The sequence below is a fragment of the Streptomyces sp. NPDC051214 genome (assembly GCF_040682375.1).
Lineage (GTDB): Bacteria > Actinomycetota > Actinomycetes > Streptomycetales > Streptomycetaceae > Streptomyces.
On sequence record NZ_JBFBAT010000004.1, the window covers coordinates 1 to 454718 of the forward strand.

A 454718-nucleotide genomic window follows, 5' to 3' on the forward strand; every position below is an offset into this window, starting at 1 on the left:
ATGCCGCCGATGCGGTGTTCGAGACCGGGCGTGCCGGGGATCGCCCAGGGGCGCGCAAGCGTCTCCGGGTCGCGCTTGTAGGGCCAGAAGACCTCCGTACCGTCCTCCAGAACATGGTTCGTCCCGGAGGCGAAAGCGACCCGGAGATCCGGCAGCTGGTCCTGCTCAGGCACTCGCCAGGGCTCGGAACCGTTGGCCAGATAGCCGTCGCTCAGCAAGAACACCGGCGTGCGATAGGTGACCGCGATCCGGGCCGCCTCAAGCGCCGCGTCGAAGCAGTCCGCCGGCGTCTTGGGCGCCACGATCGGCACCGGCGCCTCACCGTTGCGCCCGAACATGGCCTGCAGCAGGTCCGCCTGCTCGGTCTTCGTCGGCAGACCCGTCGAAGGACCACCGCGCTGGATGTCCACGATCAGCAGCGGAAGCTCCAACGACACCGCGAGCCCGATCGTCTCCGACTTCAACGCCACACCGGGCCCCGACGTCGTCGTCACCGCCAGCGAACCGCCGAACGCCGCACCCAGCGCCGCCCCGATCCCCGCGATCTCGTCCTCGGCCTGGAACGTGCGCACACCGAAGTTCTTGTGCTTGCTCAGCTCGTGCAGGATGTCCGAGGCCGGAGTGATCGGATACGAGCCCAGGTAGAGCGGCAGATCCGCTTGCCGGCCCGCCGCGATCAGCCCGTACGACAAGGCCAGATTCCCCGAGATGTTGCGGTAGGACCCAGGCGGAAAGGCGCTGGTCGCCGGAGCGATCTCGTACGAGACCGCGAAGTCCTCAGTCGTCTCGCCGAAGTTCCAACCCGCTCTGAACGCGGCAATGTTGGCCTCGGCGATGTCCGGCTTCTTGGCGAACTTCGTCCGCAGGAACTTCTCCGTGCCCTCCGTCGGCCGGTGATACATCCACGACAGCAGACCCAGCGCGAACATGTTCTTGCTGCGGCCCGCGTCCTTGCGCGAGAGGTCGAACTCCTTGAGCGCCTCGACCGTCAGCGTCGTCAGCGGCACCGGGTGGACGCTATAGCCGTCCAGCGAACCGTCTTCCAGCGGCGAGACCTCGTAGCCGACCTTCTGCATCGCCCGTTTGGAGAACTCGTCCGTGTTGACGATGATCTCCGCGCCGCGCGGCACATCGGCGATGTTCGCCTTCAGTGCCGCCGGATTCATCGCCACCAGGACGTCCGGCGCGTCGCCCGGCGTGAGGATGTCGTGGTCGGCGAAATGCAGCTGGAAGGAGGAGACACCCGGCAGTGTCCCGGCAGGAGCACGGATCTCGGCGGGAAAGTTCGGCAGTGTCGAGAGATCGTTCCCGAAGGACGCCGTCTCCGAAGTGAACCGGTCGCCGGTGAGCTGCATGCCGTCACCCGAGTCACCCGCGAAACGGATGATCACCCGGTCGAGGCGGCGGATCTCGTTCTGCTTCAAGGTAGTCGCCCTTTCCGGAGGCGGTAGCAACGAGCGCTGGAAGGTGCGGAGTTGATGACCGCAGAGAAAAAGTCGGACCGTCCGGCCCGGCCGCTAGGCCGGCTCGCCCGCAGCCCGCCGCACCCCGTCCAGGAGCTCCGCCTGCCGCAGGCACACGGGATCCGGCGTGGACCGCGCGCGTACGCCGTCCACGAAGGCCGCGACCGTGCGGGCGACCTGGTCCGCGGGCGGCAGCTGGATCACTTCGGTCCCGGAGCGGCGCTCGACGCGGATCTCCGGCACGAAGTCCGCGGGCGGCGTGAAGGCACGCTCCACGGTGATGCGGCCCTCGCTCCCCCACAGTTCGTAGGAGGACCGGTAGGCGTGGTCGAGCCCGAAGACCAGCCGGGCGCCGATGCCGCCGGGTGTGCCCAGGAGGGCGTGCCCCGTGGTGTCCACCTCGCGGCCCTGGCCCCGGCCGAGCAGCGCGCCGCGGACTTCGAGGCCGTCGCCCAGGAAGTGCAGGGCGGCCCGGACCGGGTAGACGCCGGTGTCCCAGAGGGCGCCGCCGCCGAGGTCCGCGCGGTGCCTGATGTCGTCGTCCGGCAGGCGCGGGATGGCGAACGCGGCCTGGAAGGACCGCAGTTCACCGATGGCGCCGTCGGCGACGAGCTTGAGCACCGCGTCGTGCAGCGGATGATGGACGAACATCACGTTCTCCATCATGAAGAGCCCCGACTCCCGTGCCAGCGTGACCAGTCGGCGGGAGCTCTCCAGGTCGGTCGTCAACGGCTTCTCGGCGAGTACGTGCTTTCCCGCGCGCAGTGCCGCCTCGGTCCACTCCGCGTGCAGGGCGGCGGGCAGCGGGAGGTAGACCGCGTCGATGTCGTCGCGGTCGAGCAGCCGCTGGTAGCCGTGCACGGGCTCGGCGCCGTAGGTGCCGGCGAGCTCCTCGGCCCTGCCCGCGTCCCGGCTGGCGATCGCGGTGATCCGGATGCCGTCCGTAGCCGCCATGGCGGGCAGCACGCGCCGCCGGGCGATGTCCGCGCAGCCCAGCAGGCCGACTCGTATGCCGCCCTTCTGGCCCATCAGGACCGCCCCGCGAGTGCGTTGAGGCAGAGGAGCAGCGTGCGGGCCTGGACGTTGAGGTAATGGCCGTGCCTGAGCAGGGAGTTGAGCTGGTCGCGGGCGATCCAGCGGTATCCGGGGGGAGCCTCGACGGGCACCGTCTCCTCGTCCGCCTCGACGATGAGGTAGCGGCTCTCGGCGTTGAGGAAGCGGCCGCCCTCCTCCGAGTGCACCGCCTCGTAGCGGATCTGCGAGGGGGTCGCGGCCAGGACCAGGTCGAGGAAGGGCGGGCGGTACTCGCCTTCCAGGTAGGCGTAGTTGTCGGGGGTGTGCATGACGGTGGGCGCGAGTTCCACCGTGTCCAGGAGGCCGCCCTCGACGCGCGCCTCCATCAGGACGTGCGGCACTCCGCCGATGCTGCGCGTCACGAAGGCCGTGACGCCGAGGCCGTGCGGTTCGAACACCGGCTGGGTCCAGCCGGTCACCTCCCGGCTGCCGGCCTCCACGCGCAGGGCCACCACGCTGAAGTGGCGTCCCTCCTCGTGGTCGATGGACATGTCGCCGCGCTTCCAGCCGCTCGCCTCGTCCAGCGGAACGCGTTCCGCGTGGACGTCGTGGCGGGCGCGCTCGGCGGTGAACCAGGACAGGACGTCGGTGTCCGAGTGCAGTGCGCCCTCGTCCTCCTGGGGCAGCGGCGCACAGGCGAGGACGGTCCTGGTGTCCATGTTGATGACGTTGTCGCGGCGCAGGAGTTCACCGATCTGGCCGAGGGTCAGCCAGCAGAAGTCCGGGTCGAGCGGAACGTCGTCGACGGCCTCGACGATCATGTTGCGGTTGCTCTTGCGGAAGAACCACGCGCCGTGCTCGGACTGCAGTGAGTCGGCGATGACCCGGCCGCGGTCGGGCTGCGTGAAGTACTCGATGTACTTCACGTCGGCGCCCTTGTGCACCTTGGTGTAGTTGCTGCGGGTGGCCTGGACGGTCGGCGACAGCTGGAGCAGGTTGCGGTTGCCGGGCTCCATCTTGGCCTGCATCAGGAAGTGCAGGACCCCGTCGAACTCCTTGACGAGCAGGCCGAGGATGCCCACCTCGGGCTGCTTGATGGTGGGCTGGTACCACTCGCGGTGCGGTCCGGTGTCGCGGGTGACGTGCAGGCCCTCGACGGTGAAGAAGCGGCCGCTGCGGTGCACGAGGTTCCCGGTGCCGGCCTCGAACGACCAGCCGTCCAGGCCGCTGAAGGGTATGCGTTCGACCTTGAAGTGGTGCGCGCGGCGCCGCTCGTCCAGCCAGTCGGCGAAGTCGTCGGTGCGCAGCCGCGCACCCTGCTCCGTCGCGGCCGACCGCGCCATGCGGTGGGCGACGGCCGGGTCTTCACGCGACGTCAGCGTGGTCGGCCGGGGGGTCGGCCTGCCGGGTGGGGGGTACATGGGTCTCACTCCTTGCGGATCACGGGCGGAAGGCGCGGGTCAGGACGGGGTGGGGACGGTGGCGCGGTCGACGCCCGCGGAGTCGAGGAAGGCGTCGAGGACCTGCCGGTAGTACGTCGGGGTGAAGCCGAGCCGGGCCGTCTCGGGCACGAGGCGCCGCAGCTTCTCCGTGCAGATGACGTGGTGCGCCCCGGCGTCGCGGTATTCGCGCTCGACGTCGAGGCCGAGCCGCTCCTGGAGGTGGTCGACGATGTGGTCCACCGGTACCGCCTCCCCCGACGCCACGTTGACCGTCTCGCCGCGTACGCCGCGTTCCAGGAGGCAGTCGATGACGGTGACCACGTCCGCGACGTCGATGAGGTCGCGGGTGGCGCCCCGGTGGACGCGGACCGCGCCCTCCAGGACCTGGCGGAGCAGCGAGGGCATCAGCTGGTGCGGCGGCTGTCCTGGCCCCACCAGGTGGCCGAGGCGCAGGATGAGGTAGTCCGCTCCTGAGGCCTTGAGCCGCTGCTCCAGGGCGAACTTGTGGGCCCCGTAGGGGGTGCAGGGCGTGATCGGGCTGTCCTCGCGTCCCGTGCCGCCCCCTTCTCCGTACATCCCCGTGGACGCCGTGGAGAAGAACAGGAGGCGGCGCCCGGTGGTCCGGCACCGTGCGGCGACCTCGTCAAGGAGTGCGGACTCCCGGGCGAAGTCGTCGTCCGAGGTGCCGCCGGCCCAGGAGACACCGGCCGCGAGGACGGCGGTGTCGGTGTGCCGGTCGGCGATGGGCCGGAGGTTCCGGGCGAGAAAACCGTTTCCGACGATTTCCATGGTCATCCACGGGCTCCCACGAATTCCTTGATCGAGGAGACGACGTAGTCGAGCATCTCCTCGGTCAGGCCGGGGTAGACCCCGATCCAGAAGGTCTGCTCGGTGATGATGTCGCTGTTGGTCAGTTCGCCGACGACGCGGTGCGGCTGGCCTATGTAGGCCGGGTGGCGGGTGAGGTTGCCGGCGAAGAGTCGGCGGGTGCCGATCTTGCGGCCCTCCAGGAAGTCCACCAACTCGGCTCGGGTGAACGGCGCTTCGGGTGACACGGTGAGGGCGAAGCCGAACCAGCTCGGGTCGCTGCGCGGGGTGGCCCGCGGAAGCAGCAGGTGCGGGAGGCCGTCGAGGCCGTCGTACAGGTGCTTGAAGTTCTTGCGGCGCGCGGCGCAGAAGTCGTCGAGCTTGGCCAGCTGGGTCAGGCCGAGCGCGGCCTGCAGGTCGGTGGCCTTCAGGTTGTAGCCGACGTGCGAGAAAATGTACTTGTGGTCGTAGCCGGCGGGCAGCGTGCCCATCTGGTACTTGAACCGCTTGAGGCACTTGTTGCTCTCGCCCGGCTCGCACCAGCAGTCACGGCCCCAGTCGCGCAGCGACTCCACGATCCGGGCGAGCGCCAGGTTCGAGGTGAGGACGCAGCCGCCCTCGCCCATCGTCAGGTGGTGCGCGGGGTAGAAGCTGACGGTCGTCATGTCGCTGAAGGTGCCGGTGAGCTGACCGTCGTACGTCGAGCCGACGGCGTCGCAGTTGTCCTCGATGAGGAACAGGTCGTGGTCCTCGGCGAGTTGGGCGATCTCGGCGACCTCGAAGGGGTTGCCGAGGGCGTGCGCGATGATGATGGCGCGGGTCTTGGGGCCGATGGCCTGGGCGACCCGGTCGGCCGTCGTGTTGTACGTGCCGAGCTCGACGTCGACGAAGACCGGTATGAGGCCGTTCTGCAGGATCGGGTTGACGGTGGTGGGGAAGCCCGCGGCGACCGTGATCACCTCGTCGCCGGGGCGCAGCCGCCGGTCCTCCAGGAGGTGTGAGGTGAGGGCCGTGGTGGCGAGCAGGTTGGCCGACGAGCCGGAGTTCGTCAGGTGGGCCTTGCGCCGCTTGAGCTTGCGCGCGAACTGCGACTCGAACTTGCGGGAGCTGCGCCCCGCCGCGATCCGCATGTCCAGGGCGGCCTCGACCAGGGCGAGGCGGTCCTCCTCGTCCAGGACGGCGCCGGACGGCCAGATCTCGGTGGTGCCGGGGACGAAGCCCCTGTCGTCCTGGACGTCCCGGTGATACTTGCGGACTTCGTCCATGACGAGTTCCTTGTGCAGGCTCATGCTGTTGTGCCCTTCCTGAGGTGATGCTCCGTCATGCCCGGTCCGCCGCGATGGCCTTGGAGTGCTGCCACCAGTCGGTGTTCTTGCGGTACCAGTCGACGGTGTCGGCGAGGCCCTGCTCGAAGGAGACGCTCGGCGCGTATCCGAGCTGCTCGGCGATCTTGGTCTCGTCGAGCGAGTAGCGCAGGTCGTGCGCCTTGCGGTCGGGGACGCGGCGCACGCTCGTCCAGTCCCTGCCGGTGAGTTCCAGCAGCCGCTCGGTGATGGCGCGGTTGGTGCGTTCGTTGCCGCCGCCGACGTTGTAGACCTCGCCGGCCTGGCCCTTGTTCAGGACGAGGTCGATCGCGCGGCAGTGGTCGTCGACGTGCAGCCACTCGCGTACGTTGGCGCCCTCTCCGTAGAGCGGCACGGTGAGGCCGGCCAGCAGGTTGGTCACGAAGAGCGGGATGAGCTTCTCGGGGTGCTGGTAGGGCCCGTAGTTGTTGGAGCAGCGCGTGATCGACAGGTCGATCCCGTGGGTGCGCCAGTACGAGCGGGCGACGAGGTCGGACGCGGCCTTGGAGGCGGCGTACGGGGAGTTGGGCGCCAGGGGCCAGGTCTCGGTCCAGGAGCCCTCGTCGATGGAGCCGTAGACCTCGTCGGTGGAGACGTGCACGACGCGCTCGACGCCGCTGGCCAGGACCGCTTCGAGCAGGGACTGGGTGCCGAGCACGTTCGTGCGGACGAATTCCGCGGCCGACTCCAGGGAGCGGTCGACGTGCGACTCGGCCGCGAAGTGCACCACGGCGTCATGACCGGGCAGCAGCTGGCGCAGCAGGTCCCCGTCGAGGATGTCGCCCTGGACGAACGTCAGCCGGGGGTCGTTCGCCGGCAGGCTCTCGCGGTTGCCCGCGTAGGTGAGCTTGTCGACGACGGTGACGTGGGCGCCCTCCCAGCCCGCGTACTGGTCCTGCAGAAGGGTGCGTACATAGTGCGAGCCGATGAATCCGGCGCCGCCTGTGACCAGGATCTTCATGCTGCTGCCACCTCTACGCTGGTGTGGTCACCGACAACGAGCCGGTGCTGGGCCGCCTGTCCGACGGTCGCGGACCTTCCGATCACCGAACCGTGCAGACCACGGACCTCGGTGACCGTCGCGCCGTCGAGGGCGATGGATTCGTCCATGTGGGTGCCGCGCAGGACGCAGTCCTTGCCGATGGACGTGTAGGGGCCGACGCGGCTGTCCTCCACCAGCGTTCCGGCACCGATGATCGCCGGGCCTTCGACGGTGGAGCGGACGATGCGGGCACCGGCCTCCACGATGACCTGGCCGGTGATGACGCTCGTGGCGTCGACCTCGCCCAGGATGTCGGGCTTCACGTCGTCGAGGAGCTTGCGGTTGCACGCCAGTACGTCGTCGACGCGGCCGGTGTCCTTCCAGTAGCCCTCGTACTGGCTGGCGCGCACGTCGGCGCCGTCGGTGAGGAGCCACTGGATGGCGTCGGTGATCTCCAGTTCGCCGCGTGCGCTGGGCTCGATGGAGGCGACGGCCCGGTGGATGGCCGGCGTGAAGAAGTACACGCCGATCAGGGCGAGGTCACTGCGGGGCTCCTTGGGCTTCTCGACCAGGCGGGTCACCCGGCCCTCGGAGTCGAGCTCGGCGACGCCGAACGCGGAGGGGTCGGCCACCTTGTGGACGACCACCTGGGCCGCGGGGCGGTCCGCCGTGAACTGTGCCGCGATCTCCCCCACGCCGTCGGGGAGCATGTTGTCGCCGAGGTACATCACGAAGTCGTCGTCCCCGAGGAAGGGCCGGGCGAGCGAGACGCAGGCGGCGAGTCCGGTGGGGTTCTCCTGCGGGATGTACGTGATCCGGACGCCGAGCGCCGATCCGTCGCCGACGGCCGCCTCGATCTGCTGGGCGCCGCCACCGACGATGACGCCGATCTCGGTGACGCCGAGGTCCCGGATGTTCTCGAGGACGTGCTGGAGAACCGGCTTGTTGGCTATCGGAATGAGCTGTTTGGGCATCGAGTAACTGAACGGGCGCAGGCGGGTGCCCGACCCGCCCGACAACACCAGGGCCTTCATGAAGATGTCCTCCTCATTGCGGCGCCCGCTCGGGGCGGTGGCCGCTTGTGGCTGAATTCCGGCGGAATTCCGATTGAATTCCGCGGTCGCGCCTATACGTAGGACTTGTGGGGTTCATAGGGCATGAGCAGCCCGGCGGCCGCCGCCTGTGCCGCCGTCGGCGCCTTGGCGTCCTTGTCGGAGATGAGCGGCGGCTCCGTGAAGCCCCAGGGCAGGGCGAGTTCGGGGTCGAGCGGATCGATGTCGACCTGGGTGCCCGGCACATGGGCCGTGGAGAGGACGTAACAGATGCAGGCGTCATCGGTGAGGGTGAGGAAGCCGTGGCCGACGCCTTCGGGGACGAAGACCGAGGTGCCCGCGTCGGCGTCCAGTTCGTTGCTCACGTGGCGTCCGTACGTGGGCGACCCGAGGCGCAGGTCGACCAGGATGTCGCGCAGGACGCCCCGGACGCTGGTGACGAACTTCGCCTGGCCCGGCGGGTTGGTGACACTGTGGATGCCCCGCAGCGTGTTGCGCCGGGAGACGGAGTAGTTGATCTGCCGTGGGGTGAAGGGGCGGCCCGCGGCCTTCTCCAGTTCCTCGGTCCGCAGCCCTTCGTAGAACGACCCTCGTTCGTCGCGCAGATGGTTGGGTTCGATGGCGAAGGCGCCGGGGATCTCCAGCTCGGTGATGCGCACGTGTGCTCCAGGTCCTCAGAGGTTCGCCAGGTCGTCGACGACCCCGGCCGGCGTGGGCATCAGCAGCATCTCGGCGCGCAGCCGCCCGGCCGCTTCGGTGTACCGGGGGTCGTCCAGGAGGTCGGTCAGGGCGTCCCGCAGCCGCTTGGGCGCGTCCTGCGTCTCGGCCGTGTCCAGCGCGACGGCGGCGCCCAGGTGCGCCAGGCGGTCGCCGTGACCGAAGTTGTCGGCGATCTGCGGCAGCACCAGCTGCGGAAGTCCCGCGAGGGTGGCCGTCATGGAGGTGCCGGAGCCGCCGTGGTGCACCACTGCGGCGCAGTGGTCGAGAAGCAGCCCGAGCGGAACGGAGCCGACACACCGGATGCGGGCGGGCACCTCGCCGACCAGGCCGCGGAACTCCGCGGGCAGTGTGGCGAGCACCTCGATGTCCGGCATCTCGCCGATGGCCCGCAGCAGCCGGACGACGAACCCGGCGCCGTTGAGCCGCAGCGTGCCGCCCAGCGACAGGCCGACGCGCCGCCGGCCGTCCTGCGGCGCCTCCCACGGGAAGTCCTCGGGAAGCCGCCAGTTGGCGCTGTACGGCACATGCCTGACCGGGAGGCCCGGCTCGGCGCCCGGCTGCTGGAGCGAGGGCGGGCAGGGGTCCAGGATGACGGCCGGGTCGGGCAGCGCGCCGACGCCGAGCTCCTCGCACAGCTCCCGCAGGTTCTCCCTGGCGAGGCCGCGCGCCGCCGACGCCAGGCTGTCGACGCCCCACCTGTGGTGGACGACGGGCACGTCGAGTGCCCGGCCGATGACGAGGGTGCTGTATTCCAGCGGGTCGCCGACGATCAGATCGGGGCGGTAGGCCCGCGCGAAGTCCAGGTGACCCCGGACCACCCGTGCCGCGTGGCCCGACCACGCCTGGGCGTAGCCCTCGATCCGCAGCCGCTCCCGCGGGCGGACCTGCAGCGGGCGCTGCCACGGTTCGAGCCCCCGCAGCAGCACGGCCTCGCCGTCGAACGCGGCTCCGCTCTGCCGGCCGACGAACCCGGAGGCCCGTACGGCGTCGTCGATGTCCGGCTGTCCCGCCACCACCACGTCGTGTCCGGCGCCGCGCAGCGCCCAGGCGAGGGGCGCGAGCGGCGTGAAATGGCTCGCGGAAGGAGTGCTGATGAATAGGACGCGCATTAACTCTTCTCCAGAGTGCGGGACTTCATTGCGAAGCCGCTGTGACCGCGCCGCCGGCGGTTTGAATTCCGGCGTGCGAGGAAAATGCGAGGGCAGCCGATAAGCAGGGCAGCTGATGAAAGACTCTTGGGTGCGCGGCAACCCCGTCAACACACTTCACCTGGAATTGACGCGGACCGGACCGGGCGGTGAGGTTCTGTCATGCGTCGCATTCCGCACGGAAAAACGGGTGCCCGTGAGTGGGGTCAGCGGAACGCGTCCGGCCGCTCCTGGACCCACTGGCGGAAGGTGCGCGCGGGCCGTCCGGTGACGTCCGCCACGACCGTGGAGCCGACCTCGGGCTCCTTCGTCAGCATCGCGAAGTAGTCGAGTGCGCCGTCCGCGTACGAGGGCGGCCAGCCGGTGTCGACCATGGCCCGGCGGGCGTCGTCGTGCTCGATGTCCTGCCAGCCGAGCTCGCGGCCGATGACCTCGCCGATGACGCGGACCTGTCCCTCCTGGGAGAGCTCCTCGGGCCCGGACACCAGGTACTTCTGTCCCGCGTGGCCGTCCTGGGTCAGCGCGGCGGTGCCGACGGCGGCGAGGTCGCCCTCGTGGACGGAGGTGCGGGTCGCGGCGCCGTAGGGGAAGTGGACGACGCCGCCGTCGCGGATCTGGCCGGCGAAGCCGAGGGCGTTGGCGTGGAAGCCGGTGGTGCGCAGGAACGTCCAGTCCAGGCTCGTTTTCTCGACGATCGACTCCAGGTAGGCGTGGCAGTTGTTGTCGACCGGTTCGAGGCCGATGTGCACGCCGACCGAGGAGACGACGGCGATACGGCTCGCGTGTGCCTCGATCTTGCGCAGCACGGCGGGCGCGGTCGTGACGTCGAGGGCGAAGAACGGCCACATCCAGAAGACGCCGTCGACGCCGTCGAGCGCGGCGTCCAGGCTGTCGGGGTCGCCGAGGTCCCCGTAGTGGATCTCGGTGCCCTCGGGGAGGCGGCCGATGTTCGGGTCGTCCTCGAGCACCAGGGCGCGGACGGTGGCGCCGGCCTTCTGCAGCTCGGCGACGGCGTGCGGGCCGACGTTGCCGGTGGCGCACGTGACCAGGATGGTTTCGGGCATGGGTGTGTCCTTCTCGTACGTGGGTGGGGTGTGGTGCGGGCCGACGGAACGCGCCTACTGGGGCGGGTTTCCGTGCTTCCGCGACGGCAGGTCGGCGTGCTTGGCCCGGAGCATCGCCAGGGAGCTCGTGAGCACCCTGCGGGTGTCGCGCGGGTCGATCACGTCGTCGACGAGCCCGCGCTCGGCGGCGTAGTACGGGTGCATCAGCTGCTCCCGGTACTCCTCGATCTTCGTCTGCCGCAGTGCTTCGGGGTCGTCGGCGGCGGCGATGTCCCGGCGGAAGATGACGTTGGCGGCGCCTTCGGCGCCCATCACCGCGATCTCGTTGCTGGGCCAGGCGAGGGCCAGGTCCGCGCCGATGGAGCGGGAGTCCATCACGATGTACGCGCCGCCGTAGGCCTTGCGCAGCACCAGGGAGATGCGCGGCACCGTCGCGTTGCAGTAGGCGTACAGGAGCTTGGCGCCGCGCCGGATGATGCCGTTGTGCTCCTGGTCGACGCCGGGCAGGAAGCCCGGTACGTCCACCAGGGTCACCAGCGGGATGTTGAACGCGTCGCAGAACTGGACGAAGCGGGCGCCCTTCTCCGAGGCCTCGATGTCCAGGACTCCGGCCATGGCCTTGGGATTGTTGGCGACGACACCGACGACCTGGCCGTCCAGGCGGGTCAGCGCGCAGACCAGGTTGGGCGCCCAGGCGGCGTGCACCTCGAAGTACTCGCCGTCGTCGACGATCTCCTCGATGACCTCCCGCACGTCGTACGAGCGTCCCGGCTCGCTCGGCACGATGTCGAGGAGCGCGTCCGTCGGACGGTCGGCCGGGTCGTCGCTGGGCTGCACGGGCGACAGTTCACGGTTGTTGGCGGGCAGCAGGGACAGCAGGTAGCGGACGTCCTCCAGGCAGCTCTCCTCGTCGTCGTACGCGAGGTGTGCGACGCCCGAGGTCCCGGCGTGCACGTCGGCGCCGCCCAGGCCGTTCTGGCTGATCTCCTCGCCGGTCACCGCCCGCACCACGTCCGGTCCGGTGATGAACATCTGCGAGGTCTCGCGCACCATGAACACGAAGTCGGTCAGGGCGGGCGAGTAGGCCGCTCCCCCGGCGCACGGGCCGAGCATCACGGAGATCTGCGGGATGACACCGGAGGCGCGTGTGTTGCGCCGGAAGATGCCTCCGTACCCGGCGAGCGCGGTGACGCCCTCCTGGATGCGGGCCCCCGCGCCGTCGTTGAGCGAGACGAGCGGGGCGCCGGCCGACGCGGCCAGGTCCATCACCTTGTGGATCTTCTCGGCGTGCGCCTCTCCGAGCGCGCCGCCGAAGATGCGGAAGTCGTGGGCGTAGACGAAGACGGTGCGGCCCTGGACGTTGCCCCAGCCGGTGACGACACCGTCGGTGTGGGGCTTCTTGCTCTCCAGGCCGAAGCCGGAGGCCCGGTGTCTGCGCAGGGTCTCGATCTCGTTGAACGAGCCTTTGTCCAGGAGGAGTTCGATGCGCTCGCGGGCGGTGAGTTTCCCCTTGGCGTGCTGTGCCTCGGTGGCTTTCTCGCTCGGCCCCGCGAGTGCTCTCTCCTTCAGCTCGAGCAGTTCTTCCAGCTGTTGCAAGGCAATGCTCCTTCACGATCGGCGTAGAGGTCTCAGTGCGGCGAGCAGCCCGACCGCGCCGGCCCCGGTCACCAGGGCCATGGCCGTGCGGCTGCCGTGCGCCGTCAGGAGCGCGGCGGTCGGCGCGATCACCAGGACGGCGCCGCTCTGCACGGCGGTCTGGTAGGTCGCGACGGCCGGGCCGCGCTCGGCGGGTGCGATGCCCGCGACGGCCTGGGTGTTGAGCGCCGCGAAGGCGCACACGAAGCCGGCCCCCACCAGGAGCAGCGTGGGCAGGACTCCGGTGGCGTACGTCGCGTGCGCGGGGTCCCGCAGGTACAGGACGTATCCGATGAGGGGCGCGGTGGCGCCGATGACGATCAGGCGGGGTGCTCCGAAGCGCTGGACCATGCGCCCCGACGACAGGGCCGTCAGAGCCAGGGGCGCGCTCGCGGGCAGCAGCGCGAGGCCCGTGCGCAGCGGCCCCCAGCCCTGCGCCGCCTGCCACTGGTAGGTGACGACGAACAGCAGCCCGAGGAAGGAGCCGTTGAGGGCGGCGGCGCCCACGGCCGAGCGGAGCAGTGGCCCGTGGCGCAGCAGCGAGGCCCGTACCAGCGGTTGGCGCGCACGCCGTTCGGCGAGGCAGAACGCGGCCAGGAGCGCGAGCGCCGACAGCGCGGCGCCCACGGTCCGTACGTCGGCCCACCCCCGCTGCGTGACGGTGACGACGGTGAGGACGAGGGCGAGCAGCCCTCCGGTCAGGGTGAGCGCCCCCGCCACGTCCAACTGCCGTCTGTCCGCGCCTTGTTCGCGTCCGGTTTCCGCGTCGCCGGGGATGAGTCTCCGGCCCAGGACGAGCAGTGCGAGCACGACCGGAGCGGGGAACATCATGGTCCAGCGCCAGTCCACCTCGGTGAGCAGCCCCGAGAGGATGAGCCCGGCCGTGAAGCCGCACCCGCCGAAGAGGGTGTAGACCGACACGGCCCGGTCCCGGTCCGGCCCCGCCCTGAAGGTGGCGCCGATGATGGCGAGCCCGGTCGGCGCGGTCAGTGCCGCACAGAATCCCTTGACGAAGCGGGTCGCGAGCAGCGTCGCCGGATCCCCCGCGAACCCCGCGACGAGCGAGGCCGCGGCGAAACCGAACAGCGCCCACAGGTAGACGCGCCGCCGCCCGAGCAGGCCCACGACCCGTCCCGCGAACAGCATCAGACCGCCGAAGCCGACGGCGAAGCCGGTCATCGTCCACTGCGCGGCAGCGGGTGTCAGACGCAGGTCCGCGCCGATCGACGGCACGGCCACCACCATCACCGACACCTCCAGGGCGTCGATGAGCATGTTGCCCGCGAGGACGATCAGCAGCCCCCACAGACGCGGGCCCCAGGCCCCGGGGGCCCGGGGCCCGGCCGTGGCCGCGGCGGTCACGTCAGCCAAGGAGGGTGCCGCCGGTGGCGTCCACGAAGGAGCCGGTGATCCAGCGGGCCTCGTCGGAGGCGAGGAAGGCGACGACGTCGGCGATGTCCTCGGGCTCGCCGACCCGGTTGAAGGCGGAGAGGCCCGCCATCTGCTCGACGGCCTCGGGTATGTCGAACACGGGGGTGCCGTTGCGGGTGATGCCGGGCGCCACGCTGTTGATCGTGATGTTGCGCGGGCCCAGGTGCTTGGCGAAGTGCAGGGCCAGCTGCTCCACCGCGCCCTTGGTCATCGCGTAGGCGATCTCGGACGGGTTGGCGCACCGGGTCAGGCCGGAGGAGATGTTGATGATGCGGCCGCCGCTCGGCAGGTTCTTCAGCGCGCGCTGGATGATGAAGAACGGTGCCCGCGCGTTGACCGCGAAGAGCCGGTCGAACGCCTCCGGGGTGGTCTCCTCCGCGGCGACACCGCCCATGACACCGGCGTTGTTGACGAGGATGTCTAGCGTCGTGGATCCCGTGCGCTCCTTGAGGCCGGCCTCCAGGCCCAGGAACAGCTCGTGCACGTCGCCCGGGACGCCGAGTTCGGCGCGGATCGCGAAGGCCCGGCCGCCCTCCTTCTCGATGGTGGCGACGGTCTCCTCGGCGGCCTCCTTGTTGCTGGTGTAGTGGACGGCGACCAGTGCGCCGTCGCGTGCGAGGCGCAGGGCCGTCGCGCGGCCCATGCCACGGCTCGATCCCGTGACCAGGGCGGTCTTTCCTTCAAGCCTGCTCATGCTGTTTCTCCTGTGGTCGGCTGATGTGGCGGCTCGGGTCGTCCCGAACCAGCGCTTCAGAGCGGCGCGCAGACCGTCCCCTTCCGTGCCCGTCCAGGCGACGTGGCCGTCGGGGCGTACGAGGACCAGGCCGGCGTCGTCGAGATCCGTGCCGGACGCTCGGGCCGCCGTGACGGTGACCCGGTCGTGCCAGGGCTCGCTCAACTCCCGTACGGCGGCGTGCTGTTCCGGTTCGTCCCGTAGGTCGATGAGCAGTCCACGGCCGGTGCGCAACAGGGCCGTCGTGGTCACCGGGCCTTCGGGCGTGGTGAGTTCGGTGTGCGGGAGGCGGGCCCCCAGGAGCGGGGACGGCCCTTCGCCGACGTCGTAGCGCACGTCCAGGCCCGAGACCATGCCCGCCAGGTGCTCCCGCGCGGGGCGGCTCGCGACGAGTTCGCCGACCACCGCCCGCACGGGCTCCACCTCGGGGCCGCCGAGCAGCAGCATGGCCTGGGCCTTGATGTTGGTCAGGACCCGCTGCCCGACCGCGTGCCGCTCCTCGTGATAGCTGTCGAGCAGACCGTCCGACGCCTTGCGCGCGACCTGGACGGCCAGCTTCCAGCCGAGGTTGACGGCGTCCTGGAGGCCGAGGTTGAGGGCCTGGCCGCCGATCGGCATCTGCTGGTGCGCCGCGTCACCGGCGAACAGCACCCGTCCCTCGCGGTAGCGGGTGAGCTGGCGGCTCGCGTCCCCGAAGGAGTTGATCCACCGCGGGGTCCCGCCGCTGATGTCCTCCCCGGTGACCCGGCGCCATACCGCGCACAGTTCGTCGAACGACGGCTCGCCGGTGCGCGCGCCGGCCGGGCGGCCGAACTCGTGCACCATGACGCGCGTGACACCGTCGTCCCTGCGCGCCGCGATGGCGAGCCCCTTCTCGAGCCGCTCGAAGCGCCGGTTGGGTACGTCGATTCCGTCGACGTCCGCCCGGATCAGCTCACGCCCGGCGTCCGTACCGGGGAAGTCGGCCCCGGTCAGGCGCCGCACGGCGCTGTTCTCGCCGTCGCAGCCGACGACGCACAGGGCGCGCAGCCGCACGGTGCCCTCGGGCCCCGCCGCCTCGACCTCGACGTGGTCGTCCTCGACGGACAGCGCGCGCACCTCGTGCCCGCGCCGCAGATCCGCGCCGAGGGACAGCGCCCACTCCCGCAGGACCTCTTCGGTGCGGGTCTGCGGAACCTTCCACTGGCCGGGGTAGGGGCTCGGCAGTGTCAGGTCGAGCGGGATGCCGCCGAAGTGGCCGCGGGGCTCGTTCGGCGGCGTCCCGAACTTCTCCAGGAGGCCGCGGCTGTCGAGGATCTCCATGGTCCTGGCGTGCAGGGTGGAGGCCCGCGACTCCGTTGTCGGGGCCTTCCTGCTCTCCAGGACGATGACGTCGGCGCCGCCGAGCCGCAGCTCCCCGGCGAGCATCAGACCCACGGGACCGGCACCCACGACGATGACCTGACTGTCCAGGTGCTGGTCCCGGTGGCGGTCGTGCTGGTGCGACGGCATGGTCAGCGCCTCGACTCCGCGTAGTCCTTGGCATGGCCGAGGGTGGCGCGGCTGTTGGTGCTGAGCGCCGAGTGCACGTACTCCCTGGCGTCGGCGACCGTCGCGTCCGGACCGAGGATCCGGGCGATGTTGTCCGGGTTCAGGACCACCGTGTGCTGGGACGACGCGGCGGCTCCGGTGCCGTTCTCCTCGAACGTCCAGTAGCCGGTGTGCAGCGTCATCAGGGCCGGCAGGGTGACCTGCTTGTAGGCGATCTTGTGGTGCTCGAACGTCACCCGGTACGACTTCGTGGTGTGGGTGGAGCCGTCCTTCGCTTTGGTGTCCATCTCCAGGGTCTGCAGGCCCGGGGTGTCCTCGTCGAGGCGGACCTTGGCCACGTGCGGCAGACGCTCCGCCCACAGGTCGGCCTCGTTGATGAAGCCGTACACGTCCTTGGCCGAGCCCTCGATCTGCACGGTGTCCTCGAAGGAGAACGTCAACTCCTCGGCGGCGTGCGCCCGTTCGACGTTCTCCTTCAAGGCGGCCAGCTCGGAGCGCGAGTTGCGGTCGACCGCCTCGTCGATCCACTTCAGGCCCGCGGGGTCGTCGTCGACCGCGCGGTAGTCGTGCAGAAGGCGTATCCGGGACGAGGTCGCCGAGAGCGCCTCGATGATCCAGGTGCCGCCCATCGAGGCGACGGGGGGCGTGGAGACCGTCTGCCGGAAGGTGATCCGCCGGGTTTCGGGATCGAGGGTGCGGCGCGACGACCAGTTCTTGGCCTCGCCGTTGGCGGTCGCCCAGATTCTGATGAGCTCCTCGTTCCCGCTGCTCTCCACCTGGTCGACGTAGATCGTCGGGGGGAAGATGCGCGGCCAGTTCCGTACCTCCGCGATCAGCCGGTACACGGCATCGGCCGGTGCCTCCACACTGATCTCGTGCTCCACCTCACGCAGGCCGTGCTGCGACATGTTCACGCTCCTTGACTGTTGGTCGGGTCGGTGCCGCTCGCGGCTCAGAAGTTGCCGAGGCCGCCGCAGACGTTGAGGGCCTGCGCGGTGATGGATCCGGCGGTGTCCGACGCGAGGTATCCGACGAGACCGGCGACCTCTTCGGGCGTGGAGTAGCGGCCGAGCGGGATCTTGGACTGGAACTTGGCGAGGATGGCGTCCTCGGAGGTGTCGTAGGCGGCGGCGTACCCCTCGCGCACGCGCTGCGCCATCGGCGTCTCGACGTACCCGGGGCAGACCGCGTTGACGGTGATGCCGGTCGGGGCGAGCTCGTTGCCGAGCGACTTGGTGAAGCCGACGACGCCGTGCTTGGACGCCGAGTAGGGCGCGCCGAGCACCACGCCCTGCTTGCCGGCGGTCGAGGCGATGTTGATGATGCGGCCGCGGTCCTTGTGCCGCATGCCGCCGGTGTTGAGCACCTCGCGGGTCATGCGGAAGACACTGTTGAGGTTGGTGTCGATGACGTCGTGCCACAGCTCGTCGGTGAGGTCGGCGGTCACACCGCCGCCGCTGCGCCCGGCGTTGTTCACCAGGACGTCGACGGTGCCGAAGCGGTCGACCGCCGCCTGCACGAAGGCCTTGACGGCTGCCTCGTCGCGTACGTCGAGGACGGCGCCGTCGGCGTCGAGTCCCTCGTCCTGCAGCTGTTTGACGGTCGCGGCGACGTTCTCGGCGTCACGCGCGCCGATGAAGACCTGGTGTCCCTGGGTGGCGAGGAGCCGGGCGGCGGCGAGGCCGATCCCGCTGGTGGCTCCGGTGATGAGGGCGACGCGCTGGTTGTCCTGTGCCATGGTGTTCGGATCTCCCTTGATGGGTCAGGCGGCGGTGGCCGTGGGGGCGAGCTGCGCGCCGACCGCTTCGATGAACCTGCGGGGGGTGGCGGCGTCGGTGACCATGTCCTCGTCGAGGGTCACGCCGTACTCGCGCTCTATTCGGCTGCTCGTCTCGAGCATCGCGAGCGACTCGTAACCCAGGTCTTCGAACGGGGTGTCGAGGATGTCGCCGTCGAGGTCGACGCCCTCCGCGGCGCCCGCGCCTTCGAGGAGGATGCGCTTGAGGTCTTCGAGGGTGAAGCGATGTGCGGACACGTTGTTCCCTTTCGTGGTGCGGTCAAGTGGGGTGGTGCCGCGGCAGAGGTGGGGTGCCGCGCGCCCCGCCGGCCTCGCGGGGGATGTGGGGGACGGCGGGGCGCTGTCTGTGGGCCGCCTAGTCGGCGGCGCGGACGACCAGGGCGGAGTTGAAGCCGCCCTCGCCGCGGGCCAGGACCAGCGCGGTGCGCACCTCGGCGGGGCGCGGCTGGTTCACGACCAGGTCGAGGCCGTAGGCGGCGTCGGGCGCCACGTTCACGGTGGGCGGGATCAGGCCCTCGTCGATGGCGAGCAGCGCGGCGGCCACGTCCAGCGGGGCCGCGCCCGAGTAGAGCCGTCCCGTCATCGTCTTCGGCGCGGTGACCACGACTTGGCCGCGGCCGAAGACCGCGTTGACGGCCTCCGCCTCGATCCGGTCGAGTTCGGGCACGGCGGCGGCGTCCGCGAAGACGACGTCGACGTCCTCGGGGGCCACGTCGGCGTCCGCGAGTGCGATCTCGATGGCCTTGCGCAGGCCGGGCTCGCGTCCGCTGCCCGGCTTCGGGTCGAAGGTCGAGCCGTACCCCGCGATGGAGCCGTAGATCTTCGCGCCACGCCTACGGGCGGCCTCCTCGTCCTCCACGACGAGGATCGCGCCGCCCTCGCCGGGCACGTGCCCCGCGGCGTCGGCGTCGAACGGCAGGTAGGCGCGGTTGGGCTGGTCCTCGGTGCTGATCCGGCCACCGGCCAGCTGCGCCACCCAGCCCCAGGGGCAGATGGAGGCGTCGATGGAACCGGAGACGATCAGGCTGGTGCCCTTGCGTATCTGGCGGCGCGCCTGGGCGAGCGCGTCGAGGCCGCCCGCCTGGTCGCTGACGACGACCCCGCTCGGGCCCTTCATGCCGTTGCGGATGGAGATCTGGCCGCTGTTGACGGCGTAGAACCAGGCGAAGGACTGGTACGCGGACACGTACTGGCTGCCCTTGCCCCACAGCTTCTCCAGCTCGCCCTGCCCGAACTCGAAGCCGCCCGACGAGCTCGCCGTGATGACGCCCATGTCGTACTCGGACATCTTCTCCGGCTCGACGCCCGCGTCGGCGAGCGCCCAGTCGGTGGCGACGAGCGCGATACGCGTCATCCGGTCGGTCTGCGGCAGGAGCCTGCTGGGCAGTTGGTCCTCGGCGACGAAGCCGGGGACCTCGCCCGCGAGCGTGGCCGGGTAGGGCGTCGGGTCGAAGTGGGTGACGCGCCCGATGCCGCTCTTGCCGCTGCGGGTGGCCGCCCAGTAGTCGTCTGTGCCCAGGCCGTTGGGGGATGCGATGCCCAGGCCCGTGACCACGGCGGAGGCTGTCATGCGCCCTTCCTCTCGGGGTTGGCGAGCACCATGGCGCTCTGGAATCCGCCGAACCCGCTGCCGACGGTCAGGACGGTGTCCGTGCGCTGGTCGCGCGCCGTGATCGGCACGTAGTCGAGGTCGCACTGCGGGTCGGGGGTGTGCAGGTTGGCGGTCGGGGGCACCACGTCGTACTCCATGGCCAGCGCGGACGCGGCGATCTCTATGGAGCCGATCGCGCCCAGCGAGTGGCCCACCATCGACTTGATGGAGCTCACCGGCGTGCGGTACGCGTGGTCGCCGAGGGCCTTCTTGAAGGCCGCGGTCTCGTGCCGGTCGTTCTGCTTGGTGCCGGAGCCGTGCGCGTTGATGTAGTCGATCTGGTCGCCGTTCATCCGCGCCTCGTCGAGCGCGACCCGGATCGCCTCGGCCATCTCCGCGCCGTCGGGCCGCAGACCCGTCATGTGGTACGCGTTGCTGCGCGCCCCGTAGCCCGCGATCTCGGCGTAAATGTGGGCGTGCCTGCGCCGCGCGCTCTCCAGCTCCTCGAGGACGAAGACGGCGGAGCCCTCGCCGAGGACGAAGCCGTTGCGGGTGTTGTCGAAGGGCCGTGACGCCTCCCCGGGTGCGTCGTGGCGCGGGGTGGTGGCCTTGATCGCGTCGAAGCAGGCCAGCGTGATCGGTGAGATCGGCGCGTCGGACGACCCGGCGATCATGACGTCGGTGCTGCCCTCGCGGATGAGTTCCACCGCGTGGCCCACCGAGTCGATGCCGGAGGTGCAGCCCGTGGACACCACGGTGGCGGGGCCCTCGGCGCCGACGGCCCAGGCGACCTCGGCGGCGAACGAGCTGGGCACCAGGAAGTTGTAGAGGTGCGGCACGGCGTACGCGTGGTCGACGAGGTTGAGCCGGCCGCCGTCGCTGACGACGCGGTACTCCTCGTCGAGGCCCGTCGTCGCGCCGACCGCGCTGCCGATGGTCACGCCGACGCGGTGGGGGTCGTGGGCCCCGAGTTCCACGCCGCTGTCGGCGACCGCCTCGCGCGTCGCCACGACGGCGAGCTGCGCGGCCCGGTCCATGCGCCGGATCTCCTGCGGGCTCAGGCCCTGCGCCTCGGCGTCGAAGTCGATCTCGGCGGCGACCCGGGAGCGGAAGGGCTCCGGGTCGAAGAAGGTGATGCCGCGCGTCGCCGTACGGCCCTCGCTGAGCAGACCCCAGAAGTTCTTGGTCCCGATGCCGCCCGGGGCGACGACACCGATCCCCGTGATGACGACCCGGCGACCCGTCACTGGGAGGCCTCCCAGTTGTAGAAGCGCTTGGCCATGGCGTCGGCGGGCGAGCGCCAGGTCGCCGGGTCGTACGCCTCGATGAACGGCTTGAGGTCCTGGCTGATGCCGACGAACCGCGGGTCGGTCTTGGCCTCCTCGATCAGCTCGCCGCCGTTGTCCTGGTCGAAGTCCTGCAGATGGAAGTACAGGCCGCGGTACGAGAACAGCTGGCGTCGGCGGGTGCCCATCCGGTGCGGCATCTCGGTGTCGTCGAACTCGCCGAACAGGCGGGCCACGTCGACCCCGGAACCGGGGTCCATCCGGGCCACGATCAGTGTGCTGTGCATGTCTTCTCTCTCCTCGACCACCGGATCGGTCCGGTCGTCGTGCGTGTGGGGTGGATCTGGTCTGCCGTGACCGGCGGCCGCGCTAGCGGGACGGTCCGAACCAGCGCTCCAGGGACATGGGCAGGTCGTCATGGCTGCCGGGTGCGGCCCAGGCGACGTAGCCGTCGGGGCGGACCAGGACAGCGGTGGTGCCGGCCAGTTGGCTGCTCTCGGCCAGGCCGTGCGGGGCGGCGGTCACCACGTCCACGCGGTCGGCCCAGCCGGCGGCCCTGCGCCGCAGCACGGCGTTGTCGGCCAGGTCGAGCAGGAGGCCGCGCCCGGAGTGCAGCAGTTGGGTGGCCCGGGTCTTGAGGTCGGCGCCCACCAGTTCCAGGTCGGGCATCCGGCGGCCGAGCAGCGGGTGCCGCCCGCCGCCGACGTCGTAGTGGATCTCCAGGCCGCTGACCATGCCGGCGAGGTGGCGGCTGACGTCCTCGTACTGGATGAGCTCGCCCAGGACGTCGCGCAGCGGCTGCACCTCGGAACCGCTGAGGAACAGCAGGCCCTGGGCGCGGGTGTTCATCAGGAGCCGCTGCCCGACGGGGTGCCGCTCGTCGTGGTAGGTGTCGAGCAGCGCTTCGGGCGCCTTGCCCCGCACCACGGCCGCGAGTTTCCAGCCGAGGTTCATGGCGTCCTGGATGCTGGTGTTCATGCCCTGGCCGCCGGCGGGCAGATGGATGTGCGCGGAGTCGCCCGCGAGCAGGATCCGGCCGCGCCGGTACTCGGTGGCCTGCCGGGTGGCGTCGCCGAAGGAACTCACCCAGATCGGCTTGCCGTGCGAGATGTCCTCGCCCGTCACGCGCTTCCAGCCGACGACCACTTCCTCGTACGAGGGAGCGCTGGTGCGCTTCTGCGGCGGGGTGCCGCGCTCGCAGAGGATGAGGCGCGTGACGCCGCCGGGCAGCGGGCCGACCATGACCATGCCGTTCGCGAACGTCTCGCCGATCATGCGGGGTTCGAGACCGAGCCCCTCCACGTCGGCGAGGAACATCTCCATCGTCGACGCGGTGCCGGGGAAGTCGAACCCGCCGGCCTTGCGCACCATGCTGCGGCCGCCGTCACAGCCGACCAAGTAGGCGGCGCGCAGGGTGTATTCGCCGTCGGGGCCGCGCACGCCCACCTCGACGCCGTCGCCGTCGTCCTCGATGGACGTCACTTCGTGGCCGCGTCGCAGATCCGTGCCCAGTTCGTCGACCCAGGCCTCGAGCGCCGCCTCGGTCTGCGACTGGGGCACGGACTTCGCCGCCTGGTGCGCGCCTTCGAGCACCCCGAAGTCCACCGGAAGGCCGCCGAAGTGGCCCACGTTGCTGGTCTCCACGTCGCCGAAGCGGGTGAGCAGACCGCGCTGGTCGAACACCTCCATGGTGCGGGCGGTGAAACCGAGTCCGCGGGACTCGCCGGTCCGCTCCGGCAGGCGCTCCAGGGCGATGACATCGACGCCCGCGAGCCTGAGCTCACCGGCGAGCACAAGCCCGGCCGGCCCCGCCCCCACGACAATCACTGCAGCGTCCATACGCATCTCCTTGGTAATCGCCGAATTCCTGCCCGACAGCTCGACACAGAGCAGCGGAAGCTATTAATAAGCTTCTTCGCCGGTGCTGTCCTTTTCAAGATTTCCCATGTCATACGTTGGTGAAGTTGAGTCATGAATAGGTGCGGGAATCCGCCAGGAACGTGCGGGAGAATGGCCAGGGGAATGTCAGAGGCCGGTCAGAAGGGCAGCTCAGCGACGTTGCGCGGTGTGCACGGCCGTGACATGCGACAAGGCCCGGCCGGCGGCTGCCGATCGGGCCTCGTGGGGGGCGGGTGGGGGTGGGAGGGGTGGGTCAGAGGGTGCGCGCCGCACGGCGGCTGAAGCTCTCGTGCACGTCCTGCTCGAAGTAGTAGGTGCGCCCGACGCGTTGTTCGCGCCGCCACCGCTGCTCGCTGGCGAGCCGGTAGACGGTGCCCTTCGGGGTGCCCCAGAGCCTGCACACGTCCGACGCCGTCAACCAGCGTGCGGTGGGCGGCTGTTCAGCGGCCGCGGCCCTGGGCACCTGGGCGATCGCCCTGCTGAGCTCCGTCCACTGGTGGCGCTCCCACACGTGCTCGGCGTTGCGGTCGCACCGGATTTCGGTGGCCGTGGCCCCGGTGGCCGGGTTGACGGCCGCGGTGAGCTCTCCCCCGCAGCCCTGCGTCGCGCACGGCCCGACGCGGACCGTACGCCGCCGCTCCCCGTGGGCGATCCGGCGGGCCCTGCGGGCGAGCTGGGCCACTTCCCTGGTCGCCTCACCGACGGCGGGGTGCACGGCGAGCCAGTCGACATGCCGCACGAGAAAGAGAGAAAGGGGTTCGACGGAACGCCGGGGCGCGGAAATTCCCCGCCCCTCCGCGACAAGTCCGCACCATGAACTCAAGGTGGTGAGAATAGAGGTCCGCACATCGGCGGCGGCGCCGTTGAAGGGCATTCCGGGCAGAGAACCGCCACTGGTCGGCCGCTCCCCCGGCAATTGCGCAGAGCCGCCGCCCAATACGCTGCCGCAATCCTCATGAAGTCCGGGCAGCCGGCGCAGTTGCACGACGAACCCTTCCCGGCACAGCGGGCAGAGGCGCTGTCCCCGCACGGCGAGGCGGCTGCCCTCGCCGGTTGCCGCGCGGTACTTGCATCCGTCCCCCTGGCACAGGGTGCTCGTGGTCGGGCGGGCGGCTGTCCGATGCGTCACGGGTGTCTCCGAAGGTCTCTCGGTCGAGTCGTCAAGAGCAGTGCGCCGCGCGGGCGCCGATGGGCGCTCACACCTGGCCGAACCGGAATCCGACACCGCGGACGGTGATGATCCAGCCACTGCAGCCCAACTTGTTCCGCAGGCTGCTGACATGGGTGTCGACGGTCCTGCGGGACCACGAGTCACCCCAGACGCGCTGCATGAGCTGCTTGCGCGGGATGACGGTGTCGGGGTGGGAGGCCAGCAGGAAGAGCAGGTCGAACTCCTTGCGCGTCACGTCGATGCGCCGGCCTTCGAGGCTGACCTCGCGGGCCCCCGCGTCGATGCTCAGCGGCCCGCGGGAGATGGACTCGGCGGTGGACGACGGCTGGCGTGTGGTCCGGCGCATGACCGCCTCCATGCGGGCCATCAACTCCCGGAACCCGTACGGCTTCACCAGGTAGTCGTCGGCGCCTGCCTGGAGGCCGAGCACCCGGTCCAGCTCGCTGCCGCGGCCGGTGACAGCGATGATCGGAATGTTGCTGACCCGCCGGATGTCCCGGCAGACCTCGAGCCCGTCCAGGTCGGGCAGTTCGAGGTCCAGGAGCATCAGGTCGGCCGCCTCGTACGCACGCAGCGCCTCCCGCCCCGTCGTGACGTGCTCGACCTCGTGACTGTGCCTGCGCAACCCCCTCACCAGGCTGTTGGCGTCGTCGACGTCGCTCTCGGCCACCAGCACGCGCCAGACGGCGTTCGTGCCGCGAACTTCCCTCCCCGGGACGCCTGTCGGCCTGACCAGCACGGACATTCTCATGTCGCGTGAGGTCGATATATGAGGCTCCAGAAGGTCTGCCGCACTCTGATTCATCGTCTTCCCCCTCGATCGATGCAGCTCAGCTACTACCTCGCGTCAAGACGAGGAGCAATTTACAAACCTCGACGTCGGTTTGTCAAAGAAAAAAGTTTCATTGAGACCGTCGTCGCACCCGAGCCGAACCCGGACATAGGTATGTAGAGGCTGCCGAAACGCCTCCCCACACACCCCTCGCCGTCACGACGCTACGGGAAAAGTTGGCGCCAGCTGTAGAAACAAAACAGACTTGGCGGTTTAAATACAGTTCATGAACCAGCCGCCCCCGCGGGCCCCGCAGCCACCCGGGCCACCCGCCCCCGCCCAAGAACCGTCAGGAATCTCATGACCAAGCAGGAACGGGCCGTTCGTACACGATCCCAGCTGATCTCCGCGGCCGCCCTCGCGTTCCACCAGCACGGCTTCACCCGTACCAGCCTCACCAACATCAGCCATCAAGTAGGCGTCAGCTCAGGGGCGTTGTACTTCCACTTCGACAGCAAGGAAGCGCTGGCCACCGAGGTCGTGAACCAGGCGTCCCGTGCGCTGCAGAGCGCGGCGCGGCAGTCCTACCGCGCCGGCACCTCGTCCCTCCAGTGCCTGATCGACACCTCGCACGCGCTCGCCGAGCTCCTGCGTACCGACACCGTCGTCCGCGCCGGTTTCCGGCTCAACTGCGCGGGCCACGGCGCGAGCCGGACCGATCTGTGCCAGGAGTGGCAGGCCTGCGTGCAGCGGCTCCTCGCCGAGGCGGCCAGGGAGGGCTCGCTGGCGCCCGGCGCCTCACGGCAGAGCATCGTTGCCGCGCTGGTGGCGGCGACGGTCGGTTTCGAGGTACTGAGCCGCGACGACTTCCAGTGGCTGTCACGGCACGCCCTGAGCGGCTTCTGGAGCCTGCAACTCCCGTGCATCGCCGCCCCGGAGGTGCTCGACCGGCTCAGCCCGGCAGGCTCGGACACAGCCGTGCACGGACCGCGCGTGACGCGGCCGGGCAGCGGGCGCTGGACCACCTGAGCCGGCCGCCCCCGGCACAGCGGCCCCGCCGCTCTGCCGGGGGCGGCCTCGCGGACGGCACACGAAGACGGGACGGCACACGAAAACGCGGGCCGAATCGGTACGCCACAAGGGCGCCCGGTCCGACCCGCGCTGAGTCCGCCGCGTACAGCCCGTCTCAGACCGCCGCGCCCACGTCCTCCCGTTCGTCCGTCCGTGCCATCTCCGCCTCGACCTGCTCGCCACGCCCCGGCGACATGTCCAGGGTGGCGAGCACGCCCGGCAGCGCGATGCTGGGCATGATGTGCCGGTACAGGGCCGCGGCCCGGTGGCGCAGCTCCGCCTGCTCACCCGTCGAGCGCGCCATCATGTTGATCCCGGCGTACGCGCCCACGATGATCAGGCCGGACTCGAGCGGATCGACGTGCGGCAGCAACTCGCCGTTGTTCTTGGCCTGCCGGAGCGTGTCCACGTTCAGCTCGGACCAGTTGCGGTACGGACCGCTGCGGTCGAGGCGCGGGCCCGTGTCGTCCAGGGCGAGGCGGACGCTCCCGCGCACGACCGGGTCGTACGTCAGGCGGTGGGCGAACACCATGCCGATGTCGACCACCTCCTGGAGCTTGGACTTGCGGGGGATGACCGGCAGTCCCTCACTCACCTGCGCGGCGAGGACCGCGAGGGCGAGGGCCTCCTTGGACTCGAAGTGGAAGTACAGCGCGCCCTTGGTCACTTCCGCCCGGGTGAGGATGTCCGTGATTTTGGCGGCCTCGTACCCGCACTCCTCGAAGACGCCGGCGGCCGCCTCGAGGATCACGCGGCGGGTCCTGATCCCGCGGTCCTGCTTCGCCATGGCCACTCCACCCATCTGCGCCCATCCGTGCGGGCCCTGTATACCTCCACGTGCCGGTGCACGCTGACGGAGCCATTCTAAACCGCCAGGTCTGTATGTAATCAATACGTCAGTCGCATATGCTTTTGAGATCGTTCACGCAAGAGGGCGTCCCGCGCCACGGACGCCCTGGGCGCCCGGGCGCTCGGACGCCTCTCGACGCCCGGACGCCCCGGCGGGCACCACGCGTCACACGATGGTGAGCCCGCCGTCCACCGGCATGGTCATGCCCGTGACGAACGAGGCGCGGTCACTGAGAAGCCACGCGGCCGCCTCGGCCACTTCCTCGGGCTCGGCGGTGCGCGGCTGCGGGGTCGCCTGGTGCAGCGCCTCCTCGATGCCGGGGTTCGCGGCGAACCACTCCCCCACGACCTCGGTCCGCGTCGTGCCCGGGGCCAGCGCGTTCACCCTGATCCCCTGCGCCGCGTACTCCGCGGCCGCGGCCTTGGTGAGTCCGAGGACCGCGTGCTTCGCTGCCACGTACGGCGCGGCCACCGGGGTGGCGAGCAGGCCGCCCACGCTGCTGGTGTTCACGATCGCGCCGCCCCCGGAAGAGAGCATCGAGGCGATCTCGTCGCGCAGGCAGTTCCACACCCCGCGTACGTTGACGTCCATGATCTGGTCGTAGAGACCGTCATCCATGAGGTGCAGCGGGGTACGCCCGGTGCCCCAGCCGGCGTTGTTGAAGGCGGCGTCCAGCCTTCCGAAGCGGTCCACCGCGTGGGCCACCGCGGCCGCCGTGTCGCCGGGCCGCGTCACGTCCGTCACCACGTACTCGGCTTCGTGCCCCGCCTCGCGCAGGTGGGCCACGAGCTGCTTGAGGCGGTCCTCCCTGCGGGCCGCGAGCACGACCCTGGCGCCCTCGCGGGCGAAGACGCGGGCCGCCGCTTCCCCGATTCCGCTGCTCGCTCCCGTGATCAGCGCCACCCGGCCGTCGAGCAGTGCCCCGTGCCTGTCCATCGACTTCTCCCCCACGACGTTCCTCTCCCCTGTCACGTACTTCTCCCCTGTCACGTCAACCGGTCCATTCTGCACGGTGGTTCAGGCCCACGCGGACCCGGCGGCGGCCTCCGCGTCGACCGTGCGCAGCAGGTCTTCGTCGATCTCCCCGAGTGATCCGACCACGTGCCGCACACCGACCTCGCGCATCAACTCGCCCTGGTGGCCGTGCTCGAAGCCGCTCGGGTGGCCGATGAACGGCACGCCGAGCTCCTTGGCCACCTCGGCGACCCGCGCCACGTCGTCGATGAAGACCGCCTGGGCCGGTTCGACGCCGAAGACATCGCGGACGATCTCCTGGACACCGGGCCTGAAGTCATTGGTGCACACGTAGTGGGGCTCGTCGAAGAGCGGGGCGAGGTCGCCGAGGTGGCGGTCGAAGTGGGTCTTCTCCAGGCCGCCGTAGCAGATGGTCCGCAGGCCCAAGGAACGCAGCCTGTCCAGGAGTTCGGCCGCTCCGTCGAGGACGCGGATCGGGTCCTTCGCGAGGTACTCCTCGCGCTCGGCGAAGTAGAGGTCCCGGATCTCCTCCGCGGTTTCCGTCATGCCCGCCGCCACCCCGAGGGCCTTGCAGGCGGTCAGCTGGGTCTGGGAGAAGATCTCGCGCTCGGTCGCGGCGTCGTAGCTGCCGCCGCGGCTGGTGATGAAGTGGTGGATCACGGGACTGAAGGTGTCGTTGAGGAGCACGCCGTCGATGTTCACGGCGGCGAGCCGTATCTGTTCCAAGTGCTGCACGAGGTCTCCCCGTTGAGTGGCATGAGGCAGGCGTTGGCCCGGCGTTAAAGAGAAGGAAACAAAACCGCGTGGACCGGATGTTCTGCGTCAGGAACATACCGGAAACAGCACGCACACAGAGGCGCGAGAGCAAGATCCCAATGGATGTACGCAACACCGGTCGGGCGGAGTTGACCCCTCATGGCGCCTATGACCTGCGGAAACAGGGGATCGCCAGATGCTGAATCGCTCAACGACCCACAGGGCGCCGAAAAGTTGCTCGCGAATCTTGTTGTAAACCAAACCACGAAGTACGTATCTTTTTCCCAGCCAAGCACGCCTCGGTCTGTCGACATCTCTATGGGGGAACCATGCTGCAGACGCTTGAGTCAACGGAGTCGGTCCGCACCACGGACGCGCACCACTCGGCCGCGAGACGCACGGTGGGGAGCATCGAAACCACGCTGACCAGGACCGTCCCGCGCGAGTTCGTGCACCGGGCCGCGGTGGCCGAGGTATTCCTCACCGGCATACGACAGCTGAGCGACGAGCAGTTCACCGTCACCGCCCAGTGGCCCCGCGGCCACAGCTTCTACGGTTCCGTGCACGGCAGGTACGACCCCCTGCTGATCGCCGAGACCATACGCCAGGTCGGTGCGCTCCTGTCCCACACGGTCTTCGACGTGGCGCTCACCCACAAGTTCCTGCTGTGGGACCTGAATTACACCGCGCTTCCCGAGGGCCTGGTCATGGACTCCGCACCGGCCGACCTCGAACTCTCCGTGACCTGCACCGAGATCCGCCGCCGCGGCAACCGGCTGGCCGGTCTGCGGTACGAGGCCACCATCCGGCACGCCGAGCGCATCATCGCCACGGGCGGGGCCAGCTTCACCACCACCTCACCGGAGGCGTACCGCCGGCTGCGCGCCGCCCGCCTGGAGAGCTCGACCGGGCCCGTGCTCCCGGGCGCCTCCGAGCTGCCTCAACTGGTCGCCCGTACCTCCCCGTTCGACGTCGTCCTCTCCCCCACCGAGCAGACCGGGCGCTGGCAGCTGCGGGTCAACGCGACCCACCCGGTGCTCTTCGACCACTACGTGGACCACGTACCCGGCATGGTCCTCCTGGAGGCGGCCCGCCAGGCGGCGCACGCCATCGGGTCGCAGGACCGCCCGGTCCTCCCCGTCACGCTCGACAGCACCTTCCACCGGTACGCGGAGTTCGACACCCCGTGCTGGGTGGACGCCGAGATCATCGACACCGACGCCACGTCCCCCGACGCCTGCACGGTGCGCATCACCGGCCGCCAGGACGGCGAGACCGTCTTCACCACCACCGTGGGCCTGACGGCGCTGAACCCGACCCCCATGGTGTAGCTCCACCCGCGCATGACCCCCGGCCGGGAGGCCGTTCGGGTGCGGTCGGCAGGGGCCGCCGTACCCGAACAGCCGTATCGCGCTCACCCAGATCACCCCGGTATCCCGGCAAGTTCGGGTCATGTTCACGCACACCTCATTGACGCGTCTCCCCCACCTCCTTAGCTTCATGGCGCACCTGTCGTCACGTCAGCTTCAGCCAAAGGGAGGGGTCTGGTGTGCGCCCACGCAGCTCGCGTACCTCGCGTATCTCACGTATCTGGGGTGCGGCCGCCGTACTCGCGGTGATCAGCGGCGCCCTGCCCGTGGCGACGGCGACGGCGACCGCCGCCCCGCACAGACCCGGGCCGCTCCCCCTGGAGCGGCTCTTCGACAACCGGGCCATCAGCGATGACGCGCGACCCGGTGACGCGGACTTCGACGGCTCGGGCGGTTCGTTCTCGGCGCGGGATCTCGACGCGGCGGGCTGGACCCCGGGCCGTTCGCTCGCCGTGGACGGGGCACGGCTCACCCTGCCCCGCACCGCGGCGGGCGAGAAGGACAACGTCCGTGCCGACGGGCAGTCCGTGCGGGTGCGCGGACGCGGGGACGCCCTGGCCTTCCTCGTCGCGGGCACGGGCGGCGAGGCGAGCGGTACGGGGACGGTGCGCTACCGGGACGGCGGCAAGGGGACGTACCGCCTGACGGCGCCGGACTGGCGCTCGGGGCCGCTCGCCACCAAGGCGGTCGCGCTGCCGCACCTGAACACCCCGGGCGGCCAACTCGCCGAGAAGACACGGCTGTACGTGGTGACCGTGCCGGTGGCGCGCGGACGCGAGGTCGCCTCGGTGACCCTGCCGAAGGACCCGGGCGCCCCGGATCTGCACGTCTTCGCGCTCTCCGTGCGGCAGCCGGCCAAGGGGTGGACCGGCAGCTGGTCGACGTCGACGGCCGGATACACGGCGGTGGGCCCCTGGACCGACCGGACCGTGCGGCTGGTCGTCCACACCAGCACGGGCGGTCCGCGGGTGCGGATCAGGCTCGACAACACCTTCGCCTCCGCCCCGGTGCGGATCGGGAGCGCGACGGTGGCGGTGCAGGAGTCCGGGGCGGGAGCCCGGGGCGAACCGCAGGCGCTCACCTTCCGCGGCAGGACAGGCTCCGAAATCCCGGCGGGAGCACAGGCGTTCAGCGACCCGCTCGACTTCGACGTGCCCGAGGACACCAATCTCCTGGTGAGTTTCCACCTCCCGGAGACGGTGACGACCGCGCCCGTGCACAGCCAGGCCATCCAGCGCTCGTACGTGAGCGGCCCCGGCGACCACGCGGCGGACGGCTCCCCGGCGGCGTACACGTCGACGATCACGACGTGGCCGCTGCTCGCGGGGGTCGACGTGGGCGGCGGTCCCGGGTCGGTGGTGCTGCTCGGCGACTCCATCACGGACGGGGTGAGGTCGACGCAGGACGCGAACCACCGCTGGCCCAACGTCCTTGCCACGCGGCTGCTCCAGCAGGACGAGGTCCCGCGCTTCGGTGTCCTGAACCAGGGGATCTCGGCGAACCGCGTGGTCGCGGACCGCTACCCCGGCGACGGTGTCTCCACCGACACGGGCGGCGTCAGCGCGCTGCACCGCCTGGACCGTGATGTGTTCGCCCAGACGTCGGCCCGTACGGTCGTCGTCTTCGAAGGCGTCAACGACGTGCGGTGGGGTGCGTCGGCGGATCAGGTGATCGCCGGTATGCGGGAGATCTCCGGGCGGGCCCACGCGCGGGGCCTGCGCGTGGTGGCCGCGACCATCGCGCCCTGCCAGGGCGAGTCCCTGTGCACGGCGGCGGCGGACGCCGAGCGGGTGAAGGTCAACGACTACTTGCGCGGCGGCGACGATTTCGACGCCGTCCTCGACTTCGACGCGGTGCTGCGTGATCCGGCGAACCCGGCGCGGATGCTGGCCGCGTACGACAGCGGGGACCATCTTCATCCCGGGGACGCGGGGCTCGCCGCGCTCGCGGAGTCGGTGGATCTGCGGGTGCTCGAGCCGTAGCTCGCACCGGGGGGATCGGAAGCCGGTGACGGCCGGGGAGTCTCCCCGGCCGTCGCACGCTCACACGCTCACACGTCCAGGTCCACCACGACCGGCGCGTGGTCCGACGCGCCCTTGCCCTTGCGCTCCTCGCGGTCCACGTACGCGTCGGAGACGGCCTTGCCGAACGCCTCGTTCCCGTACACCAGGTCGATGCGCATGCCCTTGTTCTTGGGGAAGCCGAGCTGGCGGTAGTCCCAGTACGTGAACGGGTGGTCGTACTTCAGGGGCCGCGGCACGACGTCCGAGAGGCCCGCTTCCCGCAGTGCCGCGAGTGCCGCGCGCTCGGCGGGGGTCACGTGCGTGGCGCCCTCGAACAGGGAGGGGTCCCACACGTCCGCGTCGGTCGGCGCCACATTGAAGTCGCCGAGGACCGCGAAGGGCCGGGCGCCCGCCGCGTCGGCGGCGACCGCGGCCTTCAGCGCCTCGAACCACTGCAGTTTGTACGCGAAGTGCGCGTGGTCCACCTCGCGGCCGTTGGGCACGTACACCGACCAGACGCGGGCAGGACCGCAGGTGGCGGAGATCGCGCGCGGCTCCTGGACCCCGTCGTAGTCGGGGCCGCCGGGCAGGCCCGTCGTCACGTCCTCCAGGCCCACGCGGGAGACCAGCGCGACGCCGTTCCACCGCCCGGTCGCGTTCACCGCCGACTCGTAGCCGAGCTCGCGGAGCTCGGCGGCGGGGAACTGCTCCGCGGTGGTCTTGGTCTCCTGGATGCACAGCACATCCGTACCGCTGCTCTCCAGCCAGGCGAGGAGCCTGGGCAGCCGAGCGGTGATCGAGTTCACGTTCCAGGTGGCAATGCGCATGCTTCCCAACCTACCGAACGCCACTGACAGTGCCGGGCCCGCCGGTCACCCGGTCGCTCTGTCACCCGGTCACAGCTCGGCGGACTCCCCCGGCGTGAGCCGCAGGTGCTCCGCGCCGCCGAGGGACCCGATCTGCGCGTCGTAGATCGGCCGGGCCAGGTCCGTGAGCAGGGCGTCGTGGACGTCGTAGGCGCGCTGCGGCTTGACCTCGCGTACGTAGTCGATGACCTCGGAGATCTTGCTCCAGGGAGCCATCACCGGCAGCATCAGCGTCTCGACCGGCTGCTCGGGGACGGTCAGGGCGTCGCCCGGGTGGAAGACCGAACCGTCCACCAGGTAGCCGACGTTGGTGATCCGCGGGATGTCCGGGTGGATCACGGCGTGCAGCTCGCCGTGCACCTGTACGTCGAATCCGGCGGCCTCGAAGGTGTCGCCGTGCCCGACGGTGTGCACCCGCCCCGGGAAGGCCGCCGAGATCTTCTCGGCGACCGAGCGCAGGGTCCAGATCTCGGCTGCGGGGTTGGCCTCGAGGCCGGCCCGCAGCCGCTCCTCGTTGAAGTGGTCGGGGTGCTCGTGCGTGACCAGGATCGCGTCGGCGCCGAGCGCCGCGTCCTGTTCGCTGAAGCCGCCCGGGTCGATGACCAGACTCCGGCCGTCCCGCTCCAGGCGGACACAGGCGTGCGTCTTCTTCGTGAGCTTGGTGCGCTTCGCGGCAGTCGTCATCACCCCATCCTGCTACGCCTCACTCCTGGGGCGTGGTTTCCTCGCGGATCACGGCCTGGGCGACCTTGAAGGCGGAGTTCGCCGCGGGGACACCGCAGTAGACGGCCGCCTGGAGAAGCACTTCCTTGATCTCCTGCGCGGTGAGGCCGTTGCGCAGGGCGGCGCGGGTGTGGAAGGCCAGCTCGTCCAGGTGGCCGCCCGCGACGAGCGCGGTCAGGGTGACGCAGCTGCGGGAGCGCCGGTCGAGGCCGGGGCGGTTCCAGACCTCGCCCCACGCGTAGCGCGTGATGAGCTCCTGGAAGTCCGTGGAGAAGTCGTCGGCCGCGGCGAGGGCGCGGTCGACGTGCGCGTCACCGAGCACCTCGCGGCGGACCTTGATCCCCGCTTCGTAGAGGTCGGGGCGTCCGTCGTCCACGGCTTCCGGCTGCTCCATGGGCCCGATCTCGGCCACCGGGAAGACGGGCGGCGGCGGGGCGAGCACCGGCTTGACCGGCGTCGCGCTGATCGCCGCGTGCGTCCCGGTGGCGTCGGGCGCGAGCTGCCAGGCGGTGGAGAAGTGGCGTACGAGAAGGTCGGTGACGGCGGCGGGCTGCTCGACGGGGGCGAGGTGCGAGGCTCCCGGCACCACGGCGAGGCGGGAGTCCGGGATGCCGGCGACGAGGGTACGGGCCTCGCCCTGCCCGGTGACCTGGTCCTCGGACCCGACCAGGACGAGGGTGGGCACTCCTATCCGGCCCAGCTCGGCGCGTACGTCGAAGGCGGCGAGGGCCTCGCAGGCGGCGATGTAGCAGCCCGGGTCGGTCGTCCGCACCATCTGTACGGCCCAGTCGGTGATGGCGGGCTGCGCGGCGGCGAAGCCGGGCGTGAACCAGCGCTCGGGGGACGTGCGCGCGATGGGGTCGAGGCCGTTGCTCCGCACGATCACTCCGCGCTGGCGGAACTCGTCGGCGCTGCCGAAGCGGGGCGAGGCGGAGATCAGCGCCAGGGAGGCGACGCGCTGCGGGTGCCGCAGGGCGAGCTCGGCCCCTATCGCGCCGCCGAAGGCGCAGCCGGCGTACCCGAAGCGCTGCACGCCGACCTCGTCGAGCGTGACGAGCAGCCGCTGCACGAGGTCGCCGACGGAGCCGCAGGGGTGCGCGGGGGCGCCCCCGTGTCCGGGCATGTCGAAGCGGAACACACGCCACTGCTTGACCAGCTCGGGCACCTGCCGGTCCCACATGTGCCAGGTGGTGCCGAGCGAGGGTCCGAGGATCAGCACGGGGGCGTCTTCGGGGCCGTCGAAGCGGTACTGGAGGGCAGGGGTAGTCGTCTCGCTCACCGCTCTACGCTAACGGGCGGAGCTGACGCGTGAGTAAGAGGGTGCACAAGCTCTCCCCGGGACAGCTGTCTGCGTCAAGGGATTGCGCGCGACAAATGCGAGCAGATACAAGCAGATGCTCCTGAACTGCCCGTCCCCGAAAGGAACCAGCGATGAGTGAGGCCCCGCCCTACATCGACGCCGATGCGATGGCCCGGTGCGTCCCGATGTCCGCGGCGATCGAGGCGGTGGAAGCCGTGCTCAAGGCGGGCCTTGACCCGGAGGCGGAGCCGCCGCGCGGCGTGGTGGACGTCCCCGGCGGCCAGCTCCTCCTGATGCCGTCCTCCACGCGGGCGTACACCGGGGTGAAGATCGCCACGGTCACCCCGGAGAACACGGCCCGCGCTCTCCCTCGCGTCCAGGGCCTGTACCTCCTCCTGGACGGCACGACCCACACGCCCCTGGCCCTCCTCGACGGCATCGCGCTCACTGCCCTGCGGACCCCCGCGGTGTCGGGAGCGGCGATCAAGCACCTGGCGGTCCCGGATGCCCGCCGCCTCCTGGTCTTCGGCACCGGCCCGCAGGCCTGGGGCCATGTGGAGGCGGTGCGCGCGGTACGCCCGACGCTGACCCACGTGGACGTCGTGGCGCGCACCCCCGAGCGCGTGGCGGCCTTCGTCGACCGATGCCGCGAGGCGGGCCTCTCGGCGGCGCCCGCGACTCCGGCGGACGTCGCGACCGCCGACGTGGTCTGCTGCTGCACGACGTCCCGCGAACCCCTCTTCGACAGCACACTGCTCCCGCCCCACGCGACGGTGGCCGCGGTGGGCTCCCACGAACCGGACGCACGCGAGGTCGACGAGAAACTCCCGGCCCGCGCCCTGGTGGTGGCGGAGTCCCACGAGGTCGCCCTGCGGGAATGCGGCGACATCGTCCTGGCAACGGCCACGGGCGCCTTCGACGTGAAAACCCTGCGCACACTGGGCGAGTTGGTACGGGGCGAGGTACAGATCCCCGCGGAACGCCCGCGCCTGTTCAAGTCCGCGGGGATGGCCTGGGAGGACTTGGGGGTGGCGGCGGCTGTGTATGAGGGGGTCGGGGCCGGCTAAAGGCTCACACCACCCTCACCGCATGCCGCACCACCGCGTCGAACAAGTAGCCCTGTGTGTTGTGCGGCGTCGATGGTGGCTGGGTGTGGGTCGTGGTGTCCGTGGCGCGGGCCAGGAGTGTGGTCGGGCCCGGGGTTTTGGGGTGCCAGGGGGTGGTCCAGCGGGTCCAGGTGGCGCGGTGAGGGGTGTCCTTGAGGTGGGCCTTGTGCCAGGTGCGGCCCTCGTCCGTGCTGATGTCCACGCGGGTGATCGCGCCGTTCGCCGACCATGAGCGGCCGGTGAGGTGGTGGGTCGTGGACGCCGGGAGGCTTGCGTTCCACGGGAGTTCGAAGGCGGACTTCAGGGTTTGGTGGGTGAGCGGGGCGCTGCCCTCCGGGGGGTAGGTCTCGCCGAACAGGCGGTAGAACTGGGTGTTCCAGGGCGAGTAGAGAGGGGTGGCCGAGACCTCGATGTCGCCCACCCATTTGATCGACGCGATGCCCACCCACGCCGGGACCAGGACCCGCACCGGGTAGCCGTGGTCCGCGGGGAGCGGGGCGCCGTTCATCTCGTACGCCAGGATCACGTCGTCCGACGCCTTGGCGAGCGGCAGCGGGCGGCGGACCCGGCCCAGGTTCGTGCCGTCGTCCGTGACGTACTCCGCGTCGAGGCCGCTCGGCATCACGTCCACCGCATGGCGGGAGACACCTGCCCGGCGCAGGACCTCGGAGAGGCGGACGCCGCGCCAGCGCGCGTTGCCGATCGCTCCCAGGGTCCAGGCCGTGCCGGAGGCAGGTTGGCCCTGCTGGGTGGTGAAGAAGCTTCTGCCGTTGCCCGCGCATTCGACGAAGGCGGTGCGGGTCGTCGACGGGAGGCGTTTGAGGTCCGCGAGCGTGAACTCTGTGGTCCTGCCGCCCCGTAGGCCGTCGCCCCAGATCCGCAGGCTCCACGTCTTGGCGTCCAGGCGTGGCGTCGCCGTGTGGTTGCGCACGAAGAAGTGCGATGCGGGGGTGTGGAAGCCCGTGTCGGCCAGCGCCTCGAACTTCGTCTCCGCGTTCGTGCCGCGGATCGTGAAGCGGTCCGCGGGCAGCGGTTTCACGATGCCGGCCGCGACAGCGCCCTCGGCCGCCCGAGCGCGGGGTGCGCCCAGCGCCACCGGCAGCGTCGCCGCGGCCCCCGCCGCCGCGAGCAGCCGCATCATGTCCCTGCGTGCCACCCCGGCCGCGCGCGCCTCCCCCGCGAGCCACTGGGCGCGCCGACGTCTGTCGTACTCCGCCTCGGATGCCCCTTCGGACGTCTCTCTGGAGATCATGGGCGCCATCGTACGAGCCGCCCCTCGGGCAACTCACCGATGAAACACGCCAGTTACGGGGTTGTCGTAGACACTACATAGACCATCGGGTGCTCCGCGTTGACGCGGTTCACCACCACGTCCAGGGTCGGCACCGGGTCCTTCTGCACATGGGTCAGGCCCAGCCAGGGACCCGGGTCGGTGAACTCCCAGCCGACCACGTTGCGGTCGCGCCTGCTGATGGTGATGTCGTTCTTCTCCAGCGCCTTGGTGCTCGTGCCGATCTGCTCGAGGAACTTGTCCAGGCCCTCGTTGCTCGTCAGGAACTGGGCGTACAGGCGGCTGGTGCGCCAGTTGTTCGTCTCGTAGTAGGCGACTTCCCGGGAGTAGTACGGGATCGGCACGTCGTACAGACGGCGCTGCACCTTGGAGGGCCAGCCCGCGGTGAGGCCCGTCGCGGAGTACTTGGCCTCCTTGTCGCGGCCGCTGTTGCGGCTCTGGTTCGCGGAGATCACCAGATAGCCGGCGGGCACACCGATCAGGAGCACGATGATCGTGGCCGTCAGCCAGCGGCGGCGGAGCATGTGGCGGCGGCCCTCGCGGGGGCGGCCACCCTCGTCGGCGGTGTCCGGGGAGTCCGCGGAGTCCGGGGACGAGGGCTGGCGGGGGACGGTCATCTGTTTACTGGGTTCCCTGAGAGGTGCGGTCGTTGGTGCGGCGCGCTTCCACGTACCGCTCGTACCGTTCGTGGCGCTCCACCCGGCGGCGGTTGGCGCGGCGGAAGCGGCGGGCCACCAGACGGGCCAGGTCGGCGGCGCCCACCATGCCCGCCTCGGGGCCCAGCTGGGCGCGGGCGATACGGGCCTCGGGGCGGTAGCCGCGGCCGGTCAGCTGGCGGCGGAAGGCGTCGCGCGCCGGACCGATCAGCAGGTCGTCGGCGGCCGACACGCCGCCGCCGATCACGAAGCAGGACGGGTCGAGCGCCGCCGCGAGGTTCGCGATGCCGACGCCGAGCCACTGGCCGATGTCCTGGAGGAGCTCGACGCACATCGCGTCGCCGTCGCGGGCCAGCTCCGTGATCAGGGGGCCCGTGATGTCGGGGATGTTGCCCTTGACCCGCTCGATGATCCCGTACGCGACCGGGGAGTCGGCGGCGGCGAGCTCGCGCGCCTCCCTGACCAGCGCGTTTCCGGAGCTGTACTGCTCCCAGCAGCCGCGGTTGCCGCACGGGCAGCGGTGGCCGCCGGGAACGACCTGCATATGGCCGAACTCCCCGGCCACGCCGAACTTGCCGCGCTTGACCTGGCCGTCCTCCAGGATCGCGCCGCCGATGCCGGTGCCGAGCGTGATCATGACCAGGTGGTCCTCGCCGCGGGCCGCGCCGAAGCGCCATTCCGCCCAGGCGGCGGTGTTCGCGTCGTTGTCGACGAGCACGGGCACCGCGAGGCGGCCGGAGATGCGGTCACGCAGGGGTTCGTTGCGCCAGGACAGGTGCGGGGCGAACAGGACGCGGTTGCGGTCCGCGTCGACCCAGCCCGCCGCGCCGATGCCCACCGCGTGCACGTCGTGCCGGTCGGAGAGGTCCAGGACCAGCTCGACGATGGTGTCCTCGACGACCTTGGGGCTCTTGGACTTGTCCGGGGTCTCCGTGCGGAGCGTCTCCAGGATGTTGCCGTCGGCGTCGACGACGCCCGCCATCACCTTCGTGCCGCCGATGTCGATGCCGACGGTGGGCACACGGGGCGCCGTCAGATGTGATCGGCGCTCACGCGTGCCCACGGTCCGCAGGACGGTGGCTCGGGCGGAGCCGCGGTGCGCGAGATCGCGGTAGGTGCTCATTGCGGCGATTCTGCCTCACTCTCGCGGGGGCGCGCACGACGGGGATACGGGGCTCGGCCCCGTCAGGGGCGCGGGGAACTGCGCGCTCAGCCCGCGAAAAGCCGCAGTCGCGTCTGCCGGGTGACCGAGCAGACGCGACCGCGGCTCTTCTGTGGTTGCTCGCGCAGTTCCCCGCGCCCCTAAAGGGGCGCTGCTCAGCGCTTCTCCAGTTCGTGGCGGAGGTCGTCCAGTTCGGAGCCGCCCGCCATCTGGCGGGTCAGTTCGTCCAGGGTGACCTCGTCCCGCGCATAGCTGCCGAACATCGTGCCGCGCTTGAGGAGGACGAAGCGGTTGCCGACCAGGTAGGCGTGGTGCGGGTTATGGGTGATCAAGACCACTCCGAGGCCCGCGTCCCGCGCCGCGGCGACGTACTTCAGGACGACGCCCGACTGCTTGACGCCGAGCGCGGCGGTGGGCTCGTCCAGGACGAGGACCTTCGCGCCGAAGTACACCGCGCGCGCGATCGCCACGCACTGGCGCTCACCGCCCGACAGGGTGCCGATGGGCTGATCGACGTCGCGCAGGTCGATGCCCATGCGAAGGAGCTCCGCGCGGGTCGTCTCGCGCATGAGGTCGACGTCGAGGCGCTTGAAGGGGCCCGCGCCCTTCGTCGGCTCGGAGCCGAGGAAGAAGTTGCGCCAGACCGGCATCAGCGGGACCACGGCGAGGTCCTGGTAGACCGTGGCGATGCCGTGGTTCAGGGCGTCGCGCGGCGTGCTGAGCTTCGCGTCCTCGCCCTCGATCCGGAAGGACCCGGCGTCGTGCTGGTGCAGACCCGCGATGATCTTGATGAGGGTCGACTTGCCGGCGCCGTTGTCGCCGAGGACGCAGGAGATCTCGCCCGCGTGGACCTCCAGGGAGACCCCTTCGAGAGCGCGGATGTTGCCGTAGTACTTACTGACGTCGTCGAGCTCGACGAGCGGGGTGCGGCCCGGCTCGGGCTGCGGCACCTCGTCGGTGACGTCGGTCGTGTCGGTGGTCACTTCGTCGCCTCCGCGCGCTTGCGGACCCAGTGGTTGAGCAGGGTCGCCAGGAGCAGCATCACTCCGAGGAAGAACTTGAACCAGTCCGGGTTCCACTCGGCGAACACGATGCCCTTGCTGACCATGCCGAAGATGAGGGCGCCCACGGCCGCGCCGACCGCGGAGCCGTAGCCGCCCGTGATCAGGCAGCCGCCGATGACGGCCGCGATGATGTAGATCAGTTCGTTGCCGACGCCCTCGCCGGACTGGACGACGTCGTACGAGAAGAGCAGGTGCTGGCCCGAGATCCAGGCGCCGAAGGCGACGCCCATGTAGAGGCCGATCTTCGTCGCGGCGACCGGGACGCCGACCGCGCGGGCGGCTTCCTCGCCGCCACCGACCGCGAAGATCCAGTTGCCGACGCGGGTACGGAGCAGGACCCAGGTGGCGACCGCGATCAGGCCGAGCCACCAGAGGATCGTGATCTTGAAGTCGACGCCGCCGATGGTGATCGTCGAGGCGAAGACGTCCTTGGCGGAGGCGAAGCCCTCCATGTCGGCGATCGACTTCGTGGAGACCGTGCCGCTGATCAGCTTGGTGAAGCCGAGGTTCATGCCGGTCAGCATCAGGAACGTGCCGAGCGTGATGATGAAGCTCGGCGGGTCGGTGCGCGTCAGCATCACGCCGTTGAAGACGCCGATCGCGAGGGTGACGAGCAGCGAGACGAACACGCCGACCCAGACGTTCGCCGTCATCTGGTAGCTGAACATCGACGAGATGAGCGCGGAGGTCGTCACCATGACGCCCGCCGACAGGTCGAACTCGCCGCCGATCATCAGGAGCGCCACCGGCACCGCCATGATGCCGAGGGTCGATGCCGCGTACAGCACCGTGGCGAGGCTGGTGGCCTGCAGGAAGCTGTCGGCGGCGACCGAGAAGAAGACGAAGACGGCGATGGCGCCGACGACGGAGCCGAGCTCGGGGCGGCCCATCAGCTTCTTCAGCGGCGAGGCCTTCAGGAGGCGCTCGTCCGTCTTCGTGCCCGGGGAGCCGGGGGAAGAGGCGGGCGCCGGGGCTGTGGCTGTCATCGGGTCCCTCGCTTCGCGTATTCCTCCAGCTTGGCGGCCTGGCCCTTGGTGACGATCTGCGGTCCGGTGAGGACCGGCTTGCCGCCGCCGAGTACGTCGTCGTTGTACTTGTAGAGCCACAGCAGGTCCACGGCCTCGTAGCCCTGGAGGTAGGGCTGCTGGTCGACGGCGAAGCCGAGCGTGCCGTCCTTCAGGCCCGCCGCGACCTTCTCGTTCAGGTCGAAGGTGTCGACCTCGGCCTTGCTGCCCGCGCTGTCGGCGGCCTTGACCGCGGTGTCGGCGAAGGGCGCGCCGAGCGTGACCACCGAGTCGACGGACTTGTCGGACTGGAGCCTGGCCTCGATGGAGGACTGCACGTCGGGCATGTTCGTGCCGGTCACGTACAGGTTCTGCATCGTGCCGTCGAAGGTCTTCTTGGCGCCCTCGCAGCGCTGCTCGTGTCCGACGTTGCCCTGCTCGTGCAGGATGCAGAGCGCCTTCTTCTTGCCGCGCTTGTTGAGCTCCTCGCCGACGGCCTCGCCCGCGATCGTCTCGTCCTGGCCGATGTGCGTGAGCGCGCCGAACTCCTTGGACTCCGCGGAGCCGGAGTTCACGGTGATCACCGGGATGCCGGCCTTCTTCGCGCGGGCCAGGGCGCCCTTCATGGCGTCGGGCTTGGCGAGGCTGACGATGATGCCGTCGACCTTCTTGTCGATGTACGAGTCCACCAGCTGGGCCTGCTGCTGGGCCTCGGCGTTGTGGGAGTACAGGAACTTGATGTTGTCCTTGCGGGCCGCCTCTTCGGCGCCCTCCTGGACGATGTCCCAGAACGTGTCGCCGTCACCCGAGTGGGTCACCATGCCGAACGTCCACTCCGGCGTGCTCACCGCCGCCTTGCCCTGGGCCGACGCCGCCTTGCGCGCGTCCTCGGCCCGCTTGCCACCGGTGCTGCTGCACCCCGCGAGGGATACCCCGAGCACCGCGACCAGCACGGCGCCCACCGCACGTACCCCTGTCTGAACCCTTGCCACGACGCCGTGCCCTTCTAGCTCTGCTCCTCGGTGAGGCCGGTCCGGATCCCCGGCCCCAGCCGCCCAAGTATCGACCACGCGGATCACGCATGTGTTCATCGGGTGCCGCGGGCGGTGTACTTCTCGAGCTTCGGTACGTCCTTCTCGGTGACGATCGCGGGTCCGGTGAGGACGGGCTTGCCGCCGCCCAGGACGTTCGCGTTGGTCTTGTAGAGCCACAGCTCGTCGATGGCGAGGTAGCCCTGGAGGTAGGGCTGCTGGTCGACGGCGAAGCCGACCTCCTTGGCCTTGAGGCGCTTGACGACCTCGGCGTTCAGGTCGAAGGTGGCGACCTCGGCCTTGCTGCCGGAGTCCTCCTTCGCCTTCACCGAGAGGGCGGCGATCGGCGCGCCGAGCGTGACCACCGCGTCGATGTCCTTGGTCGCCTGGAGTTTCGCACTGATGGATGACTGGGCGTTCGGCGCGTTGGTGCCCTCGACGTTCAGGTTCTCGACCGACCCCTTGAGGGTCTTCTTCACGCCCGCGCAGCGCTGCTCCAGGGAGACGTTGCCCTGTTCGTGGATGACGCAGAGCACCTTCTTCTTGCCGCGCTCGGTCAGCTCGTCGCCGACGGCCTCGCCCGCCACGGACTCGTCCTGGCCGATGTGGCTCAGGGCGCCGAAGCCGGCGGAGAACTCGCCGCCGGAGTTGATCGTGACGACCGGTATCCCGGCGGCCTCGGCCTTGCCGAGGACCGCCTTCATCGCCTCGGGCTTGGCGAGGGTCACGACGATGCCGTCGACCTTCTTGTCGATGGCCGACTGGACGAGCTCGGCCTGCCCCTTGGCCTCCTTGTCGTTGGAGTAGAGGAACTCGACGTTGTCCTTGCGGGCCGCCTGCTTGGCGCCGCTCTGCACGATGTCCCAGAAGGTGTCGCCCTCGCCGGAGTGCGTGACCATCGCGATCTTGAGGCGGGGCGTGCCGACGCCTTTGCCGCCTCCGCCGCCGTCACCCGACTTGTCCTCGTCGTCCTTGCCGCCGGAGCCGCTGCACCCGGCCGCGAGCGCGATCACCGCTACGAGAGCTGCTGCCGTGCGCGCTGTACGCATGGTGGGACTACGCATGGTGGGACCACCTCTTCTCCCGGCCGCCCGAGTGCGGCTGGTGGGAGTTCTAGCGGCGGGCGCGCGGCAGCGTCAATGGATTTGTCAGAACATTCTTACGACCGTTGGCCAGTTGGTATCAGGCGGGCCTGGATCAACAGAAGGGGCGGCCCCGTCAGACGGGGCCGCCCCAACAGCGCGGTGTTCGATCCGGAGATCAGTGCTTGCCGATGTCCTTCGTCTTCTCCTTGGCCTGACGGGCGTCGCCCTTCATCTGCTCGGCCCGGCCTTCGGCGGTGAGCCGTTCGTTGCCCACGGCGCGCCCGGCGGCTTTCTTCGCGGCACCGGTGACCTGCTCGGTCTTCGCCTTGGCCTTCTCGTTGGCGGTCATGGCCGCTCACGCTCCTTGGCATCGACTACGTGTGCTGTCACTCCGGTTGACCGCCCAGCCGCCCGGCAAACATGCGCACCGCGAGACTTCTCCCCTTCAAAAATGAGTCGGAAATGCGTGTGTGTGGGTGGCGATCGGTGGGGTACACGGGCCGTCGCCGAAGGAAGTTTCGAACTGAACAAGGAGCGGAACGCATGATCACCGCGGCGCAGGAGCAGACGCAGGAGCCGGTCACCACGGCCGGAGACGACCTCGTTGAACGCGCGTACACGGACCCCTCCTCCATCGCGCCGAGGGACGCGCGGGAGGTCGGCAAGCGTTTCTTCGACCGCCTCACGCAGCTCGAGGAGGGCACGCACGAGTACCAGTACGTGCGCAACGTCCTGATCGAGATGAACCTCTCCCTCGTGCACTACGCGGCCTCCCGGTTCAAGCACCGGGGCCAGCAGGAGATGGAAGACATCATCCAGGTCGGCACCATCGGCCTGATCAAGGCGATCGACCGCTTCGAGCTGACCCGCGAAGTCGAGTTCACCTCCTTCGCCGTCCCTTACATCACCGGTGAGATCAAGCGGTTCTTCCGCGACACCTCCTGGGCCGTGCACGTGCCGCGCCGCCTTCAGGAGGCCCGTCTCGAACTGTCCAAGGCCACCGAGGAGTTGCGCACCCGCCTGGGCCGCCTGCCCACCACGGCCGAGCTGGCGGAACTGATGCAGCTCAAGCCCTCGGAGGTCGCCGAGGCGCAGAAGGCCTCCAACGGCTACAACGCCATCTCCCTGAACGCCGCGGTCAACGGCGCCGACGACGAGTCCGACACGATGCTCGCCGACTTCATCGGGGTCGACGAGCGGTCCTTCGAGCTCGTCGAGAACTTCCACTCCCTCGCCCCGCTGATCGCGGATCTCGACGAGCGGGACCGCACGCTCATCCATCTGCGCTTCGTCGAGGAGCAGACCCAGCAGCAGATCGCCGACGAGCTCGGTTACTCGCAGATGCACGTCTCCCGGCTGATCACCCGCGTCGTGAACAAGCTCCGCGCCGGGCTGATGACCAACGACTGATCCCTCGTCGACCCCTCGTTCCGACCTTCCGGGCAGGTGCGGGTGTAGCGGCGTCCGCCGGGGGCACCAGGTGGACATAAGCCCGTACAGGACACAAACCCGTACAGAATCTACGAGACAGGAGGCACTCCGTTGACTTCCGAGGCCACCCCCAAGTACACCGTCCCTGGCATCACGGTGCGGGAGGCCGGCACGGTCATCGAGCTGCTGCAGCAGCGCCTGCACGCGCTCAACGATCTCCACCTCACGTTGAAGCACGTGCACTGGAACGTGGTCGGCCCGCACTTCATCGCCGTGCACCAGATGCTCGACCCGCAGGTCGACCGGGTCCGTGACCTGGCCGACGACACGGCCGAGCGGCTGGCCGCCCTGGGCGGCATCGCGCATGGCACCCCCGGCGCCCTGGTCAAGGAGCGCACGTGGGAGGACTACAGCGTGGGCCGCGCCGATGCCATCGCCCACCTCGGCGCCCTGGACCTCGTCTACACCGGCGTCATCCAGGACGTGCGCGCGGCCATCAAGAAGGTCGGCGAGATCGACCCGGCCACCGAGGATCTGCTGATCGAGCAGCTGCGGGCCCTCGAGCAGTTCCAGTGGTTCGTCCGGGCCCACCTGGAGACGGCGGGCGGCACGCTCACCACGGCCGGCGCCTCCACCGAGACCGAGGCAGCCGAGAAGTCATCCGGCGCGTGACCTTCCTTGCGGCGGGGCCGCGGTGCACCTGCACCGCGGCCCCGCCGACGTGTGTCCGGCGCCTCATGGGCGTACGAGGAGCTGGAACTCGAAGGAGTAGCGCGAGGCCCGGTAGATGTGCGAGCCGAACTCGACCGCGCGGCCGGTGTCGTCGAAGGTCGTGCGCTGCATCGTGAGCAGCGGGGCCCCCGCGGGTTCGCCGAGCCGTTCGCCCTCGTCGGCGGTGGCGGCGCGGGCCCCCACGGACTGGCGCGCGCTGTGCAGGGTGATGCCCGCCGCCCGCATCAGGCGGTAGAGGCCGGTCGCCTCCAGGTGCGCGGTGTCCAGGGCGAGGAGCCCGGACGGGATGTGGTTGCGCAGGCACGCCATGGGCTCGCCGTGGGCCAGACGCAGCCGCTCGACGAGGTGGACGTCGTCGCCTTCCGCGATGCCGAGCCGCGCCGCGACCTCGGCGGACGCGGGCTCGACGGTGTTGCGCAGGACGCGGGTCTCGGGGCGCTGACCCGCCGCCTCCAGGTCGTCGTAGAGGCTGCTGAGCTCCAGCGGGCGTTTGACCTGGCTGTGCACCACCTGGGTGCCCACGCCCCTGCGGCGGACGAGCAGCCCTTTGTCGACGAGGGACTGGATGGCCTGACGGACGGTCGGCCGGGAGAGCCCGAGGCGTCCGGCCAGTTCTATCTCGTTGCCGAGCAGGGTGCCCGGGGTCAGGGCACCGCGCTCGATCGCCGCCTCCAGCTGCTGGGACAGCTGGAAGTACAGCGGGACCGGGCTGCTGCGGTCGACGCCGAGCTGGAGCGAGACGGTCGGGTCCACGGCTGGTTTGTCGGCAGATTTGGGCACGTGGCGAGCGTAGTCGCAGGGAATGATGACGGGAAGTTCTGAAGTTCTGTTGTCCGGACAAAGGATTGACAGGATCGCGGGGCGTCGCGAGGGTTGGTCCATGCGCATCGGACTGATCGGAACGGGTCGTATCGGCACATTTCACTCTGCGGCTCTGCAGCGGCATCCGGAGGTGGACGCCTTGGTCGTCGCCGACGCCGACGCCGGGCGCGCCGCCGGGCTCGCCGCACGGATCGGCGCGGCCTCCGTGCCCTCGGTGGACGACGTCTTCACGGGCAGCGGCCGGACAGCGGCCGTGGACGCCGTGGTGATCACCGCGGCGACCTCCGCGCACGCCGAGCTGATCGGCAAGGCGGCACGGGCGGGCCTTCCGGTCTTCTGCGAGAAGCCCATCGCCCTCGATCTGCCCGGGACGCTCGCCGCGCTCCGGGAGGTCGAGACCGCGGGCACGGTGCTCCAACTGGGCTTCCAGCGGCGGTTCGACGCGGGGTACGCGGCGGCGCGCGAGGCCGTGCGGTCGGGGCGGCTCGGGCGGCTGCACACCGTCCGGGCGATGACCTCCGATCCGGCGCCGCCGCCGGCCGCGTATCTCCCGCTCTCCGGCGGGCTCTACCGCGACTGCCTGGTCCATGACTTCGACATGCTGCGGTGGGTCACGGGCCGCGAGGTGACGGAGGTGTACGCGACCGGGTCGGACGCCGGCCCCTCCATGTTCCGCGACGCGGGCGATGTCGACACGGCGGCGGCGGTCCTCACCCTGGACGACGGCACGCTCGCCACGGCGACGGCCACGCGGTGCAACGGCGCGGGCTACGACGTACGCATGGAACTGGCCGGTGAGGAGGACCAGATCGCGGTCGGCTTCGACGACCGCACTCCCCTGTCATCCGTGGAACCCTCGGGCCCGCCGCCCCCCGAGAAGCCGTGGCCCGGCTTCCTCGAACGCTTCACGCCCGCCTACGAGGCGGAGCTCGCGGCGTTCGTCGACGTGGTCCGCGGCGAACGGGCCAACCCGTGCGACGGCCGTGAGGCACTGCAGGCCCTTCGCGTGGCCGAGGCGTGCGAACTGTCGCGCAGGGAACGGCGGTCGGTGCGGATGACGGAGATCGACGGGAGCTGATCCCCTGCGGCGGTCCCCGGCCGCACGGCGCTACTCCACCTCGTCGAGCAGCCCCGCGTCATGGGCCAACAGCGCGATCTGCACCCGGTTGTTGAGGTCCAGCTTCGTCAGGATGCGGGAGACGTGGGCCTTGACCGTGGCCACGCTCAGGAAGAGTTCCGTCGCGATGTCCGCGTTGGACGCGCCCCGGCCCACCGCGACCGCGACCTCCCGCTCCCGCTCCCCCAGCAGGGCCAGGCGGGCCAACGCCCGCTCACGGCGGCCCTGTTGGGGGTCCACGCCCGTCACCCGGGTGATCAGCTGCTGCGTCACCGTGGGGGAGAGCACCGGCTCCCCCGCCGCGACCGCCCGTACCGCCGCGACGATCTCGGCGGGCGGGGTGTCCTTGAGGACGAACCCGGCCGCTCCCGCCCGCAGGGCCCGCAGCACCTGTTCATCGGCGTGGAAGGTGGTGAGAACGATGACCTCGGGTGCGTCGGGGCGCTTGCGCAGGGCCTCCGTCGCCGCGAGTCCGTCCATCGTCGGCATGCGGATGTCCATCAGGACGACGTCGGGGCGGAGCTCGCCGACCAGCGGAGCCACCTGGGAGCCGTCCGCGGCCTCGCCGACGATCTCGATGTCGTCCGCGCCGCCCATCATGAAGGACAGACCGGCACGGACCAGCGGGTCGTCGTCGACGAGAAGCACGCGGATCGGGTTCATGGGCCCACAGTAACGAGATCTCCGGGCCGCGATCACGCCCGCCGTACGGGTCGGGCCGGGCCCGGTAGGGGGCCGGAACAGCACCCCCTAGAAGCGCCCGTACGCCTGGAGAGCCGCCGGTGGCCGTGTCTAGGCTGACGGCGGACGCAGGTCGGCTCGGCCGGACGGCCCGAGGCATGGAGGAATGCGCCATGGTCGACAGCAAGCAGCTCTCCGCAGACGTACGGCCTCCGCGGGCCGCGCCGGGCGGCTCCTTCCGGCAGGGCGAGCTCCTGTGCGCACCCCCGGAGAGCGGCGGAGAACGCGCCCCGTGGGACATCGGCGAGGTGCAGCCCGCCGTCGTCGAATGGGACCGCGAGGGCACCATCCGCGGCGAAGTGCTCGACGCGGGCTGCGGCTTCGGCCAGAACGCCGCGTTCCTCGCCTCGCGGGGGCACAGGGTCACCGGCATCGACTCCTCGCCCGAGGCGATCGGCCGGGCGCGGGACCGCGTGCGGGGGCGCGTTCCTGGCGTCACGTTCACCGTGGCCGACCTCACCGGACTCACGGGCCACGACGGCCGGTTCGACACCGTCGTCGACAGCGCCCTGTTCCACTGCCTGGACCACGAGGAACGGCCCCGCTATCTGCGCGCGCTGCACCAAGCCACCGCTCCCGGCGCCCATCTGCACCTGCTGTGCTTCTCGGACGCGCTGCCGCGCGCGAACCCCGGCCTCTTCCGCATCACCGCCACGGAGCTGCGCGGCTCCCTGAGGGCGGAGGGCTGGGAGACCTGCGAGCTGCGCCGGGGCACGCTGCTCGGCTGCGTGCCGTCCGAGGAACTGCGGGAGATCTACCTCAGCCGCTTCAGCCCCGACGGCGGCGCCGACGCCCACGGGTTGGTGCACAGCCCGGCCTGGTGGGCGCGGGCCCGGCGGGTGTGAACGTCAGCTCGGCGGGTGTGAGCGTCAGTCCGGCAGGTGTGAGCGTCAGCCCGCCGCGCCGCACCTCTTCTCGCGCCCGACGGGCGGCGCCGCGTCGAGGACCCAGCGGTCGTCGCTGCGGACGGCGGCCCACGTGGTGCACACCGTGCCCTTGGTCCCGGCGTCGGCGGTGACGGTGACCACCGGGTCGCCGCCGCCCTTGGCCACGGTGGCGCGGATGCGTCGCGGGTCCGCGTCGCCGAGCCGGGCCACGTAGTTCTTGGCGTAGTCGTCGCCCGCGCTGTCGGGGTCGACGAGCCGGCCGAACTCGCCGTCGTCCCGGTCGGTCAGGGCCTGTTGCACGGCGGAGCGCAGGCCGTCCAGCGAGGCTTCCCCCTCCGGCTCCTCGTGCACGATCGAGACGATGACCGTCCCCATCCAGACCGCGAGCAGCGCCGCGCCGACCAGCAGGACCAGGGAGGACGGCCGCTTCAGCCAGGGCTGCCGCTGCTCGGTCATGTACGTCCCATTTCCACACTCAAGAAGGGCATTTGCACCGCGACAGTACCATCGGCGGATTCACGCCTGAGCCCATGGAACAGCGCCTTCCGTCCGGTGGGAGGTAACCGGACGGAAGGCGCCTTCGGCACGCCGGCCGCGGGGGGTACGGCCGGTCAACTGCCCCGCAATTTCTCGATGATGGGCGCGAACGTCTCGATGTAGGGCTGGTGGACCGTGATGTACGAGAAGCCGTACTTCTCGCGGTTGGCCACCAGCTGTTCGGCGATCTCGTCCACGGTGCCGATGAGCAGATACGGCGTCTCCAGGGCGTCCTCGACGCTGATGCCCATGCCGAGCTGCGTCAGCAGCTTCTCCGCCGTGGCCCGCCGGTCGTTGGTCACCTCGACGGCGTGCGCCAGCATGTGCCACTCCAGGTCGGGGAGCCGGTCTCCCGCGTGTTCCCTGACGAAGCGCACCCGGTCGGCGGCCTCGGCCGCCGAGCCGAGGCGGCAGGCTCCCGCGGGCTTGCCCGGCATCTGATGGACACCGGAGATGCTGACGATGTCGGCGTGCTCGGCGGCGATCCGCAGCACCCGGTCGCCGACCCCGCCGATGAGCAGCGGCGGCCCCGTGCGGTTAAATCCGCGCCGCTGCACGGCCCGTGACTCGCCCCGCGCCTCGGGCGGGGCGCCGACCTCCGTGGTGAAGTGCCGTTCCAGCTCGGTGACGGTGGTCTCCAGGCGCTCGGCGCGGACGCCGATCGGGTCCCAGGGGATGCCGGCCTCGTCGAACTGCCAGCGCATGTGACTCGCGCCGAGCCCCACCTCGAGGCGGCCCCCGGTGAGGAGGTCGGTGCTGAGGATCTCGCGGGAGAGCAGCGCCGGATTCCAGAACGAGGTGTTCAGGACCAGCGTGCCGACACGCATCCGTTCGGTGGCGTCCGCCGCGGCGACCAGTGCGGGAAAAGGCGCCAGCATTCCCAGGTGATCGGCCGCCAGAACTACGTCATAGCCGTACTCCTCACTCTCCCGGCACTTCTGGGCGAAGGCTTCTCGGGAATCCGCCTGACAGATGTTGAAGGAAAACCGGAATCCGCGCATGGCGTCGAGGCTGACAGGGCGGAACCACCCTGGCTACCCCAGTCGACGCCCCTTCCGGATAGGGGCATCCCCCTTGTTCAACATAGGGGTTCCGGCCTTTGAGCGGGGTCTCTAGCGTCACTGATCGTCCTGCCTCAATCGACTTGGAGGCTCAACCGATGACAACCCAGCAATTGATCGACATACCCCTGGACGAATTCGATCTGGATATCCGGGTCGACGTCCCGGAAGCCGGAACGGAGGACACCGACCCGATGGCCTGGTGGTGCACCCACCGCTACAGCTGCCGCTGGACCAAGTGCTGCTCCGGTGAGCTCATGCAGAACATGCCCACCGAGTACTGGAACTAGCAGCCGCGCCGGGGGCGACCGCTCGCTCCCGCCGACATGACTCCGCCTGACGGAGGCCGGCGGCTGGGACGTGCCGCGGTCCATCAGTGGCTCGTCCCAGCTCTGGCACCGACCGCACGTGAGGACGCCCATGCCATCGCCGCCGCGCGCACCCGCCCCTACGGACCAGCAGAGCACCGATGTCACCGGCACGCCGCCGGGGGCCTCGTGGCGGCCCGCACTGTCGGGCGCCCTCCAGGAGCGGGCCGTGGCGTGCGCGAGGGCGGTCGGCCTGCGGCTCGCCGACCCGGAGCGGGTGCTCGCCACCGCGGCCGAAGCCGCCCGCGGATCCCACCGGTTCGAGTTCGCGGGGCCCTCCCTGGCCTGCGGTTTCCCGAGCATCGCGCTGACCCTCCTGCACCTCACCCGCGCGCTGCCGGGCGAGGGCTGGGAGCAGCGACTGCACACCGCCCTCGGGCTCTCCGCGCGCTCGACCGCGCGCAGTCCGCTGCACGGCCCGGGGCTGTACGGCGGCACGGGCGGCCTGGCCCTGGTGCTCGCCGGGGCGGCCGAGACGGAACCGCGGTACGCGCCGACGGCGCTCAAGGTGCAGACCGCGCTGCTGCGTCAAGTGGCGTCCGGCCCCTGGCAGTCGAAGCCGCCCGAGGTGCCCGGGACGTACACAACGGATCAGACGTACACGAAGGATCATCTGTACGACGTGGTCACCGGCGCTTCCGGGGTCCTGGGCGCGGTCCTTGCCACCGGTGTCGACAACGCGGCGGGCGAGGAGGCCTCCGGGCTCCTGATCCGCTACCTGAGCGGTGTCGCCGAAGGGGACGGCGGCGGGCGGCTGCTCTCCCCCACGGACTCCGTCGACCCCGCGCTCCTCGAGGAGTGCCCGCAGGGCTACTACGACCTCGGGGCGGCCCACGGCGCCGCCGGGCCGCTGGCCGCTCTCTCGCTCGCCTGCCGTGCGGGCCACCGGGCCCCCGGTCAGCTCCAGGCCGTGCGGGCGCTCTCGGAGTGGGTCGTGGAGCACCGCGTACAGGACCCCTGGGGCGTCAACTGGCCCAACCACGTGGGCCGGCACGATCCGCCGGGGCGGGGCGCGGCCACCGGCCGGCCCCCGTCGCGCGCGGGCTGGTGCTACGGCGCGCCGGGCATCGCGATGGCGCTGTGGCACGCGGGGCACGCCCTGGAGGCGCCGGAGCTGCGGCGGCTCGCGGTGGAGGCCGTGGAGAGTGTGCTGCGCCGGCCGGTGTCCGAGCGGCACATCCCCTCGCCCTCCCTCTGCCATGGCGTGGCGGGCCTTCTGATGGTGTGCCTGCGCCTGGCCCAGGACGATCCCGACTCCCCTCTCCAGGACCACGTTCCCGACCTGACCGAGCAGATCCTCGGCCTCTTCGACCCCGAGGCGCCTCTGTGCTTCCGCGACGAGGAACAGCCCGGCGTGTTCGTCGACGACCCGGGGTTCCTCACCGGCGCGGCAGGCGTGGCGCTCGCCCTGCTCGCCGCGGCCACCCCGGTCGCGCCCTCCTGGGACCGGGCGCTGCTGATGTCGTGACCGAGCGGCGCGGTGGACCCACGTAGACCGAAAGGCAGGAATCACGTACCCATGAGCCGGCACGACAAGGGCACACCTCCTCCCCCGTCCGCCTCCGGGCCCGACACCACCTACGAACCCGCGGGCTTCTTCCTGCTGCGCGCGCCCGCCCTGCCCTTGGGCTCCTTCCACCGGCTCACGGCCCCCGCCGACGACGTACCCGAGGGGCCGCAGGGCGCGGAGCTGGAGTCCGCCCTGCACGCCGCGGGCGACCGGACCAGGGAGCTGCTGCGCAAGTGCGCGGCCGACGCCGAGGTCAGGCAGGCCCTCGCGGTCGCGAGCCCGCCGCTGCTCGCCGCCGTGGACGGTCTTGACGCGGGCGGCACTTCGCAGCGGCGGACCGAGCGCACCTACCGCAGCCTGCTGCGCTATCTGACGCGGATGAGCGCCCGCGCCACTCCCTTCGGCCTCTTCGCGGGCGTCGCCGCCGGGCGGTTCACGGACCCCGTGCCGGAGGGGTCCGGCTCGGGCGGGGACACGCTGCGTCTGGGCCTGCCCGTGACCGGGGCCGTGCGTACGAGGCCCGACATGAACTGGCTGATGGCGCTCGTGGAGGAGGTCGAGCGCGACGCGGACGCGCCGGACCACCTCGGGGTCGTCGCCAACCCCACGGCCCACGTCGCCGGTGACCGTCTGGTGCTGCCGGTCGCCGACATCTACGGCACGCGTGACACCCGCTCCATCACCCTGCGCGCCACCTCGGTCGTCCTGGAGGTGCTGCGCCGGGCCGGACGCCCGCTCCCGTACGCCGATCTGCGTGCCGGCCTGGTCCGTGACCTGCCGCAGGCCAGTGAGCAGCAGATCGACGCGCTGCTGCGGAAGTTGTGGGCCAACCGGTTCCTGATGAGCGACCTGCGGCCCGCGCTGAGCGACTCCCGGGCAGCCGAGACCTTCGCGGCCCGGCTGCCGGACGGGCCCCGCACGGCGCGGCTGCGTGCCGCGCTCGGCACGGCCCTCGACCTCGCGGGGCGCACCCAGGCCGCCGAGCCGGCCGAACGCGAGCGCCTCTTCGCCGAGCTGCACCGCCACCAGACGGACGTCCACGAGTCGAGCGCGCCGCCCTTCCAGGTCGACATGGCCCTGAACACCGTGGGCGAGCGTCTCCCGCGGGGCGTCGGTGACGCCGCGGCGGACGCCGCCGACGTGCTCCTGCGCCTCGGACTCTTCCCCTCCGGCTTCGGCCATCTGCGCGGCTACCACGACGACTTCGCACAGCGCTACGGCGAGGACGCGCAGGTGCCGCTGCTGGAACTCCTCGACGCCGAGTCGGGCCTCGGGCCGCCCGCGACCTACACCGAACCGCTGCCCGACCCGCCCCGCCAGGCGCCGCCCGCGCCCCTGAACCCGCACCGTGACGTCGCCCTGTGCGGCCTGGTGTCCGAGGCGCTGCGCAGCGGCGCGCAGGAGGTCGAGCTCACCGACGACCTCCTGGACACGCTCTCCAACTGGCGGCCGGAGACGGGCCCCCGGGCGCCCGAAGTCCTCGACGTGTACCTGCAGTTGCAGGCAGCCGACGCCGCCGCCCTGGAGGGTGACGACTGGCGGGCGGTGCTGTGTCCGACGCCGCTCGCGGACGGCGGGCGTACGTTCGGCAGGTTCACCGACGTGCTGCCGCCCGAGGTGACCGGGGCGCTGCGGCACTGCGCGCGCCGCGAGGAGGCCGCGCGGCCGGACGCCGTCTTCGCCGAGCTGAGCTATCTGCCGCTGGTGCGGCGGGCCGCCAACGTCGTCGTCCATCCCGGGCTGCGCGACCACGAGATCGTGGTCAACGCCTCCGCCTCCGTCCCCGACGACCGGACGATCTCGCTCTCCGACCTGATGGTGGGCGTGCACGACGGCCACTTCTACGTCTGTTCGCGGCGCCTGGGCAAGGAGGTCGTGGTCGGGCAGAGCCATCTCCTGACCGACCTCCAGGCGCCCAACGTGTGCCGCTTCCTCCTGGAGATCGGCCAGGACCGTCACCCGTTGCTCGCGGCCTTCCACTGGGGCCCGTACAAGAGCGCCCCGTTCCTGCCGCGCCTGGTGCGGGGCAAGGTCGTCATCAGCCCGGCGCAGTGGATCCTGCAGCATGCCTCGGTCGCTCCCACGGGTTCCGGGGACGACGCCACGCGCTGGTACCGGGGCGTCCAGGAGTGGCGTGCGCGCTGGCGGGTGCCGCGCTGGGTCCACCTGGTCGAGTTCGACAACCGGCTGCTGCTCGATCTGCGGCACCCCATGTGCGTGGCCGAACTGCTCACCGCGCTGCGGAAGTCCACGGCCCCCGGCCGCATCGCCGTGCAGGAGGCGCTGCCCGCGCACGACATGCACTGGCTGCGGGACACCGAAGGCAGGACGTACACGTCGGAGGTCGTGGTACCGGTGACGCGGCGCGCACGGGCCGAGCCGCCGCCGAAGCCCGGCGCGGACGAGCCGCTGCCGGTGCGCCTCGCGCGCTACCCGGAGCGTCCGCCGGCCTCCGACGAGCTGCGCGTGCTGCCCGGCGACGGCTGGGTGTACCTCAAGCTCTACACCTCGGCCAAGCGCCAGGACGAGGCCGTCGCGGGCCCGCTCGCGCCGTTCGTGGCATCGCTGCGCGCCGAAGGGCTGCTCGCCGACTGGTTCTTCATGCGCTTCGCCGACCCCGAACCACACCTGCGCATACGGCTGTTGGCCACCGACGTACGGCGAGGCGGCGAGCTCCTGGCGCGGACGGCGGCATGGGCCACCGACGTGGTCCGCTCCGGACTCGCCTGGAAGTTCGGCTTCGACACCTACTTCCCCGAGGTGTGGCGGTACGGCGGCCTCGTGGCCATGACCGCCGTGGAGCGGGCCTTCGGCACCGACAGCGAGGTCGGCCAGGCCGTGCTGGCCGCGCGGCAGGCCGGGGCGCTGCGCCTCGACCCCGCCGTGACGACCGCGTTCTGCCTGGACCGCGTCGCCGAGGCGTGGGGGCTCGGCTTCGGGGAACGGCTCGCCTTCATCCGGGCCCGCTCCGACAAGGACGAGTTCAGCGACGCCTTCAAGCCGCACCGCACCGAACTCTGCGAGCTCCTGCGCCCCTGGCGGCGCCCTGCCGACGACCCGCAGCGCCGCGTCCTGCTCGCCATGACCGAGCCGTACGCACAACTCGGCGACACCGCCCGCGACTTGCGCGAGCTGCAGAGCGAGGGCTCCCTCTGGCAGGACCCCCGGGAGATCCTCGCCAGCCTGGTCCACATGCACGTCAACCGGGTGTGCGGCATCGGCCCGAGCCGCGAGCGGAAGATCTACGCGTTCTGGCGCAAGGCGCTGGACGCACTGGAACAGCGTCCCGACCGCACGGAGGTGACCTCACCATGAACGACAGCGAACTGGCCGACCGGGTACGGGTGTTCCGCGAGGACGGCTATGTGGTCCTGCCCGGAGTCTTCGACAAGGACGAGGTCGCCGCCTTCCGGCGGCTCTACGACGAGGGCGCGGACGACTGGCAGTTCGTGCACGGCCGCGAGGACCCCCCGCTGATCGTCGGCCATCTCGTCGAGCGCAGCCCACGGGTGGCACTGGGCGCGGTCACCCGGCCCGCGCTCCTGGGTCTGGCGGAGGCCGTCCTCGGACCGGCCGTGCAGCTGGACAGCACGGTCCTGTTCAGCGCCGACGCCGAGGAACCGGAGGCGAAGGGACGGCCCGTGCACTGGCACCGGGACCGGTTCGGGTACTTCCCGAACGGCTCGTACATGAAGCCGCTGCTCGTCATCTGCTTCGCGTACCTCCAGGAGATGACCCTCGAGTACGGTCCGCTGCGGGTCATCCCCGGCTCCCACCGCACCCCCGTGAGCATCCCCGAGGACCGCCTGGAGGAGCCGCACGAGGACGAGGTGCTGCTGCACACCACGCCGGGGGACGTCGTCCTCATCCACCACAACCTGCTGCACTCCGGCACGCACAGCGTGAGCCAGGGGCGGCGGCAGTTCCTCGGCATCGGCTACAACACCTCGGCCATGCGCCACGACGAGTCCTACGCCGGACCCAACGTCCGGGCGATCGTCGCGACCGCACGCAAGACACGGGACCGGCGGACGCTGCGCCTCTTCGGCGAGGACGAGATGTTCGACCGGCGCCAGAACGCGGGCTTCACCACCCCCGAGGCGACGGCGTGGGAGGCGTGGCGGTCTGCCGACGAGGAGCACGCGGACGCATGCACCGAAGCACGTGCCCGGGTGGCACAGGCACGAAAGAGGTTCTCGTGATGAAGGAGGTTCCCGACATGACGCACGACCGGCAAGGACCCGACACCCAGCGGTACCTGACGAAGGAACAGATCGACTTCTTCCACACGTTCGGCTATCTCGTCCTGCCGCAGCTGCTCGACGAGGACGAGATGACCCGGCTCGCCGACGAGGTCGAGCGGTGTCACGCCGACGCCTTCGGCTATCTGGCGGGCGCACGGCCCGAGGGCCAGGGCCTGCCCTCGTACCTGCTGCCGATGATGAGCACCGAACGCACCCCGCTCAGCCTCGAACTCATGGAGGACAAGCGGTTCTACGGCGTCGCCAACGATCTGGTCGGTGCCCGCGCGCTGCCCACCTTCGCCGAGAGCATCCTGCTGTTCACGCAGACGCCGCTGCACCGCGACTGCATGCCGGGCATGCACGGGGTCACCTTCGCCGTCTACCTGGAGCCGCTCACCGCCGACACCGGCGCCCTGCGCTTCCTGCCCGGCTCGCACCACGCCGACTTCTCCGCCGCCGCCGACGCGTGGAAGAAGACGTACGGCATCTGGGCGGACGAGTGGGGCGAGAAAGCCGTTCGCAAGCAGGTGTCGGAGCTGCCGCTCGACGTGGCCGAGACCCGGCGCGGCGATGTCATCGTCTTCGACTGGCAGGTGTGGCACGCCAGCATCAACGGCGTCGACCGCCTGCAGTGGTCGGTGAGTTACGCCAACGAGCCGACGACCGAGGAGGAGGAGACGGCGTTCAGCCGCTTCTTCCACAGCGCGGGCTCGGTCGACCCGGACGCCGCCTACGACACGACGGCCTACCCCCGCTACGACGAACGGTGGGTGGAGAAGGCCGTACGGGACCCGAAGATGGCCCCGGTCATCGCGCGGATGCGGGAGCTCGCCATGATCGGCAGCCCCGACGACGAGGTGCACGGGGTCTCCGGCGGCCCCGTGCCGGGGGCGAGCGCCCCGCAGGCCCCCGCGTGAGGCTCCTGGTGCTCGGCGGCACGGGTTTCCTCGGCCGCCACATCGTCGAACGCGCCGTGCTCGGCGGCTGGCACGTCACGACGTTCAACCGGGGCCTGACCGGAGCCGACCACCCGGCGGCCGAGGCCCTGCGCGGCGACCGCGAGACCGAGGGCGGCCTGACCGCGCTCGGCTCCGGCCGCTGGGACGCCGTGATCGACACCAGCGGTCATGTCCCCGCGTCGGTCGCCCGGTCGGCGCGGCTCCTCGCCGACCGGGCGGCCACGTATCTGTACGTCTCGTCGCTCGCCGCGCTGCCCTGGCCCGCGCATCCCGCGTCCGACGAACTGGCGCCGCGCGACTGCCCGTTGGACGCGGGCCTTGAGGACACGGGATACGGGACGCTCAAGGCGGGCTGCGAGCGGGCGGTCCGCGCGGCCTTCGGCGAGCGGGCCCTGATCGTGCGCCCCGGCATCATCACGGGACCGCGCGACGACGCGGGGCCGGTGCGCGGCTGGCTGCTGCGGGCCGCCCGCGGCGGCCGGTTCCTCGCGGGCGGCGACCCCGGCGATCCGGTCCAGCTCCTGGACTGCCGCGACGTGGCGTCCTGGCTGCTCGCCTGCGCGCGCGAAGGCAGGACCGGCAGCCTCAACGCGGCGGGCCCGCTGGGGCGCACGACGCGGGGCGGGCTCATGGACGCCTGCGTCGCCGTCACCGGGGCGGGCGCCGAGCCGGTGTGGGCGGACGACCGCTTCCTGACCGCCTCCGGGGTGCGCCCCTGGCTCGACCTGCCGCTGTGGACGCCGCACGACACCCCGGGCTACGCCCACCTGTGGACGGTCGACGCCTCCGCCGCGTACGCCGCGGGCCTCTCGTGCCGGCCGCTCGGCGAGACGGTCGAGGACACCTGGGCCGAGCTGCGTGACGCACCGGCGGGCGGGGCGGGGAGCGGCGCGGAGAACGGCGGGGAGAGCGGCGCCTTCTCCGCCGAACGCGAGAGAGCACTCATCGACGACTGGCTCGCCCGGCACGCGACGGCCTCGCGGACAGCGCCGTAGACAGCGGGAGTCCCGGACCACGGCAGGAAGGGAGAAGCATGCGGATCAGGCGGATCAGGCCCTCGCGCCGCTCCGACCGGAGCGGGCGGAACGCCGGGCAGCGGGACGCTCCGGACGCCGCGCCCAGCACCCCGGAACTCGCCAAGGAACCCTGGGAGATGAACGAGGCGAACCTCTTCTCCGCGGGGTTCTGGGCCATGGCGAGCGGCCTGCCCGCGCTGATCGGGCACGTCCTGCGGCTCGCCTGGCGGACCAGCCGCTTCGACACGTCGGCGGCCATCGTCCTCAACGCCGTGTCGGGCGGCTTCCTCTCGCTGGGCCTGCTGGCCACCACCTCGGTGATGCAGTCCCTGTTCACCGGGGGCCCCACCCCGGACCGGGTGCGCGACGCGCTTCCCTCCCTGCTGCTCGTGGCGCTCGCCCTCGCGCTGCGGTCCGCCTTCCAGGCCGCGGCGGCGTGGGCGCAGGCGCGCCTCATCCCGCGCATCGAGCGGGCGGTGGAGCTGCGGCTCATCGAACTGACCACGGAGGTGGACCTGGCGTCGTACGACGACGCGCGGTTCCACGACAGCCTCCAGCGGGCCCGCGAGCGCGGCACTGCCAACGCGCCCGTCACCGCCCGCGCCACCCTTGAGGTGTTCAGCAACCTGGTGGGCCTGGCCGCGGTGGCCGTGACGCTGGGTGTGCTGCATCCGGTGCTGCTGCCGCTGCTGCTCGTCACCGCCGCGCCCGACTGGTGGGCGGCGGTGCGCTCGGCGCGGATGCGTTACCGCGCGCTGTGGGACCTGATCGCGAGCCGCCGCCGCAAGTGGATCATGTTCGAGCTGATGACGGACCGCAGGTCGGCCGCCGACGTGCGGTCCTTCACGATGCGGGACTTCCTGTTGCGGCAGTACGACCGGGTGGCCACGGTCGAGCGCGACGTGCAGATCGACCTCGCGCGCAAGGAGACCGGGGTGCGCCTGGCCGGGGACGCCATGAGCGGGGTCGCCACCGGGGCCACCTATGTGGCGCTCGGGCTGCTGCTCGGTGCCGGGGCGATCCCGCTGGAGGTCGCGGGTGCGGCGGTCCTCGCCATCCGCAGCGGCAAGGAGTCCCTGCATCTGCTGGTGCAGGAGATGAACAGGCTTTACACGGAGGGCCTCTACTTCTGCGACTACCTGGACTTCTGCACCGAGGCCGAGCGGGTCCTCACCCTGTCCGAGAAGCGCGCGGCGCCCTCGTCGTTCGAGCGGATCACCGTGCGGGACGTGACGTTCAGCTATCCCGGCGCCTCGTCGCCCGCCCTCTCGCACACGTCCATCGAGATCGCCAGGGGCGAGGTCATCGCCCTCGTGGGGGAGAACGGCTCCGGCAAGACCACGCTGGCCAAGATGCTCGCGGGGCTCTACACACCGGACAGCGGGGCCGTGCTCTGGGACGACACGTCACTCGCCGAAGCCGACCGCTCCCACCTGTGGGAACACATCGCGGTCGTGGCGCAGAACCCCACCAACTGGCCGCTCACGGCCCGCGAGAACATCGCGATGGGCGACGGCGGCGAGGAGCGGCGGATGCGCGACGCGGCGGCCGAGTCGGGCGCCGACCAGTTCATCGACCGGCTCCCGCAGGCCTACGACACGCTCCTGGACAAGCGGTTCGCGAACGGCCGTGAGCTCTCCGGCGGGCAGTGGCAGCGTCTGGCCGCCGCGCGCGGCTTCTACCGCGACGCACGGCTGCTGATCTGTGACGAGCCGAGCGCGGCCCTCGACGCACGGGCCGAGCACGAACTGTTCCGGGCCATCGGCGGCCACGCGGAGGACCGCACGGTCGTCCTGATCACCCACCGCCTGGCCAACGTGCGGTACGCCGACCGGATCTACGTGCTCGCCGACGGCCGGGTGACCGCGAGCGGCACGCACGAGGAACTGATGGCGGCCGAGGGCCTGTACGCGGACCTCTACAACCTCCAGGCCGAGGCCTACCGCACGGACCAGCCGGACGGCCGGCCGAACGGCCACCCGCTCGCCCTGCCGCGCCCCACCACACCCGTCGTCTAGCCACAGGAGACCGATCCCGTCATGACAAGGCCGACAAGCCCGGCCGCCCTGGTGCCCTGGGTCGCCCTCTGGGAGGGCGAGTCCCGGCTGGAACCGGTGCGCGTCGATCCGGTCAGCGGCGCCGTCCGCTACGAGCGCGAGGAGCCCGAGGACCGCGACGAGCACGGCGTCCTGTGGATGCGCCACCTCGGCCCGCGCGGCGAAGGCCGCCCGCTCTTCTCCCGGACGCACGCCCACCGCCAGCGGGAGTGCATGCGCCGCATGCTCTGCCAGGTCTGCGGCGAGCCGATCACACCACGGGACGGCCGCCTGCCCTGGCTGCTGCCCGCGGGCGAGTACGGCAGCCGCCCCAAACGCCTGCACACCACCGGCACACCCCCCACCTGCCGCGACTGCTGGGCGCTCGCCGCCGAGCACTGCCCGCATCTGCGGGACGCGGGCGCCACGGCACTGGAGGCCGGGCAGGTCACACGGTGGGGCGTGGCCGGACTCCACCATCCGCCCGGCGGCGGGGAGCCACGCTGGACGGGGTGCGGTTACGAGGGCACGGCACCGGCGGCCCTCGCCGGGATGCTGGCCGAGACGCAACTGGTCGTCCTGAGCGACCTGCGGGAAGTCCCGCTGACCGGAGAGGACGGTGTGCTGTGAGCAAGGGACCGGAGAACGACCGGACCACGCGAAGCGACCGCAGCGACTGGATACGGCGCTTCAAACCGGCGGAGCAAGCGCCCTGCCGCCTGGTCTGCTTCCCGCACGCGGGCGGCTCGGCCAGCTACTTCCACGGCCTCACGCAACGCCTCGCCCCGGACGTCGACGTCCTGTCGGTGCAGTACCCCGGCCGCCAGGACCGCAGCGCGGAGCCGTCCCAGCAGAGCGTGACCGACCTCGCCGACCAGGCGTACGAAGCCCTGAAGCCCTGGACCGGCAAGCCGTTGGCGCTCTTCGGGCACAGCATGGGCGCGATCGTGGCCTTCGAGGTGGCGCTGCGGCTCGCGGCCGACGGCACCGTCCCGCTGCGGCTCTTCCCCTCGGGGCGCCGGGCCCCCTCGCGCTTCCGCGAGGAGAACGTGCACCTGCGGGACGACGACGCCCTGCTGCGGGAGGTGGCGAGCCTCGCGGGCACCGACAGCGCGCTCCTGGCCGACCCGGACGTGCGCCGGATGATCCTGCCGTCGCTGCGCGCCGACTACCGCGCCATCGAGACCTACCGGCACACCGGCGGCAAGCGCCTGGACTGTCCGGTGCTCGCGCTGGCCGGCGCGGACGACCCGAAGGCACCGCTCGACGACGTACGGGCCTGGGGCGAGCACACCACCCAGGGTTTTGGCCTCGAGGTGTTCCCCGGCGGTCACTTCTATCTCAACGACGAGACGGCGGCCGTGGCCGCCCTGCTGCGCTCACAGCTCGCCGCCGCGGCCGGCGGGTGAGTCCCACGGCAGCCAGGCGTCGACGCAGAAGCCGCCGTCCGCCGCGGTCCCGTGCTCGATGCGGCCGCCCGCGAGCGTGGCCCGTTCCGTGAGGCCGATCAGTCCCTGGCCGGAACCGGGGACCTCCGGCACATCGCCGGGCGGCGGCGGGTTGCGCACCGAGAGGGTGAGGCCCTCTCCGGGGGCGCCGGACACCGCGACGGTCACCTCGGCGCCGGGGGCGTGCTTGCGGGCGTTGGTCAGGCCCTCCTGGGCGATGCGGTAGGCGGTGCGGCCCACGGCGGCGGGCACGGCGGACGGGTCGGTGACGCGGTGGTCGAGTGCGACCTTCATGCCCGCGTCGCGTGACTCGGCGACCAGGGTCTCTAGGGCGGTGAGGGTGGGCTGCGGCCGGCCCGACGCCTCGCCGTCGCTGCCGCCGCGCAGGACGCCGATCACCTCGCGCAGGTCCTGCAGGGCCTCGTGCGAGCTCTCCCGGATGACTCCGGCGGCGCGGACGATCTCCTCGCGTGGTGCGTCCGGGCGGAACTCCAGGGCGCCCGCGTGCACGCTGAGCAGGGTGAGCCGGTGGGCCAGCACGTCGTGCATCTCGCGGGCGATGGACTCGCGGGCGAGGCGCTGGGCCTGTTCGGCGCGGAGTGCCGCCTCGTTCTCGGCGCGGATCGCCCGGTCGCGCAGGCTCAGCAGAAGTTGGCGGCGCGAGCGCACGAACATGCCCCAGCCGATGACGGAGGCGTTGATCAGCATGCCGATGAGGACGGCGGCCAGCCAGGGCAGGTCGGCATCGGGCCGCAACCAGTAGATGAACGGCATCAGGCAGATCGAGACCCCGCCGATCCAGCCGACGTACCGGAAGGGCCGGTGCACCGCGAGGCTGAACAGCGCCACGGCGCCCGCGCCGCCCGCGGTGTCCGAGGCCAGGCTGGCAAGGACCAGGGCGGCGGCGAGGCCGACCGGCCAGCGTCTGCGCAGCCAGACGGCGGCGCAGGCCAGGGCGCCGATCAGCTGGTCGGCGTCGGCCGCACCGGTCGAGACGTTCGGGTTGCTGCTGACCGCGTCCGCGCCCACGAGGCCGATGACGACGGCCACGAAGAAGCAGGCGAAGTCGACCAGCCAGTCGCGCGCGGTCCGCCGGGGCCCGCGCCTGCCCTTGTTCTTGCCCGCCGCGCGGTCCGGGTCGAGCTCGGCGGCGACGGCCGAGGGCAGCGCCCAGGGACGCCTCGCCAAGGAGGCCGAGGGGTCCGACGGAGGCTGGTTGCCGCTCATGGTCGACAAATCTACGCACTGCCGGGGGCGTCAGGTGCCCTCCGGGCGCGATCGGCTACCAAAGTCGCGCAGGCGGAGACTTTGGGAGGGTGCCGGGGGAAGAGTCCTCGCCCCGTGGCCGATGTGCGTGGGGGGCCCACGGGGCGAGGCTCTTCGGCATGAAGCAGGTACTTGAGGTTCTCGGCGTCCTTCTCCTGATCCAGGGCGTGGTCGCCCTGGTGCACGAGCTGACCGGCCGGCTGCGCGGCTGGGGGATCGTGCGGCGGATCGGGTTCCTCGACGGACACGAGATCTACGCGGGCGTCACGCTCATCGTGCTGGCGCTCGCGCTGTTCGCGGTCGCGGAGAGCCGGAAGACCGGGCGGTGAGCACTGTGCCGGTCGGGCGGGCTCAGCAGGAGTGGTCGACCAGGTCGAAGGACGCGTAGTGGTCGGCGGTGTAGTAGTCCTCCTGCTTCTCCTCACCGGTCACGATGCGGCGGGCGCCGCGGTCCGGTGAGCCCGGCGTCTTCACGGTGTACTCGTGGTAGTAGCCGGAGCCCTGGGAGGGCAGGACGCCCTCCCTGTTCTGGAAGACGGTGCCGTCCTGCGGATACGGGTAGGGGCCGCCCGCCTCGATCAGGTCCAGGGTGTCGTGTGCCTGGGCGGGCAGCGCGGAGTAGCAGATGTCGCCGACGGCGGTGAGGGAGTACGCCGTCGAGACGGGGGGGTGGTGGTCGGGGACCGCGCTCGCGGAGGCGGCGACGGGGCCGCCGACGAGCAGGGCGGCGGCGAGGGCGGTGATGCTCACGATTCGTGGGGGGATTCGCATGCGACCAGTGTGACGCGCGTAGAGGTTGCCGTGTCAACGCCAAGTGCGGTGAATTTTCCGGGAGTTAACCGAGCGCCACCGGTTCTTCCTCAGTCCTTCTTCGCGGCGGCGGCTGCCCTCTTCGCGGCGGCGATGCGGTGTTCCGCCATGTACTCCCGCATCCGCAGACTGGTGGACCCGCTGCTGTAGAGCACCGCGCCCACCACCGAGAGCGGCACCGAGAGTCCCAGCCAGCCCAGCATCTCGGGCCACCGGCGCTGCGCGCGGCACTCCTCCCACGTGGAGTCCTGCCAGGTCGGGGCGTCCCCCTCGTAGAAGAGCACCGACTGGCACTTGCGGCTGCTGGACGAGTCGTCGTCCCCGTCGCTGAACGGCACCATCAACTGCCAGGCGAGCACCGCCCAGATGACGCCCGCGGCGAGGAACAGCACCGCGCCCCAGATACGGCGCTTCTCCGCGGCCGCGGTGAAATCCTGCTCGAAGTACTCGTTCATGGGCTCCCCCGTGTGTGATCGACCCCGGAAGGTATCACCGCACCCCGCGGCCCCAGCTGGTCCCCACCAGAACCAGCACACCCCCCACCAGACCCACCACACCCAGCCGCTCCCCGCCCAGCGCGATTCCCGTCGCGGCCGCCCACAACGGCTCCGTGCCGAGCAGCAGGCTCACCCGTGAGGGGGACGTCCTGCGCACCGCCCACATCTGCACGAAGAAGGCGAAGAGCGTGCAGAACACGGAGAGGAAGAGCAGTCCGGCCCACTCGCGCGCGCCGAAGTCCGCGGCCACGGCCCAGGGCGTCGCACCGGTGCCCGCGGCGGCGAGCACCGCGAACACGCCGACGGCGGTGCCCAGTTGGACGGTGGTGAGCGAGAGCGACGCCGAGTCGCCGGCATCGCGGAGCGCCTTGATCCGCGACATCGCGAGGACGTGCACCGTGCGCGCGAGGGCCGCGAGGAAGATCAGGCCGTCGCCCACCGAGGGCCGTGTGAAGCCGCCGCCCTGGGTCAGCAGGACCACGCCGAGCACGGAGAGCCCGGCCGCGGCGAGGAAGGCGCGCGGCGGCCTCCTCCGGGTCACCGCGGCCTCGGCGAGCGGGGTGAAGATCATGGTGAGGCTGATGATGAGGCCCGCGTTGGTCGCCGAGGTGTGGACGACGCCGTACGTCTCCAGGAGGAAGATCCCGCTCAGGACGAGGCCGAGGACTCCCGCCCCGCGCCACTGCGGTGCCGTAAGCGCGCGCAGGCCGCGCCATCCGGCGACCACGAGCGCGGGCAGCACGACGGCGAACCGCAGCACCAGGACGGCGACGACCGTGTGCGTCGTCGTGATGCCCTTCGCCGCGAGATAGCTGGCGCCCCAGACCATGGCCACGAGCAGGACGGGCAGATCGGTGAGCCAGGCGCGGCGCGCGACGGGCGGCGCGGCGGGAACGGTGAGCGTCGACACGGGCACGGTCTCCAACGGGTGCGGCGATGTGGAGACTTCGGCGGCTCTCACGCGGGTCGATCACCGTATCCCCTCGGCCGGAAAGGCGGTGTCCATTTCCCGCCAGCGACGGAGCACGCCGCCCGCTTTCATTGAACCCGCAAGCACTTCTCAGGCATCACGCACCATAACCACGCGAATGAGGTTGACGGACATGTCTTCTCTGACCGGCAAGACCGCTCTTGTCACCGGCGGCAGCCGCGGCATGGGCGCGGCGATCGCGCTGCGGCTCGCCCATGAGGGAGCCGACGTCGCGATCACGTACGTCAAGGGGGAGCCCGCCGCTCTCGACGTCGTCGCCAAGATCGAGTCGACGGGCCGGCGCGGGTTCGCCGTCAAGGCCGACGCGGCGGACCCCGGGGACGCCGCGGGAGCCGTCGAGCGCGCGGCCGACGACCTGGGCCGCCTGGACATCCTGGTGAACAACGCGGGCATCGGGGTGCTCGGCCCCATCGGTGACCTGACGCTCGCCGACGTCGACCGGGTGCTCGACATCAACGTACGCGCGGTCTTCCTGGCCTCGCAGGCGGCGGCCGGCAGGCTGGGCGACGGAGGCCGGATCATCTCCACCGGATCGGCGCTCGTCCGGCACACGGGCGCGGGCGGCAGCACGCTGTACGCGATGAGCAAGGCGGCGCTGATCGGCATGACGAAGCCGTTGGCGCGGGAGCTTGCCGGGCGCGGGATCACCGTGAACGTGATCCACCCGGGTGCGATCGACACGGACATGAACCCGGCGGACGGGCCGTTCGCCGAGCCGCAGAAGGCGGCGGCCGCCCTTGGCCGCTTCGGCTCGGCCGACGAGGTGGCCTCGCTCGTGGCCTATCTCGCCGGTGAGGAAGCCTCGTTCATCACGGGCTCGGAGCTCGTGGTCGACGGCGGGCACGCCGCGTAACCGCGCGCGGGCATGGTGATGGGGCGCACCGGGGCTTTCCACCCGGTGCGCCCCACGTTCTTCAGCGGACCTCAGCGGCTCCGGTTCAGCCGCCGAGCTCCTGGTGCCGCGCGGTCAGACGGCTCTGTCCCGCCTCGGTCAGCGAACCGAAGAGGTGCAGGCGCGAGATGCCGCCGTCCGGGAAGATGTCGATGCGCACGTGCGTGCCGACGACCGGGGCGTCCAGGACGAAGCGGTGGTTGGTGTCGGGCTGTAGGCGGGTGCGGGGCAGCGCCTCGACCCACTCGCCGTCCTCGCCGTCACGGACCGAAAGGGCGGCCCAGCCCGCCGAGTTGCCCTTGAGGTAGGCCGTGTCGATCTCGACCGAGCGGATCTCGGACTGGCCCACCAGCTGGTAGCGGATCCAGTCGTTGCCGTTGTCGCGGCGACGTCGGGTCTCCCAGCCGTCGTCCATCTTGCGGGAGCGGCCCGGCTGGATGGTGTTGGTGGCCGGGGAGTAGAAGCGGTCGGACGCGTCCTCGACCTGGCCGCCGTTCTCCAGGGCCACGACGTCGAACGTGCCGAGCGCCGCGAGCCACTTGGGGTCGGCGACGACCTCGCCGTAGACACGGAGGCGGGCGATGCCGCCGTCCGGGTGCTGGTTGACGCGCAGGTGCGTGAAGCGCTGCTCCAGGTCGACGGCGAAGCCGTTGGCCGCGTGGCCGCCGACTGCCGTGCGAGGCACGAGAGTCGTCCACTTCACGTCGTCCGAGAGGAGTTCCTCGGGCGTCGGCGAACCGTCGACGCTCGTGCCCTCGACGGACACGGCCTGCGGGTAGTTGCCGCGGAAGTGGGCGGTGTCGATGACGATGCCGCGTACGACGCCGGGGGCGCCGAGGCGTACGAGCGCCCAGTCGTGGTCGTCGGCGGTGGGCCACGGGTGCTCGCCGGAGACACCACGGCGGCGGCGGGTCTCCCAGCCGTCCATGACCTTGCCCTTGTGGCCGAAGTGCTCGGGGTCGAACACGGCGGGGTGCGCGAGGAGGAGGTTCTCGCGCATGGCGAAGAACTCGTCGTTGGCGGCGATCACACCGGCGCCGAGCTGCCGATCGGCAAGGTTGGCGTACTGGGTGAAGGGGAAGTCCGCGGTGCGGTAGTCCGCGTAGGGGTCGCCGCCGCCGTAGGGGCTCGCGTCGCCGGTGAAGGTGGGTATCGCCGTCGTCACAGTGATCAGTTCTTCCTTTCCAGAAGTCGGCCTGCGGGTTCGCTGAACTCGCCGCCGTGCAGGATGCGTTCGCCGCGCAGCCAGGTGGACTTCACGACGCCGCTGAGGGTCTTGCCCGCGTAGGCCGTGACTCGGTTCCGGTGCTGCAGCGCCGCGGGGTCCACGGTGAAGGTCTCGTCGGGCGCGAGGACCGCGAAGTCGGCGTCGCGGCCGGCCTCGATGGCGCCCTTCTGGTCGAGTCCGACCAGTTCGGAGGTGCGCGTCGACATCCAGCGCACCACGTCCTCGAGGCCGTGACCGCGCTTGCGGGCCTCGGTCCAGATCGCGGGGAGGCTCAGCTGGAGGCCGGAGATGCCGCCCCACGCGGTCGCGAAGTCGTCGGTCTTGAGGTCGGCGGTGGACGGCGAGTGGTCCGTCACGATGCAGTCGATGGTGCCGTCGGCGAGCGCGTCCCAGAGCAGGTCCTGGTTGGCGGCCTCGCGGATGGGCGGGCAGCACTTGAACTCGCTGGCGCCGTCCGGGACTTCCTCCGCGGTGAGCGTGAGGTAGTGCGGGCAGGTCTCGACGGTGAGCTTGACGCCCTCGCGCTTGGCGGCGGCGATCAAGGGCAGCGCGTCGGAGGACGACAGGTGCAGGACGTGGACGCGGGCGCCGAGCCGCTTGGCGAGCCCGATGAGGCCCTCGATGGCGACGTCCTCGGAGACGCGCGGACGGGTCTGAAGATAGTCCGTGTACTTGGGGCCGCTCTTGTGCGGGGCCGCGTCCAGCTCGTGCGGGTCCTCGGCGTGCACGATGAGCAGGCCGCCGAAACCGGCGATCTCCGCCATGGAGGTGGCGAGACGGTCCTGGTCCAGGTGCGGGAACTCGTCCACGCCGGACGGCGAGAGGAAGCACTTGAAGCCGTAGACGCCGGCGTCGTGCAGGGGCTTGAGGTCGCCGACGTTGTCGGGCAGGGCGCCGCCCCAGAAGCCGACGTCGATGTGCGCCTTGGTGCGGGCCACGTCCTGCTTCGTGCGCAGGTTGTCGACGGTGGTGGTCGGCGGCAGGGAGTTGAGCGGCATGTCGACGAGGGTGGTGATGCCACCGGCGGCCGCGGCACGGGTGGCGGTCCAGAAGCCCTCCCACTCCGTGCGGCCCGGGTCGTTCACATGGACGTGCGTGTCGACGAGGCCGGGCAGCAGGACGTCGTCCCCGAAGTCCTCGACCCTGGCCCCCGCCGGTACGTCGGCGTCGTGTGCGAGTACGGCCGCGATCTTCCCCCCGGAGACCGTGACCGACGCGGCGCGGGTTCCCTGCGGGGTGATCACGCGGGTCGAGCGCAGCACCAGTTCTACGTCCACGTCCTCAACGCCCTCTCTTCGCTGTTGCTTGGGTATCGCTTGCTTGTGTATTCGTTCTTTTCCGCTACACAGACCATTCGTTTCCGCTAAACGGAATTCAACGTTCTGTTGAAAGAGTCTTCACGGCCGACCCCGAACCGTCAAGAGGCCATCCCGAGCACACTGGACGTTTCCACAAAGTGGAATTAGAATTCCACAGGACAGAACGTAGCTACGCACAACCGGGCCGTCGAACGATCACCGGGCGTGACGGCGAAGAAGGGGACAAAGGCTCCCCGACCGGTCCCTCGACGGCCCTGACCGGCGATGACGCAAGGGCCGCAGAGGGACCTCGCGAAGAACCGCCCGGTAGGCTGCAGCCTTGCCCGTCAGCCCCGAAAGGACTGCGCCGTGCCGACGTCAAGCGCCAGCGACGCCTCCACCGAAGTCGCCGCCTCCAAGCCGCCCGCTGCCAGCGGTGGTGTCCAGTCCCTCGAGCGCGCCTTCGACCTCCTCGAACGGATGGCGGACGCAGGCGGCGAGGTCGGCCTGAGCGAACTCTCCGCGAGCAGCGGCCTCCCGCTCCCCACGATCCACCGCCTGATGCGCACCCTGGTCGCCTGCGGCTACGTACGCCAGCAGCCCAACCGCCGCTACTCCCTCGGCCCGCGCCTGATCCGCCTCGGCGAGTCGGCGTCCCGCCTCCTGGGCACCTGGGCGCGCCCCTACCTCGCGCGCTTGGTCGAGGAGACCGGCGAAACCGCGAACATGGCGCTGCTCGACGGCGACGAGATCGTGTACGTCGCCCAGGTGCCGTCCAAGCACTCCATGCGGATGTTCACCGAGGTGGGCCGCCGGGTCCTCCCCCACTCCACGGGCGTCGGCAAGGCCCTCCTCGCCCACACCCCGCCGGACGAGGTCCGCGCGCTCCTGGCCCGTACCGGGATGCCCGCCGCCACGGAGAAGACGATCACCACGCCGGAGGGCTTCCTCGACGCGCTCGAGGTGGTCCGCGGCGCGGGCTACGCGGTCGACGACAACGAACAGGAGATCGGGGTGCGCTGCCTTGCGGTGTCGGTCCCCAACTCCCCCACGGCGGCCGCCATCTCGATCTCCGGCCCGGCGGGCCGCGTGACCGAGGCCGCGGTGGAGAAGATCGTTCCGGTGCTCCAGGAGGTGGCGGTGGAACTGTCCGCCGCGCTGGCCAGCTCGGGCCCGGCGGCGTAACCCCACCGGACGCCCCCGGCCGAAGAGCCCGCACCGAACAGCGCCCGAACAGCCCCCGGACGCTTCCGTGCCGCCCCGCGCGGCGCCCCCCGGCCGGTGACGCCACGTCAGGCATCATGCGGCGCATGAGTGACTCCGAAGCAACCAGCGCCGCCGGCCGAAGCGGCCTCGCGCACCGTCTGGTACCGATGACCGGCCGTGACCCGGAGGAGCACGGCCGGGTCTCCTCACCGCTCGAGCTGCTGTTCGACCTGACCTTCGTGGTCGCCGTCGGCACCGCGGCGTCCCAGTTCGCCGAGATGCTCGCCGAGGGCCATGCCGCTCGGGCGACCCTCGCGTTCCTGCTCGCGATGTTCGCCATCAGCGTCGCCTGGATCAGCTTCAGCTGGTTCGCCTCCGCCTTCGCCACCGACGACTGGCTCTACCGCGCCCTGACGATGCTCCAGATGATCGGCGTCGTCGTGTTCGCGCTCGGCCTCCCGGCGATGTTCCACTCCCTCGACGCGGGCGACCACCTCGAACTGCGGACCATGGTGATCGGCTACGTCGTGATGCGGATCGCGATGGTGGCGCAGTGGTGGCGGGCGAGCCGCGACTCCCCCTCCTTCCACAAGGTCGGGACGGCCAACATCCGCTGGACCCTGATCGCGCAGGCCGGGTGGATCGTCGTCGGCTTCACCGAGCTGCCGCTCGCCGCCGTCCTGGTCGCGTTCGCCGTGCTCGGGGCGCTCGAACTCGCGCTGCCGCTTCTCACCCAGGGCCGCGCGGGAGGCACCCCCTGGCACCCCCACCATGTCGCCGAACGCTACGGCCTGTTCGCCATCATCACCCTCGGCGAAGGCGTCGTCGGCACCATCGCCTCGTCGGGCGAACTCCTGGGCGGCGCGGACGGAACGCGGTGGAGCGTGAACGCCGTGGCCGTCGTCGTCGCCGGAGTGGGTCTGACCTTCGGCATGTGGTGGGTGTACTTCGCGACCCCCTTCGGAGACATCCTCACCCACCGCCGCAACCGCGGTTACCTCTTCGGCTACGGACACATCCCCCTCTACGTCGGCATCGCCGGAGCAGGGGCGGGGCTCCACGTGGCAGGGCTGTACCTGGAACACCACACGAAGATCGGCGAGGCCGCCGTCGTCCTGTCCCTGGCCCTCCCCGTCGGCCTCTACCTGCTGATGGTCTATCTCCTGCACACCCTGCTGTTCTCCTCCGCGGACCGCTTCCACCTGCTGCTCATCGGGCTCACGCTCGCCGTGCTCGCCGTGGCGGTCCTGCTGTCGGCGGCCGGTGTCGCCATCGCGGTGTGCCTGCTCGTCGTCATGCTGGCCCCCTTCGTCACCGTGATCGGCCACGAGACGATCGGCCACCGGCACCAGCGGCGCATGCTGGAGAGCATCGCGGGAGCCTGACTAGCCCGCACCGCCCCGGATCAGCCCGCGCCCCGTCGCCACCGCGACCGCGGCCGTGCGCGAGTCGACGCCCAACTTCGCGTAGATGTGCACCAGATGGGACTTCACGGTGGCCTGGCTCAGGAAGAGCCGCTTGCTGATCTGCAGGTTGGACAGGCCCTCCCGCACCAGCCTGAGCACCTCCAGCTCGCGCCCGGTCAGGGCCTCCCCGGGCGCCCGCATCCGGTCCATGAGGCGGTGGGCGACGGCGGGAGCGAGCGCGGACCGTCCCGCGGCCGCGGTCCGCACCGCCGCGGCCAGCTCCTCCGGCGGCGCGTCCTTCAGGAGGTACCCGGCGGCCCCCGCCTCGACCGCGGCGAGGATGTCGGCGTCCGTGTCGTACGTCGTCAGGATGAGCACCCGGGGCGCGTCCGGCTCGGCGGCGATCGCGGCCGTGGCCTGCGCCCCGTGCATGCCCGCCCCGAACTGAAGGTCCATCAGGACGACGTCGAACCCGCCGGTCGCGGCGAGCGCCACCGCTGCCTCGGCCGTCGCCGTCTCCCCCGCGACGGTGAAGTCGGGCTCGGTGTCGAGCACGGCACGCAGCCCGGCGCGGACGACGGGGTGATCGTCGGCGAGAAGCAGCCGGATGGGCTCCGGCACCCCGGCGCTCACCGCCGGGCCTCCGTAGGAGATTCCCCCGCCGAAACGGCCTCCGTCGGAAGCGGGAGGGTGACCGCGACGGCCGTGCCCTGGCCCGGTGCCGACTCCACGCTCAGCGTCCCGCCGAGGGACCGGGCGCGCGCCCGCATCGCGGGCAGCCCGAAGCCGCCGTCCCCGCGGGGCGCCGACGCCGGGTCGAAGCCGCGGCCGTCGTCCACGACGTCCAGGGACACGGACGTGTCCATGAAGCTCAGGGTGATCTCGGCACGCCCCGCGTCCGCGTGCCGGACGGTGTTCGCCAGGGCCGACTGGGCGGTGCGGAGCAGGGCGACCTCGTACGGGGTGGGCAGCTCGGCGGGTGTGCCGCTCACCGTGAACTGGACGTGCGGGGCGGAGCCGGGCGACGCGGACCCGGAGAGCCGTTCGAGGGCGCCGGCCAGGGAGCCGTGCTCCAGGTCGGGCGGGCTGAGGGCGCGCACGAAGCGCCGCGCCTCCGCGAGGTTGTCCTGCGCGGCGGCGCGGGCCTGCTCGATGTGCGGCGCGGCGGGCGACCCCGCGGGCAGCGCGCGTTGGGCGGCGCGCAGCAGGAGCTGGATGGAGGAGAGGCCCTGCGCGAGCGTGTCGTGGATCTCGCGGGCGAGGCGCTCGCGCTCGGCGAGGGTGCCCGCGGTGCGCTCGGCGGCGGCGAGCTCTGCCCGCGTGGCCACGAGCTCGTCGATCAGCTGCCTGCGCCGTTCGCTCTCCCGGTACAGCGCCTCGTACCCGAGGACGGTGGCGACCGCCATGGCCGCGCCGAGCAGCGGCCCGATGAAGCTGCCGGGCGACAGGGGTGAGCCGTGCGACACGAAGCTGGCGATGGCGGCAGCGGCGGTCAGCGCGACGGCGGGCAGGGCCCAGCGCACGGGCAGCAGGTGCAGTTGCAGGAAGTACAGGGGGAAGGCCGTCCACAGCCCGTCCGGCGACAGGACGAGCAGCGCCGCCCAGCTCAGGCCGAGCGCGCCGAGCCACACCGCTGCCGCCCGCTGCGACCGCGCCACGGCCGGGCTGAGCGTGCCCGCCACGTAGACGCCGCCCACGACGAGTACGGCCGCCACGACGGCCCCGGCGCGCGGCGCGCCGTCGGCCAGGGCCCGCACGGCGGCGAGCGCGAGCAGCCCCGCGAGCAGCGCGTGCAGGCAGAGCCGCAGGACGAGGGCGACGGGGGTGGGCCGGCGAGGGCCCACCAGGGGCTTCGGACCTTCGGAGATGTTCATCGGACCTTCCAGCGTATGCGGAGCCGCTCCGGGGCCCCTCAACCGAAAGGTTGATCGTGGGCTCCCCCCTTCGATTCGGGTGAAGCGTGCTGTGGCGCGATGCCGTGGGCGTGCGCGCGGAAGGAGGGTGGGGGCATGTTCGTCGCATGGAGAGACCTTCGGTTCGCCAAGGGGCGGTTCGCCCTGATGGGAGCCGTCGTCGTACTCATCACTCTGCTCGTGGGGCTCCTTTCCGGGCTCACCGCCGGGCTCGCCAGGGAGAACACCTCCGCGATCACCGGCCTCCCGGCCGACCACCTCGCGTTCGCCGCGCCCCCGGCCGGTCAGTCCGCCTCCTTCACCGGTTCCCAGCTGGAACAGCGCGCCTGGGAGCAGTGGGCGGCGCAGCCAGGCGTACGGTCCGCCGAGCCGATCGGCATCAGCACCCTCAACGCCACCGCGGGTGACCGCTCGGCCGCGGTGTCCGCGTTCGGCGTCGAGCCGGACTCCGGGATCGCGCCGGCGGGCGTCGCGCCGGGCGAGGCGGTGCTCTCGCGCAAGGCCGCGGCGGAGCTCGGGGTCGGCGCCGGGGACACGGTGCGGCTTGGCGGGAGCCGGGTCGAGGAGCGGGTCGCGCGGGTCGCGTCGGACGCCTCGTACAGCCACACGCCCGTCGTGTGGACCGCGCTCGACGACTGGCAGGGGCTCGGTCACCGGGGTACGTCACTGGAGAACCAGGCCACGGTCATCGCGCTGCGAACCGGAGACGGGGTGGACCTCGCGGCCGGGGACAAGGCGGCGGGCACGGAGACGAGGACGCTCGACGGCGCGCTCACCGCGATCGGCTCCTACCAGGCGGAGAACGGTTCGCTGCAGCTCATGCGTGGCTTCCTCTTCGTGATCTCCGCGCTCGTCATAGGAGCGTTCTTCACGGTGTGGACGATTCAACGCGCCGGTGACATCGCGGTGTTGAAGGCGCTGGGCGCGTCGACGCCGTACCTGCTCCGGGACGCCCTCGGACAGGCCGTGCTGATGCTGGCCGCAGGTACGGCGCTCGGGACGGGGATCGCGGCGGTGGTCGGTGCCGCGATCAGTGGCAGGGACGTCCCCTTCGTGCTCGACCCGCCGACCGTGCTGTGGCCCGCCGCCGTGATGATCGCCCTCGGGGCGCTCGGCGCGGGCCTTTCCGTCCGGCGGATCACCGCCGTGGACCCGCTGACCGCGCTGGGGAGTGCCCGATGAGTCTGTTCCTCGAAGACATCACGCTGACGTACCCGGACGGCGAGGGACGCCTCACGGCACTCGACGGCGTGAGCCTGGACGTCCCCGCCGGGACCCTGACGGCGGTCGTCGGCCCGTCGGGCTCCGGAAAGTCCAGCCTGCTCGCGGTGGCGGCGACGCTGGTGACGCCTGACCGGGGCCGGGTGGTGGTGGCCGGCACGGAGACCGGTTCACTGTCGGCGGCGGAACGCGCGGCGCTGCGGCGGCGCAGGATGGGAATCGTCTTCCAGCAACCGAATCTCCTGCCGTCGCTGACGGCGCTGGAGCAGGTGGAACTGATGGCGCGCCTGGACGGACGCGGTCGTGCGGACGGGGCCAGGAAGCGAGCCCGGGAGCTACTGGACACGGTCGGCCTGGGGGGACACACGCATAGGCGCCCACACCAACTCTCGGGCGGCCAACGCCAACGGGTGGGCATCGCCCGAGCCTTGATGAACGAGCCCGCGGCACTCCTGGTCGACGAGCCCACAAGCGCACTGGACCACGAACGGGGCGCCGCGGTACTCGACCTGCTGGGCCGCCTCACACGGGAGTGGAAGACGGCAACGGTCCTGGTCACCCACGACCGGGCCCGCCTGACGGTCGCGGACCGGGTGGTGGAACTGGTGGACGGGAGGGTAGGGATTTCGAGCGCGTCCGGGGTCTAAGGACGGGGGCAGGGGTGTCAGCCCGTCCGGCGTTTGAGGACGAACTCGGCGGAGCCGGTGAAGGTCTGTGCCCCGGCGGGCACGGGCAGGACGGAAACCCTCAGCCCGTCCGGCGTTTGAGGACGAACTCGGCGGAGCCGGTGATAGCCACCGGTCAAGGCCAGGCGGCCTACCTCGCGTCGCCGAAGAGTTCCACCGCTCCCCTGACCGCAGCCAGGCCGGAGGCCAACGCGCTGACCGAGCCGATCGCGCCCGCGACCAGAAGCAGCGAGCGTCGCAGCCTCGGCACCTCCGGGGCGCCGCTCTGCGCCATCTCGGCCAGCGCCGCGAGCTCGTCCTCGGCGATACCCCGGTCCGGGAACTCGGCCGGATGCGCGGCAAGCGCACGGCGCAGTCGCGACACCGCCGTGCGCAACTCCGCGACTCGCGGATCCTCGTCTCTGCCGGTCACTCGCCTCTGCCCCACGCTCCGCAACACAGCGCTCCCCCTCGCACGATGCCGTGCGTACGTACGTACTCGTTCAGATCTTGCCGACCCCGGCCGGCGTTGGTCAGACGCCTGAGGGCCGCGGGCCAGTAAACGCCACGAGAAGCAGGACGCGCCACTTTATGGCCGGAACACGCCACCTCCACCCCCAGGAGGCCCCCCGGCCGCCGGGACCGCGCGGACAGGGTGCGGTATGCAGGAGCCATGACGAATCCGATGATCGCCGGACTTCTCCTCGCCGCGGGCGGCGGGCGACGCCTCGGCGGCCGGCCCAAGGCACTCCTCGACCACCAGGGCCGGCCCCTCGTGGAGCACGCGGTCCGCGTACTGCGCGAGGGCGGCTGCACACGCGTGCACGTGGTGCTCGGCGCGGACGCCGATGTCGTACGGGCGAAGGCCCATCTCCCCGGATGCGTGCTGATCGACAACCCCGACTGGGAGGAGGGGATGGGTTCCTCGCTGCGCGCCGGACTCACCTCCCTCCGCGACGCCGGGAACGCTGCGGCCACCCCGGACGCCGCCCTCGTCTCCCTCGTCGACCAGCCCGGCATCGGCCCCACCGCCGTGGCCCGCGTGCACGCCGCCTACCGCTCCCCCGCCACCCTCGCGGCCGCCGCGTACGACGGCGAGCGCGGGCACCCGGTGCTCTTCGGGGCGGACCACTGGGCCGGCATCGCCGCGAGCGCGACGGGCGACCGCGGGGCGCGCGCCTATCTGAAGGAACACACGCGAGAAATCACACTTGTCGAGTGCGGGGACGTGGCCCAGGCGTACGACATCGACACCCCCGCCGACCTGATCCACCTTGAGTGACCGGCATGGCACCCAGCGACACGTTCTGTCGATGAAGAGAATCTCGACATCAACAGACGATTGAACTTCCACTATGAGGAAACTAGTATCCACTGTTCAGAAGCACCCGTTCCCTCATGTGGGGTCCACGGCCGTATCTCGGCTCCTGTGGCACTGAGTGTCACTGCGAAGGCCCGGCGGCCGCCGCGGCACCACCTGTGAAGCTCGCTGAAGGAAGTGACAGCTCATGTCCGCACCAGCGCAGTCCCCGCTGGCCATCGTCGACGCGGAGCCTCTGCCGCGGCAGGAGGAGGTCCTCACCGACGCGGCCCTCGCCTTTGTGGCCGAGCTGCACCGGCTCTTCACGCCCCGCCGTGACGAGCTCCTCACCCGCCGCTCCGAGCGCCGCGCCGAGATCGCCCGCACCTCCACGCTCGACTTCCTTCCCGAGACCGCCGCGATCCGCGCGGACGACTCCTGGAAGGTGGCCCCGGCCCCCGCCGCCCTGAACGACCGCCGCGTCGAGATCACCGGGCCGACCGACCGCAAGATGACCATCAACGCCCTGAACTCGGGCGCCAAGGTCTGGCTCGCGGACTTCGAGGACGCCTCGGCCCCCACCTGGGAGAACGTGATCCTGGGCCAGCTCAACCTCACCGACGCCTACGAGCGCCGGATCGACTTCACGGACGACCGCAGCGGCAAGTCGTACTCCCTCAAGGACGCCGGCGAGCTCGCCACCGTCGTCATGCGCCCGCGCGGCTGGCACCTGGACGAGCGCCACCTGCAGTTCGAGGGCACCCCGATCCCCGGCGCGCTCGTCGACTTCGGCCTGTACTTCTTCCACAACGCCAAGCGCCTCATCGAGCTCGGCAAGGGCCCGTACTTCTACCTCCCGAAGACGGAGTCGTACCTGGAGGCCCGCCTCTGGAACGACATCTTCGTCTTCGCCCAGGACTACGTCGGCGTCCCGCAGGGCACCGTCCGCGCCACGGTCCTCATCGAGACGATCACGGCCGCGTACGAAATGGAGGAGATCCTCTACGAGCTCCGCGACCACGCGTCGGGCCTGAACGCGGGCCGCTGGGACTACCTCTTCTCCATCGTCAAGAACTTCCGTGACGGCGGCTCGAAGTTCGTCCTGCCGGACCGCAACCTCGTGACGATGACGGCCCCCTTCATGCGGGCGTACACCGAACTCCTCGTCCGCACCTGCCACAAGCGCGGCGCGCACGCGATCGGCGGCATGGCGGCGTTCATCCCGTCCCGCAAGGACGCCGAGGTCAACAAGGTCGCGTTCGAGAAGGTCAAGAACGACAAGGACCGCGAGGCCGGCGACGGCTTCGACGGCTCCTGGGTCGCGCACCCGGACCTGGTCCCGATCGCGATGAAGTCCTTCGACGCGGTCCTGGGCGAGAAGCCCAACCAGAAGGACCGCCTGCGCGAGGACGTCAAGGTCGCCCCCGGTGACCTGATCGCCATCGACTCGCTCGACGCGAAGCCCACGTACGACGGCCTGGTCAACGCCGTCCAGGTCGGCATCCGCTACATCGAGGCGTGGCTGCGCGGCCTCGGCGCCGTCGCCATCTTCAACCTCATGGAGGACGCGGCCACCGCCGAGATCTCGCGCTCGCAGATCTGGCAGTGGATCAACGCGGGCGTCGTCTTCGAGAACGGACAGACCGCGACGGCGGACCTGGCCCGCGAGGTGGCCGCCGCCGAACTGGACGCCATCCGCGCCGAGATCGGCGAGGAGGCCTTCGCGGCCGGCAAGTGGCAGCAGGCCCACGACCTCCTCCTCCAGGTCTCCCTGGACGCGGACTACGCGGACTTCCTGACCCTCCCGGCATACGAGCAGCTGCGCTGACCCGACCGCAGACATCGCAAGGCCCCCGGCACCGCACAGCGCCGGGGGCTTTGCTGTTCAGGGGCGCGGGGAACTGCGCGACCAGCCCCCGACGGCCCGCACGTACTAACCGATGTGCCGCGACCAGTCCTGTTCGGCCGGCGGCTTCCCATGCAGATCGGGCACCCGCTTGAGCCAGGCAGGCCGCCCCCGCTCGGTAGCGGCAGCGCGCCGAGCATCCACGGCGGCAAGCTCCCCCCGACTGGGAAAGTCCACCGGCAGCCAAGCCGCAGAGGCCCTCGCGCGGGTCAGCAGGAAGTCGACGTACGCGTCCCGCACCTCGGCGGGTGACGAGAAGCCGGGCTCATCGGCCAGCCACGCGTCCGGCACGAGCGCGGCCACCTCACGGAGCATCCCCTCGGTGACGAGCGGCGCCAGGGCGGCGTCGGCGGCCCGGGTGTCCGGCCCGTACCCGCCAAGCGCGTGGTGCCGGAAGTCGTACACCTTGTCCGGCGCCGACGCGCCCCAGCGGTGGTGGAAGACCAGGGCCGCGCCGTGGTCGATGAGCCACAGCCTCGGCTGCTGGAGGCCGGACGTGGGCCAGATCATCAGGTTCGAGCTGTGCACCGTGCGGTCGACGTTCGCGGTGAGGGCGTCCAGCCACACCACCTTGCCCGCCTCCAGCGGGTCCACGTCCAAGGCCTCGGGGGTGAAGTCCACGGCGCCCGGCAGGAGGTCCATGCCGAGGTTGAGCCCGGCGCTGGCGTGCAGCAGGTCCTGCACCTCCTGGTGCGGCTCGTCGGCCGCGACCGCCGGGTCGAAGTGGACCAGGACCAGCTCGGGGAAGCGCAGGCCGAGGCGGCGGGCCAGCTCGCCGACGATGATCTCGGCGACCAGCGCCTTGCGGCCCTGCGCCGACCCGGTGAACTTCACGACGTACGTCCCCAGGTCGTCGGTCTCGACGACGCCGGGCACGGAGCCCCCGGCCCGCAGGGGGTTCACATACCGGACAGCAGTCACTTCACGCAGCACACCGGCAACTGTATGCGGGCAGGCGGCCCGACCACGATCCGATTTCGCCGGGTCAGTACGCGCGCAGGGCCTTCCCGAGGACGCCCTCGCCGGACACCTCGATGCGGCCCGCCCGCACCCCCTCGGCGACCGTCAGCGCGCCCCGGCCCACCTCGACGCAGGCCTCCGCGTCCAGGGTGAGGAGCGCGTCGGGGGCTTCGGCGGCGGGCCCGTCGCCGTACGACTCGGCGCCGCCCCCCACCCGTACGTGGAACTCCCCCTCGTCCAGACGGACCTGGACCACCCCCTCCACCCCGAGCCCCGCAAGGACCCGCAGCAGCGGCAGCGCGAACCAGTGGGCGCGGACGGCGTCCGTCGGGGCGCGCTCCTGGAGGGCGGGTGCGCCCCAGGTGGCGAGCGCCTGAAGGACCGGCAGCAACGCGCGGCCCCGCTCGGTCAGTTCATAGACGTACGCGGCCGAGGGCGGCGGAAGGCGGCGGCGCGTCGTCAGGCCCTCGCGCTCCATGTCCTTGAGCCGGGACGCCAGGACGTCCGTGCTCACGCCCGGCAGGTCGGCGTGCAGATCGGTGTAGCGGCGCGGCCCTGCCAGGAGTTCGCGGACGATCAGCAGGGTCCAGCGGTCTCCCACGGCGTCCAGGGCGCGGGCGGCGGCGCAGTACTGGTCATAGCTTCGGCGGGACCTGGCGGCAGGTGGCGTGCGACCCATGCGGCACAGTCTATGCAAGTTGTTGGACTTTCCAAGCTCCAGCTTGGTAAAACCAAGTAACTCACGTCACGGGAGGCACAGCGCATGGAGTTCCGGCAGTCCAGCAAGCTCAGCGAGGTCTGTTACGAGATCCGGGGTCCGGTCATCGAGCACGCCAACGCCCTGGAGGAGGCGGGCCACAGCGTCCTGCGCCTGAACACCGGCAACCCCGCGCTCTTCGGCTTCGAGGCGCCCGAGGAGATCGTCCAGGACATGATCCGGATGCTGCCCCAGGCGCACGGTTACACGGACTCGCGCGGCGTCCTCTCGGCCCGCCGCGCCGTCGCCCAGCGCTACCAGGCGCTCGGCCTCGACGAGGTCTCCGTGGACGACGTCTTCCTCGGCAACGGCGTCTCCGAGCTGGTCACCATGGCCGTACAGGCGCTCCTGGAGGACGGCGACGAAGTCCTCATCCCCGCCCCGGACTTCCCGCTGTGGACCGCCGTGACGACCCTCTCCGGGGGCAAGGCCGTCCACTACACATGTGACGAGTCCGCGGACTGGTATCCCGACCTGGACGACATGGCGTCGAAGATCACCGACCGGACCAAGGCCGTCGTGATCATCAACCCGAACAACCCCACGGGCGCGGTGTACCCGAAGGAGATCCTGGAGGGCATCCTCGACCTCGCGCGCCGCCACGGCCTGATGGTGTTCGCCGACGAGATCTACGACCAGATCCTGTACGACGACGCCGTGCACCACAGCGTCGCCGCGCTCGCCCCCGACCTCGTCGTGCTGACCTTCTGCGGGCTCTCCAAGACCTACCGCGTGGCGGGCTTCCGCTCGGGCTGGCTGGTCGTCACGGGCCCGCAGCAGCACGCGAAGAGCTACCTGGAGGGCCTGACGATGCTCGCCTCCATGCGGCTGTGCCCCAACGCCCCCGCCCAGTACGCCATCCAGGCCGCGCTCGGCGGGCGGCAGTCCATCCGCGAGCTCACCGTCCCGGGCGGCAGGCTGTACGAGCAGCGCGACATGGCGTGGCGGAAGCTGAACGAGATCCCCGGTGTCTCGTGCGTGAAGCCCAAGGGCGCGCTGTACGCCTTCGCGCGCCTCGACCCCAAGGTCCACGCCATCCACGACGACGAGAAGTTCGTCCTCGACCTGCTGCTCCAGGAGAAGATCCAGGTCGTCCAGGGCACGGGCTTCAACTGGCCGCGCCCCGACCACTTCCGTATCCTGACGCTCCCTTACGCTGACGACCTCGACGCGGCGATCAGCCGCATCGGCCGCTTCCTCAGCGGCTACCGCCAGTGATGTGACCGGTGACGCCACCGGACGACGGGGGTCGTGTGTCTCTCTGCTCAGCCTGCCGGGTCCCTTCTCTGACCCAGTTCGCCTCGCCCGATCTCGTCGGGCCCATCGTGTACGACGGGTTCGACCGAGCGGCCGACCCCGCCTGGGCGGAGTCGGGCGCCGGCACCCTCGACGACTACGCGCGCTGGTGCGGCCATCTGTGCGGCCTGACCTGCCTGCGGATGGCGCTCGGCCCGTCCGCGCCCTCGCTCTTCGAGCTGCGGGACGGCGCGCTGAAGTACGGCGCGTACACGCAGGACGCCGACGGCACGATCCGCGGGCTGATCTACGCCCCGTTCGCGGAGTACGTGCGCGACGTGCACGGCGTCAACGCCACGGTCCACCGGCACCTCACGGTGGACGAGATCACCGGCCTGCTCGACGAGGGCCACTCGGTCATGGTCTCGGTGCACTACGAGATCCGCCGCCCGCACCGGCCGTCGCCCGGCCGGGGCGGTCACCTGGTGCTGGTCACGGGGCGTTCCGCGGACGGCGGCCTGCATCTGCACAACCCGTCGGGGATCGACGCCGGGACACGGACGGCGGACCTGTCACTTTCGGACTTCGCACCGTTCTTCGCCGGCCGTGGGGTGTCCCTGCCCTGACAGGGGGTCATTCCTGCTGCCAGGATGGCGCGATGATGCGTGGAGGCAGGGTCGCCGTCGTGGGCGGGAGCATCGCCGGATGCGCCGCCGCACTCGCCGCGTACCGCGGTGGCGCCGCGGAGATCACCGTGTACGAGCGGGCGGCGGAGCGCCTGGCGGACCGCGGGGTCGGGCTCGCGGTGCACAACTCCCGTTACGCGGAGCTGGATTCCGCCGGGTACCTGGACGCGGACATGCCGTGGGTGCAGCTGGAGCGGCGCCGCTGGTATGTGCGGGACGGGTCGGCGGCGGGGCCGCTCGGGCACGAGATCGGGGCGATGCCGTTCGCCTTCCGTACGTACAACTGGGGTCCGCTGTGGCGTGAGTTGCGCGGCCGCGTGCCCGCTTCCGTGACCTTCCGCGCGGGCGTGGCGGTGGACGAGGTGCGACCCGGCGCGGAGGGTGCCGAGGTGGTCGGCGCGGAGGGCACGGAGCGGTTCGACCTCGTGATCGGTGCCGACGGCTATCGCTCCGTGGTCCGTGCGAGGGTGTTCGCCGGCGTACGTCCCGCCTACGCCGGCTACCTCGCCTGGCGCGGCGCCTTCCCGGCCGACCGGCTGCCGGACCCGGAGCTGTGGGCCCAGGAGGACTGCGCGTACGTCGTCTTCCCCGGCGGCCATGTCATCGTCTACCGCATCCCCGACGGGGAGGGCGGCCACCGCGTCAACTGGGTCCTCTACACGACACCGCCCCCGGGCCTCGACCTCGGACTCGGCGTCGACCTGCGGCTCACCGCCCCCACCAGCCTGCCGCCCGGCGGGCTCACGGAGGCGCTCGCCTCGCATCTCACGTACGTGTGCGACGAGTTGCTGCCTCCCTACTGGGGCGACCTCATCCGTACGACCACCCCCGACGAGCTCTTCCTCCAGCCGATGTACGACTACACGGCGCCCCGCTACACCAGGGGCCGCGTGCTCCTGACGGGCGACGCGGCCACCGTCGCCCGGCCGCACACCGGGGCGGGCGCGGTCAAGGCGCTGCAGGACGCGACGGTCCTGGAGTCCGCCTTCGCCACCGCCACGACCTGGGCGGACGCACTCGACACGTACGACACCGACCGCAGCGTCGCCGGTGCGGCGATGGTCGATCTGGGGCGGCGTCTCGGCCGCGCGCTCGTCGAGGAGACACCCGCGTGGCACACGATGGACCAGACGGCCCTGGAGACGTGGTGGAAGCAGGCCGACGGGGGCGGGGCGTTCGGGGGCCGTGAGCTGAGGCGCTGAACCGGGGCCCGCTGCAGCCAGCCGGGGCTCGGGCCGAGGCGGTGAAGGGTCATACCCACCCGCCGGTTTGGGTATGCACGCCAAGATCAATAAGATCCGGCGATGATCACAAGACATCGGTCGGCGGCCGGGGCCCTCGCCCTGCTCGCCGCCTTGACCGCCGGGCTCGGCACGGCGGGCCCCGCCGCCGCCTCCTCCGACGGTGACGACGAACCCGCGCAGCCCTCACCCAAGGTCGAGCTCGTCCTCGACGTCAGCGGCTCGATGCGTGCCCGCGACATCGACGGCAAGTCCCGGATGGCGGCGGCGAAGCAGGCGTTCAACGAGGTGCTCGACGCCACGCCGGACGAAGTGCAGCTCGGCATACGCACGTTGGGCGCCAACTACCACGGCGACGACCGCAAGACGGGGTGCAAGGACACCGAGCTCCTCTACCCGGTGGCGGAGCTGGACCGCGCGGGGCGCACCGACGCGAAGACCGCGGTGGCCACGCTCGCGCCCACCGGCTGGACGCCGATCGGCCCCACGCTCCTGAAGGCCGCCGACGACCTCAAGGACGACAACGAGGAGCGCAGCCGCCGGATCGTCCTCATCTCGGACGGCGAGGACACCTGCCAGCCGCTCGACCCCTGCGAGGTGGCCCGCAAGATCTCCGCCGAGGGCATCCATCTCACCGTCGACACGCTGGGCCTGGTGCCGGACGCCAAGACCCGCGACCAGTTGAGCTGCATCGCGGAGGCCACCGGCGGGACGTACACGTCGGTGCGGCACACCGATGAACTCTCCGGCCGCGTCAAGCAGTTGGTGGACCGCGCCGCGGACCCCGTCGCCACTCCGGTGGCCACCGAGGGCGCCGCGCAGTGCACCGACGCCCCCCAGCTGAAGGCCGGTGTCTACACCGACCGCGAGAAGTTCGGCGAGCACCGCTGGTACCGCGTCGACGTCAGGCCCGGCCAGGAGCTGCGCGCCTCCGTCAGCGTCGGCGCCGACCGCGCGGTGAACAAGGACTACGGGGTGCTGTTGCGGGCCTCGACCGTGCACGGCCGCGAGATCGTGCGGGGTTCCGAGGCGGGTGACGGGCGTACGGACGTGATCTCGACCGGCCTGCGCTATCCGAAGCCGGAGTCGGACGACGACGAGGGCGCGGGTGACGACGACGGCGAGCCCGCCGCCGAGACCGTGTGTCTTCAGGTCAGCAACTCCTACTCGGCGCCCTCCTCCGTGAAGACGACCCCGGGACTGCCCGTGGAGCTCGCCGTCGACCTGGTGGACGCGCCCGACGAGGCCTCGGACGTGGCGTCCTTCGGCCTGGGCAACGGCTGGTGGCTGCTCGGCGTGCTGATCCTCACCGGCTTCGTCGCCGGTCTGGTCTGGGGCTGGCTCTCGCGCTGGCGCTTCGCGGTCTGGAGGACCAACTGATGCGTACGACACGCGTGTTGAGCCGGGCCGGCGTGCTGGCCGGTGCCGCCCTGCTCGCCCTGGCCGGGACGGCGGGCGCGGCGTACGCCGCGGGCCCCGACGACGGGGACGACAAGCCCGCCGCACCCACCGAGGCCGGTACGTCCTTCCGCACGGCGACGCCGATCCAGAGGGACCAGGAGGCGACGGCGGAGGCGTCCACCGGCGACTACCTGTACTGGGCGTTCCCCGCCGACATCGGACAGCGCCCCACCGTGCACGCCACGGTGAAGCTCCCCGATGACGCCGCGAGGCACGGCGACTCCACCTGGCAGGTCGACGTGTACGACGGGCTGCGGCGCCGCCAGGCGTGCCGGTTCGGCGCGCAGACGAAGACGGTCGCGCAGGACGCCGCCACGGTCGAGCTGTCCTGCACGCTGCGCACCGTGCGCGCGTCGGCCGAGCCGTGGGCCAACGACCCGCTGCCCGGCACGTACTACGCGCGCCTGACCGTCACCGGCCTCAAGGCGGACGACCTGGGTCTTCCGATGCGGGCCGCGACGAAGGTGACGTCGAGCGACGCGGGCGGTGCGCAGGCGGTGGACGGCTCGCTGGCGAAGCCCTTGGTGCCGGGCATCGGCACCGACAGGGCGGCGGAGTCCAGTGAGCCGGAGGACGGCTGGGCGTCGGCCTGGTGGTCGTCCCGCTGGCTGTGGACCGCGGGCGGCGGCGTGCTCGGCGCCCTCGCGGGCATCGGGGGCTACTGCCTGACGCGCGGGTCGGGCCGCCCGGCACGCGTACCTGCGGGGATCTAGTCTCGAGGGTGGCCGGACCGGCCCTTCGCCGGTCCTGCCACCCTCGACAGACCCTTCGTAGACCCCCGAAAGACAGGAAGTTCCGCACCATGGGTGACCTGCTCCTCGTCCGGCACGGCGAGACCGAGTGGTCGATGAACGGCCGGCACACCAGCTGGACGGACATCCCGCTCACCGAGAACGGCAGGGACCAGGCGCGGGGGCTTGCACCGCTGGTGGGGCGGTTCCGGATCGGGGCGGCGTTCACGAGCCCCCTGACGCGGGCCAGGGAGACGGCGGAGCTCGCGGGGTTCCCGGACGCCCGGGTGGACCCCGACCTGGGCGAGTGGGACTACGGGGCGTACGAGGGGGTCACGACGGTGGAGATCCACCGCACCCGCCCCGACTGGTATCTGTTCACGGACGGAGTGGCCCCGGGCCCCGCCGAGCACCCCGGTGAGACCCCGGAGCAGATCGGCGAGCGGGCCGACCGGATGCTGGCCAAGGTCGACGCGGCGCTGGCCAACTACGAGAGCAGCGTGGTCCTCTTCGCGCACTCCCACTTCCTGCGCGTGCTGACGGCGCGCCGCCTCGGACTGCCGGTGTCGGGCGGCGCGTTGTTCCAGTTGGCGACGGGGACGGTCTGCCGTCTCAGCACGGAGCACGGCCGCCCAGTGGTGGCGAGCTGGAACATTCGTCCGTAAAACCAGGCACACTCTGTCCCATAAAGCTCTCTCACCACAGCTCTCTCACCACCAAGAAGGATCGCGAATGATCACGCTCAAGAAGGAAGACGGACCTGCGGACCTGGGCGGCGTGACCCGTCTGTCCATAGGTGTGTCGTGGGACCCCACCGTCGGCAGCAGCGGTGGAGTGCTGGGCAAGCTCCGGCAGAAGGCCGGCACCGACCTCGACCTGATCGCCATCGCGATGGCGGGGGCGGACCCGGTGCGGCTCGCCGGTCTCGACTCGCTCGACCCGCTGGGCAACGGCTCGCTGGTGCACAGCGGCGACAACCAGACCGGCAAGGGTGACGGCGACGACGAGACGGTGACCGTCGAGTTCGAGCGCGTGCCGGACAACATCACGTCCATCGTGTTCGTCGCCGCCGCGTACAAGAAGCGCAGCGCCTTCCAGAACGCGCGCAACATCAGCTTCAAGGTGTACGACGCCACGGGCGGCAGCACCCAGCAGGTCGCCGACATCTGGCCGAGCCTGCTCACGAACGACAACGGCTGCGCCGTGGCCAAGGCGGTCCGCGAAGGCGGTGCCTGGAAGCTCCAGGTCATCAACGAGACCGGCAAGATCAAGCAGGGCGACGAGCAGGCCCTGATGCGCTTCGCCATGAGCAAGTAGCACCGGTCCGGGCCGGCCGGTCTCGCCGGCCGGCCCGGTTCGACACGCACCCCGAAGATCATCAAGACTTGCCGCCATGCGATACGGCGTGAATCTCCTCAACTTCGGCTCCGGCACCACCCCCGACTCCCTCGTCCGCCAGGCGACCGACGCCCGTGACCTCGGGTTCGGCCTTGCGATGATCTCCGACCACATCACGGTCACCCCCGACGTGCACGCGGTCTATCCGGCCCCCTTCTACGACCAGTTCGTGCTCGCCGCGCATCTCGCCGGCCGCGTACCGGGGCTGCGGCTCGGCACGACGATCACCGTGATCCCCTACCGCCACCCGCTCCAGACCGCCCGCCTCGCCGCCAACATCGACCAGCTCAACGAAGCGGGCTTCATCCTCGGCGCCGGTGTCGGCTGGTCCCGCGCCGAGTACGAGGCCCTCGGCGTTCCCTTCGAGGAGCGCGGCGCCCTCACCGACGAGTACCTCACCGCGATACGCGCCGCGTGGGCCGAGGAGACGACCTCGTTCGAGGGCCGATACGTCGCCTACGAGGACATCCGCAACGCCCCTGCCCCGGCGACGCACCTGCCCGTCTGGGTCGGCGGCAACTCCCCCGCCGCCCAGCGCCGCGCGGCCCGCCTCGGCGAGGGCTGGCACCCGTTCATGCCGACCCTCGACCTCCTGCGGACGGCGCTGCCCCGCATCGCGGCGGAGGCCGAGGCCGCCGGGCGCCCCACGCCCGACCTCGTGCCCCGCCTCCAGCTCAAGCTCACCGCGCAACCCGACACGGCCGACCGCCCCCTCGGGCACGGCAGCCTTGACCAGCTCCGGGCCGACCTGGAGACGCTGGCCGAGCTCGGCGCCACGGACGTGCTGCTCGACACCTACCCGGGCACGCCCGACGAGCGCGGCAGCGCCGACGACGACCGGCGCACGCTCGAACTCGTCGTCGACAAGGTGGTCGACCCCGCCACGGGAACCCTTCGCTGAGTCGGCAGGCCGCCGACACCCGCTGTCCGGCGGCCGTTGTCAGTGGCGCGAGGCACTATCGGAACCAGGCAGCAGGACCTGGGGAAGAGGTGGACGCATGACGAAGCCGCCGACAGCCGCGCAGCGGCGCATCATCGAGGCCGCCGACCCGGCGACGGGACGGCTGACGGGAAGCGAGGCACAGCTGGCGGGACTCGTGCGCCACCGCCTCGCCTTCCGGCACCCCCGTCCGCCGCACGCCTACTTCCTGACGCCCACGGGCCACCGCCTGCGGGAAGGCGTACAGGCACCCGCAGCCGAGGCCCCCGGCCCTCCCCCGGACGCCCCCGCTCCGTCCGGCCTCTTCGCCGCCCGCACCGGCGCCGAGCCCGCGCCGCCACCCACCGAAAGACCGGCGGCCCGCGCACGCGACGTACGCAGCGCCTGGGAGGGCCTCCTGGAGATGCGTCGCATGACCAACCCGGACAGCGCGCGGGACCGCCCCTGCGCCTGGGAGCGGACGCATCTGGTGCAGGCCGCCGCGCTCGCCCTGGAAGCCGCGGGATGCCGCCCCGGGGCCGGCGGCTATCGGGTGGACGCGACCCCACAGCCCGAGGCCGTCGCCGTCCACGAGGCGTCGCCGGAGGGCCTGCGCACCTGTGCGGGCGTCCTGGAGGCGGCGGGCTGGCAGGTCAGCGAACACGCCGAGCGGGCCGGTGGCACGCGCTATCTCCTCGCCTCGCCCCGAAGAGGCCGGGCATCGAAGTGACCGTGAGAACCGTCGAAGGGAATGTCGTGTCGGAGCCGTTTTCCGTGAGCATCAGCGTCCGTGGGTACGAGACGGACGCGCAGGGCCATCTGAACCAGGCCGTCTTCCTGCAGTACGCCGAGCACGCCCGCTGGTCCGTCCTGCGCGCGGCCGGGATCGAGCAGGCCGATCTGCTCGCCAAGGGGGTGGGCCCCGTCGCCCTGGAGAACACCATCCGCTACTTCAGCGAGCTGCGCGCGGGCGACGAGGTGGAGGTGACCTGCGCGTTCATCTGGGGCGAGCGCAAGACGTTCCGCATCGAGCAGCACGTCCGCAAGGCGGACGGCACCAAGGCCGCCGAGGTGCAGTCCGTCGGCGGCCTGTTGGACCTGAACGAACGGCGGATGGTGGCCGATCCGCGCGAGTACTTCAGGGCGCTGGCGGACGATCCGAGCGTGATCGGCCTCTGAGCGGCGTTCGGCCCCGCGGCCGTCCGAGGCGGGGGTCAGGCCTCCACCAGCCCCCGCTTCTCGTCGTAGTCCGCGCGTGACCGCGCGATCGTCACGCGGTGCCGCTCGGCCCAGCCCGTCAGGGTCAGCAGCGTGCCGTGCAACTCCTGGGCGACCGGAGTCAGTTCATACTCGACCTTCGGCGGGACCGTCGGATGCACCGTGCGTGTGAGCAGGCCGTCGCGCTCCAGATTCCGCAGGGTCAGCGTCAGCATGCGGCGGCTGATGCCCTCGATGCTGCGCTCCAGTTCCGTGAAGCGGATGGGGCCGTGGGCCGCCGCGACCAGGATCGGGATGCTCCATTTCCCCACCACCCTGTCAAGAACTTCGCGCAGCGGGCACGCCTGCGCGTTCACGACCTGCGCCGTAACACCGGTGTTCCCTTGGGACATTGAAGTTCCTCCTTCTCCCGGCCTCCATGGTCACGCACGATGAGCCCCGTTACAAGTCGTGCACCTATGCAGCTCATGGAGGTTTTCCTCATGTCCGAGGCCAGAGTTCAGGAACCATCCACCCCCTCACGTTCCCGCCGGGCGTCGCTCGCCGTGCTGTCCTCGGGCCTCTTGATGACGATCATCGACGGCAACATCGTCACCGTCGCCATGCCGGCCATCCAGAGCGATCTCGGCTTCTCGGCACCGGGCCTGGCCTGGGTGGTGAACGCCTACCTCATCGCCTTCGGCGGCCTGCTGCTGCTCGCCGGACGGCTCGGTGATCTCGTCGGCCGCAAGCGGATGTTCGTCTCGGGGCTCGCCGTGTTCACCGCGGCGTCCGTGCTGTGCGGGGTCGCCACCGACCAGGGCCTGCTCATCGCGGCACGCGCCGTGCAGGGGGTCGGCGGGGCGATGACCTCGGCCGTTGTGCTCGGCATGCTGGTGGCGCTCTTCCCGGAGCCGCGTGAACAGGCCAGGGCCATCGCGGTGTTCAGCGCGGTCGGCGCCGCGGGCGGCGCGCTCGGCACGTTTCTGGGCGGCGCGCTCACCGAGACCCTCACCTGGCACTGGATCTTCCTGATCAACCTGCCGGTCGGGGTCGTCGCACTCGTGGCCGCGGTACGCGTCCTGCCGGCCGACCGCGGCACGGGCCTGGCCGGGGGCGCCGACTACCCGGGCGCGGCGCTCGTCACCGGCGCCCTGATGCTCACCGTCTACACCATCGTCGGCTCCGCGGAGCACGGGACGCCCGCCACGCTCGCGCTCGCCGCCCTCTCCCTCGCCCTGTTCGCCGCGTTCACCGTGCGCCAGCACCACGCGGCCCGCCCCCTGTTGCGCCTGCGTGTCTTCCGCTCCCGCGCCCTGACGGGCGCCAACGCCGTGCAGATCCTGATGATCGCGGGCATGTACGGCTTCCAGTACATCGGCGCGCTCTACTTCCAACGCGTCCTTGGCTACGGGGAGTTGCAGACCGGCTTCGCGTTCCTGCCCGCGCCCGTCGCCATCGGTGTCCTGATGGTGGGCCTGTCCGCCCGGCTGATCGGCCGCTTCGGACCGTACCGCTCGCTGCTCGCCGGGCTCGTCCTCATCACGGCCGGCCTCGCGCTTCTGGGCCGTCTGCCCGCCGAGGGTTCGTACTTGGTCGACGTGCTCCCCGCGATGCTGCTGCTCGGCGCCGGGTTCGCGGCGGCGATGCCCGCCGTGACGGGGCTCGCGATGTCCGGGGCGCGCGAGGAGGACGCGGGTCTTGCCTCCGGGCTCTTCAACACCACGCAGGTGGTGGGCGGTTCACTGGGTCTTGCCGTGCTGACCACACTGGCGGCCGGACGCACGGAGGACCTGCTCGCGGACGGCGGGCAGACCGTGGCGGCCACGGCCGACGGCTACCGCCTCGCCTTCTGGGTGGCCACGGGCATCGCGGCGGCGGGCCTCGCCCTGGCGGCGGCGCTGCTGCGGCCCGGACGCGGGACCACGGCCGCGGTCGGGGCCGTCGGACGCGAGCAGGAGCCGGAACACCGCGAGCCCACGACGGCGTGAACCGTCCGCTGGTTAGACCGATCCAGGTACTTCCCTTGCCTCACGGTCGGCCGGGCCATTACGGTCCGGCAAGCCGTGAAAATCTACGCGCGTCGCACACCGAGCGAGAGGTCCCTGACCATGCGTAAGACCCTTCTGACCGCAATGACCGCACTGGGCGCGGGAGTTGCCATGGTGTTCGGCACCGGCCTGTCCGCGGCGCAGCCGGAGGCCGGCCGGTGGCACCAGATCGGGGACGACGTGAAGTCCGGCATCAGCGGCCTCACCGTCACCTACCGTTCGGGTGATGATCTTCGCGCCCTCGTCGTGCGCGACAACAAGCGGCCCGGCGAGAACCGCATCGCGGAGGTGACCCACCGCGTCGGCCGTCCCGCCGAGGTCGCGGCGATCACCTGGCAGGACGGCATCGAGCCGGTGGACCTGGAGGCGGTCGACGCGGTGCCGGGCACGACCGACGAGTTCGTGGCCGTCGCCAGCCGCGGGATCGCCTACCACGTCAAGCTGACCGACGCCGGGGAGGCCGCGAAGGTCCTCGACATCACGCCGCTGCCCGCGATCGGCGCCGGCGACAACTTCGAGAGCTTCACCCTGACCGAACGGAACGGGAAGATGGCTGCGGTCTGGGCGGACCGTGGCGAGGGCGAGGAGCGCCCCGCGACGCTGTACGCGGCCCCGTTCTCGATCAGCTCCTACGGTGACTCGGAGTTCGGCGAGGTACAGAAGGCGACGCTCCGTGCGCCGTATCCGAAGGGGGACGTGCGCCACGCCTCGGACATCGAGGTGACCAAGTCGGGGCGGCTGCTGGTCAGTTCGGCGTCCGACGCCGGTGACGACGGCCCCTTCGACTCCGCCGTGAGCGACGCGGGCAGCCTTGCCGTCACCTCCGAGGGAGAGGTGAGGCTGTCGGTCTCCGCGTCACCCGAACTCCTGGACACGTTCGAGGGCTACAAGATCGAGGGGCTGCAGTGCGTCCCCGGCTCCGACCTCGCGGCCCTCGGCACGGACGACGAGAACGCGGGCGGCTCCCTCACCACGCGCCGCCTCTGCGACTGACCCCGGCACCGCCCGACCGCGTCTCGCGCCGTACGGGCCGTTCCGGAGCCGTACGCCCCGCACGCCGGTAGAGCCGCCCGACCGCCGCGCACTGCACGGCCATGGACACCGCCATGGCCAGGCAGACACCCGGCAGCCCCAGCCCCACCAGGGCATGGGCGAGGCCCAGTTGCACCACCACCCCGCATCCCGTGATGCGGGCGAGGGCCGGACTCCCGCCGCTGCCCTCGAACACCCCGCCCAGCGCGATGAAGCAGGCCAGCAGCACCAAGTACGGCCCCAGACAACGCAGATAGAGCGCCCCCGCGTCGGCCACCGCGCCCTCGGCCCCGAACGCCCGCATGATCCATGGCCCGGCGGCGAGCAGCAGCAGTGCGGCTCCGATCCCCAACGCCCCAGCGACGAAAACCGCTTGACGCCCGACGGCCCGCCGCTCGTCCCTGCCGGTACCCAGCAGATGGGCGGTGTGAAGGGCCGCGGCCTGGCGCACGGAGTAGAAGGCCATCGTCGCCAGATACATCGCCTTGGTCGCGATGCCGTACGCGGCGACTTCACCGACGCCGATCCTGGCCACGACCGCGGTCAGGGCGAGCGCGCCGGTCATGCGGAGCACGAAGTCGGCGGACATCGGCAGCCCTGTCGCCACCGTGGCGCGCGCGTCGCCGACCAGGCGCCTCACGCGGCGCAGCACGGTCCGCCGATCGCGGCCCGCCTGCGGCTGATCGCACGATCCTCCGCGCATGCGGCGGCGCAGAGCCACGAGGCCGCAGATCAGAGCGGTCGTCCGGCCAATGACCGTGGCGATCGCCGCTCCTCGCACCCCGAGTCCGAGCCCGAGGATGAACAGCGGGTCCAGGACGAGGATCAGGCCGTTGGCCAGCAGGGAGAGGCGCATCGGAGTGCGGGTGTCGCCCGCCCCCTTGAGGATTCCGTCCACGACATGCGTGGCGAAGTAGATGGCCATGCCCGGCAGCGCGATCGCGAAGTAGCCGGTCGTCAGGGCGAGCGCGTTCCCGTCACCGCCGCCGAGGACCAGCCGGGCCAGCGGCTCCCGGCACACGTAGCCGCCGACGGCCACGACCGGTGTGATCAGCGCCCACAGCGCCCAGCCGCCGCGCACCGCGGACCGTATCCCGGCGTGGTCCCGCGCCCCCCTGGCCCGCGCGACCAGGACCGTCGTACCGGACCCGGCCATGAGGATGACGCCGAGCAGCAGGTTCTCGACGTTCGTGGCGACGGCCACCGCGGCGACCGCGGCTCCGCCGAGCCGGGCCACCCAGACCATGTTGATGATCCCGGCCAGGACCCCGGCGAGCAGCTCGAAGTAGACCGGGTACGCGAGGGCGACCAGCCTGCGCCGGTGGTCCATCGGTGGTGATGCCGCGCCTGCCATCCATCCCCCTCTTTCCGCTGTACCTCTAATCGAGGTACAGCGGAAAGAGATAGCATCAACCGTGCGGCTGGACAAGGGCGCACCCGGCGACAGGCACGTACACGGAAAGGGCTCAACTCAATGCTGGAGCTGTCGATCCTGGGGTTTCTCCACGAGGAGGCCCTGAGCGGCTACGACCTCAAGTCCCGCATCCAGGGCCTCAGCGGCCACATCCGCCCGGTGAGCGACGGCGCGCTCTATCCGGCGATCACGCGCCTGGTCAAGGCGGGCCTCGTCGAGCAGCGCACCGAGCCGGGCAAGAGCGCCGCGCCGCGCCGCATCCTCTCCCTCACCGAGGCGGGACGCGGTGAACTCCTCGCCAGGCTCCGCGCCCCCAAGGACGCCGAGATCACCGACGGGCAGCGCTTCTTCACCCTGCTCGCGTTCCTGCGCCACCTCCCGGACCCGGCCGAGCAGGCAGCCGTGCTCCGCCGCCGCCAGGCCTTCCTCGACACACCGGCGAGCTTCTTCTACCGCGACGGAAAGCCGGTGGCGGCGGAGGAGACACCCGACCTCTTCCGTCAGGGCATGCTCCGGATCGCGCGCGCCACCGGCACGGAGGAGAAGAAGTGGCTGACCGAGGCCATCGGCGCCCTGGAGGACGGGCGCCGATGAGGGGGCGTGACGGTCAGGGGCGCTGGGCCGCTATCAGTTCCCGGGCCTCCTCGGGTGTGGCGACCGACGGCGGGGAGCCCTCCAGGGGCTTGCGGGCCGTTTCCTTCATCGCGGCCACCGCGATGATGCCGACCAGGCCCGCGAGCATCGTGTAGAAGGCGGGCATCAGGTCGTTGCCGGTCGCGCCGATCAGCGCCGCGACCACCAGCGGGGTCGTACCGCCGAAGAGCGAGACCGAGATGTTGAAGCCGATGGAGAGGGAGCCGTAGCGCACGTCCGTCGGGAACAGCGCCGGGAGCGAGGAGGACATGGCGCCCAGGTAGCAGACCAGGGCGAGTCCGAGGATGAGCAGGCCCGTGAAGACCGCGACCGTGCCGCCCTGCTTGATGAGGAGGAAGGCCGGCAGGGCGAGGACGAAGAAGCCCACCGAGCCCGCCATCAGGACCGGCTTGCGGCCGATGCGGTCGGAGAGGCGGCCGACGGAGTTGATGAGCGCCATCAGGATCAGCATGACGACCACGATGGACATCAGGCCGCCGGTCTCGCCGAAGCCGAGCTGCGTCAGATACGTCGGCATGTACGACAGCAGCATGTAGTCGGTGATGTTGAACGCGGCCACCAGCGCGATGCAGAGCAGCATCGCCTTCCACTGGCCGAAGAAGGACTCCTTGAGGGACTTCTTCTGGCGCTCGGCGGCCGGCCCGCTCTCCGCCTCCGCCATCTTCTGGAAGGCGGGCGACTCGTCGAGCTTCAGCCGCAGGTAGAGGCCGATGAGCCCGAGCGGTGCCGCCACCAGGAACGGAATGCGCCAGCCCCAGGACTGCATGGTGGCGTCGCTGAGCCCCATGGTCAGGGCGGTCACCAGGACCGCCGCGACCGTGTAGCCGATCAGGGTGCCGAACTCCAGGAAGGAGCCCCAGAATCCGCGCCGCTTGTCCGGCGCGTACTCGGCGATGAAGGTCGCGGCGCCACCGTACTCACCACCCGTGGAGAAGCCCTGCACCATGCGGCAGAGGACGAGCAGGACCGGGGCCCAGACGCCGATGGTGGCGTAGGACGGGATCAGGCCGATCGCCAGGGTCGCCGTCGACATCATGATCATGGTCAGCGCGAGGATCTTCTTGCGGCCCACGCGGTCGCCCAGCGGCCCGAAGACCATGCCGCCGATGGGGCGCACCAGGAAGGCGGCGGCGAACGTGGCCAGCGAGGAGAGGGTCTGCGCGGTGTCGTTGCCGGAGGGGAAGAACTCCTTGCCGATGATCACCGCGAGGTAGGCGTAGACCCCGAAGTCGTACCACTCCATGGCGTTGCCGAGCGCGGTGGCCTTCACCGCCCGCCGCACCTGGGCCTCTTCGGTGACCGTGATGTCCGACTGACGCAGCCGCGGGTTCTTGCGGCGGTGGATCGCGCGGAAGAGCGCGCGGTGCCGGGCCAGGGCCTCCGGAGCGGGGGGTGCCGGTATTTCGGGGGCTTCGGGCGCGCTCACGGTGCAGTCACTCTCTTGTTCGGCAATGGCTGTCATCGGCCGCCTGACCTGGGAGGTCAGGGATCGACGAACGGTCGTCTGCCCAGTCGGGCGTCGATCCACACTGCCCATTTCGAAGAGCGGAAGGTGCCTGCCGTTGGTCCTCGGGGCGCGGGCCCCAAGTCCTGACTCCGCGGGACTTGGGGCCCGGCTCGCTCAGCGCGCGTACAACTGCGACGCCGGCACGACCTGCTGTTCCTGTCCGGGACTGGACCAGAGCAGCTTCATGTGGGCCTCGCCGGTCTGTTCCGCGTACTCGATCCTGATCGCGTGCCGCTTGCCCGCGGTGAGGGCCACCTGCGCCTTGTCGATCTTCGGCTCGTGCGGCGTCCACGCGTCGATGACGAGCTTGCCGTCGACCCACACCCGCGCCATGTCGTCCGAGACGGTCGTCAGCGTGTACGTCTCCGAGCGGCGCGGCACCAGCTTCCCTGTCCAGCGGACGCTGAACTTGTCGGAGGGGATGTTAGCCGCCGGTGAGCCCTCGAACTTCCAGGCGTGGTTGACCGTGCGGTCGGTGCGGGTGATCTTCGGGGTGCCGCTCAGCTCGGCGTTGTCGAAGATCTCCTGCTGCAGGCCCTTGCCCTGGCCGGGGCGGGCGGTCGGGCCCCGGTCCACCTTCAGCTCGATGACCGTGGCGGTGCCGTTGGTCGCGGCGCCGGACGGTTTCAGGTCGAAGCCGTCGCCGGACCTGGTGACCGTCACCTTCTGGTCGCTGCCGAGCACCCGCGCCGACGTGACCTCGAAGTCCGTGCGCGCCTTCAGATGCAGCGCGGCGCCGGACGCGGGCCACTGGGTGACCGCCGCGTACAGCTTGTCGCCCTTGCGGCTGACCGAGCCCCAGGACGGCTCCTCGACGAGCCCGCCGAAGCGTGCGCCGAACACCGCGTTGCCCTGGCCGGCCGTACGCAGCCAGTCGCCCATCTGCTTCAGGCGGTCGACGGAGGGCTGCGGCACGCGGCCGCGGGCGTCGGGGCCCACGTTCAGGAGGTAGTTGCCGCTGCGGGACGTCGTGGAGAGGAGGTTCCTGACCAGGGTCGCCGACGACTTCCAGTCGGTGTCGTAGCGCGCGAAGCCCCAGTGACCGTTGAGGGTCATGCAGGACTCCCAGAGCTGGCCGTCGACCGGGGCGCCTGGGATCTCCTGCTCGGGGGTGCCGTAGTCGCCGTCGACGACGCGGCGCTTGCCGACGCGGTTGTTGATGATCAGGTCGGGGTCGAGGTCACGGAGGTAGGCCTCGAGCCGCTCGCCGTCCTTCGCCGTCCAGGGGTTGTGGGGCTTGTCCGTGTCCCACTCGCCGTCGAACCAGAGCAGGGCGGGGTCATAGGTGTCAACCAGCTCCTTGAGCTGGGCCCGCATCCGCTTCTCGTACCGCGGGAAGGTCGCCGGGTCCGGGAAGTCCGGGTCGTGCCAGTCCCAGATCGAGTAGTAGAAGCCGAACTTGATGCCCGCGTCGTCGGAGGCCTTCTTCAACTCGGCGAGGATGTCGCGGTTCTTGTCGAAGGACGAGTGGTCGCGCAGGCTCCAGTCGTTGACCTTCGTGGGCCACATCGCGTAGCCGTCGTGGTGCTTCGACGTGATGACGATGTAGCGCATTCCGGCGTCCTTGGCCGCCTTGACCACGGCCTTTGCGTCGAAGTCGGCGGGGTCGAACGTCGCGGCCTGCTTCTCGTACTCGGCCTTCGGGATGTCGCACTGGCGCTGGATCCACTCGGCGTCACGGCACACGGAGCCGTCGGCCTTCTTGTACTCGCCCTCCAGGTGGGAGTAGGCGCCGAAGTGGATGAACATCCCGAAGCGGTCCTGCCGCCACCAGTTGGTGCGGTCGGCGGTGAAGGGGTCGTCGGTGGCGTGGTCGGTTCCGGGGCCGGTGGCCGCGGGCCGTTCGGCCGTGGGGGAAGTCGCGGCGGGGGGTTCCGTCGGGGCGGCGACCGCGGAGGGTACGGCGGTCGCGGCGAGGGCCGAGGCGAGGAGCAGGGCGAGCCCGGCGACTCTTCGCCGGGTGCGGCTGAGCTGTGTGCGCATGGGGGCGGCTCCCTGAGGTTGACGGGTCGCTCGGGAACGTAGGGTCGAATACATCGGATGTCAATGCGCCCAACTGACCCTGATGTGGCAGATGTTGGCACGATCACGCGCCATCGCTCCGATGACTGGGTCGGCCGCCCCACGCCACCTCGGCAGCCCCGACCTCCCTGTCGATTTCAAGCGAATTCCGATCAACCCGTGAAAGGAATCTGTGACTCCGATATAACCCGTATCGGCCGCCTTCTTCTATTGACTATTCACCGAAAGAAACTTTGTGCGAGTGGTGTAGCATCGGATCAGGCGGATAATTCGTCGACGATGGAAATCAGCCAAACGGGGGCCATCATGTCATCGATAAAGATCCTGCTTGTCGACAGCGAACAACTCGTGCTCGAAGGCTTCCGAAAGCTTCTCGACGGGTTTACGGAATTCTCTGTCGTGTCCATAGCCCATGACGCGGCCGCCGCCCTGGAGCAGTTACGCAGGCGGCGCCCGCAGATCGTCGTGATGGGACTCGCCGTACCCGGCACGGGCGGGATGAACGCGATCCGGGCCATTCGCCGCGAGTCCGGTCACGTACGCATCGTCATCCTCTCCTCCAACCAGCAGCCGGTCTATATGCGCGAGGCCTTCATGGCCGGGGCCAACGCCTATCTCTCCCGCAGCATCGACGCGGACGAACTGCACCGGACGCTTCTCGCCGTGCACCGCGACGGCGCCGCGTTCAGCGCGGCAACGGCGGGGCCGATCCTGCAGCTCATGGCGGGCCGCCACCGCGGCGACGACGCGGCCCTGTCGACGCTGACGGAGCGCGAGCGGCAGATCCTGTCCATGGTCGCCGACGACCACGAGACCGACTGCATCGCCACGGTTCTCGGCATTCGCCCGAAGACCGTGCGCAACTATCTGAGCCGTATCTACGCCAAATTGGGCACCCCCAACCGTGTCCAGACCGTCCTGTACGCGAAACGCTCCCTGGGAAGCCCCGGAGGACTCGCGACGGACCCGTGACGCACCGAGCGGCCATCTCCCTGACACCGATCCGGAACGCGTCTCAATTGTCCGCGCAATTGGCCCGTTCCATGCGGACGCTGAAATCATGACGGAGTCGATTCCCGCACATCCGCCACCGCCCTGCACCATGCCGCGCCCGCGTCGGCAAGGGCGATCGGGAACGCCATGAAGGTGAAGGAGCCTTTCTGCGGGAGGTCCCGTAAGCGGGCAAGGCCTTCGATCTGGATGAACTCGCGTTTCCTGCCATGGATATGCGTGGGCCAGAGAGCAGCGGGGTTCCTGGTCCCGTAGAAGTTCTCCACCATCGCGCGGGCAGGACCGTCGAAACTCCAGCAGTCCGTGCCGAGCACCTTCACCCCGAGATCAAGGAGCTGGTCGACGGCCTCGGGGGTGATGGCGGTGGACTCCGTGTAGTACGCGGGCGTGCCCAGACGCAGGTCCGAGTCGGTGCGGAAGAGCACCACCGTCCCGGGCCCCACCTCCGAACCGGCGGCGTGCAGCGCCTTCTTGACGCCGTCGGCCGTGACCCGTCCTCCGCACGCCCGTACGTCGAGGACGACGCCGGGCCCGCGGAACCACTCAAGGGGCAGGTCGAGCACCTTCTTCGCGGGCCTGCCCGCGCACTCGGGGCCGTAGTGGAAGGGCGCGTCCACGTGTGTGCCCTGGTGCACGGACATCCGGTAGAACTCGTTGGAGAGGAAGCAGCCGTCGGGCACATCGCGGGCGCGCAGCCTGCGGGCCCCGGTCAGCCAGCGCCAGTAGTTGCGCCGCCGGTCCGCGCGGCTGTCCCCCGGCAGCGCCCTGATCCTGCGCGACAGGTGGCGGATGCCGTCCCGGTGGAGCCACTGCTCGAACTCCACGCCGGGGGCCCGGCGGTCGATGGGGATGCTCAGGTCGACGTACATGGGTCGGACGCCCTCTCTCTGGATGGATACTTCCGGACTCTTCGGCCGCTGCCGCCTTACGCGGCGTAGGTGAGCAGGCCGCGGATCGCGGCCGCCGCCGTCTGGCCGTACGCCTCCCTGACCCGGTTGAGGAGGCGCCGTACGTCCAGCGCGTACTCCTGGGTGCCGGACGCCTCCAGCGCGAACGAGGCCAGCGCGCACCCCAGTTGGGCGGCCCGCTCGACCGGTGCGCCCTGGACGGCCCCGGCGACCAGGCCCGCCCGGAGCGCGGCCCCCGCCCCGCTCGGCTCGGCCACGGTGACCGAGCCGATGCCGGAGACGAGGGACGGCTCCCGGCCGGCTCGCTCGATCCGCACCCCGGCGGCGCCGAGCGTGGTCACCCACGCCCCGACCCGTTCGAGGATGTGCGGACCGCTCCAGCCGGTGCGCTCCCTGAGCCGCGCCGCCTCGCCCTCGTCGGTGACGAGGCAACTCGCGCCCGAGACGCAGTACTTCAGTTCCGTACGGCCCATCCCGCTGATCTGCCACGCGGGGTGGGCCACAAACGGCAGCCCCATCGCACGGCACTCCGCGGTGTGCCGGAGCATCGCCGCCGGATCGCCGGGCTCGACCACCACCAGACCGATTCCGCCCGTGCGTTCCGCGACCCGACACAGCGAGACGGTGGCCGAGTCCCGCATGGCCCCGGGCCGGAAGGTGCTGATCCGCTCCCCCTCCGCGTCGGTCGCGCACACGTACCGGGCGGTGTGCTCGCCCGGCACGACGAGGACGGACTCGGTGTCGACGCCGTGCTGCTTGAGCCACACCTGGTAGTCGGCGAAGTCGGGGCCGACGGCGCCGACCAGGACCGGGTCGAGACCCAGGATGCCGAGACCGAAGGCGACGTCGGCGGCGGCGCCGCCCCGGCGTATCTGGAGCCGCTCGGCGAGGAAGGCCAGCGACGCGACGTGCGGCCGGCGCGACCCCGGCTTTTCCCGGAACTTGCGGGACCCCGGCCCCTCCGGGAAGCAGCCGGGAAAGGTCATGAGGTGGTCCATCGCGATGACCCCCGTGACGGCGATGGGCACGGGTGACTCAGACCCCGGACTCGATCTTCCGCTTGATGCCCGCCTGGTTCTGCCGGGTGTGCAGCTGCATGCGCTCCACGACGGTCGGCAGCGGGACATCAAAGGCGTCGTCGACCTCGAAGTCCTGGACCCAGGTCATCAGGGTGCCCTCGGGCACCTGCCGGTAGCTCCACTTGAGGTGCATGTAGCGGAACGGGAAGAGCGGATCGCGCCGCTCGGCGACCGCCGTCAGCTCGCGGTGGTCCAGGAGCCGCCACGAACTCCACGTCGCCCCTTCGGGGTTGGTCAGCTCGAAGAGGATCTCCGTCCAGCGCCCTTCCCGCTCCTGGGAGACCACCTTGGCGTGCCGGTACTCGTCGAAGAGGTCGGGCCAGCGGCCGATGTCGTTCGTGATGTCGAAGACGTGTGGGGCATCGGCCTCGATGACGACGCTGTTCTCGATCCTGGGCATCGTCTCAGCTCCCCACCGCGGCGACGCCTGCCGACAGCAGGCGCCCCACGCAGTCGACGAGGTCACCGATGGTGCGGAAGCCGCCCTCGGCGTCGGCGTCGATGCTGACGCCGAAGTGCTGCTCGAGGGCGACGACGATCTCGACCAGTTCGGTCGAGTCGATGTCGAGGTCCTCGGCGAGGCGCCGGTCGTCGGTCAGCTCCTCGCCCTCGAAACCGGCACCGTGCAGGACGGTGACCACGTTCTCGCGAATGTCCATGTCCGTTTCCATGTGACTCACTTGCTCCTTCGGAAGAGTTGTCGGTCGGTCGTGGGCTGCCGTCAGTCCGCGACCGCGACCGCGACGGCAATTGCCACGGCCACGCCCGCCTCGTGCGAGATGCTCACGTGCAGCCCGCTGTAGCCGGCGCGCCGGAAGGCCTCGGCGGCCCGGCCCGTCAGCCGAGGTGCCGGTGCGCCCGACGCCTCGCGGCCGATCTCGACGTCCCGCCAGCTGAGCCCTTCGCCGTGCCCGCCGAGCGCCTTGCGCACGGCTTCCTTGGCGGCGATGCGGCCCGCCATGCGGGAGGCCCGGTGGCGGGGCGACGCGCCGTCGCACAGGGCCAGTTCATTGACGGTGAGGAAGCGCTCCGCGAGCCGCTGTCCACGCCGTTCGGTCATGGCGCGCAGGCGCTCGACGTCGACGATGTCGATGCCCACCGCCCGGATTCCGGCCGCCCGGGGCAGAGTGCCCGGCACGGTCAACGCCTCAGCAACAGACATGCGTTGACACCTCCGAGACCACGCGAGACGACCAGCGTGTGCTCGCAGTCGCCGACCGGACGTGCCTGTCCGGCGACCAGGTCGAGTTCGATGCCGGGGGCCGGGTGGTCCAGGTTCACCGTCGGCGGCAGCACCCCGTCGCGCATCGCCCGCAGGGCGAGGGCCGCGTCGGCGGGCGCCGCCGCCCCCAGGAGATGCCCGAAGCCCGACTTGGGCGCGGTCACCGGGAGTTGGCGTGCCACAGCGGGGCCGAACGCCTCGTGCAGCGCGTAGCCCTCCGTCACGTCCTCGAAGGGGATGCCCGAGCCGTGCGCGAAGACCGCCGCGATGTCGTCGCCGGAAATCCCGGCGCGTTCCGTCGCCGTGCGCATGGCGCGGCCGAGCACCTGCCCGGTCGGCTCGACGGTGTAGTACGGCATGTAGCCGTCGGTGCTCACGCCCCAGCCGGCCAGCTCGCCCAGGACGCGTGCCCCGCGCCGCTCGGCGTGCTCGCGGCGCTCCATGACCAGGAACACCGCGCCCTCGCCGAAGACGCTGCCGCCGTGGCCCGCGTCGAACGGCCGGTACAGCTCGTGCGGGGCGAGCGAGCCGCGGGACTTGGCGCCGAGGCCGCTGGTCTCCATGCAGAGCCAGCCGTAGGGCGAGAGGGGCGCCTCCACGCCGCCCGCGAGCACGACGTCCGCGCGGTCACGCAGGAGCGCCTCGGCCCCGCCGATCAGCGCGTACGCACCGCTGGCCCGGTCGGCGACGAACGTGCGCGCCGGGCCCTTGATCCCCTGGTCGATGCAGATGTTGCCCTGCGGCGCCGCCGGGAACCAGGCGGTGGCCTGGTAGGGGCTGACCGCGCGCGGACCGTCGGTCCACAGGTGACGCAGCTCGCGCTCGGCGAACTCCCAGCCGCCCAGGATGTTGCCGACCATGACCCCGGTGCGCTCGGCCGGTGCGTCTTCGCCGACGGTGATCCGGGCGTCCGCGAGGGCCTGGCGCACGGCGTGCACGGACAGGTGCGTGAAGCGGTCGGTGCGCTTGACGAAGCGGGACGGCAGTTCGGCGCCCGCGTCGAAGTCGGACTGGCCCGCCGCCGACGTGGCGTACTCCGAGGCGTCGAAGCGGTCGATGGCGGCGACCCGCGGAACGCCTTCGCGCGCGCTGTCCCAGAGGGGGTCGATGCCGGTGCCCGCGGGCGTGACCGCGCCGATGCCGGTGATGACGACGCTCATCGGTGCGCCCCTTCCCGCACGGCCCGCGTGACGAGCGCGGCGTGCAGCCCCGCGAAACCGCTGGCGCCCTTGAGGATCGCCTCGCCGTGCCACGGGCGGCCCTCGCCCGGGACGTAGTCGAGGTCACAAGTCGGGTCGGGGGTCTCGTAGTTGGCGGTCGGGTGGACGAAGGAGTGCCGGCCCGCGAGGGCGCAGAGCACGATCTCCATGGCGCTCGCGGCGGCCAGGGCGTGGCCGACCATCGACTTCGCCGAGTTCACCGGGATCTGCCGGGCGCGCTCGCCGAGGGCGAGCTTGAGGGCGCTGGTCTCGCAGGTGTCGTTCTGCGGGGTCGAGCTGCCGTGCGAGCTGACGTGGTCGATGTCCTCGGGACGCAGGCCGGCCTCCGCTACGGCCTGTGTCATGGCGCGGGTGAGGTCCTCGCCGTCGGAGAGCAGATCCGTCATGTGCGCGGCGTTCGAGGTGTGCGAGAAGCCGTCGACCGTCAGGTAGGGCGCGGCGCCCCGCCGGTCGGCGTGCTCGCGCGACTCCAGTACGACGATGCCGCAGCCCTCGCCGAGCACGAAGCCGTCGCGCCCCGCGTCGTACGGGCGGGACGCGGCTTCGGGGCGGTCGCCGTGGGCGCGCGAGAGGCAGTTGATGATCTCGAAGGACGCCACCGTCACCGGGGTGATGGGCGCCTCCGTGGCCCCCGCGATCATCACGTCCGCCTCCCCGTGCCGGATCGCCTCATAGGCGTGGCCGATCGCGTCGACGCCGCCGATGCACCCCGTTGACAGGGTCACGCACGGGCCGCGCATGCCGAGCAGCGCCGAGAGGATCGTCCCGGGGGTGTTCGACATGGACGCCAGGTAGAGGTCGCGGCCCGCCTTGGCCGGGTCGACGGGCTTACGGCCCTCGTCGGTGACCCGCAGGAACTCCTCCTCCATCTTCGGGGTGCCGCAGACGGCCGTGGACAGCGAGAGTCCGGCGCGTTCGGGGTCGTACGTCCCCTGGGCGAGGCCGGCGTCCCGTACGGCCTGGTAAGCGGCCGCGACGGCGAACTGCGTGTACCGGTCGAGGCGTTGCACCTCATTCGGGAGTCCCGGTAACTGCTCCTCGAATCCGGGGACCTCGGCGATCGAGTCCGAGACAAAGTCGAAGTCTCCGAAGAGCGCCGAGCTCGTGATGTCGGACAGAGGCTTCGTGACGCTCTTTCCCGCGGAGATGGTTTCCCATAATGCTTCGGTGCCTATCCCGGCCGGGCTGACCACACCCAGGCCGGTGACCACCACTTCTCGCAACTCTTCCTGCACGTGAATCACTGACGCCTTTCTCCTGTCAGAACAGTGATGAGGCCGGGCGTGACGGACTCCTTTGCCGTCACCCCGTATTTCTCCATGACCGCGCGGTACGCGGATTCCTCCTGGACCCCGCCCGCCTCGGTGTTCACCAGGAGGCTGAGCGCGATCATCGGGCGGTGCAGGGCGGGCCGCCCCGGCTCCTGGCGCATGACGTCGACGACCAGGAGGGTGCCGCCGGGCCGCAGCAGCCGTGCGCACTCCTGGACGAGGCGCTCGGTGGCGTCCGGGCCCGCGAAGCGGCTCAGATGGGCGAGCACGACGGTGTCGAAACAACCGGCGGGAAAGGGCGCCTTCGTCATACGACCCGCGGCATCCCCTCCGAAATCGGCGGGGACGAACCGGAACCGCTCCCCCACACCGAACTCCGCGGCCCGCTCACGCGCGGCGCCGAGCAGCTCCGGCACGTCGTGGGCCACGACCCGTGCCTCCGGGTCGGCGGCGGCCAGGGCGATGCCCCACTCGCCGGCGCCCGAAGCAAGGTCCAGTACCTGGCCCGCGTCCCGCAGGCCGAGCTCCCGCGCGGCACGGAACGCCGTGCGCACCCCCACCGGGAAGATCCCGGCGAACATCCCCGGAAACAGCCCCCGTTTCCCGGGCGCGCCCAGCTCCCCGCCGCCGTGCCCGCCTTTCCGCACCAGCTCGGTGAGGCCGCTCCACCGGTCCCACTCGGCGAGTACGTCGGCGAAGTGGCCGCCGAGATAGCCGCGCCCGCCCTCGACGAGATAGGCGCGGGACAGGCCGGTGAGCGTCCAGCTCTCCGCTCCGTCACCGGCCACCAGGCCCAGCTCCTCCAGGGCGGCGAGCAGCCCCCGCAGCGCGGCGGTGTCGCAGCCCAGCTCGGCGGCCAGCCCCCGCGTGGCGCGCGGGCCCCGGGCGAGGCCGGTGAACACCCCCAGGTCCAGGGCCGTGCCGAGCACCCTGGCGCGGGCGAAGCCGAAGTTCAGGGCGAGGAGCGGGCCGGGGTCCGGCGCGTCCTCGTACGGGGCGAGGGCGCCGCTGTGGGCGGCAGCCGTCGGGGCGCTCACCTGCCGCCCTCCACGAGGCTCACGTACTCGGGGTTCTGCGTGTACTCGTACGGGTCCTCGGAGAGGAACACGTTCCGTACCGGGGGCCGCTCGCAGGGGGCGACGACCAGGAACCGGCAGGTCTGGTCCGCTCCCGTGACGAAGCCGTGGGGCTCGCCCCGGGGGATGAAGATGGCATCGCCCGGTCCGACGTCCTCGGTCTTTCCGAGCTCGGGCATGACGAGCCCCATCGACCCTTCGAGCACATAGATCTCGTGCTCCCACTCGTGGAAATGGGGCGGCGTGGAGCCGTTCGGCGCGACCTCGAATTCGGTGAGGACGAAACGGTCGGCGCCGTCCGGTGTATCGATGAGTTTGCGGTGGGTGGTTTCCTTCGCCCCGGGTTCGCGGACTATCTCGGCCTTGACCGCGGTCCTGTGCACACGCTTCATCTGCTGCCTTTCTCCGAAGGGAATGGGCGCCTCGCGATGTCAGCCTCGAGCGGCGCCGATTGCGAACGTAAGTCAGCGGGACCGAGGCCATCTATGGGCATGGACCACCGCCGGCGCCGGGACCTGAAGCCGGGGCACGTGGGGCGAAACGCCCACGAGCCTGGGACGAAGTCCCAAGCGCGTCGCGGGAGTTGCGCGCATCTGGACTTCCGGGGTCGGCCTCATGGACTTCCCGCTACGGCCCCCACGCCAGGACGATTCGGAAACCGAAACACACGGCCGCCCTCGGGCAGTGCCTGACAGACCGGCTCAATGCCGGAGACCGCCTACGGCGCGTGATCCGCCGCCGAGTGCGCGCTGACCTCTTCCGCCCACTGCCGCGCCCAGCCGTCCAGGGGCAGCAAGGCCTGATGGGCCTCGCGCCCCAGGGCGGTCAACGCATATGCGGCATCGGGCAGTTGATGCACGAGCCGGGCTTCGAGCAGCTCGGTCAGACGCTGCCGCAGCACGCTCGACGACATGGCATCGCACTGCTGCCGCAGCGCGCGGAACCCCATCGGCCCGGCCCGCAGCTCCCACACGATCCGCAGGCTCCAGCGCCGCCCGAAGAGGTCGAGCGCGGCCATCAGGGGGCGGCCGGTGGTGGAAGCGGACGTCGGCCGGCCGGGCAGCGGTGCTGTCACCCGCCGACGGTAACACCGCGCTTCGACTTTCGAAGCGGAGACCGTGAGGCCGGCTCACGCGAGGCTCCTGCGCGTCCTTGACCATGCTTCGCGCCCGGTTCATCGTGTGCGCCGTCGACACGCCCCGCCGATGCCGCGCACCGCCGATCCCGGGAGGGTATCCCTACGTCATGCCCCTGGCCCGCCGCACCTTCCTCACCGCCCTCGCCGGAACGACCGGCGCCGCTGTCGCCTGCTCCGGCTCCACCGCCGACGGCGCCCCGCCCTCCGGGTCCCCCGCGGCCAAGGCCGCCCGCCGCCTGCTGCCCGGACACCACAAACAGCTGACGTTCGTGACCGAGGGCCCCGCCGACACCTTCCGCGTATCAGGAGAGGACGGCCGGATCACGGTCACCGGCGCGACCCCCGCAGTCCAACTCAAAGCGCTCCACCACTACCTGAAGCACAGGACCCACGCGAACATCACCTGGGCAGGCACCCAGCTGAACCTGCCCGACCGCCTCCCCGGCCTCGACAAGACCATGACGGGCAGCGCCAACACCCCCCACCGCTTCGTCCTGAACGACACGAACGACGGCTACACGGGGGCATACCACGACTGGTCGTACTGGGAGCGCGAGATCGACGTGCTGGCCCTGCACGGCTACAACGAGGTTCTCGTGTACGTCGGCGCCGACGCGCTCTACCACCGCGTGTTCCAGGAGTTCGGCTACTCCGACAAGGAAATGCGCGAGTGGATCCCGGCCCCGGCCCACCAGCCATGGTGGCTGCTCCAGAACATGTCGTCGTTCCCGCACCCCGTCTCCTCCCAACTCCTCACCCGCCGCGCCACCTTGGGCCGCCGCATCGCCGACCGCCTGCGTGAGCTCGGCATGACCCCGGTGTTCCCCGGCTACTTCGGTACGGTCCCGCCCGGCTTCACCGCCAAGAATCCCGGCGCGCGCACCGTGCCCCAGGGCGACTGGGTCGGCTTCACGCGACCCGACTGGCTCGACCCGCGCACCGAGCACTTCACCCGGGTCGCCGCCGCCTTCTACCGCGCACAGGACGACCTCTTCGGCGCATCGACGATGTACAAGATGGACCTGCTCCACGAGGGCGGAAAGCCGGGCGACGTCCCGGTCCCGGACGCGGCGAAGGCCGTCGAGAAGGCCCTCCAGGCCGCACACCCCGGCGCCACCTGGGTGATTCTCGGCTGGCAGAACAACCCGCCCAAGGCCATCGTCGACGCCGTCGACAAGTCACGCATGCTGGTGGTCGACGGCCTCTCCGACCGCTTCACGAAGATCACCGACCGCGAGTCCGACTGGAACGACACCCCCTACACCTTCGGCTCGATCTGGAACTTCGGCGGCCACACCACACTCGGCGCCAACACCCCAGACTGGGCCGAGCTCTACGAGAAGTGGCGCACCAAAAAGAACAGCACCCTGCGCGGCATCTCCTTGATGCCGGAGGCGGCGGACAACAACCCGGCAGCCTTCGAGCTTTTCTCGGAACTGGCCTGGCGTACGGGCGACTTGTACCTCACCACCTGGTTCGCCGACTGGTCGGTGTCCCGCTACGGCGCCCCCGACCCCCACGCGGCAGCAGCCTGGGACACCCTGCGCCGCACCGCGTACGGCACGACCCGCACCGACGAGTGGGCCGAGGGCGCGGACGGCCTCTTCGGCGCCCGCCCCGCCCTGGACGCGAAGTCAGCGGCGGCCTGGTCACCAAAGGCCATGCGCTACGCCCCAGCAGACTTCGAACCCGCCCTCACCCACCTCCTCGCCGTACGCCGCTCATTGCGCGGCACATCCGCCTACCGCCAGGACCTCCTGGACGTGGCACGCCAGGCGCTCTCCAACCGCAGCCGGGTACTGCTCCCCCAGATCAAGCAGGCGTACGACAAACGCAACGAGCCCCTCTTCAACCAACTGACCCGCACCTGGCTGGACCTGATGACCCTCCTGGACAAACTCACGTCCACGGACTCCCGCCACCTCTTGGGCCGCTGGGTGGCAGACGCCCGCTCATGGGGCGCGGACGCGACAGAGAAAGAACACCTCGCGTACGACCAGCTCTCCCTCCTCACCGTCTGGGGCACGCGGTCCGGGGCGGACGCGGGCCTGCGGGACTACGCCAACCGGGAGTGGGCCGGACTGGTGGGCGGCCTCTACCGCCTGCGCTGGGAGACGTACTTCAAGGAGCTTCGCACAGCACTCACCGAGAACCGCCCGCCCAAGACCATCGACTGGTTCGCCATCGAGGACGCCTGGATCCGCAACCCAGGCCGCCTGGCGACCCGTCCCACGGGCGACACCTACAAAATCGCAGTTCAGGTCCAAGCCCGCCTCACCCAAACCAACTAGTCGAGCACCCCCACCCTCCCCAAGATCCCCAACTCCCCCCTCCTTGACGGGTATACGTCACCTCCGATCTCTGGTAGTAAACCTTCCTAACAGTACGCGGAAGAGCCAAGAACCGTCGGATCGACGAACTCCCCCACCTTGGAGGCCCCGTGCCCACCCCCCACCGCGCCCCTGCGCCCCACACCTCACGCCGCACCCTGCTCGCCGTCCTCGGCGCCTCGCTCGTCGCAGGCCCCGTCATCGCCTCCCACACGGCGGGGGCAACGCCCCCCGCCAAGGCAGGCGGCCTCGACGACCCGGCGAAGAAGGAGATCGCCATGAAGATCGTGTGCAGCGCGGAGAACTCGAGCCTCAACTGGAAGGAGCACTACCGCTACTGCGAGGACATCGGCGACGGCCGCGGCTACACCGCCGGGATCATCGGCTTCTGCTCGGGCACGGGCGACATGCTCGACCTGGTCGAGCTCTACACCCGCCGTAAGCCGGGCAACATCCTCGCCAAGTACCTCCCCGCCCTGCGCGAGGTGGACGGCACCGACTCCCACGAGGGCCTCGACCCCACGTACCAGGGCGACTGGGAACGGGCCGCCGCCGACCCCGAGTTCCAGCGGGCACAGAACGACGAGCGCGACCGCGTCTACTTCAACCCGGCGGTCGGACAGGGCAAGGCGGACGGCATCGGCGTCCTCGGCCAGTTCGCGTACTACGACGCGATCGTCATGCACGGCGACGGCGGCGACAGCACCAGCTTCCGCAACATCCGCAAGCGCGCCCTCCGTTCGGCGAAGCCGCCGGCCCAGGGCGGCGACGAGAGGGCCTACCTCCACGCGTTCCTCGACGCCCGCGTCTGGGCGATGAAGCAAGAAGAGGCACACGAGGACACGAGCCGAGTCGACACGGCACAACGAGTGTTCCTGAACAGGAACAACCTGAACCTGAACACGCCCCTGGAGTGGAAGGTGTACGGAGACCCGTACCGCATCAACTAACCCGCACCCCCCACACATCGGCGCGGGGCGGTCCGACACCCATCGGACCCCCCGCGCCGATGAGAACAGCCCCAATGAAGCAGCGCTTACGGGTTACATGAAGAATTCATCGCTGGTGCTGGAGAGCAGACCCGCCCGATGCTTGCAGAATGATCGGAATGAACGCGGTGCTCGGCGTCGCAGTGGTGTCCCTCGGCATGGTGCTCACCCCCGGCCCCAACATGATGTACCTCGTCTCGCGGAGCATCACCCAGGGCAGACGCGCCGGAGCGATCTCCCTGGCCGGGGTGGCGGTGGGCTTCCTCTTCTACCTGACGGCAGCCAACCTGGGCCTGTCCCTGGTCTTCCTGGCCGTCCCCCAGCTGTACCTGGCTGTCAAACTCGCCGGCGCGGGCTACCTCGCGTGGCTCGCCTGGAAGGCACTCAAGCCGGGCGGCATATCGGTGTTCTCCCACCAGGAGCTGACCCCCGACTCCCCCAGGCGCCTCTTCACCATGGGAGTGCTGACGAACCTCCTGAACCCGAAGGTCGCCATCATGTACGTCTCGCTCATCCCCCAGTTCATCGACCCGACGGCGGGCCACACCCTCCTCCAGGGCTTCGCACTGGGCGGCCTCCAGATCTCCATCAGCCTGATCGTGAACCTGGCCATAGTCATGGCGGCGGGCACCATCGCGGTCTTCCTCTCCCACCGCCCGACCTGGCTCCGAGCCCAGCGCTACGTCATGGGCACGGTCCTGGGCGCCCTCGCCATCAAACTGGCGACGGACAAGGCCCCCGCGACGGCAACGTAACCACCGCCCACACGGTCTTACCGACTTCCCGCTCGTCGACACCCCAGGCGTCCGCCAGCGCGGCGACCAGGAGGAGCCCTCGGCCCGACTCCGCGTCGGTCGGCGCTACTTGCAGTGCGAGCGCGGGGCCACACTCCCCCCGGGTGTCATCGACTTCAACCCGCAAGGCGCTCTCACCAAAAGTCAACCTAAGCTCGAAGTCCCGCCCCGGAACGCGCCCGTGCGTCACCGCATTGGCCGCGAGCTCGGCCATGCGGTCACAGGCCGACTGCGTCGAAGTGGCTCTCGCCTGGCGCAATTCCACGTACAGCAGCGGTGGATCAGGCGACTGCGTAGAAGTCGCCCCCACCCCAACCACCATCCACATCCGCGACTCCAAGAACCCCGAACTCGCCCTCCGCGCCGCCCCCTGGCCCCACTTCCTGACGTACGCAACCCGCCCCTGAATGCCCCCCGCAAGAAAATCCCACCCCCACGCCACAAACAACGACCCCCCACGGAACTTCTTCGCAATCCCCCACCGGCCCACCCCGGAAGAACCAATCCGCACCCGGCACCCAACCCGCACCACCCCTCCACCCGTCCCGAGGAGCCTCACCCCTCGGCCGCCCGGCCCAGGGTTCATGTGCGGTGGAGGGGTGGGTGTCAAGGGTGGAGCGCAGCGGAATCGGCGCAGCCGACGCGTAGCGCAGCGGAGCGCCCTTGACTCCCGGCCCGTAATCGCCACCCTCAGACCAACCGGGCGGCCCCGGCAACTGTCAACGCCGCCAGCAACGCAACGCCCCCGCCAAGGACCATCACCACCCCCACCGACGCCGCGTCCACGACCACCCCTCCCCCCAACGCGCCGAACGCGAACGTCGCCTGGAACGACGACGTGAACAACACCGACGCAGCCTCAGGCGCCCGCGGCGCCGCATTCACGAACCACGTCTGCGAGCAGACCGGCACCGCGCCGTACGCGACACCCCACACCACAAGCAACACGAGCGCACCCCCCGCACCACTCCCACCACCCCCACCAAGCACCGGCAGCAGCAACGTCACCACCCCGATCAACCCAGCAGCCACACCAAACGTCCCGCGAGGCGCCCGCCTCACCCACGCTCCCGCGAGGAAGTTACCGAGGATGCCGGCGACGCCGTAGGCGAGCAGGAAGAGGGTGATTGCTCGTGGGCTCGCGCCGGTCACGTCCTCCAGGAACGGGGTGACGTACGTATACGTACCAAAGTGCGCGGTCACGACGAGAAAGGTCACCGCGATGGCGACCCGTACACGTCCCGACCGCAGCAACGCGCGCAGCACACCAAGCCGGGTGACGCTCTGCGGCGGCAGAGGCGGCAAGGACACCACGAGGGCGGCGAGAACAGCCAACGTCAGCAGACCCATCACCACGAACACAGTGCGCCACCCCACCACCTGACCGAGCAACGTCCCCGCCGGCACTCCGAGCACGGAGCCGAGCGGGACAGCCGCGAAGATCACGGCGGTCGCCCGACCGACCTGCGCCTCGGGGACGAGGCGCGACGCGAGGCTCGCGCCGATGGACCAGAAGGCGCCGATGACGAGTCCGAGGAGTACGCGGGAGACCATCATCAGCCAGTAGCCGGGGGCGATGGCGGCAAGGAAGTTCGCGAGGGCGAGCACCAGCACCAGGGCGCACAGCATGCGACGCCGGTCGACGCGTCGGGTCGTGACCGTCACGACCGGGGCGGCGACGGCGGCGAGGATACCGGGCAGGGTCATCATCAGCCCCGCCGTACCGTCCGAGATCCCGAAGGTCACACCGATGGGGCTGAGCAGCCCGATCGGCAGGATCTCGGTGGTGACGATGACAAAAATCCCCGCCGCCACGGCCAGTACAGCGCCCCACCCCCCTCGCCGCGACCGCCCGGAAGTCCGGGCGGCCGGGGGCGCTGAGGCGGAGACGGAGGCTGGAGCTGCGGCCGCCGAGCCAGACACAGCCGCGAGCGCAGATCCGGCCGTTGAGGCGACCGCAGGCGCGGGGGCGGACCCGGGGGCAGGGGCGGACGCAGGCACGGGGACAGGGCCGGGGGCAGGTGCGGACCCGGGGGCAGGGGCGGACCCAGGCGCAGGACCGGACCCAGACGCGAAGCCGGACCCAGACGCAGGACCGGACCCAGGCGCAGGTGCGGACCCAGGCGCGGCGGCGGTCACAGACCCAGGCGCTGAGCCGGAGGCAAGCGTCGCCGCAGACGCCGACGCCGGCCCACATGTAGACCCAGGCGACACAGGACCAGACGCGCACGCAGGCTCAGACGCGGACCCGGGCGCAGGGACAGACGCAGGCGCGAGGCCGGACCCGGGCGCAGGGACAGACGCAGGCGCGAGGCCGGACGCACACGCACACGCACGCTCAGACGCAGACCCGGGCGCAAGCGCACGCCCATCCTCCGCCGCGCCCGGCGGCTCTGGTGTTGATGTAGGCATGGCTCCGACTCCACCAGGCCCGCCCAACCCCGGTCTGGCACGTATACGCCATCAACGTGCCGTCCCGAGGGTCACGTCGGAATCCCGCGCGGCGCCTCCACCAGCCAGCCACCCACGTCAACCCACCCCCACCGCACCTCAGTGCGTGACCACAGCCTCCGCCTCGGCCGCACTTCCCGCACTCCGCGCGCTCTCCGCACTCCCCGCACCCCCCGACCTCACCGCACCCCCCAAGTGGTTAAACACCAAGTTCAGCGCCACCGCCAACAAGCACCCCGTAGAGATCCCCGACCCCAGCACAATCTGTGCCCATGCCGGGAACGCGTCGTAGAAGCCGTCCGAGAGTGCGGGGGCCAGGCCCGCGCCGAGGGTGACCACCACGATCAGGGCGTTGTCGCCCCTGTGCAGGTCGGCCTGGAGCAGGGTCTGGATGCCGCTGACCGCGATCGACCCGAACAGGAAGAGGCTGACGGCGGCCAGGACCGGCATCGGGACGACCGAGATCAGCGCCGCAGCAGCCGGGCTCAGGCCGATCAGCACCAAAATCCCGCCACTTAGCGCCACTACATACCGACTGCGCACCTTGGAGATGACGACCAGGCCGATGTTCTGGGCGAACGCGCTCGCGTGGAAGGCGTTGAAGAGCGGGCTCAGGGCCGAGCCGAGCGCATCCGCGCGCAACCCGCGCGCGATGGTCTTCTCGTCGACCTCCTTGTCGACGATCTTCCCCAGAGCGATCATGTCGGCCGTCGACTCCGTCAGGATCACCAGCATCACCACGCACATCGAGATGATGGCCGGGATGTTGAACTGCGGTGCGCCGAAGTGGAGCGGCGAGGGGATGCCGACCAGCGCCGCGTCGTCCAGCTTGGAGAAGTCCGCCAGGCCCATCGGGATCGCCAGCAACGTACCGAAGATCATCGCGAAGAGCATGCTGATCTGCTTGAGGAAGCCCCGCGTGAAGCGCTGGAGCAGCAGCATGACCAGGACCGTCGCGCCCGCCAGGCCAACACTCCCCGGCTCCGGCGTACCCGTGGCCGAGGCGTCCACGATCCAGTCGTACGCCACGGGGATCAGCGAGACGCCGATCAAAGTGATGACCGAACCCGTCACCACCGGCGGGAAGAAGCGGACGAGGCGCGAGAAGTACGAACTGACCAGGAAACCGAACAGACTTGAGACGATGATCGCCCCGAAGACGACCGGCATCCCCGCCTCGACGCCGCCCTGGGTCGTGATGATCGTCAGCATCACGCCGACGCCCGCGAACGAGACGCCGTTGACGAACGGCAGGCGGGAGCCGATGAAGTTGCCTATGCCCAGCGTCTGGAGCAGCGTGGCGATGCCCGCCATCAGCAGGCTGCCGCCCATGAGTACCGCCGTGTCCCCCGGCGACATCTTGGCGGCGACGGCCACGACGAGCGGGACCGAGACCGCGCCGGCGTACATGGAGGCGACGTGCTGGAGGCTGGCGACGAGCATCCGGCCCGGCGGCAGGATCTCGTCGACCGGATGAACCTCAACGGGCGGGTCGACTGCCGTGGCTGCCGTGGATTCCGTGGCTGCCGTGGATTCCGTGGACTTCCCGGCAGGGCGGGGCTGAGAACTCATGGTGGCGCTTCTTCCGTGTGCGTGACGCCGGAAGTCGACCCCACCGCGCGGGAGTTCACGAGGCGCGCGGCGGAGCCGACCACTACTCCGACTGGAAAGTAACTTCCGCGATGCGGGCGGCGTCACGCACGTTACGTCAGCTGGCCGCCACGGGGGAAGACCCTTCGCGCACCTCGTGCACCCTCTGCTCAGCGATCTCTCCCCCAGGCTCCATCGGGTTGGTCACGTCGTCGTCCTCGCCCCGCTTGCCGATGTGGTTGAAGACCAGGTTCAGCAGCACCGCCGCGACACAGCCCGTGGAGATACCCGAATCCAGGATGATCTTCGCGGTCTCCGGGAACGCGTGGTAGAACTCCGGCGCCGCGATCGGGATGAGGCCGACGGCCAGCGAGACGGCCACGATCAGGACGTTGTTGTCACGCTCCAGGTTCGCCTTGACCAGCGTCTGGATGCCGCTCGCCGCGACCGAACCGAACAGGACGACACCCGCGCCGCCGAGCACCGGCCGCGGTACGACGGCGATGAGCGAGGCCGCCATCGGGCACAGGCCCATCAGGACCAGGAAGCCGCCGCCCACGGCGACGACGTACCGGCTGCGGATCTTCGTCATCGCGACCAGGCCGATGTTCTGCGCGAACGCGCTGCACATGAAGCCGTTGAAGAGCGGGCTGACCGCCGAACCGAGGCAGTCCGCGCGCAGGCCGGCCGCGATGGTCTTCTCGTCGGCGGGGCGGTCCACGATCTCACCGAGCGCCAGCATGTCGGCGGTCGACTCCGTCATGGAGACCACCATCACCACACACAGGGACACGATCGCCGCCGCCGCGAACTGCGGTGCGCCGAAGTGGAACGGCGTCGGGAAGCCGACGATGTCCGCGTCGCCCACCGGGCTGAAGTCGGTGACGCCGAACGGAATCGCGATGAGCGTGCCGACGACGAGACCGAGAAGCACGGCGATCTGCTTGACGAAGCCGGTGGTGAAGCGGCGAAGCAGCAGCACGATCACGAGCGTGATGCCCGCGAGACCGAGGTTCTTCATCGAGCCGTAGTCGTCGGCCCCTGGGACCGGCCCCTGCGCCCACCCGAACGCGACCGGCATGAGCGAGATGCCGATGAGCGTGATGACCGTGCCGGTCACCACCGGCGGGAAGAAGCGGACGAGCTTGGAGAAGAAGGGCGCCGCGATGAAGCCGAGGACACCGGCGACGATCACCGCGCCGAAGATGATCGGGAGCGCGTCGTCCTTGTTGTCGGTCGATTCGACGACCGCGATCATGGGGGCGACGCCCGCGAAGGTGACGCCGTTGACGAAGGGCAGACGGGCGCCGATCTTCCAGATGCCGAGCGTCTGGAGGAAGGTGGCGAGGCCGGCGGTGAACAGACACGCTCCGGTCAGGAAGGTGAGTTCCTTCGCGGAGAGGCCGATCGCCGCGCCCACGATGAGCGGCGGGGCGACGACGCCCGCGTACATGGCCGCCACGTGCTGGAGGCCGGTCGTCGCCATCTTGAGCGGGGGCAGCTTCTGGTCGACGGGGTGGATCTCTTGCGTCTTTGGTATGGCGCTTTCCCCGTCAACATCGGATGGGTCTGGAGTGGTGCCTGGGGTGGTGCCTGGGGTGGTGCCTTGCTTGGTGAACCTGGGCTGAGTGGCCACTGTGGCTCCTCCGGTTGTTTTCCAGTACGGCGGCTTTGCCGGCACTTTTCGCTTCTGGGAGGTGGTGCGTCGTGCAAGGACTTGCTCGGTATGAAGTTGTGAGTGGTGTGCGCCCAGGTAGTGCTGAGGTAGTGCGGTGAGGTAGTACTGACCGCCCCGGGAACGTGAAGCTTTGGGCCACGTTCCGGGGCGGCACTTGAGCAACCCGCTCGGCTGCTCAAGTCCGGTCAAGGGCCGTCCCCCCTGACCGGAGTTCCAGGTGTCAGCTCCCGGCGGTGATCCGCGCGAGTCGCTGTGCCTCGTCCCGCGCGGAGCGGGCGATGGCGTCCTCGTCGACGTGCAGCAGACGATCGTTCTCGACGATCGGGCGGCCGTTGACGAGGGAGAGCGTGACCGGGGCCGCCGCGCCGAAGACGATGGCGGTCACCGGGTCGGCGATCGAGGAGTGCCCGATGCCGTCGATCTTCCAGAGGACCAGGTCCGCGAGCTTGCCCGGCTCGAGGGACCCGATCTGGCTTGCGCGGCCCAGGACTTGGGCGCCGCCGAAGGTGCCGAGGCGCAGCGCCTGACGCGCGTTCAGGGCGGCTTCGCGGTGCGCGCCGAGGCGGTTGATGAGCAGCGCGTTGCGCAGCTCGGTGTGCAGTTCGCCGGACTCGTTGGACGCGGTACCGTCGACGCCGAGGCCGACCGGGACGCCCGCCTTCAGCATGTCCGGGACGCGGGCGATGCCTGCCGCCAGACGCGCGTTGGAGGACGGGCAGTGCGCGACGCCCGTGCCGGTGCGGGCGAACGCGGCGATGTCGGAGTCGTTCATGTGGACGCAGTGCGCCATCCACACGTCGTCACCGAGCCAGCCGGTCGACTCGAAGTAGTCGGTGGGGCCCTTGCCGAAGAGCTCGTGGCAGAACTTCTCCTCCTCGACCGTCTCGCTGCCGTGGGTGTGCAGCCGTACGCCGAGGCGGCGCGCCAACTCGGCGCCCTGCTGCATGAGTTCGGTGGAGACCGAGAACGGCGAGCAGGGGGCGACGGCGACCTGCGTCATCGCGTCGAAGGAGGCGTCGTGGTGCTTCTTGACGGTCTCCTCGGTCGCGGCGAGCGCGCCATCGAGCGTCTCGACGGCGAAGTCCGGCGGCAGGCCGCCGTCCTTCTCGCTGCGGTCCATGGAGCCGCGGGCGAGGGTGAAGCGGACACCCATGTCGCTCGCGGCGCCGATGATGGCACCGGACAGGTCGCCCGAGTTCTTCGGGAAGACGTAGTGGTGGTCCATCGCGGTGGTGACACCGCCGCGGGCCATCATGCCGAGCGAGCCCTGGGCCGCCGCCGTCACCATCTGCTCGTCGATGCGCGCCCAGGTCGGGTAGAGCGCGACGAGCCAGTTGAAGAGGTTGTGGTCGGTGGCCAGGCCGCGGGTGATCCACTGGTAGAAGTGGTGGTGGGTGTTGACCAGGCCGGGGGTCACCAGGTGGCCGGTGCCGTCCACACGGCGTACGACGTTGGCGAGGCCCTCGGGAGCCTTGCCCGCGCCGATGGACTCGATCTTGTTGCCCGCGACGACGACGTATCCCGATGCGTACTCGGTGTCGTCGGCGTCGACGGTCGCGATGGCACAGTTCTCGATGACGATGCGCTGCAGGTCTGCCGGTGCTGCCATGGTGCTTCTTCCTTCTCTGTGTGTGGCGCTGGGGGTCCCCGCTGCTCCTTGAGAGCTTGGGGGAGGGCACGGCATGACCCTAGGAAGATTTGAGTGCCGCGGCGGCGGGGCCGCGGGTGCCGAGATGGTTGAAGAACAGGTTGAGCAGGACCGCGGCCAGCGCTCCCGCACTGATTCCGGAGCCGAGGACGGTCTGCGCCCAGGCCGGGAATTCGGCGTAGAAGGTGGGCGCGGCGAGCGGGATGATGCCCGCTCCGAGCGCTACGGCCACCAGGATGATGTTGGAGCTGTCGTCGAGACCGGCCTCGGAGAGTGTACGGATGCCGCTCACCGCGATGGAGCCGAAGAGGACGATGCCCGCGCCGCCCAGGACCGGCATGGGGACCACGTTGACGACCGCTCCGAGTACGGGGAAGGCGCCGAGGACGATGAGCGCGCCACCGGCGACGGCGACCACGTAACGGCTGCGGACCCGTGTCAGGGAGACGACGCCGACGTTCTGCGCGAAGGCGGAGGTCGGGAAGCCGCCGAAGACGGGGCCGACGAGCGTCGCGATGCCGTCGGTGCGCAGGCCGCGGGTGATGGTCTTGCCGTTCGTCTCGCGCTCGCAGATCTCGCCGAGGGCGAGCATGCCGGCCGCCGACTCGGTCATCAGGACCAGCATGACGATGCAGAGGGAGAGGATCGCTGCGGGCTGGAAGGTGGGAGCTCCGGCGGCGAAGGGTGTCGGCAGGGCGGCGAGCGGGGCCGTCTGCACGGAGGTGAAGTCGGCCATCCCGAACGGGATCGCGGCGAGCGTTCCGATGAACATGCCTGCCAGCAGGGCGACTTGCTTGAGGAAGCCGCGGCCGAAGCGCTGGAAGAGCAGGATCACGACGAGGGTGAAGGCGGCGAGCGCCAGGTACTTCATGTCGCCGAACGTCGGGTCGGTGTCGTCCCCGCCCTGCGCCCACTTCACGGGCACGGGCATCAGCGTGACGCCGATGAGGGTGATGACGACGCCGGTGACCAGCGGCGGGAAGAAGCGAAGAAGCCTGCCGAAGAACGGGCCGATGGCGAGGCAGAAGATGCCCGCGACCATCACCGCGCCATAGATGGCCGGGAGTTGGGCGCCTTTGGCGTTGGTCTCGGCGATGGCGAGGATGGGTGCGATGCCGGCCGACGAGGCGGCGTTGACGAAGGGGAGCCGGTTGCCGACGAATCCTTTGACGCCGAGCGTCTGGAGGATGGTGGCGAGTCCGGCGATGAGCAGTCCCGCCGCGATGAGCCGGGTCTGGGCCACGGTGTCGAGGCCGCAGGCCTGCCCGATGATCAGCGGCGGAGTGACGACGCCCGCGTACATGGCGGCGATGTGCTGGAGTGCGGCGGGGACCAGCCGCGAGGGGTGGAGCTTCTCGTCCACCGGGTGACAGTCGGGAGTCGAATCCGCTCTTCCGTCGGTCAGCTCCGATGGGGTGGAACACGGGCCTTTCGCCGGCCCCTTTGCAGGCTGTGCCATTGCTGCTGTTCCCTCCGGTGTGGCGCGCCCCCGTCCGCTGCGGACGGACGGGGGCGCGCGTCCCGCGTCAGAGGTTGGTCATGTCGACCGGGATCTTCGGCTGAACCCCGTCCCTGAGAACCGTGGCCTCGATCAGGCCGTAGGGGCGGTCCGCCGCGAAGTAGACCTCGTTGTCGTTCTTCAGCCCGAAGGGCTCGAGGTCCACCAGGAAGTGGTGGTTGTTCGGCAGCGAGAAGCGGATCTCGTCGATCTCGCTCCGGCTGTTGATGACGCGCGAACCCATTTGGTAGAGGGTCTGCTGCAGCGAGAGGGAGTACGTCTCGGCGAAGGCCTGCAGGATGTGCTTCTTGGCCTGCTCGTACGACTTCTCCCAGTTGGGCATCCGGTCCGCGTCGCTGGTCCAGTTGTAACGCCAGGCGGCGGAGACGTCGGTGCACAGGATGCGGTCGTACGCCTCCTTCAGCGTCGTGTACTTGTCCTTGACGTAGCCCCAGAACTCCGAGTTGGTGGAGTTCATGACCGTGAGGTCCTTGAGCCCGGAGATGATCTCCCAGTTCTCGCCGTCGAAGGTGATCTGCGTGGTGCGCAGCTCCTGGCCCTTGCGGGCGAAGGAGTGGTTCACCTCGTCCGAGCCGATGAACTTGGAGTTGTTGTCCGAGGTCGCGATGCGCTCCCAGGAGTACTCCTGGATGCGGATCCGGGCGCGGTGGATCGGCTCCTGCGTCGTCACGAAGTGGCGGGCGAGGTGGATGCCGAACTGCTCGGCGGACTCGATGCCGTGCTCCTTGGCGAACGCGAACACCGTGTTCTTGGTGGTGTCCGTCGGCAGGACGTTGGCGTTCGAGCCGGAGTAGTGGACGTCGTCCATGTCGCCGGAGAGCGCGACCGAGACGTTCAGGTCCTTGATGTGGTGCGTGTCGCCGTCCCGCGTGATCTTGACGACGCGGTTCTCTGCTTTGCCGTACTGGTTCTGGCCGAGAATCGTGGGCATGTCTGCTAGCTCCCTCGGTAAACGGAGTAGCCGAACGGGTTGAGCAGCAGCGGTACGTGGTAGTGCTCGCCCGGCGTGACGGCGAACGTGATCGCCACCTCCGGGAAGAACACGTCGCTCGCACCGCTGTCCCTTACGCGGGGGGCGTCCTGCTGCGCCTCGGCTTGCTTCTTGTCGCTCTGCTGGTTTGTGGAGAAGTACGCCTCGACCTCGAAGTCGAGTCGTACGTGCGTGGTGCCTTCCGGCAGGGCCGGCAGGTCCTTGCAGCGCCCGTCCGCGTCGGTCGCGGAGCCGCCGAGCGCCACCCACTCGGCGTCACGGCCGCTGCGGGCGGTGAGCGAGATGGCGACGCCCTCGGCGGGGCGTCCGACGCTGGTGTCCAGGATGTGCGTGGACACCGAGGCGGTGGTGTCAGTGCTCATCAGTCGTTGTCCTCTTCCACGAGACGGGTCAGCCGGATTCGGTTGATCTTCCCGAGTTCGGTGCGCACGATTTCGCGCTCCTGCTCGGCGGAGTTGCCGATCCGGGTCTTCACCGCATCGCGCATCTGCTCACCGGTCGCGCCGGTGGCGCAGATCAGGAAGACATGGCCGAACTTCTCCTGGTAGGCCAGGTTCAGCTCGAGCATCTCTGCCTTGAGCTCTTCGGAGGCCCCCGCCATACCGCGCTGTTCACGCGACGACGTGGGGTCACCGGGCTTCGGGCGTCCGATCGGCGGGTGCCCGGCCATCGCCTCGGCCAGATCCTCGGCGGTCAGCTCGGCCATGGCGGCGTCGCTGGCGGCGAAGAGGGCTTCGACGGTGGGGAAAGGGCGCTGGGAGAGCAGGGTGCTTCCCCAGGCCGATGAGGCGCAGGCCTCGTGGAGAGCGGCGGTGGCCGCAGTCTCCGGCAAGGCGTTGAACCGGGCAAGGCCCGGCGTCGAGCTCGAAGTCACGGGTGCCTCCGTGGCCGTAAGGCCTTGTGCTGGACGGGCTGCGGATAGCTAACGCCAGCCGAAACACCACGTCAACACTTTGTTGAAAACTTCGGGAAACAAAAACCGCCGTCCGGGTAACGGACGGCGGCCCTGTGGAGCGCTCTGACCTGCAGGGTACGTGAGCTGCGCGAGGTCAGGTGGAACGGTTCAGGTAGTTGTACACGGTGAAGCGCGATACGCCGAGCGCGCCGGCGACCGTCTCCACCCCGTGCCGCACGGCGAAGGCGCCTCGCGCCTCGAGTATCCGTACGACCTCCTGCTTGGCCTTGCGGTCGAGCTCCGACAGGGGCACGCCGCGCTTGCGCTCCAGGGCGAGCAGGATGTGGTCCAGGGAGTCCGCGAGCTGCGGAAGGCGTACGGCGACCACGTCCTCGCCCCGCCAGGCGAGCACGACATCGTCGGTGCCCGCCTCGTCGGGCGGCACCATTTCGCCGCCCATGGCGTCCACGAGCGGCTTCACGGCGGCCACGAAGGGGCCGTGGTCGTCTCTGGCACCGGTCATCCGACGGCCTCCCCCGACTCTCCGAGCACGTTCACCTGGAGGGAGACGCGGGTCGCGCCCGCCTCCAGGGCCTTGCGCAGCAGCGCGTCGACGGCGGTCAGGACCTCGTCCGCACCGCCTTCCGCGGTATTGCCGAAGGGGCCGACGTCCACGGCGTCGAGCTCGGCCCCCTGGATGACGTCACGGGCCACCACCGCATGGGCGGGTGCCTCGTCCAGGTCGAAGGGTTCGGTCGTGAACTCCACTCTCAATCGCACGCGCACAACCTACTGCCGTGTGGTGATTTTCCGGCAGCCCCCTCTTGACAAGGGCGGATCCTCGACGGCAATCTTCCATCAGACAGAAATTAACTTCCGCTATACGGAAGGAGCGCGGAAGCCCCATGGGATACTCCGACCAGCGCTTCAATGTGAACCTGTCGATCCTCTTCACGGAACTCCCGCTCCTGGAGCGCCCCGCGGCCGCCGCCGCGGCGGGCTTCACGGCGGTCGAGCTGTGGTGGCCCTGGGTCGACGCCCCCACCCCCGAGCAGTCCGAGCTCGACGCCCTGCGGGCAGCGATCACGGACGCCGGCGTACAGCTGGTGGGCCTGAACTTCTACGCCGGGCAGCTGCCCGGACCGGACCGCGGCGCCCTGTCGATCCCGGGCGAGGAGAGCGAGAAGTTCCGCGCGAACCTCTCGGTGGCGGCCGACTTCGCCGAGTCCCTCGGCTGCAAGGCGCTCAACGCGCTGTACGGCAACCGGGTGGAGGGCGTGGACCCCGCGGTCCAGGACGAACTCGCCCTGGAGAACCTGGCGTTGGCGGCCCGTGAGGCCGACCGCGTGGGCGCCGTGCTGCTGATCGAGGCCCTGAACAAGCCCGAGTCGCCGCGCTGCCCGATCGTCAGCGCGGACGCGGCGATCGCCGTGGTCGACAAGGTGAACACCCTTACCGGGCTGGGTAACGCGAAGTTCCTCATGGACCTTTACCACCTGTCCATGAACGGCGAGGACCTGCCTGCCGTCATCGATCAGTACGTCGCCCAGACCGCGCACGTGCAGATCGCCGACAATCCTGGCCGCGGGGCCCCGGGCACGGGGGCGCTTCCGCTGGAGGAGCTGCTTGATCAGCTCCGTAAGGCCGGATACGAGGGCTGGGTCGGCCTGGAGTACAAGCCGGGCGATCGGCCCAGCGCCGAGGCTTTCGGCTGGCTGCCCGCCGCGGACTAGGCCGCCGCTTCGCGGCGGATGTCTCCCGCCCACCCACCCGTTACTCCGCAGTTAGTTCAGAAAGGCTCCCTCATGAGCAACCTTCCCAAGATCGCGTGGATCGGACTCGGCATCATGGGGTCCCCCATGTCCGAGAACCTGATCAAGGCTGGTTACTCCGTCACCGGCTTCACCCTTGAGCAGGACAAGCTGGACCGCCTCGCCGCGGCCGGCGGCACCGTCGCCAAGTCCATCGCCGAGGCCGTCAAGGACGCCGACGTCATCGTCACGATGGTGCCCGCGTCCCCGCAGGTCGAGGCCATCGCGTACGGTGCGGACGGCATCCTGGAGAACGCGAGGTCCGGTGCGCTGATCGTCGACATGTCGTCGATCACCCCGCAGACCTCCGTGGACCTGGCCAAGGCCGCCAAGGACAAGGGCATCCGCGTCCTGGACGCCCCCGTCTCGGGTGGCGAGGCCGGCGCCATCGAGGCCGTGCTCTCCATCATGGTCGGCGGCGAGCAGGCCGACTTCGACGAGGCCAAGCCGCTCCTCGACGCCCTCGGCAAGACCATCGTGCTGTGCGGTCCGCACGGCTCGGGTCAGACCGTGAAGGCCGCCAACCAGCTCATCGTCGCCGTGAACATCCAGGCGTGCGCCGAGGCAGTCGTCTTCCTGGAGAAGTCCGGGGTGGACCTGACCGCCGCCCTCGACGTCCTGAACGGGGGGCTTGCGGGCTCGACCGTCCTGACCCGCAAGAAGGACAACTTCCTCAAGCGCGACTTCAAGCCCGGCTTCCGGATCGACCTGCACCACAAGGACATGGGCATCGTCACCGACGCCGCCCGCAATGTCGGTGCCTCGCTCCCCGTCGGCGCCGTGGTGGCCCAGCTCGTCGCCTCGCTGCGCGCGCAGGGTGACGGCGGCCTCGACCACTCCGCGCTGCTTCGCGGCGTGGAGCGCCTCTCGGGCGCCGAGCTCTAAGCCGAGCTCCAAGAAGCCCCCGGCTTCACGAGCTCCCCTCAACTTCCGGGCCGTGGCGGCGCTGACACCTGTCCTGTCGCGCCCAGGCGTCGCCGCGGCCCGGAACCCTCACCTCAACTTCAACAAACTGTTGACGTAGCTGTTCAGGCGTACTTACGCTCACGTCAGCTCACCACCTCAGCAGTTTCAGCAGTCCGTACGGAAGGTCAACTCCGCCACCATGTCGAAGCGTGTGCTCACGACCGAGTCCGGCGCCCCTGTCGCCGACAACCAGAACTCAGCCACCGCCGGCGTCGGTGGCCCGATCCTCCTCCAGGACCAGCACCTCCTCGAGAAGCTCGCCCGCTTCAACCGCGAGCGCATCCCGGAGCGTGTGGTGCACGCGCGTGGATCCGGTGCATACGGCTACTTCGAGGTGACCGACGACGTCACCGCGTACACCTCGGCCGACTTCCTGAACACCGTCGGCAAGCGCACCGAGACCTTCCTGCGCTTCTCCACGGTGGCGGACAGCCTCGGCGGCGCGGACGCGGTCCGCGACCCGCGCGGCTTCGCGCTGAAGTTCTACACCGAGGAGGGGAACTACGACCTCGTCGGCAACAACACCCCGGTGTTCTTCATCAAGGACCCGATCAAGTTCCCCGACTTCATCCACTCCCAGAAGCGCGACCCCTTCACGGGCAAGCAGGAGCCGGACAACGTCTGGGACTTCTGGGCGCACTCCCCCGAGGCGACCCACCAGGTGACGTGGCTGATGGGCGACCGCGGCATCCCCGCGTCGTACCGCCACATGAACGGCTACGGCTCGCACACCTACCAGTGGACGAACGCGGCGGGCGAGGCCTTCTTCGTCAAGTACCACTTCAAGACGAACCAGGGCGTACGCAGCCTCTCCTCGGAGCAGGCCGCCGAGCTCGCGGGCAAGGACGCCAACTCCCACCAGACGGACCTTCTCCAGGCCATCGAGCGTGGCGTGAACCCGTCCTGGACGCTGCACGTGCAGATCATGCCGGCGGCCGAAGCGGCGGACTACCGCTTCAACCCCTTCGACCTGACGAAGGTGTGGCCGCACAGCGACTACCCGCTGCAGCGCGTGGGCCGTCTGGTCCTCGACCGCAACCCCGACAACGTCTTCGCCGAGGTCGAGCAGGCCGCCTTCTCCCCGAACAACTTCGTTCCGGGCATCGGCCCCTCGCCCGACAAGATGCTCCAGGGCCGCCTGTTCGCCTACGCGGACGCGCACCGCTACCGCCTGGGCGTCAACCACACGCTGCTCCCGGTGAACGCCCCCAAGGCGACCACCGCGAACAACTACGGCCGCGACGGTCTGATGGCGGCCAACGCCTACGGCCGCGACCGCAAGAACTACGAGCCCAACTCGTACGACGGCCCGGTCGAGACCGGTCAGCCGCTCTCCGCCCCGCTCGCCGTCAACGGCCACACGGGCACGCACGAGGCGCCGCTGCACACCAAGGACGACCACTTCTTCCAGGCGGGCGAGCTGTACCGCCTGATGTCGGCCGAGGAGCAGGCGCGCCTGGTGGCGAACATCGCGGGCGGCCTCTCGCAGGTCAGCCGTGACGACGTCATCGAGAAGAACCTGGCTCACTTCCACGCCGCCGACGCCGAGTACGGCAAGCGTGTGGAGGAGGCTGTCCGCGCCCTGCGCGAGGACTAAGCCTCACAGAACTCCCGGACTGCGCCGGGGAATTGACGGGAGGTCAGTTTCCCGGTGCTGCGCCCGCGGCATCACGGACCCGGATGAGGGGTGGTCCCGTGGTGCACGGGCCGGACGAGGACCGCGGCGGCTTCGCGAGCCAGTGCGGTGGTGAAGGTCCGGCGGCTCCTTTCTCGACCTGAGGGAAGGGAAGTCCGCCGGTCCATTCGCGGCCGCCGCGGTCCCAGCCGATTCTGGCCCCTGGGCCTTGACCCCTGGGCCCCCTGTGACTCCGTCCGGCGGCGCGTATGCATGTTCCGCCAGTCGCGCGCGGTCGGACGGCTACAACCCCTTTGCCAGAGCGGCGAGTACGGACGGTCCCGTACTCGCCGCTCTTCTTTGTGTGCGGGTGCGTGGGGGCTGGTCGCGCAGTTCCCCGCGCCCCTTACGGGGCGCTTCCGCGCGCCAGCTTCGCGACCACGCGGTCCAGGCGGGACGCGCGGGTGGCGGGGGTCCTTGCCGTCATCAGGCTGTGGAGTACGGCGTACCGCTCCGTCCTGCTCAGTGTTTCGAAGGTCTTGCCGGCCTTCGGGGCGGCCGCCAGCGCCTGCGCCAGGTCGTCCGGGACCGTGGCGTTGCGTTGGGACTCGTAGGCGGCGTCCCAGCGGCCGTCGGCCTTCGCCGCGGCCACCTCCGCGAGGCCCGGCTCGCGCATGCGGCCCTCGGCGGTCAGCTCCGCGACCCGGTCGACGTTCACCTGCGACCACAGGCTGCGCGGGCGGCGGGGGGTGATCTTCTGCAGGTAGTGGACCTCGTCGTACGCCTTGCGATGGCCGGTGATCCAGCCGTAGCAGAGCGCCGCGTCGTTCACCTCCGCCGACGTCACCGAGGCCACTCCCGACCCCTTCTTGGCGAGCCTCACCCAGACACCGGGCGAGCCGGCGTGGTGCTCGTCCAGCCAAGCCGCGAGGCGGGCGGCGTCCACGAATGTCACTACCTGCAAGCCGTCCGGCGATTCCATCCACACACACTAAAGGGGCGGTCCACCCCGCTCGGGTGGACCGCCCCTCAGTGGGCCGTGTGCCGTGCCGTCAGACCTTCAGCGGACGGATGGCGGTGGGCGCGTGGCCCGGCTCGGTGGCGAGCTCCTCGAACTCCTTGACCGCGCTGATGTCGGCCGTGGGGCTCATGGAGATGTTCGTGATGCGCTCCAGGATGGCCTCGACGACGACCGGGACCTGGTGCTCCTGGGCCAGCTTCTTGGCCTGCTCGAAGGCCTGGCCCAGTTCGTTCGGGTCGGTGACGCGGATGGCCTTGCAGCCCAGGCCCTCGGCGACCTTGACGTGGTCGACGCCGTAGACGCCGAGCTCAGGACTGTTCTGGTTCTCGAATTCCAGGTTGACCTGGAAGTTGATGTCCAGGCCGATCTGGGCCTGGCGGATGAGGCCCAGGTAGGCGTTGTTCACCAGGACGTGGACGTACGGGATGCGGTGCTGCGCGCCGACCGCCAGCTCCTCGATCATGAACTGGAAGTCGTAGTCACCGGACAGGGCGACGACCGGCGTGTCGCGGTCCGCGGTGGCGACGCCGAGCGCGGCCGGGATCGTCCAGCCCAGCGGGCCCGCCTGGCCGCAGTTGATCCAGTGGCGCGGCTTGTAGACGTGCAGCATCTGGGCGCCCGCGATCTGCGAGAGGCCGATGGTGGTGACGTAGCGCGTGTCCGGGCCGAAGGCCTTGTTCATCTCCTCGTAGACGCGCTGCGGCTTCATGGGGATGTTGTCGAAGTGCGTGCGGCGCTGGAGGGTCTCCTTGCGCTCCAGGTGGGAGGCGACCCACGCGGAACGGTCCGGGAGCTTGCCCGCGGCCTTGAGCTCCTTGGCGACCTCGACGAAGAGCTCCAGGGCGACCTTGGCGTCGGAGGCGATCCCGTAGTCCGGCGCGAAGATCTTGCCGATCTGGGTCGGCTCGATGTCGACGTGCACGAACTTGCGGCCCTGGGTGTAGACGTCCAGCTTGTAGCCGGTGTGACGGTTGGCCCAGCGGTTGCCGATGCCGAGGACGAAGTCCGACTCCAGGAACGTGGCGTTGCCGTAGCGGTGGCCGGTCTGCTGGCCGACCATGCCCGCGTTCAGGTCGTGGTCGTCGGGGATGGTGCCCCAGCCCATCAGGGTCGGGACGACCGGGGTGTTGGTGATCTCGGCGAACTCGACCAGGAGGTCGGAGGCGTCGGCGTTGATGATGCCGCCGCCGGCGACGATCAGCGGACGCTCGGACTCGACCAGGAAGGTGATCGCCTTCTCGATCTGCGCGCGTGTCGCGGTCGGCTTGTAGACCGGCAGCGGCTCGTACGTGTCGATGTCGAACTCGATCTCGGTCTGCTGGACGTCGATCGGCAGGTCGATGAGGACCGGACCCGGGCGGCCCGAGCGCATCAGGTGGAACGCCTGCTGGAAGATGCCGGGGACCTGCGCGGCCTCCAGGACCGTGACGGCCATCTTGGTGACCGGCTTGGCGATCGTCGCGATGTCGACGGCCTGGAAGTCCTCCTTGTGGAGCAGGTGCGTCGGCGCCTGGCCCGTGATGCAGAGGATCGGGATGGAGTCACCGGTCGCGGAGTACAGACCGGTGATCATGTCGGTGCCCGCGGGGCCCGACGTACCGATGCAGACGCCGATGTTGCCGGGGTTGGCGCGGGTGTAGCCCTCGGCCATGTGCGAGGCGCCCTCGACGTGCCGGGCGAGCGTGTGGTCGATGCCACCGCCCTCCTGGAGCGCCTTGTAGAAGGGGTTGATCGCGGCGCCGGGGACACCGAACGCGTTGGTGACGCCCTCGCGCTTGAGGATCTCAACTGCCGCGCGGACAGCGGTCATACGAGCCATGGGGTTCTCCTGCTTCGACAACAGCTTCGACAGCTGCGCCGACCTTTCGGCCGGCGTGTTCGGCTGGCGGATCCGGCTCCCGTCGCGCCCCGCGGTGAGCTTCTGTTTCCGCATTGTGGAAATTTAGTTCTGCTATATGGAAGCAATGTAGGCGGGTGCGGTGGAGACCGTCAAGAGTTCTCCGGGAACCGGGCTGCCCGGGGGCCGCGTCCCAGTCGTTGAATTCGGCATGAGTTCGGGCCACACCATCGGGGGGTCGACCGTGGCCAGTTCACCGGACGCGTTCCCCGCGGGGCAGGACCCGCCGAGCCACGGCCGCTGGCGGATGGGGGCCCTTCTCGGGCAGGGCGGCCTCGGGCGGGTCTTCCTCGCGCACGACGGAGCGGGACGGGCGGTCGCGCTGCGGGTGGTGCGTGCCTCCCTCGCCCGTGATGAGGAGTTCCGCAGGTGCTTCGGCCGTGAGGTGCGTGCGCTCTCCGCGGTACGGGGGCCCCGGGTCGCCGCGCTCGTCGACGCCGACCCGCAGGCCGAGGTGCCCTGGCTCGCCATGGAGTACGCCGCGGGGCCGACGCTCGCCACGCGGGTACGGGAGCTCGGCGGGCCGCTCGGGGGGCCGCTCCCCGTCCCGGAGCTGCGGACGCTGGCGAACGCCCTCGCCGGGGCGCTCGACGGCATCCACCGGGCGGGGCTCGTGCACGGCGGCCTCCGGCCCTCGAACGTGCTCCTGACCGCCGAGGGCCCCCGCGTCGCCGACTTCGGCCTGGCCGGGTGCGCGGCGCGGGCCGGGTACACGGGAAGGCCGGGGTACGCGGCACCCGAGCTCGTGACGCACGGGGCGCCCCGGCCATCCGCGGACGTCTTCTCGCTCGGCGCGGTCCTCGCCTTCGCGGCGGCGGGGCGCGGGCCCTTCGACACCGGGGGCGATAAGCCGGACCTGGCGGGCGTACCGGAGGAGTTGCTGCCCCTGGTCACCGCCTGCCTCGCCGGGCACCCCACGGCCAGGCCCGCCCCGCGCACCGTCGCCCGCATGGCGGGCCTCCCGCTGTCGGGCAGCCGGCGCCGCGCCCTGACCCTGGCGGGCACGCTGTTCTTGGCCCAACTGGCTGCCGTGGCAAGCCCACTTGGTGGACGATGGACGTCACGAACCGTCGAGCGGTGACGGCGAGCACTGACGTGACGGGTGAGGGTGATGACGAAGAGCGGCGTCCCGGTACGGTGCCCGGTCTGCCGGCGCGATCATGTGTACGCCCCGCCGTCCTACCCCTGCGCGTGCGGCGCCCCGGTGGTGCCGCCGGTGGCGCGTGGCGCGACCGTGCTGCCGGTGACGGACCGGACGTGGGCGGACGAGTGGGTGACCGTGCGGTGCCGGATGTGCGGGCGCCGCGGCCAGTGGCCGCAGCCGGAGCTGGGCTGCGCGTGCGGGGCGGTCCTACGCATCCCGGTGCGATCGGTACAGGCCCCTTCAGGCACCCCACCGACCCCGGCACCGCCCGCTCCCGCACCTCCGGCGCACATCCCGCTCCCCCGGACGGCGCCGACGCCCAGGCCCGCCTTCCAGCCGGTGCCGGTCCGCACGGCACGGGACGCGGTGACGGTGGCGGGGCTGTATCTGCGGTGGCTCGGTTACGCGGAGATCCGAGGAGCGGTGAAGCGGGCGCCCTCCGGGGTACGGGTGTCGGCGCGAGGAGTGATAGCCCTGGTCGAGCCATCCGTGCAGCCGACGTCCCTGCGTGACGTGGAGTGCCTGTGGCTCAGCGCGATGTCGGACTCCGTCACGTGCGTCTGCTTCTCCCTCGCAGGCTACGAGGAAAGGGCCCGAGCACGAGCAGACGCCCTATCGGTTCCGCTATTCGTCATCGACCTCACGGGAACTCCCCAGCCGGTGAACAGCGCGGCGACGGAGTTGATCGCTGCGGGGTGATGGGGCGGGGGGCCGCCGGGTGGCCGGGCAAGACGCTCGTCGGGCCACCGAGCGGGGGGGACCGAGTGGCCGGGCGGAGGCCGTCGGGCGGCAACGGGCGCGTGGCCGCCAGGTGATGTCCACCGGGCGGCCGGGTGGGGCGGCCGTCGGGTGGCTAGTCGGGGCGGCCGTCGGGGGCAACGGGTGCGTGGCCGTCTCGCTGCGAACCGGCGGGCGGTCAGCCGGTGGCAACCGGCGGGTGGTGCTTCGGGAAAAACCGTGGGCGTCGGCCGACAGAGCGGCATACTCGGCGGATGTACATTCGTCCCGTCTCCCCAGCCGAGCTTCCCGTTCTTCAGGGCATTGAGCGTGCCGCGGGGGAACCCTTTCGGGGGCTCGGTATGGGGGCGATCGCTGATGACGAGCCTCCGGGGATCGCGCTTCTGGAGGAGTTTCGGCGGGCAGGGCGGGCGTGGGTGGCCGTTGAGGGGGACGGGAGCCTCGTCGCTTACCTTCTCAGTGAGCCGGTGGACGGTGCGGAGCACATCGAGCAGGTCTCCGTGCACCCGCGAGCCGCGCGTCGCCGCATCGGCGGCGAGCTGATCGAGCACGCCGCCGACCGCGCCCGCGAGGCAGGCAGCGAAGCCCTGACCCTGACCACCTACACGGACGTCCCCTGGAACGCGCCGTACTACGCGCGCATCGGGTTCCGCGTGCTCGCCGACGCCGAACTCACCCCGGGGCTGCGGAAGATCCGAGCCCACGAGGCCGAGCTCGGCCTCGACCGCTGGCCCCGCGTCGCCATGCGGCGCGAGCTCAGCCCGGGTGGGCCTGGGTCCCGTACCGCTCCCTGAGTTCGATCTTGCGCACCTTCCCGGACACCGTCATGGGAAAGCTCTCCAGGATGCGCAGCCCGGCCGGGATCTTGTAGTGCGCCAACTGCCCCGCACAGAAGTCCCGCAGCTCCTCCAGCGTCAGCGGATCGTCGGCGTCCCGCGGGATCACGCAGGCCAGCGGCACCTCTCCGTACCGCTCGTCGGCGACTCCCACCACCTGGACGTCGGCGATCTTCGGGTGGCCGTAGAGGAACTCCTCGATCTCGCGCGGGTAGATGTTCTCGCCACCCCGGATGATCATGTCCTTGATGCGGCCGACGATCTGGACGTACCCGTCCTCCCGCATCACCGCCAGGTCACCGGTGTGCATCCAGCGCCCGGCGTCGATCACCTCCGCCGTCCGCGACGGCTCGTTCCAGTAGCCGAGCATCACGCTGTAGCCACGCGTGCACAACTCGCCGGACTCACCCCGTGGCAGCGTGACCCCGCTGACCGGGTCGACCACCTTCACCTCGATGTGCGGCAGCACGCGCCCCACCGTGCCGGTCCGCCGCTCCAGGTCGTCCGTACGGCGCGTCTGCGTGGAGACCGGGGAGGTCTCCGTCATGCCGTAACAGATGGAGACCTCCTCCATGTGCATCTCGGCGACCACCCGCTTCATCACCTCGACCGGGCAGGGCGAGCCCGCCATGATGCCGGTGCGCAGCGAACTCAGGTCGTACGTCGCGAAGTCGGAGAGATTCAGCTCGGCGATGAACATCGTCGGTACGCCGTACAGCGACGTACACCGCTCACGCTCCACCGCGTGCAGCGTCGCGACGGGGTCGAAGGACGGTGCCGGGATGACGATGCAGGCACCGTGGGAGGTGGCGCCCAGATTTCCCATCACCATGCCGAAGCAGTGGTAGAACGGCACGGGCAGGCAGACCCGGTCCTGCTCCGTGTAGCCGACCGTCCGGCCCACCCAGTAGCCGTTGTTGAGGATGTTGTGGTGGGAGAGCGTCGCCCCCTTGGGGAAGCCGGTGGTGCCCGAGGTGTACTGGATGTTGATGGGGTCGTCGCAGCTCAACTCGGCTTCGCGGGCCGCCAGTTCACTGCCCGTCACCGTCGTCGCCGCGTTCAGCAGCTCGTCCCACGAGCCGTCCTCGATGTAGTGGACGGACCGCAGGTCCGGGCAGGCGGGCCGCACCTGGTCCACCAGCGCCCGGTAGTCGCTCGACTTGTGCGCCTGCGAGGCGACCAGGACCGTGACCCCGGCCTGCTTGAGCACGTACTCCAACTCGTGTGCCCGGTACGCGGGGTTGATGTTCACCATGATCGCGCCGATCCGCGCGGTGGCGTACTGCACGAGCACCCACTCGGCACAGTTCACCGCCCAGATGCCGACGCGATCCCCCTTGGCGACCCCGACGCCCATGAAGCCGCGCGCCAACTGCGCGACGGCGTCCCCGAATTCGGCGTACGTCAAACGCGTCCCCGCCGCCACGTCCACCAGCGCGTCCCGCTCCGGCCAGGCCTCGACGGCCCGGTCGAGGTTCCGCCCGATGGTGTCCCCGAGCAGCGGCGTGGAACTCACCCCGTGCGCATACGAAAGCTCACTCATCAACGCACCCGTCTCCCTCACCGGAAGTCCTCCTCGCGGTACTCGGCGTCGGAGCCCGCGGCCGTCGCCTCGCGCAGCTCGATCCGGCGGATCTTGCCGGAGACGGTCTTGGGAAGCGGCCCGAACTCGATGCGCCGCAGCCGCTTGTAGGGGGCGAGGACGGCGCGGGAGTGCTCGAAGAGGAGTTTCGCCGTGTCCGGCCCGGGTTCGTGTCCGGCGGCGAGGACGACGTACGCCTTCGGCACCGCGAGCCGCACCGCGTCGGGAGCGGGCACCACCGCCGCCTCCGCCACCGCCTCGTGCTCCAGGAGCGCGCTCTCCAGCTCAAACGGGGAGATCTTGTAGTCGGAGGCCTTGAAGACGTCGTCGGAGCGGCCCACGTACGTGATGTAGCCGTCGGCGTCCCGGGTGCCGATGTCACCGGTGCGGTAGTAGCCGCCGGCCATCGACTCCGCGGTGCGCTCCGGGTCGCCGTGGTAGCCGACCATCAGGCCGACCGGGTTCGTGGCGAGGTCGAGGGAGATCTCGCCCTCCGCCGCTCCCGGCGCGCCCGTCACCGGGTCGAGGAGTTCCACCACGAAGCCGGGCGTGGGGCGGCCCATCGAGCCCGGCTTCAGCCTCTGTCCGGGCGAGTTGGCGACCTGTACGGCGGTCTCCGTCTGCCCGAAGCCGTCCCTGATGGTGACGCCCCAGTCGCGCCGCACCTGGTCGATGACCTCGGGGTTGAGCGGTTCACCCGCGGCGACGACCTCGCGCGGCGGTGTCCGCAGCTGGGTCAGGTCGGCCTGGATCAGCATGCGCCACACCGTGGGGGGCGCGCAGAAGCTGGTGACGCCCGCTCGGTCCATCTCGGCCATCAGCCGGCCCGCGTCGAAGCGCGTGTAGTTGTGGATGAAGACCGTCGCCTCCGCGTTCCAGGGCGCGAAGAGGTTCGACCAGGCGTGCTTGGCCCAGCCCGGCGACGAGATGTTCAGGTGCACGTCGCCGGGCTTGAGCCCGATCCAGTACATCGTCGCCAAGTGGCCCACCGGGTACGACACATGGGTGTGCTCGACCAGCTTCGGGCGGGCCGTCGTGCCCGAGGTGAAGTACAGCATCAGAGGGTCGTCGGCGCGGGTGACTCCGTCGGGCTCGAAAACCTCCGGGGCGTCGTCCGCGCCCTCGTACGCGATCCAGCCGGGCACGTCGCCGCCCACCACGACGCGGGTGTAGTCGCCGGGCACGTCGTCGAACTTCGCCGCGTCCTCGGGACGCACGACCACATGCTTGGCCCGCCCTCGGTCGATGCGGTCGCGCAGGTCGACGGGGCCGAGCAGGGGCGTCGCCGGGATGACGACGGCGCGCAGCTTCATCGCGGCGAGGGCGATCTCCCAGAGCTCGACCTGGTTGCCGAGCATCACGACGACGCGGTCACCGGCGCGGACGCCCTGGGCGCGCAGCCAGTTGGCGACCTTGTCGGAGCGTGCGGACAGGTGCGCGAAGGAGAAGCGGGTGGTCGCGCCGTCCTCCTCGACGATGTGGAGAGCGGTCCTGTCGTTGTCCCGGGCGATGACGTCGAACCAGTCGAGCGCCCAGTTGAACCGCTCGGGCCGCGGCCAGGCGAAACCCTCGTACGCGGTCTCGTAGTCCTCCCGGTGCCGCAGCAGGAAGTCCCGGGCCGTGCGGAACTGTTCCGTGCCGGTGGCTCCACCAGCACCGCCGGTGCCCGCCGTGTCCGTCGTCGTCATCGTGCTCTCCTCGTCGCCGGGGTCATTGCCGGACGCTACGTAACATCGTGTAATTCGTGATGCAGGTCTCACCACCCCCGGACGGGGGTGTCCCGGAGCGAAAGGGCTGACGCGTGACGGCTGACGGAGGCGAGGCGGTCGAGATGCGGTCCGCGCTGCTGCGGCTGCGGCGCGGTACGGGGCTGCCGGTGGCCTTCGGCGGCCTGGTCGAGGGGCAGCGCCAGGTGCGGATCGGGGAGCTGACCGGCACCGGCACGCGTGCGCTGTGCGGCCTCGCGGTGTCCTCGGGGAACGGGCTCGGCGGCAAGGCGGTCGCGCTCTCGCGCCCCTGCGCGGTCACGGACTACCACGACTCGCGGCACATCAGCCATGAGTACGACAGTGCCGTGGCCGCGGAGGGGCTGCGCTCGGTGCTCGCAGTGCCGGTGGTGGTGCGGCGCAGGGTGCGGGGCGTGCTGTACGGGGCCCTGCGCTCGGCCCAGCCACTGGGCGACCGGACGCTGTCGGCTGCGGTGGCGGCCGCGCGGGACGTGGAGCAGGCCCTCGTCGTACGGGACGAGGTGCACGCGCTGATCGCGGCGGCGCGGGAGCCGCAGGCGGGCGCCGGGGCCGCCTGGGAGCAGGTCCGCGAGGCGCACGGCGCGCTGCGGGAACTGGCCCCGCGCATCGCCGACGCGGCCCTGCGGGCGGAGATACTGGCGGTGTGCGGCCGGTTGGCCTCGGCCGCGACGGTGCCGCCCGCCCGGGAGCGCGCGGTATGCCTGGCACCGCGCGAGGTGGACGTCCTCGCCTGCGTGGCCGGGGGCGCGACGAACGCGGCGACGGCGGAGCGGCTGGGCCTGCGGCCGGAGACCGTGAAGGGGTATCTGCGCTCCGCCATGCGGAAGTTGGGGGCGCATACGCGGCTGGAGGCGGTGGTGGCGGCGCGGAGGGCGGGGCTGTTGCCGTGAGCGGACCGCGGGGTGTCATCGAGGGCGGATCGCTGCGTGACACCGGGGGGCGGATCGCAGGGTGACGCCGAGGGCGTATTCCACGGCTGTCGGGGTTGAATGGGCCCTGGAGGGGGTGATGGGCATGGTGTCCACGGATCGTTTTCTCGCCTTCGCGGCCATGTCGCTGCTGGTCATCGTGATCCCGGGGCCGAGCGTCCTGTTCGTGATCGGGCGGGCCCTGGCCCACGGCAGGCGCACCGCCATGGCGACGGCGCTCGGCAACCTCCTGGGGTCGTACGCCCTGGTCGTCGCCGTCGCCTTCGGCGTGGGATCGCTCGTCGAGCGGTCGGCCGCGGTGTTCATGGCGGTGAAGCTGGCGGGGGCCGCCTACCTGGTCTTCCTCGGCGTGCAGGCCTTCCGGCACCGCAAGGAGATGCGGGCCGAGTCCATGGGGGCGGCGGCTCCCGGGGAGGCCCGTACGGACGTGCGCACGGTCCTGGACGGCGCACTCGTCGGCGTGACGAACCCCAAGGGCATCGTGTTCTTCGCGGCGGTGCTGCCCCAGTTCGTCGACCACTCGGCGGGGCATCTGCCCGCGCAGATGCTGCTCCTCGGACTTGTCCCGATCGGCATCGGGCTGGTCACGGACACGCTGTGGGGGCTTACGGCGTCCGCGGCCCGCACCTGGTTCGCGCGCTCGGAGCGGCGCCTGTCGATGATCGGCGGGGCCGGTGGGGTCACGATGATCGGGCTCGGGGTGACGGTCGCGGCGACGGGGCGGGCGGACTGAGGAGGGCGGGCGGACTGAGGAGGCCGGGGGACTGAGCCTCTCCCTCCCACCGCTGCCCCTCACCGGTCGATGACCGTCCCGAAGCGGATGTCGTACGTGGTCGGCGTAGCCCCCTGAGGCATCGGCTGATACATCGGCCCGCCCAGCAGCCGCTCGGCCTCTTCGGTCAGTTCGTGCCGCTGCGCCTTGGTCAGGGTGCCGAACGGCTCGACGGTGAGGACGCCGGAGCCCTGCGTCTCCTCTTCAACGCGCCACACACCCGCCAGGAAGCCGTCGGCCAGGAAGACGTTGTACGCGAAGTTGCCCTTCCAGGTGCGGCCCTTGTACTCGGCCGGCACGATCCGGGACCGGTCCGCGTGGGACAGGAGGAGATTGTCGAACTCGGGAAGGAAGCGCACCGGAGCAGGCGTGTCCGCGTCGGGGCGGGACGCGTCCGGGAGGTCGAAGAGTTCGACGCCGTTCTCGTCGCGGAACGTACGCAGTTGGGGCCGCAGCCGCTCGAAGGCCTCCCGCAGCCGCGTAAGACCCGCCCAGCTCTGCATGTCCTTGACCGAGGCAGGCCCGAAGGCGGCGAGGTAACGCAGCACGGTGGCGTCGGGCGTGGGCACCGGCTCGCTCGGGCGGCCGAGCCAGTGCTCGGCGGTGGTGAGCGCGACCTGCCCGCTGCGCCGCCACAGGCCGCGCGGGGTGACCTGGACCAGGGGAAGCGAGCAGCGGGCGGCGACGGCAAGGGACTGCGGGTCGGCGTCGGGCCAGCGGGGCAGCAGGATCTCCCGCAGCTGCTTCATCGTGCGGGGTTCCTCCTCGACGGCGGCGCGGGCGAGCGAGGCGAGCTCCCCCAGGTCGACGCCGGCCAGGCCCTTGCGGAAGGCGTGCAGCTCGCGGTCGCGCGCGCCCTGCACCAGGGGGCGCAGGGTGAGGGCGTCGTCGGCGGTGTGCAGATGGATGGTGGAGCGCATGGTGACGATGCGGACGAGGTCGCGCGAGGCGAGGAGCGCGGACAGGCTCTCGGGGTCGAACCCTTCCAGCCGGGCGGCGAGGGCGAAGTAGGGCGGCTTCACGTTCTGCGCCTGGAGGCCGAGGAGGTGCGTGACGGCGCCCTCGACGGAGAGGTCGGCCGAGCGGCGCAGGAGGAGTTGGCGGTCGAGGGTGGCGCGGTTGAGGGCGCGGGTGCTGAGTACGGGGGCGGGGTGCTTGACGGCGGCTGCCTTCGGCTGGGTACTCGGCGTGTTCGTCATGCTCCGCACGCTAGCGGGGCTTGCGGACATCTTCGGTCCGCAAGCACGCCGGACGAGGAAAGAGGACAGGCTCGCGTCATTTGGGGCGTATATCCTGCTTCGCATACTCTGCTTCGAGGCCACCCACAAGCACGTTCGACATCGGAGGCAGCCAGCATGGCGGAACGCCGGCCCCGGCCCGCACCGATCGCGAAGAGGCACGGCTGGCGCTGGACCGCCCCGGCCAAGGGCTCCTCGGCTGCGGGCAACGGGGACGCCGGAACCCCCGAGGCCGAGCCCGCGCCCCCCTCCCCGCCGGAAACGGCGAGCGTCGTACAGGCCGCGCTCTACCGTGACGGGGTCCGCGTCGCGACGCCCGCAAGCCTCGCCGACACCTTCCGGGAGCTGCGCGAGCAGCAGGACGGCATGGCGTGGATCGGTCTCGCGCGCCCCACGGAGGGCGAACTCCTCTCCCTGGCCGCCGAGTTCGACCTGCACGAGCTCGCCGTCGAGGACGCGATGGAGGCCCACCAGCGGCCGAAGCTTGAGCGCTACGGCGAGACCCTCTTCGTCGTCCTGCGCGCGGCCCGCTACCTGGACGCCCCGGAAGAGGTCGACTTCGGCGAGCTGCACGTGTTCGTGGGCCCGGACTTCGTCATCACGGTGCGCCACGGCGCCGCCCCGGACCTGACCGCCGTACGCCGCCGCATGGAGGAGAGCCCCGACCTTCTCCGGCTCGGCCCCGAGGCGGTCCTGTACGCGATCCTGGACGCGGTGGTCGACGGGTACGCCCCGGTCGTGGCCGGAGTCCAGAACGACATCGACGAGATCGAGACCGAGGTCTTCAGCGGCGACCCGGAGGTCTCGCGCCGCATCTACGAACTCTCCCGCGAGATGGTCGAGTTCCAACGGGCGACCCGCCCCTTGGTGGCCATGCTGCACTCCTTGATGGCGGGCTTCGCGAAGTACCGCACCGACGAGGAACTGCAGCGCTACCTACGCGACGTCGCCGACCACGTCACGCACACCAGCGAACGCGTCGACGGCTTCCGTCAGGCCCTCACCGACATCCTGACGGTCAATTCCACCCTGGTCACCCAGCAGCAGAACGCGGAGATGCGGGCGCTGGCGGAGGCGGGCTTCGAACAGAACGAGGAGATCAAGAAGATCTCCTCATGGGCCGCGATTTTGTTTGCTCCCACACTGGTGGGAACGATCTATGGGATGAACTTCGATGAGATGCCGGAGTTGCACTGGGCGTTCGGCTACCCGTTCGCGATCCTGCTGATGGCGGTGGTGTGCGTGAGCCTCTACTTCATCTTCAAGCGGCGGGATTGGCTGTAGCGGGGAGCCGAGAGACTTGACCAACTTCGCGGACGCGAATGGCTCTGAGTGCTCCGTCGAGCCCCCTGGGGAGAATCTGGGGAGAATCCGCGAGGCCAGGGAGCGGAGTACCCTCCGCGCCACCAGTCATTCCCTATGCATCACCCAGCCAAGTCCTCCCGCTTTCCCCCCGCTAGACGTCACTGAGCGTGCTGGTTGGAACCGATAGGTGTCGCCGCAGTAGGAAGGGCCCCCTGCACCGCACGTACGGCCCGCTACATCGAGATCCACGAGGACGGCACGGTGACCCACGGAGTTGACTGCGCTGCCTACGAGCGGGCGCTCGCCGGTCAGTCACACCTCTTCGCCGTCTGGCCCGGCGACTGGTCGAGCAACCTGCTCGTGATCGACGATCTGGACGGGTACCCCAAAGCCCACACGGACTGACTCGGGCGGGCTGCCACGAAACACCGCGGATGTAGCGGTCGAGGTGAAAGGGGTCGTGGCTCCTTATGACTACGAACCCCCTCGCTGCTCGTCTTCCGGTTCGTCCAACGCATACGGATGGACGTAGCGATCCTCGTTGAACGACTTGAACCAGCTCGCGAGGTCCATGGGAGCGCAATGCCGAGATACGCACCCACCGGGCTCTCGTCGATACCGTCCTCCGAGTCCTCGTACAGCCACTCGTGGTCCATATCCTCGTAGACCAGCTCAGAGAAACACTCCAAGGCACTCGACACCCCGTCGTCGAGCAGCCCGAACATCTCCAACGTCACCTCGGAGGTGGTCAGCAGCAGCCGCAGTGCCAATTCCTCAGCAAATCAGCTCAGTTGCTGGAAACTGCCCTCGCTGAAGCGCGTGGTGAGGGCCATGGCCGTCGCCAGGAACCGGCATGCGAAGCGTGCGTCGTACTGCAAGGCGCAACGCGGAGGCAGATCGTCGAGCAGCCATAGCTACTGATCGCACTCTGCGACGTTCGTTTCTTCCGAGTCCAAGGCGAAGGTGTCCTGGAACAGCTCGTCCAAGAGGACATCGATCGCCCAGACCAACGCTCCCGCCGCCAGCTCCGCATCCGCGAGCGACACCGCATAGGCGGAGGTGTCCGCGTCGTAGCCCTCGTCCTCCTCGTCGACGGCGCCGAACATCCCCGGCTCGAAGGCCCGCAGCCGCACGGCCAGGGCACGCATCCTGCGCTCCGCGATCTTCGCCTCGGCAGCTGCACGCGCCGGGTCGACTGCGGTGTCGGCGCCGGGCTCGGTCAGCTGCGCGCGTCGGGCTTCCACGTCTGCCGGTGATGCGTCCGGGCCGTCAGCGGCGTCCAAGCTCTTCTTCGCGAGGTCGGGGTGGAGTTCGACCTCGCACCGCTCCACTGTCCAGTCGGCGAGGAGCTCCGATCGTTCGAGTACTTCCTCCACCAGCGAGCGGACAGCCTGCTCGGCGAATTCCAGGGCCGGGGCATCCACGAACACCTTCGTAGAGCGCCGCGGGGATAGACCCCCACGAATGTGTCGTCGGCCCATGCCTCCACTCCGTCCGGGCCTTCGAGCGACTCGATCGCGTTGAAGCCTTCCTCCAGGAGGGTCACGGCACCGACCCGGTGGAGCTCGTCCATCTCCGGGGCGCCGCTCGGGATCTTCGTATCCACCGTCACTCCATACGTCACGGCGCCCAGCCTGGCAGGGCTCGACTCAGCCTGCGGCTACAACGCCAATTCACCTTGCCTCAGTTAATTTCGATCGCTTGGGCTCATCATTCCCAGGCTCAGGCCACGAGCTGTCAGTGCCGTGGTCCACCATGGAAGAAGTCCAGCCAAACCGACCCGTGGGGACCTCATGACCAATGACGAGCCGCGTTCCGGGCTCCCCTTCGCATTCCTGCATGTGATCGCCGCGGAGGCCGCCCCTGACTCCCCGCCCATCCGCATGGCGGTAGAAAAGGGGCAGGAGCTGCCAGCAGGCCGTGACCGCGACGACCTCCTGCTGGCTCTGCTGCGTGGCGCCCTCAGCGAATTGGCTCCCGAGTGGATGCTCAAGGCCGCTGCGGACAGCGACTTGCAGAAGGAGAGCTCGCCGTACGGTGGCCCCTCGACGAATCTGACCGCCGCGGCGCTCGGGCACCCCTCCTGCACGGACGCACTCCGGGAGGAGACGCTGAGGCGCTGCTCCGTGTCGCAGCTCGGTGTGCTCGGCCGCGAACGATGTGGCGAGGCGCTGGCTCAGGCCATCGTGGCCGAGCTCCAGAGTCGCGGGCCGCACGGGCAGCCGATGACGCCGGAACTCCTGGAGGAACCCGGTGCCGCGCAGTTGGTCCTTCGCGAGGCCAGTCTGCACGATGCCGTGTTCTTTGCCGCCCTCGGTCTTCTCCCGGCCCCTCCCAGCCACGATGACAGATCCGAAACGGACGATGTCATGGAGTGGTTCGACAAGTACATGGCTGCTCAGAAAGCTTGGGAGACGATGTGGAAACACGTGGTGACACTCCACACTCGTCGGCACGGGCAACTGATCGAGTGGGCAAAGGGTGGCCACGCCGACCCCATCATCCGTAGGCACCTCCTCGGCACCGTCCCTTGGGACGTCGAACCCCTTTTGTTGGAGCGGGTCGCCACCGATCACCTAAAGGCGTTCGCAACCAACGAGCTGGTCACTCGTCTGTGCCGGAAGCTGAGGGATGGTGCGTCCGAGGGGGAAGTGCTCTCTCACCTCGCTGACGAACACGACGACCTGGAGTCCGAGAGCCGCCGTCGCGTCGAGTACTTCCTCACAGACGACTCCGGCAGGCTGCAGAAGGTCGGCCTGCGCTCCGCGGTATCTTGGGCAGAATCGGCAGCGGACGGTCCTTGGCGCTACATCCTCACTCCCTCCGAAGCGAAGACTCGTTACGGTGAACCACAGACCTGGCTTGCGTCAGACGAGTTACTCGCCTCGCTCGGCCAGCGCTTCGCGACCGCAGCAGTCAAGGCCCTGCGGCTCTGGGAGCCCGAGCCGGAACCCAGCCGCCCCGCGCTCCGGGACCTGCGCTGGGTGCACGCCATGCTGCTGCACCTTCCTCACGTATCAGAGGAGGTCAAAGAGCAGGCACGCGCAGTGGTCCGCCACGTCCGTCCGCGTTCCCGCAGCCGATGGGAGTACCACGACTACGCCGAGCAACGTGCCGATGAACAGCTCACCGAGATGCGCGCCGCCATCGAACGGATTCTGGGCGATCTCGCCACGGCAGCATGCAACTCGGCGCTCAGAGACCCTGAGCAGGTCACCGTGGGAGACCTCAGCCGCGCCTCTGAAGAGGTGCTGCTCGACTACCTGACCCGGCATGCCGGCAATGACACCCTCGTCGAGAAAACCCTGCTCTCCTTCGCCTCGCATACGTACAGGCCGAAGCTCTCCTTCTCGGACGTCTTGGCGCGCCATTCCGCACCAGAGGCGGCCCTTCTTCGCATCACCACGGACCTGCGCAGGCATCTCGGAGGAGGACCCAATCTCCGGGAGACATGGGCCCGGCAAGTGCTGTCGTTGAAGGACTGCACACCAGAACTCATACGCGCCCTTCCCGCATGGACTGTCCTCACGGTCGGAAGCGACCGGTACAAGAGTGCCCACAAGGCTGTCGCCACAGTCGTGTTGTCCGCACTCGGCGACAAGGACGAAGCATGGTCACGCTTCGCCAGCAGTCCGGCCTCATACTCCGGTCCGACCGCATGGCTTCGGCTCGGTGACCTCCTCGATGCCTCAGTACACGGCACTAGGTGGCCGAAGCCGCCCAACCCCAAATGAACTGATCATGCCATGCCGCGCAAGCTTCCTCACGCAAGGCAGCGGGTAACCAGGGCGGCAGCCGATCGGGGCAAGGGCATCGAAGGAGTCAGCCGCGTCGGTACATACGGCAGCGACGTCCCATTTCCCAGCGAGATGATCTCTTCGAGTTCCGTGCTCTCGACGCCCAGATCCCGAGGCGCGCGGCCCGACATTGCGCCGGGCGACGAGCAGCAACAGGCATAAGGTACACGTAGCATGAATTTTCATGGACCTCGTGGCACGCGTACGTCGCGCATTGGGCGAACAGGCTATCCACCCAACAGAGTTTGAGCGCTGTGCCTGCGCGCTCCTGCAATCGCAGTACCCGGGTCTATCCGCGGTTGAGGGTGGGCATGATTTCGGCCGCGATGCCGATATCTATTTTCCGTGGGGCTCCCACGACGTGGATGCTCGCGGGCGTCTGCTCGTTACTTCCGGTGATCCGGTGGCGAATCTACGCAGGGGCCTTCGCCGAATGCATGAAGAGAACGTGCAGGCCGATCTGATCGTAATGGCATGCTCACAGCCGGTTGATGCGACGCGGCGCGCGAGTCTGGATCGACTGTGTACAGAACGCGACCTCCCAAAGCCGCACGTCTATGCCCAGGACTGGTTCGCTACCCGCCTCGCCAAAGAGCCGTCGTGGAGGTTCAGCCTCCTCGGTATCAAAGGCGAGCTGGGTGCTCTTCTTGATCGGCCGCTGGATCTGCCGGAGGACCTGGCTGATCGAACCGACTTCCTCGGACGGGAAGCCGATCTGACGACGCTTGCTGAGGCTGTCGCCCAAGGTCATGATGTCGTGCTCGTGGGCGTGCCTGGTGTGGGTAAGACGCGGCTCACCACCGAATTGGAAGGTCAGGTCGCATACCTCGAGCAGGCGCAAGCAGAGCGCATTCTGGATGAGTTGCTGGAAGCGCGGCCCGCTGCCGTCGTCGTGGACGACGCTCACATTCGACTCGATGAGATGCGTGTGCTGCGGCGGGCGCGCCAGAGGGTGGAGCATGCGTTCGCAATCGTCGCGTCCACCTGGCCCGACAGGGCAGACGAGGTAGGCGCAGCCCTTCCCGGACATCTGCGCGTCGACGTTGACCTGTTGGAGCGATCCGACATGAACAGACTGGTCACCTCGCTGGGCGTCACCGGCCACCGAGCCCGGCAGGTGGTTCTCGACCAGGCGGTCGGGCGGCCGGGCTGGGCGCTCACCTTGTGCGAGATGTTCGCCAAGGGCGAGGGCGAACAAGTGGCCAGCGGCGCAGCGCACCTGGAGAACGTGGAACGCCACCTCCGCCGTATCACCGAGTCCGAGACGGCCGTGGATACCTTGGCCTGTGTAGCTGCCCTGGGAGGGGCATCCGCTGAGGCGCTGTACGCGCTCGCGCCGCTCGTCGGAGAGCCGCCGGCCAGAATGTCCAGTCTCATGGAGCGTCTCGCCCGTAATGGCCTGGTTGAGACTGTCAACGGCGTCTGGCGCCTGCAACCAGCGCTACGTGCATCGTTGATCGCAAAGTGGTTCTTCACGCAGCCAGCCTGCAGACCGTGGTCCACTCTCTGGGCCGCCTTCCCAGACCGGCACCGCGACCTCGCCTCCGCCGTGATCGCCGCCGCCCAGGTCTCAGCCTCCCCTGACGCTCGGATGGCCGCCGATGCCTGGGCCCACACGCTGCCCGCACCAACCTATTGGGACACCGGAACCTTCGCTGTAGTGTCCGAATATGCCCGACTGGACCTGAGAGCCGCGCAATTCGCTGTCGCCCAGGCCCGTACAGTCCTCGCCAGCCCGCGCGAGACGGAGCAGTTGTACGGGATCACTGTCGATCCGCAGGGGGACGCTGCTGCCCGTCAACTCGCACAGTCAGCAGCCCAGTATCTGCTGCCCGAAGCAGTAACCGGTCTGCTCGACCTCGCCGTGGGAGACGACCGGCCGCGCCACTCCACCGCAGAGCACCCACTGCGCGTGCTCTGCGACGTGGCCAACGTCATCGACCCAGACTTCGGCACCACATTCGAAATCCGAGCGCTCTTGCTGCGCCCAGTGCTGGAGTGGCTGCGCACTCACCGAGCCGCACCGCACTGGGCCGTGGCAAGCGAGGTGCTGGCGAGCATCTTCGCCGTTGAGACCTCTGGAAACTGGACTGATCCGGGTGATCCGAACACGGTTACCCTCGCCCGAGGCGTCGAAAGCGCCGACAATCTGACGCGCCTCATCTCCTTGTGGAAAGAGGTCGGGCCGACTCTCACGGAATCCGAAGTACAGGATGGCCTGAGTAGTGCCCCGGCTGCGGTCGTTCCACTGTTGGAGCTGGCAGGCTCATGGGCAAGGCTCGGCGAAGGGTTCGTGCCACACAACGGCGAACCGAGCTAGGGGCAAAAACGCCAGGGGGCGGAAGGCGGAGCGCTCATCCTGACCACGCTGTATCCCCTACTCCAGACCCATCCCGGTCTGGCCCTCCGCGCCCGGCGAATGCTCAACGCTGCATACGCCCGCAGCGGCGACTTCAACCGCGGACTACCGGCGCTGGCCGTCGACCCTGACTTGGAGTCTTTCACCGGCTGGAGTCGTTGGGACGACATGGGCCCCCGGGAGGAAGCTGCACAAGGCCGGGCCCTCGCAGTGGAAGCTCTCGCACGGAAGGTCGCAGCACTCGGACCACTCGACGGAACAGCGAGGTTCGAAGAGCTGGTTGAGCAAGCCGAACTTGCGGGGGATCGTGGGGGAGGCATCTGGGTGGCCGACCGAATGGTGCCTCACCTCGCCGATCCCGCTGCTTGGCACGCAGCCGCGACCGCGGCTCGCAGTCCGCTTATGGTGCACGCCGCATTGACCCGATGGCTCACAACCTCCCCCCACACGTTGTCGACGGATGTCCTCACCGCTGCGCTGGATGATCCTCGCTTCAGGATCGGCGTCATCTCGACTGTCCTCGGACGAGGTGACGACGACGAGGCGGCTGAGTTCGTGATCGGGGCGATGCGTTCCGAGGACGCCTGGCTACTCGACTCCCTATTCATCCAGGACGAGCCGAACGCGGTACTGCATCATCTACTGCTTCACCCGGTTCCTGCGATCGCCAGCAGCGCGGCGATCGCCTTCGCCGTCGGCCAACCGCACGGCCCCGCACTGCCAGCAGCCTGGCGCCCTGACTGGCGTGACGCCGTGCAGCATCTGCGTCCCGAGGACCTGTCCCAGCATGACCGCTGGCGCGCCGGTCAGTTGCTCGGCCATCTAGCCGACCACGATCCTGACCTGCTCGAGATCTGGTACACGGAACGGCTCGACGAAATGGCCGACCGTGGCTTCTTCGTCGCGCCTGAGCCCCACGGCTGCGAGCTCCACCTAGAACGCCTTCCACAGGAGCATCGCTACCGACTTACGGTCCGCTGCATCAGCCTTCCGCGCATCGGTCACAGTCCGCTCATCCAACTTATCGGAACAGACCGTGACTTGGCGGAGCGTCTGCTCCGGGACCGCGCTGTCACTCCGGACAACCTCCTCGAAACCCTCGTGGGGCAACGTAACGAGACCTTGGAACGCCTCGGCCCGCTCCTCCTCGGCCACGGGGTAGCTCCCGCTCACATCGCGGCCAACGTCGCCTGGGTCGACTCCTGGTGGGGTGAGGACTCTGCCAGACATCAGCACCTCATCGACTACTTCGTCTCCCTCGCAACCCGGGTCCCTGAACTCGCCTCGGTCGCGACAGCGGGTCTGGCCCAGCAAGAGGAGCAGCTGCGGGAGGCAGAACGCAGGGAGCGCGCTGCGCGAGTACGGGGCCTGTAATCGAGACTGGCAGATGACACAGCAAGAGGCGTGGCACAGCGTGTGCTGTGCCACGCGTCCACTTCCCTCACGCGCTGGCGAGGTTCTCTGGAACATACCGAGGAACCACCCCGAGCAAGGCGTCGACGGCCGCTCGCCCCTTCCCGCCGGCCTCCGGCATGAAGTGGGCGTAGTGGTCGAGGGTGATGGTCGGGCTGGAGTGGCCGAGCCAGCGGGCCAAGGTGACGACGGACTCGCCCGCTTCGAGGATCATCGAGGCGAAGGTGTGCCGGAGCACGTGGAATCCGTCCTTGCGAGACGCCTTCCAGCGCTTGCCCTTCTCCCGCATGGGGATGACCCCTGCCGCAGCAAGAGCGGGCTTCCAGACCTCGTCGTTGAAGATGTTGGCGCGCAGCGCGTTGCCGTACGTCGTCGTCAGGACGAGCGGGAAAGTCTGCTTTTCCCGCTCCGGCTCCGGGCCGCCCCACGGCAACTCGACCTCGGCGGCCGGGTACTGCAGGAAGTGCGCCGCCAGCTCGGCAGCGACGGAGCCGGGCATGTCGACGATGCGCGTCTTCCCGCCCTTGGGCAAAGTGAAGTACAAACGGCCGTTGAGTAGTTGGACCTGTCGGCGTACGCGGATGATCCCGCGCTGGAAGTCGACGTCCTCCGGCGAGAGACCAAAGACCTCTCCCTGCCGCAGCCCACAGCCGAGTGCGACCACGACCGCGATGCGGTAGCGCGTTCTGATCGCGTCCCGCATGCGCTGCGCGGTCTCCAGCGGCCACGCCTCCCGCTGGTCCTCCGGCACCTTGGGCCACCGCACCGACTTGGCACGCATCGGATTGCGTACCAGGCGCTTGTCATCGATGGCTGTCTCGAAGATGTTCGAGAGGGTCGTGAGGATCTGCCTGGCATAGCGCGGTGCGCATTCGGCTTCGAGCGTGGCGATGTAGCTGCGCAGGACGGTCGCGGAGATGTCTCTCAGTCCCACCGTGCCTAGGTACGGAAGGATGTGGAGGCGTACGCGCTCGTCGACGCGCTTGATCGTGCCGGGCGCGCCCCGTACGCCCTCCTTCCAAAAGCGGGTGACGTAGTCCGCTAGCGCGATGGAACCGTCACGCGGGTCGACGAACTCACCGCGCTCGCTGTCGGTTCCAGACCTGCGCAACCACGCCTTGGCGTCCTCCAGCGTGTCGAACGACATGTCCCGGACGCCGGGGATCCCGGAGACGCGGTATCGCGAACCCTTCCCATAGCGGGCAGTGCGCTCCCGCTTGCCGCTGGTGGGGTCCTTCTTCTTGTTGATCCAGCGGTCTTCGATGTAGCCGGCCAAGTATTTCCTTACGTTCGGGGGTGGGAGTGCCGTTGACGCTGAGGCGTCAGGCCGTGGCCGAGTAGCCTGCGCGACGCTGCGGGGCCGCACTCACGGGATCCAGGGCCGGGTTCGAGCGCGAGTCGGCCTGCTCCTGCTCGCGTATCCAGGCATCGAGCGCATCGAGCCGGTACGTCACACGCCCACGGGCACCCATCCGGAAGCTCGGCGGTCCCTGCCGACGGTGCCGCCAGACGTAGAGCGTGCGAGGCGAAAGGCCGAGGTAGGCAGCCGCTTCCCGCACGCCGAGAAATGCGCGGTCGACGGCGGTGGAATGCGAGAGGGCGAAAGAACGAGCGGAGGGAAGCGTGACGATTTCAGGCAAGAGGGATCCTTCAATGTGGAACACAATTAGGTACGGCTTGTCACGGCGACTGAAGCCGTGCGTCGCGACAGACCTTTCCTGAAGGCCCCCTGTTTCCACTCGCCGTAGATCCTGCTGCACGAAGATTCACGGAACGCGTGGAAACGGGGGACTCGCTGGGAGGTTCAATGATGCGGAGAATCGCCGGTTTGGGTAACCGGCGATCGTCGGCTATGTTGCGCCCGCGCTGACCGGCTCCAGGGGCTCGGCGGGACCGCCGAGGAGCGCGCAGGGGGAGACACCGAGGGCGGCGGCGATGGCGACGAGATCGTCGATGTCGCAGCGTCGGACCCTGCGTTCGATGCGAGAGAGCGCGGTGAAGGTCATGCGCCAGCCCTGAGCGGTGACGCGAGTGGCGAGCTGACGCTGGGAGTAGCCACGGGCGGTGCGGGTGCGCACGAGGGCGCGGGCGGCGGCCTGTCCCGCGGGCCCTATTTCAAGAGGATGTGGGGGCATGGTTGTGTTGTAGCTTCCGCTCGCCCCTTTACGGAAGCGCTATTCGTCTGCCGTGAGCGATGCGCCGATCGACGGTGATTTCGACAACCGGGATTCTGGGGCTACGGTATTTGCCCCGCACGGAAGTAGTACAGAGTTTGTGAACCAACTCTGGACTTTCGCGCCGTGGGTGTGGCTGTGTTGTCCACGCCCCCCAGCACAAACCTCCCCCGCTCCCGAATTCCCTGACCCGATTCACGACGAAGGTGGTCGAACGACATCGCCCGAATCCGCACCATCAAGCCCGAGGCGTTCGCGTCCGAGTCCTTGGCATCCGTCTCCCTCTCCGCCGAGCGGACCTTCTTCGGCCTGCTCACCCAGGCCGACGACCACGGCCGGTATCGCGACCAGGCCGCCGTCATAGCCGGCCTGCTGTGGTCCCTGCGCCCCGAGCACGGGCCCATGGGCGTCGAGGACGACCTCAACCAGCTCGACACCGCCGGCCTGATCTGCCGATACGAGGGCGTGGACGGGAAGCGGTACCTGCACGTCGTCACCTTCGCCCAGCACCAGAAGGTCAACCGGCCCAGCGGCGTCCGACATCCCGATTGCCCGCACCACGATCTCGACCTGACGCGTGAGTCCGCACCGCCTACGCGCGGAGCCCTCACCGAGCCCTCCGCGCAGGCTCTCGGAGGAGGTAAGGAAGGCTCCGTGAGCCACGAAGGCGCAGGTCAGAACGGATTCCTTGAGCCCTCACCACGAACGCGGGAGCAAGCGGTGAGCACTCACGGTCCGGATCTAGGACCTAGGAACAGGGATCTAGGATCTACTCCGTTGGGGGGCGCAAGCGCCCACGCACCCGAGACCATCTCGGCCAAGACCCTCATAGGCGAGTACGCCGCCGCCTGCCCCAATCGGCCTCCCAGCAGCTTCCTGGGGCATCTCGGCAAACAGACCGCCCAGTTGCTCGCCGATGGCATCGAGGCGGCGCACGTGCGCGCCGGGCTTGAGCGGCTGCGTGCCAAGGGCCTGCACCCCAGCGTGCTGCCGAGCCTGGTCAACGAGGCCATGAACCCGCCCACGGCGAGCGGCACGTCCGCAGGGCACCGGCCGTGGACCAACCCGATCGACGCGCAGTCCGCGTACGGGGGTGAGCTGTGAGCACGAAGACATCTGCCCGCGAGCCACGCCAACTGGGCGGCGCCGTGGCCAAGCTGGAGGCGATCCTGGCCTCCCGCGACATCGACCTCACCGCCGTGGTCGACGCGACGCCATCGCCGGAACCGGTGACCGCTCTGGAGCTGGCCGCCGCCCGCATCCCGCGACGCTACCGCGACGCCCTGGCCGACCACCCCGACGTATCGCCCTGGGTCGAGGAGATCGCGGCTGCCGGACGACCGGGGCCGGGCGGCGCACCGGGCATCGCCTACGGGCCCTCGCTGCTGATCGCGGGTCCTACCGGCACCGGCAAGACCTATCAGGCGTACGGCGCCATCCGCTCGCTGCTCGGCGCCGGAGTCCGGCTGCGCTGGGAGGCCATCACCACCGCCGAACTGCACGCCACCCTGCGGCCACGCCAGGGCCACGACGGCGAACGCCGCTTCCAGGAACTGGCCCGCAGCCCGCTGCTGCTGCTCGACGACCTCGGCGCCGCCAAGGCATCGGAGTGGACCGAGGAGCTGGCCTACCGGCTCATCGACCACCGGTACGTCCACGAGCTGCCCACCCTCATCACCACCAACGTCCCCATCGCCGACCTGCGGACCGCCGTAGGCGACCGCGTCGCCTCCCGCCTCGCCGAGATGACCCGCCGCGTCATCCTCGACGGCCCCGACCGCAGGCGCGGCACAAGCACCGGCACGCACGGGTATTGACAGGCCCTTGCTCCCTGCGCTGCCTGAGCCGCCTCGTCGACAGCAACCTGGCCACCATGGTCGGCTGCGTCACCGGAGGGCCGAGGGCAGGCAGCAGACCCGCTTCTGCGCCTCCTCCCGCCGCCTGACCACCGTCGGCCTGAGCCCTGACCGGCCCGCGTGGAGCGATCACGCCCGCGTGTACGCCCCTCCGTGCCCCCTCACTCCCACCCCACAAGTCCCACTTCCCCCTGGAGTCCTCCGCCTTGCACTCCCCTACCCCGAGCGCCCGGGCAGCCGTACACGGAAGCCGCAGCGTCCGCGCCGGCATCACCCTGCTCCCGCTCTCCCCCGGCCGCCGAGGACGAGACCCTCGCCAACGTGATGATGCTGGCGATGCTCGCCGAGCACCCAGGCCAGCTGAGGGTCCTCGCGTGAACCGCAAGGGACGCATCACCCTTGTCATCGGCCTGGTGGCCGTCGTCCTCATGGCCTTCCGCGTCTCGTGGAACGCGCTGTCCGACGTGGCCCGCGCCATCGGCGCAGACTCCACCGCCGCTCTGCTCTATCCGATCGTGGTCGACGGGCTGATGGCCCTCGCGCTCATCGCCACGCTCGTGCTGACCGGTCCCGGCCGGAAGTTCGCGCTGCGGGTCCTGGCGGCCTACGCGATCGCCAGCCTCCTGCTGAACTATGTGCACGGCCTCATTCCAGCCCTGCACACCACGTCGATCCAGCAGGGCCGACTGACCGACTGGGACCCCGCGAACTGGGCCCTCGTCCTGCTGGCGACCTCGCTCCCGGTCGGGTCGATCTACTTCGGATCGGATCTCGTGGCGAAGGTGCTGCACCACACCCCCGAGTCGGCCGACCCAGCCGAAACGGCCTCCGCCCAGCCGGTTGGCCAGCAAGCTGACGAGTCGGCTGGTCGGCAAGCCAACGAGCAGGCTGCCCGGTCGGCATCTGACCAGGCTGAATCCACCCCCGAGCAGCTGACTGAGTCGACCCCTCTGAAGGTCGCCGAGGCGCCCGTGACGAGGCCGACCGAGACCGACGAGTCGGCCCCCGCCCCCGCTGCCCGACCGTCCCGGTCGGCTGCTGTAGCGGAGTCGACCGGAGCCATCCCGCGTCGGGCGACCGGTCGGGTCCCCGTCACCAAGTCGACCACCGACCGCACCCGCACCAACGTCGAAGTCCTCGACGAGGCCAGACTCCTGACCGCCGCCTGGAGCGATAACCAGCTGACCGCCGAGCGTCTGCGCAACGAACTACGGATCGGCCAGAAGCGAGCCCGCGTCCTGCGTGACCAGCTGCAGACCGAGCGCACCGGCCGGGCCGAGCCTGTCGCGTACGACGGCTTCGCGGCCAAGCCTCTCGACGGACTCGACGAAGCCGCCTCCCAGCAACAGGGCGAACCCAACGCGCCTGACGACGACGTCTTATTCCCCACGTTCACCTCATCCTCGCGGTCCACCCCGCGCCCCTCGGGATGCAGCGCGGGGAGATAGAAGCCAGACGCAGCGAGATCCTCAACACCATCACCCCGCGGAGATCCGACCCATGCACAACGCGCACCACAAATCCCTTGCGGCTCAGCAACAGACGACCACCACCCCCGTCACACGCGCAGCAAGTTGTCGGGTAAGGAGTCCTTACCCGGCCTCCACCCCACAGGGGGCGGAGGCATCCGGCGCCGAGGCGGCACCGGAGTCGGTCGGCCCAGGGGTGCCGACCGAGACAGGGGGCATCGAGCCGTCGTCGAACGTGCCGCATCAGCTTGCACCGCGTCGCCGTCTGCGTGACAAGCAGCTGCGCGAGCGCCGCGTCCACCCCCGCTACAACGACGACGAGTTCGCCCTTGTCCAGAACGCCGCCGCCCTCAGTCGCATGGCGCTCGGCGGCTACGTGGCCGAGTGCTCGCTCGCCGCCGCCCGCTCCGACGACCCCACCGCAGCCGTCGCGGACTACCGCGCCATGATCAAGGCACTCATGGCCGCCAACGGAAAGCTCGGCCAGATCGGCAACAACCTCAACCAGCTCACCTGGCACCTCCACAAGGACGGCGCCTGGCCCCACCCCGACACCGTCCAACGCCTTCTGGACCGCGTCGAGGCGTCAGTCGCCGAGCTGGACACCGCCATCGCTCAGGTCACTGAGGGGCGGTGAGCGAGTGATACCCAAGATCATCCTCAGCTCGGGCCCGGCTGCCACGCGACGCACGATCGGCTACCTCTTCGGCAAGGGCCGGGCTAACGAACACATCGACCCGCACTTGGTGGCGTCCTGGAACGGCTTCGCCCCCGACCCTGGCCGCAGCCTTCACCGCGATGCGAAGGACGCGATGGCTCAGCTCGTCGCGCAGCTCGACCAGCCCGTGAAGATGCTGGCTGACAAGGCGCCCAAGAACACCGTGTGGCACTGCCCCGTACGCGCCGCACCAGAAGACCCGATCCTCAGCGACGCCCAGTGGGCGGACATCGCCCGCCGAATGGTGGCCGCCGCCGGTATCGCCCCCGACGGTGACGAGGAAGCCTGCCGCTGGGTCGCCGTCCGCCACGCCGACGACCACATCCACATCGCCGCCACCCTCGTACGCCAGGACGGCCGCCGCCCGCAGCGTGGCTACGACCAGCGCGCCGTCCAGCGTGAGGCCCGCCAGATCGAAGTCGACTACGGGCTGCGGCGGTTGAAGCCGGGCGACGGCACCGGCGCCAAGCGCCCCACCAGCAAGGAACACTTCAAGGCCAAGCGCCTTGGCCAGGACGCCGCCACCCGCGATGTCCTGCGCCTGCGAGTCCGGCGCGCCGTCGCCGCCGCGTCCGAGGAGTCCGAGTTCTTCACCCTGCTGGAAGCCACGGGCGTGACCGTGCGCCTCAAGCTCGGCCCTTCCGGCGACGCTCTCGGCTGCAATTTCGCCCTGCCCGGAGACACCAACGACAAGGGCGAGCCAGTGTTCTACGCAGGCTCCACCCTCGCGCCCGACCTGTCCCTGCCCAAGATCCGCAAGACCCTCGCCACCACCAGTCCCGAACCTGTCACCGTCCGGCCGGGTGATCCGTGGCACCAGGCCATCGCCGCCACCGACCGCATCCCCCACCACCTCACCCACAGCGACGACCAGACCGCCCAAGGCCAACTGGTCGCACTCGGTGCGACGCTGGACCTGCTGCCGATCAACGCACCTGCCGCAGTGAAGGCCCAGCTCGAACAGGCCACCGCCGCCTTCGAGCGCGCCACTCGCTCCCGCATCACAGCCGACCTCGACAGCACCCGCGTCCTGCACCGCAGCGTCCGAGCCATCTGGCGCGACCGGCCCTCCGACAGTGACGGAGCCGGAATCGCGATGCTCCTGGACACCGTGCTCACCGCCGTGGCCTTCGCGATGCACTGGCACCGCACCCACCAGCACGCCCAACAGGAAGCGGCAGCCGAACAAGCCTTCATCCATCTACAGATTGCATACGCACGGGTCGCCGAGCCGGTCCTGACCGGCCTCGCACAACGCGCCCCCAGCCGCCAGATGAAGCGCCGCTTCGCCCACCACCTACAGCAGGCGGTGCCGGAGCACGCCGAGCGCGTCCTCAACGACCCCGCCTGGGAAGCACTCACCACCGTGCTCGCCGAAGCGGAGGCAGCCGGGCACAGCGCAACCACCGTCCTCGACCAGGCACTCGGCCAGCGCACCTTGGACGACGCCCACAGCCCCGCCCGCACGTTGACCTGGCGCATCCGCCGCCTCGGCGAACGCCACGCGTCTGGCCCCCGCGCGCAGGCAGCAAGTTTCCGCAGCACCACACAACGCCCCACCGCCTCCGCGCCCGCTTCGACACCTACGCCGGCGCCGCAGCCGCCGCCCGCACGGCGACGCTGATTGCGACAGCGCTCGTGCCAATCCGGCCCCCAACGGGCCGATCCACGCCAGCCTGCTCCCCATGAGCACCGTTCTTCTGGCAAGTTCTGGCAAGTTCCTCGTCCAGAGCCGGAGATGGGGGCAAGCTCCGGCACAGCGATCGTTACCTTCAACGGAGGTGGACATCATGGCCCTGATCAAGCTCGGTAAGGACCCGGAGAGCCCGAGTGGGGGCTCCCCCACGATCTACCTGGACGACGTGAAGAACACCTACCTTGTCCAGGGCGTGACGGTTCTCGACGAGGAGCGCCTCAACGAGATGGACCTTCCGGGTCACGAGTCAGTGGTGGAGATCCCCCGCCGCATGGTGCAGTTCTTCTTGGAGGTGAAGGGTGACGAGGGTCCCGACGTTTGAGGATCTGTTCCGCGACTGCCAGAGGACGGCTGTTCATCTGGAGATGCGCGACGCCTACATGAAGTCGGACCCGGCCTTCATCGACTGGTGTACCGGCAAGTCCCTTGACCCTGCAGAGCGCTGGGCCGATTGGCACACGCTGGTCACGGCGGCGACGTCGCGAGGTGTCGAGGTCCGCCGGGCACGAATCGCCTCCACACCCATCAGCGAGTACATCCGTTTCGAGTACGAGGTCACGGAGGGGCTCAACATCGCTGCCGGAGAGCAGGTGCGATGGCTGTCCCGCCGCGAAGCCACCGACATTGCACTGCCGGGCAACGACTTCTGGCTGTTCGACTCCCAGCTCGTCCTCGTTAACCACTTCGACGGTGAGGGCGAGAACTTGGAGCTGGAGCTCAACGAATCCCCGGAGTTGGCGAAGCTCTGCGAAACGGCCTTCGAGGCCGTCTGGCAGCGCGCGACACCGCATGCCGAGTTCCGGCCGCTCTGACGCAGCGAATAACAGCGTCTCAGCGATATGACCTCGCCATCTTCGAGTGTCCAAGAAGCACGCAGGGCCCTCGGCCAACGCCTGCGCGAGATCCGGAATGACGCCGGACTAACCAAGCGGGCGTTGGCCGCCCTCCTGGGCTGGCACGAGTCAAAGTGCTCACGCTTCGAGAGCGGCACGCGCGCGCCCTCCGAGGCCGACCTCCGAGGCTGGGCTTCAGCCTGCGGTGCTGCGGATACTGCTGAGGATCTCGTCTCCACTGCCCGCGGAATCGACGGCATGTACGTCGATTGGCGCAAGATGGAGCGCTCCGGCCTCAAGCAGGCCCAGGAATCCGTGCTGCCCTTGTGGGAGCGAACCGAGCGCTTCCGGATCTACTCGCACGCGCTGGTCCCGGGCCCCGTACAAACCGCCTCGTACATCAACGCCCTGCTGACTTCCATCCAAAGCCGGCGCGGACTCATCAATGATGTGCCGGCGGCCGTGAAGGTTCGGGTCGACAAGCAGGAGATCGTGTACGGCAGCCACCGATTCGCGATCCTCCTGGAAGAGTCGGCACTCCGGAAGCGCATCGGTGGAACCGAGGTGCTGGCAGGTCAACTCGGCTACCTACTGAGCGCTGCAGCGCTGCCTTCGGTAAGCATCGGCATCATCCCTGAAGACGCCGACCGCTCTGCCCTGTGGCCGTGCGAAGGCTTCTTCCTCTTCGACGACCACACCGTCCAGGTGGAGCTCGTATCGGCCCATCTCACCATTACGCAGAAGCATGAAATCGCTCTGTACGCCCAGACGTTCACCGACCTGGCTGAGCTGGCGGTGTACGGCGTCAAGGCACGCGAGCTGATTACGGCGGCCATCGCATCGCTCAGGTGATTCCCTGGCAAGTTCCGGCACATTCGTAGAGCCCTTGCCATCGCCCTTCCTAGCGTTACTGGCACGGCTGGAATAGGTGCACCGGAGGGCGAAGCGGTGATGACTGTGGCAAACAGAGGCAAGCAACCGACGGCAGCTGACAATGCCGAGGCGGAAGTTCTTCCGGTCGATGTAGAGACGATCTCCGTCAGCACGGACATGGTCCTCGCCATGCAGATGGCCACCTCCACCCGTGAGGACATGGACGGCTCCACGTCGGTGATCCTCGGGCACCTCAACCGACTTCTTGTTGAGGACCTGGGAGCGGCAGAGGACGAGAAGGTACACGATCTGCTCCACCGGGGACGCAAGCTCGTCGACTACACGAATCGCCCGACCGCAGAGACCCCTTCGTTCGACGCCTTCATCTATCTCCGAGACAGCGCCCAGCTCACGCGACGGCTGCTGTGGATCTACACCCAGCACAACAGGCTGGGTGCCCCGTGAGCATCAGAGACGACCAGATCGTGAAGGAGCTCGCGCACTACATCCACGAGCACCCGGCCGAGACGATGGCCCTTATGCCCTTGTACGACGCTGCGCGTGATCACGCACAACGCGGGTCCTGTCTCCACAACCACCGCTGCCCTCTGGTGATGGCGGGGGCGGTCGTCGTGGACGAACTCAACCGCGTGCTGTCCCTGCGGCACGGTGGCGGCTACTCCCTCGCCGAGCTGGCCCCAGAGCCCCAGGACGACTCACTCAGTGGGGCGGCCTTGCGCTTACTGACCGAAGAAGCCGGTATCCGCGACGTCTGGACGGAGCCCGGCAGCGATGGACCTTTCCTGGTCGATGTCGCCAGGGCCCCACGAGAGTACGGCCCTCGCATCAGGGTCGGCTTCCGGTATCTCTTCCGCGCCCACTCGGGGGCCATCTTCCCGACCATGATCGAGACCGGCGCTGCGGCCTGGGTGCCCATAGCCGAGATCGGCATCCCATCGGTGCGCGAGCGTCTCCACGGCCACTTGGCAGGGGCCGCATGAGCCCCCGTAGAGAACAAGTCGTTCACGTAGCCAGCCTTTTGTCACTGGGCGGGGCGCTGCTGCTAGCCATCTGGAGGGGCTGAATGTACGAGCGGCGCCGTACTGACTCGGCTCCCCCACCCGCCCCGCTCGGCACCACTGCCGGCTTGCGATCGCCAAGCGATGTCCACATCGGCGACTTCGTGCACCTCGACGACATGTTCCTGCGGGTCCAGGACATGCGGGCCGCCGGCACCGCAGCGCAGCGGGTTCTGATCTTCGACGGACATCCTCCGTGGGTCATGAGGGAGTCGACGATCACGTATCGGCCCATCGAGCTCGCCTGATTCCGCCAGCCCCTTCATACCAACGCAGAGCCGTCACCTCACCGGAATGAGGAGCTTCGCCATGCGCTTTCGCAAGATCCACGGAGCGGGGAACGACTTCGTCTTCCTCTCCGACCCCGCGCCGGAGAGCGACAACAACTGGGCGAAGGAGGCCGAACAGCTCTGTGCCAGAAGGACCGGCGTGGGTGCTGACGGCCTAGTCATCAGCAGGCTGATCAGCACGGACCCCGCCCTGCTCGACGTCGCGTGCTTCAACGCGGATGGTTCGACCGCGACCATGTGCGGCAACGCCCTGCGCTGTACCGCGTGGCTGGCACGTCAAGATCACGGCCTCACGACAATGGGCCTCCTCATGGCCGGGGTGACGCACCAAGCCGTCGTGAGTGATGACGCCGTGTGGGTCACGGCCGAAGTCGGCGCTGTGCATCCGCGACGTGTTCAGGCCGTCATCAACGGCAGGCCGACTTGGTTCGACAGCGCGCACACCGGCACCGAACACGTCGTCGCGGTCGTGGATGACGTGGACGCCATCGACACCCTCACGGTCGGCCGCCTCATCCGCCACCATGCGGACCTTGCCCCGCTCGGCACGAACGTCAACTTCGTCCAGTCCGCTGGCAGTCAAGAGCTGAGGATCCGCACCTACGAGCGCGGCGTGGAAGCCGAAACGCTGTCCTGCGGCAGTGGAGCGGTCGCTGCAGTCGTCATCGCCACCATGCGCGGGCTGGTCGCTCAGCGCTCCGTCACCGTCCACAACCAGGCCGGGGAGCCACTGACGGTACGCCCGCACGCCAACCGGCCGACGCGTACGCACTGGGTCGGCGGACCCGTCACTCGCACTTTCGAAGGGGTACTCGCATGACGCTCTTCCTCGACACCAGCTCCGGCAAGGCCGTGCAGCAGGCCGTCCAAGCGCTTCGCGACTGGCAGGAGAACCGGCAAGGGCTCGGCGTCGCCCTGGTCTACGGACCGGTCAGCCTTGAGGATCGGCTCTACCACTCGAAGTGTCCCGTGGAACAGCGCTCGGTGACAGCCCTGTCCGGGGCGCTGGAGGAGATCGGCGCCCGATGGAAGGTCCTGGACCCGTGCGAGCCGACGTTCATCCCGCAACTGGCCGGATACGACGTGGCCCTCTCGAACCTCCACGGCCCGTTCGGCGAGGACGGACGCCTGCAAGGGCTCCTGGACTACATCCGCATGCCCTACTGCGGAAGCGGCGTCGCCGCCTCGGCCGTGGCTGCCGACAAGGTTCTCTGCAAGCGGGTGATGGAGAGCCTGGGCGTCCCGACGCCCGGCTGGTGGGTGTGGTCAGGAGGCCCAGCGGGCTGGACCGGGACACCCGTGATGGTCAAGCCGCCCTTCGGCGGCTCCAGCGTGGGCATGAGCCTGGTCCGCGACCAGGCGGCCCTTCCGCTGGCCCTGGCGGACGCTGCCCGCGATGAGGGAGATCCCGTACTGGTCGAGGACTACGTCCCCGGCATCCCTCTCACCGTAGGACTGCTGGAGCTGCCCGGAGGCGCGGTACTCGTCTGCCCACCACTGGCTACCGAAGTCGCTGACGCTGACTTCTACGACGCCGATACGAAGCTCGATGCGGACTCCAGAGGCGCTGTAACGGTCAGGGCCGCCGACCTGAAGCCCGCACTGCTGGCCGAGATCACCGGCTACGCCAAGACAATGTGGGAGGGGATGGCCCTGCGCGGCTCCGCTCGGGTGGACTTCATCCTCACCGAGACAGACCAGGTGCACGCGCTGGAGGTCAACACGACGCCAGGCATGTCGCGTGACAGCAACTTCGCCGTAGGCGGGGCCATGGTCGGGCTCACGCACACAGACATCGTGTTGGCGATGCTCCACGAGGCCCTGACCCGCCCGCCATACGATGTCCCCCTGCCCACTCCCGCATTCGTCAGCTCCACTCCGACACGGGAGGCTGCCGTCTCACTGTAGGAGCACGCCGCTGTGCCACGCGTCCACGACGTCCCCATGTGCCGACAGCTCATCGCTCCCGCCGAATGGGATCTCCACGGAGGGTGGGCACTGGGAGACCGGACCGAGTGGTCCAACCGGGCGTGCGGCCTCGCGTCGCTGAGAATGATCCTTCTCGCCTACGGCCGTGAAGCACCGACAGTCACAGAGCTGCTGAAGCTCGCGGTCAAGCACGAGGTGTTGACCCCACGTGGAGCACTACATGCCGGCATCGCCAACCTGGCAACCGACTTCGGAGTCCCCGCCCGGGCCGAACCAATCGCGGCGGAAAGCCTGGTCGCCCGCCTGGAAGAAGCACCGCTGATCATGTCGGTGACCGAGCAGTTCCCCGACGACGGCCGGGCCGGTGGCCATCTCGTCCTCGCGCGCGGCTACGAGGACGGGGCGGACCCGACCATCTTCATCCGCGACCCCTCCGCGTGGGGACAGAACAACGACAGGGTCCCCCTGAGCCGGGTCGCGCCCTCCTACACAGGCCGAGCCATCACGTTCGCGCCCCTCAATCGCAACGGAGCGTCCTCATGACCGAAGCAGAAGGCGGCCGGAGAATCGCAGTGCTCGGGGAAATGCTGGAACTGGGCGACGAAGCCTTGGAGGCCCACAGGGCAGTAGGACGCATGGCCGGCGAGAACGGCGTCGATCTCGTCGTCGCGGTCGGCGGGGACCTCGCAAAGCAACTCGCTCTCGCTGCGGGCGCAGCAGGCGTGCCAGACGTGGCGATCGTCGCCGACAACGCAACCGCCGCAGCCTACGTCGATTCTCTCCTCCGCCCTGGAGACGTTGTCCTGACGAAGGCATCGCGGGGCGGCATGTTGTGGCAGGTCGCCCAAGCGCTCACCGGGCAGCCCGTCACCGGACTCTGATGAGTTCCCTTCCTGGGAGCCGTTTGCTGTCCTTCGGTGACACGGCCGCCGCGCCCAGGTGCTCGCCTCGCTACGAAGAATGAGGATCCCTGCTGCTACCGGTGGTCTCTGGGCGTGCGCGGCTTGCTCCCGAGCGCGATGAGTGTGGCCAGCCCGGCGAGGAGCGCGAGAAGTCCGAAGAGGTGGGGATACCCACCGAGCGGAGCAGCCAGGGCGGCCCCGGCGAAGGGGGCGAGCGCCGAGGCGGCGGTTGTGGGGGCTGCGAGGACGCCGGAGAGGCGGCCGTAGTGGGTGGTGCCCCAGCGGTCGGTGATAGCGGTGGCCTGGAGGAGAGTGAGGTTGCCGCGGACCATCCCTGCCGTGACCGACAGGGTGACCAACAGTGGGTAGGGGCCGGCGGCTAGGGCGAGTGCGGCCATGGTGAGTCCCGCGAGTGCGATGAGCGCGGCCGTGCGGGCCGTGGGTGTGGTGCGGCGGGCGAGGGCGGCGTACAGGGTGCGGCCGAGGGTTTGTCCGGCGCCGCCGAGGCCGAGGGCCCAGGCTGCTTCGGTGGTGGTGAAGCCGCGTTCGAGCAGCAGGGGCACGAGGGCGATGACGACGGCGGTGGCGCTGAACGCGGACAGTGTCAGGGCGGCGGCCAGCATCCAGAAGGGTCGACTGCGGGCCGCCTGGTCGGCGCTGCCAGCAATATGGTCGGGGGCGGGTAGCGCCTTTGGCCAGGGCGCGTTGAGGGCGAGGGCGTGGGCGGGGATGGTCACGGCGGCGAGGACCAGGGCGAGCACGGCGTACGTCGCCCGCCAGGACATGTGGTCGGCGAGTACCGCGGTGAGGGGGGCGAAGATGGTGGAGGCGAGGCCGCCCGCGAGGGTGACGATAGTGAGGGCGCGGACGTGGCCGGGAGCCCACCAGCGGGTGAGGGCGGCGAAGGCGGGCTGGTAGAAGGTGGCGGCCATGGCGAGTCCGGCGAGCAGCCAACCGGCAGTGAAGACGGGCAGGTTGGGGGCGGCGGCCACGATGAGGATGCTCAGTACGGCAAGGACCGATCCGGCAGTCATCACGGCGCGCGGGCCGCGGTGGTCGAGGATCCTGCCGACGCGTATCCCGGCGAGCGCGGAGACGAGCAGGGCGGCGGAGAAGGCCGCCGTGGTCGCCCCGACGGGCCAGCCGGTGGCGGCGGTGATCTGCGGATTCAGTACAGGGAAGGCGTAGTAGACGACGCCCCAGCTGGTGATCTGCGTGGCGCACAGCGCCGGCAGCGCGGCGCGGGGCCGCGACCGGTCCCCTGTTCCGGTCGCGGCCCCGCGCTGAGGGGTGTTAAGGCTGGTCACGAGCTGCAGCAGCCGCCCGCCGGTGTCTCCTCGGCGATGGTTGCGGCCGGAGCACCGACGCCGAGCTGGACGAGCGCGGGTTCCGGGGCGCAGCAGCCGCCGCCGTCGGCCTGCTCGGCAGCCTCGGGCTGGTCGAAGAGTCCGGCGCCGCCGCACACTCCGGTCTCGGGGAGGGTGAGTTCGACGCGGTCGGCCGCTTCGAGGTCGCCGGCGATGGCTGCGGTGACGGAACGGACCTGTTCGTAGCCGGTCATGGCCAGGAAGGTCGGGGCGCGGCCGTAGGACTTCATGCCGACCAAGTAGATGCCCTGCTCGGGGTGGGACAGTTCGCGGTGGCCGTGCGGGTAGACAGTGCCGCAGGAGTGCTGGTTGGGGTCGATCAGCGGGGCGAGTTCGACGGGGGTCTGGAGGCGCTCGTCGAGGCCCAGGCGCAGTTCGTCCAGGAAGGTGAGGTCGGGGCGGAAGCCGGTGAGGACGATGACCTCGTCGACCGCGTCGAGGCGGCGGCCGTCCTCGCCGATCAGCAGCAGGCTGCCGTCAGTGTCGCGTTCAATGGTCTCGGTGCGAAAGCCGGTGACGGCGTCGGCGTATCCGTTGTCGACGGCGGCCTTGGCCGCGAGGCCCAGCGCCCCGCGAGCGGGGAGCTGGTCGGCTTCGCCGCCGCCGAAGGTGGAACCGGAGATGCCCCGGCGCAGGACCCACAGTGCCTTCGTTCCGGTGCCGTCGTCGGCCTGTGCCAGGTCGGCGAGGTAGGCGAGGGCGGTGAAGGCGGAGGCGCCGGAGCCGATGACAGCGGTGCGCTTGCCCGCGTACCGGGCGCGGACGGCGGGGTCCTTGAGGTCGGGGACGCGGTAGGTGATGCGGTCGCTTGCCGCCTTCTCCCCGAGGGCGGCAAGTCCGCTGCCGCCGGCCGGGCTGGGGGTGGCCCAGGTGCCGGAGGCGTCGATGACCGCACGGGCGAAGACGCGCTCCTCACGGCCGTCGGCGGTGGTGAAGTGCACGACGAAGGGCTGGGCTTCGCGGTCGGCGTCGACGACGCGGTCGCGGCCGGTGCGGGAGACGCCGGTGACGGTGGCACCGAAGCGGACGCGCTCGCCCAGGGCGTCGGCGAGCGGCTGGAGGTACTGCTCGGCCCAGTCGCCGCCGGAGGGGTAGGTGGTGCCGTCCGGCTTCACCCAGCCGGTGGGGGCCAGCAGCTTTTCGGCGGCCGGGTCGACGACCTCGCCCCAGGTGGAGAACAGCCGCACGTGCGACCACTCGCGCACCGCGGCGCCCGCGGACGCCCCGGCCTCCAGGACCAGCGGCGTCATGCCGCGCTCGGCGAGGTGGGCGGCGGCGGCCAGACCGATCGGACCGGCCCCGACGACCACGACGGGCAGCTCGGTGGTGGTGGGCACGTGGTTGATCGGCGCAGTCACGGCGACTCCTTTGTTTCGACGTTCGTCGATGGCTTGTGCGGCCAGCATGGCACCTGATTCGATAAGCGACAACATAGGCGTTCGTCGAAACAAGGGGTTGGGTTCATGGAGTACGTCGATGTCGCGGTCATCGGGGGCGGGCAGTCCGGGCTGGCCGCCGCGCACCTCCTGCGCGAGCGGGGGCTGGCGCCGGTGGTGTTGGAGGCGTCCGGGCAGGCGGCCGGGTCGTGACCCGGCTACTACGACAGCCTCACGCTGTTCTCGCCCGCGGGGTTCAGCGCCCTGCCGGGCCTGGCGTTCGCCGGGGACGGGGACCGCTATCCGCACCGCGATGAGGTCGTGGACTACCTCGCCCGTTACGCGGACCGACTAGATGCGGAGATCCGCACCCATGCCCGCGTCGAGAGCGTGGAGAGCGACGCCGCCGGTTTTATCCTGCACACCGCGGACGGCCGCCGTCTGGGCGCGGCCGGGATCGTCGCGGCGAGCGGCGCCTTCGGCAACCCACTGCTGCCCGACCTGCCCGGCCAGGAGAGCTTCACCGGCGAGGTGCTGCATGTCGCCGACTACCGCAGCCCCCAGCCGTATGCGGGCAAGCGGGTCGTGGTGGCGGGCGGCGGCAACTCCGCCGTCCAGGTCGGTTACGAGCTGGCCGCGGTGGCCGCGGTGACCCTGGCGACCCGCGCCCCCGTCCGCTTCCTGCCGCAGATCCGCGACGGCAAGGACCTGACCCACTGGCTGACGGCCACCGGCTTCGACCACCTGCCGCCGCACTGGCTGATCCACTACGTCGGCGGCACCCTCGTCCTCGACACCGGCGAGTACCAGGACGCTCTGGAGACGGGGAGGCTTCAGCGACGGCCGATGTTCACCGCCCTGGACGGCGATGAGGTCGTATGGAGCGACGGGAGCAGGGAGCAGGCCGACGTGGTGCTGCTCGCCACCGGGTACCGGCCCCACCTCGACTACCTGGCCAAGCTCGGCGCGCTCGACGATCAGGGTGCACCGCTGCACGCCGGGGGCATCTCCGTCACGCATCCCGGGCTGGTCTATCTCGGCCTGGAGTTCCAGCGGTCCTTCGCCTCCAACACGTTGCGCGGCGTCGGCCGGGACGCCGAGTACGTGATCGATCCGCTGGCCGCCCATGTCCGCAAGGCCCCGGCCGCCGCCGGTCTGTAATCACCGACCTTCCAGGGGCGGCGCGCGAGCGCACGGCGCCGCCCCTCCCCCTCTGATTCGACATGTGTCAACATAGACGCATGTCGAACACGAAGGTGCTGCCGCCGCTGGAGCCGGAAACAGTGGCGCCGTGCTGCCCGCCGCTGACCGAGCGGCCGTTCACAGCCGAGGAGGCGGAGCGGACCGCGAAGATGTTCAAGGCGCTCGGCGACCCGGTGCGGCTGCGGCTGTTCTCGGCGGTCGCCTCGCACGAGGGCGGGGAGGCGTGCGTGTGCGACATCTCCGATGTCGGCGTCTCCCAGCCGACCGTCTCCCACCACCTGAAGAAGCTCAAGGAGGCCGGGCTACTCACCTCCGAGCGGCGCGGCACCTGGGTCTACTACAAGGTCGAGCCGTCGGTGGTCGCCGCGATGGGGCAGATACTCAAGACGTTCGACTGAGAGGGGCGCGCTCTCGCCTCTTGCTCCCCGGTTTGTCAGTGACGCCGGGCACCATGGGGCGATGAGCATCGATATCCCCTGGGCGCGCGCCGAGTTGGCCAAGTTCATCGAACTGACGGCGATGTACCGCCCAGCCGATCCGCCGGGCGTACTGAGTGTCAGCAGCCAGCTTTCCAACCGGGGCTCGCCGTCGGAGATCGTGGCCAGCGCGCATGTGGTCGAGCAGATCCTCGACCGTGTCCTCCCGCGCTGGCGCAGCGAGGTGTCCGACAGCCGGAACAAGACCGTCAACCGCTGGTCCCAGCATCGCGAGGCAGCCCAGCGGGCCGACGTGGCCCTGGCGCGGGACGCCGAGATCCGCGCGCGCCTTGGCGACGATGCCCCGCAGTTGAGTGCGGGGCTCATGCACCCCTGGGTGTGGGAAGGCGCTCGCGCACTGTGGCGCAGCGGCCACTTCCGGGAAGCGGTGACAGCGGCGGCCCGAAAAGTCAACGCTGAGGCGCAGAACAAGATTGCACGCCGCGACGTCGGCGAGACGAAGCTCTTCCAGCGTGTGTACTCGCTGGAAGCGCCCAAACCGGACCAGCCCCGGCTGCGGCTGATGCCCGATGACGGAAGCGATACCTATCGCAGCGTTCACCGCGGGGCGATGGCCTTCGCGGAGGGCTGCTACGCCGGGATCCGCAACCCCAACAGCCATGAGGACGGCCTGCCCGAACTGCCGGAGAACGAGGCGCTCGAACAGCTCGCGGCCTTCAGCCTCCTCGCCCGCTGGGTGGACAACGCGACGCTCGTCACCGCCTGACAGCGGACAGCCCGGCCGGTGATCAACGCACGAGTGCGGCGCTCTGTTGTGCCGCTTCCCGTGCGGGATGGCCGACACCGATCAGCGTCGCCGAGGCCGACCCAGTCCAGTCGCCGTAGCCGAGCAGGTGCAGGCGCGGTTCGGCAACAGACCGGGTGCCGAGGGTGGGGATGTGCCCGCGCGGCCCGCGCAGGCCGAGCGGGGCGAGGTGGGAGAGCGCGGGGCGGAAGCCTGTGCACCAGATGACGGCGTGCGCCTCGGCGCGCGTGCCATCGGCCCACTCGACTCCGTCCGGAGTGAGGCGGGTGAACATCGGTTGGGCTTTGAGGAGTCCGGCGTCGCGGGCCGCGCGGACGGGTGGCACGGCCACGATGTCGCCCAGCGAGGCCACGCCACCGGTGTCGGTCTGGCCGCTTTCCAGCGCACGGCGCCTGGCGGTCGCCACGTCGAACAGGGCACGGCCGTCGATGTCGTCGGCCAGGAAACGGGGCGGACGCTGGGTGACCCAGGTCAGTTCAGTGTTGCACGCGAGGTCGGCAGCGATCTGAGCACCGGAATTGCCGCCGCCCACGACCACCACGCGCTGTCCGGCGAAGTGGGCCGGGGAACGGTACTCGACTGTGTGCAGCTGGCGCCCGGCGAAGTCCGCGCGGCCCGGGACGGCGGGCAAGAACGGCCGCCACCACGTGCCCGTCGCGGAGATCACAGCCTGGGCTCGCCACGTACCGCTGTCGGACTCGACCCGCAGGAAGGCCCCGTCCCGGTGCACGCCACGCGCCCGCACCGGGCGCACGACGGGCAGGTGGTACCGCTGCTCGTACGCGGCGAGGTACTCCACCACATGCCCTGCGCCTGGGTAGACCTCACCCACCTGCACCGGCATCGGCCGCCCCGGCAGCGACGAATACGCTGCCGGGGAGAACAGATGGAGCGAGTCCCAGGCGTGCTGCCAAGCGCCGCCTGGCGTGGTCTGGGCGTCGAGGATGACGAAGTCCACGCCTTGGCGGCGCAGGTGGTAACCGGCGGCGAGCCCTGCCTGGCCGCCGCCGATCACCACCACATCGGTCTGCCGGGTCATGCCGACGTGGTGATCGCCGACGGCGCGAACTTCCTGCGCCAGGCCAGCGACACGTACACGAGCGCGATCAGGACCGGTACCTCGATGAGCGGGCCGACCACGCCCGAGAGTGCCTGGCCGGAGGTGACGCCGAAGGTGGCGATGGCGACCGCGATGGCCAGCTCGAAGTTGTTGCCCGCCGCGGTGAACGCGAGGGTCGCGGTGCGGTCGTAGGCGAGGCCGATGGCCTTGCCGAGCAGGAACGTGCCGAAGAACATGATCGCGAAGTAGACCAGCAGCGGCAGCGCGATGCGGACCACGTCCAGCGGCTGCGAGGGGATCGTCTTCCCTTGCAGGGCGAAGAGGATGACGATCGTGAACAGCAGTCCGTAGAGCGCCCACGGGCCGATCTTCGGAAGGAAGTTGGACTCGTACGTCTCGCGGCCGAGCTTCTTCTCGCCGATGCGGCGGGTGAGAAATCCGGCCAGGAGCGGGACGCCCAGGAAGATGACGACGTTCAGCGCGATCTTCCACATGGAGATGTCGAGGTGCTCGCCGTCGCCCAGGCCCAGCCAGCCGGGCAGCAGATCGAGGTAGAGCCAGCCCAGCAGGCCGAAGGCGATGACCTGGAAAACCGAGTTCAGGGCGACCAGCACGGCGGCAGCCTCGCGGTCGCCGCAGGCCAGGTCGTTCCAGATGATGACCATGGCGATGCAGCGGGCGAGGCCGACGATGATCAGGCCCGTGCGGTACTCCGGCAGGTCCGGCAGGAAGATCCAGGCGAGCGCGAACATCACGGCGGGGCCGAGGATCCAGTTGATGACCAGCGACGAGACCATGAGCTTCTTGTCACCGGTGACCGCGTCGAGCTTGTCGTAACGGACCTTGGCCAGCACCGGATACATCATGATCAACAAGCCGACTGCGATCGGCAGGGAGATGCCGCCGATCTCCACCTTGGCCAGGGCGTCGTTCAGGCCCGGGATCAGGCGGCCCAGGCCGAGGCCGAGGGCCATGGCGAGCAGGATCCAGACGGCGAGAAAGCGGTCCAGGGTGGACAACTTCTGGACGACGGAGGAGTCCTCCGTCGTCGTCGCGGGTGCTTCGGTGCGGGTCACGGGCAGGCCCTCTTGTTATCGGCGGCATTGCGTGCACTCTCGGCCAGCTCGGTGAACTGACCGGCGAGCTGAGCGATGACGTCCGGGCGCAGCTTGTAGTAGGTGAAGCGGCCGCACGGCTCGGTCTCCACGACTCCCGCCTCGCGCAGCACTCTCAGATGGTTGGAGAGGTTGGTCTGGCGGGCGCCGGTCTCCTCGACCAGGTGGGTGGTGCACAGCGTCTCGTGGGCGAGCAGGGTCACGATCTGCAGCCTGAGCGGGTCGGCAAGCACCCGGATCAGTTCAGTGTCGACTGACGTCATCATGGGCTGATACTGTCACATCACCCGGAGCTGATACCAGCCCGTACTGACCTATAGGCCCGTCGAAGGGGTCTTCCATGTCCGCCTCTCCCTCGCCTCTGCCCGTTCTGCCTGATGAGCGCCTGGCTGCAGGGGCCGCCTGGCTCGCCACCTGGCATGCCGGCCGCTTCGCCGTAGAGACCGTGCAGGTCCTGATCGCCGACTCCTACCGGCGCCTGGCCGCCACCGCCCGAGTGCGCACCCACCTGGTTGCTGGCCGAACGGCTCGCCGGCGAGCGGCTGGAAGCCCTCGCACACGTCGCGGGAGCCCCGGGCAGCGGGCTGCCGCGGGTGCTGTTCGTGTGCAGCCACAACGCCGGACGCTCACAGATGGCCGCCGCCATGCTCGCCCACCGTGCGGGCGGCCACGTGGTGGTGTTCTCGGCGGGCACCCAGCCCGCCGGTGAGGTGGAGCGCGGCGTCGCCCAGGTCCTGATCGAGGCGGGCGTCGACCTCGCCGAGGCGTACCCGAAGCCGCTGACCGACGAGGTGGTCCAGGCCGCCGACATCGTGATCACCATGGGTTGCGGGGATGCCTGCCCCGTGGTGCCCGGCCGCCGCTATCTCGACTGGCCCGTCCCCGATCCCGACGGCGCCCCGATCGCCGTCGTCCGGCAGATACGCGACGCCATCGACGCACACATCACCGACCTGCTCGCCACCCTGCCGGGCAACTGAATCCCGCATCCTGCACCAGCTGTTGATCCTCTTCGTGAAGGAAGAACGCATGTCCTCCGCTCCGCTCGCCTCCGTGCTGTTCGTCTGTGTCCACAACGCCGGACGCTCGCAGATGGCCGCCGGATTCCTCTCCCACCTCGCGGGCGACCGCGTCGAGGTCCGCTCCGCCGGATCGATCCCCGGCGACCAGGTCAACCCAGCCGCCGTCGAGGCCATGAAGGAAGTCGGCATCGACATCTCCGCCGCCAAGCCCAAGGTCCTGACCACCGAGGCCGTCCAGGCGTCCGACTACGTCATCACCATGGGCTGCGGCGACGCCTGCCCGATCTTCCCCGGCAAGAGGTACCTCGACTGGGCCCTCGAAGACCCGGCCGGCCAGGGAGTCGACGCCGTCCGCCCCATCCGCGACGAGATCAAGACCCGCATCGAGGCCCTCATCGCCGAAATCGACGCCCCGCAGGAGGCGTGAGCGGGATGACCAGCAGAGACGACATACGCGAGGTCATCATCATCGGCTCCGGCCCCGCCGGATACACCGCCGCCCTCTACACCGCCCGCGCCCAGCTGCGCCCGCTGCTGTTCGGCAGCTCCATCTTCGTCGGCGGCTCGCTCACCACCACGACCGAAGTCGAGAACTTCCCCGGCTTCCCGGAGGGCGTCGACGGCCCCGTACTGATGGAGACAATGCGGGCCCAGGCCGAGAAGTTCGGCGCCGAGATGATTGACGACGACATCGTCGAGGTCGACCTCAGCGGCCCGGTGAAGCTGCTCACCGACTCTGCCGGCATCGTCCACCGCGCACGAACGGTGATCATCGCGACCGGCTCCGGCTACCGCAAGCTCGACCTGCCCAAGGAGGAGGAGCTCTCGGGCCGCGGGGTGTCCTGGTGCGCGACCTGTGACGGGTTCTTCTTCAAGGGCCGCGACATCGTCGTGGTCGGCGGCGGCGACACGGCCATGGAAGAGGCCACCTTCCTCACTCGCTTCGCCCGCTCCGTGACCGTCGTCCACCGCCGCTCCACCCTGCGGGCTTCCAAGGTCATGCAGAACCGGGCCTTCGCCGACGACAAGATCTCCTTCGCCTTCGACAGCGAGATCGCCGAGATCAAGGAGACGAACGGCATGCTCACCGGCGTCATCCTGCGCGACGTCATCACTGGCACCACCCGCGACCTCGATGTCACGGGGCTGTTCATCGCGATCGGCCATGACCCGCGCACCGAGCTGTTCAACGGACAGCTCAACCTCGACGCCGAGGGCTACATCACGGTCGCCGCACCGACGACACGTACGAGCTTGTCCGGCGTGTTCGCGGCCGGTGATGTCGTCGACCACACCTACCGGCAGGCGATCACCGCCGCTGGCACCGGCGCAGCCGCAGCCCTGGACGCCGAGCGGTACCTGGCCGCCCAGCAGGCAGTCGACGTCGTGCCGGAATTGGCCATCGCTCTCGCCTGAGCCCCACATCGGCGCGGTCGCCGTCCCTGGCTTCGGACGGGCCGCGCCGTTGTGCCAGGTGATGGATCACTAGTAGTACGCGACGTAGGCGGCTCTCCGGTGACGACTGCGATGCGAGTCACGACTTGGTTGGTTTAGTCCACCACCGCACTGGCTTTATTCACGAGTCGTGAAGTCCGTAGTTCACGAGTCTGGAAGGCACCTGAATCGGGCCGGAGTCGATTTTCATGATGTCGGGAGGCACCCGGGGCGCAGCTCAGTCGTGACGGGCGAGCTTGAAAGCTGAGACGAGCAGAATCACTGCCAGCGCGGGGATGAGCACGAGGTCTGGGAACACTCCCAGGAGCAGTCCGCCCAGCACGGCTCCTGCGACCGAGCCGGCGGCCATGACCGCCGTGAAGCGTAGGTTGGCGCCGAGGACGGCGAAACTGCCGTCACGGCTGTAGCGGGCGAACGCGACCAGCATGGTCGGTAGGGAGACCAGCAGGGAGAGACTTCCGGCGGTCTTGATGTCCTCGCCGAACAGCAACACGATCGTCGGGATCAGCAGCTCACCGCCGGCCACTCCCATGAACGCGGCGACGACTCCGATGCAAAACCCGGCTGCGACTCCGGAGGGGATCTGGGCCCAGAGGGGCAGCGCGAGGGCGTCCAGGGTGGTGGTGTGGGCGGCCACGAGCGCGGCGGCCATAAGGACCATCAGGGCCGCCAGCACCTTGTAGAGGGTGGTGCTGCGCAGGCGGACCGCCCAGGACGCTCCCGCCCAGGCGCCGACGAGGCTGCCGGCCAGCAGGTTGACCACGACGGGCCAGCGGGCGGCGACCTCGGCGGCCGGGACCGCGGCCAGCCGGGCGGGCAGCGCGACCAGGACCACGACCAGGCTCATCGCCTTGTTCAGGATGACGGCCGAGAGCGCGACGAATCCGAAGAGGCCGATCAGCAACGGCAGGCGGAACTCGGCGCCGCCCAGCCCGATCATCCCGCCCAGAACGCCGATAGCCGCTCCCGCACCGAACACCGCAGGCCCCGAGCGCGCCGGCCGGAGGGGGTGGAGGGTCTGGTCCGTGCTCATGACGGGCATCCTCGCTGGCGGCCCGCCTCCGGCGCTACGGCACGCCCCCACCTTCGGGGCATGCCACCAGACGTCCGCAAAGAAGTGCCAGGTCAATGGCCTGATCCGGAATCCAGGTCAGGCCATTGATGCGTCTCCGGTGATCGTTTCTGGTCGGGTCTCCCAGGCAGCGCCCGGACAAGTTCCTCGGCGCGATGCACGGCATGCTTGCACCGGCGAATTGATACCCATCTAGGGCTTGTACCCCCACGTCGTGGACCCATCACCACTGGCCATGTGCGGTTTCAGCCTCCAAACTGGAGGGGGGTGCTGCGCACCCTGGAAAGCCCTATGGCCATGCAGACCAATCGCCCCGACCTCGACGCCGCGCTCGCCCGTATGAGCGGGGAATCCGCTGGCGTACAGGACTCTCTCTCCTCGCTGCCACAGGTGCTGAAGCCGACGGAGCATGTCGACGTACTCGCGACCGGATTGTTCCTCGGGAAGCAAGGGGCACTGGTTCTCACCAATCAGCGGCTGTTCTTCTGGGTCCAGGCATGGGGGCTAGACCGCATGGACGAGTTCCCTCGTGAACAGATCACCGCAGTCAACTGGAGTCGTGGCTGGTCCCGGGGTGTCCTGACCGTGACCACGGGGGTCGGGACCTCGCAAATCAAAGGGATCGACAAACAGGATGGCCAACTGATCGACGAGCGACTCGGGTCATGGGTCCCTCAGCCCGACGGGAGGGTTGCGGGCGGAGACTCGCAGCCGTCGGCACCTTCGGTACCCATGCCCGAGCAATCCAAGGTTGTCGCTGGCGATTCGCTCTCGAATTCTCCGCCCGCCTCTGCGGCCGGAACCGCCTGGGATGCGCCCGACACGCAGTCCACTCGGCCGCGGTCGGGCAGCCGTTTCGGACGGCGTCGCAAGCAGGCGGAGGCGGAAGCCGCTCGGCTCGCTGAAGAGGTACGTGACGCAGAGGCCCGCGTCGCCGAGGAGCAGGCCGCCAACGAGCAGTTGTACAAGCAGCTCGCTGCCCTGGTGAGCGCCGACACCGCTCACCTCGCGCAAGAGGAACAGCGGATCCGTCGGGTGTATGCCCAGCGTGTCGCCGAGGTCGAACGCATCGACTCCGTACTCGACTCCAAGGTGGCGGACGCTGCGGAACGAGCCGAAGCGCTGACGGTCGACGCACAGTGCAAGCTCGCGCAGCTCGAAAACGAGACGCAGCAAGCTGAGCAGAAGTTGCATCAAGCGCGCGCTGAGCTGGTCGCCACTGACGACCTCTTGCTGCTCCAGTCGGCAGGCATTTACGAGTTCCGCCACCCGCTGGCCGATGCGGTCGCGTATAAGACTGAACTCGCCAATCTCAAGGACAGGTACAAGACGCTCGCTCGCAACGGCGGGGCTGTTCGCAAGGCCACACACTGGACCGTCAACGGCTCTCTCTCCGAGGGTCGGAAGATGGTCCGCGACTTTTCGAAGCTGATGCTGCGCGCCTACAACGCGGAGGCGGATGCGGCAGTGCGCGGAATGCGCCCGCACCGGCTGGCCTCACTCGTCGACCGGCTCACGAAATCCCGCGAAACCATCGCTCGTCTCGGCAAGACGATGCAGATCGAGGTCACCCCCGAGTACCACGGCCTGCGGGTACGTGAACTGGAGCTGACCGCAGACTACTTGGCCAAACAGGACGAGGAGAAACAGCGGCGCAGGGAGCTGCGCGAGCAGCAGCGCGAGGAGGAAAAGCTGCGGCGAGAGATCGAGCGCGAGCGCGCCCGACTAGAGAAGGAGCGCCGCCACTATCTGAACGCCATGCAACGCCTCCGGGCGTCGGGGACGGCCAACGCGGCCGCTCTCGCAGAACTGCGCGAGAAGCTGGACGAGATCGATGCCGCCGTCGCGGCGGTCGACTACCGCGAGGCCAATGTCCGTGCCGGATACGTCTATGTGATCTCGAACATCGGCGCCTTCGGCGAGAACATGGTCAAGATCGGCCTAACACGGCGGCTCGACCCCATGGAGCGCGTCAATGAGCTCGGTGATGCGTCCGTTCCGTTCCGCTTCGATGTCCACGCGCTGATATTCAGTGAGGATGCGGTGGGCCTGGAGCGGCAGCTCCACCAGGAGTTCGACGGCCGCAAGGTGAATCGGGTGAACCTGCGACGGGAGTTCTTCCACGTCAGCCCCCACGAGGTCCGCGATGCCCTCGCCCGCTACGCGGGTCAGCACTTGCTGGAGTTCCACGAGGACGCGGATGCACCCGAATGGCGCGCAAGCGGACGTCCTTCCATCACTCCACCCCAGAGCTGAACCAGCACAAGAGGGCCGGCCGCCACGGAGGCAAGTCCGGTGGACCGTCGTCTCTTCCACCGCGTCGTGATGTCGCGCGTAAGTGCTTCTGGCTGGCAGCGAGCGCTCCTGCGATCCGGCACGTCAACTGCCTGGCTGGGGAATCTGCAGGTGGTAGGCCAGTACATGCGTGAGCGGACGGCGCCCCACTGCCTGTTCTCCGACGGATCAGGCAACAACCGATACCTGGCCTGACCAGGTGTCCTCGGACCGAGAAGGGCCGCCCGGACTCGTCCGGACGGCCCTCCAAAACTCTTAATCCGTTGGTTGTGGGTTCGAGTCTTCACGTGCCTCCGAGTAGCGGCCAGCGCCTGGGGCAGCTTCGGTGGACCCGAGCATGGTCCTGTCGCGGGGCTTACCTGCGTCAGGGCGGCCCCAAACCACCGTGGGCTGTTCCGTACACCAGCGGGCCACTCAGGGGAGCCCCAAGCCCCTGCGAGCCACCCTTCCGTGGGACGAGGGCTCACCAAACTCTCCTCGACGCCATACGTTGGCCGCCCAGCCACAGCGAGTTGGGGGCGAACCCGTGAAGTATGTTTTGACGGAACAACAGGTGAGCTTGCTTCGCGAGGTTGCAGCTTCCTCGGGCGCACTGCCCGTCCCGTCGAAGAGCTCGAACACGGCTTGGGCCCTTGAGCAACGCGGCCTGATCAAACGCAGCTGGACCAGCAGGGGCCCGGACGTCGCGATCGTGACCGCAGACGGCCGCTACTACCTCAAGCACGGCAGGCATCCCCAGGAGGTACGGGCCGAGAAGGAACGTCTGAAGGGCGATTCGGGGCAGGCCGCTCTCGCCCCTGTGGGTGGAGCCGATCTCATCACTCGCCTGAGATCAGCTGCCGGGAAGCTCACTGTGAGCGATCCAGGCCCCAAGACGCGAGGACGGTGGAGGGCCGCGTACTTCGACGCCCTCCACCAGGGACACCTGCCCGAAGGACACAAACTGCGCTGGTCGGGCCGGCAACGGGGGGATTGCGTCTTCACTCTCGTCGATGAGGAAGCCGAGAGGGCCGCCCAGCCTCCCCCCGTGCCGTCCATCGACGTCCCTGACACGCTGGACAATCCACACCGTCTCGTCCGTGCTACTCGCAAGGCTCTCGGCCGCTCCCAGACCGTGGTCGATACCCGCGACAAGGCCGACGTGATCCCTCTCCACACATCGCGTGGCCTCGTGGATCGGGCCCTACGCATCATGCACGCCTTGCTGAACGAGGCGGAGAACCGCGGCTACGAGGTAGAGACGCGGAGCGAACTTCAACGCGGCGAGGCCGAGCATGACCTCGTCATCATCATCCGGGGACGCGCCTTCTCGCTCGCCATCACCGAGCAGAAGGCCAAGGTCCCCCATGAACCAACCCCTCATGAGATCCGACAGCAGCAGCGCAATCCTTGGACACGCATCCCCAAGTACGACGAGGAGTTCAACGGCCGCCTTTCCATCGGTGCACCCGTGCGGAACCGTTGGCAGAGCTCCCATGCACATGGCGACGGTGCCCGCTGGACCCTGGAGTCCCGTCTGGGCCACCTATTGCGCGATCTCGAAGACCGGGCAGCGGAAGCAGAACGCCAACAACGCGAGAGGGAACTCCGGGAGGCCGAACAGCGGCGCCAGTGGTACGCGGTGATCGCACAGGCTCGGCGGAATCAAATCAAGAAGCATCGAGCCAAGGCTCTGGTCGAACAGGCACAAGCCTGGCGCCAGGCCATCGAGATCAGGGGCTTGTGCCGGGCTGCGCACTCTCGCACGGACGACCCGATGTCGGCAGCCGAACAGGAATGGCTCGAGTGGGCCGAAGCGTACGCGGCGACACTCGACCCACTCAGCTCCCCGTTCCTCGCCCCACAGGATCCACCCGCCACCCGAGAAGCTCTGCGTGAGTTCCTCGAAGGGGACCTTCACACTCACCCTTGGCCATTCGACGCCCGGGGCAACTGGACGCCCGATACGGACGAGCCGAGCGTCTAGCCGCCCTCACGCCCTCATTGGCGCGGCGCCCTCACCAACACGATGAGTGACGGACCAACCATGTCCGAGCAAACCCTCGGATCGCCCTCCCCGCCGGAACGGCTGGGGAGAATCTGGGGAGAACGAAGCCTCGTTGGGGAGCGCCTGGGGAGAATCGACCGCACAAACCGGCAGCACGACGAAAGAGCCGGAAATGGCCATCGCCCCAGATCAAAGCGGGTCACCAGCAAGTCCGCGCAGGTCAGCGCCCCGCGGGCGACAACTTCAAGAAGATCTCGTCCTGGGCCGCCATCCTCTTCGCCCCGACCCTGGTCGGAACGATCTACGGCATGAACTTCGACGAGATGCCGGAGCTGCACTGGATGTTCGGCTACCCCTTCGCGATCGGCCTGATGGCGATGGTCTGCGTCAGCCTGTACTTCATCTTCAAGCGCCGGGACTGGTTGTAGACGCCCGTCCGCCCAATGGCATGATCGGCCTCGCGACCAGCGCCCTCGATCTGCTCCGCAGCATCGACCACCACAGCATCGACCACATCGGCCAGACAATTGATACCCATACCTTCGCGGACATCCCCGCGAATAAGCCGCAGAACCATCCTGTGGGCCGCCGCGGCCACGGTGGCCCTCGTGTTTCTCGTCGCGTTGGAGATCGCCGCTCGTCGCTACGGCGGTGTGGCGGGGCCGATCACCAATCAGGTGCGGGAGGTGGTCCTTCCGCCGAAGCCTGGGCCGTTGTACGGCGGGCTCGCGTTGATGATGGTGGTGCTCAGTTGGAGACAGCGGTTCGTCGCCGCCGGGTTCGCGGTGGGCGTCGATGTCGTCTTCGTGGCGGTGCGGTGGGCGGTGGACGCCGATGTGCCCGAGGGGCAGTTCTTCGGCAACGGGGCGTTGTGGGCGATGCTGGGCTGCGCGGTCTTCGCGCTCACGCGCCGCACCGGTGAGGAGCGGATTCTGCTGCTCAAGGGCGTCGGGCTCGGGCTGCTGCTCGTGGCCGGGCGCAAGACCGGTGACACCTGGCTGCTCATCACGTCGAAGACCCGCCCGACCGTGCTCGACCCCTATGTGGCGATGGCCGATCACGCGCTCGGCAACCCGTCGTGGCTGGCGGGAAGGCTGCTCGAGGCCTCCGGGCCGGTCAGCACCTATGTGCTCGACCTGGTCTACGCCCAGCTCGCGGTGGCGGCCGTCGCCGTCGCGCTGTACCAGCTGCGCAATGTGGCGGCCGAGCGCGCCTTTCCGCGCCACCACCTCGTGCGCACGTTCCTGCTGATCGGCCTCCTGGGGCCCGCCTTCTACATGATCTTCCCGGTGGTCGGGCCGATCTTCGCCTACGGCCCCGGCACCTCCGGCACCGGCGGCGTCCAGTGGGCCGTGGCCGACCTGTGGCCGCACACCTTGCCGCCGGTCAGCCTCCCGCACCCGGTGACGTACGACGGGATCACCCCGCGCAACTGCATGCCGAGCCTGCACACGGCGTGGGCCACCGCGATCTTCATCCACTCCCGCAAGGGCCCGCGCCTGCTGCGGTACGCGGGAACGTTCTGGCTGGTCTGCACGTTCGGTGCGACGCTGGGCTTCGGCTACCACTACGGCGTGGACCTCGTCGCCGGTGTGGTGTTCGCGCTCACCGTCGAGGCGGGGCTGCGCACGTTCGACCGCGGCTGGCACCGGTCGGGTGTCCAGCTGGTCGCCTACGGCACGGCCGTCTTCGCCGCGCTCCTGGTGTCGTACCGCTGGCTGCCGATGGAGATGGCCGCCCACCCGTGGGTGTTCGGCCCTCTCGTCATCGTGTCGATGCTCTCGGTGATCTACGGCTACGTACGGACCACCGGGGCGTGGGAGCCGAAGCCCGCACCGGCGCTCCGGCCCCCGGACCCGCAGCCCGAGATGGTGTGACTCATACTCATTTCAGGGGGCGGTCCTTTCTTAGGGCCGTGAAGAGCCTCGCCGATTTCTTCGCGTCCCACTTCAGTACGTTGCCCTTGGACGTGGGGACGCCGAAGCCCGACACGGGCACGTTGAGCCGGGTGCCCTGACCGCCCGAGACGCTCTGCACGGCGCGGAACATCTCGCCGAGGTCCTGCAGGCTCATGTCCTTGTCGACGATGAGCGTGTCGAGCCCGGCCCGCATCGCGGGGCCGATCTCCGTCGGGTCGAAGAGCGTGCCGGGCCTGGCGGCCTGGTGGGCGAGGGTCGCCAGGAACTTCTGCTGGTTCTTCGACCGGCCCAGGTCGCCCTCCCTCTCCTGGTGGCGCTGACGGACGAAGGCGAGGGCCTGTTTGCCGTCCAGGGTGTGACAGCCCTTACGCAGGTCGGCGCCCGACTTCTTGTCCTTGATGTCGCGGTCCAGGCACATGCGGACGCCGCCGATGGCGTCGACGATGTTCACGAACCCGGCGAAGCCGATCTCCGCGTAGTGGTCGATGCGCAGCCCGGTGTTGCGCTCGACGGTGTGCACCAGGAGCTCGGGGCCGCCGTAGGCGAAAGCGGCGTTCAGCTTGTCCCCTTCGGGCCGCTTCGTCTTGCCCGTGTTCGTGTCGAGGCGGCCGGGCACGGTGACCCAGGAGTCGCGCGGCAGGCTGACCATGCTGGTTCCGTTGGCGCCGGTGTGCAGCAGCATCATCGAGTCGGTGCGCCGCCCGCCGCCCCCGCCGGCGCGCAGGTCCTGCACGGCGTCCTCCGAGAGCCCGTCGCGACTGTCCGAGCCCACGATGAGGTAGTTGGTGCCCGCGCCGGGTGCCGGGCGGTTCCCGTACGCGCCGAGGTCGACCTCGCGCTGGAGGCTCGTCTCGGCCCAGCCGTACGTGCCGCCCGCCGCGACGAGCGCGCCGGTCAGCACGGCGAGCACCGCCCGCCGCAGTCTCCTGCGCTTCTTCGGCTGCCGGGCGTGAGCGCGTCGCGGTCCGTAGTGCGAGCTGGGGCGCTCGGCGAAACGGAGGGGGTCTGTCATCGTCCGCTCCCTTGCAGGCTCGGCCGCGCCTCTTCCGGCCGCGCTTCGGGCGGCGCTTCCGGCCGCGCTTCCACCAGGTACGGGTCGGCGGTGCCGGTCCGTTTCATGCTGTGCCACTTCAGGCGGGTGCCGAGCAGCGCCGTGGTGACGGAGTGGATGACCACCAGGTACATCAACTGCCGGTACACGAACTGCTGGAGGGGCAGCACCCACAGGACGCGCAGCCGTTCGCGGTCGAGCCGCAGCGCGTACGCGGCGGTCACCACCTGCACGGCGAGGAAGCCGAACCAGACGAGGGCGGCCTCCACGGGGTCGCGGAACAGCGCCCCGAACAGGGCGAACATGTCCACGACCGGCGCACACAGCGGCAGCACGATCTGGAACAGCGTGACGTAGAGCAGCACGCGGCGGCCGAAGCGCCCGGCGGGGCCGACCTCCACCGCGGCGTGCCGGTGCTTCCACATCGCCTGGAGGGTGCCGTAGCACCAGCGGTAGCGCTGGCGCCACAACTGCCGGACGCTGCTGGGCACTTCGGTCCAGGCGACGGCCGACTGCTCGTAGACGACGCGCCAGCCGGCCCGCCAGAGCGCCATCGTCAGGTCGGTGTCCTCGGCCAGGGTCTCGTCGCTGACTCCGCCGACGCCCATCAGCGCGTCCCTGCGGTACGCCCCGATCGCCCCCGGCACCGTCGGCATGCACTCCAGGACCTCGAACATCCGCCGGTCGAGGTTGAAGCCGAGCACGTACTCCAGGTGCTGCCATTTGCCGAGCAGGCGGCGCCTGTTGCCGACCTTGGTGTTGCCGCTGACCGCGCCGACCGCGGGGTGGGCGAGCGGCTGGACGAGTCGGGCGAGGGCCTCGGGCTCGAAGATGGTGTCCGCGTCGACCATCACGACGATGTCGTGCCGGGCGTGCGCGAGGCCGGTGTTGAGGGTGCTCGGCTTGCCGCCGTTGGGCTGCCGGATCACCGTCACCCGTGGGTCGTCGATCTCCTCGGCGATGTCGGCGGTGGCGTCGGTGGAGCCGTCGTCGATCACGATGACCTGGAAGTGCGGGTGCGTGGAGGCGAGCAGCGAGTACACGGTGGAGGCGATGCCGGCCTCCTCGTTGTACGCGGGCACCAGGACCGTCACCGGCTCCCGCACCTCGCGAAGGCGTGGCGCGCCCGGCCGGAACCGGTGCAGCCTGCGCACGTGCAGCCGGGCGAACAGCGCGAACAGGAGCATCCGCAGGACGCCGAGTACGCCCGCGAGGGTCAGCGTCCACACCATCACGGTGAGGAAGGCCTTGCCGAGCCGCTGCGACCAGATCAGGCCCTGGCCCTCGATCTCCTTGGCGACCGGGACGCCTTCGGTGAAGGAGGGCCGGCCGAGGCCGCCGCTGATGGTGGTGAAGGACTTCACCCGGCGGTCCCGCAGCAGCTCCTCGGCCTCGCGGTAGCCGAGGTCGGTCTGGCTGTGCTGCGTCACCAGGCCTTTCCAGGGCTTGCGGTCCTTGCGGTCCGACGCGACGACCAGATAACCCTGTTCGGCCGCGCGCCTCGCGGCCGGCCACTGGGGGCCGCAGAGCGTGTCCGCGGCCGTGGTGTGCGGCAGCCGCAGCAGGGTGGTGTTGACGCCGCCCGCGCCCGCGAGAGCGGTCTGGGTGAGCGACAGTTCGAGGCGGGCGCGCAACGGTGAAGCGACACCGAAGTCGCCCCCGCTGTAGGTGTACGAGCCGACCTCGTGGCCCTCGCGCAGGATGCGCCGCATCAGTTCGGGGTGCCGGGCCGCGTCCTTGCCGTGGACGAAGAAGGTCGCCGGCGCGTGGTGTGCGCGCAGCAGGGCGAGCAGGCGCGGCGTCCACACCGGGTCGGGCCCGCCGTCGAAGGTGAGCGCGACGGTCCCCGGCGGCATGCCCTCGGTGGTGACCCCCCGCGGGCCGAACCGCAGCAGTGGTTTCCCGTCGTCGGCCTCGCGCGGGATCGGCCGGGTGCACGGCGGTTTGGTGCGCGCGGCATCGACCTGGTGCGTCGTCCAGCCCTCGAAGAGGAGGGCGACGGTGACCACCAGGAGGACGAGCAGGAGCACGAGCCAGTGTCCGCGCGGCGGGCGGCGGACATCGGCGGGGCCCCGGCTCACTGCTTCGGGCCTCCGGCCGCCGGGTCGGCTCTGGAGCTGCCCGCGGAGGTGCCCGCAGAGGTCTCCCCAGGGGTTCCCGCGTCCGAGGACGCCGGTGCGTCCGTACTGGGCGGATGCGTGCCGACGGGCTGCCAGAGGCCGCTGATCAGCGTGCCGGCGAACAGCAGATACCCGAGGCAGCCGCAGCCCACGATCAGCCCGACGCCTTGCAGGGTGCGTCTGCGCCACCCGGACCGGTCGATGAACACCGGGAGTTGCGGGGCGGCGGCCGGGGAAAACGGTGCGGCCGTTGGGCGCCGTGCGGCCGGGGCGGCGGCGCCCGGCGGGTACGGCGACACGGACGGCAATCGCCCGTCGTTCGGTGTGCTGGCTATGTGGGGGGTGCCCTGCACTGATGCTCCTGATCTGCGGCCACGCACGCGCGGCTCTTTGTGTGGGGGGTGCGGGCCCGAAGGCCCGCCGTACTGCCCGCGGCTTACCGGGTGGGGCCGGTGTGGCCGTTGGTCTCACGCAGCCCCCGACCCTACTCGGACGGGCGGTGACGGTCACGTGAGAAATGCCATGCCCGGCTCGCGCCCCTCGGGGGTACCGGGGTCCCATGGGCGACATTCTTGTGGGGACGTGCTCGTGGACCGATCCGGCGCTCGTACGCAGCGGGTGGTATCCGAAGGGGCGGCGTGACGCGGAGGGGCGGCTGCGGTACTACGCGGAGCGGTTTCCCGTCGTCGAGGTCGACTCGACGTACTACGCGCTGCCCGGCGAACGCAACAGCCGCCTGTGGGCCGAACGCACGCCGGACACCTTCACGTTCGACGTGAAGGCCTTCTCGCTGCTCACCGGCCACCCCACACGCCCGGCGGCGCTCCCCGGCGACTTGAGGGCGGGAGGGCCGGCCGATGCCCGGGACCCGGACCTGCTCGACGAGGTGTGGAAGCGGTTCGCCGCCGGGATCGAGCCGCTGCGACAGGCGGGCCGACTCGGCAGCGTGCTGTTCCAGTTCCCGCCGTGGCTGCGGCCCGGCGAACGGGCCGCGGAGGTCCTCGCCCTGACCGCACGGCGGACCCAGGGGTGGCCGGTGGCGGTCGAGTTCAGGCACCCCGACTGGTGGCGCGCGGAGCAGGCCGAGGCCACCAGGAGCCTGCTGGCCGGTCATGGCATGGCGGCGGTCGGCGTCGACATGAACCCGGCGCTGCCGTCCTCGCTGCCTCCCGGCGCACCGGTGACCTCGCCCCGGCTGTCCGTCGTACGCTTCCACGGCCGCAGCACGGCGTGGGGGCGGGGCAGCAAGGAGGACCGCTTCCGGTACGCGTACGCCGACGACGAACTCGCCGAGTGGGTACCCCGGTTGCGTACGCTCGCCGAGCGCACCGAGGAGGTCCACGTCCTGTTCAACAACTGCTGCGCGGACGCCGCCGTGCGCGCCGCCGAGGCCATGGCGCGGCTGCTTGGGCCCTCACTCGCCCCGCAGGTCGGACGTACCTGACCCGCCTGCGGCCCGGTCGGGCGCTGCGGCGGCCGTGAGGTGGTCGAAGGTGCAGGTGAGCCGCAGCAGACGGTCGAGGCAGTCGGGGCGGCGGTTGAGCCGCAGGGTGACACCGCGGGCGTCCGTGACGCGCCGGGCCATCAGCAGGGACGCCAGGCCCATGGAGTCGACGAACGTCAACTCCGCCAGCTCCAGGTCGAGTCGGTGCACCGCGCGGCCTCCCGTGCGGGCCAGGTCGAGTTGCTCGGTGACGGCCGCGACGAGGCTGTCGGTCACCCCGTACTCCAGGCTGCCGCCGACGTGGACGGTCACGACGCCCTGCTGGAACTCGGTGCGCAGGTCGAGGCGGGGCACGGGGCGGGACGCGGGGCCTGTCATACGGTTTCTCCCGTCCGGGGGCACGCCTGCCGAGCGCCGAGGGCGTCGCGGGCGGTGTCGAGCACGCGCGTGGCGCGCGGGAAGTCGGCCAGTCTTCGGCCCAGGACGTCCAGGGCGATGAGGAGGCTGCGGGCGGGGACGTGGCGCGCGGTGAGGATGTCCGCCGTCCAGTCGAGGAACCGGGTGAAGAGCCCGTCGTCGTCGAGGTAGAGCGCCGTGGCCAGGTAGTCCACGATGTGCGCGATGTCCTCGGCGGTGTGCTGGCGCTGCTGCGCCGTGTAGTGGGCCATCGGCGGGAAGAGCTCCTCCAGTTCGCGGAGCACCTCCCTGACCAGCTCACCCCGGCTGCGGGCGACCATCGAGTACTCCTGGTCGCTGAGGTGCGGCAGGTCGTCCACGGCCTGATGGAGCATCAGCTTCGGCCGTGCGAGGCCCTGTTCGAGCAGATCGGCGGCGTCCCGCGCGTCGGCCGCCCAGGCGTCGGCGCCGAGGGCCCTGGCATAGCGCCCGTCCGCGCCGAAGGCCGCGCCGCCCACGAGCACCGGGGTCCCGACGGCCTGGCAGGCGGTGAGCGCGGCATGCGCGACCGGAAGGTTCGTCGGGATCGACGAGGAGAGCGCCACCACGTCGGGCACGTGGTGATGCAGGTGCCGCACCAGGTGCGGGGTGGGGGTGTGGGCGCCGAGGAAGTCGACCTGCCAGCCGCGCAGGCGAAGCACCTCGGCGAGCAACCGCGCGGGCAGGGCGTGCCACTCACCGTCCACACAGGCGACGGTGACGCGTCCGCGCCGCCGTGCGGTGTCCGGGAGCGGCAGACCGGCATCCGCCGTGAGCGTGATGACCCGGTCGTTGATGGCCGTCGCGGCGTGCTCCTGGGCCACGCTGATGCGGTTCGCCGCCCATTCGACGCCGACCCGCGCCTGTACGGGGGCGATGAGGTCGAGCAGGACGCTCTCGAAGCCACTGCCCGCCTCGACCGCGGCCCGCACCGTGCGGGTGGCCGCGAGTTCGTCGCCCTCGCGCACGTGGTCCCACAACTGCGCGCGGGCGGATGCGAGCGGATCGGACGACGCGCGCGGATCGGACAGCACGTCCAGATCAGGCCCTTCGGTCAGATCGGAAAGGGGAGCGATCATCCGGTGTACCTGCCTCGGGTGTGTCCGTCCACGGCGCTGAGGTGCTGATGGCGCGGGGCGGCTATCGCGACCACGGCCATGTCGTCGTGCGGCCCTCGGCCCACCCACTGCGAGGCCAGCATCTGCACCCGCTCCACGACGGCTTCGGCGACCATGCCGAAGCACTCCGAGAGCGCCCGCGACAGGCGCTCCTCACCGAACATCTCCGTTCCCAACGGCCCTCCCTTGGCCTCGACGATGCCGTCACTGAACAGGAGACACACCTCCCCCGGCTTGAGCCGGACATGCGCGGTGCTCGACGTGACCTGCGGCAGGGCGCCGATCAGGGTGCCCCGCGTGTCGGCCTCGTCGACGCTGCCGTCCGCGCGGGCGATCAGCGGCGGGGGGTGGCCCGCGCTGGTGACGCGCAGGTCCACGGAGTTTCCGCGGCGGGCCACGGAGGCCAGCGCCAGCGTGGCGAACCGGGTGTGCTCGGCCCGCAGCAGCGATTCGTTGAGGAGGCTGAGCAGCTGCTGGTGGTCGTGCCCCATGGGCCGCAGCGCCTGCACCGTGTTGCGTATCTTGCCGGTGAGGGCCGCCGCTTCCAGGCCCTTGCCGCAGACGTCACCGAGAACCGCGAGCGTCTCGTCCTCCGGGGTCTGTCCGGCGTGTACGTCGTAGAAGTCGCCGCCGATGTGCTCGCCCGCGCCCGCGGCGATGTACCCCCCGGCGAACTCCACGCCGTTCACGGGACGCAGGTCGGGGGGCAGCAGGTCACGCATGAGCGTGCGGGAGATGGCGCTCTGTTCGGCGTAGAGCCGGGCAGCGGAGACCGCCGCGCCGGCGCGCGCGGCGAAGACCCGGGCGAAGACCTCCTCGGCCTCGCTGAACGCGCTGCGCTCGGTGCACCTCAGCAGCATCAGGACGCCCGCCGGAACGCCGTGGCCGGGCAGCGGGGTGATCAGGACCGAGCAGACCGGGCCGGTGAAGTGGGCGGGCACGGCCCACTCCGGAAGCGTCGCGGGGTCGATCCACCGTGAGGGAACCGGCGGGAAGCCCTGCATGGCCTCGCTGAGGCCCGGCACCTCCGCCAGGTCGATCTCCACGGTGGAGTGGGTGACCTCCCCCGCCGGTCCGGTGCTGGTCATGGGGTGCACGTTGCCGCGGCCCGGCGCGATGACCGTCGCCGCGTCGCAGAGATGCCCCGCCGCCATGGTGGCCGTCACCTCCATGCACCGCTCGACGTTGAGGGACGACAGCAGCTGCTGGGAGGCGTCGGCGAGCAGCGCCGTACGTCTTCGTTCGGCGCGCAGGTCGTCCTCCGCCGTGCGCCGGTTGGTGTCCTCCGCCAGCCACCATGCCCAGTGCGTGGCGTCGAGCCGGGCGGGGCGGGCCTCGTAGCTCCGCTCGCCGATCTCGCCGCGTACGACGTCCGGCTCGTCGCCGTCGGCCGCTCGGGGGCCTCGCGCGGTCAGCCGGGTGTGCGCGTCGGCGAGCCATCGCGGTGCGGCCTCACGCAGGGCCGTGCCGTTCGCCGCGGTCGGCAGGAGAAGCCGCACGGCCTCGTTCGTGGCCGCCACCCGGCCCGCGCCGTCGGCGACGACCACGGGGTGTGGTGCGGTGGCCCAAGCGTCGGCCAGGACCGCCGGTGCGATGCGCGTCTTCGTTTCCAGCTGTTCCGGTGCGTTCATGGCGATGGGCACGCGATGCGAACCCCACCTCCCTCCCTGCGGGGATTCCACCCCATCCACGGCGATTTCCGGCACTTGGCCCTTGGGGCGCACGGGTACCACGCGTACGTCCGGCCAAACCGGGAAGTCGCGATCAGTTGGGCCCGTTCAGTTCAGCGGCAGCGTCACGGTGATGTGCTTGCCGCCGCCGCGCTCCAGGACGAGGTCGATCTCCGTGGCCAGTTCGCGGATGAGGGGCCATCCGTATCCGCCCGTTCCGCCCGTCGTCGTACCCGGGCCGGCGGTGTGCCGACGCCGGGGCAGGTCCGTCGAGCGGTCGCCCACGGTCACCCGCAGCACGCCGGCCGCCGTACTCACCTCGAACCGGGTGACGCCGCCGCCGTGCCGCAGCGCGTTGGTGAACAGCTCCGAGACCACGAGGAGGACGTCGTTCAGGACGCGCTCGGTGACCGTGCCCTCGCCTCGGTCCGCGCGGTGCCGCAGGACACACCGCACGTAGCCGCGCGCCGCGGCCGCCGTCGGCGGCACGGACGTGGCGGCGGGCAACGACGGGGCGGCCGGCAGCGGCGCCGGACGCCCGTTCTCGCGGGGCCAGTCGGATGGTGCGTCGGGGCTCACACGCAGGACTCCTTCACCGGGCCGTGGACAGCGCCGTACCGAGGCCTCGGCCGACCCGCGTCGCTCCGAGACGTTCGTCACCTCGAACAACCGGTCTACCACTTGCCGTTAGAGGTCGCACATTCTACGAACACGTACGTGTGCGGCGACACACTCCGTTCACTTCGCGGACCGCCGGGCGACGCACCATCTGGCGGCAAGTCTTCACGGCAAGATCACAGAGTGGATTCGTCATGCGGTACTCATGACAGAAAGGGATCCCTTCATGGCCAAGCCCCGCAGACCCCGCCCCGCCCTCGCTCTCGTCGCCGCCCTCGCCGCGGTGGCGGCGGCCGCGCCCCTGGGCCCCGGCGCCCGCGCGGCCACGGCACTGCCCGCCGTCGAGCCGCGCGCCGAGACCGCCGCCCTGCACGACGACGACGCGGGCGGCAACGCCGACGCCGACGACCCGGCGATCTGGCGCAACCCCGCCGATCCGGGCCGCAGCCTGGTCGTGGCCACCGCCAAGCAGGGCGGGCTGCGCGTGTACGACCTCTCCGCGCGCGAGGTGCAGTCCGTTCCGGCGCCCGCGGCGCCCGGACCCGATGACGCACCCGGCCGCTTCAACAACGTCGACCTGGTGCACGGCATGCGGCTGTCGGCGGGCCGCGCCGACCTGGCCGTGACGAGCGACCGCGGCAGCGACCGGCTGCGCGTCTACCGCATCGACCGCGAACGCCCCGGCGGCCCGCTCACCGACGTCACCGACCCCTCGGCGGCGCCCGTCTTCTCCTCCTCGCAGGAGGAGGTGAACGAGCAGCGCACCGCGTACGGCCTCGCGACCTGGACCGACCCCTCCACGGGCCGCTCGTACGCGCTGGTCAGCCGGCGGGAGCGGACCCGGCTCGCGCTCCTCGAACTGACCCCGAAGAACGACGGCAAGGTCGGCTACCGCAAGGTCCGCACCCTCGACCTGCCCGCCGACTTCCGCCTGCCGAACGGCACTTCATGGGCGCCGTGCGGCGAGCCGGGTGAACTGCCGCAGGTGGAGGGCATGGTCGTCGACCCGGCCGACGGCACGCTCTACGCGGGCCAGGAGGACGTCGGCATCTGGCGGCTGCGCGCCGACCTGACCGGCAAGCCCCGGCTCATCGACAAGGTGCGTGAGTACGGCGTCCCGGCGACGTACGACCCCGCGACCGAGGAGTGCACCGCGGGCGCCGACCCCGGCTACGGCGGCAAGCGGCTCAAGGCCGACGTCGAGGGTCTGACGCTGCTCGACGAAGGCGACGGCGACGGCGACGGCGACGGCTACCTGCTGGCCTCCAGCCAGGGCGACAACACCTTCGCCGCCTACGACCGTGAGGTGTCCGACCGCAACGCGTACGAGGGCGGCTTCCGCGTCACCGCCGCCTCCGCCGCGCTCGACGGCTCCGAGGAATGTGACGGCGCCGCGGTGCTCAACAAGCCGCTCGGCGCCGCGTTCCCGCACGGGCTGCTCGTCGTGCAGGACGGTCATGACGCGCCCGAGGACGCCGAACGGCCCTCCACCGGCTTCAAGTTCGTGGACCTGGGTGACGTGCTCGACGCCGTCGACGACTGACACGGCCGACGAGGCGTGACCGCCAGGCCGGATATCGGTCTGGCGGTCATGTGGCGCCGGGCGTAGAGAGGAAGGTTCACGCCAGGGATCCCAGGGAGGCCGTCGTGGACAGGACCATCGGCAAGGGCACGTTCCGGGACGCGTTCAAGAACCAGGTCATCGCGGTCTCCGCACTGCCCGCGGGCACCGGGCGGCGGCTCGCCGAGCGGGCCAACGCGGCAGCGGGCCCCGCCGACGCCGCGCTGCGGACGAAGGCCGAGTTCAGCGCGTTGTACGACCTGCTGCTCGCCGAGCAGGGCGACCTGGCGGGCGCCTCGGCCGACGGCAGCCTGGTCCTTCTCGACGCGGACGGACAGCTCACCCCGATCGGGCGGATCGTCGACGAGTTCCTCAACGCGGCCGAGAACAAAACGGAGTTCTTCGCTCAGGACATGTATCAGGTCAAGGTCACCGGCTGGCCGCCCGGCGTCCTGACGGCCGACGAGGTGATGGTGGCGCCGCAGGGCGCCCGGCTGACCGTGGCCAGGAGCGACGCCCCGGACGACACGCTGCTCGCGACGCCGGCGTTCTCCCTGGTCAACAGCGGCAACATGACCGCTCGCGCGCCCAAGCGCTCCTGGAAGATCAACTTCGAGGTCGGCGAGAGCGAGGACCGCCTGCACGGCATGGAGCGCGTCAACCTCAAGGCGATGTACAACGACCCGTCGCAGATGCGCGAGGCCGTCGCCTGGCGGCTCCTGGAGCGCGCGGGTATCCCGGCGGCGCAGCACACGTACGCGACGTTCCACCTCAACGACCGCTACATGGGCCTGTACTCGGTCATCGAGCAGGTCGACAAGAAGTTCCTGAAGGACCACTTCGGCAAGAACGCGGAGGGCAACCTCTACAAGGCGTACTGCGGCGACGTCGGCTGCGCGACCCTGGAGCACCGCCCCGGCACGGACGGCACTGACAGCGGCCGGCAGTACTTCACCGCGGGGAGCCTGGAGGACGACCGTACGTACCGTCTGAAGACGAACGAGGACGACCCCTCCACCAACACCTACGACGACCTCGCGGCTCTCGTGCGCACCGTCAACGGCGTCCATCTCGCGGGCGGCGACGACCGGTTCGCCTCCGACGCCTTCCGCGAGGCGGTCGAGCAGATCCTGAACGTGCCGGCGTTCCTGCGCTGGGCGGGTGCCAACGTCCTGCTCGGCAGCTGGGACAACTACTTCGCGACACCGTCGAACTACTACCTCTACAACGCGGGACGGCTCGGCGACCCGACGGGCTTCATGGTCCGCCCGTACTTCACGTTCATCCCCTGGGACTACGACAACAGCTCGGGCATCGACTTCTTCGCCACGCGGTGGCAGTACACGGACCTGCTCGACTGGCCGGCGATGAGCCGCAACTACTGCCGGATCACGCACGCGCCGCACGAGGAGTCACGCATCCCGCTGTTCACCAACCTGCTGCGCCACCACGACTTCTGCCAGTACTACCTCGATCACCTCGAGTACCTCCTGGACACGGAGTTCGGCCCCGAGCAGGTCGCGGCGCTGCTCGGCGCGGAGGGGTCCGGGCGCTCTGACGGTCTGTGGCAGCTCGTCTCGTCCGCCGCGTACGGCGAGTCCACGAGCCCGCACGGACAGCCCTTCACCGGGCGCCAGTTCACCAACGACGAGGTGTACCGCGCCGGATACCGGCAGTGGGAGCTGAGCCGCGGCTCGCAGTTCACGTACGGGATCTTCCACTACACGCGCATGCGCTACGACCACGCACGACAACAGCTCGCCGAGTTGCGCAAGACCTATCCCAACGGCGCCAGCGGGGCGTCGTTCCCCGGCGCGATGGAGGTACTGCCCTCATGACCGCAACGAAGAAGTCGGCCAAGCCCGATCGCTCGCACGAGCTGCGCCTCGTGAAAGAGGCCAAGATCAAGGACCTGATCGGGGACGGCGCGGGCTCCCGCCTGGAGGCCAGCGGTGTCCTCTACCGGGACGGCGCCTTCCTCGTCGTCTGCGACAACCTGCCCTCCCTCATCCGGGTCAGCAGCGAGCTGTCGCCCAAGGCGCCGGAGAACGGCGTGCTCAAGCCCGGCAAGGCGAAGAAGTCCGGCAAGTCCGGGGCGAACGAGGGGTACGAGGATCTCGCCCACGACGAGAAGCGCGACCACTACTTCACGCTGAGCGAGGCCGAGCCGGTCAAGCCCAAGGGCTTCCGCGCCCGGATCCACGAGTTCGACGACAAGCTGCGTCCGTGCGGCTCGACACTGCTCGACTTCGACGTGGCGGACGCGAACAAGGGCATGGAGGGCCTCGAGTGGGTGGAGCGCTCGGGCGCGGCGCACCTCCTGGCGCTGTGCGAGGGCAACCGGTGCGCGGGCGGCAAGAAGGGCAGGACGCCGGGCGGCGGGCGCATCCAGGTCTTCCGGCAGGGCGGCAAGCGCTGGATCCACACGTCCACGATCCGGCTGCCCGGGTCGCTGCCCTTCGAGGACTACAGCAGCGTGTCCGTGCGCGACGGGCGGATCGCCGTCCTGTCGCAGGCGTCGTCGGCGCTGTGGGTGGGCCGCCTCTCCACCAAGAAGTGGGAGGTCGACGAAGGCACCGTCTACCACCTCCCCACCGACGCCAAGGGCCGGACGGTCTACGGCACCGCGGAGGGCGTCTCCTGGGTCTCGGCCGACTACGTGGTGATCGTGTCCGACCGGGCCAAGAAGGGCGCGGCGAACGAGCGTCACCGCGAGAAGGACCAGTCGATCCACCTGTTCCTGATCCCCAACCACCACTCCTGAGCTATTCGGCCGCCCACAGTCCGCGCACATGACCGAGATGGCGGGTCATGACCGCGCGTACGGCGTCCTCGTCGCGGGCGAGCAGCGCGTCGAGGATCTCCAGGTGCTCCTCCGCGGAGGCCTGAAGGCGGCCCGCGTCGACGAGCGCCTGGAGGCCGTACAGGCGGGAACGCTTGCGCAGGTCGCCGACCACCTCGACGAGATGGTCGTTGCCGCAGAGCGCGAGCAGACCGAGGTGGAAGCGGATGTCGGCCTCGACGTACGCGATGAGGTCGCCGTCCGCCGCCGCGGTGACGATCGCCTGCGCGGTGGGGCGCAGAGCCTCGAGGTCGGCCGGGTCCGCCGAGGTGGCGAGTTCGGCCGTGGTGGGGATCTCGATCAGCGCACGGATGTGCTTGTACTCGTCGAGCTGTTTCTCGGAGACCGCGGTGACCCGGAAGCCCTTGTTGGGCACCGTGTCGACGAGGCCCTCCTTGGCGAGGTCGAGCATGGCCTCGCGGACCGGGGTCGCGGAGACACCGAAGCGCACGGCCAGGGTGGGCGCCGAGTAGACCTCGCCCGCGCGCAGCTCCCCCGCGATGAGCGCGGCGCGCAGCGCGTCCGCGACCCGTTCGCGGTAGCTGCTGCGCGTGCCCCCCAGGCTGGGCAGGGCGGCGGGGGCTGCGGACGGGGCGGGGTTGCGCCGGGCGGCCATGGGGAGGTCCCTCCTGGGTGCACTGTCAGGGTGCAATGTCACGTGCTACGAGTGGCCATTATCCCGGTCGGCTAGAGCACGAAGCCCGCGGGGAAGGGGTCGTCCGGGTCGAGGAGGTACTGCGCGGTGCCGGTCACCCAGGCGCGGCCGGTGAAACTGGGCAGGACCGCGGGGATGCCCGCGACCTCGGTGGTCCCCAGGAGCCGCCCGCTGAAGCGCGTGCCGATGAAGGACTCGTTGACGAACTCCGTGTCCAGGGGCAGCTCTCCGCGTGCGTGCAGCTGGGCCATGCGCGCACTGGTCCCGGTGCCGCACGGCGAGCGGTCGAACCAGCCGGGGTGGATGGCCATCGCGTGCCGGGAGTAGCGGGCGGTGGCGCCGGGAGCGTGGAGGTGGACGTGGTGGCAGCCGCGGATGGACGGGTCCTCGGGGTGCACCGGCTCGTCCTCGGCGTTGATCGCCTCCATCAGCGAGAGGCCCGCCGCGAGGATGTCGTCCTTGCGGCCGCGCTCGAAAGGCAGGCCGAACTGGTCCAGGGGCAGGATCGCGTAGAAGTTGCCTCCGTAGGCCAGGTCGTACGTCACCGAACGGCCGTCGGGCAGGGTGATCTTGCGGTCGAGTCCGACGGCGAAGGACGGCACGTTCTGGAGCGTGACGGCCTTCGCCGCGCCGTCCTCGACGGCGACCTCGGCGACGACGAGGCCCGCCGGGGTGTCCAGGCGGATCGTGGTGACCGGCTCGACGACCTCGACCATGCCGGTCTCGACGAGGACGGTGGCGACGCCGATGGTGCCGTGGCCGCACATCGGCAGATAGCCGGAGACCTCGATGTAGATCACGCCGTAGTCGCAGTCGGGCCGGGTGGGCGGCTGGAGGATCGCGCCGCTCATGGCCGCGTGACCGCGCGGTTCGTTCATCAGGAGCTGCTTGATGTCGTCGCGGTGCTCGCGGAAGTGGAGCCTGCGTTCGTTCATCGTCGCGCCGGGTACGGTGCCGATGCCGCCGGTGATCACCCGCGTCGGCATGCCTTCGGTGTGCGAGTCGACCGCGTGCAGGACGAGTTTGCTGCGCATGGCGGAGCCCTTTCGTAGGTGGCCGTGCGGAGGCGTCAGGCGAGCCCGGCGGCGGCCGTCCGTTCGGTGGCGGCGCGCACCGCCTTCTCCTGCTCGGGAAGCAGCGGCACGCGCGGCGGCCGGCAGGGGCCGCCGTGCCGTCCGACGATGTCCATGGACAACTTGATGGCCTGGACGAACTCGGGCCTGGAGTCCCAGCGCAGCAGCGGGTGCAGTTCCCGGTACAGCTCCTTCGCCGTGGTCAGCTCACCGGTCACGGCGGCGCGGTAGAGCTCGACGCAGGCGGCGGGCAGCGCGTTCGGGTAGCCCGCGACCCAGCCCTTGGCGCCGGCGAGGGCGAGTTCGAGCAGGACGTCGTCGGCGCCGATCAACAGGTCGAGTTCCGGGGCGAGTTCGGCGATGCGGTAGGCGCGGCGGACGTCGCCGGAGAACTCCTTGACGGCGTGGATGTACCCCTCGCCGTGCAGCTTGGCGAGTAGTTCGGGCTGCAGGTCGACCTTGGTGTCGATGGGGTTGTTGTACGCGACGACGGGGAGGCCCGCCTTCGCGACCTCCTCGTAGTGGGCGAGCACGGAGCGCTCGTCGGCGCGGTAGGCGTTGGGCGGGAGCAGCATCACCGAGGCGCAGCCCGCGTCCTTGGCCTGCTCGGCCCAGCGGCGGGCCTCGGCGGAGCCGTAGGCGGCGACGCCGGGCATCACGCGGCGCCCGCCGACCGCCGCGACGGCGGTCTGAACGACCTTGGCGCGTTCCTCGGGGGTGAGCACCTGGTACTCGCCGAGCGATCCGTTGGGGACGACGCCGTCGCAGCCGTTCTCGACGAGCCAGGCGCAGTGCTCGGCGTAACTGCCGTGAGCGACGGAGAGGTCGTCGTTCAGGGGCAGGGCGGTGGCGACGAGGACTCCGTGCCAGGGGCGGGGGCTGTCTGCGGACACGTTCATGGGCGAGGGTCCCTTCGTTGCGGTGCGGGGCTTGCTGCTAGGAGGAGGTCTGCTCGTCTTCGTCGGGGGCCTGTGCGAGCACGCCGAGCGGCACCGGTCGGGCGAACGGCCGCCGCGCGGACCGCTCCTCGCAGCCGGCGAGCCCGGCGACGGCCGCCGAGCACATGCGGCCCTGGCACCAGCCCATGCCGGCCCGGGTCAGGAGTTTCACGGTCCGCGCGTCCGTGGCCCCGAGCTCCTCGACGGCCTCGCGGACGGCCGACGCGGGAACCTCCTCGCAGCGGCAGACGAGGGTGTCGTCGCGGAGTTGTTCCGCCCAGTGCGCTGGCGGCTCGTACACGGCCTTGATCGCGGCGGCGAACTCCCGTGCCTTTGTACGTGCCTTGGCTGCGGCGGCCCATGCGCGTGGGTCGATGGCGCTCCCCCGCAGCCGGGCGGCGGCCGAGCGTCCGGCGATGTGTCCTTCGGCGAGGGAGAGGGCCGCGCCGCCGATGCCGGTCGCCTCCCCGGCGGCCCAGACGCCGGGGACATCGGTGCGCTGCTCGGCATCGACGGCGACGTCCACGCCGTCGACACGGCAGCCGAGGCCCTCGGCGAGATCGGTGTGCGGCAGCATGCCGTGGCCGACGGCGAGGGTGTCGCAGGCGATGCGCCGCTCGGTGCCGGGCCGCACCCGGCCCGCGGCGTCGAGCGCGGCGACGGTCACCGCCTCCAGCGCGTTCTTGCCGTGGGCTTCGACGACGGTGTGGCCGGTGGCCAACGGCACTCGGTGGCGCAGGAGTTGGGCGGCGTACTGAGCGCCCTCGGCCAGTTTGTACGGATGGGCGGCGAGGGTGGCGGCGTGCCGCGCGAAGGCCTTGGGTCCCGCGGATTCGACCAGGGCGGCCACCTCGGCGCCGGCTGCCGCGAGGCCGACGGCGACGGGCATCAGCAGCGGACCCGTTCCGGCCACGACGACGGTGCGGCCCGGCAGGACGAGCCCGCCCTTGAGCATGGCCTGCGCGCCACCGGCGGTGAGCACGCCGGGCAGGGTCCAGCCGGGGAACGGCAGGACCTTCTCGTACCCTCCGGTCGCGAGAAGCACGGCGTCGGCGGGCAGGGCTGCGGACTCCTGGTGGTCGGGGCCTAGGAGGGCGTGCACGGTGAAGCGGGGGCCGCCGGGCCCCGCCGCGTCCTCGAAGTCTCCTTCGACGAACCAGACGTGATGTTCCGTCAGGTGTGTGATGCGGCCCGCCGCGATCTGTCGCGCGAGGCCGTCCCGCAGTCGCTCCCACGTACGCCACTGGTGATGCAACGCCTGCGGGCGGCGTGCGCCGAGCGCGGCTGGGGGCTGCCGGTAGAACTGCCCGCCTGCCTGCGGGGCGGAGTCGATCACCGTGACCCGTACGTCCCGTTGCGCGGCGGCCAGCGCTGCGGCGAGGCCTGCGGGGCCGGCGCCGATCACCGCCAGCGTGCGGGGCTTCGCCTCCGGCATCACCGCCGGGCTCCCGGCATCCGCTCCTTGCCGAACAGGCCTCTCCCGCCCACCCACCCGATTACCCCGCAGCGACCAGCGCATCGATGCGCCGCCCTCACGCAACGTCCTCATCTCCGCTCCTGATCACATCTCCGGGCGCCGCCGGTACCAGGCAAGCCCGTTGATTCGGCAGTCCGTTGACCTCCACCAGGCAGTCGAAGCAGACGCCGATCCCGCAGAAGACGCCCCTTGGTTCGCCGCCCCGTCTCGTGGTGCGCCAGGCCGTGATGCCCGCCGACCAGAGCGCCGCGGCCACCGTCTGACCCGGCAGGGCCGGGATCTCCCGGCCGTCGAACGTGACGGTGTGCGGTGGCCCCGGGCGGGCGCGGACCAGGTTCAGCGGGGTGCGTTCGCTCATGGCGCCTCCTCGGGCGGGCGGGCGGCGAAACGGTCGGGGAGGAAGGGGGTCAGGTTCAGGTCCGGTGGCGCGCCACTCAGCACCTGGGCGATCAAGTGGCCCGTACCGGCGGCGAGTCCGATCCCCGCGCCCTCGTGACCGCAGGCGTGGATCAGCCCCGGCGCCCGCGCGTCGGGCCCGATGGCGGGGAGGTGGTCCGGCATGTAGGGGCGGAAGCCGACATACGCGCGCAGGGCCCGGACGTCGGCGAGGAACGGGAAAAGCCGCGTCGCCCCCGCCGCCAGGGCCCGCATGACCGGGAGCGAGAAGCTCCGGTCGAAGCCGACGCGCTCGCGGCTCGCGCCGATCAGGATCGGTCCCGCCGCCGTGCCCTCGACCACCGGCGACGTCTGCAGCGCGGCGGAACCGCTGGCCACGTCCGCCACGTAGTCGGCGGCGTACACCTTGTGCCGGACCATGCGCGGCAGCGGCTCGGTGACCAGGACGAAGCCGCGCCGCGGCAGCACGGGCAGGGCGACTCCGGCGGGGGCGGCGAGCTCGCCGCCCCAGGTGCCCGCCGCGTTCACGACGTACGGGGCGTGGATCTCGCCCCGGTCGGTGCGGACCCCGCGTACCTCGCCACCCGCGGTCCGCAGCACGGCGGTGACCGTCCACCCTGTGCGGAGCTCGGCGCCCAAGCCCCGCGCCAGGCGCACCAGTTGGGCCGCGGCCAGCGTCGGCATCACCTGGGCGTCCTGCGGGTAGTGGATGCCGCCCGCCGTGCCGGGAGCGAGGTGCGGTTCCAGGTCGTGCAGTTCATCGGCCGCGACGGTCCGGGCGTCGACCCCGGCCGCGCGCTGCCCCACGGCGAACTCCCCCAGCGCCGCGAGCCCTTGGCCGGTGGACGCGACGACCACGCCGCCCTTGGCCTCGTACTCGATGCTCGCGCCCACGCCCGGTTCCGCCGCGAGCTCCGTCCACAGGCGCCCTGACAGCAGGGCGAGTTCGAGCTCGGGTCCTGGTTCCTTGTCGGACACGAGGATGTTGCCCTCGCCGGATCCGGTCGTGCCGCCGCCCACCGGGCCGCGGTCCACCAGGACGACGGAGAGTCCGGCGCGCGCCGCGTACAGGGCACAGGCGGCGCCCACCATCCCGGCGCCGACCACTACAACATCGCAGGTCAGCCGCTTTGTCACGCCAGTACTATGTCACATGTTCCCTTACGGGCCAAGGGTCTCTACGCTGGCGGAACCGCCCCAGAGCACTCCGCCACGAGCCCCGGAACGGGGAAGAGAAGGTGACATCGATGGCCAAGAAGAAGGCGTCCCGCGTACGCAAGAACGGCCTGTATCCCGAGATCTCCGAGGAACTCTCCGCCCTGATGCGGACGGGCTGGGCCGACACCGAGCAGCGCGACCTGCGCCCGGCGGAACAGACCCCGCACGCGGCCCGCCGCCGCGCCGCCCTGTCCGCGCTGTTCCCGGGCGAGCGCCTGGTGATCCCCTCCGGGAAGCTCAAGGTCCGCTCGAACGACAGCCATTACCCCTTCCGCCCGTACTCCGCGTACGTCCACATGACCTGCGACCAGGCACGGGACTGCGCCCTGGTCCTCGAACCCCGCGCCGGGGGCGAGGGCCACGACGCGCACCTCTACCAACTCCCCCGCGACAGCAGGGACAGCGACGAGTTCTGGACCGGCATGACGGCCGAGCTCTGGATGGGCCGCAGGCGCAGCCTCGCCGAGTCCGAGCTGCTGCTCGGCCTGCCCTGCCGCGACGTCCGCGACGCACCCGCGGAGCTCGCCGCCCTCGACGTACCGACCCGCATCGTGCGCGGCCACGACCCGGCGCTCGAGGAGGCCCTGACGACCGACGAGGAGCGCGACGCCGAGCTGGAGGAGGCACTCTCGGGCCTGCGCCTGGTCAAGGACGACTGGGAGATCGGCGAGCTGCGCAAGGCGGTGGACTCGACGGTGCGCGGATTCACCGATGTCGTACGGGAGTTGGCGACCGCCGTCGCCACATCGGAGCGCTGGATCGAGGGGACCTTCTTCCGCCGCGCCCGCCTGGAGGGCAATGACATCGGCTACGGCTCGATCTGCGCGGCGGGCGAGCACGCCACGATCATGCACTGGCAGGACAACGACGGCCCGGTGCGCCCCGGCGAACTGCTGCTCCTGGACGCGGGGGTGGAGACCCACACCCTCTACACCGCCGACGTCACCCGTACCCTCCCGGTCGACGGCACCTTCACCCCGCTCCAGCGCAAGATCTACGACGCGGTGTTCGAGGCACAGGAGGCGGGCATCGCCGCCGTGAAGCCGGGCGCCGCCTACCGCGACTTCCATGACGCGGCGCAGCGCCACCTCGCGTACAGGCTCGTGGAGTGGGGCCTGCTCGACGGCGACCCGGAGCGGGTCCTCGCGCTCGGGCTGCAGCGCCGCTTCACCATGGCGGGCACGGGCCACATGCTCGGCCTCGACGTCCATGACTGCGCCCAGGCCCGCACCGAGGAGTACGTCGGCGGAGTACTGGAGGAGGGCATGGTGCTCACCGTCGAACCGGGCCTGTACTTCCAGCCGGACGACCTCACGGTGCCCGAGGAGTACCGGGGCATCGGGGTCCGCATCGAGGACGACATCCTCGTCACGGCCGACGGCAACGAGAACCTGTCGGCCGGTCTGCCGCGTGAGTCCGCCCAGGTCGAAGCCTGGATGGACGGCCTCGTGAGCGGCAGCTGAAGCAGCGCGGCCGGGGCGCGCGGGCTTGCCAGGACCCCTCTATACACACCGTATATACACGCTATGTATAGTGCTCGCATGTCCGCTGCACAGAGCAAGATGAAGAGATCAGCCCCAGGGTTCCGTCGAGCCGCATACATGACGGCCATGACCGCCGCGGTCATGGCCGTCGCCCTGACGGGGTGCACGAAGGTGGACACCACCTCCCCCAGCTCCGTGCGCAAGGACGCGCCTTCGGTGGGCGTGAAGGGCCGGGCGAAGGTCGGGACGGTCGACTGCCGCAGCATCAAGTGCGTGGCCCTCACGTTCGACGCGGGGCCCAGCGAGAACTCGGCGCGGCTGCTCGACATCCTCAAGGAGGAGAAGGTGCCCGCCACCTTCTTCCTGCTCGGCAAGAACCACATAGCCGAGCACCCCGAGCTCGTGAAGCGCATGGACGCCGAGGGGCACGAGGTGGCGAGCCACACCTGGTCGCACAAGATCCTCACCGACATCACGCCGGACGAGGCGCGCGAGGAACTGCGCAAGCCGAACGAGGCGATAGAGAAGCTGATCGGCCACAAGCCGACGCTGATGCGCCCCCCGCAGGGCCGCACCAACCCGGACGTCAACAAGATCTCGCGCGAGGAGGGCCTCTCGGAGGTCCTGTGGAGCGTGACCGCCAAGGACTACACGACCAACGACTCCGCGCTGATCAAGAAGCGCGTCATCGACCAGACCGAGCGGGACGGCATCATCCTGCTGCACGACATCTACAAGGGCACGGTGCCCGCGGTGCCGGGCATCATCGACGAGCTGAAGAAGCGCGGCTACGTCTTCGTGACGGTTCCGCAGCTGCTCGCGCCGGGGAAGGCCGAGCCGGGCAAGGTCTACCGCCCGTAACCTGGCAGGATCGCCGTGTGGCTCTCTTCCGTATCGACCGGGAATCATCCCTGCCCGCCGACGACGTCTGGCGCCGGCTCACCACCTGGGAGCGGCACGCCGACGTGGTCCCGCTGACCCGGGTCGTCGTGCGGACCCCGCCGCCCCACGGGGAAGGAACGGTCTTCGTCGCCCGCAGCGGGCTCGGCCCCGTCGGCTTCGACGACGTGATGGAGGTCGTGACGTGGCGTCCTGCCGAGGCGGGCGGCGGCGTGTGCCGGCTGGAGAAGCGGGGTTCGTTCGTGACGGGGTGGGCGGAGATCGAGGTGTCCCCCCGGGCCGGGGCGGCCGGTTCGACGGTGCTCTGGCGGGAGGAACTGCGCGTGCGCTGGCTGCCCGCGGTCTTCGACAAGGTGCTCGCGGCCGCCGGACGGCGGATGTTCGGGCGGGCGGTGGACGGGCTGCTCTCCGGGCCCCCGCACCGCCCCTTCGCGTGAGGAGCGCGGGACCCGAAGTCCGGCTCAGCCCAGTTCAGTCCCGCGAGGCCCGTACCCGCCCGTGCAGCGTCCGCGCCACCCTCGGGCCCAGCCACCGCTTCATCCGGCGCAGGGGCTCCAACTGCTCGGCGGCGCGGTCGATCCGGTAGTACAGCTGCGGCGGGATGTGCGGCAGCAGCGGTGAGTGGCGCTGGCCGAGGAGCGCGAACATCTGGGCCGGGTCGAGGCCGATGTAGCGCGGCAGGTTCTCGTACCACCGGGCGCTGTAGCGGGCCGCGCTCTGGACGGAGAGAAGGGCCGAGCGCCGCTCCCGTTCGTAGCTCGTGAGGGCGGCGGTGAGGTCGGTGCTCCCCCGCAGCGCGTCCGCCAGGGCGATCGCGTCCTCCAGGGCCAGCGTCGTGCCCGCGCCGATCGAGTAGTGCGTGGTGTGCGCGGCATCCCCGAGCAGGACCACGTTGCCGCGGTGCCACGTCCGGTTGGTCAGCGTACGGAAGGTGAGCCACTGCGCGCTGCCGTCGGACTGCGCCCGGCCGATCAGGCGGTGCCCGTCCAGGGGCCCGGCGAAGAGCCGCTCCAGGAGGGCGAGCCCGTCCGCCTCGCTCGCCTCGTGCAGGCGAAGGCCCCTCCAGGTCTGCGGGGAGCACTCGATGACGCAGGTGCTCTTCTCGTCGCTGAAGCGGTAGCCGTAGCACCAGATCCAGCCGTGCGCGGTCTCCACGAAGGCGAAGGTGAAGGAGTCGAAGACCTTGGTGGTGCCGAGCCAGATGTACTTGTTGCGGCCGAGCGTGACCTCGGCGCCGAAGTGGTCCGTGTGGCGCTCCCGCAGGGCGCTCCTGACGCCGTCGCCCGCGACGACCAGATCGGCGTCGGAGAGTTGGGCCGCGTCGGTGATCTCCCGCTCGAACTCGACCCGTACGCCGAGGGAACGGGCCCTGCTCGTGAGGATGTCGAGGAGCCGGTGGCGCCCGATGCCGTGGCCCTCGTCGCCGTGGTGCACCGTCGTGCGGTCGCCGACGTGGGCGACGCCGTCGCTCCAGCGGACCGAGTGTTCACTGATGGCGCGCGCGGACTCCGGGTCGCCGGCCTGGAGCTTCTCCAGGAGGCCGCCCCAGTAGGTGACCCCCCACCCGTACGTCGAGCCTTCCGGGTTGCGCTCGTGGACGGTGATGTCGTGGGACGGGTCCTGCCGCTTGAGCAGGATCGAGAGGTACAGGGCGGCGGGCCCGCCACCGACGCAGGCGACCTTCACGAATGCTCCTCTTGCGTCACAAAGTGATCAATTCGTGACGCAAGGTAGCAGCAGGGGCAGCTCAGGCCACGGACCCGATGCGCCCGGCGGGCCGCCCCGAGCCGTCGTGGTGGATCGGCGTGTGGGCGCCCGTCAGCGAGACGCCGCTGCCGCCGCGCCGGTTCGCGACGATCTCCGCGGCGATGGAGAGGGCCGTCTCCTCCGGGGTGCGCGCGCCGAGGTCCAGGCCGATGGGCGAGCGCAGCCTGGCCAGTTCCAGCTCGCTGACTCCGACCTCGCGCAGCCGCTTGTTGCGGTCCTCGTGCGTGCGGCGCGATCCCATCGCGCCCACGTAGGCGACCGGGAGGCGCAGGGCCAGTTCGAGCAGCGGCACGTCGAACTTGGCGTCGTGCGTCAGCACGCACAGGACGGTACGGGCGTCGGTTTCCGTGCGCTTCAGGTACTCGTGCGGCCATTCGACGACGATCTCGTCCGCGTCCGGGAACCGTGCCGCCGTGGCGAAGACGGGCCGCGCGTCGCAGACGGTCACGCGGTAGCCGAGGAACGTGCCGATCCTGACGAGCGCGGACGCGAAGTCGATGGCGCCGAACACGATCATGCGGGGCGGCGGGACGCTCGACTCGACGAGCAGGGTGAGCGGCTGTCCGCAGCGGGAGCCGTCCTCGCCGATCTCCACCGTGCCCGTGCGCCCTGCGTCCAGCAGGGCGCGGGCCTCGCCCGCGGCGGTGCGGTCCAGCTCGGGATGTCCGCCGAGCCCGCCCTCATGAGGGGCGTCGGCGTCCGACCGTACGAGAAGAGCGCGGCCCACGAGTTCCGCCGGGCCGGAGGTGATGCGGGCGACGGCCGCGGCCTCGCCCGAAGCGGCGGCCGCGAGCGCGGCCGCGACGACCGGCCGCGCGGAGGAGTCCGCGCGGACCGGGGTGACGAGGATGTCGATGATGCCGCCGCAGGTCAGACCCACGGCGAAGGCGTCCTCGTCGCTGTATCCGAAGCGTTCGACGACGCTTTCGCCGTCCTGAAGGGCCTGTTGGCACAGTTCGTAGACGGCGCCTTCCACACACCCGCCGGAGACGGAGCCGATGGCCGTGCCGTCGGAGTCGACGGCCAGGGCCGCGCCGGGCTGCCGGGGCGCGCTGCCGCCGACCGCCACCACGGTGGCGACGGCGAAGTCGCGTCCCTGCTCGACCCACCGGTTCAGCTCTTCGGCGATGTCCAGCATGTCCGTCTCCTAACGGGTGTGTGAGGGCCTGGAGGGGGCTACTTGACGCCCATCCAGTTCTCGATCGGGTGGAGCGCGAAGAAGGCCAGGAACACGAGGGCGAGCACCCACATGAGCCAGCCGATCTCACGAGCCCTGCCCTGCGCGGCCTTGATCAGGACGTGGGCGATGACACCGGCCGCGATACCCACCGTGATGGAGTACGTGAACGGCATCAGGACCGTGGTCAGGAACACCGGGATGGCGGTGGCCTGGTCGGTCCAGTCGATGTGCCGGGCGTTGCTCAGCATCATCGCGCCGATGACCACCAGGGCGGCGGCCGCGACCTGCGTCGGGATGAGCTGCGCGAGCGGGGTGAAGAAGAGGCACAGCGTGAACGCGAGGCCGGTGACCACGCTCGCGAAGCCGGTGCGCGCCCCGTCGCCGACGCCGGCGGTGGACTCGACGAAGACCGTCTGGCCCGACGCACCGGCGAGACCGCCGACGACGCCACCGGCACCGTCGATCGCCAGTGCCTTGTTCAGGCCCGGCATCTTGCCGTCCTTGTCGGCGAGGTTGGCCTGCTGGCCGATGCCGATGATGGTGCCCATGGCGTCGAAGAAGCCGGCGAGGACCAGGGTGAAGACGATGACACCCACGGTGATGCCGCCGATGTCGCCGATGCCGCTGAAGGACACCTCGCCGAAGAGCCCGAAGTCGGGCGACGAGACGACGGAGCCGTCGATCTCCGGGGCGTTCAGGCCCCAGTCCTTCTCGGTCATGCCCGCGAACTGGTGGACGAGCGCGGCGAAGACGGTGCCGCCGACGATGCCGATGAGGATCACGCCGGGGACCTTGCGGACCTGCAGCAGGAAGATCAGCAGGACGGTGACGGCGAAGCACAGGACGGGCCAGCCGATGAGCTTGTCGTCGATGCCCATCTGGATCGGCTTGGCGCCCATGTCGCCGTGCTTGGACGGCATGGAGGTGACGAAGCCCGCCTGGACCAGGCCGATCAGCGTGACGAACATGCCGATGCCCATGGTGATGGCGTGCTTCAAAGCCAGCGGGATCGCGTCCATGATCAGGGTCCGCAGGCCGGTGAGGACCAGCAGGATGATGATGACGCCGTAGATGATGCACATCGCCATCGCGTTGCCCCAGGTCATCTCCGGGGCGACCTGGAAGGCCATCACGGCGGAGACGCCGAGTCCCGCCGCCAGGGCCAGCGGCACATTGCCGAGGATGCCCATGACGATGGTGGTGGCGGCCGCCGCGAAGACGGTGGCGGTGGTCAGCTGGTCACCGTCGAGGCGGTGTCCCGTGGCGTCGGGAACCGAGAGGATCACCGGGTTGAGCAGGATGATGTAGGCCATCGCCATGAAGGTGGTGATGCCGCCGCGCACCTCCCGGCCGACGGTGGAGCCTCTGTGCGTTATGTGGAAATACCGGTCCAGCCAAGACCTGCCGGCGGGGACGCGTGAGCCGTTGCCCGCGTCCTCAGCGGTGGTCTTCGGCTCCGTTGACTGCTGGGTCATGGTGCCTAACTCCCAAGGTTCAAAGGGGCACCCGCAACAGGCGGTTCACAAGAGGGTTGGGCCTGTGGAGACTGCGGGATTTGGGATGATGCGTTGGGCGCACGACCCGGGGGACGGCCCGAGACGAACTGGGGCTCCGAAGAGCGTGGGTGCTGCGTGGGTGACGCGTGGGTGATACGTGGGTGCTGCTCAGGTACTGCGATGACCGCGAGCGGTGCGGTACTGGGGTTCTCCGGGCGGCGCGAGCGGTAGGAAGTGTGACGTTCCGAGGGAGGCGCGCGCCGCCCGGAGAGATCGTGGGGTCAGGTGCCGGTGAGGTGTTCCGGACGTACCGGCGTCTTGTTCAGCTCCAGACCCGTCGCGTTCCGGATCGCCGCGAGGACGGCCGGCGTCGAGGAGAGGGTCGGGGCCTCGCCCATGCCGCGAAGGCCGTAGGGCGCGTTCGGGTCGGCCAGTTCGAGCACGTCGACCGGGATGGTCGGCGTGTCGAGGATGGTCGGGATGAGGTAGTCCGTGAAGGAGGGGTTGCGCACCTTCGCGGTCTTCGGGTCGACGATGATCTCCTCCATCACCGCGACGCCCAGGCCCTGGGTGGTGCCACCCTGGATCTGGCCGACGACGGAGAGCGGGTTGAGCGCCTTGCCGACGTCCTGGGCGGTGGCGAGCTCGATGACCTTGACCAGGCCGAGCTCGGTGTCCACCTCGACGACCGCGCGGTGCGCGGCGAACGAGTACTGGACATGGCCGTTGCCCTGACCGGTCTTCTTGTCGAAGGCCACGGTCGGACGGTGCCGCCACTCGGCCTCGACCTCGACGCTCTCGCCTTCGAGCAGCTCGGCCAGGTCCGCGAGGGTCTCGCCGCCGTCGGTGACGACCTTGCCGCCCTCCAGGAGGAGTTCGGCGGTGGCCCACGCCGGGTGGTACGAGCCGAACTTGCGGCGGCCGATCTCCAGGACCTTCTCGCGGACGAGCTCGCAGGAGTTCTTGACCGCGCCACCGGTGACGTACGTCTGACGGGACGCGGACGTCGAACCGGCGCTGCCCACCTGGGTGTCGGCGGGGTGGATCGTCACCTGCTGGACGCCGAGCTCGGTGCGGGCGATCTGCGCGTGGACGGTGATGCCGCCCTGGCCGACCTCCGCCATCGCGGTGTGCACGGTCGCGACCGGCTCGCCGTTGATGACCTCCATGCGCACCTTGGCGGTGGAGTAGTCGTCGAAGCCCTCGGAGAAGCCGACGTTCTTGATGCCGACCGCGTAGCCGACGCCACGGACGACGCCTTCGCCGTGCGTGGTGTTGGAGAGGCCGCCGGGCAGCGCGCGGACGTCGGCGCCCTCGCTGGACTCCCACTGGCGCTCGGGCGGCAGCGGGCGGGCCTTGACGCGGCGCAGGATCTCGGCGACCGGGGCCGGCGAGTCGACGGGCTGACCCGTCGGCAGGAGCGTGCCCTGCGACATGGCGTTGAGCTGGCGGAACTCGACCCGGTCCATGCCCACCTTGTCGGCGAGCTTGTCCATCTGGGCCTCGTAGGCGAAGCAGGCCTGGACGGCGCCGAAGCCGCGCATCGCGCCGCACGGCGGGTTGTTGGAGTAGAGGGCGATCGCCTCGATGTCGACGTCGTCGATCACGTACGGACCGACCGACAGGGACGAGGCGTTGCCCACGACCGCCGGGGACGCCGACGCGTAGGCGCCGCCGTCCAGGACGATCCTGCACTTCATGTGCGTGAGCTTGCCGTCCTTGGTGGCGCCGTGTTCGTAGTACAGCTTCGCCGGGTGGCGGTGCACGTGGCCGAAGAAGGACTCGAAGCGGTTGTAGACGATCTTGACCGGCTTGCCGGTGCGCAGCGCCAGGAGGCAGGCGTGGATCTGCATCGAGATGTCCTCGCGGCCGCCGAACGCGCCGCCGACGCCGGAGAGCGTCATGCGCACCTTGTCCTCGGGCAGGCCGAGGACGGGGGCGATCTGTTCGAGGTCCGAGTGCAGCCACTGGGTGGCGACGTACAGGTCGACGCCGCCGTCCTCGGCCGGTACGGCGAGGCCGGACTCCGGGCCGAGGAAGGCCTGGTCCTGCATGCCGAAGGTGTACTCGCCCTTGACGATGAAGTCGGCCTTCTTGGCGGCCTCTTCGGCGTTGCCCCGGATGATCGGCTGGTTGTGCACGATGTTCGGGTGCGGGACGTGCTTGATGTACTCGTCGGTGCGGCCCTCGTGGACGAGGACGGCGTCCGGAGCGGTCGCCGATGCCTCGTCGGTGATGACGGGCAGTTCCTTGTACTCGACCACGATCTTCGCGGCGGCACGGCGTGCGGTCTCCGGGTGGTCGGCGGCCACGAGGGCGACCGGCTCACCGTGGTGACGGACCTTGCCGTGGGCGAGGACCGGGGTGTCCTGGAGCTCCAGGCCGTAGTTCTTCATCTCGGCCGGCAGGTCGTCGTACGTCAGGACGGCGTAGACGCCGGGCGTCTTGAGGGCCTCGACGGTGTCGATCGAGACGATCTCGGCGTGCGCGACGGTGCTGCGGAGCGTCTGGCCCCAGAGCATGTCCTCGTGCCACATGTCCGAGGAGTACGCGAACTCGCCGGTGACCTTGAGGGTGCCGTCCGGGCGGAGCGTGGACTCGCCGATGCCGCCCTTGTTGTGCTTCTGGGTGACTTCGGTGGGCGCGCCCGTGGTGGTCTTCGTTCCAGCCATGATCAGACCGTCTCTTCCTGACGGGCGGCCGCCAGGCGGACCGCGTCCAGGATCTTCTCGTAACCGGTGCAGCGGCAGAGGTTGCCGGAGAGCGCCTCGCGGATGTCGGCGTCCGACGGCGAGGCGTTGCGCTCGAGCAGCTCGTCGGCGGCGACGAGGAGACCGGGGGTGCAGAACCCGCACTGGACGGCGCCGGCGTCGATGAACGCCTGCTGGATCTGGGAGAGTTCACCGCCCTCGCCGGTCTGGCCGTCGGTGCCTTTCGCCTGCCACTGGCGGGCTTCCTGGAGGCTGGTGCCGCCGCAGACGGAGCCGCAGGCGCCGCCCGGGTGGGCGTCGTCGCGGTGCTTGGCGTAGTCCGCGAGGCCCTCGACGGTGACGACCTCGCGGCCCTCGACCTGTCCGGCGGCGACCAGACACGAACACACCGGCACGCCGTCGAGACGGACGGTGCAGGAACCGCACTCGCCCTGCTCGCAGGCGTTCTTGGAGCCCGGGAGCCCCATGCGCTCACGCAGGACGTACAGAAGGGACTCGCCCTCCCACACGTCGTCGGCTTCCTGCTGACGGCCGTTGACCGTGAAGTTCACGCGCATTATGCGACTCCCTCAGTGCTGCGGCCGTTGCCGCGGTACGACTCCCAGGTCCAGCCGAGCGTGCGGCGGGCCATGATGCCGACGGCGTGCCGGCGGTAGTTCGCCGTGCCGCGGACGTCGTCGATCGGGTTGGCGGCACCGGAGGCGAGCTCCGCGAACTGCTTGGCGATCGAGGGGGTGATGATCTTCTTGCTGTCCCAGAAGCCGCCCTCTTCGAGCGCCGCGTTCAGGAATTCCTCGGCCGCCTTCGCCCGGATGGGGGTAGGGGCCGCTGAGCCGATGCCGGTCCGTACGGTCCGGGTCTCGGGGTGCAGGGCGATGCCGAAGGCGCACACGGCGATGACCATCGCGTTGCGGGTGCCGACCTTCGAGTACTGCTGGGGGCCGTCCGCCTTCTTGATGTGGACGGACTTGATCAGCTCGTCCTGGGCGAGGGCGTTGCGCTTCACGCCGGTGTAGAAGTCGTCGATCGGGATGAGGCGCGAGCCGCGTACGGACTCCACCTCGACCTCGCAGTCGGCGGCGAGGAGCGCCGGGTGGGCGTCACCGGCCGGGGACGCCGTGCCGAGGTTGCCGCCGACGCCGCCGCGGTTGCGGATCTGCGGCGATGCGACCGTGTGCGAGGCGAGCGCGAGGCCGGGGAGCTCGGTGCGCAGCTCCTCCATGATCGTGGTGTACGGAACCGAGGCGCCCAGTTGGACCGTCTCCTCGCCGACCGCCCACTCGCGCAGCTCGGCGATGCGGTTGAGGTCAAGCAGGTACTCGGGACGACGGTGGTCGAAGTTGATCTCGACCATCACGTCGGTGCCACCCGCAATCGGCACAGCTGTCGGGTGCTCGGCCTTGGCGGCGAGCGCCTCCTCCCAGCTGGCGGGGCGAAGGAAGTCCATGAGGCTCTCTTCTTCGTATCGTGGGTCGTTCGCTTCAAGGGACTTCGTTCAGGCCACTGGTGCCGTTCGTCCCTCGACTGCTCGTTCATGTGCTGTTAACGCGGAGTGGGGCAAGTACACCGCCCCTGCGTCCGATGGGGTCAGTCACCGAAACCATGAAGGAGTTGGCTGGCCAAGGCGCGCGTCTTGTAGATTCGTATGAAGAACGGGCCTCAGTAACCTCGCGGCTTCCCCCTGGAAACCGGAGGCTCCCCAGGACACGGGGGCTCCGGTCCACACAGAGTCGACAGACACGGACTGTCTGTACATCCCATTCGAGACAAGATCGGCGGCGACCACCATGCGGCTGCGCGCACTCCTTGACACCGACGCGCTGGGCCTGCGGCTGCTCGGCGGTGAGGACGAGCTCGACCGCACCGTGCGCGGTGTGATGACCACCGACCTGCGCGACCCGAGCCGGTATCTCGCGGGCGGCGAGCTGGTCCTGACCGGTCTCGCCTGGCGCCGCGACGCCAAGGACACCGAACCCTTCGTACGGACCCTCGCGAGCGCCGGAGTGGCGGCGCTCGCGGCGGGCGAGGCCGAGCTGGGCGACGTCCCCGACGACCTCGTCGAGGCCTGCGCCCGGCACCGTCTGCCGCTGTTCGCCGTGAACGAGTCGGTCGCCTTCGCGACGATCACCGAGCACGTCGTGCGCCAGGTGTCCGGCGAGCGGGCCGGTGACCTGGCGGCCGTCGTCGACCGGCACCGCCGTCTGATGACCTCGGGTCCCACGGGTGGCGGCCCCGACGTCGTCCTGGACCTGCTGGGCTCCGACCTGGACCTGCGGGCCTGGGTCCTGTCCCCCGCGGGCCGCGCCATCGCGGGGTCGAGCGCCGCGGGCCCCGCCCTGCCGGCGGCCGTGTGCGCGCGTCTGGCGGGCGAACACCTGGCCGCGGCCCGCACGGGACGCCGGGGCCCTCACCGGGTCCAGGTGGACGGCTCGACGTACTCCCTGTTCCCCATCCGGAGCAGTGGGCGCGGTTCGGGTTCGGCGGCCACCGCGGCGAGCACGGCGGCGCTGCGCGACGTACGCGAGACGGTCCTCTCGGACTGGCTCTTGGCCGTCGAGGCGGACGCCGGCGACTGGCCCGAGGAGCGGCTCGACCTGCTGCAGGGCGTCACCCAGCTGATCGCCGTGGAGCGCGACCGGCGCGACGCCGCACGGACCGTACGGCGCAGGCTGGCCCAGGAGGTCCTCGAACTCGTCCAGACGGGCGCGGCCCCCGCGGAGATCGCGGCGCGCCTGCGGGTCGCCGCACCCGTGCTGCTGCCCGGCCTGGGCGCGGCACCGCACTGGCAGGTCGTGGTGGCCCGCGTGGAGTGGGACGGGGGCGAGATCGAGGGCGGCCCGGTGGCCCAGTCCCTCCTGGAGGAAATCCTCGTGGACCCCCTGTCGGCGGGCCCCGAGCCGTCCGACCGCATCGCGGTGGCCCATACGGGTGACGAGGCGATCGCGCTCGTGCCGCTGCCCGCGGTCTCCACGGAGCACGACGGCTCGGAGACGGGCCTGCTTGCCGACTCCCTCCTGGAGTCCGTCCGCGACCCGCTCTCGGCGGGCCTCGACGGCGACGGCCGCCTCACGCTCGGCGTCAGCGCGTCCGTGCACTCGGCCGAGGGCCTGCGCGGCGCCCTGGAGGAGGCCCGGCACGCCCGCAGGGTCGCGGCGGCGCGTCCTGGCCGGGTCTGCGCCGCGGGCCACCAGGAACTGGCCTCGCACGTCCTGCTGCTTCCCTTCGTCCCCGACGACGTGCGCCGCGCGTTCACGGCCCGCCTCCTCGACCCGCTGCGGGACTACGACCGGCGCCACCGGGCGGAGCTCATCCCGACCCTGGAGGCGTTCCTCGACTGCGACGGTTCCTGGACGCGCTGCGCGGCGCGACTGCACCTGCACGTCAACACGTTGCGCTACCGAGTCGGCCGTATCGAGCAGTTGACGAGTCGTGACCTCTCACGCCTCGAGGACAAGCTCGATTTCTTCCTGGCACTGCGCATGAGCTGACACGGGCGACCTGCGGCAAACACCTTTCATGGCCCGCCCTTTGTGAAATCTTTCACCCAGCCCCTTGGCCGGGTGCGCCGATCCATGCTGAGATGCGCCCACTACTCAACAGCTCGATGGCGTGCTCGGGGAGGGCAACGTGGCGCATACCGCCATGTCTGGTTCCGGAACGACTGCAGGGGACGATCCACTCCAGACCGCGGTATGGCGGCTGCGCTCGCGCGGCTGTTGGACCGACGCGGCCGCACTGCTCGCCTCGCGGGAGGGCCCGGGGCCCGCCCTGCAGAGAACCTCGCTCCTGGTGGAGCGGTGCCTGTTCACGGGAGAGGGCTGGGCCGAGGCGGAGGACGGGCTGCGGACCGCCGAGGCGCTGGCCGTGGAGGACGAGGACCGCGGGGCCGCGGCCTGCGAGCGCGGCCAGCTCGCGTACGCCTCCACGGTGCTCGCGGTGCGGGACCGGGCCGACGAGGCGCGTACGGCGCTGGGGCGGGCGGCGGCGCTGCTCGCCCCGAACACTCCGGGGCGTCCCCTGCTCGACTTCCGCCGGGGGCTCATCGCCGAGCACATCTCGGATTCACCCCAGGCGGCGCGGGCCGCCTACCGGCGGGCTCATGCGGGCGCGACGGCGCATGCCGACCCTCTCCTGCTCTCCTTCACGTGGCGCCACCTGGCCGGACTCGCCCTGCGGGAGGGCGAGTTGGCGGAGGCGCGGCACGGGTTCGCGGAGTCGCTGCGGATTCGGGAGGAGCTGGGGTACTTGGTGGGGACGGCGCCTGCGCTGGCGGCGCTGGCCGACACGGAGCCCGAGCCGGAGGCGGGCCGCCTCCGCGCGGAGGCGGCCCGCCTTTTCCGCCTGATGGGCGGGGTGCCGTCGTGGCTGGCCCAGCATTTGTCACCACCTGCGCCGGCGGCGTAGCCCCGCGGCCTAGGCGCACCGTCATCACCGGCTTCGCCGAGTTCGTCCTCAAACGCCGGACGGGCTGAATGATCTCGGCCGGGCTGGATAGATCCAGCCCGGCCGGCGTTTGAGGCCATCTTTTCGGGGGTCCAGGGGGCGAAGCCCCATGGTTTCGGGAAGGGGCGGGGTTGGGGAAAGCCCCGCAGGGAAAGCCCTGACCTCAGCCCCCCGCCCCCGCAAAGTGCTCCCGCACCAGGGTCTGGACAACGGCCAGATCCTGCACAACCAACGCCTCCAGCAGAGCCATGTGCTCAGCCGCATCAGCAACAAGATCCGCACGCCGAGCATGGACGGGCCCACTCACCAGGGGCCACTGCGACCGCCGATGAAGATCATCCGCCACCTGCACCAGCTGCCGATTGCCCGAAAGGGCAAGGACCGCCCCGTGAAAGGCCCGGTCAGCCTCCGCGTACCGGGCAAGATCCCCGCCCGCCGCAGCCACCGCACTCGCCTCCGCGAGGGGCCGCAACTCACACCACCGCGCGGCAGGCACCGTACGGGCGAGCCGCAGCATCACCGGCACCTCGATCAGCGCCCGCACCTCCGCCAGCTCCCCCAACTCCCGCGCGCTCCGCTCGGTGACCCGGAAGCCGCGGTTCGGCACGACCTCCACCGCCCCCTCGATGGCCAACTGCTGCATGGCCTCGCGCACCGGAGTCGCAGACACCCCGAAGCGCTCGCCGAGCACGGGCGCCGAGTACACCTCGCCGGGCGCGAGATCGCCGCCGACGAGCGCGTCCCGCAGGGCGTCGAGGATCTGGCCGCGCACCGAGTTCCGCTGGATGGACTTGCGGGGCGCGGGAACCGGCACCCGTACGGCCGATTTCCCGTGTCCCCCGTGTTCCCCACGTTCCCCGTGCGTGTGCTCACCGCGGGCGGCGGCGGAGGGCGTCGCCGGAGCCGCGTCGCGGGCCGTCGCGGCCCGCACCTGCTCCGGCACACGGGCGGCGAGGCGGTACGCGTCATGCGCTCTGCCCTGCTCCACGAGGTCCACCCCAAAGTCCGCTCGGTCCGAAAGGTACGAGAGGCACCATAGGCGGACAGCCCCGCAGTTGAAACCTCGATCATTCTGGGTAAGGTTAGGCTTACCTGTAATCGATCGTGATTCGGTGGTTCCCGCATGTCCGTTCCCACCTTGGCGAAGCGCGCCACGAGCGCCCTCGCGGACGCCTATGCCCGCCTCACCGAGGTGTTCCCCGGACTGCTCGTGACCGAGCTCGGCGAACGCGAGCAGGCCCCACAGGGCGACGGCTGGGTCACCGCCGCCCGGCTCGCGGAGGGCGGGGCCGACCTCGAGGCGTTCATGGCGTGGGACGAGGCACAGGTCCTGCGGGACTACGGACAGGCGGGGCGCCCGGACGTCATCGCGAGCTTCGCGCTGCACCGCTACGCCTGGCCCGCCACCCTCCTCATCACCATGCCGTGGTTCCTGCACCGCCGTGTGCCGCGCTACCCCGTGGAGAACGTGTCTTTCCAGCGCACCCTCGGCCGCCTCGCCGTACGCAGCGCGGGCTTCGCCTGTCTGCCCGGCGATCCCGCCGCCGGGCTCCCGGGCGCCCGCGTGGTGCCGGACGAGGAGGCCCTGCGCGCGGAGGTGCGGGCCTCCGTCGCCGAGCACCTGGGACCACTCCTTGACGCCTTCGGGCCCCGAATGCGGCGCCGCTCGCGCGCCCTGTGGAGCGTCGCCACGGACGAGATCGTCGAGGGGCTCTGGTACATCGCCCACCTCCTCGGCGAGGAGCAGCGCGCCACGACGGAGCTGGAGCGGCTGCTCCCCGGCGCCACGAAGCCGTACGTGGGCACGGCGGGGTTCCGTGAGCTGCGGGGGCCGAACGGCGAGTCCCTGCCGACGCGGGACCGCGCGAGCTGCTGCATGTTCTACACGCTGCGCCCCGAGGACACCTGCGTGACCTGTCCGCGCACCTGCGACGCGGAGCGCGTCGAGCGCCTCAGCGCCGCCGCGGCAGCCTGACGCGAGCCTCGGTCCGAGCCGAAACCGCGGCCCCTCCCCCTTGAACCACCCTTTCGTGTTCGTTTAATCGAACTCAACTTCCCGTGCCGGGGCCCCAGTTCGAGCAAAACGGCGCGCGCCGCACCCCTTTGCACCCCCCTTGGCGTCTTCTTGCCCAAAAACCCCTCTGGGGGTCATCGGGATTGGGCCACTATGGCGCCCGAACGCCCTACCGCGACGCAAGGGACCCCAGATGAGACTGACCGACATATCGCTGGACTGGCTGCTTCCGGGTGGCGTCCTGCTCCTGGGCATGCTGGTGGCGGTGGCGGTACTCGCACGCGGCAAGCGCGCCGGGCAGAAGGCGGCCGCCGGAGCCTCCGGCGACGACTCTTGGGAACGCAGCGAGGAGCGCCGCAGGCGCAAGGAAGCAATCTATGGATCGGCCTCGTACGTCCTGCTGTTCTGCTGTGCGGCGGTCGCCGCCGCACTCTCCTTCCACGGCCTGGTCGGCTTCGGCCGGCAGAATCTCAACCTCACCGGTGGCTGGGAGTATCTGGTCCCGTTCGGGCTCGACGGCGCGGCGATGTTCTGCTCCGTGCTCGCCGTGCGCGAGGCCAGCCATGGTGACGCGGCGCTCGGCTCGCGACTCCTGGTGTGGACGTTCGCGGGCGCGGCCGCCTGGTTCAACTGGGTGCACGCGCCCAGGGGACTCGGCCACGCGGGCGCCCCGCAGTTCTTCGCCGGGATGTCGCTGTCGGCGGCGGTGCTCTTCGACCGCGCGCTGAAGCAGACCCGCCGCGCGGCGCTGCGCGAACAGGGCCTGGTGCCGCGGCCGTTGCCGCAGATCCGGATCGTACGGTGGCTGCGCGCACCACGGGAGACCTTCGGCGCCTGGTCGCTGATGCTCCTCGAAGGCGTACGCAGTCTCGACGAGGCGGTCGAGGAGGTCCGCGAGGACCGGCGCGAGAAGGAGCGCACCCGGACCCGCAGGCGGGACCGGGAGAAGCTGGAACGTGCGCAGCTCAAGGCGATCAGCAGGGGCCATCGCAGCCTGCCGAGCCGTGGCGGCGGGCGTCAGGTCGATCTGCCGGCGGTCGCGCCGGCGACCGGGTCCGCGCAGGTCGGCGCGGACCCTGCCATAGCGCCGCAGGAACAGGAACAGGAGCAGTTGCCCCTGCGCTCCCGTCCCGCTCTGCAGGCCGTGAAGAACGGCGCTGAACCCGTCACCGTCGACCTCACGGCCGAGGACGACACCCAGGCGCTGCCGCGGCTCGACTCCCTTGAGCGCAAGCTCAAGGATCTGGAGCAGCAGTTCGGCTGATGTCAGCGGCGCAGGAAGGGAGTTGAGCGGCGGCCCGGCTCATGCCGGGCCGCCGTCCAGCTCGAACCACACCACCTTCCCGACCCCGTGGGCCCGCACGCCCCACGCGTCGGCGAGGGACTGCACGAGCATCAGGCCCCGGCCATGCGTGCTGTCGTCGGCATTCGGCACGCAGAGCTTCGGACGGCGTCCCACGAAGTCCCTGACCTCGACGCGCAGCCTTCCGGGCCGCACGGTCGCCGTCAGGATGGCGTCGCGATCGGTGTGCACCAGTGCGTTCGTCACGAGCTCGCTGGTGAGCAGCTCGGCCACCTCGGATCTTCCGGGCCTCCCCCAGGTCCGGAGCAGTTCGCGCAGTGCGCCCCTGACCTCAGGGACCGCCCGCAGGTCGGATCTCCCCAATCTGCGCCGGAGTTGAGCCCTATGGAGCTCCACCGGCTTGTCGTCGATCGGCCCGTCCCTTGCTATCGGCGAAGACGTCCCGAACTGAATGGGACTGCCCCCTCTTGCTTGCCTTGTCATGACCCCCGCCCACAAACGAGTCAATTCCTCCCTGCTCGAACACGCTCACGGAATTCATGCCCCACTCGGTTGGCGGCACTCATGTCCATTCGTCAACCATTGGAGTGGGTGCGCCCGAGCCCGGCGGGGAAGTGAAGCCGTGAACCGTTCCTGCTTGATCCCGTCCGGGCCCGATCGCGCCACATCGGCCCCGCCCGAGTGCTTTGAGGAGCCGCCGTGCACGACGACCGACTGCTGGTGGAGGGACGCCTGGAGCGCGCCCTGCGGCAGTTCATCCGCCCCGCCCAGTACGCGGACCGTGTGCCGCTCGGCCTCTCCGTCTGGCACGCGCCGGGCGAACCCGTCCCCGTCGCCGAGGCTCTCGACGCCACGTACGAGCCGTTCGAGACGGGCACCGCCTGGGGAAAACCCTGGTCAACCAGTTGGTTCCGGCTGCGCGGTCAGGTGCCCGACGACTGGCGCGGGCGCCACGTCGAGGTGGTCGTCGATCCCGGCTTCACGGGTGAGGGCCCCGGCTTCCAGGCGGAGGGCCTGGTGTACGACGCGTCTGGCGTCCCTCTCAAGGGCATTCACCCGCGCAACCGGCACATTCCCGTGGCAGCCTCCGCACAGGGCGGCGAGCAGGTGCACCTCCTCCTGGAGGCGGCGGCCAACCCCGCGATCCTGCACGACTTCGAACCGACACCCCTGGGCGACGTACTGACCGCGGGTGATGGCCTCATCTACCGATTCGCGTCTGCCGACCTCGCCGTACTGGACGAGGACGTCTGGCGGTTGACGCTGGACATCGAGGTCCTCTCCGAGCTGATGTACGAACTGGACGCGGCCCGTCCGCGCCGTCACGAGATCCTGCGCGCCCTGGAGCGGGCGCTCGACGCGCTGGATCTGCACGACGTGTCGGGCACGGCCGCGGCGGCGCGGGCCGAGCTGACGGAGGTCCTCGCGAGCCCCGCCCACGCCAGCGCGCACCGGGTCTCCGCCACCGGGCACGCCCACATCGACTCGGCCTGGCTGTGGCCGCTGCGCGAGACGGTGCGCAAGGCGTCCCGCACCTTTGCCAATGTGACGGCGCTCGCGAAGGACTATCCGGAGCTGGTCTTCGCCTGTTCACAGGCCCAGCAGTACGCCTGGGTCAAGGAGCACCAGCCGCACATCTGGGAGCGCATCAAGAAGGCCGTCGCGGACGGCAACTGGTCCCCGGTGGGCTCCATGTGGGTCGAGTCGGACGCCAACATGCCGGGCGGCGAGGCCCTTGCCCGGCAGATCACGCACGGCATGCGGTTCTTCCGCGAGGAGCTGGGCGTGGAGACGGAGGAGATCTGGCTGCCGGACTCCTTCGGCTACACGGCGGCGTTCCCGCAGCTGGCGAAGCTCGCGGGCGTCCGCTGGTTCCTCACCCAGAAACTGAGCTGGAACCAGTCCAACAAGATGCCGCACCACACCTTCTGGTGGGAGGGCATCGACGGCACCCGCGTCTTCACGCACTTCCCGCCGGTCGACACCTACAACTCGCAGATCCATGGCGCCGAACTCGCGCACGCGGAGAAGAACTTCACCGAGAAGGGGCGTGCCTCCCGCTCTCTTGTCCCGTTCGGCTGGGGTGACGGCGGCGGCGGCCCGACCCGCGAGATGCTGGAGAAGGCACGGCGGCTGCGGTCCCTGGAGGGGTCGCCGCGCGTCGAGATCGAGAAGCCGTCGACGTTCTTCGCCGCCGCCGAGGAGGAGTACGGGGCGGGGGCGCCGGTCTGGTCCGGCGAGCTCTATCTGGAGCTGCACCGCGCCACGTACACCACGCAGGCGGCCACCAAGCGCGGCAACCGGCGCACCGAACACGCCTTGCGCGAGGCGGAGTTGTGGTGCACGGCCGCCGCGGTCCGCGACCCCGCGTATGTCTACCCCTACAGCACCCTCGACCGGCTGTGGAAGACGGTGCTCCTGCACCAGTTCCACGACATCCTGCCGGGTTCGTCGATCGCCTGGGTGCACCGGGAGGCGCGTGACACGTACGCGCGCGTGCTCGCCGAGCTGGACGAGATCACCGCGGCGGCGGTCCGTTCCCTCGGCGCGGGCGGGCCCGTCGCGCTCAACGCGTCGCCGTACGCCCGCAGCGAGGTCGTCAGGGCCGACGATGGCTCCCTCGTGCACGTGAACGTCCCGGCCCTGGGGAGCAAGAGCCTCGAGGAGTCCGCCGCCTACACGCGGGAGACCGGGGCGACCGCGCTGCTCGCCGACGGCGAGATCCAGTTGCTGAACGAGCACCTGCGCGTGGCCATCGACGCGGACGGCCTGCTGACCTCCGTGCACGACATCGACGCGCACCGCGAGGTCCTGTCCCCCGGCTCGCGCGGCAATCTCCTCCAGCTGCATCCCGACCACCCCACGCACTACGACGCGTGGGACCTGGACAAGCACTACCGCAACACGCACACCGACCTCACCGAGGCCGAGTCCGTGGAGCTGGTCGAGGACGGGCCGCTGCGGGTCGCCGTCCGTGTGGTGCGGGCCTTCGGGAAGTCGCGGATCACCCAGGAGATCCGCCTCGCGGCGGGCAGCCGACGCGTCGACGTCGTCACGGACGTCGACTGGCAGGAGTCGGAGAAGGTGCTCAAGGCCGCCTTCCCGCTGGACGTGCACGCCGAACGGTCCGCCGCCGAGATCCAGTTCGGGCACGTGCACCGCTCCACGCACGCCAACACCGGCTGGGACGCGGCCCGTTTCGAGATCTGCGCGCACCGCTGGCTGCGGGTCGCCGAGGACGCGTACGGCGTGGCGGTGCTCAACGACTCGACGTACGGCCATGACGTGACGCGCACCCCGCACGGCGAGGGGCTCGGCACCACCGTGCGGCTCACCCTGCTGCGTGCCCCGCACAGCCCGGACCCGGAGACGGACCTGGGCGTGCACCGCTTCACGTACGCCCTGCTGCCCGGCGCGACGACGGGTGACGCGGTCGCGGAGGGCCTTGCCCTGAACCTGCCGCTGCGGGTGGCCGCCGGGCCCGCCCTGCCCTCCCTCGTCGCCGTCGACAACCCGGCGGTGACCGTGGAGTCGGTGAAGCTCGCGGACGACGGGAGCGGCGATGTCGTGGTACGGCTCTACGAGTCGCGGGGCGGACGCGCGGCGGCCACGCTCACCACGTCGTTCGCGGTGGGCGCGGCCGAGGTGACCGACCTCCTGGAGCGACCGCTCGAACCGGCCCACACCGATGACGCGGGGCTCGTGCTCGCGCTGCGGCCGTTCCAGATCGTCACGCTGCGGCTGCGTCCCGCACGCTGACCGTACGTCAGGGGCGTGGCACGTTCCGCAGGTTGGAGCGTGCCATCTGGACCATGCGGCCGACACCGCCGTCCAGGACGATCTTGCTGGCGGAGAGCGCGAAGCCGGTCACCATCTCGGAGCTGATCTTGGGCGGGATGGAGAGGGCGTTCGGGTCCGTGACGATGTCGACGAGGGCGGGGCCCTTGTGAGCGAAGGCGTCCTTCAGGGCGCCGGCGAGCTGCTTGGGCTTCTCGACGCGTACGCCGTAGGCGCCGGCGGCGCGGGCCACGGCGGCGAAGTCGGGGTTGTGGTTGGCCGTGCCGAACGACGGGAGCCCGGCCACCAGCATCTCCAGCTCGACCATGCCGAGCGACGAGTTGTTGAAGAGGACGATCTTCACCGGCAGGTCGTACTGGACGAGCGTGAGGAAGTCGCCCATCAGCATGGAGAATCCGCCGTCGCCCGACATCGAGATGACCTGCCGCCTGCGATCGGTGAACTGGGCGCCGATCGCCTGCGGCAGGGCGTTGGCCATCGAGCCGTGGCTGAAGGAACCGATGATGCGGCGTCTGCCGTTCGGGGAGAGATAGCGGGCCGCCCAGACGTTGCACATGCCCGTGTCGACGGTGAACACCGCGTCATCGGCGGCGAGTTCGTCGACGACGGACGCGACGTACTCGGGGTGGATCGGGATGTGCTTGTCGACCTTGCGCGTGTAGGCCTTGATGACGCCCTCCAGGGCGTCCGCGTGCTTCTTCAGCATCTTGTCGAGGAACTTGCGGTTGCTCTTGGGCGTGACGCGCGGGGTCAGGCAGCGCAGGGTCTCGCGTACGTCGCCCCAGACGGCGAGGTCCAGCTTGGAGCGGCGGCCGAGCCGCTCGGGGCGCACGTCGACCTGGGCGATCTTCACGTCGTCGGGCAGGAAGGCGTTGTACGGGAAGTCGGTGCCCAGCAGGATGAGCAGGTCGCACTCGTGGGTGGCCTCGTACGCGGCGCCGTAGCCGAGCAGCCCGCTCATGCCCACGTCGTACGGGTTGTCGTACTGGATCCATTCCTTGCCGCGCAGGGCGTGGCCGACCGGCGACTTGATCTTCTCGGCGAACGCCATGACCTCGGCGTGCGCCCCTGCCGTGCCGCTGCCGCAGAAGAGGGTGACCTTGTCCGCCTCGTCGATCATCGCGGCGAGCTTGTCGATCTCCGTGTCGCCGGGGCGCACGGTGGGGCGCGAGGTGACGAGGGCGCTCTCGGCGGACTTGTCCGGGGCGGGCTCGTCGGCGATGTCTCCGGGCAGGGTCACGACACTGACGCCGGACTGCCCGATCGCGTGCTGGATGGCGGTGTGCAGGAGCCGCGGCATCTGCTTCGGGCTGGAGATCATCTCGCTGTAGTGGCTGCAGTCCCGGAAGAGCCGGTCGGGGTGGGTCTCCTGGAAGAACCCGAGGCCGATCTCGCTGGAGGGGATGTGCGAGGCGAGGGCCAGGACGGGCGCCATGGAGCGGTGGGCGTCGTAGAGGCCGTTGATCAGGTGGAGGTTGCCGGGGCCGCAGGAGCCGGCGCAGACGGCGAGCTTCCCGGTGATCTGCGCCTCGGCCCCGGCCGCGAAGGCAGCGGTCTCCTCGTGCCTGACCTGCACCCACTCCATGCCCTTGGTGCGCCTGATCGCGTCCACGACCGGGTTGAGGCTGTCGCCCACGACTCCGTACATCCGGCGCACACCGGCGCGGTGGAGGATGTCGACGAACTGTTCGGCGACGTTCTGCTTGGCCATGGCTTCACGAACCCTTCAGTCCCCTTGACTCTCTTGGGTCCATGAATTCACAGGGCGGGCGCTCACGCCTCCCAAACGGCGGCCGCGGTCCGGTCGTCCGCGTACCCCTTGACCCTCACCTGGATGTCCGTGAGGAAGGTCGCAAGGCCCGGCGGGCCGCCCTTCGCCCACCGCTGGGTGAGGTGGGCGGCCAGCTCGGGTTCGCCGCGCAGGGGCTCGGCGAGGCCGCCGCTGCAGAGCACCAGGGCGTCACCCGGGCGGGCTACGGAGGCCCGGAAGCGGAAGGGTTCGCGGGGTGGCGGCTCGGGCGCGGGCTCGTACGGACTCGGGGGCGTGACGATCCCCATGTCCATGGTGAGCCGGTCGCCGTCGGGGGTTTCCTGCGGCACGGACCCGAACCCGACCACGGGCGGACCCGGATCCAAGGCAGCGTCGCTGACCTGCGGCTCGATGTCCTGCCATGCGCCGTCCCTGAGCCGGAAGAGTCCGCCGCCGCCGACGCCGAAGAAGACGCGGGTGCGGCATTCGGGGTCGGCCGTCAGAAGGAGGCAGCGCAAGGACGCCGCGTACTCCTCGGGCTCGATGCCGAGGTCGGCCGCGTGCGCGCGGAGCTTGCCCAGGCTGCGGTCCGTGAGCCGGTGCAGGCCGCTCTTGAGGTCCCCGCGCCGGGCGGCCCTGATGTCCTCGGACAGCCGCTGATGGCTGCGGCCCACGGCGCGCCCGATCCAGGCGCACGCCTCGGCGGCGGCGCGGTGGGCGCCGGGCGTGGCCCGCGCTCCGGTGGCCATGGCGACCAGGACGAGGGCGCTCTCCCCGGTCCCGAAGCGCGCGGTGAGCAGCGAGTCGCGGCGCGGCTCGCCCCGGTAGCGCGCGGAGTCCCCGCGCACGGAGACGGCCCGCAGGGTGGAGGTGCCGTACCGCGCGCCGTCGAGCACGGTGTCGGCGACGAGATCGCCCAGGTCGTCGGGGTCGGCGACGGGCAGGACGGTGGGCTCGGCGTCGTAGGTGGGCGGCCCGTCGCCGACGTACGGGACGGCGGCCACGGATGCGGGCGCCACGGACGGGGGCCCAGGTACGGGTGGCTGAGGTCGTGGGGCCGCGGACTCCTCGGGCGCGCGGGGCGCGGGGACGGCGGTGGTGCGGCTCGGGTCGTCGGGCGGCTTCGGCGGCCCTGTCAGGAAGGTGACCGGCCCCGCGGGCCCGGTGGGCGGCTCCCAGGGGGCGGCATCGGGGCGGACGCGGGCGGGAGGTTCCCCCGGCGGCGCGGGATCCGGCGGCCGAGGAGACGGGTCCGGGGTGGATTTCGGCGCCTTCCGCCGGTCCCGGAAATCGGGAGGCGGCGGCTCCGGGTCGGGGAAGCGGCCGGGGCGCGGGGGTGCTCCTTCCGCGCCGTCGCCCACCGGGGCGGGATCAGCCGCACCCTCGCCCGCCGACGCGGAGACCGCCGAGGCGAACCTGTCGTCGAGGGTGTCGGCCGCCTCCGCCGGACCCGTGTCATGAGCGGAGTCGTCGTAGAGCTGACCCCACCAGTCGTCCTCCTGGCCGGAGGCTCCGTCGTGCCTCTCCCCCTGCTGGCTCATGCCCCTATTGTCCACCGCAAAGGGCGTACGAAAACGGTGCATCCGGAAATTCCGGCCACCGGAAGAGTGATGAGGGCCGCCGGGCGGGCCCACCCCCCACGGGAGGACCGCCCGGCGGTGTCTGTGTGTTTATCGCACGTCGTAGGCGCGGGCCACTGTCTGAGTGACGGAACTTCCGTTCGTATCCGTCAGTTCGGTCCTGAGCCAGACCTGCTTCCCCGAGGCGCCCGCGTGGTTGACGGTGGCGGTCCACTCGCCACCAGAAGCGGACGTCTTGGCCTTGGTCCAGGTGTTGCCCTCGTCGTACGAGTAGGACAGGGCCGCCGACTTGAGCGCCCCGGGTTCGTAGCCCGAGTGCCCTGTCGCCGTGAGCCCAATCTTCTGGCCGTCCTTTGCCGCCAGTGTCTTCATGCCGTCCTCCGGCAGCCTGTGGCGCGGGAACAGCATCGGGATGCCCTGCGAGTAAACCTTCTCGTCGAGGTGCGAGCGGAACGCCCAGGTGGTCTGCGTCTCCGAGGAGCGGTGCCAGACCTTCGAGCCGATCTTCCGGGTGCTGAGCGTGAGTTCGTACGCGGAGTCCTCGGCCGGGACGGAGAACACACCCGACGGCCATCCGGACTCACCCACGACCTCGCCGTTCCGCTTCAGCTGGACGCTGCCGATGTCACCGAACCCGCCCTGGATCCCCGCGTGTTCACTGTCGGCCCAGAATCCGGGCGCGACACCGATCAGGTTGCCCTGCCGCTCTCCCGCGAGGCCGAGAGCGCCGTCGGCGTCGCGTGGCGCGGCGGGGGCGAGCACGCCCTCGTACCAGCTCTCGCTGCGCCGCTCCCCCTTCTTGTACGTCCGCACCGGGTCGATCATGAACTCGCCGAACGGGAAGCTGCTGGAGACCTGGTGGCCCCAGCCGGTCGTGCCCGCCGAGTGGTATTCGGTGCGCTTGCCGGGGGCAGGGACCGACTCGATGTCGGCGAAGTACACCTCGAGGCCCGAGGGGCGGGCGGCGGACGGCAGGTCCACGTAGTCCGTCGCCGTGCCCATCGCCCGGTAGGTGGCCTCGTTCGCGGCGAGATCCTTGTCGCGTACGCGGTAGGTGCGGTCGTCGCGGATCTGGCCGGTCTCGGGGAAGGCGAGGTTGTAGACGTAGGGGCTCTTGGCCGTGCCCTTCCACTTCAATTCGACCGGGCCGTCGGCGAGTTGGCCGAGCAGTGCGGTCGCCTCGTCCGTCCGGATGCCGAGGACCGGCAGCGGGGAGCCGCTGAGGCCGGCCGAGGGGTACCAGCGGCCCGGTCCCGCGCGGTGGGCGATGACGGCGAGTGCGCCCGCCGCCTTCGCGTTCGTGGCGACGGCGTTCGCGCTGCCGCTGTCCGGGACCTTGACCAGGGCGAGCTTCCCCTTGACTCCGGCGGCCTCCAGCTCCGCTGGCGTACCGGTCCCGGCGTCCACGAGGGCCGCCTTGCCCGTGCCGTCGAGGTTGGCCGAGCCGGTCGACGCGGTCACGGGGTGCAGCGCCTTGCCGCCCACGACGGCGAGTTCGGAGAGCAGGGGCGCGGCGGCGCGCCAGTAGCTGCCGGACTCGAAGGTGCCGTCGGTGGCCTTGCCCTCCACGGACTGGTAGAAGCCCCGGACGGAGCGCGGCCCGGCGGCGGTGCCCGCGTGCAGCCAGTTGTCGGTGCCCCAGGTGCGGGCGAACCCGAGGGTGGCCCCGCGCAACTCGGTTTTCTTGTCCGTCCTGACGGTGAGGCGGTGCGCCTTGCGGGCGTCGAGCGTGATGGTCATGTCCTCCTTCACCTCGACCTGGGGCCGGGCGATGTGCGTGAGCGAGTCGGTCAGGGTGCCGCCGTCCGCGTCCGGGGTGGCGATGAAGCCGGTCAAGAAGTAGGCGCCGGGGCGGACTTGGTACGTCTGGTCGTTGGCGCCCTCGTTGAAGCGCCGCTCGCCGGTGGCGTCGTCGGTGCCGATGAGGTCGACGGACGAGGGACCCGCCGCGGGCTTCCCGTCGCGGCCGACGAGCTTCACGCGGAGGCTGACCGTCTCCGGCTGCACATAGAGGGAGAAGGGCGTGGAGACCGCGACACCGCCGCTCGCCTTCGCCAGGACGCGGCCGGTCACGTCGCCGTACTGGGAGCGCTTGAGGTGCGCGTCGGGGTCGAGCTTCAGCGGGACCTTGACCGTGGCCCCGGCGGCGACCTTCACGGAGCGCGCGCCGAGCTCGGCGATGCCGGACGTCACGGCTGATCCGTCGTTGCCCGTGACGCCCTGCACGGACAGCTTCAACTCCACCGCCTTGTCGGTGGTGTTGGTGTAGGGAACGTCGACCGTCGTACGGTCCGAGTTGTCCTGGGGCCAGCCGAAGCTGCCGCCCTGCACCGCGGGCGAGCCGAGCACCTTCTGGTCGACGGCGGCCTTCACGTCGAGCCGTCCGCCGCCGGTCTCGGTCACGTCGCCGGGGATGCGGCTGTCCGCGGACGACACGAGGGCCGCCTTGATCTGCTGCGCGTTCCAGTCCGGGTGGCGCTGCTTGACCAGGGCCGCGGCGCCCGCGACGTGCGGGGTGGCCATCGACGTGCCGCTCATGGACTGGTAGGCGTAGATGCCCCTGCCGCCTGCCGCGGCCGCGGAGATGTCGACGCCGGGCGCGGCGATCTCGGGCTTGAGGGTGTGCGAGCCGTACGCGGGCCCGCGGCTGGAGAAGGAGGCCGTCGAATCGTCGCGGTCCACGGCGCCGACGGTCAGGACGCTCGGCGCGCAACCGGGCGAGGAGACGGAGTTGAGGCTCGGTCCTGTGTTGCCCGCGGCGAGGACGAAGAGGGTGTCCTCGCTCGACCGCGCGAGCTCTTCCGTGGCGGTGCTCATGGGGTCGGCGCAGTCGGTCCGCGCCGGGTTGCCGAGGCTCATGGAGACCACGTCGGCCTTCTCGTCGACGGCCCACTGCATGCCCGCGATGATCCACGAAGTGGCGCCGGAGCCGCTGTCGTCGAGCACCTTGCCGTGCAGCAGCTCGGTGCCGGGCGCGACCCCCTTCTTCTTGCCGCCGCTCGCCGCGCCGCTGCCGCCGACCGTGGAGGTGGTGTGGGTGCCGTGACCTTGGCGGTCCTCGTTGTCCGGCGATTCGGTGAAGTTCTTGACCGCGCCGATACGGCCCTTCAGGTCGGGGTGCTCCGCGTCGGCACCGGTGTCGAGGACGGCGACCTTGGTGCCCTTGCCGTCGTAGCCCGCAGCCCACGCCTCGGGGGCGTGCACCTGCTTCGTCGACGCGTCGAGCGTGGCCTTGACCTTGGCGTCGAGCCAGAGCTTCTTCAGGTCGGAGGCGGCACGGGACGTGGGTGAGGTGATGTCCGCCCAGAAGTCCGCGGCCTTCTTCTTGTCCGCCTTCATCGCGACCCCGTCGACGGGGTCGAGGACGAGCCCGCGTGCGGCGCCGCGCGGAGTGGCGGGCACCGCGCGCGTGACGTCGACGGACTTGTCGTACACGGCGATCAGCGGGAGCTGCCGGGCGTGCGCGTCGTCGTAGCCCTGGCGGACGAGGCCGGTGACGTTGAAGAGCTCCTCGTCGACCTTGCCCTCGGCGATCGCGTGGACGGCGCCCTCGGGGTAGACGTACAGGTCCTTGCCGGACTGTCTGGTCTGGATGACCGGCACCGTGCCGTCGGCGCCGGGCAGGGCGCTCGCGCCCGCACGGTCCTTGCCGTCGGACGTCGTGCCGGACGTCACGAGGACGCGGTCGCCGGTGACGAGGGTGACGACGGAGCTTCCCTCGCCGCGTGGGGCACTGCCCACCAGCGGACTCGTGTCCGCCGTGGCCGTGCGCGGCTCGGCCACGGACGGGACGGCCGCGGTGACGGCGAGGACGACGGCGGACGCCGCCCCCAAGGCCGTACGCGATATCGGGCGCATCGCTCTCCCCAGGGTTGATGGGCATGCGGAACCACAGCCGAAAAGGGACCAAAGGCCCTAATCGCGGCTGCCGTTGGTGCTGCGGTGGCGTCACCTTGGCAGAGAGGCGGGGGGTGCGGGGATGATGTCCTGGGGCGGGTTTACGCCGTGGCTGTTTCCCGCCAGGGCGCCACCGGAACGATTCCTGGGGAGGGACGGTCGCCGCATGCTGGCTGCGATAGGTCTGGACGAGCTGCACGAATCGGCGTACCGCGCGCTGGTCGCGGTGGGCGCCGCCGACGTGCCCGATCTCGCGCGGCGGCTCTCGCTCGGCGAGCCGGAGACGGTCCGCGCGCTGCGCCGCCTCGAACTGCACGGCCTCGCGGCCCAGGCGTCCGGCAAGGCGGGCCGGTGGGTGGCGGCCCCGCCCGGCGTCGCGCTCGGCGCGCTCCTGACCCAGCAGCGGCACGAGCTGGAGAAGGCGGAGCTCGCGGCGAAGCTGCTCGCCGAGGAGTACCGCGCGCAGGCCGCCGAGCCCACGGTGCACGACCTGGTCGAGGTGGTCACCGGCGCGGGCGCGGTCTCGCAGCGCTTCCTCCAGCTCCAGCTGGGCGCGAGCCACGAGGTGTGCGCCCTGGTCACCGGCAACCCCGTGGCCGTCACCGGCATGGAGAACGACGCGGAGGAGCAGGCCGCGGGACGGGGCGTGACCTACCGCGTGGTGGTCGAGCGCTCCGTCCTCGCCCTGCCCACCGGCCTGATCGAACTGTCGACGGCGATCGGGCGCAACGAACAGGTGCGCGTCGTGGACCGCGTCCCGACGAAGCTGGTGATCGCCGACGGCTCCCTCGCGATGGTGCCGCTGACCTCGCGCAGGGCGGAGCCCGCCGCGCTCGTGGTGCACGCGAGCGGCCTGCTCGAGTCCCTGACGGGCCTCTTCGAGGCGGTGTGGCGGGACGCGCTGCCGCTGCGGCTCGGCGAGGCCGGCGACTCGGTCACCGAGGACGCCCCCGAGGGCCCGGACGGCGCGGATCTGGAGATCCTCTCGCTGCTGCTCGCGGGCCTGACGGACGCGAGCGTCGCCAAGCAGCTCGACCTGGGCCTTCGGACGGTGCAGCGGCGGGTCAAGCGCCTGATGGAGCTGACGGGCGTGACGACGCGGCTGCAGTTGGGCTGGCACGCGTACGAGCGGGGCTGGGTGGCGCGCTAGGACCGGGCTGCGGGGGGCTTGCGCGGGCTGCGGGGGCTTGCGCGACCTGCGGTTTTCTCCCGTTTCCGGCACGCTTGACAGATGGGAGCCTGGGAACTCCTGCTGGTCGGAGTCGTGCTGCTGCTCGGGATCGGCGGAGTGCTTGTGCCCGGCGTGCCGGGACCGTGGCTGGTGTGGGCCGCGGTGCTGTGGTGGGCGCTGAAGAACCCGGAGCCGGTCACCTGGTGGGTCCTGGTCGGCGCGTCCGTCGTGCTCCTCGTCGCGCAGGGCATCCGATGGCTGCTGCCGCCGCGGCGCTTCCGGCAGAGCGGCGCCACGCGCCGGACCGCCCTGTACGCGGGCGCCGGGGCCCTTGTCGGGTTCTGCGTGGTGCCGGTGATCGGATCACTGCCGGGGTTCATCGGGGGGATCTACGTGAGTGAGCGGCTGCGGCTCGGCGGTCATGGCCAGGCGGTGACGGCGACGAGGACGGCCATGCGGGCGGGCGGCTGGAGCGTGCTGACCGAGCTGTTCGCGTGCCTGCTCATCGCGGGGGCGTGGCTGGGGACTGTGATCTGGGGCTGAGCGTGCGGTTACGTTCGTACGGGATGCTCACTGTCGTTCACGTACATGTACATGTACTGCCATCGGATCTATCCCGACGCCTTGATCCGTACGCAGGGGGCGTTCCTGCTCAGCGCCGTGCGCGAGGGCGGGGCGACCCGGTGGGTGCGACTCGTGAGCGAGGCGGGGGCGCCGTGCGTCGTGCGGCACGGGATCGCGGGGACGGTCGAGGGTGCGGGACGGGCGGGGGCGTCCTCTACGGACGAGGAGGTGGGCGACGGCGCCGTCAGGATCGCCCTCCGGCGGGGCGAGTCCGCGCTGATCACCGCCGAGGGAGACCGGCCGGATCTGCGGATCGCTCCAGTCGCACCGAACGAGGAGGCTCCGCGCTGGGGCCTGCCCGCGGCTTAGGCTCGCGCCATGACCGAATTCAGCGAGGCCGAGCGGGCGTACCTCAAGTCGCAACGTCTGGGCCGGATGGCCAGCGTGGACGCGACGGGGCAGCCGCAGGCCAATCCTGTCGGGTTCTTCCCGCAGGACGACGGGACGATCCTGATCGGCGGGTACGCGCTGGGGGCCACCAAGAAGTGGCGCAACCTCCAGAAGAATCCGAAGGTGTCGCTGGTCGTGGACGACGTCGTGAGTGAGCGGCCGTGGAAGGTGCGGGGGGTGGATATCCGGGGTGAGGCGGAACTCCTCACGGGCCCGCATGAGTTGGGCCCTCACTTCAGCGAGGAGCTGATCCGGATCCATCCTCGGCGGATCCATAGCTGGGGGCTGGAGCAGTAGTTCTCCCCAACCCCGCCCCTTCCCGAAAACCGTGCCTGCGCCCCGGACCTACCTGGGGCTCCGCCCCAGACCCCCAAAGATGGCCTCAAACGCCGGCCGGGCTGGTGGTTCCAGCCCGTCCGGCGATTGAGGACGAACTCGGCGGAGCCGGTGATCAACAGCGCCCAAGGCCCCCGCGCCAGAGCGGGTTTTTGGGAAGGGGCGGGGTTGGGGACAAATCCTTATCCCGCCGCCAACACATGCCGCACCCCATACGACCGCCAAGGCCGCCACCCCTCAGCCGCCCCCACCCCCGGCAGCCCCACATCCGGATCACCGAGAGCCCGCATCCGAATCAAGGCAACCACCCCCGCATCCACCCCACCCTCCAAGGCCGCAAGGCCAGCCTCCGCATCCTCGCGGTCCGCCCCCGCATCAAGCCGGACCCGCCCGTCGGCGAGGGCAGTCGCCAGCTCACCCAAGGGCCCCGGCTCGCCGGCAAGCGTGCCAGGCTCCGGGAACACATGGGTCAGCGTCCCGCACGGCGCGTCCAGCGCCTTCCCGTACCGCTCCACCAGAAGCGAGGCGCCCCCGCGCCCCACAAGCGCCCGCACCGCGAACTCGTCGGGATCGGCCGCGCCCGGCGACCGGAGCCCCGGCCGCGCCGCGACCAGCGGGGCGAGGCGGGGATCGGCGCCGAGCCGCTCGTCGACGGCGTACGGATCCGCGTCGAGGTCGAAGAACCGGCGCAACCGCTGCACGGCGGTCGTGAGGTCCCGCAGGTCGGTCAGATGGAGCCGCGCGTCCAGCCACCCGCCGGCCCCGTGGTCGCTCTCCTCGACGGCCACGATCCCCGTGCCGTACGGCAGCCGCAGCGTACGCCGATACGTCCGCCCGCCCGGCGCCCCGCTGACCTCCTCGATTCCGGCGACGGCCTCATCGGCGAGCAGGTCGAAGACGGCGCCCGCCTGATAGGCCCCCCGGTAGGCGAGCCGCAGCGGCACCCCGGCCGCCGGGGTCGCCTGCCCGGCGCCGCCGCCGCGCGGCGCGGCGGCCCGCAGCGCGGTGGGCGTCAGGGCGTACACCGCGCGGATCGTGTCGTTGAACTGCCGGACGCTCGCGAACCCCGCGGCGAACGCGATCTCCGTGATCGGCAGGCCCGTGGTCTGGAGCAACACTCGTGCGGTGTGCGCGCGTTGGGCCCGCGCGAGGGCGACGGGCCCGGCCCCGAGCTCGGCGGTGAGCTGCCGCTGCACCTGCCGGGAGCTGTAGCCGAGCCGCACGGCGAGACCGGAGACGCCCTCGCGGTCGACGACACCGTCACCGATCATGCGCATGGCGCGCCCCACGACGTCCGCGCGGACGTTCCACTCCGCGGACCCCGGCACGGCGTCCGGGCGGCAGCGCCTGCAGGCCCGGAACCCGGAGCCCTGGGCGGCGGCCGCGGTGGTGTAGTAGCGGACGTTCTTGCGCTTCGGGGTGACGGCGGGGCAGCTGGGGCGGCAGTAGATGCCGGTGGTCTCGACGGCGAAGAAGAACTCTCCGTCGAAGCGCGCGTCGCGGCTGCGAACCGCCTCGTACCTGGTCTCCTCATCGATCACGTAGTCCAGTGTGCGGGGTGGCCGGCACTTCGGCTGGCGGAATTCGGACACCACGTTGCGGGGGCGCGGACCCACGCCCCCGCGACGCGGCCGCCCCTAGCGGATACGGCCCCGCTTGGCCTCCATGGCCGCCTTGCCCTCCGCGCCCCGCAGCTTCCACATGCGCCGCATGTCCGCCCGGAGCTTCGCGTCCGTCTTGGCGACGATGCGCTGGTTCTCGCGGATCAGCTTGCGGTAGCTGTCGAGGCGGCGGTCGGGGAGCGTGCCGTCCTCCACGGCCGCGAGCACCGCACAGCCGGGCTCGGCGGTGTGGGCGCAGTCGTGGAAGCGGCAGTCGGCCGCGAGCTCCTCGATCTCGGAGAAGACCTGCCCGACGCCCGACCCGGCATCGAAGAGGCCGACACCCCGCAGGCCCGGCGTGTCGATGAGGACACCGCCCGCCGGGAGCACGAGCAGATTGCGCGTCGTCGTGGTGTGGCGGCCCTTGCCGTCCACGTCACGGGCGGCGTTGACGCGCATGACGTCCTCGCCGATCAGCGCGTTGGCCAGCGTCGACTTGCCCGCTCCGGACTGGCCGAGCAGGACCGACGTACCGCCGGCGACGACGGCGCACAGGATGTCGACGCCTTCCCCGGTGGTGGCGCTGACCGGGAGCACCTGGACGCCGGGGGCCGATGTCTCGACGTCCTCGACGAGGTAGGACAGGCCCGTGGCGTCCGGGACGAGGTCGGCCTTGGTGAGGACGACCAGGGGCTGGGCCCCGGACTCCCAGGCCAGGGCCAGGAACCGTTCGATCCGGCCGAGGTCGAGCTCGACGGCGAGCGACACCGCGATGATCGCGTGGTCGACGTTGGCCGCGAGGATCTGCCCCTCGGACCGCTTGGACGAGGTCGAGCGGACGAAGGCGGTACGGCGCGGCAGCAGCGTCCGTACGTACCGCGGATCGCCGCCGTCGGGGTCGAGGGCGACCCAGTCCCCCGTGCACACGACCTTCATCGGGTCGCGGGGCACGACGAACTCGGTGTCCGCACGCACGGTGCCGTCCGGCGTGACGACGTCGCACTGGCCGCGGTCGACGCGCAGGACACGGCCGGGCAGCAGACCCTGCGCCGCGTACGGGGCGAACTCGGCCTCCCAGTTCTCGTCCCAGCCGTACGGCACGAGCGGGTCAGAGGACGTGAGAGAGGCCTGAGGTGAAGAGGATGAAGCGGAAAAAGAAGAGGAAGACAAGGGGTGACCCTTCACAGGGTGGCCCCGGCGCACGCGCGCACTGACGCGTGGAAGGAAGGAAGGAAGGTCAGCCGGTGGCCACGGAGGTGGAATGGACGGACTTCTCGATGCGGGCAGCGCCCATCTCAACGACAGCCATCGGTCACACCTCCTGGATCACACTCAACCGGCACCGGCGGTCAACGGACCGCCGGACGAACTGGACCAACCCTAGCCCCGGCCTCAGGCGGAGCGCCAACCTTTTTCGCCCCCGGCGGCGACGGGCTGCTGGGCCGCCCCCGCCCCGCTGTCCGCCGTACGGGCCCGGCGCACCGCGGACAGGGGTGTCGGGGCGAGCGTCTTGCGCAGGTTGGTGCGCATCGTCGACGCGGCGTCGAGCACGTAGTTCTGCCGGACCTTCCAGGGGCCCCGGTCGCCCTGTCGGGGGAAGGCGTCGATGGAGCGCTGGACGTATCCCGACGCGAGGTCGAGCAGCGGGCGTTCGGTGAGGGTGCTCGTCGGCCTCGGTTCCACCGCCGCGTAGGCGTGGTCGCGCATGTGGTTGAGCACCTTGCAGACGAGGCGGGACGTGAGGTCGGCGCGCAGCGTCCAGGAGGCGTTGGTGTAGCCGATGCACACGGCGAAGTTCGGGACGCCCGTCATCATCGCGCCGCGCCACACGAACTGCTGGTTCAGCTTGACCAGTTGGCCGTCGACGCGCGGGGAGATGCCGCCGAAGGCGAGCAGTTGGAGTCCGGTGGCGGTCACGACGACGTCGGCCTCCAGGACGCGGCCGGACTTGAGCCGGATGCCCTCGGGGACGAAGCGGTCGATGTGGTCGGTGACGATCTCCGCGTCGCCCGTCTTCAGGGCCTCGAAGAGATCGGCGTCCGGCACCGCGCACAGCCGCTGGTCCCACGGGTCGTACGAGGGCGTGAGGTGGTCGGCGATCAGTCGGTCGTCCTTGACGATGCGCTTGTTGAGGCCGGTGAGCAGGCGTCGCGCGGCCTTCGGGCTGCGGCGGCAGAACTGGTAGAAGCCGATGGTGAAGAGGATGTTCTTCGTGCGCACGACCCGGTGCGCCATGCCCGCGGGCAGGACGGCGCGGATGCCGTCGGCCAGCCTGTCCCGCGAGGGCAGCGAGCCGATCCAGGTGGGGCTGCGCTGCAGCATGGTGACGTGGGCCGCGGTCCGCGCCATCGCGGGGACGAGGGTGACGGCGGTGGCGCCGCTGCCGATGACGACCACGCGCTTGCCCGCGTGGTCCAGGTCCTCGGGCCAGAACTGCGGGTGCACGACCGTGCCGGTGAAGGAGTCGGCTCCCTCGAACTCGGGGGCGTGGCCCTGGTCGTAGTCGTAGTAGCCCGCGCAGGAGTAGAGGAAGTCGCAGGTGATGGTGGTCAGAGTGCGGCTGCCGTCCTCGTCGGTGCGCTCCAGGGTCACCGTCCAGCGGGCCGTCGCCGTCGACCAGTCGGCGCCGACGACCTTGGTCCCGTAGCGGATCTTTCGGTCGATGCCGAACTCCGCGGCCGTCTCCTTGATGTAGCTCAGGATGGACCGGCCGTCGGCGAGCACCTTCGAGTCGCGCCAGGGCTTGAAGGCGTAGCCGAGGGTGAACATGTCGGAGTCCGAGCGCACCCCCGGGTACCGGAACAGGTCCCACGTCCCGCCCATGGACCGCCGCGCCTCGATGATCGCGTACGAGCGCTCCGGGCATTCGGTCTGCAGCCGGTAGGCGGCGCCGACACCGGACAGACCGGCGCCCACGATCACGACGTCGATGTGCTCGACCGGGGCGGCGCTGTCTTCGGCGGCGGTCCTTGAGGTGTGTGCGGAGTACGTCATTCCCTCAGTGTCCGGAAGCACACCCGGCAGGAATTGACCCGGGACGACAGATCTTTGACCCTGGACGACATGTCCGTGATCAGATCGGCGGGGCTCCGGGGTTTCCGCGCCACGGTGGCGGAGCTCGGGGGCGACGCCGAGGCGTACGCCCGGCAGGCCGGCTGTCCCCCGGCGGCGCTGGACGCGGACGACGTCCTGGTGCCCGAGGAGGCGATGGCCACCGTACTCGAGCTGGCGGCGGAGGATCTCGGCTGTCCTGATCTGGGTCTGCGGATCGCGGCCCGGCAGGATCTGGGCATGCTCGGCGCTCTGGCCCTCGCCATTCAGAACTCGGCGACCCTCGGGGACGCGCTGGAGTGCACCACGCGCTATCTGTTCGTGCACGCGCGCTCGCTGAGCCTGAGTCTGGAGCCCGATCCGTACGGAACTCCGGGGGTGGCCGCCCTGCGGTACGGGGTGCGCGAGGGGTTCGAGGCGCCGCCGCAGGGCATCGATCTCTCCCTGGGCTTCATGCACCGGGCGATCGTCTACTTGGTCGGGCCGTACGGCCTCGGCTCGGTCGAACTCCCCCACCCCCTGCTCGCACCGCTCCCGGTGTACGAGGACTTCTTCGGCGTACCGGTGAAGGCGGACCGCCCCGCGGCGCTGCTGCGGGTCCCCCTGAGCCTGGCGGACCGGCCGCTCGGCGGCGGCAACGCGCACTTGCGGCGTCTCGCGCTCGCGTACCTGGACGAGCAACTCCTGAAGGAGGGGGCGGACGTCGTCGGCAGTGTCCGTGCGGTCGTGGCCAGGTCGCTCGGCACCACGCCGCCCGAGATCGGCACGGTGGCCCGCCTGCTCAATGTCCACCCCCGCACACTCCAGCGAAGGCTGCGGGACGAGAACACGACGTTCGCCCGGATCGTCGACGAGGAACGCCGCGGGGCGGCCCACCGCTACCTCACCACCACCGAACTCCCGCTGGGCCAAGTGGCGTTGCTCCTGGGCCTCTCAGAACAGTCGGCCCTGAACCGCTGCTGCAGGCGGTGGTGGGGGGTGACTCCGCGGGAGGTGCGGGAGCACCTCTGGTGAAGCAGACGCATAGGCGCGGCCGTTGCCGACCCCTCATGCTGGCGGGGTGGGACTCAATCCGGCCGAAGCGGCGATCACCGGCATGACCCTGGGCGCCGTGGCGTCCTTCTCCGGCGCCTGGCTCACCCAGCACGCGACGGACAGGCGCGAGCGCGAGAACCGCGTGTGGTCACGGTGCATGGACGTCTACGAAGAGGCCATGATCGCCGTGCACCGGGTCGGCGCCCTGCGCGCGCAGTTGTCAGACACGGGCGAGTGGCCGGACGGCACCGTCGCGGCGGTGAGCGACGTCCATGTCCTCGCGGCCCGCCTGGAGATCTATGCCACGACCCCGGTCCTCGACGCGCACTGGTCCGCCTTCCAGGCGATGCGTGCGTGGATCGGCGCGTGGCACGAGTGGGACAACCAGGAGGGGACCAATCCCCGGGTGAGTCAGACGGACCCGCTGTGGCGCGAATTCACCGCGCGTGTAAAGGAATCAGAGGATTGTGACCATCTGCTCCTGGGCATCCTGCGCGAAGAGGTGCACGGGACGAGGAAACGAAGAGCCTGAGAACGTTTCTTGTGCGGTAACTCCCGGACCGGAACCGTTCGTGGCTACCATTGCATATTCACGGCGCACGAGCAGCACGCCACCGCACAGGGCAGTTGCTCACTCCTGGGATCGGACGGGGGGACGAACCCATGACGCATCACGAGCCACGCCACAAACACTTGATCCAGATATTCCGGAACAACGATCGCATCGGTTCCGGAGTACGCCTCACCAGGCATTTCGCTCTGACGGCCGCGCACTGCCTGGGAGATGACAAAGAAAAGCGCATGCGCCCGGTCCTCCTCCGGCTTCCGGACGGCCGGCGCCTGGACGGCGAGGTCCAGCAATTCGATCTCCTTTCCGACATGGCTCTGGTGAAGATCCTTTTCCAGAAAGGCGAAAAGGTACCGCTCCCCGGAATCCACTTCGATGTCGCGCGCGAAGGAGAAGCGTGGACCGCGGGCCGCAGGCCGTCGAGCAACGGCAGGCTGCGGGGAACCGTGAGCCACGTATCGGTCATCTATCAGAGCACGGGCGAGCAGGCCGTCAACTGCCACCGGCTGCGGCACGACGGCTCCTGTGACGACGTACGGAAGTTCGCCGGCAGCCCCGTCGACCGCGGTACACCCGATCCCGACCGTCCCACGGTCGTCCTCGGGCTGATCGTGGCACGGCCCTCCGCCACGGACGCCGGGGAGGACACGCTGTTCGCCGGCACGATCGACGAGGCGGTGCGCCGGTTCGACACCTTCAAGTTCCGCCCCGAACCACGACAGCCGCTGTCCGACTCCGAGCGCGTCTACGAGGTGCGTCAGGACCACGAGGCGGAAGCACTGGCCCGCAAGGACCGCACGGTGCCGGCCGGACTGGCCGCCGTGACCAGCTATGTGAACCTGCGCTGGCACCGGCCCCGGCCGTGACGAGCATGCCGCACACCAAGGCGGCCCGTCTCCTGGAGGGGACATGACGACGATCGCGAACGTCAGCGAGGCGCTGGCGACTGCGGAGGACGCCCTCGAGGCGCACGGAACGGCCCGGTCCGACCTGAGGGAAGCACTGGCGGGCTACGTGGATCGCCTCACGAACCCAGAAGCGCCCTACGCCCGCCTCCGCCCCCACGCCCGCCAGCACATCAACCTGGCGCAACTGCTCCTCGAACTCGACATGAGGGAACGCTCGCACGCTCTCGCCGCGGTGACCCTGCGCCACATGGAGCTGGCCGAAGCGGACCAGGAGCTGTTCGTGGCGGACACCTGGAACGAACTGGGCGCGCTGCTCGCGGAGCACGACGATCTCGACCGGGCCCGCATGGTCCTGAACTACGCCCTCAACCGCGCCCAGCGCGCCGCCGCCCCCGAACTGGCGCGCATCCTGGCCAATTTGAGCGCGGTGAGCTTACGGGCCGGATATCTGGAGGACGCCAAGGTCTGGGCGCAGAAAGCCGTCACCGTGCTCGGCAGGTACTACGGCGGCGACCCGGAGGCACGGCTGACCGCCGACTGGGTGCGGGTCGAGGTGGCGTCGATCCGGCGGGACACCGCCGAACTCACCCGCGCGCTCGCTGACTTCACCGCATCGGTCGAATGGTTCACGAGTTTCAAGGACGACGACGACCCGAAGGCCGTCGCGGCGTGCTCGGCCCTGGCCCAGGCGAGGTTTCAGGCCGCCAAGGCGGTCCAGGACGAGGCGCGGATCGAGGCGGAGCTCGGCGAGCTGGAGATCGCGCACCTGCGTGCGTCCGCGCTCCTCGGGGCCGATCACCAGGAGACGCTGGTCGCCCAGGCGGCGCTCGCCACCGCGGAGTTCGACGCGGCCGACGGCACGGCGTCCTGTGCGTCGCGCAGGCAGCAGGCCGTGACCCTGCTCGACTCGGCCACCACGAGGGCCGCACGGACCCTGGGCCGCGACCACTCCCAGACGCTCGCCCTGCGCGCGGCGCTCGCGGACATGCGGGGTGCCACGGCGCCGTCGGACGAGCTGGATTATCTCATCGAGCATGTGTACACGCCCCAGGAGAACAACGCGCGCAACAAGGCGAAGGGCGACGCACTGCGCCAGGAGCGCAATGTGATCAGGCTGGTCGCGCACGCGGGGGCGTCGTTCTTCCTGAAGGACCTGAAGCTCTTTCATCCGCAGGTGATCCACGCCCTGAATCAGGGCAGCTACTTCTACGCCATCATCAGCAGCCCGTGGAACAACCTCGCCATCTTCACCAAGCACGACGCGACGGCGGAACGTCCCAACTCCCACAACATCGTCGACATCATCGCCGCCAGCGACTATTACTCCAAGACTTTCCTGCACGTCATAGACGCCTACCGCACGCTGCGCGAGACGTATCACGACCGCATCGAGTTACGGCTCACCCATATCGACATCCCCGGCTCCACCCTGCTCACCACGGACCGCGGCTTCTTCGAGCCCTATATCACCTCCAACCCGGAACGCAGGACCCGCCGCAAACTCAACGTCCTCGAGGTCGAGTTCCACAAGGACAGCAGGTACTACTCCGACAGCCGGGTGGAGTTCGACATCCAGTGGGAACTCGCCAGTACGCTCGACCAGTTCGAGGCGAGCGAGGAACAGCACAAGACGGCGCTACGGGACGCGGTGCGCGCCCAGTCGGACGACCGGTTCAAGGGAGATGGAGAGCCCCGCCCCTGACGCTGCGCAGCACCCCCGCCGATCCCACGAACAGCGCGTCGGGCAGCTCGTCCAGGTGCCAGAACTCCCAGCGCAGGCACCGGTCGGGCTCCAGGACCCGCGGCTCTCCGGCGAAGTCGAGGATCTCCACGCCGACCTGCATGTGGTGATTGGCCGCCGGGTCGGGATCGGTGACGCAGGCGACCCGCGTGCCCATCGCCCGCAGTCCCGTCTCCTCCGCCAGCTCCCGACAGGCGGCGCCGGCCAGGGACTCGCCCACTTCGAGATGCCCGCCGGGCAGGCCCCAGGTGCCGTCGCCGAAGGTGTTGGCCCGCAGCCCGAGCAGCACACGGCCACCCGCGCGGACGATCGCCTGGACCCCTACACGTACCTGTGCCGCCATCGCGGGCTCCTCACGCGTCCGGGTAAGTGCCGGTGAAGTTCTCGATGTTGCGCGTTCCCTCGACCGGCGGGGACAGCTCGCCGTAGCTCTCCGCGAGCCTCTCGAAGAAGTTCCCGATCCTGCGCTCTCCACCCTCGTCGACGACGACGACCTCGCAGTCCGGGTCGATGAAGAAGTAGCTGCCCGTGCGGGTCCGGTTCCGGTAGACCCGTAGCGTGACGTCGCGCTCCTTGGCCGCGATCTCGCAGCGGTGCACGACGTCCTCGAACTCGTCGTCCCCGATGGCGAGCCAATCCCTGTTGTCCGCGCCGTAGTTGGTCTCCGACATCTGGTAGACCTTCCAGACGTCGGGCCTGCAGGCGTCGTCGATGAGGTTCAGCACGTCGGGCGCGCCCCGCACGTTCAGCCGTGTGACGACCGTGCCGAGCTTCACCCGGACGTTCCGGTGGTTCTCCCGCACCTCTTTGAGCAGCGCGAGCATTTTGTCGCGGTGTGGCGCGACGCCGGTGCGCAGTGCCCGGTGCTCGTCCGCGTCGGCGGACTCCAGGGGGAGCGCGATCCAGGAGAGGCTGGGCAGGACGCGTTCCATCGTGCGCATCGGGGCCAGCCCGTTGGTGCTCAGCACGACGCGTGGCGCGCTGCCGTCCTCGCCGGGCTCACGCAAGGCGGCCGCGAGCTCGGGGAGGTAGGAGAGCAAGGTCGGCTCTCCTCCGGAGATGACGACGCCGCGCACGCCCCCGTCCCTCAGCGCTGCCGCGACCTTGAGCGCGACGCCCCGGGACATGGAGGGAACCTCGTGCCTCGGCCCGAAGCAGAAGGGGCAGCTGAGATTGCACCTCCCGATGGGCCGCATGTCGACGAAGGCGGGGATGAGCATGGGGGGACCCTAGCGACAACGGGGGCCCGATCTCGCCGTTTCCCGGGCCGTCGCGCATCGAACTTGTATCGGGACGCTTACGGCCGGGGCACGGCCGGGCGGAGGAGTCGGTTCCGGCCAGATTCGGGCGCCGAACAGGCAGCTATCTGGCTTGTCTTGTCGTGGACCAAATAGATGCCCCAGGCATCCAATGGGAGAGGTAAGAGGAGCCCCTCCGCTTGTGAGGTCAGTCCATGACGGAATCAGTCGCGTCCGAGCCGATCCCCTTCCCCCAGAACCGCACCTGCCCCTACCACCCCCCGGAGTCGTACGCCCCCCTCCGCGACGCCCGGCCGCTCTCCCGTGTCCGCCTCTTCGACGGGCGTTCCGTGTGGGTGGTGACCGGGCAGGCTGCCGCCCGTGACCTGCTCATCGACCCGCGGCTGTCCACCGATCGCGAGAACGAGGCGTTCCCCGCCCCCACCGAGCGCTTCGCGAACGTACGCAACCGCCGTGTCGCCCTGCTCGGCGTCGACGACCCCCTGCACAACACGCAGCGCCGCATGCTCATCCCCAGCTTCTCGGTCAAGCGGATCGCCGCGCTGCGGCCCCGCATCCAGGAGACCGTCGACGGGCTCCTCGACGCCATGGAGGCGCAGGGGTCACCGGCCGAGCTGGTCGGCGCGTTCGCGCTGCCGGTTCCGTCCATGGTGATCTGCGCGCTGCTCGGCGTGCCCTACGCCGACCACGAGTTCTTCGAGGAGCAGTCGCGGCGCCTGCTGCGGGGGCCTCTTGCAGCAGATACCGAGCGTGCTCGGGACGAACTCGACGGCTACTTCTACGCGTTGATCGAACGCAAGCGGCGTGAGCCCGGCGAGGGGCTGCTCGACGAACTCATCCACCGCCAGCTCGCCGAGGGTGCCCTCGACCCCGAGGAGCTCGTCAGCCTGGCGACGATCCTGCTGGTCGCGGGGCACGAGACCACGGCGAACATGATCTCCCTGGGAACCTTCACCCTTCTCCAGCATCCCGAGCAGCTCGCCCAACTGCGCGCCGACGAGGCGCTGATGCCCGCGGCCGTCGAGGAGCTGCTGCGCTTTCTGTCCATCGCGGACGGGCTGCTGCGGGTGGCCAAGGAGGACATTGACGTCGCCGGCGACAGCATCCGCGCGGGCGACGGCGTCATCTTCTCCACCTCTCTCATCAACCGCGACGACGCGGTCCACGCGGCCCCGGAGGAACTGGACTTCCACCGCACCGACCGCCACCACCTCGCCTTCGGCTTCGGCATCCACCAGTGCCTGGGCCAGAACCTCGCCCGCGCCGAGATCGACATCGCCCTGCGGACGCTCTTCGCACGGCTGCCGGGGCTTCGCCTCGCGGTGCCCGCGCGGGAGATCCCGTTCAAGCCCGGCGACACCATTCAGGGGATGCTCGAACTCCCCGTCACCTGGTAGGAGTTGAGATGAGCGTGCGTGTGACGGTGGACACCGAGCGGTGCGTGGGCGCGGGGATGTGCGCGCTCACCGCCCCGAGCGTCTTCACCCAGGACGACGACGGCTTCAGCGAGGTGCTCCCCGGCCGCGAGGACGGCGGCGGCGATCCCCTCGTACGTGAGGCCGCGCGGGCCTGCCCGGTGCGGGCCGTCAGCGTCGAGGACTGACCGCCCGGACCAGGTGGGTGGGCGGGCGATCGTCAGCCGCGCAGCGTCACCGTGAAACTCCGGCCGTACGCGTGGTGGGTGTGCACGTCGATCCGGGTGCCGCCATGGGCCCGGCTCACGCGCACCCCCTCGTCGGCCGTCACCTTTCGCAGGGAATTCCCACGGACCAGCACGCTGATCCTGTCGCGGTCCATCGTCGGATCGGACACCGCCACGGTGGTCGTGCCGCGCCGCTCGCGCTTCACGAGCACCGAGGCGGGGCCGTCGATCCGCAGCCCGGCGACCTCGTGGCGCCCCGCGGTGAAACTGTTCGCGGCGGTCAGGCCGAGACCCGCGTGGCTGACGGCCTGCAGCCGCACCGTGTTCGCGAGGACCTTGAGACGCTGCCCCTGCTGCCCCTGCTGCCCCGACCAGTACGCCCTCAGCCCGGCCTCCCCCGCGTTCGGCACCAGCGCGTACGCCAGCGAGGCGGGCCTGGCGCCGGCCGCTCCGTCCACCGTCACGCCGAGGACCCGGCGCGTCACGGCGGTGTCCGGGTTGGCGGTGCGGACGACCCGGCGGCTCCGGGTGACCTCGTCCAGGGTGACGCGCACCTTCGGGGTGTCGAGGAAGACGTAGCCGACGGAGGTGCGGCGCGTGGCGTTGGCGTACCGGAGCCACCGCAGGTCGCCCGTGCCCGCCCCTGCCCACGCGCGGCCGTCACGCGACTGTCCCGTCACGGAGACCTCGTCGCCCGGCATCGCGGTCCTGGCGTCGATCGTGGTCGTCACGGCCCGCCCCGCGCGATCGCCCACCCCGGCCGCCAGCACCACGATCTCCTCGTCGAGCAGGAACCACGACTTCGTCGCCGTGGCGTTGCGGTACACGACGAAGTCGTCGGGCAGCAACTCCCGGTCCTGGAAAGGGACATCGCTCGACTGGACCGCTCCCGCCACGCCGTACGCCCCGAGGACGGCGCCCCCGGAATACTGGTTGGTGCCGCGCGGGAAGTACACGTACTTGTTCTGCGACTCGGAGGAGGAGGTGAAGTTCAGGGGGTGGCCCGGGTTGTCGTAGTACGGCTTCCCGTAGAGGTCGGGGACGGTGCGCCGCTGCTCGACGGGTGCGGTGACCCCCGCGAGGCCGTACGGGGAGACCGTGGTGAAGTAGTCGACCCCGTACGCCTGCGTCTGGTCCTGCCCGGAGAGGTAGAGGTAGTACGCGCCGTCGCCCTGGAACCACGGCATGAGGTTCTCGCCGCTCATGTACTCGTACTTGCTGATCCGGTCCGAGCTGCGGGCGAGGGCGAAGGCGTAACCCGGCCTGCGGTGGACGTTCTTGTCCATGGCGTTGAAGGCGACGCTGCGGGAGGCGGGGTTGAGGTCCGCGGCGGGCAGCGAGGTGTCGCCGATGATGTCGGTGTAGCGCACGATGCTGACGGGCGAGACGAATCCCGCCGGGTTGAGCGCGGCGCGCGAGGTGGCCCGGATGTGCTTCACATAGCTCTTCAGGGCGGTGGCGTCGGCGTCCGTGGAGAGGGAGGAGAGGTCGACGACGGCCTCCACGACCACCGCGACGTCGACGTAGCCGCCGTCCGGCCGCGACACCGCGCGGCCCTTCACGATCTCCATCATCCAGCCCTCGAAGATGAGCGGCGCGAAGCCGTCGCGCACCCACTTCCGCACGGTCGGCACCAGTTCCTCGCCGTGCGCGAACCCCGTGCCGTCGAGGATCTTGAGGGTCTGCACGACCCGCGTGAGCAGGGCTTTCCCGTACGAGCCCGTGTAGGCGACGGAGGCGTGCTGTATGAACGAACCGTCGGCGTAGTGGCCGTCCGTCACCCCGTGGACGAGGTGGTAGGGGTCGACGGTGACGAAGACCGTCAGCTGGTCGACGAGGGCCTTGCGGATGCGGGCCTCACCGCTCGCGCCCAGGAGCGCGCCCTGCAGGATGCGGTTGGTGGTGATGTCGGCGAGATTGGCACCGGTGTGGAAGCGCGAGTCGAGGTTCACGTCACCGTCGGTGCCGTTGCGCAGGTAGGCGTCCATCGAGGCGACGTAGGTGCCGATGAGCTCGGGCCGGTAGGTCCGCACCTCGTCGACGAGGAGTACGAGGGTTTTGCTGACGTGCTGGGAGATGCCGATCTCCCAGTTGAACCAGTTGCCGTAGTAACCCTTGCTCTGGTCCCCGTAGTGGCGCTCGTGCAGCCACACGAGGCCGTCGATGACGCGGCGCTGCACGGCGGTGCTGCCGTAGAGGTCCGAGGGGGCCGTGGGGTTCGGCGCGCGGGTGGCGAGGGCGATCTCGTACAGACGCCTGTAGGCCGTGTTGAGGTTGGCGTCGTCGGTGCCGAGCGCCAGACCGGCGAAGAGCTCGCCCTCGCCCGCGTCGTCCATCGACTTCAGGTTCGTCCGCGCGGTCCTGTCGATCGCGGCGAGCTTGGCGGCGGTCTCGGGGCGCGCGTTGGATGCGGCGGTCCCCGCGAAGACGTCCACGGTGTTGGCCAGCAGGCGGGCGCTGTCCGCCGCCGCCTCGGCGGCGCTCGCCGGAAGCATGGGGATCACCGCCAGGAGACCGGCGGCCGAGAGGGCGGACAGCAGGCGTCTGCGGGTGATCTCCATGGCGTCCTCCGCCGGTACGTTGGCGTTATGGGGGGATCTGGCGTGCTGGCGGGCGGAGTCAAGCAGATGACCCGACCGGCGACAAGGGTGTTGCCGCTCCGCGCCGCTACGCCGGGTGACCGCTCACCGGATAGGCTCAGTACATGCCGTCCGAGCAGCACGCCCCAGAGGATTTCGCCGTCGTCGCCATCGCGTCGTCGGCCGGTGGCGTCCAGGCTCTGATCAGCCTTCTCGCGGAGTTGGACGCCGGACTGCCGGTGCCGCTGCTCGTCGTCCAGCACCTCGACCCCCGGCACCGGACGGTCCTGCCGGAGGTGCTCGCCCGGCGTACGGAGCTGGCGATCAAGCTGGCCGAGGACAAGGACCGCATCGAGCCCGGGACCGTCTATCTGGCGCCGCCCGGCCGGCACCTGCTGGTGAAGCCCGGCGGCACGATCGCCCTGTCGGACAGCGAGGTCGTGCACTTCGTCCGGCCCTCCGCCGATCTCCTCTTCGAGTCGGTGGCCGAGACCTACGGCCCGCGGGCGATCGCGTGCGTCCTCACCGGCACCGGCGTGGACGGCGCCAGAGGGGTGGCCGCGATCAAGGCCCGCGGCGGCGTCGTGCTGGTCGAGGACCCCAAGACGGCCCAGTTCACGGGCATGCCCACGGCAGCGGTGGAGTCGGGGGCCGCCGACCAGGTACTCCGCCTGGAAGAAATCGCCGCGGTCCTCCGCGGACTCGTCGAGAGCAAGAGGCAGTGATGAACGAGCCGTCCGGTCCCGCAGACGGGACCGAGAAGAGCACCGGGGAAGAGCAGTCGCCGGAGCCCACGACGGAGCAGACGCCCGAGCAGGCACCGGCGAGGAGGACCGGACGCGGGAGCGAGACGGTCGACCAAGGTCTTGAGGAGCTGCTCGGTTTCATCCGCGACGCCCGCGGCTTCGACTTCACCGGCTACAAGCGCTCCACCCTCGGCCGCCGCATCCGCAAGCGCATGAGCGACGTCGGCGCGCAGGGCTACGAGGACTACCGCGATCTCCTGGAGACCGACACCGTCGAGTTCCGCGCCCTGTTCAACACGATCCTGATCAACGTCACCTCGGTGTTCCGCGACCCCGACGCCTGGGACCTCATCCAGCGCGAGGTGCTGCCCCAACTGCTCACGGACGCGGAGCCCGAGAGCGAGATCCGGGTGTGGAGCGCGGGCTGCTCCAGCGGCGAGGAGGCGTACTCGCTGGCGATCATGTTCGCGGAGGCCCTCGGCGTCGACGAGAGCCTGAACCGCGTGAAGATCTACGCGACGGACGTGGACGAGGAGGCGCTGCGCGACGCCCGCGCCGGCCGCTACCCCGCGAAGAACCTCGAGGCGCTCTCCGGTGAGCTGCGCGACAAGTACTTCGAGCGGCACGACACCCACTACGTCTTCCGCCCCGACCTGCGCCGAAGGGTGATCTTCGGGCGGCACGACATCACGCGTGACGCCCCGATCTCCCGTCTCGATCTGCTCGTCTGCCGCAACACGCTGATGTACTTCAACGTCGAGGCGCAGACCCAGATCGTCGACCGCTTCCACTTCGCGCTGCGCGAGGGCGGCTATCTCTTCCTCGGCAAGGCCGAGATGCTCCTGAGCGACAGCGACCGCTTCGAGGCGATCAACATCCGCCAGCGGGTGTTCCGTCGCCAGCCCGGCCACAACATCCCGCCCTACCCCTCCGTCCCCCTGAAGATGAGGCCGAGCGTCGGTGCCGAGGCGCAGGCGCTCACCCGGACACGTCATCTGCGGGACCTGATCCTCGACGCCTCGCAGGGCGCTTCCGTGGCGCTCGACCAGGACGGCCTGGTGGTGATGATCAACAACGAGGCGCGGGCGCAGTTCGGGCTCTCGGTCCACGACGTGGGCCGCCCCTTCCAGGATCTGGAACTCTCCTACCGGCCCACCGAACTGCGCTCACTGATCGACCAGTCCAACTACGAGCGCAGGCCGCTGCGGGTGAACGCCGCCGAGCGGCGCGTGGGCAACGAAGTGCAGTACTTCGACATCGTCGTCCAGCCCATCTCCAGCAGTCACGGCGTGCCGGTCGCCACCAACGTCATGTTCACCGACGTCACGGTGGCCACTCAGCTGAAGGCCGAGGTCAAGCGCGTGCGCGAGGACTTGGAGACGGCCTACGAGGAACTCCAGTCGACGAACGAGGAGTTGGAGACCACCAACGAGGAACTCCAGTCGAGCATCGAGGAGCTGGAGACCACGAACGAAGAGCTCCAGTCCACGAACGAGGAGCTGGAGACCACCAACGAGGAACTCCAGTCGGGCAACGAAGAGCTCGAGACCATGAACGACGAACTGCGGCTGCGTTCCACGGACCTGGACGAGGCCCGTGCCTTCCTCGAAGGCGTGGTGAGCAGTATCGCGGCGGGAGTCGTGGTCCTCTCCGCCGACATGCGCACCCGGAGCTGGAACCGCGGCGCGGTCGAGCTGTGGGGGCTGCGCGCGGACGAGGTGCTCGGCAAGAACTTCTTCTCGCTCGACTTCGGGCTGCCCACCGACAAGCTGCGTGAGCTCATCCCGGAGTGTGTCGCGTCGGGAAAGCGGTCGGGCCCCGTGGTGATTCCCGCCGTGAACCGCATCGGCCGGCACATCGACTGTTCGGTCATCTGCTCACCGTTTGACGCGCACAGCGGAGGCGTCGTCCTTCTGATGGAAGACATCAAGGCGGGACGCGGCAAGTAACCCCTCGAGCCGTATTGTGGTGGACATGAGCGCCATGGAGGGCAGTTCGCGAGAAGCGGGCGACCAGGGCGACATCGCCTGGGGGCGTGCCGTCCGGGCGAGGGAACGCGCGGCCCGGGAATCGGCGAAAGCCGAGCGATACGACCGTCTGTACGCGGAGAACGGCCTCCCGTACAACGCGGAGCTGGCGCAGCGGCACCACGCGGCGGTCGAGAGGCACCTCACCACCGCCCGCCTCCAGGAGAGCTACGCACGCAAGATGTGGGCCTGGGAGGCGAAGCGGCCCTCGCCCCGCCCTCCGCCGCCGGACGAGCACCGCCCCTTGTTCATGGCCGGGGTGGCCGAGGCGTGCGGGACACGCAGTGCGGCGCTCACCCTCGTCGGGGAGGACCTGGGCCAGCTCGCCGTCGCCGCGTCCGACGGTCGCGCGCGCCGTGCCCAGGACCTGGAGTTCGTCCTGAACTCGGGGCCCGGACTCGACGCCGCCGGCAGCCGCCGCACGGTGTTCGCGGCGGGCGATGCCCTTGAGCGGCGCTGGCCGGGGTACGGGTCGGGGCTCGCGGACCTCGGCCTGAGTACGGTCGCCGCACTGCCGCTGAAGGCGTCCGGCAACTGCGTCGGGGCGCTCATCCTCTTCGACCCCGGGTCGTCGCCGGCCCGGTCGGACAGGTTCGACACGGTCGCCCGCGCCCTCCTGAACGGAGTACTGCTCGGCCCCGACGGGGACCTCGACCTGTACGGCGGTGCCGACATCCGGGCGGTGGTCCATCAGGCCGCGGGCGCGCTGGCCGCGCAGGCGGGCAGATCGCTCGGCGATTCCCTCGCGCTCATCAAGGCCCGCGCGTTCGCGTACGGCGAGCCCCCCGAAGCGATCGCCCGGCGATTCCTGTCCGGGACGATGGAGCTCTAGCGGCCCACGGCACCATCCGTGGTCCGGCGGCCGGAGTCCGGAGTCCACAGTCCGGTTGATAGCGTCTCCTCTCCGATCTTGGAAGGGGGGCCATGCCGGGGATGCGTGACGTCCGCAGGCGTACGTGGCTTGTGGTCACCGGGGTGGCCGTCCTGGCTCTGGTCGCGGCAGGCACCGGGATCGCCGTGGCGCGGTCCCAGGAACGCGAAGAGCGTCTGGCGGCCAACCAGGACCAGTTGACCCACGCCTGCGCGGGCCTGCTCCCCGGGGAGCTGCGTTCCTTCGTGCCGGACGACTCGGCGGGCGTACTGGAGGAGTACGGCACGCTCCTCGCACCGAGGCAGCAGAGCCGGGCGCTGCTCGACTGCACGCTCACGTGGGGCGGCGGCGACGAGCGCTGGGAGCCGGACGCGCAGGTGAGGGTGCGGGCCCAGGCGGTGCTCGGCCGGGCCGACGCACCGGGCGGCGGCTTCGAACTGCCGCTGCCCAGCAGTGCGTTGGGCGGGGTGTCGACCGATGACCGGCTGCACGGCAGCCAGGTGTCGGCCACGCTGCTCACGGAGTGTCCCCGAGGGCTGAGCGGCCGGGTCAGGCCGTCGAAGGATCTGCTCGTCGCCGTGGATCTGCCTTCACGCGCCGACGACGAGTACGACGTTCCGGAGGCCGACCGCCTTCTGGCGTCCCGCACGGCGGTCCGGGTCGCGGACTGGGTGAGCCGGGAACAGGGCTGCGGCGGGCGGCCGTTGGCCGAGGCGGAAAAGCCGGAGCGGACCGACTCGCTCTGCGCGTGGCTTTCCCCCGAGGCGCTGGGGTTCGCGGCCGGGCGCTGGACGTTCGACGCGCACGACACCCCGTACAACAAGCGCGCCGGGGCCTGCGGCGGGCGGTGGGACGACACCGCGGGGCAGGCGTCCGAGGCGAGGACCAAGGCCGCGAGCGCGGAGAGCTGGTCCGGCGTCCTCGCGCCCGGCGCGTACGAGAGGTTCGGCGGCAGCGGTCATGTCCCCGGGAGCGCGCAGAGCCGCCACAAGCGGGGCCCCGAGGGGCAGTTGACCTTCGAGCCGTCGGGCGACGATCCGCTGCTCGCGCTCTGGGCGCGGTCGGTGTGCGACGGCGGGCCGACGTTCCACCGCGTCACGGTGACACCCGCGCTCGACTTCCGGCACCAGGACGAGGTCGTCCTGGGCAAGAAGGAGTGGCGGCGGGTCTCGGCGGACGCGCGGGCCGTGCTCGACCGGTATCTGACGGCGGACGACGGCTGGCCGCGACGCGCGCACTGCCGGGACACCGAGATCATGGGAGAGGTGGAGGAGTGGCAGGGCTGACCTGGCGTTCCGGCGTGGGCCGATGGCTCGCCACGGCTGCCGGGGCGGTGCTCGCCCTCGCGCTGGTGGCGGGCGGGTACTTCTGGTTCGGCGGGGGCTATGACCGGTGGGTGGCGCAGCGCCTGGTGGGCGGGGCGTGCGACGGGGTGCTCCCGGCCGCCGAAGTGCGTGACGTCCTGGGCGACGGGCCCTTCAAGGACGAGACGCGCGACCGGGTGGACGGCGGACTCGGTGACGCCTCCTTGCGCGTGGACTGCACGATCGCCCGCGACCCCGAGGGCAGGTCGGCACGCGACGGCTCGGTGACGGTGAACGTGCGGGCGGTGCCGGAGCGGCCCGCCAAGGACGGCCAGGGCCCGGAGGACCGGGGGTGGCGGCGGGACGCCTTCAGCGGTGAGTACGACGGGGCATACCCGGACGTGCGCTTCGAACTGCCGCCGGTGGCGGTCGGGTCCGGCTGGAACGGCGTCTTCACGGCGAGCGGATCGAGCGGATCGAGCGGGTCGAGCGGGTCGAGCGGCGGGGACGTGTCGGCCTCCACCGCGGTCCTCCTCGAATGTGCGCGCGGCCGTGGCGGGCTCCTGGTCACCGTCGACACCGAGGGCGAGGGCGCGACCGTGGACGACCCCGGGCAGCGCACCGCGTACGCCCGGATCGCCACCGCCACGGCGGCGAACGCCTCCGCCCACTGGAACTGTGACGCCGACCTGGGGAAGCCGCCGCGCACGGTGCCGCTGCCGGTGGACACGGACGAGGCCGTGCCGCTCGCCGACGCCGCCGCGTCCTGCCGGGGCGTGCCCGGACGTGGCTCCGAGGTCGCCCGCGCGTGGGAGGGCGGGCGGCGCGGGACGCCGGTCGAGGTGTGCGTGCTGGGTCCCGGCACCGTGACGCGGGGCGGGCTGCCGGTGGCCGCGTCGTCCGAGGACGTGGGCGGGCGCTACCGGCTGACCGCGTTCTACGGCCCGTACGCGCAGGACGAGCGTCACCGCTACCAGGACCACTACGACTACCTGGGCCGGAGCCGCCTGCCCGGCGTGACTCCGGCGGGCCGGCTCCCGGACGGTGGCTACTGGGTGAGCGCGGCATGCGAGAAGGGCGGCGAGCGCGCCCTGTTCACCGTCGAGCCACCCGGGCCCGGCGACTCCTCGTACGAACAGGACGAGACGGGCGGGACTGACGAGACCGGCGGGACGGACGAGAAGGGCGAGAGAGGCGAGAAGGGCGGGCCCGCGCCTGCCGATCGCGCCTACCAGCGCGCCGCGCTCAAGGCGTTCGCGCAGGGCTCGGCGAAGGCGCACGGATGCGGAACGCCCTCCGCCGCGAAGCCCTGACCCGCCCTGGCCCCGACCCGCCTCAGCCCTGCCGCGTCCCGCCGCGCGCGGCGATGTGGGGCGGGACCGCTATGCCCGGCGGGAGCAGCGGATCGGCGACCGGAGTGCCCCAACTGGCCGTCAGGGGAAGGTTTCCGGCCCAGATGCCGAGCTCGGCGTCGGGCCCGTCGCCGTCGTCCGGTGGGCCCGAGCTCGTCTTGACCGACGCCTCCTCCAGGGAGAGGGCGAGCAGCTTCGTGGCGGCGAGTTCCTTGCGGCTGGGGCTGCGGGCGTAGTCCCACTGGCCCGGGGCCGCGTGCTCGGTGAGCAGGCGCAGGCCGGTGAGCTTCTCCTGCGGGTCGGTGACCTCGCGCGGGACGCCGTAGATCATCGCGCTGCGGTAGCTGACGCCGTGCTCGAAGACCGAGCGGGCCAGGATCAGGCCGTCCACGTGGGTGACGGTCACGCAGATCTCGGCGGCCGGGTCGGCGGCCAGGCTGCGGCTCGCGACCGAGCCGTGCAGATACAGCCGGGAGTCGTCGCGTCCGTAGACGGTGGGGACCACCATCGGGTGGCCGTCGACCACGACACCCAGATGACAGACGAACCCGGCGTCGAGTATCGCCTCCAGGTCGGCGCGGTCCAGGCTGCCCTGGTCGCGCAGGCGGTTGTGGCGGGTGCGGTCGGTCTCCGGGAGCGTGGTCACACCTCCGTAAGCTACCGATATCGCGACTGGAATGCCATGCCTCAACGAATAGGGCTGCCTGATCGACATCACACGACGAAATCCGCAAGTCATGCGCCTTTTGTCCAACTCGGTCTCAGAGAATCCAACAACCCCCGCCGCGTGACGGTTGTGACGCCTCGCCTCCCCGCTGTCTGATGGAGGTCATGGAGCTCCCCTACCTTGAGGACGTGTCCCCCGGCACCGGCTGCCTCCCGCCCCGCGCGTGGTATGCGCGGTCGGACGCCATCTCCCTCTCCCTGAACGGCAGTTGGAAGTTCCGGCTCTCCCCGGCCGCCGACACCGCCGACGACTCCTTCGCCTCGGAGGGCCACGACGCCCTGGCCTGGGACACCGTGACGGTGCCGGGCCACTGGGTGCTGCAGGGCCACGGCGCGCCCATCTACACGAACATGGTCTATCCCTTCCCCGTCGACCCGCCCCGCGTGCCCACCGAGAACCCGACCGGCGACCACCTGCGCACCTTCGACCTGCCGGAAGGCTGGCCGGAGACCGGCGACGGCACACTCCGCTTCGACGGCGTCGAGTCCTGCGCCCGCGTCTGGCTGAACGGCACGGAACTCGGCGAGTTCAAGGGCTCCCGGCTCCCCCACGAGTTCTCCGTCGGTCACCTCCTGAAGCCGTCGGGCAACGTTCTGGCGGTCCGCGTCCACCAGTGGTCGTCCGGTTCCTACCTGGAGGACCAGGACCAGTGGTGGCTGCCGGGCATCTTCCGGGACGTGACCCTGCTGCACCGCCCCGAGGGCTGCGCGAGTGACTTCTTCACGCACGCCTCGTACGACCATCGTGCGGGCACGGGCACCCTGCGGGTCGACTCGGACGTCGAGGGGCGGGTCAGCGTGCCCGAGCTGGGGATCGACGTCGCCACGGGCGAGTCCGTGACGGTGGCCGTCGAACCCTGGACCGCCGAGACGCCACGCCTGTACGACGGGGTCCTGGCCACGGCGGGCGAGCGCGTCCCGCTGCGGATCGGCTTCCGCACGGTCGCGGTCGAGAACGGTGTCATCAAGGTCAACGGGCGGCGGATCCTGTTCCGGGGCGTGAACCGGCACGAGTTCCACCCGGACACGGGCCGCGCCCTCGACCTCGCCACGATGCGCACCGACGTGCTCCTGATGAAGCAGCACAACATCAACGCGGTCCGCACCAGCCACTACCCGCCGCACCCCGCCTTCCTCGACCTCTGCGACGAGCTGGGCCTGTGGGTCATCGACGAGTGCGACCTGGAGACCCACGGCTTCACCGAGCAGGGATGGCGCGACAACCCCGTCGACGACGACCGCTGGACTCCTGCCCTCCTGGACCGCGCGGCCCGCATGGTCGAGCGCGACAAGAACCACGCCTCGGTGATCATCTGGTCTCTCGGCAACGAGTGCGGGACGGGCCGCGGCCTGACCGCCATGGCCCGCTGGATCCGCGCGCGCGACGCGGATCGCCTGATCCACTACGAGGGCGACCCGACCTGCGCGGACACCGACATGTACTCGCGCATGTACGCCGAGCATGCCGAGGTCGAGCGGATCGGCCACCGGGCGGACACCGGAGGGCCCGAGGCGCGGCGCCAACTCCCCTTCATCCTCTGCGAGTACGGGCACGCCATGGGCAACGGCCCCGGCGGCCTGAGCGAGTACCAGGAGCTGTTCGACGCGCACGAACGCAATCAGGGCGGCTTCATCTGGGAGTGGATCGACCACGGCCTCAGGCACCCGGAGTTCGGCTTCGCCTACGGCGGTGACTTCGGCGAGGAGCTGCACGACGGGAACTTCGTCTGCGACGGCCTGGTCTTCCCCGACCGGCTGCCCTCGCCCGGACTCGACGCGTACAAGCGGGTCATCCAGCCGGTGCGTTTCGCGTACGACGGCGACGCGGGGACGGTCACGGTGACCAATCTGCACGACTTCGCGGACCTCTCCCATCTCTCCTTCGAGTGGCTGTACATCAGCGACGACGAAGAGGCCCCTTTCGCAGCCGGGGAGCTAGCCGTGCCGCCGGAGCTCGGGCCCGGTGAATCCGTCGAGCTGAAAGTGCCCGGCCCGCCGCCCGCGAGCCGCGACGCCGAGACCTTCCTGCACCTCACGGCCATGGTGGGCGTCGAGACGAACTGGACGAAGCTGGACCACGGCGTCGCGCGGGCCGAGTTCCCGGTCGCGCCACGGCCGGCGGTCCGCCCTGCCACCGGAGAGCGCCCGGTGCGCGACGGCGAGGTCATCACGCTCGGCCCCGGCACCTTCGACGCCCGCACCGGCGAGCTGCTCACCCTGAACGACCTTCCGCTGAGCAGCGCTCCCCGCCTGGACATCTGGCGTGCCCCCACCGACAACGACAACGGGGCGTCCTGGCAGGGCGGGCAGCGCAACGGCCTCGTCTGGCGCGAACTCGGCCTGCACCGGATGCAACACCGCCTGGACGGCGTCGAGTTGACGGACGACACGCTCACCGTCCGCACCCGCGTGGCGCCCGCCGCCCGCGACATCGGCCTGCGCACCGTCTACCGCTGGACGTCCGACGGCGCCCACCTGCGCCTCACGGTGGCCGTGGTGCCCGAGGGCGAGTGGACGGTGCCGCTGCCCCGGCTCGGCATCCGGCTCGGCCTGCCCGCCGCGTACGGCTACGCGCACTGGTTCGGCGGCTCCGGAGAGGCGTATCCGGACACGGCGGCGGCGTCCGACATCGGTCGCCGCTTCGAGCCGGTCGACCGCATGCAGACCCCGTATGTGCGCCCGCAGGAGAACGGCGCCCGCGCGGGCGTCCGCTGGGCCGAGCTGCGGTCGGACTTCGAGGGCGAGGGACTGCGGGTGGTCGGTGAGCCCGCCTTCTGGTTCACGGCGCGCCGTTGGACCAGCGAGCAGCTCGACGCGGCCACGCACCGCACGGATCTCGTCGCCGGCGACACCGTGTGGGTCCACCTCGATCACGGGCAGCGCGGCATCGGCTCGCAGTCGTGCGGTCCCGGGGTGCTGCCGCAGTACGAACTCCACGCCGCCCCGGCGGAGTTCGCGTTCACTTTCTCGCGTCGGGCAGGTACGTCGTAGGAGGCGTAGGACGTCGTAGGACAGTCAGTCGAGAGGTTCCCGGTCTCCCTGGTCGAGCCGGTAGGGCGGGTAGACGTCCGTGAGCAGCAGGCCGTAGACGAGGACGCGCGCGGCCCAGCGGTGCAGGCCGATGTTGAGGTCGTGCATGCCGCGGGGGTAGTGGCCCGTGAAGAGCAGGGTCACGCCCGCGTAGAAGGCGATGAGACCGGTGAGGCCGACGTTGAGACGGACGCCGCCCGTGAACAGGCCGACCACCAGGAGCTGCGGCAGGATGAGCAGCCAGCTCTTGACCAGGACGAGCCCCCTGGAGAGGTGCTCGGGGTAGGCGATGTCCAGGTGGGCCGGGTAGTCGGCGACCTCGCGCAGCGAGAAGGGCGGATAGCGGTCGGTGGCGAGTGAGCCGTACGCGTAGTACTCGACGCGCCAGGTCCAGCGCAGCACACCGGCCGTGTAGTCGAACAGCGCCCGTGGATAGCGGCCGGTGATCAGGACGGCGAAGAACGCGACGAACGTGACGAGGACGAGGCCGAGCCACAGGAAGGCAAGGACGATGTAGTGCGGGACGGCGAGCAGCCACTTCACCAGCCAGAGCCAGCGGGACAGCGCCGGGTCGTACTGCGCCTCCAGGCGGACGGGACCGGCGCGGTGCTTGCCGGGAGCGGTCACCGTGGGCGTGGCGGACATGGCTGACATGGCGGTCAACTCCCCTTGTCGCCGTGCTTGCACTCCTGCCCACATGTACGACCGTGCGCGGGCGGCGGCAAGGAGTGGCACGTCGTCCGTTTTCTTCAAGACGGCGTGAGGGCGGCTGCCTACGCTGCGAGGCATGAACACGAACATCACGCCCCGCTTCGACCTGATCGGCATCGTCGTCGCCGACATGGCCGCCACCCTCGCCTTCTACCGCCGCCTCGGCCTGGAGTTTCCCGCGGGCTCCGAGGAGCAGCCGCACGTCGAGACGGCGCTCCCCGGCGGTCTGCGCCTCGCGTTCGACACCGAGGAGACCATCCGCTCCTTCACCGAGAACTGGGAGCCGCCGCAAAGCTCGGGCCGCATCGGGCTCGCCTTCCACTGCGAGACACCCGAGGGCGTCGACGCGGTGTACGCGGAGTTGGTGAACGCCGGGTACCGCGGCGAGCTCAAGCCGTGGGACGCCTTCTGGGGCCAGCGGTACGCCTGTGTCCTCGACCCGGACGGGAACGGCGTCGACCTGTTCGCGCCGCTTCCTACCTCGCCGGGTCCGGCCGCGGGCTGAGCAGCTCGCTCAGCGGCATGCCCGCCAACTCCTTGACGTCACGCGCCAGATGGGCCTGGTCGGCGAAGCCCGCGACGGCCGCGGTCTCCGCGTACGCCATGCCTCCTCGGGCCAGGGCGAGCGCGCGCTGCAGGCGCAGGACCCGGGCCAGCGTCTTGGGGCCGTAGCCGAACGCGGCGAGCGAACGCCGGTGCAGGAGACGGGCGTTGATGCCCGCCTCCTCGGCGGTGAACGCGATGGACCGGCCCGCGTCCAGGGATGTGACGACGTGCGTGAGCAGTGGGTCCGGCGGCCCCGCCTCGTCCGCCCGCGCCAGGGCGGCGGACTCCAGGACGGCGGCCGGATCGAGGGCCGCGTCCATGCGCTCGGTCAGCCGGCGCGCCTCGGCGGAGGGCCACAGGTCGGCGAGGTCGACGCGCCGGTCACGCAGTTCATGCGCGGGCACGCCGAGGAAGGCGGGGGCGGTGCCGGGGTAGAAGCGGATGCCCACATACCGTGCGGCGCCGTGCGACTCGGGGCGGTACGCGCGGGTGTCGGGGCCCGCGACCAGGAGCCTGCCGCCGGTCCACAGCAGGTCCATGCAGCCGTCGGGCAGGACGGGGTAGACGGGGCCGTTCCTGGCACCCCCGGCACGGGTCCACAGGACCGCGCCGGTGACCCGGGACGGCCGCTCCGCGTACTGCACAGGCGCGAACGACACGCCTCAAGGTTACGCCGCCCGAGGTCACGCGGCCCGTGAGCGGTGCTCCTGCGGGCTGACCCCGTACACCCGCTTGAAGGCGCTGGACAGCGCGAACGCGCTGCCGTACCCGACGCGGCGGGCGATCGCGGCGATCGTCTGCTCGCCGTCCCGCAGCAGGTCGGCGGCGAGCGCGAGCCGCCAGCCCGTCAGGTACGCCATCGGCGGCTCACCCACGAGTTCGGTGAACCGCCGGGCGAGGGCGGCCCGTGAGACGCCCGCCTTCGCGGCGAGTGCGGCGATCGTCCACGGGTGCGCGGGGTCGTCCTGCAGCAGCCGGATCGCCTGCCCGACCACCGGGTCCCCCATCGCCCGGTACCAGGCGGGGGCCTCCGCCTCCGGCCTGGAGAACCAGGCCCGCAGCGTCGCGATCATCAGCAGGTCGAGCAGCCGGTCGAGCACGACGTCCTGACCGGGCTCGTCCTTGGTGATCTCGTCGGCGAGCAGCGGGGTGAGCGGGCAGTCCCACACCTCGATGGGCAGCACAAGGAGCGGGGGCAGCGCGTCGAGGAGCCGCCCGGTGATCTCGCCGCGCGCCTGGTAGGTGCCGATCAGCATCTCGGCGGCGCTGTCGGACGATTGGCCCCAGGTGCGCGGACCGAGGTCGCGGTACTTGTCGGCCGGAGTGTCACCGAGGGGCACGCAGCGTTCGCCGGGCCGGATCTCGACGTGGGGCGCGGCGGCCTGCTCGTCGGCGACGGTGTAGTGGTCGGGGCCGCGGGCGACGGCGACGTCACCGGGACGGATCAGCTGGGGTTCGCCCTCGTCGGGCACGATCCAGGCGGTGCCCCGCACCATGATCATGACGGACAGGGGTGCCTCGTCCGCGATGCGGACGGACCAGGGCGGGTCGAAGCACGCACGGATCATGAAGGCTCCTCGCGCCCGGGGGCCTTCCAGCAAGCCTGCGAGTACGTCCATGCGGGAAGCGTAGACGTACGCGTATGGGGGCGAGTTCCTGGCGGATGGTTCCTTGTGGCGCGCGCCGGTTCACTGAAGGCATGACAGAGACCGAAGAGAACACGCAGCGCATTCAGCACACGCAGAAGATGACGGTGCTGGTCACAGGCGCCACCGGCAGGACAGGGCGGCGGGTCGCCGAGGCCGCGCGGGCCGCGGGTCACACGGTGCGGGCCGCGTCGCGGTCGGGTGCCGTGCGGTTCGACTGGTACGACCCCTCGACGTGGGAGGACGCGCTGCGGGGCGCGGACGCCGCCTATCTCGCCTACATGCCGGACGTCGGCGCGCCCGGCGCGGGCGAGACGGTGGGCGCGCTGGCCCGCCGGGCGGTGGAGCTCGGTGTGCGGCGGCTCGTGCTGCTTTCCGCACGGGGCGAGGACCAGGCGGAGCCGGCCGAGCGGGCGGTGCGGGAGTCCGGGGCCGAGTGGACGGTCGTACGGGCGAGTTGGTTCGCCCAGAACCTCAGCGAGGGGCCGCTGCTCGACGGGATGCGGGCCGGTGAGCTGGTGTTCCCCGCCGACGAGGTGCTCGAACCGTTCATCGACGCGCGGGACATCGCCGATGTGGTGGTGGCGGTGCTGCGCCCTGACTCGGGCTACGCGGGGCGGGTTCTGGAGATCTCGGGGCCGCGGCTCCTCTCCTTCCGCGACGCCGTGGCCGAGGTGGCGGCGGCTGCGGGGCGGGAGATCCGGTATGTCGCCGTCTCGGCGCGGGAGTACGGGGGTGCGCTTGCGGAGTTCGGGGTGCCTGCGGAGGAGACGGCGTTCCTGGTCGAGCTTTTCGAGACGCAGTTGGACGGGCGCAACGCGTATCTCTCCGAGGGGGTGCGGGAGGTTCTGGGGCGGGAGCCGCGTGACTTCGCCGATTTTGCCCGGGAGCAGGCGGAGGCGGGCGTCTGGAAGGGGTGATTTCTCCCCAACCCCGCCCCTTCCCGAAAACTCGCTCGGCGCGAGGGCCTTGTCCTCAAACGCCGGACGGGCTGGAAATCCAGCCCGTCCGGCGTTCAGGACTTCTCCTCGTTCCCGCCGGGCTTCTTCACATGTGTCCGTAGGCGTGAGGAGACGTCGTCCGGGGGCAGGAAGCGGGACCACCGTTCCGGGAACTCCGACGGCATGTCGGGGTCGTCGGGATCCGCCGACGCCTCCCGCGCGGCGGCCGCACGGGCCACCATCTCCACCGCCCGAGCCTCCCGAATCCGATCGTTGGCCGCTCGCGCGGCTGCCGTGGCGACGGAGGGCCACACCCGGTCGATCGCGGCGTTCACCGCCGCTCCCACCAGGACCGCGAACGCCGACACACCGATCCACAGGAGCACCGCCACCGGCGCCGCCAACGAGCCGTAGATCGTGGGCCCTTCGACCGTGCTCGTGAGGTAGATCCGGAGCAGGAAGCTGCCCAGGACCCACATGCCCAGGGCGATCAGCGCGCCCGGCATGTCCTCCACCCAGGGCGAACGCACCGGCACCGAGACGTGGTACAGCGTCGTCAGGAACACCACCGAAAGCAGCGTCACCACCGGCCAGTACAGGATCTGCACCACGGTCGTGGAGCCGGGCACCAGCTTCACCACCGCGTCCGGGCCCGCCACCATCAGCGGCAGGGCCACCGAACCGATCAGCAGCGCCACGATGAACAGGCCGAACGCCAGGAGGCGGGTCTTGACGATGCCGCGCGCGCCGTCCAGGCCGTACATCACCGTGATCGTGTCGATGAAGACGTTCACGGCGCGCGAGCCCGACCACAGGGCGAAGACGAAACCGATGGAGATGACGTCGGGCCTGCCGACCCGCATGACGTCCTCCAGTATCGGCTGCGCGATCTGGCTGACGCCCTTGTCGGAGAGGACCGTGCGGGAGGCCTCGAGGATGTTGTTCTCGACGCTGGCGATCGTGTTCGCGCCGGTCCACCGGTCCACGTACGCGAGCAGCCCGATCAGGCTCAGGAGCAGCGGCGGCACCGAGAGCAGCGTGAAGAAGGCCGCCTCGGCGGCGAGCCCCAGGATGCGGTACTCCACGCACGAGTTGACCGTGTCCTTGAGCAGCAGCCAGGCAGTCCTGCGCTTGGAGACGTTGCTGTAGAGAGCGCGGGCCCGGTTCCAGCGGCCCGACGGCCTCCCGGGTGTTTCATTTGCCTGGTGCACCTCCTTACCGTAGCGGCATGGCAGCCACCACCCACACAGTGACCAACCAGGCTCCGCCCCTGGTGGGATATGACGTCTTTACGTCTGACCGCGCGCTCACGGAAGGGGTCGCACGGCATCTCGACCCCGCGCTCCTCGACACCGCCCGCGAGCAACTCTCCGAACTCGGGCGCACCGCGGGATCGGAGCAGGCGCGCGAATGGGGGTTCCTCGCCAACGAGAATCCGCCCGTTCTGCACACGCATGACCGCTATGGGAATCGCATCGACGAGGTCGCCTTCCACCCCGCGTGGCACCGGCTGCTCGGCAAGGCCGTGTCGTCGGGTCTGACCACCGCCTGGTCCCGGCCGGGCGGGCATCTGCGGCGCGCCGCCGGGTTCCTGGTCTGGTCGCAGGTCGAGGCGGGGCACGGCTGCCCCGTCTCGATGACGCATGCCGCTGTTCCCGCGCTGCGGGCCGATCCCGCGCTCGCCGCCGTATGGGAGCCCCGGCTCACCTCGCTCGTCTACGACGAGGGTCTGCGGCCCGCCTCGCAGAAGGCCGGAGCGCTCTTCGGGATGGGCATGACGGAGAAACAGGGCGGCAGCGACGTACGCGCGAACACGACGCGTGCGCGTGCGCTCGCGGAGGAGGGCGCCTATGAACTCACGGGACACAAGTGGTTCTGTTCCGCGCCCATGTCCGACGGCTTTCTCGTGCTCGGGCAGAAGGACGCCGGGCTCACGTGCTTCCTCGTGCCGCGGGTCCTCGAGGACGGCACGAGGAACGCCTTCGCCATCCAGCGCCTGAAGGACAAACTGGGCAACAAGTCGAACGCGTCGAGCGAGGTCGAGTTCGACGGGACGTGGGCGCGCCGGGTCGGCGAGGAGGGGCGCGGGGTGCGCACCATCATCGAGATGGTGGCGGCCACGCGGCTCGACTGCGTCATCGGCTCCGCGTCGCTCATGCGCCAGGCCGTCGCGCAGGCCGTCCACCACGCCACGTACCGCGAGGCGTTCGGCGGCAAGCTCATCGACAAGCCGCTCATGCGCAACGTCCTCGCGGATCTCGCCCTGGAGTCGGAGGCCGCCACGACCCTCGCGCTGCGCCTGGCGGCCGCGTACGACGACGGGAGCGAGCAGGAACGGGCGTTCCTGCGCATCGCGGTGCCGGCCGCGAAGTACTGGGTGACCAAGCGCTGCACGCCGCTCGTGGTGGAGGCCCTCGAGGTGCTCGGCGGGAACGGGTACGTGGAGGAGTCGGGGATGCCGCGGCTGCTTCGCGAGTCGCCGCTCAACTCCATCTGGGAGGGCTCGGGGAACGTACAGGCGCTCGACGTGCTGCGTGCGCTCCAGCGGGAGCCGCAGGCACTGAACGCCTTCCTCCAGGAGGTGGGCAGCGCGCGCGGCGCCGATCACCGCCTGGACGGCGCGATCAAGGGGCTGCTCACCGAACTGGCCGACCTGGACGGCGTGGAGGCGCGGGCGCGGCGGCTCGTGGAGCGGATGGCTCTGGTGCTGCAGGGTTCGCTGCTCGTGCGGTACGCGCCCCCGGAGGTGGCCGACGCGTTCTGTGCCTCGCGGCTCGGCGGGGACTGGGGCTCGGCGTTCGGGACGCTGCCGCACACCCTGGATCTGGCCGCCGTGGTGGAACGGGCGGCTCCGCGCGACGCCTAGGCGACCGGAGAGTGGCGGGGGTGGTGCTGCGCCGACACGGCACCACCCCCGCTCCCAAGCCCCGTTGAGGAGCGTCAACGCCGCGAACGGCGTTGCACATCAGCTTCGATCTCCGTATGGCCGTTCGCGAGAGTTGCAGACGGTTGCAAGCCGAAAGTTCATTACTGAACCAATACCCTTGCGGACGCCGAGGGGGCACGATGTGTGGATGCCCCCGACGCACTGGCTCTGCTCGGGAAGGACCGGTCATGAACGTGACTGCGACGATCGACCTCGCGAGGATCTCCGCCATGGACTGTGCTCAGGCCGCCCGACTGCTCGCGGGGGTCCGCCAGGCGTCGCTCGCGGGGCAGCGGCCGCGCATGCTGCCGCGTCCCGTGATCGAGGAGTCCTGGGCGCGCATGAAGCTCGTCGGGGTCGACCCCGACCGCGACTTCCGCTCCCGGCTGCTCGGCGTCGAGGAGCTGGAGGAGCGCAGGCGCGCCTCGCCGCTGACGGAGATCATGCCGGTGCTGCGGGCCGCCCTTGTCACGGTCGCGGACGCGGCGCACCACATCATGGTCGTCTGTGACGCGGACGGCCGGGTGCTGTGGCGTGAGGGCAGTTCACCGGTGCTGCGCAAGGCGGACTCGCTCGGCTTCGAACTGGGGGCCGACTGGAACGAGGCCGTCGTCGGCACCAACGGGATAGGGACACCGCTCGTCGTCCGCCGGCCCGTGCAGGTGTTCTCCGCCGAGCACTACGTGGAGACGCATCACGCGTGGACGTGCACGGGCGCGCCCATCACCGACCCGCGTGACGGCCGCCTTCTCGGCGTGGTCGACATCAGCGGTCCGCTGAACACGATGCATCCGGCGACGCTCGCCCTGGTCGACTCGGTGGCCAAGCTCGCCGAGGCGCGGCTGCGGGAGACCCACGTGGCGGCGCTCGACCGGCTGCGCTCGGTGGCGGCGCCGGTCCTGGCCCGCCTTGCCGGGCGCGCCGTGGCGGTGGACCACCACGGGTGGACGGCGGCGGTCACGGGGATGCCGCCCACCGACCGGCTCTCCCTGCCCAAGGTCATGACCGCGGGCCACATATGGCTGCCCTCGCTCGGCACTTGCGCGGTGGAGCCGCTGCCCGGCGGCTGGCTGCTGCGCATCGAGGAGGACCCGCAGCCGCTGGCCGCGACGCGCGTCATCCTGGACGTGCGGGGCCCGCGCCGCTGGTCGGTCACCGTGGAGGGCGGCGGAGCGGGCGGCTGGACGCGTGAACTGAGCCCGCGGCACGCGGAGTTGCTCTACCTCCTCGCCACCCACCGCAAGGGCCGCAGCGCTTCGGGCCTCGCCGAGGACATGTTCGGCGACCCGGCGCGCACGGTCACGGTCCGCGCCGAGATCTCCCGCGTCCGGCGCTACCTGGGCGGACTCCTGGCCCACCGCCCCTACCGCTTCCCGGAGGACGTGGACGTACAGGTGCTCCTCCCCGAACACCCGGCCCACTTGCTGCCCCACTCCACGGCCCCAGCGGTAAGGGAGGCTCGCCGGGCGCCGGAACCTTGAGTGTGCGCCCCACGTTGGCCGCCACCCCACCCCCGTGATTCTCTGACCTGCATGAGCCTCACTGTCACCACGTGGTCGCTGGAGCAGACCGCCCCCACCGACCTGCTGCCCGCCGCCGCGCCCGAGGGCGACGACGTACGGATCGTCCGGGCCGAGATCCCCTCCCCGGAGTTCAGCCGCTTCCTCTACGCCTCCGTCGGCGGCGACATCCGCTGGACGGACCGCCTCTCCCTCTCCTACGCCCAGTGGCAGGAAGAGCTCGGAAAGCCGGGCGTCGAGACCTGGGTGGCGTACGAGAAGGGGACGCCCGCGGGATACGTGGAACTCGCGGCGCGGGAGGAGGGCGTGGTCGAGATCGTCTACTTCGGCCTCATCCCCGCCTTCCGCGGCCGCCGCATCGGCGGCCACCTGCTCTCGCAGGCCGTCCGCCGCGCCTGGGACCTGGCCGAACGCTGGCCCGAGCTCACCCCCACCAAGCGGGTCTGGCTCCACACCTGCTCCAAGGACGGCGAACACGCCATGGACAATTACCTGCGGCGCGGCTTCAAGCTCTTCGACACAAAGGTCGAGCAGGAGCCGGACGTGGCGACACCGGGGCCTTGGCCGGGGGCGTGAGCCTCGGCCGGGCCCCTGGACGCGTGCGCTAGTCGGCCACCACCGTCCCCGCGCGCCGACGCAGGCCGGTGACGACCTCGCGGGCCACGAGACGGGGGATGTCCTTGGCTTTACGGGCGCGGCGATCGAGGGCCCTGCCCCGCCGAACCGCCACGCTGCCGGCTGCGACGATCGCCACCGAGATCACGATCGCGGCGGCGGTGCCCCACCAACTGGACCACGCCGCGTAGGAGTAGACCGCCGTGGCGGGCCCCAGGACGAAGCCGACGGCACGCAGCGCCGAGTCCTGGGCGTCCTCGGGGGCTCCGTAACCAAAGTTGTGGGCAAAGGGAACTGTCGCGCGGAAGAGATGCACCGGATCGGTGCGCGCCTCGCTGTGCCACAGGGCGAACCAACCGACGAGGATCGCGCTCACGGCTGCCCACCCGAGCCAGGCGGGTCCCCACGGATCCACGCCCAGGGCCGCGAGCACCGCGCGGACTGCCGCCACGGCGGAAACAAGGAGGAACAGGCCCAGCACGAACCTGTAATGGCGACTTTCGTCGAAGTCGAACGTGAAGTCTTGACGCGGGTCGGCGCAGGTCTCCCAGACCTGGGGGTGCACGGAACCGTGTCGCCACCGGAGACCCAGCGTGAGCAGGCGCTCTCTGAGCGGGAGCTCGTCCAACAGGCGCAACACTCCTTGTGCCCTGTTCCCCTGGGAGGCCGTGGCCCGACAGCACATGCGATACAGGCCGTCCCGCCCCAGGCCATCGAAGGACCCGGGCCGGGCAACTACGTAGTCGATCAGGCGTCGTCCCAGAACCGCGTACAGGTCGCGAGGCAGTTCCGGCCCGGTCCGCAGATCGACGGCGAAAGCATCGCTGGAGTACCCCAGTGTGATCACCAAGTCCCGGAGATGCTCGGACGCGGAAAGCGTCGGTCCGGCGCCCACTCGGTCGGCCAGAAGGAGCAGGGCGGCCACCAAGCGCCCGTCGAGCCGTGCCTCCGCAGGCAACTCGCCTTCCTGGAAAGCCTGGTGGACCATCGTCGCCACCGTCCCCATCAGTGGGATGACTGGGTCGTGCGCACCCTCCGCGAAGGGGGCCCACGCGCGCTCGAGGCTGCGCAACGCCACCCGGTCGTCGCCCGGCCTCTCCCTCAGCGCCCGCACGACCTCCGGTTCCGCGATCAGCCCCCCGAGCAGGACAGCGCAGGGGCGACGCAGCAACGACACCTTGTAGTGGTCCATGGTCATGATGTCCGCCAACGCCACCGCCGCCCGTCCCGTCCCCACCATTCCGAGCGCGTCGACCGCAGGACCGTTCCCCTTCAGGGCGGCTTCCCGCAGCGCGGGCACCGCGATGTCGCCCATGCTCGCGAGGGCCGCACACGTCGCCGTGCGGCGGTGGGGCAGCCAGACGAGCACGTGAGCCGCGCGGGAGGAGGCCGTCGCGGCGAGGGCCCTGATCGCCGCGCCGTGCACGGCTTCTGGAACGGCCGGGCCATGGGCAAGGGGCACGAGCAGCGAGAACACCATGTCCGACATGGCCGCCGGACCCGTGCCCGCGACCCCCAGCGCCGCCTCCAGAGCCGTGCCCGCCGCGTCGTCGCCGTTGCATGAGCCGAGGCGGTCGCCCGCGTCGAGGACCATCTCCTGGATCAGATCCCCGTCCACACGGCGCGCTTCGGCCAGACACTGGAAGGCGAGCAGCACGTCACGCGCGCGCAGGTCCCTGATCATCGGCGAGCAGTCCCGTCTGGTCACGCCGCACCAGAGACGGACCGTTTCCCGCCAGCGCGCGGGGTCGGCGTCGTAGCGGGCGAGCAGCGCGGTCCAGTCGTCCGCGAGGGCCTCGGCGGCGAGGTACTCCTGGAGGGAGAGGTGGGCGAACTGGTAGTAACGGCCGTTCTCGAGCTTGCTGAGCAGTCCGCTTCGTACGCAGATCTCGTCGATCACGCGCCGGGCCTTGTCCGGCGTCTCGTGCTGCCGCTCCAACGCCCCCGCCACCCACTCCATCAATACGCCGCCCGAGAACTCACGGCCGACTCCCTGCTCGACGCTCCGGCGATCGGCTGAATCGGCCAGGGCGTCCTGGGCCCGGAGTCCGGCGCTGCACAGCACCGCACGCTTCAGTTCGCTGTCGAACTCGCCCTGCCTGCCCCGGTCGTCGACGAAGGCGTCGGACACCTGCTGGTAGAACTCCGCCCGGGTGCGGGGCAGCTCCCTGTCGGTGTCCGGATAGACGTAGCTGTAGAGGTAGGCGATGGCCGTCAGAAGGAGGGGGTTGCGGGCGAGTGACATCAGGCGCGGGACCTCGCCCAGCGCCTTCAGGAGACGGTCGACGGAGTCCGGCGCCGTGCGCTCGGGCCAGCGCCAGCCCCGCAGGAACTGGTGGATGTGGAGGTCGGTGAACTCCTGGATCGCCAGCGAGCGGTCGACCACCTCCTTGAGGTGGTCCCGGTAGGCGGGGTAGACGGCCGTCCGGCAGGTGACGATCATTCCTGCTTTCGGGTACTTCCGCGCCACATCCCTGATCCAGTGCACGAGGTCGCGCCGCTCCGCCGCCGGGACCTCGTCGAGGCCGTCCAGGTAGAAGGTGACGCGACCGGCGAGCAGCTGCCTGAGGATCCACCGCTCGGGTACGTTGCGGCCCGCGGGGCTGGCCAAGTGCTGGGCGAGAAGGGCAATGGGGTCGAGAACACCGGGATCGAGCGCGTCAGGCTTGAGCTCGTGCAGTTCCAAGAGCACGGGGACACGCTCCCGCCGGGCCTCGCGGCGCGGCCCGGCGGCGTGCGCGCCCCGGGACTCGGCCCACGCCAGGACCGCCCGCCGGAGGTACATGCTCTTGCCCGCGCCCGGGTCCCCACAGACGATCACCTTCTTGCCGGCGGCCAGGAGCGCGTCCACCGCCTCCCAGCCCAGAGCCTCCGCGGCGGCCAAGCCTCGCGAGGAGATGCCTTCGGCCGCTCGGAGAGGGACGTATACAGAGGCGACCGAGATCTTCACGTCGGGGCCCGACGGGACGGCGAAGGGGATCGGGACCTCGTGGTGGCGGGTGTGGAGGTCGGCGGCGTAGCGGTCCAGGAACCGTCGCTCGCCCCCGCACACGAACAGGAGCCCGCCGGGCAGCCCCTTCAGCCAGCCCTTGAAGGCATCGTTGGCCACGGCCACAAGGGAGGCGCCGAGCACCGCGAGGCCGGACACCGCCCAAGTGGCCAGCCACCCCCACGCCTGTCCCCACACGAGAGCCCCCTCGGCCCGTATGCCTGGACAGCAGGATAGAGCGATTACCTCCTCAAGTGACCCAGATCACTCCGTCTCATGCAGTGAGACTGTAATGTCCAGATCATGGACAGTGGTGGACTGGGCCGAAAGTCCCGTGACACGCTTCCGTCATGGATCGCACTGGAATTGCCTTGGTGAGTCGGCGTCACGTCGATCTCTGCCGCATGTCCAGCGCCATGTGTCCGGCGAGCTGACAGCACCAGCGCCGACGACTCCCCCTGCTTGACCATCCCCCTGCGCACCGCCGCGCCTCACGCGCGAAGTGTGCAGGTGAGAGCCGCCCTCAGCCCGCCTTGAAGGACGTATAGCCATGGCTGCCACCCCCGAAAAGCCCACGACTGCCGCGCCCCGGCGCAAGGTGAGCCGTCACCGTGGTGAGGGCCAGTGGGCCGTAGGCCACTTCACGCCGCTGAACGGCAACGAACAGTTCAAGAAGGACGACGACGGTCTCAATGTGCGGACACGCATTGAGACGATCTACTCCAAGCGCGGGTTCGACTCGATCGACCCGAACGATCTTCGTGGACGTATGCGCTGGTGGGGGCTCTACACCCAGCGCCGGCAGGGCATCGACGGCGGCAAGACCGCGATCCTGGAGCCGGAGGAGCTGGACGACGAGTACTTCATGCTGCGCGTCCGGATCGACGGCGGGCGGCTGACCACCGAGCAGCTGCGGGTCATCGGCGAGATCTCGCAGGAGTTCGCGCGCGGCACCGCCGACCTCACCGACCGGCAGAACGTGCAGTACCACTGGATCCGCATCGAGGACGTCCCCACCATCTGGGAGCGGCTCGAGGCCGTGGGGCTCTCGACCACCGAGGCCTGCGGTGACACGCCCCGCGTCATCCTCGGTTCGCCCGTAGCCGGTGTCGCCGCGAACGAGATCATCGACGGCTCGCCCGCCATCGACGAAATTCAGCGCCGCTTCATCGGCAGTCCCGAGTTCTCGAACCTGCCCCGTAAGTTCAAGACCGCCATCTCGGGCTCGCCACAGCTCGATGTCGCGCATGAGATCAACGACGTCGCTTTTGTGGGGGTCAATCACCCCGAGCACGGGCCCGGCTTCGACCTCTGGGTCGGCGGCGGGCTCTCCACCAACCCGAAGCTGGGTGTGCGGCTCGGTGCCTGGGTGCCGCTCGACGAGGTGCCGGAGGTGTGGACCGGCGTCATCGGCATCTTCCGCGACTACGGCTACCGGCGGCTGCGCAACCGCGCCCGCTTGAAGTTCCTCGTCGCCGACTGGGGGCCGGAGAAGTTCCGGCAGATCCTGGAGGACGAGTACCTCAAGCGGGAGCTCCTTGACGGGCCCGCGCCCGAGCAGCCCGCCGGGACCTGGCGCGACCACCTCGGCGTGCACCAGCAGAAGGACGGCCGCTTCTACGTCGGCTTCGCCCCCCGCGTCGGCCGCGTGGACGGCACGACGCTCACGAAGATCGCCGATGTCGCCGCGGCCCACGGCTCGGGCCGTCTTCGCACCACCGCCGAGCAGAAGATGATCGTGCTCGACGTCGAAGAGGCTCAGGTCGAGTCGCTCGTGGCGGGGCTCGAAGCCCTTGACCTGCGGGTGACTCCCTCTCCCTTCCGGCGCGGCACCATGGCCTGCACCGGCATCGAGTTCTGCAAGCTGGCGATCGTCGAGACCAAGGCGCGCGGCTCCCAGCTCATCGACGAACTGGAGCGCCGCATCCCGGAGTTCGACCAGCCGATCACCATCAACATCAACGGCTGCCCGAACGCCTGCGCCCGTATCCAGGTCGCCGACATCGGCCTGAAGGGGCAGTTGGTCCTCGACGGCGAGGGCAACCAGGTCGAGGGCTTCCAGGTGCACCTGGGCGGCGCGCTCGGCCTGGAGGCCGGGTTCGGCCGCAAGGTCCGTGGCCTGAAGGTCACTTCGGCCGAGCTGCCCGACTACGTGGAGCGGGTCCTCAAGCGCTTCGAGGCGGAGCGCGCGGACGACGAGCGCTTCGCTACCTGGGTGGCCCGCGCCTCCGAGGAGGCGCTGTCATGAGCGAGCGCGCCGCCCCCTTCCACTGCCCCTACTGCGGTGACGAGGACCTGCGCCCGAACGAGACCGGTCACGGCGCCTGGGAATGCGCCGCGTGCAATCGAGCCTTCCAGTTGAAGTTCCTCGGGCTGCTGGCCCAGGGAGTTCAGCGCGACAACGGTGGAGGGGAAGAGATATGACGACCGCTCAGGAGCAAGGACAGCGTACGGACGACGAGTTGAAGGTTCTCGCCGAGCAGGCCGGGCGGGACCTGGAGGACGCCTCGGCCCTGGAGATCCTCCGGTGGGCCGTGGACACCTTCGGCGAGCGCTTCTGCGTGACCTCTTCCATGGAGGACGCCGTCGTCGCCCACCTCGCGTCCCGGGCCCGCCCCGGCGTGGACGTCGTGTTCCTCGACACCGGCTACCACTTCCCCGAGACCATCGGCACCCGTGACGCCGTCGCCGCCGTGATGGACGTCAACGTCATCACGCTCACGCCGAAGCAGACGGTGGCCGAGCAGGACGCCGAGTTCGGCGCGAGGCTGCACGACCGCGACCCCGACCTGTGCTGCGCCATGCGCAAGGTCAAGCCCCTCGAGGAGGGCCTGACCTCGTACGCCGCGTGGGCGACGGGTCTGCGCCGCGACGAGTCCCCCACCCGGGCCAACACCCCGGTCGTCGGCTGGGACAAGAAGCGCCACAAGGTCAAGGTCTCCCCGATCGCCCGCTGGACGCAGGACGACGTGGACGCGTACATCAACGAACATGGCGTGCTCACCAACCCCCTCCTCATGGACGGCTACGGCTCCGTGGGCTGCGCACCCTGCACCCGCCGCCTCCTGGAGGGCGAGGACGCCCGCGCGGGACGCTGGTCGGGCAACGCCAAGACCGAGTGCGGGATCCACTGATGACAGAGCCGCAGAACGCGACAGAGCCTCGACACGAATCGGAGAAGCGCGTGACCACCGGAGCCACCATCTGGCTCACCGGCCTGCCCAGCGCGGGCAAGACCACCATCGCCTACGAACTCGCGGGCAAGCTGGGCGAGGACGGCCACCGGGTCGAGGTGCTCGACGGCGACGAGATCCGCGAGTTCCTCTCGGCGGGCCTCGGCTTCAGCCGCGAGGACCGGCACACGAACGTGCAGCGCATCGGCTTCGTCGCCGAACTGCTCGCCCGTAACGGCGTGAAGGTCCTGGTACCGGTGATCGCGCCCTTCGCGGACAGCCGTGAGGCGGTGCGCAAGCGCCACCAGACGGGCGGCACGCCCTACCTGGAGGTCCACGTGGCCACCCCGGTCGAGGTCTGCTCCGTACGCGACGTGAAGGGTCTGTACGCCAAGCAGGCGGCCGGCGAGATCTCCGGGCTCACAGGGGTCGACGACCCGTACGAGGCACCCGAGTCACCCGATCTGCGCATCGAGTCCCAGGACCAGACCGTGCAGGAGTCCGCGGCGGCCGTGCGCGCGCTGCTCATCGAAAGGGGTCTGGCATGACCACGACCGTGGCCACAGTGACCGAGGAGACGGACAGCCCGTACGCGCTGTCCCACCTGGACGCCCTTGAGTCCGAGGCGGTGCACATCTTCCGCGAGGTGGCGGGCGAGTTCGAGCGGCCGGTGATCCTCTTCTCCGGCGGCAAGGACTCGATCGTCATGCTGCACCTCACGCTGAAGGCGTTCGCCCCCGCGGCGATCCCCTTCTCGCTCCTGCACGTCGACACCGGGCACAACTTCCCCGAGGTGCTCGAGTACCGCGACCGCGTCGTCGCCGAGCACGGGCTGCGGCTCCATGTCGCCTCCGTGCAGGAGTACATCGACGCGGGCAAGCTGCGCGAGCGCCCCGACGGGACGCGCAACCCGCTGCAGACCGTGCCGCTCACGGAGAAGATCCAGAGCGAGAAGTTCGACGCGGTCTTCGGCGGCGGACGCCGCGACGAGGAGAAGGCCCGCGCCAAGGAGCGGGTGTTCTCGCTGCGGGACGAGTTCTCGCAGTGGGACCCGCGCCGCCAGCGCCCCGAGCTGTGGCAGCTCTACAACGGCCGCCACGCCCCCGGCGAGCACGTCCGCGTGTTCCCGCTGTCCAACTGGACCGAGCTTGACGTGTGGCAGTACATCGCCCGCGAGGGCATCGAGCTGCCGCAGATCTACTTCGCGCACGAGCGGGACGTGTTCCGGCGCTCCGGCATGTGGCTGACCGCCGGCGAGTGGGGCGGCCCCAAGGACGACGAGACGGTCGAGAAGCGGCTCGTCCGCTACCGCACCGTCGGCGACATGTCCTGCACCGGAGCCGTCGACTCCGACGCCACCACCCTTGACGCCGTCATCACCGAGATCGCCGCGTCCCGGCTCACCGAGCGTGGCGCCACCCGCGCCGACGACAAGATGTCCGAGGCCGCGATGGAAGACCGCAAGCGCGAGGGGTACTTCTAAACATGACCAGCACCACCGAACCCGACAAGGCGCAGCCGCTCTCCGCCGAGCAGCTGTCGGCCACCACCCTGCTGCGGTTCGCCACCGCGGGCTCCGTCGACGACGGCAAGTCCACCCTCGTGGGACGTCTTCTGCACGACTCGAAGTCGGTCCTCACCGACCAGCTCGAGGCCGTGGAGCGCGCCTCCGCCAGCCGCGGCGCCGAGGCGCCCGACCTGGCACTGCTCACCGACGGCCTGCGGGCCGAGCGCGAGCAGGGCATCACCATCGATGTCGCCTACCGCTACTTCGCGACCCCGCAGCGCCGGTTCATCCTCGCCGACACCCCCGGGCACGTGCAGTACACCCGCAACATGGTCACCGGCGCCTCGACGGCCGACCTCGCGGTGGTCCTCGTCGACGCCCGCAACGGCGTCATCGAGCAGACCCGCAGGCACGCCGCCGTCGCCGCGCTCCTTCGCGTCCCGCACGTCGTGCTCGCCGTGAACAAGATGGACCTCGTCGACTTCGAGGAGACCGTCTTCGCGAGGATCGCCGAGGAATTCACCGCGTACGCCAGCGAGTTGGGCGTCCCGGAGATCACCGCGATTCCGATCTCGGCGCTGGCTGGCGACAACGTCGTGGAGCCGTCCTCGAACATGGACTGGTACGGCGGCCCCACCGTCCTCGAGCACCTGGAGACCGTCCCGGTCAGCCACGACCTGACCTCCTGCCACGCCCGCCTGCCCGTGCAGTACGTGATCCGCCCGCAGACCGCGGAGCACCCCGACTACCGGGGCTACGCCGGACAGATCGCGGCGGGCACCTTCCGGGTCGGCGAGTCCGTGACCGTGCTCCCCTCGGGCAAGACGTCGAAGATCGCGGGCATCGACCTCCTCGGCACGCCCGTGGACGTCGCGTGGACACCGCAGTCCGTGACGCTGCTCCTGGAGAGCGACATCGACATCGCGCGCGGCGACCTGATCGTGCCGAGCGGCGACCAGCCGGGGACCTCGCAGGACCTCACGGCGACGGTCTGCCACGTCGCGGACACGGCGCTGGCCGTCGGCCAGCGGGTGCTGCTCAAGCACACCACCCGCACGGTCAAGGCGATTGTCAAGGAGATCCCCTCGCGGCTCACCCTGGACGACCTCTCCCAGCACCCGGAGCCGGGGCAGCTGGTCGCCAACGACATCGGCCGCGTCGTGATCCGCACCGCCGAGCCGATCGCCGTCGACTCGTACGCGGCCTCGCGCCGCACCGGTTCGTTCCTCCTGATCGACCCGGCCGACGGCACGACGCTCGCGGCCGGCATGGCGGGCGACGCGTTCGCCGAGACCGTCGAGACGGTCGAAGAGGACAAGAAGGCGGCGGACGACGAGGGCTGGGACTTCTGACCATGGCCACGATCGACTATTTCTCGACCTTCGCGAAGGAGGGCGGCCGCGTCGGCAGCGGCGCCCTCGGCGCGGGGCAGGGCGGGGTCGGGCGATGTGCGTGCTGACGTACGCGCACTGCCTGCGCGCCCACACCCCCCGCGAGCTCGACCTGCGAAGACGAAAACCCGCCGATCTCCCGGCCACGCCATGAAGGCGTAGCGACCGGGCCTACGAGAGGACCACCTCCCGTGTCTGCCAGCTTCCGCACTCCACGCACCACCGGGGGCCGACGTGCCCTGGCCTCCGTCGCCGCCCTGCCCCTGCTCGCCGTGGTGCTCACCTCCTGCGGTTACGGGTCCTCCAAGGACGACAAGGACGACAAGGCCGAGGTGGCCGCGGGTGCGAAGAAGATCGAGGGTCTCGACGAGGTGAAGATCGGGTACTTCCCGAACCTCACGCACGCCACCGCGCTCGTCGGTGACCAAGAGGGCCTGTTCCAGAAGGAACTGGGCGCGACGAAGGCCAAGTACACGCAGTTCAACGCGGGTCCGTCGGAGATCGAGGCGCTGAACTCGAAGTCGATCGACATCGGCTGGATCGGCCCGTCGCCCGCCATCAACGGCTACACCAAGGCCCAGGGCAAGAACCTGCGCATCATCGGCGGCTCGGCGTCCGGTGGCGTGAAGCTGGTGGTCAACCCGGACAAGATCAAGTCCCTGGACGACGTCAAGGGCAAGAAGATCGCGACGCCTCAGCTCGGCAACACCCAGGACGTCGCCTTCCTCAACTGGATCAAGGAAAAGGGCTGGAAGGTCGACGCGGAGAGCGGCAAGGGCGATGTCTCGGTGGTCCGCACCGACAACAAGATCACCCCTGACGCCTACAAGTCCGGCTCCATCGACGGCGCCTGGGTGCCCGAGCCGACCGCGTCGAAGCTGGTCGCCGAGGGCGGCAAGACGATCCTCGACGAGGCCGACCTGTGGCCGGACAAGAAGTTCGTGATCACGAACATCATCGTGTCGCAGGAGTTCCTGAAGGAGCACCCGAAGGTCGTCGAGGCCGTGCTGCGCGGTTCGGTGAAGACCAACCAGTGGATCAAGGACAACCCGGACAAGGCGAAGGCGTCCGCCAACGCGGCCCTCAAGGAGGCCTCCGGCAAGGAGCTGCCCGCCGAGGTCATCGACCCGGCGTGGAAGTCCATCCAGACCACGGACGACCCGCTGGCCTCCACGCTGGACTCCGAAGCCGAGCACGCGGTCAAGGCGGGTCTCCTCGACAAGCCGAACCTCAAGGGCATCTACGACCTGAGGCCGCTGAACAAGGTCCTCAAGGACGAGGGCAAGTCCGCTGTCGACGACGCCGGTCTCGGCGTCAAGTAACCCCGGAATCTCCCCCACTGCTTAAGGCGCGGGGGACCCCCAAGTTCCCAGGAGGTGACGACCATGGCGACCACGACCCTCGCCAAGGCGGCGGACGACATCACGGCCGCCCCGCACGCAGCCCGGATCGAGCATGTCTCGAAGTCCTTCGCCACACCCGCCGGGCAGCAGCTCGTCCTGGACGACATCACCCTCGATGTCGCTCCTGGCGAGTTCGTCACCCTCCTGGGAGCCTCGGGCTGCGGCAAGTCGACGCTGCTCAATCTGGTGGCCGGGCTCGACAAGCCGACGGCGGGCGACATCGCCACCGACGGCCGCCCGGCCCTGATGTTCCAGGAGCACGCGCTGTTCCCGTGGCTGACCGCGGGCAAGAACATCGAGCTCGCCCTCAAGCTGCGCGGCGTCGCGAAGGCCGAGCGGCGCGAGCGGGCCGAGGAGCTCCTCGGCCTCGTACGGCTCCAAGGGGCGTACGGCAAGCGGGTGCACGAGCTGTCGGGCGGCATGCGCCAGCGGGTGGCGCTTGCCCGCGCGCTCGCGCAGGACGCCAAGATCCTGCTGATGGACGAGCCGTTCGCGGCGCTCGACGCGATCACGCGTGACGTCCTGCACGACGAGCTGACCCGCATCTGGCGCGAGACGAACGTCTCCGTCCTCTTCGTCACGCACAACGTGCGCGAGGCCGTGCGCCTCGCCGAGCGCGTCGTGCTCCTCTCGTCGCGTCCCGGCCGGGTGGCGCACGAGTGGCGTGTCGACATCCCCCACCCGCGCCGCATCGAGGACTCCGCCGTGGCGGAACTGTCCGTCGAGATCACCGAACAACTGCGTGGGGAGATCCGCCGACATGGCCAGCACTGACACTCCGGTCGACAAGGCCGAGAGGGACAGCAGTCAGGACCTGGCAGGGCTGGAGGCGGGCCTGGACGCGCTGGACGCGGTCCAGACGCGGCGCGTCCCCTTCCGCCAGACCTTCGTCCAGAAGATCCTGCCGCCGGTCACCGCCATCGTGCTGGTGCTCGTGGTGTGGCAGGTCCTGGTGTGGGCGAAGGTCACCGACTCCTACAAACTGCCCGCGCCCTCCGCCGTCTGGAGCGAGGTCGAGGACGCCTGGCTGCAGGGCACGCTCCTGGAGTACGTCTGGACGTCGGTGTCGCGGGGGCTGCTCGGCTTCCTGATGGCGCTCGCCATCGGTACACCGCTCGGTCTGATCGTGGCCCGGGTGCGGTTCGTCAGGGCCGCGATCGGCCCCATCCTCTCGGGGCTGCAGTCGCTGCCCTCGGTGGCGTGGGTGCCGCCCGCCGTGATCTGGCTGGGTCTCAACGACCAGATGATGTACGCGGTGATCCTGCTCGGCGCGGTCCCCTCGATCGCCAACGGACTGGTCGCGGGCGTCGACCAGGTGCCCCCGCTGTTCCTGCGGGCCGGCCGCACGCTGGGCGCGACGGGGCTGCGTCACACCTGGCACATCGTGATGCCCGCCGCGCTGCCCGGCTATCTGGCGGGCCTGAAGCAGGGCTGGGCGTTCTCCTGGCGCTCGCTGATGGCCGCGGAGATCATCGCGCAATCGCCCGACCTGGGCATGGGGCTCGGTCAGCTCCTGGAGGCGGGCCGCACCAACAGCAGCATGTCGCAGGTGTTCTTCGCGATCCTCCTCATCCTGATCGTCGGCATCGCCATCGACCTGCTGATCTTCAGCCCCCTTGAGCGGCGCGTGCTGCGCAGCCGCGGACTCCTCGTGAGGAGCTGACCCACCATGTACCCCCGTCCCGTCCTGTTCGTCGTCGCCCACGGCAGCCGCGACCCGCGGCATGCCGCGACCGTGCGTGCCCTGGTGCGCCGGGTGCGGGAACAGCGGCCGGGCCTTCGGGTGGAGACCGGCTTCCTGGACTTCAACTCGCCCTCGGTCCCCGAGGTCCTGGAGTCCCTGGACGCCGAGGGCGTACGCGACGTGATCGCTCTCCCCCTGCTCCTGACGCGGGCGTTCCACGCGAAGTCGGACATCCCCGCGGTCCTGAGTCAGGCGCCGCCCCGCCTACGCATCCGGCAGGCGGCGGTGCTCGGCCCCTCTCCGCTGCTCCTGACCGCCCTGGACCAGCGGCTGTACGAGGCGGGTCTCACCCCCGCCGACAAGTCCTCGACCGGGGTCGTGCTGGCCTCGGCGGGGTCCTCCGACCCGGAGGCGATCGCAGTGATCGCTGAAATCGCGCGGGAGTGGCGGCACACCGGTTGGTGCGCCGTGCGGCCTGCGTTCGCCTCCGCATCTCTGCCCCGCACGGAGGACGCCGTGCGGGAGCTGCGCGCCTCCGGGGTGCGCAGGGTGGCGGTGGCTCCCTATGTCATCGCGCCGGGTTTTCTGCCCGACCGCATCGCGCGCGGCGCCGCCGAAGCCGACGTACTGGCCCACGTCCTCGGCCCCTCGGCGGGGTTGGCGCGGCTGCTCGTACGGCGTTACGACGAGGCATGTGCCGAGAACGGTGTGGCCCGGCGGGTGGCGCGGGTTCCCGTGCTGGCCTAGCTTGTGGGTTCATGACCCTCTCCAGATCCCGCACGCTCTGGCTGCGGACCGAGCCCCTGCACGCCGTGATCTACTTCGAGGAGCACTGCCGGGACCTGGGCAGGGCGCTGGGCCTCAAGGGCTTCTGGATGGGCTACTTCGCGGCCCGTACGGCTCCCATGGGCCCGGTCGAGTCGGGTCCTGCGACGGCCGCGCTCGGTGTGTTCGCCCCGGGCATGGTGGAGCGGGCCCTTCCGTCCGCCTGGCAGTACGTGTCGCCCGGCCGGATAGTGGAGGAGCGCGCCGCCTACACCGCGCGGGCCCTGCGCGCGCTGGTCCCCGGCATCGACGACCAGGCCCTCGCGCTCTGTCCGCCGCTCGCCGCGATGGTCGAGGACGCGCCGTCGCTCGCCCGTCCGCTGTTCGCGGCCAACCGTGACGTGAGCGAGCGGACCGATCCGGTGCAGCGGCTGTGGCAACTTGTCACCTGTGTACGGGAGTTCAGGGGCGACGCGCATGTCTCCGCGCTCGCCGACCATGGCCTCGACGCCTGCGAGGCGCTGGTGCTCGCCGCCGCCACGGGCCGCGTGGACCACGCCACCATCCGGCACGACCGGGGGTGGCAGGAGCAGGAGTGGGAGCAGGCGGTGGACCGGCTGCGCGGGCGTGGCCTGGTGGACGGTGACGGGCACATCACCGAACACGGACGGACCGAGCGCGAGTTGATCGAGGACGCCACGGACCGCCTGTCGGCGCGGCTGCTGCGCCCGCTGGCCGCTCGCGACGCGGACACGCTCCTGGCGGCGCTGGAACGGCCGGTGCGGCAGATACTGGCGACGGAGGTCATCCCCTTCCCCAATCCGATCGGACTGCCCCGGCCCACGAGTTAGTCAATCGGGTTGCTGAAGTACCGCTCGTACGCCTACCGTCACGCCGATGACCCCCGAACTCCGCTCCGAGCGCCTGAGTCTGTCCCCCTATGTCGCCGCCGACGAGGAACAGTTCGTCGCGCTCCTTCAGGAGGAGGCCGTAGGCCGTTGGTTCGGGGACGGGATGCAGAGTGTGGAGCAGACCCACGCGCTGTTCCGCCGGATCTTCGGCCTCATATACGCGGAGAACCAGTTCCCGGTGTGGGCGGTGCGGCACGAGGGGCGCTACATCGGCCACGCGGAGATCAAGCCGTCGCCCGAGAGCTGGCTCGACGGGCACGAGATCGTCTACGGCCTCTTCCGGGGCAGTTGGGGCATGGGCCTGGGCACGGAGCTCGCCCGACTGCTCACCGCGTACGGCCACCAGACGCTGGGACTGACCGAGGTGCACGCGACGGTGGACGCGGAGAACATCGCCTCCCTCACCGTCCTCAAGCGCCTGGGCTTCACCCAGGGCCGCTCGGTGGCCGAGGACAACGGCCGCACCACGCTCCTGATGACCTCGGTGCTCAGCTGACCCGCTCCTGCCGCTCCTGCCGCTCCTCCGCGCGAGCCACCAGTTCCAGGAGTTCGGCCACCGGCATCGACCCCGCCGCGCGCCGCTCGCGCGCGAACGCGTTCGCCACCGACCGCAGGGCGTCGTTCACTGGCGTCGGCACTCCGTGCAGACGGCCGAGCAGGGCGATCTCGCCGTTCAGGTAGTCCGCCTCGATGGTGCCGGTGCCCCGGCTCAGGCTCTGCCAGGACGAACCGCCGCCGCGTTCCGAGCCGTCGAAGGGCTCGAAGCGGATGCGGTCGCCGCGGGCCTCCTTCTGCTCCTGCTCGCCGACCGCCTCGATGCCGGCGGCGGCGAGCACCGCCTCGCCCTCCGCGCGGGCCCTGCGGTAGAGCGCGATGGCCTCGTCGCCGGAGAGGACGCCCGTGACCGCCTCGACGGCGTTGGCCAGGTTCGCGAGCAGCTTGCCGTACTTCCAGCGCATCACGTCCGCCACGACGGGCGCGAGCAGCTTCGACTTCTCCAGGTCGGCGGAGATGTGCCGGGCGGTGTCGTCCGTGCCCCGTGGGTAGCGGCCGATGTGCAGCATGCCGGTGTAAGGGGCACCTGCCGCGGAGACCGAGCCCGGCTCGACGTGGGTCGCGGGCAGCCAGACGCACATCCCGTACACCCGCCGGAAGCGGCGCAGCGCGATGCGTTCGCTCTCCACGCCGTTCTGCGCGCAGACCAGCGGAAGGAGCTCGCCCGCCGTCCCGCCGCCCGCCACCGGGCGTGCGCCCCAGGTGTCGAGCGCGGCCGCGCAGTCCTGTGTCTTCACGGCGAGGAACAGCACGTCGTCCGCCCGCAACTCGCCGAGCTCGGTGGGGTCTTGGACGACGGGGAGCCGGTGTGTCAGCTCCCCCTCGGACGTCCTGACCCGCAGGCCGCCCTCGCGCACCGCCTCGTAGTGTGCGCCTCGCGCGACGAGGACCACGTCGTGTCCGCTCTCGGCGAGGCGCCCGCCCACGGTGCCGCCGATCGCCCCTGCCCCGATGATGATGTAGCGCATGGGGCCGAGCCTCGCACATCCCGGCGGAAAGATCAGGCCTGCGGCGGCCTCAGGCTCCGGGCGGCCCTTCCGCGGTGAACGGCGTTCCCTGGTGGAACCAGAGCAGCCACTCGCCTTCGCACCGCCGCCACAGCGAACTGCGGTGCGCCAGGCGGCCGTTGCTGTCGGTGTCGAAGGTGAGGTGCACGAGGTCGTCGGCGAGCTGGGTGCCGCGCATCCGGGAGGTCATGATCGGGCGCCCCGTCCTGTTCGTGCTCTCGGTCAGGGCCTTGATGATCGAGGCGCGGTCCCAGTGCGTGCCGGAGGTGCCGAACTCGGTGAACTCCGGGTGCAGCAGCTGCCCGAGCAGCTCGGGCGATGCGCGCACCTCGGGCGCGAGCAGGCGCAGTTCGGCCTCGATGGCCGCCTCGACGGCGGGCGTGCGGTCAGCCACGGTCCAGCTCTCCTGTCAGCTCCACCAGTCTGGCGACGGTGTTCCAGTTGCGGCTGGTGGCGATGGTGCCCTTGAACAGGGCGGGCCGGAACAGGACCTCGCCGAGCTTGGAGCGGCCGAGGCCGTCCGGTGCGTAGAGGTAGAGCGCGCGGTCGCCGAGCCGGAACTCCTCGGGCAGGAACGCCGCCTGGTCGATCGAGTCGAGCCGGCTCGCGTCGATCTGCTCGGAGAAGTACGTGACGTGCAGCTGCTTGCCTTCCAGTGAGGCGGCGGGGAAGGGGCAGGCGTCGGCGACCGCCTTCAGATAGGCGCCGTCACGCACCAGGACGCTCACCTCGAAGCCGAAGTGCCCCTGGATGGCCTCGGCCACCCGCGCGGCCAGGGCGTCCTCGTCGGTGTCCTCGCTGGTGAAGACCGCGTTGCCGCTCTGCAGATGGGTGCGTACGTCCCCGAACCCGAGACCGGAGAGGAGCGGACGCAACTCCCCCATCGGCACCTTCTTGTTGCCGCCCACATTGATGCCGCGCAGAAGCGCCGCGTATGCCTTGACCGTCATCCGCACACCATAAGACGGCCGTCGCACCCCGTGGGGGTGGGCGCGACGGCCGTCGGTTCTGTGGGTGTTGCCCGACCGGGTGTTACTCGACGACCTTGAGCAGCTTGTTCGGCGTGCCCTCGCTCGGGTTCGAGATCTTGTCCGCGGTCGCGCCGTCGGTCAGCGCCTTGGCGACGGCGTCCGGCTTGGCGTCCGGGTGGGCCGCGACGTAGACGGCGGCGGCGCCCACGACGTGCGGGGTCGCCATCGACGTACCGGAGATCGTGTTGGTGGCGTCGTCGTCGGTGTTCCAGGCGGACGTGATGTCCGAGCCCGGGGCGTAGATGTCCACGACCGAGCCGAAGTTGGAGAAGTCCGACTGCTCGTCGTCCTTGGTGGAGGAGGCGACCGTGATGGCCTCCTTCACGCGGGACGGGGAGCCCTGACCGGCGTCCGACGACTCGTTGCCGGCCGCCACCGCGAAGGTGACGCCGGAGGCGATCGCCTTCTGGACCGCCGCGTCGAGCGCCTCGTCGGCGCCGCCGCCCAGGCTCATGTTGGCGACCGACGGGCCCTGGTGGTTCTTGGTGACCCAGTCGATGCCCGCGACGACCTGCTCGGTGGTGCCGGAGCCCTGGTCGTCCAGGACGCGGACCGCGACGATCTTCGCCTTCTTGGCGACGCCGTGCGCGTCACCGGCGATGGTGCCGGCGACGTGCGTGCCGTGGCCGTTGCCGTCGTCCGCGTTGTCGTCGTTGTCGACGGCGTCGAAGCCGGACGTGGCGCGGCCGCCGAAGTCCTTGTGGCTGACGCGGACGCCGGTGTCGATGACGTACGCCGTGGCGCCCTCACCGGCCGCGTCGGGGTACGTGTACTTCTTGTCGCCCGCGGTGTCCGCCTGGTCGACGCGGTCCAGGCCCCATGACGGCGGGTTGTCCTGGGTGGCGTTGATGGAGAACTTCTTCGACTGGACGACCTTGCCGACGGCCGGGTCGGCGGCCAGGCGCTTGGCCTCGGTCTCGGTCAGGCTCTTCGCGGAGAAGCCGTTGATCGCGGACGAGTAGTTCCGCTTGAGCTCGCCGCCGTACTCCTCGGCCAGGTCCGTCTTGGCGCCCTTGTCGGCCTTCTCGTCGAGCATGACGATGTAGCTGCCGGAGACGGCGCCCTTGGCGTTGGCTCCGTAGACCTTGCCCTCGGCGGGGGTGGACGCACCGGCGAACGAGGTGGCGAAGACGGTGACGCCGACCGCGGTGGCGGCCGTGGCTATCGCCGCGACGAGCTTCACGGAGCGGACACGCTTGTGAGTTGCCATGAAGAGGGGGCTCCTCGTGGTGATGTGGGGGGATGTGGGGGGTTTCAAAACTTCGCTGCAACGGCCCCCGAGATCCGGAAGATCTCCGGGCGTTGGGACGAAACCATGTCTGATTGACGCGCGCAGATCAATACCTACATACACCTGTGACTTGTTCAACAAGGTTCTGTAATAACAAAACGGGCCCCCGTCGGCAGATCGGACACCACGTGGCCGGATCCCTCAAGTCGTCATAGATGTAAGGGGCTTGTGACGGCCGGAGTCCTTCTTGACGAGGAGACCTCCCGGTCCCGAGGGAGGAGATCGCGCCAACCCGGTTCGTCGGCCGGCAGGACGAGCACTCCCCGCCCCCCGCCCTAGCTTCGAGCCATGGCGAATCAGAACACGCGTGTACGGGGGATAGCCGCACGGGCCGGCGGATGGAGCGCCAGGCACCGATGGGCGGCCGTGGGCATCTGGGTGCTCTTCGTCGTCGTGTCCATGGCGCTAGGCTCCGCCGTGGGCCGGACCGACGTCGACCAGAACGATCTCAAGGGCGAGATCAACCAGGCGACACAGATCGTGGACGACGCGGGCATCAGGGAACCGGTCGGCGAGAGCGTCCTGATCCAGACCAGGGACAGCGGCGGCAACGCCCTCGAGGCGACCGACCCGCGCTTCCGCGAGGCCGTCGACGACGTCATGAAGGCGGTCGACGCCACCGGCGAGGTGACGGCGGTGACCTCGCCGTACAAGAGCGGCTCGGTCTCCAAGGACGGCCGGAGCGCGCTCGTGCGCTTCGACATGCGCGGCGACGACGAGACGGCGGGCGACCGCGTCGGGCCGGTCCTTGACGCGGTCGGCAAGGTGGCGGACGCGCATGAGCGCGACGGGCTGCGGATCGAGGAGATCGGCGGCGCGAGCATGCAGAAGACGTTCGACGACGCCTTCGGCGAGGACTTCCAGCAGGCCGAGTACTCGGCGGTGCCCGTCGCCTTCGGCATCCTGCTCATCGCGTTCGGCGCCCTGGTCGCCGCGCTGCTCCCGGTGGCGCTCGCCGTCACCGCGATCATGGCGACGATGGGCCTGATGGCCCTGGTGAGCCAGGTCCAGCCGATGAGCGAGACGGCGAACTCGGTGATGCTCCTGGTGGGCCTCGCCGTCGGCGTCGACTACTGCCTGTTCTATCTGCGGCGCGAACGCGAGGAACGCGCCAAGGGCCATGACGCCCAGACCGCGCTGAACATCGCGGCGGCCACCAGCGGCCGGGCCGTGGTCGTCTCGGGCATCACGGTGTGCGTGGCGATGGCGGGCATGCTGTTCACCGGCATCGGCGAGTTCGAGGCGATGGGTGTCGCCTCGCTGATGGTGGTCGCGGTCGCCATGGTGGGCTCGGTGACGGTCCTGCCGGCGCTGCTCTCGCTCCTGGGCGAGCGGGTGGAGAAGGGCCGGGTGCCGTTCCTGCGGCGCCGGGAGCGGGCGGGCGGTGTGCCGAGCGAGAGCACACTGTGGCGCGCGGTCGTCGGCCGGGTCCTGAGGCGTCCGGTGGTCTCGGTGGTGATCTCGGCGGGCGTCCTCGCCGCTGTCGCGCTGCCCGCGCTCGGCATGAAGACGCAGCAGCTCACCCTCGACCAGGAGTTCGGCGACTCGCTGCCGATCGTGGCGACGTACGAGCGGGTGAACGAGGCGTTCCCGGGCGGTTCGGAACCGGCCGAGGTCGTGGTGAAGGCCGATGACATCGACGCTGCTCCGGTACGGGCGGCGATCGCCGACTTCCGGAAGCAGGCGGTGAGTTCGGGGGCGTCCGGCGGGCCGGTCGAGGTGAAGGTGCACGAGCGGCAGAACGTGGCGTTCCTGACCGTGCCGCTGGTCGGCGGCTCGGACCAGACGAAGGCGGAGAAGAGCCTCGACCTGCTGCGGAACGAGGTGCGGCCCGCGACGCTCGGCGAGGTCGACGGGGTCGAGGCGCCGGTGACCGGGCAGGTGGCGGGCTCGAAGGACTTCAACGACCAGCTCTCCTCGTCGGTCCCGCCGGTCTTCGCGTTCGTGGTGGTCTTCGCCTTCGTGCTGATGCTGCTGTCGTTCCGCTCGCTGACGATCGCGGTCACGTCGATCGTCCTCAACCTGCTGTCGGTGGGGGCGGCCTACGGAATCCTGGTGATGGTCTTCCAGCACGGCTGGGGCGCGTCCCTCGTGGGCGCGGAGGGCGTGGGGGCGATCGTCGCGTGGCTGCCGCTGTTCCTGTTCGTGATCCTGTTCGGCCTCTCGATGGACTACCACGTGTTCGTCGTCTCCCGGATCCGGGAGGCACGGCTTCAGGGGCGTACGACGAAGGACGCGATCAGCCACGGGGTGGTGACCACGGCGGGTGTCGTGACGAGCGCGGCCGTGATCATGGTCGCGGTCTTCGCGATCTTCGGGACGCTGTCCATGCAGTCCATGAAGCAGATGGGCGTCGGCCTCGCGGCGGCGGTCCTGATCGACGCGACGGTCATCCGCGGGGTGCTGCTCCCGGCGGTGATGGCCCTGCTCGGGGAGCGGAACTGGTACCTGCCGCGGTGGCTGCGCCGGATGCCGGACCTGACGCACGACGAGTCCCCCGCGGGGGAGGCGCCGGTCGCTCCGCGAGGGGAGCGGGTGCGGGCGTGACGTACGCCTGAAAACGCCGGCCGGGCTGGAAGCATCCAGCCCGGCCGGATGGTTTCAGCCCGTCCGGCGTTTGAGGACGAACTCGGCGAAGCCGGTGATTTCTAGGCCGCGGCCAGGACCTTGCGCTCCTCGAAGGAGTCGATCGTGCGCGTGAAGTCCCGCGTCGAGAGCAGCAGCTTGTAGATGATCGCCAGCTCGAAGACGAGGAGCAGGGCGCCGGAGACGATCGTGGCCGGCAGCACCACGTCGAACAGCGGGCCGATCATGAAGACGCCCATCTGGAACTCGATGCCGCTCACCAGGTGCGTGCGGATGCGGTGCCGCAGCAGGAAGGAACGCGCCCGCAGATACGCGGGGAACTTGCCGCGGAACTCCTGGTGCAGGTCGATGACCTGCCGCTTGGGCGCGGGCACCGGAGCCTCGGGAGCCTGCTGAATGCCCTGCTCGGACTGCGCCTTCTGCATGTCCTGCTCGATGTCCGCCTCGGGGTTGTCCCGGAGCAGGTCCTCCATGAACGCCAGCTCGGCCTCGTTCTCGGCCCGGCGGGCGGCCCGCATGCGGATCTTGATCTGCTTGCGCATGGTGTGCCGGATCTTGAAGATCTCGAGGCCGTTGATGTAGCGCAGGGTGTCGAGGGCGACCACGGCGACCGCGGCCCAGATGTAGAAGGCGTCCCCGGTGCGGTGGAACTGGCCGCCCATCAGGGCCACCGCGCACGCCATGACGCGGATGCGGTCGAAGACGAAGTCGAGCCACGCGCCGAACACCGAGCCGGTGCCGGTGAGGCGGGCGACCTTGCCGTCCATGCAGTCGAGGATGAAGCTGAAGTGATAGACGATCGCACCGACGACGAGCCACTGCCAGTCACCCATGGCGAAGAACGCGGCCGAGACAAGACCCAGCAGGAACGCGCCCCAGGTGATCTGGTTGGGCGTGATTCTGGTCCGCATCGCCGTCCACCGCACGAGCGGCGTGGCGACCGGATCGACCAGAATCACGGTCCACCACGCGTCGCGCTTCTTCTGGGTGATGCGGCGCACCTCGTCGAGGGGCGGTATGTCTCGTCGCATGTGGGGTCAACTTCCTGGCGTTCGCGGAACGTTCACCTCACGCTAGAAAGGTATTGGTTCAAGGAACAAGAACCTGACTGTGCAACCTTTGGCCGGGGGTAACGGTCAACCTTTCAGGACGAGTCAATACCCATGCCAGAACCACCCTGCGTTACCTGAGCGTTATCGAGCGACAGGTATGTAACAGAAACACCCGTGACGCAACGCGAATGCCTCACGGAGTGTCACACCCCGGCCGCCTTCGCGAGCTCCTCCTCGATCAGGTCCGCCGCCATCTTCGTGCCGCCCTCCCCCGCCATCGAGGCCCGCACCGCGGCGAGGCGGCGCGCCACCTCCGGGTCACCGACCAGGCCGAGCACGGCCTCCCGCAGCGTCCGCGCGTCGGCCTCCTCCATCGGTACGTGCCGGGCCACCCCGAGGCCCTGCAGCATGTCCGCGTTGCCGAACTGGTCGACGGCCTGCGGCACCGCGACCATCGGCGTCCCGGTGGCGAGGCCCTCCTGGCTGCCGCCCGCGCCGGCGTGCGTGATGAAGGCGTCGGCCTGCTCGAGGACCGCGAGCTGCGGCACCCACGGGTGGACCTCCACGTTCGCGGGGATCTTGCCCAGCTCGCCCTCCTCGACGTGCTTGCCGACCTGGAGCACCACATGCCAGCCGGGCAGGTCCCCGAACGCCTCGATGCACGCGCGATAGAAGTCGGGCTGCTTGGTGAAGGACGAGCCGAGTGAGACGAGCAACACCTTCTCCGCGCCGGCGGGACGCTGCCAGTCACCCTGCGCCGAGCGGTCGCCCTGGCAGGCGCCGACGAATGTGTGAATCGTCTCGTCGACGCGGTCGGCGTTCGGCTGCAACGCCTTGGGGATCAGGACGAGCGAGCGCGGCGGGCGCCCGACGAAGGGATCGCAGTGCTGGGTGATCCCGTTCTCCTCCAGCCAGGCGTGGAAGCGCGCGTAGTAGGCCTTGCCGCGCTCGGTCTCCTTCAGCTCCGCGTACATCGGCTCGGCGACCTCCTCCTCGTACCCCTCCCAGGCGACCAGGTTCGGCGAGAGCGAGATCTCGGGGACGCCCCACCGGCGCGCGAGGACGCGTGCGGGGTAGGAGGTGATGTCGTGCAGGACGAGGTCCGGTTCGTCACCTTCGTACGCGGCCGCGAGCTGCGGCAGCGTCTCGATCGCCTCGGTCAGGAACGGCTCGATGTTGTCGATCAGTTCGGTCCCCCAGGCCTCGGGGTCGTCGTCGGGGCCCGGCAGCGTCGTCTCGAAGAGGACGGGCTCGGCGCCTGTCTCGGCGACCTTCTCGGCGAAGAGGTGCGGGATCGCGTACGTGACGCGGTGGCCGCGGGCGACGAGCTCGCGGATCACTTCGAGGCTCGGGTTGACGTGCCCGTGCGCGGCGATCGAGAACATGGCGATGTGGGCACGCTGGCGTGAGGTCATGCGCAGACCCTAAGCGAGACGAGACGTCTCGTGCAACCTCATGGGCCATCCTTTCTCCACGGCTCCCGCGCCCTACTCGACCTCCGGGCCGCCGTCCCGCGACGCGGCGTCGTTGTAGCGCAGCAAGCACTCGGCGAACTTCTCCAGGTCCGGCTCGCTCCACTCGGTGAGCCGCTCGTGGAACGCGACCCGGCGCGCGTCGGTGACCTGCGCGAGCACCTCGATGCCCCGGTCCGTGAGGTGCAGCACATGCACCCGGTGATCGGTCGGGTCGAGCCGCCGCTCCACGAGACCGGCCTTCTCCAGCGCGCCCACCTGCCTGCTGATCGTCGACTTGTCCAGCGTGTAGTGCGCCGCGAGGTCCGTGGCCCGGCATCCGCCCTGGTACTCCAGGTGACTCAGGAGTGTGTACGAGACGAGCGACAGCTCGGGGTGCATTCGCGCGGCGGTGGCGCGGGCGCGGCGGGCGAACGCCGTCATCTCCCGCTGAATGATCTCGATGGACCCGTCCCTGTCGGCCACGATTTCTCCCTCTCCGCGAATGGTTGTACAGTACAACACCGAGATTGAGTGTATAAGCCAACTATCGCGAGAGGTCTTCCGATGACCGCCACCTCGGCGCCCGCCCACAAGGCATCAGCCGGCCCGGCACCCGCCTCCGGACCACTCCGCCACGTCCTGCTGCACCTGGTCACGCCCCTGCTCATGTGCCTCGGCATGGGCCTCGCCTACATGGGCGCGTTCGTCACGCCGGAGCCGCACGACCTGCCGATCGCCGTCGTCGGATCGGGCGAGCAGACGCAGGCCCTCGCGCAGACCGTCAAGGACAAGGCAGGCGACGCCCTCGACGTACGGACCGTGGCCTCCCGCGCGCAGGCGGTCGACGCGCTCAAGTCGATGGACATATCAGGGGCCTACGTCCCCGACGCCAAGAAGCCCGAGGTGATCGTCGCCACCGCGGGCTCCGACATGAGCGCCATGGCGGTCGAGAAGATCTTCACGCCCGTCGCGGCGGAGCGGGGCGTACCGCTGAAGGTCTCCGACGTGGCGCCGACGGTGGACGACGACCCCACGGGGCAGGGCCTGTTCTTCCTCCTGGTCGCGGTGAGCATCGGCTCGTACGCGTCGGTGGCGGCGCTGGGGGCCGCCGGTGCCGGAATGCGGATGCGCGCCCGTGCCGGGCTCGTCGTCGGCGTCTCCTTCGCCGTGAGCCTGATCGGCGCCGCACTCGCCGGTCCCGTCTTCCACCTGGCGCACCACGGCCTGTGGGGCGTGTGGGCCATGGCGTGGCTGTACTCCGCCGGCATCCTCTTCATCGGCCTCGGGCTGCACACGTTCCTGAAGCGCTGGACGACGCTGGCGATGATGGTGCTCTTCGTGATGCTCAACTTCACGTCGTCCGGCGGCCTGTTCAGGCCGGAACTGCAGAACGGCTTCTTCGGCTCCCTGCACGCCTTCTGGAACGGTGCCGGATTCGTCGAGGGCATCCGCAGCCACCTCTACTTCGGCGGGCACGCACTCGGCGGGCACGTGTGGACGCTGGCCGCGTGGCTGCTGCTCGGCCTGGTGATCACCGGCATCGCGGCGCTCTGGGAGCGGCGTGCGCGGCCGGCGGTGGACACGCCCGTGCCCGGCCGCGGGGCCGGGCACGGACAGCGGGAGCAGCAGGAGCAGGAGGAGGAGATGGAGGAGTCGGTGGCCGTCTGACGGCGACGGCCACCGACTCCGCGGCGGCGGCGCGCCTACCGGCGTTCGGAGTACTGCGAAGTCGAGTACTTCGGGGCTGCGTACTGCGGAGCCGAATACTCCGGAGCTGACGCGTACGGCCGGTACGGCTCCGGAGCGGGCATCGGCCCCTCCGGTGCCTGGTGGTGGCCCTGGGATCGGCCCGCCCTGCGCGGCCACCACAGCCCGCGGCCCAGGAGCGCGGCGAGCGCGGGCACCAGGACGAGGGAGAGCACGAGCGAGGACAGGAGAATCCCCAGGCCGGTGGCGAAGCCGATCTCCTGGGTGGCCGGGCTCGCGGCGAGACTCGCGAAGGAACCGGCGAGCACGATGCCAGCCGTGGCGACGGCGGGCGCGGTGTGCCGGACCGCCTCGGCCACCGCGTGCCGCGCCGGGACCGGCTTCTCCATCTCCTCCCTGATCCGGTCGGTGATCAGGATGTTGTAGTCGGTGCCGAGGGCCACGACGAACAGGAAGAGCACCAGGGGCAGCGTGAACGAGACCCCGGGCCGGTCGAGTCCGTGCTGGAAGAGCAGCGTGCTCGCGCCCAGGGTGGCCACGAAGCCGAGCCCCACGGCGATCATCAGCACGACCGGCGCGAGCAGGGAACGAAGGAGCAGGAAGAGGATCACCGCGATCAGCAGGGCGGCCACCGGGAAGACCAGCCGCAGGTCCTTCTCCACGGCCGTCGAGATGTCCGCGAAGACGGCGGCCGTTCCCGTGACGTACGCCTTGGTGCCCTGCGGGGCGGTCCGCGCGGCCGTGTCCCTGAGGGGCCCGGAGACCAGGTCGCGCGCCTTCTGCGTATCGGACTTGACGCTCAGGAACAGGTCGACCCGCGCCGCCGTGCGGTCCTTGCTGAGCACCGGCTTGCCCACCTCGCCGACGCCCTCCGCCTTGGCGAGGGCCCGGGTCATGCCGTCGAGCGCGCCTTCCTCGATGTCACCGCCGTCGGTGCTCTGTACGTAGACGCTGTGCGGATCGGAGACACCCGCGGGCAGGCTCCGGGAGATCTGCTCCGCCGTCCTGACCGCCGCGGTCTCGTGCAGGCCCTGCTGGTCGTAGCTCATCTTCATGCCGACCGCTCCGGCGCCGAGGGCGCCGAGCAGCACCAGGCTGCCCAGTGCGTACCGCACCGGCCGCGCGCTCACCGCGAGCCCCAGGCGTGCGCTGATGCCGCCGGTGCGCTCCTTCTTCCAGGCGCGGGCGGGCCAGAACATGCCGCGGCCGAGCAGGGCGAGGAGGGCGGGCATGAGCGTGAGGCTGGCGAGGAGCATCACCAGCACGGAGATCGCGATGGCCGGGCCGAGGACCCGGAACTGCCCGAAGCTCGCCAGGCCGAGCGTCGCGAACGCCGCCACGATCGTCAGGGCCGCGGACGTGATCGCGCTGCCCACACGCCCTGTCGTCTCGGCGGCGGCGGTACGGGCGTTCTGCTCGGGATGGTTCCGCAGGTGTTCCCTGAACCGGAACATCAGGAAGAGGAAGTAGTCGATGCCGATGCCCAGGAGTACGACACCGATCAGCGAGGGAGTGGACTGGTCGAGGTCGATGCCGAAGAGCTTCGCTGCGCCGACCACCGCTCCCGACGCCACACCGCCGATCAGCGCCACCGCGATCAGCGGCACGAACGCGGCCGCGATGCTGCGGAACACCAGCACGTTCAGAAGGACGATGAGGCCCATCGTCAGGTTGGCGACGACTTTCGCCGTGGGTTCCTCCGCCTCGGTGTCGTCCACCGTGGAGGCTATGCCGCCGGTGAATCCCACCCGCAGGCCGTCGGCGGCGAATGCGTCCTTCGCGCCGTCCCGGAAGTCCTTGTAGACGTCCTGCAGGCCCGGGTCACTCGGATTTCCGGAGAGGGACACCGTCAGGAGCCGGAACGACTTGTCCGGGGCCACGGCTCCCGGCGACACCCGCGGGGTCTGGGAGTGGTCCTTCATGAGCGGTTCGGGCTTCGGCGCGGTGATCCGCTCCCGGCCCAGGCCGGCCGCCGTGGCGGCGATCCGCCGCTGGTCGGACGGCGTCAGCTTCTTGCCGTCGTCCCTGCCGACGAGCACGGTCAGGGCGTTGGGGTCGGGCTGGTGGCCGAACTCGTCCTCCGCGATGCGCAGCGCCACGGCCGAGTCGTACTTCTTGGGCAGGAAATCCCCGGCCTGGGAGTCGGTGACGTCGTACATCATCGTGTTCCCCACGAACGACAGGGCCGCTCCGAGGATGGTCCAGACGACGATCGTCAGCCAGCGGTGCCGGGTGGAGAAGGAGGTCAGCTTGCGGATCATGCCAACAGGTCATCACGCGGCGCCCCTTGAGGTCGTCGGCCGCCGGAAGGGGACGCACCCCCGACCCCGGTCCGGTGCTCCGTCGCGGGCAGTACTCCGGTACTGGGTACGAGAACCGCCTCCACGCCGATCACCGGCGCCGCCGGCCGGGATGTAATGGAGCGGAAAGACGGGCACAGCAGAGCCCCCCGCACCGCTCCACCAGGAGGCGCCCGGATGGGCCGCGACTTCTTCCCTCCCGCCACGCCCACGGGCGGGCCGCGGCCGACCCCGGGTGACATGGCCATCGCCGCCGTCGCGGTGGGACTCGACGTACTGGCCTACCTCGCCCCGGGTGAGGAGGGCCCTGGGGCGCCGGTCACCGTGCTCGGAGTGCTCCTGGTCGTCGTCTCCTTCGTGCCGCTGCTCTTCAGGCGCCGTCACCCCGTGCCGGTGCTCGGCGCGGTCCTCGCCGTACAGCTGGCCGTGAACCTGGGGCTCGCCGTCGACCCGGGCTCCCCGATGTCGAACAGCTACGGAGGCGCCGTCGCGGTGGCGCTCTTCACCGTGGCCCGGTACTGCGGACGGCGGACGGTGCTCCTGAGCATCGTGGCCACCGCTCCCGTGCAGCTCGCGCGGTACCTCAACAACGACGTGCCCTTTCTGGGGGTGGGACTCACCGACGTGGTGGTCACGCCCTGCCTCCTCGTCGCCGTGAGCCTGGCCGTGCGGCAGTGGAAACACCAGCTGGACATCAACCGCAAGCTCCTGGCCGACCGTGCGGTGACCGAGGAACGGCGCCGTATCGCGCGGGAGCTGCACGACATCGTGGCCCACCACATCACCACCATGTACCTGATGTCCGGCGGGGCCAGGTCGACCCTGGACCGCGACCCCGACACGGCCCGCGAGGCGCTGGTGACCCTGGAGGAGTCCGGCCGCACCGCCCTGCAGGAGATGCGGCAGCTCCTCGGGGTGCTGCGCAGCACCGACACCCCGGAGGAGGCGCCGTCGGAGCCCCAGCCCGGGGTGGACGGCATCGAGCGGCTCGTCGCCGATTCGACCGCCGCGGGTCTGCCGGCCGAACTCCACGTCACCGGGCGGCCCGTGGCGCTGCCGATGCCCGTGGGCCTCACCCTGTACCGGATCGTCCAGGAGGCGCTGACCAACGCCCGCAAGCACGCGGGGCCCGCCCGCGCCACGGTGCGGCTCGCCTATCTCCAGGGCCGCGTCACCGTCGAGGTGGCCGACGACGGCGCCGGTGACGGCAGGGCGCCCGGTGGGAAGGGCGAGGGCGGTGGGTACGGTCTGCTGGGCATGCGCGAGCGCGTCGCTCTGCATGACGGCTCCTTGCGGGCCGGTGACCGCGAGGAGGGCGGGTTCGCGGTGATCGCGAGTGTGCCGCTGCCCACCGACACGTACGAGAAGGGCAGGGTCCGATGACATCCCCCGCTGAATCCGAGCCCGGAGCCGGGACCGAGCGCGAGCCCGGGGCCGAGTCCGACGGCATCACCGTGCTCATCGCGGACGATCAGCCGCTGGTGCGCAGGGGCCTGTCGCTGATCCTGCTCTCCGACCCCTCCATCAAGGTCGTCGGTGAAGTGGGTGACGGCGAGCAGGCCATCGCGTCGGCGCTCGAACTGCGCCCCGACGTCGTCCTGATGGACATCCGCATGCCCGTGCTCGACGGCGTCCGGGCCACCGAGCGCCTGAGCGCCGTGCTCCCCGGCTGCCGGGTCCTCGCCCTGAGCACCTTCGACATGGACGAGCACGTGGTCGGTGCTTTGCGGGCCGGGGCCTCGGGGTTCCTGCCCAAGGACGTATCCCCCGAGGAACTGGTGGCCGCGCTGCGCACCGTCCACCGCGGCGAGGCCGTCGTCGCCCCGCGGCTCCTGACCCGGCTGCTCGCCACCTTCGTGACGCCCGCACCGGCCTCGAACCCGCCGTCGGCGGACCTCGCCGGGCTCACCCCGCGCGAGGTCGACGTACTGCGCCTGATCGCCGCGGGACTCGACAACACCGAGATCGCGCAGCGCATGGAGATCGGCGTCCAGACCGTGAAGAACCACGCCACCGGCATCTTCGCCAAGCTGGGCGTCCGCGACCGCGCGCAGGCGGTCATCGCCGCGTACGAGTCGGGGCTCGTGCGGGCGGGGCAAGGCAGAGCAGGGACAGGCGGGGTGGGGCCCGCCTAGCGCTGGTACCTCTTGAGCACCAAATTGCCGTCCTTCACCAGGCGTTTGCGCAGCTCCTCCAGGCCGATCGCCCCGCTGTAGTACTCCTGGAGCGCCGGGGTCGCCACCTTGTCCTTCCACTCCGCGTAGCCACGGACCGACTGGGCCGGGGCCGAGCGGAGGTCCTTCGCCAGGGCCGTGCCCGTCGCCCAGTCGTTCTTCTCGGTGCGCAGGGCCGGGTCCTTCAAGGCCTCCGTGCCGGTGGGAAGCATCCAGTCGCCCTGCGCGAGGCGCACCATGTTCTCGGGCTGGAGGAGGAAGTCGATGAACTCGACCGCCTCCTTCTTGTGCTCGGTGTCCTCGGAGACCGAGAGCGTCTGCGGGCTGACGCCCTGGGCGAGGCCCTCCGCTCCGGCCGGGGCGGGCAGCACCTGCCACTCGAAGCCCTTGGGCGCCTGCTGGACGATCTGCTGGCGGTAGGAGAAGCCGAGCGGCACCATCGCGTACTTGCCGCCGAAGAACCCCGGCAACGTGTCGGAGCCGCCCATGCCGAGAGTGGTGCTCGACGCGCTCTTGTCGATGTTGACCTGGTCGTGGACCGTGCGCGGCATGGTCTCGTCGGCCTTGCCGAAGCGGATGTCGACCTTGCCGTCGTCGCCGCGGTGGAACACCGTGCCGCCGGTGGAGAGCGAGAGGTTGAGCGTCGCGGAGACCGGCTCCTTGAGCGGCCAGGCCACGCCGTACTTGCCCTTGCCGTCGCTCAGGTCCTTGGTGACCGCCCGGAACTCCTCCCAGGACCAGGGCTTCTCGGGGGTCGGGATGCGTACGCCCGACTCCTTCAGCCACTTCGCGTTGGCGATCAGGACGCGGGGTTCCTGGAGGAACGGCACGCCGTACACGCCGTCCCCGAACGTCGTCGTCCGCCAACTCCGCTCCGGGATGTCGGACTTGAGCCGCTCGGGAAGCAACTCGTCGAGGTCCGCGAGATAGCCGCCGTACGCGAAGTCGGCAAGGTCGTCCGACGCGTCGTGGATGATGTCCGGCGCCTCGCCGCCCTCGAAGGAGGTGAGGAGCTGGTCGTGGACGCTGTCCCAACTGCCCTGGACATACTCGACCTTGACGTCGGGGTGGGTGGCGTTCCACTTCTCGACGAGTGCCTTGTTGGCGTCGACGGACTCCTTCTGCCAGGCCAAAGACTGGAACTGGAGGGTGATCTTCCCGTCGTCGTCTCCCGAGTCGCCGCTGCAGCCGGAGAGCAGCAGCGCGAGAACCGCGGTGGCGGCGGTCATGAGCCGTGGTGCTGCCGCGCGCATCAGGCCTTCACCGCCCCGGCCATCATGCCGCCCGTGATCCGCTTCTGGATGATCGCGAAGATGACGAGCGAGGGGATGGTCGCGAGGAACGCCGCCGCGGCGAGCGGCCCGAGGTCCGCGACACCCTCGGAGCCGATGAAGCGGTTGAGGATGACCGGCAAGGTCTGCTTCTCCGGGGTCTTGAGCAGGACGAGCGCGAAGAAGAACTCGTTCCATGCGGTGATGAAGGCGAACATCGCCGTGGCGACGATGCCCGGGGCGAGCAGCGGGGCGACGACCGAGACGAACGTACGCACCTTGCTCGCGCCGTCGACCGCGGCCGCCTCCTCCAGTTCGGTGGGCACGGCCCGGACGTAACCGACGAGCATCCACAGCGCGAAGGGCAGCGACCACACGACGTACACCATGATCAGACCGACCAGCGAGTTGATCAGGTGCAGGTTCTTCAGGATCAGGAACAGCGGGATGATGATCAGGACGAAGGGGAACGCCTGGCTGATCACCACCCAGCCCGTCGCCGCCTTCGAGACGCGATTGCGGTGCCGCGCCATGACGTACGCCATGGGCGTCGCGATGACGACCGCGATCAGGGAGGCGCTGAGCGCCGCGATCAGCGAGTTTCCGGCGGCCCGGAGCAGCGGCTGCTCGTCGAAGGCCTGCCGGAAGTTGTCCAGGGTCGGGTTCTCGGGGATCCAGGTGGGGTTCAGGCTGCCCAGTTCCTGTGCGGGCTTGAAGGCCGTGGAGATCAGCCAGAGGAACGGGAAGGCGAGGAAGACGAGATAGGCGGCGAGCGCCACGTACTGCGCGGTGCGCGTGGACTTCTTCGTGCGCATCATGACTCGTCGGCTCCCTTCAGGCGGCCGACGAGGTAGAAGGCGAGGATCACGGAGATCACCGCGACCATCACGCAGCCCATGGCCGCGGCGTAGCCGAACTGGCCGTAGCGGAAGGCTTCTTCGTAGGCGAAGAGCATGGGCAGGCGGGTGCGGCCGCCGGGGCCGCCCTGGGTGAGGACGTAGACCAGGGCGAAGGAGTTGAAGTTCCAGATGAAGTTGAGCGCGGTGATGGCGAGGGCGATCGGTTTGATCGCGGGCCAGGTGACGGTGCGGAAGCGGCGCCAGGCGCCCGCGCCGTCCATGGCGGCGGCCTCGTGCAGTTCGCGCGGGGTGTTCTGCAGCCCGGCGAGCAGCGCGACGGTGGTCTGCGGCATGCCGGCCCAGATGCCGACGACGATGACGGCGAAAAGCGCGGTGGCCGTCCCGGTCAGCCAGTCCTTGCCCTCCCCCAGGCCGAAGTTGGAGAGCGTCTCGTTCAGCACGCCCGCGTCCGGGTGGTAGACGAGCCGCCACATGATGCCGACGACCACCTCGGGCATCGCCCACGGGATGATCGCGAGCGCCCGCGCGAGCCAGCGCATCCGCAGGGGCTGGTTGAGCAGGAGGGCGAGGCCCAGGGCGAGGAAGAACTGCGGCACGGTGACGCCGAACGCCCAGAGCAGGCCGATGCGGAACGAGTCCCAGAACAGGGTGTCGTGCAGCAGGTCCTGGAAGTTCAGGAGGCCGATCCACTCGGTGGGCTCCGTGCGGCCCGACTGGGAGTCGGTGAACGCGAGCGCGATGCCGTAGAGGAGCGGCCCCACGCTCAGGACGAGGATCGGGATCAGCGCGGGCAGCACCAGGAACCAGGCGCCGTGGTCCGCGCCTCTTCGGGCGGACGCGCCGTTCGCTGACCGCTTTGTCGCGGTCGCCAATGTCACGGAATCGGCTCCTTTGGGCGGCTCATCGGGGTTTGGCCGCCCAGGCGGCCCCCGTCATCGTGCTGATGGGATCTTGATACGTCAAGCAGCTACGCAGGCCTCGCAACCGCTTGGCCTGTACGAATGGGAGACTGTGCCGGGCCGCGTGGCGAACGCGGCGAGCGGTGCGGGAGGCAATGGATGGACGAGGCGCGGGCACGGGACGTACTGGGCGCGGCGGGTCTCGATCGGGACGCGACACTGCTCGCGCTCGGCGAGAACGCGGTGTTCGGCGGTGGCGGGACGGTGGTCAAGGTCGGGCGTGCGGCGCCCGAGCTTCTCGACCGTGCGCGCCGGGAGTTGCGGATCGCACACTGGCTGGAGAAGTCGGGGGTGCCCGCAGTGCGGGCCGCCGAGAGCGAACCCCGGCTGGTGGACGGGCACCCCGTGACGGTGTGGCACCGGCTGCCGGAGGCCGTGCGCCCCGCCGAGCCGCGCGACCTGGCCGCACTCCTCCGGCTCGTGCACGCCCTTCCCCCGCCGGAGTTCGAGCTGCCCCGGCGCGAACTGCTCGGCGGGGTCGAGCGGTGGCTGCGGCTCGCGGGCGAGGCGATCGACGTCGAGGACGCGGACTATCTGCGCGAGCGCAGGGACGGCTTCGAGGCCGCGGCGTCGGCGCTCACCCCCCGGCTCGCTCCCGGCCCCATCCACGGCGACGCGCTGCCCCGGAACGTCCTCGTGGGCGCGGACGGGCCGGTTCTCGTGGATCTCGAGACGTTCTCCTCCGATCTGCGTGAGCACGACCTGGTCGTCATGGCGCTCTCCCGGGACCGCTACGGGCTCCCCGCCGACGCGTACGACGGGTTCGTCGCGGAGTACGGCTGGGACGTGCGGGAGTGGGAGGGGTGCGCGGTGCTCCGTGGCGCCCGGGAGACGGCCAGCTGTGCGTGGGTCGCGCAGCACGCCCCCAGCAATCCGAAGGCCCTGGCAGAGTTCCGCCGCCGGGTCGCGTCGCTGCGTGACGGGGACACGAGTGTGCGGTGGTACCCCTTCTGAGGGTGCGACCTCCGCAAAGAGAAGGCAGCCCCTGAAAGGAGTCAGACGCCGGAGGCGCTGAACTCCTCCTTGAGCGGCCACGTGCCGTCCACCACCGCGTCCGTCTCGCCCTTCTTCCGGAGGAACTTCTGGAAGTCCGCAGCCCACTGCGCGTACCAGTCGATCTGACGGCGGTGCAGCTCCGCCGGGCCGAACGCGGCCAGCTTGGGGTGCCGCTCGGCTATCGCGGTCGCCAGGCGGGCCGCGGCCAGGGCGTCCGACATCGCGTCGTGCGCCGACTCCAGGAGCACGCCGTACTCGGTGCAGACCGCTTCCAGGTTCCGCTTGCCCTTGCGGTAGCGCTCGACCGAGCGGTCGATGGTGTACGGGTCGATGACCGGGGCCGGTTCCGCGCCGCCCAGGCGCTCACGCAGGGACGGCAGGCCGTACCGGTGCAACTCGGCGGAGAGCAGGGTCAGGTCGAAGGTGGCGTTGTAGGCGACGACCGGGACGCCCGCCTGCCAGTACGACACGAGCACCGCCGCTATCGCGTCGGCGACCTCGGAGGCGGGTCTGCCGTGCGTGGCGGCCCGTTCGTTCGAGATGCCGTGCACCGCCACGGCCTCCGCGGGGATCTCGACCCCCGGGTCGGCGAGCCACTCCTTGCGGCCCAGCGTCTCGCCGGCCCTGACCTCGACGACCGCCGCCGTGACGATGCGCGCCTCGCGCGGGTCCGTCCCGGTCGTCTCCAGGTCGAAACCGATCAGCAGCTCCCGGTGCCAGCCCATGGCCGCCCCCTTCTCTGTGGTGCTTTCCCCCATTGACCACCACGATCCCACGCGCCACTGACAATCCGAGGCGCGCGTTCCGCTTGCCCGGGAGACCGCTTGCTCAGGAGACCGGCCGTGAGTCGGCCCAGGCAAGCTCGAACTCCTCCCGGTACGTCTCGAAGAGTCCGCTCTCGTCCGGCTCGTCCGCCTTCACCACCCGGCGGCCGCCGCGCAGCACGAGCACCGGCGCCTCCATGCCGCGGGTCCGGCGCAGGTACGACTGGACGACCGCGATGCCGTCCGCGCCGTCCCCGTCGACCAGATACGCGGTGAAGCGCGGCGTCTCGTCGAAGACCTGGATCTCGAAGGCACCCGGATCACGCAAGCGGGCCCGCACCCGGCGCATGTGCAGGATGTTCATCTCGACGCTGCGGCTCAGCTCGCCCCGTTTCAGGCCCAGTTCACGCTCCCTGCGCTTGACCGCGCTGCTGGCCGGGTTGAGGAAGAGCAGGCGTACCCGGCAGCCGGACTCGGCCAGGCGCACCAGGCGGCGTCCGGAGAAGTTCTGGACCAGGAGGTTCAGGCCGATCCCGATCGCGTCGAGGCGCCGTGCCCCGCCGAAGATGTCCTCGGCCGGGAACTGCCGAAGGAGCCGCACCCGGTCCGAGTGGACGCCCACCACGTCGGCGTACCGGTCGCCGACCAGCGACTCGACGGCGTCGACGGGCAAGCGGCGTGCGGAGGGCGTGTCGGTGCCCGTGCCGAGTATGTCCAGGAGCCGCGCGGACGCGCGCTCCGCCTGGGCGAGCACGGCGGTGGACAGGGCGCGGTTGCGGGAGACGACGTTGCGGGTGACCTCCAGCTCGTCCAGGGCCAGTTCGACGTCCCTGCGGTCGTCGAAGTACGGCTCGAAGCACGGCCAGTGCTGCACCATCAGCTCCCGCAGCTGGGGCAGCGTGAGGAAGCTGAGGACGTTGTCGTCGGCCGGGTCGAGCAAGTACCCCTTGCGGCGGCTCACTTCGCGTACGGCGACGGCCCGCTGGACCCACTCCTGCCCCGCGGGTCCCGCGGCGGCGACCACCCAGTCGTCCGCGTGGACCGGTTCGTAGATGGGACGCAGGACAGCGGCCACGACCGCGCGCAGCCGCTGCTCCACGAGATTCAGCCAGATGTAGGCCCGCCCGGCGCGCTGGGCGCGCGTGCGCACCTCGCGCCAGGCGTCGGCGCCCCAGTCCAGTTCGGGTCCGATCTGAGATCCCATCTCCATCGGCCGCGCCAGGGACACCGCTCCGGGCGGGCCGTCCGCGGAACTCCCCTCGTGACCCTCGTCACCAGGGGGCAGTTCCCGCCCTCCCGAGCTCACCCGACGCACCCCTTCCGCTCCCCCGAGCACTCCCCCGTTCAACGATCAAGGAAGGGTACTCCGGGAGCGGCGGCCGGTGCAGCCGGATGGGGAGGGTGGATTCTCAACCACCCAGCGGAGGCTGGCCGTTCTGGTCGGCGAGGTCCTGCGGAGTGAGCGGGCTCATAGCGGTCACGTCGCGCGCGGCCAGCGAGAAGCCCTGCCAGTGGACCGGCATCGGCTGCTGGTCCTCGTCACGGGCGATGTGGTGGAAGCCGACGTGGACCCAGGTGACCGGGTGTGTCAGGGACTGACCGTTCACCCACTTGTCGACGCTGTCCGGTGTGCCGTTGGCGCACCCCGGGTTGTTGCTCGCGTACTGCTCGCACTTCTTGTACTCGGTGAAGTACACGTCGTGCTTGGTGAAGGGGCGTCCGGCGTGCTTGGTGCTGGCCCCGGGCACGATCTCGTACGAACGGGGGTGGCCGTCCTTGTTCTTGCCCGCCCCGCTGACCACGCGCCACCAGCGCATGTCCTTGCGGTCACCGGCGAGTTCCTTGGTGACCTTGGTGCGGGTGGTCTTCGTGGTGGGGCTGCCCTGGCCGGTGGGCGGGGTGACCTTCGAGTCGTACTGCTCGACCTTGGCCTTCGGGGAGCCGTCCAGGCCGAAGTTGAGCCGCCAGAAGACGTTGTGGGCGTGGCTCTCGGCCTTGGCCTGGTCGCCCTTGCCGATGGGCCAGCCACGGCTGTCGCCGCCGTCGTAGTCGTACGGCGAGAGGCTGCCGGTCGCGCCGACCTGGGAGGTGATGGTGCCGTCCGAGGAGAAGCGCCACTCGGTGATGTACTCGTACCAGGAGGCCTTGTTCACGGTGTAGACGAGCAGGTCCTTGCCCTGGCCCGTGAAGACCTTTCCGGTGCCGCCGGTGCTCTCGTCGTCGTTGAGGCGGTACGCGTGCCCCCGCGCGCGCGTGGTGGCGCACAGGCCCTTCACGTCGCCGCGCTGCGGGACCTTCACGGTCTTGATGGTGCCGCCGGGACACTCGCCGGGGTTCAGGTTCTGCAGGGCCTGGCCGAAGTCGGTGCCGGTGACGTCGTCGTACTCGGCCTCGCCGTCGTCGTAGGGGACGTGGACCTGCGCGAGGCGGGCGCTGGTCAGGACGGGTATGGGCTTCGCCTCGTCCTTGGGCTGGTAGCTGATCTTGTCGAGGATCAGGCCGGAGAGCGTGTTGTAGTGCCAGCACATGCGCCAGGTCGTGCCGCCGTCGACGGTCTGCTCGATCTTGTAGGCGTCACTGCAGTCGGCGGCCGCCGCGGGGGCGCTGGGCGCCTTGGGGGTGGCCGATGCGGGCGAGGCGACGGTGACGGCGCCGCCGATCAGCGCGGAGACCGCGAGGGCCATGCCGGCCCTTTTGCGGGCGCGCGAAAGTCTGTTGACGTGCATTGTGGTGTGAACTCCCTCGTACGAGGAGAAGCAGAAGTGTGGTCTCGTGGGTGTGCGGCCCGGATCAGCCGAGACGGCCCACGGAGCGGGTGCTCAGGTCGACGACGAGGGCCCGGGTGTCGATCCACGGTCCCTTCTTGACCTTGGTGACGACCTGGAGGCACCGGTGCTTGCCGCACTCGGCGAGGCTTGACGGCACGCGCTCGACGGTCTCCTTGCGGAAGATCATGCCGCTCAGCTGAAGCTGCCCGGGGCCGGTCAGCGCCTTGCCCGTGGCGTGCTTGAAGTCCTGCTTCAGGCCCTTGCCGAGCGGATCGGCGATCAGGAGCTGCGCGCCCTCGACGAGCTCTTCCTGGCTGGGCGGCGGCTGGGCGTTGCTCGTGGTGTTCGTGTTCTCCACCTTGCCGGTCTCCACGTTGACCGTCTTGGTGATGACCACGTCCTTCTTGTAGTCGTAGTAGACGACCTCCGCGCGGCGCGGCGCCGCGGCGCCCGCGTCGGTCGGCTCCGGCTCACTGAGGTTGGTCGACAGGAGCTGCGGGCCGCGGTCGCCCTCTACGTCCCTGGCGCTGGAGCGCAGGGCGCCCGACACCGACGCCTTCTCGGCGCGCTCCATCTCCGCGTCGGTCAGCGGGTCGCTGCCTATGCCCTTCTCGCCCTCGTCGGGCGCGGCCTCGACGACGCCGTCCTTCGCGATCGCGTTCTGCTGCGCGTCCGCCGCGTTGGCCCGGCCGCCCCCCGGCTCGCCCGCCCCCGGCAGTGTGACGCCCACCAGCACCGCGGTGGCGGCCACGGCGACCGCCGTGCCCCCCACCACCTTCCCCAGGTGGCGTCTGACTAGCTCTCTCACTTACTCCCCTTTTCCCCCACGAGCCCCAAGAAGGGGCATACCGAGTAGTGGTCGGTCGGTTAGACGGGTTCAACTCCCGCGTGGTTGCCCCACTTTCGGGGAGACTCTGACCAAAGTGACCCCGAGCCGAGGGGGCGGTAGTGGAAGAGTCGTATGCATGCAGGTGTGGCCAGGGCAGGCGTATCCACTCGGTGCCACGTACGACGGCGCCGGAACGAACTTCGCGGTCTTCTCCGAGGCCGCCGACCGCATAGAGCTCTGTTTGTTGCACGACGACGGCTCGGAGACAGCCGTCGAGCTGCGTGAGTCCGACGCGTTCGTGCTGCACGCGTACCTGCCCGGCGTGATGCCGGGCCAGCGGTACGGCTTCCGTGTGCACGGTCCGTACGACCCCGCGCAGGGGCACCGCTGCAACTCGGCGAAGCTGCTGCTCGATCCGTACGCCCGTGCGGTCAGCGGCAAGGTCGACTGGGGCGAGGAGGTGTACGGCTATCGCTTCGGCGCCCCGGACAAGCGCAACGACATGGACTCGGCGCCGCACATGATGACCTCCGTGGTGGTCAATCCGTACTTCGACTGGGGGGACGACCGGCCGCCCCGCACCCCGTACAACGAGACGGTGCTCTACGAAGCCCACGTCAAGGGCCTGACCATGCTCCACCCCGACCTGCCGGAGGAGCTGCGCGGGTCGTACGCGGCGCTCGCGCATCCGGCGGTCATCGATCACCTGGTGCAGCTGGGGGTGACGGCCCTGGAGCTGATGCCGGTCCACCAGTTCGTGAACGACCACCGCCTGGTGGACATGGGCCTGAACAACTACTGGGGCTACAACACGATCGGCTTCTTCGCGCCCCACAACGCGTACGCCTCATGGGGCGACCGGGGTGAGCAGGTCCTGGAGTTCAAGCAGGCCGTGAAGGCGCTGCACGAGGCGGGCATCGAGGTGATCCTCGACGTCGTCTACAACCACACGGCCGAGGGCAACCACCTGGGTCCGACGCTCTCCTACAAGGGCCTGGACAACGCCTCGTACTATCGCCTGACGGACGATCCCCGCTACTACATGGACACCACGGGGACCGGCAACTCGCTCCTGATGCGGTCGCCGCACGTCCTGCAAATGATCATGGATTCGCTGCGGCACTGGGTCACCGACATGCACGTGGACGGCTTCCGCTTCGACCTCGCGGCGACGCTCGCCCGCCAGTTCCACGAGGTGGACCGCCTGTCGTCGTTCTTCGACCTCGTACAGCAGGACCCGGTCGTCAGCCAGGTGAAGCTGATCGCCGAGCCCTGGGACGTCGGCGAGGGCGGCTATCAGGTGGGCAACTTCCCGCCCCTGTGGACCGAGTGGAACGGCATGTACCGCGACACCGTGCGCGACCTGTGGCGGGGCGAACCGCGCACCCTCGCGGAGTTCGCGTCCCGGCTCACCGGCTCGTCCGACCTCTACCAGGACGACGGGCGGCGCCCCTTGGCGTCGATCAACTTCACCACCTGTCACGACGGTTTCACGCTGCACGACCTCGTCTCGTACAACGAGAAGCACAACGACGACAACGGCGAGGACAACCAGGACGGCGAGAGCCACAACCGCTCCTGGAACTGCGGGGCCGAGGGCGAGACCGATGACCCGGACATCCTGGAGCTGCGCGAGCGGCAGATGCGCAACTTCATCGCGACGCTGATGCTCTCGCAGGGCGTCCCGATGCTCAGCCACGGCGACGAGTTCGCCCGGACGCAGGGAGGCAACAACAACGCCTACTGCCAGGACAACGAGATCGCGTGGGTGCGCTGGCCACAGGGCGAGAGCGCCCAGCTGGAGTTCACGCGCGCCATGGCGTGGCTGCGGCGCGACCACCCCGTCTTCCGCAGGAGGCGCTTCTTCCACGGCCGCCCGGTGGAGGGCACGCACGACGAGCTCTCCGACATCGCCTGGTTCACTCCGGAGGGCGAGGAGATGACGCAGGAGGACTGGGACGCGTCGCACGCACGGGCACTGACGGTGTTCCTGAACGGCAACGCGATCTCCGAGCCGGGCACCCGCGGCGAGCGGATCTCCGACGACTCGTTCCTGATGATGTTCAACGCCTCCGCGGAGCCGCTGGACTTCGTGATCCCGGTCAATCACGGCCGTCAGTGGCAGGTGGTGGTGGACACCTCGCGGGCGGAGGGGGTGCCGCCGGACTCGGGAGCGAAGGCGGGGGCCGGCGAACGCCTGACGCTCACCGACCGGAGCCTCACCGTCCTGCGGCGCCCGGCGTGACCTGGGGCCCGCCCTCCGCCGGGGGGCGGGCCACCAGCGCGACGAGGAACGCGACGGCGGCGGCCGCGCTGCCGAGCGCGAACGCCGCCGCGGGGCCGTGGGACTCGGCCAGGCGGCCCGCCACGGCGAGCGTGACCGCCTGGCCGCCGACGAAGGCACTCGCGGCGAACGTCATGCCCTCGGCGAGCCGCCGCGGCGGGCAGGAGCGCTCGGTGAGCGCGAAGCCGGTGATCAGGTTCGGGGCGAAGATGGCGCCGAAGACGGTCACCACGAGGTACAGGCCCGTCATGCTGTCGGTCCACACCAGCGGCAGCGAGAGCAGCGCGGCGGCCGCCGTCGCCACGCGCCAGCGCGCGTACAGGCCGAACCGCTCGGGCAGCGCGGCCATGGAGAGCCCCACGACGGCGCTCATGACGCCCATGGCGGCGTAGACGAGGCCCGCCTGGCCCGGCCGGCCCAACTCCTCGGTGAGGGCCGTGATGCCCGCTCCACAGGCACCGAGCAGCACCCCGACGAAGACGAGCCCGACGCGTACGACGACGACCTGGCGCGGCAGGCGCTCGCGACCGCCACGCGCGCGTGGCGCCCGCCCCGTCACGCGGGTGGTCCGGCCCGTGGGGTGCAGCGCGAAGCCGGAGCCGCAGACGGCGACCAGGAGCGCGGCCGCGCCGAAGGCATACGCAGGGTGGCCCACCACCGCGGCCAGGCCCACGAAGGCGGGGCCGAGCACGAAGGACACCTCGTCCATCGTGCTCTCCAGGGAGAGGACGGTGTTGACCACGCGGTCGTCACCGCCCGCCTCGCGGACCAGCGGGACGGCGCGTGCGCGGGCCAGCGGGCCGATCCCCGGGATGCTCGCGCCGGCGAGCACGGCGAGGGCGACGAGCGCGGGCGTGGGCAGTCCGAGCAGGGCGCCGAGCGTGTAGAGCGCGATGGCCACGGCGTTGAGCAGCGAGAACCCGAGGACGACGGGGCGCTGTCCGCGGCGGTCGGCGAGGCGGCCGACGAGCGGGCCCATGGTCACCTGGCCGAGCGCGAGCGCGCAGGCGACCACGCCGCCCGTGGCGAGCGATCCGCTGGTCTCGGTGACCAGCAGGACACTGCCGAACTGGATCATGGCGACGGGGAGCCTGCCGAGGAACGAGATCACCGGCAGGAGGGCTCCGGTGTGCCCGATCACTTCCCGGTAGGCGGCCAGGAGTCCGGGTGCGCCCCGGTCCTGCCCCACCCCCTCGGGTACGTCTTGCGCGACCTGTGCTTTTGCAGCCATCGTCCGAAGCTAGTCACACCATGACGCCCAGAAGCATGAGTCGATGGCACGAAAGCCCGCCAGGCGGGTACGTACGTTCGCATGACGCCTGAGCGCTCAGAGCCCGCGGTCCCACCGCCGCCCACCGCCACGTACCGGCTGCAGCTGCAGCCGGAGTTCCCGTTCGACGCCGCCGAGGCGGCCGTCCCGTACCTGGCATCGCTGGGGGTGTCGCACCTGCATCTGTCGCCGGTGCTCGAGGCCGTCCCGGGGTCCACGCACGGCTATGACGTCGTGGACCACGCGCGCGTGCGTGACGAGCTGGGCGGCGAGAAAGGGCTGCGGTCCCTCTCGCGCACCGCGCGGGCGCACGGGCTCGGCCTGGTCGTGGACATCGTGCCCAACCACATGGCGGCGGTGCCGCGCCACAACCACGCCCTCTGGGAGGTGCTGCGGGAGGGCCCCGGTTCGCCGTACGCCCGGTGGTTCGACATCGACTGGGACGCGGGCGACGGGCGCGTGCTGCTTCCGGTGCTCGGGCGCGGGGTCGGGGACGAGCTGGCGAGCCTGCGGGTCGACGGCGACGTGCTGCGCTACCACGACCACGCGTTCCCCCTGCGGGAAGGCACCGCCGAGCTGCCGCTGCCCCGGCTCCTGGACGCCCAGTGGTACCGGCTCGCCTGGTGGCGCCTCGCCCGTACGGAACTCAACTACCGGCGCTTCTTCACCATCTCGGACCTCATCGGAGTGCGCGTCGAGGACCCCGACGTGTTCGACGCGACCCACGCGAAGATTCTCGGCCTGCTCCGGGAAGGAGTCGTGGAGGGACTGCGGATCGACCACCCCGACGGGCTCGCGGACCCGGGGGCCTACCTCCAGCGTCTCCAGGAGGCCACGCACGGGCGCTGGACGGTCGTGGAGAAGATCCTCGCCGACGGGGAACAGCTGCCCGCCGCGTGGCCCGTCGCGGGCACCACCGGGTACGACGCGCTGCGCCACCTCGACGGCCTCTTCACGGACCCGGCGGGGGCGGGCGAGCTCCTCGGCCAGTACCGGCGGTTCACGGCCCCCGCGGTGGACCGGGGCGGCGACTGGGACGCGACGGTGCGGCGCGCGGCGTACAAGGTGCTCACCCATGAGCTGGCCGCCGAGACCGACCGCCTCACGCGCGAGGCGACGGCCCTCTGCGCCGCGGACCCCGCCCTGCGCGACCACGCGCCGTGGGCCCTGCGCACCGCGCTCCTGGAGCTGCTCGTACGGCTTCCCGTCTACCGGCCGTACGTCTCCGGGGGCGCCGAACCGGCCTCGGTGCTCACGGTGGGGGCCGCCGAGGAGGCCAAGGCCGCCTTCGCGGTGCGGGAGGAGGCCGAGGCGGTCGATGTCGTGCGGGACCTGGTCCTCGGGCGTCTCGGGTCGGGGCCCGCGGTCGACGGCTTCCGCGCGCGGTTCGCGCAGATCTCGTCGGCGCTGCGGGCCAAGGCGGTCGAGGACACCGCGTTCTACCGCCACGCGCCGCTCCTTTCGGCCGCCGAGGTGGGCGGCTCCCCCGAGCGTCCCGCGGTGTCCCCGGAGGCCTTTCACGCGTACTGCGCGCGCGTGCAGCGCGACTGGCCGTACTCGGGCACGGTGCTCACCACGCACGACACGAAGCGCAGCGCCGACGTACGGGCGGGCATCGCCGTCCTCACGCAGTGCCCCGAGCAGTGGGCCGACCTCCTGGTCGACGTGACCGAGCAGACCGCGCGGATGGGCGGCGCGAGCGCGCCGGACCCCCAACTGGCCTGGGCTGCCTGGCAGACGGCTGTCGGCTTCGGCTTCCCCTACGACGAGCGGCTGCAGAAGGCCCTGCTCAAGCATGTGCGCGAGGCGGGCCTGCACACGAGCTGGACCGAGCCGAACGAGGCGTACGAGAAGGCCGTGACGGCGTTCGTGGAGGCGGGTCCTTGCGGACCGCCTCTCTACACCGTCGCGGAGTTCGCGAACGGGCTGCGGCCCCATGTGCGGGCGAACGTCCTCGGGGCCACGCTGCTCCAGCTGACGATGCCCGGGGTGCCCGACCTCTACCAGGGCACGGAGGGCGAGTACCGGGCCCTGGTGGACCCGGACAACCGGCGGCCCGTGCGGTTCCAGCCGCATGTCCTCGAATACCTGGAGCAGCACCGTGACCGCTGGGACCTCTCCGAGGAGAAGCTGGCCCTTACGGCGACCGCGCTGCGGCTGCGCAGGCGCCGCCCCGAGCTGTTCGGCGGCGCGGCGACGTACGAGCCACTGGCGGCGCGGGGTCCCGGCGCGGCGCACTGCGTGGCGTTCGCGCGCTCCGGAGAGGTGATCGCGGCGGTGAGCCGGCTCTCCTTGCGGCTGGCGGAGGCGGGCGGCTGGCGCTCCACGGAGCTGGAGCTTCCGCAGGGGCGGTGGGCCGATCTGCTCACCCGGGGGCGGGAGTTCACCGGGCACGCGCGCGTGGAGGAGCTTTTCGGTGAGCTGCCGGTGGTGCTGCTGGAGCGGGTCCCCACGGGGCGGGGCTCACGTGAGGGCGCGGAGGAGGGCTCAGCAGGGGCGGACGAGTAACCGGTGCGGGGCCCGAGCCATCAGGCCCTGGGGCGCGGGTCTGGGGCCGGGTGCCCAGCGCAGGCCCGGCATGGCGTCGAGGAGGGCCCGCAGGCCGCATTCGGCGGTGAGAGCGGCCAGCGCGGCGGCCGGGCAGAAGTGCTGTCCCGCGCCGAAGGCCAGGTGGGCCGGGTCCGGGCGGAAGATGTCGTAGCGGTCGGGGTCCGCGAAGCGGAAGGGGTCGCGCCCGGCGGAGCCGACGAGGCAGGCCACCATGGCGCCCGTGGGCAGCGTGGTGCCGCCCACGGGTATCGGCGCGAGCGCGCGGCGCAGCACGACGTGGGCCGGCGGGTCACGGCGCAGGGACTCCGCCCAGGCGCCGGGTATCAGCGCCGGGCGGGCACGTAGGAGGGCCAACTGGGCCGGGTGGTCGAGGAGGTTGGCGAGGAAGGAGGCCAGCGCGAGGCCGGTGGCCTCGCCGCCGCCGGTGAGGAGCGCCCCGGCGAGAGCGGTGACCGTCTCGTCGGAGAGCGCCCGCCCGTCCGCCCGAGGGCCGCACAGCACGGAGAGCAGGTCGCGGCCGGGGTGAGCGCGCCGCCGCGCGACGTGGGGCCGCAGCAGCCCGCCCAGCTCCGGGTGCGGGCCGCCGGTGGGCGCGGGCGCCCCACGGCACCACTCCCGCACCCGTGCGGCGTCCTCCCAGGGCAGCCCGAGCGCGGCGACGGCGGCGGCCGCGGGCAGCCAGGCGCTGAACTCGGCGACGAGGTCGACCTCGCGCCGCCCGGCCACCCGGCGCGCGAGGACGAAGGCGGTGCGTTCGGCGGCGGCCCGCAGCGCGGGCTCCACGAGCCCCCGCCGGACCGGACCCGGCCCGGCCCCCGCCGCACCGAGGCGTACGTCGACGAGCGCGGCCCGCACATCCGCGTACCGGCTGAGCAGCCAGGCCCCGAGCAGCTCGTCGCGGACGAGGGGGTGGCGCTCGCGGAGGAGGCGGTAGTGCGGGTAGGGGTCGCTCACCACGTCGGCGGACAAGAGGCTGGGCAGCGGAGCCGGTGGCGGACAGTGCCCCTGGGGGGCCGAGCTCGACAACACGGCGGACTCCCCGTTCCTCTTGGGCACCCCCGCCGCAAGGGCGTGGTCGGTGGGTTTCAGGGGATCACCGCGAGGCGCCGCACGCAGTGCGCATACACCCATTCGAGTGACGCTGCGGGACAACGCCGACGTGGGCTGACATCCCTTGGGCCGCGCGCTTGACACGTGCCCGACCGCGTGGCGTACTGCGGATTGCGTCAGCGGACAAGACGGGGGTGAGTCAACTGGCGGACCAGCGCTATCCCAATGTGGCCGAACTCGTGCTGTCCGCCCGTGAGTTGGTGGCCCATCGCCCCGAGCTCAGCGCCTTGCGCCAAGTGGGCGCCTCGCGCGCGGGAAGACCGCTGCACCTGCTGTCCGTGGGCCGCTCCCCGCGCGCCGTCCTGGTCGTCGCGGGCGCGCACGCGAACGAACCCACGGGGGGCTCGACGCTGCTGCACCTCGCGGAGTGGGCCCTACGGGACGAGGACCTGCGCACCGACACCTCCTGGCACTTCCTGCTGTGCGCCGACCCGGACGGGGCGAACCTGCACCGCACACCCGCCCCGCGCACCCTGTTCGACTACCACCGGCACTTCTTCCGCCCCGCGGGCCCCGAGCAGCCGGAGTGGTCCCCCTCGGTGCTTCCGCCCGACCGGCTGCCTCCCGAGACCCGCGCCCTGACCGGCGTCATCGACGAACTGCGGCCCTACTTGCAGGTGTCGCTGCACGGCACCGATCTCGGCGGCAGCTGGGTGCAGTTGACGCGGGACATCCCGGGGCTCGCGGAGCCGTTCGCCAAGTCCGCGGCCGAGCTGCACATACCGGTGGAGACGGGGGCCTCGGACGCCGCGGGCTGGCCGGTGTCGGGGCCGGGTGTCCATGTGCTGCCCGGCCCCGGCTCGGCGGCCGCCTACCCGAGCCTCCCCGAGGACGCCCGGCACACCACCTGGCACCACGCCCACCGGTACGGCGGCCTGACCGCCATCGTCGAGGTCCCCATGTGGGCCAGCGACCTCGTGGACGACGCGGCCGCACATCCCTCCCCGGTGCGCGCCCTGCGCGGCTTCTCGCGGCGGCTGCGCCACGACGCGGGGCTGGTCGAGGGCATCCTCCACGAGGCGCTGCCGCGGCTCCCGGAGGCCCAGGGGCCGCTGCTGCGTGCGGCACGCTGGGCGCTCGACCTGGTGCCCGGCCTCGCCGACGACTGGGCCAGGCTGCCGCCCGCGGGGACGTCGATGGCGTACATCGGGAGCGTCGACGCCTTCGGGCGCCGCCTTCCGCTGCGGGCCGCCGCGATGCTGCTGCGGGTCCTCGACACGGCGGGCGACCCGGCGGCGCCCCGCCTGGAGCGGCTCGTCCAGCGGTGGAGCGACGCGTTCGCCGAGCGGTTCGAGGCGCGCTGGGTGCCGCTGGAGGACCAGGTCGAGCACCAGTCACGGACGACGGTCGCGGCCGCGCGCCACGCGCGCGTGAGTGCCGACTAGCCGCACGAAGGGCTTCACGAACCGGAGAGGCGGAAGCCCATCTTCCCGAAGCTGACCTGATCGCCGTCCTGGACGACGGCCGCGCCGATCACCCTGCGGCCGTTCACCGACGTGCCGTTGGTCGACCCGAGGTCGCGCAGCACCCACATGCCGCCCTGCCGGCTCAGCTCGGCGTGCACCCGGGAGACCGTCTCGTGGCTGAGCCTGAGGCCGTTCGCGGGGTCACGGCCGATCCGCAGCGGACAGGGGTTGCCGGGCACCGGCAGAAGCAGCTTCGGGAGCTTCTCCGCCTGCCAGGCCCTGCGCAGCCGCACCGTGAACCCGGAGACCGCGCCCACGGTGCCGAACACCGCCCGCGAGAAACGGCCCTCGGTCCGCAGATCCGCGGTCAGCGCGGCGAGTTCGTCCGGCTGGCGGGCCGCGAGTGCCAGCTCCATGCGCCGCACGAACGTGTCGTGCGACAGCTTGCCGAGGGCAGCGCCCTCCCTGAGCACCTGCAGCGCCCTGTCGCGCTCGGCGTCGGTCAGCCGCGCGGGGTAACTGTGGATCTCAAAGGACGACGTCACCCTGGTGATTGTCGGTCAGCTCGGCCGGGGTGTCCAGAAAACGCGTAACGACCGCGAACCGATCACTTCTGCAGCACGATGGACACGACGGGACGGACGTCACCACGGATGACGTCCGGATCAGGACGGACGGACGACGGCGGATGGCGGACAAGGGGGAACTGTCGGTGGAGTTCGAGGTGTGGGCACCGGAAGCCCAACGCGTCGCACTGCTGTGCGAGGGCGCCACGCGTGCGCTGGAGCGCGCCGAGGGCCGGGCCGGGTGGTGGACGGTGGAGGCGGACGCCGCCGACGGGGCGCGGTACGGCTTCTCGCTCGACGAGGGCCCCGTGCTGCCCGACCCCCGCTCACGGCGCCAGCCGGACGGCCCGGACGGACTCAGCGCCGTCGTGGACCACGACCGGTACGCGTGGCGCGCGCCCTGGGCGGGGCGCGGGGTGCGGGACGCGGTCCTGTACGAGCTGCACGTGGGGACGTACACACCGGACGGCACGCTCGACTCGGCGGCGGGGCGCCTCGGCCACCTCGCGGAGCTCGGCGTCACCCATGTGGAGCTGATGCCGCTCTGCCCGTTCCCCGGGCAGCACGGCTGGGGGTACGAGGGTGTCTCCCTGTGGGCCGTGCACGAGCCGTACGGCGGCCCTGAAGCGCTGAAACGATTTGTCGACGCCGCGCACGCGCACGGCATCGGCGTCGTGCTCGACGTGGTCCACAACCACCTCGGCCCGTCCGGCAACCACCTGCCCGCGTTCGGGCCCTACTTCACCGAGACCCACCAGACCCCCTGGGGCGCGGCGGTCAACCTCGACGCCCCGGGCTCGGACGAGGTGCGCGCGTATCTGATCGGCAGCGCGCTCGCCTGGCTGCGCGACTACCGTCTGGACGGCCTGCGCCTGGACGCGGTGCACGCGCTGCGGGACACGCGCGCGTGCCACTTCCTGGAGGAGCTGTCGGCGGCCGTGGACGAGCTGTCCGAGGAGCTCGGCAGGCCGCTCTCGCTGATCGCCGAGTCCGACCAGGGGGACCCGCGGGTCATCACCCCGCGCGCGCAGGGCGGCATGGGCCTGCACGCGCAGTGGAACGACGACTTCCACCACGCGCTGCACGCCACACTGACCGGGGAAGCACACGGGTACTACGAAGACTTCGCCCGAGCCCCCTTCGCCGCACTCGCCAAGACGCTGATAGGCGGCTTCTTCCACGACGGGACGTACTCGACCTTCCGGGGCCGTCGGCACGGCCGTCCCGTGGACCGCGCCCGCACGCCCGCGTACCGCTTCCTCGGCTACACGCAGACCCACGACCAGATCGGCAATCGCGCGCAAGGAGACCGGCTCTCCGCCACCCTCTCCCCCGGTCTGCTCGCCTGCGCCGCCGCGCTCACCCTCACCGGGCCGTTCACGCCGATGCTCTTCATGGGCGAGGAGTGGGGCGCGGCGACGCCCTGGCAGTTCTTCACCGACCACACCGATCCCGAGCTCGCGGAGGCCGTGCGGCGGGGCAGGCGGCGGGAGTTCGCGGCGCACGGCTGGGCCGAGGGTGACATTCCGGATCCGCAGGACCCGGCCACCAGGGAGCGCTCCTGTCTCGACTGGGCGGAGCCGCTGACCGACCCCCACGCGCGCGTGCTGGCCTGGTACCGCGAGCTGATCGCCCTGCGCCGCGCCCGCGGCGACCTCCTCGACCCCGACCTGGCGGCGCTCCGGGTCGCGTACGACGAGGAGGGGCGCTGGTTCGCGGTCCGGCGCGGCGACCTGCGGATCGCGGTGAACATCGGCAAGGAGCCGGCCGTCATCCCGTTGGAGGGCCGGGGCGCCCGGGTGCTCGCGGCCTGGGAGCCGGTCGCCGCGCCCGGGGCGGACGGGCTGCTGCGACTGCCGGCCGAGTCGTGCGCGGTGCTCGCGACGCCATGAGGCCGATGTGGCTCAGGAGGCGGATGGGGGCGGTCAGTTGACGATCGCGAGCTCGCGCGCCGTGGAGTTGAGGCGCCGTACGCCGTCCTCGGTGACCGTCACTATGTCCTCGATGCGCACTCCGAAGCGGCCCGGCAGATAGATGCCGGGCTCCACGGAGAAGCACATGCCGGGCACGAGCGGCAGTTCCTCGCCCTCGATCATGTAGGGCGGCTCATGGGTGGTGACGCCGATGCCGTGCCCGGTGCGGTGGATGAAGTGCTCGCCGTACCCGGCATCGGTGATCACCGCCCGTGCCGCCCTGTCGACGTCCTGGCAGGCGGCACCGGGCCGTACCGCGCCACAACCGGCCTCCTGCGCCTCCCGCACGATGTCGTGGACCCGCCGCTCCTCGGCGCCGGGCTCGCCCACGTGCACCGTGCGCGAGGTGTCCGAGCCGTAGCCGCCCAGCAGGCCGCCGAAGTCGAGGACGACCATGTCGCCGTCCTCGATGACGCGGGCGCCCGCCTCGTGGTGCGGGTTGGCGCCGTTCGGCCCGGAGCCGACGACGGTGAAGTCGACCTGGGAGTGCCCGAACCGCCGCAGCAGATCGGCCAGGTCGGCGGCTATGTCGGTCTCCTTGCGGCCCGCGAAGGGGACCTTCTTGATCTCCTCGTACGCCGAGTCCGCTGCGGCGCCGGCCGCCGCGAGGCGCTCGAGCTCGGCGGCGTCCTTGACGGCGCGCAGCATGGGGAGCGCTTCGGTCAGGGACACGTAGGACGTGTTCGGCAGCTCCTTCTGGAAGCCCAGGAGATGCATGGCCCAGGAGTTGTCGCTGATCCCGAAGCGGCCGTCGACGTCCAGGAGGGGCGCGGTCGCGGCATAGGGGTCCTTGCCGTCGGTCCAGTCCCGCAGGGAGAGCGCCCGCGCGCCCGCGGCCAGTTCCGCGTCCGGGGCCTCCAGGGTGGGCACCACGAGCACCGGCTCCTGGCCCGCGGCGAGCACCAGGACGGTGAGGCGCTCGGTGGCGGCCGTCGGCGCGTACCCCGTGAGCCAGACCAGGTCGGGGCCCGGCGCGACGAGCAGTCCGGCGAGCCCCGCGTCCGCCGCGGCCGCGGCGGCGCGGTCCATGCGGGCCTTGTAGTCGTCGGCGGTGAAGGGCGCGGGGGTGCCGGTCATGGGGGCCTCCAGGGCTGCTCGCTGCGGCGGGTACGGCGCGGTGCCGGTGCTGCCGATCCTGCCCCTGCCCCCGGGCATGCGCGAGCCGATTACGGCGGCCCCGGTCCCGTCCTCTCCCGTCGGCCCGCGTCACGTCATGTCACGAAGCCCGGCGTCACCGACAGGTACTGCCGCCCGCCGTTCGCGTGCCGGACGGTCACGGTGACGTTCCTTCCCGGGGCAGCGGCGGCGACCGCGGCCGCCAGTGCCTTGGCCGACGCGATGCGGGTCTTGCCGAAGGCGAGCAGTACGTCACCGCGTACGAGCCCCGCGGTGTGGCCGGGACCCGGGCTGTGCACGCCGACGAGCAGGGCCCCGGCGCCCCTGGGGGCGTCGACGGCCTCCACGCCGAGCGTGGGGCGCACGGTCCGCTCCCCGCCCCCGCCCGGCTCCTTCCGCGGCGGCTTCGGCGGGGCGGCGGGCTCGGACGCCCGGCCCGGAGCGGCGGGCGTACCGGCCCCGGCCGGGCCGCCCGGGGCCGCTTGCCCACCGGGGGCCGCCTGTCCGCCCTGCCCCTTGGCGCCGCCCTGGGCGGCCTGCGCCTGCTTCTGCATGTCGGCGAGTTTGCTCATGCCGATGACGGTGGCGCTCACGGTGCCGAGCCCTACCCCCGCCAGCACGAGGACGACCGAGAAGAGCAGCCCGAAGAGCAGGGTGGCAAGCCGCCGCCCGCGCCGCCGCGCGGCATGCGGACGGTGGCCGGACCCGGACCCGGACCTGTGGCCCGTGCCGGGTGTCTGCCCGGCGCGGGCCTTGCGCCCGATGCCCAGCCTTCGTCCGACGCCGAACTTCCGGCCGGCACCGACTCCGCCGCCTCTGCCGCCCCCGCCCCCGCCGCCTCTGCCGAACTTGCCGCCTGTACCGAACTTGCCTGTGCCTGGCTCCTGTCCGGGCATCGGCTTGGGACGCAACGCAGTCTGTTCCATGGCTCGCCTCCGGCCACAGCCCTACCCGGCGTGATGCGGCGCGACGATTCACGAACGAGTGACGTCCAGGTGTGCGCACTTCACGGCCGACGCGGTGGATACCGTGGCCGCATGACGACAGCCGCCGACATCGCGGCCCTCTGGGCCCGGACCACCAGGGTCGAGATCACCGGGACGACGGGCCAGCCGGAGTTGGAGCGCGAGGTGCGCGACCCCGACGAGCTGCGCGAGCTGTCGGGGCTGCTGGCGGTCGACCTCACCGCTGACGCCTTCTGCTGCATGTGCTGGGGCGACCTGCGGTTCACGCTCAGCGATGCCCGCGGCCGGCAGGTCGGCCGGCTGACACTGCACCTGAGCGGGTCGGGCGGTGACCTCGAATGCGGCCAGGACGGCCAGTTCCCGCTGCTGGACGCCGAGGGCCTGCGGGACTGGCTGACCGCCCGGGGCCTCGCTCAGCCCGTGTGACCCCCTTCGCCCCCGGCCCCGCCATGACCGCCGTCATGACCGCCGTGCCCCGCCCCGTGGTCGAACTTCAGGGCCTCCTTCGGCATGACCACGAAGGGGCGCATCATGCCCATGTCCTCGTGTTCCAGGAGGTGGCAGTGGTACATGAAGCGGCCGTACGCGCCGTCGAACTTGCCCATCACCCGCAGCAGTTGGCCGCCGGGGACCAGGAAGACGTCCTTCCAGCCCCGCTCGTTCGGGGCGAGGGGGATCTCCGTCTTCGGGTCGAAGGCGATCGGGGCCAGGGTGCCGCCCACGGTGACGTCGAAGCCTGACACGTCGTACGCGTCGCGGCCCAGGAGCTGGAAGTCGGCCAGGTGGATGTGCATCGGGTGGGTCACCGGTGGGTTCACCGCGAGGTTCAGGAAGCTCCACTGCTCGTGGCTGCCCTCGGCGAGGGTGAAGCCGAGACCGTCGTTGAACGTACGGGCCGTGCGGCGGTAGGTCTTGGTCTTTCCGTCCGCGCCCCGCAGCTGGATGATCCCCTCGGTCGGGACCCGTACGTCGCCCGCGTTCTTGATCTCGGTCATCTCCCAGATCTCCGGGTGTCCGCCGCCGCCCTTCGTGGCGGGCGGTGTCAGGACGATCAGGCGGTGACCGTGGTCGATGTCGTGGCTCAGCGGGCGGAAGGAGCCCGAGAGGACCTCCGGGAGCGAGAAGGGGTCATCGACCTCGGCGTCCCGCACACGGAACTCCATGACCTGCGGATAGCGCACGTCGTTCGCCGGGTCCGGCACTCCGGGTGCCTGGCCGCGGCCCTTGTTCACCAGACGCACCCGCTTGCCCGCCAGCGCACGGAAGTCGATCAGGAGGTCCATGCGCTCGGCCGGGGCGACGGTGAGCGTGGGCAGCGCGTCGTCGAAGTCGACCGGCACCGGGCGCGGCAACAGGCCGCCGTCGCTGCCGATCTGGTGCATGACGCCCCGCACCGGGTTGTTGTCCTCGTCGACGAGGACCAGGTCGTAGATACGGGCGTTCGACGCGTTCACCAGGCGGAAGCGGTGCCAGGCCGCGTCGACGTCCGCGTACGGCCAGATGCGGCCGTTCACCGTGCTGTACGGGCCCGTGAAGGGCAGCGTGACCGGCTTGCCCGTCTCGGGGTTCGCGGCCTGCACGATGACGGTCTTGTGCAGCAGGCGGCCGTTCAGCCGGCCGTCCTCGTCCGTGTCCAGATTCCGGTCGGCGAGCAGCAGCGGGATCTCCCGCTCCCCGCAGGGGAGATGGAGCGCGTCCTCTTCGTCGTCCCGCACCAGATACGTGCCGTACAGCCCCGCCTGCACGTTCCACCGCGTGATGTTCATGGCGTGGTCGTGATACCACCACTGAACCGCCTGGTGGTCGTTCGGGTACTCGGACAGCTGGGCGTCGCCGAACCCCACCGCGTTGTCCGCCCAGCCGTCGTTGCCCCCGCCGGTCTGCGCGCCGTGCAGATGCGTCACCGACCAGGCGGGCAGCGCGGCCACGTCCTTGTTCGGCTCGACGCCCGCGCGTCCGGGCAGGGTGCCGGGGCTCGGGACGGCCCTGGGGACCTCGACGGCGGTGACGGGATACTCGCTGTCCTTCGGGATGCGGTTCGTCCACGCGATCCGGACGCGCCTGCCGCGGCGCACCTCGATCGTCGGGCCCGGCACCCGGCCGTCGTACCCCCACATCAAGGTCGGCGGCAGCTGCGGGTGCAGCCGGATCCAGGCCGGGCGCAGCGCGATCTCGGTCTCCGCGGGCACATCCGTCTCGTCGCGTACCTCGACGGAGTCCGGCCGCAGGACCGGTGGCACCGGCAAAGGCGCGACGAACGGCGTCAGCTCCCCCGGGGCCCGCGTCGCGTCCGTGTCCGTCTCGGCGTGGACCGGAGCGCTTGTCGTCCGGTCCGTGCCGCGCTCGATGATGTCGGTCATGATGAACACCCCCCGTGTTGATCAATGCAAACGCAATGGCCGCTCCGAGGCGGCCGGTTGAGCGGCCCGGTCAGTGGCCGCCCCCCTCACACAAGAAGACTCCCGGGGCCCGGCCCAAGTTCCACGAATCCCCCATTCCGCAGGAAAAGTATCGGAAAGCACATAGGGAATCAGGGAGTCCTGTTGTGGGTCTGGTGTCAGTGAGCGCTGTTACTTTCGGACCATGACCGAACGTGCACTCCGTCTGCTGCGTCAGGACCCACGCCTGGCCGAGCTGGCCGCGTTCCCTTTCGCATTCGACCTGTCCCGCGCGGACCACGTCGAAGAGGTCCGCCTGGCGTCGGGCGGCCCGCTGGAACCGATCGCGGGGGACGATTCCGGGGGCACGTACTTCGTGTGCGGGGACGGCTCCGTGCTGTACGCCGATTCCGAGGGGTCCGCAGGGACCATCGGGGACAGCGTGGACGAAGCCCTGGAGATCCTCGTCGGTCTGCCCGGCTGGCATGACTACGTGGGCCTGTCGCCGACCGACGGCGAGGCGCGGATACTCGCCGAGATCGCCGACACGGAGGGCGACTTCCGCGAGGACTGCGTGCCCGATCTCGACGCGCGCCGCACCGAGCTGCGAGCCGCGCTCGGGCTTCCCGAGCGCTCCCCCTTGCAGCTCGTCGCGCGCCTGCACGCCGCGCTCCTGCGTACCGAGCCGGACCACCTCCTCCTCAACGCCGCCGAGCACCTGGCGTACAGACGCCTCGACCCGCATCCGCGCCCGCCCCTGTGGGAGCTGGTGCTCTCCAGGGGACGCACCGACCTGGCCCTGCTGCGGACGGGCGACCGCACGGTCTGGGACGCCGTGGCGGTGAACCGGGCCCGCAGGGTGGCGGCGCTGCGGGCCGCGCAGTACGACCGGCGGAACACGGACCGCCCCCTACTGCGCCACCTCCTCAAGCATGAGGCGGACGCCCCCATGTCCGACGAACTGCGGCTCGCCGTCGTCCTCGTGGGGCTCTACGGCCTGGCGGAGGACCTGCCGCTGCTGCGCGAGGTCCACGAGACGACGTACGACACATGGTGCGGCCTCGCCGGTCTTCCGCAGGAGGCCGGTCAGGTGCGCGAGTGGGCGCGCTCGTTCGACGACTCCAACTACGGGACGGACCCCGACGACGAGCCGGAGTCCACCTGGCTGGAGCTCGCGCGGGAGCAGGGAATGGTGGAGGCGGCCCGCACCTACCTGATCCGCGAACTGGACGACACCGGTCCCGACCCCGCTCAACTGGCGGTGCTGCGAGATGAGTTGGCCCTCATCGGCGACTACACCCAGGCCATGCGGGCAGCGCGCCTGCACCGCTCGCTGCAGCACACCGACGAGGGCCGATCGTCCGCCGACGCGCACCTCGCCGAACTGGAACGGAAGGCGGTGGAGGCCGCGGCGGCGGAATCGTAGGGGCGCTCGGCTCAGGCGCCGGTTGCGGAATCGCAGAGGCCGCTCGGCTCACGCCGCGGCGGCGGAATCGTAGAGGCCGGCTCGACTCAGGCGCCGGTTGCGGAATCGCAGGGGGGCCACCCGACCCACGCGCCGGCCGCGGAATCGTAGGGGGCCAGCTCGGCCCACACCCCGGCCGCGCAATCCCAGGGGGGCCACCCGACCCACACCCCGGCCCGCCCAGCCCGCGCCGGCGCCACGCGCCCTTGCGGCACCCGGCAGTTGGGGTCAACGTGGTCCCGGGCCGCCACGAACGGCCCCTTCCCCAAGGTGATCGGAGTCGACGTGGCCTCCTCCCCCTTTCCCCTCTCGTCCCCTTCCTCAGGCTCCCCCTTCCAGCTCCCCCACGACCTCCTGGGCGACGGCCCCCACAAGGTGATCGCGGTGCACGGCTGGTTCGCCGACCGGTCGGCGTACGCGCCGGTCCTCGCGGACCTCGACCTCGCCTCGTTCCAGTACGCGGTGGTCGATCTGCGCGGGTACGGGGAGGCGAAGGGCGCGGCAGGCGCGTACACGACCTCCGAGGGGGCCACCGACGTCGTCGACCTCGCGGACCGCCTCGGCTGGGACCGCTTCTCGCTGATCGGCCACTCCATGGGCGGCAGCGTCGCCCAGCGGATCCTCGCGATCGCGCCGCACCGGGTCCGCAGGCTGGTCGGCGTCTCCCCGGTGCCCGCATCAGGACTCGCCCTGCCGCCGGAGCAGTGGGAGCTGTTCGCCGAGGCCGACCGGCTGCCGGGGAACCGCCGCGCGATCATCGACATCACGACCGGTGGCGCCCGGCCCGCGGCCTGGCTCGACCGCATGGTGGAGCGCTCGCTCGACGTCAGCGACGCGAAGGCCTTCCGCGCCTGGCTCGACTCCTGGGCGCGCGAGGACTTCCACGACCGGGTCGAGGGCTCGACCGTCCCGGCGCTCGCGGTGGTGGGGGCGCTCGATCCCGCGCTGGGGGCGGAGCTGATGCGTGCGACCTGGCTGCGCTGGTACGCCCGCGCCGAACTCGCCGAACTGCCTCAGGCGGGCCACTACGCGATGGACGAGACGCCGCTCGCCCTCATCCGCACCGTGGAGGACTTCCTGCGGGCCGACAAGGACGGCGATGAGGAGGACGGCGACGAGGACGGCGGCGCCGAGGGCGACACCGGCCGCCGCTCCTCGTGAGCACCGGACTCTCCGCCGTGCCCGATCCGCCCGACGTACCCGATGTACCCGATGTACCCGACGTGTTCGATCCCAGGCAGTACGCGGCCGGGGTGCCGCACGACCGCTATCGCGTCCTGCGCGACCGCCACCCCGTCGCCTGGCAAGACGAGCCGCAGGTGCTCGGCTGGCCCGCGGGGCCCGGTTTCTGGGCGGTGACCCGGCACGCGGACGTCGTCCGCGTGCTCCGGGACTCCGCCACCTACTCCTCACATCTGGGCGCCACCCAGATCCGTGACCCCGACCCGGACGACCTGCCCTTCATCCGTCGCATGATGCTCAATCAGGACCCTTCCCCAAGCTCTCAACTTCGTTCGAGCAGGGGAGAGGGAGACCCCAATGACCACGGCCGGTTGCGCCGCCTGGTGAGCCGCGCCTTCACGCCCCGGCGTGTGGAACGCTTCGAATCCCTGGCCCGCGACCGGGCCCGCGGCCTGCTGGACGCGGCCGTGACCCGCGCCCGGGACGGCAACAACGGCCACGGCGACGGAGACGGCACCTGCGATCTCGTTGCCGACGTCACCGACGACTACGCGCTGCTCAACCTCTCCGATCTCCTCGGCGTACCGGAGAGCGACCGCGGGCTGCTGCTGCACTGGACGCAGCGCGTGATCGGCTACCAAGACCCGGACGAGGCACACGAGTTGGCCCTCGGCCCGGACGGCAAGCCGCTCAACCCGCGCTCCCCCGCGATGCTGCGCGACATGTTCGCCTATGCGCAGGACCTCGCGGCACACAAGCGGCGCGCGCCCGCCGACGACATCATGACCACGCTCGCGACCGACCCCGAACTCAGCCCCGCCGAGCTGGAGATGTTCTTCTTCCTGCTCACCGTCGCGGGCAACGACACCGTGCGCGGCGCGGCGCCCGGCGGCCTCCTCGCGCTCATGGAGAACCCGCGGGAGTACCGCCGCCTGCGCGAGGGCGCGGTCCCCGTCGCCACGGCGGTGGACGAACTGCTGCGCCGGCACCCTCCCGTGCTCACCTTCCGGCGCACGGCCACCCGGGACACGGTCCTGGCCGGCCGGGCCGTCCGGGCCGGGGACAAGGTGGTCGTCTTCCACGCGTCGGCCAACCACGACGAGCGCGTCTTCACCGACCCGCACCGCCTCGACCTGTCCCGCTCCCCCAACCCCCACGTCTCCTTCGGCGAGGGCCCGCACGTCTGCCTCGGTGCGCATTTCGCGCGCCTCCAACTACGGGTCCTGTACCAAGAGTTCCGCGCCATGGAAGCCGGGCCTTTCGTGTCGGCGGGGCCTCCGCGGCGCCTTGTCTCCAACTTCATCAACGGGTTGAAGTCGCTGCCGGTCCAGGTGCCGGGGGCCCGCTAGCCATCGGATACGGTTCAAGATCTACCGCGAGCCCCACGCGCGTGCCCGCGCGCCACCGACCACGGAGACCCCCGCATGCACGGCGCAGCCGTCCCCGCAGCCGAGGACGAGAACCACGACGACGTCTTCCCGAGTGTCGACGCCCCCGAGGACGGCTCACCCTGGCAGGCCCCCGCCGATCTCGAAGAGCATCTGTATGAACTGTGCGAGGCGGACGACGCGTACACCTACCTGCGGGCGATAGCCGTCACCGGCCTGTACCGCCCGGTCGCGGTGGCCGACATCGAGCCGGGCGCGACCGAACGCCCGGTCCTCACCGTCGACCTCCCCGACGGCCGCCGGATCGCGCAGATGTACACCGCCGGGGTGCTCCCGCGCCCGCACCCCGAGGTGGTGTACGAGTTCGTCACGCTCGGCACGCTCGCGGACCAACTGCCCGACGACATCGACATCTTGGTGGTCAACGCGGCCACGCCCTGCCAGCAGTTCTATCTGACGACCGAGGAAGAGCGGAGCGTCTGGGCGGACCTGCACGCGGACCTCTACGTCGACGGCCGACTGCACGATCGCGTCGAGACCCGCCGCACCGGCGCCCCGGAGTCCCCCGCCCTGCTGCACGGCCTGGCCTGCGGCGCCCACCTCTGCTTCGCCAACGGCGACCCCTGGAACACCCTCGACTGGCACGGCGCCGGCTACCACTCCGAGGTCGAACGCCTCGCGGAGTGGTGGGACGTGCACAGCCGCGAGGACTGGCTCGCCACGCAGGAGCGGCTTCTGCGCCGCGAAGTCAGCCCGTGGTACTGGGACTTCGTGCTCGGCGCCCGCACTTCACTGATCGAGCAGTTCGGGCCGCGCGTCGACCCCGAGCTGTGGCGCGAATGCGTGGAGGTGACGATCCGCAACCGCATGGCCGAGTCCGGCGGCCCCGATTCCCCGCACAAGCCGGGCGACGACCCCGACCTGGACGACTTCGTCGCCGCGCTGCGCGGCCTCGTCGGCAAGGTCGTCCGGTACGAGTCCCGCTTCCGCGCCGACGAGCTCCTGCCGCCGGACGGCCATGTCCGTTCCGTCGCGGCCTGGGACATCGGGCGCGCCTCGAAGATGGCCCGCTGGGGGCGCGGGGCCCGGTACGCGACCCATGCGGAGCTGGTGGCGGCGGTCGAGCGCACGGGCGAGGCGGCCAGGTCGTCGGCGTACGCCTCGTGGGAGGAGTTCTCCGCCGGGTACATCCTGGGCCGCTGTCTGCACTTCGACGAGGAGCAGTTCGGCGACTGGTACACGACCGTGCTCCAAGCCCACCGCGAGCTGGTCTCCGATCCGGACAGCCCTTGGCTGACGGTGCCCTTCAAGTGATCCGGTAGCGGCCCAGGGGCACCGTCGGCCGCTGCGCTCACCTGAGCACCTCGCATCACAATCTGGTCTCGCTGACCCGTCAGGGTCTTGCCACCCGTCCGTGTAATCGATTCCAATCCTCCGTGTAATCGATTCCACGAGGAGGTGGACCGGCGATGGCGAGCATCAAGGACGTCGCGGCCGAGGCAGGCGTATCCGTCGCCACGGTCTCGCGCGTCCTGAACAGTCACCCCTCGGTCAGCCCGGCCGCCCGCGCCCGCGTCATCGCGGCGGTGGAGAGCCTCGGCTACCGTCCGAACGCCGTCGCCCGCTCGCTGCGCACCGACCAGACCCGCACCCTCGGCCTGGTCATCAGCGACGTGCTGAACCCGTACTTCACGGCCCTGGCCCGTTCCGTCGAGGAGGCGGCCCGCGCGCTCGGCTACAGCGTGATCATCGGCAACGCCGACGAGCGGCCCGATCTGCAGGACCACCATGTGCGCACGCTCCTGGACCGCAGGATCGACGGGCTCCTGGTCTCCCCCACCGACGGCGGCTCCCCGCTGATGCTCGACACCGCGCGCTCCAGCACCCCGATGGTCTTCGTGGACCGCTGGATTCCGGGCGTGGACGTCCCCGTCGTCCGCGCCGACGGGCGCGAGGCCGTCCGTGACCTGGTCGCCCATCTGCACGCCGTCGGCCACCGCAGGCTCGCGATCATCGCCGGGCCCGCCGCCACCACCACGGGCAGCGAGCGTGTTCAGGCCTTCCGCGAGGCGCTCGGCGCGTACGGGCTCCCGCTGCCCGAGGACCACATCGGGCAGGGCGACTTCCAGGCCGACAGCGGGCGCCGGGCCACCGAACGGTTCCTGGCGCTGCCGGAGCCGCCCCAGGTCATCTTCGCCGCGGACAACCTGATGGCGCTCGGCGCGCTCGACGCGATCCGTGCCCGCGGCCTTCGCGTGCCGCACGACATCGCGCTCGCCGCCTTCGACGACATCCCGTGGTTCGTGCACACCGATCCGCCGATCACCGCCATCGCGCAGCCGACCGGAGAGCTGGGCCGGGCCGCGGTGCAGGCCCTGGTCGACCGGATCGAGGGCAGGCGCCCGCAGTCCGTGACGCTGCCCGCCCGTCTCGTCGTACGCCGCTCCTGCGGCGCGTCCCCCACCGAGCAGAGGAGCAACACGTGAGCGACACGGACGAGTTGCCGCGCCGCGCGGACAGCGGCCCCGAGGAGTTGCTGCGGATCGAAGGGATGCGCAAGACCTTCCCCGGCGTCGTCGCGCTCGACTCGGTCGACTTCGACCTGCGCCGCGGCGAGGTGCATGTCCTGCTCGGCGAGAACGGCGCGGGCAAGAGCACGCTCATCAAGATGCTCTCCGGCGCCTACCGCCCCGACAGCGGACGCATCCTCGTGGACGGCGAGGAAGCCCGCATCCACGGGGCGCAGGACGCCGAACGGCTCGGGATCGCCACGATCTACCAGGAGTTCAACCTCGTACCCGACCTCACCGTCGCCGAGAACATCTTCCTTGGCCGCCAGCCGCGCCGCTTCGGGATGATCGACCGGAAGGCGATGGAGTCGGCCGCCGAGAAGCTCCTGCAGCGGGTCGGCGTCCAGGTGTCGCCGCGCGCCAAGGTGCGGGAACTGGGCATCGCCCGGCTCCAGATGGTCGAGATCGCCAAGGCGCTCAGCCTGGAGGCCCGCGTCCTGATCATGGACGAGCCGACGGCCGTCCTGACCAGCGAGGAGGTCGACAAACTCTTCGCGATCGTGCGGCAGTTGCGCGCGGACGGCGTCGGCATCGTCTTCATCACCCACCACCTGGAGGAGATCGCGGCGCTCGGCGACCGCGTGACCGTCCTGCGGGACGGCCGCAGCGTCGACCAGGTGCCCGCCTCGACCCCCGAGGACGAGCTGGTGCGCCTGATGGTGGGCCGCAGCATCGAGCAGCAGTATCCGCGCGAACGCCCGGACACCGGGGGCGCGTTGCTCACCGTGCGGGGCCTCACCCGTGACGGCGTCTTCCACGACGTCAGCTTCGAGGTGCGGGCCGGCGAGGTCGTCGGCCTCGCGGGGCTCGTCGGCGCGGGACGGACCGAGGTGGCGCGTGCCGTCTTCGGGGCCGATCCGTACGACGCGGGCTCCGTCGACGTACGCGGTGAACGCCTTCCCCGGCACGACGTGAACGCCGCGATGGGCGCGGGCATCGGCCTCGTGCCGGAGGACCGCAAGGGCCAGGGGCTGCTGCTCGACGCCTCCGTGCAGGAGAACCTCGGTCTGGTGACGCTGCGTTCGGCGACGCGCTCCGGGCTCGTGGACCTCAAGGGCCAGCGCGTCGCGGCGGCCCGGATCGCCGAGCAGCTCGGCGTGCGGATGGCCGGGCTCGGCCAGCACGTACGCACGCTGTCCGGCGGCAACCAGCAGAAGGTCGTCATCGGCAAGTGGCTGCTGGCCGACACGAAGGTCCTGATCCTCGACGAGCCGACGCGCGGCATCGACGTGGGCGCGAAGGTCGAGATCTACCAGCTCATCAACGAACTGACGGCCTCCGGCCACGCGGTCCTGATGATCTCCAGCGATCTGCCCGAGGTCCTCGGCATGAGCGACCGCGTGCTCGTCATGGCGCAGGGCCGCATCGCGGGCGAACTCGCGGCGGACGACGCGACGCAGGACGCGGTGATGGCGCTGGCCGTCAGCAGTACGGCAGTTCAGGCAGACGTAACAACCGAAGGGAAGGCCTCCCGTGGCCACTGAAACGCTGAAGAGCAACGCGGGTGGCGCCACCGGTCTGCGCCGCGTGCTGCTCGACAACGGCGCGCTGAGCGCCCTGGTGGTCCTCCTGGTGGCGATGTCGCTGCTGTCCGGGGACTTCCTCACCACCCAGAACCTGCTCAATGTGGGCGTGCAGGCCGCCGTCACCGCGATCCTCGCGTTCGGTGTCACCTTCGTGATCGTCTCGGCGGGCATCGACTTGTCGGTCGGCTCGGTGGCCGCGCTCTCCGCGACGGTCCTCGCCTGGTCGGCGACGTCCGAGGGCCTGCCGGTCTGGCTCGCGGTCGTTCTCGCCGTCGGCACCGGCATCGCGTGCGGCTTCGTGAACGGCCTGCTCGTCTCGTACGGCAAGCTCCCGCCGTTCATCGCGACGCTGGCGATGCTCTCGGTGGCCCGCGGCCTCTCCCTGGTCATCTCGCAGGGCAGCCCGATCCCGTTCCCGGACTCGGTCTCCAACCTGGGTGACACCATCGGCGGCTGGCTGCCGGTCCCGGTCATCCTGATGATCGCGATGGGTCTGGTCACCGCCCTCATCCTGGGCCGTACGTACATCGGCCGTTCCATGTACGCGATCGGCGGCAACGAAGAGGCCGCGCGCCTCTCCGGTCTGCGCGTCAAGCGGCAGAAACTCGTCATCTACGGCCTGTCCGGTCTCTTCGCCGCCGTCGCGGGCATCGTCCTCGCCTCGCGTCTGGTCTCCGCGCAGCCGCAGGCCGCGCAGGGGTACGAGCTGGACGCGATCGCCGCGGTCGTCATCGGCGGCGCGAGCCTGGCGGGCGGTGTCGGCAAGGCGTCCGGCACCCTGATCGGCGCGCTGATCCTGGCGGTCCTGCGCAACGGCCTCAACCTCCTCTCCGTGTCCGCCTTCTGGCAGCAGGTCGTGATCGGCGTGGTCATCGCCCTCGCGGTCCTCCTGGACACCCTGCGCCGCAAGGCCGGGGCGACCCCGGGCGCGTCCACGGGCGCGGCGGCCGGTGGCGGGAAGAAGGGGCCGCAGATCCTGAAGGTGGGGCTCGCGGCCGTGCTGGTGGCGGCCGTCATCGGCGGGATCTCCTTCTTCAACAAGGACTCCTCCTCCGGCACGACGACCAAGGTCGGCATGTCGCTCTCCACCCTCAACAACCCCTTCTTCGTGCAGATGAAGGAGGGCGCGCAGGCCGAGGCCGAGAAGGCGGGCATCGACCTGACCGTGACCGACGCGCAGAACGACGCCTCGCAGCAGACCAACCAGCTGCAGAACTTCACCGGCGAAGGCATGAAGTCGATCATCGTCAACCCGGTCGACTCGGACGCGGTGGGCCCCGCGGTGCGCGGCGCCAACAAGTCGGACATCCCGGTGATCGCCGCCGACCGCGGCGTGAACAAGGCGAAGGCGGCGACGCTCGTCGCCTCCGACAACGTCGCGGGCGGCAAGCTCGCCGCCAAGACCCTCGCGGAGAAGCTGGGCGGCAAGGGCAAGATCGTCACGCTCCAGGGCGTCGCGGGCACGTCGGCGAGCCGTGAGCGCGGCAAGGGCTTCGCCGAGGGCATCAAGGAGTACCCCGGCATCAAGGTCGTCGCCTCGCAGCCCGCGGACTTCGACCGCACCAAGGGCCTGGACGTCATGACGAACCTCATGCAGTCCAACCCCGGCATCGACGGCGTCTTCGCCGAGAACGACGAGATGGCCCTCGGCGCCGCGAAGGCGCTGGGCGGCAAGGCGGGCAAGTCGGTCTCGGTGGTCGGCTTCGACGGAACTCCCGACGGTCTCAAGGCCGTCGAGGGGGGCACGCTGTACGCGTCCGTGGCGCAGCAGCCGAAGGAGCTGGGCAGGATCGCCGTGCGGAACGCGGTGAAGGCGGTGCGCGGCAAGGACGTCGCGGAGATGGTGAAGGTCCCGGTGAAGGTGGTCACGAAGAAGAACGTGGCCGACTTCTCCTGACCGCGCCCGCCTCCGTGCGCCGCGCCGCGCCCCCGTTGCCGTGACACCGTACGAGCAGGAGTTGGACCCACAGATGCAGCAGACGCACGACCGCGAGCCCGACATCGATGACGCCACGTACGACCTCCTGGTCGTCGGGTCGGCCAACGCCGACCTGATGATCGGCGTCGAGCGCCGCCCCGCCCCCGGCGAGACGGTCCTCGGCTCCGACCTCGCCACGCATCCCGGTGGCAAGGGGGCGAACCAGTCGGTCGCGGCGGCCCGCCTCGGCGCCCGCGCCGTCCTGCTCGCACGGGTCGGCGACGACGCGCACGGCAGGCTGCTGCTCGACTCGCAGCGCGCGGCGGGCGCGGACACGGTCGGCGTCCTGGTCGGCGGGGCGCCCACGGGTGTCGCGCTGATCACCGTCGACCCGTCGGGCGACAACAGCATCGTGGTCTCGCCGGGCGCCAACGCCCGGCTGACGCCCGAGGACATCCGCGCGGCGGGCAGCCTGCTCGCCGCGTCGCGGGTGGTCTCGACGCAGTTGGAGATCCCCGTCGAGTCGGTGACGGAGCTCGTACGCACCTTGCCGAACGCGGCCCGCTTCGTCCTGAACCCCTCGCCACCGGCCCCGCTGCCGGCCGAAGTCCTGGCTGCCTGCGACCCGTTGGTGGTGAACGAGCACGAGGCGCGTTACATCCTGGGCGGGACGTCCTCGGACCTCCCCGAGGACTGGGCGCGCGAGCTCCTCGCCCTCGGCCCGCGCTCGGTGGTGATCACCCTGGGCGCGGACGGAGCCCTGACGGCGGACGGCAGCGGCTCCCCCGTCACGGTGCCGAGCCCGAAGGTGGACGCGGTGGACACGACCGGTGCGGGCGACGCGTTCACGGCGGCCCTGGCCTGGCGCCTCGGCCTGGGCGAGGACCTCCCGACGGCGGCGGCGTACGCGGCGCGGGTGGGGGCGGCTTCGGTCACCCGGCAGGGCGCCCAGGAGTCGTACCCGACGGTGGACGAGGTCGAGGTGCTGCCCGCATGAAGAAGACCGGCATACTCAACCGCCATCTCTGCGGCGCCATAGCCGAGTTGGGCCACGGTGACACGGTCCTGATCTGCGACGCGGGCATGCCGATCCCGCCGGGTCCGCGGGTCGTGGACCTGGCCTTCCGGGCGGGCGTCCCGTCCTTCGCGGAGGTACTGGACGGACTGCTGGCCGAGCTGGTCACGGAGGGCGGAACGGCGGCGACGGAGGTCCAGAAGGCCAACCCGACGACGGCCGAGCTTCTGGCCTCCCGCGTCACGCCCCTCACCCTGATCCCCCACGAGGACCTCAAGCGCCGCACGGCAACGGCCCGCCTGGTGGTACGCACCGGAGAAGCCACGCCCTACGCGAACGTACTGCTGCGGTGCGGGGTGTTCTTCTAGCCCCCTGCCGGCGCCGCCCTAGCCCCGCGTCGCCACAGTCCCGGCCCCCGCCCCGCCGGGAAAGCTCAGCGTCCGGTACACCGTCACCCCGCCCGTCAGCTCCCCGCACGCCTGTGCCGCCGCGCTGACGCGTTGGGTGTACGAGGGGTCGGCGGTGTCGAGGAGGATGCCCAGCGTGGTGCCGCTGTGGGCGACGGCGACGCCCAGGCCTCCGACCTCCCGGCAGATCTCCCGCATCGGCTCCAACGACCACTTGTGGCGCAGGAGTTGGTTCATCTGAGCGCTGCGGGTCGCGACTCTGCCGACCTCCGCCAGGTCGCGGCGCCGGACCGCGCACGCGAGCCGGTCGAGGAGGCGCGCGTACTCGTGCCGGTCGGCCAGGGTGAACGGCTTGGGGATGCGGTTGAAGTCGACGGTGTCGACCGAGCCGCCCTCGTCGATCCCCACCACGGCCATGACCGGCAGCGACCCGAGGATGCCGCGCAGGCGCACGGTCCGGTGGTGGAAGGCGACGATCGCCGGGTAGAGCACGCCGTCCGTGGGCTCGATGTCCGCGAGCAGCCGCTCGATCCGCGCCGGCGGCATCTCGACGCCCAGCGCCTGCCCGACCGCCCGCGCGGTCGCGACCAAGTCCGCCGATGAGCTCGCCAGGCCCTTGCCCTCGGGGATGACGCTGTTGACGCGCAGGGTCCCTCCGCTCGGCGCACCCGTCTGCTGCTCCGCCAACTCCGCGATCGTACGCGCCAGTTGGAGCGCCTTCGTCTTGCCGCCCGGCCGGACCACCACCTCCCCGGAGTCGAGGCCCGGCTCCCGCCGGAACGTGGCCATCGTCCACCGCGCGACGGGCAACGTCACCAGGAAGTCACCGTCCTCCTCCGGCAGCACGCCCTGAAGCAGCTCACCGAAGGTCCCGAAGGCGGTGCCCACCCCGATTCCGGCCGCTCCGCCACCCGCCGCGCGGGGCCTTGGCCCGGCCTCCTGGAACAGCTTCACAGGTCTCCTCCCGACATCCAGACGCCTCCAGCGCCCACAGGCTGCCACAGCCCAATGCGTCTTGACAATCATTTTCATTTAGTGTGATGCTCTCGGCTCGGCGACCGGCCAGGCGACCCGTACAGGCCACCGGCAAAGGAACACAGGGGGCAGACGTGCACGACCACATAGCCGAAGCAGTGAAGAAACCCGATCTCATAGCCCTTGAGCCGGACTTGGTCTGTCTCCGGTTCGAGACGATGAAGATCTATTCGGCTCTGGGAGCAGTCCGTCACCTTCTTGATTCCGGCGCCGTGAAACCCGGCGACACCCTCATCGACAGTTCCAGCGGCATCTACGCGCAGGCCCTCGCACTCGCCTGCCACCGCTACGGAATGAAATGCCACATCGTGGGTTCCACGACCGTGGACCACACGTTGCGCGTCCAGCTGGACATACTCGGCGCCACGCTGGAACAGGTGCGACCCTCGAAGAATCTCCGGCTCGACCAGGAGCTGAGAGTGCGGCGCATAGCCGAGATACTCGAGGCGCATCCCTCGTACCACTGGATGCGGCAATACCACGACAGCATTCATTACCTCGGCTACCGCGACGTGGCCGAAACGATCGACGCCGAGGTGCCCGAAGGGCCGCTCGCCCTGGTGGGTGGGGTCGGCTCGGGAGCCTCCACCGGCGCCATCGCCGGATATCTGCGGGACGCGGGCCGCGATGTCTCACTCGTCGGCGTACAGCCTTTCGGCAGCGTCACCTTCGGTTCGGAGCACGTGGCGGACCCCGACATGATCATCGCCGGGATCGGCAGCGCCATCGCATTCGAGAACGTCCGGCACGAGGCGTACGACCGCGTGCACTGGGTGAATTTCGACTGCGCGGTATCCGGCGCGGTCTCGCTTCTCAGGACCAGCGGAATCTTCGCCGGCCTCTCCACCGGCGCCGCCTATCTGGCCACCCGATGGGAACAGCGCCGCGACGATTCCCGTACGTACGTCTTCATCGCCGCCGACACGGGCCATCGCTATGTCGAGAGCGCCTATGCGCAACACGCGCAGGCGCCGGACTTCGACACCTTGAAGCCGCACGAAATCACCTCGCTCGACGAACTGCGGCACCCCTGGTCGACCACTTCCTGGCCCGACCTCTCCTGACACCCTTCACCGCCGCGCCCACCACCACCTATGAGGAAATTCCCCATGCCACACCCCGATCCGCGCACCCCGCTCAACGTCGCGGAGCTCATCGACGCCGTCCTGGCGGGCGCGTACGGCCCCCACCCCAAGGACCTCTCCGTCACCAGCGCATTCTGGCTCTACAACACCACCCGCCTCGCGGGCAGCGAAGTGACGTACCACAACCACTACTTGCTGCTCCGGGTCGGCACGGCGTTCGGCGCCTGCTCCTTCGAGGCCGGTGAACTCGCCCCGGACTTCTGCGAGAACGCCTCGGGCCACAGCCTCGACAAGCTGCTGCGCGCCGAGTCCACGCCCGTCCGCATCGCCGCGCTCGACGCCTATCTCGCACAGGTCGGCCCGCACCGGGACGCCGCCGACGCCGAGCGGGTCATGCTGCCCACCGGCACCCCGGAGGTCCGCGCGAAGGCCCGCGACGCGGCCATCGCCGGGCTCCTCGACATCGAACCGGGCGCGAAGGTGGCGCTCATCGGCGTGGTCAATCCGCTGGTCGCGGCGATACGTGAGCGGGGCGGCGTCTGCCTGCCCTGCGATCTCAACCTCCGTACGACCCAGTGGGGCGACCGGATCACCGACGACATGACGGAGGTGCTCAAGGAGGCCGACGCCGTGGTCGCCACCGGCATGACGCTGAGCAACGGCACCTTCGACCTGATCCTCGCGCACTGCCGCGAGCACGGGGTGCCGCTGGTGGTGTACGCGCAGAGCGGCAGCGCCGTGGCCCGCGCGTTCCTGCCCGCCGGGGTCACCGGGCTCTCCGCTGAGCCCTTCGCGTTCTCGCAGTTCAGCGCCGACGAGACGCCGCTCTACCGCTACAAGGAGGCGGCGTGAGCGTCGACTCCAGGTCCCCCGCTGCCGCCGATGAGGCCCTGCCCGGCGACCTGCGGATGGCCCGCACCCTGTGGCCCGTCCTGGTCGCGTCCGCGGTCGGCCTGCTGCCGTTCACCGTCTTCAGCACGTATCTGGTGCCGATGGCCGAGGACGCCGACAGCAGTGTCGCCACGCTGGGCGGGCTGCGCGGACTCGGCGGCCTCGCGGCCCTGTTGGTGGGCACCGCGCTCGCCCCGCTCATCGACCGGGTGCGCAAGGAGTGGGCGGCGGCGGGCGGCCTCGCCGCGCTCGGTGTCTCCGCCGCCCTCGGCGCGAGCGGGGACTTCATCCTGCTCGCCGTGTTCTGCCTGCTTGTCGGCGCCAGTACGTCGGTGCTGAACCCGGCGCTCACGGCGGCCGCCGCCGACCGCTTCGGTTCCGGGAAGGCGGCCGGACGCGCCGCGACGCTCGTGACGGCGACCCAGTCGATGACCGCGATGCTGGCGGCTCCGGTCATCGCGCTGCCCGCGCTGTTCTGGGGCTGGCAGGGCGATCTGTTCGCGGTGACAGGGGTGTCGCTGCTGCTCGCCGCGGTCTTCTTCGTGCGGGGCAAGAACAAGCCGGTGGCGGAGAAGGACGCGACGCAACGCCTGGGCTACGTCGCCTCGTTCAAGGCGCTCGGGGCCATCCCCGGCGTCGTACCTCTGCTGCTGATCGCCCTGCTGCGCACCGCCGTCTTCATGGGCTACCTGTCCTACCTGGCGGCCTACTACGACGACCGGTTCCAGCTCGACCCCGCGCTCTTCGCGTTCGTGTGGACGCTCAGCGGCGCGTCGTTCTTCGTCAGCAACCTCCTCACGGGGCGGATCACGAACTCCGAGGAGCTGCGGATCGGCACCGAGCGGATGCTGGCCATCGGCCTGGTCGCCGCGCTCGTCTCGGTCGTGGGCTTCTACTTCACGCACTGGCTGCCGCTCGCCCTCGCCATGACGTCCCTGCACGCCGCCAGCCACGCCGTCGTCGCCGCCTGCGTGGTCAGCCTCCTCGTCCGCCGCTGCGGCACGCAACGCGGCGCGGCCCTGAGCGTGAACGCCGCGGGCATGAGCCTCGGCGTCTTCGTGGGCGCCGGGCTCGGCGGGCTCGGCCTCGGGCTCGCCGGATATCCGGGGATCGCCTTGGCCTTCGGCGCGCTGGTGGTCGTGGCGCTGGTGGCCGCGGGGCTCGTACTGAGGGCCGGGCCGGTGGCGGAGGAGCCCGCCCCCTAGCGCAAGGCCAGCTCCTCTCCACCCACCACTGCTCCGGCGCCCGGCGCCCTCCCACCCACCAGAAAGGCCCGACCGCCATGCCCCCGCCCGCGCTCTCCTCCACGGCAGGCACCGCTACGGCAGGCACCGCCGCGGCAGCCTCTGCCGCGGTGACCGACGCGCCCCCTCCGGATCCCCCGGCGAAAGGTGCGCGGAACCGGCTCGCCTCCCGTACGGGCCTGGCGGCAGCCTGCGCCGTGCTGCTCCTCACCCTTCTCGTCTCCGTCGTCGTGGCCATCGGTCTCGGCTCCGCCGTCGTCTCGCCGGGTGACACCGCCCGGCTGCTGTGGGCGGCGCTGAGCGGCGGAAGCATCGACGCGGGCGAGGTGACGACGTATCAGATCATCTGGCAGATCCGCACACCTCGCGTACTCCTGGCGGCACTTGTGGGTGCCGGGCTCAGCGCGGTCGGCGTCGCCATCCAGGCGCTCGTGCGCAACGCGCTCGCCGATCCGTTCGTCCTGGGCGTCTCCTCGGGCGCCTCGGTCGGCGCGGTCGCCGTCACGGTCACCGGCGGGCTCGCGGCCCTCGGCATCTACGCGGTGTCGGCGGGAGCCTTCATCGGGGCGCTCGTCGCCTCCCTCCTCGTGTACGTCGCCTCGGCGAGTCGCGGTGGCGGGCTCTCGCCGCTGCGGCTCGTCCTGACCGGCGTGGCCATGGCGCTCGGCTTCCAGGCCGTGATGAGCGTGATCATCTACTTCGCGCCGGACAGCGAGGCGACCAGCATGGTCCTCTACTGGACGATGGGCAGCTTCGGCGCCGCGAGCTGGGGGACCCTGCCCGTCGTGGCCGCCTGCGTGCTGGTCGGTCTCGCCGTGCTCCACCGCTTCAGCAGGGCCCTTGACGTCCTGGCGCTCGGCGACGAGACCGCGACGAGCCTGGGCGTCAGCCCTGACCGGCACCGCAAGGGCCTGCTCCTGCTCGCCTCGCTGATCACCGGGGTGATGGTCGCCGTCAGTGGCGCGATCAGTTTCGTCGGCCTGGTGATGCCCCATCTCGTACGCATGGTCGTCGGCGCCACCCACGCGCGGGTGCTCGCCGTCGCACCGCTGGTCGGGGCGGTGTTCATGGTCTGGGTCGACCTGGTGTCACGCACCCTGGTGGCGCCGCGCGAGCTGCCGCTCGGGGTCATCACGGCGCTGGTCGGAGTGCCGGTGTTCGTCGCGCTGATGCGACGCAAGGGCTATATGTTCGGGGGCCGTTGAGATGAACCTCGTACTCGACGGACTGTCCGTGACGATCGACGGCAAGCTGCTCGTCCGGGACCTGTCCCTGGAGGTGGGCAGCGGTCAGATCGTGGGCCTGGTCGGCCCGAACGGCAGCGGCAAGTCCACCGCGCTCAAGTGCGTCTACCGCGCCCTGCGTCCGAGTTCCGGCGTGGTCCGGGTGGGCGAGGACGACCTCTCCCGCCTCTCGCCGCGCCGGAGCGCGCGGGTCGTCGCCGCCATGGCCCAGGACGGCGCGGTGGACCTGGACTTCACGGTGGAGGAGGTCGTCGCCCTGGGCCGCGCGCCCCATCTGCGCGGCAACCAGGCACTCGGCGAGCGCGAACGCGAGCTGTGCGCACGGACGATGGCCCGCCTCGACCTCACCCGCCTCGCCGACCGCGGCGTACTGACCCTGTCGGGCGGTGAGCGTCAACGCGTTCTGCTGGCACGGGCGTTGGTGCAGGAGCCGCGCATCCTGGTCCTCGACGAGCCGACCAACCACCTCGACGTACGCCACCAGATCGAGCTCCTCTCGCTCCTCAAGGGCTCGGGCCTGACCGTCCTCGTGGTCCTGCACGACCTCAACCTCGCGGCGGCCGCGTGCGACCGCATCGGTGTGCTGTCCCAGGGTGCGCTGGTGGCCGCCGGAACGCCGGAGGAGGTGCTCACCACGGGCCTCGTCGATGAGGTGTTCGGCGTGAAGGCCAGCGTGATCAGCCACCCCCTGACCGGCGACCCACAACTTCTCTACGCACTGAGCCCGTCCACTCCCCTTTGAAAGGCACCGCCAGACCATGCCCAGAACACGTACCACCATCGGATCGGCGCTCGCGGCGTCCCTGCTGCTCGGCGCCTGCGGCGCGGAGGTCGACTCGGACTCCAAGGCCGCGGGTGAGACCGAGAAGGTCACCGTCAAGCGGTGCGGTGAGCCGGTCACGTACAAGACTCCGCGGCGTGCGGTGGTCTACGAAGGCGGCAGCGCCGACAAGATGTTCAGCCTCGGCCTGACGAAGCACGTCCACGGCTACGTCATGCCGCCGGCCAACCCGCCGGTGAGCGAGTCCCCTTGGGCGTCGGAGTACGCCAAGGTGAAGATGCTCAGCGACGACCTGCTCAACAAGGAGCTCGTCGTGGAGGCCAAGTCGGACTTCGTCGTCGCGGGCTGGAACTCGGGCTTCAGCGACCAGCGCGGCATCACGCCGAAGATCCTGGACAAGCTCGGCATCCAGAGCTTCATGCACACCGAGAGCTGCTTCAACTACCCCGAGTACCCGGAGAAAGTGACCCCGTTCAAGGCCCTGTACTCGGACCTGGAACGGCTTGGCAAGATCTTCAAGGCCGAGAAGAAGGCGGACGAGGTCGTGGGCGGCCTCAAGAAGCGCGTGGCAGCGGTCGAGTCCAAGGCCCCCAAGGGCGAACGCGTCCCGGTCTTCCTCTACGACTCCGGCACGGACCAGCCCTTCACCGCGGGCAGCCAGGTCCCGCCCAACGACATCATCAAGTCGGCCGGCGCCAGGAACATCTTCGACGGGCTCGACGAGCGCTGGACGCAGGTGAACTGGGAGGCCGTCGCCAAGGCCGAGCCCGAGGTCGTCATCATCTTCGACTACGGCGACATGCCCGCCAAGAAGAAGATCGACTTCCTGAAGAAGTCCCCGCACACCAAGGAACTGCCCGCCGTGAAGAAGAACAACTTCTTCGTCCTCGACTACAACGAGGGCATCAGCGGGCCACGCAACATCGACGGCCTGGAGAAGTTCGGGAAGTACGTGCGGGAACTGGAGCGCTGACACCTCGGCGGTGTCAGCGTGCCGCCCGGTCGAGCGCGCCGGTGAGGCGGCCGAGGAGTCCTTGCAGGGCGCGGGCCTCGTCGACCGTCAGGCCGCTTGCCTCCATGATCCGGCGCGGGACGCACACAGCCTGCTCCCGCAGCTCCGCTCCCGCGTCGGTCAGCTGGACGGTGACGGAGCGCTCATCGGCGGCGCTGCGCTCACGCCGTACGAGCCCCGCGGTCTCCAGGCGCTTGAGGAGCGGCGAGAGCGTGCCGGAGTCGAGGCGCAGCCGCTCGCCGATGGCCTTGACGGGCTGGGGGCCGTGTTCCCAGATCACCAGCATGACCAGGTACTGGGGATACGTGAGGCCCAGGTCCTTGAGGGCGTCGCGGTAGACGCCGCCGAAGGCGCGCGATGCGGCGTGCAGCGAGAAGCAGACCTGGTGATCGAGGCGGAGGAGCTCGGCGCCGTCGGGTACATCGGGCAGCTCGCGTCCGGGCGGGGTCGGTGCGGCAGCGGTCGGCGATGAGGTCATGGCTCCAGGATACCTCCGCACACACGATTCAGTTGTGCGCAACTAAATCGTGTGCAACCATTACGGCAGAGCAAACAAGCCGACCCGATGGAAGAGGCACCCCATGAACGCGCTGTACACCGCCGTCGCCACCGCGAATGGCCGCGAGGGCCGCGCCGTCAGCTCCGACGGCCAGATCGACCTCGCACTCGCCATGCCCCCGGCCCTCGGCGGCAACGGACAGGGCACCAACCCCGAGCAGCTCTTCGCCGCCGGGTACGCGGCCTGTTTCGCCAGCGCGATGGGTGCGGTCGCCCGGGAGATGAAGGTCGACACGAAGGACGTCTCGGTGACCGCCGAGGTCTCCATCGGCAAGGACGACGCGGGCTTCGGGCTCGCGGTCGTGATGCGCGTCGAGCTGCCGGACTCCCTGGCGGGCGAGACCGGGCAGCAGCTGGTCGAGGCCACGCACGCGTACTGCCCGTACTCCAAGGCCACCCGCGGCAACATCGAGGTCGAGCTCGTCATCGAGTAGGCGTTCCAGGGCGGTGCCCGGCGGCAGGTACCGTAGGAGGACCGATCTCATGGGCCTCCTGGTGGGCTGCGTGAACCCCAGGAGGCCCAGCATGACGACGAACCGCGGACGCAAGGACGTGATCCGGAACCGGATGACGTCGACCGGCGAGTCGTACAACGTCGCCGCCCGCAACCTCAAGGCCATGAAGGACATGGGCGCCACCCGCGAGGCCGTCGTCACGCAGCGCTGGCAGCCCGCCGAGACCCTGGACGTGCCGTGCCCCTGCGGCGGCACCTGCGAGCCGGGCGAGAAGTGCGACCGCTGCCACGCCCGCCACCGCCACGTGGCCCGCTACCCCGGCAGCCGCACCGAGGTCGAGACCTGGGCGGACCGCTACGACTGCATGGGCTGCGCGTCCTCGTACACCATCCTCGTCACCCTGCCGGGCCGCCCCTGGGGCATCGCCGAGACGGTGATCCAGGGCGCGGACGCCGAGCCGGTGATCAAGGCCCGCGTGTTCCCGGGCGTGAAGCACCCGCTGCTGCGTCCGGAGACACCGGAAGAGGACTGAGCGGGCAAGCCCGCCACGGAGGGCCCGCACGGTGTCCGATATCCGAAACTGGCTGACCGGCATATGACCGGTTTCCCCTCTTGACGCCGCCCCGTCCCACCTTCAACATCAGGCAACGCACCACGCGCCCCACCTCTGCACCTCTGCTCAGTACAGCTCCAGCGCCCTGCGGCATCCGCGTCGCAGGGCGTCAGTACGTTCCGTCCCCCTCGCTGTTCGGAATTCGGAGCCCCACATGAGAATCTCCAGACCCGCCATACCCCGCACCCTGAGACGGGCCACCGCGGGCATCGCCACGCTCGCCGCCGCCGGACTGCTCGCCACGGCCGCGCCCACGGCGCTCGCGGCGCCCTCCCCGACGCTCGCGGCCCCCGACATCCCGCTCGCCAACGTCAAGGCGCACCTCTCCCAGTTCCAGTCGATCGCCACGGCCAACGGCGGCAACCGCGCCCACGGGCGCCCCGGCTACAAGGCCTCCATCGACTACGCGAAGGCCAAGCTGGACGCGGCCGGATTCACCACCACCGTGCAGCAGTTCACGTCCTCCGGCGCCACCGGCTACAACCTCATCGCGGACTGGCCGGGCGGCGACCCGAACCAGGTCCTGATGGCGGGCGCCCACCTCGACAGCGTCTCCTCGGGCGCCGGCATCAACGACAACGGCTCGGGCTCGGCAGGCGTCCTGGAGACCGCGCTGGCCGTCTCACGCGCGCAGCTGCAGCCGACAAAGCACCTGCGGTTCGCCTGGTGGGGCGCGGAGGAACTGGGCCTGGTCGGCTCCAAGTACTACGTCAACAACCTCCCCGGCACGGAGCGTTCGAAGGTCTCCGGCTACCTGAACTTCGACATGATCGGCTCCCCGAACCCGGGCTACTTCGTCTACGACGACGACCCCACGATCGAGAAGACCTTCAAGGACTTCTACGCGGGCCTGAACGTCCCCACGGAGATAGAGACCGAGGGCGACGGCCGCTCCGACCACGCCAGCTTCAAGAACGTGGGCATCCCGGTCGGCGGCCTCTTCACCGGCGCGAGCCGCACGAAGTCCAGCGCCCAGGCCCAGAAGTGGGGCGGCACGGCGGGCCAGGCCTTCGACCGCTGCTACCACTCGTCGTGCGACACCACGTCAAACATCAACGACACCGCCCTCGACCGCAACAGCGACGCCATCGCCCACGCGATCTGGACGCTCGGCACCGGGACCACCACCCCGCCCGGCGACGCGTACGAGAACACCGCTGACGTCGCCATCCCGGACAACGGCGCGGCCGTGACCTCGACGGTGAACGTGACCGGCCGCACGGGCAACGCCCCCGCCACCCTCAAGGTGGACGTCGACATCCGGCACACCTGGCGCGGCGACGTGGTCCTCGACCTGCTCGCCCCCGACGGCACGGCGTACCGCCTGAAGAACTCCAGCGGCAACGACTCGGCGGACAACGTCATAGCGACGTACACGGTCAACGCGTCGAGCGAACCGGCCAACGGCGCCTGGAAGCTGCGCGCACAGGACGTGGCAGCACAGGACACGGGCTACATCAACAGCTGGAAGCTGACGTTCTGAGACGTTGTGGACGCACACGCGTCGGGGCCCGGCAGCGTTCATCCGCTGCCGGGCCCCGATGACGTGAACCGCCGCTCAGCCCTCCGCAGGCGTCAGCGTCAAGGAGATCGAGTTGATGCAGTACCGCTGGTCCGTCGGCGTCGCGTAGCCCTCGCCCTCGAAGACGTGGCCGAGGTGCGAGCCGCAGCGGGCGCAGCGGACCTCCGTGCGGACCATGCCGTGCGAGGTGTCCTGGAGGAGTTCGACCGCGTCCGTGTCCTTGGGGTCGAAGAAGCTCGGCCAGCCGCAGTGCGACTCGAACTTCTCCTCCGAGGTGAACAGCTCCGCGCCGCAGGCGCGACAGGAGTAGACACCCTTGGTCTTGGTGTCGGTGTACTCACCCACGAACGCGGGCTCGGTGCCCGCCTGGCGCAGCACCGCGTACTCCGAGGGGCTGAGCTCCGCGCGCCACTGCTCGTCCGGCTTCTCGACGTCGTACGACATGAGACTGAACCCCTTACTTCGAAAGCTCTGCCAAGATCTGCGGGCCGAGGTCCGTGACGTCGCCCGCTCCCATGGTGAGAACGAGATCGCCGGGCCTCGTCATTCCCGCGATGACCGCGGCGGCGTCGGCCTTGTCGTGTACGGGCCGTACGTCGGCGCCGGCCTCGATTGCCGCGTCGATGATCAGGGCGCTGGTGATGCCCGGGATCGGGTCCTCGCGCGCGGGGTAGATGTCCAGGACCACGGAGGCGTCCGCGAGGCCCAGGGCCTGGCCCATCTCCTTGCCGAGCTCCTGGGTGCGGGAGAAGAGGTGGGGCTGGAAGAGGACGAGGATGCGCGAGTCGCCCGCGGCGGAGCGCATGGCCTCCAGGTCCGCGGTCATCTCCGTGGGGTGGTGCGCGTACGAGTCGATGACCTGGACGCCGGCGGCCTCGCCCTTGAGCTGGAGACGGCGCTTGACGCCGGTGTACGAGCCGATGGCCGAGGCGAGGTTGTGCGCGGGGATGCCGAAGGCGATGCCCGCGGCCAGGGCGGCCACCGCGTTGTGGGCGTAGTGGCGGCCTGGGACCGAGACCGTGAAGGTCAGGAACTTGCCGTTCAGGACGACTGTGACCTCGCTGGTCAGACCGCGCGGGGTGATCTTGTGGATGCGCAGGTCGGAGCCCTCGGACTCGCCGTAGGTCACCACCTTCAGGTCGCCCGCGTCGCGCACGCGCTTCGTCAGCTCCGCGGCGCCCGACTGGTCCGCCGCGATCACCAGCGTGCCACCGGGGACGATCTTGCCCGCGAAGGTCTCGAAGGACTCGTAGATCTCGTCCATCGAGGCGTAGTTGGCGTGGTGGTCGAGCTCCACGTTCAGGACGATGGCGACCTCGGGCGCGTACTTGTGGAAGCTGCGGTCGCTCTCGTCCGCCTCGGCCACGAAGATGTCGCCGTCGCCGTGCAGCGCGTTCGAGCCCGGCGTGTCCAGGTCGCCGCCGATCGCGTACGACGGGTCGAGGCCCAGGGTGGAGAGGGTGACGGCGAGCATCGACGTCGTCGTGGTCTTGCCGTGCGTGCCGGCCACCGCGATCGGGCGCAGGCCCTCCATGAGCGAGGCGAGCGCGTCCGAGCGGTGGACGACCGGGATGCCGAGCTCCGTGGCGCGGGCCAGCTCGGGGTTGTCGGCGCGGATCGCGGAGGAGACGACGACGCAGGTGGCGTCGGACGCGAGGTGCGCGGCGTCGTGGCCGATGTGGACCGTGGCGCCCAGGGTCCGCAGGGCCTCGGCCGTGGCCGAATCCCGCGCGTCGCTGCCGGCGACCTTGGCCCCGCGCTGGGCCAGGATCTTGGCGATGCCCGACATTCCGGCGCCGCCGATGCCGATGAAGTGCGGTCGGTCCATGGCGGTGGGCAGGCCGGGTGCCATACGTGTGTCTCCCCAAGATCCAAGAGTTACGGCAGATGAGCGGCTGAGCAGGGTACGCGCAGCTGAGCAGGGCCCAGACTATTGCCTCGGGCGGACACCGGGCACACCTGAGCCCCGCCTGCCCTCCCGCCTGTCCCTGCCGGACGCCGCCAGGCTCAGTCCTTCGCGTGCGAGAACAGCTTCAGGACCGGTACGCCCACCTTGTGCCGCGCCCGCGAGGCCCAGTCCCGGTGGAAGAACTCCTCCACGTAGTGCGGGTCGGTCAGGACGATGACCTCGTCCGCGTTCGACTCGTCGACCAGCTGCTTGAGCGCGTCGAGCGGGTGGTCCTCGATCAGCTGTCCCACTGCCTCGCAGCCCGCCGCCCGCAGCGCCGTCAGCGAGACCTCCAGGGCCTTCTGCGCGGGGGCCGTGGCGTCCTGCCCCTCGGGTACCTCGCCTTCCTTCGCCGCCTCGTCGAGCTCCCCCAGGGCCACGTCGTCGATGGCCCGAAGGAGGCGGTCCGCCTGGTCGCCGCGGGGCTGGAGCAGCACGCGGAAGCTGACCGTCTCGTCGCCGTGCAAGGTGGTGACGAACTCCACGTCGGCGGACGTCAGGGCCTTCTCGATCATCAATACGCTTGTGAACACGACAGGCGCCCTTCTCATCCGTGGGCCGCCGAGTGTCTGTCTCGGCGGGCCCCTGCGGAAACCATCCTGCCCCGTGGCCGCACGGGGTCTGCGACTTTTAGTGTGCCCAACGGAAGCGAAACGGAACGGCCGATTCCGCTGATTGTCAGGTTCGACGGTATCGGGTGAAGAGGAACCCGGCCTCCTCCAGTACGGAAGCCAGTACGAATCGATCCGGCACCGCAAGCGCCGACCCCCAGGCGATCCGCTGCGCGTCCCCCGCGGTGAGCATCGGGGACACCGTCAGACAGAGCTCGTCCAGAGCTCCCGCCGCCACGAACTGGCCGAGCAGCCGGGGCCCGCCCTCCGTGAGCAGCCGGGTCAGGCCGCGTCCGGCCAGGGCAGGCGCGACCCGCTCCGGCTCGACCGCGGTGCCCTCCCCCGCGACCACCACCACGGCGCCCGCCTTCTCGGCCGCCGCGACCCGGTCGGCGGGCGCCGCGGCACCGGTCACCACGAGCGTGGGCACCAGCGGCGAGGTGAAAAGCGGAAGGCTGAAATCCAGGTCGAGGCTCGCGCTGACGACGGCGATCGCGGGCGCCACCGACTGTCCGGCCGCCGCCCTGCGCTCCGCGAAGGCCTCACGCGCGCGTGCCGGGCGGTAACCCTCCTGGCGGACCGTTTCGGCACCGACGACCACGACATCGGCGACCGCACGCAGGGTGCCGAAGATCCGCATGTCCGTGTCGTTCGAGATGGGGTGCGAGCGGCCGTCGTGCTGGGCCGCCCCGTCCAGCGTGGACACCATGTTGGCGCGCAGCCAGGAGGTCGCGTCCGGGGGGTAGGCGTACGCGTCGGCCAGCTCCCCCAGCCCCCACTCTCGTACTGATGTTTCGTCTGTCTGGTCGGTCACAGGGAACAGGCGTCGCATGTCCAGCAGTCTTGCACGGCGCTTAGAGTTAGGAACCGTGTCGTCCTCCACCGCCGCCCCCGGGCAGAGCCCCATAGCCGAAGCGGCTCCCCTGTCGCTGTGCGCCCGCGAGCCCCATGTCCCCGCCGACCGCCTGGTCGCCGAGATGGTGCCGCCGCCGCGCTTCGACTCCGTCCGCTTCGATACGTACATCCCGGACCCGAACCAGCCGAGCCAGACCGAGGCCGTGCGGGTCCTGAGCGGCTTCGCGGCCGGGCTCGGCGGGGCGCACGCCTCCGGCGCGGGCAAGAAGCGCTGGTTCGGCCGCGCCAAGCCCGCGGCGCCCACCGGTCCCCGCGGCGTCTACCTGGACGGTGGCTACGGAGTGGGCAAGACCCACCTCCTGGCCTCCCTCTGGCACGCCACACCCGCGGCGCCCGAGCAGAAGGCGTTCGGCACCTTCGTCGAGCTGACGAACCTGGTCGGCGCACTCGGCTTCCAGCAGACCGTGCGCACCCTCAGCGGCCACCGGCTGCTCTGCATCGACGAGTTCGAGCTCGACGACCCGGGCGACACGGTGCTGGTCTCCTCGCTGCTCGCGCGGCTCGTCGACGAGGGCGTGGCGCTCGCCGCCACCTCGAACACGCTGCCGGGCAAGCTCGGCGAGGGAAGGTTCGCGTCCGCCGACTTCCTGCGCGAGATCCAGGGCCTGGCCACCCACTTCAAGTCGCTGCGCATCGACGGCGAGGACTACCGCCACCGTGGCCTCCCGGAAGCTCCCGCTCCGTACTCGGAGGCGCAGGTCACCCAGGCCGCGTACGCCACCGAGGGCGCGAGCCTCGACGACTTCCCGCAGCTGCTGGACCACCTCGCGCGCGTCCACCCCAGCCGGTACGGGGCGCTCACCGACGACCTCCGGGCCGTCTGCCTCACCGATGTGACGCCCGTGCCGGACCAGTCGACCGCCCTGCGCCTGGTCGTGCTCGCCGATCGCCTGTACGACCGCGAGGTCCCGGTGCTCGCCTCGGGGGTGCCCTTCGACCAGCTGTTCAGCGAGGAGATGCTGAACGGCGGCTACCGGAAGAAGTACTTCCGGGCGATCTCCCGGCTCACCGCGCTGGCGCGGGACGCGAAGAGCCTCGTAAAGCCGTAGCGACTCACCGCTACGCGCGTGGTTCCCGCACGCCTAGGCGCGTGGTACACACATCCGGTCATGTTCCTGTCCGCCAGCAGGAGGTCGACCTTTTATGTCCACGACACGACGTCAGGTGCTAGCCCGTACCGGTGCGGTGGGTGCGGGAATCGCCTTCACCGGCGCCCTCACGGAACTTTTCGCGGGGAGCGCCGCCGCGCAGGGCAAGGCGGGGTACGGGCCGCTGGTGCCCGACCCCGCGGGGCTGCTCGATCTGCCGAAAGGTTTCCGCTACAAGGTCCTCTCGCGGGAGGGCGGCGATCTGCCCTCCGGTGAGGGCAAGGTGCCGAGCAACTTCGACGGCATGGACGCGTTCCGCGGCAAGCGCGGGGGCGTGCATCTCGTCCGCAACCACGAGAACCGCCACAACGGAAGAACCCCCGTGCCCACGGTCAAGGGCCTCACCTACGACCCGATGGGCAAGGGCGGCTGTACGGCGCTCGCGCTCGACCGCCACAACAACGTCCTGAGCGAGCGCGTCGCCATCGCCGGCACCGCGGTCAACTGCGCGGGCGGACGCACCCCTTGGGGCACCTGGCTCACCTGCGAGGAGACCGAGGACAAGGCGGGCACGAACGGCTACACCAAGGACCACGGCTTCATCTTCGAGGTCGACCCCGTCGACCCGCACCGCACCGGAGCCGTGCCGCTCACCGCGATGGGCCGCTTCCAGCACGAGGCGATCGCCGTCGATCCGAGGCGGGGCGTGGTCTACGAGACCGAGGACGCCTTCCAGAAGCCCTTCGGCCTCTTCTACCGCTTCCTGCCCAAGAAGCCCGAGGGCGGCCGCGGTTCGCTGCGCGCGGGCGGCAAGCTGCAGGCCATGCGTGTGCCCGGCGTGCCCGATCTGTCGGCGATCCAGGAGACGGGCGCGTCCTTCGACGGCATCGAATGGGTCGACGTACCTGACCCGCTCGCCGTTCAGACCCCCATCCGCCTCCAGGACTTCGGCCCCAAGGGGATCACGCACGCGCAGAAGCTGGAGGGCTGCTACTGGGGCGGCAGCTCCGTCTACTTCGTGTCGTCCTTCGCGCACAGCGCGGAAGGCTCGGCAGCCGACCACTTCGGGCAGATCTGGCGCTACGAACCGTCGAAGCGCCGCCTCACCCTGGTGATCGTCTTCGGCCCGAGCACCGACATCCAGCTCCCCGGCGAGTCCCCCGACAACATCTGCCTCGCGCCCAGCGGCGGCCTGATGGTGGCCGAGGACGGCGGCGGCGCACAGCACGTGTACGGCGTGACGCGCCGGGGCGAGGTCTACGCGATGGCCCGCGGCCGGCAGAACATCGGCACGCCCGAGGAGCCCGAGTGGGGCGAGTTCGCGGGCGTCTCGTTCTCGCCGGACCACGACACGATGTACGTCAACTGCTACACCCCTGGCACGACGTTCGCCATCACGGGGCCGTGGCACCGGACCTGACGGGGCCTTACGGGATCTGACGGGACCTGACGGGGCCTGAGGGGGCCTGAGGGGGTGCGCGGTGGTTTGCCGCCGCGCACCCCTTTCCCGGTGTTCACAGGTCGGCGAGCGCGCTCTCCACCGTGTCGAGCAGCGCCTGCCGGTCGTCCTGGACGCGGGCGAGGACGCGCAGACCGTAGTACGTGCTCTGCACCCGGCGGGCGACGGTCCGCGCGTCGGCCGTCGACCGGAGCTCGCCCGTGCGCCGACCGGTCGCCACGAGGGCACGCAGCTCCTCCTCCACCAGGTCGAAATTGCGCCGCACCGCGTCCTTGACCTCCGGGTCGAGCCCGCCGATCTCGACGGCCGCGTTGATCGCGAAACAGCCGCGTCCGTCCGCCTCGTCGAGATCGGCGTCCAGGGCGTGGACCATCATGTCCCGCAGCCGTTCCTTGGCCGTGCCCTCGCCCCGCAGGATCGCGACCTGCTCGGCGGTGCTGGTCTCGTGGTAGCGCCGCAGCGCGCGCAGATAGAGCTGACGCTTGCCGCCGAAGGTGTTGTAGAGGCTGGAGGGGCCGAGGCCGGTGCTGTCGCAGAGCGCGCGGGTCGATGTGCCCTCGTAACCGTGGCGCCAGAAGGTGTCCATGGCCGCGGTGATGACGCGGTCCTCGTCGAACTCTCGTGGCCTGGCCATGGACCCCACAGTACGCGTTTTGGAATACCCGTACAAAATACCGCGCCCACCGTTCTCGTCACGTGAGGGCGCCGATGCCCTCGATCTCGATCAGCCACTCCGGATCGGCGAGCGCGGCGACCTGGACGAAGGACTCCGCCGGGAACGGCGGGACGTAGAACTGGGCACGGAGAGCCGCGAAGGCGTCCTGGTGGGCGATGTCGGTGACGAAGACCGTGATCTTCACGGCCTTGTCCAGACCGGAACCGGCGTTCGTGAGGACGGTGGCCAGATTGGTCAGCGCCCTGCGGGCCTGGGCCTCGAAATCTCCGGCGCCGACCGTGACGCCGCGCTCGTCGACCGGCGCCTGCCCCGAGGCGAAGACGAGATCGCCCACGCGGATGCCGAGCGATATCCCGGCGGAGGCGTACCAGTCGGGGCCGGCGGTGACGCGAGTGCGGGTGCGGGTGGGGCTGGAGGTCGCGGGGGTGTGCGTCATGGGATCACTCGTCTCTCGCGTCGGATGAATCGTTGCTCGCATCTGACAGCCCGGCTCTCTCATCGGGCTTGCGGCGTGGGGACCCGCGTACGTTCCGTCGGCACCGTCGCGCCGTCTCGCTCCGCCCGTTGCAGCCGCCAGGCCCAGAGCACCGCCAGCGTCCCGGCCGTGGCGAGGGCGGTGCCGACCCAGGCCACGGAGGCGTAGCCGAAGCCGGCGTCGATGGTGAGGCCGCCGAGGAGCGGGGCCAGGGTGTTGCCGACATTGAACGCGGCCGTGTTGGTGGCGCCGACCAGCGTCGGGGCGGCCGGAGCGAGGGTGAACACCCGTGACTGAAGGGCGGGGTTGGTGACGTAGCCGACGAGACCCAGGAGGAACACCAGCACGATCACGACGACCACGGAACCGGCCGTCAGCGCGAGCACCGCGGAGAAGACGGCGAGCGCCCCGAGCCCCAGGCCGAGGGTCCGCAAGGGGTGGTCCTCGGCCGTGCGTCCGCCGATGGCGAGGCCCACCATCCCGCCGACGCCGAACAAGGCGAGGACCGCGGGCACCCACCCCTCGGGCACTCCGCTCACGTCGGTCAGCAGCGGGGCGAGATAGCTGAAGGTGACGATGACCGCCCCGAAGGTGAAGGCCGTGACGGCGTACGAGAGCCAGAGCTGGGGCCGCGCCATGCCGCGCAGCTCCGCCTTCACCGACGTACGCCCGGCCTCGGGCAGGCCACCGGGGACGACGAGCAGCGTGCAGACGAGGCTGACCAGGGTGGCGGCGGCCACCGCCCAGAACGCGGCACGCCAGCTGGAGTACTGGCTCAGCAGGGTGCCGGCCGGCACGCCGACGACCGTGGCCAGCGTCAGACCGCCCGCCAACACGGCGACCGCCCTGCCCTTGGCCGCCGGCGGCACGAGGGCGACCGCGGTGGCCACGGCCACGCCCCAGTACCCCGCGTACGCGAGGGCGCTGGCCACACGCGTGACGAAGAGGACCCCGTAGCCGGGAGCGAGCGCGCCGATCACGTGGGCGACGACGAACGCCGCCTGGAGGGAGACCAGGGCAGTGCGCCGGGGCCAGCTCAGGGTGGCCACGGCGAGCAGCGGTGCGCCGACGACCATGCCGATCGCGAAGGCGGAGATCAGCAGCCCCGCGTCCGGGATCGACACCCCGAGGTCGGCGGCCATGCCCGGCAGGAGGCCCGACAGCATGAACTCCGAGGTCCCTTGGGTGAAGATGCCGAGCCCCACCACGTACACCGCAGGCGGCATTGCTGCTCCTCCTGATCGCGATTCGCGTTTTGGAGCACTCGCTCCACAATCGACGATCAGGACGCTAGCACATTCTGAATCGGTCGCTTCAAAACAGGCGCGGTCCGAGGCCCCGGTCAGGTCAGGTCAGGTCAAATCAGGTCAGGTCAGCGGGAGACGGAGGCGGCACCCCGGTCGCAGCCGCCCGCCTCGGCTGCCTCGCCCGCCCCGTCCGCCTCGCCCGCCGCGCGCTCCGCCGCACTGCGCAGCACGCAGAACTCATTGCCCTCGGGGTCGGTGAAGACCACCCAGCCGGTGCCGTCGGGATTGCGGCGGTCCGAGGCCACCGTCGCGCCCACCGCCAGGAGCCGTTCCACTTCCGCGTCACGGGGGCTGTCGGGCTGGAGGCAGAGGTGGACGCGGTTCTTCTGGGTCTTGGGCTCGTCGACCTGGGCGAAGTAGAGGTGGAGGCCGGTGGGCAGGGCTATGGCCGCCGTCGAATCACCGGGGCGGTCCTCGTCGTCGAGCGGGTGCCCCACCACCTTGCTCCAGAACCGGGCGAGTTCGTACGCGTCGGCGCAGTCGAAGGCGACGTTGAAGAGGGTCGAGCGCATGGGCGACGGGCCTTTCGTCCTTGGTGTGCTGATTGGTTGTGCTGCTTGGTCGTGCTGTTTGGCCGTGCTGCCTCGCTGTGCCGCGGGGCCGTTGCCGGCGGTCGCCCCATGGTCCGCCTACTTGCCGCACATGGGGACGAGCTTCTCCTCCTCCTCGGTGAGATCGGGACCGGGGGTGTTGCTGCTCCCGCCGGTCTCGTTGCTCTCCGCGGCTCGGCGTTCCGCGTCCTTCTTGCAGGCCGACGCCTGCACGGCGAGCTGCTCGATCTTGGCCTTCGCCTTGTCGCGTGTGTCCTCGGCGATGATCGACTCGACCTGCTTGCGGTGGTACGGCGGGAGGTATTTGAGTTCGATCTCGGGGTGGTCGTCCTCCACCTTCGACATGCTCATCCAGCCGAGCTCCTGGGTGACTCCCCTGTAGAGCGCGACGTGCCCGTCGTGGGCGCCTACGTAGTACCGCGTCTGCGCCCACAGGTAGTAGCCGCCGTACAGGCTGCCGATGAGCATGAGGACCAGCGCGACGGCGAGGATCGTTCCGCGGCGGGACTTACGGAGCGGCCTCCTTCGACCGGTGGCGGCGGCAGCGGGGGCGGAGGTGAGCTCGGGCGCCGATGCCGGGCGCGCCGAGTAGCGCGTGGTGGCTGCGCGAGCCTCGGGCCGAGGCGCAGGGGGCGTACCCCCCGCCGTGCCCGAGCCACTGGCGTGAGGACCAGCGACGGAAGGACCAGCGGCGGAAGGACCGCCGGCGAAAGGCATCGCCGCCACGACACGGCTCTCCGGCCTCTGCGGCTCCGGCCGCACCCTTGTCGCAGGTGGCGCGAGGGGCGCGGGTGGCGCGGACTGGGCGGCCGCCGCGAGCAAGTCCAGCGCCTGCGGAACGGTCGGACGGTCGTCCGGCCTCTTCTCGAGCAGCCCCAGGATCAGGGGCGCGAGTCGGCCCGCATACCGCGGCGGAGGGACGAGTTCGTGCGCCACCGCGTACTGCGAGCCGACGACGGTCGCACGGCGGAACGGCGACACGCCTTCCACGGCCTCGTACAGAGTCGTCCCGAGAGAGAACAGATCGCTCGCCGCATCACCCCGGTGCCCGCGAGCACGCTCCGGGGAGAGGTACGCCACCGAGCCGATGACCACTCCGGTGCCGGTCAGTCCCGCGTCGGCCTCGCTGAACGCGATCCCGAAGTCGGTGAGCAGGACCCTGTTGTCCGCGCTCACCATCACGTTGGCCGGTTTGATGTCACGGTGCACGATGCCCACCCGGTGCGCCGCCTCCAGCGCCCTCAGCACGGCCGTGGCCACCACCTCGACGGCATCGACCCCCAATCGCCCCTGACGGAGGCGGTCCTGCAGGGTGCCACCGGTGACGAGCTCCATCACGATCCACGGCACACCGTCCACGATGACGACGTCGTGCACGCTGACGATGTTGGGGTGGTCCCGCAGCCGTGCCGCGTTGCGGGCCTCACGTATGGCGCGCTCCAGGCGGTGCGCCCTGTCCACGGGCGACAGCTCCGACGGCAGGAACAGCTCCTTGACGGCGACGTCGGTCCGGAGCTGCTCGTCATGGGCCTGCCAGACGCGTCCCATGCCGCCCGCCCCCAGAGTCCGGGCGAGCCGATAGCGACCGCCGATCAGCTCCCCGGGCTGCGCCCCATGTGTCACGGCCCTCCTCCGCTCACTGTCTGCGAGGACCCTCAAGCTGCCAGCAGAATAGCGGCGGCATCGCCTGAGGTGGCCGAACTCGCTGACGTGGCAAGGGAATTGACGACCACCGCGCCACGGTGGCAATCACCGGTCTCGGCAGTAACGTCCTTCACCCCCGCGTACGGGAGGCGGGATCGGCGGTTCGGCCGTCCGGGGTGGCGTGCAGCGGCACGGGCCGCACCTCACCATTTCATCCTTTTTATGTCGATACGTTCGCCGGATGATCGTCCCGACACGCACACTGATCCCGCTGAGACCCGCCCCGCGAGGACGGAAGGCGCTGAGGCTCACCGCCGGCTGCGTCCTCAGCGCCCTCGCCCTCACCACGCTCGCAGCCTGCGGCGCCGAGCCCGCGCCGGGCAACCGCGACCGGACCGAACGCCCCAAGGCGAGCGCCTCGCCCCGCCCCGCGACCCTCGCTCCCGGCCCCGCCGGCCTCACCCCCGTCTTCAAGAACGCCCCCCGCACCCCCGCGTCCGGCTCCCCCACCGTCGCCCTGACCTTCGACGCCGACATGACGGCCGATCAGGGGCCACGTGCCGCGGCGGGTGAGCGGTTCGACAATCCGGCGCTGGTGTCGACGCTGCGGCGCCTGAAGGTGCCCGCGACGTTCTTCATGACGGGGCGGTGGGCCGAGGAGTACCCGGCGCAGGCCAAGGACATCGGCCGGGATCCACTCTTCGAGGTCGCCAACCACTCGTACAGCCACCACGCCTTCACCGACCGCTGCTACGGGCTGCCGACCGTGCCCGCCTCCCGCATGCGCGCCGACGTGGAGCGCGCCTTCGCCGCCTTCCGCAAGGCGGGCGTCGAGCATCAGGTGCCGTACTTCCGCTTCCCCGGCGGCTGCTACGACAAGCGGGCGCTGCGGGCGATCGCCCCCGGCGGTGTCACGGCCGTGCAGTGGGACGTGGTGAGCGGCGACGCCTTCGCGACGGACGCCGACGCCGTGGCCCGGCAAGTGCTCGACGGGGTGCGTCCCGGCTCGGTGGTCGTCATGCACTGCACGCGCAGCGCGGCGCCCACGACGGAGCGCGCCCTGCGGACGATCGTCCCGAAGCTGCGCGAGCGCGGTTTCCGGTTCGTGCGGGTGTCGGAGCAGATCAGGGCGGCGGGCGCACGCGGCTAGGGCAGCAGAATCTCAGGGTCCTGGAGTCCCGGGTTCCTCGAACCCAAGGTCCTGGAGTCCCAGGGTCCTGGAGTCCCAGGGTCCTAGGCTGGAGGGCATGGATGACACCGCCGGGCCCGCCGCCACCAGCCACTCCGCCGACCCTGCCGAGCCCGCCGATCCTGCCGAGCCCGCCGACACCGCCGGTCCCTCCGCCGGCCCGTTCGCCGAGTGCGTGCTGTGCCGCGAGCCCACCGAGTATCCGGAGTCGCACAAGGGCGTGACGCTGTGCCCCGTGTGTGAGTGGCACGAGGCACAGCGCACGGCCTGCTCGGGCTGAGCCCCCTATCTCCGGCCTCCGGCATCGGGGCGCACTCAACCCCTCCGAGACGCCAGCCCGCAGGCCGCCCCCAGCGCCACCGCCCCCGCGACCGGTAGCAACGGCACTGGCACCACGCCGTCCCGCGACCCGGAGACGAGCCCGGTCATGACCGCCTTCGCGGGGGAGCCCGTGGTCACCAGGGAGAGCAGCGAGGCGAGCAGCAGCACGTCGCGGTCATCGCGCAAAGCCCCTGACGGGCTCGATCTTCCGCCTGGCAGACTGGACGCGTGAGCAGCGACCAGACCGCCGGGACTTCCCAGCCGCAGGACACCCCAGACCCCCAGGACAGCCCCTTCCGCGTGGAGCAGACGTCACGCGACGAGGCACCGCAGTACGTACTGCCGCTGGTGGCCCGCATCGAGCGCGCCGAGCCTCCGCACCGTATGGACGCCCTGGAGACCGCCGCCCGCGCGGTGCTCGTCATGCTCGGCGACGAGCGGTCCCTCGGCGACGGCGAGTGGGCGCAGGCCATGCGTGACTGGCAGGACGCCAGGATCCGCAAGGTGGTCCGGCGGGCCCGCGGCGCCGAGTGGCGGCGGGCCGAGGCACTGCCCGGCATCACGGTCACGGGCAAGTCGGCGGAGGTCCGCGTGTTTCCCCCGGTGCCGTTGGACGGCTGGCCCAAGGATCTGGCCCGGCTCCAGGTCTCGGGCACGGACCTGGACGACCCGGAGGCGGTGCCGCCCGCGGACGCGACCGCGCCGGTCCTGTGGATGAGCCCCGATGTCGACATGTCGGCGGGCAAGGCGATGGCGCAGGCCGGGCACGGCGCCCAACTCGCCTGGTGGGAGCTGTCGGACGAGGAGCGCGTGGCCTGGCGGGACGCCGGTTATCCGCTTTCCGTGCGCACCCCGGACGCCGCGCGCTGGGGCGAACTCGTGGCGAGCGGCCTGCCGGTGGTGCGGGACGCTGGCTTCACGGAGATCGCCCCCGGCTCCTGCACCGTGGTCGCCGACCACCCCGCCCTGCGCTGAGCCGGGCACGGCGTTGAGGAGATCCACATGGCAGGCGAGGTCGACGTGAGCGCGGACGGAACCGGCGCGAGCTCGGGCGCGGCGAGTGCCAAGCTGGACGGGCGCGTCGAGCGCGGCAACCAGACCCGGCGTCTCGTCCTGCGCCGCACGGTCGACATCGCCTCGGTCGAGGGCCTGGACGCGCTCTCCACCGGCCGTCTCGCCACCGAGCTGAAGCTCAGCAAGAGCGGGGTCTTCGCGCTCTTCGGCTCCAAGGAGGAACTACAGCTCGCGACCGTACGCGCGGCGGGCCGCATCTTCCTGGACGCCGTGGTGGAACCGGCCAGGCAGTCGGCGCCCGGCCTCGACCGCGTACGGCAGCTGTGCGCGCGCTGGCTCGACTACTCGGAACAGCGGGTCTTTCCCGGCGGCTGCTTCTTCTACGGGGTGATCGCCGAGTTCGACGCCCGCGAGGGCGCCGTGCACGACGCGCTGGTCCGCGCCAACCGTGACTGGACCGGCCAGGTGGAGCGCTGCCTCGCCGAGGCGCGCGACACCGGCGAACTGCTCCCGGACACCGATGTCCCCCAGCTCGCCTTCGAGCTCATCGCGCCGATGGAGACGGCGAACGCGCACTCGGTGCTGCACGACGAGCCGGACGCCTACCGCAGGGCGGCCGTCGCCATCACGGCACGGCTGCGTGCGGCGGCGACAGATCCGTCGCGGGTGCCCCAACTTCCCTGATTTTCCCCAACTGCTCTGATTCTCCTCAACTTCCCTGATTTTCGGCGAGGTTCCTGCCAGAGCAACCTCGTCAAACAAGTAGCACGACCGTTCGTTTAGTTTTACGCTCCTTGCATGCCTTCACTGATCCCGCGATCGATCTCCCGCTCACCCTGGCAACCCGGCCCCGAGGCGCCCACCCCTGACCAGGTCCTGGTGAGCCTCACGGAGTTCACCGCCCGCCGTCACTCCCAGATCCTCCCGATCGCCCTGTCGGGGCTGCGGCTGCGCCGGAGTTGGCCTCGTACGCCCGGCGCCGTCGGCATGTGGCTCTGGACCGACCCGTGGCGCAAGCGCTCGGGTTCCGTCTCGGTCTGGACCGACGAACGGTCGCTGTACGCGTTCGTCGGGCGCCCCGACCACGTACGGATCGTCCGCGCGCACCGGGACCGGGGCGAGATGCGCGCCACCGCCTGGGCGCTGGACCGATTCGATCCCGGCGACGTCTGGGCCGCCGCGCACTCCCTGATCACCGGACCGGACCCCATCGGCTCAACTCCGTTGCCACCCCGCGCCGTTCACGCCACGGAAAGTGAGTGACACCCGCATGACGGACCTCATCGCACTCGACCGCACCGCCCTCCAGGAATCCCTGCGCGTCCTGCGCGCGGCCCGCGACACCGACTGGGAGCGCCCCTCCCCCTGCGCCGGCTGGACGCTGCGCGACCTGGTCGCGCACATGGCCGCTCAGCACCACGGGTTCGCGGCGGCGGCTCGCGGGACGGGCGACGACCGTACGTACTGGATCGCGCCGGACCTCGGACGCGACCCGGTCAAGGTGTACGAGGAAGCGGTGCGCCACGTGCTGGCCGCGTTCGCCGAAGAGGGCGCCCTGGAGCGGGGGTTCACGCTTCCCGAGATCGGTGGGACGTTCACCGGACGGATCGCCGTCGGCTTCCATTTCCTGGACCACGTGGTGCACGCCTGGGACGTGGCGACGACCGTCGGCGTCGGCCTCGACCTCCCCGCGCCGGTGGTCGGTGCCGCGCTCGAGATCGCCCGCCGGGTGCCGAAAGATCCCGAACTGCGGGGGCCGGGCGCGGCGTTCGCGCCCGCCCTGCCCACGCCGGAGGACGCATCCCCGCTGGAGGAGATGCTGGCACTCCTGGGGAGGTCGCCCACCTCACACAACGGCCGGGCAAAGCGTTGAACATCACGCACGCATCTTCCGTATCCCCTGGTACCAGGAAGTAGCTTGCCTCACGGCAGGTCGACGGGCAGGTAGACGGGCAGGAAGGCACGGCACATTGCGGCGCATCAACGGCACGGCTCTGATCATCGCGGCACTCGTGGTCACCTTGGGCGCGCTCGCGTTCCCGATGTGGTCCTACGCGGACCGTTCGGGCACGGGGCCCGCCAATCTGGCCGCCGGTTCGGTGGCCACCCAGTGGGGTCCGCTCTCGGCGGCCGACCGGGATCTGCTCGTGAAGGTGCGGCTCGCCGGCCTGTGGGAGCTGCCCGCCGGCCAGCAGGCCGTCGAGCGCGCGCCGACCGAGGCGATCAAGGAAGCCGGTGACCATCTCATCGTCGGCCACACCGATCTCGACAAGCGGGCCCGCGCGGTGGCGGCGCAGCTCGGCGTGGAGCTGCCGAACCAACCCACCGCCCAACAGCAGGGCTGGCTGCAGGAGTTGACCGAGGCCGAAGGGATGGAGTACCAGCGCAAGTTCGCGAATCTGCTGCGGGTCGCGCACGGCAAGGTGTTCAGCGTGATCGCGCAGGTGCGGGACAGCACCCGCAACACGCTCATACGGCAGCTGGCCAGCGACTCGAACCAGACGGTCCTCGACCACATCACGATGCTGGAGGCCACCGGACTCGTGGACTTCGACGACATCGCCAACGGCGGCGCGGCGACCGCGACGGCCAGCCCCAGCGGTCCGCCGCCGCCCTCCGGCGTCCCCCCGGTGCCCCCGCCGGCCGGTCCGACCGGCGATGTGTCCACGACGTCACGGCCCTCGCCCGCGCCGCCCGGCGAGGTCAACACGAACCGGCCGGAACCTCAAATGTAGCTCTGAACGTCCCCCCTCAGGGGTTCGGCCGCTTCGGCCGGGGCCATGACTCCTGCACACGTTCACAAGACACGGGCGCGACGCGGGGTCTTGGCGGAGGAGGGGGATCATGAAACATCTGGGGACCGGAATCGGGTGGCGTCCGGAGATAGCGGACGCCGTGGAGAGGATGCCCGGCATCGACTGGGTCGAGGCCGTCTCGGAGAACCTGTGCCCCGGGCACCTCCCCGATTCCCTCCTGCGCCTGCGGGAACGCGGGGTCACGGTCGTGCCGCACGGCGTCTCGCTCGGCCTCGGCGGCGCCGACCGCCCCGACGAGTCGCGCCTGGCCGCGCTCGCCGAGCGCGCGCAGGTGCTCGGCTCGCCGTTGGTCACCGAGCACATCGCGTTCGTACGCGCCGGGGGGCCGCTGACGGCCTCGCAGCCGCTGGAGGCGGGCCATCTGCTTCCGGTGCCGCGCACGCGTGACGCCCTCGACGTGCTGTGCGAGAACGTGCGCATCGCGCAGGACGCGCTGCCGGTACCGCTCGCCGTGGAGAACATCGCGGCGCTGATCTCCTGGCCCGGCGAGGAGATGACGGAGGGGCAGTTCCTGTACGAGCTCGTCGAGCGCACCGGCGTACGTCTCCTCATCGATGTCGCCAACCTCCACACGAACCACGTCAACCGCGGCGAGGACCCGTCCAAGGCCCTGGACGAACTGCCGGTCGAGGCCATCGCGTACGTCCATGTCGCGGGCGGCTTCGAGCGGGACGGCGTCTGGCACGACAGTCACGCCCACCCGGTGCCCGAGCCGGTCCTGGCGATCCTGTCGGACCTGGCGGCCCGGGTGAGCCCGCCGGGTGTCCTGCTGGAACGGGACGAGAACTTCCCGGCGCCGCAGGAGCTGGAGCGGGAGCTCGACGCGATACGGGAGAGGGTGCGGACGAAGGCGCCCGCGTCCGGCGAGTGCGCTATCGGCACGGCGCGGGATGCCGGTGCGGATGCCGGTGCCGGTGCCGGTGGGCCCGACGCGGCCACGGCGTCCGCAGCCGCCTCCGCGGGCTCCGCCTCCGCCGCCTCCGCCGCCGCCCGTCAGCGGCTCGCCCTCGCGCAGACCGCGCTCCTTTCCGCCCTGGTGGCCAGGACGCCCGCGCCCGAGGGCTTCGACCGGGCCCGGCTGACCGTGCAGAGCCGGGCGTTGACCGGCAAGCGGGCGGACGTCGTGGCGAAGGTGGCGCCCGAGCTGCCGGAGATCCTCGGCGAGCGCTATCGCACGGAGTTCTTCGCGTACGCCCAGTCGCGGCCGATGTCCGGCGGCTACCGGCGTGACGCGCTGGACTTCGCCGAGCGGCTGCTGCTCGCCGGGCTGCCCGAGGACGCGGAGGCACGGGGCAGGCTGACCCGGTGGTGGCTCGACCGGTCCGGGCCCGCGCCGCTGGACGCGCGGCCCGTCACCCGGTGGCTGCGGGCGGCGCGGTTCGCGCTGCGCCGGGGTTAGGGAGGCGACGGCCGTGCAGATCCTGTCCCTCTGTTTCGCCCTGCTGGTCGCGGCCTCCTCGGCCGCTCTGCTCGTCGGCGTCTCCCGCATGCGGCAGGCCGCGCCGCCGCAGTCCGACGCCCGGCACGGCGCGGTGTTCGACCCCTTGGAGGCCGCGTTCCTGGGCGGTGGCCCCGGCAGGGTCGCCGACGCCGTGATCGCTGCGATGCACGAGGACGGGCGCCTGGTGGTCGCGTTCCCCGGCGTCGTCGCGCTCCAGTCCACCGAGGTCCGCAACCCGGTGGAGGGTGCGGTGCTCCAGGCGCACGAGGCCGCGCCGAGCGGCGCCCTGCACTGGCTGCGCATCGGCGTGATGCGCAGCCCCGCCGTGCAGGCGATCGGCGACACGCTGGCCCGGCGGGGGCTGCTGGTGCGCCCCGAGGCCGTCGACCGCCTGCGGCGGCGCAAGCACCGGCACCACGCCCTGGTCTTCGTCGGGTTCTTCCTGGTCATCGGCGTCATCGCCGTCGAGGACGGCGACGGCCCCTCATGGGATCCCGTGAGCGCGTCGACGATCCTGCTGATCGTGGCCTGGTTGCTCGGCGCCCTGGTCAGCCTGCTCGGCGGCCGGGTCACCCGCACGCGGGTGACCGCCACGGGGCGGACCGCCCTCGCGGAGTACCGCGCGGCGGGCGCGCTCGCGCCGGGGGCGGCGTACCGCGTGGCCGTCGAAGGCCTGGTCGGCGTCCTCGACCCCGACCTGCGCGCACAACTCCAGGCCGCGCACCGCGTCCGCCCGGGTCGTACGGCAGCAACCTCCTCGTCGTACGCAAGCTCCGGCTCAAGCACCATCGCGTGGTGCGGGGGCACAGGAAACAACGCGACCTGCGGCGGCACAAGCTGCGGAAGCTCGGGCGGCTGCGGGGGCGGGGGCTCCTCATCCTGCGGCGGCGGAGGGGGAGGCGGCTGCGGGGGCGGCGGAGGGGGCAGCTCGTAGGGCCCTCCTGCCGGGCTTTGGCGGAGAAGGGTCGGCGCGTGGTGCGGGGGCGCGGAGAAGCAACTCGGTACGCGGCGGCGCAAGCTGCCGGGGGGATAGCGGCTCGTCGTCCTGCGGCGGCGGAGAGGGCAGTTCGTAGAGCCCTCCTGCCGGGCTCCCTCCCCGGGGCGGGAGGGGATGTGTGCGCTCGGCAGCGGCGGCGCAAGCTGCGGAAGTTCCGGCGGCGGAGGAAGGGGCACTTCTAGGGCCTTCCTGCCGGTCTTGGCGGAGAAGGGCCGGCGCGCGGTGCGGCGGCACGGGAAGCAACTCGGCATGCGGCGGCGCGAGCTGCGGGGGTAGCGGCCCGTCGTCCTGCGGCGGCGGAGGGGCGGCAGCTGCGGGGGCGGCGGAGAGGGCAGCTTCCAAGGTCCTTCTGGCGGGGCTTCCTCCCCGGGGCGGGAGGGGATATGTGCGCTCGGCGTGCCGCGAGCGCGGGGCCCCCGCACCCCGCAGGCGTGGGCGGTGGCGACCGCGGGCCGGTTCGTGGCCTTCGGCGCGGCCACAGTGCCCGCCCCGCATCCGATGCCCCTTACCCGTACGGCAGTTGACGTACTCCTCGCCGTATGGCGCAGGTCCCTCTCTGTGGCGCACTAACGTGCGGTGCCGCAACAGGAGGCGTCATGCGATCCATCAACGGCACCGGCCTCATCGTCGCGGGGCTCGTCGCGACGCTGGCCGCGCTGCTCTTTCCCGTCTGGTCGTACGAGGACAGGTCGGGCACCGGCCAGGACCTGCTCGACGCGGACACCGTGTCGACGGAGTTCGGCCCGCTCTCCGCGCTCGACCGGGACTTCATCACCAAGGTGCGGCTCGCGGGCCTCTGGGAGCTCCCCGCGGGACAGCAGGCCGAGGCCCGCGGCACCACCAAGGCCGTGCAGACGGCGGGCGAGCACCTCGTCGAGGGCCATACGTTCCTGGACGCGCGCGTACGCGAGGTGGCGACGCAGCTCAACATGGAACTGCCCAACCAGCCGACCGCGCAGCAGCGCGGCTGGCTCGACGAGATGAGCGACGCGAACGGCGGCGCGTACGACGAGAAGTTCGCCAACATCCTGCGCGCCGCCCACGGCAAGGTCTTCTCGGTGGTCGCCGAGGTCCGCGCGACCACCCGCAACTCGCTGGTGCGCGCCCTCGCGGACGACGCGAACACCACGGTCCTCGACCACATCACGGTCCTCGAAGGGACGGGCCTGGTCGACTTCGACGATCTGGCGCGCGACGCGGCATCGGCGGGCCCCGTCCCGGCGACCCGCTCCCCCGCCCCGCCAGGACCGACCGAGTCCCCCGCCCCGGCGACCCCGGTCTCCCCCTCCCCCACCTTCTCGCTCCCCCCACCCGCCTCCCGCCCCAAGCCGAAGGAGGAGGGCAAGGGACCGACGAGAGAGGGCGAGGAGCGCGGCAAGGAACGCGGTAAGGAGAAGTAGCAGCCCCCGCAGCGAAGCGGAACGTTACGTACCCGCTATCCCGCGTCCGCATGCTGAATAACCCATGGCGCCACCCCCGCCCCCTCGCATAGAACACCGGCATGTTCTGGCTTCCGCTCCTTATCGTGGCCTGGGTCGCGACGGGACTGTCGTGCACCCGGCTCTGCCTCACCGCGTACCGCGCCGCCCGGCCCGGCGCGACCCCGGGGCAAGGCCATGAACTGACGCTCTACGAAGCCGCGTTCCTCTCCGGCGGGCCCACCCGCGTCACCGACCTCACCCTGGTGTCGATGGCCCGCGCCCGGCGCCTGCTGCTCGCGCACACCGGCTGGGCGACGGTCGTCGACCCGGTGGGCGGCGACGACATGGAGCGGTCCGTGCTCGGCGCGATAGGGCCGGGCGGGCAGTCACCGATAGCGCCGGTGCGCCGCGCGGCGGCCGGCACCGACGCGATGCGCGCCCTCGCCGACCGCCTCGTCACGGCGGGACTCGCCCTGCCGGAAGGCACCTGGTCGGGGGTCGCGGGAGCGGTCAGGCAGGTGCGGGCGGCCGCGGCCGCGGTGATCGCGCTCGGCGCCGTCGCACTGCTGATGCCGGCCCAGGAATCGCGAGGAGAGGCGCACGTCGCGCTCTGGTTCACGCTCGCCCTGGCCCTGAACGCGGGCTGCCTGGCCGTCGCCCGCTTCGAGATCCACCCCTACCCGCGCTGGGCATCCCCCGCGGGCCAGCTCCTGCTGAGCGCGCTGCCCGCGCGCGGCGGCTCCGACCTCACCGCCGTCGCCGTACGCGGCACCCGCGCCCTGTCCGACCCGGAACTCCGCGCGGCCTTCGCGCACCAGGACACGGCGCATCGGAGTCATTGAGCCCGACACGCCCGACACCGGCGGGGCGGTGCTTTACTTCACCCATTACCAAACGAATCATCCCTTTTGTTCGAGCAACGCACGGCCGAATGAAGGGATGAAGAGCGATGAGAGCAGCAGCCGCCCTCTACGGAACCGCCGGATCCTTGGTCCTGACCGCACTCGTCGCCGCCCCCACGGGAAGCGCGTCCGCGGCCGACACCACCCCGTACCCGGAAACACAGGGCACCCAGATCGCCGCCCAGCGCGCGCAGGCCGCCGGTCTGCGCTTCGCCGCCTGCCCGAAGGCCGAGGGCCTGCCCCCCTCGGTCAAGTGCGCCACGGTCACCGTGCCGCTGGACTACGCGGACCCCAGCGGCAAGCAGATCAGACTGACCGTCAGCCGCACCAAGGCCACGGAACGGGCCGAACCGCGGCGCGGCAAGTCCGTCAAGCGGCAGGGTGCCCTCGTGTTCAACCCGGGCGGCCCCGGCGGCTCCGGCATGTACTTCCCGATGGTCGGCATGCTCCCCGAGTGGAAGCGCATCGCGGCGGCGTACGACCTCGTGGGCTACGCCCCGCGCGGTGTCGGCCGCTCGGCGCCGATCTCCTGCCAGGACCCCAAGGAGTTCGCCAAGGCCCCCACGCAGTCACCGACCCATCCCGACACCGCGTACAAACTGGAGCGCGTCAAGCAGGCGAAGGCGTACGCGGAGGGCTGCGTCAAGCGCTCCGGCAAGGCGGTGCGGCACTACACGAGCCTGAACAACGCCCGTGACCTGGACGTGCTGCGGGCGGCGCTCGGCGAGAAGAAGCTGACCTTCATGGGCGCCTCGTACGGCACCTACTTCGGCGCGGTGTACGCCTCGCTCTTCCCCTCGCACGTGCGCCGCATGGTCTTCGACTCGGCGGTCAACCCCGACCCCGCGCAGATCTGGTACCGCAACAACCTCGACCAGTCCGCGGCCTTCGAGCGCCGCTGGGCCGACTTCCGCGCCTGGGTGGCCAAGCACGACAAGACGTACCACCTGGGCACGACACCCGAAGCGGTGCTGCGCAGCTACGAGAAGGTGCGCGACCAGCTGGCGGCCAAGCCCGCGGGCGGCACGGTCGGCCCCGGCCAGCTGCAGTCGGCCTTCCTCCAGGCCGGGTACTACGACGACTACTGGCCGGCGCGCGCATCGGCGCTCTCGGCGTACGTGAAGGGCCATCCGAAGCAGCTGATCGAGCAGGCCGCGCCCGAGCCGAAGGCGGCCAAGGAGCAGGAGAACGGCAACGCCGTCTACACCGCGGTCGAGTGCAACGACGCGTCCTGGCCGACGGACTTCAAGACCTGGAACCGCGACAACTCGATGCTCGCGCGCGTCGCGCCTTTCGAGACCTGGGACAACGCCTGGATGAACCTGCCGTGCGCCTACTGGCCCGAGACCCGCAGGCAGCCCCTGGACGTCCGCGCCACGGCGGACGAGCTCGCCCCGACGCTGATCCTGGCCGCCGAGCGGGACGCGGCGACCCCGTACGAGGGCGCACTGGAGCTGAACCGCAGACTGGGCGGTTCGGTCCTGGTGACCGAGCGCGACGCCGGCACGCACGGCATCGGCGCCGGGCCCAACAAGTGCGTCAACGGCCACATGGAGGCCTACCTCCTCGAGGGCAGGCTCCCCGTGGGGCGCGCGGCGTGCGCACCGCACAAGGAGCCCCAGCCGCTGTCCGGCGCGCGGGCGGCGGCTCTCCCCGAGAAGCACTGACTACAGGGCGCCGAGACGCTCCAGCGGGAACGGCGGCTGGGCCAGCGGGCGCACCGCGAGCCGGGTGAGCGGCAGGGCGTTGTCGTCGCCCGCCGTGCGGTTGGCGTGCAGGACACCGCAGTGAATGCAGCGATGGACGAGGACCCATTCGCCGTCTCCGCGTACGGAGATGGCGAGGGGTTCCATCCGGGCACCGCAGTCCGCGTCCCGGTCGCCCGGGGTGTCGTCGAGATGACGGCTCCACAGGCAGTTCGGGCAGTGGTTGCGGTGGTCGGTGCCGGGGGCGGTCATCGATACGTCGAGACCGCACTGCAGGCAGCGGAAGGACTGGGCGCGCGCCTCAGTGCGGGCCCGCCGGGAGGTGTTGCGGGACATGGGGTGGATGACTCCAGTGCGTCGCGGAATGGGCTGGCTTCGAGCTGATCCGCGGGGCCCTGGGCATACATTCACCGTTCTCTCTGTCCTTGGCTTCGACCTCTCGATGAAACCCGCACCGGACAGGGCGCGGCAACCGAATTAACGGCGCTCCGAATGAATTAGGCGAGGCCCGCCACGAGGTCCGCCACGGACTTGCGGCGGCCGGTGTAGAACGGCACCTCTTCGCGGACGTGCATGCGGGCCTCGGAGGCGCGCAGGTGCCGCATCAGGTCGACGATGCGGTACAGCTCGTCGGCCTCGAAGGCCAGCATCCACTCGTAGTCGCCGAGGGAGAACGAGGCGACGGTGTTGGCGCGCACGTCGGGGTAGCCGCGGGCCATCATGCCGTGGTCCTTGAGCATGCGGCGACGGTCCTCGTCGGGCAGCAGGTACCAGTCGTAGGAGCGCACGAAGGGGTAGACGCTGATGTAGTTGCGCGGCGTCTCGTCGGCCAGGAAGGCCGGGATGTGCGACTTGTTGAACTCGGCGGGGCGGTGCAGCGCCATGTTCGACCAGACCGGCTCCAGGGCGCGGCCCAGCTTGGTGCGCCGGAAGAGGTTGTAGGCCTCCTGCAGCTCGTCGGAGGTCTCGGCGTGCCACCAGATCATGACGTCGGCGTCGGCGCGCAGGCCCGACACGTCGTACGTGCCGCGGACGGTGATGTCCTTGGCGGCGAGCTGGTCGAACAGCTCCTGGACCTCGTCGGCGTAGCCCGCGCGGTCCTCGGGCAGCAGGTCCTTCAGCTTGAAGACGGACCACAGCGTGTAGCGGATGACCTCGTTGAGGTCCTTGGCCTTCTTGCCCGCGTTCGGGCTCTTGGCGGGGGCGTCGTCACTCATGGCCCTATTCTCCTCCGCCGCCGTGCAGACTCTGCACCGGGTTGGCGGTGAGCTCCTGCACACCGGCCAGGTCGCCGCCCAGCTGGTCGACGGCGGCGTAGGCGCTCGCGATGCACGCGGGGATGCCCACACCGTCGTACGCCGCTCCGCACACCGCGAGGCCGGGCAGCTTGCTCACGTGCTCGCGGACGCGGGCCACGCGCGCGTGGTGGCCGACGGGGTACTGCGGCAGGCCGTCGTGCCAGCGGGTGACGCGGGTGGCGACGGGCTCGGCGTCCAGGCCGGTGGCCGCGCGCAGGTCGTGCCGGGAGAGCTCGATGAGCTCGGAGTCGTCGCGCTTGAGGATCTCCGTCTCGCCGTACCGGCCCACCGAGGTGCGCAGCACAAGGAGGTCGGGGTCCTCGTCGGCGATCCAGCCCCACTTGCGTGACGCGAAGGTGGACGCCTTGATGGTGTGCCCGTCGACGGGCGGCACGAGAAACCCGCTGCCTTCGGGGAGGTCGGTCTCGCTGCGGCGGTAGGCGAGGGTCATCAGGGCCATGGAGGCGTACTCGACACCCGCGAGCTCGGCCGCGGCGGCGGGGGCCTCGGCCTTGAGGAGCCAGGACGCGTCGCGGGCGGGGGTTGCCAGGACTACGGCGTCGGCCTCCAGGAAGTAGTCGTCGACGAATACTTCCCAACCGTCGGGCGTGTGGCGCAGGCCGTGCACATGACTCCTGAGCACGATCTCGCCGCCCCGCGCTCGCACCGAATCCGCGACGGCGAGCGGCAGTTGGCCGACGCCGCCCTCGATGCCCATGAAGACGGGCCCGGTCTGCTGGTTCCGCGCGGCCCTGGCCTGGATGGCGCGCACGCCCTCCGTGAGGGAGTCGTGGGCGCGGGCCGCCTCGAAGAGCTGCGGGACCGCCGAGCGCATCGAGATGCGGTAGGCGTCGCCCGCGTACACCCCGCCGAGCAGCGGTTCCACGAGGCGGTCGACGACCTCGCGGCCGAGGCGGGCGGCCACGTACGCGCCGACCGCGACGTCGTCGCCGACCTCGGTGGGCGGCAGGTCACGGTCCTGCTCGATCCGCCGAAGCCCCTCGTCGGACAGCACTCCGGCCAGCGCCGACGCGTCGCCGGGCACGCCCATGACGTGGCCCTTGGGCATCGGGCGCAGGGCTCCGCGGGTCCAGATCGCCGCGGTCGCCGTGGCGGGCGGCTGGAGCCGGTCGGTCAGGCCCACCTCGCGGGCGAGGGCGACGGCCTCGGGGCGGCGGGCCAGCATCGACTCGGCGCCGAGGTCGACGCGGACGCCCTCGATCTCGCCGGGGAGCAGCTTGCCGCCGAGCCGGTCGGAGGCTTCCAGGACGGTCACGCGGGCGCCGGTGCCGAGCAATCGGTGGGCGGCGGCCAGTCCGGCGATCCCGCCGCCGATGACTACGACATGGCCCGTACGTGTGTCCGTTTCGCGCATGACTCCACTCTACGAGTCGTCCGCCACGCGTCGCGCGAGTCCCGACCGTGACCCCATCGGGACCGGTCGGCAACCATCGTTCTGCCCCTCCCCGGCGTCAAAGGAGCATCAGTCACCACGACACTCGGGGGGTACGTCGAGATGCACGCGTCAAGGGAAACCAGGTCGAGGCACCGCACGGTCCAGGCGCTCTCGGCCCTCCTGCTCGCCGTCGCCCTCGCGCTCACCGGGTGCACCGCGGGCGGCGACTCCAGCGACTCCGGCGGCGACGGCGACAAGGCGGCGGGCGCCGCCCGCGAGGACGCGTACGCGTCGGGCAGTAAGGACGACAAGGGGGTGGGCGGCGGCAGCCAGGCGGACAAGTCCGGCAAGAAGAAGCCGCCCGAGCTCACCGGCACCCACGTCATCCGCACCGCCACCCTGACCGTCCGCGTCAAGGACGTGCCGAAGGCCCTGGACGAGGCCCGCGCCGTGGCCGTCGACGCGGGCGGCGTCGTCGGCGACGAGACCACGGACCGCGACGGGCGCGGCCACGAGCGCTCCCGCGTCGTGCTGCGCGTCCCGCAGGACCGGTACGAGGACGTCCTGACGTCGCTCGAAGGAACCGGCAAGCTGATCGAACGCAAGGCCAAGGCGCAGGACGTGACCGATCAGGTCGTCGACGTCGAGAGCCGGATCAAGTCGCAGCGGGCGAGCGTGGCGCGGGTGCGGGAGCTGATGGACAAGGCGACGAAGCTGAGCGATGTGGTCACCCTGGAAGGGGAGCTGAGCTCCCGTCAGTCGGAGCTTGAGGCGCTGCTCGCCCGGCAGTCCTCGCTCAAGGACCGTACGAGCATGTCCACGATCACGCTGTCGCTCAGCGAGACGGCGGTGAAGAAGGCGGACACGGACGACGACCCCACGTTCGTGGACGCGCTGTCCGGCGGCTGGAGTGCCTTCGTGACGATGCTGCGCTGGGTGGCCGTGGCCCTCGGCGCGATCCTGCCGTTCGTGGCGGTGGCGGCCCTGCTGTTCCTGCTGTGGCAGCGGCTTGTTCGGCCCCGACTGGCGCACCGCCCTGCCGTGAACGCGCAGGGAGACGACGACTGAGCGTGTCGTGCCCCGTAAGGGGCGCGGGGCCGTGACACGTGCGGCTCCGCCGCGCGGGCGCGACCAGCCACAACGGGCCCGCAGGTTTGACACTGCTCTGCCGGCGCAGCGCCTAGCGTGTCCGCATGAGGAGCGCGAAGGAACGACTGGTGATCATCGGGGGCGACGCGGCGGGGATGTCCGCCGCGTCGCAGGCACGCAGGCTCAAGGGCCCTGAGGAGCTGGAGATCGTCGCGTTCGAGCGCGGCCACTTCACCTCGTACTCGGCCTGCGGCATCCCCTACTGGGTCGGCGGCGACGTCCCCTCCCGGGACGAGCTGATCGCGCGTACGCCCGAGGAGCACCGGGCCCGCGACATCGACCTGCGGATGCGTACGGAGGTCATGGAGATCGACGTCGAGGGCGCCCGGGTCCGCACCCGGGACCTGGAGTCCGGCGCGGAGTCCTGGACGGCGTACGACAAGCTCGTGATCGGCACCGGCGCCCGGCCGGTGCGCCCCTCCCTGCCCGGCATCGACGCCCCCGGGGTGCACGGCGTACAGACCCTGGACGACGGCCAGGCGCTCCTGGACACCCTCGCCCGCACGCCGGGCCGCAGGGCGGTCGTCATCGGCGCCGGCTACATCGGCGTGGAGATGGCCGAGGCCCTGATCCAGCGCCGGTACCAGGTCACGGTCGTCAACCGCGGCGCGGAACCGATGTCGACGCTCGACCCGGACATGGGCCGCCTCGTCCATGACGCGATGTCCGGCATGGGCATCGAGATGGTGAACGGCGCCGAGGTCACCAAGATCCTGACCGGTGACGACGGCCGGGTCAGGGCGGTGGCCACCGAGGACGCCGAGTATCCGGCGGACGTGGTGGTGCTCGGCATCGGCGTGCGCCCCGAGACGGAGCTCGCCCGCGCGGCGGGTCTTCCGCTCGGTGAGTACGGCGGGCTGCTCACGGATCTCGCGATGCGGGTGCGGGGCCACGAGAACATCTGGGCGGGCGGCGACTGCGTGGAGGTGCTCGACCTGGTCTCGGGCCACGAGCGCCACATCGCGCTCGGCACGCACGCCAACAAGCACGGCCAGGTCATCGGCTCGAACGTGGGCGGGGGTTACGCGACGTTCCCCGGTGTCGTCGGCACGGCCGTAAGCAAGGTCTGCGACCTGGAGATCGCCCGCACCGGCCTGCGCGAGAAGGAGGCGCGGGCGGCGGGACTGCGGTACGTGACGGTGACCATCGAGTCGACGAGCCGCGCGGGCTACTACCCCGGGGCGGCCGTGATGACCGTGAAGATGCTCGCCGAACGCCTCTCGGGACGGCTGCTCGGCGTCCAGATCGTCGGCCGCGAGGGTGCGGGCAAGCGCGTGGACATCGCCGCCGTGGCCCTGACGGCCCGGATGACGGTGGACCAGATGACGGCGCTCGACCTCGGCTACGCACCGCCGTTCTCCCCCGTGTGGGACCCGGTCCTGGTGGCGGCGCGCAAGGCGGTCGCGGCGGTGCGGGCGGCGGACTGAGCGCGCGAGGGGCGGGTCCGCACCGCGGACACGCCCCCTCCCCCGCTCCTCACCCGTCACATTCAGGCGAGATTTTCAGCCAACTACGAACCGATCCCGAAACGACTGCGAGACGACCGCGAAACGACTTCGTCAGCGTGCGGTCCGCGTGTGGACATGCTCGACGAGCCGCGTCAGGGCGTCGGGGTCCGTGGTCGGCAGGACACCGTGGCCGAGGTTGAAGATGTGCCCCTCGAGGCCCGCGGCGGCGTCCAGGACCTCGTCCGTCTTGGCCTCGATCGCCTCCCGCGTGGAGAAGAGGACCGCCGGGTCGAGGTTGCCCTGAAGGGCCTTGCCGGGACCGACCCGCCGCACGGCCTCGTCCATCGGCACGCGCCAGTCGACGCCCATCACGTCGGCGCCCGCCTCGCCCATCAGACCGAGCAGTTCGCCCGTACCGACACCGAAGTGGATGCGCGGGACGCCGTACGAGGCCACGGCGTCGAAGACCTTCTGCGAGGCGGGCATCACGGAGCGGCGGTAGTCGGCGGGGGCAAGGGCGCCCACCCACGAGTCGAAGAGCTGCACGGCGCTCGCGCCCGCCTCGATCTGCACCTTGAGGAAGGCGCCGGTGATCTCCGCGAGCCGGTCGAGCAGGTCGGCCCACAGCTGCGGGTCGCCGTACATGAGCGCCTTGGTGTTCTCGTGGTTACGGCTCGGACCGCCCTCGACCAGGTAACTCGCGAGAGTGAAAGGCGCTCCGGCGAATCCGATGAGCGGGGTCGACCCCAGCTCGGCCGTCAGCATGCCCATCGCCTCGGTCACGTAACGCACGTCGTCCGGCGTCAGGTCCCGCAGCTGGGCGAGGTCGGCGCGCGAGCGGATGGGGTTCGCGACGACCGGGCCGATGCCCGGCTTGATGTCCAGGTCGATGCCGATGGCCTTGAGGGGGACCACGATGTCGCTGAAGTAGATCGCCGCGTCGACCTTGTGGCGGCGCACCGGCTGCAGCGTGATCTCCGTGACCAGCTCCGGCATCATGCAGGACTCCAGCATGGCCGTGCCCTCGCGCACCTTGCGGTACTCGGGAAGTGAGCGCCCCGCCTGCCGCATGAACCAGACCGGCGTGTGCGGCACGGGCTCACGCCTGCAGGCCTTCATGAAAGCGGAGTCGTACGTCGCTGCGTTCTGCTGGCCCGCGGGGCTCTGACTGTTGTTGGCACTCACGCGGAAAGTCTCGCACGGGCCCGCGCACCCCCCTGCCCCGAGGGACACCCTGCCTTGACCGGGGCCCCTCCGACGGGTGTCTCTCCCTGCGCGAAGCCGCCGTTCCCCTTAATCTTCCCCGCATGGCTGCGGCTCAAGGACAACGGTCGGACGGCGCTGGCGAGATGGAAAGTACGGAGGGGAAGGTGGCGGATTCGGCTCCGTTGCCCTTTCGCGCGGCGGTCGACGCGCTGCGGGGGGCACGGCTTCGGCCCGAGATCGAGATCGACCCGACGCGGCCGCCACAGCGCCTCGCCCCCCACGCGTACGCCCTGGAGGCGGCGGTGGTCGAGGGCGACGAGGATCTGGCGGACGGACGGCTCGTCCTGCTGCACGATCCGGCGGGACATGACGCCTGGCAGGGCACCTTCCGCCTCGTCACGCTCGTCCGCGCGGAGCTGGAACCGGAGATGGCGGCGGATCCGCTGCTCCCCGAGGTCTGCTGGTCCTGGCTGACGGGCGCGCTGCAGGCGCGCGGTCTGGCCTGCGACGAGCCGAGTGGCACCGTCACGCGGGCGGGCTCGCACTACTTCGGCGGGCTCGCCGAGCGGCCGCCCGCGTCGCAGATCGAGATCCGGGCGTCGTGGACGCCGCGCGAGGGGAACGGCGGGGTGCCGGACACGGCGGCGCATCTCGCGGCGTGGTGCGATCTGCTCTGCCAGATCGCGGGACTGCCGCCGGTGAACCAGGGGCACGGCGGCGACGGCTCCGTGGTGTCGCTGCCGCAGCGACGGGGGCCGCAGACGCCGTGACGGGCGCCGGGGTGCGGCCCCGGGCAACACCGAACGGGCTCGAACGGGCCCGAACGGGTACTGGACCGACACGGGACGATCACGCGGATGAGCGATTCTGAACGACTGCGATTCGGGTTGATCTTCGGATGATCGATCGCATGTCCGAATCGCCCGAATTGTTACTCACCAAATCGTGATCATTCTCTAAAGGCGGGCGGGTTTGATGCCGAAGAGGTTGGTGACCTTGAAAGCACGGTTCGTCCCGGCTTCATCCCCGAGCCGGTTCAGTCCCGCACCCCAGGAGGCCTGGTGTCCGTTCTCCTCGAGCAGCCCGCAAGCCTGGTCGCCTACCGCCCGAACAAGCCGACCGCCATGGTCGTCGTGGCCGACCCGCGCGTCCGCTCCACCGTCACCCGCCACCTGTGGGCCCTCGGTGTTCGCGACGTGATCGAGGCCTCGTCGATCGCGGAGGCTCGTCCCCGCATCGGCAACCCCCGTGACATCTGCGTCGCAGACGTCCACCTCCCCGACGGCTCCGGCCTGACGCTCCTATCGGAAACCCGCGCGGCGGGCTGGCCGAACGGCCTCGCCCTCTCCGCCGCCGATGACATCGGTGCCGTACGCAACGCCCTCGCGGGCGGCGTCAAGGGCTACGTCGTCACCGGCACCCGCAACAACGTCGGTCTCCCCACCCGCCCCGGCGCCGCGCCCATCGGCTCGGCCGCCGCCCGAATGCACCGCCGCCCGCCGGGCGCACCCAGCCACCCCGGTGGCTACCGAGAGCTGTCCGGCCGTGAGGTGGAGGTTCTCCGCCTCGTCGCGGAGGGTCAGTCGAACAAGGCCATCGGTGTCTCGATGGGGCTCTCCGCCCTGACCGTGAAGAGCCACCTCGCCCGCATCGCGCGCAAGCTCGGCACGGGTGACCGCGCCGGGATGGTGGCGGTGGCCCTGCGCACCGGAATCATCCACTGACTCATTTACACCCCTCGTGCGCCCGTCGACGGAACGTTCCGTCGACGGGCGCTGTGCATACACAGATACCCTTGACAGGTGACCGACGCCCAAGAGACCGCAGCAGACAGCTCACTGCGAACCACCGGAGGCGGCCCTCCGGACGACGTCGAAACGGCGCCGATCCCTTTGGACGAGCCGCGTGATGGCATCCCCCCGGTGGTCGCCGACGAGACCGCCCTCGCAGAGGTGATCGCCGCGTTCGCGGCAGGCAGTGGCCCCGTGGCCGTGGACGCCGAACGTGCGTCCGGCTATCGGTACGGCCAGCGTGCCTACCTCGTGCAGCTGCGCCGTGAAGGCGCGGGCAGCACCCTGATCGACCCCGTCGCCTGCCCCGACCTCTCGGGGCTCGGCGAGGCGATCTCCGGAGCCGAGTGGGTCCTCCACGCGGCCACGCAGGATCTTCCCTGCCTCCGCGAAATAGGCATGATCCCCACCAGCATCTTCGACACGGAGCTCGCGGGGCGCCTCGCGGGATTCCCCCGGGTCGGCCTCGGCGCGATGGTCGAGGGCGTGCTCGGCTTCGTCCTGGAGAAGGGCCACTCGGCCGTCGACTGGTCGACGCGCCCGCTGCCCGACCCCTGGCTTCGCTACGCGGCGCTCGACGTCGAACTGCTCGTGGACCTGCGCGACGCCCTGGAGAAGGAGCTCGACCGGCAGGGCAAGCTGGAGTGGGCCCGCGAGGAGTTCGACGCGATCTCCTCCGCGCCGCCGGCGCCGCCGCGGGTCGATCCCTGGCGGCGTACGTCGGGCATGCACAAGGTGCGGCGCCGTCGCCAGATGGCGGTCGTACGGGAGCTGTGGACCGCGCGCGACAAGGTGGCCCAGCGGCGTGACGTGTCGCCCGGCAAGGTGCTCAGCGACGGCGCGATCGTGGAGGCGGCGCTGGGGCTTCCGCCCAACGTGCACGCGCTCTCCGGGCTCACCGGCTTCGGGCACCGCATGGGGCGCCGTCAGCTGGAGCAGTGGCAGGCCGCGGTGGACCGGGCCAAGGCCCTGCCCGACTCCGAGCTCCCGCAGCCCGGAGCGGCCGTTTCCGGGCCTCCGCCGCCCCGCTCCTGGGCGGACCGCGACCCGGCCGCCGCGGCCCGCCTCTCGGCGGCGCGGGCGGCTGTCTCCGCCCTGGCGGAGGAGCTGAACATGCCTCAGGAAAACCTGATCACTCCGGACACGGTCCGACGCGTCTGCTGGGAGCCGCCGGCTGAGGTGAACCCGGAGACGGTGTCCGAAGCCCTGGCCGCACATGGAGCACGCCGCTGGCAGATCACACAGGTGACGCCGGCGCTGGTCACGGCGCTCGGTTCGGGGTGAGCCGGGGGGCCGTTGTGGTGGCGGGAACCGCACCGCCCCCCAGCCCGAGTGTGACCTTCGCAACCCCGTAGCAGTCCGCGGCAGCCCTTGGCCGCGTAGTTACCGGCAAGTAGCATGGGGTGCGGAAGCGCGCCGGCCGGCGCACCCGCACCCTGGAGGAGAGCCATCGTGCCTCGTACCGTCAGGGACGTCGTCTTCGTTGATGGCGTCCGCACCCCGTTCGGCAAGGCGGGCCCGAAGGGCATCTACCACGAGACCCGTGCGGATGACCTGATCGTGAAGGCCATCCGGGAGCTCCTTCGCCGTAACCCGGCCCTCGACCCCGCCAAGATCGACGAGGTCGCCATCGCCGCGACCACGCAGATCGGCGACCAGGGTCTGACGCTGGGCCGCACTGCCGGCATCCTGGCGGGCCTGCCCCAGTCCGTGCCGGGTTACTCCATCGACCGCATGTGTGCGGGCGCGCTGACCGCCGTGACGGCGACCGCGGGCTCCATCGCGTTCGGTGCGTACGACGCCGTCATCGCCGGTGGTGTCGAGCACATGGGCCGCCACCCCATGGGTGAGGGCGTCGACCCGAACCCGCGGTTCGTGAGCGAGAAGCTCGTCGACGAGTCCGCCCTCTTCATGGGCATGACCGCCGAGAACCTGCACGACCGGTACCCGACGATCACCAAGCAGCGTGCCGATGAGTACGCCGTGCGCTCGCAGGAGAAGGCCGCCAAGGCGTACGCCAACGGCAAGATCCAGCAGGACCTCGTGCCCGTCTCCGTACGGCGGACCAACGAGGAGGCCGGTGAGACCGGTTGGGGTCTTGCAACCGCTGACGAGCCGATGCGGCCGGGTACGACTCTGGAGAGCCTTGCCGGGCTCAAGACGCCGTTCCGTACGCACGGACGCGTCACCGCCGGTAACGCCGCGGGCCTCAACGACGGCGCCACCGCGTCGATCATCGCCTCCGAGGACTTCGCCCGGGAGAACAACCTCCCGGTCAAGATGCGGCTCGTCTCGTACTCCTTCGCGGGTGTTGAGCCCGAGGTCATGGGCTACGGGCCCATCCCGGCCACCGAGAAGGCTCTTGCCCAGGCCGGGCTCTCCATCTCCGACATCGGTCTCTTCGAGATCAATGAGGCCTTCGCCGTGCAGGTGCTCGCCTTCCTGGAGCACTACGGCATCGCGGACGACGACACCCGCGTGAACCAGTACGGCGGCGCCATCGCGTACGGCCACCCCCTCGCCTCCTCCGGCGTGCGTCTGATGACGCAGCTGGCGCGGCAGTTCGAGGAGCAGCCGGACGTCCGCTACGGCCTGACCACGATGTGCGTCGGCTTCGGCATGGGCGCCACCGTCATCTGGGAGAACCCGAACCACAAGGACGCCGGAGGCGACAAGTGAGCAGCTCCACCAGCTCCACCACGGAGCTTCTGAAGGGCGCGGCCGAGCTGTTCCCCGACGAGGTCGTCACGCAGGCGCACGTTCGCCACCTCGACCTGCCCGCGGGCGCCGGGCGCTTCGCGCTCATCACGCTCGACAACGGCTTCGACCACACCAAGCCGACCACCTTCGGTCCTGGCTCGCTCGCGAACCTGAACGCCGCGATCGACCAGGTCGAGAAGGAGGCGGCCGAGGGCACGATCGTCGGCGTCGGTGTCACCGGCAAGCCGTTCATCTTCGCCGTCGGCGCCGACCTCAAGGGCGTCGAGATCCTCAAGCGCCACGAGGACGCGCTCGCCATCGGCAAGGGCGGTCACGAGGTCTTCAAGCGGCTCTCCGGACTCGCCGTCCCCTCCTTCGCGTACTACAACGGTGCCGCGATGGGCGGTGGCGTCGAGGTCGGTCTGCACTGCTCGTACCGCACCGTCTCCAAGGCGCTCCCCGCCTTCTCGCTGCCCGAGGTCTTCCTCGGTCTCGTACCGGGCTGGGGCGGCTGTGCGCTGCTTCCGAACCTGATCGGTGCGGACAAGGCCGTCTCGGTCATCATCGAGAACTCGCTCAACCAGAACCGTCAGCTCAAGGGCAAGCAGGTCTTCGAGCTCGGCATCGCCGACGCGCTCTTCGAGGGTGCGGACTTCCTTGAGCAGTCGCTGGTCTGGACGGCCTCCGTCCTCAACGGCTCGGTCGAGGTCGTCCGTCCCGAGATCGACCGTGGCGAGGGCTGGGACGCCGCCGTGGCGCGTGGCCGTGGCATCGCGGACTCCAAGGTGCACGGCGCCGCTCCGGCCGCCTACCGCGCCCTGGAGATCATCGAGGCCGCCAAGGACGGCGACCTGCAGAAGGGCTTCGACGCCGAGGACAAGGCGCTCGCCGACCTCATCATGGGCGGCGAACTGCGCAGTGGCATCTACGCGTTCAACCTCGTCCAGAAGCGCGCCAAGCGCCCGGCGGGTGCGCCGGACAAGAACCTGGCGCGTCCGGTCACCAAGGTCGGCGTCGTCGGTGCCGGTCTGATGGCCTCGCAGCTCGCCCTTCTGTTCCTGCGCCGTCTCGAGGTGCCGGTCGTCCTGACCGACATCGACCAGGCGCGCGTCGACAAGGGCGTGGGCTACGTCCACGAGGAGATCGACAAGCTCCTCCTCAAGGGCCGCGTCAACCAGGACAAGGCGAATCGCCTGAAGGGGCTCGTCTCCGGCGTGCTCGACAAGGCCGAGGGCTTCTCCGACGCCGACTTCATCATCGAGGCCGTCTTCGAGGAGATCGGCGTCAAGCAGCAGGTGTTCGCGGAGGTGGAAGCCGTCGCTCCGGCGCACGCCATCCTCGCCACCAACACCTCCTCGCTGTCCGTCTCCGAGATGGCGTCGAAGCTGAAGCACCCCGAGCGGGTCGTCGGCTTCCACTTCTTCAACCCCGTCGCGATCCTCCCGCTCCTGGAGATCGTGCGCGGCGAGCAGACGGACGACGCCTCGCTTGCGACGGCCTTCGGTGTCGCCAAGAAGCTGAAGAAGACCGCGGTCCTGGTGAAGGACGCCCCGGCGTTCGTCGTGAACCGCATCCTCACCCGCTTCATGGGCGAGATCCAGAACGTCATCGACGAGGGCACCCCGGTCGCCGTCGCCGAGAAGGCCGTCGAGCCGCTCGGCCTGCCGATGTCGCCGCTCGTGCTCCTTGAGCTGGTCGGTCCGGCCATCGGTCTGCACGTGTCGGAGACCCTGAACCGCGCCTTCCCGGAGCGCTTCACGGTCTCGCCGAACCTCGCGGCGGTCGTGAAGGCCGGCAAGCGCGGCTTCTACGTCTACGACTCCGGCAAGCCGGAGCTGGACCCCGAGGTCGCCGCTCTCCTCAAGCAGGGCGACACCGTCCTGACCGAGGAGCAGACCCGCGACCGCGTGCTCGACGCCGTGGCGCAGGAGATCGGCCTCATGCTCGACGAGGGTGTCGTCGCCGAGGCGCAGGACATCGACCTGTGCCTGATCACCGGCGCCGGCTGGCCCTTCCACCTGGGCGGCATCACGCCGTACCTGGACCGTGAGGGTGTCAGCGAGCGCGTCACCGGCAAGCGGTTCCTGGCGCCGGGCGTGGCCAGCGTTCCCGCGTAACACCTCCGCATACGGGCGATGCCCGGCCACCCGAAAGGGCGGCCGGGCATCGCCCGTTTCTGCGGTCGTCCGGCTATACGCGCGTCCACGCGCCGAGCGCGAGCCCCGACTCCGCCTTCTGCCGCGCCAGACGCAGCGTGCCGTCGAGGCCGATGGTCGCCATGACCACGCGGCCCTGCGCGTCCAGCGCCAACGCCGGGGAGCCCAGGCAGGGTTCGCCGGTGGCGGCCCACCAGGCGCCCGCCTGCTCGTCCTGGGTGGGGTAGGCCGCGATGACCGGGCGGCCGTCGGCGCCCCGGTGGGCGAGGACCGTGCAGTCGTGGCCCTCTATCGTCGCGCGCAGGGCGGCCGTGGGGCCCGTCTCCGGGGTGCCGCCGAGCGGTCGCGCGTCCTCGTCGTCCGAGCGGTGCGCGAGGACACCCTTGCCGCGGATGTCGGTGGCGTAGTACGTGAGGCGGTCCTGGGCCGTCTCCAGGGCCGTGCCCGAGCCGGGGGCCGGGGGCAGCGGGATGTCGTCGGTGCGCTGGAAATCGGCGCCCTGCTTCTCCTGGGTCCAGTGCAGCGTCTTGTTCTCGGCCGGGCCGAAGACCTCCACGCGGCCGGTGGAGGTGGCGAGCGCCGTGATGCCGTCAAGGACCTCGCGGACCTTGAAGTCCTTCCAGCCCTCCCACTTGCCGCCCTTGCCCTCGCGCCGCAGCCGGACACTGTTCACCGCGTCGCGCACGAAGACGTGGACCGTGCCGGAGGCGTCCACGGCGGCGGTCGGGGCGCCGAGGTGCGGGGCGCGCTCGACCATCTTGGTGTGCGGGTTGCCGAGCGAGCGCCAGTCCATGAGCGGGCGGCCCGACTGGTACTGGACGGCGTGCACGACGTCCACCTCCGTGCCGCCGCCGTCCTTGGGCACCTTGCGCAGGGCGACGAAGTGGACGTACCCGTCGGCGCCCTGGGCCAGGGTCAGGTGCGTCAGGTGCGGTGTCTCGAAGAGGTCGGGGCCCGTCCAGTCGGGGCCGCCGGGGCGGGTCTCCGTCCAGCGCAGCAGGCCGTCCGCCGAGCGGGCGTAGGCGGTGAGCCTGCCGTCCTTGCCGCGCAGCAGCCAGCGGGCGGTCGCGAGGGTGCCGCTCGCCACGTGGACGGCGGCGGAGGCCGTCGGGCGGGAGGCTTCCCGCTCGGGCCTGGGGGCGGACCTCTGCGGCATGACTCGGCGCGGACCTTCCTGTGGGCGTGCGTTTCTCCGGCTCGATCAGTCTACGTTTGCGGTGTGCCAGGGTGGCGCCATGAGAACTCTGCTCGTCGTGGACGCCGCCAACGTCGTCGGCTCGGTGCCCGACGGCTGGTGGCGCGACCGGCACGGGGCCGCCGAGCGGCTGCGGGACCGGCTCGTCGCGTACGCCGACGAGGGCATCGCGGGGCATCCGGGGCCGCTGGACGTCGTGCTCGTCGTCGAGGGCGCCGCCCGGGGTGTCGAGTCCGTCGAGGGCGTACGCGTGGTCCCCGCACCCGGCAGCGGCGACGACCGCATCGTGGAACTGGCCGCCGAGGCCGAGGGCCGCCCGTGCGTGGTGGTCACGGCCGACCGCGAGCTGCGGCGCAGGGTGGGCGCGTACGGGGCACTGTCGGTGGGCCCCCGAACGGTGCGGGACGCGTAAACCACCGCTCCCCCCACCCGCGCCACCGGCTCGTACCCGACGGCGAGGGCACGGCGCAGTGACGGCAGCCGGTCCGGGGTGAACGGTTTGCCTCGGGAGTCGTCGACGATGATCGCCGGTGGGTGCTCGGTCAGTTCGCGGCGGAAGACCTTCCACGAGCCCTCGACCGCGTATCTCTGGCCCACCTGCGGCCCGTTCCTGCCGCCGCTGTAGTTGGTGAGCAGGCCCGCGGTGAGGTAGCGGCTCGCGGGAGGGCGGTCGGCGAGCCAGTACGCCTCCGGGTGTATCCCCCAGAAGAGCACCTTGTCCTGGGGTGACGTCAGCCCCCGGACGGTCTCCGCGAGGCGCGTGGCGTGCGCCAGTTCGGGGCGCGGCGCCAGCATCCCCCAGGTCAGGAAGAGCGCGCACGCCGCCGCCGAGACCGAGAGCGCCGTCCACGTGCGCTCACGGGGCAGGATCTGCAGCGCCGCCGTGCCCAACAGGGCGAGGGGCGGCGTCAGTTGCAGGTAGTAGTGGCCGAAGAAGTGGAAGCCGACGAGGACGGCTCCCGCCGATGAGGCGAGCCAGAGCCACAGCTCCGTCGAGCCGGTGCGGGCGATGCGCAGGACCCGTACGACGGGCGGGATGATCCCGGCGCAGGCCACGGCGAGGATCGCCGCGTTGGTCAACCCGCGTGACAGCACGTGGAGTTCGGAGCCCGTGAAGGAGGCGTACGCGCCCGACCCCGTCACCGTCCAGAACAGGAACCCCGCGGGATCGGTGACCGCGGCCACCGCGAGGACGGGCCCGCACAGCCCGATCCCCAGGCGCAGCACGTCCCTTCGGGCGCCGCCCGCCTGCCACAGCAGCCACACCACCGGCACGAGGACCGCTCCCCCGGTCTGCTTGACCAGGAACGCGCAGGCCACCGCCGCGCCCGCCGCTCCCCAGCGGCGCCGGTCCGCGCACCAGAGGGCGGCCGCGGTGCACGGCAGCATGAAGACCTCGAAGGTGGCCGCCTGGGCGTCCTCGGGGTTCAGGCCGACCGAGACGAGGAGGTAGAGCACGCCCGCCGTACGGCCCGCGCCGTCGCCCCAGCGGCGCCTGGCGACGCAGACGAGGAGGACGGCGGTCAGGAGCTGGGCCGCGACCGCGAGCACTTTCAGCGGAATCAGCGTCGCGTCGCCGAAGAGCGCGAACGCCGCCTCGTACAGCCAGGGGACGAGCGGCGGCTTGCGGTCGACGACGGTTTCGTAGAGCTCTCCCCCGTCGGCCAACATCCTTGCCTGGACGGCGAGATAGCCCTCGTCCGGGCTCCACAGCGGCCACCGGAAGGAGGGCACGCGGGTGACGCAGGCCAGTGCGGCGAGGAGCGGCAGCAGACGCGGCCAGTACGGCGCGGGGGCCTGCTCCGTGCGCGGGCGCGGCAGCCGCGGAGCGTGTACGGAGTGTGGTGACGCGGAGGGCTCGGCGAGCATGAGGTGCACGCTATCCGGCCCCGCAGTTCCCGTCGGATCGGGACATACGGGGCCGGACGATTGGCCGGAAGTCGACCGATGCGATTACTGGACGTCACCGGTCTGCTGCGTGCCCTGCCGGCCGAGCCGGCTGTGCGTGCGCCCGTACACGAAGTACACGACGAAGCCGAGCGCCATCCAGATGCCGAACCGCAGCCAGGTCTCGGCGGGCAGGTTCAGCATCAGCCACACCGAGGCCGCCACCGAGAGGATGGGCACCAGCGGCACCAGCGGGGTGCGGAAGGCGCGAGGCAGGTCGGGGCGGGTGCGGCGCAGGATGATGACGCTCAGGGCGACCACGACGAAGGCGAAGAGGGTGCCGATGTTCACCAGCTCGGCGAGTTCGTCGAGGCTGGTGAAGCCCGCCAGGATCGCGATGAGGACACCGAGCAGGATGGTCGGGCGGTGCGGCGTGCGGTACTTCGGGTGGACGTGCGAGAAGAACCGGGGCAGCAGTCCGTCGCGGCTCATCGCGAAGAAGACGCGGGTCTGGCCGAGCAGCAGGATCATGCAGACGGTGGTGAGGCCGACGGCGGCGCCGAAGCTGATCACACCGCCGTAGAAGGGATGCCCGGTGGCCTTGAACGCGTCGGCGAGCGGGGCGTCCACGGACAGTTCGCTGTAGTGCTGCATGCCCGTGACGACGATCGACACGGCGACGTACAGGACGGTGCAGATGAGGAGCGACCCGAGGATGCCGCGCGGCATGTCCCGCTGGGGCAGCTTGGTCTCCTCGGCCGCGGTCGCCACGATGTCGAAGCCGATGAAGGCGAAGAAGACGATGGAGGCGGCCGTGAAGATGCCGAGGACACCGAAGTTGGTGGGCGCGTAGCCGAACATCAGCTGGATGAGCGGCGAATCGATGCTGTTGCCCGCGGTCACTTCCTGGGCCTTGGGGATGAACGGCTTGTAGTTGTCCGTGTCGATGAAGAAGGCGCCCGCGATGATGACGATCAGGACGACGGCCACCTTGATGGCGACGATGACCGTGGTGACGCGGGCGGAGAGCTTCATCCCGAGGACCAGGACGACCGTCAGGACGAGCACCAGCGCGGTGGCGAGGATGTCGAAGCTGAAGCCATCGGCGGCATCGGGCCCGGAGAGCGCCGCGGGCAGCTCCCAGCCCGCGTTGTCCATCAGCGAGCGCACATAGCCGGACCAGCCGACGGCGACCACCGCGGTGCCGAGCGCGAATTCGAGCACCAGGTCCCAGCCGATGGTCCAGGCGGGCAGCTCACCGAGCGAGGCGTACGAGAAGGTGTACGCCGATCCGGCCACCGGCACGGTGGAGGCGAACTCCGCGTAGCAGAGCGCCGCGAGGGCGCAGACGACACCGGCGACGGCGAAGGCGATCGCGGTGGCGGGCCCCGCGGTCTCCTTGGCCACCGCCCCGGTCAGCACGAAGATGCCGGTGCCGATGACGACGCCGACGCCGAAGACCGTGAGATCGAGGGCGGACAGCGACTTCTTGAGCGCGTGCTCCGGCTCCTCGGTGTCCTTGATGGACTGCTCGATGCTCTTCGTTCTGAAAAGGCTGCTTGCCACGGACGTACCTCCACGCTTGTCGTCCTCGACATGATCGAGAGGGCGAGTACCCCGTTGGCCGTGGCGCGAGCCTATTCACGCGAATGGGCCGGTTCCACCACCCGTACAGGGTGTCGGAACCGGCCCATCGGCGGTGCTCGTTGACGTCAGTCGCGCGCGGGCTCCCCCGCCTCGACGGAGTCCACGGCGGCCGTGCGCTCGTACCGGCCGTCGAGCTTGGCCACCAGACCGGTCACCTGGCGGGAGATGTCCGGGGCCGTCAGGCCGATCTCGGCCAGGATCTCCTTGCGCGATGCGTGGTCCAAGAAGCGCGGCGGGATGCCGAAGTCACGCAGCGGTACGTCGACGCCCGCGTCCCGCAGGGCCTGGGAAACGGCCGAACCGACGCCGCCCGCGCGGGAGTTGTCCTCGACGGTGACGACCACGCGGTGCTGCTCGGCGAGCGGGGCGAGCGCCTCGTCGACGGGCTTGACCCAGCGGGGGTCGACGACCGTCGTCGTGATGCCCTGCTTGTTCAGGAGGTCGGCGATCTCCAGGCACATCGGCGCGAGCGCGCCCACGGAGACGAGCAGCACGTCGGGGCGGTTGGTGCCCGCCTTGCGCAGGACGTCCATGCCGCCGACCTTGCCGACGGCCTTGACCGCCGGGCCGACCGCGCCCTTGGAGTAGCGCACGACGGTCGGGGCGTCGTCGACCTCGACGGCCTCGCGCAGCTGGAGGCGGACCTGGTCGGCGTCGCGCGGGGCGGCGATCCGCAGGGTCGGCACGCACTGCAGGATCGACATGTCCCACATGCCGTTGTGCGAGGCGCCGTCCGTGCCGGTGACGCCCGCGCGGTCCAGGACGAAGGTGACACCGCACTTGTGCAGGGCCACGTCCATCAGGAGCTGGTCGAAGGCGCGGTTGAGGAACGTGGCGTACACCGCGAAGACGGGGTGCAGGCCGCCGGTGGCCAGGCCCGCCGCCGAGGTGGCGGCGTGCTGCTCGGCGATGCCCACGTCGTAGACCCGGTCGGGGAACTCCTCGGCGAACTTCTTCAGGCCCACCGGCTGGAGCATGGCGGCGGTGATCGCGACGATGTCCTCGCGCTCGCGGCCGAGCTTGACCATCTCCTCGCCGAAGACGGACGTCCAGTCCATGCCGGAGGCCGAGATCGGCAGGCCGGTGTCGGGGTGGATGACGCCGACGGCGTGGAAGTGGTCCGCCTCGTCCTCCAGGGCGGGCTTGTAGCCGCGGCCCTTCTCGGTGATGCAGTGCACGATGACCGGGCCGCCGAAGCGCTTGGCGCGCGTCAGGGCGGACTCCAGGGCCTCGATGTCGTGGCCGTCGATCGGGCCGACGTACTTCAGGCCGAGGTCCTCGAACATGCCCTGCGGGGCGATGAAGTCCTTGAGGCCCTTCTTCGCGCCGTGCAGCGTCTCGTACAGGGGCCTGCCGACGACCGGGGTGCGCTCGAGGAAGTCCTTGCCGCGGGCCAGGAAGCGCTCGTAGCCGTCCGTGGTGCGCAGGGTCGCCAGGTGGTCCGCGAGGCCGCCGATGGTCGGGGCGTACGAACGCTCGTTGTCGTTGACGACGATCACCAGGGGGCGGTCCTTGGCGGCGGCGATGTTGTTCAGCGCCTCCCAGGCCATGCCGCCGGTGAGTGCGCCGTCACCGATGACGGCGACGACGTGGTCGTCCTTGCCCTGGACCTCGTTGGCCTTGGCGAGGCCGTCGGCCCAGCCGAGGACCGTCGAGGCGTGCGAGTTCTCGATGATGTCGTGGTCGGACTCGGCGCGCGAGGGGTAGCCGGAGATGCCGCCCTTGGTGCGCAGCTTGCCGAAGTCCTGGCGGCCGGTGAGCAGCTTGTGCACGTAGCTCTGGTGGCCGGTGTCGAAGAGCACCTTGTCCTGCGGGGAGTCGAAGACCCGGTGCATGGCGATCGTGAGCTCGACCACGCCGAGGTTGGGGCCGAGGTGGCCGCCGGTCTTGGACACTGCGTCGACGAGGAAGGCGCGGATCTCGCCGGCCAGCTGGTCCAGCTCCTCCGGGCTGAGCCGGTCCAGATCGCGCGGTCCCCTGATGCGGGTCAGCAGCGGCACCCGTGCCTCCTTGCAGTAGAGCTGTTCAAGCGTTGACCGGATTGTTGCCGGGCCTGTTGAGTCTAATGTTCCGCCGTCGCGGACGGCGTCCGGGCCGTGAGTTCCGCGTCACGCGATCGGCGGTGTCCGACCCCGCACAGAGAGCTGCCCGGCACCGCTTCTTTGCGGTGCCGGGCAGCTCTGCTCTGGGTTCTGGCAGGTCAGGCGCGGCCTGCCGTCTTCTGGGTCTTGCGCGTCACGGAGTCGATCACGACCGTGGCGAGCAGTACGCCACCGGTGATCATGTACTGCACCGGCGTCGCGATGCCTTCGAGCGCCAGGCCGTACTGGATCGAGGTGATGACCATGACACCCAGGAGGGCGTTCCAGGTGCGGCCGCGGCCACCGAAGAGGCTGGTGCCGCCGATGACGGCCGCCGCGATGGCGTTCATCAGGAGGTCACCGGTGCCGGCGCCCTGGTTGGCCGCGGCGATCTTGGAGGCCATGAAGAGGCCGCCTGCCGCCGCGAACGTACCGGCGATGGCGTAGACCGACGTACGGATCAGGGTGACGTTGATGCCCGCGCGGCGGGACGCCTCGACGCTGCCGCCGAGGGCGAAGACCTTGCGGCCGTAGCCGGTGCGGCGGAGCACGAAGTCGGTGCCGACCAGGACCACCAGGAAGATCACCAGGGCGAGGGGCAGGCCCTTGTACTGGTTGAACATGATCGCGGCGGCGAAGGCCACCACGGCCAGGACCACGGTCCGGACGATGATCTCGCTCAGCGGCCTGGACGGGACACCGGCCGCCTCGCGGCGGCGGCTGTCCAGGAAGGAGGAGAGGAAGAAGGCCGCGACCGCGACGATCGCGAGGCCGTAGGCCGCGGCGACGTCCGTGAAGTAGTACGAGGTCAGCTTGGCGATCAGGCCTTCGGAGTCCAGGTTGATCGTGCCGTTGTCACCCAGGATCTGGAGCATGAAGCCTTGCCAGAACAGCAGGCCGGCCAGGGTGACGGCGAACGCCGGAGCGCCGATGCGCGCGAAGAAGAAGCCGTGGATGGTGCCGATCACGGTGCCGGAGAGGACGGCGACGATCAGCGCGATCCACTCGGGCGCACCGTGCGTGACGGCGAGCACGGCGGCGACCGCGCCCGCGACACCGCTGACCGAGCCGACCGACAGGTCGATCTCGCCGAGCAGCAGCACGAAGACGATGCCGACGGCGATCATGCCGGTGCCGACCATGGCGACGGAGATGTTGCTGAGGTTCTCCGCGGTCATGAAGCGCGAGTTCATCGAGGCGAAGATCGCCCAGATGATGATGAGGCCCGCGACGACCGGGATGGAGCCCAGGTCACCGGCGCGCATCTTCCGCTTGAACTCGGTGATGTAGCCCGCGAAGCCCTGCTCGCGGACGAGGAGGCGCGGGTCCACCGCGGTGACGGCGTCGGCGGCGGCCGCCGGGGCGTCGACGGGCGCGTCGCCGGGCGTGGAGGTCTTGTCGATGCTGCTCACTTCTGGGCCTCCCCATTGCGCGCCGCGCGACGGGTCACGGCATTGTCCGTGGCGCCCGTGATGGCGGAGATGATCTCTTCCTGCGAGGTGGACTTCACGTCGAAGACGCCGTTGTTCCGGCCGAGCCGGAGCACCGCCACCTTGTCCGCGACGGCCTTGACGTCCGCCATGTTGTGGCTGATGAGAATGACCGCGTGGCCACGCTCGCGCAGCCGCTCCACCAGGTCGAGGACCTGGGCGGTCTGCTCCACGCCGAGTGCGGCGGTGGGCTCGTCGAGGATGACGAGCTTGGGCTCGCCGAGCATCGAGCGGGCGATCGCCACCGTCTGGCGCTGACCGCCGGAGAGCGAGGCGATCGGGATGCGGACGCTGGGTATGCGGATCGACAGCGTGGTGAGGAGCTCGCGGGCGCGGCGCTCCATCTCGACCTCGTTGAGCACACCGCGCCTGCGCAGCTCACGACCGAGGTAGAGATTGCCGACGACGTCGATGTTGTCGCACAGCGCGAGGTCCTGGTAGACGGTCGCGATGCCCAGGTTCTGGGCGTCGTGCGGCTTGTTGATCGATACGGCCTTGCTCTCCCACTCGATGACGCCGTCATCGATGGGATGCACGCCGGCGATCGTCTTGACCAGCGTGGACTTTCCTGCGCCGTTGTCGCCGACCAGGGCGACCACCTCACCGGCGTGGACCTCAAGCTCGACGTCGGTGAGCGCCTGGACGGCACCGAATCGCTTGGAGACCCCGCGCAACGCCAACACGGGCGTAGCGGACACGTGAACCATCTCCTTCGCCGCCTGACCGGCGGGAGGTTGAACAGAAGAGAACGAGAAGAACGGGAAGAGCGAGAAGAACGAAATGACCGAAAAGACCTGCACGCGTCTGGAGCGCGTTTCTGGCCGGCGCCCCGCCTAGAGCTGCGGGGCTGTTGGAACGGGGCGCCGGACAGGCCTCAATGGTGGTGAAGTCCCGGGAGAAAGCGGGGACTCACCTCGAAGCGGGGACCTACTTCAGGCCGACCTTGGCGCAGTCGGCCTTGTACTTGGCGGTGCAGATCTCGTCGACCGCGTAGATCCCGTCCTTGATGACGGTCTCCTTGATGTTCTTGTCGGTCAGCGAGACGACCGGCACGAGCACCGTGGGAACGTCCTTGGCGGTGGGGCTGTCGACGGTCGTCTTGGCGATCGAGTCGAGCTTCTCGCCCTTGCCGAGCGCGACGGCCATCTCCGCGGCGACCTTGGCCTCCGCCGGGTAGGACTTGTAGACGCTCATGAACTGCTCGCCCGCGACGATGCGCTGCACACCGGCGAGTTCGGCGTCCTGACCGGTGACCGGCGGGAGCTTGCTGATGCCGGCGGCCTTGAGGGCGGTGATGATGCCGCCCGCCATGCCGTCGTTCGCGGAGTAGACGCCGTCGATCTTGCCCTTGCCGAGGGCCGAGATCGCGCCCTCCATGTTGGCGTTGGCGTTCTCCGGCTTCCACTCCTTGGTGTCGTACGACTTGCCGACCTTGACCTTGCCCTTGAGCACCGACTCGGCGCCCTTCTTGAAGAGCTTGGCGTTCGGGTCGGTGATCGCGCCGTTCATCATCACGATCTGGCCGCCCTTGGCCTTGTCCCCGAGGGCCTCGAGGAGGGCCTTGCCCTGGACGCGGCCGACCTCTTCGTTGTCGAAGGAGGTGTACGCGTCGATGGGGCCTTCGGCGAGGCGGTCGTACGCCACGACCGGGATGCCCGCGTCCTTGGCCTTCTTGACCGAACCAGCGATGGCCTTGGAGTCCACCGCGTCCACGATCAGCACGTCCACCTTGTTGGTGATCATGGTGTCGGCCTGCTGGTTCTGTACGGTCGCGTCCTGCTTGGCGTTCGCGTAGGTGACCTTGGCCTTGCCGTCGGTCAGCTCCTTGATGTGCTTCTCGATCAGCGGCTTGTCGAACTTCTCGTAACGCGCGGTCTGGTTCTCCGGCAGGAGCAGACCTATGTTCAGCGCGTCGCCCTTCTTCGAGCCTGAGCCCGCTTCATCCTTGTCACCGCCGGACTCCTTGGCGCTGCCACAGGCAGCAAGGGTGACGGCCATGGTGGTGGCGGCAACGGCAACGGCGGCACGACGCATACGCGTGTTCATTCGGGAACCTCCCTGACGTGGCCGCGTCGTTGCGGCCGAGGTGGCTCGAAGTCAACTCGGCCGCCACACCAGCGTCAAGGAGTAAATCCTTAACGAGATGACAACGGTGCCATGCGTTATCTAAGTGAAGGCAGGTGCGGTGGCGGGCAGAGAGCCGTCCAAAAGGGTCGAATCGCCCATTTCGCTGAGCGCGAGAGCCAGCGCCCCGAGCACCTCCGCGCGGCCGCCCAGGGCCCCGGGAAGGACGGACAGCTGCCGGGCCGCGCTGGGGATCGCGTAGCGCCCCACGGACTCCCTGATGGGCCCCAGGACCAGCTCACCGGCCTCCGCGAGGTCACCGCCGAGGACGACCCTGCTCGGGTTCAGGAGATTGCAGAGGTTCGCCACACCGCTGCCGATGTGGCGGCCCACGTCGGCGATCACCCGACGGCAGCCGGGGTCGCCCTCGCGCGCCAGGGCGACCACGCGCTCCATGGTCAGCTCGGTGCCGTGGCTGGACTGGAGCAGCGGCAGCACATAGCGGGCCGCCGCGAAGGTCTCCAGGCAGCCGCGGTTGCCGCATCGGCAGACCGGACCCGACTCGTCCAGGGTGATGTGCCCGATCTCGCCCGCGGTGCCACCGGGGCCGCGGTAGATCCGTCCGCTGATCACCAGACCGGCGCCGACACCGCTGGCGACCTTGATGTACGCCAGGTCCTTGACCCCGCGGCCGCTGCCCCAGACCAGCTCGCCGAGCGCGCCGAGGTTGGCGTCGTTGTCGACGTGCACCGGGACGCCGAGGCGGTCCTTGAGCTCCTCCGCGGGCTTGGTGCCCGTCCAGCCCGGCAGGATCGACGTCGAGCCGAGCGTCCCGGACTCCACGTCGATGGGCCCCGGCACGCCGAGGCCGATGCCCGCGATCTTCGCGCGGTCCACGCCGGTCACCCCGATCAGCCTGCTGACCAGCTGTTCGGCGCGGTCGAAGCCCTGCGCGGCCGACGCGTCCACGTCCAGCGGCTCGGACTCCTCGGCGAGCACCTGGTGGGCGAGGTTGCCCACCGCCACGCGCAGGTGCGTGTGACCGAAGTCCACGCCGATGACGATGCCCGCGTCGCCGCTGAGCGAGACGCTGCGGGCCCTGCGACCGCCTGCCGAGGTGGGCGTGACCTCGACCGTTCCGCCGTCCTTGAGCTCCCGGACGATGTTGGAGACCGTGGCCGCGGACAGTCCCGTCGTCCTGGCGATCTCCGCCTGAGTGAGCGATCCGGCGAGCCGTACGGCACGTACGACCCGCTCGAGATTGGCCCGGTGCAGCGACGACTGCGACCCCGGAGTCTCCATTGACTCAGCCACCCTTTTCCGTATGACGTAACAGCGACGTCGCTGCCCGTACAAGTTGTGAACTCCAAGCTCTGCTGAACGGGTTGGCGCAGTCAAGTCCTTGACCCAAATCGGCGCTCTTGAACAGCGGGACAGGCCGGGTCCAAGTGGCGAGGATGCACCCCAAACCACCCAGACCCGGCCTGAGAGGGCCGATCCGTTACTTGACCGAGCCCGCGGTGAGACCCGAGACCACGTGCCGTTCGATGAAGGCGAAGAGCACGATGACCGGCACGATCGCCACCACGGACGCCGCGAAGAGGTAGTTCCACTCCACGGTGTAGGCGCCGATGAAGTTGTTGATGCCGACGGTCAGCGGCTGCTTGTCGGGCTCGGTGGTGAGCGTGAGGCCCATCACGAACTCGTTCCACGAGGTGATGAAAGTGAAGATCACCGCGGTCACGACGCCCGGCAGCGCGAGCGGCAGCGTCACCTTCACCATCGCCCCGAAGCGGCTGGTGCCGTCCACCATGGCCGCCTCCTCCAGCTCCTTCGGGATGGAGCCGATGTAGGCGGTCAGGATCCACACCGCGAACGCGAGGTTGAACGCCGCGTTCGTGATGATCAGCGTCCAGACCGAGTTGAGCATGTCCAGCTGGTGGAACTCACGGTAGAGGCCGACCAGGAGGGCGGTGGGCTGGAACATCTGGGTGATCAGGACGAGGAGCAGGAAGGCCTTGCGCCCGCGGTAGCGCATGCGCGCCGTGTAGTACGCGGCGGGCAGCGAGACCAGGAGCACCAGGAGCGTCGCCCCGCCCGCGACGAGCAGGGTCACCTGCAGGTTCTGGCCGAGCTCCGACTCCTTCCAGACCTCGATGAAGTTCGACCACTCCAGGTTCTGCGGCAGATACGTCCGGTCCCGCAGCTCGTCCTTGGGACGCAGCGCGGTGATCACCATCTCCAGATACGGAGCCAGGAAGATCGCCGCGAGCGCCCAGGCGACCACGGTGATGACCAGGGTGCGCGGCCGGAACGTGCGCCTGGCCTTGGGCCGGGGCGCGGGACTCTTCGGGGACCCCGCGCGGGTCTGGGTCGCGGTGGCCATCAGTCCTCCTCGTTCCATCGGCTGACCTTCAGGAAGATCAGCACGAGCACGACGACCATCGCGAAGTTGACCACGGACATGGCGGCGGATTCACCGATGTCGGTCTCCTTCAACTTGTACATGAACACCATGGTCGTGGAGGTGTCATAGCCGGGGCCGCCCTGCGTCATGGCCCAGATGATCGGGAAGGAGTTGAAGACGTTGATGAGGTTGATGACCACGCCCACCAGGAACGCGGGCCGCAGCATCGGCACCGTGATGTGCCGGTAGGTCTGCCAGGGGCTCGCCCCGTCGATCCGCGACGCCTCGTAGACCTCGTGCGGGATGGTCTGCAGACCGGCGAGCAGCGTGTACGTGGTGAAGGGCAGCGACACGAAGATCGCCACGGCCATCATCCAGGGCCAGGCCGTCTCCGGTTTGCCCAGCCAGTCCTTCGACTTGTCGATGAGGCCGAGGTCCAGCATCAGCGTGTTGAGCACGCCCGCCGTCTGGTTGAGCATCCACTTGAAGCCGATGGCGGTCATCAGGACGGATGCCGCCCAGGGTGCGATGAGCGCCCAGCGGGTGACGGTGCGGCCGGGGAACTTCTGGTTGAAGAGCTGGGCGAGGGCCAGCGAGAGCAGCATCGTCACGCTCACGACGACGACGGTCCAGATGACCGTCCAGAGCAGGACCGCCCCGAAGTCGCTCTCCTCGAAGAGCTTCTTGTACTTGTCGGTCCCCGCGCTGCCGCGCACGATGCCGGCGATGGAGATATTGAGGAACGAGGTGCGGATCAGCTCGACGACCGGCCAGATGACCACGGCGAGGATCAGCAGGATGACGGGCGCTATCCAGGGCAGCGGGCCGAGCCGGGCGATGCCGCTGCGGCGGCTCACCGGCCTGGGTGCGCGCCCGCTCCGTCCCCGGCCGGCGTCGGCCGGGGGCGGAGGGGCCTTCAGTGACACAACGACTCCTTGCGTACGGAGCGAACGGGAGCTGTCTGCCTGCTACTTGGCCTCGGCAGCCGCCGCTTCCGCCTTCTTCTGCAGGTCGCCGAGGACCGTCTTCGGGTCGTCGCTCGCGGCCTTGCCGCCGGTCTTCTTCATCTCGGCGGAGATGACGTCCCACGCGGTGTCGCCGAGGGGGTAGAACTTGGCGTTCGGCAGGACCTCGAAGAACGGCTCCAGGTCCTTGTGCTTGCCGTTGGTCTGCATCTCCTTCAGCGCGTCCTGGGTGACGGGCATCAGGTTGTACATCTCGTCGAACTCCAGCATCTTCTTGGAGTACGTGAAGTCCAGGAACTTCTTGACGCCTTCCTTCTCGGCGCCGCCGTCCTTGAACGCCATCATCCAGTCGGCCACGCCGAGGGTGGACTCCAGCGGTGCGTCCTTGCCGGGGATGGGCGCGACGCCGTAGTCGACCTTGCCGTCCTTGGCCATCTGGATCAGGCTCGGGTGGCCGTTGAGCATGCCGACCTTGCCGGCCGCGAAGTCCGCGAAGGCCGTCTTGCGGTCGGTGGAGGCCGGGTTGGAGTAGGTGAGGCCGGGCTTGACGAGGTTCTTCTGCAGCCAGTCGAAGGTCTCGACGTTCTGCGCGCTGTCGAGCGTGTACTTGCCGCTCTCGTCGGTGTAGCCGCCGCCGTTGCCGAGCTCCCACATCATCGTCTCGCCCTGGGTCTCCTCGGGGCCGAGCGGCAGGGCGTACGGGGTCTCGGCGGCCTTGGAGGACTTGATCTTCTTGGCGGCCGCGGCGACCTCGTCCCAGGTCTTGGGCGGCGTCTTGACGCCCGCCTTCTTCAGGACGGCCTTGTTGTAGAACATGACGCGGCTGGAGGAGACCCACGGGATGCCGTACTGCGTGCCCTTGACCTCGCCGGCCTTGGCGAAGGTGGGGATGAGGTTCCCCTGCGTCTTGGGCGAGAGGACCTCGTCGGCCTTGTAGAGCAGGTCGTCGGCGACCTTGTCGGCGTAGCCGCCGGTCTGCAGCAGGTCGGGCTGGTTCCCCGCCTGGATCATGTTCTTGACCTGCTTGTCGATCTCGTTCCAGTTGATGACCTGGACGTCGACCTTGTAGCCCTTGTTCTCCGCCTCGAAGTCCTTCTTCACGCCGTTCCAGTACTTCTTGGAGGCGTTGGAGGCCTTGTCGCCGTAGTCGGCGGCGACAATCTTGATGGTCTTGCCGTCGCCGCTGTCGCTGTCACCGCCGCAGGCGGTGACTCCCATGGCCATCGCGAGCGTTGCCGCACCGGTGGCGATCAATCGATTCCTCATGCTGTTCAACCCTTCGACATCGGTGTCGACTTGAACGCGGGCAAAAGGTTCCCCCCGCGGCGCCGTGGGGCCGACATTACTCACGGCCGGAATTGGCACAACAGGCCTAGACCACTTTCGTGGCCAAGCTGAAATCACCGGCGATCAGGGTCACTTGAGAGCACCCGCGGTGAGCCCGGCCTGCACCTGCCGCTGGAAGACCGCGTACACGACGAGCACCGGAACCATCGCGATCGTCAGGCCCGCGAAGAGCGCTCCCCAGTCGCCCCGGTAGCCCTGCGAGACCGCCAGCGAGGCGAGCCCCTGCGGCAGCACGTACCTGCCCTCCTCCTCGTTGTTGAGCAGCAGGGGAAGCAGGTACTGGTTCCACTGGCCGAGGAAGTTGAAGATGCCGATGCTCACCAGGCCCGGCTTGGCCATCGGCAGCATGATCTGGAAGAACGTGCGGGTGTGCGAGGCCCCGTCGACCATCGCCGCCTCCTGGACGCCGGTCGGCAGCGTGCGGAAGAAGGAGGTGAGGAAGAAGGTGGTGAAGGGCAGCGAGTACGCGATGTAGGCGATCATCAGGCCGGGACGGGTGTCCAGGAGGCCGAAGTTCTCCATGACCGCGAAGAGCGGGACGAGGGCGAGGATGACCGGGAACATCATCCCGCCCGCGAAGAGCATGAAGATCAGCCGGTTGCCCGGGAAGGTGAAGCGGGCGATCACGTACGCCGCCATCGAACCGAGCAACATCGTGCCCGTCAGTGAACCCGCCAGGATGATCAGCGAGTTGAGGGCGTACTGGCCGATGCTGGCCGTCGTCCACGCGTTGGTGAAGTTCTCCCAGTGGAAGGACGTCGGCCAGCCCATCGGGTCGCTGAGGATCTCGACCGAGGGGCGGAACGCGGTGAGGGCGACCCAGACGAGGGGGCCCGCCGCGAGGACCACCCACAGGACGAGGAAGGCGTGCGAGAAGACGTTGAGGGTCGCTCCGCCGGCCGAGTCGCCCTCTTTGCGGGGTACGCCGGCGGCGTCGGTGCGGGGCGCTGTGGTCGTGGTCATGAGGCAGTGGCTCCCGCGGTCTCAGTATTCGATCCGGTCGCGATTCCCGATCCTCATGACGATCAGCGAGAACGCCATGCTGAGGACGAGGAGGACGACGCCGATGGAGGTGGCATAGCCGTACTGGCCGTCCCGGAACCGTTCGTAGAGGAAGACCGGGGTCACCTTCAGGACGTGCTCGGGCACCATGACCAGGACGATCGCGAACGAGTCGAGCGCCTGGATGCCCATGTAGATCCAGCCGGTCCGTACGGTGTCCCAGATCAGCGGGAGCGTCACGCTGAAGAAGGTCCGCCCCCGGCCCGCGCCGTCGAGCAGCGCCGCCTCGTAGATGTCCCTGGGGATCGCGCCCATCGCGGCGGAGAACAGCACCACGTAGAAGCCGACGAAGCTCCAGGAGAGCACGATCATCACCGCGATGAGGGCGAGCGAGCGGTCACCGCCCAGCCAGGCGGGCCCGTCGACGCCCACCTTGTCGAGACCGCCGTTGATCAGACCGCTGTTGGTGTTGAAGACGCGGCCCCAGACGACGGCGATGATCGCGACGGACAGGACCTGCGGGAAGAAGTAGACGATCTTGTAGAACGACGAACCCGCGACCCCCGCGATGGCCTGGCCCTTACGGTGCCGGCCGCCTGAGGTGATCATGTACGCGAAGAACATGCCGAGCACGAGCGTGAGCAGCGGGGCGACGATCGCCAGCGTGACGCTCACCTCCAGGGACTCCCAGAAGCGCTCGTCGTTCCACATCTTCGTGAAGTTGTCGAAGCCGATGAAGTTCGCCACCGGCCCGCCGGACCAGTCGGTGAACGAGTAGTAGATCGCCTGGATGAAGGGCGAGATGACGAACAGGGCGTAGAACGCGAGCGGCAGCGACAGGAAGCCCACGATGAAGCGGTACTTGTCGAGCGTCCGGTAGCGCCGGTCGTAGCGCACGCTCTGCGGGGTGAGGCGGGGTGGCAGCAGCACCGCCAGGAGGAACAACAACCCGTTCGGCGCCTTGGGCTTTCGGTCCGGTGCCTTCTTCGAAGGTGGGGAATCGTCCACCCGGGTGTCAGTCTTCACGCCACTCCGCCCCGCCTCGCTCACGTGCCCGCGTTCTCGGTCGATCCGCTGCTGATCAGGACTTCTTGACCTTGACAACGTCAGGGTCCTTGAGGATCCGGGCCGCGGCCTTCTCCATGATGTCCATGGCCTGCTTGGTGCCGATCTGGCCCAGCATGAACTTGGCGATCATGTTGTTGAAGTCCTCGCGGAACAGCTCGTTGTACCAGTCCATGTGCTTCGCGATGACGACGTTCTTGCCGGCGGCCTTGATCGCCGCCTGCACGCTCGCCACACCGTGCGGCATCTCCTGGCCGTCGATGGCCCCCTTGACCACCGGCAGAGCGGACAGCTCCTTGAAGTTGTTCAGGGCGGCCTGCTTGCTGTACATCGCCCGCAGCCACTCCAGGCCGCCCTGCCGGTTCTGCGCCTTCTCGGGGACGACGTAGAACTCACCGGCCGGCGCGTTGATCGTGCCGAACGGCATCTTGTCGCCCGAGTCCAGGGACGGGCTCGGGCCGAACGACATCCCGAAGTCCTTCGGGGTGGTGTCCTTGGCCTCGTTCTCCACCCAGGACCCGTTGGGCACGAAGACGCACTTGCCCTCCTTGGTCCAGGCGGTCTGCATCTCCGTGTGCGCCTCGGTGCCGTCGAAGCCGGTCAGGACGTACTTCTTGGCGACCAGTTCCTCCCAGGCCTCGAAGACGTCCTTGACCGCGTCGTTCTTCCAGGCGCCCGGCTCGAGGTAGTCCATGGCCGTCGTGATCTCGCGCCCGCCGCGCTGCGCGAACATCGTGTAGATGCTGAAGAACATGTACCGCGGGTGGCCGCCGGGGTAGCTCCAGCCGTGGATGCCCTTGGCCTTGGCCTTCTTACAGACGGCCAGCATCTCGTCCCAGGTCTTGGGGTACTCGGAGTCCAGGCCCTCTTCGAGGAGCTTCTTGGAGTAGAAGGTGCCGTAGACCGTCAGCGAGATGCCGGCCTGGAAGGTGCCAGGACCACCGAAGTTGCCGCTCGCCTCGACCGCCGGTTCGAGGATGTCGCGCACCTTGACGTTCGGGTCGTCCCACGACGGCGCGTCGAGCAGCTCGGTGAGGTCAGCGACCTGCTTGTTGGAGACCAGCTTGCCGGGGTTCATCTGGTCGGCGCCGGAGTTGTTGATGACGTCGGCCGTCGGGTTGCCGCGGACGATCTTCGGCTGTACCTGGGTGGCGATCTTCGTCGTCGACTTCTGTCCGGCGTCCGAGTCCGGGTACCGCTTCTTGTACATGTCGGTCACGAACTGGGCGTACTTGTCGCCGTAACCGCCGTTGAAGACGACCACGGCGAGACCGGCGTCTTCCTTCACGCCGAGCGGGTTCTTCTTGGACTTGTCGCCCTTCTCCGCCTTGTTCTCGTCCCCGCCACCGCTCGCGCAGGAGCTCAGGGCGCCCACGGCCGGCACTGCGAGAAGGCTGGTGGCCGCCGCCCTCTTCATCACGTCACGACGGTTGATGCTGGTGGATCCCATGCTCAAGTCCTCGCCTTCTCCAGGACTCAGGCGGCGTACGGGGCTCCCGACAGCTCGCCAGTGGCGAAGGGCCCGACACCGCGGGTCAGTTGAAGCTTTGGTGGTGCGTTGCGTGCGACAACTACATGGCAAGGGCTCGCACCCGCCACTCAGGGTGCCGATAGGTATAGTCCACTTCTCGGCAGCAGAGCAAGATCGAACGCAGCTTGGGCCAGCAGTCTTTCCCGAGTTGAGACCTCGCGGAGACACGGCCTGGTTCGTTCACGGCGTGAGCAAATCAAGCCGACGGAAACGACCGCGTCCGGGACCCGCCGCCGCTCCCCCGCATTGATCTTCCACGGCACTCACTCGCACCTCATTGGACTTTCTCCCGGGTCCCCTTGGACTTTCCCCTCGGCCCCGTCGCCCCGCCCGGCTCCCCCGACGCCTCCAACAGCCTTGACACCACCCACCACTTGCCGCCCTACTGGACCCTGAGCAGCGACTTGACAACGTTGTCCAACTCGCAGGGAGGGTTCCGGGGATGCCGCACAGATCACGCAGACCTCGCTTCAGACACCATCGTTCGGCCGCGGTCCTCGGAGCGGCCGCGTTCACGCTCGTCGCGACCTCGCAGGGCGCGGCGGTGGCCAAACCGGAGAAACCGCCCAAGGCCGCGCGGGAGTTCGTCTCTTCGTTCGAGGAGGGTGACGCCCAGCCCGACTGGCTGAACACCGTGGACACCGGCCCTGACGGCAAGAAGCGGACCGCCGGCGTCAACGGCGCGTTCAGTGCGGGTATACCCGGAAGTGTGAACGACCACGTCACGGAGGTCCGCGCCAGCGGTGAGAACTCCGGCAGCGGCGAGGTCAAGGAGAACCTGATCGACGGTGAGCCCACCAGCAAGTGGCTCACCTTCGCGGCCACCGGCTGGGTCGAGTTCGACCTGGACGAGCCCGCCAAGGCCGTGACGTACGCGCTGACGTCGGCGAACGACCACGACGAGCGCGACCCCAAGGACTGGACCCTGCAGGGCTCCACGGACGGCAAGGACTGGAAGACCCTCGACACCCGTAAGGGCGAGGCGTTCGACAAGCGTCACCAGACCAAGAAGTACGACTTCGAGAACGGCACGGCGTACGCCCACTACCGCCTGGAGGTCACCGCCAACAACGGCGCGTCCGACGCCCTGCAGCTCTCCGACGTCCAGCTCTCCGTCGGCGGCACCGAGTCGCCCGTCCCCGAGGACATGCTCTCCCTCGTGGACCGCGGCCCCAGCGGTTCCCCCACCGCGAAGTCGGGCGCCGGGTTCACCGGCAAGCGCGCGCTGCGTTACGCGGGCACCCACAAGGTGGACGGCCGCGGCTACTCGTACAACAAGGTCTTCGACGTGAACGTCTCGGTGCGCCGGGACACCGAGCTCTCCTACCGGATCTTCCCGTCCATGGCGGAGGGCGACCTCGACTACGACGCCACGAACGTGTCGGTGGACCTGGCCTTCACCGACGGCACCTATCTGAGTGACCTCAAGGCCGTGGACCAGAACGGTTTCGCGCTCTCCCCGCAGGGCCAGGGTGCCGCGAAGAGCCTCTACGTCAATCAGTGGAACAACGTGGCGTCGCGGATCGGGCAGGTCGCGCGCGGCAAGACCGTCGACCGGGTGCTCGTGGCGTACGACTCGCCCAAGGGCCCGGCGAAGTTCCGTGGCTGGGTGGACGACGTCTCCCTGAAGGAGAAGGCCCCGGCCAAGCCGAAGGCCCACCCCTCGGACTACGCGGACACCACCCGCGGCACGAACTCCAGCGGCGGTTTCTCGCGCGGCAACACCTTCCCCGCGACGGCCGTGCCGCACGGCTTCAACTTCTGGACGCCCGTCACCAACGCGGGGTCCCTGAGCTGGCTCTACGACTACGCGCGCGGCAACAACGCGGACAACCTGCCGACGATCCAGGCGTTCAGCGCGAGCCACGAGCCGAGCCCCTGGATGGGTGACCGGCAGACCTTCCAGATGATGCCGTCGGTCGACAAGGACACCCCGTCCGCGTCCAGGACCAAGCGCGCGCTGCCCTTCAAGCACGAAAAGGAGACGGCACGCCCGCACTACTACGGCGTGACCTTCGAGAACGGTCTGAAGGCCGAGATGGCCCCGACCGATCACGCGGCGATGATGAAGTTCACCTATCCCGGTGACGACGCGAGCGTCATCTTCGACAACGTCTCGGAGAAGGGCGGCCTCACCCTCGACGAGGAGAAGGGCATCGTCAGCGGCTTCTCGGACGTGAAGTCCGGGCTCTCCACCGGCGCCACGCGTCTCTTCGTGTACGGCACCTTCGACGCACCCGTCACCGCGGGCGGCAAGCTCGACGGCGGAGGCGGCGGTGACGTCACCGGCTATCTGCGCTTCAAGGCCGGCAAGGACCGCACGGTCAACCTGCGCCTCGCGACCTCGCTCATCAGCCTCGACCAGGCCAAGGCCAACCTGAACAGCGAGATCCCGTCCGGCATGTCCTTCGAGCGCGTGAAGAACCGCGCGCAGAAGAGCTGGGACGACATCCTCGGCAAGGTGGAGGTCCAGGGCGCGAGCGAGGGCCAGCGGACCAGCCTCTACTCCTCCCTCTACCGCCTCTACCTCTACCCGAACTCGGGCTTCGAGAAGGTCACCACGGCGGACGGCAAGTCGAAGTACCAGTACGCGTCGCCCTTCTCGCCGCAGACGGGTCCCGACACCCCGACGCACACCGGCGCGAAGATCGTCGACGGCAAGCCGTACGTCAACAACGGCTTCTGGGACACGTATCGCACGACCTGGCCCGCCTACTCGCTCCTCACGCCGAAGAAGGCGGGTGAACTGGTCGACGGCTTCGTGCAGCAGTACAAGGACGGCGGCTGGACGTCCCGTTGGTCGTCGCCCGGCTACGCGGACCTGATGACGGGCACCTCGTCGGACGTGGCGTTCGCCGACGCCTACGTCAAGGGCGTGGACTTCGACGCGAAGGACGCGTACGACGCGGCCCTGAAGAACGCGACGGTCGTGCCGCCGAGCAAGGGCGTCGGCCGCAAGGGCATGGAGACATCGCCCTTCCTCGGCTACACCTCCAGCGAGACCCACGAGGGCCTGTCCTGGGCGCTCGAGGGCTACGTCAACGACTACGGCATCTCCCGCATGGGCGAGGCCCTCTACAAGAAGACGGGCGAGAAGCGCTACAAGGAGGAATCGGAGTACTTCCTCAACCGCGCCCGCGACTACGTGCACCTCTTCGACGACAAGGCGGCGGGCGGAGGCACCGCGCCGGGCTTCTTCCAGGGCAAGGACAAGAAGGGTGACTGGCGCGTCCCCTCCGACAAGTTCGACCCGCGCGTGTGGGGTCACGACTACACGGAGACGAACGCCTGGGGCTACGCCTTCACCGCCCCGCAGGACTCGCGCGGCCTCGCCAACCTCTACGGCGGCCGCAAGGGCCTCGGCGACAAGCTCGACACGTACTTCGCCACTCCGGAGACGGGCTCCGCGGAGTTCGCGGGCTCCTACGGAGGCGTCATCCACGAGATGACCGAGGCACGGGACGTACGCATGGGCATGTACGGGCACTCCAACCAGGTCGCCCACCACGCCGCCTACATGTACGACGCGGCCGGTGAGCCGTCCAAGACGCAGGAGAAGGTCCGCGAGGTCCTCTCCCGCCTCTACACCGGCAGCGAGATCGGGCAGGGCTACCACGGCGACGAGGACAACGGCGAGCAGTCGGCCTGGTACCTCTTCTCCTCGCTCGGCTTCTATCCGCTGGTCATGGGCAGCGGCGAGTACGCGATCGGCTCGCCGCAGTTCACCAAGATGACCGTGCACCTGGACAACGGCCGCGACCTGGTCGTCAAGGCGCCCAAGAACAGCGCGAAGAACGTGTACGTCCAGGGCCTGAAGGTCAACGGCAAGAAGTGGACCTCCACGGCGCTCCCCCACAAGGAGATCGCACGCGGCGGCGTCCTGGAGTTCGACATGGGCCCGAAGCCCTCCTCGTGGGGCACGGGCAAGAACGCCCAGCCGACGTCGGTCACGCAGGACGACAAGGTGCCGTCGCCGCGCGGTGACGCCATCAAGGGTGACGGCGCGCTCTTCGACAACTCCTCGGCCACGGACGCGACGTCCGACGCGGCCGTCGACCTCCCGGTCACCAAGGAGACGAAGGCCGTGCAGTACACCCTCACGTCGTCGACCGACAAGACCAAGGCGCCGGACGGCTGGGTCCTTCAGGGCTCCACCGACGGCGAGAAGTGGAAGGAGCTGGACAAGCGCTCCGGCGAGTCCTTCGCCTGGGACCAGCAGACCCGGGTGTTCACGGTCGACGATCCGGGGACGTACGCGCACTACCGGCTCGTGCCGGACGGGTCCGCGACGCTCGCGGAGGTCGAGCTCCTGAGCTGATCCGCTTCGGCGGGATGACCGGGTAGCAGCACTGGGGCGGGAGTGGCGAGGTCACTCCCGCCCCTTTGCTTGTCGGTGAACTCGCACCAGACGGTCTTTCCGGGGTCGCGCTCCATGACTCCCCACTGGTCGGCCAGGGCCGCCACCAGCAGCAGACCGCGCCCCGACTCCGCATCACCGTCGCCACCGGATTCCGGGCGGGGCCATCCGCCGCCGCTGTCGTGCACCTCGACGCGGAGTACGTCGCCTTCGCGCTGGAGGCGGAGCCGGAACCCGCGTCCGGGCGGTACGCCGTGCAGCAGGGCGTTCGTCGCCAACTCGCTGACGCAGAGAGTGATCTCGTCCGCCCTCGCGCGGATTCCCCAGCCGACGAGCGCGGCGCGCGCGAAGGCGCGGGCGGCGGGTACGGACTGGCGTTCGCGCCGGTAGAAGCGTTCTCGGGGGTCCCGCCGGGACGGGAGTGGAGTTTCGTCATTCACGTGACGAGGGTCACACTCCGTGGTCATGATGGTGCAGTACGTGAGGTCGTACGGCTGCGTTGTACGGGTCCCCCGCGTGAACGCACGGACACTAGTGGGGAGTTGGACCACATGAGCAGCCCTAAGCGACGGTCACGGAGGAATGCCTCGGCGATGCGAATGGTGGGTGCGCTGCTCGCCGTCCACCGCGAGGCCGCCGGGTACACACAGAAGTCCCTGGGCGAGCGGTTCGTCGTCGGCGAGGAGCAGATCGCGTCCATCGAGCAAGGGCGGCGGCCGCTGAAGATGGATCTGGCGGTGCAGCTGGATGAACTCCTGGGCACGCACAGGACGTTGGAGACCGCCGTCGACAATATGCCGGAGGTGGATCTGGTTCCTCGGTGGGCGGAGGAGTATCTGGACTGTGAGCGGGAGGCTATTGCGATCTCGTGGTACGAGAGCCTGCTGGTGCCCGGCCTGCTCCAGACGGAGGCGTACGCACGAGCAATCTTCCGCAGTCGCGTCCCGGTGTACGACGAGGACGAGATCGAACAGCTCGTCGCCAAGCGCATCGAGCGGCGGGACATCCTGCATCTCAAGCAGCCGCCGATGATCAGCTTCGTGATCTGGGAGGCCGCACTGCGTGACCAGCTAGGGGGCCACAAGGTCTACGCCGGGCAGGTGCGCCACCTGCGTGAGTACGCAGAACTACCGGGCCTCTGGTTGCAGATCTTGCCGCTGGGTCGCACCTCCCACGCGGGACTTTCGGGCCCGTTCATCCTGCTGGAAACCCCCGAGCATCAGAGACTCGCCTACACCGAGACGGTTCGTGGAAGCCAGCTGATCATCGATGCAAACGAGGTGGCGATCCTCAACCAGAAGTATGCGATGCTGCGAACGCAGGCCCTCAACACCGAGGACACTAAGGGCCTGTTGGACCGAATGCTAGGAGAGCAATGAGCGACAGCACAGCGCTTGAGTGGTTCAAGTCCAGCTATAGCAGCGACGAAGGCGGCGCCTGCCTCGAAGTCGCGTACGCCTGGCGCAAGTCCAGCTACAGCGGCAGCGAAGGCGGCGAGTGCCTCGAAGTCGCCGCCCACCCCACCGCCATCCACATCCGCGACTCCAAGAACCCCGAAGGCCCCCACTTCACCGTGGCCCCGGATGCCTGGACCGCCTTCCTGGCCCTCTCCCGGGACGGGAACGCACGGCGCTGACTCACCGGGCCCCCGTCCCGCCCAGCGCCAGCCGCAGGGGGTCGCGGGTCGCCTCTCCTTCCGCGAAGGCCGCCGCGTAGGCCCGCTCGCCCAGAGCGTCGCGGAGGCGGTGTGCGACCTCGGTGTGTACGTCGTGCAGCGGACGCAGGCCCGCCAGCGCGACGCCCGTCGTCCTCAGAAGCCGGGCCGCCGCCCCCATCAGCCGGGCGGCGCGGCCGTGATCCCCGGTGGCGGCCACCGCCCAGGACATGGCCTCGATGCCCCACACGGTTCCCCAGCGGTCGCCGATGGCCCGCTGCTTGCGCAGCGAGTCACGCAGGAGGCCCGTCGCCCGGTGCGCGTCGCCGTGCCGGAACTCCGCGAGTCCCATGCCCCACAGTCCCCAGGAGTGGGCCCAGCCGGCGCCATGGGCCTCGGCCTCGCTCACGTACTCCCGCCCGGCCGCCAGGGCGGGCTCGCGCTCACCGAGGAAGGCCGTCGCCATGGCCCAGAGCATGGTGGCCATATGGGCGTCGCCCACCTGACCGCGGGACCGGAACCCTTCCCTGGCCTGCGCCAGGAGCGGGACGGACCGTGCGTCCCCGTGGATGAGGAAGGCGAAGACGCCTTCCATGTAGGCGAGCACGCCCCGTGCCGCGTCGTCGGTGCTGTCCGCGCCGAGCCGCGCGGCATCGGCCAGGAAACGCTGGGCGGCCGACTGGTCCCCCTGGCACAGGGCGATCCAGGCGGTGAGCGTCAGGCAGCCGATCCGCAGCGGGGCGGGGGCCTGCGGGGCGAGGTCGAGGGCGCGGGTCAGCCAGTGCCTGCCCTCTCCCAGTGAGCTGCTGAAGAACCAGTACCGCGTACGGGTGAGGCTGGCGGCGATGGCGAGGCCCGCCGTCGCGTCGCCCTTTCCCGTGACGCAGAAGTCCAGCGCCGCCCGGAGGTTCGGCGACTCCAGGCGCAACCGGGACAGCCATGGGACCTCGTCGGGCCCGCACCATCTCGCCGCCGCCCGCGCGGTCATGTCGGTGTAGTACGCGCAGTGGCGGCGGCGCAGCTCGATGTCCCTGCCGAGCTCACGGAGCCTGTCCTGGCCGTACTGGCGCAAGGTCTCCAGCATGCGGTATCTCGCCCGGGGGCCGGTGGTGTCGACGGTGAGCAGCGACTTGTGCGCCAGGGCGGCAAGGACGTCCACGATGTCCTCGCGGGCGGTGTCCTCGCCCGGACACACCGCCTCGGCCGCCGCGAGGTCGAAGCCGCCCGCGAACACCGACACCCCCGCCCACAGGCTCCGTTCCCGTGCGTCGCACAGGTCGTGGCTCCAGTCGACGACGCCACGCAGGGTGCGCTGGTGCCGGGGTCCCGTGGGCGCCCCACTGCCGGAGAGCAGCCGGAACCGGTCGTCCAGGCGCTCCAGGATCTCCTGGGCCGAGAGCGTGCCGAGGCGCACCGCTGCCAGTTCGATCGCCAGGGGGATGCCGTCCAGGCGACGGCACAGGCGGCCCACCGCCTCCTGGTTGCCCGCGGTGATCCGGAAGTGCGGGGCGCAGGCATCGGCACGGTCGGCGAGCAGCCGCACGGCCTCACTGCGCGTCAGCGCCGGTGGCGAGCCACGGCCCTGGGGGACGGCCAGCGGCGGTACGGGCAGCAGATACTCCCCCGCGACCCGCAGTCCCTGGCGGCTCGTGGCCAGGACCCGCAGGCCCGGCGCCGAGCGCAGCAGCGTACCGACGAGGTGTCCTGCCGACTCGGCGACGTGCTCGCAGTTGTCGAGGACCAACAGCAGCCGCCGCTCCCGGAGGTGCTCGACGAGCACCTCCGTGCCGTGCCGCGAGGACTGGTCGGGGATGCCGAGTGCGTCGGCGACCGCACGGTCCAGGAGCCGGGGCTCGGTGAGGGGTGCGAGGTCGGCGAGCCACGCGCCGTGCGGGAACGCCCAGGATGCCTCGGCTGCCGCGCGCAGCGCGAGGCGTGTCTTGCCGACTCCGCCGGGACCGGTGAGCGTGACGAGACGGGCGCTTTCCAGCAGTCTTCGCGTGGTGCGGAGCATGCTCTCGCGGCCGATGAACGTCGTCGTCTCGGCGGGCAGGTTCCCCTTCGCCCGTGGGCCGTCCGGTGCCGCGGGCTCGGTCAGGGTCGGGTCGGCGGTGAGCACCCGCCGATGCAGTTGGGACAGCTCCGCGCCCGGGTCGACGCCCAGTTCGTCGAGGAGGAGCGCGCTGACGGTGCGGTAGCACTCCAGGGCTTCGCCCTGTCGGCCCGAGCGGTAGAGGGCCAGCATGCGTTGGGCCCAGAAGCGCTCCTGCAGCGGGTGGGCGGCGGTGAGTTCACGCAGCCGCGGCAGCACGTCCGCGTGCCGCCCGAGACGGAAATCGGCGTCGGTGCGGAACTCGAGGGCGCCGAGACGTCGTTCGTTGAGCGCGGGCGCGATCTCGCGGCGCAGCCGCTCGGACGGGACGTCCGAGAACGCCTCACCGCGCCAGAGCGCGAGCGCCTCGCCCAGGAGCGCCGAGGCGCGCTCCGCCGCCCGCGCCGCGGCCGCGGACCGGGCCCGGGTGACCAAGGCGTCGAACCGGTGCAGGTCCACGGCCTCTTCGGGCACGTCGATGCGGTAGCCGTCCGCGCAGGTTCGGATCGGTCCGCCGGACGGGCCGCCCAGGGTGCGGCGCAGCCGCAGGACGTAATTCTGCAGGGCGTTGCGGGCGCCGTCCGGGGGGTCGTCCCACAGTCTGTCGATCAAAGTGTCGGTGGTGACGACCTTGTTGGCGTCCACGAGGAGCGCGGCCAGCAGGGCGCGCTGTTTGGCCGCGCGCATCGCCACGGGCCTGCCGTCGTACAGCACTTCGAGCGGCCCCAGAAGCCTGTACTCGAACTCCGCGATCCTCACCCCAGTCACGTTGCGTCATGATTCCAGTGCGTGGAGTGAGTGTCGAGTGACCGTCAAGTGAGCGGCATGACAGGGCCGCCCGAAAGCATCACAGGTGTGCGGACGGCGGTGCGCTTCCCGTGCACCGCGCCGCGGACCAAGAAGGAGTTCCCCGTATGAACAAGCCTCGCCTCACCGGGCTCACGCTCAAGCTCGCGGCCATGGCGGCGGTGACGCTGCCGGTGTTCGCGGTCATGCCGGGAGCGGCGGCGGCGCCGCGGGAACCGGCGGTGACCGTCATGGCCCTCACGTGCAGCACAGACACCGACGGCTACTGGGGTCACGCGCACTGCAAGAACAACACCACCGTCGTGACGGCCTTCCGCGTCAAGGTGGTCTGCGGGGGATGGCCGGACGCCCGCGGTGCCTGGAAGACGCTGAAGCCCGGCGAGTCCGACGTGTCGAGCGCGCGCTGCTTCGGTGGCACGGGCGTCGGCAGTGTCAGCTGGGAGGAAGGGTGATCTCCCGGTAGCGAGAGAGCAGGATCGCGCGGGAGATAGCTCGGAAATAGCTCGACAGCGCGTTGTCGCCGTGCCTAAGATCCACGGCGACATCGCGTGTCGGTCACCGGCTGGGTGAGGCATGGAGGTGTCGGGAGATGCCTTCTGGAGGCATTCCTTGTCGGTAGAGCTGAATCACACGATCATCCACGCCCGGGACAACCGGGAGTCCGCCGAGTTCTTCGCGGACCTGCTGGGCCTTGAGATCACCGCGGAGTGGGGCCCGTTCATCGCGGTGCAACTGAGCAACTCCGTCACCCTGGACTTCGCCACGATCCCCGCGGACAAGATCACCCCGCAGCACTACGCCTTCCTGGTCTCCGAGCCGGAGTTCGAGGCGGCGTACGAGAAGATCAGCGCACGCGGCATCGAGCACTGGGCCGATCCGCAGCAGAAGCTGCCGGGTGAGATCAACACCAATGACGGCGGCCGTGGCGTGTACTTCCTGGACCCCTCGCGGCACGCCATGGAGCTCATCACGGTGCCGTACGGCGGCTTCCCCGCCTGATCGCGGGCGGCCCGCCGCTCATGACGGGCAGCTCTTCTCCTTGTCCCCTCGGTAGGTCCGGTACAGCGGCAGCTTCTTCTTGTCGTCGGAGCGGGCCACCGAGGGGAACTCGATGATCGGGACGGGCTTGCAGACGGCCCACTGATCGTTCTCGCCCGGCCCGGTGAATCCGTAGGTGCCACCGGCCCCGACGAGACAGCCGGTGCAGGTGTCGCCGCTGAGGGTCGACTGGGTGAGCGTGCTGTAGACGTCCTTGGTGGAGGGAAGACGGTGCGCGGGTGTCTTCTTGTCCTCCTCGCTGATCTCGCTGTACGTCCGGTCGACGGCGGACACGAGGAGAGCGAAGCCGTCGTAGTACATGGCCGCGTACCCGTCCTCCAACGCCTTGTCCCCCAGCTTGTGTTCGTTGTCGATCGTGTTGAAGCGCGCCTGGAACGGGGAGAAACCCGAGGGCGCGCCGCCGGGGTCGTCCGCCCAGTCGGGGTCGTAGGCCGAGGCGTCGACGATCGTGGCGTTGGCCCTGCGCAGGCTGCGTTCGATGTCGGCGGAGGTGAGCGTCGGTTCGAGGCCGATGCCGACCTTGAGGATGCGCAGCTTGCCGCTGCGGGTGCAACCGCCTTCGTTGGCTAGGCGGTTGATGAAGGCGGGCAGATCCTGGTCGCGCCCCGCGAAGAAGACGGTGTCCGCCTTGTCGCGGCAGATCCTCGCCACGGCGTCGGCGAACCGCTGCGGGACTCCCTGGTCCTTGCCGGACGAGCCGATGTAGTGGGAGTTGTGGTTCTTCAGGTCGTAGTCCTTGCCGAAGTGCCGCTCGAAGATCTGGCGCAGGTTCTTGGAGTACACGTCGCCCTCGCGGCTGTCCCAGAGCAGCAGGCCCTTCTTCTTCTGCGGGTAGCGGTCGAGGTAGTGGGACAGGGCGGTGACGAACTGCTGGTTGTTGGGCGACGTCTTGAAGAAGTACCTGAAGTTCATGGAGGCGGCGGTGATGACCGGGCCGACCGTGGGGATACCGCGTTTCGTGAGCTCGGCGACCGCCTCGCGGGTCTCCGTCGTGCTGCTCGGTATGCCGGTGACGCCGACCAGCGGGGCTTCGGTGTCCCGCGTCATCTCGGCGAGCCGGTCGACGACGGGCTCCCACTCACTGAGGTGTTTGCCGTCGGGGGCGAAGAGCAGCTGATAGTGCGGCCCGCTGGCACTGTTCGCCTGCAGCTGTGCCGCGTGGGCGCCCGCGAGGGCCCGCCGGATCATGTCGCCGGTCATCGCGCTGGAGGCATCGGAGGTGAAGGGCATCATCAGGGCGATGCGTACGTAGGGAATGCGGGCGCCGTCGCCCGGCGGGTTCTCCCAGTCCTGCTCGACGCGGGCGTTCTCCTCGGCCACGGCCTCGAGGAGGCTCTCGGTCCTGTCGTCGGCGTCGAAGGCCTCGTCGGTGACCCCGATGCACTCCCCGGCGATCTCCTCCAGGCCGTCCCCGCACGGACCGGGACGCGAGCCGGTCCAGGTGACCAGGCCGGCGATCAGGGCGGCGACCACCACCACGGCCACGAGCCATTCGAGGGGGCCCCACTCCTTGGGCGGGTGGTTGAACATCATGACCCCTCACTGGCGGGGACGGGCAGGACCTGCCGTTTGCGGGCGGCCACCGGCCAGTCGCGGGCGGCCCTGCCGAGGGCTGCGTACCAGGTGGGGTGGCGCCGGCAGAGGAACCCGAGTTCGTCGCCCACCGCCTGGCACAGGGTTTCGGCGTCCGGGTCGATCGCCGCGTCGGCGTACGGCTCGGACAGGTACCACAGGGCGTGCAGGAGCCGGTTGATGCTGCGGCCCGCCTCGTCGAGGTGGGTGTAGCGGGCCGCGTGCTCACCGAGGGCGATCTCCACCCGGTGGTCGCTCCAACCGCCTTGATCTTCAGGGGAGTTCGCGTCCGACCCGGGACGTTTGACCGGGGGTGTCGGAGCGGTGGCGCAGTGCCGCAGGCAGAACAGCCAGTGCTGGACGCTCTGCTCCGCCTCCTCCGCGCCGAACTCGTCCGCGAGCATGTCCACGACCTGTGCCGCGTTCCCGGCGGCCAGGCTGTGCCGCAGCGCGTCCGCTTCCCCGGAGTCCTCGGTGTCGGAGCGCTGCACGTGGTGCACATGCAGGAAGCGGTGGATCTCGTACCAGCTGTGCGGGTCGTCGGAGGGGGGCGAGGTGCGGCGCGCCTCGTGGACGAGGAGCGACTGCAGGAGCTTGCTCTCGACCAGCGGTGCGTCGACGGGCACGGACTGCTGCCACTGCCGCTCCACCAGATACTGCGCCGCCGCGTTGGCGGGCAGTTGCTCGGGCCCGTCCAGACGCAGATCCTCGGCGAGTGCCTCCGCGGTCGCGTTGTCCCGCGCCAGGCACAGCACGAGGAGCCGGTCGCGCTGGCGCCGGTCGGGCAGCAGGTCCTCCAGGAGCACCTGGGTGACGGGGCGCCCCTGCGGGGTCGGCAGGTCGAGCAGGTCCTTGGGGGCCACCGCGCGGTTCTGCCTGGCCGCGTGCACCACGGCGTCGCACAGCACGGTGCTGGCCGCCGGGTGCCCTCCGGTCAGCGAGTGCAGCGCGGACGCCAGGTGCGGGTGGAGCAGCCGTACGGACGCACGGTCGAGCATCGACAGGACGTCGTCCCTGCTCAGCGGCGTGAGCGGCACGACGAGCAGTCCGGCGGAGGGATCGTGTCCGGTGCGTTGCCAGATGGTGGCCGCCTGCTTGCGCCGGGCGCCGCCCGCGGCGGGCAGCAGGTCGCTCAGTTCGCGGCGCACCGCCTGCGGTGCTTCCTCGTGCGGCAGATCACCGAGACGGGTGGCGACGACGGTGATCCGGTCGCGGTGGGGCCGCTGCGCGTTGGCCCGGTGCTTGAGGAGCAGGTTCAGGAAGCGCTGCCCGGCGGGGGCGTGCGCCTCGTCGATGAGGATCAGTGGCCAGGGTTCGCGGTTCATGTGCCGCACCAGGCCGTAGGCGGCGGCGACTTCTTCAAGGAAGGCGGCCATCAGGGTCTTCTCGACGGCGCCGCGGTAGTCGCCGCCCGCGTGGAAGCGCCGGCCGATCTCCAGGAGGGCGTCGGTTTTCCCGGTGGCGCCGTCCGGTGGGGTGTGCCGCCGCCCGTACCAGTTCCGGGCGGGTCCGAGCCCCCGCAGGGACTGGAGTTCACGCAGTATCGCCGCGGTGACCGGCAGCGAACCGTCGTCGTCCGCCACCTCCACGCCGACGTCGGCCGCGCTCTTCGCCTCGGCGACGGAGGCCCCGACCCGCTCCGACCACTGCCGCGCCACGTCCCGCTCGCCCCCGGTGATGAGGCCGCAGGCGATCAGGAGCCGGGCGTGGCGGGCGCACACGGCGTCCCGCCCGTCCGCGTCGTCCAGGGACCAGCCGGAGACCGCGAACAGGCCGGGCAACAGGACGGGGAACAGTCCGGTCCCGGGTGCCAGCGCGCACACGATCCGCTCGAGCACCTGGACGAAGTCGGCGGCGGGCGCGGCGGGCACGTCCCCGTCCTGCGCCGGGGCGACGGGCACGGCGGCGGGCGTCCCCGGCACCACGGCCCGCACATGGGCCAGCGGGAGCCGCTTGTGGTAGTTCCGCGCGAGACCGTCGAGGACGGCGCTGCGGCCGAGTCCGTGCTGCCCGGTGAGCAGCACGACGGGCACATCGTCCCCGAACTCCCGTTTCCTGCGCGCCCGTTCGTCGTACGCCAGACCCGTGAGCGACGGGATGAGTGAGCCCACCAGTGGATCGCGACCGTACAGCAGTGGCGTTTGCGGCTTGCCCATCCGACGACTTCCTGCTTCCCCCTGGGAGCCTTCGGCCACCACCGGGGCGAGGCGCGGCGCTCCCCCGGTGACCAGCCGCTGACTGTTGCTCCAACTCCCCTCGGAACAGTGGAACTTACCCCCCTTTCGTTCAGGGCTGCGGGTAAATCTCCAGATCCACCCGGTCCGGAAGATTCACCGCCGCCCGTACCTCACCCGGGTACGCGAGCCTGACCCGCCGCAGCCCGGACAGTCCTGCCAGGTGCGAGAGATCGATGTCGGAGCCCTGGGTGAGATGGATTTCCACAAGTCCCGGCAGCCTCCGGGCGATGCGCCGCAACGACACGGGCGCACCCGGCTTGGCGTACACGTAGAGATGGGTGATCTGCGAGACCTGCGCCCTGGGATCGAAGAGCAGCGTGCTCAGCTGCTCCGGAGAGAGGGTCAGCGTGCGCAGCTCGGGCAGGCGGGCGAGCAGGGCGCCCCAGCCGTCCGGCAGCAGACGCTCGCCCGCTTCGTGGAGGCGCAGCTCCTCCAGTGCCTGGAAGTTGTCGATCTGCGTCAGCTCGACCGTGCCCATCGGCAGCGCGAGGACGCGCAGGTCAGTGAGGCGGGACAGGTCGTCGAGGCCGCGCCAGGGCACCTGCAGCCCCAGGTGCAGGGCGCTGAGCCGCGGGCACTCCGCGAGCTTGGACAGCGGCTCGAACTGCGGGAGGTCCTCGAGGACGAGGGTGTGCAGCTGGGGCAGCCGGGTGAGCGGCGCGGGCTCCCTGAGGTTGCGGCAGCCCTGCAGGGTGAGGCTCTCCAGCGCGGGGAAGTCCGCGAGCAGGCCGGCGTCCTGCAGCTGCAGCGCACCCCGCAGCCGGAGCTCGCGAAGGCGCCGCGGGTCGAGCGCCGCGCGTACGGCCTCAGGGGCGAAGTCGCCGTGGATGCCGACGCGTTCGCAGCCGGGCAGCGTCGCGAGGGCGTCGAGCTCGGCGCTCGAACGGACGGTGACGGGCTGCGAGGGGTCCGCGGTGAGGAGCGGCCGGAGGATCTCGTCGGCGTACACACCGGTCTCGAACCGGTCCCAGTGGCCCAGGAGTTGGGCCCGCACCACGGGCTGGCGGGTGTCGAGGAACTCCCGCAGGCGCGGGATGGCGGCGTCCCCGCCGATCTGGCAGATCGCGTGGACGGTGGCGAGCTCCTCGTCGCCGTCCAGGTCGCGCGCCCTGGGCAGCAGGCCGAGCAGCAGCGGCCCCGTGCGGGCGAGGACCCTGGCCTGGCGCAGGCTGCGCGGCGGGACCATGCGCGCCGCCTCGGTCTCGATGGTCCGCCGCACGTCGGGGTCGAGGCGGGTGGCCTGTTCGAGCGACGCGAGGGCGAGCAGCCGCAGCCTGGCCTGGACCGTCGAGTCCTTCTCGCGGTGGGCGCGGTCGCTGAGCCGGATGAGCAGATCGGCGCGTCCCTTGTGATCGCTGTGCGCGACGGCCATCTGCACCACGTCCTCCCACTCGTCCGCATGGGCGTTCTTCACCAGGATGCCGAAGTCCCGCTCTTCGAGCACCGCCTTGGCCCCGAGATAATCCTGAAAGGTGCGGTGGATGAAGTCGACGGCGCCCGAGGCGGGTTCACGCAGTACGCCGGTGCGCTCGATGAGGTACTGCAGTGCGTCCTCGGGCGCTCCCATCTGCGCCAGGCTCGGCACCTGGGGCTGGAGCCTGCGGACCAGGTCCACGGCGTCCGGGCGCTCGATCTGGGTGCGTTCGTTGCGGATCAGCCAGTACGCGAAGCGCTTGAGGGGTTCGGAGGCGGCCTCCTCGCTGAGCGTGGCGTCCACCTCGCTGATCTTGGGCCGTACGCCGCGTTCCTTGTCGCGCCGTTCGAGCAGCATGGACAGGGCGGCCTTGTAGAGGGCGGCGCGCCCCTCGGGCAGGAAGCCGTGGCGTTCCTCGTGCAGGGCGCACATCAGGCTGCACATGAGCGGGTTGGTGGCGAGCCTGCTCAGTTCGGGCCGGGTGCGCAGGGACTCGATCAGTTTCTCGCCCGCCCCTTCGCGGGCCTTCGTCGCGGTGTGCCACCGCTGGATGAAGCGCCGCAGATCGTCGGGGCGCAGCGCGTTCAGGGTGAACTCGTGGAAGCCCTCGCGCTCCAGCCAGCCGGGGGCGAGCGCGGAGGGACGGGTGGTGGCGAGCCACAGGTTGCCGGAGAAGGCGCCGAGGAGCCGGCGCAGCCAGTCCCGGGTGCGTGCGCGGTCGGCCTTGGGGATCTCGTCGAGGCCGTCGATGAGCAGGAGCCCGCGGCCGTTCTGCAGCACGCGCGCCGTCCAGCCGTCGGGTTCGCTCCCCGCGTGCGGGCAGCCCGTGCGGCGCAGGAAGTCCTCGGGCAGGGGCAGTTCGGTGCCCTCGCGGACCAGGGTGCGCAGCGGCAGGACGAACGGAACGCGGCCGAGGAGCTGTGGCAGATGTCCCGGCACCGTGTCCTGCCGCGCGGTGGTCAGGGCCAGCCACTGGACGAGGGTCGTCTTGCCCGTGCCGGCGACCCCCTGGAGGAGTACGCGGCGGTGCCCGACGAGGACGGACTCGACGCTCTCCTCGAGCACGGCCGCCCTCCCCTCGGTGTCCAGGTCGGGTTCGTCGTCCGCGGCGGCCGTCGCGACCGCCCGCAGGCTCAGATAGGCGCTCTCCAGGGGCCACACCTTGCGGTCGGTCTTGCGCAGGTCGACGCCGTAGAGGGTGAGGTTGCCGTGCTCGTTGATGACGTAGTCGGAGTACTTCTCCTCGAAGCGCGCGTCCGCCGCCGTCCAGTCGTCGCCCGAGACACGGCGCAGGATGACCTCCAACTGCTCGCTCTGCCGCCGCAGTTCGTGGAACTCCTCGAGCTGGGCGCGGGCCGCGAATCCGGGCCGCTGGGTGAAGAACCGCACGAGGTGCACGCAGGCCGTGCGCAGGAGCACGTCGTGGAAGAGCGCCGCGTCGCGGGTGAGCAGCCTGCGCGTCTCGGGCCCGGCCTCGCGGGAAAGGGCGGCGGCCAGACCTTCGGGCCCGAGCTTGAAGACCCCCACGTCGTCCATGTCGAGCTCGCCGAGGGCGAAGAGCGTACGGGTCAGGGCCTGCCCGACGGCGTCGTGCTCGTCGTCCGCGATCGGCCGCTCGTGCGGCCCCGCCGACCGCACCGCGCGGCGCACCAGCTCCTGGGCGAGCCGGTGCATGTCGTCCTTGCTGAGCGAGGGATGGTCCCCGGCGAAGGACAGCAACCCCTTGATGCGTACGGGCCGTTCGGAGTACTCGGCTCCCGGCGCCTTGGGCGGCGGCAGCAACAGCCGCTTCAGCAACGGCACCACGACCGAGGACGCCACCTTGATGCCCACTGCTCCAGCGTCCACAGAATCCCCCGTCGCCGCCGCGCTCCTTGCCCTACAAAGCGTAGGGCCCGCACCCCCCGGAAAGGGGGATGCGGGCCCAACTGACCTACGAAGAGGCCTACTTGCTGCGGTGTTTACTTCCGGATCAGCGAGCGCAGCACGTACTGCATGATGCCGCCGTTGCGGTAGTAGTCCGCCTCACCGGGGGTGTCGATGCGGACGACCGCGTCGAACTCCACGCCCGTGTCGGTGGTGACCTTGACGGTGCGGGGCGTGCGGCCCTCGTTCAGCTCGGTCACGCCGGTGAAGGAGAAGGACTCCTCGCCGGTGAGGCCGAGGGTCGCGGCGGACTGGCCCTCCGGGAACTGGAGCGGCAGGACGCCCATGCCGATGAGGTTCGAGCGGTGGATGCGCTCGTACGACTCGGCGATGACGGCCTTGACGCCGAGGAGCGCGGTGCCCTTGGCGGCCCAGTCGCGGGACGAACCGGAGCCGTACTCCTTGCCCGCGAGGATCGCGAGCGGGGTGCCGGCCGCCTGGTAGTTCTGCGAGGCGTCGTAGATGAAGGAGACGGGGCCGTCCTCCTTCGTGAAGTCACGCGTGAAGCCGCCCTCGGTGCCCGGCGCGATCTGGTTGCGCAGGCGGATGTTGGCGAACGTGCCGCGGATCATGACCTCGTGGTTGCCTCGGCGCGAGCCGTAGGAGTTGAAGTCGCGACGCTCGACGCCGTGCTCCGTGAGGTACTTGCCGGCCGGGGTGTCGGCCTTGATCGCACCGGCCGGGGAGATGTGGTCGGTGGTGACCGAGTCGCCCAGCTTGGCCAGGACGCGGGCGCCCGTGATGTCGGAGACCGGGGTGGTCTCCATCGTCATGCCCTCGAAGTAAGGGGGCTTACGGACGTAGGTCGACTGCGGGTCCCACTCGAAGGTGTTGCCGGTCGGGATGGAGAGGGCCTGCCACTGGGCGTCGCCCGCGAAGACGTCCTGGTAGGACTTGTTGAACATGTCCTCGCCGATGGAGTTGGCGACGACGTCGTTCACCTCGGCCTCGGAGGGCCAGATGTCCTTCAGGTAGACGGGGTTGCCGTCCTGGTCGGCGCCGAGCGCGTCCCGGGTGATGTCCACCTTCATCGAGCCCGCGATGGCGTACGCGACGACCAGCGGCGGGGACGCCAGGTAGTTCATCTTGACGTCGGGGTTGATGCGGCCCTCGAAGTTCCGGTTGCCGGAGAGGACGGACGTCACGGCCAGGTCGGCGTCGTTGACCGCCTTGGAGACCTCCTCGGGCAGCGGGCCCGAGTTGCCGATGCAGGTGGTGCAGCCGTAGCCGACGAGGTTGAAGCCGACCTTGTCGAGGTAGGGGGTGAGCCCCGCCTTGTCGAAGTAGTCGGTGACGACCTTGGAGCCCGGGGCGAGGGTGGTCTTGACCCACGGCTTGCGGGTCAGGCCCTTCTCGACGGCCTTCTTCGCGACGAGCGCGGCGGCGACCATCACGTACGGGTTCGAGGTGTTGGTGCAGGAGGTGATCGCGGCGACGGTGACGGCGCCGTGGTCGATCTCGTAGGTCGAGCCGTCGGGGGCGGTGACCGTGGTCGGCTTCGACGGGACGCCGTTGCTGGTGGCCGGGGCGTCGGACGCCGGGAAGGACTCCTTGCCGGCCTCCTCGTCGTCCGTGACGTAGTTGCGCACGTCCTGGGCGAACTGCTGCGAGGCGTTGGCGAGGACGATGCGGTCCTGCGGACGCTTCGGTCCGGCGATCGACGGGACGACCGTGGAGAGGTCGAGCTCCAGCTTCTCGGAGAAGTCGGGCTCGGCGGCCGGGTCGAGCCAGAGGCCCTGCTCCTTGGCGTACGCCTCGACGAGCGCGACCTGCTGCTCGTCGCGGCCGGTCAGACGCAGGTACTTCAGCGTCTCGTCGTCGATCGGGAAGATCGCGGCGGTGGAGCCGAACTCCGGCGACATGTTGCCGATGGTGGCGCGGTTGGCGAGCGAGGTGGCGGCGACGCCCTCGCCGTAGAACTCGACGAACTTGCCGACGACGCCGTGCTTGCGCAGCATCTCGGTGATCGTGAGGACCAGGTCGGTGGCGGTGGTGCCGGCGGGCAGCTCACCGGTCAGCTTGAAGCCGACGACGCGCGGGATGAGCATGGAGACCGGCTGGCCGAGCATCGCGGCCTCGGCCTCGATGCCGCCGACGCCCCAGCCGAGGACGCCGAGGCCGTTGACCATGGTGGTGTGCGAGTCGGTGCCGACCAGGGTGTCGGGGTAGGCCTGGCCGTTACGGACCATGACCGTGCGGGCCAGCTTCTCGATGTTCACCTGGTGGACGATGCCGGTGCCCGGCGGGACGACCTTGAAGTCGTCGAAGGCGGTCTGGCCCCAGCGCAGGAACTGGTAGCGCTCCTTGTTGCGGCCGTACTCCAGCTCGACGTTCTGGCCGAACGCGTCCGCCGTGCCGAACTTGTCGGCGATGACGGAGTGGTCGATGACCAGCTCGGCCGGGGAGAGCGGGTTGACCTTGTCCGCGTCGCCGCCGAGCTCCTTGACGGCCTCACGCATGGTGGCGAGGTCGACGACGCACGGCACGCCGGTGAAGTCCTGCATGATCACGCGGGCCGGCGTGAACTGGATCTCCTGCGAGGGCTGAGCCTGGGAGTCCCAGCCGCCGATCGCACGGATGTGGTCGGCGGTGATGTTCGCGCCGTCCTCGGTGCGGAGCAGGTTCTCAAGGAGGACCTTCAGGCTATAGGGCAGCCGCGCGGAGCCCTCAACCTTGTCCAGCTTGAAGATCTCGTACGACTCGTCGCCCACGCGCAGCGTGCTGCGGGCGTCGAAGCTGTTCGCCGACACGACAGTCTCCTTCAATTTTGTGCGCGTTTCCGTCACATCCTGCCGCCACGACTCCTCGTCGATCCGCTAAGGTAAGGCTTAGTTAGGTAACCCTTACCGAGTGGCGGCTTCTGGTGCGCCTCGGCAGATATCTCGATGTCGAGATAACTCTAGTACATCACCCTCGCGTACGACGAGGCGCGCCCGCCTGCCCGCCCGCCGAAGGGAGCACGGAGAACTCCAGCGCACGCAGCCGCACCGGATCCGCGACCACCTCGTACGCGGCGATCCGCCCGTCCGCGACCCTGATCAGCAGGGCGAGGACCAGTCGTCCGTACGGGGCCACGACCAGGCCCACCGAGCCGTCGACGAGCGCGGGCTCGGCGAAGCGGGCGCTGCGCCGCAGGAACACCGTCTCCTCGGCCACGGCCCGAGCGCCGCGCAGCACCGCGGCGAGGTCGGCGGTGCGCACCACGTCGGGGGCCAGGACGGTGAGCAGCTCTTCCAGGTCGCCGCTGCGGGCCGCCGCGAGGAACGCCTCGACGACGCGCCGGTCCCCCGCGAGCCCGGGTGCGGCGAGGGTCTCGGGCGGTGCCTGCACCTTGCGGCGCGCACGGCTCGCGAGCTTCTTGGCGGCGACGGGGGTGCGCTCCACGATCGGGGCGATCTGCGTGAACGGCACGGCGAACAGGTCGTGCAGCACGAAGGCGACCCGTTCGGCGGGCCCCAGTGTGTCGAGGACCACGAGCAGCGCGCGGCCCACCGAGTCGGCGAGGAGCACTTCCTCCTCCGGGTCCCCGCCGTCACCGGGCTCCGGGATCCGGTCGGGCAGGTGCTCGCCCGCCGGCTGCTCATGGCGTGCTGCGGCCGACCTGAGCATGTCCAGGCAGAGGCGGGAAACGACCGTACGGAGCCAGCCGGTGAGGTTCTCGATCTCGGCGGCGTCGGCGTCCGCCTCGGTGCGGCTGAGTCGCAGCCATGCCTCCTGCACGGCGTCGTCGGCGTCGCTGAGCGAGCCGAGCATGCGGTAGGCGAGCCCGCGCAGATGGCCGCGGTGTGCCTCGAAGCGTTCCGCGAGGATCTCCTGCCGGTCCATCGGTCACCTTTCCCCGTCGTACGCCGTCACCTTCGTGTCCCCGGCGCCAGAGCCGCCGTGACAGTAACGCCACATGCCGCCACGAAGGAGAACCGCGATGACCGCCACCCTGCCCACCACCCTCGGCCAGCCGCTCCTGCACGGCACGGACCTGGGCGAGCTCCGGCTGCCCAACCGGGTGGTGATGGCCCCGCTCACCCGGGCCCGCGCCGACAACCCCGGCCTCGTCCCCACCGCACTGCACGCCGCCTATTACGGACAGCGGGCCGGCGCCGGGCTCATCGTCACCGAGGGGACCTGGGTCAGCGAACGCGCCGTCGGGTTCGTGAACGTCCCCGGCGTCCACAGCGCGGCCCAGGTCGCGGGATGGCGCCGGGTCACCGATGTCGTCCACGCCCTCGGCGGCCGCATCGTGCAGCAGCTCTGGCACACCGGGGCCGCCTCGCACCCCGACCACCTCGGCGGTGACCTGCCCGCGGGGCCTTCGGCGATCGACCCCCGCGCCAGGACCTTCACCCCCGGCGGGTTCAAGGAGACGCTCACGCCGCGCGCGATGACCGTGGGCGACATCGAGGCGACCGTGGAGGAGTTCCGGCTCGCCGCGGCCAACGCGCGGCGTGCCGGGTTCGACGGGGTCGAGATCGGCGCCCTCGGCGCGTTCCTCTTCGCCCAGTTCCTCAACCCGCGCCTCAATCACCGCGCCGACGCCTACGGCGGTGACCGCGCGGGGCGACGGAAGCTGCTGCTGGACGTCGTGGACGCGGTCACCTCCGAGTGGGAGGGGCGGCGGGTGGGCGTGCGGCTTTCGCCGTACATGGCGGCGACCGAGTGCTTCGTCGTCGACGAGGAACTGCTCGGCGACTTCGACGAGCTGGTCGCGGCGCTGAACGACCGCCCGCTGGCCTACCTCCACCTGCGCGGTCCCGACCTCGCGGCGCCCGGGGAGACCCCCGACCCGGAGGCGTTCGCGCGCTACCGCAAGCGGTTCGACGGGCCGCTGATCGCGAACAACGGCTTCGACAGGGACTCCGCGAACGCCCTCGTCGGCGCGGGAGGCGCGGACGCCGTGTCCTTCGCCACGCACTTCGTCGCCAACCCCGACCTGGTGAGCCGGTTCGCCCTGGGCCGCGAACTGGCCGCCGGTGACCCCGCCACGTACTACCAGGGCGGCCCTCAGGGGTACGTCGACTATCCGGCCGCCGGCTGAGCGCGCGAGGAGTCACGCACCAGGAGGCCCGCCGGTACGACGACGGGGCCCGGCGCCGGCCCTGCGGCGCCCTCGATCAGGTCGACGAGGAGGCCGACGGCGGCGCGCGCCGCCCGCTCCGGGTCGAGGGTCACCGTGGTCACGGGCGGGAGTGTCGCCGCGTACCCGGGGTCCTCGCTCGCGCACACCAACCGCAGCTCGTCCGGGACCCGCAGGCCGAGGCGGGCCGCGGCGGCCAGGAGCTGACGGCCGCCCGGGTCGTACGCCGCGTACACGGCGTCGGCGCGGTCCGGGCCACGCAACAGCGCGTCGAACGCGCGCCCCTGGCCGTCGGTCTCGTCGAAGGGCACGACCAGCGGGTCGGCGCCGTGCTCCGCGCACCATCCGGCGTAGGCCGCGGTCACCGCGCGCGCGTAGTGCTCGTCGCCGTGGCCGGACTGCAGGGCGACGCGGCGGGCGCCGGCCGCTGCGAGGTGGTCGAGGACCTCGCGGGTGGTGGCCTCGTGGTCGTTGTCGACCCAGCGGTCGCCGGGGCGCGGGTCGCCGGGGGCGCCGTCGAAGACGAGCGGGATGCCGCGGGCGCGCAGCGCGTGCACCATCGGGTCGCCGCGCGGGCTGTCGACGATCAGCATGCCGTCGACGGCGAGGCTGTGCCAGGTGCCGTCGGCGGCACGGTCGGCGGGCAGCGTGGTGAGGGCGTAGCCACGTGCGTGGGCGGCGGAGGTGGCCGCGGTGACGGCGCGCGAGAAGTAGGCGACTTCCGTGTAGTTCCACGCGGTGGGGAACGTGGTCACGGCGATGCCGAGCGTCCGCGTGCGCGGGGCGGTGCGGCGGGTCCCGTAGCCGAGGGCGGTGGCGGTCTCCCGCACTCTGCGGCGGGTGGCGGCGCCGAGGCGGCCCGTGCCGTTCAGGGCGTGCGAGACCGTCGCGGTCGATACCTCCGCTGCGCGGGCGATGTCGGAGAGGGTGGGCCCTGGCACGGCGGTCATCCTACGGATTCCCGGTGCCGGGGGGCAGTGCCTCCACGGAATCCGTTGTGGGGGGCGGGTTTTGGTTAACGCGTTACTCGCGGAGTGTCCCGGGTGCGGGTCGACGGTTCGTCCGTGCCGCCGCCTCGCGGCGGATCTTTCCCGCCCTCCCATCTGATCGCCCCGAGGAGCCCCGATGCCGTCCGCGCACATCCCTCGCCGTACCCTCCTCGCCGCCGCCGGCGCCACCGGCGTCGTCGCCCTCGCCGGCGTGCCCGAGGCCGCCGCGTCGCCCCGCCGGTCCGCCGCCCTCGTCGTGCACAACGCCCGTGTGTTCAGCGGCACTCGGGGGCACGCCCCCGCGCGGGCCGTCGCCGTCGGCCGGGACGGGAAGATCCTCGCCGTCGGGCGCGACGCCGCCCTCAAGCGCTTCATCGGGCGGGACACCGAGGTCGTCGACGGGCGTGGCGGCACCCTCATGAGCGGCATCCACGACGGGCACGCCCATCCGATGGGCGCCGCCGACCGTTCGCTGAAGCCGTCCCTTGCGGGGGCCGAGCAGACCGTCGAGGAGCTGCGCAAGACGCTCACCGAATTCCTCAAGGACTCCAACGACCAGGAACCCGACGGCTGGCTCGTGGTGGAGGACTGGAACCCGGTGGGTCTGCTGCCGCACGGAACCGCGCCGCACCACTCGATGCTCGACGCCCTGCCGACCCGGCGGCCCGTGGCCCTGATCGGCGGCGACGGGCACAACCTCTGGGTCAACCGGCGCGGCCTGGACATCGCGGGGATCACCGCCTCGACTCCGGAGCCGGCCGGCGGCAAGATCGTCAAGGGTCCGGACGGCAAGCCCAGCGGTGTGCTCAAGGACGACGCGCAGCCCCTGGTGACCCGGCACATCCCCGCGCCGGACCGCGAGCAGCTCGTGGCCGCCGCCGCGCGGATCTTCGCCGAGGCCGCCGCGTCGGGGATCACGACCTTCATGGAAGCGGTCGTCGGCAAGGGCGAGCTGAGCGTCTATCAGGCGCTCTCCGAACGCGGCGCTCTGCCGCAGCGCGTCGTGCCCGCGCTGCGCATCGACTCGGACCTGGCCAAGGACCCGGCGGCGGCCGTGGAATTCGCGCGCAAGCTGCGCGGCGACTTCGGCGGCGTACGAGGACTTCGCTTCGGCACCGTCAAGGTGTTCCTCGACGGGGTCATCGAGTACCCGGCGCAGACCGCGGCGCTCCTGAAGCCCTATCTCGACAAGGACGGCAGGCCCACCGACCACCGCGGAGACCTGTACGTGTCGGCGGCGGACTACGGCCGGCTCACCGCCGCCTTCAACGAGGACGGCTGGCAGATGCACGCGCACGCCATCGGCGACCGCGCGGTGCGCACCTCCCTCGACGGGTACGCGTACGCCCTGCGCGCGACCGGGGCGCGCGGCCTGCGCAACACCACCGCCCACCTCCAACTCGTCGACCCCGCCGACCTGCCCCGCTTCGCCCGCCTCGGCGTCATCCCCTGCATGCAGCTCCAGTGGGCCACCCGCAACACCTGGACCATGGACGCCCTGCTGCCCTACATCGGTGCCGGGCGGCACCGTTGGCAGTACCCGGCACGCAGCCTGGAGCGGCACGGGGCGCGGCTCGCCGGTGGCTCGGACTGGCCTGTCGATCCGCTGCAGGTGTGGAACCAGGTGCGTACCGCCGTCGACCGGTTCGGGGACGAGGGCGAGGGCGATCTGTACCGCGAGCAGGAGGGCCTGAGCCGCTCGTCCGCCCTGCTCATGCACACCCTCGGCACGGCGCGGCAGCTCCGTATGGACCACCTGACGGGGTCGGTGGAAACGGGAAAGTCGGCCGATCTGGTGCTGCTCGACCGCGATGTGACGCGGTGTCCGGTGGCCGATATCAGCTCCTCCGAAGTGCGTCTGACGTTGACCGGAGGCACAGTGGTGCATGACGCCGACTCGTCGGCCGGGCGCGCCGCGGCCGCCCGGGTGACGCGCGCGGCGGCCGGGCCGCGGCTCACGGCGCAGGCCGCGGTGCACGGTGGGCGGCACGGCTCGTGCGGATGCGGCTGACCTGACACGGGCATGTGGCGTACGCGAACGACGTAGGGGAACTTCCGTACCGAATCGGTGGTTTCCCGCACCGAATCGGTCGTTTCCCGGATGGCCTACCCCAGCGCGTGCGTCATCTCATATCTGAGATAACCTGCGGAACATGGCAGACGATTACCTCGTACGTATCGGCAAGCTCATCCGCGACGCCCGTCAGCACAGGGGCTGGACGCAGTCGCAGCTCGCCGAGGCGCTCAGCACAAGTCAGAGCGCCGTGAACCGCATCGAGCGGGGCAACCAGAACATCAGCCTTGAGATGATCGCCCGTATCGGCGAGGCTCTCGACAGTGAAATCGTTTCGCTCGGGTACGCGGGGCCCATGCATCTGCGCGTGGTCGGCAACCGTCGGCTCTCCGGGTCGATCAACGTCAAGACGAGCAAGAACGCCTGCGTGGCGCTGCTCTGTGCCTCCCTGCTCAACAAGGGACGCACGGTGCTGCGCCGCGTGGCGCGCATCGAGGAGGTCTACCGCCTCCTGGAGGTGCTCGGCTCGATCGGCGTCCGGACCCGTTGGATCAACGACGGGGTCGACCTGGAGATCGTGCCGCCGGCCAAGCTCGACATGGACGCGATCGACGCGGAGGCCGCGATCCGGACCCGCTCGATCATCATGTTCCTGGGTCCGCTCCTGCACCGCATGGACCGCTTCAAGCTGCCGTACGCGGGCGGTTGCGACCTCGGCACCCGCACGATCGAGCCGCACATGATCGCGCTGCGCCGCTTCGGTCTCGACATCGCCGCGACCGAAGGGCTCTACCACGCGGAGGTCGCGCGTGACGTCGTCCCGGACCGCCCGATCGTGCTGACCGAGCGCGGCGACACCGTGACGGAGAACGCGCTGCTCGCCGCGGCGCGCAGCGACTGCACGACCGTCATCCGCAACGCCTCGTCGAACTACATGGTCCAGGACCTGTGCTTCTTCCTGGAGGCGCTCGGCGTCAAGGTCGAGGGCATCGGCACGACGACCCTCACCGTGCACGGCGTGAAGAACATCGACGTCGACGTCGACTACTCGCCGTCCGAGGACCCGGTCGAGGCGATGAGCCTGCTCGCCGCGGCGGTCGTCACGGAGTCCGAACTGACCGTGAAGCGCGTCCCGATCGAGTTCCTGGAGATCGAGCTCGCGGTCCTTGAGGAGATGGGGCTCGACCACGACCGTACGGCGGAGTACTTCGCCGACAACGGCCGTACGCGCCTGATCGACCTCACCGTCCGGCCCTCCAAACTGGAGGCGCCGATCGACAAGATCCACCCGATGCCGTTCCCCGGCCTGAACATCGACAACGTCCCCTTCTTCGCGGCCATCGCGGCGGCGGCGCAGGGCAAGACGCTGATCCACGACTGGGTCTACGACAACCGCGCGATCTACCTCACGGACCTGAACCGCCTCGGCGGGCGCCTCCAACTCCTCGACCCGCACCGGGTCCTTGTGGAGGGCCCGACCCGCTGGCGCGCCGCCGAGATGATGTGCCCGCCCGCGCTGCGGCCCGCCGTGGTCGTGCTGCTCGCGATGATGGCGGCCGAGGGCACGTCCGTGCTGCGCAACGTGTACGTGATCAACCGCGGCTACGAGGAGCTGGCCGAGCGGCTCAACTCCGTGGGCGCGCAGATCGAGACGTTCCGGGACATCTAGGTCTCCGCTGCGGGAGCGGCCCTCCCGCTACGACTGGGCAACGATCACAGGTCCTCCCTGGAGATACGCGAGGGCGCGGTGCTGGGGTGGGTGCATGAGAGACCGCACCCCCGCCCCCGGCACACGCGCCCTCGTCGCGTTCGCGTGCTGCGCCTCGCTTGCCCTGCTCGCGGCGGGGTGCGGCGAGGGGGCACCGACGGCGGACAAGTCGCCTTCGCTGGACGGCAACCCGGTGTCGACTCCGAGCGCCTCACGTCCGGTTCCCTCCGGTGGCAAGGGGTCAAAGGACCCGGACGACATCAACGGTGACGGGCATCGCGATCTGCTCGTCCCGCTGCCCTCCCGCAGCCAGGCCGAGGACGGTCTGACCGGCGTCGTCTTCGGCTCCGCCAAGGGCCTCGACCCGTCGACGCACGCCGTGTACGACTACGCCGACGGCGCCGTCACCACCGCCGACCTGGACGGCGACGGCTATCCCGACTTCGTCTCCACCGAACAGTCCGATGAACGGCAGCTGCCGACGGTGGACTGGGGAGGCCCGACCGGACCGAAGGCCGAGGAGGCGACCCGCATCCAGATACCGGCCGACACTCCGAACGAGGGTCTGTCCCGGCCGGTGCGCGGCGACTTCGACGGGGACGGGCACCACGACATCGCGGCGGTCCGCCAGGACGGGGCCGTGACCCTGCTGTACGGCCCGTTCACCCGCTCCGGCGCCCCGGCCCGCACCGAAATGCGGCCCGGCAAGGGCAGCTGGCTGGCCGCCGACGACATCGCGCCGTCGGGAGAGCCGCGCGCGACCGGTCTCCTCGTCCACGAGGGCGACGACGGCGAGCAGACGGGCGCGGTCCTCTACCCGGCGCGCGACGGAAGCGGCCTCTCCCGCACGTCCGTCCAGCTCCGCGAGGGGAACGCGGTGGCGTGGGGCGACTACGACGGTGACGGCGTCCGCGATGTGGCCATCGGCGACAACGGAAGCCGCAACAACGAGCCGGACGCCTCGATCGAGGGGCCGGATGTGGTCGCCTCGCTCGCGGTCTACCCGGGCAAGGGCGGGGACCCGATCACGTACAAGATCCCGAAGAGCCGCGAGAACTCCTACTACGGGCCCGGTGATTACACCTCCGCGGACCCGGACGGCGACGGCAAGGACGGTGTCCTCGTCTCCACGGACGACGGCGCGCTGCTGATCGACGGCGAAAGACGTACGAAGGTGCTCCGGGAAGGGCCCGCCCGGGTGAAGGGCAAGAAGACCCCGGCACGGTCGCTGCAGGCGCGTCCGTACGCCGCCGCCGACTTCGACGCCGACGGCAAGGAGGAGCTGATTTTGGGCTGGGGCAAGAGCTCGCTCTTCGGTCTGTACGGCGAACAGCCGACGCACTGGTGGATCACGGCCGGCACCACGGCCCGGGACAAGACCGCGTTCGCCACGATGTCGTTCGCGGGGCGAAGCTGAGAAGCAGATACGCGCCCCGACAGGGGCGCGGGGAACTGCGCGGCCAACCCCCACCGGCCCGCAGGCGCATCACCCCACCCGCCCGGCAGACGCTGGGGCGCCCCGTCAGGGGCGCGGGGAACTGCGCGGCCAACCCCCACCGGGCCCGCGGCATACGGATCAGTCGACCACCGCCACCCCGTCCAGCTCCACGAGGCACGCTTCGTCCCAGAGGCGGACCGTGCCGATCACCGCCATCGCGGGGTACTCGCGGCCCGCCAACCTCCGCCAGATGCCGCCCAGTTGGGCGGCCTGGGCGCGGTAGTCCGCGACGTCCGTGGCGTAGACGGTGACGCGGGCGAGATCGGCCGGGGTGCCGCCCGCGTGGCGCAGGGCCGTGAGGAGATTGGTCAGCGCACGCTCGAACTGCTCGGGCAGGGTGGCGCCGGTGACCTTGCCGTCGCCGTCGAGCGCGGTCTGGCCCGCGAGGAAGACGAGGCGGCCACCGGTGACGGTGACGGCGTGCGAGAAGCCGGTGGGCGGGGAGAGTTCGGCGGGGTTGACGCGTTCGAGGCTCATGCGGTGGGCTCCTCGGGGGTGGCGGGCCGGGTCGTGGGGAGGTGGGCGGCGGATGGCTGAGCGGCGGACTGCTGAGCTGCGTACAACTCCTTGGCGATGATGGTTCGTTGGACCTCGCTGGCCCCTTCGTAGATGCGCGGCGCCCGCACCTCCCGATACAGGTGCTCCAGCAAGTGCCCCCGCTGCAAGGCGCGCGCGCCGTGCAACTGGACCGCAGCGTCCACGACGTACTGCGCCGTCTCCGTGGCAAGGAGCTTGGCCATCGCGGCGCGTCGGGCGATGTCCGGTTCGCCGCGGTCGTACGCGGCGGCGGCCGCGTGCACCATGAGGCGGGCCGCCTCGGTCCGGGTGGCCATCTCGGCGACCTGGTGGGCCACCGCCTGGAGATCCTTCAACTTGCCGCCGAACGCGTCCCGTTCGGCGGTGTGCGCGAGCGTCGCGTCAAGCGCGGCGGCCGCCATACCGACCGCGAAGGCGCCGACGCTGGGGCGGAAGCGGTTGAGGGTGGTCATGGCGACGCGGAAGCCGCGGTCGGTCTCGCCGAGCACGTCCTCGCCGGTGACGGTCACCCCGTCGAAGGCGAGCGCGCCGATCGGGTGCGGGGAGAGCATGTCCAGGGGCGTGCCGGTGAGACCCGCGCGATCGGCGGGCACGAGGAAGGCGGTGACGCCACGGGCGCCGGCGCCGGGGGTCGTACGGGCGAAGACGGTGTAGAAGTCGGCTTCGGGGGCGTTGGAGATCCAGCACTTCTCGCCGGTGAGCCGCCAGGCGGACGGCCCGTCCGGAGCGGCGCTCAGCGCGAGCGCGGCGGCGTCCGAGCCCGCCCCGGGCTCGGAGAGCGCGAAGGCGGCGACGGCGCGCCCCGCACGGGCGGGCGCGAGCCACTGCTCGCGCTGCCGCGCGGAGCCGAACGCGGCCACGGGGTGCGCCCCGAGCCCTTGCAGGGCGAGGGCGGTCTCGGCCTCCGTGCAGGCGTGGGCGAGGGACTCGCGCAGGAGGCAGAGCCCCAGGGCGCCGGAAGCGGCGTGCGGGGCGCGGGAGGCGGAACCGGCGCCGGGCACCTGCCCCGCGAAGAGGACCTCGAGCAGACCGAGGTCCCCCAGCGCCTCCACGAGGGGCCGGTTCACGCGCCCCGGCTCACCCTTCTCCGCCAGCGGGCGCAGCCGCTCCTCCGCGAGGGTCCGCAGCTCCGCACACCAGGCCGTTTGTTCCGGATTGAGCGAGAATGCCGTCATGCCGGGCCCCTCCTCTATCGCGCACCGTTGACTGTCGTCACCAACACGATACGCTCGTTGCGCGAGCTCACCACAAGCCCGAACGGCAAGGGGGCGACCCGCTGTGGACGCCAAGAGTGCACTGCGACTCCACCCATCGGCCCACGTGGACACCTTCGCCCGGGATCATCTCCCGCCGCCGGAGCAGTGGCCCGCGTTCGTCCACGACCGGCCCGAGCTGCACTACCCCGATCGCCTCAACTGCGGCGCCGAGCTCCTTGACCACACGGTGGAGCGGTTCGGCGGCGACCGGCCCGCGTTCCGCGCGGGCTCCGGCGACGTGTGGACGTACGCCGAGCTGCGGCGCCACGTCGACCGGATCGCGCACGTCCTGACCGGCGAGCTCGACGTCCTGCCCGGCCAGCGCGTCCTGCTGCGCGGGCCCACCACCCCCTGGCTCGCGGCCTGCTGGCTCGCGGTGATGAAGGCGGGCGCGGTCGCGGTCACCGTCCTGGCCCAGCAGCGCCCGAACGAACTGGCCACGATCTGCGAGATCGCCGAGGTCCGCCACGCCCTCTGTGACGCCCGCGCCGTGGACGACCTGATCAAGGCCGGGATTCCCGGACTCGGCGTCACCACCTTCGGCGGGGAGGGGGAGGACGACCTGACGGCGCGCGCCGCCCGGCAGCCGGAGGTCTACGAACCCGTCGCCACGTCCGCCGACGACGTCGCCCTCATCGCCTTCACCTCCGGCACCACGGGCCGCCCCAAGGGCTGCATGCACTTCCACCGTGACGTGCTCGCCATCGCCGACACCTTCGCGCGCCATGTCCTGAAGCCGGGCCCCGACGACGTGTTCGCGGGCAGCCCGCCGCTGGGTTTCACCTTCGGGCTCGGCGGCCTCGTCATCTTCCCGCTGCGGGCCGGCGCCTCCTCGCTCCTGCTGGAGCAGTCGGGGCCCAAGCAGCTGCTGCCCGCGATAGCCGAGCACGGCGTGACGGTGCTCTTCACGGCGCCGACCGCCTACCGCGCGATGCTCGACGAGCTGGGCAAGCCGGACGCCCCGGACGTCTCCACCCTGCGGCGGTGCGTCTCGGCGGGCGAGAACCTGCCCGCCGCCACCTGGCAGGCCTGGCACGAACGCACCGGCCACCGCATCATCAACGGCATCGGCGCCACGGAACTCCTGCACATCTTCATCTCCGCCGCCGACGAGGCGATCCGCCCCGGCACCACGGGCCGCCCCGTCCCGGGCTGGCACGCGCGCGTGGTCGACGACTCGGGTGCTCCGGTGCCGGACGGCGAGCCCGGCCTGCTCGCCGTGCGCGGCCCCGTCGGCTGCCGGTATCTGGGCGACGAGCGGCAGCTTCAGTACGTACGCCACGGCTGGAACGTCACCGGGGACACCTATGTCCGCAACGCCGACGGCTACTTCACCTATGTGGCCCGCGCGGACGACATGATCATCTCGGCCGGGTACAACATCGCGGGCCCGGAGGTCGAGGAGGCGCTCATGCGCCACCCCGACGTCCTGGAGACCGCCGTCGTGGGGCTCCCCGACGAGCTGCGCGGCCAGAAAGTCGTCGCCTACGTAGTCCCCCGCGCGGGCGCCGACCGGGACCCGGACCGGCTGCGCGAGTTCGTGAAGGGCGAGCTCGTGCCGTACAAGTGCCCGCGCGACATCGTCTACCTGGACGCGCTGCCCCGCACCGCGACAGGCAAGCTGCAACGGTTCCGGCTGCGGGAGCCCGGGACCGTAGAGTGATCACGTGTCCGAGCAGCACACTCCACGGTCCCTGATCGTCACCTTCTACGGCGCCTACGGGCGCGCGGCCCCCGGCCCGGTGCCCGTCGCCGAGCTGGTCAGGCTCCTCGCCCCGGTCGGCGTGGACGCCCCTTCCGTGCGCTCGTCCGTGTCCCGGCTCAAGCGGCGCGGCCTCCTCGTCCCCGCGCGGACGGCGGCCGGCGCGGCGGGATACGCCCTGTCGCCGGACGCGCGTCAGCTCCTGGAGGACGGCGACCGGCGCATCTACGCCTCTCCCCCGGCCGCGCGGCAGGACACCGGCTGGGTCCTCGCCGTCTTCTCCGTACCGGAGTCCGAGCGCCAGAAGCGGCACGTGCTGCGCTCGCGCCTGGCCGGACTCGGTTTCGGAACGGCCGCGCCGGGGGTGTGGATCGCCCCGGCGCACCTCTACGAAGAGACCAGGCACACCCTGGAGCGCCTTCAACTCGCCTCGTACGTCGACCTGTTCCGGGGCGAGCACCTGGGCTTCGCGGCGACGTCTGAGGCGGTGGCCCGCTGGTGGGACCTGTCCTCCATCGCCAAGGAGCACGAGGCGTTCCTCGACCGGCACGAGCCGGTGCTCAGGGCCTGGCAGGGGCGCACGGACACCCCGGCGGGCGAGGCGTACCGCGACTATCTCCTCGCCCTGGACTCCTGGCGCCGGCTGCCGTACGCCGATCCGGGCCTGCCCGGGGAACTCCTGCCGGACGGCTGGCCCGGCAACCGTTCCGCCGAGGTGTTCACGGCACTCGACGGACGGCTGCGCGACGCGGGAGCGGGATTCGTCAACTCCCCAGCGTGAGGCGGGGCTTGGGTCCGTCCGTACGCCCCGTCTGCGGGCGGCGGCTGCCCGCGCCGTACTGCACGGGCCAGCTGACGCCCGGTCCCGCGTAGCCCTGCTCGGCCGCCGCGTGCAGGGTCCAGTGCGGGTCATACAGATGGGGGCGGGCGAGGGCGCACAGGTCCGTACGGCCCGCCAGGATCAGGGAGTTGACGTCGTCCCAGGAGGAGATGGCGCCGACGGTGAGGACGGGGACGCCGGTCTCGTTGCGGATGCGGTCGGCGAACGGGGTCTGGTAGGAGCGTCCGTACGCGGGGCGCTCGTCGGAGACGACCTGGCCCGTGGAGACGTCGATCGCGTCGGCGCCGTGCTCGGCGAAGGCGCGGGCGATCTCGACGGCGTCCTCCGGGGTGGTACCGCCGTCGGCCCAGTCGGTGGCGGAGATGCGGACGGTCATGGGTTTGGCCGCGGGCCACAAGTCCCTTATGGCGTCGAAGACTTCGAGGGGGAAGCGCAGCCGGTTCTCCAACGCTCCCCCGTACTCGTCCGTCCGGTGATTGGTCAGCGGCGAGAGGAAACCGGAGAGCAGATAGCCGTGCGCGCAGTGCAGTTCGAGGAGGTCGAACCCGCCGCGCTCGGCCCGCCGGGCAGCGTCGGTGAACTGCTCGCGGACCGCGGTGAGTCCGGCCCGGTCCAGCTCGTGCGGCCGCTGGCTGTTCGCCTTGTACGGGAGGGGCGAAGGCGCGGCCAGCGGCCAGTTGCCCTCGTCGAGGGGTTCGTCGATGCCCTCCCACATGAGCCTCGTGGAGCCCTTGCGTCCCGAGTGGCCGAGCTGGACGCCGATCGCGGTGCCCGGCGCCTGCGCGTGCACGAAATCGGTGACCCGGCGCCAGGCCTCGGCCTGTCCGTCGTGGTAGAGCCCTGCACAGCCCGGCGTGATGCGGCCGTGCTCGCTGACGCACACCATCTCGGTCATGACCAGGCCCGCGCCGCCGAGCGCCCGTGCGCCCAGGTGGACGAGGTGGAAGTCGCCGGGGACGCCGTCCACCGCGGAGTACATGTCCATCGGGGACACGACCACGCGGTTGCGCAGGGTGAGGTCGCGCAGGCGGAAGGGCGTGAACATCGGCGGTGTGCCGTCCGGGCAGCCGAACTCGCGCTCGACGGCCTCGGTGAAGTGGGCGTCGCGCAGCCGGAGGTTGTCGTGGGTGACGCGGCGGCTGCGGGTGAGCAGGTTGAACGCGAACTGGCGCGGCGGCTGGCCGAGGTAGTCCGGGAGCCGCTCGAACCACTCCAGGCTCGCGCGGGCCGCGCGCTGCGTGGACTCGACGACGGGCCGGCGCTCCGTCTCGTACGCGGCGAGGGCCTCGGGGATGCCCGGCTGTTCCTGGAGGCAGGCGGCCAGCGCGAGCGCGTCCTCGACGGCGAGCTTCGTGCCGGAGCCGATGGAGAAGTGGGCGGTGTGGGCGGCGTCGCCGAGCAGCACCGTGTTCCCGTGCGACCAGCGCTTGTTGACGACCGTGCGGAAGTTGATCCAGGCGGACTTGTTGCCGCGCAGGGACCGGCCGTCGAGCGCGTCGGCGAAGATCTTGGCGCAGCGTTCGGTCGACTCGCGCTCGTCGAGCTCCGCGAACCCGGCCGCCTCCCACACCTCTTCGCGCATCTCGACGATGACGGTGGACTCGCCGGTCCCCGCCGTGGTGAACGGATAACCGTGCAGTTGCATCACGCCGTGCTCGGTCTCGGCGATCTCGAAGCGGAAGGCGTCGAAGGCGAAGTCGGCGGCCAGCCAGATGTAGCGGCAGCGGTGCGTCTCGATGCTCGGTCCGAAGGCTTCGGCGTGCGCCTCGCGCGTGAGGCTGTGCACGCCGTCCGCCGCGATCACCAGGTCGTACGCCGCGGAGAGCTCGGCGGCGGGCGGCGCCTCGGCACGGAAGCGCAGGTCGACGCCGAGGTCTTGGCACCGCTCGTGCAGGATGCCGAGCAGCCTGCGCCGCCCGAGCGCCGCGAAGCCGTGCCCGCCCGAGGTGTGCCGGCTCCCCCGGTGCACGATGTCGATGTCGTCCCAGCGCACGAACTCCGCCTGCAGCGCGGCATAGACGACGGGGTCGGCGTGCTCGATGCCGCCGAGCGTCTCGTCCGAGAGGACGACCCCGAAGCCGAAGGTGTCGTCCGGGGCGTTGCGCTCCCAGACGGTGATCTCGCGCTCCGGGTCGAGGCGCTTGAGCAGGGCCGCGGCGTAGAGCCCGCCGGGACCGCCGCCGATGACGGCGATGCGGTGCGCCGTTGACTGGCCGGTGGCTGCCATCGTCAGCGCCCCTGCCACTTGGGCGGGCGCTTCTCCGTGAAGGCCGCGTGGAATTCCTTGTAGTCCTCGCCGGTCATGAGGAGTGCCTGGGTCGCCGCGTCCAGCTCCACGGCGGCGGCAAGCGGCATGTCCAGTTCGGAGGTGAGCAGCGCCTTGGTCTGCGCGTAGGCCAGGGCGGGGCCGTCGGCGAGGCGGCGGGCCAGGGCCTGCGCGGCCTCGGGGGCCTTGCCCTCGTCCGTCAACTCGCTGATCAGGCCGATCCGTTCGGCCTCGGGTGCGCGCACCGGGTCGCCCAGCATTAGGATGCGGGTGGCGTGGCCGAGTCCGACGACGCGGGGCAGGAGGTACGCCGCCCCCATGTCGCCGCCCGACAGGCCGACCCGCGTGAAGAGGAAGGAGAACCGCGCCGAGGGGTCCGCCACCCGGAAGTCCGACGCGAGGGCGAGCACCGCGCCCGCGCCCGCGGCCACCCCGTGCACGGCGGTGATCACCGGGAAGGGGCACTCGCGGAGGGCGCGGACGACCTGTCCCGTCATGCGGTTGAAGTCGAGCAGCTGCGCGGTGTCCATGCCGAGGGTCGCGCCGATGATCTCGTCGACGTCCCCGCCCGAGCAGAAGCCGCGCCCCTCCCCGCCGAGCACCAGGGCGCGCACGGACTTGTCACGGGACAGCTCGGCCAGGAGGTCGCGCAGGTCGGCGTAGGCCCCGAAGGTGAGCGCGTTCAGCTTGTCGGGGCGGGCGAGGGTGACCGTGGCGACCCCGTCGTCCACCTCGAAGCGCAGGTGCTGCCAGTCGGGGGTGCGGGGGGCGGAGCCGGTGAAGGGACTCATGGCGACGTGCGGCCTCCTCGGTAGGGGCGGCGGCGGTCCAGCTCGTGAAGTTCTCGCTGCCCCTCGAAGTTATCACTCATCCGTGACTGTCGTCACGAGCGCGCGATACACCACGTGTCCCGCAGGCCCCACGGGGAACTTAAATCTTGATATGCACGTCTTTTCACATGAGGAACCGCAGGGCCGGACGTCCCGGAAATGCCCGACCGTCGACCCTGTCGACATAGCGCTTAAGATTCGTACGGTTGAAAGCAGGATCGCCTGCTGCCCTGAACGGACACGCCTTGCCCGAACCCTCCGCTCCCACCTCGTGGCGCATCGCGCTGCCGCACACCGCCGCGGCCGTACCGATCGCCCGAGCTCTGGTGCGTACCGCGCTCACGGAGATCGAGTCGCCCGCCGACAGCGACACCGCTGAGCTGCTCACGGCCGAGCTGGTGGCGAACGCGGTGGAGCACACCTCGGGGCACGACCCGATAGAGCTCGTCATCGAGCTCCTGCCGACCGGCTGCCAGGTCGAGGTGCACGACTCGAACCCGCTGCCGCCCGGCGATCTCAGCGATCCCGGTCCGATGTGCGAGCCGGACCCCTGGCAGGAGCACGGGCGCGGCCTGCTCCTGATCCGCACCCTCAGCTCGTCCTGCGGTCACCGCCCGACCGGCTCCGGCAAGGCGGTCTGGTTCACGCTCCCCGCGGCGTAGCCGGCTCGGCCTCCGCGGCTTTGCCGAGCCGGGAGTGACGGCGCCCGTACAGCGCGTACACCAGGGAGCCCACGACCAGGAACACGGCGAACTGCACCCACGTCGTCCAGCCCGTTCCCCAGATCAGGTAGAGGCAGAAACCCACGCCCAGGATCGGGCTCACCGGGTAGAGCGGCACCCGGAAGCTGCGCTTCAGCTCCGGCGCCGAGCGGCGAAGCGCGAGCACCGCGACATTCACCACGACCATGATCGCCAGCGTGCCGATCGTCGTCAGGTTGACCACCACGTCGAGCGACGAGAAGGCGGCGGGCACGGCGAAGACGGCCGCGACGATCCAGGTGTTGGCGACCGGCGTCGACGTCTTCGGCGAGACGCGCTCGAAGACGCGCGGGATGAGTCCGTCGCGGGACATCGACATCAGGATGCGCGTCTGCCCGTACATCACGGCGAGGACGACGGACGCGATGGCCACGACCGCGCCGAAGGCGATGATCCCGCCGCCGACCGCCGAGTCGGTGACCTGATTGACGACCAGCGAGAGCGCGGCGGGCTTGTCGGCGACCGCGTCGGCCCCGAGGGCGCCGATGGCCCCGAGGGCGACGGCGACGTACAGCAGCGTGGCGACTCCGATGCAGATCAGGATGGCGATCGGGATGTTCCGGCGCGGGTTCTTGACCTCTTCGCCCGCCGTGGTGATCGCGTCGAAGCCGATGAACGAGAAGAAGGCGAGCGAGGCGCCCGCGGTGATGCCGGAGGCTCCGGCGCCCGCGAAGGGGGTGAGGTTGCCGGCCTTGAACGCGGTGAACGCGATCGCGAGGAACAGCAGCAGAATCCCGATCTTGAGCATCGCCATGGCGGCCGTGGCCCGCGCGCTCTCGCGGATGCCCCGGACGAGCAGCACGACGGCAAGGAGGATCACGACCACGGCGGGCAGGTTCACGGCGCCGCCCTCGCCGGGTCCGGCGGACAGCGCGTCGGGCAGGTGCCAGCCGGTGAGGCTTTCGAGCAGCTCGTTCAGGTACTGGCTCCAGCCGACCGCCACGGCGGACACGGAGACGCCGTACTCCAGGAGCAGGCACCACCCGACGAGGAACGCGGTGCGCTCGCCGAGCGAGGCGTAGGCGAAGGAGTACGAACTGCCGGAGACCGGGATCGCGCCGCCCAGCTCTGCGAACGAGAAGGCGGTGAAGATGCAGGTGATGGCGGCCAGGAGGTACGAGACGGCAACCGCGGGGCCCGCCTCGGCGACGCTGTCGGAGAGGCCGACGAAGATGCCGGTGCCGACGATCGCGCCGACGCCGAAGCACACGAGCTGGAAGAGGCCCATGGTGCGCTTGAGGCCGTGGCCTTCCAGGTCGGCGCCCGATTCGGCGACGAGGAGTTCGGGCGACTTGATGCGGAGTCCTGCCGGACCGGTCGAGCGCATGCGGTGGTTCTCATTTCGGTGGTGCTGGGGCGCGGCGGGGTGGGCCGCAAAAAAGCGGGGCCGGAGGGAGGTGTTCCCCGGCCCCACCTGTGTGAGCGTGCTGGTGACGCGTTCAGGCGAGCGTGGCGACGAGGACCGCCTTGATGGTGTGCAGGCGGTTCTCGGCCTCGTCGAAGACGACGGAGTGCGCCGACTCGAAGACCTCGTCGGTGACCTCGAGAGAGCTTAGACCGTGCCGGGCGTGGATCTCGCGGCCGACCTTCGTGCCCAGGTCGTGGAAGGCCGGGAGGCAGTGCATGAACTTCACGTCGGCGTTGCCCGTGGCCCGCAGCACGTCCGCCGTCACGGCGTACGGCGCGAGCGCCGCTATGCGCTCGTCCCAGACCTCCTTGGGCTCGCCCATGGAGACCCAGACGTCGGTCACGACGAAGTCGGCGCCTGCGACGCCCCCGGTGACGTCCTCGGTGAGCGTGATCCGCGCGCCGCTGCCCTCGGCGAGCTTGCGCGCCCGGGTGATGATCTCGTCGGCGGGCCAGTAGGCCTTCGGCGCGACGATGCGTACGTCCATGCCGAGGAGCGCCGCGGTGACCAGGTACGAGTTGCCCATGTTGAGACGGGCGTCACCGAGGTAGGCGAAGGCGATCTCGGTGAGGGGCTTCGCGCTGTGCTCGGTCATCGTGAGCATGTCGGCGAGCATCTGGGTGGGGTGCCAGTCGTCGGTCAGGCCGTTGTAGACGGGCACGCCCGCGTGCGCGCCGAGCTCCTCGACCGTGGCCTGGGCGTCGCCGCGGAACTCGATGGCGTCGAACATCCGGCCGAGCACCCGGGCGGTGTCCTTCACGGACTCCTTGCTGCCGATGTGGGAGCCGGCCGGGTCGAGGTACGTCGTCGACGCGCCCTGGTCGGCGGCGGCGACCTCGAAGGAGCAGCGCGTGCGCGTCGAGGACTTCTCGAAGATCAACGCGATGTTCTTGCCGCGCAGACGCTGCGTCTCGGTCCCCGCCTTCTTGGCCGCCTTGAGCTCGGCGGCAAGATCGATCAGGCCGCGGAACTCCTCGGCGGTGAAGTCCAGCTCCTTGAGGAAGTGGCGGCCGGTGAGGTCGATGGCCATGATGGCGCTCCAGGGTTACGCGTACGGGGACACTGGAAGTCTATACGACGCCCCACATTTCTATACAGGCTCAGTCGACGGCGTCCCGCTGCACCGGGCAGCTCATGCACCGCGGACCGCCCCGGCCGCGCCCCAGCTCACTGCCCCGGATCTCGATGACCTCGATGCCCTCCTTGCGCAGATGCGTGTTCGTCGTCGAGTTCCTCTCGTACGCCACGACGACGCCCGGCTCGACCGCCAGCACGTTGCAGCCGTCGTCCCACTGCTCCCGCTCCGCCGCGTGCACGTCCTGCGTGGCGGTCAGGACCCGGATGCCGGGCAGCCCGAGGGCCGCCGCGATCGCGCGGTGCATGTGCTCGGGCGGATGGTCGGTGACCTTCAGCTCCCGCCCGTCGACGCCCGGCTCGATGGTGTACGAGCGCAGCATGCCCAGGCCCGCGTACTGCGTGAAGGTGTCGCTGTCGACCATCGTCATCACCGTGTCGAGATGCATGAACGCGCGTCTCTTCGGCATGTCCAGGGCCACGATCGTCTGCGCCGAGCCCGCCGCGAAGAGCTTGTGCGCGAGCATCTCGACGGCCTGTGGCGTGGTGCGTTCGCTCATGCCGATGAGGACCGCGCCCCGGCCGATCACCAGGACGTCGCCGCCCTCGATGGTGGAGGGGTAGTCCGACTGCCCCTGTGACCAGGTGTGGAATTCCTCGGCGCGGAAGAGCGGGTGGTGCTGGTAGATCGCCTCGAAGTGCACGGTCTCGCGCTGCCGCGCGGGCCAGCGCATCGCGTTGATCGAGACGCCGTCGTATATCCACGCCGAGGTGTCACGCGTGAAGAGGTGGTTGGGCAGTGGACCGAGCAGGAAGTCGTCGAGGTCCATGCAGTGGAAGCGCACGGACGTCGGCTCGGGGTGGCGCTCGAGGAACTCCCGCTTCGTCATCCCGCCGATCAGCGCTTCGGCGAGCTCGGCGGACGGCAACGTCTCGAACGCGGCCCGCAGATGATCCGTCGCCAGCGGACCGTACTCCTTCTCGTCGAAGACCCGGTCGAGCACGAGCAGGCGCGCCCCGGGCACGTCCATCGCCTCGGTCAGCAGGTCGCCGAAGAGGTGGACGGCCACCCCGCGGTCGCGCAGCACGTCGGCGAATCCGTCATGTTCCTGGCGGGCCCTGCGGACCCACAGGACGTCGTCGAAGAGCAACGCGTCCTTGTTGGTCGGCGTGAGCCGCTTGAGCTCCAGATCAGGGCGGTGCAGGATCACGCGGCGCAGCCGCCCGGCCTCGGAGTCGACATGGAATCCCATGGAGTCCATCTTTCCCCTGCCGGACGGCCGACGCCCGCCGTTGACCAAACCCCGGGCCTCGTCGGCCGGAGCCGCGGGTCTCGTCGGCTAGAGCCGCGGGTCCACCGGCTCCGATTCCAGGGCCAGGACCGCGAACACCGCCTCGTGCACGCGCCACAGCGGTTCGCCTGCCGCGAGGCGGTCCAGGGCCTCCAGGCCGAGGGCGTACTCACGGATCGCCAGCGAGCGCTTGTGGCCGAGGAACCGGCTCCGCAGCTTGTCGAGGTGGTCGGGGCGGGTGTACTCCGGGCCGTAGATGATCCGGAGGTACTCGCGTCCCCGGCACTTGATGCCGGGCTGCACGATCCTGCCCTTCGCGTCCCTGACCAGCGCCTCGACCGGCTTGACGACCATGCCCTCGCCGCCGCGGCTGGTCATCTCCAGCCACCAGTCGATGCCTGCCTGGACCGATGCCTCGTCGCCCGTGTCGACATAGAGCCGCCGGGTGGTCTGGAGCAGTCCGGTGCCGTCGTGCTCCACCATGCGGTCGATGAGGCCGAGCTGTGCGTCGTGCGGGAGAGCGGCGAGGCTGCGGCCCTGGACGGCCAGGATCTGGAACGGCGCGAGACGCACGCCCTCCAGGCCCTCGGTCGGCCAGCAGTACCGGCGGTAGGCATCCGTGAACGCGGCCGCGTCCACAGCCCGTTCCCGCTGCTTGGCGAGCAGCCCACCAGTTTCCACACCACGCGCCGCCGCCGCTTCCAGGGCGGCGATCGCGCCGGGGAAGACGGCTCCGGCCGCGGCACCCACGGCGGCGTACTGCGTGCGCAGCAGACCGGAGGCCTTCAGCGACCAGGGCATCAACTCCGCGTCGAGCAGCAGCCAGTCCGTGTCCAGTTCCTGCCACAGGCCCGCCTCGGTGACGGCGGTGCGCAGGCGGCCGAGTATCTCCTCGGTGACCTTCGCGTCGTCCAGGAAGGGGCGGCCGGTGCGGGTGCAGAGCGAGCCGGTCGGGCCGTCCACGCCGAAGCGCTCGCGGGCCACGTCCGCGTCGCGGCACACCAGGGCCACGGCGCGCGAGCCCATGTGCTTCTCCTCGCACACGACCCGGCCGACTCCATCGGCGGCGTACGACGCGAAGGCCTCGGCCGGGTGCTCCAGATAGCCCTCACGCTGCGATGTCGCGGTGGGCGCCATCGTCGGCGGGAGGTACGGAAGGAGCCTCGGGTCGACGGCGAACCGGCTCATGACCTCCAGGGCCGCCGCCGCGTTCTCCTCGCGCACCGCGACCCGTCCCGCGTGACCGGTCTCCACGGCGCGGCGGCCGTGCACGTCGTTCAGGTCGAGCGGCCGCCCGTCGTGACCGCCGGGGGCCTCGGTGCGCAACGGCCTGGCCGGTTCGTACCAGACCCGCTCCGCCGGTACGTCGACCAGTTCGCGCTCCGGCCAGCGCAGCGCGGTGAGGCTGCCGCCGAAGACGGCGCCGGTGTCCAGGCAGATGGTGTTGTTCAGCCAGGTCGCGGTCGGCACGGGGGTGTGGCCGTAGACCACGGCGGCGCTGCCGCGGTAGTCCTCCGCCCACGGGTACCGCACGGGCAGGCCGAACTCGTCGGTCTCGCCGGTCGTGTCGCCGTACAGCGCGTGCGAGCGCACCCGGCCCGACGTACGCCCGTGGTACTTCTCGGGCAGGCCCGCGTGGCAGACGACGAGCTTGCCCCCGTCCAGGACGTAGTGCGAGACGAGGCCGTCGACGAACTCGCGCACGCTCGCGCGGAACTCCTCGCTCTCGGCCTCCAACTGCTCGACGGTCTCGGCGAGTCCGTGGGTGTGCTGGACCTTGCGCCCCTTGAGGTAGCGGCTGAGCTTGTTCTCGTGGTTGCCCGGTACGCACAGGGCGCTGCCGTCGCCGACCATCGACATCACGCGGCGCAGCACACCCGGCGAGTCCGGGCCGCGGTCGACGAGGTCACCGACGAACACGGCCGTACGCCCTTCGGGGTGCGTGCCGTCGACGTAGCCGAGCTTGCCGAGCAGTGTCTCCAGCTCGGCGGCGCAGCCGTGGATGTCACCGATGATGTCGAAGGGGCCGGTGAGGTGCGAGAGGTCGTTGTAACGCTTCTCGGTGACGATGGTGGCGTGGTCCACCTCCTCCACTCCCCTGAGGACGTGGACCTTCCTGAACCCTTCGCGCTCCAAGTGCTTGAGTGAACGCCGCAGTTCGCGCTGGTGGCGCTGGATGACACGGCGGGGCATGCCGACCCGGTCGGCGCGCTGTGCGTTGCGTGCGGCGCAGACCTCCTCGGGGACGTCCAGGACGATGGCGATGGGCAGGACGTCGTACTGCCTGGCGAGCTCGATCAGCTGCTTGCGGCTCTCGCTCTGCACGTTCGTCGCGTCGACGACGGTGCGCCGGCCTGCGGCGAGGCGCTTGCCCGCGATGTAGTGCAGCACGTCGAAGGCGTCGCCGCTCGCGCCCTGGTCGTTCTCGTCGTCGGCGACGAGGCCCCGGCAGAAGTCGCTGGAGAGCACCTCGGTGGGCTTGAAGTGCTTGCGGCCGAAAGTGGACTTGCCGGATCCGGTGGCACCGACGAGGACGACGAGCGAGAGGTCGGTGACGGGCAGCACCCGCCCCGCGCGAGCGGCGGCTGTACTGGTGCTGGCGCTGGTTTCGTTCGTCATGCCGCCCGCACCTCCTTCGCGTTCTTGTCGGTCTTGTCGGTCTTGTTGGTCTTGTTGGTCTTGTTGGTCCGGTCGGTCGTGTCGGTCTGTGTGAAGACGGCCATCTGGGTCGGCGGGCCCACCTCGGGGTCGTCGTCCCCGACGGGCACGAACTCCACGCCGTACCCATGCCGTTCGGCGACCTGCCCGGCCCACCCGCGGAACTCCTCACGCGTCCACTCGAACCGGTGGTCGCCGTGCCGGACGTGCCCGGCGGGGAGCGTCTCCCAGCGGACGTTGTACTCGACGTTCGGCGTCGTCACGAGCACGGTGCGCGGCCGCGCGGAGCCGAACACCGCGTACTCCAGGGCGGGCAGCCGCTCCTCGTCGAGGTGCTCGATGACCTCGCTGAGCACGGCGGCGTCATACCCCTTGAGCCGCTTGTCGGTGTACGCGAGCGAGCCCTGGAAGAGCTTGACGCGCTCGGCCTGCCGCTCGCCCATGCGGTCGAGCTTCAGCCGCCGCGAGGCGATGGTCAGCGCCCGCATCGACACGTCGACACCGGCGATCTCGGTGAACCGCGTGTCCTTGAGCAGCGCCTGCACCAACTGCCCCTGCCCACACCCGAGATCGAGCACCCGCCCGGCCCCGGCCGCCCCCAGCGCCGCGAGTATCGCCTCGCGCCGCAGCGCGGCGAGCGGAACGGCCTTTTCCTCTGTGTCGCTTTCCTCGTCGACCGCGTTGTCGAGGTCGTCGACATCCGTGTCGTCCGCGTCGGCGAGCCGCACCAGTTCGAGCCGGTGCATGGCCTCCCTGGTCAGCGACCAGCGCCGCGCCAGATAGCGGCTGGTGATGACCTTCTGCTCGGGGTGGTCCGCGAGCCAGCCGTCACCGGCACGCAGCAGTTTGTCGACCTCGTCCGACGAGACCCAGTAGTGCTTGGCGTCGTCGAGCACCGGCAGCAGGACATAGAGGTGCCGAAGCGCCTCCCCGAGGGTCAACTTCCCGTCGGGCACGTCCAGTACGAGGTGGACGTACCGCGAGTCGCCCCACTCGGGGAACTGCTCGTCCAGCGGCACGCGCGTCACCGTGACCGTCCAGCCGAGCGGCTCGAACAGCTTGCGCACCAGGTCCGCGCCGCCACGCGCCGGCAGCGCGGGCACCTCGACGTGCAGCGGCAACGGCCGCGCCGCCCGCTCGGGCCTCGCGTTGCACACCCCGCGCATGGCGCTGGAGAACACCGCGCTCAGCGCCACAGCGAGCAGCGAGGAAGCGGCGTACGGCCGGTCGTTCACATACTGCGCGAGCGCCGCGTCGGGGGCTCCGCCCCGCCCCTTCCCCTTGCCCCGCCGCACCAGCGCCACGGGGTCCACCTCGAGCAGCAGCGCGGCGGTGCAACGCTCCACGGACGCCTCGGGGTACAGGACGTGCGCGGTGCCGTACGACGTGGAGAACCGCTGCGCTTTGTCGGGATGCTTGTGCAGCAGGAACCCGAGGTCGGTCGCGGGGCTCTCAGGGGTACCGGAGGTACTGATCGTCAGGAACACGGGTATGCCTCGAAACGCAATCTGAACTGCGGAAACTTACGGGTTGCGGCTCCAGCGCGCCTCTAGACCGTACAGCGGACACCACTGACTCACTCAGGGGTTTTTCGTCCCCTCGTGACCCGTCAGCCCTCCGCCCAGCCGTGGCTCCTGCCGTGCTGCACCAGTTGCTCGCGGAGCTGCTTGATCTGCTCCCCGGTCATCCACGGAGCCACCTCCAGGAGCAGCTCGGTCACCTCGAACGAGTACTCCGCGACGCTGAGCACGTCGCAGGTCGGCTCCTCACCGTCGTCGAACCCGGCGGCCGACGCCTGGACGGACGGCGGCACCGGGGCCCTGCCGCCCGCGAACGGCGCTGCCATCTGCGCCTGCGCCCCCGCGGGGAGCCGGACGGACGACGCCTTGGGCCCGCGCTCACCCTCCTCGATCTCGAACTCGACCCGCGCCCCCGTGTGCACCAAGGGCTCCGGGATCAGCAGGTCGTTGGCGTGCAGGAACACGTCTTCCCCACCGTGCTCCGGGGCGATGAACCCGTATCCCCGCGCGCCGTCGAACCGCACCACTCTGCCAGCGACCATCTCGTCCCCAACCCCCACCGCGACTCCGTCCCCGGGCCCCTCGCCCGGACAGCCAGTGCCGAAGCCTAGCCTCCGGGCCCGTGTGCCAGGCGCCCGAGCGGCCCCTCGGGCGCCTGGAGCGACCAGCCGCAACACGGCCTGCGGGGGACTGAAACCGCAACGGGCGTCCGGGCAAGATAGCTGCATGGACCTTCGAATCTTCACCGAACCGCAGCAGGGTGCGACCTACGAGACGCTCCTCCGCGTCGCCAAGGCCACCGACGACCTCGGCTACAGCGCCTTCTTCCGCTCCGACCACTACCTCGTGATGGGCTCCTCCGACGGCCTTCCCGGCCCCACCGACGCCTGGATCACCCTGGCCGGCCTGGCCCGTGAGACCCGGCGCATCCGGCTCGGCACGCTGATGACCGCGGGCACCTTCCGGCTGCCCGGCGTCCTCGCGATCCAGGTCGCGCAGGTCGACCAGATGTCGGGCGGCCGCATCGAGCTCGGCCTCGGCTCGGGGTGGTACGAGGCAGAGCACTCCGCGTACGGAATCCCCTTCCCGAAGGAGAAGTTCGGTCGCCTGGAGGAGCAACTCGCCATCGTCACCGGCCTGTGGGAGACCCCGGTCGGCGAGCGCTTCACCTTTGACGGCACCTACTACCAGCTCTCCGATTCCCCCGCTCTTCCCAAGCCCGCGCAGCCCAAGGTGCCCGTCCTCATCGGCGGCCACGGCGCCAAGCGGACGCCCGCCCTCGCGGCCCGCTACGCAAGCGAGTTCAACATCCCCTTTGCCTCTCTCGCCGACACCGAGCAGCAGTTCAAGCGCGTGCGCACCGCCGCGGAGGACATCGGCCGCAACGCCGACGACCTCACCTACTCCAACGCCCTGGTGGCCTGCGTCGGCAAGACGGACGCGGAGGTCAAGCGCCGTGCCGACGCGATCGGACGTGAGGTGGAGGACCTGAGGGCGAACGGACTCGCGGGCTCCCCGGCCGAGGTCGTGGAGAGGATCGCCGCTTACCAGGCCGTCGGCTCGCAGCGCATGTACCTCCAGATCCTCGACCTGGACGACCTCGACCACCTGGAGCTGATCTCCTCGCAGGTCATGTCGCAGCTGACCTGACCGCCCCTCGCCCGCCCCTCGGCCGGGCCGTGCCGGTGGAGTCGACCCCTGCCGTGCTTCCGTCAACTCCACCGGCCCCCGCGGTCGCGCGCCGCCCCGGCCGGGTGAAATTCCGTCAACCCCGCATCCGGTGTGGCCCCGCCCCAGTGACCCGCCGCCGCAGATGATCGTTGGCTCGGGCGGAGCCGGACCGCCCGGCCCCCGCGTCGGCGGCAGCTGCCGGTGCGTCGCTTGCATCAGCTGCCCTCCGCGTCCTGGAGGGCGAGGGCCGAGGAGGCCGCCATGACCCAGGAAGCCGTACCCGAGCAGGAGGCCGCGCGCGAATCCGTGCCCGAGCAGCATGGCCCACCCAAGGGCCTGCTCCAGCAGATGGAGGAGCTGATGGCCGCGCTCAACGCGGACCTGACCCAGCTCGACGCGGATCTGCAGCAGTCCACGACGGCCGACGGCAGCACGTCCCCCGCCTCTCGTCCCCCTGCGGGCGACGAGCCCCACCGCTTCTGACCGCACCGGCACTCCCCCGGCGCCCGTGCCGGCCGGCCTCTCCCGGCCCCCGGCACGACCCCGCATCATGGCGACCCCGCCGCCGAGTCGGGCTCGGGCAGGCTCTGTTCGCGCACCGCGAGCCTGCGCAGCATCTCGAGCACCCGGTCCCTCGACTCGTCGGCGGCGTCGATCGCTTCCATGCACTGCCAGTACACCCCCTCGTCGTCCGCGCCCATGGCCACGCCGACCAGCGCGATCCCCACATCGCCGAGCAGTTCGTCGAGCCCGCGCAGCACCTCGTGCGCCTGGCCGATGTTCGTGAGCCGCGCCGCCCGGATCTCCTCCGTCCCAAGCCCCGGGGTGACCAGAACCCCGCAGCCTCTGCCGCCGACCTCGCTCAGGCCGAGCGCCTCCCCCCGTAACTCCGGAGGCCCGGCGATCGCGAGCCGGCTGCCGATCGCCTGCGCGAGGGCCTGGGACTGCCACACCTCGGCGACGATGTCCGAGGGGTCCTGGCTCCGCGCCAGTGCGTGCTTGCTCGCCTCGATGAGCCGCATCGCCTCCATGCGCACCCCCACCCATCCCGCGCGCACACCCACCGCACGTTCACCCGAACTCCCTTGCTCACTACCCAGAGTGAGTGCCAGCGGGACGAAAAGCCAGAGCAACCAGGAAATCTGTGGACAAGTTATCGACTGTGGACAACGCGTCCACTCCAGAGAGTGACAAATCTACGCAACATAGATCTGCGTGGCCGGCACACAGGGCCCCCGGACTTCCAGGGGGACCGGGTCACGCACTCACCTCGCGGGAAAACGCCGCTCGTTCCGGTCGATCTTCGCGTCGAGCGCCGCCAGCGCGTCGATGCCGAGCACCTCGCAGAACTGCAGCAGGTAGGCCAGCACGTCGGCGACCTCGTCCGTCACCCGGTGCGCCGATTCCGGGTCCTCCATCACCCGTGCCGACTCGTCCGGGGTCAACCACTGGAAGATCTCGACCAGTTCGGACGCCTCCACGCTGAGCGCGGCGGCCAGATTCTTCGGCGTGTGGTACTGCTCCCAGTCCCGCTTCGCCGCGAAGTCGGCCAGCCTGCGCTGAAGTCCCGCTACATCAAGTTCCGTCACGCCCCCAGGTCTACCATCGCGGCCCCGCCCACCAGTGCGCCCCATGACGCGTCGCTCACCGTCCCGACGAGGCGGATGTGGCCGCGCTCGCAGGTGCCCGCCGCCAGTTCGGCGAGTGCGCGCTTCTGCCGCTGGTCGAGGAAGTGGTCGAGTCCGTCGGCGAGCACGGTGAGGCTCTGGTAGGCCGCCGGCACCTCGGCCACCGGGTCCACCTCAAGGACCCCGGGCCCGGTGAGCAGCACCAGGGCCAGCGCCAGATACCGCAACTCGCCGTCCCCGAGCCGCCCGACGGGCGACCTGATGCCGCCGCCCCGGTCGATGAGCGCATGGACCGAGCCGTCGTCGGCCACCTCCGCGAGCACGTCCGCGACCGGCCCCGCACACCCCGCCCGGACCGCGCTCACCAGCCGCGCGTGACGGTGGCCGCACTCCTGCCTCGTACGGAGCAGCACCTCGGCGAGGTTGTCGCAGCCGCTCAACAGGCGCCCCGCGCCGATCAGTCCGGGCGGCACGGGCAGCCGCATGAGGCGGGGTCGGGGAGCGCACGGGAACACCGAGCGCAGCGCGACCACCACCTGTTCGGCCGCGGCGAGCACCAGCCGCTGCCCCTCGGTCTTGCCCGCGACCCGCAGCGGCAGCAGCGCCGTGCCGAGCCGGTCGTCCGGCAGCGGGCCGCGCGTCACCGGCGTCATGCCCGCCGTGTGCCAGGCGGCCTGCACCGCCCGGCGCCCGGGATCGCGCAGCGCCGTCTCCAGGAGAGTGAGCCCGCCCCGGGTCAGCCGCTCGCCCACGACGCGCAGCTCGGGCTCGGCCTGTACGGCGACGTCGAGCCGCAGCGCCCCGACGGGGCCGTCGATCGTGCAGCCGATGCGGAAACCGCGCCGTTGCTGTCCGTCGCCCCGCGCGCGGTCGGGCACGCAGGCCACGGGATCGGCGAAGACGTCGACGAGTTCCTCGCCCGCGCCGAGCCGCGCCAGCGCCTCGTACGCGGCGAGTGCGGTGGTCTTGCCGCTTCCGCTCGGCCCCGCGACGAGGGTCAGCGGTCCGAGCGGGAACACGGCGCTCCGGTGCGAGGCGAAGGCCGAGAGACGCAGTTCGGTGACGCGGCTCCGGTCCGGGCCCGACGGTGGCTCGGCGGCCGCCTCCGGGAGGTGCACAGTCATGTCCGGACGGTAGGCGGCAACGGCTCTGGTGAACCGTTCCGCCCAAGTGACCTTCCTACGAATGAGGGATTCCGCGGAAGAATCGAACCCCTGCGTCCCCTGCGAAGGCGTCCGCTACGAAGGCGTCCGCTACGACTGTGCCGCCGCGACGAGCCCCTGCACCTCGGTGCCGGGCGGCGCCAGAAGGAAGACGTTCTTGTCGACCCGGTGCATCCCGCAGCCGAGCCCGAGGACCACGCCGCTGCTGAAGTCCAGTACGCGCTTGGCGACGTCCGTCTCGGCCCCGGTCAGGTCGAGGAGGACCGGGATCTGCGCCATCACGGTCTCGGCGACCTCACGGGCGTCCGCGAAGATGTTCACCCGCATCACCACAAAACGCCGCCGCGCCTCGGTCTCCGCGTCGGGCATCGCACGGTGGCCGGGCCAGGACGGCCATTCGTTGCGGCTGCGCAACGGTACGACCTGGGCGAGCCCTTCCCACTGTTCATCGGTGACGTCGTGGCTGTTCAACGCTCCACCCCGTCCTGGCTCGCACTCGATATCTGCACTGGCTCATTCTTACGCGACCTCACCCGTTCAGCCCAACAGCGACACGGAGCGGGCGAACCAGTGTGCCAGTGCCGGCGGGTCAGTGTCCCAGGAGTCCCACAAGCCCTTCGGTCAGACAGGAGCGCCAACAGGCCCAGTCATGACCGCCGTTGTACGCGTTAAGGGTCACCCGGCAGTCGCGCGAGCGCAGGGTCTCGTACTGATCGCGATGATGATCAAGAATTTCTTTCTCGTGCAGTCCGACGTCCAGGCGCACGGTGAGGGGCCGGGAGGCAGTGACGGGCGGGGAGGCGCTGACGTCGAGTCCCGCGAGTGGCGCGGACTGGGCGAGGACGTTGCCGAACCGTTCCGGCCGCAGGAGTCCCGCGTACAGGGAGGTCAGTCCGGCGAGGCCCTGGCCCGCGACGAGCGTGCGCGCGGGGTCGGTGGTGAGGGGCAGGCGGCCGACCGCCCACGGCAGCAGCTCATCGGCGAGGAAGCGCACATGGCTGTCGTGCGCGCCGAGTTCCCGGGTGCGTGTGGCCCTGTCGACGGCATCCGGGGCGAGGACCGCGAGCGGCGGCGCGGCGCCGTCGGCGACGAGGGCGTCCAGCGTGTCCTGGAAGGCGAGCCGCCCGAACCACATGTCGCCGTCGTGCAGCACGAGCACCGGCAGTTCGGCCCTCCGGCCGCCCGGCGGGAGGTACGCCCACACGTCCCGCTCGACGCCGAGCACCCCGGCGGGCAGCCGGTGCCGCTCGACGCTCCCGCGGGGCACAGCGGCGCGCAGTCCGGCCCCGGGCAGGGCGGGCGCCCGCGGGAGTTCGTACACGGAGGCATCGCGGTCCTGCCAACGTCCGGGCATCGTGCGGTGGTTGAGCGGGTCGGGCGCGGCGTGTGCGGACAGGGAGAGCAGTCGCCGCTGGAGGAGTTCGGCGGATGCGGGCGGTTCGCCGGGCGAGATGTCGGCCGCCATGCGGTACGAGCCGCGGTGGTCGGCACGCAGCCGGTAGGTGAGGTGCCAGATGTCCGTGCCGGGCAGCGGGCTCAGCCGGGACGCGGCGAGGTCCGTACGGTCCGCGATGCCCTCGGCGATGAGCAGCACCTGCCGGGTGGCGCGGTGGCCCCGCCACAGGAACGTCACGGCGCGGTGGTCCGGATCGCCCTCCAGAGCCTCGATCAGGGGGGTGCCACGGCGTGCGGCATCCGCCCAGAACTCCTCCAGGACGACGGCACGTTCGGCCTCGGTGGCGTCGGCGGCACGGGCGGCGACGCGTTCGACGCGGGGCGCGGCGCCCGCGATACGGCGGGGCGCCGCATCGGCCGCGGGCACCCCCGTGGTCACGCTCATCCGCACACGAAGAGGACCCGCATCGTTCCCCGCCTTCCTGGCCCGGCCCACGACGTCGAGCACACGACGTCCGGCGACAACATCAAGTTAGCTAAGCCTAACCTAACTCACCTGAGGGGTCGGAAGAAGGTCCGCAGCTCCCGGGCCACCTGCTCGGGCTCCTCGTGCGCCATGAAGTGCCCGCCCCGCTTCGGGGTGCTCCAGTGGCGCAGGTCGGTGAAGGCGCGCTCGGCCAGGCTCCTGGGGTAGTCGGCGAACGCCGGTTCATGGCTGAGGGTGATGGCTCCGGGGACGGTGATGGGCGGCACCGGCTTGTTCCGGGGGTAGTCGTAGTACTGGCGGAAGGACGAGCCGATGCTGCCGGTGGCCCAGTACAGGGTCGCGACGGTGAGCAGGGTGTCCTTGTCCCAGCGGGCCTCCAGATCGCCGCCGCAGTCGCTCCAGTCGCGGTACTTGTCGGCGATCCAGGCGACGAGCCCCGCGGGCGAGTCCATCAGGGCCGCGGCGATCGTGTCCGGACGCGTGCACATGATCTCGCTGTAGCCCTGGTCCCCCACGTCGTACGCGGCCAGCGCGTCGAGATACGACCGTTCCTCGGCGGTCGGCGGCTCCGCGTCGAACTCTTCCGTGATCACGGCGGAGGTGACGTGCACGCCGGCAACGGTCCGCGGATAGAGGGCGCCGAGCCACTGCGTGACCCCGCCGCCGATGTCCCCGCCGAAGGCACCGAAGCGTTCGTAGCCCAGCGTCCCGGTCATCAGCTCGTGCCAGATCTCGGCGACGCCCCTGCGGGTGAACGGCTCGCGCGGCAGCTCGGAGTGGACGAAGCCGGGCAGCGAGGGGATCACCACGTCGAAGGCGTCGGCCGGGTCACCGCCGTGCGCGCCCGGGTCGGCCAGGCGCCCCGCGACCCGCAGCATCTCCACGAAGCTGCTGGGCCAGCCATGGCTCAGGACCAGCGGCAGCGGCGCGGGGGCGCCATCGGGCCTGCGGCCCCGCAGGTGGACGAAGTGCACGCGCCGTCCGGCGACTTCGGCGACGTACTGGGGGAAGGCGTTGAGCCGGGCCTCGGCGGCACGCCAGTCGAAGCCGTCGGCCCAGTGGGCGACGAGGTCGCGCAGATAGCCGGGGTCGACGCCCGCCGCCCAGTACGTGGAGTCGGAGGGCTGCGTGAAGAGGGTGCGCTTCAGGCGCGTCCGCAGGTCGTTCAGTACGTCGTCGGGGACGGAGGTCCGGAAGGGAACGGGTTCGGCCGGCATCGGTTCCTTCGGTACGGGCATGGGTTCCTTCGGTACGGAGACAGGGGCGCCCCCAGCTCCACGACGCCGAGGCGACGGCTGTGCGGCGAGAGCAGGCGCCCATGATGCGCGACGCGCGAGAATCTGCCCATGGATTTTGATACGACGGACGCCTACCTGCGCCGCATCGGCGCCGAGCGCCCCGCCGCTCCCACCACGCGGGCCCTGCACGACCTGCACCTCGCGCACCTGCGCGCCGTCCCCTTCGAGAACCTCTCCATCCACCTCGGGGAGGACATCGACCTCACCGAGGACTCCTTGGTCGCGAAGGTCGTCGGCGCCCGGCGCGGCGGCTTCTGCTACGAACTCAACGGTGCCTTCGCCGCGCTGCTCACCGCCCTCGGCTTCGAGGTGACCCTGTTGCAGGCCCGCGTGTACGACGGCGAAGGGCGCCCCGGGATTCCCTACGACCACCTCGCACTGCGCGTACGCACCCACGACGGCGACGAGCTGCTCGCGGACATCGGCTTCGGCACCCACAGCCACTTCCCGCTGGTCGTCGGCGAGCGCGGCGACCAGCAAGACCCGGGCGGCGTCTTCCGCATCACCGAGACCCCCGAGGGCGACCTGGACGTCAGCAGGGACGGCAAGGCGCAGTACGTGGTCGACCTGCGCCCGCGCGCCCTCGGTGACTTCACGTCCGGCGCCTGGTGGCACCGCACCTCGCCCCGGTCCCACTTCACGCGGTCACTGGTCTGCTCGATGCTCACCGAGACCGGACGGATCACCCTCAGCGGCCGCACCCTCACCACGACGGAGGCCGGGGAGCGCCACACCGCCGAACTGGCCACGGACGCCGACGTGCTCGACGCGTACGCCACGCACTTCGACATCGTCCTCGAGCAGGTGCCGCAGGTGCGGGAGACCTCCTGACCGTTCCTCCACTTGACCGTTCCTCCAACGTGTCCGCATCTGCCATGGAGGAACGCCCAGAAGTGTTGTAGATGCCAGGCGATGCGGCCTATCGTGTCGCGCATGCAGTCCTACACCATCGGACAGGCGGCACGCCTGCTCGGCGTCAGCCCCGACACCGCTCGTCGCTGGGCGGACGCCGGGCGGGTCGCCACCCACCGGGACGAAGGCGGCCGTCGGCTCATCGACGGCCGTGATCTCGCCGCGTTCTCCGTCGAGGTCGCGCAGGGGCAGACGCAGGGAGCGGGCGGCGAGGAAGAGGTGCCCTACACCTCGGCCCGCAACGCCTTCCCCGGCATCGTCACCGCCGTGAAGCTCGGCGACATCGCGGCCCAGGTCGAGATCCAGGCAGGTCCCCACCGGCTCGTCTCGCTCCTGACCCGGGAGGCCGTGGAGGAGCTCGGTCTGGAGGTCGGCATGCAGGCGACCGCCCGCGTGAAGTCCACCAGCGTGCACATCGACCGCACCTGACCCCTGGCCCGCACGCCAGGGTCCGCCCCTGGCCCGCACGCCAGGGCCCGCCACCACGGGCCGGACCGCGCCGGCGGCCCGGCTTCTAGGAGTTCACGCTCATGTCCCCAGCTCTCACCCCCGCCCGGCGCCGCGCCGCGGCCGCCGTGCTGACGGCGGCCCTGCTCGTCCCGCTCGCCGCCTGCGGCAACGACGACGGCAAGGACGACAGCGGCAAGAAGCCCGCGGGCGCCGCCGCCCCGAAGGCCGACCTCACCGTGCTCGCCGCCTCCTCGCTCACCGACGTCTTCAAGACCGCGGGCGCCGCGTACGAGAAGGAGCACCCGGGCACGAAGGTCAACTTCTCGTTCGCCGGTTCGCAGGAACTGGCCGCCCAGGTCAAGCAGGGCGCCCCGGCCGACGCCCTGGTCACCGCCGACACCAAGACCATGGACGGGCTCGGCGCCGACACCGGGAAGCCGTCCGTCATCGCCAAGAACCGCCTGGTCATCGCGGTCGGCGCGGGCAACCCGAAGAAGGTCGCCGAGCTGAAGGACCTCTCGGACAGCAAGCTGAAGGTCGTCCTCGCCGCGCCCGAGGTGCCCGTCGGCCGCTACGGCGAGCAGATCCTGGCCGACCAGGACATCGACGTGAAGCCGGTCTCGCAGGAGCCCAACGTCCGCGCGGTCCTGAGCAAGGTCGAGTTGGGCGAGGCCGACGCCGGGCTCGTCTACAAGACCGACGCGGCCACCGCTGCCGACAAGGTCGACGCGGTCAAGATCCCCGACGGCGAGAACGCGATCGCCCAGTACCCCGCGGCCACCCTGAAGACATCGGAGCACGCGGAGGCAGCGACCGCGTTCGTGAAGTGGCTCTCCACGCCCGCCGCACAGAAGATCCTGCGGGACGCGGGCTTCGAGAAGCCGTAGCCACCGCCCGGAAAGCCGTGGCCCACCTTGCCGGGAGAAGACGACAACCCCCGGCAGGATGGAGCCGCACCCGCCGAGGTGAGGGGGCCGGCCGCCTCCCCGGTCGGGGCGCTCCGGCCGTCTTCCGGACCGCCCCTGACGCCCCCTCACCTCGCGAACCACTCAGCGCGCACCCCAGGGACCACGATGAAACGCCTGCGCGGCCGCACCGCCGGCCCCCGCACCCCGATCGCCCTCGCGATCCCCGCGCTGCTCGCCGTCGCGTTCCTGATGCTGCCGCTGCTCGGCATCCTCGCCCGTACGGAATGGGGCGAGCTCGGGGCCCACCTGACCACCGAGGGGACCACGCAGGCACTGCAACTGTCCCTCGTCGTCTCCTTCTGGGCGCTGGCGCTCTCCCTGCTGCTCGGGGTGCCGCTGGCCTGGCTGCTCGCCCGCGTCGACTTTCCCGGCAAGGCGGTCGTACGTTCCCTCGTGCTGCTCCCGATGGTGCTTCCGCCCACCGTGGGCGGCGTCGCCCTGCTGCTCGCCTTCGGTCGGCGCGGGCTGCTCGGGCCGTGGCTCGACGACGCGTTCGGGATCACTCTGCCGTTCCACATGTCCGGCGCGGTGGTCGCCGCGACGTTCGTGGCGATGCCGTTCCTCGTCATCAGTCTCGAGGGCGCGCTCGGTGGCCTCCGCCCTCGTTACGAGGAGACCGCGGCGTCCCTGGGCGCCTCCCCCGTACGGGTGTTCTGCACCGTCACGCTGCCGATGGTCGCTCCCGGGCTCATCGCCGGAGCCGCCCTGACCTGGGCGCGGGCCCTCGGCGAGTTCGGCGCGACCATCACCTTCGCGGGCAACCTCCCCGGCACCACCCAGACCCTGCCCCTCCAGGTGTACCTGCTGCTGCAGGACTCCCCCGAGGCCGCGACCTCCGTGTCGCTGCTGCTGCTCGCCATCGCCATGGCGGTGCTCGTCGCGCTGCGCGGCCGCTGGATGGGCACCCCGGGCGACCGGCGCAAGGGGCGGTACGAGCGGCTGCCGGAGGAGGGGGCTTCGCCCTCGCTGCCCCAGGCGCCGGCACCGGAGTCCCCGGCGGACGAGCCCCCGTCCCCGTCGCCGTCGCCAGCGCCGGAGCAGTGGTCCCTGCACGCCGAGGTCACCGGATTCAACCGGCTCACCCTGGACGCCGAGCCGGGCACCACCATCGCCGTCGTGGGGCCCAACGGCGCGGGCAAGACCACGCTGCTGCGCGCGCTCCTCGGCCTCACCCCGCGCGCCCACGCCGAGCTCCGGCTCGGCGACACCGACGTCACCGGACTTCCGCCGCACCGCCGTCACGTCGCCTGGGTCCCGCAGGACGGCGCCCTCTTCCCGCACATGAGCGCCCTCGCCAACACGGCGTACGGACCGCGCGCGCTGGGGGTCCCGCGAGCCGAGGCCAGGCGGCGCGCCCAGGAGTGGCTCGACCGGCTCGGCGTCGGGCACCTCGCGCACCGCAGGCCGGCCCAGGTCTCCGGCGGTCAGGCCCAACGGGTGGCGCTGGCACGGGCGTTGGCGGCCCGGCCCCGGCTGCTCCTGCTTGACGAACCGCTCGCCGCCCTCGACCAGACCACCCGGGCCCACGTGCGCCACACCCTGCGCACGCACCTCGACTCCTTCGGCGGCGTCTGCCTGATCGTCACGCACGATCCCGTCGAGGCGGTGTCCCTCGCCGACCGGGTCCTCGTACTGGACCAGGGGATCGCCCTCCAGGACGAGGCACCCGCCGAGGTGACCCGGCATCCGCGCTCCCCCTGGGTCGCCAGGATGCTGGGCCGCAACGCCTGGCCCGGCACCGCGGGACCCGAGGGGCTCGCCCTGCCCGGCGGGGGGACCCTGGTGATCGCCGACCCGCTGCCGCCGGGCACCGAGGCCCTGGCGATCATCGCCCCGGAAGCGGTCTCCGTGCACCGCGACAGGCCCACCGGCAGCCCCCGCAACGTCTGGCCCGGCACCATCCGCGAGATCACCACCAGCGGCAGCAGACTCCGGCTCCTGATCACCTCGCCCCAGGCGCCCGACCTCGTCGCCGAGATCACCCCGCAGGCCGCCGCCGAACTCGGCCTCACCGACGGGACGCGGGTGTGGACCAGCGTGAAGGCGACGGAGGTCACCGTCGTGCCCACGTGAGGCGTCGCGAACCCCCGCCGGCCCCGGGAGGAGTCGAAACCATGCGGGGATCATCGTGTCCCGCAAGCGCGCCGCCCAACGAACTATCGAGTTGTCGAGCGATTGGAACGACTTCAGTCAACAGTGATCACGACGGCCGTGCCGCCTCGCGCGGACCCTAGGCTCTGCCCCATGGATGCCAGTTCTGTGACCAGGACGGTCTCCGTCACCCGTATGAATTCCGGGGACCACGCATGCCTCGGATTCGACGACGACGAAACCCGCTGGGAACTCCGTGCCGCGTACGCCGACATAGGCCTGTCACGCGGCGAACAAGTGGTGTTCTTCACCGACCGGGCCACCACTCCCGCCGTCGCGGCCGAGCAGCTGAGCGCCGGCGGTTTTCCGCTGGGGTCCGCGCTCATGGACGGCCGCCTCGTCGTGGTGAACGAAGTCCCCGGGTACGACCCCGTCACCGGCTTCGACCCCGTCGAACGCGCGGCCACCTGGATGGAGTTGACCGACAAGGCACGCCACGACGGATTCTCCGGGATCCGGGCGGTCGGCGACATGGGCTGGGCCACCGAACCGGGCGTCGACCAGGATCTCCTGGTCGAGTACGAGACCGGGCTCTCGCCGCTCTTCGCCGACATCGGGTTCACCGCCATCTGCGAGTACGACCGGCGCAAGTTCGGCGAAGGCGTCCTCGACCGGGTCCGCCGTGCCCACCCCAAACAGATACTGGGTCACCTCGGCGCCCTGGACATCGCCCGGGTCGGCGCTGAACTGCGGGTCGCAGGAGACATCGACCTCGCCACGCGCGAGGAGTTCGACTCGGCGCTCGCGCGCGCCCTGAGCGGCCCGGACCGCCCGCGTCTGCTCGATCTCTCCGAGCTGTGCTTCATGGACGTACACGCCGCGTCGACGCTGGTGCGGCTCGCGGGCGGGCTGCCCCGCGACCACCTTCTGGCGGTCCGGTCACGGCCCGAGCAGGACAGAGTGATACGGCTCTGCGGAGCCGTCGACGTGCCTCAACTGGTCTTGGGCGAAGGGTGATCCGCGACGTGATCCTCAACCGCGGCATCGGCAACGACGACAACGGCGGTGACCCGGCACCGCACCGGGAGCACCGGGAGCACCGGGAGCACCTGGACGCCACCCTCGCCCCGCCACGGGGCAGGACGACCCTCCTGGAACTTCCCTTCACCATGGCGGACTTGGCCCGTCTGCGCTTCCTGGTCAACCGCCGCGCCGAGGACGCCGGCCTGTGCGATCCCCGGCTCAGCGACTTCGTGCTCGCCGTGCACGAGGTCGCCAGCAACGCCGTCGTGCACGGCGGCGGCAAGGGCCGCATCCATCTCGCGCACACGACCGAGGGGCTGCGCTGCGTGATCGCGGACAGCGGCCCGGGGCTGCCCAGGGCCGAGCCGTGCACGGCGGCGACCCTGCCCGACGGCGACGAGGCCGAGAGCGGCAGGGGCCTGTGGCTGGCCCAGGCCCTCACGGACCAGGTCGACATCGCGGTCTGCACGGCCGGGACCACGGTCACGCTGGTGGCGCTGCTGTCCTGAGCCGGGCCGCCCACGCGTGGCCGCTCACGCCGACGCCCGCTCGACCAGCGCAGGACGGAACACCATCGACAGCGGCGCGCGCCCCGGCCGCTTGATCCGCCCCAGGAGCAGCCGGGCCATCTCGGCGGCCATCTCCTCCACCGGCTGCCGGACCGTGGTCAGGGCGGGTTCACAGGCACCGGCGGCCTCGCTGTCGTCGAAGCCGACCACCGCCACGTCCTGCGGCAGCCGTCTGCCCGCCCGCAGGAGGGTTTGCAGCGCGCCCTGCGCCATGAGGTCCGACGCGACGAACACGCCGTCCAGGTCCGGGCGTTCGGCGAGGAGCAGCCGCGTGGCCTCGGCGCCGCCCACCCGGGTGAAGTCGCCCTCCGCCCAGGGCGCTTCGGTGATGCCGTGCGCCGCCAGCGCGTCACGGAAGCCCTGGAGGCGCTCCTGGGCGGCCGGCATGTCCTGCGGTCCCGCGACGCTGCCGATCGCCCGGCGCCCCCCGGCCACCAGACGGTCGACGGCCATCCGCGCCCCCGCCCGCTGGTCCACCTCCACGTACGGCAGCGGGACCGTCTGGGCCGGACGTCCCGCGAGCACGGCGGGCAGCCCGGTCTCCGCGAGCAGCCGGGGCAGCGGATCGGAGGCGTGCGAGGAGACGAGCACCGTTCCGTCCACGTGCCCCTGGCGCAGGTAGGAGAGGAACTGCCGGCGCGAGGTGTCGTCGTCCACCAGCATCAGGACCATCTGGACCCCGGCCGGGCGCAGCACGTCCAGAAGGCCGCCGACCACGCGGCCGAAGTGAGGGTCGGTGAACATCCGGCCGACGAAGGGGGCCTCGACCGGCCGGCGTTCCCGCTCCGACACGACCAGGGCGATGGAGTCGGTCCGCTGGGTCACCAGGGACCGGGCTGCCTGGTTGGGGACGTAGCCGGTGGCCTCGACCGCCTCCTCCACCTGGCGGCGCAGAACCGGGTCGACGGTGGGCGCTCCGTTCACGACCCGGGAGACGGTGGCGCGCGAGACCCCGGCCGTCCGGGCCACGTCCTCCAGGGTCACGGGGCGGGCGGGGCGCGGGGCGTCGGCAGTCACGGGGTCTTTATAGCAACCGGCGTGGGCGGGTGTTCGGCGCTCCTTGGCTGCTGCGGGGGCACATCGGCCTGCCCGACCGGCCGTCGACGGCCTCCTGTCACCACCGGACATATCACTCACGTACGAGCGATAGACGCCAACTTGCCCACACAGGCACCTAGTTGACTTCTTCCCGCCCAGTCCACGCGACATCGTGCGCACCCCCTTGACGCGCCTTGTCCCAGACACAACTATCCAACGCGAGAGAGCGCTCTCTCAGCGCTCACCGTTCAGGTTCTGAACGAACTGGGGAATCTGCACCGCCCACCCGACCGAAGGACTCGCCATGTCTGAGCACCAGCCCGCGCCCGCCGCGAGATCCACCCTCTCCCGCCGCTCCGCCCTGGCCGCCGCTCTGGCGGTCCCGGCCACCGGGATGCTCGCCTCCCACGCGGTCGCCGCTCCCGACGCACCCCCGGCGCAGGTCCCCGCCGCCCGCCGCCCGCGGCCCGCGAACGCCTTCGCCCCCGACTTCGGCCCGAACGTCATCGTCTTCGACCCGTCCACCGGCGGCATCCAGGGCAAGCTGGACGAGATATTCCGGAAGCAGGAGTCGGCGCAGTTCGGCACCGACCGCTACGCCCTGCTGTTCAAGCCCGGCAACTACAGCGGGCTCAACGCCCAGATCGGCTTCTACACCTCGATCATGGGTCTGGGGCTCTCCCCCGACGACACCCACTTCAACGGCGACGTCACCGTCGATGCGGGCTGGTTCAACGGCAACGCCACGCAGAACTTCTGGCGTTCGGCGGAGAACCTCTCCCTCTCCCCGGTCAGCGGCGCCAACCGCTGGGCGGTCTCCCAGGCCGCCCCGTTCCGCCGCATGCACATCCGCGGGGACCTGAACCTCGCCCCCAACGGCTACGGCTGGGCCAGCGGCGGCTACATCGCCGACAGCCGCATCGACGGCACCGTCCAGCCGTACTCCCAGCAGCAGTGGTACACCCGCGACAGCTCGATCGGCGGCTGGCTGAACGCGGTGTGGAACATGGTGTTCTCCGGGGTGGAGGGCGCGCCCGGCGACTCCTTCCCCAACCCGCCGTACACCACCCTGAACAACACCCCGTACTCCCGGGAGAAGCCCTTCATCTACCTCGACGGCGCCGAGTACAAGGTCTTCCTGCCCGCCCTGCGCACCAACGCCCGCGGCACCAGCTGGGGCCACGGCACCCCGCAGGGCCAGTCCCTCTCCCTCTCCGCCTTCCACGTCGCCAAGCCGGGCGACAGCGCGGCCACCCTCAACGCCGCCCTCGCCCAGGGGCTGCACCTCCTGCTCACCCCCGGCATCTACCACCTCGACCGGCCGATCGAGGTCAAGCGGGCGAACGCCGTCGTCCTCGGCATCGGCTACGCCACCCTCATCCCGGACAACGGGGTCACGGCGGTGAAGACCGCCGACGTCGACGGGATACGGCTCGCCGGGTTCCTGGTCGACGCCGGGCCGCAGAACTCCAGGACGCTCGTCGAGATCGGCCCCTCGGGCGCGAAGAACTCCCACGTCGGCAACCCGACCACCGTCCAGGACGTGTTCATCCGCATCGGCGGCGCGGGCGCGGGCAAGGCCACCACCAGCATGGTGGTCAACAGCCGCCACACCATCGTCGACCACACCTGGGTCTGGCGCGCGGACCACGGCGACGGCGTCGGCTGGGAGACCAACCGGGCCGACTACGGCATGGTCGTCAACGGTGCGGACGTGCTCGCGACCGGCCTGTTCGTGGAGCACTTCAACAAGTACGACGTGCAGTGGAACGGCGAGCGCGGGCGCACGATCTTCTACCAGAACGAGAAGGCGTACGACGCCCCCAACCAGGCCGCCATCCAGAACGGCAGCCTGCGGGGCTTCGCCGCGTACAAGGTCGCCGACTCGGTCACCACTCATGAGGGCTGGGGCCTGGGCAGCTACTGCTTCTACAACGTCGACCCGACCATCGTGCAGGAACACGGCTTCGCCGCGCCGAACAAGCCGGGCGTGAAGTTCCACCACCTGCTCGTCGTCTCGCTCGGCGGCAAGGGCCAGTACGCGCACGTCATCAACGCGACCGGATCTCCCACGTCCGGATCCAACACCGTGCCGTCCACGGTGGTCTCCTTCCCCTGATCCACCGGTCACCTCACGTCCCGGGCCAGTCCTCCCCCATCCGCAAGGAGAGCAGCATGCGCTCCGGTACTACCCGCACCTACGGCAGAAAGAGACTCACCCCGGTCATCGCGCTGGCGACGGCCTGCGTCCTGACCCTGATGGCCGGCCTCGCCTCCGCCGCGCCGGCCGACCCTCCCGGCGCGGTCGCCGCAGCGGCCTGGGACACCGACCGCGCCGCCGAGGCGTACACCGCAAACCCGTCCTCCGCGACCGCCTCCGGCAACGAGGCGGGCAGCGCGGGACCCGGCGCCGCCTTCGACGGCGACGCCTCGACCCGCTGGTCGAGCCAGTTCGCGGACGACGCGTGGATACGCCTGGACCTCGGCACCACCCTCCGCGTCGACCGCGTCGTACTGGACTGGGAAGCCGCGTACGGCAAGAAGTACGTCCTGGAGGTGTCCGGGAACGGCTCCGACTGGACCCCCTTCTACACCGAGACGGCGGGCACGGGCGGCTCCGTCACCGCCCACACCTACCCCCAGGAGGTCACAGGCCGCTATGTGCGGATGCGCGGCATCGAGCGCGCCACGCCCTGGGGCTACTCGCTGCACGCCTTCAAGGTCTACGGCGGTGAGCCCGCCCCGGCGTCGACGACCCGGTCCAACCTGGCCCTGAACCACCCCGCCTACACCAACCGCTACCAGCACGCGGGCAACGCCCCGTCCTTCGCGACCGACGGCGGGCGGCCCGCGGACCTCAAGGCCGATCAGACCCGCTGGTCAAGCGACTGGAACGCCAACCGCTGGATCTCCGTCGACCTGGGGGCGCGCTCCACCATCGACAGCGTGGACCTGTACTGGGAGGCGGCCTACGCGGTCGACTACGAACTCCAGGTGTCCGACGACAACCGGACCTGGCGCACGGTCCACCGACCTTCCGCAGCGGAGGTCGCCGCGCGCCGGGCGGACGTCAAGTCCCCCGGTGACGCGGTGGGCAGGCACGACAACGTGCGCCTCGCTCAGCCGGCGACCGGACGCTACGTACGGATGCTCGGCAAGGAACGCCGGTCCTTCTACAACCCGGCACCGTCCACCGCCCAATTCGGTTACGCCCTCTACGAGTTCGAGGTGTGGGGCACCGGCGGCAGCGCCTCCGCCGCGTATCCGGCGCTGCCCGGCGAGCAGTCGGGGGCGTACCGGACGACGTTCTTCGACGACTTCACCGCCGGGAGCCTGGACCGCTCCAAGTGGCGTGTCGTCAGGACCGGTCAGGAGATGGGGTCGGTCAACGGCGAGTCGCAGGCGTACGTCGACTCCACGGACAACATCCGTACGGAGAACGGCAGTCTGGTCCTGGAGGCCGACTACTGCGACAACTGCACCACCACGGGCGGCGGCACGTACGACTTCACCTCGGGCCGCATCGACACCAACACCAAGTTCGACTTCACGTACGGCAAGGTCAGCGCGCGCATGAAGCTGCCGGTCGGCGACGGGTTCTGGCCCGCCTTCTGGATGCTGGGCAGCGACGTCGACGACCCGGACGTCTCGTGGCCGGCCTCCGGCGAGACCGACATCATGGAGAACGTCGGCTACGCGGACTGGACGAGTTCCGCGCTGCACGGCCCCGGCTACTCGGCGGACGGCAACGTCGGTGCCCGCCAGACCTATCCGAACGGCGGCAGGGCCGACCAGTGGCACACGTACGCGGTGGAGTGGACCCCGACGCTCATGCGCTTCTACGTCGACGACCGCCTGGTCCAGGAGACGACGCGCAACAAGCTGGAGTCCACCCGCGGCGAGTGGGTCTTCGACCACGACCAGTACGTCATCCTCAACCTCGCCCTCGGCGGCGCCTACCCGGCCGGCTGGAACAAGGTCACCCAGCCGTACTGGGGCCTGCCGCAGTCCAGCGTGGACAGGATCGCGGCGGGCGGCGTGAGGGCGGAGGTCGACTGGGTGCGGGTGGAACAGAAGGGGTGACGCACCCGACGCCGTTCGTAGTAACTCCGCGCTTGTGTACGGACGGTGAAGGAAAGCGGGAGTAATGTCATGACCGTGCGATAGGAGCGGCTGGTTGCCGGCGGCCGCCGCGCACTGGGCGGCGACGGCCGCCCGGGGCGCGAGGAACGAGGCTCCCCCTCGTCGCTTCCTCGCGCGATGCCCTCCATGGGTGAGATGCGGGATTTCCCACCACAAAGGGCTCCGGCGGGAGCCGCGTCGTCGGTGATGCGGCTCCCGCTGGCCCACGCGCGGAGTCTGGTCGGGGCCGGCCTCGCATGCTCAGAAGGCGTATCTGACGCGCAGCCACGGCGCGTGCTCGGTCAGGATCTCCTGGATGCGCACCAGGGAATTCCGCTTGATCTCCTGGTTGTAGCGGACGTTGACGGCCCCGTTCTGGGAGCGTTTCGTCTCCTGGGCCTCCGGCTGCCACAGCACGTCCTCGGCGCGGGGGTGCCAGCCCAGATTGACCTCGTGCAGCGCCTGATTGTGCGTCAGCATGATGACCTCGGCCGCCGCCTGCTCCTTCACGCGGGCGGGCAGGACGTCGTCGAGGTGGTCGAGCAGCTCGGCCCAGTCCCGCTGCCAGCCCGGCCGCAGCACGACCGGCGAGAGGTTGAAGTGCACCTCGTAGCCGGCGTCCAGGAAATCGGCGGCCGCGGCGATCCGCTCGGCGACGGGGCTGGTGCGGATGTCCAGGAGGCGGGCGTCGGCGGCGGGCATGAGGGAGAAGCGCACCCGGGTGCGCCCTTGCGGGTCGTACGCGAGCAGATCGGGGTTGACGAACTTGGTCGCGAAGGACGCCTTCGCCGTCGGCAGGCCGCGGAACGCGGCGACGAGATCCGCGGTGTTGTCGCAGACCAGGGCGTCGACGGAACAGTCGCCGTTCTCCCCGATGTCGTAGACCCAGGCCCGTGGATCACACTGGTTGGGTTCCGTCTTGGGCCCCTGGGCCCGTACGTGGCGCCGGACGTGGGCGACGATCGCCTCGATGTTGGTGAACAGCGTGATGGGGTTGGCGAAGCCCTTGCGGCGGGGGACGTAGCAGTACGCGCAGGCCATCGCGCAGCCGTTGGAGGGGCCCGGCGCGATCCAGTCGGCCGACCTGCCGTTGAAGCGCGTGGTGAGCGTCTGCTTGACCCCGAGGACGAGCGTCTCGGTCTTGATGCGGACCCACCGGCCGATGTTGCCGTCGTTGCCGTGAAGTTCGGGGATGCGCCAGTGCCCGGCGACCTCCGTCACGCGCACACCCGGCAACCGGGCCATGATCTGCTGGCCGCGCGGCGAGTCGAGCGCCGCCCGCTCCGCGTAGACCTCCCGCACGTCGAGCATCCGCCGGGCCTGCGGACTGTCCCGGAACGCCCCGGGCGCGGCGGGCGGCGCCGTAGAGGCGTCCGCCCACCCGAAGAGAGCCTGCTGCTCGGGCTCTCCCGG

The 454718-nt window shown here is 70.6% G+C and carries 401 protein-coding genes and 5 pseudogenes (1 of these 406 running past the window's edge); 202 read left to right on the forward strand and 204 right to left on the reverse strand.

Annotated features, from left to right (window positions below):
* The 22 genes and pseudogenes from AB0M70_RS11190 to AB0M70_RS11295 all read right to left on the reverse strand — a co-directional run.
* A partial coding sequence (locus tag AB0M70_RS11190) for a 2-oxoacid:acceptor oxidoreductase subunit alpha (RefSeq protein WP_365818819.1) occupies window positions 1-1424 on the reverse strand: 1424 nt, incomplete at its 3' end.
* A gap of 93 nt (window positions 1425-1517) precedes the next feature.
* Entirely contained in the window at window positions 1518-2492 is a 975-nt protein-coding gene (locus AB0M70_RS11195; RefSeq protein ID WP_365818821.1) for a Gfo/Idh/MocA family oxidoreductase, read from the reverse strand.
* A complete protein-coding gene (locus AB0M70_RS11200) occupies window positions 2492-3898 on the reverse strand; it encodes an NDP-hexose 2,3-dehydratase family protein (protein WP_365818823.1) in 1407 nt (468 codons plus the stop codon). Before AB0M70_RS11200 ends, AB0M70_RS11195 begins: the two co-directional genes overlap by 1 nt.
* Before the next feature lie 39 nt (window positions 3899-3937).
* The gene (locus AB0M70_RS11205) at window positions 3938-4714 is read right to left on the reverse strand and encodes an NAD-dependent epimerase/dehydratase family protein (RefSeq protein ID WP_365818825.1); all 777 of its coding nucleotides are present in this window, start codon (window positions 4712-4714) and stop codon (window positions 3938-3940) included.
* Window positions 4711-6015: a lipopolysaccharide biosynthesis protein RfbH gene (gene rfbH, locus AB0M70_RS11210; RefSeq protein WP_365818827.1), complete on the reverse strand. Its 1305-nt coding sequence runs from the start codon at window positions 6013-6015 to the stop codon at window positions 4711-4713. The genes AB0M70_RS11205 and rfbH overlap by 4 nt, the downstream gene beginning before the upstream one ends.
* A 31-nt stretch (window positions 6016-6046) precedes the next feature.
* Complete coding sequence (rfbB, locus tag AB0M70_RS11215) at window positions 6047-7030, reverse strand: dTDP-glucose 4,6-dehydratase (RefSeq protein ID WP_365818829.1); 984 nt, start codon at window positions 7028-7030, stop codon at window positions 6047-6049.
* Complete coding sequence (locus tag AB0M70_RS11220; RefSeq protein WP_365818831.1) at window positions 7027-8085, reverse strand: glucose-1-phosphate thymidylyltransferase; 1059 nt, start codon at window positions 8083-8085, stop codon at window positions 7027-7029. Before AB0M70_RS11220 ends, rfbB begins: the two co-directional genes overlap by 4 nt.
* Before the next feature lie 92 nt (window positions 8086-8177).
* Window positions 8178-8762, reverse strand: coding sequence for a dTDP-4-dehydrorhamnose 3,5-epimerase family protein (locus AB0M70_RS11225; RefSeq protein WP_365818833.1), 585 nt, complete (start codon window positions 8760-8762; stop codon window positions 8178-8180).
* Between the two features lie 15 nt (window positions 8763-8777).
* Window positions 8778-9932, reverse strand: a complete 1155-nt coding sequence (locus AB0M70_RS11230) for a nucleotide disphospho-sugar-binding domain-containing protein (RefSeq protein ID WP_365818835.1) — start codon at window positions 9930-9932, stop codon at window positions 8778-8780.
* A 245-nt stretch (window positions 9933-10177) separates the two neighbouring features.
* Complete coding sequence (locus AB0M70_RS11235) at window positions 10178-11035, reverse strand: NAD(P)H-binding protein (protein WP_365818837.1); 858 nt, start codon at window positions 11033-11035, stop codon at window positions 10178-10180.
* 54 nt (window positions 11036-11089) lie between these two features.
* Complete coding sequence (locus tag AB0M70_RS11240; RefSeq protein ID WP_365818839.1) at window positions 11090-12631, reverse strand: acyl-CoA carboxylase subunit beta; 1542 nt, start codon at window positions 12629-12631, stop codon at window positions 11090-11092.
* A 12-nt stretch (window positions 12632-12643) separates the two neighbouring features.
* Window positions 12644-14032 (reverse strand): MFS transporter, encoded by a 1389-nt coding sequence (locus AB0M70_RS11245; RefSeq protein WP_365818841.1) that lies wholly within the window; start codon window positions 14030-14032, stop codon window positions 12644-12646.
* Window position 14033: 1 nt separating this feature from the next.
* Window positions 14034-16340: pseudogene (locus AB0M70_RS11250) on the reverse strand (SDR family oxidoreductase); the annotation flags it as partial.
* The gene (locus AB0M70_RS11255; RefSeq protein WP_365818842.1) at window positions 16328-17272 is read right to left on the reverse strand and encodes an aromatase/cyclase; all 945 of its coding nucleotides are present in this window, start codon (window positions 17270-17272) and stop codon (window positions 16328-16330) included. The gene AB0M70_RS11255 and the pseudogene AB0M70_RS11250, both read right to left, overlap by 13 nt.
* A 44-nt stretch (window positions 17273-17316) precedes the next feature.
* Window positions 17317-18102 carry a 3-oxoacyl-ACP reductase FabG gene (fabG, locus tag AB0M70_RS11260; RefSeq protein WP_365818844.1) on the reverse strand — a complete coding sequence of 262 codons (786 nt, stop codon included), beginning with the start codon at window positions 18100-18102 and terminating at the stop codon, window positions 17317-17319.
* Window positions 18103-18126: 24 nt separating this feature from the next.
* Entirely contained in the window at window positions 18127-18399 is a 273-nt protein-coding gene (locus tag AB0M70_RS11265) for an acyl carrier protein (protein ID WP_365818846.1), read from the reverse strand.
* Between the two features lie 118 nt (window positions 18400-18517).
* On the reverse strand, window positions 18518-19732 hold the full coding sequence (locus AB0M70_RS11270; protein WP_365818848.1) for a ketosynthase chain-length factor: 1215 nt from the start codon (window positions 19730-19732) through the stop codon (window positions 18518-18520).
* Entirely contained in the window at window positions 19729-21000 is a 1272-nt protein-coding gene (locus AB0M70_RS11275) for a beta-ketoacyl-[acyl-carrier-protein] synthase family protein (RefSeq protein WP_365818850.1), read from the reverse strand. The genes AB0M70_RS11270 and AB0M70_RS11275 overlap by 4 nt, the downstream gene beginning before the upstream one ends.
* Window positions 20997-21326, reverse strand: coding sequence for a TcmI family type II polyketide cyclase (locus AB0M70_RS11280; protein ID WP_365818852.1), 330 nt, complete (start codon window positions 21324-21326; stop codon window positions 20997-20999). The genes AB0M70_RS11275 and AB0M70_RS11280 overlap by 4 nt, the downstream gene beginning before the upstream one ends.
* An 82-nt stretch (window positions 21327-21408) precedes the next feature.
* On the reverse strand, window positions 21409-22878 hold the full coding sequence (locus AB0M70_RS11285) for an FAD-dependent monooxygenase (protein WP_365818854.1): 1470 nt from the start codon (window positions 22876-22878) through the stop codon (window positions 21409-21411).
* 313 nt (window positions 22879-23191) lie between these two features.
* Window positions 23192-23677 (reverse strand): hypothetical protein, encoded by a 486-nt coding sequence (locus AB0M70_RS11290; RefSeq protein WP_365818856.1) that lies wholly within the window; start codon window positions 23675-23677, stop codon window positions 23192-23194.
* A gap of 457 nt (window positions 23678-24134) precedes the next feature.
* Window positions 24135-24854 (reverse strand): response regulator transcription factor, encoded by a 720-nt coding sequence (locus AB0M70_RS11295; protein WP_365819771.1) that lies wholly within the window; start codon window positions 24852-24854, stop codon window positions 24135-24137.
* A gap of 387 nt (window positions 24855-25241) precedes the next feature.
* Here AB0M70_RS11295 and AB0M70_RS11300 point away from each other — a divergent pair, with 387 nt between their 5' ends.
* Window positions 25242-25910: a ScbR family autoregulator-binding transcription factor gene (locus AB0M70_RS11300; RefSeq protein ID WP_365818858.1), complete on the forward strand. Its 669-nt coding sequence runs from the start codon at window positions 25242-25244 to the stop codon at window positions 25908-25910.
* Between the two features lie 157 nt (window positions 25911-26067).
* Here AB0M70_RS11300 and AB0M70_RS11305 read toward each other — a convergent pair whose 3' ends face one another.
* From AB0M70_RS11305 to AB0M70_RS11315, 3 genes are all read right to left on the reverse strand, one after another.
* Window positions 26068-26739 carry a ScbR family autoregulator-binding transcription factor gene (locus tag AB0M70_RS11305; RefSeq protein WP_365818860.1) on the reverse strand — a complete coding sequence of 224 codons (672 nt, stop codon included), beginning with the start codon at window positions 26737-26739 and terminating at the stop codon, window positions 26068-26070.
* A 228-nt stretch (window positions 26740-26967) separates the two neighbouring features.
* On the reverse strand, window positions 26968-27738 hold the full coding sequence (locus tag AB0M70_RS11310; RefSeq protein ID WP_365819773.1) for a glucose 1-dehydrogenase: 771 nt from the start codon (window positions 27736-27738) through the stop codon (window positions 26968-26970).
* Window positions 27739-27819: 81 nt separating this feature from the next.
* Window positions 27820-28512, reverse strand: a complete 693-nt coding sequence (locus AB0M70_RS11315) for an HAD family phosphatase (protein ID WP_365818862.1) — start codon at window positions 28510-28512, stop codon at window positions 27820-27822.
* A 350-nt stretch (window positions 28513-28862) separates the two neighbouring features.
* Here AB0M70_RS11315 and AB0M70_RS11320 point away from each other — a divergent pair, with 350 nt between their 5' ends.
* Window positions 28863-29864: a ScbA/BarX family gamma-butyrolactone biosynthesis protein gene (locus AB0M70_RS11320; RefSeq protein ID WP_365818864.1), complete on the forward strand. Its 1002-nt coding sequence runs from the start codon at window positions 28863-28865 to the stop codon at window positions 29862-29864.
* Between the two features lie 305 nt (window positions 29865-30169).
* Window positions 30170-31885: an SGNH/GDSL hydrolase family protein gene (locus tag AB0M70_RS11325; RefSeq protein WP_365819775.1), complete on the forward strand. Its 1716-nt coding sequence runs from the start codon at window positions 30170-30172 to the stop codon at window positions 31883-31885.
* A 68-nt stretch (window positions 31886-31953) separates the two neighbouring features.
* Here the strand turns inward: AB0M70_RS11325 and AB0M70_RS11330 are convergent, their stop codons facing one another.
* From AB0M70_RS11330 to pcaC, 3 genes are all read right to left on the reverse strand, one after another.
* Window positions 31954-32733: an exodeoxyribonuclease III gene (locus AB0M70_RS11330; RefSeq protein WP_365818866.1), complete on the reverse strand. Its 780-nt coding sequence runs from the start codon at window positions 32731-32733 to the stop codon at window positions 31954-31956.
* 69 nt (window positions 32734-32802) lie between these two features.
* The gene (locus tag AB0M70_RS11335; RefSeq protein ID WP_365818868.1) at window positions 32803-33456 is read right to left on the reverse strand and encodes an MBL fold metallo-hydrolase; all 654 of its coding nucleotides are present in this window, start codon (window positions 33454-33456) and stop codon (window positions 32803-32805) included.
* A gap of 19 nt (window positions 33457-33475) precedes the next feature.
* Entirely contained in the window at window positions 33476-34774 is a 1299-nt protein-coding gene (gene pcaC, locus AB0M70_RS11340) for a 4-carboxymuconolactone decarboxylase (RefSeq protein ID WP_365818870.1), read from the reverse strand.
* A gap of 152 nt (window positions 34775-34926) precedes the next feature.
* Between pcaC and AB0M70_RS11345 the strand changes: the two genes are divergently transcribed.
* Window positions 34927-35862, forward strand: a complete 936-nt coding sequence (locus tag AB0M70_RS11345; RefSeq protein ID WP_365818872.1) for an ornithine cyclodeaminase family protein — start codon at window positions 34927-34929, stop codon at window positions 35860-35862.
* Window positions 35863-35866: 4 nt separating this feature from the next.
* Here the strand turns inward: AB0M70_RS11345 and AB0M70_RS11350 are convergent, their stop codons facing one another.
* From AB0M70_RS11350 to AB0M70_RS11385, 8 genes are all read right to left on the reverse strand, one after another.
* Window positions 35867-37153 carry a sulfite oxidase gene (locus AB0M70_RS11350; RefSeq protein WP_365818874.1) on the reverse strand — a complete coding sequence of 429 codons (1287 nt, stop codon included), beginning with the start codon at window positions 37151-37153 and terminating at the stop codon, window positions 35867-35869.
* A gap of 53 nt (window positions 37154-37206) precedes the next feature.
* A complete protein-coding gene (locus AB0M70_RS11355; RefSeq protein WP_365818876.1) occupies window positions 37207-37809 on the reverse strand; it encodes a sugar kinase in 603 nt (200 codons plus the stop codon).
* 4 nt (window positions 37810-37813) lie between these two features.
* Window positions 37814-38971 (reverse strand): ROK family glucokinase, encoded by a 1158-nt coding sequence (locus AB0M70_RS11360; RefSeq protein WP_160508012.1) that lies wholly within the window; start codon window positions 38969-38971, stop codon window positions 37814-37816.
* A 194-nt stretch (window positions 38972-39165) separates the two neighbouring features.
* Window positions 39166-39993 (reverse strand): ATP-binding cassette domain-containing protein, encoded by an 828-nt coding sequence (locus tag AB0M70_RS11365; RefSeq protein ID WP_365818878.1) that lies wholly within the window; start codon window positions 39991-39993, stop codon window positions 39166-39168.
* The gene (locus AB0M70_RS11370; RefSeq protein WP_365818880.1) at window positions 39990-41060 is read right to left on the reverse strand and encodes an ABC transporter permease; all 1071 of its coding nucleotides are present in this window, start codon (window positions 41058-41060) and stop codon (window positions 39990-39992) included. Before AB0M70_RS11370 ends, AB0M70_RS11365 begins: the two co-directional genes overlap by 4 nt.
* Window positions 41057-42070: a sugar ABC transporter substrate-binding protein gene (locus tag AB0M70_RS11375; protein ID WP_365818882.1), complete on the reverse strand. Its 1014-nt coding sequence runs from the start codon at window positions 42068-42070 to the stop codon at window positions 41057-41059. The genes AB0M70_RS11370 and AB0M70_RS11375 overlap by 4 nt, the downstream gene beginning before the upstream one ends.
* Before the next feature lie 95 nt (window positions 42071-42165).
* Window positions 42166-43158, reverse strand: a complete 993-nt coding sequence (locus AB0M70_RS11380) for a sugar ABC transporter substrate-binding protein (RefSeq protein WP_365819777.1) — start codon at window positions 43156-43158, stop codon at window positions 42166-42168.
* Window positions 43159-43369: 211 nt separating this feature from the next.
* Complete coding sequence (locus tag AB0M70_RS11385) at window positions 43370-43543, reverse strand: CsbD family protein (protein WP_365818884.1); 174 nt, start codon at window positions 43541-43543, stop codon at window positions 43370-43372.
* 194 nt (window positions 43544-43737) lie between these two features.
* Between AB0M70_RS11385 and AB0M70_RS11390 the strand changes: the two genes are divergently transcribed.
* Complete coding sequence (locus AB0M70_RS11390) at window positions 43738-44604, forward strand: SigB/SigF/SigG family RNA polymerase sigma factor (protein ID WP_365818886.1); 867 nt, start codon at window positions 43738-43740, stop codon at window positions 44602-44604.
* Window positions 44605-44736: 132 nt separating this feature from the next.
* On the forward strand, window positions 44737-45297 hold the full coding sequence (gene dps / locus AB0M70_RS11395; RefSeq protein ID WP_365818888.1) for a DNA starvation/stationary phase protection protein Dps: 561 nt from the start codon (window positions 44737-44739) through the stop codon (window positions 45295-45297).
* A 63-nt stretch (window positions 45298-45360) separates the two neighbouring features.
* On the opposite strand, the gene AB0M70_RS11400 is transcribed toward dps, so the two are convergent.
* Window positions 45361-46110, reverse strand: coding sequence for a GntR family transcriptional regulator (locus AB0M70_RS11400; protein WP_365819779.1), 750 nt, complete (start codon window positions 46108-46110; stop codon window positions 45361-45363).
* 127 nt (window positions 46111-46237) lie between these two features.
* On the opposite strand from AB0M70_RS11400, the gene AB0M70_RS11405 reads away from it, so the two are divergent.
* A complete protein-coding gene (locus AB0M70_RS11405; RefSeq protein WP_365818890.1) occupies window positions 46238-47257 on the forward strand; it encodes a Gfo/Idh/MocA family oxidoreductase in 1020 nt (339 codons plus the stop codon).
* A gap of 30 nt (window positions 47258-47287) precedes the next feature.
* On the opposite strand, the gene AB0M70_RS11410 is transcribed toward AB0M70_RS11405, so the two are convergent.
* Complete coding sequence (locus AB0M70_RS11410) at window positions 47288-47959, reverse strand: response regulator transcription factor (RefSeq protein WP_365818892.1); 672 nt, start codon at window positions 47957-47959, stop codon at window positions 47288-47290.
* 191 nt (window positions 47960-48150) lie between these two features.
* Here AB0M70_RS11410 and AB0M70_RS11415 point away from each other — a divergent pair, with 191 nt between their 5' ends.
* Entirely contained in the window at window positions 48151-48882 is a 732-nt protein-coding gene (locus AB0M70_RS11415; RefSeq protein WP_365818894.1) for a class I SAM-dependent methyltransferase, read from the forward strand.
* A gap of 45 nt (window positions 48883-48927) precedes the next feature.
* Here AB0M70_RS11415 and AB0M70_RS11420 read toward each other — a convergent pair whose 3' ends face one another.
* Together AB0M70_RS11420 and AB0M70_RS11425 are read right to left on the reverse strand one after the other, a co-directional pair.
* Window positions 48928-49380, reverse strand: coding sequence for a hypothetical protein (locus AB0M70_RS11420; RefSeq protein WP_365818896.1), 453 nt, complete (start codon window positions 49378-49380; stop codon window positions 48928-48930).
* Window positions 49381-49535: 155 nt separating this feature from the next.
* A complete protein-coding gene (locus tag AB0M70_RS11425) occupies window positions 49536-50462 on the reverse strand; it encodes an LLM class F420-dependent oxidoreductase (RefSeq protein ID WP_365818898.1) in 927 nt (308 codons plus the stop codon).
* 158 nt (window positions 50463-50620) lie between these two features.
* Between AB0M70_RS11425 and AB0M70_RS11430 the strand changes: the two genes are divergently transcribed.
* The 9 genes from AB0M70_RS11430 to AB0M70_RS11470 all read left to right on the forward strand — a co-directional run bounded on the left by AB0M70_RS11430 (window position 50621) and on the right by AB0M70_RS11470 (window position 62064).
* Window positions 50621-50812, forward strand: a complete 192-nt coding sequence (locus tag AB0M70_RS11430) for an FDLD family class I lanthipeptide (protein ID WP_365818900.1) — start codon at window positions 50621-50623, stop codon at window positions 50810-50812.
* 130 nt (window positions 50813-50942) lie between these two features.
* Window positions 50943-52358, forward strand: coding sequence for a lanthionine synthetase C family protein (locus AB0M70_RS11435; RefSeq protein ID WP_365818902.1), 1416 nt, complete (start codon window positions 50943-50945; stop codon window positions 52356-52358).
* A gap of 51 nt (window positions 52359-52409) precedes the next feature.
* On the forward strand, window positions 52410-55715 hold the full coding sequence (locus AB0M70_RS11440) for a lantibiotic dehydratase (protein ID WP_365818904.1): 3306 nt from the start codon (window positions 52410-52412) through the stop codon (window positions 55713-55715).
* Complete coding sequence (locus AB0M70_RS11445) at window positions 55712-56602, forward strand: phytanoyl-CoA dioxygenase family protein (RefSeq protein WP_365818906.1); 891 nt, start codon at window positions 55712-55714, stop codon at window positions 56600-56602. The genes AB0M70_RS11440 and AB0M70_RS11445 overlap by 4 nt, the downstream gene beginning before the upstream one ends.
* A gap of 17 nt (window positions 56603-56619) precedes the next feature.
* A complete protein-coding gene (locus AB0M70_RS11450) occupies window positions 56620-57561 on the forward strand; it encodes a phytanoyl-CoA dioxygenase family protein (RefSeq protein WP_365818908.1) in 942 nt (313 codons plus the stop codon).
* Entirely contained in the window at window positions 57558-58598 is a 1041-nt protein-coding gene (locus AB0M70_RS11455; protein WP_365818910.1) for an NAD-dependent epimerase/dehydratase family protein, read from the forward strand. The genes AB0M70_RS11450 and AB0M70_RS11455 overlap by 4 nt, the downstream gene beginning before the upstream one ends.
* 38 nt (window positions 58599-58636) lie before the next feature.
* Window positions 58637-60637, forward strand: a complete 2001-nt coding sequence (locus AB0M70_RS11460) for an ATP-binding cassette domain-containing protein (protein WP_365818912.1) — start codon at window positions 58637-58639, stop codon at window positions 60635-60637.
* Window positions 60638-60658: 21 nt separating this feature from the next.
* Window positions 60659-61285, forward strand: coding sequence for a hypothetical protein (locus AB0M70_RS11465; RefSeq protein ID WP_365818914.1), 627 nt, complete (start codon window positions 60659-60661; stop codon window positions 61283-61285).
* The gene (locus AB0M70_RS11470) at window positions 61282-62064 is read left to right on the forward strand and encodes an alpha/beta fold hydrolase (RefSeq protein ID WP_365818916.1); all 783 of its coding nucleotides are present in this window, start codon (window positions 61282-61284) and stop codon (window positions 62062-62064) included. The genes AB0M70_RS11465 and AB0M70_RS11470 overlap by 4 nt, the downstream gene beginning before the upstream one ends.
* On the opposite strand, the gene AB0M70_RS11475 is transcribed toward AB0M70_RS11470, so the two are convergent.
* The gene (locus tag AB0M70_RS11475; protein ID WP_365818918.1) at window positions 62035-63330 is read right to left on the reverse strand and encodes a histidine kinase; all 1296 of its coding nucleotides are present in this window, start codon (window positions 63328-63330) and stop codon (window positions 62035-62037) included. The two genes, AB0M70_RS11470 and AB0M70_RS11475, sit on opposite strands and share 30 nt — an antisense overlap.
* Window positions 63331-63488: 158 nt before the next feature.
* On the opposite strand from AB0M70_RS11475, the gene AB0M70_RS11480 reads away from it, so the two are divergent.
* Window positions 63489-63698, forward strand: a complete 210-nt coding sequence (locus AB0M70_RS11480) for a hypothetical protein (RefSeq protein ID WP_365818920.1) — start codon at window positions 63489-63491, stop codon at window positions 63696-63698.
* Between the two features lie 22 nt (window positions 63699-63720).
* On the opposite strand, the gene AB0M70_RS11485 is transcribed toward AB0M70_RS11480, so the two are convergent.
* The 3 genes from AB0M70_RS11485 to AB0M70_RS11495 all read right to left on the reverse strand — a co-directional run bounded on the left by AB0M70_RS11485 (window position 63721) and on the right by AB0M70_RS11495 (window position 65586).
* A complete protein-coding gene (locus AB0M70_RS11485; protein WP_365818922.1) occupies window positions 63721-64140 on the reverse strand; it encodes a ribonuclease in 420 nt (139 codons plus the stop codon).
* Between the two features lie 89 nt (window positions 64141-64229).
* Window positions 64230-64634 (reverse strand): hypothetical protein, encoded by a 405-nt coding sequence (locus AB0M70_RS11490; protein WP_365818924.1) that lies wholly within the window; start codon window positions 64632-64634, stop codon window positions 64230-64232.
* Window positions 64635-64668: 34 nt separating this feature from the next.
* On the reverse strand, window positions 64669-65586 hold the full coding sequence (locus tag AB0M70_RS11495) for a DMT family transporter (protein ID WP_365819781.1): 918 nt from the start codon (window positions 65584-65586) through the stop codon (window positions 64669-64671).
* 193 nt (window positions 65587-65779) lie between these two features.
* Between AB0M70_RS11495 and AB0M70_RS11500 the strand changes: the two genes are divergently transcribed.
* A complete protein-coding gene (locus tag AB0M70_RS11500; protein WP_365818926.1) occupies window positions 65780-66520 on the forward strand; it encodes an SDR family oxidoreductase in 741 nt (246 codons plus the stop codon).
* Between the two features lie 85 nt (window positions 66521-66605).
* On the opposite strand, the gene alc is transcribed toward AB0M70_RS11500, so the two are convergent.
* Both alc and allB read right to left on the reverse strand, forming a co-directional pair.
* Window positions 66606-67733 carry an allantoicase gene (alc, locus tag AB0M70_RS11505; RefSeq protein ID WP_365819783.1) on the reverse strand — a complete coding sequence of 376 codons (1128 nt, stop codon included), beginning with the start codon at window positions 67731-67733 and terminating at the stop codon, window positions 66606-66608.
* The gene (allB, locus tag AB0M70_RS11510; RefSeq protein WP_365818928.1) at window positions 67730-69064 is read right to left on the reverse strand and encodes an allantoinase AllB; all 1335 of its coding nucleotides are present in this window, start codon (window positions 69062-69064) and stop codon (window positions 67730-67732) included. The genes alc and allB overlap by 4 nt, the downstream gene beginning before the upstream one ends.
* A gap of 390 nt (window positions 69065-69454) precedes the next feature.
* On the opposite strand from allB, the gene AB0M70_RS11515 reads away from it, so the two are divergent.
* Window positions 69455-70270: an IclR family transcriptional regulator gene (locus AB0M70_RS11515; protein WP_363209632.1), complete on the forward strand. Its 816-nt coding sequence runs from the start codon at window positions 69455-69457 to the stop codon at window positions 70268-70270.
* A 125-nt stretch (window positions 70271-70395) separates the two neighbouring features.
* A complete protein-coding gene (locus AB0M70_RS11520) occupies window positions 70396-71676 on the forward strand; it encodes a low temperature requirement protein A (RefSeq protein ID WP_365818930.1) in 1281 nt (426 codons plus the stop codon).
* Here AB0M70_RS11520 and AB0M70_RS11525 read toward each other — a convergent pair whose 3' ends face one another.
* Window positions 71677-72318: a response regulator transcription factor gene (locus AB0M70_RS11525; protein WP_365819785.1), complete on the reverse strand. Its 642-nt coding sequence runs from the start codon at window positions 72316-72318 to the stop codon at window positions 71677-71679.
* An 8-nt stretch (window positions 72319-72326) separates the two neighbouring features.
* Window positions 72327-73571, reverse strand: a complete 1245-nt coding sequence (locus AB0M70_RS11530; protein WP_365818932.1) for a sensor histidine kinase — start codon at window positions 73569-73571, stop codon at window positions 72327-72329.
* 135 nt (window positions 73572-73706) lie between these two features.
* Here AB0M70_RS11530 and AB0M70_RS11535 point away from each other — a divergent pair, with 135 nt between their 5' ends.
* The gene (locus AB0M70_RS11535; protein WP_365818934.1) at window positions 73707-74792 is read left to right on the forward strand and encodes an FtsX-like permease family protein; all 1086 of its coding nucleotides are present in this window, start codon (window positions 73707-73709) and stop codon (window positions 74790-74792) included.
* Window positions 74789-75478 carry an ABC transporter ATP-binding protein gene (locus AB0M70_RS11540; protein ID WP_365818936.1) on the forward strand — a complete coding sequence of 230 codons (690 nt, stop codon included), beginning with the start codon at window positions 74789-74791 and terminating at the stop codon, window positions 75476-75478. Before AB0M70_RS11535 ends, AB0M70_RS11540 begins: the two co-directional genes overlap by 4 nt.
* Before the next feature lie 169 nt (window positions 75479-75647).
* On the opposite strand, the gene AB0M70_RS11545 is transcribed toward AB0M70_RS11540, so the two are convergent.
* Entirely contained in the window at window positions 75648-75956 is a 309-nt protein-coding gene (locus AB0M70_RS11545; protein ID WP_365818938.1) for a DUF5955 family protein, read from the reverse strand.
* Between the two features lie 213 nt (window positions 75957-76169).
* On the opposite strand from AB0M70_RS11545, the gene AB0M70_RS11550 reads away from it, so the two are divergent.
* Together AB0M70_RS11550 and aceB are read left to right on the forward strand one after the other, a co-directional pair.
* Window positions 76170-76778, forward strand: coding sequence for a nucleotidyltransferase family protein (locus tag AB0M70_RS11550; protein WP_365818940.1), 609 nt, complete (start codon window positions 76170-76172; stop codon window positions 76776-76778).
* A gap of 226 nt (window positions 76779-77004) precedes the next feature.
* Window positions 77005-78624, forward strand: coding sequence for a malate synthase A (aceB, locus tag AB0M70_RS11555; protein WP_365818942.1), 1620 nt, complete (start codon window positions 77005-77007; stop codon window positions 78622-78624).
* A 105-nt stretch (window positions 78625-78729) separates the two neighbouring features.
* Here the strand turns inward: aceB and AB0M70_RS11560 are convergent, their stop codons facing one another.
* Both AB0M70_RS11560 and AB0M70_RS11565 read right to left on the reverse strand, forming a co-directional pair.
* Window positions 78730-79635: a HipA family kinase gene (locus AB0M70_RS11560; protein ID WP_365818944.1), complete on the reverse strand. Its 906-nt coding sequence runs from the start codon at window positions 79633-79635 to the stop codon at window positions 78730-78732.
* A 52-nt stretch (window positions 79636-79687) separates the two neighbouring features.
* Window positions 79688-80341: a winged helix-turn-helix transcriptional regulator gene (locus AB0M70_RS11565; protein ID WP_365818946.1), complete on the reverse strand. Its 654-nt coding sequence runs from the start codon at window positions 80339-80341 to the stop codon at window positions 79688-79690.
* Window positions 80342-80425: 84 nt separating this feature from the next.
* Here AB0M70_RS11565 and AB0M70_RS11570 point away from each other — a divergent pair, with 84 nt between their 5' ends.
* From AB0M70_RS11570 to AB0M70_RS11615, 10 genes are all read left to right on the forward strand, one after another.
* Complete coding sequence (locus AB0M70_RS11570) at window positions 80426-81637, forward strand: pyridoxal phosphate-dependent aminotransferase (RefSeq protein ID WP_365818948.1); 1212 nt, start codon at window positions 80426-80428, stop codon at window positions 81635-81637.
* Between the two features lie 35 nt (window positions 81638-81672).
* Window positions 81673-82281, forward strand: coding sequence for a C39 family peptidase (locus tag AB0M70_RS11575; RefSeq protein ID WP_365818950.1), 609 nt, complete (start codon window positions 81673-81675; stop codon window positions 82279-82281).
* Between the two features lie 35 nt (window positions 82282-82316).
* Window positions 82317-83543 (forward strand): FAD-dependent monooxygenase, encoded by a 1227-nt coding sequence (locus AB0M70_RS11580; RefSeq protein WP_365819787.1) that lies wholly within the window; start codon window positions 82317-82319, stop codon window positions 83541-83543.
* 102 nt (window positions 83544-83645) lie between these two features.
* Window positions 83646-84962, forward strand: coding sequence for a VWA domain-containing protein (locus AB0M70_RS11585; protein WP_365818952.1), 1317 nt, complete (start codon window positions 83646-83648; stop codon window positions 84960-84962).
* Window positions 84962-85756, forward strand: a complete 795-nt coding sequence (locus tag AB0M70_RS11590; protein WP_365818954.1) for a hypothetical protein — start codon at window positions 84962-84964, stop codon at window positions 85754-85756. Before AB0M70_RS11585 ends, AB0M70_RS11590 begins: the two co-directional genes overlap by 1 nt.
* Window positions 85757-85845: 89 nt before the next feature.
* Window positions 85846-86439, forward strand: a complete 594-nt coding sequence (locus tag AB0M70_RS11595) for a histidine phosphatase family protein (protein ID WP_365818956.1) — start codon at window positions 85846-85848, stop codon at window positions 86437-86439.
* 67 nt (window positions 86440-86506) lie between these two features.
* Window positions 86507-87091: a TerD family protein gene (locus tag AB0M70_RS11600; RefSeq protein ID WP_363209647.1), complete on the forward strand. Its 585-nt coding sequence runs from the start codon at window positions 86507-86509 to the stop codon at window positions 87089-87091.
* Window positions 87092-87167: 76 nt separating this feature from the next.
* A complete protein-coding gene (locus AB0M70_RS11605) occupies window positions 87168-88073 on the forward strand; it encodes a TIGR03619 family F420-dependent LLM class oxidoreductase (RefSeq protein ID WP_365818958.1) in 906 nt (301 codons plus the stop codon).
* Between the two features lie 97 nt (window positions 88074-88170).
* A complete protein-coding gene (locus tag AB0M70_RS11610; RefSeq protein ID WP_365818960.1) occupies window positions 88171-88821 on the forward strand; it encodes a hypothetical protein in 651 nt (216 codons plus the stop codon).
* 26 nt (window positions 88822-88847) lie between these two features.
* Window positions 88848-89270: an acyl-CoA thioesterase gene (locus AB0M70_RS11615; RefSeq protein ID WP_365818962.1), complete on the forward strand. Its 423-nt coding sequence runs from the start codon at window positions 88848-88850 to the stop codon at window positions 89268-89270.
* Window positions 89271-89305: 35 nt separating this feature from the next.
* On the opposite strand, the gene AB0M70_RS11620 is transcribed toward AB0M70_RS11615, so the two are convergent.
* Window positions 89306-89701 (reverse strand): helix-turn-helix domain-containing protein, encoded by a 396-nt coding sequence (locus AB0M70_RS11620; RefSeq protein WP_365818964.1) that lies wholly within the window; start codon window positions 89699-89701, stop codon window positions 89306-89308.
* 90 nt (window positions 89702-89791) lie between these two features.
* Here AB0M70_RS11620 and AB0M70_RS11625 point away from each other — a divergent pair, with 90 nt between their 5' ends.
* On the forward strand, window positions 89792-91279 hold the full coding sequence (locus AB0M70_RS11625) for an MFS transporter (protein WP_365818966.1): 1488 nt from the start codon (window positions 89792-89794) through the stop codon (window positions 91277-91279).
* A 120-nt stretch (window positions 91280-91399) separates the two neighbouring features.
* On the forward strand, window positions 91400-92332 hold the full coding sequence (locus AB0M70_RS11630) for a hypothetical protein (RefSeq protein ID WP_365818968.1): 933 nt from the start codon (window positions 91400-91402) through the stop codon (window positions 92330-92332).
* Here the strand turns inward: AB0M70_RS11630 and AB0M70_RS11635 are convergent.
* The gene (locus AB0M70_RS11635) at window positions 92307-93725 is read right to left on the reverse strand and encodes an MATE family efflux transporter (protein WP_365818970.1); all 1419 of its coding nucleotides are present in this window, start codon (window positions 93723-93725) and stop codon (window positions 92307-92309) included. The genes AB0M70_RS11630 and AB0M70_RS11635 overlap by 26 nt on opposite strands.
* A 120-nt stretch (window positions 93726-93845) precedes the next feature.
* On the opposite strand from AB0M70_RS11635, the gene AB0M70_RS11640 reads away from it, so the two are divergent.
* Entirely contained in the window at window positions 93846-94379 is a 534-nt protein-coding gene (locus tag AB0M70_RS11640; protein WP_365818972.1) for a PadR family transcriptional regulator, read from the forward strand.
* Between the two features lie 13 nt (window positions 94380-94392).
* On the opposite strand, the gene proP is transcribed toward AB0M70_RS11640, so the two are convergent.
* Window positions 94393-95865, reverse strand: a complete 1473-nt coding sequence (proP, locus tag AB0M70_RS11645; RefSeq protein WP_365818974.1) for a glycine betaine/L-proline transporter ProP — start codon at window positions 95863-95865, stop codon at window positions 94393-94395.
* A gap of 195 nt (window positions 95866-96060) precedes the next feature.
* The gene (locus AB0M70_RS11650; protein ID WP_365818976.1) at window positions 96061-97929 is read right to left on the reverse strand and encodes an alpha-L-fucosidase; all 1869 of its coding nucleotides are present in this window, start codon (window positions 97927-97929) and stop codon (window positions 96061-96063) included.
* 345 nt (window positions 97930-98274) lie between these two features.
* Between AB0M70_RS11650 and AB0M70_RS11655 the strand changes: the two genes are divergently transcribed.
* Window positions 98275-98940 (forward strand): response regulator transcription factor, encoded by a 666-nt coding sequence (locus AB0M70_RS11655; RefSeq protein ID WP_365818978.1) that lies wholly within the window; start codon window positions 98275-98277, stop codon window positions 98938-98940.
* 86 nt (window positions 98941-99026) lie between these two features.
* Here the strand turns inward: AB0M70_RS11655 and AB0M70_RS11660 are convergent, their stop codons facing one another.
* From AB0M70_RS11660 to AB0M70_RS11705, 10 genes are all read right to left on the reverse strand, one after another.
* Window positions 99027-99848 carry a cyclase family protein gene (locus AB0M70_RS11660; RefSeq protein WP_365818980.1) on the reverse strand — a complete coding sequence of 274 codons (822 nt, stop codon included), beginning with the start codon at window positions 99846-99848 and terminating at the stop codon, window positions 99027-99029.
* A 56-nt stretch (window positions 99849-99904) separates the two neighbouring features.
* Window positions 99905-100915 carry a PfkB family carbohydrate kinase gene (locus tag AB0M70_RS11665; protein ID WP_365818982.1) on the reverse strand — a complete coding sequence of 337 codons (1011 nt, stop codon included), beginning with the start codon at window positions 100913-100915 and terminating at the stop codon, window positions 99905-99907.
* A 7-nt stretch (window positions 100916-100922) separates the two neighbouring features.
* Entirely contained in the window at window positions 100923-101366 is a 444-nt protein-coding gene (locus AB0M70_RS11670; RefSeq protein ID WP_365818984.1) for an SRPBCC family protein, read from the reverse strand.
* A 4-nt stretch (window positions 101367-101370) separates the two neighbouring features.
* Window positions 101371-101637: an acyl carrier protein gene (locus AB0M70_RS11675; RefSeq protein ID WP_365818986.1), complete on the reverse strand. Its 267-nt coding sequence runs from the start codon at window positions 101635-101637 to the stop codon at window positions 101371-101373.
* Between the two features lie 50 nt (window positions 101638-101687).
* A complete protein-coding gene (acpS, locus tag AB0M70_RS11680; protein ID WP_365818988.1) occupies window positions 101688-102128 on the reverse strand; it encodes a holo-ACP synthase in 441 nt (146 codons plus the stop codon).
* Window positions 102107-103348: a beta-ketoacyl-[acyl-carrier-protein] synthase family protein gene (locus tag AB0M70_RS11685; protein WP_365818990.1), complete on the reverse strand. Its 1242-nt coding sequence runs from the start codon at window positions 103346-103348 to the stop codon at window positions 102107-102109. Before AB0M70_RS11685 ends, acpS begins: the two co-directional genes overlap by 22 nt.
* Window positions 103345-104652: a beta-ketoacyl-[acyl-carrier-protein] synthase family protein gene (locus AB0M70_RS11690; protein WP_365818992.1), complete on the reverse strand. Its 1308-nt coding sequence runs from the start codon at window positions 104650-104652 to the stop codon at window positions 103345-103347. The genes AB0M70_RS11685 and AB0M70_RS11690 overlap by 4 nt, the downstream gene beginning before the upstream one ends.
* Window positions 104649-105716, reverse strand: a complete 1068-nt coding sequence (locus AB0M70_RS11695) for a class I SAM-dependent methyltransferase (RefSeq protein ID WP_365818994.1) — start codon at window positions 105714-105716, stop codon at window positions 104649-104651. The genes AB0M70_RS11690 and AB0M70_RS11695 overlap by 4 nt, the downstream gene beginning before the upstream one ends.
* The gene (locus AB0M70_RS11700; protein ID WP_365818996.1) at window positions 105713-106147 is read right to left on the reverse strand and encodes a cupin domain-containing protein; all 435 of its coding nucleotides are present in this window, start codon (window positions 106145-106147) and stop codon (window positions 105713-105715) included. The genes AB0M70_RS11695 and AB0M70_RS11700 overlap by 4 nt, the downstream gene beginning before the upstream one ends.
* A 326-nt stretch (window positions 106148-106473) precedes the next feature.
* The gene (locus AB0M70_RS11705) at window positions 106474-106773 is read right to left on the reverse strand and encodes a helix-turn-helix domain-containing protein (RefSeq protein WP_365819789.1); all 300 of its coding nucleotides are present in this window, start codon (window positions 106771-106773) and stop codon (window positions 106474-106476) included.
* A gap of 227 nt (window positions 106774-107000) precedes the next feature.
* Between AB0M70_RS11705 and AB0M70_RS11710 the strand changes: the two genes are divergently transcribed.
* From AB0M70_RS11710 to AB0M70_RS11720, 3 genes are all read left to right on the forward strand, one after another.
* Entirely contained in the window at window positions 107001-109184 is a 2184-nt protein-coding gene (locus AB0M70_RS11710) for an alpha-N-acetylglucosaminidase (RefSeq protein WP_365818998.1), read from the forward strand.
* Window positions 109185-109333: 149 nt separating this feature from the next.
* Window positions 109334-110173, forward strand: coding sequence for a chitosanase (locus AB0M70_RS11715; RefSeq protein WP_365819000.1), 840 nt, complete (start codon window positions 109334-109336; stop codon window positions 110171-110173).
* Between the two features lie 149 nt (window positions 110174-110322).
* Complete coding sequence (locus tag AB0M70_RS11720) at window positions 110323-110967, forward strand: LysE family translocator (protein ID WP_365819002.1); 645 nt, start codon at window positions 110323-110325, stop codon at window positions 110965-110967.
* Here AB0M70_RS11720 and AB0M70_RS11725 read toward each other — a convergent pair.
* Window positions 110927-111220 (reverse strand): ATP-binding protein, encoded by a 294-nt coding sequence (locus tag AB0M70_RS11725; protein ID WP_365819004.1) that lies wholly within the window; start codon window positions 111218-111220, stop codon window positions 110927-110929. The two genes, AB0M70_RS11720 and AB0M70_RS11725, sit on opposite strands and share 41 nt — an antisense overlap.
* On the opposite strand from AB0M70_RS11725, the gene AB0M70_RS11730 reads away from it, so the two are divergent.
* Window positions 111219-111413, forward strand: coding sequence for a DUF397 domain-containing protein (locus AB0M70_RS11730; protein ID WP_365819006.1), 195 nt, complete (start codon window positions 111219-111221; stop codon window positions 111411-111413). The genes AB0M70_RS11725 and AB0M70_RS11730 overlap by 2 nt on opposite strands.
* Window positions 111414-111696: 283 nt before the next feature.
* Here the strand turns inward: AB0M70_RS11730 and AB0M70_RS11735 are convergent, their stop codons facing one another.
* From AB0M70_RS11735 to AB0M70_RS11780, 10 genes are all read right to left on the reverse strand, one after another.
* Entirely contained in the window at window positions 111697-112827 is a 1131-nt protein-coding gene (locus AB0M70_RS11735) for an MFS transporter (protein WP_365819791.1), read from the reverse strand.
* A gap of 729 nt (window positions 112828-113556) precedes the next feature.
* Window positions 113557-115029, reverse strand: a complete 1473-nt coding sequence (locus tag AB0M70_RS11740; protein ID WP_365819008.1) for a nucleobase:cation symporter-2 family protein — start codon at window positions 115027-115029, stop codon at window positions 113557-113559.
* Window positions 115030-115165: 136 nt separating this feature from the next.
* On the reverse strand, window positions 115166-116533 hold the full coding sequence (locus tag AB0M70_RS11745) for a nucleobase:cation symporter-2 family protein (protein ID WP_365819010.1): 1368 nt from the start codon (window positions 116531-116533) through the stop codon (window positions 115166-115168).
* A 412-nt stretch (window positions 116534-116945) separates the two neighbouring features.
* Window positions 116946-118334, reverse strand: a complete 1389-nt coding sequence (locus AB0M70_RS11750; protein WP_365819012.1) for an 8-oxoguanine deaminase — start codon at window positions 118332-118334, stop codon at window positions 116946-116948.
* 79 nt (window positions 118335-118413) lie between these two features.
* Window positions 118414-119832, reverse strand: coding sequence for a nucleobase:cation symporter-2 family protein (locus AB0M70_RS11755; protein ID WP_365819014.1), 1419 nt, complete (start codon window positions 119830-119832; stop codon window positions 118414-118416).
* Window positions 119833-119899: 67 nt separating this feature from the next.
* Entirely contained in the window at window positions 119900-120823 is a 924-nt protein-coding gene (gene pucL, locus AB0M70_RS11760; protein ID WP_365819016.1) for a factor-independent urate hydroxylase, read from the reverse strand.
* A 5-nt stretch (window positions 120824-120828) separates the two neighbouring features.
* Window positions 120829-121245 carry a hydroxyisourate hydrolase gene (gene uraH, locus AB0M70_RS11765; RefSeq protein WP_365819018.1) on the reverse strand — a complete coding sequence of 139 codons (417 nt, stop codon included), beginning with the start codon at window positions 121243-121245 and terminating at the stop codon, window positions 120829-120831.
* Window positions 121245-121757 (reverse strand): 2-oxo-4-hydroxy-4-carboxy-5-ureidoimidazoline decarboxylase, encoded by a 513-nt coding sequence (uraD, locus tag AB0M70_RS11770; protein ID WP_365819020.1) that lies wholly within the window; start codon window positions 121755-121757, stop codon window positions 121245-121247. Before uraD ends, uraH begins: the two co-directional genes overlap by 1 nt.
* 175 nt (window positions 121758-121932) lie before the next feature.
* Window positions 121933-122301 (reverse strand): helix-turn-helix domain-containing protein, encoded by a 369-nt coding sequence (locus tag AB0M70_RS11775; RefSeq protein ID WP_365819022.1) that lies wholly within the window; start codon window positions 122299-122301, stop codon window positions 121933-121935.
* Window positions 122298-122558, reverse strand: coding sequence for a hypothetical protein (locus AB0M70_RS11780; RefSeq protein WP_365819024.1), 261 nt, complete (start codon window positions 122556-122558; stop codon window positions 122298-122300). The genes AB0M70_RS11775 and AB0M70_RS11780 overlap by 4 nt, the downstream gene beginning before the upstream one ends.
* Window positions 122559-122683: 125 nt before the next feature.
* Between AB0M70_RS11780 and AB0M70_RS11785 the strand changes: the two genes are divergently transcribed.
* From AB0M70_RS11785 to AB0M70_RS11795, 3 genes are all read left to right on the forward strand, one after another.
* A complete protein-coding gene (locus tag AB0M70_RS11785; RefSeq protein ID WP_365819026.1) occupies window positions 122684-123511 on the forward strand; it encodes a TIM barrel protein in 828 nt (275 codons plus the stop codon).
* A gap of 72 nt (window positions 123512-123583) precedes the next feature.
* Complete coding sequence (locus tag AB0M70_RS11790; protein WP_365819028.1) at window positions 123584-124474, forward strand: 2-hydroxy-3-oxopropionate reductase; 891 nt, start codon at window positions 123584-123586, stop codon at window positions 124472-124474.
* A gap of 220 nt (window positions 124475-124694) precedes the next feature.
* The gene (locus AB0M70_RS11795; protein WP_365819030.1) at window positions 124695-126152 is read left to right on the forward strand and encodes a catalase; all 1458 of its coding nucleotides are present in this window, start codon (window positions 124695-124697) and stop codon (window positions 126150-126152) included.
* Window positions 126153-126576: 424 nt separating this feature from the next.
* Here AB0M70_RS11795 and AB0M70_RS11800 read toward each other — a convergent pair whose 3' ends face one another.
* Both AB0M70_RS11800 and gcl read right to left on the reverse strand, forming a co-directional pair.
* Entirely contained in the window at window positions 126577-127152 is a 576-nt protein-coding gene (locus tag AB0M70_RS11800; protein ID WP_365819032.1) for a YdeI/OmpD-associated family protein, read from the reverse strand.
* Window positions 127153-127222: 70 nt separating this feature from the next.
* Window positions 127223-129010: a glyoxylate carboligase gene (gcl, locus tag AB0M70_RS11805; protein WP_365819793.1), complete on the reverse strand. Its 1788-nt coding sequence runs from the start codon at window positions 129008-129010 to the stop codon at window positions 127223-127225.
* A gap of 262 nt (window positions 129011-129272) precedes the next feature.
* Here gcl and AB0M70_RS11810 point away from each other — a divergent pair, with 262 nt between their 5' ends.
* The 3 genes from AB0M70_RS11810 to AB0M70_RS11820 all read left to right on the forward strand — a co-directional run bounded on the left by AB0M70_RS11810 (window position 129273) and on the right by AB0M70_RS11820 (window position 131764).
* Window positions 129273-130169, forward strand: coding sequence for a serine/threonine-protein kinase (locus AB0M70_RS11810; RefSeq protein WP_365819034.1), 897 nt, complete (start codon window positions 129273-129275; stop codon window positions 130167-130169).
* 30 nt (window positions 130170-130199) lie between these two features.
* Window positions 130200-130931: a hypothetical protein gene (locus AB0M70_RS11815; protein ID WP_365819036.1), complete on the forward strand. Its 732-nt coding sequence runs from the start codon at window positions 130200-130202 to the stop codon at window positions 130929-130931.
* Between the two features lie 293 nt (window positions 130932-131224).
* Window positions 131225-131764: a GNAT family N-acetyltransferase gene (locus AB0M70_RS11820; RefSeq protein ID WP_365819038.1), complete on the forward strand. Its 540-nt coding sequence runs from the start codon at window positions 131225-131227 to the stop codon at window positions 131762-131764.
* Here the strand turns inward: AB0M70_RS11820 and AB0M70_RS11825 are convergent.
* Complete coding sequence (locus AB0M70_RS11825; RefSeq protein ID WP_365819040.1) at window positions 131727-133349, reverse strand: AMP-binding protein; 1623 nt, start codon at window positions 133347-133349, stop codon at window positions 131727-131729. The genes AB0M70_RS11820 and AB0M70_RS11825 overlap by 38 nt on opposite strands.
* Before the next feature lie 17 nt (window positions 133350-133366).
* The gene (locus AB0M70_RS11830; RefSeq protein WP_365819042.1) at window positions 133367-135076 is read right to left on the reverse strand and encodes an AMP-binding protein; all 1710 of its coding nucleotides are present in this window, start codon (window positions 135074-135076) and stop codon (window positions 133367-133369) included.
* 113 nt (window positions 135077-135189) lie between these two features.
* Here AB0M70_RS11830 and AB0M70_RS11835 point away from each other — a divergent pair, with 113 nt between their 5' ends.
* The gene (locus AB0M70_RS11835) at window positions 135190-136026 is read left to right on the forward strand and encodes a helix-turn-helix transcriptional regulator (protein WP_365819044.1); all 837 of its coding nucleotides are present in this window, start codon (window positions 135190-135192) and stop codon (window positions 136024-136026) included.
* A 124-nt stretch (window positions 136027-136150) separates the two neighbouring features.
* Window positions 136151-136798, forward strand: a complete 648-nt coding sequence (locus AB0M70_RS11840) for a LysE family translocator (RefSeq protein WP_365819046.1) — start codon at window positions 136151-136153, stop codon at window positions 136796-136798.
* A gap of 59 nt (window positions 136799-136857) precedes the next feature.
* Here AB0M70_RS11840 and AB0M70_RS11845 read toward each other — a convergent pair whose 3' ends face one another.
* A complete protein-coding gene (locus AB0M70_RS11845) occupies window positions 136858-138036 on the reverse strand; it encodes a winged helix DNA-binding domain-containing protein (RefSeq protein WP_365819048.1) in 1179 nt (392 codons plus the stop codon).
* Window positions 138037-138192: 156 nt separating this feature from the next.
* On the opposite strand from AB0M70_RS11845, the gene AB0M70_RS11850 reads away from it, so the two are divergent.
* Together AB0M70_RS11850 and AB0M70_RS11855 are read left to right on the forward strand one after the other, a co-directional pair.
* Entirely contained in the window at window positions 138193-139359 is a 1167-nt protein-coding gene (locus tag AB0M70_RS11850; protein WP_365819050.1) for a magnesium and cobalt transport protein CorA, read from the forward strand.
* Window positions 139360-139641: 282 nt separating this feature from the next.
* Window positions 139642-139785 carry a hypothetical protein gene (locus AB0M70_RS11855; protein ID WP_365819052.1) on the forward strand — a complete coding sequence of 48 codons (144 nt, stop codon included), beginning with the start codon at window positions 139642-139644 and terminating at the stop codon, window positions 139783-139785.
* Between the two features lie 509 nt (window positions 139786-140294).
* Here AB0M70_RS11855 and AB0M70_RS11860 read toward each other — a convergent pair.
* Window positions 140295-140804, reverse strand: coding sequence for a hypothetical protein (locus tag AB0M70_RS11860; protein WP_365819054.1), 510 nt, complete (start codon window positions 140802-140804; stop codon window positions 140295-140297).
* A gap of 369 nt (window positions 140805-141173) precedes the next feature.
* Between AB0M70_RS11860 and AB0M70_RS11865 the strand changes: the two genes are divergently transcribed.
* The 3 genes from AB0M70_RS11865 (at window position 141174) to AB0M70_RS11875 (ending at window position 146910) form a co-directional block, all read left to right on the forward strand.
* Window positions 141174-143114, forward strand: a complete 1941-nt coding sequence (locus AB0M70_RS11865; protein ID WP_365819056.1) for a hypothetical protein — start codon at window positions 141174-141176, stop codon at window positions 143112-143114.
* A gap of 247 nt (window positions 143115-143361) precedes the next feature.
* On the forward strand, window positions 143362-145497 hold the full coding sequence (locus AB0M70_RS11870; RefSeq protein WP_365819058.1) for a hypothetical protein: 2136 nt from the start codon (window positions 143362-143364) through the stop codon (window positions 145495-145497).
* A gap of 363 nt (window positions 145498-145860) precedes the next feature.
* Window positions 145861-146910: a hypothetical protein gene (locus AB0M70_RS11875; protein WP_365819060.1), complete on the forward strand. Its 1050-nt coding sequence runs from the start codon at window positions 145861-145863 to the stop codon at window positions 146908-146910.
* A 67-nt stretch (window positions 146911-146977) separates the two neighbouring features.
* Here AB0M70_RS11875 and AB0M70_RS11880 read toward each other — a convergent pair whose 3' ends face one another.
* The 3 genes from AB0M70_RS11880 to AB0M70_RS11890 form a co-directional block, all read right to left on the reverse strand.
* Window positions 146978-148225 (reverse strand): site-specific integrase, encoded by a 1248-nt coding sequence (locus AB0M70_RS11880; protein ID WP_365819062.1) that lies wholly within the window; start codon window positions 148223-148225, stop codon window positions 146978-146980.
* A gap of 46 nt (window positions 148226-148271) precedes the next feature.
* Window positions 148272-148589, reverse strand: a complete 318-nt coding sequence (locus AB0M70_RS11885; RefSeq protein ID WP_365819064.1) for a helix-turn-helix domain-containing protein — start codon at window positions 148587-148589, stop codon at window positions 148272-148274.
* Window positions 148590-148799: 210 nt separating this feature from the next.
* Complete coding sequence (locus tag AB0M70_RS11890) at window positions 148800-149084, reverse strand: helix-turn-helix transcriptional regulator (RefSeq protein ID WP_365819065.1); 285 nt, start codon at window positions 149082-149084, stop codon at window positions 148800-148802.
* 258 nt (window positions 149085-149342) lie between these two features.
* Here AB0M70_RS11890 and AB0M70_RS11895 point away from each other — a divergent pair, with 258 nt between their 5' ends.
* The 15 genes from AB0M70_RS11895 (at window position 149343) to AB0M70_RS11965 (ending at window position 160747) form a co-directional block, all read left to right on the forward strand.
* On the forward strand, window positions 149343-150227 hold the full coding sequence (locus tag AB0M70_RS11895; RefSeq protein ID WP_365819795.1) for a hypothetical protein: 885 nt from the start codon (window positions 149343-149345) through the stop codon (window positions 150225-150227).
* Window positions 150224-150940, forward strand: a complete 717-nt coding sequence (locus AB0M70_RS11900) for an ATP-binding protein (RefSeq protein WP_365819067.1) — start codon at window positions 150224-150226, stop codon at window positions 150938-150940. The genes AB0M70_RS11895 and AB0M70_RS11900 overlap by 4 nt, the downstream gene beginning before the upstream one ends.
* 413 nt (window positions 150941-151353) lie before the next feature.
* Window positions 151354-152427, forward strand: a complete 1074-nt coding sequence (locus AB0M70_RS11905; protein ID WP_365819069.1) for a DUF2637 domain-containing protein — start codon at window positions 151354-151356, stop codon at window positions 152425-152427.
* Between the two features lie 217 nt (window positions 152428-152644).
* Window positions 152645-153085, forward strand: a complete 441-nt coding sequence (locus AB0M70_RS11910) for a plasmid mobilization relaxosome protein MobC (RefSeq protein ID WP_365819071.1) — start codon at window positions 152645-152647, stop codon at window positions 153083-153085.
* 4 nt (window positions 153086-153089) lie between these two features.
* A complete protein-coding gene (locus AB0M70_RS11915; protein ID WP_365819073.1) occupies window positions 153090-154790 on the forward strand; it encodes a mobilization protein in 1701 nt (566 codons plus the stop codon).
* 166 nt (window positions 154791-154956) lie between these two features.
* Window positions 154957-155184 (forward strand): hypothetical protein, encoded by a 228-nt coding sequence (locus tag AB0M70_RS11920; protein WP_077965876.1) that lies wholly within the window; start codon window positions 154957-154959, stop codon window positions 155182-155184.
* Window positions 155162-155674 carry a DUF6879 family protein gene (locus AB0M70_RS11925; protein WP_365819075.1) on the forward strand — a complete coding sequence of 171 codons (513 nt, stop codon included), beginning with the start codon at window positions 155162-155164 and terminating at the stop codon, window positions 155672-155674. The genes AB0M70_RS11920 and AB0M70_RS11925 overlap by 23 nt, the downstream gene beginning before the upstream one ends.
* A gap of 27 nt (window positions 155675-155701) precedes the next feature.
* Window positions 155702-156547 (forward strand): helix-turn-helix transcriptional regulator, encoded by an 846-nt coding sequence (locus AB0M70_RS11930; protein ID WP_365819077.1) that lies wholly within the window; start codon window positions 155702-155704, stop codon window positions 156545-156547.
* A gap of 99 nt (window positions 156548-156646) precedes the next feature.
* Window positions 156647-157033: a hypothetical protein gene (locus AB0M70_RS11935; RefSeq protein WP_365819079.1), complete on the forward strand. Its 387-nt coding sequence runs from the start codon at window positions 156647-156649 to the stop codon at window positions 157031-157033.
* The gene (locus AB0M70_RS11940; protein ID WP_365819081.1) at window positions 157030-157569 is read left to right on the forward strand and encodes an NUDIX hydrolase; all 540 of its coding nucleotides are present in this window, start codon (window positions 157030-157032) and stop codon (window positions 157567-157569) included. The genes AB0M70_RS11935 and AB0M70_RS11940 overlap by 4 nt, the downstream gene beginning before the upstream one ends.
* 146 nt (window positions 157570-157715) lie before the next feature.
* Window positions 157716-157895, forward strand: a complete 180-nt coding sequence (locus tag AB0M70_RS11945) for a hypothetical protein (protein WP_365819083.1) — start codon at window positions 157716-157718, stop codon at window positions 157893-157895.
* 61 nt (window positions 157896-157956) lie between these two features.
* Entirely contained in the window at window positions 157957-158757 is an 801-nt protein-coding gene (dapF, locus tag AB0M70_RS11950; RefSeq protein WP_365819085.1) for a diaminopimelate epimerase, read from the forward strand.
* Window positions 158754-159845, forward strand: a complete 1092-nt coding sequence (locus tag AB0M70_RS11955) for an ATP-grasp domain-containing protein (protein WP_365819087.1) — start codon at window positions 158754-158756, stop codon at window positions 159843-159845. The genes dapF and AB0M70_RS11955 overlap by 4 nt, the downstream gene beginning before the upstream one ends.
* Window positions 159846-159881: 36 nt before the next feature.
* Complete coding sequence (locus AB0M70_RS11960) at window positions 159882-160409, forward strand: C39 family peptidase (protein WP_365819797.1); 528 nt, start codon at window positions 159882-159884, stop codon at window positions 160407-160409.
* The gene (locus tag AB0M70_RS11965) at window positions 160406-160747 is read left to right on the forward strand and encodes a UDP-N-acetylmuramoylalanyl-D-glutamate--2,6-diaminopimelate ligase (RefSeq protein WP_365819089.1); all 342 of its coding nucleotides are present in this window, start codon (window positions 160406-160408) and stop codon (window positions 160745-160747) included. Before AB0M70_RS11960 ends, AB0M70_RS11965 begins: the two co-directional genes overlap by 4 nt.
* 95 nt (window positions 160748-160842) lie before the next feature.
* On the opposite strand, the gene AB0M70_RS11970 is transcribed toward AB0M70_RS11965, so the two are convergent.
* Window positions 160843-162075, reverse strand: coding sequence for an MFS transporter (locus tag AB0M70_RS11970; RefSeq protein ID WP_365819091.1), 1233 nt, complete (start codon window positions 162073-162075; stop codon window positions 160843-160845).
* Window positions 162072-163541 carry an NAD(P)-binding domain-containing protein gene (locus AB0M70_RS11975; protein ID WP_365819093.1) on the reverse strand — a complete coding sequence of 490 codons (1470 nt, stop codon included), beginning with the start codon at window positions 163539-163541 and terminating at the stop codon, window positions 162072-162074. Before AB0M70_RS11975 ends, AB0M70_RS11970 begins: the two co-directional genes overlap by 4 nt.
* 57 nt (window positions 163542-163598) lie before the next feature.
* Between AB0M70_RS11975 and AB0M70_RS11980 the strand changes: the two genes are divergently transcribed.
* From AB0M70_RS11980 to AB0M70_RS11995, 4 genes are all read left to right on the forward strand, one after another.
* Window positions 163599-163724: an FAD-dependent oxidoreductase gene (locus AB0M70_RS11980; protein WP_365819094.1), complete on the forward strand. Its 126-nt coding sequence runs from the start codon at window positions 163599-163601 to the stop codon at window positions 163722-163724.
* Window positions 163725-163784: 60 nt separating this feature from the next.
* Complete coding sequence (locus AB0M70_RS11985) at window positions 163785-164672, forward strand: FAD-dependent oxidoreductase (RefSeq protein ID WP_365819799.1); 888 nt, start codon at window positions 163785-163787, stop codon at window positions 164670-164672.
* 80 nt (window positions 164673-164752) lie between these two features.
* On the forward strand, window positions 164753-165112 hold the full coding sequence (locus AB0M70_RS11990; RefSeq protein WP_365819096.1) for a metalloregulator ArsR/SmtB family transcription factor: 360 nt from the start codon (window positions 164753-164755) through the stop codon (window positions 165110-165112).
* A gap of 61 nt (window positions 165113-165173) precedes the next feature.
* Entirely contained in the window at window positions 165174-165917 is a 744-nt protein-coding gene (locus tag AB0M70_RS11995; RefSeq protein WP_365819098.1) for a TIGR02391 family protein, read from the forward strand.
* A 22-nt stretch (window positions 165918-165939) separates the two neighbouring features.
* Here the strand turns inward: AB0M70_RS11995 and AB0M70_RS12000 are convergent, their stop codons facing one another.
* From AB0M70_RS12000 to AB0M70_RS12010, 3 genes are read right to left on the reverse strand one after another with little or no spacing between them, the layout of a single operon-like run.
* On the reverse strand, window positions 165940-166995 hold the full coding sequence (locus AB0M70_RS12000) for an ArsO family NAD(P)H-dependent flavin-containing monooxygenase (RefSeq protein WP_365819100.1): 1056 nt from the start codon (window positions 166993-166995) through the stop codon (window positions 165940-165942).
* Entirely contained in the window at window positions 166992-168092 is a 1101-nt protein-coding gene (gene arsB, locus AB0M70_RS12005; protein ID WP_365819102.1) for an ACR3 family arsenite efflux transporter, read from the reverse strand. The genes AB0M70_RS12000 and arsB overlap by 4 nt, the downstream gene beginning before the upstream one ends.
* On the reverse strand, window positions 168089-168397 hold the full coding sequence (locus tag AB0M70_RS12010; protein ID WP_365819104.1) for a metalloregulator ArsR/SmtB family transcription factor: 309 nt from the start codon (window positions 168395-168397) through the stop codon (window positions 168089-168091). Before AB0M70_RS12010 ends, arsB begins: the two co-directional genes overlap by 4 nt.
* Before the next feature lie 74 nt (window positions 168398-168471).
* Here AB0M70_RS12010 and AB0M70_RS12015 point away from each other — a divergent pair, with 74 nt between their 5' ends.
* Genes AB0M70_RS12015 through trxB form a run of 4 tightly spaced genes read left to right on the forward strand, consistent with a single transcriptional unit; the run spans window position 168472 to window position 170569 of the window.
* Complete coding sequence (locus AB0M70_RS12015; RefSeq protein ID WP_365819106.1) at window positions 168472-168840, forward strand: hypothetical protein; 369 nt, start codon at window positions 168472-168474, stop codon at window positions 168838-168840.
* Window positions 168764-169111 (forward strand): arsenate reductase ArsC, encoded by a 348-nt coding sequence (locus AB0M70_RS12020; RefSeq protein WP_365819801.1) that lies wholly within the window; start codon window positions 168764-168766, stop codon window positions 169109-169111. The genes AB0M70_RS12015 and AB0M70_RS12020 overlap by 77 nt, the downstream gene beginning before the upstream one ends.
* A gap of 49 nt (window positions 169112-169160) precedes the next feature.
* Complete coding sequence (locus AB0M70_RS12025) at window positions 169161-169580, forward strand: arsenate reductase ArsC (RefSeq protein ID WP_365819108.1); 420 nt, start codon at window positions 169161-169163, stop codon at window positions 169578-169580.
* A gap of 5 nt (window positions 169581-169585) precedes the next feature.
* Window positions 169586-170569 carry a thioredoxin-disulfide reductase gene (gene trxB / locus AB0M70_RS12030; RefSeq protein WP_365819110.1) on the forward strand — a complete coding sequence of 328 codons (984 nt, stop codon included), beginning with the start codon at window positions 169586-169588 and terminating at the stop codon, window positions 170567-170569.
* Window positions 170570-170825: 256 nt separating this feature from the next.
* Here trxB and AB0M70_RS12035 read toward each other — a convergent pair whose 3' ends face one another.
* Complete coding sequence (locus AB0M70_RS12035; protein ID WP_365819112.1) at window positions 170826-171641, reverse strand: sulfite exporter TauE/SafE family protein; 816 nt, start codon at window positions 171639-171641, stop codon at window positions 170826-170828.
* A 306-nt stretch (window positions 171642-171947) separates the two neighbouring features.
* Between AB0M70_RS12035 and AB0M70_RS12040 the strand changes: the two genes are divergently transcribed.
* The 4 genes and pseudogenes from AB0M70_RS12040 (at window position 171948) to AB0M70_RS12055 (ending at window position 177839) form a co-directional block, all read left to right on the forward strand.
* Complete coding sequence (locus AB0M70_RS12040; protein WP_365819114.1) at window positions 171948-173936, forward strand: DUF4041 domain-containing protein; 1989 nt, start codon at window positions 171948-171950, stop codon at window positions 173934-173936.
* Between the two features lie 565 nt (window positions 173937-174501).
* Window positions 174502-175941, forward strand: a complete 1440-nt coding sequence (locus AB0M70_RS12045) for a hypothetical protein (protein WP_365819116.1) — start codon at window positions 174502-174504, stop codon at window positions 175939-175941.
* 266 nt (window positions 175942-176207) lie between these two features.
* Window positions 176208-176390: pseudogene (locus AB0M70_RS12050) on the forward strand (CorA family divalent cation transporter); the annotation flags it as partial.
* Window positions 176391-176537: 147 nt separating this feature from the next.
* Entirely contained in the window at window positions 176538-177839 is a 1302-nt protein-coding gene (locus AB0M70_RS12055) for a phosphatase PAP2 family protein (protein ID WP_365819803.1), read from the forward strand.
* A gap of 7 nt (window positions 177840-177846) precedes the next feature.
* Here AB0M70_RS12055 and AB0M70_RS12060 read toward each other — a convergent pair whose 3' ends face one another.
* From AB0M70_RS12060 to AB0M70_RS12070, 3 genes are read right to left on the reverse strand one after another with little or no spacing between them, the layout of a single operon-like run.
* Window positions 177847-178893 carry an LCP family protein gene (locus tag AB0M70_RS12060; protein ID WP_365819118.1) on the reverse strand — a complete coding sequence of 349 codons (1047 nt, stop codon included), beginning with the start codon at window positions 178891-178893 and terminating at the stop codon, window positions 177847-177849.
* A complete protein-coding gene (locus AB0M70_RS12065; protein WP_365819120.1) occupies window positions 178890-181013 on the reverse strand; it encodes a bifunctional polysaccharide deacetylase/glycosyltransferase family 2 protein in 2124 nt (707 codons plus the stop codon). Before AB0M70_RS12065 ends, AB0M70_RS12060 begins: the two co-directional genes overlap by 4 nt.
* Window positions 181010-181405 carry a hypothetical protein gene (locus tag AB0M70_RS12070; protein ID WP_365819122.1) on the reverse strand — a complete coding sequence of 132 codons (396 nt, stop codon included), beginning with the start codon at window positions 181403-181405 and terminating at the stop codon, window positions 181010-181012. Before AB0M70_RS12070 ends, AB0M70_RS12065 begins: the two co-directional genes overlap by 4 nt.
* A gap of 206 nt (window positions 181406-181611) precedes the next feature.
* On the opposite strand from AB0M70_RS12070, the gene AB0M70_RS12075 reads away from it, so the two are divergent.
* Window positions 181612-182496 (forward strand): DUF72 domain-containing protein, encoded by an 885-nt coding sequence (locus AB0M70_RS12075; RefSeq protein ID WP_365819124.1) that lies wholly within the window; start codon window positions 181612-181614, stop codon window positions 182494-182496.
* On the opposite strand, the gene AB0M70_RS12080 is transcribed toward AB0M70_RS12075, so the two are convergent.
* The 4 genes from AB0M70_RS12080 to AB0M70_RS12095 all read right to left on the reverse strand — a co-directional run bounded on the left by AB0M70_RS12080 (window position 182467) and on the right by AB0M70_RS12095 (window position 186298).
* Window positions 182467-182874, reverse strand: coding sequence for an STAS domain-containing protein (locus AB0M70_RS12080; RefSeq protein ID WP_365819126.1), 408 nt, complete (start codon window positions 182872-182874; stop codon window positions 182467-182469). The genes AB0M70_RS12075 and AB0M70_RS12080 overlap by 30 nt on opposite strands.
* A complete protein-coding gene (locus tag AB0M70_RS12085) occupies window positions 182871-184010 on the reverse strand; it encodes a cobalamin B12-binding domain-containing protein (protein WP_365819128.1) in 1140 nt (379 codons plus the stop codon). The genes AB0M70_RS12080 and AB0M70_RS12085 overlap by 4 nt, the downstream gene beginning before the upstream one ends.
* Window positions 184007-185680 (reverse strand): PP2C family protein-serine/threonine phosphatase, encoded by a 1674-nt coding sequence (locus tag AB0M70_RS12090; RefSeq protein WP_365819805.1) that lies wholly within the window; start codon window positions 185678-185680, stop codon window positions 184007-184009. Before AB0M70_RS12090 ends, AB0M70_RS12085 begins: the two co-directional genes overlap by 4 nt.
* A 147-nt stretch (window positions 185681-185827) precedes the next feature.
* Entirely contained in the window at window positions 185828-186298 is a 471-nt protein-coding gene (locus AB0M70_RS12095; RefSeq protein ID WP_365819130.1) for an ATP-binding protein, read from the reverse strand.
* A gap of 265 nt (window positions 186299-186563) precedes the next feature.
* On the opposite strand from AB0M70_RS12095, the gene AB0M70_RS12100 reads away from it, so the two are divergent.
* From AB0M70_RS12100 to AB0M70_RS12110, 3 genes are all read left to right on the forward strand, one after another.
* Window positions 186564-187880, forward strand: coding sequence for a phytase (locus AB0M70_RS12100; protein ID WP_365819132.1), 1317 nt, complete (start codon window positions 186564-186566; stop codon window positions 187878-187880).
* Window positions 187881-187984: 104 nt separating this feature from the next.
* Window positions 187985-189736, forward strand: coding sequence for a CotH kinase family protein (locus AB0M70_RS12105; RefSeq protein WP_365819134.1), 1752 nt, complete (start codon window positions 187985-187987; stop codon window positions 189734-189736).
* The gene (locus tag AB0M70_RS12110) at window positions 189733-190662 is read left to right on the forward strand and encodes a hypothetical protein (RefSeq protein WP_365819136.1); all 930 of its coding nucleotides are present in this window, start codon (window positions 189733-189735) and stop codon (window positions 190660-190662) included. Before AB0M70_RS12105 ends, AB0M70_RS12110 begins: the two co-directional genes overlap by 4 nt.
* 1 nt (window position 190663) lies before the next feature.
* On the opposite strand, the gene AB0M70_RS12115 is transcribed toward AB0M70_RS12110, so the two are convergent.
* From AB0M70_RS12115 to AB0M70_RS12140, 6 genes are all read right to left on the reverse strand, one after another.
* A complete protein-coding gene (locus tag AB0M70_RS12115) occupies window positions 190664-191356 on the reverse strand; it encodes a GntR family transcriptional regulator (protein ID WP_365819138.1) in 693 nt (230 codons plus the stop codon).
* Between the two features lie 71 nt (window positions 191357-191427).
* Window positions 191428-192429, reverse strand: coding sequence for a proline racemase family protein (locus AB0M70_RS12120; RefSeq protein WP_365819140.1), 1002 nt, complete (start codon window positions 192427-192429; stop codon window positions 191428-191430).
* A 35-nt stretch (window positions 192430-192464) separates the two neighbouring features.
* Window positions 192465-193367 (reverse strand): dihydrodipicolinate synthase family protein, encoded by a 903-nt coding sequence (locus AB0M70_RS12125; RefSeq protein WP_365819142.1) that lies wholly within the window; start codon window positions 193365-193367, stop codon window positions 192465-192467.
* Window positions 193368-193404: 37 nt separating this feature from the next.
* Window positions 193405-194841 carry an FAD-dependent oxidoreductase gene (locus AB0M70_RS12130; RefSeq protein ID WP_365819144.1) on the reverse strand — a complete coding sequence of 479 codons (1437 nt, stop codon included), beginning with the start codon at window positions 194839-194841 and terminating at the stop codon, window positions 193405-193407.
* 97 nt (window positions 194842-194938) lie between these two features.
* The gene (locus AB0M70_RS12135; RefSeq protein WP_365819146.1) at window positions 194939-195241 is read right to left on the reverse strand and encodes a (2Fe-2S)-binding protein; all 303 of its coding nucleotides are present in this window, start codon (window positions 195239-195241) and stop codon (window positions 194939-194941) included.
* Window positions 195238-196416 carry an FAD-dependent oxidoreductase gene (locus AB0M70_RS12140; protein ID WP_365819148.1) on the reverse strand — a complete coding sequence of 393 codons (1179 nt, stop codon included), beginning with the start codon at window positions 196414-196416 and terminating at the stop codon, window positions 195238-195240. Before AB0M70_RS12140 ends, AB0M70_RS12135 begins: the two co-directional genes overlap by 4 nt.
* Before the next feature lie 110 nt (window positions 196417-196526).
* Between AB0M70_RS12140 and AB0M70_RS12145 the strand changes: the two genes are divergently transcribed.
* The 3 genes from AB0M70_RS12145 (at window position 196527) to AB0M70_RS12155 (ending at window position 199318) form a co-directional block, all read left to right on the forward strand.
* Window positions 196527-197960: an aminopeptidase P family protein gene (locus tag AB0M70_RS12145; RefSeq protein ID WP_365819150.1), complete on the forward strand. Its 1434-nt coding sequence runs from the start codon at window positions 196527-196529 to the stop codon at window positions 197958-197960.
* 138 nt (window positions 197961-198098) lie between these two features.
* Entirely contained in the window at window positions 198099-198842 is a 744-nt protein-coding gene (locus AB0M70_RS12150; RefSeq protein ID WP_365819807.1) for a polysaccharide deacetylase family protein, read from the forward strand.
* 17 nt (window positions 198843-198859) lie between these two features.
* A complete protein-coding gene (locus AB0M70_RS12155) occupies window positions 198860-199318 on the forward strand; it encodes an SRPBCC family protein (protein WP_365819152.1) in 459 nt (152 codons plus the stop codon).
* Between the two features lie 34 nt (window positions 199319-199352).
* Here AB0M70_RS12155 and AB0M70_RS12160 read toward each other — a convergent pair whose 3' ends face one another.
* The 6 genes from AB0M70_RS12160 to AB0M70_RS12185 form a co-directional block, all read right to left on the reverse strand.
* Complete coding sequence (locus AB0M70_RS12160; protein ID WP_365819154.1) at window positions 199353-200567, reverse strand: FAD-dependent monooxygenase; 1215 nt, start codon at window positions 200565-200567, stop codon at window positions 199353-199355.
* Between the two features lie 61 nt (window positions 200568-200628).
* Window positions 200629-201786 (reverse strand): XdhC/CoxI family protein, encoded by a 1158-nt coding sequence (locus tag AB0M70_RS12165; protein ID WP_365819156.1) that lies wholly within the window; start codon window positions 201784-201786, stop codon window positions 200629-200631.
* Window positions 201787-201824: 38 nt separating this feature from the next.
* Window positions 201825-203303, reverse strand: a complete 1479-nt coding sequence (locus AB0M70_RS12170; RefSeq protein ID WP_365819157.1) for an NCS2 family permease — start codon at window positions 203301-203303, stop codon at window positions 201825-201827.
* A 302-nt stretch (window positions 203304-203605) separates the two neighbouring features.
* Window positions 203606-205996 carry a molybdopterin cofactor-binding domain-containing protein gene (locus tag AB0M70_RS12175; protein ID WP_365819159.1) on the reverse strand — a complete coding sequence of 797 codons (2391 nt, stop codon included), beginning with the start codon at window positions 205994-205996 and terminating at the stop codon, window positions 203606-203608.
* Window positions 205997-205998: 2 nt separating this feature from the next.
* Entirely contained in the window at window positions 205999-206592 is a 594-nt protein-coding gene (locus tag AB0M70_RS12180) for a (2Fe-2S)-binding protein (RefSeq protein ID WP_365819161.1), read from the reverse strand.
* Window positions 206592-207482, reverse strand: a complete 891-nt coding sequence (locus tag AB0M70_RS12185; protein WP_365819163.1) for an FAD binding domain-containing protein — start codon at window positions 207480-207482, stop codon at window positions 206592-206594. The genes AB0M70_RS12180 and AB0M70_RS12185 overlap by 1 nt, the downstream gene beginning before the upstream one ends.
* Before the next feature lie 340 nt (window positions 207483-207822).
* Here AB0M70_RS12185 and AB0M70_RS12190 point away from each other — a divergent pair, with 340 nt between their 5' ends.
* Both AB0M70_RS12190 and AB0M70_RS12195 read left to right on the forward strand, forming a co-directional pair.
* The gene (locus AB0M70_RS12190) at window positions 207823-209523 is read left to right on the forward strand and encodes a PucR family transcriptional regulator ligand-binding domain-containing protein (RefSeq protein WP_365819165.1); all 1701 of its coding nucleotides are present in this window, start codon (window positions 207823-207825) and stop codon (window positions 209521-209523) included.
* A gap of 154 nt (window positions 209524-209677) precedes the next feature.
* The gene (locus tag AB0M70_RS12195; protein ID WP_365819167.1) at window positions 209678-210439 is read left to right on the forward strand and encodes a hypothetical protein; all 762 of its coding nucleotides are present in this window, start codon (window positions 209678-209680) and stop codon (window positions 210437-210439) included.
* A gap of 202 nt (window positions 210440-210641) precedes the next feature.
* On the opposite strand, the gene AB0M70_RS12200 is transcribed toward AB0M70_RS12195, so the two are convergent.
* Window positions 210642-211466: a GntR family transcriptional regulator gene (locus tag AB0M70_RS12200; protein WP_365819169.1), complete on the reverse strand. Its 825-nt coding sequence runs from the start codon at window positions 211464-211466 to the stop codon at window positions 210642-210644.
* Between the two features lie 135 nt (window positions 211467-211601).
* Here AB0M70_RS12200 and AB0M70_RS12205 point away from each other — a divergent pair, with 135 nt between their 5' ends.
* Entirely contained in the window at window positions 211602-212453 is an 852-nt protein-coding gene (locus tag AB0M70_RS12205; RefSeq protein ID WP_365819171.1) for a (2Fe-2S)-binding protein, read from the forward strand.
* A gap of 232 nt (window positions 212454-212685) precedes the next feature.
* Window positions 212686-213756, forward strand: a complete 1071-nt coding sequence (locus AB0M70_RS12210; RefSeq protein WP_365819173.1) for a DUF2637 domain-containing protein — start codon at window positions 212686-212688, stop codon at window positions 213754-213756.
* Window positions 213757-213795: 39 nt separating this feature from the next.
* On the opposite strand, the gene AB0M70_RS12215 is transcribed toward AB0M70_RS12210, so the two are convergent.
* On the reverse strand, window positions 213796-214278 hold the full coding sequence (locus AB0M70_RS12215; RefSeq protein ID WP_365819175.1) for an ATP-binding protein: 483 nt from the start codon (window positions 214276-214278) through the stop codon (window positions 213796-213798).
* Window positions 214279-214494: 216 nt separating this feature from the next.
* Here AB0M70_RS12215 and AB0M70_RS12220 point away from each other — a divergent pair, with 216 nt between their 5' ends.
* Window positions 214495-217554 carry a glycoside hydrolase family 38 C-terminal domain-containing protein gene (locus AB0M70_RS12220; protein WP_365819177.1) on the forward strand — a complete coding sequence of 1020 codons (3060 nt, stop codon included), beginning with the start codon at window positions 214495-214497 and terminating at the stop codon, window positions 217552-217554.
* 7 nt (window positions 217555-217561) lie between these two features.
* Here AB0M70_RS12220 and AB0M70_RS12225 read toward each other — a convergent pair whose 3' ends face one another.
* The 3 genes from AB0M70_RS12225 to AB0M70_RS12235 form a co-directional block, all read right to left on the reverse strand.
* On the reverse strand, window positions 217562-219304 hold the full coding sequence (locus AB0M70_RS12225; RefSeq protein ID WP_365819179.1) for a pyruvate dehydrogenase: 1743 nt from the start codon (window positions 219302-219304) through the stop codon (window positions 217562-217564).
* Between the two features lie 62 nt (window positions 219305-219366).
* On the reverse strand, window positions 219367-220884 hold the full coding sequence (locus AB0M70_RS12230) for a protein phosphatase 2C domain-containing protein (RefSeq protein WP_365819181.1): 1518 nt from the start codon (window positions 220882-220884) through the stop codon (window positions 219367-219369).
* A 129-nt stretch (window positions 220885-221013) separates the two neighbouring features.
* On the reverse strand, window positions 221014-224781 hold the full coding sequence (locus tag AB0M70_RS12235) for a S8 family serine peptidase (RefSeq protein ID WP_365819183.1): 3768 nt from the start codon (window positions 224779-224781) through the stop codon (window positions 221014-221016).
* A gap of 205 nt (window positions 224782-224986) precedes the next feature.
* Here AB0M70_RS12235 and AB0M70_RS12240 point away from each other — a divergent pair, with 205 nt between their 5' ends.
* The 4 genes from AB0M70_RS12240 to AB0M70_RS12255 all read left to right on the forward strand — a co-directional run bounded on the left by AB0M70_RS12240 (window position 224987) and on the right by AB0M70_RS12255 (window position 227302).
* Window positions 224987-225970, forward strand: coding sequence for a helix-turn-helix transcriptional regulator (locus tag AB0M70_RS12240; RefSeq protein ID WP_365819185.1), 984 nt, complete (start codon window positions 224987-224989; stop codon window positions 225968-225970).
* Between the two features lie 81 nt (window positions 225971-226051).
* Complete coding sequence (locus AB0M70_RS12245; RefSeq protein WP_365819187.1) at window positions 226052-226534, forward strand: DUF456 domain-containing protein; 483 nt, start codon at window positions 226052-226054, stop codon at window positions 226532-226534.
* Window positions 226535-226615: 81 nt separating this feature from the next.
* Entirely contained in the window at window positions 226616-226924 is a 309-nt protein-coding gene (locus tag AB0M70_RS12250) for a hypothetical protein (protein ID WP_365819189.1), read from the forward strand.
* 9 nt (window positions 226925-226933) lie between these two features.
* The gene (locus tag AB0M70_RS12255; protein ID WP_365819191.1) at window positions 226934-227302 is read left to right on the forward strand and encodes a PPOX class F420-dependent oxidoreductase; all 369 of its coding nucleotides are present in this window, start codon (window positions 226934-226936) and stop codon (window positions 227300-227302) included.
* Between the two features lie 221 nt (window positions 227303-227523).
* On the opposite strand, the gene AB0M70_RS12260 is transcribed toward AB0M70_RS12255, so the two are convergent.
* The 3 genes from AB0M70_RS12260 to AB0M70_RS12270 form a co-directional block, all read right to left on the reverse strand.
* Window positions 227524-228879 carry an AlkA N-terminal domain-containing protein gene (locus AB0M70_RS12260; protein ID WP_365819809.1) on the reverse strand — a complete coding sequence of 452 codons (1356 nt, stop codon included), beginning with the start codon at window positions 228877-228879 and terminating at the stop codon, window positions 227524-227526.
* Window positions 228880-228978: 99 nt separating this feature from the next.
* Window positions 228979-230043, reverse strand: coding sequence for a ribosome small subunit-dependent GTPase A (rsgA, locus tag AB0M70_RS12265; RefSeq protein ID WP_365819193.1), 1065 nt, complete (start codon window positions 230041-230043; stop codon window positions 228979-228981).
* Between the two features lie 291 nt (window positions 230044-230334).
* Window positions 230335-231936, reverse strand: a complete 1602-nt coding sequence (locus tag AB0M70_RS12270) for an NAD(P)/FAD-dependent oxidoreductase (protein WP_365819195.1) — start codon at window positions 231934-231936, stop codon at window positions 230335-230337.
* A 69-nt stretch (window positions 231937-232005) separates the two neighbouring features.
* Here AB0M70_RS12270 and AB0M70_RS12275 point away from each other — a divergent pair, with 69 nt between their 5' ends.
* The 5 genes and pseudogenes from AB0M70_RS12275 (at window position 232006) to AB0M70_RS12295 (ending at window position 236206) form a co-directional block, all read left to right on the forward strand.
* Window positions 232006-233007, forward strand: a complete 1002-nt coding sequence (locus AB0M70_RS12275) for an AraC family transcriptional regulator (RefSeq protein WP_365819197.1) — start codon at window positions 232006-232008, stop codon at window positions 233005-233007.
* A 46-nt stretch (window positions 233008-233053) separates the two neighbouring features.
* Window positions 233054-233560, forward strand: a complete 507-nt coding sequence (locus AB0M70_RS12280) for a hypothetical protein (RefSeq protein ID WP_365819199.1) — start codon at window positions 233054-233056, stop codon at window positions 233558-233560.
* Window positions 233561-233691: 131 nt separating this feature from the next.
* Window positions 233692-234015, forward strand: a pseudogene (locus tag AB0M70_RS12285) (serine protease); the annotation flags it as partial.
* A 27-nt stretch (window positions 234016-234042) separates the two neighbouring features.
* Window positions 234043-234462: a hypothetical protein gene (locus tag AB0M70_RS12290; RefSeq protein ID WP_365819835.1), complete on the forward strand. Its 420-nt coding sequence runs from the start codon at window positions 234043-234045 to the stop codon at window positions 234460-234462.
* Between the two features lie 43 nt (window positions 234463-234505).
* The gene (locus AB0M70_RS12295) at window positions 234506-236206 is read left to right on the forward strand and encodes a hypothetical protein (RefSeq protein WP_365819201.1); all 1701 of its coding nucleotides are present in this window, start codon (window positions 234506-234508) and stop codon (window positions 236204-236206) included.
* Here the strand turns inward: AB0M70_RS12295 and AB0M70_RS12300 are convergent.
* Together AB0M70_RS12300 and AB0M70_RS12305 are read right to left on the reverse strand one after the other, a co-directional pair.
* Window positions 236178-236588: an NUDIX domain-containing protein gene (locus tag AB0M70_RS12300; RefSeq protein WP_365819203.1), complete on the reverse strand. Its 411-nt coding sequence runs from the start codon at window positions 236586-236588 to the stop codon at window positions 236178-236180. The genes AB0M70_RS12295 and AB0M70_RS12300 overlap by 29 nt on opposite strands.
* 10 nt (window positions 236589-236598) lie before the next feature.
* On the reverse strand, window positions 236599-237465 hold the full coding sequence (locus AB0M70_RS12305) for a radical SAM protein (protein WP_365819205.1): 867 nt from the start codon (window positions 237463-237465) through the stop codon (window positions 236599-236601).
* A gap of 233 nt (window positions 237466-237698) precedes the next feature.
* On the opposite strand from AB0M70_RS12305, the gene AB0M70_RS12310 reads away from it, so the two are divergent.
* Together AB0M70_RS12310 and AB0M70_RS12315 are read left to right on the forward strand one after the other, a co-directional pair.
* Complete coding sequence (locus tag AB0M70_RS12310; RefSeq protein ID WP_365819207.1) at window positions 237699-238901, forward strand: cytochrome P450; 1203 nt, start codon at window positions 237699-237701, stop codon at window positions 238899-238901.
* A gap of 14 nt (window positions 238902-238915) precedes the next feature.
* On the forward strand, window positions 238916-239107 hold the full coding sequence (locus tag AB0M70_RS12315) for a ferredoxin (RefSeq protein WP_365819811.1): 192 nt from the start codon (window positions 238916-238918) through the stop codon (window positions 239105-239107).
* Between the two features lie 32 nt (window positions 239108-239139).
* On the opposite strand, the gene AB0M70_RS12320 is transcribed toward AB0M70_RS12315, so the two are convergent.
* Window positions 239140-241707: a polysaccharide lyase family 8 super-sandwich domain-containing protein gene (locus tag AB0M70_RS12320; protein WP_365819209.1), complete on the reverse strand. Its 2568-nt coding sequence runs from the start codon at window positions 241705-241707 to the stop codon at window positions 239140-239142.
* Between the two features lie 143 nt (window positions 241708-241850).
* On the opposite strand from AB0M70_RS12320, the gene AB0M70_RS12325 reads away from it, so the two are divergent.
* The 5 genes from AB0M70_RS12325 to AB0M70_RS12345 all read left to right on the forward strand — a co-directional run bounded on the left by AB0M70_RS12325 (window position 241851) and on the right by AB0M70_RS12345 (window position 247986).
* Window positions 241851-242450 (forward strand): chemotaxis protein CheB, encoded by a 600-nt coding sequence (locus AB0M70_RS12325; RefSeq protein WP_365819211.1) that lies wholly within the window; start codon window positions 241851-241853, stop codon window positions 242448-242450.
* Entirely contained in the window at window positions 242450-244420 is a 1971-nt protein-coding gene (locus AB0M70_RS12330) for a CheR family methyltransferase (protein ID WP_365819213.1), read from the forward strand. The genes AB0M70_RS12325 and AB0M70_RS12330 overlap by 1 nt, the downstream gene beginning before the upstream one ends.
* A 25-nt stretch (window positions 244421-244445) precedes the next feature.
* Complete coding sequence (locus AB0M70_RS12335) at window positions 244446-245330, forward strand: GAF domain-containing protein (RefSeq protein WP_365819215.1); 885 nt, start codon at window positions 244446-244448, stop codon at window positions 245328-245330.
* A gap of 92 nt (window positions 245331-245422) precedes the next feature.
* Window positions 245423-246655, forward strand: a complete 1233-nt coding sequence (locus AB0M70_RS12340; protein ID WP_365819217.1) for a hypothetical protein — start codon at window positions 245423-245425, stop codon at window positions 246653-246655.
* Complete coding sequence (locus AB0M70_RS12345; protein ID WP_365819219.1) at window positions 246643-247986, forward strand: hypothetical protein; 1344 nt, start codon at window positions 246643-246645, stop codon at window positions 247984-247986. The genes AB0M70_RS12340 and AB0M70_RS12345 overlap by 13 nt, the downstream gene beginning before the upstream one ends.
* Window positions 247987-248008: 22 nt before the next feature.
* Here the strand turns inward: AB0M70_RS12345 and AB0M70_RS12350 are convergent, their stop codons facing one another.
* Complete coding sequence (locus AB0M70_RS12350) at window positions 248009-248671, reverse strand: pyridoxamine 5'-phosphate oxidase family protein (protein ID WP_365819221.1); 663 nt, start codon at window positions 248669-248671, stop codon at window positions 248009-248011.
* Between the two features lie 185 nt (window positions 248672-248856).
* On the opposite strand from AB0M70_RS12350, the gene AB0M70_RS12355 reads away from it, so the two are divergent.
* Window positions 248857-251742, forward strand: a complete 2886-nt coding sequence (locus tag AB0M70_RS12355; protein ID WP_365819223.1) for a glycoside hydrolase family 2 TIM barrel-domain containing protein — start codon at window positions 248857-248859, stop codon at window positions 251740-251742.
* Window positions 251743-251766: 24 nt separating this feature from the next.
* On the opposite strand, the gene AB0M70_RS12360 is transcribed toward AB0M70_RS12355, so the two are convergent.
* Window positions 251767-252426, reverse strand: a complete 660-nt coding sequence (locus AB0M70_RS12360) for a DUF4389 domain-containing protein (RefSeq protein WP_365819813.1) — start codon at window positions 252424-252426, stop codon at window positions 251767-251769.
* 142 nt (window positions 252427-252568) lie between these two features.
* On the opposite strand from AB0M70_RS12360, the gene AB0M70_RS12365 reads away from it, so the two are divergent.
* A complete protein-coding gene (locus tag AB0M70_RS12365) occupies window positions 252569-252997 on the forward strand; it encodes a VOC family protein (RefSeq protein WP_365819225.1) in 429 nt (142 codons plus the stop codon).
* On the opposite strand, the gene AB0M70_RS12370 is transcribed toward AB0M70_RS12365, so the two are convergent.
* Window positions 252969-253697 (reverse strand): DUF6597 domain-containing transcriptional factor, encoded by a 729-nt coding sequence (locus tag AB0M70_RS12370; RefSeq protein WP_365819227.1) that lies wholly within the window; start codon window positions 253695-253697, stop codon window positions 252969-252971. The two genes, AB0M70_RS12365 and AB0M70_RS12370, sit on opposite strands and share 29 nt — an antisense overlap.
* A 24-nt stretch (window positions 253698-253721) precedes the next feature.
* Window positions 253722-254657 (reverse strand): AraC family transcriptional regulator, encoded by a 936-nt coding sequence (locus AB0M70_RS12375; RefSeq protein WP_365819229.1) that lies wholly within the window; start codon window positions 254655-254657, stop codon window positions 253722-253724.
* A gap of 80 nt (window positions 254658-254737) precedes the next feature.
* Between AB0M70_RS12375 and AB0M70_RS12380 the strand changes: the two genes are divergently transcribed.
* On the forward strand, window positions 254738-255604 hold the full coding sequence (locus AB0M70_RS12380; protein WP_365819231.1) for an NAD(P)H-binding protein: 867 nt from the start codon (window positions 254738-254740) through the stop codon (window positions 255602-255604).
* A gap of 95 nt (window positions 255605-255699) precedes the next feature.
* On the opposite strand, the gene AB0M70_RS12385 is transcribed toward AB0M70_RS12380, so the two are convergent.
* Window positions 255700-256836, reverse strand: a complete 1137-nt coding sequence (locus AB0M70_RS12385; RefSeq protein WP_365819233.1) for a YihY/virulence factor BrkB family protein — start codon at window positions 256834-256836, stop codon at window positions 255700-255702.
* Window positions 256837-256853: 17 nt separating this feature from the next.
* Here AB0M70_RS12385 and AB0M70_RS12390 point away from each other — a divergent pair, with 17 nt between their 5' ends.
* From AB0M70_RS12390 to AB0M70_RS12400, 3 genes are all read left to right on the forward strand, one after another.
* On the forward strand, window positions 256854-258491 hold the full coding sequence (locus tag AB0M70_RS12390) for an acyl-CoA dehydrogenase family protein (protein ID WP_365819235.1): 1638 nt from the start codon (window positions 256854-256856) through the stop codon (window positions 258489-258491).
* A 248-nt stretch (window positions 258492-258739) separates the two neighbouring features.
* Complete coding sequence (locus tag AB0M70_RS12395; protein ID WP_365819237.1) at window positions 258740-260032, forward strand: GAF domain-containing protein; 1293 nt, start codon at window positions 258740-258742, stop codon at window positions 260030-260032.
* A gap of 51 nt (window positions 260033-260083) precedes the next feature.
* Window positions 260084-260647 carry a GNAT family N-acetyltransferase gene (locus tag AB0M70_RS12400; RefSeq protein WP_365819239.1) on the forward strand — a complete coding sequence of 188 codons (564 nt, stop codon included), beginning with the start codon at window positions 260084-260086 and terminating at the stop codon, window positions 260645-260647.
* A 28-nt stretch (window positions 260648-260675) separates the two neighbouring features.
* On the opposite strand, the gene AB0M70_RS12405 is transcribed toward AB0M70_RS12400, so the two are convergent.
* The gene (locus AB0M70_RS12405; RefSeq protein WP_365819241.1) at window positions 260676-263873 is read right to left on the reverse strand and encodes an NACHT domain-containing protein; all 3198 of its coding nucleotides are present in this window, start codon (window positions 263871-263873) and stop codon (window positions 260676-260678) included.
* Between the two features lie 152 nt (window positions 263874-264025).
* On the opposite strand from AB0M70_RS12405, the gene AB0M70_RS12410 reads away from it, so the two are divergent.
* From AB0M70_RS12410 to AB0M70_RS12470, 13 genes are all read left to right on the forward strand, one after another.
* Window positions 264026-264109: a putative leader peptide gene (locus AB0M70_RS12410; protein WP_323178717.1), complete on the forward strand. Its 84-nt coding sequence runs from the start codon at window positions 264026-264028 to the stop codon at window positions 264107-264109.
* 116 nt (window positions 264110-264225) lie between these two features.
* A complete protein-coding gene (locus tag AB0M70_RS12415; protein ID WP_365819243.1) occupies window positions 264226-265923 on the forward strand; it encodes a nitrite/sulfite reductase in 1698 nt (565 codons plus the stop codon).
* A complete protein-coding gene (locus tag AB0M70_RS12420) occupies window positions 265920-266099 on the forward strand; it encodes a hypothetical protein (RefSeq protein ID WP_365819245.1) in 180 nt (59 codons plus the stop codon). The genes AB0M70_RS12415 and AB0M70_RS12420 overlap by 4 nt, the downstream gene beginning before the upstream one ends.
* The gene (locus tag AB0M70_RS12425) at window positions 266096-266809 is read left to right on the forward strand and encodes a phosphoadenylyl-sulfate reductase (protein ID WP_365819247.1); all 714 of its coding nucleotides are present in this window, start codon (window positions 266096-266098) and stop codon (window positions 266807-266809) included. Before AB0M70_RS12420 ends, AB0M70_RS12425 begins: the two co-directional genes overlap by 4 nt.
* Entirely contained in the window at window positions 266809-267396 is a 588-nt protein-coding gene (cysC, locus tag AB0M70_RS12430; protein ID WP_365819249.1) for an adenylyl-sulfate kinase, read from the forward strand. Before AB0M70_RS12425 ends, cysC begins: the two co-directional genes overlap by 1 nt.
* Window positions 267393-268331, forward strand: a complete 939-nt coding sequence (cysD, locus tag AB0M70_RS12435) for a sulfate adenylyltransferase subunit CysD (protein ID WP_365819251.1) — start codon at window positions 267393-267395, stop codon at window positions 268329-268331. The genes cysC and cysD overlap by 4 nt, the downstream gene beginning before the upstream one ends.
* Window positions 268332-268333: 2 nt before the next feature.
* Window positions 268334-269707 carry a GTP-binding protein gene (locus AB0M70_RS12440; protein ID WP_365819253.1) on the forward strand — a complete coding sequence of 458 codons (1374 nt, stop codon included), beginning with the start codon at window positions 268334-268336 and terminating at the stop codon, window positions 269705-269707.
* Window positions 269708-269937: 230 nt separating this feature from the next.
* Window positions 269938-271068: an aliphatic sulfonate ABC transporter substrate-binding protein gene (locus tag AB0M70_RS12445; protein ID WP_365819255.1), complete on the forward strand. Its 1131-nt coding sequence runs from the start codon at window positions 269938-269940 to the stop codon at window positions 271066-271068.
* 63 nt (window positions 271069-271131) lie between these two features.
* Window positions 271132-271923 carry an ABC transporter ATP-binding protein gene (locus tag AB0M70_RS12450; RefSeq protein WP_365819257.1) on the forward strand — a complete coding sequence of 264 codons (792 nt, stop codon included), beginning with the start codon at window positions 271132-271134 and terminating at the stop codon, window positions 271921-271923.
* Complete coding sequence (locus AB0M70_RS12455) at window positions 271910-272812, forward strand: ABC transporter permease (RefSeq protein WP_365819259.1); 903 nt, start codon at window positions 271910-271912, stop codon at window positions 272810-272812. The genes AB0M70_RS12450 and AB0M70_RS12455 overlap by 14 nt, the downstream gene beginning before the upstream one ends.
* 6 nt (window positions 272813-272818) lie before the next feature.
* On the forward strand, window positions 272819-273580 hold the full coding sequence (locus AB0M70_RS12460; protein ID WP_365819261.1) for a sirohydrochlorin chelatase: 762 nt from the start codon (window positions 272819-272821) through the stop codon (window positions 273578-273580).
* Window positions 273581-273591: 11 nt separating this feature from the next.
* On the forward strand, window positions 273592-274449 hold the full coding sequence (locus AB0M70_RS12465) for a hypothetical protein (RefSeq protein WP_365819263.1): 858 nt from the start codon (window positions 273592-273594) through the stop codon (window positions 274447-274449).
* Between the two features lie 46 nt (window positions 274450-274495).
* Window positions 274496-275005, forward strand: coding sequence for a GNAT family N-acetyltransferase (locus AB0M70_RS12470; protein WP_365819265.1), 510 nt, complete (start codon window positions 274496-274498; stop codon window positions 275003-275005).
* Here AB0M70_RS12470 and AB0M70_RS12475 read toward each other — a convergent pair.
* The 4 genes from AB0M70_RS12475 to AB0M70_RS12490 form a co-directional block, all read right to left on the reverse strand.
* Window positions 274998-276032, reverse strand: coding sequence for a 2-dehydropantoate 2-reductase N-terminal domain-containing protein (locus AB0M70_RS12475; protein ID WP_365819266.1), 1035 nt, complete (start codon window positions 276030-276032; stop codon window positions 274998-275000). The two genes, AB0M70_RS12470 and AB0M70_RS12475, sit on opposite strands and share 8 nt — an antisense overlap.
* A gap of 49 nt (window positions 276033-276081) precedes the next feature.
* Window positions 276082-276465 carry a DUF4440 domain-containing protein gene (locus tag AB0M70_RS12480; protein ID WP_365819268.1) on the reverse strand — a complete coding sequence of 128 codons (384 nt, stop codon included), beginning with the start codon at window positions 276463-276465 and terminating at the stop codon, window positions 276082-276084.
* Window positions 276458-277021 carry a DUF1697 domain-containing protein gene (locus AB0M70_RS12485; protein ID WP_365819270.1) on the reverse strand — a complete coding sequence of 188 codons (564 nt, stop codon included), beginning with the start codon at window positions 277019-277021 and terminating at the stop codon, window positions 276458-276460. The genes AB0M70_RS12480 and AB0M70_RS12485 overlap by 8 nt, the downstream gene beginning before the upstream one ends.
* Before the next feature lie 82 nt (window positions 277022-277103).
* On the reverse strand, window positions 277104-278312 hold the full coding sequence (locus AB0M70_RS12490; protein ID WP_365819272.1) for a S8 family peptidase: 1209 nt from the start codon (window positions 278310-278312) through the stop codon (window positions 277104-277106).
* A gap of 369 nt (window positions 278313-278681) precedes the next feature.
* Between AB0M70_RS12490 and AB0M70_RS12495 the strand changes: the two genes are divergently transcribed.
* Window positions 278682-280940 carry an MMPL family transporter gene (locus tag AB0M70_RS12495; RefSeq protein ID WP_365819274.1) on the forward strand — a complete coding sequence of 753 codons (2259 nt, stop codon included), beginning with the start codon at window positions 278682-278684 and terminating at the stop codon, window positions 280938-280940.
* 101 nt (window positions 280941-281041) lie between these two features.
* Here AB0M70_RS12495 and AB0M70_RS12500 read toward each other — a convergent pair whose 3' ends face one another.
* The 3 genes from AB0M70_RS12500 to AB0M70_RS12510 all read right to left on the reverse strand — a co-directional run bounded on the left by AB0M70_RS12500 (window position 281042) and on the right by AB0M70_RS12510 (window position 283968).
* Window positions 281042-282010, reverse strand: coding sequence for a CDP-alcohol phosphatidyltransferase family protein (locus tag AB0M70_RS12500; RefSeq protein WP_365819276.1), 969 nt, complete (start codon window positions 282008-282010; stop codon window positions 281042-281044).
* Between the two features lie 224 nt (window positions 282011-282234).
* Window positions 282235-283446 (reverse strand): macrolide-inactivating glycosyltransferase, encoded by a 1212-nt coding sequence (gene mgt, locus AB0M70_RS12505; protein WP_365819278.1) that lies wholly within the window; start codon window positions 283444-283446, stop codon window positions 282235-282237.
* Between the two features lie 72 nt (window positions 283447-283518).
* Entirely contained in the window at window positions 283519-283968 is a 450-nt protein-coding gene (locus AB0M70_RS12510; RefSeq protein WP_365819280.1) for a MarR family transcriptional regulator, read from the reverse strand.
* Window positions 283969-284049: 81 nt separating this feature from the next.
* On the opposite strand from AB0M70_RS12510, the gene AB0M70_RS12515 reads away from it, so the two are divergent.
* Complete coding sequence (locus tag AB0M70_RS12515; RefSeq protein WP_365819282.1) at window positions 284050-285153, forward strand: hypothetical protein; 1104 nt, start codon at window positions 284050-284052, stop codon at window positions 285151-285153.
* Between the two features lie 35 nt (window positions 285154-285188).
* Here the strand turns inward: AB0M70_RS12515 and AB0M70_RS12520 are convergent, their stop codons facing one another.
* Entirely contained in the window at window positions 285189-287453 is a 2265-nt protein-coding gene (locus AB0M70_RS12520) for an MMPL family transporter (RefSeq protein ID WP_365819284.1), read from the reverse strand.
* Between the two features lie 216 nt (window positions 287454-287669).
* Between AB0M70_RS12520 and AB0M70_RS12525 the strand changes: the two genes are divergently transcribed.
* Together AB0M70_RS12525 and AB0M70_RS12530 are read left to right on the forward strand one after the other, a co-directional pair.
* Entirely contained in the window at window positions 287670-288875 is a 1206-nt protein-coding gene (locus tag AB0M70_RS12525) for a sensor histidine kinase (protein WP_365819286.1), read from the forward strand.
* The gene (locus tag AB0M70_RS12530; RefSeq protein ID WP_365819288.1) at window positions 288872-289627 is read left to right on the forward strand and encodes a response regulator transcription factor; all 756 of its coding nucleotides are present in this window, start codon (window positions 288872-288874) and stop codon (window positions 289625-289627) included. The genes AB0M70_RS12525 and AB0M70_RS12530 overlap by 4 nt, the downstream gene beginning before the upstream one ends.
* Here the strand turns inward: AB0M70_RS12530 and AB0M70_RS12535 are convergent.
* The 3 genes from AB0M70_RS12535 to AB0M70_RS12545 are packed head-to-tail and all read right to left on the reverse strand — an operon-like array spanning window position 289624 to window position 292675.
* Complete coding sequence (locus AB0M70_RS12535; RefSeq protein WP_365819290.1) at window positions 289624-290919, reverse strand: sugar ABC transporter substrate-binding protein; 1296 nt, start codon at window positions 290917-290919, stop codon at window positions 289624-289626. The genes AB0M70_RS12530 and AB0M70_RS12535 overlap by 4 nt on opposite strands.
* Entirely contained in the window at window positions 290919-291752 is an 834-nt protein-coding gene (locus AB0M70_RS12540; protein WP_365819815.1) for a carbohydrate ABC transporter permease, read from the reverse strand. The genes AB0M70_RS12535 and AB0M70_RS12540 overlap by 1 nt, the downstream gene beginning before the upstream one ends.
* Window positions 291752-292675, reverse strand: coding sequence for a sugar ABC transporter permease (locus tag AB0M70_RS12545; RefSeq protein WP_363209784.1), 924 nt, complete (start codon window positions 292673-292675; stop codon window positions 291752-291754). The genes AB0M70_RS12540 and AB0M70_RS12545 overlap by 1 nt, the downstream gene beginning before the upstream one ends.
* A gap of 180 nt (window positions 292676-292855) precedes the next feature.
* On the opposite strand from AB0M70_RS12545, the gene AB0M70_RS12550 reads away from it, so the two are divergent.
* A complete protein-coding gene (locus tag AB0M70_RS12550; RefSeq protein ID WP_365819292.1) occupies window positions 292856-293710 on the forward strand; it encodes an aminoglycoside phosphotransferase family protein in 855 nt (284 codons plus the stop codon).
* A 41-nt stretch (window positions 293711-293751) separates the two neighbouring features.
* Here the strand turns inward: AB0M70_RS12550 and AB0M70_RS12555 are convergent, their stop codons facing one another.
* From AB0M70_RS12555 to AB0M70_RS12570, 4 genes are all read right to left on the reverse strand, one after another.
* Entirely contained in the window at window positions 293752-294477 is a 726-nt protein-coding gene (locus tag AB0M70_RS12555) for a 3'-5' exonuclease (protein ID WP_365819294.1), read from the reverse strand.
* A gap of 103 nt (window positions 294478-294580) precedes the next feature.
* Complete coding sequence (locus AB0M70_RS12560) at window positions 294581-295852, reverse strand: SAV2148 family HEPN domain-containing protein (RefSeq protein WP_363302855.1); 1272 nt, start codon at window positions 295850-295852, stop codon at window positions 294581-294583.
* A 73-nt stretch (window positions 295853-295925) separates the two neighbouring features.
* Window positions 295926-297242 carry a copper amine oxidase gene (locus AB0M70_RS12565; RefSeq protein ID WP_365819296.1) on the reverse strand — a complete coding sequence of 439 codons (1317 nt, stop codon included), beginning with the start codon at window positions 297240-297242 and terminating at the stop codon, window positions 295926-295928.
* A 64-nt stretch (window positions 297243-297306) separates the two neighbouring features.
* Window positions 297307-298092: a Tat pathway signal sequence domain protein gene (locus AB0M70_RS12570; protein WP_365819298.1), complete on the reverse strand. Its 786-nt coding sequence runs from the start codon at window positions 298090-298092 to the stop codon at window positions 297307-297309.
* 157 nt (window positions 298093-298249) lie between these two features.
* On the opposite strand from AB0M70_RS12570, the gene glgX reads away from it, so the two are divergent.
* The gene (glgX, locus tag AB0M70_RS12575; protein ID WP_365819300.1) at window positions 298250-300358 is read left to right on the forward strand and encodes a glycogen debranching protein GlgX; all 2109 of its coding nucleotides are present in this window, start codon (window positions 298250-298252) and stop codon (window positions 300356-300358) included.
* Here the strand turns inward: glgX and AB0M70_RS12580 are convergent.
* Entirely contained in the window at window positions 300333-301628 is a 1296-nt protein-coding gene (locus AB0M70_RS12580) for an MFS transporter (RefSeq protein WP_365819302.1), read from the reverse strand. The two genes, glgX and AB0M70_RS12580, sit on opposite strands and share 26 nt — an antisense overlap.
* Before the next feature lie 81 nt (window positions 301629-301709).
* Here AB0M70_RS12580 and treY point away from each other — a divergent pair, with 81 nt between their 5' ends.
* A complete protein-coding gene (treY, locus tag AB0M70_RS12585; protein WP_365819304.1) occupies window positions 301710-304175 on the forward strand; it encodes a malto-oligosyltrehalose synthase in 2466 nt (821 codons plus the stop codon).
* Here treY and AB0M70_RS12590 read toward each other — a convergent pair.
* Window positions 304155-305246 carry a cytochrome P450 gene (locus tag AB0M70_RS12590; protein ID WP_365819306.1) on the reverse strand — a complete coding sequence of 364 codons (1092 nt, stop codon included), beginning with the start codon at window positions 305244-305246 and terminating at the stop codon, window positions 304155-304157. The two genes, treY and AB0M70_RS12590, sit on opposite strands and share 21 nt — an antisense overlap.
* Before the next feature lie 215 nt (window positions 305247-305461).
* Here AB0M70_RS12590 and AB0M70_RS12595 point away from each other — a divergent pair, with 215 nt between their 5' ends.
* Window positions 305462-306712, forward strand: coding sequence for a M14 family zinc carboxypeptidase (locus tag AB0M70_RS12595; protein WP_365819308.1), 1251 nt, complete (start codon window positions 305462-305464; stop codon window positions 306710-306712).
* 14 nt (window positions 306713-306726) lie between these two features.
* On the opposite strand, the gene AB0M70_RS12600 is transcribed toward AB0M70_RS12595, so the two are convergent.
* Complete coding sequence (locus AB0M70_RS12600; protein ID WP_365819310.1) at window positions 306727-307278, reverse strand: DUF1707 and FHA domain-containing protein; 552 nt, start codon at window positions 307276-307278, stop codon at window positions 306727-306729.
* A 167-nt stretch (window positions 307279-307445) separates the two neighbouring features.
* On the opposite strand from AB0M70_RS12600, the gene treZ reads away from it, so the two are divergent.
* Window positions 307446-309191 carry a malto-oligosyltrehalose trehalohydrolase gene (gene treZ / locus AB0M70_RS12605; RefSeq protein ID WP_365819817.1) on the forward strand — a complete coding sequence of 582 codons (1746 nt, stop codon included), beginning with the start codon at window positions 307446-307448 and terminating at the stop codon, window positions 309189-309191.
* A gap of 33 nt (window positions 309192-309224) precedes the next feature.
* Here treZ and AB0M70_RS12610 read toward each other — a convergent pair whose 3' ends face one another.
* A complete protein-coding gene (locus AB0M70_RS12610; protein WP_365819312.1) occupies window positions 309225-310349 on the reverse strand; it encodes an aminopeptidase P family protein in 1125 nt (374 codons plus the stop codon).
* 134 nt (window positions 310350-310483) lie between these two features.
* Window positions 310484-311314: a PDZ domain-containing protein gene (locus tag AB0M70_RS12615; protein ID WP_365819314.1), complete on the reverse strand. Its 831-nt coding sequence runs from the start codon at window positions 311312-311314 to the stop codon at window positions 310484-310486.
* Window positions 311315-311425: 111 nt separating this feature from the next.
* Between AB0M70_RS12615 and AB0M70_RS12620 the strand changes: the two genes are divergently transcribed.
* Window positions 311426-311779 carry a hypothetical protein gene (locus tag AB0M70_RS12620; RefSeq protein ID WP_365819316.1) on the forward strand — a complete coding sequence of 118 codons (354 nt, stop codon included), beginning with the start codon at window positions 311426-311428 and terminating at the stop codon, window positions 311777-311779.
* Here the strand turns inward: AB0M70_RS12620 and phsA are convergent.
* Window positions 311767-313713, reverse strand: a complete 1947-nt coding sequence (phsA, locus tag AB0M70_RS12625; RefSeq protein WP_365819318.1) for an O-aminophenol oxidase PhsA — start codon at window positions 313711-313713, stop codon at window positions 311767-311769. The two genes, AB0M70_RS12620 and phsA, sit on opposite strands and share 13 nt — an antisense overlap.
* A 223-nt stretch (window positions 313714-313936) precedes the next feature.
* Between phsA and AB0M70_RS12630 the strand changes: the two genes are divergently transcribed.
* The 9 genes from AB0M70_RS12630 (at window position 313937) to rbsD (ending at window position 325163) form a co-directional block, all read left to right on the forward strand.
* On the forward strand, window positions 313937-315157 hold the full coding sequence (locus tag AB0M70_RS12630; protein ID WP_365819320.1) for a hypothetical protein: 1221 nt from the start codon (window positions 313937-313939) through the stop codon (window positions 315155-315157).
* A 324-nt stretch (window positions 315158-315481) separates the two neighbouring features.
* On the forward strand, window positions 315482-316357 hold the full coding sequence (locus AB0M70_RS12635; protein ID WP_365819322.1) for an alpha/beta hydrolase: 876 nt from the start codon (window positions 315482-315484) through the stop codon (window positions 316355-316357).
* On the forward strand, window positions 316354-317727 hold the full coding sequence (locus AB0M70_RS12640; protein ID WP_365819324.1) for a cytochrome P450: 1374 nt from the start codon (window positions 316354-316356) through the stop codon (window positions 317725-317727). Before AB0M70_RS12635 ends, AB0M70_RS12640 begins: the two co-directional genes overlap by 4 nt.
* Before the next feature lie 75 nt (window positions 317728-317802).
* On the forward strand, window positions 317803-319080 hold the full coding sequence (locus AB0M70_RS12645) for a DUF1266 domain-containing protein (protein WP_365819326.1): 1278 nt from the start codon (window positions 317803-317805) through the stop codon (window positions 319078-319080).
* A 155-nt stretch (window positions 319081-319235) separates the two neighbouring features.
* Window positions 319236-320252 carry a LacI family DNA-binding transcriptional regulator gene (locus tag AB0M70_RS12650; protein ID WP_365819328.1) on the forward strand — a complete coding sequence of 339 codons (1017 nt, stop codon included), beginning with the start codon at window positions 319236-319238 and terminating at the stop codon, window positions 320250-320252.
* Between the two features lie 65 nt (window positions 320253-320317).
* Window positions 320318-321820, forward strand: coding sequence for a sugar ABC transporter ATP-binding protein (locus AB0M70_RS12655; protein WP_365819819.1), 1503 nt, complete (start codon window positions 320318-320320; stop codon window positions 321818-321820).
* Entirely contained in the window at window positions 321810-323759 is a 1950-nt protein-coding gene (locus AB0M70_RS12660; protein WP_365819330.1) for a substrate-binding domain-containing protein, read from the forward strand. The genes AB0M70_RS12655 and AB0M70_RS12660 overlap by 11 nt, the downstream gene beginning before the upstream one ends.
* Window positions 323760-323832: 73 nt before the next feature.
* Entirely contained in the window at window positions 323833-324777 is a 945-nt protein-coding gene (locus AB0M70_RS12665; protein WP_365819332.1) for a ribokinase, read from the forward strand.
* Window positions 324774-325163, forward strand: a complete 390-nt coding sequence (gene rbsD, locus AB0M70_RS12670) for a D-ribose pyranase (RefSeq protein ID WP_365819334.1) — start codon at window positions 324774-324776, stop codon at window positions 325161-325163. Before AB0M70_RS12665 ends, rbsD begins: the two co-directional genes overlap by 4 nt.
* Before the next feature lie 18 nt (window positions 325164-325181).
* On the opposite strand, the gene AB0M70_RS12675 is transcribed toward rbsD, so the two are convergent.
* On the reverse strand, window positions 325182-326150 hold the full coding sequence (locus tag AB0M70_RS12675) for a kinase (RefSeq protein ID WP_365819821.1): 969 nt from the start codon (window positions 326148-326150) through the stop codon (window positions 325182-325184).
* Between the two features lie 161 nt (window positions 326151-326311).
* On the opposite strand from AB0M70_RS12675, the gene AB0M70_RS12680 reads away from it, so the two are divergent.
* From AB0M70_RS12680 to AB0M70_RS12705, 6 genes are all read left to right on the forward strand, one after another.
* Window positions 326312-327301, forward strand: a complete 990-nt coding sequence (locus AB0M70_RS12680; protein ID WP_365819337.1) for a pyridoxal-phosphate dependent enzyme — start codon at window positions 326312-326314, stop codon at window positions 327299-327301.
* Between the two features lie 45 nt (window positions 327302-327346).
* The gene (locus tag AB0M70_RS12685) at window positions 327347-328174 is read left to right on the forward strand and encodes a DUF364 domain-containing protein (protein ID WP_365819339.1); all 828 of its coding nucleotides are present in this window, start codon (window positions 327347-327349) and stop codon (window positions 328172-328174) included.
* Entirely contained in the window at window positions 328171-329418 is a 1248-nt protein-coding gene (locus tag AB0M70_RS12690) for an MFS transporter (protein WP_365819341.1), read from the forward strand. Before AB0M70_RS12685 ends, AB0M70_RS12690 begins: the two co-directional genes overlap by 4 nt.
* 77 nt (window positions 329419-329495) lie before the next feature.
* The gene (locus AB0M70_RS12695; protein ID WP_365819343.1) at window positions 329496-330662 is read left to right on the forward strand and encodes an iron ABC transporter permease; all 1167 of its coding nucleotides are present in this window, start codon (window positions 329496-329498) and stop codon (window positions 330660-330662) included.
* 1 nt (window position 330663) lies between these two features.
* Window positions 330664-331443 carry an ABC transporter ATP-binding protein gene (locus tag AB0M70_RS12700; RefSeq protein WP_365819345.1) on the forward strand — a complete coding sequence of 260 codons (780 nt, stop codon included), beginning with the start codon at window positions 330664-330666 and terminating at the stop codon, window positions 331441-331443.
* A 16-nt stretch (window positions 331444-331459) separates the two neighbouring features.
* Window positions 331460-332455: an ABC transporter substrate-binding protein gene (locus tag AB0M70_RS12705; RefSeq protein WP_365819348.1), complete on the forward strand. Its 996-nt coding sequence runs from the start codon at window positions 331460-331462 to the stop codon at window positions 332453-332455.
* Window positions 332456-332468: 13 nt separating this feature from the next.
* Here AB0M70_RS12705 and AB0M70_RS12710 read toward each other — a convergent pair whose 3' ends face one another.
* Window positions 332469-332972 carry a MarR family transcriptional regulator gene (locus AB0M70_RS12710; protein ID WP_365819350.1) on the reverse strand — a complete coding sequence of 168 codons (504 nt, stop codon included), beginning with the start codon at window positions 332970-332972 and terminating at the stop codon, window positions 332469-332471.
* Window positions 332973-333075: 103 nt separating this feature from the next.
* On the opposite strand from AB0M70_RS12710, the gene AB0M70_RS12715 reads away from it, so the two are divergent.
* The 3 genes from AB0M70_RS12715 to AB0M70_RS12725 all read left to right on the forward strand — a co-directional run bounded on the left by AB0M70_RS12715 (window position 333076) and on the right by AB0M70_RS12725 (window position 335603).
* A complete protein-coding gene (locus tag AB0M70_RS12715; RefSeq protein WP_361054176.1) occupies window positions 333076-333486 on the forward strand; it encodes an organic hydroperoxide resistance protein in 411 nt (136 codons plus the stop codon).
* 91 nt (window positions 333487-333577) lie between these two features.
* Window positions 333578-334039, forward strand: coding sequence for a hypothetical protein (locus AB0M70_RS12720; RefSeq protein WP_365819352.1), 462 nt, complete (start codon window positions 333578-333580; stop codon window positions 334037-334039).
* Between the two features lie 235 nt (window positions 334040-334274).
* Entirely contained in the window at window positions 334275-335603 is a 1329-nt protein-coding gene (locus AB0M70_RS12725) for a M28 family metallopeptidase (protein ID WP_365819354.1), read from the forward strand.
* A gap of 75 nt (window positions 335604-335678) precedes the next feature.
* Here AB0M70_RS12725 and msrB read toward each other — a convergent pair whose 3' ends face one another.
* The 4 genes from msrB to AB0M70_RS12745 form a co-directional block, all read right to left on the reverse strand.
* Complete coding sequence (gene msrB, locus AB0M70_RS12730; protein ID WP_365819356.1) at window positions 335679-336086, reverse strand: peptide-methionine (R)-S-oxide reductase MsrB; 408 nt, start codon at window positions 336084-336086, stop codon at window positions 335679-335681.
* Window positions 336087-336099: 13 nt separating this feature from the next.
* On the reverse strand, window positions 336100-337494 hold the full coding sequence (gene murC, locus AB0M70_RS12735; protein ID WP_365819359.1) for a UDP-N-acetylmuramate--L-alanine ligase: 1395 nt from the start codon (window positions 337492-337494) through the stop codon (window positions 336100-336102).
* Window positions 337495-337649: 155 nt separating this feature from the next.
* The gene (locus tag AB0M70_RS12740) at window positions 337650-338123 is read right to left on the reverse strand and encodes an indole-3-glycerol phosphate synthase (RefSeq protein ID WP_365819361.1); all 474 of its coding nucleotides are present in this window, start codon (window positions 338121-338123) and stop codon (window positions 337650-337652) included.
* A gap of 145 nt (window positions 338124-338268) precedes the next feature.
* Window positions 338269-339033, reverse strand: coding sequence for a pyrimidine reductase family protein (locus AB0M70_RS12745; RefSeq protein ID WP_365819363.1), 765 nt, complete (start codon window positions 339031-339033; stop codon window positions 338269-338271).
* 37 nt (window positions 339034-339070) lie between these two features.
* Here AB0M70_RS12745 and zapE point away from each other — a divergent pair, with 37 nt between their 5' ends.
* Window positions 339071-340165 (forward strand): cell division protein ZapE, encoded by a 1095-nt coding sequence (zapE, locus tag AB0M70_RS12750; protein WP_365819365.1) that lies wholly within the window; start codon window positions 339071-339073, stop codon window positions 340163-340165.
* A gap of 94 nt (window positions 340166-340259) precedes the next feature.
* Window positions 340260-341624 (forward strand): alkaline phosphatase PhoX, encoded by a 1365-nt coding sequence (locus AB0M70_RS12755; protein WP_365819367.1) that lies wholly within the window; start codon window positions 340260-340262, stop codon window positions 341622-341624.
* 94 nt (window positions 341625-341718) lie between these two features.
* On the opposite strand, the gene AB0M70_RS12760 is transcribed toward AB0M70_RS12755, so the two are convergent.
* From AB0M70_RS12760 to AB0M70_RS12780, 5 genes are all read right to left on the reverse strand, one after another.
* Entirely contained in the window at window positions 341719-342297 is a 579-nt protein-coding gene (locus AB0M70_RS12760) for a TetR/AcrR family transcriptional regulator (RefSeq protein WP_365819369.1), read from the reverse strand.
* Between the two features lie 58 nt (window positions 342298-342355).
* Window positions 342356-342775 (reverse strand): RidA family protein, encoded by a 420-nt coding sequence (locus AB0M70_RS12765; RefSeq protein ID WP_365819371.1) that lies wholly within the window; start codon window positions 342773-342775, stop codon window positions 342356-342358.
* A gap of 59 nt (window positions 342776-342834) precedes the next feature.
* Window positions 342835-344040 carry a Cmx/CmrA family chloramphenicol efflux MFS transporter gene (locus tag AB0M70_RS12770; RefSeq protein WP_365819373.1) on the reverse strand — a complete coding sequence of 402 codons (1206 nt, stop codon included), beginning with the start codon at window positions 344038-344040 and terminating at the stop codon, window positions 342835-342837.
* A 146-nt stretch (window positions 344041-344186) separates the two neighbouring features.
* Window positions 344187-344633 (reverse strand): VOC family protein, encoded by a 447-nt coding sequence (locus AB0M70_RS12775; protein ID WP_365819375.1) that lies wholly within the window; start codon window positions 344631-344633, stop codon window positions 344187-344189.
* A 117-nt stretch (window positions 344634-344750) separates the two neighbouring features.
* Window positions 344751-346295 carry a protein kinase gene (locus AB0M70_RS12780; protein WP_365819377.1) on the reverse strand — a complete coding sequence of 515 codons (1545 nt, stop codon included), beginning with the start codon at window positions 346293-346295 and terminating at the stop codon, window positions 344751-344753.
* A gap of 262 nt (window positions 346296-346557) precedes the next feature.
* Here AB0M70_RS12780 and AB0M70_RS12785 point away from each other — a divergent pair, with 262 nt between their 5' ends.
* Window positions 346558-347466, forward strand: a complete 909-nt coding sequence (locus AB0M70_RS12785) for a polysaccharide deacetylase family protein (protein ID WP_365819380.1) — start codon at window positions 346558-346560, stop codon at window positions 347464-347466.
* A 97-nt stretch (window positions 347467-347563) separates the two neighbouring features.
* Window positions 347564-347785, forward strand: coding sequence for a hypothetical protein (locus AB0M70_RS12790; RefSeq protein WP_365819382.1), 222 nt, complete (start codon window positions 347564-347566; stop codon window positions 347783-347785).
* 35 nt (window positions 347786-347820) lie between these two features.
* Here the strand turns inward: AB0M70_RS12790 and AB0M70_RS12795 are convergent, their stop codons facing one another.
* Complete coding sequence (locus tag AB0M70_RS12795) at window positions 347821-348012, reverse strand: hypothetical protein (protein ID WP_365819384.1); 192 nt, start codon at window positions 348010-348012, stop codon at window positions 347821-347823.
* Window positions 348013-348054: 42 nt separating this feature from the next.
* On the opposite strand from AB0M70_RS12795, the gene AB0M70_RS12800 reads away from it, so the two are divergent.
* From AB0M70_RS12800 to AB0M70_RS12845, 10 genes are all read left to right on the forward strand, one after another.
* Window positions 348055-348801 (forward strand): peptidyl-tRNA hydrolase, encoded by a 747-nt coding sequence (locus AB0M70_RS12800; protein ID WP_365819386.1) that lies wholly within the window; start codon window positions 348055-348057, stop codon window positions 348799-348801.
* Window positions 348802-348828: 27 nt separating this feature from the next.
* Window positions 348829-349524, forward strand: coding sequence for a TetR/AcrR family transcriptional regulator (locus AB0M70_RS12805; RefSeq protein WP_365819388.1), 696 nt, complete (start codon window positions 348829-348831; stop codon window positions 349522-349524).
* Between the two features lie 114 nt (window positions 349525-349638).
* Window positions 349639-350103, forward strand: coding sequence for a hypothetical protein (locus AB0M70_RS12810; RefSeq protein WP_365819390.1), 465 nt, complete (start codon window positions 349639-349641; stop codon window positions 350101-350103).
* Window positions 350104-350110: 7 nt separating this feature from the next.
* Window positions 350111-350713: a TIGR03086 family metal-binding protein gene (locus AB0M70_RS12815; protein WP_365819392.1), complete on the forward strand. Its 603-nt coding sequence runs from the start codon at window positions 350111-350113 to the stop codon at window positions 350711-350713.
* A gap of 97 nt (window positions 350714-350810) precedes the next feature.
* Window positions 350811-351575: a DUF4142 domain-containing protein gene (locus AB0M70_RS12820; protein WP_363209835.1), complete on the forward strand. Its 765-nt coding sequence runs from the start codon at window positions 350811-350813 to the stop codon at window positions 351573-351575.
* Window positions 351576-351684: 109 nt separating this feature from the next.
* Window positions 351685-353055 carry a DUF692 domain-containing protein gene (locus tag AB0M70_RS12825; protein ID WP_365819394.1) on the forward strand — a complete coding sequence of 457 codons (1371 nt, stop codon included), beginning with the start codon at window positions 351685-351687 and terminating at the stop codon, window positions 353053-353055.
* A 13-nt stretch (window positions 353056-353068) separates the two neighbouring features.
* The gene (locus AB0M70_RS12830) at window positions 353069-354031 is read left to right on the forward strand and encodes a TIGR04222 domain-containing membrane protein (protein ID WP_365819396.1); all 963 of its coding nucleotides are present in this window, start codon (window positions 353069-353071) and stop codon (window positions 354029-354031) included.
* Window positions 354032-354690: 659 nt separating this feature from the next.
* Window positions 354691-355494, forward strand: coding sequence for a DUF4142 domain-containing protein (locus tag AB0M70_RS12835; RefSeq protein ID WP_365819398.1), 804 nt, complete (start codon window positions 354691-354693; stop codon window positions 355492-355494).
* Between the two features lie 101 nt (window positions 355495-355595).
* Window positions 355596-356357: a TIGR04222 domain-containing membrane protein gene (locus tag AB0M70_RS12840; protein WP_365819400.1), complete on the forward strand. Its 762-nt coding sequence runs from the start codon at window positions 355596-355598 to the stop codon at window positions 356355-356357.
* 107 nt (window positions 356358-356464) lie between these two features.
* On the forward strand, window positions 356465-358084 hold the full coding sequence (locus tag AB0M70_RS12845) for an alpha/beta hydrolase (protein WP_365819402.1): 1620 nt from the start codon (window positions 356465-356467) through the stop codon (window positions 358082-358084).
* Here AB0M70_RS12845 and AB0M70_RS12850 read toward each other — a convergent pair whose 3' ends face one another.
* From AB0M70_RS12850 to hemG, 3 genes are all read right to left on the reverse strand, one after another.
* Window positions 358085-358459 (reverse strand): RNHCP domain-containing protein, encoded by a 375-nt coding sequence (locus AB0M70_RS12850; protein WP_365819404.1) that lies wholly within the window; start codon window positions 358457-358459, stop codon window positions 358085-358087.
* Between the two features lie 161 nt (window positions 358460-358620).
* A complete protein-coding gene (gene hemQ / locus AB0M70_RS12855; RefSeq protein WP_365819406.1) occupies window positions 358621-359340 on the reverse strand; it encodes a hydrogen peroxide-dependent heme synthase in 720 nt (239 codons plus the stop codon).
* A 4-nt stretch (window positions 359341-359344) separates the two neighbouring features.
* Entirely contained in the window at window positions 359345-360796 is a 1452-nt protein-coding gene (hemG, locus tag AB0M70_RS12860; RefSeq protein ID WP_365819408.1) for a protoporphyrinogen oxidase, read from the reverse strand.
* Window positions 360797-360937: 141 nt separating this feature from the next.
* On the opposite strand from hemG, the gene AB0M70_RS12865 reads away from it, so the two are divergent.
* Both AB0M70_RS12865 and AB0M70_RS12870 read left to right on the forward strand, forming a co-directional pair.
* A complete protein-coding gene (locus AB0M70_RS12865) occupies window positions 360938-361885 on the forward strand; it encodes a DUF4349 domain-containing protein (RefSeq protein ID WP_365819410.1) in 948 nt (315 codons plus the stop codon).
* Between the two features lie 125 nt (window positions 361886-362010).
* A complete protein-coding gene (locus tag AB0M70_RS12870; RefSeq protein WP_365819412.1) occupies window positions 362011-363393 on the forward strand; it encodes an FAD-dependent oxidoreductase in 1383 nt (460 codons plus the stop codon).
* Window positions 363394-363525: 132 nt separating this feature from the next.
* Here the strand turns inward: AB0M70_RS12870 and hemE are convergent, their stop codons facing one another.
* Window positions 363526-364599 (reverse strand): uroporphyrinogen decarboxylase, encoded by a 1074-nt coding sequence (hemE, locus tag AB0M70_RS12875; RefSeq protein ID WP_365819414.1) that lies wholly within the window; start codon window positions 364597-364599, stop codon window positions 363526-363528.
* 122 nt (window positions 364600-364721) lie between these two features.
* Between hemE and AB0M70_RS12880 the strand changes: the two genes are divergently transcribed.
* The 5 genes from AB0M70_RS12880 (at window position 364722) to AB0M70_RS12900 (ending at window position 371227) form a co-directional block, all read left to right on the forward strand.
* Window positions 364722-365390 (forward strand): DUF3000 domain-containing protein, encoded by a 669-nt coding sequence (locus AB0M70_RS12880; protein ID WP_365819416.1) that lies wholly within the window; start codon window positions 364722-364724, stop codon window positions 365388-365390.
* A 291-nt stretch (window positions 365391-365681) separates the two neighbouring features.
* Window positions 365682-366344, forward strand: a complete 663-nt coding sequence (locus AB0M70_RS12885) for a response regulator transcription factor (RefSeq protein ID WP_160507754.1) — start codon at window positions 365682-365684, stop codon at window positions 366342-366344.
* Between the two features lie 78 nt (window positions 366345-366422).
* Window positions 366423-367694, forward strand: coding sequence for a ribonuclease D (locus tag AB0M70_RS12890; protein ID WP_365819418.1), 1272 nt, complete (start codon window positions 366423-366425; stop codon window positions 367692-367694).
* A 168-nt stretch (window positions 367695-367862) separates the two neighbouring features.
* A complete protein-coding gene (locus AB0M70_RS12895) occupies window positions 367863-369089 on the forward strand; it encodes an acetyl-CoA C-acyltransferase (protein WP_363209849.1) in 1227 nt (408 codons plus the stop codon).
* The gene (locus AB0M70_RS12900; protein WP_365819420.1) at window positions 369086-371227 is read left to right on the forward strand and encodes a 3-hydroxyacyl-CoA dehydrogenase NAD-binding domain-containing protein; all 2142 of its coding nucleotides are present in this window, start codon (window positions 369086-369088) and stop codon (window positions 371225-371227) included. The genes AB0M70_RS12895 and AB0M70_RS12900 overlap by 4 nt, the downstream gene beginning before the upstream one ends.
* A 73-nt stretch (window positions 371228-371300) precedes the next feature.
* On the opposite strand, the gene AB0M70_RS12905 is transcribed toward AB0M70_RS12900, so the two are convergent.
* A complete protein-coding gene (locus AB0M70_RS12905) occupies window positions 371301-372422 on the reverse strand; it encodes a hypothetical protein (protein ID WP_365819422.1) in 1122 nt (373 codons plus the stop codon).
* A 79-nt stretch (window positions 372423-372501) separates the two neighbouring features.
* Here AB0M70_RS12905 and AB0M70_RS12910 point away from each other — a divergent pair, with 79 nt between their 5' ends.
* On the forward strand, window positions 372502-372873 hold the full coding sequence (locus AB0M70_RS12910; RefSeq protein ID WP_365819823.1) for an NTP pyrophosphohydrolase: 372 nt from the start codon (window positions 372502-372504) through the stop codon (window positions 372871-372873).
* Here AB0M70_RS12910 and AB0M70_RS12915 read toward each other — a convergent pair.
* From AB0M70_RS12915 to ngcE, 13 genes and pseudogenes are all read right to left on the reverse strand, one after another.
* A pseudogene (locus AB0M70_RS12915) lies at window positions 372867-374330 on the reverse strand (glycosyltransferase family 39 protein); the annotation flags it as partial. The gene AB0M70_RS12910 and the pseudogene AB0M70_RS12915 overlap by 7 nt on opposite strands.
* A gap of 84 nt (window positions 374331-374414) precedes the next feature.
* A complete protein-coding gene (locus tag AB0M70_RS12920) occupies window positions 374415-375914 on the reverse strand; it encodes an amino acid permease (protein ID WP_365819424.1) in 1500 nt (499 codons plus the stop codon).
* A gap of 146 nt (window positions 375915-376060) precedes the next feature.
* The gene (gene dxs, locus AB0M70_RS12925; RefSeq protein ID WP_365819426.1) at window positions 376061-377995 is read right to left on the reverse strand and encodes a 1-deoxy-D-xylulose-5-phosphate synthase; all 1935 of its coding nucleotides are present in this window, start codon (window positions 377993-377995) and stop codon (window positions 376061-376063) included.
* A gap of 200 nt (window positions 377996-378195) precedes the next feature.
* Window positions 378196-379488 (reverse strand): sugar ABC transporter permease, encoded by a 1293-nt coding sequence (locus tag AB0M70_RS12930; RefSeq protein ID WP_365819428.1) that lies wholly within the window; start codon window positions 379486-379488, stop codon window positions 378196-378198.
* On the reverse strand, window positions 379485-380273 hold the full coding sequence (locus AB0M70_RS12935; protein WP_363209857.1) for an ATP-binding cassette domain-containing protein: 789 nt from the start codon (window positions 380271-380273) through the stop codon (window positions 379485-379487). The genes AB0M70_RS12930 and AB0M70_RS12935 overlap by 4 nt, the downstream gene beginning before the upstream one ends.
* A gap of 220 nt (window positions 380274-380493) precedes the next feature.
* Complete coding sequence (locus AB0M70_RS12940; protein ID WP_365819430.1) at window positions 380494-381612, reverse strand: sugar ABC transporter substrate-binding protein; 1119 nt, start codon at window positions 381610-381612, stop codon at window positions 380494-380496.
* 120 nt (window positions 381613-381732) lie between these two features.
* Window positions 381733-382932, reverse strand: a complete 1200-nt coding sequence (locus AB0M70_RS12945; protein ID WP_363209859.1) for an ROK family transcriptional regulator — start codon at window positions 382930-382932, stop codon at window positions 381733-381735.
* Window positions 382933-383131: 199 nt separating this feature from the next.
* Complete coding sequence (locus AB0M70_RS12950) at window positions 383132-384016, reverse strand: carbohydrate ABC transporter permease (protein ID WP_365819432.1); 885 nt, start codon at window positions 384014-384016, stop codon at window positions 383132-383134.
* The gene (locus AB0M70_RS12955) at window positions 384016-384963 is read right to left on the reverse strand and encodes a sugar ABC transporter permease (protein ID WP_365819434.1); all 948 of its coding nucleotides are present in this window, start codon (window positions 384961-384963) and stop codon (window positions 384016-384018) included. The genes AB0M70_RS12950 and AB0M70_RS12955 overlap by 1 nt, the downstream gene beginning before the upstream one ends.
* 42 nt (window positions 384964-385005) lie before the next feature.
* The gene (locus tag AB0M70_RS12960; protein WP_365819436.1) at window positions 385006-386268 is read right to left on the reverse strand and encodes an extracellular solute-binding protein; all 1263 of its coding nucleotides are present in this window, start codon (window positions 386266-386268) and stop codon (window positions 385006-385008) included.
* A 150-nt stretch (window positions 386269-386418) separates the two neighbouring features.
* Window positions 386419-387312 carry a carbohydrate ABC transporter permease gene (locus tag AB0M70_RS12965; RefSeq protein ID WP_365819438.1) on the reverse strand — a complete coding sequence of 298 codons (894 nt, stop codon included), beginning with the start codon at window positions 387310-387312 and terminating at the stop codon, window positions 386419-386421.
* A 21-nt stretch (window positions 387313-387333) separates the two neighbouring features.
* Entirely contained in the window at window positions 387334-388248 is a 915-nt protein-coding gene (locus tag AB0M70_RS12970) for a sugar ABC transporter permease (protein WP_365819825.1), read from the reverse strand.
* Between the two features lie 184 nt (window positions 388249-388432).
* The gene (gene ngcE / locus AB0M70_RS12975) at window positions 388433-389866 is read right to left on the reverse strand and encodes an N-acetylglucosamine/diacetylchitobiose ABC transporter substrate-binding protein (protein ID WP_365819440.1); all 1434 of its coding nucleotides are present in this window, start codon (window positions 389864-389866) and stop codon (window positions 388433-388435) included.
* 523 nt (window positions 389867-390389) lie between these two features.
* Here ngcE and AB0M70_RS12980 point away from each other — a divergent pair.
* Entirely contained in the window at window positions 390390-394265 is a 3876-nt protein-coding gene (locus AB0M70_RS12980) for a GH92 family glycosyl hydrolase (protein WP_365819442.1), read from the forward strand.
* A 77-nt stretch (window positions 394266-394342) separates the two neighbouring features.
* On the opposite strand, the pseudogene AB0M70_RS12985 reads toward AB0M70_RS12980, so the two are convergent.
* Window positions 394343-394771: pseudogene (locus tag AB0M70_RS12985) on the reverse strand (ATP-binding protein); the annotation flags it as partial.
* 84 nt (window positions 394772-394855) lie between these two features.
* Here AB0M70_RS12985 and AB0M70_RS12990 point away from each other — a divergent pair.
* A complete protein-coding gene (locus AB0M70_RS12990) occupies window positions 394856-395683 on the forward strand; it encodes a helix-turn-helix transcriptional regulator (RefSeq protein ID WP_365819444.1) in 828 nt (275 codons plus the stop codon).
* A complete protein-coding gene (locus tag AB0M70_RS12995; protein WP_365819446.1) occupies window positions 395680-395940 on the forward strand; it encodes a DUF397 domain-containing protein in 261 nt (86 codons plus the stop codon). The genes AB0M70_RS12990 and AB0M70_RS12995 overlap by 4 nt, the downstream gene beginning before the upstream one ends.
* Before the next feature lies 1 nt (window position 395941).
* On the opposite strand, the gene AB0M70_RS13000 is transcribed toward AB0M70_RS12995, so the two are convergent.
* Window positions 395942-398818 (reverse strand): BTAD domain-containing putative transcriptional regulator, encoded by a 2877-nt coding sequence (locus AB0M70_RS13000; RefSeq protein ID WP_365819448.1) that lies wholly within the window; start codon window positions 398816-398818, stop codon window positions 395942-395944.
* A 146-nt stretch (window positions 398819-398964) separates the two neighbouring features.
* Between AB0M70_RS13000 and AB0M70_RS13005 the strand changes: the two genes are divergently transcribed.
* Window positions 398965-399309 carry a hypothetical protein gene (locus tag AB0M70_RS13005; RefSeq protein WP_365819450.1) on the forward strand — a complete coding sequence of 115 codons (345 nt, stop codon included), beginning with the start codon at window positions 398965-398967 and terminating at the stop codon, window positions 399307-399309.
* Between the two features lie 157 nt (window positions 399310-399466).
* Window positions 399467-399856 carry a VOC family protein gene (locus AB0M70_RS13010; protein WP_365819452.1) on the forward strand — a complete coding sequence of 130 codons (390 nt, stop codon included), beginning with the start codon at window positions 399467-399469 and terminating at the stop codon, window positions 399854-399856.
* Window positions 399857-399874: 18 nt separating this feature from the next.
* On the opposite strand, the gene AB0M70_RS13015 is transcribed toward AB0M70_RS13010, so the two are convergent.
* From AB0M70_RS13015 to AB0M70_RS13035, 5 genes are all read right to left on the reverse strand, one after another.
* The gene (locus tag AB0M70_RS13015) at window positions 399875-401449 is read right to left on the reverse strand and encodes an ABC transporter substrate-binding protein (RefSeq protein ID WP_365819454.1); all 1575 of its coding nucleotides are present in this window, start codon (window positions 401447-401449) and stop codon (window positions 399875-399877) included.
* Window positions 401446-403644, reverse strand: a complete 2199-nt coding sequence (locus AB0M70_RS13020; protein WP_365819456.1) for an ATP-binding protein — start codon at window positions 403642-403644, stop codon at window positions 401446-401448. Before AB0M70_RS13020 ends, AB0M70_RS13015 begins: the two co-directional genes overlap by 4 nt.
* A 130-nt stretch (window positions 403645-403774) precedes the next feature.
* Window positions 403775-406987, reverse strand: a complete 3213-nt coding sequence (locus AB0M70_RS13025; protein WP_365819458.1) for an NACHT domain-containing protein — start codon at window positions 406985-406987, stop codon at window positions 403775-403777.
* Between the two features lie 113 nt (window positions 406988-407100).
* Window positions 407101-409815: an aconitate hydratase AcnA gene (gene acnA, locus AB0M70_RS13030; RefSeq protein ID WP_365819460.1), complete on the reverse strand. Its 2715-nt coding sequence runs from the start codon at window positions 409813-409815 to the stop codon at window positions 407101-407103.
* Window positions 409816-409972: 157 nt separating this feature from the next.
* Window positions 409973-410890, reverse strand: coding sequence for a sigma-70 family RNA polymerase sigma factor (locus tag AB0M70_RS13035; protein WP_365819462.1), 918 nt, complete (start codon window positions 410888-410890; stop codon window positions 409973-409975).
* Between the two features lie 97 nt (window positions 410891-410987).
* Here AB0M70_RS13035 and AB0M70_RS13040 point away from each other — a divergent pair, with 97 nt between their 5' ends.
* Window positions 410988-412097, forward strand: coding sequence for an alkene reductase (locus AB0M70_RS13040; RefSeq protein WP_365819464.1), 1110 nt, complete (start codon window positions 410988-410990; stop codon window positions 412095-412097).
* Here AB0M70_RS13040 and AB0M70_RS13045 read toward each other — a convergent pair.
* A complete protein-coding gene (locus AB0M70_RS13045; RefSeq protein ID WP_365819466.1) occupies window positions 412079-413086 on the reverse strand; it encodes a LacI family DNA-binding transcriptional regulator in 1008 nt (335 codons plus the stop codon). The two genes, AB0M70_RS13040 and AB0M70_RS13045, sit on opposite strands and share 19 nt — an antisense overlap.
* Window positions 413087-413261: 175 nt before the next feature.
* On the opposite strand from AB0M70_RS13045, the gene AB0M70_RS13050 reads away from it, so the two are divergent.
* The 3 genes from AB0M70_RS13050 (at window position 413262) to AB0M70_RS13060 (ending at window position 418264) form a co-directional block, all read left to right on the forward strand.
* Entirely contained in the window at window positions 413262-415136 is a 1875-nt protein-coding gene (locus AB0M70_RS13050) for an amidohydrolase (protein WP_365819468.1), read from the forward strand.
* Between the two features lie 142 nt (window positions 415137-415278).
* Window positions 415279-416808, forward strand: coding sequence for a UDP-N-acetylglucosamine 1-carboxyvinyltransferase (locus tag AB0M70_RS13055; RefSeq protein ID WP_365819470.1), 1530 nt, complete (start codon window positions 415279-415281; stop codon window positions 416806-416808).
* A gap of 94 nt (window positions 416809-416902) precedes the next feature.
* On the forward strand, window positions 416903-418264 hold the full coding sequence (locus tag AB0M70_RS13060; RefSeq protein WP_365819472.1) for a VCBS repeat-containing protein: 1362 nt from the start codon (window positions 416903-416905) through the stop codon (window positions 418262-418264).
* Window positions 418265-418423: 159 nt separating this feature from the next.
* Here AB0M70_RS13060 and AB0M70_RS13065 read toward each other — a convergent pair whose 3' ends face one another.
* Both AB0M70_RS13065 and AB0M70_RS13070 read right to left on the reverse strand, forming a co-directional pair.
* Window positions 418424-418822, reverse strand: a complete 399-nt coding sequence (locus AB0M70_RS13065; RefSeq protein ID WP_365819474.1) for a RidA family protein — start codon at window positions 418820-418822, stop codon at window positions 418424-418426.
* A complete protein-coding gene (locus tag AB0M70_RS13070) occupies window positions 418819-420057 on the reverse strand; it encodes an acyl-CoA dehydrogenase family protein (protein ID WP_365819476.1) in 1239 nt (412 codons plus the stop codon). Before AB0M70_RS13070 ends, AB0M70_RS13065 begins: the two co-directional genes overlap by 4 nt.
* Window positions 420058-420160: 103 nt before the next feature.
* Between AB0M70_RS13070 and AB0M70_RS13075 the strand changes: the two genes are divergently transcribed.
* Window positions 420161-421801, forward strand: coding sequence for an AMP-binding protein (locus tag AB0M70_RS13075; protein ID WP_365819479.1), 1641 nt, complete (start codon window positions 420161-420163; stop codon window positions 421799-421801).
* A gap of 4 nt (window positions 421802-421805) precedes the next feature.
* A complete protein-coding gene (locus AB0M70_RS13080) occupies window positions 421806-422621 on the forward strand; it encodes a PaaX family transcriptional regulator C-terminal domain-containing protein (RefSeq protein WP_365819481.1) in 816 nt (271 codons plus the stop codon).
* Here the strand turns inward: AB0M70_RS13080 and AB0M70_RS13085 are convergent.
* Window positions 422605-424908, reverse strand: a complete 2304-nt coding sequence (locus tag AB0M70_RS13085; RefSeq protein ID WP_365819483.1) for a bifunctional salicylyl-CoA 5-hydroxylase/oxidoreductase — start codon at window positions 424906-424908, stop codon at window positions 422605-422607. The two genes, AB0M70_RS13080 and AB0M70_RS13085, sit on opposite strands and share 17 nt — an antisense overlap.
* 2 nt (window positions 424909-424910) lie before the next feature.
* Complete coding sequence (locus AB0M70_RS13090) at window positions 424911-425738, reverse strand: enoyl-CoA hydratase family protein (RefSeq protein WP_365819485.1); 828 nt, start codon at window positions 425736-425738, stop codon at window positions 424911-424913.
* Window positions 425739-426022: 284 nt separating this feature from the next.
* Between AB0M70_RS13090 and AB0M70_RS13095 the strand changes: the two genes are divergently transcribed.
* Window positions 426023-426439 carry an ATP-binding protein gene (locus AB0M70_RS13095; RefSeq protein WP_365819487.1) on the forward strand — a complete coding sequence of 139 codons (417 nt, stop codon included), beginning with the start codon at window positions 426023-426025 and terminating at the stop codon, window positions 426437-426439.
* Here the strand turns inward: AB0M70_RS13095 and AB0M70_RS13100 are convergent.
* From AB0M70_RS13100 to AB0M70_RS13125, 6 genes are all read right to left on the reverse strand, one after another.
* Window positions 426420-427865: an amino acid permease gene (locus AB0M70_RS13100; RefSeq protein WP_365819489.1), complete on the reverse strand. Its 1446-nt coding sequence runs from the start codon at window positions 427863-427865 to the stop codon at window positions 426420-426422. The two genes, AB0M70_RS13095 and AB0M70_RS13100, sit on opposite strands and share 20 nt — an antisense overlap.
* A 112-nt stretch (window positions 427866-427977) precedes the next feature.
* On the reverse strand, window positions 427978-428976 hold the full coding sequence (gene argF, locus AB0M70_RS13105; RefSeq protein WP_365819491.1) for an ornithine carbamoyltransferase: 999 nt from the start codon (window positions 428974-428976) through the stop codon (window positions 427978-427980).
* 70 nt (window positions 428977-429046) lie between these two features.
* The gene (locus AB0M70_RS13110; RefSeq protein ID WP_363209891.1) at window positions 429047-430273 is read right to left on the reverse strand and encodes an arginine deiminase; all 1227 of its coding nucleotides are present in this window, start codon (window positions 430271-430273) and stop codon (window positions 429047-429049) included.
* Between the two features lie 87 nt (window positions 430274-430360).
* On the reverse strand, window positions 430361-432931 hold the full coding sequence (locus tag AB0M70_RS13115) for a polynucleotide kinase-phosphatase (protein ID WP_365819493.1): 2571 nt from the start codon (window positions 432929-432931) through the stop codon (window positions 430361-430363).
* On the reverse strand, window positions 432928-434457 hold the full coding sequence (locus AB0M70_RS13120; protein ID WP_365819496.1) for a 3' terminal RNA ribose 2'-O-methyltransferase Hen1: 1530 nt from the start codon (window positions 434455-434457) through the stop codon (window positions 432928-432930). The genes AB0M70_RS13115 and AB0M70_RS13120 overlap by 4 nt, the downstream gene beginning before the upstream one ends.
* A gap of 122 nt (window positions 434458-434579) precedes the next feature.
* Window positions 434580-435032: a cold shock domain-containing protein gene (locus AB0M70_RS13125; RefSeq protein ID WP_365819498.1), complete on the reverse strand. Its 453-nt coding sequence runs from the start codon at window positions 435030-435032 to the stop codon at window positions 434580-434582.
* Between the two features lie 184 nt (window positions 435033-435216).
* On the opposite strand from AB0M70_RS13125, the gene AB0M70_RS13130 reads away from it, so the two are divergent.
* Together AB0M70_RS13130 and AB0M70_RS13135 are read left to right on the forward strand one after the other, a co-directional pair.
* On the forward strand, window positions 435217-436140 hold the full coding sequence (locus AB0M70_RS13130; protein WP_365819500.1) for an LLM class F420-dependent oxidoreductase: 924 nt from the start codon (window positions 435217-435219) through the stop codon (window positions 436138-436140).
* Between the two features lie 282 nt (window positions 436141-436422).
* The gene (locus tag AB0M70_RS13135; RefSeq protein ID WP_365819502.1) at window positions 436423-436644 is read left to right on the forward strand and encodes a hypothetical protein; all 222 of its coding nucleotides are present in this window, start codon (window positions 436423-436425) and stop codon (window positions 436642-436644) included.
* Between the two features lie 65 nt (window positions 436645-436709).
* Here AB0M70_RS13135 and AB0M70_RS13140 read toward each other — a convergent pair whose 3' ends face one another.
* The 6 genes from AB0M70_RS13140 to AB0M70_RS13165 form a co-directional block, all read right to left on the reverse strand.
* Window positions 436710-437192, reverse strand: a complete 483-nt coding sequence (locus tag AB0M70_RS13140; RefSeq protein ID WP_365819827.1) for a DUF6099 family protein — start codon at window positions 437190-437192, stop codon at window positions 436710-436712.
* A gap of 234 nt (window positions 437193-437426) precedes the next feature.
* On the reverse strand, window positions 437427-437795 hold the full coding sequence (locus AB0M70_RS13145; protein WP_365819504.1) for a nucleotide pyrophosphohydrolase: 369 nt from the start codon (window positions 437793-437795) through the stop codon (window positions 437427-437429).
* Window positions 437747-438913: an ATP-binding protein gene (locus AB0M70_RS13150; RefSeq protein ID WP_365819506.1), complete on the reverse strand. Its 1167-nt coding sequence runs from the start codon at window positions 438911-438913 to the stop codon at window positions 437747-437749. The genes AB0M70_RS13145 and AB0M70_RS13150 overlap by 49 nt, the downstream gene beginning before the upstream one ends.
* Window positions 438914-439042: 129 nt before the next feature.
* The gene (locus tag AB0M70_RS13155; RefSeq protein ID WP_365819508.1) at window positions 439043-439423 is read right to left on the reverse strand and encodes a cell division protein SepF; all 381 of its coding nucleotides are present in this window, start codon (window positions 439421-439423) and stop codon (window positions 439043-439045) included.
* Between the two features lie 118 nt (window positions 439424-439541).
* Window positions 439542-440792 (reverse strand): alpha/beta hydrolase-fold protein, encoded by a 1251-nt coding sequence (locus tag AB0M70_RS13160; protein ID WP_365819510.1) that lies wholly within the window; start codon window positions 440790-440792, stop codon window positions 439542-439544.
* Window positions 440793-440899: 107 nt separating this feature from the next.
* Window positions 440900-442072, reverse strand: coding sequence for an epoxide hydrolase family protein (locus AB0M70_RS13165; protein WP_365819512.1), 1173 nt, complete (start codon window positions 442070-442072; stop codon window positions 440900-440902).
* A 108-nt stretch (window positions 442073-442180) separates the two neighbouring features.
* Between AB0M70_RS13165 and AB0M70_RS13170 the strand changes: the two genes are divergently transcribed.
* From AB0M70_RS13170 to AB0M70_RS13195, 6 genes are all read left to right on the forward strand, one after another.
* A complete protein-coding gene (locus AB0M70_RS13170; protein ID WP_365819514.1) occupies window positions 442181-442963 on the forward strand; it encodes an arylamine N-acetyltransferase in 783 nt (260 codons plus the stop codon).
* 102 nt (window positions 442964-443065) lie between these two features.
* Window positions 443066-443473: a helix-turn-helix transcriptional regulator gene (locus AB0M70_RS13175; protein WP_365819516.1), complete on the forward strand. Its 408-nt coding sequence runs from the start codon at window positions 443066-443068 to the stop codon at window positions 443471-443473.
* 101 nt (window positions 443474-443574) lie between these two features.
* The gene (gene modA, locus AB0M70_RS13180; RefSeq protein ID WP_365819518.1) at window positions 443575-444381 is read left to right on the forward strand and encodes a molybdate ABC transporter substrate-binding protein; all 807 of its coding nucleotides are present in this window, start codon (window positions 443575-443577) and stop codon (window positions 444379-444381) included.
* Between the two features lie 186 nt (window positions 444382-444567).
* Window positions 444568-446535, forward strand: a complete 1968-nt coding sequence (locus tag AB0M70_RS13185) for an ABC transporter permease (protein ID WP_365819520.1) — start codon at window positions 444568-444570, stop codon at window positions 446533-446535.
* Window positions 446536-446706: 171 nt separating this feature from the next.
* The gene (locus tag AB0M70_RS13190) at window positions 446707-447570 is read left to right on the forward strand and encodes an MEDS domain-containing protein (RefSeq protein ID WP_365819522.1); all 864 of its coding nucleotides are present in this window, start codon (window positions 446707-446709) and stop codon (window positions 447568-447570) included.
* 8 nt (window positions 447571-447578) lie between these two features.
* Window positions 447579-448085 (forward strand): ATP-binding protein, encoded by a 507-nt coding sequence (locus AB0M70_RS13195; protein ID WP_365819524.1) that lies wholly within the window; start codon window positions 447579-447581, stop codon window positions 448083-448085.
* Window positions 448086-448109: 24 nt separating this feature from the next.
* Here the strand turns inward: AB0M70_RS13195 and AB0M70_RS13200 are convergent, their stop codons facing one another.
* Window positions 448110-449162, reverse strand: a complete 1053-nt coding sequence (locus AB0M70_RS13200) for a LacI family DNA-binding transcriptional regulator (RefSeq protein ID WP_365819526.1) — start codon at window positions 449160-449162, stop codon at window positions 448110-448112.
* A 325-nt stretch (window positions 449163-449487) separates the two neighbouring features.
* Between AB0M70_RS13200 and AB0M70_RS13205 the strand changes: the two genes are divergently transcribed.
* Complete coding sequence (locus tag AB0M70_RS13205) at window positions 449488-451302, forward strand: coagulation factor 5/8 type domain-containing protein (protein WP_365819528.1); 1815 nt, start codon at window positions 449488-449490, stop codon at window positions 451300-451302.
* Between the two features lie 56 nt (window positions 451303-451358).
* On the forward strand, window positions 451359-453266 hold the full coding sequence (locus tag AB0M70_RS13210) for a discoidin domain-containing protein (protein WP_365819530.1): 1908 nt from the start codon (window positions 451359-451361) through the stop codon (window positions 453264-453266).
* A 300-nt stretch (window positions 453267-453566) separates the two neighbouring features.
* Here AB0M70_RS13210 and AB0M70_RS13215 read toward each other — a convergent pair whose 3' ends face one another.
* Window positions 453567-454718, reverse strand: partial view of a spore photoproduct lyase family protein gene (locus tag AB0M70_RS13215; RefSeq protein WP_365819532.1) — the 3' portion only. 36 nt of this gene lie beyond the right edge of the window; only the last 1152 of its 1188 coding nucleotides appear in the window; its start codon lies beyond the right edge, outside the window — the gene reads right to left on this strand; it ends in the stop codon at window positions 453567-453569.

What these genes read in the sequence shown, in the direction of transcription:
- AB0M70_RS11195 (WP_365818821.1), bottom strand. Translation starts at nt 2,492, where the DNA reads ATGGGCCAGAAGGGCGGCATACGAGTCGGCCTGCTGGGCTGCGCGGAC.
- AB0M70_RS11200 (WP_365818823.1), bottom strand. Translation starts at nt 3,898, where the DNA reads ATGTACCCCCCACCCGGCAGGCCGACCCCCCGGCCGACCACGCTGACG.
- AB0M70_RS11205 (WP_365818825.1), bottom strand. Translation starts at nt 4,714, where the DNA reads ATGACCATGGAAATCGTCGGAAACGGTTTTCTCGCCCGGAACCTCCGG.
- rfbH (WP_365818827.1), bottom strand. Translation starts at nt 6,015, where the DNA reads ATGAGCCTGCACAAGGAACTCGTCATGGACGAAGTCCGCAAGTATCAC.
- rfbB (WP_365818829.1), bottom strand. Translation starts at nt 7,030, where the DNA reads ATGAAGATCCTGGTCACAGGCGGCGCCGGATTCATCGGCTCGCACTAT.
- AB0M70_RS11220 (WP_365818831.1), bottom strand. Translation starts at nt 8,085, where the DNA reads ATGAAGGCCCTGGTGTTGTCGGGCGGGTCGGGCACCCGCCTGCGCCCG.
- AB0M70_RS11230 (WP_365818835.1), bottom strand. Translation starts at nt 9,932, where the DNA reads ATGCGCGTCCTATTCATCAGCACTCCTTCCGCGAGCCATTTCACGCCG.
- AB0M70_RS11235 (WP_365818837.1), bottom strand. Translation starts at nt 11,035, where the DNA reads ATGCCCGAAACCATCCTGGTCACGTGCGCCACCGGCAACGTCGGCCCG.
- AB0M70_RS11255 (WP_365818842.1), bottom strand. Translation starts at nt 17,272, where the DNA reads ATGTCGCAGCACGGCCTGCGTGAGGTGGAGCACGAGATCAGTGTGGAG.
- fabG (WP_365818844.1), bottom strand. Translation starts at nt 18,102, where the DNA reads ATGGCACAGGACAACCAGCGCGTCGCCCTCATCACCGGAGCCACCAGC.
- AB0M70_RS11270 (WP_365818848.1), bottom strand. Translation starts at nt 19,732, where the DNA reads ATGACAGCCTCCGCCGTGGTCACGGGCCTGGGCATCGCATCCCCCAAC.
- AB0M70_RS11280 (WP_365818852.1), bottom strand. Translation starts at nt 21,326, where the DNA reads ATGCACAGCACACTGATCGTGGCCCGGATGGACCCCGGTTCCGGGGTC.
- AB0M70_RS11285 (WP_365818854.1), bottom strand. Translation starts at nt 22,878, where the DNA reads ATGGACGCTGCAGTGATTGTCGTGGGGGCGGGGCCGGCCGGGCTTGTG.
- AB0M70_RS11295 (WP_365819771.1), bottom strand. Translation starts at nt 24,854, where the DNA reads ATGTCCGTGCTGGTCAGGCCGACAGGCGTCCCGGGGAGGGAAGTTCGC.
- AB0M70_RS11300 (WP_365818858.1), top strand. Translation starts at nt 25,242, where the DNA reads ATGACCAAGCAGGAACGGGCCGTTCGTACACGATCCCAGCTGATCTCC.
- AB0M70_RS11305 (WP_365818860.1), bottom strand. Translation starts at nt 26,739, where the DNA reads ATGGCGAAGCAGGACCGCGGGATCAGGACCCGCCGCGTGATCCTCGAG.
- AB0M70_RS11310 (WP_365819773.1), bottom strand. Translation starts at nt 27,738, where the DNA reads ATGGACAGGCACGGGGCACTGCTCGACGGCCGGGTGGCGCTGATCACG.
- AB0M70_RS11320 (WP_365818864.1), top strand. Translation starts at nt 28,863, where the DNA reads ATGCTGCAGACGCTTGAGTCAACGGAGTCGGTCCGCACCACGGACGCG.
- AB0M70_RS11330 (WP_365818866.1), bottom strand. Translation starts at nt 32,733, where the DNA reads ATGCGCATTGCCACCTGGAACGTGAACTCGATCACCGCTCGGCTGCCC.
- AB0M70_RS11335 (WP_365818868.1), bottom strand. Translation starts at nt 33,456, where the DNA reads ATGACGACTGCCGCGAAGCGCACCAAGCTCACGAAGAAGACGCACGCC.
- AB0M70_RS11345 (WP_365818872.1), top strand. Translation starts at nt 34,927, where the DNA reads ATGAGTGAGGCCCCGCCCTACATCGACGCCGATGCGATGGCCCGGTGC.
- AB0M70_RS11350 (WP_365818874.1), bottom strand. Translation starts at nt 37,153, where the DNA reads ATGATCTCCAGAGAGACGTCCGAAGGGGCATCCGAGGCGGAGTACGAC.
- AB0M70_RS11355 (WP_365818876.1), bottom strand. Translation starts at nt 37,809, where the DNA reads ATGACCGTCCCCCGCCAGCCCTCGTCCCCGGACTCCGCGGACTCCCCG.
- AB0M70_RS11360 (WP_160508012.1), bottom strand. Translation starts at nt 38,971, where the DNA reads ATGAGCACCTACCGCGATCTCGCGCACCGCGGCTCCGCCCGAGCCACC.
- AB0M70_RS11370 (WP_365818880.1), bottom strand. Translation starts at nt 41,060, where the DNA reads ATGACAGCCACAGCCCCGGCGCCCGCCTCTTCCCCCGGCTCCCCGGGC.
- AB0M70_RS11380 (WP_365819777.1), bottom strand. Translation starts at nt 43,158, where the DNA reads ATGCGTACAGCGCGCACGGCAGCAGCTCTCGTAGCGGTGATCGCGCTC.
- AB0M70_RS11385 (WP_365818884.1), bottom strand. Translation starts at nt 43,543, where the DNA reads ATGACCGCCAACGAGAAGGCCAAGGCGAAGACCGAGCAGGTCACCGGT.
- AB0M70_RS11390 (WP_365818886.1), top strand. Translation starts at nt 43,738, where the DNA reads ATGATCACCGCGGCGCAGGAGCAGACGCAGGAGCCGGTCACCACGGCC.
- AB0M70_RS11405 (WP_365818890.1), top strand. Translation starts at nt 46,238, where the DNA reads ATGCGCATCGGACTGATCGGAACGGGTCGTATCGGCACATTTCACTCT.
- AB0M70_RS11410 (WP_365818892.1), bottom strand. Translation starts at nt 47,959, where the DNA reads ATGAACCCGATCCGCGTGCTTCTCGTCGACGACGACCCGCTGGTCCGT.
- AB0M70_RS11415 (WP_365818894.1), top strand. Translation starts at nt 48,151, where the DNA reads ATGGTCGACAGCAAGCAGCTCTCCGCAGACGTACGGCCTCCGCGGGCC.
- AB0M70_RS11420 (WP_365818896.1), bottom strand. Translation starts at nt 49,380, where the DNA reads ATGACCGAGCAGCGGCAGCCCTGGCTGAAGCGGCCGTCCTCCCTGGTC.
- AB0M70_RS11425 (WP_365818898.1), bottom strand. Translation starts at nt 50,462, where the DNA reads ATGCGCGGATTCCGGTTTTCCTTCAACATCTGTCAGGCGGATTCCCGA.
- AB0M70_RS11430 (WP_365818900.1), top strand. Translation starts at nt 50,621, where the DNA reads ATGACAACCCAGCAATTGATCGACATACCCCTGGACGAATTCGATCTG.
- AB0M70_RS11435 (WP_365818902.1), top strand. Translation starts at nt 50,943, where the DNA reads ATGCCATCGCCGCCGCGCGCACCCGCCCCTACGGACCAGCAGAGCACC.
- AB0M70_RS11440 (WP_365818904.1), top strand. Translation starts at nt 52,410, where the DNA reads ATGAGCCGGCACGACAAGGGCACACCTCCTCCCCCGTCCGCCTCCGGG.
- AB0M70_RS11445 (WP_365818906.1), top strand. Translation starts at nt 55,712, where the DNA reads ATGAACGACAGCGAACTGGCCGACCGGGTACGGGTGTTCCGCGAGGAC.
- AB0M70_RS11450 (WP_365818908.1), top strand. Translation starts at nt 56,620, where the DNA reads ATGACGCACGACCGGCAAGGACCCGACACCCAGCGGTACCTGACGAAG.
- AB0M70_RS11460 (WP_365818912.1), top strand. Translation starts at nt 58,637, where the DNA reads ATGCGGATCAGGCGGATCAGGCCCTCGCGCCGCTCCGACCGGAGCGGG.
- AB0M70_RS11465 (WP_365818914.1), top strand. Translation starts at nt 60,659, where the DNA reads ATGACAAGGCCGACAAGCCCGGCCGCCCTGGTGCCCTGGGTCGCCCTC.
- AB0M70_RS11475 (WP_365818918.1), bottom strand. Translation starts at nt 63,330, where the DNA reads ATGAGCGGCAACCAGCCTCCGTCGGACCCCTCGGCCTCCTTGGCGAGG.
- AB0M70_RS11480 (WP_365818920.1), top strand. Translation starts at nt 63,489, where the DNA reads ATGAAGCAGGTACTTGAGGTTCTCGGCGTCCTTCTCCTGATCCAGGGC.
- AB0M70_RS11485 (WP_365818922.1), bottom strand. Translation starts at nt 64,140, where the DNA reads ATGCGAATCCCCCCACGAATCGTGAGCATCACCGCCCTCGCCGCCGCC.
- AB0M70_RS11490 (WP_365818924.1), bottom strand. Translation starts at nt 64,634, where the DNA reads ATGAACGAGTACTTCGAGCAGGATTTCACCGCGGCCGCGGAGAAGCGC.
- AB0M70_RS11500 (WP_365818926.1), top strand. Translation starts at nt 65,780, where the DNA reads ATGTCTTCTCTGACCGGCAAGACCGCTCTTGTCACCGGCGGCAGCCGC.
- AB0M70_RS11520 (WP_365818930.1), top strand. Translation starts at nt 70,396, where the DNA reads ATGAGTGACTCCGAAGCAACCAGCGCCGCCGGCCGAAGCGGCCTCGCG.
- AB0M70_RS11530 (WP_365818932.1), bottom strand. Translation starts at nt 73,571, where the DNA reads ATGAACATCTCCGAAGGTCCGAAGCCCCTGGTGGGCCCTCGCCGGCCC.
- AB0M70_RS11535 (WP_365818934.1), top strand. Translation starts at nt 73,707, where the DNA reads ATGTTCGTCGCATGGAGAGACCTTCGGTTCGCCAAGGGGCGGTTCGCC.
- AB0M70_RS11540 (WP_365818936.1), top strand. Translation starts at nt 74,789, where the DNA reads ATGAGTCTGTTCCTCGAAGACATCACGCTGACGTACCCGGACGGCGAG.
- AB0M70_RS11550 (WP_365818940.1), top strand. Translation starts at nt 76,170, where the DNA reads ATGACGAATCCGATGATCGCCGGACTTCTCCTCGCCGCGGGCGGCGGG.
- aceB (WP_365818942.1), top strand. Translation starts at nt 77,005, where the DNA reads ATGTCCGCACCAGCGCAGTCCCCGCTGGCCATCGTCGACGCGGAGCCT.
- AB0M70_RS11565 (WP_365818946.1), bottom strand. Translation starts at nt 80,341, where the DNA reads ATGGGTCGCACGCCACCTGCCGCCAGGTCCCGCCGAAGCTATGACCAG.
- AB0M70_RS11570 (WP_365818948.1), top strand. Translation starts at nt 80,426, where the DNA reads ATGGAGTTCCGGCAGTCCAGCAAGCTCAGCGAGGTCTGTTACGAGATC.
- AB0M70_RS11580 (WP_365819787.1), top strand. Translation starts at nt 82,317, where the DNA reads ATGCGTGGAGGCAGGGTCGCCGTCGTGGGCGGGAGCATCGCCGGATGC.
- AB0M70_RS11585 (WP_365818952.1), top strand. Translation starts at nt 83,646, where the DNA reads ATGATCACAAGACATCGGTCGGCGGCCGGGGCCCTCGCCCTGCTCGCC.
- AB0M70_RS11590 (WP_365818954.1), top strand. Translation starts at nt 84,962, where the DNA reads ATGCGTACGACACGCGTGTTGAGCCGGGCCGGCGTGCTGGCCGGTGCC.
- AB0M70_RS11595 (WP_365818956.1), top strand. Translation starts at nt 85,846, where the DNA reads ATGGGTGACCTGCTCCTCGTCCGGCACGGCGAGACCGAGTGGTCGATG.
- AB0M70_RS11600 (WP_363209647.1), top strand. Translation starts at nt 86,507, where the DNA reads ATGATCACGCTCAAGAAGGAAGACGGACCTGCGGACCTGGGCGGCGTG.
- AB0M70_RS11605 (WP_365818958.1), top strand. Translation starts at nt 87,168, where the DNA reads ATGCGATACGGCGTGAATCTCCTCAACTTCGGCTCCGGCACCACCCCC.
- AB0M70_RS11610 (WP_365818960.1), top strand. Translation starts at nt 88,171, where the DNA reads ATGACGAAGCCGCCGACAGCCGCGCAGCGGCGCATCATCGAGGCCGCC.
- AB0M70_RS11620 (WP_365818964.1), bottom strand. Translation starts at nt 89,701, where the DNA reads ATGTCCCAAGGGAACACCGGTGTTACGGCGCAGGTCGTGAACGCGCAG.
- AB0M70_RS11625 (WP_365818966.1), top strand. Translation starts at nt 89,792, where the DNA reads ATGTCCGAGGCCAGAGTTCAGGAACCATCCACCCCCTCACGTTCCCGC.
- AB0M70_RS11630 (WP_365818968.1), top strand. Translation starts at nt 91,400, where the DNA reads ATGCGTAAGACCCTTCTGACCGCAATGACCGCACTGGGCGCGGGAGTT.
- AB0M70_RS11635 (WP_365818970.1), bottom strand. Translation starts at nt 93,725, where the DNA reads ATGGCAGGCGCGGCATCACCACCGATGGACCACCGGCGCAGGCTGGTC.
- AB0M70_RS11640 (WP_365818972.1), top strand. Translation starts at nt 93,846, where the DNA reads ATGCTGGAGCTGTCGATCCTGGGGTTTCTCCACGAGGAGGCCCTGAGC.
- AB0M70_RS11650 (WP_365818976.1), bottom strand. Translation starts at nt 97,929, where the DNA reads ATGCGCACACAGCTCAGCCGCACCCGGCGAAGAGTCGCCGGGCTCGCC.
- AB0M70_RS11655 (WP_365818978.1), top strand. Translation starts at nt 98,275, where the DNA reads ATGTCATCGATAAAGATCCTGCTTGTCGACAGCGAACAACTCGTGCTC.
- AB0M70_RS11660 (WP_365818980.1), bottom strand. Translation starts at nt 99,848, where the DNA reads ATGTACGTCGACCTGAGCATCCCCATCGACCGCCGGGCCCCCGGCGTG.
- AB0M70_RS11670 (WP_365818984.1), bottom strand. Translation starts at nt 101,366, where the DNA reads ATGCCCAGGATCGAGAACAGCGTCGTCATCGAGGCCGATGCCCCACAC.
- AB0M70_RS11675 (WP_365818986.1), bottom strand. Translation starts at nt 101,637, where the DNA reads ATGGAAACGGACATGGACATTCGCGAGAACGTGGTCACCGTCCTGCAC.
- acpS (WP_365818988.1), bottom strand. Translation starts at nt 102,128, where the DNA reads ATGTCTGTTGCTGAGGCGTTGACCGTGCCGGGCACTCTGCCCCGGGCG.
- AB0M70_RS11685 (WP_365818990.1), bottom strand. Translation starts at nt 103,348, where the DNA reads ATGAGCGTCGTCATCACCGGCATCGGCGCGGTCACGCCCGCGGGCACC.
- AB0M70_RS11700 (WP_365818996.1), bottom strand. Translation starts at nt 106,147, where the DNA reads ATGAAGCGTGTGCACAGGACCGCGGTCAAGGCCGAGATAGTCCGCGAA.
- AB0M70_RS11705 (WP_365819789.1), bottom strand. Translation starts at nt 106,773, where the DNA reads ATGGCCGCGCTCGACCTCTTCGGGCGGCGCTGGAGCCTGCGGATCGTG.
- AB0M70_RS11710 (WP_365818998.1), top strand. Translation starts at nt 107,001, where the DNA reads ATGCCCCTGGCCCGCCGCACCTTCCTCACCGCCCTCGCCGGAACGACC.
- AB0M70_RS11720 (WP_365819002.1), top strand. Translation starts at nt 110,323, where the DNA reads ATGATCGGAATGAACGCGGTGCTCGGCGTCGCAGTGGTGTCCCTCGGC.
- AB0M70_RS11730 (WP_365819006.1), top strand. Translation starts at nt 111,219, where the DNA reads ATGCGGTCACAGGCCGACTGCGTCGAAGTGGCTCTCGCCTGGCGCAAT.
- AB0M70_RS11725 (WP_365819004.1), bottom strand. Translation starts at nt 111,220, where the DNA reads ATGGCCGAGCTCGCGGCCAATGCGGTGACGCACGGGCGCGTTCCGGGG.
- AB0M70_RS11740 (WP_365819008.1), bottom strand. Translation starts at nt 115,029, where the DNA reads ATGAGTTCTCAGCCCCGCCCTGCCGGGAAGTCCACGGAATCCACGGCA.
- AB0M70_RS11745 (WP_365819010.1), bottom strand. Translation starts at nt 116,533, where the DNA reads ATGGCGACGACCGGCCTCCAGCACGTGGCGGCCATGTACGCGGGCGTC.
- AB0M70_RS11750 (WP_365819012.1), bottom strand. Translation starts at nt 118,334, where the DNA reads ATGGCAGCACCGGCAGACCTGCAGCGCATCGTCATCGAGAACTGTGCC.
- AB0M70_RS11755 (WP_365819014.1), bottom strand. Translation starts at nt 119,832, where the DNA reads ATGGCACAGCCTGCAAAGGGGCCGGCGAAAGGCCCGTGTTCCACCCCA.
- pucL (WP_365819016.1), bottom strand. Translation starts at nt 120,823, where the DNA reads ATGCCCACGATTCTCGGCCAGAACCAGTACGGCAAAGCAGAGAACCGC.
- uraH (WP_365819018.1), bottom strand. Translation starts at nt 121,245, where the DNA reads ATGAGCACTGACACCACCGCCTCGGTGTCCACGCACATCCTGGACACC.
- AB0M70_RS11775 (WP_365819022.1), bottom strand. Translation starts at nt 122,301, where the DNA reads ATGACCGGTGCCAGAGACGACCACGGCCCCTTCGTGGCCGCCGTGAAG.
- AB0M70_RS11785 (WP_365819026.1), top strand. Translation starts at nt 122,684, where the DNA reads ATGGGATACTCCGACCAGCGCTTCAATGTGAACCTGTCGATCCTCTTC.
- AB0M70_RS11790 (WP_365819028.1), top strand. Translation starts at nt 123,584, where the DNA reads ATGAGCAACCTTCCCAAGATCGCGTGGATCGGACTCGGCATCATGGGG.
- AB0M70_RS11795 (WP_365819030.1), top strand. Translation starts at nt 124,695, where the DNA reads ATGTCGAAGCGTGTGCTCACGACCGAGTCCGGCGCCCCTGTCGCCGAC.
- AB0M70_RS11800 (WP_365819032.1), bottom strand. Translation starts at nt 127,152, where the DNA reads ATGGAATCGCCGGACGGCTTGCAGGTAGTGACATTCGTGGACGCCGCC.
- gcl (WP_365819793.1), bottom strand. Translation starts at nt 129,010, where the DNA reads ATGGCTCGTATGACCGCTGTCCGCGCGGCAGTTGAGATCCTCAAGCGC.
- AB0M70_RS11815 (WP_365819036.1), top strand. Translation starts at nt 130,200, where the DNA reads ATGACGAAGAGCGGCGTCCCGGTACGGTGCCCGGTCTGCCGGCGCGAT.
- AB0M70_RS11820 (WP_365819038.1), top strand. Translation starts at nt 131,225, where the DNA reads ATGTACATTCGTCCCGTCTCCCCAGCCGAGCTTCCCGTTCTTCAGGGC.
- AB0M70_RS11825 (WP_365819040.1), bottom strand. Translation starts at nt 133,349, where the DNA reads ATGAGTGAGCTTTCGTATGCGCACGGGGTGAGTTCCACGCCGCTGCTC.
- AB0M70_RS11830 (WP_365819042.1), bottom strand. Translation starts at nt 135,076, where the DNA reads ATGACGACGACGGACACGGCGGGCACCGGCGGTGCTGGTGGAGCCACC.
- AB0M70_RS11840 (WP_365819046.1), top strand. Translation starts at nt 136,151, where the DNA reads ATGGTGTCCACGGATCGTTTTCTCGCCTTCGCGGCCATGTCGCTGCTG.
- AB0M70_RS11845 (WP_365819048.1), bottom strand. Translation starts at nt 138,036, where the DNA reads ATGACGAACACGCCGAGTACCCAGCCGAAGGCAGCCGCCGTCAAGCAC.
- AB0M70_RS11850 (WP_365819050.1), top strand. Translation starts at nt 138,193, where the DNA reads ATGGCGGAACGCCGGCCCCGGCCCGCACCGATCGCGAAGAGGCACGGC.
- AB0M70_RS11865 (WP_365819056.1), top strand. Translation starts at nt 141,174, where the DNA reads ATGACCAATGACGAGCCGCGTTCCGGGCTCCCCTTCGCATTCCTGCAT.
- AB0M70_RS11870 (WP_365819058.1), top strand. Translation starts at nt 143,362, where the DNA reads ATGGACCTCGTGGCACGCGTACGTCGCGCATTGGGCGAACAGGCTATC.
- AB0M70_RS11890 (WP_365819065.1), bottom strand. Translation starts at nt 149,084, where the DNA reads ATGCCCCCACATCCTCTTGAAATAGGGCCCGCGGGACAGGCCGCCGCC.
- AB0M70_RS11920 (WP_077965876.1), top strand. Translation starts at nt 154,957, where the DNA reads ATGGCCCTGATCAAGCTCGGTAAGGACCCGGAGAGCCCGAGTGGGGGC.
- AB0M70_RS11930 (WP_365819077.1), top strand. Translation starts at nt 155,702, where the DNA reads ATGACCTCGCCATCTTCGAGTGTCCAAGAAGCACGCAGGGCCCTCGGC.
- AB0M70_RS11935 (WP_365819079.1), top strand. Translation starts at nt 156,647, where the DNA reads ATGACTGTGGCAAACAGAGGCAAGCAACCGACGGCAGCTGACAATGCC.
- dapF (WP_365819085.1), top strand. Translation starts at nt 157,957, where the DNA reads ATGCGCTTTCGCAAGATCCACGGAGCGGGGAACGACTTCGTCTTCCTC.
- AB0M70_RS11955 (WP_365819087.1), top strand. Translation starts at nt 158,754, where the DNA reads ATGACGCTCTTCCTCGACACCAGCTCCGGCAAGGCCGTGCAGCAGGCC.
- AB0M70_RS11960 (WP_365819797.1), top strand. Translation starts at nt 159,882, where the DNA reads ATGTGCCGACAGCTCATCGCTCCCGCCGAATGGGATCTCCACGGAGGG.
- AB0M70_RS11965 (WP_365819089.1), top strand. Translation starts at nt 160,406, where the DNA reads ATGACCGAAGCAGAAGGCGGCCGGAGAATCGCAGTGCTCGGGGAAATG.
- AB0M70_RS11975 (WP_365819093.1), bottom strand. Translation starts at nt 163,541, where the DNA reads ATGCTGGCCGCACAAGCCATCGACGAACGTCGAAACAAAGGAGTCGCC.
- AB0M70_RS11980 (WP_365819094.1), top strand. Translation starts at nt 163,599, where the DNA reads ATGGAGTACGTCGATGTCGCGGTCATCGGGGGCGGGCAGTCCGGGCTG.
- AB0M70_RS11990 (WP_365819096.1), top strand. Translation starts at nt 164,753, where the DNA reads ATGTCGAACACGAAGGTGCTGCCGCCGCTGGAGCCGGAAACAGTGGCG.
- AB0M70_RS11995 (WP_365819098.1), top strand. Translation starts at nt 165,174, where the DNA reads ATGAGCATCGATATCCCCTGGGCGCGCGCCGAGTTGGCCAAGTTCATC.
- AB0M70_RS12000 (WP_365819100.1), bottom strand. Translation starts at nt 166,995, where the DNA reads ATGACCCGGCAGACCGATGTGGTGGTGATCGGCGGCGGCCAGGCAGGG.
- AB0M70_RS12010 (WP_365819104.1), bottom strand. Translation starts at nt 168,397, where the DNA reads ATGATGACGTCAGTCGACACTGAACTGATCCGGGTGCTTGCCGACCCG.
- AB0M70_RS12015 (WP_365819106.1), top strand. Translation starts at nt 168,472, where the DNA reads ATGTCCGCCTCTCCCTCGCCTCTGCCCGTTCTGCCTGATGAGCGCCTG.
- AB0M70_RS12020 (WP_365819801.1), top strand. Translation starts at nt 168,764, where the DNA reads ATGGCCGCCGCCATGCTCGCCCACCGTGCGGGCGGCCACGTGGTGGTG.
- AB0M70_RS12025 (WP_365819108.1), top strand. Translation starts at nt 169,161, where the DNA reads ATGTCCTCCGCTCCGCTCGCCTCCGTGCTGTTCGTCTGTGTCCACAAC.
- trxB (WP_365819110.1), top strand. Translation starts at nt 169,586, where the DNA reads ATGACCAGCAGAGACGACATACGCGAGGTCATCATCATCGGCTCCGGC.
- AB0M70_RS12035 (WP_365819112.1), bottom strand. Translation starts at nt 171,641, where the DNA reads ATGAGCACGGACCAGACCCTCCACCCCCTCCGGCCGGCGCGCTCGGGG.
- AB0M70_RS12060 (WP_365819118.1), bottom strand. Translation starts at nt 178,893, where the DNA reads ATGACAGACCCCCTCCGTTTCGCCGAGCGCCCCAGCTCGCACTACGGA.
- AB0M70_RS12075 (WP_365819124.1), top strand. Translation starts at nt 181,612, where the DNA reads ATGGGCGACATTCTTGTGGGGACGTGCTCGTGGACCGATCCGGCGCTC.
- AB0M70_RS12080 (WP_365819126.1), bottom strand. Translation starts at nt 182,874, where the DNA reads ATGACAGGCCCCGCGTCCCGCCCCGTGCCCCGCCTCGACCTGCGCACC.
- AB0M70_RS12085 (WP_365819128.1), bottom strand. Translation starts at nt 184,010, where the DNA reads ATGATCGCTCCCCTTTCCGATCTGACCGAAGGGCCTGATCTGGACGTG.
- AB0M70_RS12090 (WP_365819805.1), bottom strand. Translation starts at nt 185,680, where the DNA reads ATGAACGCACCGGAACAGCTGGAAACGAAGACGCGCATCGCACCGGCG.
- AB0M70_RS12100 (WP_365819132.1), top strand. Translation starts at nt 186,564, where the DNA reads ATGGCCAAGCCCCGCAGACCCCGCCCCGCCCTCGCTCTCGTCGCCGCC.
- AB0M70_RS12110 (WP_365819136.1), top strand. Translation starts at nt 189,733, where the DNA reads ATGACCGCAACGAAGAAGTCGGCCAAGCCCGATCGCTCGCACGAGCTG.
- AB0M70_RS12115 (WP_365819138.1), bottom strand. Translation starts at nt 191,356, where the DNA reads ATGGCCGCCCGGCGCAACCCCGCCCCGTCCGCAGCCCCCGCCGCCCTG.
- AB0M70_RS12120 (WP_365819140.1), bottom strand. Translation starts at nt 192,429, where the DNA reads ATGCGCAGCAAACTCGTCCTGCACGCGGTCGACTCGCACACCGAAGGC.
- AB0M70_RS12125 (WP_365819142.1), bottom strand. Translation starts at nt 193,367, where the DNA reads ATGAACGTGTCCGCAGACAGCCCCCGCCCCTGGCACGGAGTCCTCGTC.
- AB0M70_RS12130 (WP_365819144.1), bottom strand. Translation starts at nt 194,841, where the DNA reads ATGCCGGAGGCGAAGCCCCGCACGCTGGCGGTGATCGGCGCCGGCCCC.
- AB0M70_RS12135 (WP_365819146.1), bottom strand. Translation starts at nt 195,241, where the DNA reads ATGAGCGAACGCACCCCGCTGAACCTGGTCCGCGCCCGCCCGGGGCCA.
- AB0M70_RS12145 (WP_365819150.1), top strand. Translation starts at nt 196,527, where the DNA reads ATGGCCAAGAAGAAGGCGTCCCGCGTACGCAAGAACGGCCTGTATCCC.
- AB0M70_RS12150 (WP_365819807.1), top strand. Translation starts at nt 198,099, where the DNA reads ATGACGGCCATGACCGCCGCGGTCATGGCCGTCGCCCTGACGGGGTGC.
- AB0M70_RS12165 (WP_365819156.1), bottom strand. Translation starts at nt 201,786, where the DNA reads ATGCTGGACATCGCCGAAGAGCTGAACCGGTGGGTCGAGCAGGGACGC.
- AB0M70_RS12170 (WP_365819157.1), bottom strand. Translation starts at nt 203,303, where the DNA reads ATGACCCAGCAGTCAACGGAGCCGAAGACCACCGCTGAGGACGCGGGC.
- AB0M70_RS12175 (WP_365819159.1), bottom strand. Translation starts at nt 205,996, where the DNA reads ATGGCTGGAACGAAGACCACCACGGGCGCGCCCACCGAAGTCACCCAG.
- AB0M70_RS12180 (WP_365819161.1), bottom strand. Translation starts at nt 206,592, where the DNA reads ATGCGCGTGAACTTCACGGTCAACGGCCGTCAGCAGGAAGCCGACGAC.
- AB0M70_RS12185 (WP_365819163.1), bottom strand. Translation starts at nt 207,482, where the DNA reads ATGGACTTCCTTCGCCCCGCCAGCTGGGAGGAGGCGCTCGCCGCCAAG.
- AB0M70_RS12190 (WP_365819165.1), top strand. Translation starts at nt 207,823, where the DNA reads ATGCGGCTGCGCGCACTCCTTGACACCGACGCGCTGGGCCTGCGGCTG.
- AB0M70_RS12195 (WP_365819167.1), top strand. Translation starts at nt 209,678, where the DNA reads ATGTCTGGTTCCGGAACGACTGCAGGGGACGATCCACTCCAGACCGCG.
- AB0M70_RS12205 (WP_365819171.1), top strand. Translation starts at nt 211,602, where the DNA reads ATGTCCGTTCCCACCTTGGCGAAGCGCGCCACGAGCGCCCTCGCGGAC.
- AB0M70_RS12210 (WP_365819173.1), top strand. Translation starts at nt 212,686, where the DNA reads ATGAGACTGACCGACATATCGCTGGACTGGCTGCTTCCGGGTGGCGTC.
- AB0M70_RS12215 (WP_365819175.1), bottom strand. Translation starts at nt 214,278, where the DNA reads ATGACAAGGCAAGCAAGAGGGGGCAGTCCCATTCAGTTCGGGACGTCT.
- AB0M70_RS12225 (WP_365819179.1), bottom strand. Translation starts at nt 219,304, where the DNA reads ATGGCCAAGCAGAACGTCGCCGAACAGTTCGTCGACATCCTCCACCGC.
- AB0M70_RS12230 (WP_365819181.1), bottom strand. Translation starts at nt 220,884, where the DNA reads ATGAGCCAGCAGGGGGAGAGGCACGACGGAGCCTCCGGCCAGGAGGAC.
- AB0M70_RS12235 (WP_365819183.1), bottom strand. Translation starts at nt 224,781, where the DNA reads ATGCGCCCGATATCGCGTACGGCCTTGGGGGCGGCGTCCGCCGTCGTC.
- AB0M70_RS12240 (WP_365819185.1), top strand. Translation starts at nt 224,987, where the DNA reads ATGCTGGCTGCGATAGGTCTGGACGAGCTGCACGAATCGGCGTACCGC.
- AB0M70_RS12245 (WP_365819187.1), top strand. Translation starts at nt 226,052, where the DNA reads ATGGGAGCCTGGGAACTCCTGCTGGTCGGAGTCGTGCTGCTGCTCGGG.
- AB0M70_RS12255 (WP_365819191.1), top strand. Translation starts at nt 226,934, where the DNA reads ATGACCGAATTCAGCGAGGCCGAGCGGGCGTACCTCAAGTCGCAACGT.
- AB0M70_RS12270 (WP_365819195.1), bottom strand. Translation starts at nt 231,936, where the DNA reads ATGACGTACTCCGCACACACCTCAAGGACCGCCGCCGAAGACAGCGCC.
- AB0M70_RS12275 (WP_365819197.1), top strand. Translation starts at nt 232,006, where the DNA reads ATGTCCGTGATCAGATCGGCGGGGCTCCGGGGTTTCCGCGCCACGGTG.
- AB0M70_RS12295 (WP_365819201.1), top strand. Translation starts at nt 234,506, where the DNA reads ATGACGACGATCGCGAACGTCAGCGAGGCGCTGGCGACTGCGGAGGAC.
- AB0M70_RS12300 (WP_365819203.1), bottom strand. Translation starts at nt 236,588, where the DNA reads ATGGCGGCACAGGTACGTGTAGGGGTCCAGGCGATCGTCCGCGCGGGT.
- AB0M70_RS12305 (WP_365819205.1), bottom strand. Translation starts at nt 237,465, where the DNA reads ATGCTCATCCCCGCCTTCGTCGACATGCGGCCCATCGGGAGGTGCAAT.
- AB0M70_RS12310 (WP_365819207.1), top strand. Translation starts at nt 237,699, where the DNA reads ATGACGGAATCAGTCGCGTCCGAGCCGATCCCCTTCCCCCAGAACCGC.
- AB0M70_RS12320 (WP_365819209.1), bottom strand. Translation starts at nt 241,707, where the DNA reads ATGGAGATCACCCGCAGACGCCTGCTGTCCGCCCTCTCGGCCGCCGGT.
- AB0M70_RS12325 (WP_365819211.1), top strand. Translation starts at nt 241,851, where the DNA reads ATGCCGTCCGAGCAGCACGCCCCAGAGGATTTCGCCGTCGTCGCCATC.
- AB0M70_RS12330 (WP_365819213.1), top strand. Translation starts at nt 242,450, where the DNA reads ATGAACGAGCCGTCCGGTCCCGCAGACGGGACCGAGAAGAGCACCGGG.
- AB0M70_RS12335 (WP_365819215.1), top strand. Translation starts at nt 244,446, where the DNA reads ATGAGCGCCATGGAGGGCAGTTCGCGAGAAGCGGGCGACCAGGGCGAC.
- AB0M70_RS12340 (WP_365819217.1), top strand. Translation starts at nt 245,423, where the DNA reads ATGCCGGGGATGCGTGACGTCCGCAGGCGTACGTGGCTTGTGGTCACC.
- AB0M70_RS12355 (WP_365819223.1), top strand. Translation starts at nt 248,857, where the DNA reads ATGGAGCTCCCCTACCTTGAGGACGTGTCCCCCGGCACCGGCTGCCTC.
- AB0M70_RS12360 (WP_365819813.1), bottom strand. Translation starts at nt 252,426, where the DNA reads ATGTCCGCCACGCCCACGGTGACCGCTCCCGGCAAGCACCGCGCCGGT.
- AB0M70_RS12365 (WP_365819225.1), top strand. Translation starts at nt 252,569, where the DNA reads ATGAACACGAACATCACGCCCCGCTTCGACCTGATCGGCATCGTCGTC.
- AB0M70_RS12375 (WP_365819229.1), bottom strand. Translation starts at nt 254,657, where the DNA reads ATGGACGTACTCGCAGGCTTGCTGGAAGGCCCCCGGGCGCGAGGAGCC.
- AB0M70_RS12380 (WP_365819231.1), top strand. Translation starts at nt 254,738, where the DNA reads ATGACAGAGACCGAAGAGAACACGCAGCGCATTCAGCACACGCAGAAG.
- AB0M70_RS12390 (WP_365819235.1), top strand. Translation starts at nt 256,854, where the DNA reads ATGGCAGCCACCACCCACACAGTGACCAACCAGGCTCCGCCCCTGGTG.
- AB0M70_RS12395 (WP_365819237.1), top strand. Translation starts at nt 258,740, where the DNA reads ATGAACGTGACTGCGACGATCGACCTCGCGAGGATCTCCGCCATGGAC.
- AB0M70_RS12400 (WP_365819239.1), top strand. Translation starts at nt 260,084, where the DNA reads ATGAGCCTCACTGTCACCACGTGGTCGCTGGAGCAGACCGCCCCCACC.
- AB0M70_RS12410 (WP_323178717.1), top strand. Translation starts at nt 264,026, where the DNA reads ATGGATCGCACTGGAATTGCCTTGGTGAGTCGGCGTCACGTCGATCTC.
- AB0M70_RS12415 (WP_365819243.1), top strand. Translation starts at nt 264,226, where the DNA reads ATGGCTGCCACCCCCGAAAAGCCCACGACTGCCGCGCCCCGGCGCAAG.
- AB0M70_RS12420 (WP_365819245.1), top strand. Translation starts at nt 265,920, where the DNA reads ATGAGCGAGCGCGCCGCCCCCTTCCACTGCCCCTACTGCGGTGACGAG.
- AB0M70_RS12425 (WP_365819247.1), top strand. Translation starts at nt 266,096, where the DNA reads ATGACGACCGCTCAGGAGCAAGGACAGCGTACGGACGACGAGTTGAAG.
- cysC (WP_365819249.1), top strand. Translation starts at nt 266,809, where the DNA reads ATGACAGAGCCGCAGAACGCGACAGAGCCTCGACACGAATCGGAGAAG.
- cysD (WP_365819251.1), top strand. Translation starts at nt 267,393, where the DNA reads ATGACCACGACCGTGGCCACAGTGACCGAGGAGACGGACAGCCCGTAC.
- AB0M70_RS12440 (WP_365819253.1), top strand. Translation starts at nt 268,334, where the DNA reads ATGACCAGCACCACCGAACCCGACAAGGCGCAGCCGCTCTCCGCCGAG.
- AB0M70_RS12450 (WP_365819257.1), top strand. Translation starts at nt 271,132, where the DNA reads ATGGCGACCACGACCCTCGCCAAGGCGGCGGACGACATCACGGCCGCC.
- AB0M70_RS12455 (WP_365819259.1), top strand. Translation starts at nt 271,910, where the DNA reads ATGGCCAGCACTGACACTCCGGTCGACAAGGCCGAGAGGGACAGCAGT.
- AB0M70_RS12460 (WP_365819261.1), top strand. Translation starts at nt 272,819, where the DNA reads ATGTACCCCCGTCCCGTCCTGTTCGTCGTCGCCCACGGCAGCCGCGAC.
- AB0M70_RS12465 (WP_365819263.1), top strand. Translation starts at nt 273,592, where the DNA reads ATGACCCTCTCCAGATCCCGCACGCTCTGGCTGCGGACCGAGCCCCTG.
- AB0M70_RS12470 (WP_365819265.1), top strand. Translation starts at nt 274,496, where the DNA reads ATGACCCCCGAACTCCGCTCCGAGCGCCTGAGTCTGTCCCCCTATGTC.
- AB0M70_RS12475 (WP_365819266.1), bottom strand. Translation starts at nt 276,032, where the DNA reads ATGCGCTACATCATCATCGGGGCAGGGGCGATCGGCGGCACCGTGGGC.
- AB0M70_RS12485 (WP_365819270.1), bottom strand. Translation starts at nt 277,021, where the DNA reads ATGACGGTCAAGGCATACGCGGCGCTTCTGCGCGGCATCAATGTGGGC.
- AB0M70_RS12490 (WP_365819272.1), bottom strand. Translation starts at nt 278,312, where the DNA reads ATGGCAACTCACAAGCGTGTCCGCTCCGTGAAGCTCGTCGCGGCGATA.
- AB0M70_RS12495 (WP_365819274.1), top strand. Translation starts at nt 278,682, where the DNA reads ATGGCGAATCAGAACACGCGTGTACGGGGGATAGCCGCACGGGCCGGC.
- AB0M70_RS12500 (WP_365819276.1), bottom strand. Translation starts at nt 282,010, where the DNA reads ATGCGACGAGACATACCGCCCCTCGACGAGGTGCGCCGCATCACCCAG.
- mgt (WP_365819278.1), bottom strand. Translation starts at nt 283,446, where the DNA reads ATGACCTCACGCCAGCGTGCCCACATCGCCATGTTCTCGATCGCCGCG.
- AB0M70_RS12515 (WP_365819282.1), top strand. Translation starts at nt 284,050, where the DNA reads ATGACCGCCACCTCGGCGCCCGCCCACAAGGCATCAGCCGGCCCGGCA.
- AB0M70_RS12520 (WP_365819284.1), bottom strand. Translation starts at nt 287,453, where the DNA reads ATGATCCGCAAGCTGACCTCCTTCTCCACCCGGCACCGCTGGCTGACG.
- AB0M70_RS12525 (WP_365819286.1), top strand. Translation starts at nt 287,670, where the DNA reads ATGGGCCGCGACTTCTTCCCTCCCGCCACGCCCACGGGCGGGCCGCGG.
- AB0M70_RS12530 (WP_365819288.1), top strand. Translation starts at nt 288,872, where the DNA reads ATGACATCCCCCGCTGAATCCGAGCCCGGAGCCGGGACCGAGCGCGAG.
- AB0M70_RS12535 (WP_365819290.1), bottom strand. Translation starts at nt 290,919, where the DNA reads ATGCGCGCGGCAGCACCACGGCTCATGACCGCCGCCACCGCGGTTCTC.
- AB0M70_RS12540 (WP_365819815.1), bottom strand. Translation starts at nt 291,752, where the DNA reads ATGCGCACGAAGAAGTCCACGCGCACCGCGCAGTACGTGGCGCTCGCC.
- AB0M70_RS12550 (WP_365819292.1), top strand. Translation starts at nt 292,856, where the DNA reads ATGGACGAGGCGCGGGCACGGGACGTACTGGGCGCGGCGGGTCTCGAT.
- AB0M70_RS12555 (WP_365819294.1), bottom strand. Translation starts at nt 294,477, where the DNA reads ATGGGCTGGCACCGGGAGCTGCTGATCGGTTTCGACCTGGAGACGACC.
- AB0M70_RS12565 (WP_365819296.1), bottom strand. Translation starts at nt 297,242, where the DNA reads ATGCACGTCAACAGACTTTCGCGCGCCCGCAAAAGGGCCGGCATGGCC.
- glgX (WP_365819300.1), top strand. Translation starts at nt 298,250, where the DNA reads ATGCAGGTGTGGCCAGGGCAGGCGTATCCACTCGGTGCCACGTACGAC.
- AB0M70_RS12580 (WP_365819302.1), bottom strand. Translation starts at nt 301,628, where the DNA reads ATGGCTGCAAAAGCACAGGTCGCGCAAGACGTACCCGAGGGGGTGGGG.
- treY (WP_365819304.1), top strand. Translation starts at nt 301,710, where the DNA reads ATGACGCCTGAGCGCTCAGAGCCCGCGGTCCCACCGCCGCCCACCGCC.
- AB0M70_RS12610 (WP_365819312.1), bottom strand. Translation starts at nt 310,349, where the DNA reads ATGACCGGCACCCCCGCGCCCTTCACCGCCGACGACTACAAGGCCCGC.
- AB0M70_RS12615 (WP_365819314.1), bottom strand. Translation starts at nt 311,314, where the DNA reads ATGGAACAGACTGCGTTGCGTCCCAAGCCGATGCCCGGACAGGAGCCA.
- AB0M70_RS12620 (WP_365819316.1), top strand. Translation starts at nt 311,426, where the DNA reads ATGACGACAGCCGCCGACATCGCGGCCCTCTGGGCCCGGACCACCAGG.
- phsA (WP_365819318.1), bottom strand. Translation starts at nt 313,713, where the DNA reads ATGACCGACATCATCGAGCGCGGCACGGACCGGACGACAAGCGCTCCG.
- AB0M70_RS12630 (WP_365819320.1), top strand. Translation starts at nt 313,937, where the DNA reads ATGACCGAACGTGCACTCCGTCTGCTGCGTCAGGACCCACGCCTGGCC.
- AB0M70_RS12645 (WP_365819326.1), top strand. Translation starts at nt 317,803, where the DNA reads ATGCACGGCGCAGCCGTCCCCGCAGCCGAGGACGAGAACCACGACGAC.
- AB0M70_RS12650 (WP_365819328.1), top strand. Translation starts at nt 319,236, where the DNA reads ATGGCGAGCATCAAGGACGTCGCGGCCGAGGCAGGCGTATCCGTCGCC.
- AB0M70_RS12655 (WP_365819819.1), top strand. Translation starts at nt 320,318, where the DNA reads ATGCGCAAGACCTTCCCCGGCGTCGTCGCGCTCGACTCGGTCGACTTC.
- AB0M70_RS12665 (WP_365819332.1), top strand. Translation starts at nt 323,833, where the DNA reads ATGCAGCAGACGCACGACCGCGAGCCCGACATCGATGACGCCACGTAC.
- rbsD (WP_365819334.1), top strand. Translation starts at nt 324,774, where the DNA reads ATGAAGAAGACCGGCATACTCAACCGCCATCTCTGCGGCGCCATAGCC.
- AB0M70_RS12685 (WP_365819339.1), top strand. Translation starts at nt 327,347, where the DNA reads ATGCCACACCCCGATCCGCGCACCCCGCTCAACGTCGCGGAGCTCATC.
- AB0M70_RS12695 (WP_365819343.1), top strand. Translation starts at nt 329,496, where the DNA reads ATGCCCCCGCCCGCGCTCTCCTCCACGGCAGGCACCGCTACGGCAGGC.
- AB0M70_RS12700 (WP_365819345.1), top strand. Translation starts at nt 330,664, where the DNA reads ATGAACCTCGTACTCGACGGACTGTCCGTGACGATCGACGGCAAGCTG.
- AB0M70_RS12705 (WP_365819348.1), top strand. Translation starts at nt 331,460, where the DNA reads ATGCCCAGAACACGTACCACCATCGGATCGGCGCTCGCGGCGTCCCTG.
- AB0M70_RS12710 (WP_365819350.1), bottom strand. Translation starts at nt 332,972, where the DNA reads ATGACCTCATCGCCGACCGCTGCCGCACCGACCCCGCCCGGACGCGAG.
- AB0M70_RS12715 (WP_361054176.1), top strand. Translation starts at nt 333,076, where the DNA reads ATGAACGCGCTGTACACCGCCGTCGCCACCGCGAATGGCCGCGAGGGC.
- AB0M70_RS12720 (WP_365819352.1), top strand. Translation starts at nt 333,578, where the DNA reads ATGACGACGAACCGCGGACGCAAGGACGTGATCCGGAACCGGATGACG.
- AB0M70_RS12725 (WP_365819354.1), top strand. Translation starts at nt 334,275, where the DNA reads ATGAGAATCTCCAGACCCGCCATACCCCGCACCCTGAGACGGGCCACC.
- msrB (WP_365819356.1), bottom strand. Translation starts at nt 336,086, where the DNA reads ATGTCGTACGACGTCGAGAAGCCGGACGAGCAGTGGCGCGCGGAGCTC.
- murC (WP_365819359.1), bottom strand. Translation starts at nt 337,494, where the DNA reads ATGGCACCCGGCCTGCCCACCGCCATGGACCGACCGCACTTCATCGGC.
- AB0M70_RS12745 (WP_365819363.1), bottom strand. Translation starts at nt 339,033, where the DNA reads ATGCGACGCCTGTTCCCTGTGACCGACCAGACAGACGAAACATCAGTA.
- AB0M70_RS12755 (WP_365819367.1), top strand. Translation starts at nt 340,260, where the DNA reads ATGTCCACGACACGACGTCAGGTGCTAGCCCGTACCGGTGCGGTGGGT.
- AB0M70_RS12760 (WP_365819369.1), bottom strand. Translation starts at nt 342,297, where the DNA reads ATGGCCAGGCCACGAGAGTTCGACGAGGACCGCGTCATCACCGCGGCC.
- AB0M70_RS12765 (WP_365819371.1), bottom strand. Translation starts at nt 342,775, where the DNA reads ATGACGCACACCCCCGCGACCTCCAGCCCCACCCGCACCCGCACTCGC.
- AB0M70_RS12770 (WP_365819373.1), bottom strand. Translation starts at nt 344,040, where the DNA reads ATGCCGCCTGCGGTGTACGTGGTGGGGCTCGGCATCTTCACCCAAGGG.
- AB0M70_RS12775 (WP_365819375.1), bottom strand. Translation starts at nt 344,633, where the DNA reads ATGCGCTCGACCCTCTTCAACGTCGCCTTCGACTGCGCCGACGCGTAC.
- AB0M70_RS12785 (WP_365819380.1), top strand. Translation starts at nt 346,558, where the DNA reads ATGATCGTCCCGACACGCACACTGATCCCGCTGAGACCCGCCCCGCGA.
- AB0M70_RS12790 (WP_365819382.1), top strand. Translation starts at nt 347,564, where the DNA reads ATGGATGACACCGCCGGGCCCGCCGCCACCAGCCACTCCGCCGACCCT.
- AB0M70_RS12805 (WP_365819388.1), top strand. Translation starts at nt 348,829, where the DNA reads ATGGCAGGCGAGGTCGACGTGAGCGCGGACGGAACCGGCGCGAGCTCG.
- AB0M70_RS12810 (WP_365819390.1), top strand. Translation starts at nt 349,639, where the DNA reads ATGCCTTCACTGATCCCGCGATCGATCTCCCGCTCACCCTGGCAACCC.
- AB0M70_RS12815 (WP_365819392.1), top strand. Translation starts at nt 350,111, where the DNA reads ATGACGGACCTCATCGCACTCGACCGCACCGCCCTCCAGGAATCCCTG.
- AB0M70_RS12825 (WP_365819394.1), top strand. Translation starts at nt 351,685, where the DNA reads ATGAAACATCTGGGGACCGGAATCGGGTGGCGTCCGGAGATAGCGGAC.
- AB0M70_RS12835 (WP_365819398.1), top strand. Translation starts at nt 354,691, where the DNA reads ATGCGATCCATCAACGGCACCGGCCTCATCGTCGCGGGGCTCGTCGCG.
- AB0M70_RS12840 (WP_365819400.1), top strand. Translation starts at nt 355,596, where the DNA reads ATGTTCTGGCTTCCGCTCCTTATCGTGGCCTGGGTCGCGACGGGACTG.
- AB0M70_RS12845 (WP_365819402.1), top strand. Translation starts at nt 356,465, where the DNA reads ATGAGAGCAGCAGCCGCCCTCTACGGAACCGCCGGATCCTTGGTCCTG.
- AB0M70_RS12850 (WP_365819404.1), bottom strand. Translation starts at nt 358,459, where the DNA reads ATGTCCCGCAACACCTCCCGGCGGGCCCGCACTGAGGCGCGCGCCCAG.
- hemQ (WP_365819406.1), bottom strand. Translation starts at nt 359,340, where the DNA reads ATGAGTGACGACGCCCCCGCCAAGAGCCCGAACGCGGGCAAGAAGGCC.
- hemG (WP_365819408.1), bottom strand. Translation starts at nt 360,796, where the DNA reads ATGCGCGAAACGGACACACGTACGGGCCATGTCGTAGTCATCGGCGGC.
- AB0M70_RS12865 (WP_365819410.1), top strand. Translation starts at nt 360,938, where the DNA reads ATGCACGCGTCAAGGGAAACCAGGTCGAGGCACCGCACGGTCCAGGCG.
- AB0M70_RS12870 (WP_365819412.1), top strand. Translation starts at nt 362,011, where the DNA reads ATGAGGAGCGCGAAGGAACGACTGGTGATCATCGGGGGCGACGCGGCG.
- AB0M70_RS12880 (WP_365819416.1), top strand. Translation starts at nt 364,722, where the DNA reads ATGGCTGCGGCTCAAGGACAACGGTCGGACGGCGCTGGCGAGATGGAA.
- AB0M70_RS12905 (WP_365819422.1), bottom strand. Translation starts at nt 372,422, where the DNA reads ATGCCGCAGAGGTCCGCCCCCAGGCCCGAGCGGGAAGCCTCCCGCCCG.
- AB0M70_RS12910 (WP_365819823.1), top strand. Translation starts at nt 372,502, where the DNA reads ATGAGAACTCTGCTCGTCGTGGACGCCGCCAACGTCGTCGGCTCGGTG.
- AB0M70_RS12935 (WP_363209857.1), bottom strand. Translation starts at nt 380,273, where the DNA reads ATGGTTCACGTGTCCGCTACGCCCGTGTTGGCGTTGCGCGGGGTCTCC.
- AB0M70_RS12940 (WP_365819430.1), bottom strand. Translation starts at nt 381,612, where the DNA reads ATGAACACGCGTATGCGTCGTGCCGCCGTTGCCGTTGCCGCCACCACC.
- AB0M70_RS12945 (WP_363209859.1), bottom strand. Translation starts at nt 382,932, where the DNA reads ATGGAGACTCCGGGGTCGCAGTCGTCGCTGCACCGGGCCAATCTCGAG.
- AB0M70_RS12950 (WP_365819432.1), bottom strand. Translation starts at nt 384,016, where the DNA reads ATGGCCACCGCGACCCAGACCCGCGCGGGGTCCCCGAAGAGTCCCGCG.
- AB0M70_RS12960 (WP_365819436.1), bottom strand. Translation starts at nt 386,268, where the DNA reads ATGAGGAATCGATTGATCGCCACCGGTGCGGCAACGCTCGCGATGGCC.
- AB0M70_RS12965 (WP_365819438.1), bottom strand. Translation starts at nt 387,312, where the DNA reads ATGACCACGACCACAGCGCCCCGCACCGACGCCGCCGGCGTACCCCGC.
- ngcE (WP_365819440.1), bottom strand. Translation starts at nt 389,866, where the DNA reads ATGGGATCCACCAGCATCAACCGTCGTGACGTGATGAAGAGGGCGGCG.
- AB0M70_RS12980 (WP_365819442.1), top strand. Translation starts at nt 390,390, where the DNA reads ATGCCGCACAGATCACGCAGACCTCGCTTCAGACACCATCGTTCGGCC.
- AB0M70_RS12990 (WP_365819444.1), top strand. Translation starts at nt 394,856, where the DNA reads ATGAGCAGCCCTAAGCGACGGTCACGGAGGAATGCCTCGGCGATGCGA.
- AB0M70_RS12995 (WP_365819446.1), top strand. Translation starts at nt 395,680, where the DNA reads ATGAGCGACAGCACAGCGCTTGAGTGGTTCAAGTCCAGCTATAGCAGC.
- AB0M70_RS13005 (WP_365819450.1), top strand. Translation starts at nt 398,965, where the DNA reads ATGAACAAGCCTCGCCTCACCGGGCTCACGCTCAAGCTCGCGGCCATG.
- AB0M70_RS13015 (WP_365819454.1), bottom strand. Translation starts at nt 401,449, where the DNA reads ATGATGTTCAACCACCCGCCCAAGGAGTGGGGCCCCCTCGAATGGCTC.
- AB0M70_RS13020 (WP_365819456.1), bottom strand. Translation starts at nt 403,644, where the DNA reads ATGGGCAAGCCGCAAACGCCACTGCTGTACGGTCGCGATCCACTGGTG.
- AB0M70_RS13035 (WP_365819462.1), bottom strand. Translation starts at nt 410,890, where the DNA reads ATGGACCGGCAGGAGATCCTCGCGGAACGCTTCGAGGCACACCGCGGC.
- AB0M70_RS13040 (WP_365819464.1), top strand. Translation starts at nt 410,988, where the DNA reads ATGACCGCCACCCTGCCCACCACCCTCGGCCAGCCGCTCCTGCACGGC.
- AB0M70_RS13045 (WP_365819466.1), bottom strand. Translation starts at nt 413,086, where the DNA reads ATGACCGCCGTGCCAGGGCCCACCCTCTCCGACATCGCCCGCGCAGCG.
- AB0M70_RS13050 (WP_365819468.1), top strand. Translation starts at nt 413,262, where the DNA reads ATGCCGTCCGCGCACATCCCTCGCCGTACCCTCCTCGCCGCCGCCGGC.
- AB0M70_RS13055 (WP_365819470.1), top strand. Translation starts at nt 415,279, where the DNA reads ATGGCAGACGATTACCTCGTACGTATCGGCAAGCTCATCCGCGACGCC.
- AB0M70_RS13060 (WP_365819472.1), top strand. Translation starts at nt 416,903, where the DNA reads ATGAGAGACCGCACCCCCGCCCCCGGCACACGCGCCCTCGTCGCGTTC.
- AB0M70_RS13065 (WP_365819474.1), bottom strand. Translation starts at nt 418,822, where the DNA reads ATGAGCCTCGAACGCGTCAACCCCGCCGAACTCTCCCCGCCCACCGGC.
- AB0M70_RS13070 (WP_365819476.1), bottom strand. Translation starts at nt 420,057, where the DNA reads ATGACGGCATTCTCGCTCAATCCGGAACAAACGGCCTGGTGTGCGGAG.
- AB0M70_RS13085 (WP_365819483.1), bottom strand. Translation starts at nt 424,908, where the DNA reads ATGGCAGCCACCGGCCAGTCAACGGCGCACCGCATCGCCGTCATCGGC.
- AB0M70_RS13090 (WP_365819485.1), bottom strand. Translation starts at nt 425,738, where the DNA reads ATGAGTCCCTTCACCGGCTCCGCCCCCCGCACCCCCGACTGGCAGCAC.
- AB0M70_RS13100 (WP_365819489.1), bottom strand. Translation starts at nt 427,865, where the DNA reads ATGCGCTCGACCGGTCCGGCAGGACTCCGCATCAAGTCGCCCGAACTC.
- argF (WP_365819491.1), bottom strand. Translation starts at nt 428,976, where the DNA reads ATGGCCATCGACCTCACCGGCCGCCACTTCCTCAAGGAGCTGGACTTC.
- AB0M70_RS13110 (WP_363209891.1), bottom strand. Translation starts at nt 430,273, where the DNA reads ATGGGATTCCATGTCGACTCCGAGGCCGGGCGGCTGCGCCGCGTGATC.
- AB0M70_RS13115 (WP_365819493.1), bottom strand. Translation starts at nt 432,931, where the DNA reads ATGACGAACGAAACCAGCGCCAGCACCAGTACAGCCGCCGCTCGCGCG.
- AB0M70_RS13125 (WP_365819498.1), bottom strand. Translation starts at nt 435,032, where the DNA reads ATGGTCGCTGGCAGAGTGGTGCGGTTCGACGGCGCGCGGGGATACGGG.
- AB0M70_RS13130 (WP_365819500.1), top strand. Translation starts at nt 435,217, where the DNA reads ATGGACCTTCGAATCTTCACCGAACCGCAGCAGGGTGCGACCTACGAG.
- AB0M70_RS13135 (WP_365819502.1), top strand. Translation starts at nt 436,423, where the DNA reads ATGACCCAGGAAGCCGTACCCGAGCAGGAGGCCGCGCGCGAATCCGTG.
- AB0M70_RS13140 (WP_365819827.1), bottom strand. Translation starts at nt 437,192, where the DNA reads ATGGAGGCGATGCGGCTCATCGAGGCGAGCAAGCACGCACTGGCGCGG.
- AB0M70_RS13145 (WP_365819504.1), bottom strand. Translation starts at nt 437,795, where the DNA reads ATGGGGCGCACTGGTGGGCGGGGCCGCGATGGTAGACCTGGGGGCGTG.
- AB0M70_RS13150 (WP_365819506.1), bottom strand. Translation starts at nt 438,913, where the DNA reads ATGACTGTGCACCTCCCGGAGGCGGCCGCCGAGCCACCGTCGGGCCCG.
- AB0M70_RS13160 (WP_365819510.1), bottom strand. Translation starts at nt 440,792, where the DNA reads ATGAGCGTGACCACGGGGGTGCCCGCGGCCGATGCGGCGCCCCGCCGT.
- AB0M70_RS13165 (WP_365819512.1), bottom strand. Translation starts at nt 442,072, where the DNA reads ATGCCCGTACCGAAGGAACCGATGCCGGCCGAACCCGTTCCCTTCCGG.
- AB0M70_RS13170 (WP_365819514.1), top strand. Translation starts at nt 442,181, where the DNA reads ATGGATTTTGATACGACGGACGCCTACCTGCGCCGCATCGGCGCCGAG.
- AB0M70_RS13175 (WP_365819516.1), top strand. Translation starts at nt 443,066, where the DNA reads ATGCAGTCCTACACCATCGGACAGGCGGCACGCCTGCTCGGCGTCAGC.
- modA (WP_365819518.1), top strand. Translation starts at nt 443,575, where the DNA reads ATGTCCCCAGCTCTCACCCCCGCCCGGCGCCGCGCCGCGGCCGCCGTG.
- AB0M70_RS13185 (WP_365819520.1), top strand. Translation starts at nt 444,568, where the DNA reads ATGAAACGCCTGCGCGGCCGCACCGCCGGCCCCCGCACCCCGATCGCC.
- AB0M70_RS13190 (WP_365819522.1), top strand. Translation starts at nt 446,707, where the DNA reads ATGGATGCCAGTTCTGTGACCAGGACGGTCTCCGTCACCCGTATGAAT.
- AB0M70_RS13205 (WP_365819528.1), top strand. Translation starts at nt 449,488, where the DNA reads ATGTCTGAGCACCAGCCCGCGCCCGCCGCGAGATCCACCCTCTCCCGC.
- AB0M70_RS13210 (WP_365819530.1), top strand. Translation starts at nt 451,359, where the DNA reads ATGCGCTCCGGTACTACCCGCACCTACGGCAGAAAGAGACTCACCCCG.